The sequence below is a fragment of the Paraburkholderia sp. MM5482-R2 genome, assembly GCF_050436125.1.
GTDB lineage: Bacteria > Pseudomonadota > Gammaproteobacteria > Burkholderiales > Burkholderiaceae > Paraburkholderia > Paraburkholderia tuberum.
In genome coordinates this window covers 2,296,256-2,757,628 of record NZ_JBNDLP010000002.1, presented here as the reverse complement: position 1 = coordinate 2,757,628, position 461,373 = coordinate 2,296,256, and the positions used below count along the sequence as shown (strand labels likewise).

Genomic DNA, 461,373 nt, shown 5'->3' with positions numbered 1-461,373 from the left:
GAAAAGCTGCGGCGGCTCAAGTTCGGGGATGAGGGTTTCAACGAGTTCTCCAGCAACGGCGCGCGCGACGCGAGCGGCGTCGCGCGTACCGCGATCAGGCTGAGGTCAGACCGGGCGGATCGCCGACGGCGATTGCGCGCGCTTGCAGCGGTGTTCGCTCCGGATCGGATCGAGGTGCGGTAAGCCCGCATCGCAGCGCGCGCACATCTTAATGCAAACGATCGGCTCGCGCGGTCCGCTGTAATGAAACGTTGCAGAGGAAGTATTCGGAACTGACGCGGCGCTTTTTCAAGATGAGTTGGGCGAGCGCCGGGAAGGTGCGTACGCAGATGTCCGGACGCCGTTCGCCCATGCGCCATAGGCCGTTCGGACGAGGGCGGCAACCCGCGTGCGGAAGGTATAATTCGGCTCTTGCACTTATTCCCTCGTGGCCGTGCGCGACGTCGCGCGCAGCATGGGCACGCTTCGCTGCCGCGCTTCGCAGTCGTGTTCGCCTGAGCGCCGGCGCCTGTTTTCCGAGTAACCGCTAATGACCACCTCCGTTCGTACCCGTTTCGCACCGAGTCCCACCGGCTTCATCCACCTGGGCAACATCCGCTCCGCGCTGTATCCGTGGGCGTTCGCGCGCAAGATGAAAGGGACCTTCGTGCTGCGGGTCGAGGACACCGACCTCGAGCGCTCCACGACCGAATCCGTCGACGCGATTCTCGAAGGCATGGCGTGGCTCGGCCTCGATTTCGACGAAGGCCCGTTCTACCAGATGCAGCGCATGGACCGGTACGGCGAAGTGCTGAAGCAGATGCAGGAGGCGGGGCTCGTCTATCCGTGCTACATGTCGACCGAAGAGCTCGAAGCGCTGCGCGAGCGCCAGCGCGAAGCAGGCGAAAAGCCGCGCTACGACGGCACGTGGCGCCCGGAGCCGGGCAAGGTGCTGCCGGAGCCGCCCGTGGGCGTGAAGCCGGTGCTAAGGTTTCGCAATCCGCTGACCGGCGTGGTCGCGTGGGACGACGCGGTGAAAGGCCGCATCGAAATCTCGAACGAAGAACTCGACGACCTCGTGATCGCGCGTCCGGACGGCACGCCGACGTATAACTTCTGCGTCGTCGTCGACGATCTCGACATGCGCATCACTCACGTGATTCGTGGCGACGACCACGTCAACAACACGCCGCGCCAGATCAACATACTGCGCGCGCTCGGTGGCGAGCCGCCGGTGTATGCACACCTGCCGACCGTGCTGAACGAGCAGGGCGAGAAGATGAGCAAGCGCCACGGCGCAATGAGCGTGATGGGTTATCGCGATGCGGGGTATCTGCCGGAAGCGGTCGTCAACTATCTGGCGCGCCTCGGCTGGTCGCATGGTGACGCGGAGATTTTCACGCGCGAGCAGTTCGTCGAGTGGTTCGATCTCGAGCACCTCGGCAAGTCGCCGGCGCAGTACGACCATGACAAGCTGAACTGGCTCAACGCGCACTACATCAAGGAAGCCGACAGCGCACGCCTCGCCGAACTGGCGAAACCGTTCTTCGCGGAGCTCGACATCGACGAAGCCACACTCGCCCAAGGTCCGGATCTGACGGGCGTGGTGGGCCTGATGAAGCATCGGGCGTCGACCGTGAAGGAGATCGCGCAGAACGCCGCGATGTTCTATCGCACCCCGGCACCCGACGCTGAGTCGCTTGCACAGCACGTCACCGACGCGGTTCGTCCGGCGCTCGCTGATCTGGCCGCTGCATTGAATACGGTCGAATGGACCAAGGAGGCGATCGCCGCCGCGCTGAAAGCGACGCTCGGCACGCACAAGCTGAAGATGCCGCAGCTCGCGATGCCGGTGCGTCTGCTGGTGGCGGGTACGACACATACACCGTCGATCGATAGCGTGCTGATGCTGTTCGGTCGCGACGTCGTCGTTAGCCGCATCGAAAAAGCGCTTGGCTAATCCGTTGGCGGCGTGCGTCAGAGGTTTCGCATGCCGCCGGAAAAATCCGCATGTAATCGCTCAAAGGGTATTTACAAAGCGCAGATCGCCCTCTAAAATCTCGTTTCTCTGATGTGCGCGGGGGTATAGCTCAGCTGGGAGAGCGCTTGCATGGCATGCAAGAGGTCAGCGGTTCGATCCCGCTTACCTCCACCAACAGAGCAAAGAGGTGAAAGTGGTTAAGAAGTCTGATAGTTGTAGAAAAAAGACTTCACAAATCGCTGAAATGTAGTTAAAGTAGCGGTCTTCGCTGTTGACCTGAAAATAGCTTGGCGAATTAACTGAAAAGTTAGCGCGAGTTGATCAAGTCAAAAGCGAATTGAGACGGATCTGAAAAGATTTTGTCCCCTTCGTCTAGAGGCCTAGGACATCACCCTTTCACGGTGAGTACAGGGGTTCGAATCCCCTAGGGGACGCCAAACATCAGCGTCGCTTTAGTATTCGAGTAGTAGTAAAGCAGCGCAGCTTGCAGAGAATTAACCGACGCTCGCAAGCAGGGTGTAAAGACTGGAGTGGTAGTTCAGTCGGTTAGAATACCGGCCTGTCACGCCGGGGGTCGCGGGTTCGAGTCCCGTCCACTCCGCCAGACAAAGCCCGTTCACACATACTTGAACGGGCTTTTTCATTAAAGGTGTAAGCAGTACGTTGTCCCCTTCGTCTAGAGGCCTAGGACATCACCCTTTCACGGTGAGTACAGGGGTTCGAATCCCCTAGGGGACGCCAGAACATCGGCGTCGTTCGGTTGGAAGTTTGAACGGTGCAGCAAGCTGAGAGTATGGCTCGCAGGCTGCGATGCAAAATCTGGAGCGGTAGTTCAGTTGGTTAGAATACCGGCCTGTCACGCCGGGGGTCGCGGGTTCGAGTCCCGTCCGCTCCGCCAGATTTGAGAAAGCCCACTTCGCAAGAAGTGGGCTTTTTTTATTGTGCGCCCAGCATGGGCGCACTCCTGCGAGTGCAAGTCCCGCCATGAGCTGGTCACAGCGAATGAAGTGAAGCGCAACTGCATGACGGCGGCCGAATGTGGGAAGGAAGCGTGGAGCGTAAGTCGCGAGCCGATAAACAAGAACCGCATAGAAGGCGTTGCCAAGCAGGGCGGGCGGGTAATAGACCGCGAAGCTCTCGTGACCAGGACGAAGCGGCGTAAATGCGGCGGCTGTGCCATGAAGGAGTGCGCTCTTACCTACGGCTTCCGGCCCGGACGGCGTGCGCACGACGCGGCGATTTATGAACAGTTGCAGAGGGGACGTACCGGCCCGCTCCGGTATGTCGGGTGACGATCCCCAAACCGGTCGGAGGTCAACCACGACATCCTGATTGACCGTCTACAGAAAACGAATTGGGGAGGCCAGCGTGATCCGGTTGATCCGCCGTTGCTGGCCAACGTGTTGCTCGACGTGGTGGACAAGGAACTGGAACGGCGCGGCCACTGCTTCGTGCGCTGTGCCGACGATGCGAACGTGTATGTCCGCAGCCGTCGTGCTGGTGAGCGGGTGATGGCGCCTGCACATAGGACCGTAACCGCTCCGTTTCTACTGCCGTTGCAGGCCGCCTCCCGGAAGGCTCGGGACAAACAGCCATTGCCAGCGCGCGCGGCCTGTTTTACCGTTTATCCGACTCATCCTCGCGGTCCTGCCATGTTCGATCCCACCGAAGCTCCGTCACCGTTTCATCTGCGCACGGCCAGCATGGACGATTTCGAGTTTGCCGAGGCGCTGACCCGCAACAACATGGGCGGCTACTATCGCCGGCATCATCTGGTGTGGCGCAGCGATCTGTTTCTCGGCAGCTGGCGCGAATCGGAGAATTTCATTCTCGAAGTGGATGGCGTGCCCATGGGCGTGCTGCGTATCACCGAGGAGGGTGATTCGCTGCATATCCGCGACGTGCAGATCGCCGAAGGATATCGTCGGCTTGGCGCCGGTACGTTCCTGCTCGACATCTCGCATCAATGGGCGCGCGAGCGCGGGCTGCGCGAGTTGCAGTTGCGCGTGTTCGTCGACAATCCGGCGGCGCGGCTCTATCTGCGCAAGGGCTATAAGCTCACCGGGCCGCGGCTCGCGCAGCTAGGCGCAATCCGTCATCTGGCGCGGCGGGTTTGAGGCGTGCCCCGCATTGATGGCCGACGCGCACCGCTAGTTGTCGCCATTCACCGCTCGGCGACGTCCGTCGAACCGGCTTGATCCTGTGCCGTTTCTTCATCCGTTTGCGCGTCATCATGCTCGCCGTTGCTCGCGCGATGCTCGGCGCCTCGTTCGATAAACGCGCGTGGACTCGCGCCGAACGCACGCCGGAACATCGCGGAGAAGGCGCTCTGGCTCTGATAGCCCAGTTCCTGCGCGACGTGCGACAGCGGCCGTCCCTGGCTCAACAATGGAATGGCGCGCGCGAGAATCGCCTGCTGACGCCACTGCGAAAAACTCACACCCAGCTCCTGGCGGAACAGCCGCGCGATCGTGCGCGTGCTCGCGCCCACCGTCGATGCCCACTGCTCGAGCGACTCGCCATGCATCGGGTCGGCGATCACGGCCTCGCACAGCGCGCGCAGGCGCTTTTCGCTGGGCATCGGCACGGACAGCGGCAACGGCTCGGAGCGCGTCAGTTCATCGAGCGCGAGCGCGCCGAGCAGCTGCTCGCGCGCGGCGGACAGGCCAGGCGTATCGAGCGCGGCAATCACCTCGCGCAACAGGTTCGATACTTCGACGACGCGCGGCGTATCGAGCCCGGCCGGCACCGTACTCTCGGTGATGTACAGCGTGCGCAGGAACGCATCCTCGACGGCGACCACTTCGTGCGTCACATGCGGCGGCAACCAGATTGCGCGCGATGGCGGCACCATCCATGTCGTGCCCGTCGTTGCTACCAGCAGTACGCCGCGCGACGCATACGCGACCTGCGCCCAGGCATGCGTATGACGCGCGATATGCCAGCCCGCCGGCATTGGCCGCGAGCGCACGCGGATCGGATGCATCTCGTTCGGCGCGAACTCGGGCGGTATGTCGGCGAAACGCACGCGGCTCAACAAGTCGGAGTCGGAGGACGAGGTCATGGCAAGGTCGGTTCGGATCACGGAGCTGGCAACGGCGAAGCGCGGTCGAGGCCATTCACCGCCGCGGGCATCAAGCATTGTAGGCCGTGCCCAGTTTCTGTTGCCGACGGGCCGCCGTTGCATAATGTCCCGATGGCCTCCGAGCCACCGACATCACCTCTGACCATGGAGACTCAACGACGATGCAGACCGTCTTTGTCTACGGCACGCTGCGTGCCGGTGAAACCAACGACATCAGCGAAGCCGCCGCGCGCAACGACATCCCCGCACCGAGCCTGCTCGGCAGTACCACCGTGCGCGGCCATCTGTTCGATTTTGGCGACTATCCGGGTCTCGTCGTCGACGAAGCGGGTATCGACGTGCGCGGCGACGTCTATGAAATCGACGATGCGCTCGTCGCGGTGCTCGACGAAATCGAAGCCGTGTATCCGGGCGTCGAGGATCGTTTTCTGACACGTGAGGTGATGGTCAAAGTGGACGGCAACGTCGTGAATTGCCGCTTCTATCCGGTCGCGCCGAGCGCCGTAAAAGGGCTGCCCGAGATCCGTTCAGGAGATTGGGTCGAACATCGGCGCACGCGCTGAGCTGGTCCACGAAGGCGAGCAAAAAAAACGGCGCGCCACGTATGTCCGCGGCGTGCCGTCCTTCAAGCCGACGCGATCACCTGGCTCGAGCAGGCCCAAGGCGCTCGAGCCCGCATCATCAACACCATCAAATCTCTTCGTAAAGCGGCAGCGTCAGAAAATCGGTGAACTGCTCCGCGGTCGACATCTGCTCGAAGATCTGCGCGGCACGCTCATACGGCTTCGTATCTTCGCCCACCGTCTGTTTGACCTTGTCGAGCTCCTGCGCCGCGAGCTCGCGCACCAGTTCGACCGTCACCTTGCGACCGTCGTCGAGTTTGCCCTTCGGCGAGCGGATCCACTGCCAGACCTGCGAGCGCGAAATCTCGGCGGTGGCCGCATCTTCCATCAGGTTGTGAATCGGCACACAGCCATTGCCCGCGAGCCACGAACCGAGGTAGTGAATGCCGACGTTGATGTTGTTGCGCAAGCCCGCTTCGGTGATCGGCGTTTCCGGGCGGAAGTCGAGCAGGTCGGTCGCGCTCACGAGCACGTCGACGCGCTGCTTGCCGATCTGGTTCGGCCGATCGCCGAGCACCTTGACGAACTCTTCCATCGCGACCGGCACGAGGCCCGGGTGCGCGACCCAGCCGCCGTCGTAGCCGTCGCCCGCGTCGCGCGCCTTGTCTGAACGTACGCCGGCCATCGCCTTGTCGTTCGCGGCCGCATCGTTCTTGATCGGAATCAGCGCGCTCATGCCGCCGATCGCCGGCGCGTTGCGGCGATGGCAGGTCTTCAGCAGCAGCAACGCGTACGCGCGCATGAACGGCGAGGTCATCGTGATCTGCGAGCGATCTGCGAGGCAGAAGTCGCGGTCGCTCTTGAACTTCTTGATCGCCGAGAAGATGTAGTCCCAGCGGCCCGCGTTCAGGCCCGAGCTATGTTCACGCAGCTCGTACAGGATCTCGTCCATTTCGAACGCGGCGACGATCGTCTCGATCAGCACCGTCGCGCGAATCGTGCCGCGCGGCACGCCGACCGCTTCCTGCGCGGCGACGAAGAGGTCGTTCCACAGCCGCGCTTCGAGATGGCTCTCCATCTTCGGCAGATAGAAGTACGGACCCGAGCCGCGCGCGATCAACTCCTTCGCGTTGTGCACCATGTACAGCGCGAAATCGAAGATGCCGCCCGACACGCGCTGGCCGTCGACCTTCACGTGCTTCTCGTCGAGATGCCAGCCGCGCGGACGTACGATCAGCGTCGCGGTCCTGTCGTTGAGCCGATACGACTTGCCGTTCTGTTCGAGCGAGATCGTGCGGCGCACCGCGTCCTTCAGATTGATATGACCGGTGATCTGATTGTCCCAGCTCGGCGCGTTCGAATCCTCGAAGTCGGTCATGTAGGAGTCGGCGCCCGAATTGAGCGCGTTGATGATCATCTTGCGCTCGACGGGGCCGGTGATCTCGACGCGCCGGCACTGCAGATCCTGCGGCAGCGGCGCGATCTTCCAGTCGCCTTCGCGCACGCTCTTCGTGGCGGCGAGGAAGTCGGGCCGCTCGCCCGCGTCGAGCCGCTTCGCGCGCTCGACGCGCGCCTGCAGCAACTGCTGACGGCGCGGCTCGAACGTACGGTGCAAGGCCGCGACGAGTTCCAGCGCTTCGCGGGTGAGGATCGCTTCAAAGCCGGGCTTGATGTCGCCGGTGATTTCCATGCCTTGCGGCAACGACAGCGGATTAGCCATGTTTTTTCCTTGGTCGGTCAGATTGCAAAAATGCGAAGGTTGAAAAGGGGGAAGTGGATTGCCGAATGCGAGGGGCGCCGTCATACGCGCGGGCCGGCGCGCTTGCGACTGCCACTGCCAGGAACTTTCGTTCGACGGCCGCCGCTCGAACGTGACGACGTCGCGAGTGTGCGCAGAAAGTCCAGCAGATCGTTCATGCCGCTACCGGTGCCATGCGGCGTCACGCCGAGCTCTTCGACGGGCAGGTTCTGCCGGTTCAGCCAGAACGTCGTGAAGCCGAACCATGTCGCGCCCGCGACGTCCCAGCCGTTCGACGACACGAACACGATCTCGCGCGCGGCCACGCCGAACGCGTCGGGGCCGAGCGCATACGCGGCAGGCGAGGGTTTGTACGCGCGCACGGCGTCGACCGACAGCACGTGATCGAAGAGGGTGTTCATGCCGGCGCTCTTGACCGCGATATCGAGCATTTGCGGATTGCCGTTTGACAGAATCGCGAGCCCCACGCGTGGCGCGGCGGCGGCCTCGCGCAACGCACGCAGCACGGGCACCGCGTCGGGAAATGCGGACAGGCACGTGTATTCGTCCATCAGCCGCTTTTCGGCCGCGCGGCCGAGCGTGAGCTGCAGTCTTTTCGCGGCGAAGCGCAGCGCGTCGAGCGTGATGTCCCAGAACGGGCGGTAGTGTTCGCCGGGGGCGTCGCTGCGCGCGGCAAGCGTGCGCAATTGCGTGTATTCGATCTGCTTCTGGCGCCACAGCTGCGACAGCGCGTCGCCGTGGCCGGGGAACAGTTGCTCCGCGGCGGCGATCACCGAATGCACGTCGAACAACGTGCCGTAGGCGTCGAAAATCACTGCTCGCGGGGAAGGTGTCGTTGTGGCCGACATTGCCATGCGCTCCTGTCAGAGGTCGGGATCGATTGTATTGCTGACCTTAGGTGCTAAAAAATAGGCTAAAGATCACTTGATCTTTTACTTTTGCGTGCCTAATCTGAGGCGCACTGCTCACTGTTCCGCCTCGCCGCGGCGCGTATCGTTCATGGACCGTTTCAAGCAGATCGAGACCTTCGCCACTGTCGCGGCCAAAGGGAGTCTGTCCGCGGCGGCGCTCGCCGAGGGCGTCGCGCCCGCGATCATCGGCCGGCGCATCGACGCACTGGAGGAGCGCCTCGGCGTCAAGCTGCTCGTGCGCACGACGCGCAAGCTCACGCTGACCTTCGAAGGCTCGGCCTTTCTCGAAGACTGCCAGCGCATTCTTCACGACATGCAGAACGCCGAGGCGAGCGTGTCGGCGGGCGGCGTGAAGGCGAGCGGCCATCTCCGGCTGTCGGCGCCGGCCGGCTTCGGGCGCCGGCACGTGGCGCCACTGGTGCCCGCGTTCACGGTCGCGCATCCGGACGTGTCGATCACGCTCGATCTGTCCGACCGCCTCGTCGACCTCGTCAACGAAGGCTTCGATTGCGCGGTGCGGCTCGGCGAGTTGCCCGATTCGTCGCTGGTGTCGCTGAAGCTCGCGGAGAACCGGCGCGTATGCGTCGCGTCGCCCGCGTATCTGAGCCGGCGCGGCGCGCCGCGCAGCCTGGCCGATCTCGCGCGCCACAACTGCCTCGCGCTCGGCGCCAGCGCGAACCAGCAGCGCGGCTGGATGTTTCAGCACGACGGCAAGGTCGTGTCGATCAAGGTGTCCGGCACGATGGAGTGCTCGGACGGCGCGGTGCTGCACGAATGGTGTCTCGCCGGACACGGGCTCGCGTGGCGCTCGTGGTGGGAGGTCGGCGCGGAGATCGCGGCGGGCCGCCTCGTCAGCGTGCTCGACGAATTCGCCGCGCCGCCGATCGGCATCCACGCGGTGTTCCCGCAGCGCCGTCATCTGCCGCTGCGGGTGCGGCTGTTTCTGGACTTTCTCAAGCATACGTACGGCGAACCCGGTTACTGGGACTGATGCGCCAATCTCCAGACAGACGCGAATACCCGCATTCATACGCATTACAATCGTTTCGAGCAGCCTGCACCCTGGGCTTTGTTGGACGCTGACGCCGTGCTGCGGGCCGCCGGCGACGGAGGGGATCATGTTCAGGCACATCCTGATTCCGACCGATGGTTCAGATCTGTCACGCAAGGCGATAGCGGGCGCGATCGACCTCGCGCAGGCCGTGGGCGCCCGCGTTACCGCATACGCCTGTCTGCCGCAATATCCGTACTCGCCGTTCTCCGATGTCGTGGTCGAACCGCCCGGCGAGTTCCTGCAACGCAGCGAGCGCGAGGCGCGCGTGCATCTGCGCGAAGTCGAGCATGCGGCGCACCGCGTCGGCGTCAGTGTCGAGAGCCGCACGAGCGTGCATCCGGCGCCGTATCTCGGCATCATCGAAGCGGCGGAGCAGGGGCGCTGCGACGTGATCTTCATGGCATCGCATGGGCGGCGCGGGCTCGGCAGCCTGCTGATCGGCAGTGAAACGCAGCGCGTGCTCACGCATACGAAAATTCCTGTGATCGTCTATCGCTGAATCGCTTGGCACTGCCGGCAGCGTGCCGGCAGGCACCGCCTTCGAAAAAAAGCGCGCCGGCGGCGCTGCCGGCGCGTTCAGGTTCGCCGCACGCTTGCCGCGTGCTGGCTTCTTTGAGACTCTCCGGCCGTCGGCGTTCGCGCTGACGCTCCTGCCAATCCAGCACGGCACGGCCCTCCCTGCGTCGGCGGCACTCTGGTGGTGCCGCTCGACGTTTGCCGATCGTTCCTGCGCTCAGGCCACGGGACTGCATAACCCGACTGGTTGATCTCAGGCGACCTTCTTGTCGAAGAACTGCTCGTTTTCCGTCGAACCGTGCAGCGCGGTCGTCGATGCTTCGCGCTCGACCGTCTGCGTGACCGCGTCGAAGTAGCCGGTGCCGACTTCGCGCTGATGCTTGACCGCGGTGAAGCCCTTTTCGGCCGCCGCGAACTCCGCCTGCTGCATTTCGACGAACGCGGTCATCTGGTTGCGCGCATAGCCGTACGCGAGGTTGAACATCGAGTAGTTCAGCGCGTGGAAGCCGGCCAGCGTGATGAACTGGAACTTGTAGCCCATCGCGCCGAGTTCGCGCTGGAACTTCGCGATCGTCGCGTCGTCGAGGTTCTTCTTCCAGTTGAACGACGGCGAGCAGTTGTACGACAGCAGTTGGTCCGGGTACTCCTTGTGGATCGCGTCGGCGAATTTCTTGGCGAACTCGAGGTCCGGCTTGCCGGTTTCGCACCAGATCATGTCTGCGTACGGCGCATAGGCGAGGCCGCGCGAGATTGCCTGCTCGAGACCGGGCTTCGTGCGGTAGAAGCCTTCGACGGTACGCTCGCCGGTCAGGAACGGGCGGTCGTTGTCGTCGATGTCCGAGGTCACGAGGTCGGCGGCTTCCGCGTCGGTGCGGGCGAGCAGCACGGTCGGCACGCCCGACACATCGGCGGCCAGACGCGCGGCTGTCAGCTTCGCGACGGCTTCGCGGGTCGGCACGAGCACCTTGCCACCCATGTGACCGCACTTCTTGACCGATGCGAGCTGGTCTTCGAAGTGCACGCCGGACGCGCCCGCTTCGATCATCGCCTTCATCAGTTCGAATGCGTTCAGCACGCCGCCGAAACCGGCTTCCGCGTCGGCCACGATCGGCGCGAAGTAATCGACGTAGCCTTCATCGCCCGGGTTCTTGCCTTCCGACCACTGGATCTGGTCGGCGCGCGTCAGCGTGTTGTTGATGCGCTTGACGACGAGGGGCACCGAGTTGGCCGGATACAGCGACTGGTCCGGGTACATTTCACCGGCGACGTTGGCATCGCCCGCGACCTGCCAGCCCGACAGATAGATTGCCTTCAGACCAGCCTTCACCTGCTGCATCGCCTGGTTGCCGGTCAGCGCGCCGAGCGAGTTGACGAACGGCTCGTTGTTGACGGCGGCCCACAGCTTTTCCGCGCCGCGCTTCGCGAGCGTGTGCTCAGGTTGCACCGAGCCGCGCAGACGCACCACGTCTTCGGCCGAGTAGGTGCGCTTGACACCTTTCCAACGCGGGTCCGATTCCCATTGCTGCTTGAGTTGCTGCACTTGCTGTTCGCGGGTCATGGTCATGATGTGCTCCTTCGATGCCAGTTATGGAGGATGGGTGACTCTGTCTTCTCGAAGCGTCGGGCCCGGAGAGGCGTTCTGTTTCGTGAAGTCTTATATAAGAGTCTAGGCAAATCGAAGGACGCACAATAGACGCCGCAAAGCGTTTTTCCAATATTTATTTTTATATAAAATCAATGACTTGATGCCTGCTTTTCGCGATAAGAAACGATATTTTCCCTGTTGCAATAGTCCTTCTTGTGCCTTGCAGCATGATTTTTTACGACGCAAAAAAATTTTTTACATCGTGAAATTTGGGGCGGCCAGTCGATAGACGAAAAAAAACCGGCGCCCGAGCGCCGGTTTTCTTCTGTGTCACGGACGGCGCGAAGCCATCCGGTCGGTCAGGTGGGTCGCTATTAGCTGCCGCGACGTGCCGAACGGGGACCGTCGTTGCGGCGCGCGCCGTAGCCGTCACGCGAGCCACCGCCGAAGCCTTCGCGCGAACCGCCGTGGCTTTCGCGCGAGCCGAAGCCTTCGCGCGAACCGCCGGCCGACTTGTTGCCCCAGCCGCCGCCGTTGCTGTTGCCAGTGCCGTTACCGTTGCGCGAGCCGCCGTAGCCGCCCGGCTTGCCCGAGCCGCTGCCGAAGCGACGGCCATTACCACCGCCAGGACGGCCGCGGCCGCCGAAGCCAGGACGGCCGTTGCCCGAGGGCGCCGCCTTGCGCGGCTCGAAGCCTTCGACGACGTTGACCGGAAGCGGCGTGCGCACGAAGCGCTCGATGCGCTTCAACGCGCCCTGTTCGGCGTGATGCACGAGGCTCACGGCGATACCCGAGCGGCCCGCACGGCCGGTACGGCCGATACGGTGCACGTAGTCTTCGGCGAACTTCGGCAGGTCGTAGTTGAACACGTGCGTGATGCCCGGGATGTCGATACCGCGAGCGGCGACGTCGGTCGCAACCAGCACGCGCACGCGGCGCTCGCGCAGTGCGCGGATCGTGCGGTTACGCGCGCCTTGCGGCAGGTCGCCGTGCAGCGCGGCCGATTCGAAGCCGGCGTCGGCCAGACGGCCCGCCAACTGGTCGGCGTCCATCTTGGTGGCCGTGAAGACGATGGCCTGGTCGAGGCCGTCGTCACGCAGCAGATGGTCGAGCAGACGGTCCTTGTGATCGCGGTCGTCGACGTAGTGGACGGTTTGCGCGATGTTGGTGCGCTGTTCCAAGCGCTGGACGATCTCGATCCGCTCCGGGTCCTTCAACAGACGGCCGGTCAGCGAGCCGATTTTGCCGTCGAGCGTGGCGGAGAACAGCATGGTCTGACGCGTAGCCGGCGTTTGGGCGACGATCGTGTCGATGTCGTCGATGAAGCCCATGTCGAGCATGCGGTCGGCTTCGTCGAGCACGAGGATCTGCAGTTGCGACAGATCGATGCGGCCGCGCTCGAGGTGGTCGATCAGACGGCCCGGCGTCGCGACGAGGATTTCAGGGTTCTTCGCGAGCAGCATCAGCTGCTGGCCATAAGCGACGCCGCCGAGAATGCTGACGGTGCGCAGGCGCTTCAGGTGCTTGCCGTAGGTCGCGGCGGCGGTCGTGACCTGCATCGCCAGTTCGCGGGTCGGGGTCAGCACCAGCATGGTAGGACGCGCGACCGGCTGCGGACGGCGGCCGCGGCCACCGTCGGCCGGGCGCGGCTCGCGCGGCTGGCTCGCCTGCGTCTTTTGCAGCTGCGAGAAACGCTCGATGGCGGGCAGCATGAACGCGGCGGTCTTGCCCGAGCCGGTCGGGCTCGAAACCAGCAGGTCGCGGCCGGCGATCGCTGCCGGCACCGCGCGTTGCTGCACCGGCGTCGGGTGCTCGTAGCCGGCGGCGGTCAGCGCGGAGACGACGTCCGCGGACAGGCCGAGCGACGCGAAGGTCGGCTTGGCGTCAGCCTGCGCGACGGCTTCGGGAGCGGCGGGCGTAAGACCGAGTGCTTCGTCGGCGACGGCGTTCAACGGGCTGCTGGGGGTGTTGCTCAAAGTCATGTGAATCCTTGAAAACGATCCTGGGTGGTTCATCGGATGAAAACGTCAACGCCAATCGGCATACCCAAGTCGTCGGATTCAGCGAGCAAAACAGCAGCGAGCAAATCGAAAAACGGGGGCAACTCGCGACAATGAAGGCGAGTTTTTCGTTAGAAGCTGTATCGGATGCGACGTGCCAACATGGCGAGTCGCCAGCCTGGGACTTGAGCCCGGAGTGGGCTAGGCAGAAGGGGACAGGTTCTAAACTGGATTGGAGCAAACGCTATGGACGCTGCGCCGCGAGGACCGCTGGAAAAAACGGGCAAAGCAGTGAAGCGCAGGCGGCATTGTAGCGACATTTGCTGCACTGCGCCACCATTCAGGCAATTCCGACAGAAGAAAGTGTCGGAATGAAGTAGGCGAGTGAGGGCGGCGGGCCGGAGCTTCGTGTCCGAAACTGCCGCGAGGCGGTCGCAGCATTGCCAGACGGCCATTTCGGCAGATGATTGGCGCGCCGGAAACTCAGGCCGCGGTGCCCTTGAGCGCCGCCCACGCATCGTACTTGTATTTGCCGACGAGGTCGGTGAAGCCCGGCTTGTCGCCGTGCACGTCGCCTTCGCTCGCCTGCTTGAAGAGCGCATAGAGACGCAGCAGCGTCAGGTTGCCCGGACGCTCGGGCAGTTGCTTGACGACTTGCTGGGCTTGCTCGAACTGGGAATTGATGTCGGTCATGGTCGTTTGGCCCGCGTGGCGGGATAGATGAGATCGGCCGAAAATCATAGCAATTGCCCGCCGCCCCGGGACCGAGGGCTTATTCCAAACGATGACGGCCGCGAAGCCGGGCAGCGCGGCCGCGCAAACCACGATTCAGGCGCACCGCGCCGATTACAATACGGTCCATGACTCAAACAGTGCTCCTTGCCCTCGATACATCGACCGAGTTCTGCTCGGCGGCGCTCGTGTCCGCGTCCGTCGATGCCGCCGGTCAGCCCAGCGCCGAACCGCGCGTCTGGGTTCGTCACGAACAAACCGGCGCGGTGTCCAGTACCCGCCTGCTGCCGGCGATCCGCGAACTGTTCGACGAAGCTGGCCTCACGCTGGCGGATTGCGACGCGATCGCGTTCGGCTCGGGTCCGGGTTCGTTCACCGGGCTGCGTACGGCGACCGGCGTCGCCCAAGGCCTCGCGTTCGGCCTGAACCTGCCGGTCGTACCGATCGGCACGCTGCTCGCGTGCGCGGAGAGCGCCCGCCTGCGCGATCCGTCGACGACGCGCGTGCTCGCCGCGCTCGACGCGCGCATGGACGAAATCTACTGGGCCGACTACGCGTGGGACGACACGCAACACGAATGGCGCACCGTGCAGACGGCGACGCTCGATGCACCCGAGCGGCTCGTGCTGCCCGACGTGCCATTCACACTCGCCGGCAACGCGGCCGCCGCGTTCGGCGAGCGCTTGCCGGCGGTCGCAGCCGCGCGGAGCGTCGATGGCCAAGCGTTGCCGCATGCGTTGCCGCTCGCGTACGCGGCGCTGCGCGCGTTTCATGCGGGCCGCACGGTGCGCGCCGATCAGGCCGCACCCGAGTACGTGCGCGACAAGGTCGCGCAGACGACCGCAGAGCGCATGGCCGACAAAGCGGCGAAATCAGCCAAAGCGGCTCATAGCGCCGAGCAGTCCGCGCAGCACGCGCCCGATGGCGGCTCCGGCCAACCGTCCCACGACGAGGCGCGCCCATGAGCGGGGTGCTGCTCACGGACCGCTACATGTCGCCGATGACCGAAAGCGACCTGGACGAAGTCGCCGCGATCGAGAAACTTGCGTATGAGTTTCCGTGGAGCCGCGGCAACTTCGGCGACTCGCTGCGCAATGGCTATTTCGGCGTCTGTCTGCGTCACGTGACGGGGACGTTGATCGGCTACTGCGTGCTGATGCCAGTCGTCGATGAAATGCATCTGCTGAATCTGTGCGTCACGCCGCAAGCACAAGGCGCCGGCGCAGGCCTCGCGCTGCTGCGCGAGGCGGTGCGCATCACGCACGCGGAGAGGCTCGAGGGGCTGCTGCTCGAAGTGCGGCCGTCGAATCGTCGGGCGATCCGGTTGTACGAGCGCTTCGGCTTCGCGTCGATCGGCCGACGCAAAAATTATTATCCGGCGCGGCATCGCGGCCGGGAGGACGCGATCGTGATGCGTCTGTCGTTAGCCACGGAGGGCGCAGATGGCGCTGCATGAATCGGTGCTCGAAGAATTCGGACTCGCGCCGTTGTGGGTGCGTCGCGGACTCGCGGCGCGAGAGGAGGCCGGGCAGAGCGATGCGCTGCAGTCGCCGCGGGAACACGCGGCAGACTTGCGTCGCGCGGAGCCTGCGACGCAGACCTCGCGCGAACCGCTGCGCGCGTCCGCCGAGGTGCAGCCGCCGCAAGTGCAGCGCGAATCCACGCCGCGCTTCGACGAAACTGCAGCGCGGCGCGAAACATCAGAACCGCAAACTGACTTTTCAGCCCCGCCGACTTTCGACGCCCCTTCCGAGGACGATTTCGCGTGGTTCGACGATCCGACCGCATCGGCCGCCGCGCCCGCCGAAGCGCGCCGCGACGCGCCCGCGCTGCCGTCTATCCACACACTCGACTGGGACGCGCTCGCCGAGCGCGTCGCCGGATGCGAGGCGTGCCGGCTGTGCGAGAAGCGCACGAACACGGTGTTCGGCGTCGGCGATCGCGAGGCCGACTGGATGCTGATCGGCGAAGCGCCCGGCGAGAACGAGGACCGACAAGGCGAACCGTTCGTTGGCCAGGCCGGCAAGCTGCTCGACAACATGCTGCACTCGCTCGCGCTCGCGCGCAGCACCAACGTGTATATCGCGAACGTGATCAAGTGCCGGCCGCCTGGCAATCGCAATCCGCAGCCGGACGAAGTCGCGCGTTGTGAACCTTATCTACAGCGTCAGGTGTCGCTCGTGAAGCCGAAGCTGATCGTCGCGCTCGGCCGTTTCGCCGCGCAAAGTCTGCTCAGGACCGACGCGAGCATTTCGTCGTTGCGCGGCCGCGTGCACACGTACGAGGGCGTACCGGTGATCGTCACCTATCATCCGGCCTATCTGCTGCGTAGCCTGCCCGACAAGGCCAAGGCCTGGGCGGATCTGTGCCTCGCGCGTGCCACGTGCCTCGCGAACGGCGGCGTGCCGTCGAACGAATCAAAGTGACGATGCCCGAGGGACCGGCGGCGCGCATGCCCCGCCGCGTTTGTCAGCCGCGCGGCGCTTCTCGATACCTTGCTGGGTTTGCGTGGCGATGCTTCAGTCGATGCGCTGCGCGATCCCGCTGTCCGCGATCTCGCGTGGCTGCTGCTCAGTCCCGATCTGTTGCGCCCTCAGCTTCCCACGGGCGCGCTCGCCGATCCTTTCGGCACACCGCAGGAATTGCAGGCCACGCTCGACTGGCTGCGCGCGCTCGACGCCGCGCCGGCACTTCTGCGTCAAGATCTCGCGGCCACGCGTATCACGCGCCTTGGCCGCTACGCCGAACGCCTGCTGGGCTTTTTCCTTCGTCATGGACCGGCGACGCAACTGATCGCAGCGGGTGTGCCGCTACGACATGCGGGCCTCACGCTCGGTGAATGCGATTTCCTCGTGCGCACGCGCCAGGGCGCGCGATTGCATTGGGAACTCGCGGTGAAGTGCTATCTGCATGCGGGCGATGCGAATGGGGCAGAGGCGGCGCGTCTCGCCGATTACGTCGGCCCCAATCTGAAAGACCGCCTCGATCTGAAGCTCGCGCATTTGCTCGATCATCAGTTGCCGCTCAGCGCACGCGAGGAATTTGCCTCGACGGGCTATGCGGGCGCGTGGACGCCGCAGATGTTCGTCAAAGGCTGGCTGTTTTACCGGCATGGCGAGATGCCCACCGATCCTGCCGAACTCGATCCCGCGCACGGTCGCGGCTGGTGGGTCACGCATCGCGACTGGCCGGCTTTCGCGTGCGCGCATGCGCACAGGTGGCGGGTGTTGGCGCGGCTCGAATGGCTCGCGCCGCAATATCGAACGCAAGCCGGTGCGGACGACACGTGCTACGTCGACGCAAACACGCTCGCCGCGCAGATCTCACCGCAACACGGCCCGACGATGGTCGCCGGATTCATCGAAGACAACACGGGGCGTGTACTTGAACGCTCGCGCGGTTTTATCGTGCCCGACGACTGGCCCGAGCACGCGCGGTGTTACGCGAAGCAATGACGTCGCTCACCACCACCGATGAAAGTGATGCACCGGCCCCACGCCGTGGCCGACGTCGAGCCGCTCGCTCGCCTGCAACGCACCCGTCAGATAAACCTTCGCATCGGCGACCGCGCTAGCGAGATCGTCGCGCTGCGCAATCAAGGCCGCGATCGCCGACGACAACGTGCAGCCCGTTCCGTGCGTGTTCTTCACCGGCACGCGCGGACCGCCGAGACGCAGCGTGCCGCTTTCCTGCACGAGCCAGTCGGGGCTATCGGTCGCGCTCAGATGGCCGCCCTTCATCAGCACCGCGCGCGCGCCGAGCGCGCGCAACGCTTCGCCTTGCTCGACCATGCCGGCTTCGTCGGCGGCGGGTTGCATGCCCAGCAATGCGGCCGCTTCCGGCAGATTCGGCGTCAGCAGATCGGCGAGCGGCAGCAGTTCGTCGCGTACCACCGCGACCGCATCGGGTAGTAATAGAGCGTGATTGCTCTTCGAGATCATCACCGTGTCGAGCACGATGTGTTTGGGCTGATGACGGCGCAGCGCGTCGGCGACCGCACGCGCGATCGGCGCATTCGCGAGCATGCCGATCTTCACCGCGTCGATGCGGATGTCGTCGAACACCGCGTCGAGCTGCGCGGTGACGAAGCCCGGGTCCGGCGCGTGAATCGCGGTCACGCCGCGCGTGTTCTGCGCGGTCAGCGCGGTGATCACGCTCGCGCCATAGGCGCCGAGCGCGGAGAAGGTCTTCAGATCGGCCTGGATGCCGGCGCCGCCGCCGGAGTCGGAACCGGCGATCGTCAGCACATTGGGAATCGATTGAGTCATGGTCGAGCGAGGAAGAAGGGGGGCGCGCTCGTGTGTGCCGCGGCCGGCCCGGCGCAGCCGATCAGTGCTTGGCTTCGCCGATCAGCGCGACCGAATCGAAGGCGCGCTGGTTCGCCTGATGGCGTCGCATCACGAGCCACATCATCAGGCAGACGAAGGTGCCGAACAGAACGATCACGATGGTGACCGGCACGTCGAGCCACACGAGCACCGCGTACAGGCACAGCATCACGAGCACGGACAGATTCTCGTTGAAGTTCTGCACGGCGATCGAATGGCCCGCCGACAGCAGCACGTGCCCGCGATGCTGCAGCAGCGCATTCATCGGCACGACGAAAAAGCCCGACAGGCCGCCCACGAACATCAGGAAGATATACGCGAAAATCAGATAGCCCGACACGTGCATGCGGCCAAAATACACGCCCCAATGCGGGGGAAACAGATCGCGCGTGTAGAACGCCATCAGCATCACGGAGATACCCATCATGATGCCGACCGGCAAGACCGACAGCGACTTCTTCAACGGCACACGCGAAGCCGCGAAAATCGCGCCGAACGCGACGCCAACCGCGACCACCGCCTGCAGGATCGCCGCCTCGGACAGCGACATGCCCAGCGACACTTCGGCCCACTTCAGCACGATGAATTGCAGCGTCGCGCCTGCACCCCAGAACAGCGTCGTCACGGCGAGCGAAATCTGTCCGAGCTTGTCACGCCACAGCACGAGAAAGCAGTCGGCGAAATCGGTGATCAGGCGGATCGGCCCGTGCTCCTGTCGCGGATAGCGCGCGCCGGTGTCGGGAATGCGCAGATTGAACAGCGCGGCGATCACGTAAATGGCCATGATCACGACCATCGCGGCTTCCGCGGGCGTGTTCACGGTGGGGATGTGCCATTTGAGAATCGGCGCGGCGATATGCGGGCTGATCAGCGCGCCGCCGAGCACCGTGCCGAGAATGATCGAGCCGACCGTGGTGCCTTCGATCCAGCCGTTCGCGGCAACGAGCCGGTCAGGCGGCAACAGTTCGGTGAGAATGCCGTATTTGGCGGGCGAGTAGGCCGCCGCGCCGAAGCCGACGATGCCGTACGCAATCAGCGGATGCGCGCCGACCAGCATCGTTATGCAGCCAACCACCTTGATCGTATTGGTGATGAACATCACGCGTCCTTTCGGACGGGAGTCGGCGAATGCGCCTACGAAGGCGGCAAGAACGACGTACGACAGCACAAAAAACAGCTTGAGCAGCGGCGTCATCCAGTTCGGAGCGTGAAGATCTTTCAGCAGAGCGATAGCAGCGATCAGAAGCGCATTGTCGGCCAGCGACGAAAAAAACTGCGCGGCCATGATGGTGTAAAAACCTTTTTTCATCTGATGCGATGCTGTCCTCGCTGCGGTCTGTCCGCCCCGGCCGTTTGTCATGTGTCCGGGCTTATGCCGATCGAAATGGGTTGTGCGCACGGCTTTATATCATGAAAATAGCTGAATTCGGACTAGCAGAATCCTTGATCGCACCGCCCAGCGGGCCGCCGAGCGCTGAAAACGCCCTGTAAGCCGCTGATTCGCAAGTGTCTTTACGAAAAAATCCCATGCCGCGCCCCCTTTCCGCCACGATTCATACCGCTGCTCTCGCCAATAACCTCGCTGTCGCGCGGCGCTATGCGCCGAAATCGAAAATCTGGGCCGTCGTCAAGGCTAATGCCTACGGGCATGGCCTCGCGCGCGTGTTTCCCGGTTTGCGCGCTACGGACGGCTTTGGGCTGCTGGACCTCGAAGAAGCGGTGAAGTTGCGTGAATTGGGCTGGGCGGGCCCAATTCTTCTGCTGGAAGGCTTTTTTCGGCCGACCGACATCGACGTAATCGACCGCTACAGTTTGACCACGGCGCTGCATTCGGACGAGCAACTGCGCATGCTCGAAATGGCGCGTCTGTCGAAACCGGTCAATATTCAGTTGAAGATGAACACCGGCATGAACCGGCTCGGCTACACGGTCGAAAAATTCCGTGCCGCGTGGGAACGTGCGCGCGCCTGTCAGGGCGTCGGCCAGATCACGTTGATGACGCATTTTTCCGATGCCGATGCCGAGCGCGGCATCGCGCATCAGATGGAGGCGTTCGAGCGCGGCGCGCAGGGCATCGCCGGTGCGCGCAGTCTGTCGAATTCGGCCGCGACGCTGTGGCATCCGGAAGCGCATTTCGACTGGGTGCGTCCGGGCATCATCCTGTACGGCGCGTCGCCGTCCGGCGTGACGGCCGCGATCGACGGCACGGGCCTGCAGCCCGCGATGACGCTCGCGTCGGAACTGATCGCCGTGCAGACGCTCGGCGAAGGCAGCTCGGTCGGCTATGGGTCGAGGTTCACTGCGCGCGCTCCGATGCGCATCGGCGTGGTCGCGTGCGGTTACGCGGACGGCTATCCGCGCGTCGCGCCGGAAGGCACGCCGGTGATCGTCGATGGCGTGCGCACACGGGTCGTTGGACGTGTGTCGATGGACATGCTGACCGTCGACCTGACCCCGGTGCCGACCGCCAACGTCGGCTCGCGCGTGGAATTGTGGGGCACCGCGCTGCCCATCGACGACGTCGCGCAGGCCTGCGGCACGATCGGCTACGAGCTGATGTGCGCGGTCGCGCCGCGTGTGCCGGTTCGGGCGGAGTAACGCGTGGCGAAAGCGAAGACGTTGTACATCTGCGGGGAATGCGGCGGACAGTCGCCGAAGTGGTCCGGTCAATGCCCGTCCTGCCAGACGTGGAACACGCTCGTCGAATCGGTCGCGGAGGCGACGTCCGGTCACCGTTTCCAGTCGCTCGCGAAGAGCACGCCGGTACGGCGCCTCGCCGACATCGACGCGTCGGACGTGCCGCGCTTTTCAACCGGCGTCAGCGAATTCGACCGCGTGCTCGGCGGCGGCCTCGTGCCGGGCGGCGTGGTGTTGATCGGCGGCGATCCGGGCATCGGTAAATCGACGCTGTTGTTGCAATCGCTCGCGGAAATCGCGGCGGACAAACGCGCGCTCTATATCAGCGGCGAAGAATCTGGCGCGCAGATCGCGTTGCGCGCGCAACGGCTGGCGTTGCTCGAACCCGGCTCGAAGGCAAGCGAGCTGCAATTGCTCGCGGAAATCCAGCTCGAAAAAATTCAGGCGACGATCACGGAGCAACGGCCTGAAGTCGCCGTGATTGATTCGATCCAGACCGTCTATTCGGATGCTTTGACATCGGCGCCGGGCTCGGTCGCGCAGGTGCGCGAGTGCGCGGCGCAACTCACGCGCATCGCCAAGCAGTCGGGCACGACGATCATCATGGTCGGGCACGTGACGAAAGAGGGCGCGCTCGCGGGACCGCGCGTGCTCGAACATATCGTCGATACGGTGCTGTATTTCGAGGGGGATACGCACTCGTCGTACCGTCTCGTGCGCGCGATCAAGAACCGTTTCGGCGCGGTCAACGAACTCGGCGTGTTCGCGATGACCGAGCGTGGTTTGCGCGGCGTCGCGAATCCGTCGGCATTGTTTTTATCGCAGCACGAGCAGTCGGTGCCGGGCTCATGTGTGCTCGTCACGCAGGAAGGCACGCGGCCGTTGCTGGTCGAAGTGCAGGCGCTCGTCGATGCGGCCAACGCGCCGAATCCGCGACGCCTTGCGGTCGGCCTCGAACAGAACCGGCTCGCGATGCTGCTCGCGGTGCTGCATCGGCACGCGGGCATCGCCTGTTTCGATCAGGACGTGTTCCTGAACGCGGTGGGCGGGGTGAAGATCTCCGAGCCCGCCGCCGACCTCGCGGTATTGCTCGCGATCCATTCGTCGATGCGCAACAAGCCGCTGCCGAAGGGGCTCGTCGTATTCGGCGAAGTGGGCCTCGCCGGCGAAATCCGGCCGTCGCCGCGCGGTCAGGAGCGCCTGAAGGAAGCAGCCAAGCTCGGCTTCTCGGTGGCGGTGATTCCGAAGGCCAATGCGCCGAAACAGCCAATCGAAGGCTTACAGGTCGTTGCGGTCGAACGGATCGAACAGGCCATCGACCGCGTCCGCACGCTCGAATAGACGGGGGCCGGGACGGCTCGCCGGTACTTTGTACGCTTGCGGTACCGTAATGCCCGGTAAATATCTTCATATTGGCTGTAACCTGGTCGCCATACCTTTTTTCTAAGCTGTAATGATATGCATCCCGTCTGATGCTCGAAAAAGGATCGCGCCTTGAAACAGTCTCGTGAAACCGCTGCCCACCATAACATCCAGGTGCGCGGCTGCCGGGTCTCCGCACCGATTCATCAGCCGTGGGGCGGCGCTTGCCGGATCGTCGAGTGGATCGACACCGCGGGTCAGATCTCGCGGCGGGTGGTGGCCGAAGACGTAACGGCCGCCGAAGTGCGTGCCACGATCAGCCGCCATGTGGAAGGCCGCAAGCACCTGCTGTACGACGACGAAAAGTCGCCGCGGCAAACGCTGCCGAGGCAGACGCCGACGCGGCGTTGACGGCGGCGGGTTTTTCGATTGACCGGGCCTTGATCTTCATTGCGCCCGCGTCGCGGCTGCGCCACGCGCATTAGGCCGCGTCGTCGTGTGAGTCGGCGGCGCTCGCGGCCACCGCCGCATACGCGTGCGGATTGAACAGCGGATGCTGCGCCGCTTCAGCGGGCGTCAGCACCGGCGACACGCAGCAATCGAGCGATTCCAGCGATTCCACCCATTCGCCGAGCGTGCGCGTCGCAATCAGATTGGCGACTTCCTGAATGAGTGCCACGGCATCGGGACCGCCGATCGCCTGACCCAGGCTCCAGTGACGCGTCGCCCATTCCGGCCGATCGAGCGCCATGCACAGCGTTTCCCAGAACTTCAATTCGAGCGCGCCGACCGCGAGCCAGCGTTCATCGCTGGTGCGGTAGAGGTTGTAGCAGGGCACGCCGCCGTTCAACAGACCACTGCCCGCGGCGAGCGCCGCACCTTCGTTGACGAGCGACACCTGCGCGACGAAGTTGTGCGCATAGCTCGTGTGCGTCATCGATACATCGACGAAGCGGCCCGCGCCGCCTCGCGCGACATGCCAGAGCGCCGCGAGAATCTGCGTGACCGCGCTCAATGCGCCGCCGAGCAGATCGGCGATCTGGAAGTTCGGCAGGATCGGCGCACCGTCGCGGTTCGCCAGTTGATCGAGCACGCCTGCATAGCCGAGGTAATTCAGATCGTGGCCGGCATGGTCCGCGAACGGACCGCTCGCGCCATATCCGCTGATCGCGCAATAGACGAGCCGCGCATTGGCTGCGCTGAGCGTCGCGTAGCCGAGGCCGAGCCGCTCCATCACGCCGGGCCGGAAGCTCTCGATCAGCACGTCGGCTTCAGTCGCGAGTGCGCGCAGCACCTGGCGTCCTGCTTCGGACTTGAGGTCGAGGCGCGTCTCGCGCTTGCCGCGATTGACCATCCGGTAAAACGCGCCGGGTCGGCCCGCGACACGATCGCTCGACGACTGCATCATCGTGCGAGTCGGGTCGCCCGCGCCGGGCGCCTCGATCTTCAGCACATCGGCGCCGAGCTCGGCGAGGCGCAGCGCGGCCACCGGACCCGGCAGCAGACGCGTGAGGTCGAGCACGCGCAGTCCTTGCAACGGCGGCGCATCGGCTGCCGATGCAGCTACGGATTCTGGGGCCGATAACCCGGACGATGAATTCGCAAATGACAAAGCCAAGCTCCCGTGGATGCCGGCGCGGTGCCGCTAGCCGATCTGTTCGAGTTCCTCGTGCGTCTCGAGCCATTCGGCTTCGAGCGTGTCGAGGCGCGCGTTCACGTCTGCCTGACGGCGGATCGCCTCCGTCAGCTTGCTCTTCTGCTCCGGTTCGTAACTCGCGGGATCGGCGACGAATGTATCGAGCGTCGCTTTCTCCGCGTTGAGTGCGTCCATTTCCCTTTCGATCTTCGCGATGCGGCTTTGCAGCGGCTTCTTCAGATGCGCGAGCTTCTGCCGCGTTTCCGCTTCGAGGCGGCGCTGTTCCTTGCGATTGACGTTGCTGTCGCCACTTGCCGCGCCGTTGGACGCTGCGTCCGACGCACCGGAAGCATTGGCCTTCAGCGCGGCGCGCTGCTCGGCCGCATGCTGCAGCAGCCAGTCGCGGTAGTCGTCGAGATCGCCGTCGAATTCCTGCAGACGATGCTTCGCGACCAGCATGAACTGATCGGTCGTCGCGCGCAGCAGATGCCGGTCGTGCGAGACCAGGATCAGCGTGCCTTCGAATTGCGCGAGCGCCATCGTCAGCGCGTGGCGCGTTTCGAGGTCGAGGTGGTTGGTCGGCTCGTCGAGCAGCAGCAGGTTCGGCTTTTGCCAGATGATCAGCGCGAGCGCGAGGCGGGCCTTCTCGCCGCCCGAGAACGGCGCGATCTTCGCGGTCGCCATGTCGCCGGAAAAGTTGAAGCTGCCGAGGAAGTCGCGCAGCTCCTGCTCGCGCGTATCGGGCGCGAGACGCGCGAGGTGCTGCAACGGGGTGTCGTCCGGACGCAGCGTTTCGAGCTGATGCTGCGCGAAGTAGCCGATGCGCAGACCCTTGCCTTCGCGTACGTGGCCGCTCAACGGTTCGAGCGTGCCCGCGAGGGTCTTGATCAGCGTCGACTTGCCCTGGCCGTTCGCGCCGAGCAGGCCGATGCGCTGACCGTTCTGGATCGACAGCCTCACGCGCTCGACGATCGGAATCTCGCTGCCGTCTTCGGCATGGTAGCCGCAGCGCACGTCTTCCATCACCATCATCGGATTCGGCGCGGAGTCGGGAGTGCGAAACTCGAACGTGAACGGCGACCCGACGTGCGCGGGCGCGATCAGCTCCATCTTCTCAAGCGCTTTCACCCGGCTTTGCGCCTGACGCGCCTTGGTGGCCTGCGCCTTGAAGCGGTTGATGTAGCTCTGCAGATGCGCGACCGTGCGCTGCTGCTTTTCGTACGCGCTCTGTTGCAGCGCGATCTGCTGCGCGCGCAGCACTTCGAATTGCGAGTAGTTGCCGCCGTAGCGTTTGATCTGCTGGTTCTCGAGATGCAGCGTGACGTTGCAGACGGAGTCGAGAAACTCGCGGTCGTGCGAGATCACGATCAGCGTGCCCGCATAGCGATTCAGCCAATCTTCCAGCCAGACGATCGCGTCGAGGTCGAGGTGGTTGGTCGGTTCGTCGAGCAGCAGCAGATCGGAGCGGCACATCAGCGCCTGCGCCAGATTCAGGCGCATGCGCCAGCCGCCCGAGAAGCTGCTGACCGGCTCGCGGGTCTGCTCGAGCGTGAAGCCGAGGCCGAGCAGCAACGCTTCGGCGCGAGCCGGCGCGGTGTAGCCGTCGGCGTCGGCGAACGCGGCGTGCGCTTCGGCTTCTGCCGCGCCGTCGTGCGCCGCGGAGGCCGAAGCGATGCGCGCTTCGATGTCGCGCAGCGCGGCGTCGCCGTCTAGCGTGTAGGCGAGGGCGGTTTTGTCGACGGCGGGCGTTTCCTGCGCGACGTGCGCGATGCGCCAGGTCGGCGGGATCGAGAAATCGCCGCCGTCCGCATGCAGCTCGCCGAGCAGCACGGCGAACAGCGTCGACTTGCCCGCGCCGTTCGCTCCGACGAGGCCGGCTTTTTCACCGGGGTTCAAGGTGAACGTGGTGTTGTCGAAAAGCGGCTTGGTGCCGCGCGCGAGGCTGAACTGATTGAAGCGGATCACGACGTGGCCGGCTGAAGAAAACCGCTATTTTAGACTGCCCGGCGCGTTGCCGGGCGCGCGGCGCCGATTGCCCGTCTGTCACTTCGCGCGCAGCGCTCATCGGCCATCCGGCCGACTGTATCGGTAGCGCTTTTGGCATAGACTGACGGCTTTCACGGGAGGGCACATGACATCGATCTTTTCGTTTTCGGCACGCACGCTCGGCGGCGAGGAAGCGAGTCTCGCGCGGTACGAAGGCAAGGTGATGCTGATCGTCAATACCGCGAGCGAATGCGGGTTCACGCCGCAATACGCGGGCTTGCAGAAACTGTATGACGCGTACGCGGCGCGCGGGCTCGCGGTGCTAGGTTTTCCGTGCAACCAGTTCGGCAAGCAGGAGCCGGGCGACGCCGCGCAGATCGGCAGCTTCTGCGAGAAGAACTACGGCGTGACGTTTCCGATGTTCGACAAGATCGACGTGAACGGCCCGAACGCGCACCCGCTGTTCCGCTATCTGACGATCGAGGCGCCGGGACTGCTCGGTCTCGAGGCGATCAAGTGGAATTTCACGAAGTTTCTGATCGGCCGCGACGGCAACGTCGTCAAGCGCTATGCGCCGCTGACCAAGCCCGAGGCGATCACCGGGGATATCGAAGCGCTGCTGTAAGCGGGCACGCCTACAGGATCGGCGAAAAGAGCCGCGCGACGTGCATCAGCATGCGTCGCAGCGCGCTCGACTTGTCGTACTCGTCGCGGTCGATTTCGCGCGACTCGGCAAAGTCGTCGAGCAGCATCGTCTCGACTTCGAGCGCGAAGCCGCGGTCGACGGTCAGCACCATGATCTCGAAGTTCAGGCGAAACGAGCGGTTGTCGAGATTGGCGCTGCCGATCGCGGCCGCGCTGCTGTCGATCAGCACGACCTTCTGATGCAGGAAGCCCGGCTGATAGCGGAAGATGCGAATGCCCGCGCGCAGCGAGTCGTACGCATAGAGCTTCGACGCCGCGAACACCACGAGGTGATCGCGGCGGCTCGGAATCAGGATGCGCACGTCGACGCCGCGCAGCGCAGCGAGGCGCAACGCAGCGAATACGGCTTCGTCTGGGACGAGGTAGGGCGTCGTGATCCAGATGCGTTCACGTGCCGCGTTGATTGCTTCGACGAAAAACAGCGAGCAGGTCTCCTGCTTGTCGGCCGGGCCGCTCGGCAGCACGAGGCAGTGCATGTTGTTCGCGGCGCGCTCGTTGGCGCCGTGGTCGCCGGGCTGGTCGAAGGATGGGGTCACGGAATCCGCGGCCGGCGCGTCGAACTTGGGCAACTGCTGCGTGGCCCAGTACCAGTCCTCGATGAAGACGAACTGGATGCTTGCGACCGCCGGACCACGCACTTCGATGTGCGTATCGCGCCACGGCGACAGCGGCGGCTTCGCGCCCAGATATTCGACCCCGACGTTATGACCGCCGACAAACGCGCGCTCGCCGTCGACCGCCACGATCTTGCGGTGATTGCGGAAATTCAGTTGCAGACGGTTGACGAAGAGGCGGTTCGTGGCGAACGGCTGCATCTCGATGCCGGCGGCGCGCAGCGCCGCGACGTAGCGGTGCGGCAGATCGAAGCTGCCGATACTGTCATACAGGAAGTAGACCCGCACGCCCTGTTTGGCTTTGGCGATCAGCGCGTCCTTCAGCATGTCGCCGAGCGCGTCGTCGCGCACGATGAAGAATTGCACGATCACATAGCGGCGCGCGTTCTCGATCGCCTCGAAGATCGCCTCGAAAGTCGCCGTGCCGTTGACCAGCGTGCGCACGGTATTGCCGGGCAGGAACGGCATGCCGCCGAGGCGCGTCAGCGACTGCACGAGCCGCGAGCCGAGCTGCTGCGTCGGCACCCCGGCCGACGACGCCTGCGTGTCCCACTCCAGCGGATGCGCGCGCGTGCGCAGCAGCTCGTTCTCGACGCGGCGCGCGTCCGCGTAGCCGGCGAACTTGCTGCGGCCAAGGAACAGGTAGGGTATGAGCGTCAGATAAGGCATCGCGACCAGCGACACGGCCCACGCGATCGCCCCTTGCGAGGTGCGGGTATGGAGAATCGCGTGAGCGGCCGCGATGATGCCGAGAATGTGGGCAACAGCAACCAGCGTGCCGACGTGAAGCAGGTCGAATGACATAAGCTCGCGAACAGTTGGCGAAGCGCCGTGGTTCAGGAAACGGAGGCGGGCAGGGGCTCGCTCCGTGGTCTGCGGCGAACGCGTCGGGCAACGGGCTCAGGCTGCGGTTGCGGGCAAGGCCACGCGCTGTCGCGGCGATTGCTCGTGACCCTGCCTGAGAAACGCGCTTGAAACGACGATCAAACGCTCAGCATGCCGGACTCAGACCGGCAAGTCGCTGGCCTGGATCAGAAACACGTTGTCGTCGCCGGCGCTGGTCGACAGCCACACGAGGTCGAGACCGCCGAACGCGGCCTCGACGTGCTCGCGTTCGTTGCCGATCTCGATGACGAGCACGCCGTCTTCGGTCAGCCAGTTGCGCGCGTCGGCAATGATCCGTCGCACGATGTCCATGCCGTCGGCGCCACCGGCGAGCGCCATCTCCGGCTCGTGCTTGTATTCGGCCGGCAGCTCCTGCATCGACGTGGCGTTCACGTACGGCGGATTGCTGATGATCACATCGTAGCGGCGCTCGGCGAGCGGCGCATACAGGTCGCCTTCGAACAGCGCGATGCGCTCCTCGAGGTGGTAATCCAGCACATTGCGCGTCGCGACTTCGAGCGCGGGCGCGGACAGATCGACCGCGTCGACGTCGGCGTTCGGGAACGCGTGCGCGGCGAGGATCGCGAGGCACCCGGAGCCGGTGCACAGTTCGAGCACCGCGCCGACCTGCTCGGGGTCCTCGACGTACGGCTGCAGGCCGTCCTGCAGCAGCTCGCCGATGAACGAGCGCGGCACGATCACGCGCTCGTCGACGTAAAAGCGATAGCCGTGCATCCACGCTTCCTGCGTGATGTACGCGGCCGGCACGCGTTCGGCGGCGCGTCGCTCGATCACTTTCAGCACCGCCTCGATTTCGGCCGTGGTCAGGCGCGCGTCGAGAAACGGTTCGAGCAGGTCGAGCGGCAAATGCAGCGTGTGCAGGATCAGATAGGCGGCTTCGTCGTAGGCATTGGCCGAGCCGTGGCCGAACGACAGTTTGGCCTCGCTAAAACGCGACACTGCATAACGCAGCAGGTCGCGGACGGTGCAAAAAGGAAGCGTCATCGCAAAGTTCCAGGTTACGCGATCAGTTGTTCGAGCACGCGGCGATACACGTTCTTCAGCGGCTCGATATGGGCGACTTCGATATGTTCGTCGATCTTGTGGATGCTCGCGTTCAGCGGACCGAACTCGATCACCTGCTTGCAGATGCGCGCGATGAAGCGGCCGTCCGACGTGCCGCCGGTGGTCGACAGTTCGGTGTCCACGCCGGTTTCGTCCTTGATCGCCTGCGCGAGCGCGCTCGACAGCTCGCCGCTCGGGGTGAGAAATGGCAGGCCGCTCACGGTCCATTGCAGTTCGTATTCGAGGCCGTGTTTGTCGAGAATCGCATGCACGCGCTTTTGCAGTCCTTCGACGGTGCTCGCGGTCGAGAAACGGAAGTTGAACATCACGTCCGCGTGGCCGGGGATCACGTTGGTCGCGCCGGCGCCGCTGTGGAGGTTCGACACCTGCCAGGTGGTCGGCGGGAAATAGTCGTTGCCTTCGTCCCAGCGCTCGGCGACGAGTTCGGCGAGCGCTGGCGCCAGCAGGTGCACCGGATTCTTCGCCAGATGCGGGTAGGCGATATGGCCCTGCACGCCCTTGACGATCAGCTTGCCCGACATCGAGCCGCGCCGGCCGTTCTTGACCATGTCGCCGAAACGCTCGCTCGAGGTCGGCTCGCCGACGATGCAGTAGTCCATGCGCTCACCGCGCTGCTGCAATGCTTCGACGACCTTGACGGTGCCGTCGGTGGCGGGGCCTTCCTCGTCGCTCGTGATCAGGAACGCGATCGAGCCGCGGTGCTCGGGGTGCGCGGCGACGAACTCCTCGCTCGCGACGACGAAGCCGGCGATCGACGCCTTCATGTCCGCCGCGCCGCGGCCGTACAGCTTGCCGTCGCGCTGGGTCGGCTCGAACGGCGCCGAGCGCCACTGTTCGAGCGGGCCGGTCGGTACCACGTCGGTGTGGCCGGCGAACGCGAGCAGCTTGCCTTGCGTGCCGTCGACGCCGCGTTTGACGGCCCACAGGTTGGTCACGCCGTTGGATTCGATCGTCTCGTGCTCGAAGCCGAGCGCGGCGAGGCGCTCGATCAGGAGACGCTGGCAATGCTGATCGTCGGGCGTGACGGACGCGCGCGCGATCAGTTGTTCGGTAAGGGCGAGGGTGCCGGACATGGATTCAGTACAAGCCACTTTGAAATGAAAAAATGCCGGCTCGCGGTGAGGCACCGCAGCCGGCAACAGCCTTTGAACGACGCGGCGCGAGGCCGCGCGTTCGACTACCTCGTGCTGGAGCCTGGCGCTTCAGCGCCGCGCTCAGACAAACAGCGCCGCGTACTCGTCCGCCGAAAAGCCGAGCGACTTCACCCGCCCGTTCACGACCAGCACCGGCCGCTTGATCACCGACGGCTTGTGGATCATCAGCGCGATCGCGCCCGGCTGCGTTTCCGCGGCCGCCTTCATGTCGTCGGACAGAGCGCGCCACGTCGTGCCGCGGCGGTTCAGCAGCGCCTCGAGCTTGACGTCCTTGAGCCAGTCCTGCACGAGCGGCTCGGTCACGCCGGCCTTCTTGAAGTCGTGGAACTCGAACTCGACGCCGTGCTCTTCGAGCCACACACGGGCCTTCTTCACGGTGTCGCAGTTCGGAATGCCGTAGACGACGGTTTTGGTGCCGCGCGCCATCAATCGCCTCGCAGCAACTCGTTCAGGCCGACCTTCGCGCGCGTCTTCGCGTCGACCTTCTTGACGATGACCGCGCAGTACAGGCTGTGCGTGCCGTCCTTCGACGGCAGGTTGCCCGCCACCACGACCGATCCCGCCGGAATGCGGCCGTACGTGACTGCGCCGGTTTCGCGGTCGTAAATTTTGGTGCTCTGGCCGAGGTACACGCCCATCGAGATCACCGAGTTTTCCTCGACGATCACGCCTTCGACGACTTCCGAGCGCGCGCCGATGAAGCAGTTGTCTTCGATGATGACCGGGTTGGCCTGCAGCGGCTCCAGCACGCCGCCGATGCCGACGCCGCCCGACAGGTGCACGTTCTTGCCGATCTGCGCGCACGAGCCGACTGTGGCCCACGTGTCGACCATCGTGCCTTCGTCGACGTACGCGCCGATGTTGGTGTACGACGGCATCAGCACGACGTTCTTCGCGATGAACGAGCCGCGGCGCGCGATCGCGGGCGGCACCACGCGGAAGCCGCCGGCGGCGAAGTCTTCAGCGGTGTAGTTCGCGAACTTCGACGGCACCTTGTCGTAGAACTGGCTGTAGCCGCCGGCCGGCATCGGCGCGTTGTCTTCCAGACGGAACGATAGCAGCACGGCCTTCTTCAGCCACTGGTTGACGACCCAGTCGCCGTCCTTCTTTTCGGCGACGCGCAGCGCCCCCTTATCGAGTTGCTCGATCGCATGGGCGACGGCTTCGCGCACTTCTGCCGGCGCGGCTTTCGGCGACAGTTCGGCGCGGTTGTCCCAGGCGGTATCGATGATGCTCTGAAGTTGTTGCGACATATGCGTGATTATCTGAAGGGTTGAAGTCTGAAGAAGGGGATGCCGTGTAGCTCGAGCGAGGCTCAGGCTGCACTCAGTTGACACTGAGCGAGCGGCAGAATTCGACGATCCGCTGCGCGCCCGCCGTGCATTCGTCGACGTCGGCGACGAGCGCGAGGCGCACGAAATTGCGGCCGGGGTTCACGCCGTGCGCGGTGCGCGCGAGGAACGAGCCCGGCAGAACCGTCACATTATAGTCGGCGTAGAGGCGCTGGGCGAACTCGGTGTCCGTGAGGCCGGTGCGCTCGACGTTGGCCCACAGGTAGAACGCGGCGTCGGGCAGGCGCACGTCGAGCACGTCGGCGAGCATCGGCGTGACGGTCGTGAACTTCTGCAGGTACTTCGCGCGGTTCTCGCGCACGTGCGTCTCGTCGCTCCAGGCGACCACGCTCGCGCTCTGGAACACGGTCGACAGCGCCGTGCCGTGGTACGTGCGGTACAGCAGGAACGCCTTGAGAATCGCGGCGTCGCCGGCGACGAAGCCCGAGCGCATGCCCGGCACGTTCGAGCGCTTCGACAGGCTCGACAGCATCACGAGGCGCTCGAAACCGCGTCCGAGCTTGTGGGCCGCTTCGAGGCCGCCGAGCGGCGGCTTCGACTCGTCGAAATAGATTTCCGAGTAGCACTCGTCCGAAGCGATCACGAAGCCGTAGCGGTCCGATAGCGCGAACAGCTCGCGCCAGTCGTCGAGCGTGAGCACGGCGCCGGTCGGGTTGCCCGGCGAGCAGACGTACAGCAGTTGCGTGCGGGCCCACACGTCGGCGGGCACCGCCGAGTAGTCGCACGCGAAGTTGCGCGCCGGGTCGCTGTTGACGAAGTACGGCTGCGCGCCGCCGAGCAGCGCCGCGCCTTCGTAGATTTGGTAGAACGGGTTCGGACAGAGTACGATCGCAGGCTCGCCGTCAGCGTCGCGGCGCGGATTGAGCACCGTCTGCGCGAGCGCGAACAGCGCCTCGCGCGAGCCCGCCACCGGCAGCACCTCGGTCAGCGGATCGAGCGGCGGCAGGTCGTAGCGTTGCGCGACCCATTTCGCGATCGACTCGCGCAGCGGCGCCGAGCCGAGCGTGGCCGGATACGCGGCGAGGCCGCCGAGCGAATCGATGACGGCGTCGCGGATCAGCGGCGGGGTTGGATGTTTCGGCTCGCCGATGCCGAAGCTGATGTGCGCAAGGCCGGCCGGCGGCGTGACGTCCTTGAAAAGCAGGCGCAGCTTTTCGAACGGATAGGGCTGAAGGGAGTCGAGTAGCGGATTCACGGACGAAATGGCCTGATCGGGATGGACGCGGACGAATGGCGGGACAACCGGGCACGCGCGCCGGCGGGCGGCGGCGAACGGACGATTATAGCGTGGCGCGCCCGCGGACCAGGCGGGAGCCTGGCGCGCGGCGCGGGAGCAATCCGCGAGGCGGCACACCGGGGCGCCGCGGCGGGAACGGCGCGAATCTGCCACGGTTCGCGTAAAAGAATACGCAGGAGCAGCAATGTACGCAGCAGTTCAGGAGACGGCCGGCTGGACCCTCATACGACCCGCCCACGACGCCCGTCGGAGTCCCGCCCCATGACCAACTGGCTTCGCAACGGCTGGCCGACGCTCGCGATCATGCTGGGCGCGTCGGTCTGGGGGATGGTCTGGTATCCGCTGCGGATGCTGGCCGCGCTCGGGGTGACCGGCACCGCCGCGAGCGCGCTCACGAGCGGCACCGGCTGCCTGTTCGTGCTGCTCGTGCGGAATGGCGCGCTGAAGACCGTGCGGTGGCACTGGCTGCTGCCGGCGCTCGCGCTCGCCGCGGGCGTCACGAATCTCGGCTTCGTGTGGGGCGCGATCCACGGTCAGGTGATGCGCGTGCTGCTGCTGTTCTATCTGACGCCCGCGTGGACCGCGCTGTTCGCGCATTTCATCCTGCACGAGCGGCTCACGTGGTCGGGCGCGGCGCTGGCCGCGCTGTCGCTCGTGGGCGCGATGACGATGCTATGGTCGCCGCGTCTCGGCATTCCGGTACCCGGCAATCCCGCCGAATGGGCCGGGCTCGCCGGCGGCATGGGCTTCGCGATGAGCAACGTGCTGATCCTGAAGACGAGCCGCGTGCTGCCGGACATGAAGCCCGAAATGCGCACCGCGGTGATCTTCGGCGGCGCGGCGCTGTTCGGCGCGCTCGCGTCGCTGTTCGAGCCGATGCCCGCGCCGCCCGTCGGCGCGCAGCTGGGCACGGCGGCGCTGCTGGTGCTCGGTCTCGGTCTGCTGCTCGCGTCGAACAACATGCTCGTGCAATACGGGCTCTCGCGCGTGCGGGCCAATCGCGCGTCGATCATCATGCTGTTCGAACTCGTCGTGACGGCGCTGTCGGCGTGGCTGTTCGCCGGCGAAGTACCGGGCCCGCGCGAATGGGCCGGCGGCGCGTGCATCGTGCTCGCGTCGGCCTTGTCGAGCTGGGTGCATCGGACGAAATTGGCGCCGCCCGATCCCGCCATCGGGGACACGGAGGGGCCCGGCGGCGACGATGGACGCGGTGGTCAATGCGGTAGCAAACGCGGCGACCAACGCGGTGACGAACACGGCCCTGACGGCGACAGTGACGACCGCCGAAAGGGCAGTAAGAATCGTCCACGCGCGATGGTATGATTCCCCCTCATTAGCCGGCGCATGCGTATCTGTGTGTGCCTCAGATATGCATGAGCGCATGCAGCCGGCAACCAAATTGCGAAGGCTCGCGAGGTTGCGCGGGGCCGTCCCGCTGCGGCGGTGAACGACTGGCGCAACCTCGCGAGCCACCTATCACTCTCTCTTTTCAAACAGCGAAATCGCCGTGCGGCTCACCTCGATCAAACTCGCTGGTTTCAAATCCTTCGTCGATCCCACGCATTTCCAGGTCCCAGGCCAGTTGGTTGGCGTGGTCGGTCCGAACGGGTGCGGCAAATCCAACATCATCGACGCCGTGCGCTGGGTGCTCGGCGAATCGCGCGCCTCTGAATTGCGCGGCGAGTCGATGCAGGACGTGATCTTCAACGGCTCGACCGCCCGCAAGCCCGGCAGCCGCGCGAGCGTCGAACTCGTGTTCGACAACGCGGACGGCCGCGCCGCCGGCCAGTGGGGCCAGTATGCGGAGATCGCCGTGAAGCGCGTGCTGACGCGCGACGGCACGTCGAGCTACTACATCAACAATCTGCCGGCGCGGCGCCGCGACATCCAGGACATCTTCCTCGGCACCGGCCTCGGGCCGCGTGCGTACGCGATCATCGGGCAGGGCATGATCGCGCGGCTGATCGAGGCGAAGCCCGAAGAGCTGCGCGTGTTCCTCGAAGAAGCCGCCGGCGTGTCGAAGTACAAGGAGCGCCGCCGCGAGACCGAGAACCGTCTGCACGACACGCGCGAGAACCTGACGCGCGTCGAGGACATCGTCCGCGAGCTCGGCACGAATCTCGAGAAGCTCGAGGGGCAGGCGGTCGTCGCGACCCGTTATCGCGAGCTGCAAAGCGACGGCGAGGAAAAGCAGCGTCTGCTGTGGTTGCTGCGCAAGAACGAGGCGGCCGGCGAGCAGCAGCGCCAGCAACGCGCGATCGAGCAGGCGCAGGTCGACCTCGAGGCGCAAACCGCGAAGCTGCGCGAAGTCGAGGCGGAACTCGAAACGCTGCGCGTCGCGCACTATTCGGCGAGCGACGCGATGCAGGGCGCGCAGGGCGCGCTGTACGAGGCGAACGCGGAAGTGAGCCGGCTGGAAGCCGAGATCCGCTTCATCGTCGAATCGCGCAACCGCGTGCAGGCGCAGATCGCCGCGCTGACCGCGCAGCGCGAGCAGTGGCAATCGCAGGCCGACAAGGCGCAGGACGATATCGCCGACGCTGAAGAGCAACTGGCCGTCGCTGAAGAAAAAGCCGTGCTCGCCGAAGAGGACGCCGCCGCGAAGCACGATGCGCTGCCCGCCCTCGAAGCGCGCTGGCGCGACGCTCAGGCGGAGCTGAACACCGAGCGCGGCGGCATCGCGCAGACCGAGCAGGCGCTGAAGCTCGAAGCCGCGCATCAGCGCAATGCCGATCAGCAGTTGCAGCAGCTGCAGCAGCGCCATGAGCGGCTCAAATCGGAAGAGGGTGGCCTCGACGCGCCCGACGAGGCGCAGCTCGAGGAATTGCGCATGCAGCTCGCCGAGCACGAGGAAATCCTTCACGACGCGCAGAGCCGCCTCGCCGACGCGCAGGAAACACTGCCGCGGCTCGACGGTGAACGCCGCGCCGCGCAGGAGCGCGTGCAGGCCGAAAGCGCGCAGATCCATCAGCTCGACGCGCGCCTCGCCGCGCTCAGGCAGTTGCAGGAAAACGTGCAGACCGAAGGCAAGATCCAGCCGTGGCTCGACAAGCACGAGCTGGGCAGCCTGCCGCGTCTGTGGAAGAAACTGCATGTCGAGGCCGGTTGGGAAACCGCGCTCGAAGCGGTGCTGCGCGAGCGCCTCGCCGCGCTCGAAGTGTCGAATCTCGACTGGGTCAAGGCGTTCGCAACCGACGCGCCACCGGCCAAGCTCGCGTTCTACGCGCCGCCCGCGGCTGGTCAGCCTGCCGCGGCGGCGGGGGCGCTGCGCTCGCTGCTGTCGCTCGTGCGCATCGAGGACGCGGGTATCCGCGCGGTGCTGACCGACTGGCTCGGCCTCGCCTTCGTCGCCGACGATCTGCAGCAGGCGCTTTCGATGCGCGCGCAGCTGCCCGAGGGCGCCGCATTCGTCGTCAAGGCGGGGCACGTGGTCACGCGCGTCGGCGTACAGCTGTATGCGGCCGATTCCGAACAGGCCGGCATGCTCGCGCGTCAGCAGGAAATCGAAAACCTCGGCCGCCAGGTGCGCGCACAGGCATTGCTCGCCGACGAGGCGAAGGCCGCCGCGATCCGCGCCGAAGCCGCGCACACGCAAGCCGCGCAGGCGCTCGCCGAGCTGCGCCAGCAGGCCGAACGCGCGACGCAGCGGGTGCACGCGTTGCAGATGGACGTGCTGAGGCTCACCCAGGCACACGAACGCTACACGCAGCGCAGCACGCAGATTCGCGAGGAACTCGAAGAGATCGCCGCGCAGATCGACGAGCAGCGGGCGCTGCGCGCCGAGTCGGAAGCGAACTTCGAGCGTCACGACGGCGAGCTCGCCGAACTGCAGGCGCGCTTCGAAGATCACCAGCTCGCGTTCGAAGCACTCGACGAAGAACTGACGACCGCCCGCGGCGAAGCACGCGAGCTCGACCGCGCCGCCACCGACGCGCGCTTCGCCGCGCGCAACATGGCGAACCGCATCGACGAATTGAAGCGCAGCATCCAGGTCGCGCACGAGCAGAGCGAGCGCGTTGCGGGCGCGCTCGAAGACGCGCGCGCCGAACTGGAAACGATCAACGAGCAGACCGCGCACACCGGGCTGCAGGACGCGCTCGACATCCGCGCCGTGAAAGAAGAGGCGCTGCGCGCCGCGCGCGTCGAGCTCGACGACCTGACCGCGAAGCTGCGCTCGGCCGACGAAACGCGCCTCACCGCCGAGCGCGCCCTGCAGCCGCTGCGCGACCGCATCAATGAATTGCAGTTGAAGGAGCAGGCCGCGCGCATCAGCGGCGAGCAGTTCGTCGAGCAGCTGGCCGCGGCCGGTGTCGATGAAGCCGAACTGCAAGCCAAGCTGACGGCGGACATGAAGCCGTCGTACCTGCAGGGCGAAGTCACGCGCATCAACAACGCGATCACCGCGCTCGGGCCGGTCAACATGGCCGCGCTCGACGAGCTGAAGGCCGCGACCGAGCGTAAGAGCTTCCTCGATTCGCAGTCGGCCGACCTGACGAGCGCGATCGAAACGCTCGAAGACGCGATCCGCAAGATCGACGCCGAAACGCGCACGCTGCTGCAAAGTACGTTCGACGAAGTGAACCGTCATTTCGGCGAGCTGTTCCCGCGTCTCTTTGGCGGCGGCCAGGCGAAGCTGATCATGACCGGCGACGAAATTCTCGACGCCGGCGTGCAGGTGATGGCGCAACCGCCGGGCAAGAAGAATTCGACGATTCACCTGTTGTCGGGCGGCGAGAAAGCGCTGACCGCGACCGCGCTCGTGTTCGCGATGTTCCAGCTGAATCCCGCGCCGTTCTGTCTGCTCGACGAAGTGGACGCACCGCTCGACGACGCCAACACCGAGCGTTTCGCGAATTTGGTACGGGCGATGTCGGACAAAACCCAGTTCCTGTTCATTTCGCACAACAAGATCGCGATGGAGATGGCGCAGCAGCTGATCGGCGTGACGATGCAGGAGCAGGGCGTCTCGCGGATCGTCGCGGTCGACATGGAAACGGCGACGGGTTTCGCCCAGAATATCGTTTGAGTTAACGCCTTCGCGGGCATCCGCATCCAGCGCAGCGGCCTCGATGAGCGCCGCGCGGTACGTGGAGCGGACGACAGGCCCGCGCGGATAGAAGAATTGCTGATGGAGCATGCATGGACGAGTTGACACTCGGTTTGATCGGCGCGGGTGCCGTGGTGGTGGGGGGCGTGGTCGTGTACAACGCGTGGCAGGGCGCGAAGGTGCGCCGCAAGATGCCGCGGCCGATGCCGGCCGACACCGCCGAGAGCTTTGCGCGGGACGAGCATGAGGAGCAGAGCCCGTTCATCGAGCCGGCCCGGCCGACCACGCGGCGCGAGCCGAGCGTGAGCGCCGAGGCGGCCGCGGACCGGACCGCGGCGCGCGTCGAGCCGACGTTCGGCGCGGGCGCCGCACCGCTCGATACACCGGCCGATATCCAGGCCGAGATGACGTCGCCGAACGGTTATCCAGCGGCGGACGCCGATACCGTGGGCGAAGGCGAACCTGCGGCGGCGCCGGGCGCGCACGCGAAGCGGCCCACGGCCGAAGCGCCCGCGGCCCAGCCCGCGTCCGCCGGGCACGAGCGGGTCGAACCGATCCTGCCGGCCGCCACGACGATTTCGTCGGCGCCGCCCGCGATCGTCGATCGACGCATCGACTGTATCGTGCCGATCCGGCTGAACGGCCCCGTGGCCGGCGACAAGGTGCTTCCGCTTGCGCAGCGCTTGCGTCGGGCGGGCAGCAAGCCCGTGCACATCGAAGGCAAACCCGAAGGCGGCGGCTCGTGGGAGCTGCTGCAGAACGGCACGCGCTATGAAGAGCTGCGCGCGGCCGCGCAGCTCGCGAACCGTAGCGGCGCGCTGAACGAGCTCGAATTTTCCGAGTTCGTGACCGGCGTACAGCAGTTCGCCGATGCGCTCGACGCGGCGCCGGAATTCCCCGACATGCTCGAAACCGTCGCGATGGCGCGCGAGCTCGACGGCTTTGCCGCCCAGTGCGACGCGCAGTTGTCGATCAACGTGCTGTCGGACGGCGCGCCGTGGTCGGCCAACTACGTGCAGGCGGTCGCGTCGCAGGACGGTCTGCTGCTGTCGCGCGACGGCACGCGCTTCGTCAAGCTCGACTCGCGGCAAAGCCCGGTGTTCATGCTGCAGTTCGGCGACACCAACTTCCTGCGCGACGACCTCACGTACAAAGGCGGCGAGATGATCACGCTGGTGCTCGACGTGCCGGTCGCCGACGAAGACATCCTGCCGTTCCGGCTGATGTGCGATTACGCGAAGTCGCTGGCCGAGCGCATCGGCGGACGCGTGGTCGACGACGGTCGCCGGCCGCTGCCGGAAAGCGCGCTGCTCGCGATCGAAAAACAGTTGATGACGCTGTACGCGAAGCTCGAACAGGCGGGTATTCCGGCGGGTTCGCCGGCCACGCGGCGCCTGTTCAGCCAGTAAGCCTTTTGCAGCGTTCTACGCGTTTTGATGACGGCCGCACGATGTGCGGCCGTCGTCGTTTCCGGCTTGCGTCGCAGCGCGGCCCGCCCCGATTCAGCGATGTAAAGGGGCACGCTTCCTGCGATAATCCGATGTCCGACTTTCTTCTCGAGAAGCTTCCGACAGCATGGCCCGATCCTCCGTCCCTCCTTCCGCAACCAGCGCTCCGGCCGAGCGGGCCGTGTGGTTGCGCGCGGAACTCGAACGCGCGAACTACGCGTATTACGTGCTCGATCAACCGGACCTGCCGGACGCCGAGTACGACAAGCTGTTCAAGGAGCTGGAGCGCATCGAGGCCGAGCATCCCGATCTGATCGTGCCGGATTCGCCGACGCAGCGCGTCGGCGGCGAGGCCGCGAGCGGTTTCGAGCCGGTCGTGCACGATCTGCCGATGCTGTCGTTGAACAACGGTTTCGCCGACGAAGACATCGTCGCGTTCGACAAGCGCATCGGCGACGCGCTCGGCAACAACGCGAGCGAGCCGCCGGTTCCCGTCGACTACGCGGCCGAGCTGAAATTCGACGGCCTCGCGATCTCGCTGCGCTACGCCGACGGCGTGTTCGTGCAGGCCTCCACGCGCGGTGACGGCACTACCGGCGAGAACGTCACCGAAAACGTCCGCACGATCCGCTCGATTCCGTTGAAGCTGAAGGGTAAGCGAGTGCCGCGCGTGCTCGACGTGCGCGGCGAAGTGCTGATGTTCAAGCGCGATTTCGAGCGCCTGAACGAACGCCAGCGCACCGCCGAACAACGCGAATTCGCGAACCCGCGCAATGCGGCGGCGGGCAGCTTGCGGCAGCTCGATTCGAAGATCACCGCGCAGCGGCCGCTGTCGTTTTTCGCGTATGGCATCGGCGTGCTCGAAGGCATCGAGATGCCGGCCACCCATAGCGAACTGCTCGACTGGTACAAGGAGATGGGCTTGCCGGTCAATGGCGAGCGCGCGGTCGTGCAGGGCGCCGAAGGCCTGCTCGGCTTCTTCCACGCGGTCGGCGAGAAGCGCGACAGGCTCCCCTACGACATCGACGGCGTGGTCTACAAGGTCAACCGGCGCGACGAGCAGGATGCGCTCGGTTTCGTGTCGCGCGCGCCGCGCTTCGCGCTCGCGCACAAATTCCCCGCGCAGGAAGCGCTGACGAAGCTGGTCGCGATCGACGTGCAGGTCGGCCGCACCGGCGCGATCACGCCGGTCGCGCGGCTGGAACCGGTGTTCGTCGGCGGCGCGACGGTCACGAACGCGACCTTGCACAACGAGGATGAAGTGCGCCGCAAGGACATCCGCATCGGCGACACGGTGATCGTGCGGCGCGCCGGCGACGTGATTCCGGAGGTGGTCAGCGCGCTGCTCGAGCGTCGTCCGGCCGACGCGCGCGAGTTCGTGATGCCGACGCAGTGCCCGGTGTGCGGTTCGGCGATCGAGCGGCTGCCCGACGAGGCGATCGCGCGCTGCACGGGCGGGCTCTTCTGTCCGGCGCAGCGCAAGCAGGCGTTGTGGCACTTCGCGCAGCGGCGCGCGCTCGATATCGACGGCCTCGGCGAGAAGATCATCGATCAACTGGTCGAACAGAGCCTGGTGCGCACGCCGGCCGATCTGTTCAATCTCGGCTTCACGACGCTCGCGGAACTCGACCGCTTCGCCGAAAAGTCCGCGCAGAACCTGCTCGACTCGCTCGACAAGGCCAGGCACACGTCGCTCGCGCGCTTTATCTACGCATTGGGGATTCGCCATGTCGGCGAATCGACCGCGAAGGATCTCGCGAAGCACTTCGGCTCGCTCGATCCGATCATGGATGCGTCGCTGGAGGAACTGCTCGAAGTCAACGACGTGGGGCCGGTCGTCGCCGAATCGATCCACCAGTTCTTCGCCGAGGACCACAACCGCACGGTGATCGAACAGCTGCGCGCGCCGGGCAAGGTCACGTGGCCCGAGGGGCCACCAGCGCCGAAGGCGCCGCAGGGCGTGCTGGCCGGGCAGACGGTCGTGCTGACCGGTACGCTGCCAAACCTGTCGCGCGAGGACGCGAAGGATATGCTCGAGGCGGCCGGCGCGAAGGTGGCGGGGTCGGTATCGAAGAAAACCAGTTACGTGGTGGCGGGGGCCGACGCGGGCAGCAAACTTTCGAAGGCCGAGGAACTCGGCATCCCCGTACTCGACGAAGATGGTATGCGCAAGCTCCTGGAGGGGCACTGATGATTCACGACATTCTGAAGATGGGCGATCCGCGCCTGCTGCGAATCGCCGAGCCGGTCGATCACTTCGACACGCCCGAGCTGCACCGGCTCGTGGAAGACATGTTCGAGACCATGCACGCGGCGAACGGCGCGGGTCTCGCCGCGCCGCAGATCGGCGTCGATCTGCAGGTGGTGATCTTCGGCTTCGGTTCGAACGAGCGCTATCCGGACGCGCCGCCGGTGCCCGAAACGGTGCTGATCAACCCGACCGTCACGCCGGTCTCGCAGGACATGGAAGAAAGCTGGGAAGGTTGCCTGTCGGTGCCGGGGCTGCGCGGCGTGGTGAGCCGGTTTTCGATGATCCGTTATCACGGCTTCGATCAGTTCGGCAATCCGATCGACCGGGTCGCCGAGGGTTTTCACGCACGGGTTGTGCAGCACGAATGCGATCATCTGATCGGCAAGCTGTATCCGATGCGGATTACCGATTTCTCGAAGTTCGGCTTTACGGAGGTCCTGTTCCCGGATCTCGATACGAATAGCGACGACTGACACAGCTGCCGCCAACAAAAAACCCACGCCAAAGTGCGTGGGTTTTTTGTTGTGCCGATGCGCCCGCTCTCAGCAAGGAGGCGCATTGGACAGACCTCAGAACGACTCGTCTTCCGACAGATAGCGCCACTGTCCCGGCGGCAGCGCGCCGAGCATCACCTGGCCCACGCGCACACGCTTCAGGCCCACCACCTCGAGACCGACCAGTTCGCACATGCGGCGAATCTGACGCTTCTTGCCTTCGCGCAGCACGAAACGCAGCTGCTCGCCGTTCTGCCAGCTGACCTGCGCGGGCTTCAGCGCGACGTCGTCGAGCGACAGGCCGTGGCGCAGCAGCGCGAGTTTTTCGGCCGGGAAATGGTTTTCGACGTCGACCGTGTGATCGCCGTAGGCGACGCGCACCAGATACTCCTTGTCCACGTCCGAGTGACCGCCGATCAGTTGCTTCGCGATGCGGCCGTCCTGCGTCAGCACGAGCAGGCCCGTCGAATCGATGTCGAGACGCCCGGCCGGCGCGAGCTGGCGCAGATGCGACGCCGAGAAGGGGATCCCCGAACGGTCGCCTTCCCAGCGATTCTCCGGCGTGACGAGCGTGATGGCCGGCTGATAGCCGTCCTCCGCCTGGCCCGACACGAGCCCGACCGGCTTGTGAACGATCACGGTCACCTGGCTCGACTGAAAGGCTTCGGCGGCCGGGTCGATGTCGATGCGCTGATCCGGGAACACCTTCGTGCCGAGCGTATCGACGCGCTCGCCGTCGACCATGACCCAGCCTTTCTCGATCCATTCGTCGGCCTCGCGACGCGAGCACAGGCCGAGCTTGGACATCAGCTTCGACAGACGCAGCATGCCCGGCGCGTCTTCGCGATCGCGGCGGGGCGGGTGCGGAGTGTCGATGGTGGTGTCGACGGGGCGGGCGGTTGCTGATGCCGAGGCTCGCGGCTTGGCGGCGCGGGCTGGTCGATCGTCGCCGAAGCGGCGGTTCGCGGCCGGCAACGTGTCGTCGAAGCTGCGCGCAGGGCGCTCGCGACGCTCGGTGCGTTCGCCGTAGCCGCCTTTTGCCGGCTTCGCGAAGCTGCGCTCGCCACGCTCGCTTTCGAAGCGGCGCGAGGTGCTGTCGCTGCGCGCGCCTCGATCGCCACTGCGACGCTCCTGCGGCTCACCGCGATCGCTACCGAAGCGCGGACGGTCGGCGGCCTCGCGCTCCCGGCGCACCGGACGATCGCCACGCGCGCCGCCTTCCGACGGCCTGCCTGTGCCTGGGCGCGGACCGCTGAACGGACGGCGTTCGCCGGCGTCGCGGCCCGGTGCGCGCTCACCAAAACTGCGCGGTGCGCGCTCGCCGCGCTCCGCATTGCCCTCGAAACGACGGGGTGCGCGTTCTGCACGCTCGCCGAATTCGCGCCGAGGAGCGCGTTCGCCACGCTCAGCGCTGCCTTCGAAACGACGCGGCGCGCGTTCAGTCCGTTCGCCGAATTCGCGTCGAGGAGCGCGTTCACCACGCTCAGCGTTGCCTTCGAAACGACGCGGCGCACGTTCAGTCCGTTCGCCGAATTCGCGTCGAGGAGCGCGTTCGCCACGCTCAGCGTTGCCTTCGAAACGACGCGGCGCGCGTTCAGTCCGTTCGCCGAATTCGCGCCGAGGCCCGCGTTCGCCACGCTCAGCGTTGCCTTCGAAACGACGCGGCGCGCGTTCAGTCCGTTCGCCGAAATCGCGCCGAGGCCCGCGTTCACCACGCTCAGCGCTGACTTCGGGACGACGCGGCGCGCGTTCAGTCCGTTCGCCGAATTCGCGCCGAGGAGCGCGTTCGCCACGCTCAGCGTTGCCTTCGAAACGACGCGGCGCGCGTTCAGTCCGTTCGCCGAATTCGCGCCGAGGCGCCCGTTCGCCACGCTCGGCGCCGCCCTCAAAACGACGCGGCGCGCGTTCTCCGCGCTCGCCTCGCTGAGCCGCACCTTCGAAGCGGCGCGGTGCGCCCGCGGCAGCCGTGCCCCGTTCGCGCACGCCCGACCCTTCGGCACGCGGCGCGCGTGCACCGGCGCCCGCCGGCTTCGCACCGACCGGCCGCTTCGCGCCACCACCCGTCGATGCCGCGCCTTCGCGCTTCGCGCCGGCCTCGGCCTCGAATGGCTTCGGCCGCGCTGGACGGGTCGGCTTACGCGCCGACGCGCTGCCGGGGCGGACAGGGGCGCGTTCGGACGACGCCGGCCGCGGATGCTTCGCTGTTAATTTGATTCGCATGAAATCTCACACTGCGATCGCGCGCAGTAGTTCGGTCTCGACCTGAATTTGCAGGCGGTTGTCCGACAGGCTGTGTCCTTCGAGCAGAAACACGTCCTCGACGCGTTCGCCGAGCGTATTGATCCGCGCCGAGGCGACGCCGACCCGGTGCTCAGCCAGCACGCGCGCGATCGAATAAAGAAGGCCCGGCCGGTCGTTCGCCGACACGGACAGGATGTAGTATTGGCCGCGCTCATCGGCCCGCAGGTCGACGCGCGGCGTAATGGGGAAGGTGCGCGACAGCCGTGACAGCCGGCCCTTAGACGGTCCCGGCAGCAAGGTGCCGTGGCCCCCGAGGCGCGCGGTCAGCTCCTGCTCGACCAGATTGGCGATGTCGCGATAGTGCACGTCCTCTTCGGTGTGCGCGACGAGGAAGTTGTCGAGCGCGTAGCCGTGGCGCGTCGTGCTGACACGCGCATCGAGCACCGACAGGCCGTTGCGGTCGAAATACGCGCAGATGCCTGCGAACAGATCGGGCTGGTCCTTCACGTAGACGAGCACCTGCAGCGCCTCGCCGATCGGCGACGGCCGCGCGCGTACGAGCGGCGTCGGCGTTTCGACGTGGCGGTACAGCACGCGCGTCTGCCACGCGATGTCCGCCGCGTCGTGACGCAGGAAATAGCCGACGTCCAGCTTGTCCCACAGCGCCCGTTGCGCGCCTTCCGGCACGGTTTCGAGACGCAGCAGCGCGAGCGCCTCTTCCTGGCGCGACTTCAGCTCGGAATGCTCGTCCGGCTGGGCACCGCCAAGCACGGCGAGCGTGGTGCGGTAGAGGTCTTCGAGCAGCTTGCCTTTCCACGTGTTCCAGACCTTCGGGCTGGTGCCGCGGATGTCGGCGACGGTCAGCAGATAGAGCGCGGTCAGGCGGCGCTCGGTGCCGACCAGCTCGGCGAAGCGCTTGATCACTTCAGGGTCGCTCGTGTCCTGCTTCTGCGCGACCTGGCTCATCGTCAGATGCTGCTGCACGAGCCACACGACCAGCTCGCCATCCTCGCCTTCGATGCCGTGCTGGCGGCAGAAGCGCCGTGCGTCGGCCATGCCCAGCGTGGAATGATCGCCGCCGCGGCCCTTCGCGATGTCATGAAACAGCGCGGCCACGTACAGCACCCACGGCCGGTCGAAGTTGACGATCAACTGGCTGCAGAACGGGTATTCGTGCGCATGCTCGGCGACCGCGAAGCGGCGCAGATTGCGCAGCACCATCAGGATGTGCTGATCGACCGTGAACACGTGGTACAGGTCGTGCTGCATCTGCCCGACGATGCGCCGGAAATTCAGCAGATAACGCCCGAGCACGCTCGTCTGGTTCATCAACCGGAACGCATGCGTGATACCGGCCGGCTGCTTCAGGATTTCCATGAAGAGCCGGCGATTTTCCGGATCGCGCCGCCAGTGCTGGTCCATCACGTCGCGGGCGTTGTAGATCGCGCGCAGCGTGCGCGCCGACAGTCCCTTCACGCCGGGGGTGCGCTCGTATAGCAGGAACGCCTCGAGGATTGCATTCGGCTCGCGCTGGAACACGTCGTCGGAGGCGATTTCGAGCATGCCCTGCTTTTCGACGAAGCGATCCGACAGCACGCGCGTGATGCCGCTCGTGCTCGGAAACAGCTGCGCCTCGATGTTCTGGATCAGGATCGTCGCGAGTTGCGTGACCGCTTTCGCGGCCCAGTAGTAGCGGCGCATCAACTGCTCGCTCGCGCGCTTGGTCGCGGTCGGCTTGAGGCCGAAGCTTTCCGCGACCGGCGTCTGCAGGTCGAACACCAGGATGTCCTGGCGGCGCCCGGCGATCACGTGCAGCCGCGCACGCAGCGACTTCAGAAAGCCTTCGTTGTGGCGCAGCTCGCGCGCCTCGCGCTCGGTGATGAGTCCGCGTGCTTCGAGTTCGCGCCAGCTGCTGCCGAAGCCGGCCGCCTGTGTGATCCACAGGATCAGCTGCAGGTCGCGCAGCCCGCCCGGGCTTTCCTTGATGTTCGGCTCGAGCGCGTAGGGCGTGTCCTGAAACTTCGCGTGACGCTGGCGCATTTCGAGCACCTTCGCCTGGAAGAACGCCTTCGGGTCGAGCGCCGCACGGTAGCGCCGGGCGAAATCGTCGAACAGTGCGGTGCTGCCGGTGATGCGGCGCGCTTCCAGCAGCGAGGTACGCACCGTGACGTCGTTGGCCGCTTCCTCGATGCATTGCGACACGCTGCGCACGCTGCTGCCGAGTTCCAGCCCGAGATCCCACGCGAGACTGATGAAGCGCTCGATGCGCGCGTCCAGATGCTCGAGCCGCGCGTCGGGCAACAGCACCAGGATGTCGATGTCGGAGTGCGGCGCGAGTTCGCCGCGCCCATAGCCGCCAACCGCGACCAGCGCGAGGTCGTCGGGCAGCTCGCAGGTGTCCCAGGCGGCGCGCAGCGAATGGTCCGTGGCGCGCGCGAGGGCGGCCATCAACGCGTCGACGTTGGTGGACGTTCGGAAGCGTTCCAGCAACTGGGCTTTGGCCACTTTGTAGTCCGCCTTGAGCGACGAGGCATGGGAGGGGGCGACGGCTGGAACGCTACTCATTGGCAGGAAGGCGGTGTGGTCGGAATCGGTCAGGCCGTGGCCGCGACCACGGGCGGACGCGCCGGCGTGCCGGCCGACACGGTCAGCACGTCGTGACCGGTCTCGGTGACGAGCACCGTGTGCTCCCACTGCGCGGACAGGCTGCGGTCCTTGGTCTTGACGGTCCACTGGTCGGGCATCGTGCGGATGTCACGGCGGCCGGCGTTGATCATCGGCTCGATCGTGAAGATCATACCGGCCTGCAGTTCGAACCCGGTGCCGGGGCGACCGTAGTGCAGGATCTGCGGATCTTCGTGGAATACGGTGCCGATGCCGTGTCCGCAATATTCGCGCACCACGCTGTAGCCGAGGCCTTCGGCGTGCTTCTGGATCGCATAGCCGATGTCGCCGAGATGCGCGCCGGGTCGCACCTGGTCGATGCCGAGCCACATGCATTCGAAAGTGGCTTGCACGAGGCGCTTTGCCATGATCGACCCTTCGCCGACGATGAACATGCGGCTCGTGTCGCCGAAATAGCCGTCCTTGATCACGGTGATGTCGATGTTCAGCGCGTCGCCGGTTTTGAGTGCCTTGTCGCCCGGAATGCCGTGGCAGATCACGTCGTTGACGGAAATGCAGGTGGCTTTCGGGTAGGGCGGGTAGCCGGGCGGCTGGTAATTCAGCGGCGCGGGGACCGTGCCCTGGTCCTTCAGCATGTATTCGTGACACAGACGGTCGAGCTCGCCAGTGGTGACGCCGGCCTTGACGAACGGCGTGATGTAGTCGAGCACTTCGCTCGCGAGCCGGCAGGCGACGCGCATCTTCGCGATATCGTCTTCGTTTTTGATGGTGATAGCCATGGTTTCCTCGGAAGCCTTGCTGGATAAGGCTTGCTGGGTGTTGCGGTGGCCGGGCGGAGGGGCGTCTGCCGGGCACGGAATGCCGGTCGATCCTTAATGCCCCCCGCGCGTGGCGGAATCGAGCCATTTTACAGCAGTGGGGGCCGGGTCGTTGCGCTGGATCGGGCGGCAATGGGCGAAAAGCGCCAGAATCGGCAAATTGGCGGCTCAAAGGACGCCAGGCCGGGCTTCGGTCCCGGCGGCGCGGTCCCGTGCGTAGGACCACCGGCCGGTGGTCGGGCCGGTTGAGTCAGCCGGTCCTCGCGTGCTATACTCTTTGGCTAAGTCGGTCCTAGTCCGCTTTCATTCGCGAGTCCGCAAATTCGCGCATGGCAGCTGGGCGGAGCGGCTTCTCGCGGCACTCCGGTTGTTGGGTGTCGTGAGTGAGAGAAAGTCGTGTCAGGCAACCAATTCGCAAGCCGGCGCACCCAGGGTGTCGTCGCGTTCCAGCCAAGGTAGAGGCGGGCGCGGCCGATACGGCAGCCGGTTTAAGACCCAACCCTCGTGGAGAATTTCATGGCAGTTACGATGCGTCAAATGCTGGAAGCAGGTGTCCACTTCGGTCACCAGACCCGCTTCTGGAACCCGAAGATGGCCCCCTTCATTTTCGGTCATCGCAACAAGATTCACATCATCAACCTCGAAAAGACGCTGCCGATGTACAACGACGCGCTGAAGTACGCGCGTCAGCTGGCATCGAACCGCGGCACGATCCTGTTCGTCGGTACGAAGCGTCAATCGCGTGACACGATCGCCCAGGAAGCGCAGCGCGCGGGTATGCCGTTCGTGAACGCGCGCTGGCTCGGCGGCATGCTGACCAACTTCAAGACGCTGAAGGTTTCGATCAAGCGCCTGAAGGACATGGAGGCGGCGCTGGAAGCCGGTGAAACCGAGCGCATGAGCAAGAAGGAAGCGCTTCTGTTCGAACGTGAAATGGCCAAGCTGCAGAAGTCGATCGGCGGCGTGAAGGACATGGGCGGCATTCCGGACGCGATCTTCGTGGTTGACGTCGGCTACCACAAGATTGCCGTGACCGAAGCAAACAAGCTCGGCATTCCGGTCATCGCCGTGGTCGATACGAACCACTCGCCGGAAGGTGTGGACTACGTGATCCCGGGTAACGACGACGCCAGCAAGGCCGTCGCCCTGTACGCGGCTGGCGTGGCCGATGCGATCCTCGAAGGCCGTGCCAACGCGGTCAACGAAGTGGTCCAGGCTGCGCGTGGCGGCGACGGCGACGAGTTCGTCGAGGTCAACCCGGAAGCGTAAGGCTGCCCAGTGTCCGGCATAAAAGGGGGCTTTCTACAGGCCCCCTTTTTTTAAGTCGCGATGTCTATGACAGTTGTTGTAACGGGCATCTGGCAGAGTGCTCGAGGCGACGCGGGCGCGTCGCTCGCAAAAAATGCGCGAAAACGCTGAAACGAATTCCTGCCGCCGGCATCGAAATGCGGGCGGCGTGTGACAGACAGAACTCAAGGAGCAAATGATGGCGGCAATTACCGCAAGCATGGTTGCAGAACTGCGCGCGAAGACCGACGCGCCGATGATGGAATGCAAGAAGGCGCTGACGGAAGCCGACGGCGATCTGGCGCGCGCTGAAGAACTGCTGCGCGTGAAGCTCGGCAACAAGGCGAGCAAGGCGGCATCGCGCGTGACGGCCGAAGGCGTCGTCGCATCGTTCATCAACGGCAACGCTGGTTCGCTCGTCGAGCTGAACTGCGAAACCGACTTCGTCTCGAAGAACGACGACTTCCTCGCGTTCTCGAAGAAGATCGCCGAACTCGTCGCGACGCAAAACCCGGCTGACGTCGCGGCACTGTCGGCCCTGCCGCTCGACGGCCAAACCGTCGACGCAGTGCGCCTCGCGCTGGTCGGCAAGATCGGCGAAAACCTGTCGATCCGCCGTTTCGTGCGCTTCGACACCGCGAACAAGCTGGCGGCGTACCTGCACGGCACGCGCATCGGTGTGCTGGTTGAGTACACCGGCGCGGACGAACAGGTCGGCAAGGACGTGGCGATGCACATCGCTGCGATGAAGCCGGTCTCGCTGTCGTCGGACGACGTGCCGGCGGACCTGATCGCCAAGGAACGCAGCATCGCTGAACAGAAGGCCGCCGAATCGGGCAAGCCGGCTGAAATCGTTGCCAAGATGGTCGACGGCACCGTGCAGAAGTACCTGAAGGAAGTGTCGCTGCTGAACCAGACGTTCGTGAAGAACGACAAGCAGACGATCGAGCAGATGCTGAAGGCGGGCAACTCGAGCGTGCAGAAGTTCGCGCTGTTCGTGGTCGGCGAAGGCATCGAGAAGAAGCAGGACGACTTCGCAGCGGAAGTGGCCGCCCAGGTCGCTGCTGCAAAGCAACAATAAGCGTTACCCAAGCTTCACCGCCGTACCGTTTGGACCCGCGGCGAGGCAAGACCTCGCCGCGGTCGGCGGCGCCGCAAGGCCGCGCACGAGTTGACCCTCGCCGCGCGGCCGCCGCTGGCGAACCTCAGGGTTCGCCAATTTGGCGGTGCTTGCCCGAATCAGCATTTCACCCCTACATTAGTCCCTTGTTGTTGCCCTGTTCTGCGCGATCTGGATACCCCTATGCCCACTGCCTATAAACGCGTCCTGCTCAAACTCTCCGGTGAAGCTCTGATGGGCGACGATGCCTTCGGCATCAATCGCGGAACCATCGAACGAATGGTGGCGGACGTGGCCGAAGTGGTCCGTCTCGGAACGCAACTGGCCGTGGTGATCGGCGGCGGCAATATTTTTCGCGGCGTCGCGGGCGGTGCGGCGGGTATGGACCGCGCAACGGCCGACTACATGGGTATGCTCGCCACGATGATGAACGCGCTGGCGCTGCAGGACGCGATGCGTCACGCCGGCATCGAGGCGCGCGTGCAATCGGCGCTGCGCATGGACCAGGTCGTCGAGCCGTACATCCGGCCCCGCGCGATCCGCCAGCTCGAGGAAGGCAAGGTCGTGATCTTCGCGGCCGGCACCGGCAACCCGTTCTTCACGACCGACACGGCCGCTGCATTGCGCGGCGCGGAAATCGGCGCGGAAGTGGTGCTGAAGGCGACCAAGGTGGACGGCGTCTATTCGGCCGATCCGAAGAAGGATTCGAGCGCGACCCGCTACAGCACGATCAGCTTCGACGAGGCAATCGGCCGCAATCTGCAGGTGATGGACGCGACGGCTTTCGCTCTGTGCCGCGACCAGAAGCTGCCGATCCGCGTGTTTTCGATCGTCAAACCCGGTGCGCTCAAGCGCATCGTGCTAGGTGAGGACGAGGGCACCCTCGTCCACGTGTAAACTTCGTTTACATTACGTGGGCTTTGACGCGAGCCCGGGCCGCCGCATCGCGCGTGCCGGGCGGCTCGCACCGTTTTGAAGGTTCGGAGGTTTAAAAATGTCTGTGGCTGATATCAGGAAGGGCGCTGAACAGAAGATGCAGCGCTCCATCGACGCGTTCAGGAACGACCTGTCGAAGATCCGCACGGGCCGTGCGCACACGGGCCTGCTCGATCATATCCAGTGCGACTACTATGGCTCGCCGGTGCCGATTTCGCAGGTCGCGAACCTGACGCTGATCGACGCGCGCACGATCGGCGTGCAGCCGTGGGAAAAGAAGATGGTCCAGGTCGTCGAAAAGGCGATCCGCGAGTCGGATCTCGGTCTGAACCCAGCTACCCATGGCGATGTGATCCGCGTACCGATGCCCGCGTTGACCGAAGAGCGTCGCCGCGAGCTGACCAAGGTCGTTCGCAGCGAAGCCGAAACGGCCAAGGTGGCCGTGCGCAACCTGCGCCGCGACGCCAACGAGCAACTGAAGAAGCTCGTCAAGGACAAGGAAATCTCGGAAGACGACGAGCGTCGTGCCGGTGACGACGTCCAGAAGCTGACGGACAAGTTCGTCGCCGAAATCGACAAGCTCGTCACAACGAAAGAAGCCGAGATCATGACGGTCTGACGCCGTTCGGCTCAGCACCTTCTGATTTCCACTTCTTTACTGGCATTACTGTCCCGACGGCCATGACCTATACCAGCTCAACCGTGCGCGTGCCTGAAGTCGCCGCGGTGCCGCGACATATCGCGATCATCATGGATGGCAACGGCCGTTGGGCCACGCAGCGGCGTCTGCCCCGCGTGGCGGGCCATACGCGCGGCGTCGACGCGGTGCGGGCGGCCGTCGAGGCGTGCGCGCGGCGGGGTGTCGAATATCTGACGCTATTCGCGTTCAGCTCGGAGAACTGGCGCCGTCCGAACGAGGAGGTATCGTTCCTGATGCGCCTGTTCGTCACCGCGCTCGAGCGCGAGATCGGCAAGCTGCACGCGAACGGGATCCGTTTGCGCGTGGTCGGCGATCTCGAGCGTTTCGACGACAAGATCCGCGATCTGATCAAGCGCGCGGAAACCAAGACCGCGCGCAACACCCGTCTCACGCTGACCATCGCCGCGAACTACGGCGGGCGCTGGGACATCATGCAGGCCGCCCGCAAGCTCGTCGAGCAAGCGGCGGCGGGCAAGCCGGTCGAGGTCAACGAGGACGCGTTCGCCGAGCACCTGTCGATGGCCTACGCACCCGAGCCGGACCTGTTCATCCGCACCGGCGGCGAGCGCCGCGTCAGCAACTTCCTGCTGTGGCAGCTTGCCTACACCGAGTTCTATTTCACCGACACGTTCTGGCCGGATTTCGACGCCGACGCGCTCGGTCACGCCATCGCTTCGTACACGGAGCGGGAACGCCGCTTCGGCCGCACCAGTGCTCAGCTCGAGCCGCAATCGCAGAACGTCGATTCGCTTCCATGCTAAAAACCCGTGTCATCACGGCGATCGTGTTGCTGGCAGTGTTCCTGCCTGTCACGCTGTTCGCGCCTGTCGGCGCATTCGGCGCGCTGATCGCTTTCGTCGTCGTGTTCGCCGCGTGGGAGTGGGCGCGCCTGCTGAAGCTCGGTGGCGCGGGTCCGGTGCTGTACGCGCTCGTCGCGGCACTCGGACTCGTCACCAGTACGCGGGTGGGCATCGGCACCGAGCCTGCGCGGCCGTTCTTCCAGGCGGCGGCGATTTTCTGGGTGATCGCCGGTCCATTCGTGCTGCTGCGCAAGCCCGTGCTCGCGCAGGGCGCGTGGCGCGCGTTTCTGTTTCTTGCCGGAATCGTCGGTTTCATCGCGTGCTGGCATGCTCTCGTCGCCGCGCGCATGCAGGGTGTGCCGTTCGTGCTGTCGCTGCTGCTATTGGTATGGCTCGCCGATATCGGCGCATACTTCTCCGGGAAGGCATTTGGCAAGCACAAGCTGGCGCCAGCGATTAGTCCGGGTAAAACCTGGGAGGGGGCGATCGGCGGCTGGCTGCTGGTCATGATCGTCGCGGCCGCGGCGATCTTTTTGCACGCGTTCGAGCCGACCCTGTATTCTGCGCTGCTGGCGCAACTGGGTGCGCTGCGCACGGTGCTCGCGCTGACCCTGCTGGTGGTTTTCAGCGTGGTCGGTGATCTGTTCGAATCGCTGATGAAACGTCAGGCCGGCGTCAAAGACTCGAGCGGCCTGTTGCCGGGGCACGGCGGCGTGCTCGATCGCATCGACGCGTTGTTGCCGGTGCTGCCGCTCGCCATGCTGCTGCTCGGCTAGAGAAAGAGATATGCAAAAACGTCTGACATTGCTCGGTTCTACGGGCTCGATTGGAGACAGTACGCTCGACGTGGTCGCGCGTCATCCCGAGCGGTTTTCGATTTACGCGCTGAGCGCGCATCGCAACGGCGACAAGCTCGTCGGGCAATGCCTGCGGTTCGCGCCCGAAGTGGCGGTGGTCGGCGACGCCGACACGGCCGCGAAGGTCGCCGCGAAGCTGCGCGAAGCGGGCAGCAAGACCGAGGTCACGTACGGGCCGCAGGCGCTCGTCGACGTCGCGAAGAGCGAGGGCTGCGACACGGTGGTCGCGGCGATCGTCGGCGCGGCCGGTCTCGCGCCGAGCCTTGCCGCGGCGCGCGCCGGCAAGCGCATCCTGCTCGCGAACAAGGAAGCGCTGGTGATGTCCGGCGCGATCTTCATGGACGCGGTGCGCGACCACGGCGCGGTGCTGCTGCCGGTCGACAGCGAACACAACGCGATTTTCCAATGCCTGCCGCGTGAAGCGTCGCTGCATGGCGGCGTTTCAAAGATCATCCTGACCGCATCGGGCGGCCCGTTCCGCACGCGCGAACCGGCCACGCTCGTCGACGTGACGCCTGATGAAGCCTGCAAGCATCCGAACTGGGTGATGGGCCGCAAGATCTCGGTCGACTCGGCCACGATGATGAACAAGGGCCTCGAAGTGATCGAGGCGCACTGGCTATTCAACCTGCCCGGCGAGCGCATCGAGGTGCTGATCCATCCGCAGAGCGTGATTCATTCGCTGGTGTCGTACGCGGACGGTTCGGTGCTCGCGCAGCTCGGCAACCCCGACATGCGCACGCCGATCGCGCACGCGCTCGCGTTTCCGGATCGCGTCGATTCCGGGGTCGCGCAGCTCGATCTCGCGGAGATCGCGTCGCTGTCGTTCGAAAAACCCGACTACGCGCGCTTCCCGTGCCTCGCGCTCGCCATGAAGGCGCTTGCGGAAGGCGGCATCGCGAGCGCGGCGTTGAACGCCGCGAACGAGATCGCGGTGGAGGCATTTCTCGCGCGCCGCATCGGCTTCATGGCGATTGCCGAGGCGGTCGACTCCGTGCTGAACGCGTTGCCGAACCGCAGCGCGCACGCGCTCGACGACGTCATCGAAGCGGACGCCGCCGCGCGCCGAGCTGCTACCGAATTCATCGCGCGTCTGCCTGACGGCGCCCGTCGCACGGAACGCGCCGTCCAGTGAGGCGTTTATGAATCTGCTGATCGAACTGCTCGCTTTCGCGGTTGCGATTGGCGTACTCGTGGTAGTCCACGAGTACGGGCACTACAGCGTCGCGCGTCTGTGCGGCGTGAAGGTGCTGCGCTTCTCGATCGGCTTCGGCAAGCCGCTCGTTCAGTGGGTCAGTCCGAAGACGGGCACCGAGTGGACGATTGCCGCGCTGCCGCTCGGCGGCTACGTGAAGATGCTCGACGAGCGCGAGACCGGCCCCGGTTCGATTCCCGAAGCGGATCTGCCGCATGCGTTCAACCGCCAGTCGGTGTGGCGGCGCTTCGCGATCGTCGCGGCCGGTCCGGTCGCGAATTTCCTGCTCGCGATCGTGCTGTTCGCGCTCGTGTTCGCAACTGGCGTGACCGAACCGGCCGCCGTGATCGCGACACCCGCGCCGAACACGCCGGCCGCGCTGGCGGGCTTCGAAGGCGGCGAGACCATCGTCGGTGTGCGCACCGGCCATAGCGATGAGACCGAGCCGGTGCGGTCGTGGTCGGATCTGCGCTGGAAGCTGCTCGGCGCCGCGTTCGATCAGCAGCGCATCGTGCTCAGTGCAAAAGACGCGCACGGCACGTCCGATTTTCCGATGGACCTGCGCGGCCTCGGCGAGAAAGACGTCGACGACGATCTGATGTCACGCCTCGGCTTCGAGCCCGGCGGCGGCAAGCTGACGGTGGCGGGCGTGCAGGCGGGCAGCGCCGCGCAAAAGGCGGGGCTCGTCGCCGGCGACCGGCTGCGCGCGATCAACGGCACGCCGACCGATAATGCCTCGGCCTTCATCGCTTTTGTAAAATCGCACGCCGGCGTGCCGGTCACGCTGCGGGTGGAGCGCGGGGGCCGTGGCGGTCATGCGGCGGGCGCGCTCGAAGAAATCACCATCGTGCCGCAACTGCAGCGCGATGCGGCGAGCGGGCAGCAGATCGGCCGCATCGGCGCAGAGCTGGCGACCCAGGTGCCGTCGATCGACGTGCGCTACGGGCCGCTCGAGAGCCTCCACCTCGGCGCGCGCCGTACCTGGGATCTCGCGGTGTACTCGGTCAGGATGTTCGGCCGGATGATCGTCGGCGAGGCGTCGCTGAAGAATCTGTCCGGTCCGGTGACGATCGCCGACTACGCGGGAAAGAGCGCACGTCTGGGTCCTGCCGCGTTTCTGTCGTTCCTGGCCCTTGTCAGCATTAGCCTCGGCGTGCTGAACCTGCTACCAATTCCGGTATTGGATGGGGGTCATCTGTTATATTATTTGGTTGAAGCTGTGACCGGTAAAGTTGTCTCCGATCGCTGGCAACTCGTTTTTCAGAGGGCGGGGCTTGCCTGCATCGTCGCGTTGTCGGCGATTGCGCTGTTCAACGATCTGGCTCGTTTAATCCATTTTTAAAGTGTCCGGCGGCGTTCACGAGGGCGGCCGCCAGGCCTGATGCAGCTATACATACTGGGGAAGCACGTTGTTCAAACCTCATCGCTTTGGTCCAAAGACGGTTGTAGCCGCGGCGTTCGCCGCGCATGGGCTGGTTGCTCACGCAACGACGCCCTTCGTGGTGCAAGACATTCGCATTGAGGGATTGCAACGCGTCGAACCGGGCACGGTGTTCGCGTACCTGCCCATCAAGCAAGGCGATACCTTTTCCGACGACAAGGCGTCCGAAGCGATTCGCGCGCTGTACGCGACGGGCTTCTTCAACGACGTCAAGATCGCGACCGAAGGCAACGTGGTGATCGTGCAGGTGCAAGAGCGCCCGGCCATCGGCACGATCGACTTCGCCGGTATCCACGAGTTCGACAAGGACAACCTGATCAAGGCGCTGCGCGCGGTCGGGCTGTCGCAAGGTCGCTACTACGACAAGGCCCTCGTCGACAAGGCCGAGCAGGAACTGAAGCGCCAGTATCTGACGCGCGGTTTTTACGCGGCCGAAGTCACCACGACGATCACGCCGATCGACCGCAACCGCGTCGGCATCCTGTTCTCGGTGGCCGAAGGTCCGAGCGCGAAGATCCGTCAGATCAACTTCATCGGCAACAAGACATTCAGCACCGGCACGTTGCGCGACGAAATGCAGCTGTCCACGCCGAACTGGTTCTCGTGGTACACGAAGAACGACCTGTACGCGAAAGACAAGCTCACCGGCGACCTCGAGAACGTCCGCTCGTACTACCTGAACCGCGGCTATCTCGAGTTCAGCATCGAATCGACCCAGGTGTCGATTTCGCCGGACAAGAAGGACATGTACCTGACGGTCACGCTGCATGAAGGTCAGCCGTACACGATTTCGAACATCCGCCTCGCCGGCAATCTGCTCGACCGCGAAGCGGAACTGAAGAAGCTGATCAAGATCAAGCCGGGCGACCGCTTCTCGGCCGAAAAGCTGCAGGCCACCACGAAGGCGATCGTCGACAAGCTCGGCGAGTACGGCTACGCGTTCGCGACCGTCAATGCACAGCCGCAGATCGACCAGAACAACCACACCGTCGACCTGACGCTTCAGGTCGACCCGAGCCGTCGCGTGTACGTGCGGCGCATCAACGTGGTCGGCAACACGCGCACGCGCGACGAAGTGGTGCGCCGCGAGATGCGCCAGCTCGAAAGCTCGTGGTTCGATTCGAACCGCCTCGCGCTGTCGAAGGACCGTATCAACCGTCTCGGCTACTTCACCGACGTCGACGTGACCACGGTGCCGGTCGAAGGCACGCCCGACCAGGTCGACATCGACGTGAAGGTCGCCGAAAAGCCGACCGGCGCGATCACGCTTGGCGCGGGCTTCTCATCGACGGACAAGGTGGTGCTGTCGGCGGGTATCTCGCAGGACAACGTGTTCGGCTCCGGCACGAGCCTCTCGGTGAACATCAATACCGCGAAGACGTACCGTACGCTGACGGTCACGCAGGTCGACCCGTACTTCACCGTGGACGGCATCAAGCGGATCACCGACGTCTACTACCGCACGTACCAGCCGCTGTACTATTCGACCGATTCGAGCTTCAAGATCGTCACGATTGGCGGTGACCTGAAGTTCGGCATTCCGTTCTCCGAAGTCGACACGGTGTTTTTCGGCGTCGGTTTCGAGCAGAACCAGCTCGACATCGACTCGAATACGCCGCAAAGCTATATCGACTACGTGAACCAGTTCGGCCGCGTGTCGAACAACGTACCGCTGACGGTCGGTTGGTCGCGCGACGCGCGTGACAGCGCGCTGGTGCCGAGCCGCGGCTACTTCACGCAGGCGAACGCCGAGTACGGCACGCCGATCGGGGGCACGCAGTACTACAAGGCCGACATCAACGCGCAGTACTATTACTCGTTCGCGCGTGGCTTCGTGCTGGGCTTCAACTTCCAGGGCGGCTACGGTAACGGCCTCGGCGGCAAGCCTTATCCGATCTTCAAGAACTACTTCGCCGGCGGTATCGGTTCGGTGCGCGGCTACGAGCCGAGCTCGCTCGGTCCGCGAGACGCGAAGACCAACGACCCGATCGGCGGCTCGAAGCTGCTCGTCGGCAATATCGAGCTCACGTTCCCGCTGCCGGGCACGGGCTACGATCGCACGCTGCGTGTGTTCACGTTCCTCGACGCCGGTAACGTGTGGGGAACGGAAGGTAACAGCATCGGCGCAAATGGCCTGCGTTACGGCTACGGTGTGGGTCTCGCGTGGATCTCGCCGATCGGCCCGCTCAAGTTGAGCCTTGGCTTCCCGCTCACGAAGCACACTGGCGACCAGTACCAGAAGTTCCAGTTCCAGATCGGGACGGCGTTCTGATCGGGCGGCGGGTGTTCCCGGCGGCCGGCGTTGCCGGCGGCCGGCTGCGGCGGCGGACCCGGCCAAACTACAGTATCGAGAGGATGACTTTGCTAACCGGTATGTTTTCGAAACGTGTAGCGTGCGCATTGGCGCTGGCAATGACCCTCGGGGTCGGCATGGCGCACGCGCAGGAGGCGAGGATCGCCGCGGTGAATTCCGACCGCATCCTGCGCGAATCGGCGGCGGCGAAAGCCGCGCAGCTGAAGCTCGAGGCCGAATTCGCGAAGCGGGACAAGGATCTCGCCGACATGGCGCAAAAGCTCAAGTCGATGTCCGATGCACTCGACAAGAATGGCGCGACAATGTCGGCGACCGATCGCGCGCAAAAGCAGCGCGACCTGTCGCAGCTCGACTCGGACTTCCAACGCAAGCAGCGTGAGTTCCGCGAAGACCTGAACCAGCGCCGCAACGAGGAACTCGCGGCAGTGCTCGATCGCGCGAACAAGGTCATCAAGCAGATCGCCGAAACGCAGCACTACGATCTGATCGTCCAGGAAGCGGTGTACGTGAGCCCGCGCATCGATATCACCGACCAGGTGCTGAAGGCACTTGCGGCATCGGGCAACTGAGGGCAACTAAGGGCAATGAGGGCGACTGAGGGCGACTGAGGGCGGCGCACGGTCGCCCCGCACGCCTCGGCGCGCGCCCTCGCAATGATTTGAATGGGACCAGAGTAAGCGCTAAAGCGCCAACTCTGGTCGACATTGGAGACAGGATAGGCATGGCATTTACGCTCGAGGACATCGTCCAGCGGTTCGGCGGTGAAGTAGTCGGTAACGGGGCGCAGCGCGTGAGCAGTCTTGCGCCGCTCGACCAGGCCGGCCCGGACCAGTTGGCGTTCCTCGCCAATCCGAAGTATCTGTCGCAGGTCGAAACGACCCGCGCCGGCGCCGTGCTGATCAATGCCGGCGACCTTGCGAAGCTCGCCTCGCGCGAAGCTCGAAACTTCATCGTCACGCCGAATCCCTACGCTTACTTTGCGCGCATCGCGCAAACCTTCATCGACCTGGCCGCGCCGAGGGCGGTCCCCGGCGTGCATCCCAGCGCAACCATCGATCCTTCCGCCCAGGTCGCCGCGAGCGCGGTGATCGGTCCGCGTGTCACCGTGGAAGCGGGCGCAGTGATCGGCGAGCACGCGCGGCTCGACGCCAACGTCGTAATCGGCCGCGGCACCCGCGTCGGGGCGAACTCACATCTGTATCCGAACGTGACCGTGTACCACGGCTGCAAGCTCGGCGAGCGCGCGATCGTCCACGCGGGCGCGGTGATCGGCTCGGACGGCTTCGGCTTCGCGCCCGACTTCGTCGGCGAGGGCGACGCACGCACCGGCAGTTGGGTCAAGATTCCGCAGGTCGGCGGCGTGTCGATCGCGAACGACGTCGAAATCGGCGCGAACACCACGATCGACCGCGGCGCGATGGCCGACACGATCATCGAGGAGTGCGTGAAGATCGACAACCTCGTGCAGATCGGCCACAACTGCAAGGTCGGCGCCTACACGGTGATCGCGGGCTGCGCGGGCATCGCGGGCAGCACGACCATCGGCCGTCATTGCATGATCGGCGGCGCGGTCGGCATTGCCGGACACGTGACGCTCGCCGATTACGTGATCGTCACCGCAAAGTCGGGCGTGTCGAAGTCGCTGCTGAAGCCCGGCATGTACACGAGCGCGTTCCCGGCCGTGAACCACGCGGACTGGAACAAAAGCGCCGCGCTGCTGCGCAATATCGACAAGCTTCGCGATCGCATCAAAGCGCTGGAGAACGCCACCGTCGACAAAGCCGGCAATGCCACTGACGGCGCCGCAGGTCAACCCGCAGGCAACAAGATCTGACAGTTATCCCGGCGACCCATCCGCACCGCGTAAAATAGTGGTCGAGCATCGTGAAGCAAAGCCGGTGGCCGTGACCGGGTGGCACGACCACCGGTCATCAGAGGCGCCGGTCGTGCGCGTTTTCAACCCACCTGCACCCAGCATCCGCAGTCATCATCGCGCAGTCAATGCGTGAGCAGAAACACCATGAGCACCGAAAAAATCAATCTCGACATTCATAAGATTCTCACGCTGCTGCCGCATCGTTATCCGATCCTGCTAGTCGACCGGGTGCTCGAACTCGAACCGCACAAGAGCATCAAAGCGTTGAAGAACGTGTCGATCAATGAGCCGTATTTTCAGGGACATTTCCCGACGCGGCCGGTGATGCCAGGCGTGCTGATCCTCGAAGCCCTCGCGCAGACCGCGGCGCTGCTGACGTTCTCGGAAGAGCCGAGCGATCCGTCGAACACGCTGTACCTGTTCGTCGGCATCGACAACGCGCGCTTCAAGCGCGTGGTGGAACCGGGCGATCAGCTGATCCTGAACTGCACGTTCGAGCGTCACATGCGCGGCATCTGGAAGTTCAAGGCGCGCGCCGAAGTGGATGGCGTCGTCGCGGCGGAAGCCGATCTGATGTGCGCGGTGCGCCACACGGACAAAGACGCGTAAAAGCCCGCGTCGGGGCAGGTCGCGGCGCGGCAAAGCACGCGCGCGGCGGCCCTGACGGCAAGGCCATCCACACAACGCAACAGAATCAGAAGCGAGGACGCATGAGCAGGATCCATCCCACCGCGATCATCGAAGCGGGCGCGCAGCTGGACGAATCCGTCGAAGTCGGGCCCTATGCGGTGATCGGCGCACACGTGACGATCGGTGCGCGCAGCACGGTCGGCTCGCACAGCGTGATCGAAGGCTATACCACGCTCGGCGAAGACAACCGCATCGGCCATTACGCATCGGTCGGCGGGCGTCCGCAGGACATGAAGTACCAGGACGAGCCGACCAGGCTCGTGATCGGCAACCGCAACATGATCCGCGAGTTCACGACGATCCACACCGGCACGGTGCAGGACGCGGGCGTCACCCACGCTCGGCGACGACAACTGGATCATGGCCTACGTGCACATCGGTCACGACTGCCACGTCGGCAACAACGTGATCCTGTCGAGCAACGCGCAGATGGCCGGTCACGTGACGATCGGCGACTACGCGATCATCGGCGGCATGTCGGGCGTGCATCAGTTCGTGCGCATCGGTGCGCATTCGATGCTCGGCGGCGCCTCGGCGCTCGTGCAGGACGTGCCGCCGTACGTGATCGCCGCGGGCAACAAGGCCGAGCCGCACGGCATCAACGTCGAAGGGCTGCGTCGCCGCGGCTTCTCGGCCGACGCGATCTCGGTGCTGCGCACCGCGTATCGCGTGCTGTACAAGAACGGCCTGTCGCTCGAAGAAGCGAAGGTGCAACTGAAGGAACTCGGTTCGGCCGGCGGTGACGGCGACGCCCCGGTGCAGACGCTGCTCGCGTTCGTCGAAGCGTCGCAGCGCGGCATCATCCGCTAACCGATGACGTTGCAACCCAGTCCGCTGCGCGTCGCGATGGTGGCCGGCGAGCCGTCCGGCGACCTGCTCGCCGCGTCGCTGCTCGACGGCCTCGCCAGCCGGTTGCCGGCCGCCACGCAGTACTACGGCATCGGCGGTCCGCGCATGATCGCCGCGGGCTTCGACGCCCACTGGCCGATGGAAAGGCTGACGGTGCGCGGCTATGTCGAAGCACTGCGGCATATTCCTGAAATCCTCGGTATCCGCAACGAGCTCAAGCGTCAGCTGCTCGCCGAACCGCCGTCCGTGTTCGTCGGCGTCGACGCGCCCGACTTCAATTTCGGGCTCGAGCACGCACTGCGCGACGCCGGCATTCCGACCGTGCACTTCGTCTGCCCGTCCATCTGGGCGTGGCGTGGCGGGCGCATCAAGAAGATCGCCAAGGCCGTCGATCACATGCTGTGCGTGTTCCCGTTCGAAACCGCGCTGCTCGAAAAGGCGGGTGTCGCGGCGTCGTACGTCGGGCATCCGCTGGCCGATCAGATCCCGCTCGAACCCGACACCCTCGGTGCGCGCCGCGCACTCGGTCTCGCGGAAAGCGGGCCGGTGATCGCGGTGCTGCCGGGTAGCCGGCGCTCCGAGATCGACCTGATCGGCCCGACGTTCTTCGCGGCGATGGAGATGATGCAGCACCAGGAGCCCAGCGTGCGCTTCGTGATGCCGGCGGCGACGCCCGCGTTGCGCGCGTTGCTGCAGCCGCTCGTCGATGCGCATCCGGGCCTCGCGCTGACCATCACCGAAGGCCAGTCGCAACTCGCGATGACCGCCGCCGACGCGATTCTCGTAAAGAGCGGCACCGTCACGCTCGAAGCCGCGCTGCTGAAAAAGCCGATGGTGATTTCGTACAAGGTGCCCTGGCTGACCGGGCAGATCATGCGCCGCCAGGGCTATCTGCCGTACGTCGGCCTGCCGAACATCCTGGCCGGGCGTTTCGTGGTGCCGGAGATCCTGCAGCACTTCGCGACGCCGCAGGCGCTCGCCGAGGCGACGCTGAAGCAGTTGCGCGACGAGGCGAACCGGCGCACGCTGAAGGAAATCTTCACGGAGATGCATCACGTGCTGAAGCAGAACACCGCGCAGCGCGCGGCCGAAGTCGTGGCGAGCGTCGTCGAGCAGCGGGCGGGGCGGCCATGACCGCCGCGGGCGCGCCTCGCCGGAAGATCGCGGCCACCGTTCGGGTAGTGGCGCAATCCGGCCTGAACTTCGAGAGCGCCGACGACATCGTCTGCGGCGTCGACGAAGCAGGGCGCGGACCGCTGGCCGGTCCGGTCGTCGCGGCGGCGGTGATTTTCGATCCCGCCAAACCGATGATCCGTGGCCTCGACGATTCGAAGGTGCTGAGCGCACTCAAGCGTGAAGCGCTGTACGACAAGATCGTCGAGCGTGCGCTCGCGTACTGCGTCGCGTCGGCGACAGTCGAGGAAATCGATTCGCTGAACATCCTGCACGCCACCATGCTCGCGATGAAGCGCGCGGTCGAGGGCCTGTCGGTCGTGCCGACGCTCGTGAAGATCGACGGCAACCGTTGCCCGACGCTCAGCATCCGTAGCGAGGCGGTGATTGGCGGCGACGCGCTCGTGAAGAGCATCTCGGCGGCGTCGATTCTCGCGAAGGTCACGCGCGACCGCATGTTGGTCGAACTGCACCAGGCGTATCCGATGTACGGCTTCGACGCGCATGCCGGTTATGGCACGCCGCAGCATCTCGCGGCGCTGCGCGAGCATGGGCCGTGCGAGCATCATCGGCGCTCGTTCGCGCCGGTGCGCGAAGCGCATTTGAGGTTCGGCACTGGCGTGCCGTTGCCGTCGGCGGACGCCGTCATCGTGGCCGACGCGCTGCTGCTCGACGACGATGCGTTCGGCGAAGCCGGCTTCGCGTGACCTACCCCATCAGCGCGGCTCGAGCGCGCTCCGCGCTTGCGCGCCGTTGATTGCCGCTGATTCCTTTTCCCTTCTCACCGCCTTCGCTGCCTGTGAAAGCCATCACCTCGCGGGACAATCCGCTCTACAAGCGCCTGAAGGCACTGGCCGGCTCGACGCATCAACAGCGCCGCAGCGGCCATGCGCTGCTCGAGGGCTTCCATCTCGCGAGCACGTATCTCGACGTAGCAGGTCAGCCGGAGCTATGCGTCGTCACCGACGGCGCGTTGCGTCACGACGAAGCGCAGGCGATCGTGTCACGGATCGACGAGCATCGGCTCGTGACGCTGCCGGATGCGTTGTTCGGACAGTTGTCGAATGTCGTGCATGGGGTCGGGATTCTGCTGCTCGTCGAGAAGCTCGACGCACCGCTGCCCGAGCGCGTCGAGCAAAACTGTCTCGTGCTCGACGGCGTGCAGGACGCGGGCAACGTCGGCTCGATTCTGCGCAGCGCAGCGGCTGCGGGTATCGAGCACGTGTTCTGCGCGCCGGGCACCGCATACGCGTGGTCGTCGAAGGTGCTGCGTTCCGGGATGGGCGCGCACTTCCTGTTGCAGATTCATGAGGATGTCGAAGCGCGTGCCCTGATCGAACGGCTCGCGGTACCGATCGTCATCACCGATTCGCATGGTGCCGAAGCGATCTATGACAGCGACCTGAGCAGGCCGCTCGCGTGGGTGTTCGGCAACGAAGGGGCGGGCGTGTCGCAGGCGTGGCGCGATGCCGTGTCGTTGCGGGTGACGATTCCGCAGCCCGGCGGTATGGAGTCGCTGAACGTGGCGGCCGCGGCGGCGGTCTGCGTGTTCGAGCAGTGCCGGCAGCAGCGCGGGCGCAAAAAGTAGACTTAAGTGGCGTTGCGAGGGCTCTGGCCCGGCAACGCAACGCCTGCTCGGCCATCTCTCAATACGACGGCCGATCCAGCTTGATCTCCTGCAGGATCGTCGTCGCGATTTCCTCGATCGACTTGTGCGTCGACGACAGCCACTTGATCCCCTCGCGCCGCATCATCGTTTCGGCTTCGTTGATCTCATAGCGACAGTTTTCCGGCGCCGCATACTTGCTGCCCGGCCGCCGCTCGTTACGGATCTCCGACAGCCGCTGCGGATCGATCGACAACCCGAACATCTTCTGTCGATGCTCGCGTAGCGGCGTCGGCAGTTTGCCGCGTTCGAAATCTTCGGGAATCAGCGGATAGTTCGCCGCTTTCACGCCGTACTGCATCGCCAGGTAAAGGCTCGTCGGCGTCTTGCCGCTGCGCGACACGCCGACGAGGATCACGTCGGCGTCTGCGAGATTGCGATTCGATTGACCGTCGTCGTGCGCGAGCGAGAAATTGATCGCCTCGATCCGGTTCTTGTACTCCTCGGTGTCCGCGTTCTGGTGGCCGCGCCCCATCGCGTGGCTCGACTTCAGTTCCAGTTCCTGCTCGAGCGGCTCGACGAAGGTCTGGAACATGTCGAGCACGAGCGCGTTCGAACCCTTCACGATCTGATTCGACGAGCTATCGACGAGCGTGGTGAACACGATCGGTCGACGGCCGTCCTGCACGACCGCTTCGTTGATCTTTTCGAGCGTTGCGTAGGCCTTCTCGGTCGAGTCGACGAAAGGTACGCGAACCAGGCGGAATTTCTGGTCGAACTGGGAGAGGATCGAATGCGCGAAGGTTTCGGCAGTAATCCCGGTACCGTCTGAGACGATGAATACGGTGGGCGGCATCAGAGGAGCTGTGAACGTGAAAGGCAAATGAGCCGGAAAGCGCGAGCGCGACAACGCGCTCGAATCAAACCGCGCGGCGGCGGGCGCGCCACACTCGCGTCCCGCGCGGGCGGTCCCGCAAAAGCCCGCTGGCTCGGTCGGCGCGCGATTCGAGGCGCAATTCTCGACCGACTGCCACATTTCAGGAGTCGGCACGGTAGAATAGCGGCAACCTGTTGGATAAGCAATTGCAGGCGATTGGCCGCTAACTTGCCGCGAACGGTCGTTCAACGTCACGTTATCTAATGTCAATATGCGTTGAACGCAACAAATCGAGCGGTAAGTCCGCTCAACCGCGTTCTTCGGTGCTCCGCCTCGTGCGCCACGGCCGGCGCGCCATGCAACGCATCTCCGCCGTCCAGGCGATTGCTTATCTAACAGGTTGTGCAAGACACGGGGTCGAGGCTTCCAATGGGCTGCCCGTGTTCAAGCCCACTTGCACAGTCGTGAATTTCTTTCACACTTAGGGGCTTGTATGACTAACGCAGTTACCGTCGCAAAGGACAAGGCGTATGTAGTTCCGTTCGAGCAGTTGCGGATGACCGACGTGGAGATCGTCGGCGGCAAGAACGCGTCGCTGGGCGAGATGATCAGCCAGCTCGCCGAAGCCGGCGTGCGCGTGCCGACCGGCTTCGCGACCACCGCGCTCGCGTTCCGTGACTTCCTGCAGCACAACGATCTGACCGAGCGCATCGCCAAACGTCTCGAGACGCTCGACGTCGACGACGTGAAGGCGCTCGCCGAAGCGGGCAAGGAGATCCGTCAATGGATCGTCGACGCGCCGCTGCAGCCGCAGCTCGAGGCTGACATTCGCGCGGGGTTCGACACGCTGCAACAGAGCTCGCCCGAGGAGCTGTCGTTTGCCGTGCGTTCATCCGCGACCGCGGAAGACCTGCCGGACGCATCGTTCGCCGGTCAGCAGGAAAGCTACCTGAACGTGGTCGGCATCGACGACGTGCTCGATCGCATGAAGCACGTGTTCGCGTCGCTGTATAACGACCGCGCCATCTCCTATCGCGTCCACAAGGGCTTCACGCATGCTGAAGTCGCGTTGTCGGCGGGCGTGCAGCGCATGGTGCGTTCGGACGTCGGCGCCGCGGGCGTGATGTTCACGCTGGACACCGAATCGGGCTTCAAGGACGCCGTCTTCATCACGTCGAGCTATGGCCTCGGCGAAACCGTCGTGCAGGGCGCGGTGAATCCGGACGAGTTCTACGTGTTCAAGACCACGCTCGCGCAGGGCAAGTACCCAATCATTCGCCGCTCGATCGGCTCGAAGCTGATCAAGATGGAGTTCACGAAGCCGGGCGAGCCGGGCCGCGTGAAGACCGTCGACGTCGCGCACGAACAGCGCAACCGCTTCTCGATCACCGACGAAGACGTGATCGAGCTCGCGAAGTACGCGGTGATCATCGAGAAGCACTACCAGCGTCCGATGGACATCGAGTGGGGCAAGGACGGCCGCGACGGCAAGATTTTCATCCTGCAGGCGCGTCCGGAAACGGTGAAGAGCCAGGGCGGCGGCAAGGCCGAGCAGCGCTTCAAGCTGAAGGGCCAGTCGAACGTGCTGGCAACGGGCCGCGCGATCGGTCAGAAGATCGGCGCGGGTCCGGTGCGCGTGGTCCACGACCCGTCGGAGATGGACCGCGTGCAGCCGGGTGACGTGCTCGTCGCCGACATGACCGACCCGAACTGGGAGCCGGTCATGAAGCGTGCGTCGGCGATCGTCACGAACCGTGGCGGCCGCACCTGCCATGCGGCGATCATCGCGCGTGAGCTGGGCGTGCCGGCCGTGGTCGGCTGCGGCGACGCGACCGACGTGCTGAAGGACGGCGCGCTCGTCACCGTGTCATGTGCGGAAGGCGACGAAGGCAAGATCTACGACGGCCTGCTCGAAACCGAAGTCACCGAAGTGCAGCGCGGCGAACTGCCGCCGATTCCGGTGAAGATCATGATGAACGTCGGCAATCCGCAGCTCGCATTCGACTTCTCGCAACTGCCGAACGCAGGTGTGGGTCTCGCGCGGCTCGAGTTCATCATCAACAACAACATTGGCGTGCACCCGAAGGCGATCCTCGAGTACCCGAACGTCGATCAGGACCTGAAGAAGGCGGTCGAAAGCGTCGCGCGCGGTCACGCCTCGCCGCGGGCGTTCTACGTCGACAAGCTGACCGAAGGCATCGCAACGATCGCGGCGGCGTTCTATCCGAAGCCCGTCATCGTGCGTCTGTCGGACTTCAAGTCGAACGAGTACAAGAAGCTGATCGGTGGTTCGCGCTACGAGCCGGACGAGGAAAACCCGATGCTGGGTTTCCGCGGCGCGTCGCGCTATATCGCGGAAGACTTCGCCGAGGCGTTCCAGATGGAATGCGTCGCGCTGAAGAAGGTGCGTGAAGAGATGGGCCTCGACAACGTCGAGATCATGGTGCCGTTCGTGCGTACGTTGAAGCAGGCGGAGCGCGTGGTCGGGCTGCTCGCGAAGTTCGGCCTGAAGCGCGGCGAGAAGGGCCTGCGTCTGATCATGATGTGCGAAGTGCCGACGAACGCGATCCTCGCGGAAGAGTTCCTGCAGTACTTCGACGGATTCTCGATCGGCTCGAACGACCTGACGCAGCTCACGCTCGGCCTCGACCGCGACTCGGGCATGGAACTGCTCGCGGTCGATTTCGACGAGCGTGATCCAGCGGTCAAGTTCCTGCTCAAGCGCGCGATCGAAACCTGTCTGCGTCTCGACAAGTACGTCGGTATCTGCGGCCAGGGGCCGTCGGATCATCCGGACTTCGCGCAATGGCTGACTGACGAAGGCATCAAGTCGATCTCGCTCAACCCCGACACGATCATCGATACGTGGCAGCAGCTGGCAAAGGCGAAGCAGTAACTCGCGAGGTATCGAATGCCGCTTTCGCAGGCGGCATTCGGCACGCGTTAAAGGCACGTGCGCTTCGTGCTATAAACACCCCGGTAGAACCGGGGTGTTTTGCTTTGTGGAGGTCGACGTGGCGCCTGGTGGACTGTTCTGGTGGATCGGGGCGGGTGTGCTTGTCGTGCTGGAACTGATGAGCGGCACCTTCTATCTGTTGATGATCGCGTTCGGCTTCGTCGCGGCCGCGCTTGCGCGCATTGCCGGCGCCGGGACCGATCTGCAATTCGTAGTGGCGGCGCTGGTTGCGCTCGCGGCGGTCGTGGTGCTCAGACGCTCGCGCTTCGGCCGTCGTAGGCGCGAGCAGGCGTCGCGCAATCCGGATGTCAATCTGGATATCGGGCAGACGCTGAACGTGCCGGCCTGGCAGGGGCGCAAAGCACGCGCGACCTATCGTGGCGCGGCATGGGACATCGAGCTGGCCGCGGGCGAACCCGAAGACGCGCAGGTCTACGAGATCAGGGAGTTGCGGGGCAGTTGCCTCGTCGTCGTCGCGAGTCGGCAGCCGAAGGCGCGCGCGAGCGCGACCTGACGATCCGAGCGCCGGCCGCCCAAGCTGAAAACGCAGGCCCGACCAACCTGCGCACAACTATTCGAAGCAGAATCGGAGGGTAGCGATATGGATTCAACCATCGTCGGGGCAGTGCTGCTGATCGTCGTGATCGTGCTCGCGTCGCAGACCATCAAGATCGTGCCGCAGCAGCATGCGTGGGTGCTCGAGCGCCTCGGCCGTTATCACGCGACGCTGACGCCGGGTCTGAGCTTCGCGTTCCCGTTCGTCGACCGGGTCGCGTACAAGCACGTGCTGAAGGAAATTCCTCTCGAAGTGCCGAGCCAGGTCTGTATTACGCGCGATAACACGCAACTGCAGGTCGACGGTGTGCTGTATTTCCAGGTCACCGATCCGATGAAGGCATCGTACGGATCGAGCAACTTCGTGTTCGCGATCACGCAGTTGTCGCAGACCACGCTGCGCTCGGTCATCGGCAAGCTGGAGCTGGACCGGACCTTCGAGGAGCGCGATTTCATCAATCACAGCATCGTGTCCGCGCTGGACGAGGCGGCCGCGAACTGGGGCGTAAAAGTGCTGCGCTACGAGATCAAGGACCTGACGCCGCCAAAGGAAATCCTTCACGCGATGCAGGCGCAGATCACCGCCGAGCGCGAGAAACGCGCGCTGATCGCGGCATCGGAAGGGCGCAAGCAGGAGCAGATCAATATCGCGTCGGGCGGCCGCGAGGCGGCGATCCAGAAGTCCGAAGGCGAGCGTCAGGCAGCGATCAATCAGGCGCAGGGGCAGGCCGCGGCGATTCTGGCGGTGGCCGAGGCGAACGCGCAGGCGATCCAGAAGATCGCGGCGGCGATCCAGCTGAACGGCGGCATGGACGCGGTGAATCTGAAGGTGGCCGAACAGTACGTGAACGCGTTCTCGAACCTGGCCAGGCAGGGCACGACACTGATCGTGCCGGGCGACATGTCGAACATGAGTTCGATGATCGCGTCGGCGCTGACCATCGTGAACAGGAGCAAGGCGGCAGCGGAGCCGCCGCGCGGCGACTTGCGCTGACGAACGGGCAATGCATGCGCAATGAGCGCGTGACGTAAAAGCAAATGGCCCGCACATCGATGCGCGGGCCATTTTTGCATGAGCCGGAAACGAATCGCGTTCAGGTCGGCGAGCGCATCAAGCGCGCCTTCTCGCGCTCCCAGTCGCGTTTCTTCTCGGTCTCGCGCTTGTCGTGCATCTTCTTGCCCTTCGCGAGACCGATCTCGCATTTGACGCGACCGTTCTTGTAGTGAAAATTCAGCGGCACGAGCGTGTAGCCGCGCTGCTCGACCTTGCCGATCAGCTTGCTGATCTCCTCGCTATGCAGCAGCAACTTGCGCGTGCGCACCGGGTCGGGATGGATGTGCGTCGACGCTTCGGGCAGCGGGCTGATGTGCGTGCCGATCAGGAACAGCTCGCCGTTGCGGATCACCACGTAGCCTTCCTTGATCTGGCCGCGCCCGGCGCGCAACGCCTTGACCTCCCATCCTTCGAGCACGAGGCCTGCCTCATAGCGTTCCTCGACCGAGTAGTCGTAGAAGGCTTTTCTGTTGTCTATGATGCTCATGAATGGAAAGTGCCCAACTCGTTTAAAATCACGATTTTAGCAAAGCGGGGCAAGGAAAGCCCGCGGCGCTTGTCCACCGTTGCCACGCGCTGTTCAATTTATGGCAGATGTCCAGAAAACCGTTTTGATTCGCCACTCGGCGGAGCAGATGTTCGACCTCGTCACCGACGTCGACGATTACCCCAAGTTCCTGCCATGGTGCGGGGGCATCGAAATTCGTCACCGGGACGACACCAGCATGGAGGCGAGGATCGATATCAACTTCAAGGGCATCAAGCAGCATTTCGCCACGCGTAACTCGATGGAGCGCCCCACGCGCATAGACATGGAATTCGCCGACGGTCCGTTTCGCAAGTTCACCGGTTTCTGGCGCTTCACGCCGCTGCGCGCCGATGCGTGCAAGATCGAATTCGCGCTGCACTACGAGTTCACCAGCATCCTGCTCGAGAAGATCATCGGGCCGGTGTTCAATCACATCGCCAATACCTTCGTCGAATCTTTCGTGAAGCGCGCCAACCAGCGCTATGGTCAGTCATGAGCGCGCGGCTAACGGTCGAGGTCTGCTATGCGCTCGCTGCCGAGCAGGCGCTGATTGCGGTCGAGTTGCCCGCGGGCGCGACGCTGCAACAGGCGATCGGCGCAAGCGGGATTCTGCAGCGCTTTCCGTCGATCGATCTGAACACGCAGAAGGTGGGCGTGTTCGGCAAGCTCAAGCCGCTCGATACGGTGCTGGCCGACCATGATCGCGTCGAGATTTACCGGCCGTTGCTGGTGGATCCGAAGGTGTCGCGCCAACGCCGCGTCGAAAAGACACGCAAAGCGGGGTCGATCGAGGGGCGGCGTTGGTTGAACAAGGATTCGCGCTAGGCGGCGCTAGTTGGGGGGCGGCGGACTTTTTTCGCGCGCCGCCCGTTTTGCATCATCGCGTCACGTCACCTCAAGGCGCCGCCGTCTGCGCCTTATCGTTCATGCCCTCGATGCGCGCCGCACCCGACGAATCGTCGTCCGAATGCCGGCGCACCGACCACCAGACCCCCGCCACCAGCAGCAGGATCGCCGCGAGTTCGAGCGGGCGTGGCAGGCGCTCGTCGTAAATGAACGCGTAAAGCAGCGCGAACAGCGTCTCGAACACGATCATCTGGCCGGACAGCGTTAGCGGCAGCCGTTTTGCCGCGGCATTCCACAGGCCGTTGCCGAGCCACGACGCGCCGATCGCGAGTGCGAGGTTGAGCAGCCAGAACGTGTGCCAGCTCGGGTCGGCCAACTCACCGTGCGGGCCCGCCCGACGGCAGCACCGCGACCACGAGCCACAACGCGCCGCCGAGCGCGCCAGTCACGACGCCCCACAGCACCGACCACTCATTGCCGCTGAAATGCGTCTGACGCTGCAGGTAACGGGCGTTCTCGACCGCGAACCAGGTCCAGCAGATGAGCGCGCCCACCGCGCAGGCCACGCCGAGCAGGCGCGTCGCGATGCTCACCGGCGCCGCGCCGGCCACCGTAAAGACGTCGATATTGATGCAGACGATGCCCGCCATCACGGTCGCGAGCGGCCATGCGAGGCGCGCGAGCGGCACCGCGCCGTGATCGCGCCGGCCGACCAGCGTGACCGTGACCGGCAGCACGCCGACGATTAGCGAGGCCGGCGCGATTCCGATCAGGTGCACGGCGGCCGTCAGCAGCAGGTAATAGACGATATTGCCGGCCAGCGCGAGCTTGACGAGCGCGATCAGATCCTCGCGGCTCAGCCGTTTGGCGAGCGAACGCGCGATCGGCAGCGCCGCGGCGAGCGACACGACGCCGTACATCGAGTAGCGGCCGGCGACGAGCAGGAGCGGGGAGAAGTCGGGCAGCACCCGCGGCACCAGAAACACCATGCCCCACAAGGCTCCGGCCATGACGCCATATACGACACCGCGCTGCATCGACTGCCTCTGCTGGATAAACTGGAATGGCCGGCAGAATAGCGGTTTTGCGAGCAGGGCGTCTTGTTCGATCCTGCATTCGGACCGCTCGACCGCCGCTCGACAGGGTACGTGCCGCGAAAATGCCGCCGGCTCTGCTCCGATTTCGCCTGCGAACGCGCAAACGAAACCCGTTCGAACCCGACGCGAACAGGCGAGCGAAATCGACGCAGGCGGGAGCGGCAAAAAATCGTCTGAAATTCGCTAAGCTGCTGTTCGCGCAGTGAAAACCGGGGTGGTATCGCGTATAATTCGCTTTTGCGCCTATAGGATTTGCCATGCGTCTGATCCAAACAGCACTCACGTTCGATGACGTGCTCCTCGTCCCGGCCTTCTCCGATGTTCTGCCGCGCGACACCAGCCTCAAGACCCGGCTGACCCGCAACATCTCCCTCAACATGCCGCTCGTGTCCGCCGCGATGGACACGGTCACCGAAGCACGTCTGGCAATCGCCATGGCGCAAATGGGCGGCGTCGGCATCATCCACAAGAACCTCACGCCGGCCGAGCAGGCGCGTGAAGTCGCGAAGGTCAAGCGTTTCGAGTCGGGCGTCGTGCGCGATCCGATCACCGTGCCGCCGCATATGAAAGTGCGCGACGTGATCGCACTGTCGCGCCAGCATGGCATTTCGGGCTTCCCGGTCGTCGAGGGCTCGCAGCTCGTCGGCATCGTGACGAATCGCGACCTGCGCTTCGAAGAGCGTCTGGACGAGCCGGTGCGCAACATCATGACGCCGCGCGAGCGCCTCGTCACCGTCAAGGAAGGCACGCCGCTCGCCGAAGCGAAGGCGCTGATGCACAGCCACCGCCTCGAGCGCGTGCTGGTCATCAACGACGCATTCGAACTGCGCGGCCTGATGACCGTCAAGGACATCACCAAGCAGACCGAGCACCCGGATGCATGCAAGGACGAGCACGGCAAGCTGCGCGCGGGCGCGGCGGTCGGCGTCGGTGCGGACAACGAAGAGCGCGTCGAGCTGCTCGTGCAGGCCGGCGTCGACGTGATCGTCGTCGATACCGCGCATGGCCACAGCATGGGCGTGCTCGAGCGCGTCAAGTGGGTCAAGCAGAACTTCCCGCACGTCGAGGTGATCGGCGGCAACATCGCAACCGCCGCGGCCGCCAGGGCGCTCGTCGAATACGGCGCGGACGGCGTCAAGGTCGGTATCGGCCCGGGCTCCATCTGCACGACGCGAATCGTCGCAGGCGTCGGCGTGCCGCAGGTCACCGCTATCTCCAACGTGTCCGAAGCGCTGAACGGCACCGGCGTGCCGGTCATCGCCGACGGCGGCGTGCGCTTCTCGGGCGACGTCAGCAAGGCGCTCGCGGCGGGCGCCAGCGCGGTCATGATGGGCAGCATGTTCGCCGGTACCGAGGAGTCGCCGGGCGATGTATTCCTGTACCAGGGCCGCCAGTACAAGTCGTACCGTGGCATGGGCTCGGTCGGCGCCATGAAGGACGGCGCGGCGGACCGCTACTTCCAGGACAACTCGGCCAACATCGACAAGCTGGTGCCGGAGGGCATCGAAGGTCGCGTCGCGTACAAGGGTTCGGTCAACGCGATCCTGTTCCAGCTGATCGGCGGCGTGCGCGCGAGCATGGGCTACTGCGGCTGCCGCACCATCGCCGAAATGAACGAGAAGGCCGAGTTCGTGCAGATCACCGGTGCGGGCCTGCGCGAGTCGCATGTGCACGATGTGCAAATCACCAAGGAAGCGCCCAACTACCACGTGGACTAAACGCCCATGAAGCCACTGCTGCGCGTTGTACTGATCCTCGATGCGTTGTTGCTGCTGGCGTTCGGCCTGCTGTTCGTGCTGACGCCTTGGACCTCGCTGTACGACGCGTTGCAACTGGTGCCAACGGAGCCGATGCTGGTCGGCCAGGCGTTCGGCGTCGCGCTGATCGGGCTCGCGTGGCTCGCGGTGCATGCGTCGTTCGACGGGGCGCTGACCTCGACGGTCGCGAAGGTCGTCGGTCATGTGCACTGGCCGATCGGCGTGCTGATGCTGGTCTGGCTGCTGGGGCTGCATACGCCGTCGCTGACCGGTTTCGGCCAGATGGTGGCGGTGCTGGCCGGTGTCGTGCTGGTGGTGATCGGGCTCGGCGGCGTGCGACTGTCGGGTGCGGTGCGGCGGCGCGAGAAGGGGATCGTGGTCAAGCCCTCGTCGAGCAAGGCCGACAGTCGTGCCGATAAGCGTGCCGCGAAAGAGGCCGAAAAGGATGCCGCACGGCAGCGTGAACCCGAACGCGACAACGCGCGCGAGCCACGTGCCTCAGCGGGCTTTCCGGTCTATCACGCCGAGCCGGTGCCAGAGCCCGTCGTGCCGGTCACGCGGCCGGCCAATCCGGCTTCCGCGGCTTCCGTTGCCACTCCCGCGCCGCTTCATCCGGCCGCAAGCGAGCCCGGCCAGAGCGAGTCCGAACGCGCTGCGCGCGACACCAGCAACGACGTGCCCGGCGCACCCCGCCCGCCGTTTCATGGTTGAAGCGCCGCGCGCCAGGCCGTTTGCCGAAGCTAGCGGATTTCGTTCGCGCGCATCGCAGGCGGCGAGTTCCGTGGTTGGCCGCGCCCTTGTGCTTCATCGTAATGTTGGCGGTCCGCGCCGCGCCAAGACCGTCGCCGCGCGGACCGCTTTGAATTCGACGCCGCGCCTCGCGCGCGGCATTCCGTATCCGCTCACTTCTGATTCCGTCCGCTGCCATGCATGACAAGATCCTGATTCTCGACTTCGGTTCGCAAGTCACCCAACTGATTGCACGTCGCGTTCGCGAAGCCAACGTGTATTCGGAAATCCATCCGTACGACGTCGACGCGTCGTTCATCCGCGACTTCGCGCCGAAGGGCGTGATTCTGTCGGGCGGCCCGAGCTCGGTCACCGAGGAAGACACGCCGCGCGTGCCGCAAGCCGTGTTCGAACTCGGCGTGCCGGTGCTCGGCATCTGCTACGGCATGCAGGCGATGGCGCAGCAGCTCGGCGGCAAGGTCGACATCGGTCATCTGCGCGAATTCGGCTACGCCGAAGTGCGCGCGCGCAACCATACGAGCCTGCTCGAAGGCATCAGCGACTTCACCACGTCCGAAGGCCACGGCATGCTGAAGGTATGGATGAGCCACGGCGACAAGGTGCTGGAGATGCCGCCGGGTTTCGCGCTGATGGCATCGACGGAATCGTGCCCGATCGCCGCGATGGCCGACGAGCAGCGCCGCTTCTATGGCCTGCAATGGCATCCGGAAGTCACGCACACGGTGCAGGGCCGCGCGATGCTTGAGCGCTTCGTGCTGCAGATCTGCGGCGCGAAGGCCGATTGGGAAATGGGCCACTACATCGACGAAGCCGTCGCGAAGATTCGCGAGCAGGTCGGTAATGAGCACGTCATTCTGGGCTTGTCGGGCGGCGTGGATTCGTCGGTGGCGGCGGCGCTGCTGCACCGCGCGATCGGCGATCAACTGACCTGCGTGTTCGTCGACCATGGCCTGCTGCGCCTGAACGAAGCCGAGCAGGTGATGGCGCTGTTCGCCGATCACCTTGGCGTGAAGGTGATTCACGTCGACGCGAGCCAAGCATTCCTCGGTAAGCTCGCCGGCGTGACCGATCCTGAAGCGAAGCGCAAGATCATCGGCGCGGAGTTCGTCGAAGTGTTCCAGGCCGAAGCCGGCAAGCTGACCGACGCGAAGTGGCTGGCACAAGGCACGATCTATCCGGACGTGATCGAATCGGCGGGCAAGGGCAAGAAGGCCGCGCAAACCATCAAGAGCCACCACAACGTCGGTGGTCTGCCGGAGACGCTGAACCTGAAGCTGCTCGAACCGCTGCGCGAGCTGTTCAAGGACGAAGTGCGCGAGCTTGGCGTGAAGCTGGGTCTGCCGCACTCGATGGTGTATCGCCATCCGTTCCCGGGTCCGGGTCTGGGCGTGCGGATCCTCGGCGAAGTGAAGCGCGATTTCGCGGACCTGCTGCGCCGCGCGGACGCGATTTTCATCGAGACACTGCGCAACACGATCGACAAGGAAACCGGCAAGTCGTGGTACGACCTGACGAGCCAGGCGTTCGCGGTGTTCCTGCCGGTCAAGAGCGTCGGCGTGATGGGCGACGGGCGCACCTACGAGTATGTCGTCGCGTTGCGCGCGGTGCAGACGCTCGACTTCATGACCGCGCATTGGGCGCATCTGCCGCATGAACTGCTTGGGCATGTGTCGAACCGGATCATCAACGAAGTGCGCGGGATCAACCGGGTCGTCTACGACATCTCGGGGAAGCCGCCTGCGACAATCGAGTGGGAGTGAGGGTAAAAATATCTCAATTAAATCAATGGCTTACGAGGGGTGTTCGGATTGTCTATCAGAGTGCAACGTTGCCTCTAAGTATTTGATTTTTAATGAATATATCCACCATTCCGTAGAAAGCTGGGCGTCTTCGACGGTATCAAGGACGGTACAAGTATCGGTAAACCGGACGGTATGGTTCCGTTCGAAATTCGGGTTTCAATTGTTACCGTCAATGCGATTCCGGGCATGACGGTAAAGTTTTCCCCGAAAAGCTAGACTCCGCGTGGGTTTGCGGGCGTCTGTAGGTCTTGTGGTTGGTGACGGTAAAAAGTCGTCCCAACCACGCGCCTGTAGTGGCGGAAAGTTGGCCAGGTGAAGAAAAGCCGCACCCTGCGGCTTTTCTGCGCACTCGTCATGCCAGTCGGAGCATGAGTGTGAGGGTATGAATCGGAGACGGTGTGAGCCCGTACGACTCATAGAAAGCCGCTGCGTGTGCGTCAATCGCATGCACAAGCATCGCACGTACGCCAAGATCTTTTGCGATCGAGCTAGCGCGATTGAGGGCGTCCTTCAAAAGGGCAGCGCCGAGTTGGATGCCTTTTGTATTTACGTCTCGCGCTAGCCGGCCAAGCACAACCACCGGAATTGGATCCGGCATATTTCGACGAACGTTGCCGGTTGCATCGACATGGGCAACGGCTCCAGCCGCGAGGGCATAGGAGCCGTAGACGCGGCCGGTATCATCGGTCGTTACAAATACACGGCTTGTCCCACTGTTGTGGTTATTCAGGGCGCGCCGCTTCAGCCCAGTCGTCAAGCTCCAGCCTTCCGCAGGAAAAGCTGGCAACGTCGTGCTCGGCCAGCAGCGGCTGCGGAGCAGAAAGCTTCCGATTCATTCGCTGTTTTCATTCCAAGGTGTTTTCACGTCCATAAGACGTGCAAGACCCGCGTTTGCGACTTTCGGCGCGTCTAGCAATTCGGTGAACTGCTTAAATTTTTCCGAATCAAGCCCAAAGAAAGTGCGATCCAGGACGACGGCCTGAGCGCGCTCGCAAGCGGCCTCCAACATAAAGTCAGAGCGGTTTTTGCCAAGCAGGCTCGCTGCGTAATCGATCAGATCACGTTGCTCTGGCAAGGCGCGAAGATTAATAGGTGCGTCGCGCATGATGCACTCCATACTGTATTTACGATAGATATACGTATGGCAGGGCAATGTATATCTGATGTCAATACGCGCCGTGGCAGAATCCGTCAGGTTTCAGCCTGGCGACTGGATCGAGAAGTGCCTGGATCGACGGGTAGAGCTACGTGCCGAAACTATTGCCCGGGAATGTGGTAGTGCCGGTGCTGAGTGCCACCTTGTGTGTCGAATCTGCGGGCGATGGAGGAGAGGCCCGGGATATTCTGTGTGGCCTCTTTTTTACCGAGCCGGTAGGCAATCAAGGACGCCTTACGGACTCGATCCGGGGGGCGGATTCAGCCGTTGGCGGATTGACTTGACTGGATCTGCCCGCGTGGGAGGCAATCCGAGACCCGCTGGACTTCGCATTGTTTGAGCGGGTCGGTCGCGCAAATATCACGTCAAGTCATGACTAGCAAACACTCTTCCACCAAGTCACGTCGATCCTCGAAGCTTTCCCGCATCCACGCCCCCGATCACATGTCGCCCGCCGACTGGCAGCGCGCCTTGCGTCGGCAATTCGGGCAAGAGCAAGCGTTCTCGCTGGAGAATCTCGGGACGGAGACGTATTTCTCCGAATTCCGCGTCGGCAATCCGGAGTCGAACTTCAGCTATCGCGTGTCGATTCGTGGGACCTGCCCGGGCGACAACTTTTGCGACTGTCCCGATTACGCCACCAACGAACTCGGCACCTGCAAGCACATTGAATTTACCTTGTCGCGACTGCTGCGCAAGCGAGGCGCAAAGGCGGCCTTCGCCCGTGGTTATCAGCCCGCATTCTCGGAGCTGTATTTGCGAAACGAGGGAGGGCGAGCGGTCCATTTTCGCGCCGGCGCGGATTGTCCGGCAAAGGTAGCCAAAGCGGCCGCCGCTTTGTTCGACGAGTCTCGGCGATGGCATCTGCCGGAGGACCGTTTCGAAGATCTCGGGCGCTTTCTCTCCAGGGTGGCGAAGGCCGGGCACGAATTGCGCGCCCATGACGACGCGCTCGATTTCATCGCTGGCCGAAACGATGCGGCGCGCCGTGCCAGGATGCTCGACGGGCAGTTTCCGCAAGGAGGGGCGACGCCCTCGCTGAAGAAGCCGCTCAAGGTGCCGCTCTATCCTTACCAGGCCGAAGGCGCATTGTTCGCCGTGCGTGCCGGGCGCGCCTTGATCGGCGACGAAATGGGCCTCGGCAAGACGGTGCAGGCCGTCGCGGCGGCGGAAATCCTGATCCGGCATTTTGGCGTGTCGAAAGTGCTGGTGATTTGCCCGACTTCGCTCAAGTATCAGTGGCAGAGCGAGATCACGCGGTTCTCCGGCCACGCTTCGAGGGTAGTCGCGGGCGGCCTTGCCCAGAGGCGGGGCGAATATGCGGCCCAGGATCTCTACAAGATCACCAACTATGAGAAGCTGAAATCGGACCTTGACATGATTTCCGCGTGGGCGCCGGAGCTGGTCATCGTCGACGAGGCGCAGCGCATCAAGAACTGGAACACCATTGCGGCGAAGGCTCTCAAGCGAATCGACAGCCCCTATGCCGTCGTGCTGACGGGAACGCCTCTCGAAAACAAGCTGGAGGAACTCGTTTCCATCGTTCAATTCGTCGACCAGCACCGTCTTGGGCCCACGTGGAAGCTGCTGCACGAACATCAGGTCAAGGACGAGGCGGGACGCGTGACGGGATACACGGGCCTCGAGAAGATCAGCCAGACCCTGGCACCGATCATGATACGGCGTCGCAAGTCCGAGGTGCTGCTGCAGTTGCCCGGGCGCACCGACCAGAATCTGCTGGTGCCCATGACCGAGCTGCAGATGGCGTATCACACGGAAAACGCGGACATCGTGGCCAAAATCGTCCGGCGCTGGCGTAACACCAGGTTTCTGTCGGATCAGGACCAGCGGCGCCTCACCTGTGCTTTGCAGAACATGCGCATGTCGTGCAACAGCACCTATCTGCTGGACCAGGAAACCGATCATGGCGTGAAGGCCGACGAGCTGGCGACGTTGTTCGAGTCGCTTTTCACGCAGCCGGACGAGAAAGTCGTGGTGTTCAGTCAATGGACGCGCACGCATGAGATAGTCATTCGCCGGCTCAAGAAGCTCGGCATCGGCTACGTCAGCTTCCATGGCGGCGTGCCGTCGGAAAATCGGCCCGCGCTGGTGCAGCGCTTTCGGGACGATTCGGACTGTCGGGTATTTCTGTCGACGGACGCAGGTAGCACGGGGCTCAACCTCCAGCACGCGTCGACGCTCGTGAACATGGATCTGCCGTGGAACCCGGCGGTGCTGGAACAGCGCATCGCGCGCATCTATCGGTTGGGCCAGAAAAAGCCGGTACAAGTCGTCAATTACATCGCGAAGGGAACGATCGAGGAGGGCATGCTGTCGGTGCTGGCTTTCAAGCGCTCGCTGGCGGAAGGCATCCTCGATGGCGGCGCCAGCGAAATTCTGCTCGGTGGTTCGCGCCTGACCCGCTTCATGAAGGATGTCGAAAACGTCGCGGGGCGGATGGGAGAGAGCGAGGTCATGGCCGCGGCGGAGGAAGCCGCGAGCGGCGCAGTCGTGTCCGGCGACGCGGCGCGTGACGCGAGCGTCGTGGAAACCGACCTCGCCGGTACCGGCGAGCGGCCTCAAGCTTCGACCATCGATACAGCGCAACGAGGCGCGTCCTTCGAACCGTGGTCAGGGTTGCTGCAGTTCGGCGCGGCGCTGGTGTCGGCGTTGAATGAGCCGGGCGATGGCGCGGTTGCCGCACACCCGTGGGTCGAGCGCGATGCCGTGACGGGCGCGCGAAGTCTCAGGTTGCCGCTGCCATCTCCCGAGACGGCAAGACGACTGGCTGAGGTGCTGTCGACGATCTCGGATGCTCTGCTGCGCAACGGCAGCGCAAACTAAAGTCGCTGAACGTGGGAGTTGGGGCAGGCATCTTCGAGGCGGCCTGCTTCGAGTCGTATTCGAGTTGTACCTGGCGGTGAGATGGGGAAGTTCTAAGCGCAAGCCCGCTCTTCGAGCGCCGCCCTGACCCACCCGAATCCCACGCGCTCCTGCTCGAGCCGCAATCCATGGCGAATCCGGTTGTCGCGGAGGTCATCGAAGAGTTCCCGCTCTTTGGCCGTGAGCCGCGGCAGATCGCGCGTGACCTGATCGCCTTCTTCTCCCCAGAACGGTTCATGCGCCACCAGCGTCGCGCGGTCCATCAAGAACGATCCAACATGCGGGAACCGGCTGCGCAATTGATCGAGAATGGCGAAGCCGTGCGTGTCGATGTCGCCCCAGTAGTGGAGCGCACAGTCCGTGAGCCATCGCGCCGGCTCGAGAGCTTCCCAACCGTAGCCCGCCCCGAAGAGCACGATCGACTGCGGAACGTCGGGAAACGCCAAAAAATTTATCTCGTTTTCCGTAATGAACACGTGGCGGCATGGCAGTGTGAGGCGCGCGAAGCTGTCAGCGTCGAGTGCGATGTCGGGCCGGCCCATGCCGGGCAGAACGGCGAGCCTGTCATCGAGCGCGCGAAATCGAATCCGAGGCGGCTTCTCGCGGAACCCGTAGCGAGCAGCGAATTGGGCGGCGGCTGTCCGGCTGCTGTCGATTGACTCCGACGGCAGCACGAGATCGAGCCATTGGGCGAGGACGCCGCGCCGCGCCTCGATGAATTTCGTGTCGACGTTGGCGATTTCGGCCTGGCGAAGATATACGCCCGGCTGCGGATGTGCTTGCAGCCAATCGACGACTGCCAGCAGTCGTTCCCAATCGCCTGCGAATTCGAGTGCTTGCAACGGGCGCTGCGCAAGCCACGTGGTGAGCTTCGGCTGGCGGGAGCGTGTGATTTCGAGCAGCCGCTCGAACTGCGCTGCGTCGCGGCGCTTGCCGGCGACCGCGAGCGCATCGTCCAGACTGTCCACCCAAGCTGCTTGTGGCAAACGCTGCAGGCCGAGAATGCGATGATTGATTTCTCGCCATTCGATGCGTACGCGCGGTGTCGCGGCAATCTCCGCGATCCATGCGCGTACCGCGTCGAAGCGTTCGGCCAATTCGGACGAGCTCGGGCCTTTTATCGTTAGACGTAGTGGGAACAGCCCCTCGGTGCCGTCTACGAGGCTCCGCAGCCATTCGCCACGCTCCCATAGGCGCTGGAGGCGAACGCGCAGTTCGGCGGTCGTGGTCCAATTCATTGCTCGAACTCCGCCTTGCGCGCGCGGTACTCCTCGATCGACAGGTTGCGCAGCTTCGAGGCGCGTCCGCCCTCGTTCTGAACGAATCCGACGCTCGAAACGAACGGCTCGATGATGTGAATCTTCTGCAGCGGCGTGACGATCAGCAGTTGCAGGTTCAGTTTTTGAAACAATGTGAGACCGTATTGCGCCGATTCGTCGGAGCCTCGTCCAAACGCCTCGTCGATGACGACGAAGCGGAACGATCGAGAACGCACGGCGCCCCATTCGAGGCCGAACTGATAGGCGAGACTCGCGGCAAGGATCGTATAGGCGAGCTTTTCCTTCTGGCCGCCCGATTTACCGCCCGAGTCCGAATAGTGCTCGTATTCGCTGTCGTCCTCACGCCAACGCTCGCTGGCGGCGAACAGAAACCAGTTGCGTACGTCGGTCACTTTGGCGCGCCAGCGCCGGTCCTGCTCGGTCAACCCTTCGCGGCCGCGGAAGCGGTCAATGATCCGTTTGACTTGCAGGAACTTGGTCTCCGAGTATTGGCTATCGTCCGAGCCGTTGAGTTCGCCCTCGGTGCAAGCACGCAGGTCGCTCTGGAATTCGCGGATCTCCGCGTCGGGGCTGGACTGACTCTCGAGGACGATGTATCGGCCCGCGTTGTAGTCGATTTGTCGCAACGATTCGTTGATGCGTTCGATACGTTCCTTGATCGTTTGCCGTTCGCGGGCGAGCTGGCCGTGGAAGTTGGCGATCTCGTTGATCGTATTGACGTTGAGCAGCTCTTTGAAACGCGCTTCGAAGCGCGGCAGATCGTCCGCCTGCAGCCGCGCGAGCATGTCACGGTACTCTGAGGTCGCGTCGAGGCTCGCATCGAAGTCGGCCGTTTCGAGCTTGTAGGCATCCTTGAAGGCCGCCATGGCCTTGACGATTTTTTCGGCAAGGCGGCCGAGCGACTTCGTTTCGTTGTCGATACGGGTTGTCAACGCCTCTCGCACGTCCCGCTCGCGGTTGTCGCATGACTCGACGGAAAGCTGGTGTTCGCCGAGAATCTCCGCTCGCAGCGCCTCGATTCGCTCGGCAAGTTCGGCATTCACTTGCGCAACGAGCGCGTGCGTCTCGTCGCGCAACGTTTGCGCTGCCTCCCGCCTGGCCAGGATACCGCCCAGTTCCGAGTCGGTTTCCGAGATCGCCGCTTCACTCTCTGTCAACGACGCTTGCGCCGAGTCCAATTGGGCCGTTAGCTCCGCGAGGGCGTCGCTTGCCGCTTCGAGGCGGGCTTTTTCGTCTGCCAGACGGGCGATCGCGGTCGCGCAGCTTCCCCAGTCGATGTCGCGGAAGTCGACGAACTCGCCGATGCGCGCAAGCGCTTCGAGCTGCTCGCGCACCTTCGCGTGCTTGCTTTGAGCTTCTCCAAGCTTCTGTCCGATCTCGCCAAGCCGAACCTCGAGCGCTCGCCGTTGGGCTTCGAGGGCGGCAATTTTGGCCGTGTTGCTCCAACCCAGCACGTAGCGGCTGCGATCGTCAAGCGCGCGGCGGTCGTCTTTTTCGTGGCGCTCGCCAAGCGCTTTCGCCTGGCCCGCACGCGTGATCGCGCGCATCTCGCGCCGAAACTGCTCCTGCGTATCGCAGCATGCATAGTCGAACCGGCGGCCGATTTCGCGCTCGAGCCAGCCATAGAACAGCGAATCGGGCTTGATCGCGAGCTTGTGCGCGAGCGAGTGGCGGTGTAGCTCGATGGCCTCGGCTGCGCGCGCGGTGCGTTCAGAGCGCACGCGAAAGTAGACGAGCCGCCCCCGGAGATGAGTGCGATCGACCCACGCCGCGACGTTCGCATAGTGCTCGTCGGGCACGAGCAGCGACAGGCCGAAGTTGTGCAGGACGCGCTCGGCGGCGCCCTCCCAATCGCGCGCATCCTCTTGCACCTGAATGAGTTCGCCGGCGAACGGCAGGGCGTCTTCCTCCAGACTGAGCGCCGAGCATAGGCTCGCCCGCATCGCGACTTGTTCCTTCGGGATGTTGTTACGTCGAGCTTTCAGGCTCGCGATTTCGTCCTCTAGCAGATCACGCTGCGCTTTCCCTTCGCGAAAGGCCACGCTCCATTCGGTAATCGCATTTTGCTCTTGCGCTTCGTCGTCGACGAGCGAGCTGCGCCGCTCGGCCAGACGTTGGCGTTGGGAAGCGAATGCGGCCTCATCCGTGGCCTCGGTTTCGCCGAGCAGCGTAACGATGGCGGCATAGCGTTGCGCGCGTTCGCGGCGACGCGCGCTTTCTCGCTCGTGCTGGCGGATTTCGACCTCGAGCTGCGCGATGCGATCGCCGCCTTGTTCGGCCACGGCGCGGCGCAAATCGTCCACGCGCTGGCGCGCCTGGTCGCGCGCTTCTTCGTGCCGCGCCTTGCGTGATATTGCACGCGCGTGATCCTCGTCGAGCAATTGGAGGCGGCGCTCGATGAGGCCGAGCTTGAGCCCGGCGAAGTAGGGTTTCAGTGCTTCACGGCACGCTCGCCAGCCTTCGAGAACGTGTCCTTGCTCGCTGTGGCGATCGCAGTCGTCTACGAGCGGTGTCAGCAGTTCCACCTGGCGCTTGGCTTTCAGTACCGCCTCGTGCGCGCGATTCAGATCGTCGAAGTGAGTGATCAGTGCGTCGACGCGCGGTGCAACGTCGAACGGCTCAAGCATGTGGCTGCGTACGAAGTCGGTGAGATTGCCCACCGATTTCATCGATACCGTTTGATGGAAGAGCTCGAGCGCTTGCTCGTTTTCGATTCCGAAGCGCCGCCGGAACCAGGCGCTGTATTTCGGAAATGTGTCCTCGATTTCGGCACCCAGCCCGCGCAGCTTTTTGCGCAGCTGTGCGATGTCGGTGCCGAAGCGCGAGAAGTCAGCGGCGATCGAGAGGTCGCGTTCGGCACAGACGAAGAATCGCGCGGGTTGAGCCTGTGCGTCTTTCATCCAGAACACCTGCGCGAGTGTGACTGTGGCATCGTACCCGGCGTTACGAAACACGCCCAAAACCACCGAATAGCTGTTATGGTCGCGCAGGCTCACGGGCCTGGCCGTCCCCGTGACCTCGTTGCGCTCCGACTTGTAGTAGCCAAGCACATACGAGCGTAACGTACGTTCCTTGCTGTCCGCGCCTGCCGCCTTGTTGTAGGCGATGCGCTGCGCGGGCACGAGGAGGGTGGTGATGGCGTCGACGAGCGTCGACTTGCCGGAGCCGATGTCTCCTGTCAGCAGGCCGTTGCGGCCATCGACCCGCAGCACCCAGACTCGTTGGTCGAAGGTTCCCCAATTGAAAACCTCGAGCCGCTCGAGGCGAAAGCCCGTCAGGGCGTCGTCGACGGCAAAATCGAGGCCGAGCGTACGCGGCTCATTCATCGCGACTCTCCTGTTGGTCAGAAACCGTCGAATCTTGAAGGTGGTGCGCCCGATAGCTCGCGAGCCGCGCGTCGAAATCGAGCAGCCATTGCGCATCGACGAACGCCTTGAGAATGCGCCGCACCTCGAATGTGGGCGGTCCGCTCGTGGTCTTCATCCGGCGTAGGAAGCCGAGCTCGACGATCTTGTTCACGTGTGTATCGATTTGATCGACCAGGCGCGCCTCGTTGGTGCTCGCGGGAAGGAATACGCGTACGAGCTCGACGATGTCCTCGCGCGCAAGGACGAGCCGCGTGTCGCCGCCGCCAGCATCCCATTCCGCCAGCTTCTTTCGCAGCAGCGCGAGCAGCAGGCTCACGGGGAACGAGAGTGGACGCCGGGCAACGAGCCGGGGTAGCTTAGCCTGTTCCCCATCGACTTCAGCGTCATGCGCGGCGCGGCTTTTTACGAAGGCGTAGCCTTCCGCCTCGTCCACGACGAGCTCGAGGCCAAGCACGGCGACGTAGTCGCGCGCGTGCGTCTGCAATTCGAGCAGTGCGGCCCAGAGGCGCTCGTTTCCATCACGATAAACCACGCCCTTGAGCAGCGCGATGGCAACTGTCGACAAATCGCCTCGACCAGGCGACGAGGCTTGCTGTTCTTCAGTCATCTCTACCTTGCGAAAATCACACGCGGCATCGTCGTGCGCTTAATGATTGGTGTTCCGTTGGCGTCGTTCGCCTGCCACTCGATCGTATCGGAAATGGTCTCGTCGACGGTCGCGCGAAATGATCCAGCTTCGGCGCTCAGTTGCAAATAGGCGACGAGCTCGGCGAGCCCATGCTCGAGAGGCTGCGAAGCGGTCAGTTCGGCAAGCGTCACTTGCGGCCGATCTTGCAGGCATCGGCGGATATGGCCTGCGAGGCGCGCGCGATCGACGACGATCTGCGCGTAGAGTGCCGAGGCATCGAGGTTCGCCTCACCGGTTTCGATTGAGACGTTGGCAATGAGAGGGCGCAGCGCCGGCGCGTAAAGCGGGCGTTCCATCGGCAGCTCGATGTCAGTGGATGCGGTCTCGATCTCCATGACGGAGCCTGGTGGGGGCGCTTCGCGCAGCGCAAGCGCTTTCGTTTCGATACCGCGCAGAATGTCCATGATGCGGCGGTTTTCGAGCCACGCTTGATCGTCGAGGAAGCGTCGAAGCTGCTGCGAGAGCTGAGCTACCGTGCGCTGCGTATGCTCGCCGGCTTCCAGCCAGTCATAGTGGACGCGCCGCGTGCGCGCGTCGGGCCTCATTTCCATGACCGCCGGCAGCGCCAGCACGCGCTCGAGCCGTTTCGAGAGTTCCTCTTGACGGCGGCTCGACATCAGGAAGTCCCAAAACGCCCGGAAGCTGCTGCCCTGGTCCGAATCGGCGATCGCGTCGCGCTCGCCCATGATTTCCTCGATGAGCGCACCCTTCGATCCTTCCCAGAGCGCGATTCGCTCGCGCACATGTCGGTCCAGCAGCCGAAAGTTTTGTTCGACTTCACGGAAATCCGTTAGCAGGTCGCGCGCCATCTGCATGAATTGCTGAAAGCGGTCCTTGAGCGCGGCATCGTCGAGCAGCCGAACGTCACCGGCCTCCACGCGGGCGATTTCTTCGTCGATCTGGCCGCGCCGCGTGTGGAGCTCGGCAAGACGCCTTTCGGGGTCCGCCTCGCTGCCTTCGCCCATCTGCCGCAGCAGCTCGAAAAGTGTCAAGAGCCTCGATTCCGTGCCGACAAAGCTGCGTTCCGTCAGCGTGCCGAGCCACGCGATCGCTTTCTCCGTGGCGGGTGTCAGGTCGAACTGCGGTTCATCGGATCCTTGGCGATAGTACTTGCGCAACCATCCCTTTTCAGGGCTGGCCCAGTCGTTCAGATACTCGAGCGCCGGCTTCGGGAAGGCGTCATCGCCGAGTTGTTCGCGCAACGCGTAAAGCTCATCTTCGAGTGCTTCGGCAAGAAGCGGAGCCGCCACCACGCGCACGTTTGGCGCGACGAACACGCGGTGCAGGAAGCTGACAGCGAGCGGCGCGTGGTCGGAGCGTAACAGGCGCCAAGCGGGATGGCGCGTGCGCAGCGCATCGAGGGTAGGGTAGTCGAGGGGCATCGGTGCGAGATGACGGGTTCGGCACTGCTGAGGAGATCGCCGATCTTTGGCTCAAAAGGCCAGTATCCTACTCCGACTGTCATCCCAATTTTGCAAGGCTCCGCTCTGGAATGAGTCTCACGGTGTTTCTGGCGGTGTACGTGGGCGCCCGGGCAGGGGTTCGCTCACGCTATCGACGACGGTATCGAATCGGCTTCAGATGCTCGGTCTTGCTGGCTTTTTTAACGGAGCGGGTGCCGATTGTCCAATGCCGTGCAATGGAAGCCATTAACTGCCGAGCCAGAATTTCGGTATGACTGACGGCATCGACGCCGCGTGACCAGGCGGAAACGCCGTTCCCACAAGGCTCCAGCCGGCTGATTGACGATCGAGTGGGCGTGATTGGACGTCCCGCACGTACGGCACGATCTAGCAACACCACACACCAAAGCCCGCGTTTTCGCGGGCTTTAATGAGATTCGATTCCTGCGCTAAATGTTGTGCGGATTCAGGCCGTTCAGCAGAACATCGACAACGTGGTGCGCAGCGCCCACCCACATATTGCGATGGAGATGCGTAGGCGCCAGTGCGCGCGTCACCGGCTACACCTTCGTCAAGATCGCCTCGACGCTCCTCAACAATTGTTGGTGCTGACCTGAACATGCGTATCGGGATCTCCGTCGTCACCCGTGCCGTGCCGGCCAGAACATCTGGCAGAACGGTCGACGACGCCGCGCCCGATCGCCTGACCGCGTCGACGCTGACGGGCGACGTCGAGTTCGGCATCGGCACGATCAGCGAGCGCCCCGAGGGCATCACGCTGCAATGCCTCGCGCGCGACAACTTGTGCGCGATCTGCCGCAAGGATTCGGCACTCGCGAAAAAGCGGCGTGCGAGCTGGAAGGATGCGCTGCAGTATCCGTGGATCGGCATCAAGTCGACGAGCGGCATCCGCACGTTGATCGACGAAACGTTGTTCACGCTCGGCACGCGCAAGGCGGTCGAGTACGAAGTGTCCTATATGACGACCGGGCTTTCGATGGTGCAGGCCGGTCTCGGCATCGCGATTTTTCCGGGCATTCTGCTCGGGTCGTTTCCACATCGCGATCTGGTCGCGCGCAGGCTCGAAGCGCCGCTCGTCACACGCGACGTGAATCTGATCCGACGCGCCGAGCATTCGCTGTCGCCGGCGGCCGAGTCGTTTATCGAGCTTTGGTACAAACGCATCGGCAAGCCGGCCGATCTGTAGCGCGTCGCAGTTGCACACGGCCTGTCATACTGTATGAATATACAGTATCATGACTGCAATGGGCCGCTTGTGCGGCGGTGTGCGTATCGACGGAAAGAATCAGCGAAGGAACGAGGCGCGATGCCTGAACAACTGTGGTTGCCCGGGCTCGAGGCGCCGTCTCCGCCCACCGACGGGCTCTTTTTCGTGGTCTATCCCGATGCCAATACCGCGGCCGGTATCGCGAAGTTCGCGCAGCAGCTTTGTGCGGAGGCACGCATGCGCAGCGGCGTGCGTAGCGGCGGGCACAGCGGCGTGCGCGGCAAACCGCTCGCGGCGAACCGCTTGCACGTCACGCTCAGGCATCTCGGCAATTTCGCGGGCGGCTTGCCGGCGAATGTGGTCGAGGCGGCGAAACGGGCGGCCGCGGCGGTCAGCATGGCGCCATTTACGGTCGAATTCGACGCGGTCGCCAGCTTCGCGAAAAGGCCGCGGCTTGGGCCGGCGGTGCTGGTGGGCGAGCACGGTGTGCACGGACTGCAAGCGCTTCACGATGCGCTCGAAGCGGGCTTGCGCGACGACGGCATCGAGCCCGACGCACGTTTTACGCCGCACATGACGCTGGCGTACGGGATGCAGTGGATCGAGCGCCATACGGCCGAGGCGGCGTGCTGGAATGTGCGCGAGTTTGCGCTGATGCACAGCCTGCTGGGACGGACCAGACATGTCGTCCTCGCGCGTTGGCCGTTGGTGGGGCCGAGCTGAGGGAGGGGCATAGGCCACCTCGGTAACGAATTCGCGGCTGTTTCGCGAGGCGCCGGCTAGAACCGCACGCTCGTCCCGCAGCCCCCGGCATAGGCTCCGCCGCTCGCCGCGGCGCCACCGCAAAAAACGCCGCAGCCGGAAAGCAGCGCGGCCGCGGTAATCGCCGCCAGCGCGCTACGCACGCCGATCCGCCGAGACGCTTGGACGGGAAGAGCACTGGGACGGCCGATCGGTTTGAATGGCATGGCGGCGTCAAATTCGACGAGAGGGAACCTCTGCGTGCCGCGCCGGTTAAGCGCCGCGCGCGTTGTGCGACTTGATGACTTACTCTAAGTCCACGCTGAAGCACCGTCAAATGCCGGGTTGCCGGCAAATCGGCGCCTTTATGCCGTCAAGTGAGCACGGAGCGTCCGTGCGCTCCCTGATAGAATGCTCGGGCCGCAACGTTGTGGATTGCAGATGAAATTGCTTGATGCGCTTGTCGAACAGCGTATTGCCGCCGCCGCTGCGCGCGGAGAATTCGACGACTTGCCGGGAGCGGGCGCGCCGCTGGCCCTTGACGACGATGCGTTGGTGCCGGAAGAGGTGCGCGTCGCCAACCGGATTCTGAAAAATGCGGGCTTCGTGCCGCCCGCCGTCGAGCAGCTTCGCGCGTTGCGCGATCTGCAAACGGAGCTGAATGCCGTGAGCGATCAGCCGACCCGTTGCCGTCTCCAGGCGCGCATGCTCGCGCTCGATATGGCGCTCGAATCGCTGCGCGGCGGCCCGATGGTCCTGCCGCGCGAATATTGCCGCCGCATCGCGGAGCGTCTCTCTGAGCGCGTGGGCAATGTCGATGTGGCCGCCGCGGGTTCGCAGTGAACGAGCCGCTCCCGTGTGCCGCCTCGATCGGCTCTTCTGCGCAAGCCGAGGCCGGTGAGAAATCCGTTGGCGCTTGCATCGGCGCGGTCTTCGCACCGGCGGCTGATCACCCGATGGCCGCTGCCGCCATCCCTCCCGGAAATTCCGACGCTGCCATCATCTCCGAACGCGACCTGCGCTTCATGGCGCTCGCTCAGGCCGCCGCCGAAGAAGCGCGCGCAGCCGGCGAAGTACCGGTCGGCGCGGTGCTCGTGCGCGGCGACGAAGTCATCGCCACGGGCTTCAATCATCCGATCGGCGCGCATGATCCGTCCGCGCACGCCGAAATGGTCGCGCTGCGCGCAGCCGCGCAGTCGCTCCAAAACTACCGTCTGCCGGGTTGCGAACTCTATGTGACGCTCGAGCCTTGCCTGATGTGCGCCGGCGCGATCATGCACGCGCGCATCGCCCGTGTCGTGTTCGGCGCGCGCGATCCAAAAACCGGCGCGTGCGGCAGCGTGGTCGATGCGTTCGCGAATCCTCAGTTGAACCATCACACGACGGTCAGCGGCGGCGTCCTCGAAGCCGAATGTGGCGCCGCGCTCAGGTCGTTTTTTGCCGAGCGGCGTCGGACGAGTCGCGCAGCCCGCGCGGGGGCGCGTGGCGAAACGGCTGAAGCGGCCGTTGACACCGCCACACCCTCCAGCAGCGAACCGCCCCCAACCACGCCGCTCTAAAACAACAACGCCCAACGGGTCTCGCCATGACCGCATCTCGCACCATCGAACTGATTGCGCCATCCGGCTATCCGCATGATCCGGAGGTGCTGCATCGCGCGCTGCATCGGCTGCGTGCGCAGGGGCATCGAGTCGACGGCGAGGAGGCCGCGAAGCGCCGCTACCAACGCTTCGCGGGCACCGACGGCGAGCGCGCGGCCGATCTGAACCGGCTCGCCGATCCATCGCGTGAGCTGCCCGATGTCGTGTTGGCCGTGCGCGGCGGCTACGGCGCGGTGCGGATTCTGCACGGTCTCGACTACGAAGGGCTGCAGCGGCGGCTCGCCGATCAGCCGATAGCGCTGGTCGGTCACAGCGACTTCACCGCGATCCAACTGGCGCTGCTCGCGCGGGCCGGCTTGAAGACCTTCGGCGGCCCGATGCTGATGAGTGATTTCGGCGCCGAGCAGCTCAGCGAATTCACGATGCGGCATTTCTGGTCGGCGTTGACGCAGCCGACCATCACGGTCGCGAGCGACACGCCGCAAGCGCAGAGCGTCGACGTAACGGGCACGCTGTGGGGCGGCAATCTGGCGGTGGTTGCGTCGCTTGTCGGCACGCCGTACATGCCGCCGGTGCAGGGCGGCATCCTGTTCGTGGAGGACGTCAACGAGCAGCCGTTCCGCATCGAGCGGATGATCTATCAACTGCATCTGGCCGGCATCCTCGCGCAGCAGAAGGCGCTCGTGCTCGGTGATTTCTCGGGCGGCAAGCCGTACGACTACGACAACGGCTACGACCTGCACGCGATGGTCGAGCAAGTGCGCTCGCTGATCGGCATTCCTGTCGTGACGGGGCTGCAGTTCGGGCACGTTCATAACATGGTGACGCTGCCGGTCGGCGCGGCCGCGCATCTGGTCGCCAATGCGCATGGCTTCAGGCTGACGGCGTCGGGCTATCCGAGCATTGGCTGAAGCCGTCGTGGGCGGGGCGGAGGCGGGCGGATCGCTCGCTTTTTTTTGCGTCAGTAACGCAACTAACTGTCAGCATTTCCACACTCACCACCTCCCACACCCATCGCCAATGTTTTCAGTTTTTGTTGACAAAAACTGGCTGCCAGTACTCATCTTGGCACTATCAAAACCGGGTAAGATTCCCGCCAGACAGCCGCGCAGCTTGGCTCACAGCCTTCCGCTGACGCACCACAGCACAAAAACTGTCGAAAATCGACGCAAAAATTGTTGACAATATTTGTGTCCGTCCTATGATGACCAACATACCGAGACGCCAATCATGTCCGACACCGAATCCGTCGCGAACAGTTCGAAGCCCGAAGCAATCGCCGAGCGCATCCGCGCGGCGATCCTCGAGCACCGGCTGGCACCCGGCGCGAAGCTCACCGAAGCTCAGCTATGCGAAGTATTCGGTGTGAAGCGCGGCCCCATCCGCCAGGCGCTGTCGCAGCTGGCGACTGAGCGCCTCGTCGATCTCGAGCCGAATCGTGGCGCGTTCGTCGCGAGTCCGTCGTTGCAGGAGGTGCACGAGGTGTTCGAAATGCGCCGCATCATCGAGCTGGCCGTCGTCGAAAAGATCTGTAGCGGACACGGCATGCGGCGTCTGAAGAACATCGGCGGCATGATCGGCCGGGAACGCAAGGCATTCGAAACGCGGGATTTTCCGGCATGGATCCGCTTGTCGGGCGAGTTTCATACGGAGCTCGCGAACCTGACCGGCAACTCAGTGCTGTGCGATTGCCTGAACGGGCTGGTCGCGCGTTCCACGCTGATTTCCGCGCTGTACGAATCGCTCGGACGCAGCCCGTGCTCGTTCGAGGACCACGAAGCGATTCTCGCCGCGCTCGACGCCGGCGATGCGAAGCAGGCGGCCGCGCTGATGTCGCACCATCTGCAAAGCGTCGAGTTGAAGATGCTGGAGCGCCCCGCGCGCGGGGCAGCGGATCTGCATGAAGTATTCGGCGCGCTTGCGTCGAAAGAAGCATCCACCTAGACAGCCGAAGCCGACTCCACCCCAGGCTGAGGCAAGCAGCAGGCGAGCGCCCGTTCGTGGTGCGCGCCGCACTGAATTGAACTGAACCGATAGATGCACGGCCAGGCGGCCTCGCGTGAGCGCCGCCGGCCTGAACACGCACGTCCGTCGCGAGACGACGGAGCTCGGGTAGCGACGCATCGCCGGAAAGCCGCGGCGGCTGGCGATGCGACAACCACAAGTACGTCAGTACGGAGACACGCGCGGCACGGTCCGGAACCACGACGCCGACTTCTTCGACCCACGCGGGACGAGAAGCGAGCAACTGGCATGGCCGATGCAATGTCCGTCGATGCTCTTTCGACGGTCCCTATCCAAAGGAGGAATCATGGCTCAGTTCAGTGCAGCGCCAGGCAGTCACCCCATCTCCAACTATCCGGACGGCACGGCTCAAACCGATCCGTCGATGCCGGCCGGCTACAGCGAGCGGCTCTACAACAAGGACCTCGCGCCGCTGCGCGCGCAGAACTGGAGCGCGTACAACATCTTCGCGTTCTGGATGTCGGACGTGCATAGCGTGGGTGGCTATGTATTCGCGGGAAGTCTGTTCGCGCTCGGCCTGACGAGCTGGCAGGTGCTGGTGTCGCTGCTGATCGGCATCACGCTCGTGAACGTGCTGTGCAACCTGATCGCAAAGCCGAGCCAACTGAACGGCGTGCCGTATCCGGTCGCGTGCCGCGCGACCTTCGGTGTGCTCGGCGCGAATGTCCCCGCAGTGATCCGCGGCCTGATCGCGGTCGCGTGGTATGGCATCCAGACCTATCTCGCGTCGAGCGCGCTCGTGATCGTCGTGCTGAAGTTCGTGCCGCAACTGCTGCCGTATGCGGACGTGCATCGGCATGGCCTGCTCGGTCTGTCGACGCTCGGCTGGGCGGGCTTCATGCTGCTGTGGGTACTGCAGGCGCTGGTGTTCTGGCACGGCATGGAGACCATCAAGAAGTTCATCGACTTTGCCGGGCCAGCCGTCTACGTCGTGATGTTCATTCTCGCCGGCTACATGGTGTATCGCGCGGGTTGGCGCAACATCGGCATCAACCTCGGCGGCGTCAAATATCACGGCATGGAAGTGGTACCGGTGATGATCACGGCGATCTCGCTGGTGGTGTCGTACTTCTCCGGACCGATGCTGAATTTCGGTGACTTCTCGCGCTACGGCAGGAGCTTTCGCAGCGTCAAGCGCGGCAACTTCTGGGGCCTGCCGGTCAACTTCCTCGCGTTCTCGCTCGTCACGGTGATCACCACCGCGGCCACGCTGCCGGTGTTCGGCGAACTGATTACGGACCCGGTCGAGACGGTGGGCCGCATCGACTATCCGATGGCCGTGATTCTCGGCGCGCTGACCTTCACGATCGCGACGATCGGCATCAACATCGTCGCGAACTTCGTGTCGCCGGCCTTCGACTTCTCGAACGTTGCACCGCGTCTGATCAGCTGGCGCGCGGGCGGCATGCTCGCGGCGGTTGCGTCGGTGTTCATCACGCCGTGGAACCTGTTCAACAATCCGGCCGTGATCCACTACACGCTCGACGTGCTCGGCAGCTTCATCGGACCTTTGTACGGCGTCCTGATCGTCGACTTCTACCTCGTCAAGCGTCAGAAGATCGTGCTCGACGATCTGTACACGGTCGCGCCGAGCGGCTCGTACTGGTATCGCAACGGCGTCAACTATCGCGCAGTGGCCGCGTTGCTGCCGGCCGCGCTGATCGCGGTGATCTGCGTGATGGTGCCGGGGCTCGACGGCTGCGCGAATTTCTCGTGGTTCATCGGCGCGGGACTCGGCATGCTGTTTTACCGGATGCTCGCACGCTGAGTTTCACGGGCTTTCGTCGCTGCAATAACGAGTCGAACAGGAGTCGCCATGCGTATCAAACTGATCAATCCGAACACGACGCGCCGCATGACCGAGGCGATGGGGCGCTGCGCGCGCGACGTCGCCGCGCCCGGCACCGAAGTGATCGCCGTCAATCCGACGATGGGGCCGCCGTCGATCGAGGGCTATTACGACGAAGCGCTCGCCACGCCCGGTCTGCTCGCCGAAGTCGAGGCGGGCGAACGGGACGGCTGTGACGGCTACGTGATCGCGTGCTTCGGCGACCCCGGTCTCTATGCGGCCCGCGAGTTGGCGCGCGGCCCGGTGATTGGTATCGCCGAGGCGGCGATGCACGCGGCGAGCGTGCTCGCGCCGGGCTTTTCGGTCGTGACGACGCTCGCGCGCACCTGCGGCATGGCCTGGCATCTGGCCGAGCGCTACGGCATGAAGCGCTTCTGCCGCAACGTGCGTGCGACCGACGTCGCCGTGCTCGATCTAGACCAGCCGGGCTCGGCGGCGCGCCGCATCATCCTCGACGAATGCCGGCGCGCGCTCGCCGAGGACGGCTCGGACGCGATCGTGCTCGGCTGCGCGGGCATGGCCGAACTGTGCGCGGAGATCGAGGATGCGCTCGGCGCGCCGGTGATCGAAGGCGTGACGGCGGCCGTCAAATGGACCGAGGCGCTGGTGACGCTGCGTCTCGCGACGGCCAAGCGCGGCGACTACGCGCGGCCGCTCGCGAAGCGCTACGACGGCGCGCTCGCGTCGTTCAGCCCCGGTCCGCTGCGGGTAAACGCCGAGTCGGCGGACACGCACATACACTCGCTGTAACACGCACTATCTGCCCGGCTGTATGGGCGCACCGGGGTGTTTTCGCTACACTTGGTCAACTCGGCGCTGCGGTTTCCGCAGCCGCCGAAGCCGCCTGTTGCGTGGCTACACGTGTGAACCCCGCACCGTTGCCGAGGGGTTTCGAACCGCGTTCACGCGCATTCCTGGTCTCGTCACTACGCATCCGTCAAACCATGCCACTCGACCCGAACTACCCGCGCGATCTGATCGGCTACGGCCGCCACCCGGTGCATCCGAACTGGCCGGGGCGAGCGCGCGTTGCGGTGCAATTCGTCCTCAATTACGAAGAGGGCGGCGAAAACTGTGTGCTGCACGGCGATCCCGCTTCCGAGCAGTTCCTGTCGGAGATCGTGGGCGCGGCGGCGTATCCGGCGCGGCACATGAGCATGGAGTCGATCTACGAATACGGCTCGCGCGCGGGCGTATGGCGCATCCTGCGCGAATTCGAAAGGCGCGACCTGCCGCTGACGGTGTTCGGCGTCGGCATGGCGATCGAACGGCATCCAGAAGTTGCGCGGGCGTTCGTCGAACTCGGACATGAGATCGCGTGCCACGGCTATCGCTGGATTCACTATCAGGACATGTCGCCGGAGCAGGAAGCGCAGCACATGCGCCTCGGCATGGAGGCGATCGAGCGCGTGACCGGCGTGCGGCCGCTCGGCTGGTACACCGGCCGCGACAGTCCGAATACCCATCGGCTGGTCGCCGAATATGGCGGCTTCCTGTACGACTCCGATTACTACGGCGACGACCTGCCGTTCTGGATGGACGTCGAGGTGGCGGGCGGCAAGACCGTGCCGCAGCTGATCGTGCCGTACACGCTCGACACCAACGACATGCGCTTCGCCACCCCGCAAGGCTTCAACACCGCGGACCACTTCTTCACCTACCTGCGCGACGCGTTCGACGTGCTGTACGAAGAGGGCGACGAAGTGCCGAAGATGCTGTCGATCGGCATGCACTGCCGGCTGCTCGGGCGGCCGGGGCGTTTCCGGGCGCTGCAGCGCTTTCTCGATCACATCGAACAGCACGATCGCGTGTGGGTGTCGCGGCGCGTCGATATCGCCCGGCACTGGCACGAAACTCATCCTTACCAGCAAGACAACCGCGAGGCTGCGGCATGAAGGCGATGCAATACACCCTGGACCAACTCAACAGTATCTCGACCGACGCGTTCGTCGCGGCGCTGTCGGGCATCTTCGAGCACTCGCCGTGGGTCGCCGAAGTCGCGGCGCGGGAGCGGCCGTTCGCGAGCATCGACGAGCTGCATCGCAGGATGTCGCAGATCGTCGAAACGTCTGGCGAGGACAAGCAGCTCGCGCTGATCAACGCGCACCCGGAGCTGGCCGGCAAGGCCGCGGTGCGCGGCGAGCTGACCGCCGAGTCGACGCGCGAGCAAAGCGGCGCGGGTCTCGCGCAATGCACGCAGGAAGAGTTCGACAAGCTGCATGCGCTCAATCTCGCGTATCGCGAGAAATTCGGTTTTCCGTTCATTCTCGCGGTGCGCGGCTACGACCGCCACGGCATCATCGCGGACTTCGAATCGCGCGTGAACAACAGCCGCGCCGACGAACTGCGCGCGAGCCTCGATCAGATCTATCGCATTGCACGTTTGCGGCTCGACGACCTGATCGGCGCGTGACGCGCACTGCGTCACGCAGCGAGCCGTAACGTTTTTCCCGCACCAATCGATCTCAAGGACGACAAAGATGGCACTTCCGATTCTCGACCCCAACGCACCGGAATTCACGCGCCGTTACGTGAACCTGGCGGACCCGCGTCTGGGCGCGCAGGCGCTCGAGGCCAGCGACGAATTCTTCGCGCCGAAGGACCGCATGCTGAATCCGGAACCGGCCGTCTTCATTCCGGGCAAGTACGACGACAACGGCAAGTGGATGGACGGCTGGGAAACGCGTCGCAAGCGCACGACCGGCTACGACTGGTGCATCGTCAAGCTCGCGCGGCCCGGCGTGATCAAGGGACTCGACCTCGACACGAGCCACTTCACCGGCAACTTCCCGCCGGCGGCGTCGGTGGAAGCGGCGCGCGTTGCGGATGGCGAGCCGAATCAGGCGACGCAATGGACCGAGATCGTGCCGTCGACCACGTTGCAGGGCAATAGCCACCACTACCTCGAAGTCGGCGACGCGAGCGCGTACACGCATCTGCGCGTGAACATCTATCCGGACGGCGGCATCGCGCGTCTGCGTGTTTACGGTCAGCCGCAGGTCGACTGGGCCGGCGCGAGCCGCACCGAGCAGTTCGATCTCGCGGCGATGGAAAACGGCGCGTATCTGGTCGGCGCGAACAACCAGCACTTCGGCGCGGCCTCGACGCTGCTGATGCCGGGGCGCGGCGTGAATATGGGCGACGGCTGGGAAACGCGTCGTCGTCGCGAGCCGGGCAACGACTGGGCGATCATCGCGCTCGCGCAGCCGGGCGTGATCCGCAAGATCGAAGTCGACACCGCGCACTTCAAGGGCAATTATCCGGATCGCTGTTCGATCCAGGCCGCGTACGTGAAGGGCGGGACCGACAGCTCGCTCGTCACGCAGGCGATGTTCTGGCCGGTGCTGCTCGGCGAACAGAAACTGCAGATGGACGAGCAGCATTTCTTCGAGAGCGAGATCGCGGCGCTCGGGCCCGTTACGCATGTGCGCTTCAACATCTATCCGGACGGCGGCGTGTCGCGTCTGCGTCTGTGGGGTACGCTCGAATGAAAACGCTCGCCATCGAAGCGCTGACGAAAGCGGCGTTCGCCGCATTCGGCGACGTGATCGAACTCGAAGGCGCGAAGCAGATTCCGATCAACCTCGGCACGACGATCCGCTATCACGACCTCGCGAAAGTCGACGTGGCCGACGAGCACGGCCGCACGCTCGTCAATCTGTTTCGTGGCCAGCCGCGCACGCTGCCGTTCGAAGTGAAGATGCTCGAGCGTCATCCGCTTGGCAGCCAGGCGTTCGTGCCGCTCAACGACAAGCCGTATCTGGTCGTCGTCGCGCCCGCGGGCGAACTCGACACGAAGAAGATCCGCGCGTTCGTCACCACTGGCTGGCAGGGCGTCAACTACGCGAAAGGCGTGTGGCACCATCCGCTGATCGCATTGGGCGAGACGAGCGACTTTATCGTCGTCGATCGTGGCGGCGAGGGGCTCAATCTGAACGAGCAGGATCTGGCGGAGTCGCTGTGGCTCACGGAAGATGCGCTGAGCGCGGTGGCGGTTTGATGGCGATGCAGCTGCCGGGTCGCCGGCAGCGTTGTGGTTCGAAGAACAGGCCCGCGATGTGCGTTACGTCGTGGGCTTTTTTGCATGGATGGCGATCACTTGCGCCTGCCAAGCAGCGGCGAATGCCCAATGACTTCCCTTGACCGTTCGGGCGGCTCCGGCGCCGAAAATCCCGCTGCTTCGATGGCCGGCTTGAGCCCCCTGAATTGCAGGCTTTTCTTCGGCGAGCGCAGCGATGTCATGCCGTCGTCCCATGCATGCAGCATCTGCTTGGCGAGCGCACGCCACTGCGGTTCGTTGCGCGCTGCTTCGATCAACTCGTGGCCGACGTCGACAGCGGAGTCGCACAGCGCTTCAACCATCTGCGCATATTGCCGCGGGGCGATGCCCATGCGCGTGTTGAAAAATCGTTCCAGCGTTTTACCGGCTGCCCAGGTTTTGCGGCCGTCGACAGGCAGCCCGGGCGGATTGGCTGCGAAGCGCGGATAAGCCTGGGTCGTCACGACATCGTAGACGGGCGTGAACGCAACGTCGTCGACCGAGGTATAGAATAGTGCGACGTTCTTGGTGTGGCAGTCCGCATTGCGCACGACGTAGTTCGTCAGCAAATGCCAGCCGAGCTGCTGGAGTTGCATCCGCATGGTGTCGCGATCGAGCAGATACGCTCTTGCCGCGTTGAGCATTTTCTCGCTCGTCGAATTGTATTTTTCGTGCGGTGGCAAGCCGAGCAGACCGCACAAGTCTTCGACGCCATACGCCGGCAGTCCCTGCGCGTCGACATCGAAGCGCTCGACGACGAGCGCCCTGCCATCGTCCGACATCCGCGTGCGCGCAACGTGCGCCACCCCCAGCCGCTCCAGCACCCGCATCGAATGGAACTCGTTGAAACCGAGAAAGGGCGTGTTGTCGTCCGAACCTTTGACGATGTGACGGCTCGTTCGAATCGTCGGCTTACCGAGCTGCAACGGTGTCGATGCGGCAGACTGCGCCTGCGGCGCGATGAACTTCGGCACGACGCCCGAAATGGCCGCTCGCGCGTATTCACGTACGAGTTGCGCGAAATGGTCGGCGGTGTTGTCGCCGTGCAGGATGTGCTGGACGTCGAGCGCCTGGAGTTCGGTGCCCGGCGCCACGCCTTCGGGCGTCACGGTGACCCGGCCGATCCCCATCGAGCCCACGACGGCGAGCAGTGACAGGTCGGTTCCGTCGAGCAAGGGCCCGAATTGCTCACGGATCAGATTCAGCAGATAGCCTTCGGGCAGGTTCTGCCGGAAAAACGGATGCAGGTCGCGTGGCCAGCGCCAAGGCTCTTCGCGCACGGGCATCGTCAGGCTGACGAAGTCGGCCGCGCTCGCATCGCCGTGATATTTGAGGACATAGTCGTCGCGCTCGCGAAACAGCGTGGCAACGTTCTTGCCTAGCACCTGAACGTCGAGCTTCATGGCTGCGCGTCCGGGCTGCGCTGTTCAGCGAGGATGTCTTCCAGCGTGCGGCCATGTCCATGCGCGACGAACTTGAGGTCGTAACCGGCAACCTCGAGCAGGCGCACGAGCACGGACACGCTCATATCGTTCCTTGCGAGCGTTTCCATCCGCGCGACGGTCGTGCGGGCCACGCCCGCGCGGCGCCCCAGTTCTTCCTGCGATAGTTTGCTGTCGCGTCGCACGGCTTTCAGCATGTCCGAGACATCGGCGAGGGTGGTCATTTGTAGCCTCAGGGCGTCAAATTCAGCGTATTTGGCATTTATTGTAGCCCAAGAGACACAACAGAGTTGCTCGTATTTGTGTCTGCAAGGCTACATTTTATGTATTTTTGCCGATTTTTGTAGCCCGAGGGCGACAGATTCCGCACGTCACCTTCCCAAACAACAACGGGCTTGCCGCTCTCGCGACAAGCCCGCTTCGCACTCCAGCCTCTGCCTCGGCACCGGCTCCGTGATCCGGACAGAGGTCCTTACTTCGCCGCGCCACCTTCGAACCACGCGGCAATCTTCATCCGCTCCTCGTCGGTCATATGCGTGACGTTGCCGAGCGGCATCGCCTTCAACGTGACCGCCTGCTGGTAAATGCGCTGCGCGTTCTGCGAAATTTCGTCGGGCGTATCCATCAGCACGCCGGCGGGCGCGCTGCCCATCATCGTCGGATGCGCGGAGTGGCAGGCCACGCAGCGCTGCTGCAGCACCGGCGCGATGTCGGCGACCTTCAGCGTCGGCGCGTTGGCGGCCTGCGCCTGCGGCACCATCGGACGCGGCATGGTCCACACGAGTGCCGTGCACATCAGCGCGACGCCGACGATCGGCAGATACCACAACACCTGGCCGCGATGGCGCATCACGAAGAACTGACGGATCAGCGCGCCGGCCAGCATGATGACGACGAGCACCGCCCAGTTGTACGGATGCGTGTAGGTCATCGCGTAGTGGTTCGACAGCATCGCGAACACGACCGGCAGCGTGAAATACGTGTTGTGCACCGAGCGCTGCTTGCCGCGCTTACCGTAGATCGGGTTCGGCGTGTCGCCCTTCAGCATCGCGTCGACCATCTTGCGCTGGCCCGGAATGATCACGAAGAACACGTTGGCCGACATGATCGTCGCGAGCATCGCGCCCATGATCAGATACGCTGCGCGGCCCGCGAAGATATGGCAGGCGAGATACGCCGCGATCAGCACATAAACGCCGACGCAGATGCCGAGAAGTTTGTCACGTGTGCCGAGAATGCGGCACAGCGAGTCGTAGACGATCCAGCCGGCCGCGAGGAAACCGATCGCCGAGGCGACGGCGACCACCGGCCCCATGTCGAGCACGTTCCTGTCGATCAGGTAGGTGCTCGGCGAGAACAGATACAGCACGGTAAAGAGACCGAAGCCCGACAGCCACGTCGTGTACGACGGCCATTTCGACCAGTGCAGGTCTTCGGGCATTTCGGGCGGCGCGACCGTGTACTTCTGCATGTTGTAGAAGCCGCCGCCGTGCACGTGCCACAGTTCGCCGAACACGCCGCGACGGCGCTGGTTCGGATCGGTCGGCGGCTTCAGGCTGTTGTCGAGCGCGACGAAATAGAACGATTCGCCGATCCATGCAATGGCGGCGACGACGTGGAACCAGCGAATCGCGAGGTTCAACCAGTCGGTGATAAAGCCTTCCATGAAACTCCTCCACTTCTGATTCGTTGCGCGCGCGATGACGTTCGACGTCGTCGGTCATCGCGCCGCCTGCGGATAGAAGACGCAGCGCGGGTTGTTATGGGTATCGCGGGGCGTTGTGCCTGTCCAGGTCTGTTCGTGCCGGTTCGGACGCGGCTCGCATCCAGCAGGGCTAGCTGCCCCGATACGTGCTGTACGAAAACGGCGACACCAGCAGCGGCACGTGATAGTGCGCGTCGGCATCGGCGACGCCGAAGCGCAGCACGACGCGATCGACGAAGCGTGGTTCCGGCACCTTCGTGCCGAGCGAGGCGAAGTAGTCGCCCGCGCCGAACACGAGTTCGTACTCGCCCGCGACGAGCGCGTCGCCTTCGAGCAGCGGCTCGTCGCAGCGGCCGTCGTGATTGGTGACAGTGGTTTTGAGCGCGCGGCGCGTGTCGCCCGCGAGCGCGAAGAGTTCGACCTTGATGCCTGCGCCGGGACGGCCGTTCGCGGTGTCGAGCACGTGGGTAGTGAGCTTGCCCATTCGCAATTGTCCTTGTGTGAATGCGAGGTGTCGGCGGCGGCCCGATCCATTACGTTTGCGGCGGATCGAGGCTCCACGTCAGTGGCTACATACCCGTCGGCGAATCGAAGCGAGCGCCGTGGCAGCCATTGTAGAAAGGATGCTCTGTCCCGAGCGCGAGCGATAGGAAAGATAATAGTTCGCGCATGATGGACAGCCAGACGAAAGCCGCGCCGGCTCATCGGCCGATCGTACCGGCGCCAAAAATGCACCACTATATTGGCGGTGTGAAGTTGGGTATCGCAACCGCGCGGGTTGTCAGCGGGATTTTGGCTACCGAAGGTAAGCGCTGTGCGGCGCGACACACCCGTGCAAAGGCAGGCCTTTGGCACGGACAACCCCGAAGACGGCGACTCACGCTGGGTAACCGGGCCAATGGCGTTCAACGGAACGCGACGGCACGGTGGCGTGCCGCCGCATCGCGTTCGAACGGCTTTGCATGCAGGCAATCAGGCGGACAGACGAATGACGATGAATGAAGCACTGAAACAACCCGGTAAAACGATGCTCGTGAAGCACGCGGACGTGCTGGTCACGATGGATGACGAGCGGCGTGAACTGCGCGACGCCGGGCTGTATATCGAGGACAACCGGATCGTCGCGGTCGGACCGACCGCGCAACTGCCGCAATCGGCCGACGAGGTACTTGACCTGCACGGCCATCTCGTGATTCCGGGCCTCGTCAACACGCATCACCACATGTACCAGAGCCTCACGCGCGCGATTCCCGCCGCGCAGAACGCCGAGTTGTTCGGCTGGCTCACGAACCTGTACAAGGTGTGGGCGAACCTCACGCCTGACATGATCGAAGTATCGACGCTGACCGCGATGGCCGAGCTGCTGCTGTCGGGCTGCACGACGTCGAGCGACCATTTGTACATCTATCCGAACGGCAGCCGTCTCGACGACAGCATCGCGGCCGCGCGCCGAATCGGCATGCGCTTTCATGCGGCGCGCGGCAGCATGAGCGTGGGACGCAAGGACGGCGGCCTGCCGCCCGATTCGGTGGTCGAGCGCGAAGCGGACATCATGAAGGACACGCAGCGTCTGATCGAGACGTATCACGACGATGGGCGCTACTCCATGCTGCGCGTCGTCGTGGCGCCGTGCTCGCCGTTTTCGGTGAGCCGCGACCTGATGCGCGAATCGGCGGCGCTCGCGCGCCAGTATGGCGTGTCGCTGCATACGCATCTGGCGGAGAACCTCAACGACGTCGCGTACAGCCGCGAGAAGTTCGGCATGACGCCGGCCGAGTATGCGCACGATCTCGGCTGGGTCGGCCATGACGTATGGCATGCGCACTGCGTGCAACTCGACGACGCGGGCATCGCGCTGTTCGCGCGCACCGGCACCGGCGTCGCGCACTGTCCGTGCTCGAACATGCGGCTCGCGTCGGGCATCGCGCCGGTCAAGCGCATGCGGCTCGCGGGCGTGCCGGTCGGGCTCGGCGTCGACGGCTCGGCGTCGAACGACGGTGCGCAGATGGTCGCCGAAGTGCGCCAGGCGCTGTTGCTGCAGCGCGTCGGTTTTGGGCCCGATGCGATGACCGCGCGCGCGAGGCGCTCGAAATCGCGACCCTGGGTGGTGCGCGCGTGCTCAATCGCGACGACATCGGCGCGCTCGCGCCCGGCATGGCCGCGGATTTCGTCGCGTTCGATCTGCGTGAGCCGCATTTTGCCGGCGCGCTGCACGATCCGGTGGCGGCTCTGGTATTCTGCGCGCCGTCGCAGGTCAGCCATAGCGTGATCGACGGCAAGGTGGTGGTGAAGAATGGGCAGTTGGCGACGCTCGAACTCGGGCCGGTGATCGAGCGGCATAACGCGCTCGCGCGGCAGCTTTACGAGGCGGCCGCTTGAGCTCGAGCGGAAGGGGCGGCACTCGCGCCGCGCGCAAGCCGCGAGTCGCTGATCCGTGAGCGGCGGCGCCAGTGCGAACGGCGCCGCATGCGGCGTCAGGACTTGTCGATCAACGTCCGGGTCGCCTCGCCAACCACGCCGCGCAGCCAGCGCACTTCATCGGAATAATGCACGCGCTCGTGCCACAGCTGGTAGTACTGCATCGGCGGAAAGTCGAGCGGCGCGGGCATCACGGTCAGCGGCAGAAAGTTCGCGTAGTAGTCGGCAAAGAGGCGCGTCGTCGTGAAGATCAGATCGGATTTGATCAGCACGTACGGCGCGAGATTGAAGTAGGGCAGCGTGACGACCACATGGCGCTTGAGCCGCTCGCGCGCGAGGTGCACGTCGATCGCGCCGCGCTGGCCGACCGAATACGGCGTCGGCGCGAGATGTGGCGCGTTCAGGTACTGGTCGAGCGTGAGCCCGCCGCGTTTGGCGAACGGATGCGTGTTGCTCATCAGGCACACGATCTGATCGACGAACAGGTTCGACAGATGCAACTGCTCGGGCGGCTCCGGCCAGTTGCCGACCACGATGTCGAGCTTGCCGTCCTCGAGCGCGAGTTCGTAGTCGAACGCGGGGCCGAGCGAATGGAATTCGAGCGTCGCGTTCGGTGCGGCCTTGCGGAAACGTTCGACGACCGTCGGCACGAACAGCACGTTCAGGTAGTCGGGACAGCCGATCCGGTAGCAGCGGATCGACGTGGCCGGATCGAAGTTGTGCTGCTGGAACTTGATGCGCTCGATTTCGCGCAGCGCGTTCTGCACCGGTTCGAGCAGGCGCAGACCGTACTCGGTCGGCACCATGCCGGACTTGCCGCGCACCAGCAGCGGGTCGCCGGTGATGTCGCGCAGACGGCGCAGCGCCGCGCTGATGGCGGGTTGGGACTGGTTCAGTTTGACGGCGGCGCGGGTGACGCTGCGCTCCATCAGTAGCGTGTGCAACACGCGCAGCAGGTACGTGTCGATCGCCTCGCGTTGCTGGCTCATGGATTCTCCGAATATATGTGCAGGCTGATCGAACGAACGTGGGGGTATATGCGTTTTAATATGGACGAAAAACGGCGTCAAGGGCGATATACCCGCAGAGCTTGTAGCGGCGGGGGTTTGCGGGAATTTTGTCAACTCGACTGAGTGGGGCGAATTAGGTATTGTCATCCGGTTGTGGTGACGGATCGCCAGCCGGCGAGGCGGACCGATAGTCCGCAATCCGGCGGCAAGCAGGCGGCAAGCAGGCGGCAAGCGGCAAGCAGGCGCCAAGCAGGCGCCAAGCAGGCGCCAAGCAGGCGGCAAGCAGCGTCACGAACGCACTACGGAATCTCATGAGCGACACTCCACTTAGCGACGGCGCGCAACTCACCGGCCAGGCGGTGCCTCGGCTCGCGCTGACGGGCATCACGAAGCAGTACCCGGCCGTGCGCGCCAACGACGACGTCACGCTCGTCGTCGCGCCCGGCGAAATCCACGCGGTGCTCGGCGAGAACGGCGCGGGCAAGAGCACGCTGATGAAGATCATCTACGGCGCCGTGCGACCCGACGCCGGCGAGATCCGTTGGGAAGGCGAGACGGTCGACATCGCGAGTCCGGCGGCCGCCCGCAAGCTCGGCGTCGGCATGGTGTTCCAGCACTTCTCGCTGTTCGAGACGCTGACGGTCGGCGAAAACATCGCGCTCGCGCTCGACGAACCGTTCGATCTGAAGACGTTGGCCAAACGCATTCGCGAGGTGTCGGCCGACTACGGGCTCGACATCGATCCGCAGCGGCATGTCCACAGCCTCACCGTCGGCGAGCGGCAGCGTGTCGAAATCGTGCGCTGCCTGCTGCAGAATCCGCGTCTGTTGATCATGGACGAACCGACCTCGGTGCTGACGCCGCAGGCGGTCCGCAAGCTCTTCACGACGCTGCGCCGGCTCGCGGCCGAGGGCTGCAGCATCCTCTACATCAGCCACAAGCTCGACGAAATCCAGGAGTTGTGCGACACCGCGACGGTGATGCGCGGCGGTCGCGTGACCGGCCATGTGACGCCGAAGAACGAGACGCATGCATCGCTCGCGCAGTTGATGGTCGGCCACTCGCTGCCGGACTACACGCGGCGCGAGCACAAGCCGGGCGCGGTGCTGCTCGACGTCAGGCAGTTGTCGGTCGCGAGCGACGATCCGTTCGGCACCTCGTTGCGCGACGTGTCGTTCAGCGTGCATGCGGGCGAGATCTTCGGCATTGCCGGTGTGTCGGGCAACGGGCAGGCGGAACTGCTCGCGGCGTTGTCCGGCGAGAAGCGCGCTGAAAAACGCAGCCTGCCGGCCGACGCGATCACGATCTGCGGCAAACCGGCCGCGCGCCTCGGCGCGGGCGCTCGGCGCGCGCTCGGCTTCGGCTTCGTGCCCGAAGAGCGGCTCGGCCGCGGCGCGGTGCCGGCGATGAGCCTTGCCGACAACGCGCTGCTCACCGCGCATCGGCAGAGCATGGTCAACTCGGGCTGGATCAAAACGGCTGTGATGCGCGCATTCGCGAAGCGCTGCATCGACGCGTTCGACGTGCGCTGCGGCGGCCCCGACGCGCTCGCGCAAAGTCTGTCGGGCGGCAATCTGCAGAAATACATCATGGGCCGCGAGATTTTGCAGGCGCCGAAGGTGCTCGTGGTCGCGCAGCCGACGTGGGGCGTCGATGTCGGCGCGTCGGCGTTCATCCGTCAGCAACTGCTCGATCTGTCAGCGCGCGGCGTTGCGATTCTGGTGATCTCGGAGGAACTGGAAGAGCTGTTCGATATCTGCGATCGCATCGCGGTGCTCGCGGGTGGGCGGCTTTCGCCGGTGCGCGCGACCGGTGCGACCAACGCCGAGGAAATCGGCCGCTGGATGGCGGGGCTGTTCGGCGACCGCGAGGGCGCGGCGCCCGCGGCGGATCAACCGGCGCATGCATGAGGCGAGGCGTTGCCCGCCGGCCACGCCAACACGCTAACACGCTAACCACGCACGCGAATGCGGACCCTGAAGAACAGAACCCGAACAAATACACGCTACCCATGATGCTTCCCTATCGACTCGAAGCCCGCACGTCGCCGTCGCGCACGATGCAGCTCGCCGTGCCGCTGATCGCCGCGTTGCTGACGCTCGCGATCGGCTTCCTGATCTTCGGCCTCGTCGGCCGCGACCCGTTGCAGGCGATGCACGGGTTTTTCATCGAGCCGCTGTCGAGCATCAACGGCTGGTCGGAGCTGCTGCTGAAGGCGTCGCCGCTGTGCCTGATCGGCCTCGGTCTCGCGATCGGCTATCGCGCGAACGTGTGGAACATCGGCGCCGAAGGGCAGATGCTGCTCGGCGGCATCGCGGCGAGCGGCGTCGCGATCTATTTCGATCAGGCGAGCGGCTGGTGGATTCTGCCGACCATGATGGCGGCCGGCATCCTCGGCGGCATGGCGTGGGCCGCGATTCCCGCGTTTCTGAAGAGCCGCTTCAATACCAACGAGATTCTCGTGAGCCTGATGCTCACGTACGTCGCGACGCAACTGCTGATCTATCTCGTGAGCGGCCCGTGGCGCGATCCGCAGGGCATGAACTTCCCGCTGTCGGAGATGTTCAGCGGCGACGCGCTGTTTCCGACGCTGTATGGCGACTGGCACTGGAAATTTCTGCGTGGCACGCGCCTGAACGCGTCCGTGTTCCTCACGCTGATCGCGATTCCGCTCGTCTGGCTGTTCATGCGCAAGAGCTTCGCGGGCTACCGGATGAACGTCGGCGGACTTGCGCCGCTCGCCGCGCGCTACGCCGGTTTCTCCGACAAGAAGACGATCTGGACGTCGCTGCTGATTAGCGGCGGCCTCGCGGGCCTCGCCGGTATGGGCGAAATTGCCGGTCCGATCGGCCAGTTGCAGGCGACGTGGTCGCCGGGCTACGGCTTCACCGCGATCATCGTCGTGTTCGTCGGCAGGCTGCATCCGCTCGGCATCGTGCTCGCCAGTCTGCTGATGGCGTTGCTGTATCTCGGCGGCGAAGCGGTGCAGACCTCGATGCAATTGCCGCAGGCGCTCTCGGGCGTGTTCCAGGGGCTGCTGCTGTTCTGCCTGCTCGGCGCCGACCTGTTCGTGAACTACCGCGTGCGGCGCCGCTCGGCCGCAGCAGTGGCTCGTTAAGTTTGCCAATCAGCTCGCCAATCCGCTTTCAGACTCGATATGGATATCCAGCAAGCCAGCGCGCTCACGTCGAGCGCGATCACCGCGTCGATCCCGCTGATGTTCGCGGGCGCCGGCGAACTCGTCGCCGAAAAATCGGGCGTACTAAATCTTGGCGTGGAAGGGATGATGCTGATGGGCGCCGTCAGCGGCTACGCGGTCACGTCGATCACCGGCAGCCCGTGGCTCGGCGTGCTCGCCGCGATCGGCGCCGGTCTCGCGATGTCGCTGCTGTTCGCGTTCCTCACGCTGACGATGCTCGCCAACCAGGTCGCGACCGGCCTGTCGCTGACGATCTTCGGCATCGGGCTGTCCGCGTACGTCGGCAAGCCGTACACGTCGGCGGCGGTGCGCGCGACGATCGATACGTGGACGATCCCCGGCCTGTCGAACATCCCGGTGCTCGGCCCCGCGCTGTTTACCCTTACGCCGCTCGATTACCTCGCGTTCCTGATGTTCGCCGCGATCGGCTGGTTCCTCTATCGCACGCGCGCGGGACTCGTGCTGCGCTCGGTCGGCGAATCGCCGCAGGTCGCGCATTCGGTCGGCTTTCCGGTGGTCGGCGTGCGCTATGGGGCGGTCGCGTTCGGCGGTGGCATGGCGGGGCTCGCGGGCGGCTACTATTCGATCGTCAATCTGCACCTGTGGCAGGAGAACCTGACCTCGGGCCGCGGCTGGATCGCCCTCGCGCTCGTGGTGTTCGCGACGTGGCGCCCTGGGCGACTGCTGATCGGCTCGCTGCTGTTCGGCGCGGTGACGGGGCTGCAGTTCTATGCGCAGGCGATCGGTGTGCCGGTGCCGACGCAGTTCCTCGCGATGCTGCCGTACGTCGCGACGATCGTCGTGCTCGCGCTGATCTCGCGCAATCCGAACACGATTCGCCTGAATGCACCCGCGTCGCTCGGCAAGCCGTTTTTCTCGGCGGGCTGACGGCGACACAGGTCCTTTATCGATCCGCTCAAACTATTCGCTCATTACGACAGGGGAGAAAACATGAAGAGAAGAAATCTGCTGACCGCTTTCGCTTGGGGTGCGGCGTCGCTGGCGCTTGCGGCGCCGCTCGCGCAAACCGCGCAGGCCGCTGACGTGCCGGGCGTCGCGTTCGTCTATCTCGGCAATCCGGGCGATGCCGGCTGGACCTTCGCGCACGATCAGGGCTCGCGGGAAGCCGAAGCGAAGTTCGGCAACAGGATCAAGATTACGCGCGTCGAGAACGTGCCCGAATCGGCCGACTCCGAGCGCGTGTTCCGCGATCTCGCGAACAAGGGCAACAAGATCATCTTCGGCACGAGCTTTGGCTACCAGGACTTCGAGCTGAAGGTCGCGAAGGACTTCCCGGACACCATCTTCCTGCACGCGACCGGCTACAAGAAGGCGCCGAACTTCGGCACCTACGATGTGCGCATGTACCAGGGCGCGTATCTGGCCGGCGTCGCCGCGGGCTACGTGACGAAGAGCAACACGCTCGGCTTCGTCGCGTCGGTGCCGATTCCGGAAGTGGTGCGCAACATCAACGCGTTCACGCTCGGCGCGCGCTCGGTGAATCCGAAGGTGCATACGAAGGTGATCTGGATCAACAGCTGGTTCGATCCGGGCAAGGAAAAGCAGGCCGCCGAAACGCTGATCGGCCAGGGCGCCGACGTGCTGCTGCAGAACACCGATTCGAGCGCGACGCTCGCGACCGCGTCGGAGAAGCACGTGCACGCGTTCGGCTGGGATTCGGATATGAAGAAGTTCGGTCCTGACGCGCATCTCGGCTCGGTGGTCGCGCACTGGGGCGTGTACTACAGCGCGGTGATCCAGCAGGTGCTCGACGGCAAGTGGACGAACGCTCCGGTGTGGTGGGGCATTCCGCAGAAGGCTGTCAATCTCGAGGACCTGAACACGTCGGCGATTCCGGCCGATGGGCAGAAGCAGGTTGCCGCGAAGCGCGACGAACTCGCGAGCGGCAAGCGCGACGTGTTCACGGGCCCGATCAAGGATCAGTCGGGCACGGTGAAGGTGCCTGAAGGCAAGACGCTGACCGATCCGGAACTGCAGCGCCTGAACTGGTACGTGGAGGGTGTCGACGGGTCGCTGCCGAAGTAAATCGGGCGATCCGTCGTTGAAAAAAAGCTGCGTCCAGCCCCGCCTGGACGCAGCTTTTCTGTTTGCGGCTTGCGCGTGGCAACGGGCAAGCGTGTCGTGCGGTCGCCGCTCAGTCCTCGATGCGCAGGCCGACCTTCAACGTTACCTGCCAGTACGCGACCTTGCCGTTCTCGATCTGGCCGCGCGTTTCCGTGACCTCGAACCAGTGCAGATTGCGCAGCGTTTCCGACGCTTTGGCAATCGCGGTGGTGATCGCGTCGTCGATCGATTTCTTCGACGAACCGGTCAGTTCGATCTTCTTGTAAACGTGTTCTGACATGAGTTCCTCCTTGGTGTGCGCCGCTGGTCAGTAAAACGCTGCTCGGAAACGTGCATGGAAAAAGTATAGGCAACGGTTCGCGCAGTCCGACGGACAGATGCGCCCTCGCCAGCGCAATCGCCTGCGCGGCGGATCAGACGCCGCCGCTCGAACCATCGATACTGCACATCGCATGCCCGGTATCGCGCGACTTCAGCGCCTGGCGCGGTCGCTATCATCTGTACGCAACATAAGCGATTCAATCTGATAGCCGACGAGGTTCGAACGTGGAAACTGGTTTTTGCGGCCCCGGCCTGATGGGCGCGCCGATGATCCGGCACCTGCTGCGCGCGGGTCATAGCGTGCATGTGTGGAACCGCACGCGAGCCAAGGCCGAGGCCTTGCGAGCCGAGGGCGCGCACGTCATCGATACGCCGCGTGAGCTGGCCGCGCGCGCTGGCGCGGCGGGTGGCGGATTTCGGCGAGGCGGGCGGGGGGCGGACGGCGCGGCGGGGGAGCGCCTACGAGACCGGCACGCCGATGCCGGTCACGTCGACGGTCCAGCAATTGCTGCGACTGGGTGCCGCGATGGGACTCGCCGACGCGGATTTTTCGGCCTTCATCGACATTCTGCAGACGCCACGCGGCGGCTCGAACGGGTGACGCGGGCCGCGCCGGACCAACTGTCGGGTTGAAATCTCTAAACCTGCTAAAATATTCGGTTTTTCGCCGATATCACATTCAAAGGGACGCGCTGTGCTGTCTACTGCCAATATCACCATGCAATTCGGGCCGAAGCCCCTCTTCGAGAACATTTCGGTCAAATTTGGGGGAGGGAATCGCTATGGCCTGATCGGTGCGAACGGCTGCGGTAAATCCACCTTCATGAAGATTCTCGGTTCGGATCTCGAGCCCAGCTCGGGCAACGTGATGCTCGAGCCGAACGTGCGTCTGGGCAAGCTGCGCCAGGACCAGTTCGCGTACGAAGACGTGCGCGTGCTCGACGTCGTGATGATGGGCCACGCCGAAATGTGGGCCGCGATGACCGAGCGCGACGCGATCTACGCAAACCCCGACGCGACCGACGACGACTACATGCACGCGGCCGAGCTCGAAGCGAAGTTCGCCGAGTACGACGGCTACACGGCCGAAGCGCGCGCGGGCGAGCTGCTGCTCGGCATCGGCATCGCGATCGAAGACCACAACGGCCCGATGAGCAACGTGGCGCCCGGCTGGAAGCTGCGCGTGCTGCTCGCGCAGGCGCTGTTCTCGAAGCCGGACGTGCTGCTGCTGGATGAGCCGACCAACAACCTCGACATCAACTCGATCCGTTGGCTGGAAGATGTTCTCAACCAGTACAACTCGACGATGATCATCATCTCGCACGACCGGCACTTCCTGAACCAGGTCTGCACGCACATGGCCGACATGGACTACGGCACGCTGAAGGTCTATCCGGGCAACTACGACGACTACATGCTCGCCAGCACGCAGGCGCGCGAGCGTCAGCAGGCCGCCAACGCGAAGGCGAAGGAGCGCGTGGCCGATCTGCAGGACTTCGTGCGCCGCTTCTCGGCGAACAAGTCGAAGGCGCGCCAGGCCACCAGCCGTCTGAAGATGATCGACAAGATCAAGATCGAGGAATTCAAGCCGTCGTCGCGGCAGAACCCGTTCATCCGCTTCGAGTTCGAGAAGAAGCTGCACAACATCGCGGTGGTCGCCGACAGTATCTCCAAGAAATACGAGCGCTCGATCTTCAATAACTTCAGCATCAGCGTGCAGCCGGGCGAGCGCATCGCGATCATCGGCGAGAACGGCGCGGGCAAGACCACGCTGCTGCGCTCGTTGCTCGGCAATCTGCAACTCGACCACGGCACGGTGAAGTGGGCGGAAAACGCCAACGTTGGCTACATGCCGCAAGACACGTACGAAGAGTTTCCGGGCGACGTCACGCTGATGGACTGGATCGACCAGTACCGCAAGGAAGGCGACGACGAGCAGATGGTGCGCGGCACGCTCGGCCGGCTGCTGTTCAATGCGGACGACATCCGCAAGTCGGTCAAGGTGCTGTCGGGCGGCGAGAAGGGCCGCATGATCTGGGGCAAGCTGATGCTGGGCCGCCACAACGTGCTGCTGATGGACGAGCCGACCAACCACATGGATATGGAGTCGATCGAGTCGCTGCAGATCGCGCTCGACAAGTTCGACGGCACGCTGATTTTCGTCTCCCACGACCGCGAGTTCGTGAGCGGCCTCGCGAACCGGATCATCGAAGTGAAGACCAATGGCACGCTGAACGACTTCGGTGGCAACTATGAGGACTTCCTGACGAGTCAGGGCGTGCAATAAGCGCCTGGTTGCTGGTCTTCAGCTATTCGCAAAGGCCCACGCCGGCAGTTTGCCGGCGTGGGCCTTTTTTGCTTTTGGTGGCTATCCGGCGCCCCAGGCGAACATGCGTTCACAGTGAAGACCGCTCAATGATTCGATCGCGACCAGCACCGGACTAATGCCGGCTCGACGCAAGCCGTCGAATCACCTCATCCAGCTTGGCCATATGGCGAACCTTTCCTTGAAGCGCCTCGCTTGCAGGCTTCGCCGCTCTCGCCGTAGGGTGCCGCACGAGTTCGTGTAGAGGCCGCATCGGGTGACTGAGCAACGCGCTTTCCGCTTCCCGCCCAAGCGCAACGAACCGTACGGTTCGAGGGAACAGGCTGATGAAGTCGGCCAGAATCTGGCCCGTCGCATGTAGCTCGTGATTCGTTGGGCGGCGATTGCTCTGGGCATCTTCGTCCGCGAACGGATGAAACGGGAACGCATTCCATAGCGCAAACTCAGTCGGTCCGAATCCATTGGCAAGCATCGTCTGCCAGACGACCGAGGCGGTTCTCTCATAGACCCCGTAGTCGCGGTCCGTCATTCGAGACAGCGCATCACGGCAACTGGTGCGGGCTGCCGGGCCAGGGAGGTAGTCCGGTAGTGGGCTGTGGTCCGATCCCGTGGCGAAGCTGTTGAGCTTCGTATCGTTGCCAAGCAGAATCCGCTCGGAGGTCATCGCGATGCCTGTGAAACGCCCGCCGCGGCAGCTCAGCGCCTCCGCAATCAGGATGATCTCGACACTCCTTTGGCGGGCTTGCAGGTAGGCCGCAAGTTGTTGCTGGCGAATCCGCGGCGCGTTGATGCCGGGCTGATCGCGCTCATCGGTCTCGGACCATGGATTGAACACGTTCGCCATGCGGCGCCATTCTGCGAGGCACTGAACGAAGTCCTTGGCGGTGGTCATGTAGCCGAAGTTTTGCGAGGCGTTTTCAGGTTCAGTTGCGTCGGGATCTGAAGCGTCTATGGCCGCGAGCCGGCTCTGTCCAACGTATAGCACGTTGCGTAACGCGACCCTCGGTCGCAGCCCGACAATTGATCCGCTGATCGTCGGCGTCGGCATGCGCTTCTGATGCTCGCATCAGAAAACGTGGGCCATAAAAAATGCCGGGAGGTCCCGGCATTTTTTATGGCCGCAACCGGCATCAACGCTCAAGCGCGCAACGAACACCCTCACACCTTGTCGTTCTGAAACCGCATCGCCGTGCCTTCCCGTTCGATCCGAGTCCAGATCGCGCGCTTTTCCTCGTCGCTCAGAAACACCCAGTTCGACACTTCGGTGGCGGTGCGGCCGCAGCCTTTACAGACCTCGTCGAAGAGCGTGGAGCAGACGCCGATGCACGGGCTGTCGGGAAGATCGTGGAGATTCGAAGTCATCGGAAACCTTGAGGCGGGGAGGCGAAGTCCCGCTATGTTAACCGATGCGCGCCGTGCGCCTTGCATGCGCCGCTCAGCGTCGTGCGAACTTCATGTCAATTGCGCTGACCTTTGCGTCTGCGATCACGCCGAAGTCGCCAGTTGCCACATCAGCGCGCCATTGAGCGCAATGATGAACGCCGCCGACAGCCATGACAGCACGAGCGGCACGCCGTGCACGCGCCAGCCGCGCATCAGCGCCGCATCGGACGCGCAGCGGATCAGCGGCACGACCGCGAGCGGCAATTGCAAGCTCAGCACGACCTGGCTCGCGACCAGCAACTGATTCGAGCCATGCTGGCCGAACACGCCCACCGCGAGCAGGGCCGGCCCGATCGCGAGCGCACGCGTGAGCAGCGCGCGTTTCCAGCGCGGTAACCGCAGCCGCAGGAAGCCCTCCATCACCGTCTGACCGGCCAGCGTGCCGGTGACGGTCGCGCTGAGTCCGCACGCGAGCAGCGCCGTCGCGAACAGGATGCCGGCCCAGCGGCTGCCGACGAGCGGCGCGATCAGCCGATGCGCATCGGCCAGATCGGTCACGTCGCGATGGCCGCTCGCATAGAACACGGCCGCCGCGACGATCAGCAGCGCCGCGTTGATCACGAACGCGAACGCAAGCGAGCCGAAAGTATCGAGATTGACGACGTGCAGCGCGGCCTTGATCTGCGCGTCGCTGCTGTCGGGCGCGTGATGCTTGACGAGCGCCGAATGCAGATACAGGTTGTGCGGCATGACCGTCGCGCCGACGATGCCGGCCGCGAGCCACAGCATGCCCGCGCTTCTGATCAGCTCCAGGCTCGGCACGGTGCCGGCCAGCGCCGCGTGCCAGTCGGGTCGCGCGAGCGCGAGCTGCACGACGAAGCACAGGCCGACGAAGCCGATCAGCGCGGCGATCACCGCCTCCAGCCTGCGGCGGCCTTTCTGCTGGAGCGCGAGCAGCGCGAAGGTGCAGACCGCCGACATCAGCACGCCGACCGTCAGCGACACGCCGAGCAGCAGTTGCAGCGCGGCCGCGCTGCCGACCACCTCGGCGACATCGCAGGCGATGATCGCGACCTCGCTGGTCAGCCACAGGAACAGCGTCGCGCGCCGGCCATTGCGCTCGCGGCACAATTGCGCGAGGTCGCGCCCGGTCACGACGCCGAGGCGCGACGACAGCCATTGCATCAGCATCCCCATCAGGCTCGACAGCAGCACGATGCCGAGCAGGCGGTAGCCGTAGCCCGCGCCGGCGCCGAGCGCGGTCGCCCAGTTGCCGGGATCGATATAGCCGACCGCGATCAGCGCGCCGGCGCCGAGGAACGAGAACCAGTGCGCGGGACGCATCGGCTCGCCCGGCAGGCGCCGGCGCCGGTTGGGACGCATCGCGAAAGGATTGGTGTTCATCGTGCCAGAGCTTGTGGGAAACGCATCCTGTTGCAAGTCACATGCCCATCGCACGCGCGCAGCGGCTGGCCGGCCATCGCGCGACGACGTCGCGCAATACGCATCAAAAGATCATGATAGGAGCATTCGAGCCGTCGTGGCGGCGCCGCGGCGCATGAAAGGCGCGCCGGACGCCGACGCGGCTCTGCACCGGCAAGCACCGTCCGGCACTCGCGCGCGCCAGAGCGGCGCACCGTCCAGGCGCGAGCCAACGCCGAGCTGACAACCAGATAACAGCGACGCGATGAAACCCTCGCAGCCTGTGCCCAGCGCGGATAAAGCGCGGCCGACGACCGCGTATTTTTCGGTAGACACGGGCCGATAACCCGTTAAAATTGCGCCCATTTTGCAAGGGTGCGGCCAGAGCCTGTACCGTTTGCGCGACAGCTCCGGGTTTTTTTTTGTGCGGGCAATAATTGGTGGTAGTTTTCGGGGTTTTCAGGGGACCGTGCGGGCGACGGCGCGGCTTGAGTGACGAGAGGATCGGAGAACGGGATGAACAAGCGGATAGTGGGGCATATGGCGGCGCTGATCTTGTGCGCGGCGCCGTGGTTGACGGCCGCTGCGAAGGATACGCAGCTCAACGTGTATAACTGGTCCGACTACATCGCGAAGGACACGATACCGAACTTCACCAAACAGACCGGCATCCAGGTCAAGTACGACAACTACGACAGCGACGACACGCTGCAGGCGAAGCTGCTCACCGGTCACTCGGGCTACGACATCGTCGTGCCGACCAGCAACTACGCGGGCAAGCAGATCGCCGCGGGCATCTTCGAGCCGCTCGACAAATCGAAGCTGCCGAACCTGAAGTACCTCGACCCGTCGCTGATGGCGCTCGTCGCCGGCGCCGATCCAGGCAACAAGTACGTGGTGCCCTGGGCGTACGGCACGACCGGCCTCGGCTACAACGTGACGAAGGTCCAGCAGATCCTCGGCAAGGACGCGCCGCTCGATAGCTGGGACATCCTGTTCAAGCCGGAATACATCTCGAAGCTGAAGGCCTGCGGCGTGTCGGTGCTCGACGCGCCGGACCAGATGTTCGCAGCTGCGCTGCACTACATAGGCAAAGACCCGATGAGCACGAACCCGGCCGACTACCGCGCCGCGCTCGCGATGCTGAAAAAGATCCGCCCGTACATCACGCAGTTCAACTCGTCGGGCTATATCAACGACCTCGTCGGCGGAGACATCTGCTTCGCGTACGGCTGGTCGGGCGACGTCGTGATCGCCAAGCATCGCGCGATCGAGGCGAACAAGCCGTACAAGATCGAGTACTTCGTGCCGAAGGGCGGCGCGCCGGTGTGGTTCGACGTGATGGCGATTCCGAAGGACGCGAAGCACAAGGAAGCCGCGCTCGAGTGGATCAACTACATCGAGACGCCGCAAGTGCACGCCGCGATCACCAACGCCGTGTACTACCCGAGCGTCAATATGGAAGCGCGCAAGTACGTGGACAAGGACGTCGCGAACGATCCGGCCGTGTACCCGTCGCCGGAAACCATCAAGACGCTGTTCCTGTTGAAACCGCTGCCGCAGGAAATCCAGCGGCTGCAAACGCGGCTGTGGACCGAGTTCAAGTCCGGCCGCTAAGCGCGACAACAAACAGATAAGCAGCCTATGAAGCCCTCGGTGTTCACCGGGGGCTTTGTTCGTCAAACGCCGGAGTGAAGCAGCATTATGATGAGTAGTGACCAGCCGGGCGCGCTGGCCGGGACGGCGGTGCCGTCGACGGGCTCGAACGCCGTGACGGGCGACGCAGCGGAGCAGTTCATCCAGATCGTCGATGTCGTGAAGAAGTTCGGCGAGACCGTCGCGGTCAAAGGGGTCAATCTGACGGTGAAGAAGGGCGAGCTGTTCGCGCTGCTCGGCAGCTCGGGCTGCGGCAAGTCGACCCTCCTGCGCATGATGGCCGGGCTCGAAACCGTGACGTCGGGCAAGATCCTGATCGATGGCGAAGATCTCGCGCAACTGCCGCCGTATCGCCGGCCGGTCAACATGATGTTCCAGTCGTACGCGCTCTTTCCGCACATGACTGTCGAGGCGAACGTGGCGTTCGGTCTCAAGCAGGAAGGCGTGCCGAAGGCCGAGCTGAAAGATCGCCTGCACAACGCGCTCGAACTCGTGCAGATGGGCCGCTTCGCGAAGCGCAAGCCGCATCAGCTGTCGGGCGGGCAGCAGCAGCGCGTTGCGCTCGCGCGCTCGCTCGTCAAGCGGCCGAAGCTGCTGCTGCTCGACGAGCCGATGTCGGCGCTCGACAAGCAGATCCGCCAGCGCACGCAGATCGAGCTCGTCAACATTCTCGACCAGGTCGGCGTCACCTGCATGATGGTCACGCACGATCAGGAGGAAGCGATGACGATGGCCAACCGCCTCGCCGTGATGAGCGAAGGCCAGATCGTGCAGCTCGGCACGCCGCATGAAGTCTACGAGTACCCGAACAGCCGTTTCTCGGCGGAATTCATCGGCTCGACCAATCTGTTCGAAGGCCGCACGGTCGAGGACGAGCCCGATCACGTGTTCATCGAAACGCCGGATCTGACGTGCCATTTGCACGTCAATCACGGCATCACCGGTCCGCTCGGCATGCCGGTGACGATCTCGGTGCGCCCCGAACGCATCGCCCTCACGCGTAAGCCGCCGGAGGGCGCCTACAACTGGGGCAGGGGCGTCGTCACGAATATCGCGTACATGGGCGGCTATTCGCTGTATCACGTGAAGCTCGACGGCGGCAAGACCGTGATCGCGAACGTGACGAGCCTGGCGCTCACTGAAATCGATCCGCCATCCTGGGGCGACGAAGTCTACGTGCGCTGGAGCGCATCGGCCGGCGTGGTGCTGACGTCATGAAAGAGGCGCTTTCGTCGTTTTTCGCGTGGCCCGTGCGGCGTCTGAAGTTCAGGGGACGCACCGCGGTGGTGGCGGGGCCGTTCATCTGGCTGCTGCTGTTCTTCCTCGTGCCGTTCCTGCTGGTCGTGAAGATCAGCTTCGCCGATTCGCAGCTCGGCATTCCGCCGTACACGCAGCTCGTCACCTTCGCGGAAGGCGCGCTGCACATCACGCTCGATCTGTCGCACTACGCGTTTCTGTTGACCGACAGCCTGTACTTCGCGACCTATGTGAATTCGGTCGTGGTCGCGGCGATTTCGACCGTGCTGTGTCTGCTGATCGGCTATCCGATGGCGTACTACATCGCGCGCTCCAATCCGGCCACCCGCAACCTGCTGATGATGGCCGTGATGCTGCCATTCTGGACCTCGTTCCTGATCCGCGTGTACGCATGGATCGGCATTCTGAAGAACAACGGGCTGCTGAATAACTTCCTGATGTCGGTCGGCCTGATCCATTCGCCGATCGAGCTGTATCACACGAACACGGCGGTCTATATCGGCATGGTCTATTCGTACCTGCCGTTTCTCGTGATGCCGCTGTACGCGCATCTCGTGAAAATGGACCTGACCTTGCTGGAAGCCGCCTACGACCTCGGCGCGAAGCCGTGGAAGGCGTTCTGGCAGATCACGCTGCCGCTGTCGAAGAACGGCATCATCGCGGGCTGTCTGCTGGTGTTCATTCCGGCGGTCGGCGAGTACGTGATTCCCGAGTTGCTCGGCGGCGCGAACACGCTGATGATCGGCCGCGTGATGTGGAATGAGTTCTTCGACAACGCCGACTGGCCGATGGCGTCCGCCGTCACATGCGCGATGGTGTTGCTGCTGCTGGTGCCGATGGCGCTGTTCCAGCATGCCCAGGCGAAGGCATTGGAGGAGGGCCGCCAATGAAGCCGAATCGCATGCTGCAGCTGATCGCTCTGGGCATCGGCTTTCTGTTTCTGTATATCCCGATCGTCAGCCTCGTCGTGTATTCGTTCAACGAATCGCAACTGATGACGGTGTGGACGCGCTTCTCGACGCGCTGGTACGCGGCGCTGTTGCAGGACGGCGAGCTGATCACGTCGGCGTGGCTGTCGCTGCGTATCGGCCTGCTCACGGCGTTCGCGTCGGTGATCATCGGCACGTGGGCCGGCTTCGTGCTCGCGCGCATGGGGCGCTTTCGCGGCTTCACGCTGTACACCGGCATGATCAACGCGCCGCTGGTGATCCCCGAAGTGATTCAGGGTATCTCGCTATTGCTGCTGTTCATCGAAATGGCGCGCTGGATCGGCTGGCCGGCCGAACGCGGCATCTTCACGATCTGGATCGGTCACGTGATGCTGTGTATTTCGTACGTCGCGATCATCGTGCAATCGCGCGTGCGCGAACTGCATCCGTCGCTCGAGGAAGCCGCGCTCGACCTCGGCGCGACACCGCTGCGCGTGTTCTTCTTCGTCACGCTGCCGCTGATTTCACAGGCGCTGGTGTCGGGCTGGCTGCTATCGTTCACGCTGTCGATCGACGACGTGGTGCTGTCCGCGTTCCTGTCGGGTCCCGGTTCGACGACCTTGCCGCTCGTCGTGTTCTCGCGCGTGCGACTTGGTCTGAACCCGGAGATGAATGCACTCGCGACGCTGTTCATCGCGGTCGTCACGGTCGGCGTCGTCGCGGCGAACTTCTTCATGCAACGCGCGGAGCGCAGGCGGGCCGTGCTGGCGGTTTGAGCTTGCGCGACGCGCGGGCATCGCGCGCGACGCGTGATCGAACTGGAAATCGCGGCCCTCACTTCTTCTGACGATAGCGATGATCGAGTCCCTTCTGCGCGTGTTGGACTGGCAGCCGCTCTATCGGCTGTGGGAACTGATCGTGATCATCGTGAAGTTTCTGTGGGAGCTGTTGCAGTTGCTGAGCGGTGGCGGGTAACGAATGCGCCGGCCCATGCCCGCGGCGCCGGATGGCCATTGTGCGGACTCAACGCGCGAAGCGGTAATCCTGCGGCCGCACGCGGCGCGTACGCTTGCGAAAGCTGAACGTGAAGCCGGGCCAGATCGCGGTGACTTTGCCGCTCTGCGTTTGATACCAGCTGTGGCAGCCGCTCGTCCACACCGCGTGCCGCATCTCCTGTTGCAAACGCGTGTTGAAATCGCGCTGCACGTCGGCGCGCAAGGTCATCGTGCGCGCATTCTGTTTGCGCAGCACGCGCAGGCAATCGCCGATATACCGCAGTTGCGACTCGATCATGTAGATCATCGAGTTATGGCCGAGCCCCGTGTTCGGGCCGACGATCATGAAGAAGTTCGGGAAGTTCGCGATGCTCGTGCCGAGATAGGCCTCGGGGCCATCGCGCAGCCATAGCGTGCTGAGGTCGGTGCCGTCGAGGCCGGTCACTTCGAACGGCGCGGGCACGTCGTTGACCTGGAAGCCGGTGCCGCAGATGATCGCGTCCGCGTGGTGGTGCACGCCGTCGTCGGTCACGATGCCATCCGCGACGATCTCGCGGATACCGCTCGTCACGACGTCGACGTTCGGCTGACAGACGGCCGGGTAATAGTCGCTCGACAGCAGCACGCGCTTGCAGCCGAGCCGGTAGTTCGGCGTGAGCTTCGCGCGCAGCGCCGGGTCCTTGACGCGTCGCTGCAGATAGCTGAGACCGAACTTCATCGGCATCTTCATCAGCTTCGGATTGACGACGAACGCGATCCCACGCGACTCGAGCTGCCAATAGATCGCGCTGCGAACGAAGCGCTGCGTGAACGGCAGCGTACGGAACAGCCATTGCGCGCGCAGGCCGATCGGCTTGTCGCGCTTCGGCATCACCCACGGCGCGGTGCGCTGGAACAGAGCCAGATGCGCGACACGCGGCTGGATTTTCGGCACGAACTGGATCGCGCTCGCGCCGGTGCCGATGACCGCGACGCGTTTGCCGTCGAGCGGATAGGCATGATCCCAGCGCGCCGAATGGAACAGCTTGCCCTCGAAACGTTCGATGCCGGCGATGCGCGGCAGCGCGGGACGCGACAGCGGACCGTTCGCGGCGATCAGCACGTCGGCCTCGACGATTTCGCGCGCGCCGTTCGTGTCGAGCTCGACGAGCCAGATCTGCCGCGCTTCGTCGAAGCGCGCGGCGCTCACTTTCGCATTGCAACGCACGTAGCGATCGACGCCGTACTTGCGCGCGCAGTGCTGCAGATACGCGAGAATTTCGGCCTGGCTGCTGAACGAGCGCGACCACGCCGGATTCGCCTCGAACGAGAACGAATAGAGATGCGAGGGGACATCGCAGGCCGCGCCGGGGTAGGTATTGTCACGCCACGTGCCGCCGATGCCGCTCGCGGCCTCATAGACCGTAAACGACGTGATGCCCATTTGCTGCAGACGGATGGCCATGCCGATGCCGGCAAAGCCACTGCCGACGATCGCAATGCGCAGCGCGGTGGATGAAGCGGAAGGGGCAGGCGTCACGGCGGTCTCCGGCACGGGGCGAAAGCGGCGGGTGAAACGATAGCGGCTACGGCGCGCTGGACTCGCGCGGCGCGACGGGCAGGGGCGAAATCGCGCGTCTACAGCTGTCTACACACGGCTTAACGCGCAGGGTAGACAACTGTACACATCGCGTCAAGATCGTTTAGAGTGCAGCTATTAAACGCGCATACCGCGCGACGATTGAACGCACGATGACGACCGTCCCCGAAGCAGCGTCCGTCGCCGGCCCGCAGTTGCCGCCCGGCAAGCGCAAGCTGATCGAAGCCGCGCTGCGGTTGACCGCCGGCGGCCGCAGTTTCGCGAGCCTCGGCTTGCGCGAGCTCGCACGCGAGGCGGGGCTCAATCCGAACACGTTCTACCGCCATTTCAGCGCGCTCGACGAGCTTGCGCGCGAAGCCGTCGCCTCGGTGAGCCGACGGCTTCGGCCGATGCTGCGGCGCGAGCGCTGGCTCGCCGCGCACAACGAACCGCACAGCGTGCCGCGGCGCGCGTGCGTCGCGTTTTTCGCGTTCGCGCTCGCGAACCGCGAGGCTTTCCTGAGCGCGCTGGCCGAATACCACGGCACGTCGCCGGCTTTGCGCGAAGCGGTGCGCGCGAACCTGCACGAGGTGTCGGCCGAGATGGCGGACGACGTCGTGCAGCTCGAATTGATGCCGCGACTCGCGCGCGAGACCGTCGACGAAGTCTGCACGCAGATCGTGCTGCAACTGTTTCATCTATCCGCTGAATACATCGATGCGAACGCCGCGCGCCGCGACGCATTGATCGATTACGCGGAACGTTTCATCGTGCGGCTGTTTGCGGGGGCGGTCGTGCTCGCGCAGCACGAGGGTAGCCAGGCGGAGTCGGCGCGGGCCTGACCTGAACGAAGGCGGTACACAAAACCGGCAGGCAAAAAACAGGCTCCGCGAAGGAGCCTGTCTTTTCATTCGACGCGGATCGATCGGGTTCGATCAGGTATCGGTCCAACCGCCGGAATCGTCGTTGCTGCCCATGTCGATGCCGCCGCCGCTGCCGTCATCGTTCCAGTCGTTCGAACCCTGACCGAAGTCGAGGCCGCCGCCGTTTCCGCCGTCGTTGCCGCGCCGGCGCAGTTCGTCGGGGTCGACGACCACGTCGCGCTCGACTACTCGGTCACGCCCGTGACTGAGCGCCTCGCCAAGCAGCACGCCGGTCAGCAGGCCGCCCATGCCGCCACCCATGCCACCGCCTTGCTGCACGATGACCTGCGGCTGCTGCTGATAGGGACCCTGTTGCGGATAAGGCGCTTGCGGGTTGCCGAAGCGCTCGGCTTCCTGCGCGTACGTCGATTGCTGAGCGCTGCCCACGGACGCGGCGGTCGGATCGGGCCGGCCGTCGGCGCGCGCGCGCAGGCTCGCGATGCGCTGCTCGAACTCGTCGAGTGCATAGGGCGGCAGCGGATTCTTGCCGTTCGACAGCGTTTCGACGGCGCCGCGCAACTGTTCTTCGGTCGCTTCGACGTCTTTCTCGAGCAACTCGTGACCCGGCGCGGCGGATAGCTTCACGTCGAGCTTGATCGACCGCACCGTGTTGAGCATGTCGGTGGCGCGCTTCAATTGCGCGCGGCGGTCCTCGTCGGCGCGCGTGTCTTCCTGGCTGCGCGCGCGGCGCAAGGTCCAGCGCAGCACGAGCGCGATCACCGCGATCAGAACAATGATACCGATCCACATACCCACCCCCGGACCATGCCGTTGTTGCGCTTGCGACATCATCGCCGACTGTTGCTGCACAGCAGGCGCATTCTGCTGCGCGAACGGATTCGCGGCGTGACGGGTGACGTTGCCGCCCGCGCGTTCCGCGTCGCGGCGCAGGCGCGCTTCGGTTTGCGCGAAGCGGCTCGGGTCGGTGAAGCGGATCTGCGGATCGAGCGTCTTTGCCTGTTGGAGCTGCGCGAGCGCGTCGGCGGAACGGCCTTCGCGATCGAGCACCTGGGCGTACAGATAGTGCGCGTGTGCGTTGTTCGGATGCGCTTGCAACACTTCGGTGAGGCCGGCGTCGGCCTGCTGCCAGTTGCCCTGCGACATCGCCGATTCGATTTGCTGAGCGGTCGGCACCGCGAACGCCGCGGCCGACACGAGCAGCAGCGAAGCGAAGGCGGTTGCGAAAAGTTTTTTCATTTGCGGACCGGGCGGGGCGCGCCCGTCTCCATCAGTCGATTGCGGTGGCTGCCTGTGGCGGCCGGTATGCCGGTGCGTTCAGAAGCGAGCGCACCGGCATGTACTGCTACTGCTGTCATTGCTGGGTGTACTTGCTGCGAGGAAGTACAGGCATCCAGCATTTACTGCGCCGGCGTATTGAGCTGCTTCTTCAGCGCTTCGAGCCGATCGTCGACGGACGGCCCGCGGTTCAGATCCGCGAGCTTGTCGTCGAGCGCCTTGCCGCTTTTCTCGTCGGCGGAGTTCAGACGTGCGTCGGAACGCGCGTTCGACAGCGCGACTTTATCTTCGAGCTTCTGGAAATCCTCGGACAGGTTCTTGCCGCCGATGCCGCCGAGTGCGGTGGCCGCGGTATCTTTCGCCTGCGCGATCTGCTGCTTGGCTTGCAGGATGTTCGAGCGCGCGTTCAGGTCGTTGCGGCGCGTGCGCATGTCCTCGATCTGGCTCTTCAGTTGTGCGACCGACGGCTCCAGCGAAGTCAGTTCTTTGGTCAGCGCATCGCGTTCGGCTTCGGCCGTGGCCTGCGCACCGAGCGCTTCACGCGCGAGCGCTTCGTCGCCGGACTGCAGCGCACGGCGAGCACCGTCTTCATACTTCTTCGCCTTGTCCGCGGCAACATCGCGCTTGCTTTGCTGGGTGGCGACCTGCGCCTGAATCTCGATCAGCGAGTTTTCGGCCTTGCCGATGCTGTCGTCGAGTTCGCGCACGATCTGGCGCGAGTCGCGCGACGGATCCTGCACCGAATCGGCCGCATCGTTCAAAAGACCTTTGAGCGTGCGCGAAATGCTGTCAAAAAGCGACATGAAAACCTCCAGAGAATGTGAGCGGCGCCGACGATGCGTGCGCGCCTGACTGCCTTGAACTACTGCTACTTTACGCCGCCGTGCGCCATGCTGCGCAACGTTCGGACCGGAGTTCGGGGCGCACTTGCCAATTGCAATAGCGCGGTCCGTTTTTGTTGAGGCGCAATGCCGGTTGAGGATTGCCTCGATGATGGAAAGCCGCGATGGGCATGGACTTGACGGCGGATATTACACCACCGGCTGTCTTAAAGATGGCTTAATCGATGCGGCTACCCGAAGGCTCGAACGATGCGCGAAAAGCCGCTGTTTGCGGTGTGGGCGGGCGTTACCGAGCGGCGTTTCACGCAGGTGTCACTGATGTAACGATATGCAACGGGGACCCGTTGCGTACGCTCGCCTGCATCGCTCGGATGCAGTGATTGCGGCTCGGTGCGCAGTAATTTACCGTCACGCTTTGCGTCACGCGAAACGGCCGCCTTCGGCGCTCGGGTCGCTGTGCGGTTCGTCGTCGTCGGAGTCCTGGTCGTTGGGACGGCGCTTGAGTGAGTTGCGCAGACGCGCCGACGTGCCGGGCAGCCGTTTCGACGCGGCGTTGTCGATTGCGTCCGCTTCGGCGTTTTCCGCGTTTTCGGCGGCTCGTGCTGCCGTCAGACGCGCGACGGCTTCGGCGGTGGCCGCGGCCTGTTCGTCCTGCCCGGCGGCGAGCGCGGCGGCGACGCCCGCGGGAAGCAGCGGGGCGGGGGCATCCACAGCGTCGGTCACGGGAGCGGGGCGACCGGCTTGCTGCATCGAGGGCGAAGCCACGGCATCGGCCGCGCCGGCAGCCGCCGGAGCCGCCGCGTCTTTCTCATCCGCTTGCAGCGCTACCGGCAGCGCGGCGCGCGCATAGCGCGTACCGCGCGCGACGCGCTGCAGCGCCGCGTTCAGCGGATCGGGCGCGCGCGGCGCGCGCAGCCGGTCGACGATGCTCGCGGCCTTGACCTGTTCGCTGGTCGCGCCGAAGCTCAGCACCGCGCGCCGCATCAGTTCACTCACGCTGATGCCCAGATCCTCGGCAGTCGCGGTGATCGCACGTTTCTGCGCGGTCGTGACGAATACGACGATGCGCTCACTGGGCTTGGACATGATCGACTCGCAGTCTTGTTAGCATGGGCGGATCGGCGCGTGCCTTCGGATACGGTGTCGGAACCCGTCATCGGAACTGCCGTTGGATCCCGCCGTTGGGGTCCCCATCGCGCGCATCGAGGGACGCGCGCGGGGTTCATCATATGACGAGTTGCGCCGCCACGGAACAAGCGCGGTGCGAAAATCCCGTGGCATCAACGAGTTGTAGTGTTTGCGGCCGGTTTGTCCACAGCCCTTTCAACAGAAAATGTTGATAACCCCGCATAAGCTGCGCGTCGCGCGCACGCTGCAATGCGCGCTGCGCGAAATTACAGACCCTTACCAGGAAAAGGCGGCCGGCAAAGGGAATTCTTACAAAAAAACTGCCTTGGACCGCTGCCGATTTCTTTAAAATGCGCTGTTACGTTGCGCCGGACATGGTCCGTGGCGTGCCGTGCGGCCAGCCGGGGGCAAGGTCCGCAGGGCGGCGTACGTCCCTGCCAGGATGTCGAACACGACCCATGCGCGCGCCACGAGCGCGTGCAGACAGGCGCGCAGTTGCGGGCCCATTATTCCAGTCATGCCAATCATCAAACGACCGCATTCCTCGAACTCTCCGGCCGGTGAAGACCGGGACTCCCACCAACGCACCCCTGGACGCAATGCCGCTTCGCGTGAGCCCGGGCGCGGCCGTCGTTCGATCGGCGCGTCGCTCGTGCTGTGGTTCTTCGGCCTGATCGCGACCGTCGTCGTGGTCGGGGCGCTGATCGTCGGCTATGCGCTCGTCGTGATGGGGCCGCAATTGCCGTCGCTCGACGCGCTGACCGACTATCGCCCGAAAGTGCCGCTGCGCGTCTACACCGCCGATCACGTGCTGATCGGCGAATTCGGCGAGGAGCGGCGCAGCCTCGTGCGCTTCCAGGACATCCCCGACCAGATGAAAAAAGCGGTGCTCGCGATCGAGGACTACCGCTTTTACGAACACGGCGGCGTCGACTTCGTCGGCATCCTGCGCGCCGGTTTCGCCGACCTTGCGCATGGCGGCGCGTCGCAGGGCGCGAGCACGATCACGATGCAGGTCGCGCGCAACTTCTTCCTCTCCAGCGAGAAGACGTACACGCGCAAGATCTACGAGATGCTGCTCGCGTACAAGATCGAGCGCGCGCTGACGAAAGACCAGATTCTCGAGCTGTACATGAACCAGATCTATCTGGGCGAGCGCGCGTACGGCTTCGCCGCGGCCGCGCGCGTGTACTTCGGCAAGGACCTGAAGGACCTCACGCTGGCCCAGGCCGCGATGCTCGCGGGCCTGCCGAAGGCGCCGTCCGCGTATAACCCGGTCGTCAATCCGAAGCGCGCGAAGATCCGTCAGGAGTACATCCTGCGACGCATGCTCGAGCTGAACTACATCACGCAGCAGCAGTACGACCAGGCCGTGAAGGAAGAGATTCACACGAAGAATCCGGGCAACGAGTACAGCGTGCACGCCGAGTACGTCGCCGAAATGGTGCGGCAGATGATGTACGCGCAGTACAAGGACGAAACCTATACGCGCGGCCTGAACGTGACCACCACGATCGATTCCGCCGATCAGGACGCCGCGTATCGCGCGGTGCGCAAGGGCGTGATGGACTACGAGCGGCGCCACGGCTATCGCGGACCGGAAGGCTTCGTGCAGTTGCCCGAGGCGGGCGATGACCGCGACCAGACGATCGACGACGCGCTGACCGATCACCCGGACAACGGCGAGATCATCGCCGGCGTGGTGACGGACGCGAGCCAGAAGCAGGTGGCCGCGCAACTGGTCGACGGCACCCAGGTGACGGTGTCGGGCGACGGCCTGCGCTTCGTCGCCGCGGCGCTGAGCCCGCGCGCGAACGCGACGCTGCGCATCAAGCCGGGTTCGATCGTGCGCCTCGTCGCCGACGACAAGGGCAACTGGCAGATCACGCAGTTGCCGCAGGTCGAGGGCGCGCTCGTGTCGCTGACGCCGCAGGACGGCGCGATCCGCGCGCTGATCGGCGGTTTCGACTTCAACAAGAACAAGTTCAACCATGTAACGCAAGCGTGGCGGCAGCCGGGTTCGAGCTTCAAGCCGTTCATCTATTCGGCGGCGCTCGACAAGGGGCTCGCACCGGCGACGATCATCAACGACGCGCCGCTGTACTTCCCGCCGAGCACGCCGGGCGGCGACGCGTGGGAGCCGAAGGACGACGACCAGCCTGATGGTCCGATGTCGATGCGCCTCGCGCTGCAGAAGTCGAAGAACCTCGTGTCGATCCGCATCCTGTCGTTCATCGGCACCAGGTACGCGCAGGACTTCGTCACGCAGCGCTTCGGCTTCGACGCCGACAAGACCCCGCCGTATCTGCCGATGGCGCTGGGCGCGGGCCTCGTCACGCCGCTGCAGTCGGCGGGCGCGTACTCGGTGTTCGCGAACGGCGGCTACCGGATCAATCCGTATCTGATCAACGAAGTGACCGACGCGCGTGGCGTGGCGATCTCGCGCGCGCAGCCGCTCGTCGCTGGGCACGACGCGCCGCGCACGCTCGAGCCGCGTAACGCATACATCATGAACAGCCTGTTGCACTCGGTCGCGACCGCGGGTACGGGCGCGGGCACCAACGTGTTGAAGCGCTCGGACCTGCAGGGCAAGACCGGTACGACCAACGACGCGAAGGACGGCTGGTTCGCCGGCTATCAGCAGTCGCTGGTGGCGGTTGCGTGGATGGGCTACGACCAGCCGAAGAGTCTCGGCAGCCGCGAATTCGGCGCGCAGCTCGCGCTGCCGATCTGGGTCGAGTACATGCAGCGCGCGCTGCGCGGTGTGCCACAGGCCGAGCCGCAGCAACCCGACGGTGTGACGGTGATGAACGGCGAGCTGTTCTTTACCGACAAGTTGCCGGGGCAAGGCTTCGTCGCGAGCATCGGTCTCGATTCGGGCAATCCGATGGCCGGCGCGACCGATGCGGTGGGCGGGGTCGGCCCGGCGGGCATGACGCCGCCGGTGGTGCCGCCGCCGAGCGTGTCGACGACCGAGAAGAAGCAGATCATGGATCTGTTCGAATCGAACAAGCCTTGATGTCTCGGATGGCGGGTGCGCGGGGGGCCGCGGATTCTTAAGCGATACGGGCACCGGCCCGCTCTCGCCGCATACCGTCATGTCAGCGGCGAAACACCTCGACGCGAGGCACATCGTCGGAAAAAGCGGACTGAAGTGCCCACTCCTCGTAGCGTTTCGCGCCGGCAAGATGCTCTGATAACTTCATGGTCAGATCATGCCAGGCTGAATCGCCTTCCGGCACGGTCATGGTACGGCCATCGTCTAGCCGGACGAGCAATACGATCGAATTTCCAATCCATTGTTCTGACCGCGTAGCGACGATTTCGCAAATATCTTCCCAGGCAATCTGTTGCTCGCCTTGCTGATTTGTCACGACGAGACCCTTATCGCTCAGGGATAGAGCGAAGGAGAATCTGCGTGACGGCAGGCGTCCTAGCAGCCAGGAGTTGATCCGGCTCATTATCATGTCGTAGCTCTATTTCCATTTGATTGGGGCGAGGCGCCAGATATTCTCTGCGGCCTCCTTGCCGACATGGTGGCCGAGCCAGCTCGCCATCATTCCACCGGCAATACCCCCCAGCACAATTGCCCCGCCTTCCGCCAACTCTCCTACGACCGGAATCATCAACGATGGCGCGGCCCATGTGCCAGCCCATGCCGCGCCAGCCGCCGCACCTGCCCACATGCCTCCCGTGCCCGCTGCCAATCCACCGATGGCTCCTGCAAATTCCTCAGTCGCTACTCGCGCTTTGTCCTTCTGCGGCGCTTTCTCGATGACTACGCCGACGGCAACAATCTCAATCACGATGCCGGCGGACCCAGCCATCCGGCCTACAAATGCGATACGGTTAACGACAGACCGCGTTTTGCCGACGCTCAGCAGAACCGCTTCTATATTGCCTTTTTTTCGAAGCAGGGTGTCCAGGGTTGGCAAATTTTTGGATGGTTTGAGCGCCTCAGAGTAAAAGCGCCCGAATGGACTTAGACGCCTGCGCATTTCAATCACCAAACCGTTGCGTTGCACTTCGACCAATTGTCTGGCTTCCTCGTGAGTGATATTCCCACGCTGAAGGAGTCGCTTGGCCTGTTGCTGAATTACGGAATTCGTCTTGTCATAGATGTGTCTTGCATATCCGTCCCAAGCCATATTCGCGGCGACGGGAAACTGAATGTTAACTACATCTGAAACTTTAGCTGTATAGCTGTATCGTGTTCTACTTTGATCTGCCATTATCTAACTCGCATTGAGAAAATCGAAAATCTTGCATAGTCTATATGGCGAATCATCCTAAAATTGCGGCGATAGCTACCGTGACCTAAGCGCACTGTGCGCGGCAACCGTGACTCAAAGCAGTGCGCGGGTAGCCCAAAACTGGACGGAAAGGAAACGCACGAAAAAAGTATGAGCAAGTGTTAAATAACGGGATGCAGATCCAACGCAAATCATCGTCATGACCTCGGATATTGATGATATCTCCAATCGAGAGCCCTTTTTCGCGATTCTGATACAGTTCTATTCACCACAGACTCACGATGGGCGTCCGATCGATCTTTGAAATAGACAACGGTTTGAAATGAACGAAAGTGAAACCTTTGAGCGTCGCCGTTTAGTGGCAGTGGCACAGGCAATGTTGGACGGCAATCTATTCGTTCTTGAAGGGGCGGCGCAGCTACTCGCTCTTAAGAATCAGTTAGACGGGATTGCCGATCGCGATCCGGACTTTGATGTCTTCGTCGTCATTCGATCAGAGACCGATCATTTGCCTTTCGAAGCGCAACGGTCGCAGTGGCTATCTGAGGCGCTTGCTCGTCTTGAGCCCGAGTTCAAAAGCTCGCAAGAGTGGGCAAGTTCTTTCGCGCCTCAAGCATGCATCGATCTGATAGCACGATTCAGTGATCGATAAACACCGTTGAGGCGCTGCAGAGCACGTGTCCTGTGGCTTGCTTCTGATTCGTTTCGCACCGTACAAACAAATCGTATTAGGTTCAATGCGTTAGTCCGTTGTTCAGACAGTTTTCAACAGGCTCATCAACACGAACTGGGGATAAGTGCGCCGCGTTCCGTACGGAATCCGAGATTTAGTTGGATGTCGCCGTGTTCGTCGTCCCAACCGATGCAGGCGCAGAAGCCGAAGTCGCCGCAGCCGATGATGCGCCTGCCTGATCAACCAGCGGATTCCCCATCGCCTGAAACAACGCCGCCGTATCCGTCAGCCGCGCGCTCATATAGCGGATCTCATCGAGCTGCGCGTTGCGCCATTGCTGCTCGCTCGAACGCGTCGCGGCGACGGGCAGCGCGCCGAGCCGATAGCGCGCCGAGGTCTCGTTGAACACGCCCTGTGCCGAACGCGCGGCGACGTTCGCGGCATCGAGCGACTGCGCGTCGTGCTCGAGTGAGGCGAGCGTGTCGGCGACGTTCTGAAACGCAGCCAGCACGGTCTGTTTGTACTGCGACACGCTCGCTTCATACGTGTGCTGCGCCGCGCGGCGCTGCGCGAGCAGCGCGCCGCCGTGAAACAGCGGTTGCGACAGCGACGCGCCGATGCTCCAGATGGCCCCCGCACCGGACATCGCGACCGGCCAGCTAAACCCGCCTTGTCCCATCGATGCCGACAGCGACAGACTCGGGAACATCTGCGCGGTGGCGACGCCGACATCGGTCGCAGCGGCCTTCAGCGCGGCGTCGGCGGCCTCGATGTCAGGCCGCGTGCGCAGCAGCTCCGACGGCACGACCACCGGCACCTGCTCCGGCACATGCAACTGCGCGAGATCGATGTCGTCGGGCGCTGCATCGGGTGTGCGGCCAAGCAGCACCGCGAGCGCGTGACGCGTAGTGAGCCACTGTTGCTTCAGCGCCGGCAGACTCGCCGACACGCTCGCCGCGCTCTGCTGCGCGTTCAGCAGATCGGCATGCGATACCGCACCGAGCGCGAAGCGCCGCTCGGTATCGCGCGCCTGATCGTTGGCGAGAACCACGAGCCGCTCGGTCGTATCGATCTGCGCGTGCAGCGCGGCGCTCGTGATCGTCGCGGTCACGATGTTCGCGGCGAGCGCGCGCCGCGCCGCCTCGAGCTGGTAGACCTGCACGTTCACGCGCGCGGCGAGCGCCGCGTTCGCGAGACGCGCGGCGCCGAACAGATCGAACGTGTAGTGCGCCTGCAACTGGCCGACGAACACGTTGTACAGAAACGTGTTCGGTCCGATCTCGGGGATCGCGAGCGCGCGATTGCGGGTGGCCTGGCCGCCGGCGTCGATGGTCGGCAGCAGCGAGCTGCCGACCTGCGCGCGCAATTGCTCGCGCGCGGCGGCGAGGCTGCGGTCGGTCGCGTCGAGCGTCGGACTATTGCGCAGGCCTTCGTCGACGAGCGCGTTCAGCGCATCCGAGCGGTACAGCTTCCACCATTCGGGCACCGGCTGCGCGCCGGTCACGAACTGCTGCGAGACGCCCTGCGCAGTCACGGTTTGCGTCGGTAGCGGCTCGGCACCGTAGTGCGCGGGCCGCGGCATCGCGGGCGCGTCGCCGTTCGGTCCGAACGAACAGGCGCCGAGCATGCAGGTGATGCTGGCGATGCTGGTGGCAAGCGTGGTACGGGCCAGCGCGTCGAAGCGCGCGCGGCGTTGGGGGGAGAGGGCGGGAATAGTCATGCTCGTGCTCATGCTCAGTTACCCGTGTGCGTGGCGCCGGCACCGGACGGCGTCTGCGGCTCGCGCTCGTCGGCGCGTACGCGGAACGACGCGGCGTACAACGCGGGCAGATAGAACAGCGTGAGGATCGTCGCGCTCGTGATGCCGCCCATCAGCGCGGTCGCCATCGGCCCGAAGAAGTTCGAGCGCAGCAGCGGGATCAGCGCGAGCACGGCGGCCGCGGCGGTCAGCGTGATCGGCCGGAACCGCCGCACGGTCGCGCCGACGATCGCATCGAAACGCTTGTGTCCCGACGCAATGTCCTGCTCGATCTGATCGACGAGAATCACCGAGTTGCGCATGATGATGCCGAACATCGCGATCACGCCGAGCATCGCGACGAAACCGAACGGCTGGCCGAACAGCAGCAAGGTGAGCACGACGCCGATCAGGCCGAGCGGCGCGGTCAGCACGACCATCAGCACGCGCGCGAAGCTTTGCAGCTGGATCATCAGCAGCGTGAGCACCGCGATCACCATGATCGGAATCTGCGCGTTGATCGAGGTTTGACCCTTGGCGCTTTCCTCGACGGAGCCACCGATCTCGATCCGGTAGCCGACCGGCAGCGTCGCGCGGATCGGCGCGAGCGCGCGGTCCACCGCGTGCGTGACGTCGATGCCTTGCGCGCCGGCCGACACATCCGACTGCACGGTGATGGTCGGCTGACGGTCGCGTTCCCAGATCACGCCGTATTCGAGGTCGTTGCGCAGATGTCCGAGCGTGCCGAGCGGCACCGGGCCGTTGGGCGTCGGCATCGCGAGCGCGGTCAGCTGCGACGGGTCGACGCGTTCGGCGCGCGGCGCGCGCAGATCGACGCTGATCAGCTTGTCGCGCTCCCGATACTGCGTGACCGTGTAGCCGGACATCGTCATCGCGAGGAAGCTGGCGATGTCTTCGGACGTCACGCCGAGCTCGCGCGCGCGCTTCTGGTCGATCTCGAAGCGCACCGAGCGCTCGGCGGGTTCGTCCCAGTCGAACTGCACGTTGCGCGTGCCGCGATTGGCGCGCATCGTCGCGGCGACGCGTTCGGCGATCGAGCGCACGGTCGCGATGTCGTCGCCGCTCACGCGGAACTGCACCGGATAGCCGACCGGCGGCCCGTTCTCGAGGCGCGACAGGCGCGTGCGGATCGCCGGGAAGTTGTTGAGCAACTCCGGTTCGAGCCACTGCGCGAGCTTCTCGCGATCCTTGACCGACTTCGCGGTGATCACGAACTGTGCGAAGTTCGGCTGCTGCAATTGCTGATCGAGCGGCAGATAGAAGCGCGGCGCGCCGGTGCCGACGAAGCTGACTGAGTGATCGATTTCAGGCCGCCCTTTGAGAACCTGTTCGAGGCGCTGCGCCTGGCGCAGCGTTGCATCGAACGACGCGCCTTCGGGCAGCCGCACATCGACCAGCAACTCCGGCCGGTCCGAGCTCGGGAAGAACTGCTGCGGCACGAGCGAGAAGCCGGCCATCGCGAGCACGAACAGCAGCACGGTGATCGCGAGCACGACGAAGCGCCGCTCGATGCACCAGCCGATCCAGCCGCGCAAACGCGTGTAGAAGCGCGTGTCGTAGATGTCATGTTCGTGATCGTCAGGCTCGTGCGCATGGCGCTTGCGCTCGGGCAGCATGTGATAGCCGAGCAGCGGAATCAGCACGACCGCCGCGAGCCACGACGCGATCAGCGCGATCGCCGACACCTCGAAGATCGAGCGCGTGTACTCGCCGGTGCTCGACTTCGCGAGCGCGATCGGCAGGAAGCCGGACACGGTGACGAGCGTGCCGGTCAGCATCGGAAACGCGGTGCTGGAGTACGCGAAGGCCGCGGCGCGCGTGCGGTTCCAGCCTTGCTCGAGCTTCACCGACATCATTTCGACCGCGATGATCGCATCGTCGACGAGCAGGCCGAGCGCGAGCACGAGTGTGCCGAGCGATACCTTGTGCAGGCCGATATCGAACAGGTACATGCACAGCGCGGTGACCGCGAGCACCACCGGAATCGAGATCACGACCACCATGCCGGTGCGCACGCCGAGCGACACGAGGCTCACGACCAGCACGATCCCGACCGCTTCGGCGACCGCTTCGAGGAAGTCGTCGACCGAGCGCGCGACCGCGTGCGGCATGCTCGATACTTCGACGAGATTCAATCCGGCGGGCAGCGCGGCGCGCAGTTGGGTCATCTGCTGATCGAGCGCGCGGCCGAGGCGGATCACGTCGCCGCCCGGCTGCATCGTCACGCCGATACCGAGCACGGGTTTGCCGCCGAAGCGCATCTGCGTGACGACCGGGTCGTCGTAGCCGCGCTTGATCGTCGCGATGTCGCCGAGACGCAACGTGCGGTTGTTGATGCGGATCAGCGTGTCGGCGAGCGCGCGCACGTCGTTGAACTGGCCGCTCGGGCGCACGAACACGCGGTCGTCCGTGGTGGTCAGCGTACCCGCGGGAGCGATCGTGTTCTGCGCGTTGATCGCCTGCCCAAGCTGTTGTGGCGAGATGCCGAGACGCGTCAACTGCGTGTTCGCGATCTCGATGTAGATGTGCTGATCGGGATCGCCGAAATAGTCGACCTTGCCGACGCCCGGCACGCGCACTAGCACCGAGCGTAGCTGGTCCGCGTAATCGTGCAGTTGCGCGGCGGAAAAGCCGTCGCCTTCGAGTGTGTAGATGTTGGTGTAGACGTCGCCGAATTCGTCGTTGAAGAACGGGCCCTGGATGCCCGGCGGCAAGCTCGACGCGATGTCGCCGACTTTCTTGCGCACCTGGTACCACGTCTCGGGCACCTGGCTCACCGGCGCCGAGTCCTTCATCGTGAAGAAGATCAGCGATTCGCCGGGACGCGAGTAGCTGCGCACGAAATCGATGTACGGCGTTTCCTGCAGCTTGCGGCCGATGCGATCGGTCAGCTGCTCCTGCACCTGGCGCGCGGTGGCACCCGGCCAGTACGTGCGGATCACCATCACGCGGAACGTGAAGGGCGGGTCTTCCGACTGCGCGAGCCGCGTGTAGGCGAGGATGCCGAACGCGGTGGCGAGCGCGATCAGGAATACGACCAGCGCCTGATGACGCAGCGCCCACGCGGACAGATTGAAGCGTCCTTCTTCGTGCGACGTGCTCATGAAGCGAAGTCCTCGGGATGCAGCGGCGCGATCGCGCGGACTTTCTGGCCGGCGCTCACGGTGTGCACGCCTTGCAGCACGACGCTTTCGCCATCTTTCAGGCCATCGCTGACGACGAACGTGCGCTCGTAGTAGCGCGTGACGGTCACGCGACGCAGCTCGAGCGTGTTGTCCGCGGCGCGCACGACCCACACGGCCGGTTCGCGCCCCTCGTGAAACAGCGCGGTGACCGGCAGCGTGAACACGCCGTGCTGCGCGGCCGCCGCGGCGAGCGGCACGGCCGGCGTGACGTCGGCGGTCATGCCGAGGCGCACGTCGGCGCCGGCATCGAGCAGGGTCAGACGCGCGCGCCAGGTGCGGCTCTGCGGATCGGCGGCCGGCGACAGCTCGCGCACGCGTGCGCCGAGCTTGCGGCCCGGCAGCGCGGCGAGCGTGACGCTCGCGTTCTGGCCGACCGCGAATGCGGCGAGCGCGCTTTCGGGCACGTCGCACAGCACGTCGACGTCGCCGCTCCACGCGAGGTTGTAGACGGCCTGACCCGCCGACACGTTCTGGCCCGTGTCCGCCTGTTCAGCCGTGATGACGCCCGCATGACCGGCGACGAGCGTCGTGTACTGCAGCTGGTTCTTCGCGAGTGCCGCCTGCTGCTGCGCCTGATCGCGCTGCGCGAGCGCGGACGCGTAGGCGTTGGTGGTCTGTTCGAGCTGCGCGGGCGCGATCAGGTTCTCTTTGGCCTGCGCCCTGTCGCGTTCGAGCTGCTGCTGCGCATAGACGAGGTTGTGCTGCGCGGCGTCGAGCTGCGCCTGCGTGCTCGCGGCGTTTTTCTGCGCATCGGCCGGGTCGAGCAGCGCGACGACTTCGCCGCTTTTCACCGTGTCGCCGAGCCGTACCCGCCGCTCGATGATCTTGCCGGCGACGCGGAACGACAGCGGCGTCGAATAGCGCGCCTGCACTTCGCCGGGCAGCGACGCCGCCTGCAGCGCGTGGCCGTCCGCATGCACGGCGAGCGCGACCACCGGGTGCGGCGCGGGCGCCGCGGCTTCCTTCTTCGAGCAGGCCGCGAGCGCTAGCACGCCTGCCAGCGCCAGCGCGCAGGTCTGCCTGGAGAAACCGCGGTGAGAGGATGGGGGAGACTGCTGGCGCATCGCTGACGATGCGGGAGAACCGGGACGCTTCACAATTACCCCAACTGGAGACAGCGAACGAACACGGCAAGCCGCGCGGCCCGCCAGCGAAGACCCGCATGCCGCGTCATGCTAATGGCATACAGGGATGGCTTTGAATGACGAAATGCATTCTAATACACTCATGTATCTGAATGCATGGATGGATTTGAATTCTTTTGGGTGCTAGGCTTGCGGCCATGAAACGTCAAAGACTGACAAGAGAGCAGAGCAAGGATCAGACGCGGGAGCGGCTGCTCGATGCCGCGCAGGCAATTTTCATGAAGAAGGGCTTCGTCGCGGCGAGTGTCGAGGACATCGCGGCGGCGGCTGGCTATACACGCGGCGCGTTCTATTCGAACTTCCGCAGCAAGACCGAGCTGTTTCTGGAGCTATTGCGGCGCGATCACGAAGCGATGCAGGCGGGCCTGCATGCGATCTTCGAAAGCGCGGCGTCGCGCGAGGAGATGGAGGCGCGCGTGCTGCGCTACTACAGCTCGCTGCATCGTGAGAACAAGTGTTTTCTGTTGTGGGTCGAGGCGAAGCTGCTGGCGGTGCGCGACGGCCGTTTCCGGCTGCGCTTCAACGCGTTCATGCACGAAAAGATCGAACAGTTGAGCGCCTATGTGCGCGAGTTCTCGGAGCGCGTGGGCACGCCGATGTCGATGCCGCCCGAGCAGCTCGCGATCGGCCTGATGGGTCTGTGCGACGGCGTGCAGTTCTTCTACACGGTCGATCCGCAGAATGTCCCGGCGGAGATGGCCGAAACGGTGCTGGCGGGGTTTTTCTCGCGCGTGGTGTTCGGGCGCGATGCGTAACGGTAGGCGTTGAGCCTGGAGGCGCGGATGCGCGAATGCGCGACCCGGAGGGATCGCGCATCAGATATGGTTCAAGGCGGAAAAATCATTCGACCGGCAGTCGCGCGCAGGCCTCGGCGGCGGGCGCCGCGCACGCGAACGCGTACTGGCCGCTGGCGTCGAGGAATTTTTCCCCGGCGTGCAGGGCAACCTTGATATCGGGGCAGCGCTCGTAAGCGATATAGGCCGAGCTCGCGGCGGCCGACCAGCAAACCAGCGAAAACGCGATCTTTTCCAGCAGACGAAAACGATGTGGCATGGCGGTGTAGCGGTAACTTTCTTTGGCCGCCATCTTACCAGCAAACTAGGGTTTATACCTAGCTAAAATCCACGATAGACGCCGTAATAGTGGCGCGATGGACACGCCGCGCCGAATCTGACCGGAATGTCATGTCTGGGTCAGGGTTGGGACATGTCCTATCGCTAGAATCGGTTGCGTTGGGCGGACCCGCGCGCGCCCATGCGGCGCGGGTCGACACAGGCGGCAACGGTTGCGCCGGCCCGGCTTCACCGAGGCAGGAGTGGTCCCATGAATCAACTGCAGTCGATGCGCGTGTTCGTCAAGGTGGCGGACCTCGGCAGTTTCGTCGGCGCGTCGGGCGCGCTGGATCTGTCCACCGCGGTCGTCACGCGGCACGTCGCGGATCTCGAAGCGCGGCTCGGCACGCGACTGCTGAACCGCACCACCCGCCGTCTTTCGCTGACCGAATCCGGCGCGACCTATCTGGAGCGCGTACGCCACATCCTCGCCGATCTCGAAAGCGTCGAGCAGATGGTGGTGGCGCGCAATCACGAGCCGGTCGGCACGCTGCGCATCGTCGCGCCGGTCGTGTTCGGATTGCACAGTCTCGCGCCGGTCGTGCAGTCGTACGCGGCGCGCTATCCCGACGTCGTGCCCGACGTCACGCTCGCCGACCGCCACGTCGATCTGGTCGAAGAGGGCTTCGACGTCGGCATCCTGGCTGCGCGGCACATGCGCAGCGCGAGCATCGTCACGCGGCGGTTGACGACCGGCTACATGACGGTCTGCGCGACGCCCGAGTATCTGGCGCAACACGGCACGCCGAAGCGCCCCGAGGATCTACTCAGGCATTCGTGCCTGAGCAGGCCGGCCGAGCAGGGCGGCGAGGAGCGCCTGTTCAATGGGCCGGACGGCGAAGTGCGGGTGCGGCCGACCAACGCGATCGCGGCGAACAACGCCGAGATGCTGCGGCAGTTCGCGCTGCTCGGCATGGGCGTGGCGATCCTGCCGAGCTACCTGATCGGCCGTGATCTGACAGCGGGGCGGCTCGTGCGTCTGCTCGACGCGTACAGTCTGCCGCCCATCGAAATCACGATTGCGTATCCGAGCCGGCTACATCTGCCGGCGAAGGTGCGGACGTTCATCGACCATCTGGTCGAGCATTTCCAGCCGGACAGCGCGCAGGCGCGGAATTCCCGTAGCGTGGCGCCGGCGCGGGTGGTGGCCGGTGTGAGCGGGTCCGACGCTCCGACGGCGCGCGAGATCGACGCGGTCGAAAACAGCCGCACGACGCGCCGTGTGACGCGGGTGGCGCGCGCGCGGATCGCGGCGTCGTCGCAGTTCTGACGTGTGAGGTGAGGCGAGGTTGAATCCGGGTTCAGATCCCCAGGCCCGGGCCATAGTTGCCGCCGATCAGGCGCGTGACCGACTCGATGTCGACATAATCCTGCTCCGGCATACCATCGAGCATCGCCAACACCTCGTTGCTCGCGCCGGCTTCGCGCGCGGCGTCGACGAGTGCGTCCTTGTTGGTCGGGAATTCGACTTCGCTGAGAAGATCGGCGATCTGCAGATCGATCGATTCGCCGGGGATGTCCGAGGCCGTCATGCGCATGCTCCTGGTGAGCTTGAGTTAGTCACGTCGTTATTGCTGCCACGAAAAGCCAGCGCCTCGCCGCGATGAGTTTCTCGCAGTCTGTTGCAATCCCGCGCGCACGCCACCCCTGCGTTATGACAGCCGGCGCAAACCGGGCAGGCGCGCCGTCGTAGCCGCGCCGCCGCCCGCCGTTGCGGCGGCCCTCACGTGGTCAGATGCTCGTTCTGCCCGGTCAGGCTGCGGTCCAGATGTCGGGACTTCGGCAGCGCAATATGCTCCCAGTGCTGCGGACGGCTGGCGTCGGTGCTCGACACGTCTGGGGCCGGAGGCGCGACCGGCGCGGCGTTCGCGCGTTGCGCAAGCGTGATGGAATCCGTGCTGTCCGAGGCGGTATGAACCGGCGCGGCAAAGCACGAGGCTGACAGCGTCACCATGATTAACAGTGTCGAGGTTTTCATCGCCCGACCTCCTAAAGCTCATGCGGCGCTGACAATCGAGCAAACCCTGTGCCGTCCCGCGTCGAGAGGACGGTGCAAGCCGAGGACGGCATGGCGCTGCGCGGCCCAGGCTCCTTACCATCTTAGATGGCAAATACTGCAACGCGCGCACATTTGCGACAAAACCGGATTGTAGATTCGATCATGGCACGAACAGGCGCGCGCGTCCGCCATGCGCTAGCGCAGCACATCGAAGCGCGTCCACGGCCACGACGGCCGGTCGCGCATATAGCCGTCCAGCCAGTTCCACTGCGGATGCCGCTTCATGAACGCCTGTGCGTCGAACGGCCGGCCGCACGGATGCCCCCAGCGCGCGGTGAAGGCCATCTCGCGGGCCATTTCGCTGTCGATCACCTTGCCGTCGTTCGCGCCCCACGGATTGAACGGCCCGTGATCGGTGCCGCCGAAGCGCGCGTCGTCGAGCTCCAGATGCCCGCAGATCGTGCGCGAGCACGGGTTGTCGTTGCGATCGAGATAGACGTCGTGATGATCGGCGATCATCTGCTTCGCGAGCTCGACGTCGATGCTGCCGCGATGCAGTTCCTCGAGCTGCATGAAACGCAGACGCCGCGCGCCGTTCTTGCGCACGTCGGTATAGTCCTCGCCTTCGCCGATGCATTCCTGGTTGCGGATCTTCAGATCCGTCGCGGTGTTGTAGCCGCTGTAGAAACCGTCTTTGGTGGTCTCGAAGCCCGCATAGTGCAGCCCGAGTTCGTAACGCGCGATCTCGCCGGTCTTCGTGTCGCCGAGCAGCCAACTGTTCGCGTAGCCGCCGTTGTTCGCGAGCGAGAACATGTCGCACCATTCCTTGATGCTGTTCGCATATTGCGACGCGCGCCGCGAGCGATAGAACTCGGGCGCACCGGCCGCGTTGTAGCCCGCGAAGTTCGAGATCGTCGTTTCGGTGATCATCAGGCCGGCCGCCGTGACCCAGAAATCGGTCAGGCTCGAGATGCAGCCCGGCAGGCCCTGCATCAGGATGCGGTTGCCGCGGTCGGGCACGATGTCGAACACGACGTTGAACGCGTCGCCGGCCGCATAGCGGTCCCACGAGTTGTGCGCCATCACGATGCGGCCGTCGCGCGTCGCGTTGCCGGTTGCGATGAACGCGCTGCAGTGGTGACCGCGCCGGCCGCGCCACAGTTTCGCGCCCAGATGCGGCTGCGCCTGCGCGGCGTGCGTCGGCCACCAGCTTTGCAGCAGATCCATGTAGCCGTTCCACGCGAGCACTTCAGCGAACGGCAGCTTCGCGCCGTCGGCGATGCCATGGATTTCATCGGCGAATTCGGTGTCGAGCTTGCTCGTGAACTGGCTCGTCGCGGCATTGACGAAGGTGTCGAACTCCTCCCCGGTGTCCCATTTGGCGAGATAGCGCGCGGTGCGGATCGCGTTTCTGATTTCGTCGGCGAGTAACTGGCCGTGCTGCTCGCCGCGATCGTACGGCTCGCCTTCGATATGCACGAAAATCCAGCCGGCCTGATCGCGGCGTACGGCCTCGGGGGACGGTTCGCTCATCTTCGCTCCGACGCTACGGCGGGCGCTGTCGCTGCGCCCAAGCTGGGCTCACGCGTGCCGGCCGCGTGAAGGGCCGGCGGGTCTGTCCATTGTAGAGAATCCGCGGCGCTTTGCATCGCGCCCCGCGAAGCCTTCGAAAGCTCTAGCGCGACGGACTCATGCGGAAGTACGCATCGAGCAGCGAGGTCTTATAGACGACGCCGGCGAGCTTCGGATGCGCGGTGCTTTCGATCACCGGCAGCCGCTCGCCCTGAAACGCCATGAAGTGCTGTAACGCGATGGCGAGCGACATGTCCGGCGTCAGCACGTCGAAATGCGGCTGCAGATAATCGGCGGCGGTTTTCATCGACGTTTCGCGCCGCTCGAGCAGATCGGACGTGATGTCCTTCAGCGCGACCACGCCGAGAAACGCGCCCGAGTCGTTCGCGACGTACAGATACTTGACCGGATACTCGAGGAACACGCGCGTCATGTCGTGCACGGTCGCGTTCGGCGGCACGACGGTCTGCGCGGGGCGGATCAGCTCGCGCATCTGCGTCGCGCGCAATCGCGAGCGCTCCTGCTCCTCGCGATTGCGGCGCAGCGTGATCTCGTACATCGAGGTCTTGCCGATCGCGCGAGCGATGAAATACGCGACCACGCACGACAGCATCAGCGGCAGCACGACCTGATAGCTCAACGTCATCTCGAAGATCATCAGGATCGCCATCAGCGGCGCCTGGGTCGCGCCCGCGAGGAATGCGCCCATGCCGACCATCGCATAGGCGTAAGCGGCCGACGTCGCATGCGGCCACAACGCGTGCATGCCCTGGCCGAACAGCGAGCCGACCGCCGCGCCGACGAACAGCGTCGGCGTGAACACGCCGCCCACCGCGCCGGAGCCGGCCGTCGCCGCGGTCGCCGCGAGCTTGCAGACGAGCACCAGCAGGAGCGCGGACCATGTCCACGGCGAATGCAGGATCGAGTTCACGACGCTGTAGCCGTTGCCCCACACCTCGGGCTCCGCGACCGAAATGATGCCGACCACGAGACCGCCGAGCGCGAGCCGCACCGGCAACGCCACCGGCAGCTTGCGAAAGGCCGCCTTCGATGCGTTGAGCAGCCGCAGAAACTGCGGCGCGGCCGCGCCGCACAGCGCGCCGAGCGCGACGAACAGCAGCACCTCGGGACCGGTCACGGTCGGAAACTCCGGCATCTCGTAGGGCGGCTTGTAGCCGGCGAACTCGCGCATCGTGATGTTCGCGACGACCGCCGCGACCAGCACCGGCCCGAAGCTTTCCATCGCGATCGAGCCGAGCACGATCTCGGTGACGAAAAACGCGCCCGCGATCGGCGCGCTGTACGCGGACGTGATACCGGCCGCCGCGCCGCACGCGACGAGCAGGCGCAGCCGCGGCGGATCGAAGTGGACCCAGCGGCCGATCAGCGACGAGGCGAGCGCCGCGAGCTGCACCATCGGACCTTCACGACCGATCGAACCGCCGCTCGCGATCGTAAACAGCGACGACACGCTGCGCCACAGGCTCAGGCGCACCGGCACGACGCCGTCGCCGATCGCGACCGCTTCCATGTAGTCGGTGTGCGTTTTCGTGTCGGCGTGACGCTGCGCAATCAGCAGGAAAATGCCGGCGACGAGACCACCCGCGGCCGGCAGCCAGATGCGCATGGTCCACGGTAGGCTGCGCGCCATGTCGACGAAGCTGCCGGAGCGGCCGGCAATCGCCAGCTGCAGCAGTTCGATGCCCTTGCGAAACACGATGGTCGCCAACGCGCCGGCAATGCCGACCACAACGGCCCAGACCAGCACCGTATGGGCTTCTGAGAGGCGGAAAACGCTTTGGGCGCGGGTGCGCAGCTTCAGCAGGAATGAAAGCACGTCGTCGGTACGGGGCGTGAAGGAAGGTTGAAAAAACCGCGGCGCAACAGCAGCGCGCCCGCCTCGAATGGCGGGCGCGCGGCGGCGAGCGGGCGGAGGCGGGCGGCGCGGTTCAAGTCGCCGCCTTGTCGAGTTCAGGATAGTGCCGGAAGATGCAGCTTTCGTTATGGCCGATGCGCCGGTCCGAGTCCAGATACGCGGCGATGTTCGGTCTTGCGATCACGGCGTCGTGCAGCGCGGCGAGCCGCGGATAGTGCTCGCCGAAGCGCTTCAGCGCGCGCGGAAACGCGTACAGCAGACCGTCGATCAGCTGGAACATCGACAGGTCCACATAGGTCAGCGTGTCGCCGACCATGAAGCTGTCGCCGGCCGGATTCTGCGCGAGCACGCGCTCGAAGTACGACATGAACTTCGGAATCCGATGGTCGATGAAATCGTGCGCGCGCACCTTCGCCGCGTCTTTCTGCTCCTCGTAGTAGAGGCCGCTCGCGAGCGGATGGTGGGTGTCGTGCGCTTCGGTGACGACGTCGGCGATCGTCAACTGCAGGCCGTTCGCGACATAGCGCAGGCTGTCCACCTCCGGCGCCAGCTTGAGCCGCGGGCCGAGATAGAACAGGATGTTGGCGGTCTGCGCGATCACCAGATCGCCGTCTTTCAGAAACGGTGGCGCGAACGGCGGATACGGCTCGTCGGGGCTTTGCATCACCGCCATCATCGCCTTGGTGCCAAGGCCCTTCGAAGGCTTGCCGCGCGCGACTTCGACATAGTCGACGCCGGCTTCCTCCAGCGCGAGCCGCACGAATTCGCCGCGGCCTTGCAGGCCATCCCAGTAGTACAGTTCCAGGCTCATCGATCGATCCTCATTCCGGTCGCCCGGACGCGTCGCGGCAAGGCGGTTTCACCGCTGCCATCGGACGTCGCGCACGGGCGGGTTGGGGGGCAAAGTTCGCAGCAACGAGTATGCCGTGTGATCGGCCGGGATGGTGCGCCAGAAAGCGCAAAACCCCGCGCGCGGCGGGGTGTCGGGGAAGGCGGGAGAGCCGGCGACGGCTTAGTGGAACAGGTGCTGGACGGTCCATGTGATGCCGAGTCCGCCGGCGATCAGCCATACATACAGAATCAGGCCGGTGGTCAGCGCGCGCGGACCCGCTTCGCGAATCTGCGAGAAGCGCGTTTCCATGCCGAGTGCGGTCATCGCCATCGTCAGCGCGAAGGTGTCGAACAGGTTCAGCGTCGAGGTGGCGCTTTCCGGCAGCACATGCAGCGAGTTGATCGCCACGCAGGCGAGGAAGCCGAGTGCGAACCAGGGGATCGCCAGCTTGCGCGGGGCGGCGCCGTCCGTGCCGCCATCCGTCGCGCCGCGCGTCGCGCGGTTCACCCACAGGCCGACCACCAGCAATACCGGCACGAGCAGCATCACGCGGGTCATCTTGACGATCGTCGCGATGTGCGTCGCTTCGGGGCTCACGTTGCTCGCCGCGCCGACCACCTGCGCGACCTCGTGGATCGTGCCGCCGAAGAACAGGCCGGCGCCGACCGTGTCGAGATGCAGCCAGCCTGCGTTGAACAGCACCGGGTAGAGGAACATCGACAGCGTGCCGAACAGCACGACGCTGCCGACCGCCATCGCGCTCTTGTGCGGCTTCGACTGCAGCGTCGATTCGAACGCGAGCACCGCGGCCGCGCCGCAGATCGCGCTGCCGGCCGCCGTCAGGAGCGCGGTGTCGCGATCGAGCTTCATGATTTTCATGCCGGCCCAGGTGCCGATCACGAGCGTGCTGACGACGATCAGCACCGACTCCGCGAGACCCGGCAGGCCCACCTGGGCGATTTCCTGCAGGCTCACACGCAAGCCGAAGAACGCGACCGCGATGCGCAGCAGCTTGCGCGCCGAGAAATTCACGCCGGCCGCCCAACTGACCGGCATGCTGTCGCGCAGCGCGTTGCCGTAGATCGCCCCCGCGACGATGCCGACGATCAGCGGACTCAGGCCAAGGCCGGCAATCGCCGGAATCGCCGCGATGCGCGTGACCGCGGCGGCGAACAGCGCGACGAACAGTACGCCGTTGAGCTGGCCGCGGGTGGACAGCGCGGGGGAGGCGGCGGCGAGCGGGGCGGTGGGTGTGGACATGATCGGTGGTTTCGTAACGGACTTGCGTGGGACTGCATAAGCAGCAATGGGGCTAATCCTAAATTAGATATATCGATATGAAAAATCGTGATTTAGAATGTGAAGTATCGGCTCAACGGATATTTAATCGAGATGACCCCGGATCAACTTATAACGTTCGCCGCCGTCGCTGAGCATCGCAACATCAGCCGGGCGGCGGTGGCGCTGCATCTGTCGCAGCCGGCGGTGTCCGGCCAGCTGAGGCAATTGCAGGACGAGTTCGGCGAGCCGCTGTATCAGCGCGATGGCCGCGGGGTGCGGCTGACGCCAGCCGGCGAACAGCTCGCCGCCTATGCGGCGCGGCTGCGCGACACCTGGCGGCAGGCGCATGCCTATCGCGACGCGCTGCGCGGTCTCGAACAGGGCACCTTGCGGATCGGCGCGAGCACGACGCCGGCGAGCTACCTGCTGCCGTACCTGATCGCCGAATTCCATCGCCGCTATCCGCACGTGAGCGTGCATACCGCCAACGGCAACACGGCCGAGATCGTCGGTGCGCTCGGCTCGGTCGACATCGCGATGATCGAGGGTCCCGCCGGCGCCGATCTGCCGCCGGACACGGTCGTCCATGCGTGGCGCGAGGACGAAATCGTCGCGATCATGCCGCGCTCGCATCCGCTCGCGCAGGCGGACAATGGCGGGCGCATCGAACTGGCCGCGTTCGGCGCGTATCCGCTGGTGCTGCGCGAGGAAGGCTCGGGCGTGCGGCAGACGGTCGAGCGCGAGTTCGCGCGCGCGGGCGTGCCGATGCGCGTGGCGCTCGAAATCGCGGGGGTCGAAGGGGTGAAGGAGGCGGTGCGGGCGGGGATGGGTGTCGGTTTCGTGTCGGCGATGTCGATGCGGCATGAGGACGGTGCGCTGCGGCTCATGTCGCTGAGCCCGCAGCCGCTGACGCGGCGGCTGTCGATTCTGGTGCCGCATGCGAGCGCGCCGTCGCGGGTGGTCGAGCAGTTTCTGGCGATGTGCGTCGCGGACGAGGGCGGCTGATTACCGCGCTGGCAGCGTATGGGGTCGAGAATCCGAACCCGCGCGGGGCGCTGCCGTGGCCGGCGCGCTTCGCTTTACGCTCGCCGTATGCCGGCCGCGCCTGGGGATTTCCTCTATGGTGCGCGATGGCTGTCCCGAGCACCATTCGCACATCGCAGCGCCTCGGCGCTTTTTTTCGAAGTTTGGTTGGAACCGGTTCCAAAAGCGGTTTCGCTTCAGAATTGCGTGAGTTGGATATGGCTGATGCAGTGGAGATCGTGGTCGTCGCCAGCGCGTTCGGTGTGAACGCCGTGCGCGCCGACGGCCATCTGAAATGGGCGCAGGCGGCAAAGCGCGCCGGCGCAGCGGGTTTCGAAGTGCGCCGGGAGCTGTTCGCGAGCGACGCGGACGCGGACCCGCAACGGCTGCGCGCGCTCGGCGCGGCGTTGGCCGATCTCGGGCTGTGGTCGGTGTTCTCGACGCCGGCATCGTTGTACGCGGTGGACGGCCAGCTCGATACCGACGCACTGCGTGTCGCGCTCGATCAGGCGGCCGCGCTCGGCGCGCGCTTCGTCAAGCTGCAACTCGGCGGCTTCGCGGGCGAGGCTCACGGCGCGGCCATCGTCGCGCACGTCGCGAGCGGCTCGGGCACCACGGGCGGTGCGCAGCCACGGCTCGTCGTCGAAAACGGGCAACTGGCGCAGGGCGGCTCGCCCGGGCAGTTCGTCGGGCTGTTCGATGCGCTCGCGCGTGAAGGCCATGCGGGCGTGCTCGGCATGACCTTCGATACCGGCAACTGGGCGTGGCTCGACGTCGCGCCGCTATCCATCGCGCCGCAGCTCGCGCCGTACGTCGAGTACATCCATTGCAAGACCACCACGGGCGAGGGCGCGCGGCGCTTTGCGAGCGCGCCGGCCGAGGATGACGCGCCATTGCGCGCGCTCCTCGACCGGCTGCCGCGCGAGGTGCCGCGCGGCATCGAGTTTCCGTTTGATCCGAGCCGGATCGACGCGGATGCCGCGCGTTATGTGAGCTGGCTTGCGCGCGTGTAGACGCGCGACGCGGCATCACGAAGCGCCTCGGTCGAAGCCGTATAGCAGACGAGGCGGCAACTCAGGCAGCAACCCCGGCAGCAACCCAGGCAGCAAAGAACGCATTCCACGCAACACGAATCACCGCATCAGAAGCACCACCAGGAGCCCAGCATGACGCACCCTTACCCCGCGCTCGACGTGATCACCTACGGCGAAGCGATGGCGATGTTCGTCGCCGCCGAAGCCGGCCCGCTCGCGGGCGTCGGGCACTTCACGAAGCGCATCGCCGGCGCGGATCTGAACGTCGCGATCGGCTTGTCCCGACTTGGCTTCAGGGTGGGCTGGATGAGCCGCGTCGGCGACGATTCGTTCGGCCGGTACGTGCGCGACACGCTGACGAAAGAGGGCATCGACCAGCAATGCGTGAGCACCGACGCGCGCCATCCGACCGGCTTCCAGCTGAAGTCGAAGAGCGACGACGGCAGCGACCCGGCGGTCGAATACTTCCGCAAGGGCTCGGCGGCGAGCCATCTGTCGCTCGACGACTACCTCGCCGATTACGTGCTGCCCGCGCGTCATCTGCATCTGACCGGCGTCGCCCCGGCGATCTCGGCAAGCTCGCGCGAACTCGCATTCCACCTGGCCCGCGAAATGCGCGCTGCAGGCAGGACGATCTCGTTCGACCCGAACCTGCGTCCGACGCTGTGGCCCTCGCGCGCGGCGATGGTCGAAGGCTTGAACGCGCTCGCCGCGCTCGCCGACTGGGTGCTGCCCGGCATCGGCGAGGGTGAGATTCTGACCGGCCACACGCAGCCGGAGGACATCGCGAAGTTCTATCTCGAGCGCGGCGCGCGCGGCGTGATCGTCAAGCTCGGCGCGCAGGGCGCGTATTACCGCACCGCGACCGATGCCGCGACGATCGCTGGCCGGCCGGTCGCGAACGTCGTCGATACGGTCGGCGCGGGCGATGGTTTCGCGGTCGGCGTGATCAGCGCGCTGCTCGAAGGCCGCACGCTCGCGCAGGCGGTCGCGCGTGGCAACCGGATCGGCGCGCTCGCGATCCAGGTGATCGGCGATTCGGAAGGTTTGCCGAGCCGCGCCGAACTCGACGCACTGGAGCTGGCCGAGGTACCGGACATCGCAAGCGCGGCCTGACGCGGATCGGACCGCATCGATAGCGCTGCATCCACAACCAGCATCGACGACAACAAGAGCGCCCACAGCGCGCCCAGATTTTTTCATCATTGATTCGGGACGACGCCGTCCAAGGAGACTTCCATGACCTCATCGCTTGCGATTCGCCGTTGGTGGACGATCATGCCGATCGTGTTCATCACCTACAGCCTCGCGTATCTGGATCGCGCGAATTTCGGCTTCGCGTCGGCGGCCGGCATCAACCAGGATCTCGGCATCAGCAAGGGGCTCGCGTCGCTGATCGGCGCGCTGTTCTTCCTCGGCTATTTCTTCTTCCAGATTCCGGGTGCGATCTATGCCGAGCGCCGCAGCGTGAAGAAACTGGTGTTCTGGAGCCTCGTTCTGTGGGGCGGCTGCGCGGCGTTGACCGGCATGGTCAGCAACATTCCGTCGCTGATGGCGATCCGCTTCCTGCTCGGCGTCGTCGAAGCCGCGGTAATGCCGGCGATGCTGATCTTCATCAGCAACTGGTTCACCAAGAGCGAGCGCTCGCGCGCGAACACGTTCCTGATCCTCGGCAATCCGGTCACGGTGCTGTGGATGTCGGTCGTGTCCGGCTATCTTGTGCATTCGTTCGGCTGGCGGCACATGTTCATCGCCGAGGGCGCGCCCGCGATCATCTGGGCGATCTGCTGGTGGTTCCTCGTCAAGGACAAGCCCGAGCAGGTGTCGTGGCTCACGCAAGAGGAAAAAGACGCGCTCGCGCAGACGCTGCGCGCGGAGCAGGCCGCGATCAAGCCGGTGCGCAACTACAGCGAGGCGTTTCGCACGCCCGCGGTCATCAAGCTGTGCGCGCAGTATTTCTGCTGGAGCATCGGCGTGTACGGCTTCGTGCTGTGGCTGCCGTCGATCCTGAAGAACGGCTCGTCGTTCGGCATGGTGGAAACCGGCTGGCTGTCGGCGCTGCCGTATCTGGCCGCGACGATCGCGATGCTTGCAGCTTCGTGGGCATCGGATAAACTCAACCGCCGCAAGGTGTTCGTGTGGCCGTTCCTGCTGATCGGTGCGATTGCGTTCGCGGCGTCGTACGGGCTCGGCTCCGCGCATTTCTGGGTCTCGTATGCGCTGCTCGTGATCGCGGGCGCGGCGATGTACGCGCCGTATGGACCGTTCTTCGCGATCGTTCCGGAACTGCTGCCGAAGAACGTCGCGGGCGGCGCGATGGCGCTGATCAACAGCATGGGCGCGCTCGGTTCGTTCGTCGGCTCGTACGTGGTCGGCTATCTGAACGGCGCGACCGGGTCGCCCGCGGCATCGTATGCATTCATGAGCGTGGCGCTCGTCGCCGCGGTGATCCTCACGCTCGCCGTCAAGCCGGCCGCCGCCGAACAACGTGGCTCCGCTCGTCCCACCGTCACAAGGAAAATTAGCTGATGAACAAGATCGTCGCCTGGAAGTCGCTGCCCGAGGATGTGCTCGCCTATCTGCAACAGCATGCGCAGGTCGTGCAGGTCGATCCGTCTCAGCATGATGCGTTGGTCGCCGCGCTGCGCGACGCCGACGGCGGCATCGGCGCGAGCGTGCAGATCACGCCGGCGATGCTCGAAGGCGCGAGCCGGCTGAAGGCGCTGTCGACGATCTCGGTCGGCTACGACCAGTTCGACGTCGACGACCTCACGCGCCGCGGCATCGTGCTCGCGCACACGCCGGACGTGCTGACCGAATCGACCGCCGATACCGTGTTCTCGCTGATCCTCGCGTGCGCGCGGCGCGTCGTCGAACTGGCCGACTGGGTCAAGGCGGGGCAGTGGCGCACGAGCATCGGGCCCGCGCAGTTCGGGCTCGACGTGCAGGGCAAGACGATCGGCATCGTCGGCTTGGGTCGGATCGGCGGCGCGGTCGCGCGACGCGCGGCGCATGGCTTCAACATGAAGGTGCTGTATACGAACCGCAGCGCGAACCACCAAGCGGAGCAGGCGTATGGCGCGCGGCGCGTCGAGCTGGCTGAATTGCTCGCGCAGTCCGATTTCGTCTGTCTGCAGGTGCCGCTCACGCGAGAGACGCGGCATCTGATCGGCGCCGCCGAACTGCGCGCGATGAAGAAGAGCGCGATCCTGATCAACGCTTCACGCGGCGCGACCGTCGACGAACCGGCGCTGATCGAGGCGCTGCGCAACGGCACGATTCACGGCGCGGGCCTCGACGTGTTCGACACCGAACCGTTGCCTGCCGACTCGCCGTTGCTCGCCATGCCGAACGTGGTCGCATTGCCGCATATCGGCTCGGCGACGCACGAGACCCGTCATGCGATGGCGCTCAACGCGGCGGAGAACCTGGTCGCCGCGCTCGACGGCACATTGACGACCAACATCGTCAACCGTGAAGTCCTGGCGAAGTGATTCGCAGGGCGGCGCGCAAGCTCCCGTCCTCGGACCGGCACGAGCGATGAGCGAATGAGCACGACCCCGCCCCCGGCCAGCATGCCGCCTGGTCCCCCGAGCGCGCCGACGCGCCGCGCGACCATCACCGATGTCGCGCGTGAAGCCGGCACCGGCAAGACCAGCATCTCGCGCTATCTGAACGGCGAGTTCAGCGCGCTGTCGCCCGAGCTGCGCGCGCGCATCGAAGCCGCGATCGCGCGGCTCGACTATCAGCCGAACCAGATGGCGCGCGGCCTGAAGCGCGGCCGCAACCGGCTGGTCGGCATGCTGGTCGCCGACCTGACCAATCCGTACTCCGTCGAAGTGCTGCAAGGCGTCGAGGCCGCGTGCCACGCGCTCGGCTTGATGCCGCTGATTTGCCACGCGGCGAACGAAGTCGAGATGGAGCGGCGTTATCTGCAACTGCTGACCACGTACCGCGTGGAAGGTGTGATCGTCAACGCGCTAGGCGTGCGCGAGGAGACGTTGCGGCCGGTCGGCGACGGCGGGATTCCGGCGGTACTGGTCGATCGGCGCGTGGAGGGGCTGGTCGCCGACATGGTCGGTCTCGACAATGGCGCGGCCGCCGCGCTCGGTACGCGGCATCTGCTCGAACGGGGCTTCGAGCACATCTGGTTCGTCGTGCAGCCGTTCGAGCAGGTCAGCTCGCGGCAGTTGCGCGTCGAAGCATTCGATCGGGCGATGCGCGACGATGGCCGCGCGCGCGGTCGTACGCTGGTGCTCGATCTCGCCGATGCAACTGCGCTCGAGCGCGGTCTCGCGGAGCTGGATCGTGCGATCGACTCGCCAGGCGGGGCCGGTGCCGAGCCCGCCGGCGCCTCCCCACGCGTCGCGCTGTTCGCGGCCAACGCACCGGTCGCGTTGCGTCTCGCGCTGCATCTGAACGCGCGTTACGGCGCGCACTGGCAGAGCCGCGTCGCGCTGCTTTCCATCGACGATCCGGAGTGGGCCGAGCTCGCCGGCATCACGACGATCCGCCAGCCGACCTACGACATCGGTTATCGCGCGGTCGAATTCCTGCACGAGCGCATCGAAGGCGCGCAGACGGGCGCGCGCGACTGCCTGCTGCCCGGCGAGCTGATCGTGCGTGCGTCGACCGCACGCTGATTTCCGGCCAATCTGCGATGATGCGGGCTGCGGCGCGCAGCGGTTGCGCGCCGGGGATTGCAAGGAACCCCGCAAGGATACTCATGGTCGTGCCACCGCTTACCCTCGCGAGCCTCGCGCTCGCCACGCTCGTCATCGCCGCTTTACCGTTTCTGATTTACCGACAATTGCGCCGTCCGCTCGCGCTTCGGCCGCGCGACGCGATCGCCGGCGTCGCGGTGTTCGCGCTGTTCGCGATGGTCATCGAGCGTGCACTGCACGACTATCTGTTGCGTGGCAACGAGACGACCGCGGCGTTCCTTTCGCAGCCGCTCGCGTTCGTCGTCTATGGTGCGCTGGCCGCGGGCGTTTGCGAGGAAGTGGGGCGGTTCGTCGGCATGCGGCTGCTCATGAAGCGCGCGGCGGCGCGGCCGGCGGTGCGCAAAAAGGCGAACGTCGACGCGCCCGCCGGCGTCGCTGCAAGCGCGGGCGCGAGCCCCGCCGCCAGCACGACCGCCGACACGCGCACCGCCGCATTGCGCGCCGACGATGGCGCCGCGCTCAGCTACGGCCTCGGCCACGGCGGCGCAGAAGCGTGGATGGTCGGCGTGTTCGTGCAGTTCCAGTGGCTCGTGTTCGCGGTCCTCGAAAACCGTGGCCGGCTCGGCGATTACCTCGGCAATCTGCCGGCCGAAGCGGTGATGCGCGTGCATCTGATTCTCGCGAGCCTGACGCCGCAACTGGCCGGCATTTTCGCGCTCGAACGCGTCGCGGCGCTGGTGTTCCAGATCGGCCTGTCGGTGCTGATGTGGCGCGGCGTGCGGGCCGGCTCGCGCGGCATCCTGCCGCTCGCGATCGGGGTGCACGCGCTGATCGACGTGCCCGCGGCAATGACGCAGGCGCGGCTGCTGCCGCTCGCGGCGGCCGATACGATCTATGGGGTGGCGGCGGTGTTCGTCGCGGGACTGCTGATACGGACTTACCGGCGGCCGGCGGCGGCGTGAGCGGATGAGCCGCTGGACAGCAGGCGCCTCGCTATCCCTTCAGCGTTTCTCTAAAATGCGCCTACGTTTCAGGACCTTCTTTTCCCGGCAGCCTTCATGGAAGCTTACCAATACGACTGCGCGCATCCGGAGTTCGACGAGCTCGCGCGCGTCATCAGCGATCTGTTTCCCGAGCAGACGCAGTTCATCGAGCGTGCCGCCGACGATGGCACGCCCACACTGACGGTTCACTGGGTAGCAATGCGCTTCGGTTCCACCGCGCGCCGTATCGTGATGACGGTCGCGATCGCGCCGGCGGCGCTCGCGCGTTATCGCGCGATGCCGGCGCGGTTGCGTGGCCGCAGCTTTGCGGTATTGCGCGCGTACGTCGAAGCGAGCCTGGGCTCGCTCGAAGAAATGTACGCGAATGGCGAGGCGGTCCCGCGCGAAGTCACGGTCGATCTCGGCGACGAGTTCGCGTGACGCGCGAATGAAGCGCGAATGAAGCGCGGGCGAAGCGGATTCAATCCGCGAGCCGATAGACCTTCGCGAAACGCGCGGCCTGCACGACGCCGTAGTCGCCGGGCGCGTACTGCATGACCCAGTCGCCGGCCGCGCCGTGCAGCACGTCGCCACCGCTCGCGCAGCGCGCGAGCGAGAAGGACTCGTCCATCTGGCGGGCGAGTACGACCGCCGGGCGATTGCGGTAGGCGCCGGCTTCGCCGTGCGCGAGCGCGGCGTCGGCGGGCAGGTACTTCGCATCGAAGCGCTCGCGCGACACGACCCAGCGCTCGCCTGTCGAGCCGGTGATCAGCGCATCGCCGCGCACATAGCGGTTCGGGCCTTCGAGGCTCATCAACTGGCCTTCGGCGGCGGCGAATTCGACGCTTACCGTTTCGTCCTTGACGACGCGTTGGGCGTGCGGATCGTCACGCAAATCGAGATTCCTGAGTTCGGTCATGAAGCGGGTGGAAGATTAGGGGGGGCGAGCGTTGCGGCGAGACTTGCCGCTTTGCGGCGATCGTGCGTCGAGTCGCTGGGACGGGTAGCCGGCCCAGACAGCGCGCCCCCGAATAATGCCAGATGCATGAGCCGGGCGGGGGAGGCGAAAGGCTGAGGCGTGGTGAGAAAGCCGCTGTTCGGGCGCCATCGGAATTGCCGAAATCAACCGCGTCCGAACGGACCCTCGACCGCAACGGGGCAACCCCCGCCGCGGGCGCTCTTTCATTACGGCTTGACAGTCGCGTCGCTCGCGGCTGCCGCGGGCTTGCCGCCCTTGCCATGGTGGCCGCGATGATGACCCTCGGGGCCGCCCTGGTGGAACGTCGCGTCGGCGAGCTTCTTCTGCTCCGGCGACAGGCTGCTATACAGCGGATCGAACGCATCGACGAGCTTCTTCATGCCGTCCGCATGCGCCTGCGCGATCGTTGCGTACTGTTTCATGTCGTCGAGCGCGCTCACGTTGGTGGCCGCCTTGCGCTGCTCGAACAACTGGCCCATCGTTTCGCCGTTGCTGCGCATGACGTCGGCGAACGCCTTCCATTGCGTTTCCTGCGCGGGCGTGATCTTCAGTTGCGAGTGCAGATAAGCGATGCGGTCTTCGACGTTGCGTTCGTGGCCGGCCTTGGCCGCGGAGGCCGAGGCCGTGGTGTCCGGCGCGGCGGCCGGCGCGGCGGTTTGGGCGAACGCGCCGCCCATCGAAACGGCCGTAGCCAGCATAACCAGTGCTTTTTTCATCGAAACTCCTGATGTCTGTTCGTTATTGAGACACGGCGCGCGGCGAGCGTCTTGCCCCGCGCCAGCGGCGAATGGCGCCGCACCGCAAGCGGCTGCCGCATTCGCCCGGCGCCGCTATTAGTAACACGTTAACCCTACAATACGGTGCGTGTGCGACAAACGCTTACAACCGAAACGAACGCGAAACGGCTCGCGCCTGAGCGGCAATCGCGCCGACATACTGCGCCGAGGCCGCCCCACAGTGTGCCGTGCATCTGTGACCGTAGCGCGTGACATGGCGCCGCTGCGTGCAGACGCGCGATAATCCGCGACATTCCACACCAACTTCATTCCACACCAACTTCCTTCCCCTTCGATGAGACCTCCGCGCCTCGACCAGCTCGACGACCTCGACCGCAACCTCGTTGCACTGCTGCAAGCCAACGCGCGCGAGAGCGTCGCGAATCTTGCGCGGCAGCTCGGCGTCGCGCGCACGACCGTGATCGCGCGCATTGCGCGGCTCGAGCGCAGCAACGTGATCGCCGGCTACAGCGTGAGGCTTGGCCAGGACGTGCTCGATTCGAGCATCGTTGCGTATGTCGGCATCATCATCGCGCCGAAGCACGGACCGGCCGTGCAGAAACGCCTCGGCAAAATGCCCGAAGTCCAGATGCTGTGCGCGGTCAGCGGCGAGTTCGACTACGTGGCATGGCTGCGCGCCGATTCACCCGAGCGGCTCAACGATCTGCTCGATCAGATCGGCGGACTAGAGGGCGTCGAGCGGACCACGACGTCGATCATTCTCGCGCGCAAGATCGACCGCGGCACGGTGTGAGTCGGCGCGCGGCGTAACCTCTTCGCGAGTGCTGCGAGAGTTCATCGTTGACGCCTTTTTTACGCTGTTTCGACAAATCGTTTGACCGATTCGTCAGAACGTCGAACCGCATGGTCATACCGCAGCAGTTTGCGCGTATGAACTGTTTTTGCTTCTTCCTACACTGTCATTCAGGGGTTCGGCCCGCAGGCGCCGCGCGCAACACGCGGCGCACTTCCCAAGCTCAGAGACAGCACATGGATAACAAGGAGAAGCAGATGAAAGTAGCTATCGTTGGCGCAGGTCTGATCGGTCACACTATTGCCCATATGCTGCGCGAGACGGGCGACTACGAAGTCGTCGCGTTCGACCGCGATCAGCACGCGCTCGACAAGCTCGCCGCCCAGGGCATTCCCACCCGCCGCATCGATTCCGCCGACGCCGCCGTGCTGCGCGCCGCGATCCAGGGCTTCGACGTGCTGATCAACGCGCTGCCGTACTACCTCGCGGTCAACGTCGCATCGGCCGCGAAGGGCGCGGATGTCCATTATTTCGACCTGACCGAGGACGTACGCGCGACGCACGCGATCCGCGCGATCGCCGCAGATGCCGATCACGCATTCATGCCGCAGTGCGGTCTCGCGCCGGGTTTCATCGGCATTGCCGCGCACGAGCTCGCGAATCGCTTCACGGAAATCCGCGACGTGAAGATGCGCGTCGGCGCGCTGCCCGAGTTTCCGACCAATGCGCTGAAGTACAACCTGACGTGGAGCGTCGACGGCCTGATCAACGAGTACTGCCAGCCGTGCGAGGCCATCCGCGATGGCCGCACGCAATGGGTGCAGCCGCTCGAAGGCCTCGAGCATTTCTCGCTCGACGGCACCGAGTACGAAGCGTTCAATACGTCGGGCGGGCTGGGCACGCTGTGCGAAACGCTGGCGGGCCGCGTCGAATCGCTCGACTACAAGTCGGTGCGCTATCCGGGTCATCGCAACCTGATGCAGTTCCTGCTCGAAGACCTGCGTTTGTCGAGCGACCGCGATACGCTGAAGACCATCATGCGCCGCTCGGTGCCGTCGACCGCGCAAGATGTCGTGCTGGTGTTCATCACCGTGAGCGGCATGCGCGACGGTCAGCTGGTGCAGGAGGTGTTCACGCGCAAGATCTTCGCGAAGACCGTCTGCGGGGTGCCGATGAGCGCGATTCAGATCACGACCGCCGGCGCGATGTGCGCGGTGCTCGATCTGTTCCGCGAGCGCAAGCTGCCGCAAAAGAGCTTCGTGCGCCAGGAGCAGGTGTCGCTCGGCGATTTTCTGGCGAACCGCTTCGGCAAGTTGTACGAAGGGCAGTCGCTGGAGGCGATGGCGACCGTTTGAGGCCGGCATGGCTCGCGTCGAATGAAAATCCCCGTACGTCGCCGACGTACGGGGATTTTCCGTTTTTCAGCCATCATCGGACCAGCGCGGCACTCGCCAGACAGAAGGGAGGGCCGTCATCCAGCCACGATTTGCGCGACGAGCGCTTCATGGTCCGCCGAACTGGGCGCGGTATTGTCGAACATCAGCAGACCCTCGCGGCTCGCGCCGCTCGGCTCGAAGCGCCGCCGCCGGTAGTCGTCCCAGTGCGCGAGCTTGTACGCATCGTTGGGATTCGCGCGCGCGACGATCCGCTGCCGCGCCACGTCCTCCGAGGTCCGCACCCACACGACACGCAACCTCACGTCCGACGCGACGCCGAGCCACGCATGATCGAACAGCCGCCGCTCGCGCACCTCGCGAGACAGCGGGCCGACGACCAACGCGCTGATGCCGAGTTCGAGATTGTCGCGCGCCGTATCGATGAGGCCGCGATACTCGGGGTCGCGCAGATGCTGCAGGAAAAGAGGGCTGTCGCGATCGTTCGGATTGCCGGTCAGCATCGCCATCGCGGCCGCGCTATAGCCGCCGTACAGCGTGTCCTTGTCGAGCAGGCAGAAGGGGGTGCCGCTCACTTTCATCAGCGGGCCGAGCAGTTTTTTCGCAAGCGTCGTCTTGCCCGTGCCCGCATGACCGCAAAAGAAAACCAGAGAAGTCACGCAGGCTTGTCCTCACGCGGCGCGGCGGCGTCATCGGGGCGCGGGTCGCGCGCGAACGTGCCGTTGGCCTCGAGCCACATCACGTTGATGATGCCGAAGCCGAGCGCCACACCCACGCCGAGAATCCAGGTGAAATACCACATCGCAGTCTCCTTGATCGAGCGTCCGGCGACGCGGATCGACAGGCATGCCGGCAACCGACAATGGCCAGCCGCGAGCGCGGCCGCCTGCACCGATCATGAAGAAGAACGCCGCGCCATGCAAGAGGCGCGGCGCCCGAGCTCCGTGCGCCGGGGCTGGCGGTATGTCCGCGCGTTGCTATGATGCGCAACGGTGATGCGTACGAGCGTACCGTGTCCGCCGAACCGGCGGACACGGAGCGACGACCCACACCGCGTAGTCGGAAACGCGGGCCGCAATCGAGAGCACAGGGGAGAACCAGCATGCCGAGGCGCCTGTCTTGCCGCTGCCGGGCCGCACGGATGGCCGGGTCCGCACGCTGCGCCGCGTTGGCCGCATGCGTCGCGCTCAGCGTGCTCACGCTGGCCGGTTGCGCGTCGACGCCGGCCGAGCCGGTACCGTTCAAACCGGTGCCTGCCGAGCGCATCGTCAGACAGGGCTATACGGCGCCGGGCCCCGGCCTCGTCGCGGTGGACGTGCGGCGCGAGCGTTCGCGCGACGTGATCGTGCGGTTCCGCAATGCGCTCGTCTATATCGACGGCGAGCGCGTGACCGACCTGATGAACGGCGAGCACGTGGTGTTCTATCTGCGGCCCGGCGCACATCGGATCGGCGTATCGACGCAGTTCGATCCGGTCATCGAGCTGAACTTCGTCGTGACGGCCGACCCGCGCTACACGAACCGCGCCTCGGTCACGTTCAACGACGATCACCGCATCGGCCTGCAGCGGGTCGCGCAGTAGCCTGTCGTCGAGCATTAACAATTGGAAACGCGCGGCTCACGCGGCGCGTCTTAACATGGCGGCTGATTCAAGCCGGCTGGAAGCGTGCTTGTCCGTTCATGCAGACCCGTCGACCGTCTTACGCAATGCTTACGTGAGAGGGTGGCGAGGTCTGCTTTTGTATGCAAGGTAATCCGAACATGCTGATCAATTGCGCCGCCTATCAGGACGGCCGGAAACTCGCCGACATCGATATCGACAGCATCAGCGACTACGTCTCGCGGCGCGAGTGCTTCGTCTGGGTCGCACTGAAAGACCCGGAGCCGGAGGAACTCGCGGCCATGAAAGACGAATTCAATCTGCACGAGCTCGCGATCGAAGACGCGCAACACGGTCATCAGCGCCCGAAAATCGAGGAGTACGGCGATTCGGTCTTCACCGTGATGCACACGGTCGAGATGGATGAGACAGGCGAGCTGGTGATCGGCGAAGTCGATGTGTTCGCCGGCACCAACTATGTGCTGTCGGTGCGCCGCGGCACGCGCACCGGTTTCCAGAGCGTGCGGACGCGCTGCGAGCGCGAGCCGCATCTGTTGAAGGAAGGCTCGGCGTTCGTGCTGTACGCACTGATCGACGACGTGGTCGACCGTTATTTCCCGATCATCGAGGCGATGAGCACCGAGCTCGAAACGCTCGAGGACCGCATCTTCGAGAAGAACGATTCGGCCGCCTCGCGCGCGATCGTGCAGGACCTGTACTCGATGAAGCGCCGGCTCGTGATCCTCCAGCACCATATCGTGCCGCTGCAGGAAGCGGTCGGCAAACTGACGGGCGGCCGCATTCCGAGTGTTTGCGCAGGCATGCAGGCGTACTTCCGCGACGTCTACGACCACCTCGACCGGATCGTCAGAACCATCGAGGGGCGCCGCGAAATCGTCGTCACGGCGGTGCAGGTGAACCTCGGCATGATCTCGCTCGCCGAGAGCGAAATCACCAAGCGGCTCGGCTCGTTCGCGGCGCTGTTCGCGGTGCCGACCATGATCGCCGGCATCTACGGGATGAACTTCGAGCGCATTCCCGAGCTGCATTTCAAGTTCGGCTATCCGGTCGTGCTGGCGGTGATGCTGGCGATCGACTGCGTGCTGTACCGGCGTTTTCGCAAGGCCGGCTGGCTGTAGCTGGCGCGCCGTTCAATTTCCTCGGGGTTTCACTTGCGGCGCGCGCGATACCAGGCCAGCATAAGCGGCCTGTGTGTCGCGCCGCACGCGACGCACAGGCGTCGTCGACTGCACGAACTGAGCGAGGGAACCTTGCCACACGCTGCCCGGATCGATCGAGCGCATTGCGGCGCCGCAGATGTTGCGCGCCGGTGCGTTGCAACAGCGCGAATCGTTGACATTCCGAAGAGCTTGCGCTGAGAATGGGCCTCGCAAACGTTTGCGCATCACAAAAAATACGGCTCGCCCGCGAGCCTGACAACCTTGGAGATACGCATGAGCCATCGAACCCGTCGTCGCATTCTTGCCGCCGCAGTTCTCGCCACCGCCTCCGCCGTCCTGCCTTTTTCCGCCGCCCACGCGCAGAACGCCCCGGCTCATAAGCCGAAGGTCGCGCTCGTGATGAAGTCGCTCGCCAACGAGTTCTTCCTGACCATGGAGACCGGGGCGAAAGACTATCAGAAGCAGAACCCCGGCAAGTTCGACCTGATCACCAACGGCATCAAGGACGAAACCGACACCGCCAACCAGATCCGCATCGTCGAGCAGATGATCGTGTCGAAGGTCGACGCGATCGTGCTCGCGCCGGCCGATTCGAAGGCGCTGGTGCCGGTCGTCAAGAAGGCGGTCGACGCGGGCATCATCGTCGTCAACATCGACAACCGGCTCGATCCGGACGTGCTGAAGTCGAAAGACCTGAACGTGCCGTTCGTCGGCCCCGACAATCGCAAGGGCGCGCGGCTCGTCGGTGACTACCTCGCGAAGCGCCTGAAGGCCGGCGACGAGGTCGGCATCCTCGAAGGCGTGTCGACCACCACCAACGCGCAGCAGCGTACCGCGGGCTTCAAGGACGCGATGCAGGCAGTCGGCGCGAAAGTCGTGTCGGTGCAGTCGGGCGAGTGGGAAATCGACAAGGGCAACGCGGTCGCATCGGCCATGCTCAACGAGTATCCGAACCTGAAGGCGCTGCTCGCCGGCAACGACAACATGGCGATCGGCGCGGTGTCGGCCGTGCGCGCGGCCGGCAAGCAGGGCAAGGTGCTGGTGGTCGGCTACGACAACATCAACGCGATTCATCCGATGCTGAAGGACGGCCGCGTGCTCGCCACCGCCGACCAGTTCGCGGCGAAGCAGGCCGTGTTCGGCATCGATACCGCGTTGAAGGCATTGAGCGAAAACAAGAAGCAGTCGCAGCTGTCGGGCGTCGTCGAAACGCCGGTCGTTCTGGTGACGAAGGACACCCTGAAGTAAGCGCGCCGCGCCCGGCGTGAAGCACGAGCCGGGCGCAGCCGGAAAAACGCACGGGAAGCCGCAAAAATCACCACGAATTATGGATAGCGTGTTTTAGAGGCAAACCACCACCCAGCGATCCGCTTTTATTCAACGAACGCTCAAGAATCCCGCCGCACCGCCGTTAATCCCAGAGATAAGCGTCGTGACGGCGGCTCGCGTGGTGAGAGGGAGCGCGGCCATGAGCAGCTGTGCATTCCGCGTAATGGGGCGCCACGAAGGCGCCAGAAGCGCCATGCAACCAGGAGCGCGATGGATTCGACCGACCACGACGCCTTGCCTGTCGTACTGAGCGTCAGCGGCATCGGCAAGACCTATGCCGAACCGGTGCTCGCCGACGTATCGCTGTCGCTGCGAGCGGGCGAGGTATTGGCGTTGACCGGCGAGAACGGCGCGGGCAAGAGCACGCTGTCGAAGATCATCGGCGGGCTGGTCGAAGCGAGCGCGGGCACGATGCGGCTTGCCGACGCGCCGTACGCGCCCGCGAGCCGCACCGAGGCCGAGGCGCTCGGCGTGCGCATGGTCATGCAGGAGTTGAATCTGCTGCCTACGCTGTCGGTCGCCGAGAACCTGTTCCTGAACCGGCTGCCGCGTGCGGGCCCGTTCAGCTTCGGCTGGATCGATCGCGGCAAGCTGCGCGAGAACGCGCGCGAGGCGATGGCGCAGGTCGGGCTCGACGCGATCGATCCCGGAACGCTGGTCGGCGAACTGGGCATCGGTCATCAGCAGATGGTCGAGATCGCCCGCAACCTGATCGACGACTGCCGCGTGCTGATCCTCGACGAGCCGACCGCGATGCTGACCGCGCGCGAGGTCGATCTGCTGTTCGAGCAGATCGGGCGGCTCAAGGCTCGCGGCGTCGCGCTCGTCTATATCTCGCACCGGCTCGAAGAGCTGGCGCGGGTCGCCGAACGGGTCGCGGTGCTGCGCGACGGCCGCCTCGTGCATGTCGACGCGATGGCGAACCTGACGAGCGAGCAGATCGTCACGTGGATGGTCGGCCGCGAGCTCGGCGAGCATATCGATCTCGGCGAGCGCAACATCGGCGCGCCGCTCCTGAAAGTGGAGCGGCTCGCGCGCGGCAAGGTCGTGCGCGACGTGTCGTTCGAGGTGCGCGCGGGCGAGATTTTCGGTGTGAGCGGACTGATCGGCGCGGGCCGCACCGAGCTGATGCGGCTCATCTACGGCGCCGACCGCAAGGACGGCGGCAGCGTGTCGCTCGCCGCGACGCCGGGCGCGCCGCCTACGCCGGTGCGAATCGACTCGCCGGCGGACGCGGTACGCGCGGGTATCGCGCTGATCACCGAAGACCGCAAGGGCGAAGGCCTGCTGCTGCCGCAACCGATCGCGGCCAACCTGTCGCTCGGCAATCTCGGCAGCGTCGCGCGGCACGGCGTGGTCGACGCGAAGCGCGAGAACGCGCTGGCGCACAAACAGATCGCCGCGATGCGGATTCGCAGCTCGGGGCCCGCGCAGGTTGTCGGCGAGCTGTCGGGCGGCAACCAGCAGAAGGTCGTGATCGGCCGCTGGCTCGCGCGCGACTGCCGCGTGCTGTTGTTCGACGAACCGACGCGCGGCATCGACGTCGGCGCGAAGTTCGATATTTACGGCCTGATGGGCGCGCTCGCTCGCGACGGCCGTGCGCTCGTCGTGGTGTCGAGCGATCTGCGCGAACTGATGCTGATCTGCGACCGGATCGGCGTGATGTCGGCGGGCAGCATGACAGGCGTGTTCGAGCGCGCGAGCTGGAGCCAGGATGCGCTGCTCGCGGCTGCGTTCGCCGGCTACCGCGGCCGTGACGCGCTGCTGCACACGCACGGCGTCAACGAAGCAGGGAGTCTGTGATGACCGATCAATCGTGGCGCGAGGCGGCGGGTGTCAAACGGGACGGCCAGTTGGGCGGCCAGCAGGACGGCCAGCAGGACGGCAAGCAAGGCGGTGCGCCGGACGCGCCCGCCGTGACGCCGCCCGCCGATCCGTCGGCGCCGCTCGCGAGCGGCAAGCCGGCCGGCACGCGGCTCGGCTTTTCGAACTACCTGGGCCTCGCCGGCGCGCTGCTCGCGATGATCGTGCTGTTCTCGCTGCTGAGTTCGCACTTTCTGACCTACGACACGTTCAGCACGATCGCGAACCAGATTCCGGATCTCGTCGTGATGTCGGTCGGCATGACCTTCGTGCTGATCATCGCGGGGATCGATCTGTCGGTGGGCTCGGTGCTCGCGCTCGGGGCGTCGGTGGTCAGCGTGGTGACGCTGAAGTGGGGCTGGGGGCCAGCTGCCGGCGCGCTGCTCGGGGTCGCGGTCGCGGCGCTGACCGGCACCGTGACCGGCGCGGTGACGGTGGGCTGGCGAATTCCGTCGTTCATCGTGTCGCTCGGCGTGCTCGAGGCGGCGCGCGGCATGGCGTATCAGATGACCAATTCGCGCACCGCGTATATCGGCGATGCGTTCGATTTTCTGTCGAACCCGATCGCGCTTGGCATCTCGCCGGCCTTTCTGATGGCGGTCGCGGTGATGGTGATCGCGCAGCTGGTGCTGACGCGCACGGTATTCGGGCGCTATCTGGTCGGGATCGGCACCAACGAGGAAGCGGTGCGGCTCGCGGGCGTCAATCCGCGGCCGTACAAGGTGATCGTGTTCGCGCTGATGGGCGCGCTGTCCGGACTCGCGGCGCTGTTCCAGATCTCGCGGCTCGAGGCGGCCGATCCGAATGCGGGTGTCGGCCTGGAGCTGCAGGTGATCGCGGCGGTCGTGATCGGCGGCACGAGTCTGATGGGCGGGCGTGGTTCGGTTATCAGCACGTTCTTTGGCGTGCTGATCATTTCGGTGCTGGCGGCGGGTCTCGCGCAGATCGGCGCGAACGAGCCGACCAAGCGCATGATCACCGGCGCGGTGATCGTGGTGGCGGTGGTGCTCGATACGTACCGCAGCCGTCGCAAACGCGCCTGAGGTGGGAGCCGCCGCGCAACGATGAATGACTGCATGGGACCGGAGTAAGCGCTAAAGCGCTAACTCCGATCGACCGCGATGAAACTGCATGGGATCGGAGTAAGCGCTAAAGCGCTAACTCCGATCGACCGCGATGAAACTGCATGGGACCGGAGTAAGCGCTAAAGCGCTAACTCCGATCGACAGGAGAGCAACAGGTTATGACGACGATCAAGGATGTAGCGGCGGTGGCGGGCGTGTCGTTCACGACGGTATCGCACGTCGTGAACAACTCGCGGCCGGTGTCGGCCGATGTGCGCGCGAAAGTCGAGCACGCGATCCGTCAACTGCACTATGTGCCGTCGGCGGTCGCGCGCTCGCTGAAGTCGCGCGCGACCGCGACGATCGGACTGGTGGTGCCGAACAGCACGAACCCGTATTTCGCGGAGCTCGCGCGCGGCATCGAGGACGGCTGCGCGCGCAATGGCTACTGCGTGTTCTTCTGCAACTCCGACGATGACCCCGCTAAGCAGCGCAACTATCTGCGCGTGCTGCAGGAAAAACGCATCGACGGGTTGATCGTCGCGTCGGCCGGCGACGACGCTGTGCTCGCGCAGGCGCTCGCCGACGCGCGCGAGCCGCTCGTGGTGGTGGACCGCAACATCGAGGGAGTCAGCGCGGACCTCGTGCAGATCGATCACGAGAAGGGCGCGTATCTGGCCACCCGGCATCTGCTCGAGCTCGGGCATGTGCGGATCGGTTGCATCACGGGGCCGGTGCAGACCGCGGTCAGCGCGATGCGGGTGCACGGCTTCATTCGCGCGATGGCCGAGCGTGGCATCGAGATTCCGGCCGATGCGATCGTCGAAAGCGATTTTTCGGGGACGGGCGGACATCGCGCGGCCGCGCAGCTGTTCGATACGGTCAGGCCGTCGGCGATTTTCGCGGGCAACGACATGATGGGCATCGGCGCGTTGCGCGCGGCGGCGGAGCGCAATATCAGCGTGCCGCGCGATTGCTCGATCATCGGTTTCGACGATATCGAGCTGGGCCGCTTCACGTTCCCGTCGCTGTCGACGGTCGGACAGTCGGTGCGCGCGCTTGGCGACACGGCCGCGCAGACGCTGATCGACCGGATCGCCGAGGCGTCGTCGAACCGCACCGCGCGGGCGCCTGCGCGCCGCCGCGTGGTGTCGCCGCGGCTGATCGTGCGGGAGTCCACCGCGACATGGGCGGGCGAGGAACGGCGGGATCTGGCGGCCTGATGCGCCGGATCAAGGACGCATGAGGGGCGCTCGAAGGACGCGCGCGCAATAGCGACGCGACCCGTCGCGCAACGGAGGACACTCGAGTGGCAAGCAACCCAACGCGCGCACGCGTCACGGTGGTCGGTAGTCTGAACATGGACCTCGTGGTGCGTTCGCCACGCCTGCCCCAACCGGGCGAGACGCTGGCCGGCCGCGGCTTCGCGCAGGTCGCGGGCGGCAAGGGCGGCAACCAGGCGGTCGCGGCCGCGCGGCTCGGCGCGCAGGTGTCGATGCTCGGCTGCGTCGGTGCCGATGCGAATGGCGCGCAGCTGCGCGCGGGCCTCGAAGCGGAGCGCATCGACTGCGCCGCGCTCGAAACCGGCAGGGAGCCGAGCGGTGTGGCGCTGATCGTCGTCGACGATGCGAGCCAGAACACGATCGTGGTCGTCGCGGGCAGCAACGGCGAGCTCACGCCGGCCACCATCGCGCGACACGAAGCGACGCTCGCCGCCGCCGCCGTCGTGATCTGTCAGCTCGAAACCCCGCCCGAATCGGTGCGCGCGGCGCTGGCGGCGGCGCGGCGGCTCGGTAAGACCGTGATCCTGAATCCGGCGCCCGCCGCCGGCCCGTTGCCAGCCGACTGGCTGCCGCTGATCGACTACCTGATTCCGAACGAACTCGAAGCCGCCGCGCTGAGCGGTCTGCCCGTCGACTCGCCCGAGGACGCCGCACGGGCCGCCGCCGCATTGCGTGCGGCCGGCGCGCGCAACGTGCTGGTCACGCTCGGTGCGCGCGGCGTGCATGCGTCGCTCGAAGGCGCGGCCGCGACGCTGTACGACGCGCCGCGCGTCGAGGCGGTCGACACGACCGCGGCCGGCGACACCTTCATCGGCGGCTTCGCGGCGCAGCTCGCGCAGGGCGCGAGCGTCGATGCGGCGATCCGCTTCGCGCAGCGCGCCGCCGCGCTATCGGTGACGCGCGCGGGCGCACAGCCATCGATTCCGACGCGCTCCGAGGTCGACGCATCGGACTGACGCCGCGGCGGCATTGGCACCGCGCACGCTGCCTGATCGAACTGTCCTGCCACCGCTTCGGGCGACTCCGAACGGCTCGCATCTCCACCCATTCCCGCCGCCAAACCGTCAAAAATCGTGCTTTGACGAATATCGCCGCGTTTCCCTGCGCGCCGCGAACACACTCATTTCCAGTCAACTTGCTTTCAACGTCTTACAACGTCTTTGTTCATACCTTTTAAATGCTTCAAGTCTATGAGTGCGCTGCCGTAAACGGAAATTAGAGCGCTCTTTCAAAAAAGCGCCGGACCCAACACACGCCGCCCCCACGCTGCGTAGGCAGCAGCCTCTCATTGAGCACAGCACACAGGACCCAGCATGTTGAATAAAGGCATCACGATCAAGGCGCGAATTGGCCTCACGATGGCGTTCCTCGCCGCGTTGCTGGTTGCGATCGGCGTTTTCGGTCTGTTCGGCATGAGCCGTTCGAACGACGCCTATGAGGACACGTTCACCAACGCGATGCCGGGCGCGGTGAACATCGGCAACGCGGAAATCTACGCGGCGCGCGAACGACTCGCGCTCGACCGCGCCGCGTTCCTCGTCGGCACACCGGAAGCGGCCACCACCATCGAGCGCGGGCGCATGCTCGGGGGCACGTCCGACACGTGGTGGAAAAAATATCTCGATCTGCCACGCAACGCGGACGAAGACCGGCTTGCGCAGGACGTCGCCGCGAAGCGCAACGCGCTGCATCAGCAACTCGAAACGTTCGCGGCGACGATCACGGCGAACGATCAGGGCAAGCTGGTCGAGCACGCGAAGAATCTGCAGGTCGTCTTCAACGACCTCGTCGGCGCCGACGACGCACTGCGCAAATACCAGTTCGATTCGGCCAGGGAGGGCTTCGACTCCGCGCAGAGCAGTTTCCAGACGTTCCGCGTGGTCAGCATCGGCGCGCTGGTGGTCGGCGTGCTGGCGGCGGCGCTGTCGTATCTGACGCTGAGCCGCTCGATCGCGCGTCCGCTCGACGAAGCGCTCGGCCACTTCGATGCGATTGCGGCCGGCGATCTGCGTCGTCCGGTGATCGCGACATCGCGCGACGAAATGGGGCAACTGCTCGAAGGAATCGCCAGAATGCAGCGCAGCCTCACCGAAACGGTGCGCAGCGTGCGCGGCGGTAGCGAGTCGATCGCGACCGCGACGCGCCAGATCGCGGCGGGCAACATCGACCTGTCGTCGCGGACCGAGGAGCAGGCGTCGGCGCTGCAGGAAACCGCCTCGAGCATGGAGCAGCTGACCGGCACGGTGCGGCAGAATGCCGACAACGCGCGCCAGGCGAGCGCGCTCGCGGCCAACGCGTCCGAGATCGCCAACAAGGGTAGCGCGGTGGTCGGCCAGGTGGTCGGCACGATGGGCGACATCAACCAGAGCTCGGCGAAGATCGCCGACATCATCTCGATCATCGAAGGCATTGCCTTCCAGACCAACATCCTCGCGTTGAACGCAGCTGTCGAGGCGGCGCGCGCCGGCGAGGAGGGGCGCGGCTTCGCGGTCGTCGCGGGCGAAGTGCGCAGCCTCGCGCAGCGTTCGTCGGCGGCGGCCAAGGAGATCAAGGAGCTGATCGATACGTCGGTCGAGCGCGTGCAGTCGGGCTCGGCGCTCGTCGACGAGGCCGGCCGCACGATGAGCGAAATCATCGGCGCGGTGCAGCGCGTGACCGACATCATGGGCGAGATCGCGGCGGCGTCGGAGGAGCAGAGCGGTGGCATCGACCAGGTCGCGCGCGCGGTCACGCAGATGGACGAGGTCACGCAGCAGAATGCGGCGCTCGTCGAGGAAGCGGCCGCCGCCGCGTCGTCGCTCGAGGAGCAGGCGGCGCGGCTGCGCACCGCGGTCGCGGTGTTCCAAGTCGACGACAGCGGCCGTGGCGGTCACGAAGCGGCGTCGGCGCTTGCGGCGCCGAAGCGCCCGGTGTCCACGCGCCCGGTCGCTACACGCGCACGCAAGCTCGCGCCGGCTACCGCGCAGGCGGCGTTGCCGGCGAAGGCATCGAACCCGGCCGGGGGCGCTGTCGCGCCGCAGGTAGCGGCCGCGTCCACGCCCACGCCCACGCGCGCGCCGGCCAGGTCCGCGGCGACGGCCGGCAGCGACCAGGATTGGGAGACCTTCTGAGCTGGCTCGGATCAGGTGTACATGGGCGGCGGCGCTGTCGTGCGTCAGGTGAGTCGAGACGCGACGTTCGGCGCAACAGCCGTTCGCGTTCCCGTTCGCTAGCTGTCCGGCATCCGCGTCGCACCCGCGACGATCGCTTCGCGAAAAGCCGCGCCTGGACACCCCATGCGCGGTTTTTTTCAGCTGCGGCAAGAATTAACGTTTGCGCGGCGCCGCCTTTCACCGGCGCGTGTCGCGATCCGGTACATTGACGGGCACGGCCCCGATCCGTTTGCGCGGCGCGCGGCTGCCCGCACCTCCAACAGGTGGTTCCCACATATTGCTACGTCCTGCGAACCCTGCCATGCGCCAGCCACAAAGAACCGACATGACGCGATACGATCTTGCGCAACGCCTCGTCGAGGCGCGCCGGCAGCGCCGGCCGATCGACGCGCCCGCACCCGACAGCCTGCCGCCCGACGCGGCGACCGCCTACGCGATCCAGCAGGCGGTGATCGTGGGCCTCGGCGAGTCGACCGGCGCGTGGAAGATCGGCGCGAAGTCGCCGGGCGGCGCCGCGTCGGGCGCACCGATTCCGGCCTCGCTGGTGATGCCGTCGCCAGCGAGGCTCGCGCATGACGGATTCTTTCGCGTGCTGGTGGAGCTCGAGATCGCGTTCCGCTTCGACGTGACCATCGAGCCGCGCGCTCAGGCGTATGCGCGCGACGAGGTACTGTCGAAGGTCGGCGCCGTGCTGCCGGCCATCGAGATCGTCGACAGCCGTTTCGCCGAATGGCCGAACGTCGCGCCGCTCGCGCAGTTGGCCGACGCGCAGAACAACGGCGCGCTGATCACCGGCCATCCGGCCGTCTATGCGAGCCTCGCGCGCGGCTTCGACTTCGTGTCGCCGGAACTGGAGCTGAGTTTCAACGGCCGCTCGCTGATACCGGAAGTGACCGGCAATCCGGCAGGCGATCCGCGCGAGCTGCTCGTGTGGTTCGTCAACCATTGCGCGGCGATGGGCATCACGATCGAGCGCAACTGGACCTTGACCACCGGTTCATACGTCGGCGCGCACAAGATCGACGAACCCGGCATCGTGCGTGGTCATATCGACGGATTGGGTGAAGTGGAAATTGAACTGACCTGATCGATGCTGCGGCGCTTGTAACCGCAAATTACAACGCTTGATTCCAAACGGCTGCCCGCGTGCAGCCGTTTTTATTTTTGGCGAATTTGAAACGGTGGCAGTCTTTGAATCGTCAACCTGTTCGAATGCATTTGTTGCAACTTTGCCGCGTCCTTCCGTATACCTATGACAGCGCCGCGAGTTCGTCACGTGCATGCCTTTGGTGACGAAGTGTGCGTGCGCAGACAGCCGCATTTTGATGGAGGGTCGACGGTGCGGGTACGGGATGTGCAATAGCAACGCGGTGACTTGACGCGATGCAGCGGTAGGGCGAAGTCCTGCAGGAGCACTGAATAGCGATGCGGTGCTGAAGAAAGTAGCGATACAGCGGGGCAGCAGATGATGTGACTGGTTGCTGCACGAGTAAAAAAAATTGTAGGTGGTCGAATCTCTGTTTCCAAGTGAGGATTGTAGCGGTGGCGGTTACGGCGCGATTTTCGCAACGTAGTCCGTGAAAAAAAATTTAAAAGGGTTTAGGATGAATTCGAGCGATGTCGTTTCCGAATAGCGCGCCGCGCACGACATCGCCCCAGACTTCGGCGAGGAGGTAGCATGGATATCTACAGCAGTTTCGCGACCCGCTTCGAGAAAACACGGGAGGACGAACTCTCGCTCGAGGAGTATCTCGCGCTCTGCAAAGACAATCCCGCCGCGTACGCCACTGCGGGCGAACGCATGTTGACGGCAATCGGAGAACCGGAACAGATCGACACTCGCAACGATCCGCGTTTATCGCGTATCTTCGCGAACAAGGTCATCAAGGTATACCCCGCATTCCGTGAATTCTACGGAATGGAAGAGGTGATCGAGCAGGTGGTCGCCTACTTCCGGCATTCGGCCCAGGGGCTCGAAGAAAAGAAGCAGATCCTGTATCTGTTAGGACCGGTCGGCGGCGGCAAGTCGTCGATCGCGGAACGTCTGAAGCAATTGATGGAACGCGTGCCGTTCTATGCGATCAAGGGCTCGCCCGTCAACGAATCGCCGCTCGGTCTGTTCGACTACGAGGAAGACGGTCCGATCCTCGAAGAGCAATATGGCATTCCTCGTCGCTACCTGCGAGGCATTCTGAGTCCGTGGGCGGTCAAGCGCCTGCACGAGTACAACGGCGACATCCGCAAGTTCCGCGTGGTGCGCCGCTATCCGTCGATCCTTCGCCAGATCGCTATCTCGAAGACCGAACCGGGCGACGAGAACAATCAGGACATTTCGTCGCTGGTCGGCAAGGTCGACATCCGCAAGCTCGAACAGTACGCGCAGGACGATGCCGACGCGTACAGCTACTCGGGCGGCCTGTGCCTCGCCAATCAGGGCCTGCTCGAGTTCGTCGAAATGTTCAAGGCGCCGATCAAGGTGTTGCACCCGCTGCTCACGGCGACCCAGGAAGGCAACTTCAAGGGCACGGAAGGCTTCGGCGCGATTCCGTTCGACGGCATCATCCTCGCTCACTCGAACGAATCGGAATGGAAGGCATTCCGCAACAACCGTAACAACGAGGCACTGCTCGACCGGATCTTCGTCGTCAAGGTGCCGTACTGCCTGCGCTATAGCGAAGAGGTCAAGATCTACGAGAAGCTGCTGCGCAACTCGTCGCTCGCCAGCGCGGTCTGCGCGCCGGGCACGCTGAAGATGATGGGGCAGTTGTCCGTGCTCACGCGTTTGCACGAGCCGGAGAACTCGAGCCTGTTCTCAAAGATGCAGGTCTACGACGGCGAGAATCTGAAGGACACGGACCCGAAGGCGAAGTCGTATCAGGAGTATCGCGACTTCGGGGGCGTCGACGAAGGCATGACCGGCGTGTCGACCCGCTTCGCGTTCAAGATTCTGTCGCGCGTGTTCAACTTCGACTCGACCGAGGTCGCGGCCAATCCGGTGCATCTGATGTATGTGCTCGAACAGCAGATCGAACGCGAGCAGTTCCCGCCGGAAACCGAGCAGAAGTATCTGTCCTTCATCAAGGACGTGCTCGCGTCGCGCTATGCGGAGTTCATCGGCAAGGAGATTCAGACCGCGTACCTGGAGTCGTACTCCGAGTACGGTCAGAACATCTTCGACCGCTATGTCACGTATGCGGACTTCTGGATCCAGGATCAGGAGTTCCGCGACCACGACACCGGCGAGAGCTTCGACCGTGCCGCGTTGAACGCCGAGCTGGAGAAAATCGAGAAGCCCGCGGGCATCAGCAATCCGAAGGACTTCCGCAACGAGATCGTGAATTTCGTGCTGCGTGCGCGGGCTGCGAATGCGGGCAAGAACCCCGCGTGGATCAGCTACGAGAAGCTGCGCGTCGTGATCGAAAAGAAGATGTTCTCGAACACGGAAGAGCTGTTGCCGGTGATCTCGTTCAACGCGAAAGGCTCGGCCGAAGAGCAGCGCAAGCATGAAGACTTTGTCAATCGCATGGTGGCGAAGGGCTATACGCCGAAGCAGGTGCGCTTGCTGTGCGACTGGTATCTGCGCGTGCGCAAGTCGTCATGATGCGCGCATGATACTCATGGTGTGCGCGCCCGTACGGTCCGACCGTACGGGCAACCGGCGAGGCGCAAGCCGCATAGCATTGCACTGCGCGGCGGGCGTCTCGCGCACCCGAAATATTAGTGCGGCCGCAGGGAATCGCGGTTGCATGGACGGGAGACCGGGCGTGCTTCATCAAATCATCGACCGCAGGTTGGCAGGCAAGAACAAGAGTATTGCGAACCGTGAGCGCTTTTTGCGCCGCGTCAAAAACTATATTCGTCGTGCCGTTTCGGAGGCAGTGCGCGATCGCAGCATCAAGGACATCCAGAACACCCAGAGCATCACCATTCCGCGCAAGGACATCGCGGAGCCGTCGTTCCGTCATGGACCGGGCGGCCGGCGCGAGATGGTGCATCCCGGCAACTCGGACTACATCCGCGGCGACAAGATCCAGCGCCCGCAAGGCGGCGGTGGCGGCGGCGGAGGCAGTCAGGCCAGCAACGAGGGCGAGGGTCAGGACGACTTCGTGTTCGAGCTGAGCCGCGAAGAGTTCATGCAGTATTTCTTCGACGACCTCGAACTGCCGCGTCTCGTCAAGACCCATCTGATGGCCGTGCCGACGTGGAAAAGCGTCCGCGCGGGCTGGGCCGCGGAGGGCACGCCAAACAATATCGACGTGGTGCGCTCGTTGCGCAGCGCGCTCGGCCGGCGCATCGCGCTCGGCGCGCCGCTCGTCAACCAGTTGCACGAAATGGAGCGGCAGCTGGAAGAGTTGAAGGCCGATCCCGCCGATCGCCGCGACGAGATCAAGCTGCTCGAAGACGACATCCACCATCTGAAAGGACGCATCTGGCGAATTCCGTTCATCGATCCGTTCGATCTGCGCTACGTGAATCGCGTGAAGCAGCCTACGCCGTCGAGCCAGGCGGTGATGTTCTGTCTGATGGACGTGTCCGGTTCGATGGACGAGCAGCGCAAGGATCTCGCGAAGCGCTTCTTCATCCTGCTGTACCTGTTCCTGAAGCGTAACTACGAGCGCATCGAAGTCGTGTTCATCCGCCACCACACGCGCGCCGAGGAAGTCGACGAAGACACGTTTTTCCACTCGACCGAAAGCGGCGGTACCGTGGTGTCGAGCGCGCTCGAACTGATGCGCAAGGTGATGGACGAGCGCTACTCGCCGACTGAATGGAACATTTACGGCGCCCAGGCGTCCGACGGCGACAACTGGACCGACGACTCGCCGAAGTGCCGCAAAATACTCTCGGATGACATCCTGGAGAAGGTGCGGTATTTTGCGTATATTCAGGTGACGCCCGAAGAGCAGAATCTGTGGCTCGAATACGCGCAACTGGCGCTGTCGCAACCGCACATGGCGATGAAGAAGGTCGAAACCGCGGCCGATATTTATCCGGTGTTTCGCGAGCTGTTCGAGAAGCAGGCGGCGACTTCTTGATGGGATACTGGTGGCGCACGAAGCGCCTGAACGACGAAGCGCGCGGCGATTCGTACGACAAGGGGTGACCCAGGGCGACCCGCCGTATGACCGCGCCGCAGCGCAACAAAGGCGGGCCGCAGCGACAGTCGGGGCATGCCGAGGCAGGAGCGGCCAGCACGGGAGCCGCTCACGCCGGAGCAGTCCGCGATGCTGCAGCACGGGACACACCGGAACGCCCAACGAGGGCAAAGGGAAGTCCGTATGAACGTAGCCGATAGACGGCCTCTGCCGTGCCCGTCCGACTGGACCTTCGAATTGATCGAAGAGTACGACTCGCATATTGCCCGTGTTGCGGAGCAATACGAGCTCGACGTATATCCGATCCAGCTCGAACTCATCAGCGCCGAACAGATGATGGATGCCTATGCGTCCGTCGGCATGCCGGTGAACTACCGTCACTGGTCGTTCGGCAAACATTTCCTTGCTACCGAAAAAAGCTATCGCCGCGGCCAGATGGGGCTCGCGTACGAAATCGTCATCAATTCGAACCCCTGCATCGCCTATTTGATGGAAGAGAACACGATGACGATGCAGGCGCTCGTCATCGCGCATGCGGCCTACGGTCACAACTCGTTCTTCAAGGGCAACTATCTGTTCGGCTTATGGACGGACGCGCACGCGATCATCGACTACCTCGTCTACGCAAAGAATTACATCGCGGAATGCGAGGAGCGCTATGGGCTCGATCGCGTCGAGGAATTGCTCGACTCGTGCCACGCGCTGATGAATTACGGCGTGGACCGCTACAAGCGGCCGCAGAAGCTGTCGCTCCAGAAGGAGTTCGCGGCGCGTCGCGAACGTGAGGCGTATCTGCAGTCGCAGGTCAACGAGTTGTGGCGCACGTTGCCCACGCGCCATACGCCGCTGCCCGAAGAGGTCGAGGGGCGCTATCCGCCCGAGCCGCAGGAAAACCTGCTGTATTTCGCGGAGAAAAACGCGCCGCTGCTCGAAGCGTGGGAGCGCGAGGTGATCCGCATCGTGCGCAAGATCGGTCAGTACTTCTATCCGCAGCGGCAGACCCAGGTGATGAACGAAGGCTGGGCGACGTTCTGGCACTACACGCTGCTCAATACGATGTACAACCAGGGCAAGCTCGAAGACGGCTTCATGATGGAGTTTCTCCATTCACACAGCAACGTCGTCTATCAGCCGCCTGTCACGAAGCCGTATTACAGCGGCATCAATCCGTATGCGCTGGGCTTTTCGATGATGAGCGATATCCGGCGCATCTGCGAAGCGCCGACCGACGAAGACCGCAAGTGGTTTCCGAATCTGGCCGGCAGTCCGTGGCTGCCCGCGATGCACTACGCGATGCGCAACTTCAAGGACGAGAGCTTCATCGCGCAGTATCTGTCGCCGCATCTGATCCGCGAAATGCGCCTGTTCTCGGTGCTCGACGACGACATGCGCGACGCGCTCGAAGTGTCGGCGATTCACGACGATAGCGGCTACCAGTACGTGCGCCAGGCGTTGTCGCGGCAGTACGACATGCATCACCGCGAGCCGAACATTCAGGTGTGGGCCGTCAATACACGCGGCGATCGCAGCCTGACGTTGCGGCATTTCATGAGCGACAACCGGCACCTGTCGTCGGATAGCGAGGAGGTGCTCAAGCACATGGCGCGCTTGTGGCAGTTCGACGTGTACCTCGAGAGCGTCGACGAAAACGGTACCGTCAGAAAACGCTACGACTGCCGGTATATGCCGCCGTCCGTGAGAATATGAGCGCCGCCTGACTCCCGCCTGAGCGGTTCGTGTCGCCCGTCAAGCCCCTGCCAGTCCCCAACTGGCAGGGGCTTCGTTCTATTGGTGCGCAAATCCGGCCGACCCAGGGCTTTCATCAGGCCATGCTGACAAAAAACCTTCCTGTGCTTTCATTTATGTAAAATTCGCGCACCCGCGGCGGCCGCTCAGGCTGGGCGCGCGACATCAAGGCGGCACCACGACCGTCCTCCTCGTTTAAATAAGGAAAGACACCAGCATGAACGACCAAACCGAACAATACGTCGTGGCCTCGGCGCACGACACGCGGCGCCGCATTTTTGCAATCGTCGGCGCTTCATCGGGCAATCTCGTCGAGTGGTTCGACTTCTATGTGTATTCGTTCACGGCGCTTTACTTCGCGCCGTCGTTCTTCCCGAGCGGCAACACGACCACGCAGTTGCTGAACACGGCCGGCGTGTTCGCCGCGGGCTTCCTGATGCGGCCGATTGGCGGCTGGTTCTTCGGGCGGCTCGCCGACAAACGTGGTCGCCGCACCGCGATGATGGTGTCGGTGTTCATGATGTGCGGCGGCTCGCTGGTGATCGCGATGCTGCCCACCTACGCGCAGATCGGCGCGCTCGCGCCGGCGTTGCTGCTGCTCGCGCGGCTGTTGCAGGGGCTGTCGGTGGGCGGCGAATACGGCACCAGCGCGACCTATATGAGCGAAGTCGCGTTGAAGGGCCGGCGTGGCTTTTTCGCGTCGTTCCAGTATGTGACGCTGATCGGCGGCCAACTGTGCGCGCTGCTCGTGCTCGTGACCCTGCAACAGACGCTGACGACCGAAGAGCTGAAGGCGTGGGGCTGGCGTGTGCCGTTCGTGATTGGCGCCTTCGCCGCGTTGATCGCACTCTATCTGCGTAAATCCCTTGATGAAACCACCACCGCGGCGATGCGCCAGCGCAAGGAAGCGGGCACGCTGCGCGGGCTGTGGGAGCACAAGACCGCATTCATGACGGTGCTCGGCTTCACGGCCGGCGGCTCGCTGATCTTCTATACGTTCACCACCTACATGCAAAAGTACCTGGTCAACACGGCCGGCATGCACGCGAAGACCGCGAGCTCGGTGATGACCGCCGCGTTGTTCGTCTACATGCTGATGCAGCCGGCGTTCGGCGCGTTGTCGGACCGCATCGGGCGGCGCCGCTCGATGCTGTGTTTCGGCCTGTTCGCGACCCTCGGCACGGTGCCGCTGCTGCATGCGCTGAAAGACGTGACGAGCCCGTATGCGGCCTTCGCGTTGGTCGTGGTGGCGCTCGCGATCGTCAGCTTCTATACGTCGATCAGCGGCCTGATCAAGGCGGAAATGTTTCCACCGCAAGTGCGTGCGCTTGGCGTAGGGCTGTCGTATGCGCTCGCCAATGCGATCTTCGGCGGCTCGGCGGAATATGTCGCGCTGTGGCTGAAGTCCGCCGGTGTCGAGACGATGTTCTTCTGGTACGTGACGGCGCTGTGTGCACTCGCGGGTATCGTGTCGCTGCGCATGCGCGATCCCTCGTCGGAAGGGTATCTGCGGCACGAGCCGTGAACCGCTAGTCGGACACGGCGAAACGTCGTGCCGCGATGGCAGCGTTCAGGCGGCGGTCCAGGGCAACCGGGCCGCCGTTTTTCATGGCATCGACGGTTGCGCGTCAATCCGCAAGCGAGGAGCAGCGCGCTTCGCTTAATTGACGACGATCCGTGTCCCCCATGCATGCAGCAGGTCGCACAAGCTCTCGGCCTGTTCCATCGTCGACGAACGCATCGACCCTCGCGGCCTCATTCACCGTGGCCGCGCCAACCGCCGCGACCGTCGCCATCGAAGGCGTCGCCGCTACGCCGGCGACAGCATCGGCCGCGGCGCGCGGCATCGGCAGACGGCCGCGCCAGGCCGCGCGCGCCAGCATCAGCAGATGGTAGTAAAGCCGCGCGCTAAAGCCGTAGTTGTAGGCGAACAGATGCGCGCGCGCGATGCGCCAGCCCGCGCGCGCCTCGCCGTTGCTCGCGTGAATCGACACCACGATCGGTGCGAGCCGCCGCAGCGCCTGCCGCCGCGACGGTTCGAGCGGCGCCGGCAGACGCAGCGACTTCACGAACGCATAGGCGCTCAACGTTGCGGCCATGCTCGTGCCGCGCGTGCTGTGCGAGACCGACGTCGCGGTCTTCCGATACACCGACACATAGTCGTGCAGATAAAACACCTCGCGCGCGGCCAGGCATAGCTCGGTGCCGAACACGTAGTCGCAGCAGACGCCATACCGCGCGTCGTAGCCGACCCGCTTGACGAGCCGCGCGTCGGCCATCCAGCCATTGTTCGGAAACATCTGGATCAGGCCGGTGCGGCCCGCGAGCGGCTGGAGACCCTCGCGGGCCTCAGTGCGCCGGAACGCCTCGTTCAGGCGCGCGCTCGCGGCGAGATCGATCGCGCCGTCGTGATCCGCTTCGTATTGCGCACCGAATGCCGCATCGAGCCGCGGATAGCGCTGCCATAGCGACACGAGCTTGTCGACGGCGTCGCTCGTCAGCAGATCGTCGTCGTGGATCAGCAGGATCTTGTCGCCGCGCGCCCGCTCGAACAGGCTCGACACATTGCGCGCCTGGCCAAGCGGCGGCTCGTGCTTCTCGTAGCGCACGCGCGGCTCGTCGCGGTAACGCTGCAAGATCAGTTGCCGCGAGCGCGCGTCCGTCGAATCGTCGCCAATCACGATTTCGACATGCGGATAGCTTTGCGCGAGACACGAGTCGACACATTCGATCAGCAGGTCGGGACGATTGCAGGTGGGCACGCAGATGGACACATGGGCGAGCGCCGCACGGGCGAGGGGAGAACTTGACGCGTTGGACATGATGACGCCTTTTATCGATCGGAAGCGGCAAAAACCGACGGAAAGCGGCAGCCGGTTCGCAGGGCGCACACCTTGCTGCAAGCAGCAAAATAGTCCAAGGCGTCAAAAAAATATTCGGTAAAAATGAGGAAGAAATGTTTGCTTACAGAAAGGTGCTGGAAGGGAAAGGTGATGCGGCCCGGATGCACGACGCAGCCAGGGCCGCTCTGATATAGGGTTCTATTTTTTCAACCGACTGACGGTTCGCCCTCGCCGGGCTTTTTGCCCGGACGGTCCGCCGGAGACTGCTTGTGACCTTCGTCGTGGCGCTCGGGCATCTTGCTCTTCGCGTTGTCGCTATGCACGGCGCGGTGCGGATGCGCGAAATCCTCGGTCTGGGCGCTGGCCTCGCTTTTCGATTCGTTGTCGGCCGTGCTGTTTGCTTCGCCTTGGGATTTTTCCGTCGTTTTGCTCATCGCTGCTCTCCTGGAGGGAAGACAAGCCTCCGGCAGCAAGACGCGGACCCGGGCGGGAGCAAACAGACGTTGCGCGCTCAGGCAGCCGCGTGGCGCGGCCTGCCGCCCGTCAGCGACATGATGAAGTCGAGAAACACGCGCACCTTGGCCGGCGGATGGTGCCGCGACGGATACAGCGCATACAGCGGGTACACCTCGTCGCCCCAATCCGGAAAGAGCTCGATCAGCTTGCCGCTCGCAAGCAGCGACTCCGCACCGAGCGCGAGAATCTGCGCGATGCCCTGGCCCGCGATGCATACGCTATGCAGCGTGCCGACGTCGTTGACGGTCAGCCGCCCCTGCGGCGTCAGCGCGAGCTGCTTGCGGCCGCGATGGAATTCCCAGCTGAACGGATAACCGGTGAGCGGATCGCGAAACTTGATGCAGATATGCCGGCCGTCTTCGAGCTCGCCCGGATTCGCCGGCTTGCCATGCTTCTTCAGATACGACGGCGCCGCGACGGTCAGGATGCGCGTATCGAGCAGCTTGCGGGCGACGAGCGTCGACACCGGCGGGTCGCCGAAGCGGATCGCGACATCGAAGCCGTCCCCGACCATGTCGCCCAACTGGTCGCGCGTGACGAGTTCGAGCTGCAGGTCCGGATGTTTGTCGATGAAGCCGCCGAGGCGCGGCCCGAGCACGAGCCGCGAAAAGAACGGGTCCATGTTGACGCGCAGACGCCCGCGCACCGCGGTCGCGCCGTGCGCGGCGGAGGCGGCCGCTTCCTCGAGTCCGCCGAGCAGCGGCACGATCTGCTCGTAGAAACGCCGGCCTTCGTCGGTCAGCGTGACCGAGCGCGTGGTGCGGTCGAACAGACGAATGCCGAGGCGTGCTTCGAGCCGGGCGACCGAGCGGCTTACGCCCGATTGCGACATGTCGAGCGCTTCACCGGCGGCCGCGAAACTGCCGCAATCGACGATCGCAGTCAGGACGCCCATGCCGTTCAGCACGCGCTCATCGAATGGCATCGGGGCTCCCTGCCTGGTAGCCATGGATGCCCGACATGCTAACGCTATGACCTTTCGAATGCATGCGCCGGCACGCGATGAAACGCGTCGCGTCTCAACGCCCCGCGCTCGGCGCAGCCTGGCCGCGAATCACGCGCGTGCCCGACGGGTCGTCGAGGTGGCGAAAGATCCACGCGGACACGAGCGTGATCGCGCCGACGCACACGAATGCGAGCCGGAAGCCGAGCGCCGCCGACCATTGCGCCGCGAACAGATTGACGAGCCCGCCGCCGATCGACACGCCAAGCCCGATCGCAAGCATCTGCACCATCGAGAACAGGCTATTGCCCATGCCGGCGTCTTCGTGCGACAGGTCCTTCAGCGTGACACTGTTCATCGCCGCGAACTGCATCGAGTTGGCCGCGCCGAACACCGCGAGGATCGCAATTTCGATCACGAGCGGTGTGCCGAGCGAAATCAGCGAGAACGCGACGATCGCCGAGCCGACGATGACCGTGTTGACGAGCAGGAACGTGTCGTAGCCGTAGCGGCGCACGAGCGGCGCGATCCAGCGTTTCGCGAGCGTGCCGGCGAGTGCCGCGGGCAGCATCATCAGACCCGAGTGCAGCGGCGAGTAGCCGAGCTGCAATTGCAGCAGCAGCGGCACGAGGAACGGCACCGCGCTCGAACCGACCCGGCATACGAGGTTGCCGATCAGGCCGACGCTGAAGTTCGGCTCGCCGAACAGCGACAGCTTGAACAGCGGATCGCGGCGGTTTCTGGCGTACGGAATGTAGGCGAGCGCGCTGGCGACGGCCAACGCGAACAGCCCCGCCGACCACGCCGCGCGATGCGAGGGGACCGGCGCGTCGATCGCGAGCGAAAACGCGATCATGCACGACGACAGCAGGGCGCAGCCGATCACATCGAACGGCGGCGCCTGCGCCTCGTCATGCGACGGCAGAAAGCGATGCACCGCGTACAGACCGAGCGCGCCGATCGGCACGTTGATCAGAAAGATCCAGTGCCACGTGATCGCCTGCACGAACCAGCCGCCGAGCGTTGGCCCGGCGATCGGGCCGAGCTGCCCCGCGATCGATATGAACGCGAGCGCCGACACGTATTGCTCGCCCGACACGCTGCGCAGCACCGCGAGGCGTCCGATCGGCAGCAGCATCGAGCCGCCGAGGCCTTGCAGCACGCGCGCCATCACGAGCTGGCCGAGCGTGTGCGCGCTCGAGCAGCAGATCGAGCCGAGCACGAACACGAGAATGGCGGCGAAATAGACGCGGCGGGTGCCGAAGCGGTCGGCAAGCCAGCCGGAGGCGGGCGTCAGCATCGCCATCGTCAGCGTGTAGGCGACGACGACCGGTTGCATCGCGAGCGGCGCGACGCGCAGGCTGTTCGCGATCGACGGCAGCGCGGTGTTGACGATCGTCGTGTCCAGCGACTGCATGAAGAAGCCGGCGGCGACGATCCATAGTAGGGCGGTTTGAGAGGAATCCTTGGTCATGTTTTCGACAGCGGGCGCGGCGGCGGCAAAGCGCCGCCAGAGCGGGGCCAGGCGGAATTCCGTCATCTTATTGACATCCTCGTCAATCGGGAACCCCACTAAGCCCGCTGACTGTTATCGACAATGCCGATAAGCAGCGCCACAATCACGCATGCTCAATCCAATCTGGCTCAAGACCTTCTCGACCGTCGCGGCTTGCCATAGCTTCACCGAAGCGGGGCGGCGGCTCGACCTGACGCAGTCGAGCGTCAGCGAACATATCCGGCGCCTCGAACAGAGCGTGGGCCGGCGCCTGTTCGTGCGCGACACCCATTCGCTCGCGATGACACCCGACGGCGAAGCGATGCTCGCGCATGCGAGCGTGATCCTGCAGGCGCTGTCGCGCGCGGAATCGCAGTTTCGCGCGCCGCGTCTGAAGGGGCGCGTGCGGCTCGGCTCGTCGGACGACATCGCGCTCGGCCCGCTCCCCACCGTGCTCGCGGCGTTTCGCAACGCGCATCCCGACGTCGAACTGGAAATCACGATCGGCATGACGGGCAGGCTCTACGAGTTGCTCGACGCGGGCGCGATCGATCTGCTGGTCGGCAAGCGCCGGCTCGGTGACCGGCGCGGCGTGGCGCTTTTCACCGGGCGTCTCGAATGGCTCGCGCGGACCGGCACGCTCGTCGATCTGAGTCAGCCGCTGCCGCTGATTCTGGTCGCCGAGCCGAGCGTGACGCGCGCGGTCGTGCTCGATGCGCTCGCCGAAGCCGGCGCGAGCTGGCAGATCGTCTGCACGAGCAGCAGTCATTCCGGCTGTATCGCGGCCGCGCGCGGCGGACTCGGCATCACCGTGCGGCCGCAGTATCTGGCCGCGCGCGGCCTCGCGCCGCCGTTGAATGCGGCCGGACTGCCGACGCTGCCGTCGGTGGAATTCATCGCGCTGGCGGCGAAGCGCTTGAGTCGCCCGGCGGGCACGCTGCTGCAGTTGCTGCATGACAGCGATCTGCGCGGGTCGTGGATCGGGGAGTGAGGCGGGCAGTGCGTCGCCTCATGCTGCCGTCATGCCGAGGCTCAGGCCGGCATCTTCCGGAACGAGATCGCGAAGCGGTTCCATGCATTGATCGCCGAGACGAGCAGCGTCAGGTCGACCAGTTCCTCGTCGCTGAAATGCGGCCGCACCGCCTGCCATACCGCGTCGGGCACATGATCGTGCGACACCAGCGTGAGCGCTTCGGTCCACTCGAGCGCCGCGCGTTCGCGGTCCGTGAAGAACGGCGTTTCGCGCCACACGACGACGGTCGCGAGACGCCGCTCGGTTTCGCCGCCCTTGCGTGCGTCCGCCGTATGCATATCCACGCAATACGCGCAGCCGTTGATCTGCGACGCGCGCAACCGCACCAGTTCGGTCAGCGATTTTTCGAGCGACGATTTGCCGATGCGCTCTTCGACGCCGAGCAGCGATTTGATCGCGGCGGGATTGGCTTTGTAGAAGTCGAGACGTTGTTCCATGATGGGCTCCTGGGCGGGTTTGACGATGCGATGCATCGGACAGGTGTTAGCTTAGTCCGTCGTTTGGATCATAAGAATGGCCGATTCCAGGTATTTTCAGGTAGCCACTTTCGGGCGTTGAGCGGGCACGCCCAGCACCCTTACCGTCGACGATGGCATCGTTGCCGCGTGCGGGCCGATTCGGTATGGTGGGTCATCGACGCTTCCATTGCGCCTTTCACCGTGATCCGGAGACCTGCCCCATGACCGTTGCCACCGATCCGTCCGCTGTGCCCACCTCGCCGATCCGCACCGATGTCCTGATCGTCGGCGCCGGTCCCGTGGCTCTGTTCGCGGCATTCGAGGCCGGCGTGATCGGCCTCACCTGTCAGATCGTCGACATACTCGGACGGGTCGGCGGCCAATGCATCGAGCTGTATCCCGAGAAGCCGATCTACGATATCCCCGCGATTCCAGCGTGCACCGCGCGCGAACTGGTCGAGCGACTGGTCGCGCAATGCAAGCCGTTCGATGTGCCGATTCATCTCGAACAGCGCGTCGACACGGTCGAGCAGCGCGACGACGGACGCTGGACCGTGCGCACGCAGCGCGGCCTCGTGTTCGACGTCGCGGCGATCCTGCTCGCCGCCGGTAACGGCGCGTTCGTCCCGCAAAAGCTCCCGCTCCCCGAGGCCGTGCCGCTGGAACAGCGCTACGTGCACTACAGCGTGCCGCGCCTCGCCGATTTCGCCGACAAAAACGTGGTCGTCGCGGGCGGTGGCGATTCGGCGCTCGACTGGGCGCTGGCACTACGCAAGGTCGCGCGGCGCGTGACCCTCGTGCATCGGCGCGCCGGCTTCAGCGCGGCCGATTCGAGCGTCGAGCTGATGCGGCGCGCGGTCGACGCTGGCGAGATGGACTTCGTCGTCGGCGGGATCGCGGCGCTCGATGTGGAAGACGGCGCGCTGCGTTCGCTGACGCTGCGGCAGGTCAACGGCGAGACACAGCTCGAAGCCGACCATCTGATCGCGCTGTATGGACTCGTCGCCGATCTCGGACCGATCGCGCAATGGGGACTGACGATTCATGGCGGGCGCGTCGACGTTGATACTTCGAACTACGAAAGCTCGCGGCCGGGCATTTTCGCCGTCGGCGACATCGCGAACTATCCGAACAAGCAGAAGCTGATCCTGTCGGGCTTTCACGAGGCGTCGCTCGCGCTGCGCAAGGCGTACGCGTACGCGTATCCCGACAGGAAACGCGTGCATGTCCATTCGAGCTACGACGCGAAGCTCGCGGAAAAGATCGGCGCGGCGGCTTGACGGGCGCGCCAGCGCAGCAGCCGTTTCGATTGGCGACGTGTGCCGATTCTCAGCGGCCGATCGCGCAGCCCGCCGCGTCGTGAATACCTTTTTCAATTGACACGCCTGTTTTTGCCAACGAAGGCCAAAACGGAAAGCCGAAACCGCAACGCGGCGACGTTTTCCGTCATGACCCGCTAGCTATCGCGGTGCTCGCCGTTATAAGCTTGGCGCCTTACCAGCCGGCGCGCGAGCGCCCTTGGCGGCGCATCCCGGCCCCCTCCGTGGACCGCGCAAGCGCTTGCGCGACGGCTTCGCCGCCGGCCAGGCGCGAGGCTTGCTTAAAACGAAAGTTCCAATGACGTGTCCGCCATGACCCAGCTCGAAGCTTCTTCTTCCCACGACTACGCCGAGCGCGCTCGAGTGCCGGCCGAGGCCGCGCCGTCGGCGCCCGTCGGCATCGATTATTTGTCGCTCGTGCAGGCGATTTCGGACTACGCGATCTTTCTGCTCGATGCGAAGGGCAACATCGTCAGCTGGAATGCCGGCGCCCAGAAGCTGAAGGGCTATGCGCAGAGCGAGATCGTCGGTCAGCATTTCTCGCGCTTCTATACCGAGGAAGCCGTCGCGCGCGGCTGGCCGACCTACGAGCTGGAACAGGCTGCGCTGACCGGCCGTTTCGAAGATGAAGGCTGGCGCGTGCGCAAGGACGGCACGACGTTCTGGGCGAACGTCGTGATCACCGCGATACGCAACGAGAAGGGCGCGGTCACGGGCTTCGCGAAGATCACGCGCGACCTGACCGCGCAGCGCGAATACCTCGAAGCGCTGCGCCAGAGCGAGGAGCGCTTCCGTCTGCTCGTCGATAGCGTGAAGGACTACGCGATCTTCATGCTCGATCCGCAAGGCTTCGTCGTCAGCTGGAATTCGGGCGCCGCGCGCATCAAGGGCTATACGCACGACGAAATCGTCGGCCGGCACTTCTCGCAGTTCTATGTGCCCGAGGAGGCCGCGGCCGGCAAGCCCGCGCGCGAGCTCGCGATCGCGCGGCAGATCGGCGCCGTCGAAGACGAAGGCTGGCGCATGCGTAAGGACGGTTCGACGTTCTGGGCCAACGTGATCATCACGGCCGTCTATGACGAATCGCGACGCTTGCGCGGCTTCGCCAAGGTCACGCGCGATTTGACCGAGCGGCGCCGGCGCGAGGAACTGGAGCGCTCCGGGGAGCGCATGCGCGAATTTCTCGCGACGCTCGCGCACGAACTGCGCAATCCGCTCGCGCCGGTGCGCAACGCGGTCGGCACGATGCAGATGGAAACCGATCTGAGCCCGGTGGTCGCGCGGGCGCGCGATCTGATCGATCGCCAGGTCACCCACCTGACGCGACTCGTCGACGATCTGCTCGATATCGGCCGCATCATGTCCGACAAGGTCGAACTGCGTATTGCGCGCGTCGATCTCGCCGAGCTCGTCGCGCGCGCGATCGAAGCGGCGCGGCCCTTCACCGACTCGCGCGAGCAGCGCGTGGTCGCGCATGTACCCGACGCTCCCGTGATGATTCGCGGCGACATGACGAGGCTCGTGCAGGTCCTGCAAAACCTGCTGCACAACGCGTCGAAGTTTTCGCCGAACGGCAGCGCGATCGAGATGCAGGGACGTGTCGACTTTCGTATGGCGGTGCTCGAAGTGCGCGACCCCGGCTGCGGCATTCCGGTGCGCTCGCTCGACAAGATCTTCGAACTGTTCGCGCAGGAGAAGGAAGGGCAAAGTTTCGGCGAGGGCGGCCTTGGGATCGGCCTGACGCTGTGCAAGTCGCTCGTCGAAATGCATGGTGGCAGCATCGTCGCGAGCAGCGAAGGACTGGGACTCGGCAGCACGTTCACGCTGAGTCTGCCGCTCGCCTCCGCGCAGTCCGACACCGCGGAGAGCGGCACGATCGATGCCGCGCCCCACGTGCAGCCGCTGCGCATTCTCCTCGTCGACGACAATCGCGATTCGGCCGACAGCCTCGCGATGCTGCTCGAACTGAAGGGCCACGAGGTGCGTATCGCCTACGAGGGCGAGCAGGCGCTGCAGATCTCGCCACGCTTCTCGCCGCATCTCGCGCTGATCGACCTCGCGATGCCGAAGATGGATGGCTATGCGACGCTCGCGGCGATGCGCGCGCGGCCCGAGATGTCGCGCACGATGTACGCGGCGATGACGGGTTTCGGCCATGCGAGCGATCTCGATCGAACTCGCCACGCGGGTTTCCATGCGCACCTCGTGAAGCCGGTCGAGATGGCGGTCCTCGACGCGTTGCTCGCGAAGGCGGATGGACGTCTGAGCGGAAGTGGCGGGACGTAGCCGCTGTTTCGCTGCGCGGCCGCCTCGCCAGCCGGGGCACGGTGTTTGCTGCCACTCTGCATACGTTCCGGTCCGCCGCCGCCCGGCGGGCCGTGGATCGAACCGGTGCAGGGAGGCACGATGCTCGACATACGCGACCACGCGGCCAGCTTTAAGGCCCAGTCACGGCAGGTCTCAAATCAACACGGTGGCCGCGCACTACGCGCGAGCGCCCGCGCGCCGCAGCCCGGCAAGCCTGCTATCTCGCTCGACGATTTTCTGCGCGACGCGCGTTTCGATGCGAACGATCCCGCTGCCCTCGGAGCACTGCTCGCTGATCTGATCGAGCGCGGCTACGATCGCGCGCCGACCTTGCCATGGCCGGGGCATGGGGAGACGCTGGTGCGCTGGCGCGCGCTGGCCGCCGTTGCCGCATGCGACCTCGGCCTCGTCAAACTGTTCGAAGGCCATACCGATGCGCTTGCGATTCTCGCCGAGCTCAATGGTCCGCTGCCGCCCGCGGCAAGCCGCTGGGGCGTGTGGGCCGCCGAAGCGCCGCACGCGCGGGTGCGCGCCATCGACGAAGGAATCCAGACCGTTGCCGGCGAGGGCGCGCAGGTGCGCCTGTCCGGCACCAAAGCCTGGTGCTCCGGCGCGCAGGCGCTCACCCATGCGCTCGTGAGCGCATGGCGCGACGATGAGCCCGTGCTCGCGGCGCTCGCGCTGGACCAGAGCTCGATCTCGATCGATACATCGAAATGGCAGGCCGTCGGCATGCAGGCGACCGCGAGCGCGGATGTCACGTTCAAAGACACCGTGGCGACGCTCGTCGGCGCGCCGCATGCGTATCTGCGCCGCGCGGGCTTCTGGCATGGCGGCGCCGGTATCGCCGCGTGCTGGTACGGCGCGGCCGCGCAAATCGCGCGCACGCTGCGCGACGCGTGCGCCCGGCACGCGGACGCGCATCGGCTCGCTCATCTCGGTGCGACCGATGTCGCCTTGCAGTCGGCCGCCGCGCTGCTGCGCGAAACCGCCGCGTGGATCGACGCGCAGCCGTCGGCCGATGCAGCGACGCGCGTGTTGCGCGCGCGTCTGGCCGTCGAGCAGGCCGCGAGCGCCGTGATCGAGCACGCGACACGCGCGCTCGGCGCGGGCCCGTTGTGCCGCGACGCGCGCTTCGCGCGGGCGCTCGCCGACCTGCCGGTGTTTCTGCGGCAGAGCCACGCGGAACGCGACCTCGCAGCGCTCGGCGAACGGCTCGTCGAGGCCGCTGACACGACTGCCGCGCCGGCATCGCATCAGGCGTCTTCGCAAACACTCGCGCCGTGGACGCCATGACTTTTTTCCCCCTGCCTTGGGAGGATCGCTCAGATGAACTCGACGGCGCCGTACTTCGATGAACTCTACCGACGCAGCGACGATCCGTGGCGTTTGCGCGAAGGCTGGTACGAACGCCGCAAGCGTTCGCTGACGCTCGCGCTGCTGCCGCGGCCGCGCTATCGCAACGCGTTCGAACCGGGCTGCGCGAACGGCGAGTTGACGGCCGGGCTCGCGACGCGCTGCGACGCGCTGCTCGCCGCCGATCTGCACGCGCGCGCCGTCGAGCTTGCGTGTGAACGCGTGGCGGGCGCATCGAACGTGCGGATCGAGCAGCGCAGGGTGCCGCGCGACTGGCCGACGGAGCACGGGCCGTTCGATCTGATCGTGATCAGCGAGTTCGCGTACTACCTCGACGCGGCCGAGCTCGAAACGCTGGCCGCGCGCATCGCCGGGTCGCTGACGCCGGACGGCACGCTGCTCGCCTGCCATTGGCGCCGGCCGTTCGCCGAAGCGCGCGAATCCGCCGACCATGCGCACGCGCTATTCGATGCGCGCTGCGGTCTCGCGCGTCTCGCGCATCACGACGAAGCCGACTTGCTGATCGACGTGTGGTCGCGCGACGCACGTTCGGTCGCGCAGCGCGAGGGGCTTCTATGATCGGCGTGATCGTTCCGGCGCATAACGAAGAGGCGTTGCTCGCACGGTGCCTCGCGGCCTTGCTCGAAGCGTCCCGACACGAAGCGCTCGCCGGCGAGGAGGTGCGGATCGTCGTCGCGCTCGACGCCTGCAGCGATTTCAGCGGAGCGATCGCGCGCGCTTACGGCGTGCAGACGCTGACGCTGAAGGCGCGCAACGTCGGCGTCGCGCGGGCGCTCGGCGCGTCGCTGCTGCTCGCGCACGGCGCGCGCTGGCTGGCGTTTACCGATGCCGACAGCCGCGTGTCGCCCGGTTGGCTGGCCGCGCAACTGGCGCTCGGCGCCGATGCGGTGTGCGGCTCGATCGCCGTCGACGACTGGAGCGCGCATCCGCACAGCGTGCGCGAATATTTTCGCAAGACGTATGTCGACGCCGACGGACATCGTCATGTGCACGGCGCGAATCTCGGCGTTTCCGCCGACGCCTATCGGCGCGCGGGCGGCTTTCCGCCGCTCAAGTGCAGCGAGGATGCCGCGCTCGTCGATCGCCTGATCGCGACTGGCGCGCGCATCGCGTGGAGCGCCGCGCCGCGCGTGACCACGAGCGCGCGTACCGTGGCCCGCGTGCGCGGCGGTTTCGGCGATACGCTCATCTCATGGGCGACGGATGGCGCGCTGGCCTGAGCGACGGCGACGCGTCGCGGGCTCGTCTCGCTCGCAACTATCCGGACACCAGAACATTCGCACGGCAATCCGCCGCGGGGAGGGCGAACATGATGGACGCGTTTTTCGTTCTATTCGGCCAAGGCAGGGAGCTCGATCCGTTGCAGATGGGTATGCGCTCGATCGCCGTGTTCGTGATCGCGCTCGCGCTGATCCGTGTATCGGGGCGCCGTTCATTCGGGCAGCGCTCGCCGTTCGATTCGGTCGTCGTGATTCTGCTCGGCGCGACGCTGAGCCGCGCGATCGTCGGTGCGTCGCCGTTTATCGCGACCGTGGTCGCGTCGTTCGCGATCGTCGTGTGTCACCGGGTGCTCGCGTGGTCGTTCATACGCTCGCGCCGCTTCGAGCTGCTGGTGGGCGGCGCCGAGCGCGAGGTGTTCAGCGACGGCAAGTTCCACGCGAACGAAATGCACGCGGCGCTCGTCACGCGCACCGACATCGAGGAAAGCGTGCGGCAGAAAACCGGCTCGCGCTCAATGGACGACGTGGCCGCCGCGATTCTCGAACGCAATGGCGAAGTGAGCGTGATTCGCAAGCGCGCGTGAGCGCCCGAACCCGTGAAGAGCGGGGCGCTCGCGCGGTGACACGGTAACCGGCTCAGCCGCGCCCGCCTCGCGAAATCTCCGCGCCCGCGCCGCGCGGCAGGCGCAGCGTGACTGGAATCGACGCGAACGAGCATAGCCCGACCACGAGAAACGCGGGCCAGAAATCCGACCAGGTGATGCTCGGATGCCCATGCAGCGCGCGCGAAATCTGCAGCACGATGCCGCCGACCGTCACGCCGAGGCCGAGCGACATCTGCTGCACGACGCTGCCGAGGCTCGTCGCGCGGCCGACGTCGCGGCTCGCGATCTCCGCGTAGGTCAGCGAATTGAGGCTCGTGAACTGCAACGCGGGGAAGAAGCCGCCGAGCAACACGACGACCCAGATGATCCACGTCGGCGTGTGCGGGAAAAACAGCCCGCACGCGGCGATCGAAATGCCCGATAGCGCGGCGTTGAACACGAGCACCTGGCGAAAGCCGAAGCGGCGCAGCACCGTGGAGGCGATCGTGCGCATGAACATGCCGCCGAACGCGGACGCGCAGGTGATCAGCCCCGATTGGAACGCGCTCATGCCGTGGCCTTCCTGCAGCAGCAGCGGCAGCAGGAACGGCAACGCGCCGAGACCGATGCGAAATAGCGAGCCGCCGAGCACGCTCGCCTGGAAAGTCGGCACCTTGAAAAAACGCAAATCCAGAAGCGGCAGTGCGACGCGCTGCGCATACGCGACGTAGATCGCGAGCAGCGCCGCGCCGAGCGCGCACATGCCGAACGCGTCCGTATTCGAAATCAGTTCGCCGCCGACCAGCGACAAGCCGAGCAACAGCAGCACCGCGCCCGCCGCCGACAGCAGGAAGCCGATCCAGTCGAGCGGGCCGGGGTCGGGCTCGCGCGTATTGGCGATATAGCGATTGGTCAGATAGATGCCGAGAATGCCGATCGGCACGTTGATGAAGAAGATCAGCCGCCAGTGCAGATACGTGGTGATGAAGCCGCCGAGCAGCGGACCGGCGGCGGGGCCGAGCATTGCGGGCACGCTCAGGTAATTCATCGCGCGGATGAAGTCGGCTTTCTCCACCACGCGAAAGATGATGATGCGCCCGACGGGCACCATCATCGCGCCGCCGACGCCCTGGATGAAACGCGCAACCGTGAAAGTGGCAAGCGAGTTCGACGCGGCGCACAACAGCGAGCCCGTCACGAAGACGCCGATCGCGGTGCGGAATACCGTGCGCGCTCCGAACTTGTCGGCGAGCCAGCCGCATACCGGGATGAACACGCCGAGCCCGAGCACGTAGCTTGTCACCGCGATCTTCAGCGTGACCGGATCGCGCCCGAAATCGCGTGCCATGGCCGGCAGCGCGGTGACGATCACGTTGGCGTCGACGCTTTCCATGAACATCGCGCACGCGACGATAAGAGGCGCAATCAGAGCTTTTTGGGTCTGGGCGACGGTCATATCGGCGAGCCTGCGGCGAAGCGTCGCAGGCAAAGGGGGCATTATGCACCTGTACGGTGCGGATTGTTAATACCTGCACGACCGATGCCGCCCCTTTACGAATTCTCCGTATCCGGTACGCGACGTTGGCATCGCGACGTCGCCAAAAATATTGTTTTGTTGCGCTGCGGCACGAGATCGCTATAATCGGGTTATTCCGTAGGTATAAACCCTGATCAGGAGTCGCCATGAACACCGCATCGAATGCCGTCCGTTCCACCCCCGCTGCCAACACGTTCTTCGGCAAGCTGCGCGCGCTGGCGCTGCATGCGCTGAACCTGCATCTGCAGAACTGCGCAGTGATCGCCGAAGCGTACCGTCGCCCGAACTAAGCGCGAGTTTCCCGCGCGGGCCCCGCAAGCCCCTGCTGTCGTGTCAATGCCCGCTCGAGTAGCGGGCATTGTGCTTTGTGGCCCCGTCAAGCGGAGCACGTTCAGCGAGTCGGCTCCCCAGTCCCACCAGATAGACGCCCACCGTCAGCCAATTCCGGGCTGCCATCGCCGTTTCCCTTCCTGATATCGTGCTTCCGCTCCTGATGACGGCACGCCCAGCCGTGATCCTGATGCCGCGGTTGCGCCGGCCTGATGCCTCGCATCACGCGAGGAAGCATTACAATCGCGCGCTTTTGACACGCGACGCGCAAGTGAACCGACGGCAAAATTGCTAATGCTGTCAACCTTTTGCACGTTTTGCCGTTATCACTTTGTAATCGCCGCCACAGGCGATACCGCGCGTGACGATCCGTCGCCGCGACCGCTCCTCGCAAGGCCCGCATTGACCATGTCCCACCAACTTCAACACAGCTTCGAGCGCCTCCCGGCGCTGCTCGGCCGTGCATCGAAAGCGCTTGGCAGCCGGGGCCTTCTGTCGCCCGTGCTCGCGCTCGTCATTTGCGGGTTGCTGCTGGTCGTGCTGCAGCATCTGTCCGAGGCAGTGAATTACCGTTCGGTGATCCGCGAACTGCGCCAGCTGTCGGCGCGCGAGTGGAGCGGTGCGCTCGGCGCGACCGCGCTCAGCTACGTCGCGTTGGTCGGGCGCGACGCGGTCGGCCTGCGCTATCTCGGCGCGAGCGTGCCGCGCGCGGCGCTGTGGGTCGGCGCGACGGCCGGTTCGGCGCTCGGCAATGCGACCGGTTTCGGCGCGCTGACGGGCGGAGCGGTGCGCGCGCGCGTGTACGGCGTCGCGAACATCACACCCGCGCAGATCGGCCGCATGACGGTGTTTACGAGCGTGTCGCTCGCGCTCGCCCTCGTCTTGATGACCGCGCTGGGCATGGTCTGCATGGCGGGCCAGCTCGCGCCGATGCTGCATCTGTCGCCAGTCGCGCTGCGCTGGAGCGGCGCTGCGCTGCTGCTCGCGCTGGTGCTCGCCGCGGCCGCGTGCCGTCGGCAAACCCGGCCGATCCGCACGCGCTGGCAGTGGCTCTCGTTCGATATTCCCGCGCGCCGCGATCTGCTCGCGCAGGTTGCGCTGGCGGTGCTCGACGTGGTCGCCGCGGGCCTCGCGTTGTGGGCGTTGCTGCCGCATGCGAACGTGAGCTTCGTCGGCTTCATCATCGTCTACGCGGCCGCGATGCTGCTCGGCCTGATTGGCCATACGCCAGGCGGCGTCGGCGTGTTCGAAGCGGCGATGGTGTTCACGCTGAGCGGCAGCGTGCCGATGCATCAGATGGTCGCCGCGCTGCTCGCGTATCGCGCGATCTATTTCGGCGTGCCGCTGATCGTCTCCGCGGCGCTGCTCGCGGGCTTCGAGGGGCGCGCGCTGAAGAATCGTCTGTCGATGTTGCAGGCGGAGCGCGTGTCGGAACTCGCGCCGCTGTTTCTGAGCCTCGTCACGTTCGTGGTCGGCGGCATGCTGGTCATTTCGAGCGCGACGCCGGCGTTCTGGCAGCGCATTCATATGCTGCGCGACCTGGTGCCGCTGTGGGTGCTCGAAAGCTCGCAGATGCTATGCAGCGTGCTCGGCGTGCTGCTGCTGTTCGTCGCGCGCGGCCTGCTGCGGCGGCTCGATGCGGCATGGTGGATGACGCTCGCGCTCGCGTTGCTGAGCCTCGCGCTGTCGCTGACCAAGGGTCTCGCGTTCGTCGAAGCCAGTGTGCTCGGCATGCTGATCGTGCTGCTGCTCGCGACGCGCAAGCGCTTCAACCGTCATTCGTCGCTGTTCGCGGAGCGTTTCACGGCCGGCTGGCTCGTGTCGGTCGCGATGGTGCTGATGCTCGCGACGTGGGTCATGCTGTTCGCTTTCCGTGACGTGCCGTACACGGGCGATCTGTGGTGGCAATTCGCGTTCGACGAGCGCGCGCCGCGCGCGCTGCGCGCGACGCTCGCCGCGAGCGTGTTCGCCGCGACCTTCTCGTTCTGGCAATTGCTGCGTCCGGCGCCGGGCCGCTTCGTGAAGCCGGCGCCCGAAGATCTGCACGACGCCGCGCGCATCGTGCGCGCGCAGGAACGCAGCGATGCGGGTCTCGCGTTGATGGGCGACAAGAGCTTCCTGTTTTCGGAGTCGCGCGAAGCGTTCCTGATGTACGCGAAATACGGCCGCACGTGGGCCGCGTTGCACGATCCGGTGGGGCCGCGCGAAGAGTGGGCGGGTCTCATCAGCAAGTTCGTCGCGCTCGCGCATGCGCATGGCGGCCGCGCCGCGTTCTACCAGGTGCGCGCGAATGCGCTGCCGCTGTATCTCGACGCTGGCCTCACGCTGATGAAGCTCGGCGAGGAAGCCCACGTCGTGCTCGACGACTTCGATCTGAAGGGCTCGCATCGCGCGCATCTGCGCTATGCGCTCAAGCGCGGCGAGCGCGACGGCTTTAGCGTCGAAGTGATCGATCAGGCCCATGTGCCGGCCTCGCTCGAAACGCTGCGCGGCATTTCCGACGGTTGGCTCGACAGCCGCGACGCGCGCGAGAAGAGCTTCTCGGTCGCGGCTTTCCATGACGAATACCTGGCCGCGCAGTCGGTGATGCTGGTGCGCCAGAACGGCGAGCCGGTCGCATTCGTGACCTTCATGACGACCGATATGAATACCGAGGCGACCGTCGGCGTGATGCGTCACGTCGAAAGCGCGTCGCCGTATGCGATGGAATATCTGTTCACGCAGCTCGCGCTGCATCTGAAAGAGGCGGGCTTCCGCTCGCTCAGTCTCGGCATTGCGCCGCTCTCCGGTGTGCAGCCGACGCCGCTCGCGTCACGCTGGCATCGGCTGGCCGGCATCGTGTGGCGCTTCGGCGGTCGCTTCTACAACTTCCGCGGACTGCGTGCTTTCAAGAGCAAGTTCCAGCCGCGCTGGGAGCCGCGTTATCTCGCGGCATCCGGTTCGGGCGTGTTCTTCACGCTCGCGGACCTGTCGCTGCTGGCAGGAGGCCGGCGTTCATGACATTGCATCCGTTGTTCCGGCTCGCCGTCGCGGCGAGCGTTCTGAGTTGCGGCGCGCTCGCGCACGCGGCCACCACCACCGTGCCCGGCGGCCGCTATGGCGACGTGCGCGTGACGCAGCCCGAGGGGCCGCTGCGCGGCTTCGTCGTGCTGTATTCGCAGGCAAGCGGCTGGAGCGCAGCCGATCAGCAGAGCGCCGATGCGCTCGCGAAAGCGGGCGCGATGACGGTCGGCGTCGATACCGCGCACTACGCGGCCAACCTTTCCGCGAAAAAGGAAACCTGTCATCAGTTGGTGGGCGATGCCGAGGCGCTGAGCCATCAGCTCGAACGGCAATCGCAGTCGAGCCGCTACTTCGCGCCGATCGTCGCGGGTACGGGACAGGGCGCGACGCTCGCGATGCACGTGCTCGAGCAGGCGCCGTCCAATACGATCGCGGGCGCGGTGTCGGTCGACGCCGATCACAAGCTCGACGCGCGCTTCGAACCGTGTCCGCCCGACCCGACCGTGATTCGCGACAAGGTGCCGGGCTTCGTCGAAAAGGCGAGCACGGGCAATGCCGATCGCGCGCGTCTCGTTGCATTGCTGACGCCGCATCTGCAGCCGGTCTCGATCAGCGCCGACGACGTGTCCGACCTGCCGCTGATCGAATTGCCGGCCGCGCATCCGAACGGCTTGATGGCGATCGTGATTTCCGGCGATGGCGGCTGGCGCGATCTCGACAAGACGATCGCGCAGGCACTGCAGAAAGATGGCGTGTCGGTGGTCGGCTGGGACAGCCTGCGTTATTTCTGGAGCGAGAAGCCGCCGGCGCAAACGAGCCGCGATCTCGCGCGGGTGATGCAAACCTATGGCGAGCGCTGGCACGCGCAGCATATCGCGCTGATCGGCTATTCGTTCGGCGCGGACGTGCTGCCGTTCGCGTATAACCGTCTGCCGCAGGCGCAGCGCGATAAGGTGTCGCTGATTTCGCTGCTCGGCTTCGCGCCCGAAGCCGATTTCCAGATCCGCGTCGGCGGCTGGCTCGGCATGCCCGCGAGCGACAAGGCGCTGAACGTGCGCCCCGAGTTGACGCATGTGCCGCCGTCGATCGTTCAATGCTTCTATGGCGAGAGCGAGACCGACACGCTGTGTCCGGCGCTCGACAAAACCGGCGTCGAAGTCATCCGCACGACCGGCGATCATCACTTTGGCCGCGATTACAACGCGCTCGAGCAACGCATTCTCGCGGCGTTCAAAAAGCAGAGCGGCGTGCGCGATTGATGTCGGTGTTGGTCGTCTCTGCGGGGCGCGCTTGCCGGTGCGCCCCGTTTTTCTTGTGTGGCACTGCCGCACTGCGCGGAGATTGACAAAGCTTGCCGAGTCGACGAAGATCGCCGACATGAACTGCCTCGACATCCGTATTGCGCTGATTATTAGCATCATTCATCGAATGGTGGGTTAGCGCGCGTCGACTTGCAGTCACACATAACCCGCCAAACGAGGCGGGTTTTTTTATGTCCGCTTTCAGGTTCATTCTCTGCCTGCCTCCTGGCGAAAATGCCGCGATTGCTATCGTTCGATGTCGATCGCCGTTGATGCGTTGTTGCATCGAATGTTGCCACCCAGGAGCTTGCCGTGCTGTTAAACGAACTCGAACAGGCCGCCGCAGCGGCCAAGCGCCTCGCGCCGTCTCACGACTACCTGAAAAAGACCCTGACCGCGCGCGTCTACGACGTGGCGCGCGAGACCGAACTCGAACGCGCGCCGAACCTGTCGGCGCGGCTGCGCAACCCGGTCTATCTGAAGCGCGAGGACAATCAGCCGGTGTTCTCGTTCAAGCTGCGCGGCGCATACAACAAGATGGCGCATATTCCGGCCGGGGCGCTCAGTCGCGGCGTGATCACCGCGTCGGCGGGCAATCATGCGCAGGGCGTGGCGTTATCGGCGGCACGCATGGGCGTGAAGGCGATCATCGTCGTGCCGGTGACGACGCCGCAGCTCAAGGTCGACGCGATCCGCACGCATGGCGGGCCGACCGTCGAGATCGTGCAGTTCGGTGAGTCATATAGCGACGCCTATGGTCACGCGGTCAAGCTGCAGGAAGAGCGCGGCCTGACTTTCGTGCATCCGTTTGATGACCCCTACGTGATCGCCGGCCAGGGCACCGTCGCGATGGAAATCCTCAGCCAGCACCAAGGGCCGATTCACGCGATCTTCGTGCCGATCGGCGGCGGCGGTCTCGCGGCCGGTGTCGCCGCATACGTGAAATCGGTACGCCCCGAGATCAAGGTGATCGGCGTGCAGACCGACGATTCGTGCGCGATGGCCGCGTCGTTGCAGGCGGGCGAGCGCGTGACGCTGAACGAAGTGGGCCTGTTCTCCGACGGCACTGCGGTGAAGCTCGTCGGCGAAGAAACCTTCCGTCTGTGCCGCGAATATCTGGACGAAGTGCTGCTCGTGAACACCGATGCGCTGTGCGCCGCGATCAAGGACGTGTTCCAGGACACGCGCAGCGTGCTCGAACCGGCGGGCTCGCTCGCGGTGGCCGGCGCCAAGCAGTATGCCGAACGGGAAGGCATCGAGAACCAGACGCTGATCGCGATCACGTCGGGCGCGAACATGAACTTCGACCGCATGCGCTTCGTCGCCGAACGCGCGGAGGTGGGCGAAGCGCGCGAAGCGGTCTTCGCGGTGACGATCCCCGAAGAGCGCGGCAGCTTCAGGCGCTTCTGCGAGCTGCTCGGCACGCGCAGCGTCACCGAGTTCAACTACCGGATCGCCGACGCGAACTCGGCGCATATTTTCGTCGGCGTGCAGATCCGCAATCGCAGCGAATCGGCGCAGATCGCCGGCGCCTTCGAAGCGCACGGCTTCGCCACCGTCGACCTGACCTTCGACGAACTGTCGAAGCAGCACATCCGCTACATGGTCGGCGGCCGCTCGCCGCTCGCGCGCGACGAACGACTGTTTCGCTTCGAGTTTCCGGAACGTCCGGGCGCGCTGATGAAATTCCTGTCGTCGATGGCGCCGAACTGGAACATCAGCCTGTTCCACTACCGCAACCAGGGCGCGGACTACAGCTCGATTCTGGTCGGCATTCAGGTGCCCGGGAGCGACCACGCGGCGTTCGAGCGCTTCATCGAAACACTCGGCTATCCGTGCTGGGAAGAGACAAAAAATCCGGTCTATCGACTATTTCTTGGCGAATTGAAGCTCGTTTAGCGGATCGGGGTTTACCTGAGGGCACGCCATGCCGCGGCACGAACCGCGGGTCGTCCAAATCGGCGGAAGACCCCGCCAGTCTTGCGTTTGCGGCCGAAACAGCCGCGCGGCGCCGGCCCCCACCTTACACCTTCTATCGCGCAACGCGATACGGCCTATCCGCTATATCGCATTGCGGGATAGGCGTCGCGATCGTCACACTGAGCGCAAATTTCATCACCGCATTCAGGAGACTACATGCGCACCCAAGTCGGCATCATCGGTGCAGGGCCCGCTGGCCTGCTTCTTTCCCATCTGCTTCATTTGCGCGGTATCGACTCGGTCGTGCTCGAAACGCGCACGCGCGATCAGATCGAATCGACGATTCGCGCCGGCGTGCTCGAGCAGGGCACGATGGACCTGCTGATGCAAACCGGTCTCGGCGAACGCATGCAAGCCGAAGGCGCGCTGCATCACGGTTTCGAACTCGCGTTCGAAGGCAAGCGTCGCCGCATCGATCTGACCGGCCTCACCGGTCATGCGATCACGGTTTATGCCCAGCACGAAGTGATCAAGGATCTAGTCGCGGCGCGCGTCGCCGCGGGCGCCGAACTGCGTTTCGGCGTATCGGAGACGTCGGTGCATGGCATCGATACCGATAAGCCGTCGATCCGCTATCGCCACGAAGGCGCGGAGCACGAACTGCAATGCGACTTCGTGATCGGCTGCGACGGCTCGCAAGGCGTGTCGCGCCAGGCGATCCCGCAGACGCTGCGCAAGGATTTCGAGCGCGTCTATCCGTTTGGCTGGTTCGGCATCCTGTGCGAAGGCCCGCCGTCGTCGGACGAGCTGATCTATGCGCGCCACGAACGCGGCTTCGCGCTGATCAGCACGCGCTCGCCGAACGTGCAGCGCATGTATTTCCAGTGCGATCCGAAGGACTCGGTCGACAACTGGTCCGACGATCGCATCTGGGCCGAGCTGCATGCGCGCGCCGATTCGGACGAAGGCCACAAGATCATCGACGGCAAGATCTTTCAGAAGAACATCGTCGGCATGCGCAGCTTCGTGTCGACGACGATGCAGTACGGGCGCCTCTTCCTCGCTGGCGACGCCGCGCATATCGTGCCGCCGACTGGCGCGAAGGGCATGAACCTCGCGGTCGCCGACGTGAACGTGCTCAGCAAGGCGCTCGACGCGTTCTACAAGGAAAACCGCGCCGATCTGCTCGACCGTTACAGCGAAACCGCGCTCAAACGCATCTGGCGCGCCGAGCACTTCTCGTACTGGATGACCAGCATGCTGCATCGTATCGAAGGCGCTTCGGCGTTCGAGCAGCAACTGCAGGTCGCCGAGCTCGAGTACGTGACGACGTCGCGCACGGCCGCGACCGTACTGGCGGAGAACTACGTCGGCGTCGCCGGCGCGCAGATGCAGGCGCAGCTGTAAGCGCTACTGCAAGCACCGCGCGATCATCGGGATCGCTAATTGATCGACAGATCCCGGTGCGCGGCCGCCTGAAACTCCTTGGGCGTGACGCCGGTCTGCTTACGGAAATAGCGGCTGAAATAGGCCGCATCTTCGAAACCGAGCGCATGCGCGATCTGTTTGATGCTCGAACCCGAGTAGACCAGATCGCGCTGCGCCTCGCGTATCAACTGATCGTTGACGAGCGACAGCGGCGAATGGCCAAGCTCCTCACGACAGATGCGCCCCAGTTGCGCTGCGGTCACCCCCAATTTTTCCGCATAAAAATCGATTGGCAGATGCTCGCGCACATGCGTGGCGATCAGTTCGCGTAGCCGTTTGATCTGTGCGGCGCGCCGGTCGTTGACGGTCACGCCCGCGCTCGACGCGGCATCGGTCAGCCGGGCGACCTGCACGAAAAGTGCAATCATCAGCGACATGCCCGCGGCGATATGGCCGCGCGCGCTGCCGCGAAATTCCTGCTCCAGCAAACCGAACAAGGGCATCAACGTGCGCTCGCCGACCGCGGGCCGCACGGGAATCAGCGCGGGCCGTTGCAGCACCGGCACGAGGCCCGGCGACACCGCTTTCGAAATCGACTCCAGCGCGCGCTGCGCGGCCGTAATCACGAGCCCGTCGATCTCCGGCGAAAACACGAAACCGTGCACCGTTTGCGCTGGAATCAGGATCAGGCATGGCGCTTCGATCGTGAGCTTTTCGCTTTCGATCAGCACGTGGCCCGAACCGCTGCGGATATAGAGAATCTGCAGCAATGCATCGTGCCGGTGCGCGGCGATATGCCAGTCGTTCGGACGACTGCGCTCGACGATCCATTCGAAATTGAACGCGTCGTACCACGGCGGCCGCGCGGACTCTCCGTACAGATCGTAGTTAGGGATATTCCTCATGCGGTTTTGTCTCCAATGTTCGAATTGTCCTGCGATGTGCTGCCTTTGTCCAATTTCGTCCGGAACCGCGTGGCTATACTTTTTTCCATCGAAGACGCGGTCGGATGACGCAGTTTGGTGAAGCCGGCCAACCTAAGCTCGCCGCGATCGTGAACATGGAGATCGGGAGGACTAAGCAAATGAATCAACGGAAAGATCGGCGCGACACACCCGCCAACGCGCGACACTGGCTCGGGCTCGAAGGCAGCGTCTGCGTCGTGAGCGGCGCGGCGGGCGGCATCGGCAGCGCGATTGCTCAGGTGTTGGGCGACGCTGGCGCACGCGTGGCGCTGCTCGATCGCGATGAGCAGAAGTGCCGTAACGTCGCGCAAGCGCTGAACGCGAGCGGTGTCGAAGCGCTGGCGCTCGCCTGCGATATCGGCGACATCGATAGCGTGCGCGGCGCGGTGTCGGAGCTCGAAGCGCGCCTCGGCGTCGCCGATGTGCTCGTGAACAACGCGGGCCTGTTGCGGCCGGGGGGCATCGAAGAGATTGGACTCGATGCATGGAATGCGATGCTGCGCGTGAATCTGACCGGCTACATGCTGTGCTCGCAGCAATTCGGTCAACGCATGCTGAAGCGCGGCGCTGGCGCAATCGTGCATGTCGCGTCGGTGGCCGCGCATCATCCGCAAACCTATAGCGGCGCTTACAGCGCGGGCAAGGCCGGCGTCGCGATGCTGTCGAAGCAGATCGCGGCGGAGTGGGGGCCACGCGGCATTCGCAGCAATACCGTGTGCCCGGGCATGATCCGCACGCCGCTGTCGGCGGCGTTCTACGAGCACGACGATATCGAACGCCGGCGCAGCGCGATGACGGCGAGCCGCCGGATCGGCGAGCCGAACGATATCGCCGATGTCGTCGCGTTTCTCGCGAGCGAACGCGCCGCCTATGTGAACGGTGCCGAAGTCGTCGTCGATGGCGGCTTCGAAAGCATGCTGATGGACCTCGTGCCGCGTCCCGGCTTCGAAGCCAACCAGGCCGCGCAAGCCACCCGGGCCGACCGCCTGGTCCGAGCGTAAGGAGACCATCATGACCAACGCAACATGCGGCGCAACACTCACGTGCGACGTGCTCGTGATCGGTTCGGGTGCGGGAGGGCTGTCGACCGCGATCACCGCGCGCAAACACGGTCTCGATGTTGTCGTGATCGAGAAGGAGCCGTTCTTCGGCGGCACGACCGCGTTTTCAGGCGGTGTGCTGTGGATTCCGGGCAACCGTCACGCAAGGAGCAACGGCGTCAGCGATACGCGCGAAGCGGCGCTGACCTATATGCGCAGCGAAACCGGCGCGTACTTCGATGCCGCCGCCGTCGACGCGTTTCTCGACACGGGCCCTGAGATGCTCGACTTCTTCGAGCGCGAAACCACCGTCAAATTCGTGCCGACGTTGTATCCCGACTATCACCCGAACGTGGGCGGTGGTGTCGACATTGGCCGCTCGGTCGTCGCCGCGCCGTTCGATGCGCGCGCGCTGGGCCAGGACATCTCGCGATTGCGCCCGCCGCTGAAGACGATCACGTTCATCGGCATGATGTTCAACTCGTCGAACGCGGACCTGAAGCACTTCTTCAATGCGACGCGTTCGCTCACCTCCGCGCTGTACGTCGCGAAGCGCCTCGCGAGCCATCTGAAGGACCTTGCGCTGTACCGGCGCGGCGTGCAGATCACGAGCGGTAACGCGCTCGCCGCGCGGCTCGCGAAGTCCGCGCTCGATCTCGGCATTCCGATCCATACGAACACGGCCGCTCGCGAGCTGACCGTGGCGAACGGCAGCGTCACCGGCGCGCTCGTCGCGGGACCGGAAGGCGAGATGCGCATCGTCGCGCGACGCGGCGTGGTGCTCGCGTGCGGCGGCTTCTCGCGTGACGTCGCACGGATCGCCCACGCGTATCCGCATCTGCGGCGCGGCGGCGAACACCTGTCGCCGGTGCCGCGCGGCAATACGGGCGACGGCGTCGGCATGGCCGAACGTCTCGGTGCGCGGGTGGCGATCCGTTTTCCGCAGCCAGCCGCATGGATGCCGGTGTCGCGCGTGCCGATGAGCGACGGCAGCGTCGGCGTGTTTCCGCATCTGGTGGATCGCTACAAGCCTGGCGTGATCGGCGTGACGCGCGCGGGCAAGCGCTTCACCAACGAAGCGAATTCGTATCACGACGTGGGTGCCGCGATGATCGAGGCCTGCGCGAACGAACGCGAAACCGCGATGTGGCTGATCTGCGATCACGCGACGATCCGCAAATACGGGCTCGGTTATGCGAAGCCGGCGCCCGTGCCGCTCGGCCCGCTGCTGCGCAACGGCTATCTGAGCAAGGGCCGCACGCTCGCGGAACTCGCGCGCAACGCGGGTCTCGACGGCACGGCGCTCGAGGCGACCGTGAAGCGCTACAACGCCGATGCGGTGCGTGGCGAAGATCGCGAATTCGGCCGCGGCACGACGTCGTTCAATCGCTATCTGGGGGACCCGGAGCACCAGCCGAACCCGTGCGTCGCGCCGATCGGCGACGGTCCGTACTACGCGCTGAAGGTCGTGATGGGCGATCTCGGCACCTTCGACGGCATCTCGACGAACGTCACCGGCGAAGTGCTCGACGTGAAAGGCGCACCGATCGCCGGCCTGTACGCGGTCGGCAACGATCGCGCGAGCGTGATGGGCGGCAACTATCCGGGCGCGGGTATCACGCTCGGGCCGATCATGACGTTCGGCTATATCACCGGTCGTCATCTCGCGGGCGCGAGTGTGAAAAGCGCGAAGAGCGCAAGCAACGCGGACCCCCGCGCAGCCGAAACCGTATTGAGGACCGGCACATGAGCCAGGGCAAACCTTTCGTCGATCATCGCATCTACACGATCCGGCCGCGCGGCATGGCGGAGTTCATCGACGTTTTCGACCGGCTCGCGATGCCGATTCAGCTCAAGTATCTGGGCGCGCCAGTCGGCTTTTACATGAGCGATATCGGCGCGCTGAACCAGGTCGTGCATCTGTGGGGCTACGAGAGCATCGGCGACTACGACCAGCGCCGCACCGCACGCGATGCCGATCCGGAGTGGCCCGCGTATCTGCAGGCGTCCGCGCATCTGATCGTCGCGCAGGAGAGCCGCATCATCAGGCGAGTCGACTTCAGGACGCTGACGATGCTGCGCTAGCCGCCCGTTCGAGGAGGAGACAGGCATGAACGAACGGACAGCGCGACGCTCGCAAGCACGGTCGCGACCACCGTCGCGGCGACCGGGTGTTGAACGGCAATTCGAACAATAAGAAAAACACCTCTTCATCTCAAGGAGACATCGCAATGAACCAGCTGAAAGGAGCACGCACATGAGCCGCTCCGAACGCAGTGTAGACGTGCAGGCCTTTATCGACGAACAGCGCTTCTCGCCGTTTCAATGGACGATTCTGGTGCTGTGCTTTCTGGTCGTCGCCGCCGACGGTTTCGACACCGCCGCGGTCGGCTTCATCGCGCCGTCGCTCGTGCAGCAATGGGGCATCGCGCGCAGCGCGCTCGGCCCGGTGATGAGCGCGGCGCTGGTGGGACTCGGCATCGGCGCGCTCGCGGCCGGCCCCTGCGCGGACCGCATCGGACGCAAGACGGTGCTAGTGCTGTCGGTGTTCTTCTTCGGGCTGTGGAGTCTCGCGGCGGCCCGCGCGAGCTCGATCGAATCGCTGACCTTGCTGCGCTTTTTCACCGGCCTCGGTCTCGGCGCGGCGATGCCCAACGCGGTCACGCTGATGGCCGAGTACGCACCCGCGCGGATTCGCGCGGTCGCCGTCAATGCGATGTTCTGCGGCTTTTCAGGCGGTCTCGCGATCGGCGGTCTCGCATCCGCATGGCTGATTCCGCATTTCGGCTGGCCGAGCGTGCTGGTCGCCGGCGGCGCCGGTCCGCTCGTGCTGAGCGTGATGCTGATACTGTTTCTGCCGGAATCGGCGCAATTTCTCGCGGTGCGTAAGCGCGCCGATCAACGGATCGCGCGAATCCTGCAACGCATCGCGCCCCACGACCGCTTCGACGGATGCCGTTTCTTCGCGGTCGACGTGTGCCGCAATACCGGCGACGCACGTTCGCAATGGGCGCTCACGATCATCCTGTCGGCGCGCTACCGCTTCGGCACGCTGATGCTGTGGCTCGCCTATTTCATGGGGCTACTGATTTACTATCTGCTGACCAACTGGCTGCCGACGCTGTTCAATGACACCGGCTTCTCCGGTGAAAAGGCCGCGTTGATGACGTCGCTGTTTCCGCTCGGGGGCATCCTCGGCAATCTGTGCGTCGGCTGGGTGATGGATCGCTTCGCCGGGCATCGCGTGATCGCGTTCACCTATGTCCTCGTCGGCGCGCTCGTGTTGCTGGTCGGGCGGGGCGTCGGCCATCAGGTCTGGCTCGGGACGCTGATCTTCCTGACCGGCACGGTCGCGACCAGCGCGGTCACGTCGATGTCGGCGCTCGCGGCGAGCTTCTACCCGACCCGGGCGCGCGCGACGGGCGTGGCGTGGATGCTGGGAATCGGCCGGGTCGGCGGCGTGGCGGGCGCGCTCGTCGGTGCGGCGTTGATGGGGCTCGGCTGGCACTTCGGCGCCGTGTTCAGCCTGCTCGCGGTGCCGGCCGTGATCGCGGCGGGCGGGGTGGTACTGATGATGCGGCGCGAGCCGCTCGATCACGCATCGGTCGATGAAAACGTCGGCGCCATAGCGATCGAATGAGCGCGGCGTCGGGCGTGCCGCTACGCTCGAACAACGCGCGACCGCTCAGGGCGCGCGCAGCAACGCCATTTCGTTGTGCAGCAGCGCGAGCAATTCGTCGTCGGTTGGCCGCGTGCCCCAGTGGCGCGCGCCGGCCACCGACGCGATCGCCATCCACGAATGCGGTGGAAACCATTCGCGCACCAGCGTGCCGTCCTGGCGCAGGCACAACTGGCCGGTCAGCTCGCTGTATTCGGCGCAAATGTGCGCGCCGTCGACCTGCGCGGTTACTCGTCTCGGATCATTGCGTAGCACGTCGTCGCTCCTTTCAAAGGGGTGGCGCGAATGCAGGCGCGACACGTTGGCGCGATGGACGCCACCTGCCGTCTATCAATGGTCATGCCCGCGATCGTCATGGTCATGACCATGACCGTGCCAGCCGTTGTCGTGCCAATCGCCGTGCGGTCCGCGTGCATCGCGCCATTCGTTGTGATGACGCTCCCACTCGCGACGCTCCCAATAGCGATGACCATCGTAGTAGCGTTCGCCGTACCAGCCCGGAGCGACTATGACCGCGGGAGGCGGCGCAGGCGCATAGACGGGCGCGGGCTGCACATAGACGGGCGGCGGAGCCTCGACCACGGCGGGCGCGACCGCGATGCCCGGCACGCCGATATTCACGCCGACATCGACGTGCGCGAAAGCGGCCGTCGATGCGCCGATCGCGAGACCCGCGACGACGGTCAACGATACCCAGCGGTTGCGTGAAAGACTCATGATTGTTCTCTGTTTGTTGTGTGGATGTCTGCGATGGAGTGGCGAGCCGGACGCGCACCTACTGCGCGTGATGGCCCGATCAATAACGTTCGTAGTAGTGGTCATGATGCGGATGATCGTCAGGGACGACGATGCAGCCGCTCAACGCGCCACCGAGCGTGGCGGCAAGAATGACCAATGCGAGGATTTTTTTCATGATGTTGCTCCCTGAAATCTGTGATGCGAGTGCCTGTCGTGCGAAGCGTTTCATCTGATCCGCTTTCGTTTGAACCGAACTCTACTGAGCGGCGCGATTACCGGTGTGTTTGTGTGTAACAGGACGTGTCGATCCGAGCTCGCGCCGAAACGTCGATGCGAGTGCGATGAGCGAGGAGGGAAGGCGCCGTGGCTTACGGGTCGAAATGCCGGGCGACTGTCAAGCGCGCGGTCAAACCCTTGAAGGGTCTATGAAAAAAACCGCATTCAATGGCAGACGAAGCATGGATTCGAAGCGAAGGTTCGGCGCCTCGATTGCTGAAAAAAGAAGCGCATCGATTTTCGGCATATGTATGCGGCGCAGATACATTCGGTTGCAGACTGGGTAAGAAGTTCGGTAGTGAGCTCGGGCGAGCCTGATGGAAAGACGCTACACCTGTAGCGTCATCAGCTTGTCTTAAGCTTCGGTGGGATAGGTAAAAACGCATCGCGCGCGCAACCTACTGCGCGGCCGCGGGCTCCGGGGCGGTCGCTTCGCGATAGCCGAGCCGCGTCGAAATCGCGAGCCCGGCCTCTTTGAGCAACGCGACGTAATGCTGCTTCGTGTCGGCACCGCAGCGCATTGTCGGAAACGAAATCGACAGACCGGCGATCACACGGCCGAAGCGGTCGAACACGGGCACCGCGATGCATTGCAGGCCTTCTTCCTGCTCCTCGTTGTCCTCGCCGTAGCCCTGCTCGCGTACGCGCGGCAGGATGCTCAACACCGCTTCGGCGCAGGTCAGGGTTTTTTGCGTCGACTTGCGAAATTCGATGTGCGAGAGCACGTCACGCGCGTCGGCCGGGTCCATCCATGCGAGCAGCACCTTGCCGATCGCCGTGCTATGCAGCGGATTGCGTCGGCCGATCCGCGACTGCATGCGCAGTCCGTAGTCGGCGTCGATCTTGTGGATGTAGATGATCGCGTCGTCGTCGAACGCGCCCAGGTGTACCGCTTCGCGCGTCATCTGGCCGATGCGGCGCATCTCGATGTCGGCCTCGCGCACCAGATCGACGCTTTCGAGCGCTTTCGCGCCGAGCTCGAACAGACGGATCGTCAGCCGATAGCGTTCGGTTTCGACTTCCTGGCTCACGTAGCCGAGCGCCTTCAGTGTTTGAATCACACGATGCACGGTCGTCTTCGACATGCCGAGCCGTTGCGACAGCTCGCTGATGCCGATCTGTCCGGTGTCGCCGATCGCGCCGAGAATCGCGAACACGCGCCCGATCGACGACGCCGATTCGCCGCGCTCACCGCTGTCCGCATCGAGCGACGCTGCGCCGGCGGGTTCCTTGCGGGCTTTGCCACGGGTCTTATCGAGCGTCTTGTCGCGCGCAGTGTTCCTCGCAATATTCCTCGCAGTATTCCTGGGTGTTCCCGTTGCCGCCATGTCCGTCATTCCCTGTCTGTGCCAACTCGCCGCTGCCGCATCGAGCCCGATGCTCAGCGGCGCGTGAGCATAGCGCGTCGCGCGCACTCGTGGCGAGCTTGTGCCGTCCCTAGCGCGCGAGCCAGCCGCCATCCACCGCCAGTGTATGCCCATGCACGTAGTCCGACGCCGACGAGGCGAGAAAAACCACCGGCCCCGCGAGATCGTCGGGCACGCCCCAGCGGCCGGCCGGAATGCGGCCGAGTATCTCCTCGTTGCGCTGCGCGTCGTCGCGCAACGCCGCGGTGTTCGCGGTCGCCATATAGCCGGGCGCGATCGCGTTCACGTTGATGCGTCGCGCGGCCCATTCGTTCGCGAGCAGTCGCGTCAGACCGAGCACGCCGCTTTTCGATGCGGTGTACGACGCGACGCGGATGCCGCCCTGGAACGACAGCATCGACGCGACGTTGATGATCTTGCCGCCGCTTTGCTGGCGCACGAACTGACGCGCCGCGGCCTGCGACAGGAAGAACAGGCTCTTGAGATTCACGTCCATGACCGCGTCCCAGTCGTCTTCGCCAAACTCGAGCGCGTCTTCGCGACGGATGATGCCTGCGTTGTTGACGAGCACGTCGATGCGGCCGAACGCTTCGAGCGCGGCGCGCACGATGTCGTCGACCGAAACGGTTGACGCGAGATCGGCGCGCACGTCGGCGAAGCGGCGCCCGAGCGTCTCGACGCGCGCGGCGGTCGCGCCCGCGTCCGCGCGACTGACGCCGACGATGTCGCAGCCGGCCGCGGCGAGCGCGACGGCCATGCCGGCGCCGAGGCCGGTGTTGCTGCCGGTCACGATGGCGACTTTGCCGGTCAGATCGAAAGTGTTCACTGTGTTCGGACTCATGTTCGCTCAGCGCAGCTCGCGGACCGCGAGATGGTCCATGTCGCCGAACACCTGGTTCTCGCCGACCATGCCCCAGATGAATGTGTACGCGCGCGTGCCGACGCCCGAATGGATCGACCAGCTCGGCGAGATCACCGCCTGCTCGTTGCGCACGACGATATGCCGGGTTTCGTGCGGCTCGCCCATCATGTGGAAGACGGCGGCGTCGTCGGCGACGTCGAAGTAGAAATACACTTCCATGCGGCGCTCGTGCGTGTGGCAGGGCATCGTGTTCCACAGGCTGCCCGGTTCGAGCTTCGTCATGCCCATCGACAGCTGGCAGGTCGGCAGCACGTCGGGCACGATGAACTTGTAGATGGTGCGGCGGTTGCTCGTGGCCGGATCGCCGAGGGTTTCGGGCGAGGCCTGGTCGAGCGAGATCGTGCGGGTCGGATAGGTGGTGTGCGCGGGCGCGCAGTTCAGATAGAACTTCGCCGGCCGGGTGGCGTCGGCGCTGCCGAACCCGACCGCTTGCGCGCCCTTGCCGATATAGATCGCCTCTTCGCGGCGCACCGTGTAGCGCGTGCCGTCGACGTCGACCCAGCCGTCGCCGCCGATGTTGATCGCGCCGAGTTCACGCCGCTCGAGCAGATAGTCGACGCCGATCGCCTTGCCGAGCGAGCCCGGCACTTCGACCGCGCGCTCGACCGGCCACACGCCACCGACGATGATCCGGTCGATATGGCTATACGTGAGCTTCAACGCATCGCGCTCGAAGATCTGCTCCACCAGAAACTCGCGACGCAGCCCGGTGGTGTCGAGCGTCTTCGCGTATTCGCTGTTGATGGCCTGTCTCACGTCCATTGATCGTTCTCCTGTCGGTATGCGGGGCGCGGCGCCGCCATGTGCCCGAGACTGTAACGCAGAATCGCAATTTCGGAACACCGGTCCGAAAATATTGTGACGGTGATCGCGGCTGGCAACGCATAGCGCGAACGACCGGGTAAACGATAGTCAGGTTTAAGAAATAAAACGGAACGGCGTTCCTTTCATGATGCTATATTGCGCCGGACAGGGAGAGCCCGGCGTAGAGCGGGACACCAACGCGGGTCATTGGCCCGTCAACGGGACGTCACCGTCCATGGAGGAGGCATGAAGATCAAGAAGGCCATCGACCGCATTCCTGGCGGTCTGATGCTGGTGCCGCTGCTGCTCGGCGCCTGTGTGCATACGTTCGCGCCGGGCGCGGGCAAATACTTCGGCTCGTTCACCAACGGCCTGATTACCGGCACGGTGCCGATCCTCGCGGTATGGTTCTTCTGCATGGGCGCGACGATCGACCTGCGCGCGACCGGCACCGTGCTGCGCAAGTCGGGCACGCTGCTCGTCACCAAGATGCTGGTCGCGTGGATCGTCACGCTGATCGCGGCGCGCTTCATTCCGATCGATGGCATCAAGACCGGGCTCTTCGCGGGACTGTCGATGCTCGCGATCACCACCTCGATGGACATGACCAACGGCGGGCTGTACGCGGCCGTGATGCAACAGTACGGCACGAGGGAAGAGGCGGGCGCGTTCGTGCTGATGTCGGTCGAATCGGGGCCGCTGATCAGCATGATCATTCTGGGTGCGACGGGGGTCGCGTTCTTCGAGCCGCGCCTGTTCGTCGGCGCGGTGCTGCCGTTCCTGATCGGGTTTGCGCTCGGCAACTTCGATAGCGAGCTGCGCGAGCTGTTCGGCCGCTGCGTGCATCCGCTGATTCCGTTTTTCGGCTTTGCGCTCGGCAACGGCATCGATCTGAACGTGATCGTCACGAGCGGCCTGCCGGGCATCGTGCTGGGGCTCGGCGTGATCGTCGTGACTGGCGTGCCGCTGATTCTCGCCGATCGCTGGATTGCCGGCGGCAATGGCGCGGCGGGGCTGGCGGCGTCGTCGACGGCAGGGGCCGCAGTCGCGAATCCGGCGATCATCGCCGACATGATTCCGAGCTTCAAACCGCTGGTGCCGGCCGCGACCGCGATGGTCGCCACCGCTTGCCTCGTGACCGCGATTCTGGTGCCGATCCTCACGGCGCTGTGGGTGCGCCGGCATCATGCGCGCGACGCGCTGCGCGAGGAGTTCGGCACCGCGACGCAGGCGGCGCCGCTCAACGAGCAGCGCGATGCGCCCGTTTGAATGAGTCGGTAGCAGGAAGCCGGCGCGCCGCTCAGCGCGCCAGCTTCGCTTCGAGCATCGCTTTCACCGCCGGCCATTCGTCGTCGATGATGCTAAAGCGCACCGAGTTGCGCTTGCGCCCATCGGGCATGATCCGCTCGTGCCGCACGATGCCTTCCTGTTGCGCGCCGATGCGCAGGATCGCCGCGCGCGATTTGTCGTTGAGCTCGTCGGTCGTGAACTGCACGCGCATGCAGCGCATCACGTCGAAAGCGTGGCACAGCAGCAGATACTTCGCCTCGGTGTTCACGACCGAGCGCTGCGCCGAGGCGGCGAGCCACGTATGGCCGATTTCGAGCTTGCGGTTCGCGCGATCGATCTTCCAGAACCGCGTACTGCCGACGATCCGGCCAGCACGGTCATTCTCGTCATCCTCGTCGCGCCGCACGATCACGAACGGCATCACCTTGCCGGCCGCACGGCCAGCGAGCGCGGTGGCGATATAGGCGTCGATCGTCGCCGGGCCCGGCACGACGGTCAGCTTCATGTCCCACAGTTGCCCGTCGGCGGCGGCGTCGACGAGGGCCTGCGCGTGCTCCTCGCGCAGCGGCCGCAGCTCGACGAACGAGCCGCTCAGCGTGGGCTGCATCGATTCGGCGGAAATATCGTTCATGGCAATAAAAAAGGTCCGCGAGCGGAAGACTCGTGGACCTGGCAGATCGGTTGAGCCACGCTCGGGAACGATGCGAGCGGCAAAACCGCGGCGCCGTTCCCGAAGCGCGTGATTGGCGTGATTAAACCCGTGGTTAAACCGACATCACCGTGACCGCCTTGGTCACGAGGTAGGCTTCCATCGCCTCCGGGCCGCCTTCCGAGCCGTAGCCGGAATCCTTGACGCCGCCGAACGGCATTTCCGGCGTCGGCGTGGCAGGCTGGTTGATCCACAGCATGCCGACTTCCATGCGCTGCGACAGCAGATGCACGTTGGCGAACGACTTCGTGTACGCGTAGCCGGCGAGGCCGAACGGCAGGCGGTTCGCTTCGGCGATCGCTTCTTCGAGCTTGTCGAAGCCGCGAATCGCGGCGACCGGGCCGAACGGCTCGTTGTTGAACACGTCGGCGTCGAGCGGCACGTCGGTCAGCACGGTGGCCGCGAAGAAGTTGCCTTCGGTACCGACGCGCTCGCCGCCCGTCGCGACCTTCGCGCCGGTCTTGCGGGCGTCGTCCACGACCTTGGCCATCGCCGTCAGACGGCGCGCGTTGGCGAGCGGCCCGAGCGTCGTGCCTTCGGCGAGACCGTCGCCGAGCTTCAGGCTTTCAGCGTGCTTGACGAGCGCCGCGGCGAACTCTTCGCGGATGCTGTTGTGCACGAGAAAACGCGTCGGCGAGATGCAGACCTGGCCCGCGTTGCGGAACTTCGCGGCGCCGGCCGCCTTGACGGCGAGCGCGACGTCGGCGTCTTGCGCGACGATCACCGGCGCGTGGCCGCCGAGCTCCATCGTCGCGCGCTTCATGTGCGAGCCGGCCAGCGCCGCGAGCTGCTTGCCGACCGGCGTCGAGCCCGTGAACGTAACCTTGCGGATCACCGGATGCGGGATCAGGTAGCTCGAGATTTCAGCCGGATCGCCGAACACGAGGCCGACCGTGCCGGCCGGCACGCCGGCCTCGACGAAGGCTTGCAGCAGCGCCGCCGGCGACGCCGGGGTTTCTTCCGGCGCCTTGACGAGGAACGAGCAGCCGCAGGCGAGCGCCGCCGACAGCTTGCGCACGACCTGGTTGACCGGGAAGTTCCACGGCGTGAACGCCGCGACCGGGCCGATCGGCTCCTTCAGCACCTGCGACTGCGCGGCAAGGTTGCGCGACGGCACGATGCGGCCATACACGCGGCGGCCTTCGTCCGCGAACCATTCGATGATGTCCGCGGCCGCCAGCACTTCGCCGCGCGCCTCGGCAAACGGCTTGCCCTGTTCCTGCGTCATCAGGCGGCCGATGTCCGCGGCGCGCTCACGCACGAGGGCGGCGGCACGGCGCATGACGGTTGCGCGCTCGTTGGCCGGCACCTTGCGCCAGGCTTCGAAGCCGCGCTGCGCGGCTTCGAGCGCGCGGTCCAGATCGGCGATGCCGGCATGCGCGACCTTGCCGATGGCCTGGCCGGTCGCGGGGTTGATCACGTCGAGGGTCTTGCCGCTGGCGGCGTCGCACCATTCGCCGTTGATTAGAAGACGGGTATCGGTATAGCTCGAGATGGCCATGCTGGGTTCCTGTGAGTGGGAAGACAACTGGCCGCGCGGACGTGCGGCACGAGGCGACATTCCTGCGCGGCCATGAATGAATTGCGGATACCATTTATCTTATCTGATTGCGGGCAATCGCACCGGCGCGGCCCGCAGGCGCCCGGTCGCGGCATGCGGCTTGCTGAGGCTTGGCACCGGAGCGATTTTGCGGGTCGTGCCGGGGCGCCGCGTCAGCGCCGCACGAAACGCTTGCAGGACGCAGCGCTTCATCCATTCAACCGCTACTACAGCGCATCACGAGGACATCGCCATGCCAACCGGAACAGTGAAATGGTTCAACGACGCAAAGGGCTTCGGCTTCATCACTCCCGATGACGGCGGCGAAGATCTGTTCGCCCATTTTTCGGAGATTCGATCCGAAGGTTTCAAGTCGTTGCAGGAAAACCAGAAAGTCAGCTTCGAAATCAAGCAGGGGCCGAAAGGCAAACAGGCTGCCGACATCAAGCCCGTGTGACGTCCGCCGGGCGGCTCATCCGCATGCGAGGCAACCATGGATAAGGACGCCGCCTACGCGGAGATCGAGCGCAATGGCGGCGCCGCCTATGCGAAAACCTTCGCCGCGCGCTATCCCGACGAAGCGCTGACGCCGTTCTGTCATCGCTATCTGTTCGAGCAGACGCAGCGCGACGACGCGGCGCATGAGGCGGCCGCCGCCACGCGCGACGACGAGCGCGGTTTCGCGCTGAGGTCGCTCGCGCGCATGGAGGCGTCGTCGCATATCGCGCAGGCGGCGGCGAGCGCGTCGCGCGACGCTGCGGCCGCCGCCCACACGTCGGCGCGCGCGGCGCGGCGCTCGGCCTTCTGGACCATGATCGCCGCGCTCGCGTCGGCGCTCGGCGTAGTGGTAAACGCGGCCCTCAATCTCGGCTGGCTCGAATGGGCGAGGCATCTCGCGCGATGAGCGACGCGTCGGGCCGAGCGTTCGCGCCCGGGAAGGTGGCGTGAATCGGCGGCGCCGGCGGGGCTCGCCCGCACGCCACGCGAGAACCTATCCATTTACCACGCCGATACGACATCGATGCGACACGATTGCACGAGCGCGTCGATTACACAAATCGCCCCATCGGAGCATGCCGCGCGCGGTCTGAACGCAGTATTATTCTTCAGGTTTCCTTCAGCTTTGCTCCGTACTATTTGCGCCACTGCCCGTGGCCTTTCCGGACCGCGGCCACCGCTACGTGCAGGTCGAGCACAGGCTTTCTCGACCTGCATTCGGGCAATGGAACAGAATAGATTCCCGACTGAAAACCGAAAGCGCCTATAAAGGCTTGCTGGAGCATCCATGAAAACTCTGTTCTTGCAGGCGCCGTCGTACGACGGCTTCGATGGTGGCGCGGGTTCGCGCTATCAGGCCAAGCGTGAAGTTCGCTCGTTCTGGTATCCGACGTGGCTCGCCCAACCCGCGGCACTGGTTCCCGACAGCCGCGTGCTCGACGCCACGGCAGACGGCCTGTCCGTCGACGCCGCCCTCGACATCGCCTCGCAATACGAGCTGGTGGTGATCCACACCAGCACGCCATCCTTCCCGACCGACGCGTTGTTCGCCCAGGACCTCAGGAAGCGCAAGCCGTCGCTGCTGATCGGCATGGTCGGGGCGAAGGTCGCGGTCGATCCGCACAATTCGCTGACCGCGACCGAGGCCATCGACTTCGTGTGTCGCGAGGAATTCGATTTCACCTGCAAGGAAATCGCCGAAGGCAAGCCGTTCGCGCAGATCCTGGGCTTGAGCTATCGCACCCCCGACGGCTCGATCGAGCACAACGAAGCGCGCCCGATCCTCGAGAACATGGACGAGCTGCCGTTCGTCGCGCCGATCTACAAGCGCGATCTGACCATCAAGAATTACTTCAACGGCTACCTGAAGCATCCGTACGTGTCGCTCTACACCGGCCGCGGCTGCCGCTCGAAGTGCACGTTCTGCCTGTGGCCGCAAACGGTCGGCGGCCATCGCTATCGGGTGCGTTCGGTCGAGAACGTGCTCGAGGAAGTCAAGTGGATTCGCGACAACATGCCCGAAGTCAAGGAGATCATGTTCGACGACGACACGTTCACCGACTTCAAGCCGCGCGCCGAAGAAATCGCGCGAGGCATGGGCAAGCTGGGCGTCACATGGTCGTGCAACGCGAAGGCGAACGTGCCTTACTCGACGCTGAAGATCATGAGGGAAAACGGCTTGCGCCTGCTGCTGGTCGGCTACGAATCCGGCGACGACCAGATCCTGCTGAACGTCAAGAAGGGCTTGCGTACCGACATCGCGCGGCGCTTCGCCCAGGACTGCCGCACGCTGGGCATCAAGGTGCACGGCACCTTCATTCTCGGCTTGCCGGGCGAGACGCCGGAAACGATCCAGAAGACCATCGAGTACGCGAAAGAGATCAATCCGCTGACGATCCAGGTGTCGCTCGCCGCACCGTACCCGGGCACTACGCTCTATAACCAGGCGGTCGAGAACGGCTGGCTCGCGGAGAACAAGGTGATCAATCTCGTCAGCAAGGAAGGCGTGCAGCTGGCGGCGATCGGCTACCCGCATCTGTCGCGAGACGAGATGTACCATCAGCTCGAAAACTTCTATAAACGCTTTTATTTCCGGCCGTCGAAGATCTGGGAGATCCTGCGCGAAATGCTGACGAGCTGGGACATGATGAAACGGCGCCTGCGCGAAGGCGTCGAATTTTTCCGCTTCCTGCGCGCGCACGAGGCGTGAGCGCCGCACACCTCGCCGCCGTCACGCTCGCGTACGCGTGCGCGGCGGCGACCGTTGTCGGCATCGGCTACACCGTGCTCGCGAGCGCGCTGATCGGGCGCTTCTTCGCGAGGGATGTAGCCGAACCCTCCAGCTTTCCACCCATTACGGTGATCAAACCGTTGCATGGCAACGAGTGGGCGTTGCTCGACAATCTGTCGAGCTTCTGCGCGCAAAATTATCCCGGGCCCGTGCAATTCCTGTTCGGCGTGCATGACTGCGCCGACCCCGCGCTGCAAACCGTCAACGAACTGCGGCGTCTTCATCCTGAGGCGGACGTCACGGTCGTCGCCGATGCGCGTCTGTACGGCCCGAACCGCAAGATCAGCAATATCCTCAACATGGTGCCGCAGGCGCGCCACGACGTGCTCGTGTTCGCCGACAGCGACGTGTGCGTCGGCCCGGACTATCTGCGCAACGTGATCGGCGAATTGCAGCAGCCGGGCGTCGGGCTCGTCACCTGCGCATATCGCGGCCAGCCCGATCCGGGTTTCTGGCCGCGGCTGTCGGCGATCGCAACCAACTACCAGTTCCTGCCGGGCGTCGTCACCGGACTCGCGCTCGGGCTCGCGCGGCCGTGCTTCGGCCAGACCATCGCGATGCGGCGCGACACCTACGAGCGGATCGGCGGCTTCAAGCCGTTCGTGCAGCATCTGGCCGAGGACTACGAGATCGGCGCGGCGGTGCGCGCGGCGGGCGAGCAGGTCACGATTCCGCCGTTCGCAATCGCGCATGCGTGTGTCGAAGCGAGCGCCGCACAACTCGTGACGCACGAACTGCGCTGGAGCCGCACGATTCGCCGCATCGATCCGCTCGGACACTTCGGCACGGCGCTCGTGCATCCGTTGCCGTTCGCGCTGCTCGCGCTCGCGTGCTCGGGCGGCGCGCCGTGGGCGTGGCTGCTTGCGGCAGTGACGGTGGTGGCGCGTCTCGCGTTGAAGTGGCGCGCGGATCGGGCGTTGCGTCAACGCTGCCGCGATCTGTGGCTTCTGCCGTTATGGGATATCGTATCGTTTGCGATTTTCGTCGCGAGCTTCCGCTCGTCGCGGGTGATCTGGCGGGGCTTCAGCTTCAAGGTCGACGGCGATGGGCTGCTGTCGGCGGCGCAGGACGAATGACGAACGAACGGCAGATTGGGCTGGCAATGAACGAAGAAGCTTCGAACGGGCGAAATGGGAGCGCCCTGGAGACGCACGGCAGCGCCCCGGCGACACGCGGCGTGCGGCGCATCACGTATACCGAGGTCGTGTGCGAGGTGCCCGCATGATGAAGCATCTGGGCCGCGCGGCTGCGCTCGCGGGTTTGCTGATCTCTTTGTGGCTCGTCTGGCGCGAAGATCCGCGCGCGGTGCTCAGCGCGTTGCGCGCGGCTGGCGCGGGCCTCGTGGTGGCCGCGCTCGCGCATGTGCTGCCAATGATCGCCAACGCGTGCGACTGGCGCTCGCTGATTCGCGGCGCGAACCGCCCCAGCTTCGGCAGGATGCTGCATCTGGTGTGGGTGCGCGAATCGGTCAACTGCATGCTGCCGGTCGCGCGGATCGGCGGCGAACTCGTGTCGTTCCGTATGTTCAAGCGCTGGGGCGTCAGGCCGTCGACAGCGGTGGCCAGCACCATCGTCGACATGCAACTGACCGTGATCAGCCAGCTGATGTTCACGATGGTCGGGATTGGTTTTCTGTTCGCCAATGCGCAATCGGGCGCGCTGCGGCTCGCCGGGCAGCTCGCGTGGGGCGTGGTCGCGTTGACGCCGGTGCTGTTGCTGTTCGGGCTCGTCCAGCATGCCAATCCGTTCGAGCGCATCACGCGCGTGGCGAACCGCGTGACGAGCGGCAAGCTAACCGCGCTGGTCGGCCAGTCCGCGCAGATCGATCAGTCGATCAAGGTGATCTGGCGCCGCCGCGCGGTCGTGCTGCGCTATCTGTTCTTCTGGCAGCCGCTGCAATGCGTGCTCACCTCGCTCGAAATCTGGCTCGCGCTGTATTTCCTCGGCGCGCGCGTGACGCTCGTCGAGGCGATCGTGATCGAATCGCTGATCCAGGCGGTCAGCAGCGCCGCGTTCTTCGTGCCGGGCGGTCTCGGCGTGCAGGAGGGCGCTTTCATACTGATTGGCGGCGCACTGGGGCTCGACCCCGCCACCTGTCTCGCGCTCGCGGCCGCGCGGCGAATTCGCGATCTGCTGATATTCGTGCCGGGCCTGATCGCGTGGCAGCTGTTCGAGGCGTCCGGCAGCGCGCGGCCGCATGCCGCACCGCACGGCGTGCGCGCCGAACTGGCCAAGCAGCGTTCGGGCGTCGCTGACGCGAACCGGGGCGGCGAGCGGCGCTGAGCGATTGGTGCGCGCCTTCAGCGCGTCGCGCGATAGGCCGGAAACGACACCCGCACCGCAAGCCCCTGGTCCCCGATCCCGGCGCCTAGCTGCAGACTCGCGCCGAAATGCTCGGCGATCCGCGCAACGATCGACAAACCGAGCCCGCTGCCGGTCGCCTGATTGCCGGTCGCGCGGAAAAAGCGGTTCGTGAGCCGCGCGAGATCGTCCGGCGCGACGCCGGGGCCGTCGTCGCGCACGATCAGCTGCACCTGCTCGTCGGCATGGCGCACCGCCACTTCGACAGTGCCGCCCGAGCGTCCGTACTTGATCGCGTTATCGAGCAGATTGTCGAGCAGGATGCCGATCAGCACGGGCTCCGCGTCGATCTCGGCGAGCATGTCGCCGACCAGCATCACATTGATGTGCTTCTGTTGCGCATTGCGCCTGTTCGCGAGCAGCGTATCTTTCGCGATCGCCGCCGGCCTCAGCGGCTCGGTGGGCAGCTTCTCCTGCACGTCGAGCCGCGCGAGCAGCAGCAGTTGCTCGGCGAGCCGCGCGCTGCGATCGACGCCTTGCACGACGCGCTCCATCGCGAGCCGCTGCAGCGCGATGTCGGGCTCGGCGAGCGCGACCTGCGCCTGTACCTTGATCGCGGCGAGCGGCGTCTTCAGTTCGTGCGCGGCATCGGCGGTGAAGGCGCGCTCTAGCTCGCGCGCATGGTGCAGACGCGCGAGCATCTGGTTGATCGCGTCGACGAGCGGGCGCACCTCGAGCGGCGTGCGGCCGATGCCGACCGGGTCCATGCGGTTGATGTCGCGCGAACGGATCGCGGCCGACAACACCTTCAGCGGCGCGAGACTCCAGCCGATGCTGAGCCACACGAGCACCGCGAGCACTGGCAGCGCGATCAGCGTGGGCCGCGCGATGCGGCTCGCGACACCGCTCACCAGGTCGCTGCGGGTGTTGGCCAGTTCGAACACGCGCACGCTGTGACCGAGCGCCGTTTCGCGCAACGTGAACGAGTGATAGAGCTGGCCGCCCAACGTGACGTCCTGCGCGCCGCTCGCGGGCGGCAACGGCAAATCCCACGCGGCGAGCGCATGCAGTTGCGGGCTGCCCGCCAGAATGGCGCCGTTGGCCGCGCGCACCTGGAAGAGGGCGTCGCGCGGCAGCGTGTCGTCGTCGTCGAGATCGCTCGCGCCGGGCTCACCGCCTCTCTCTTCTTCGCGCACGTCGATGCGCGCATTGGCGAGCGTCATCAGATTCGTCGAATCGAGCAGCGCGAGCATCTGCGCGAGTTCGGCGAGACGCGCTCGTTCCCACTCGGCGACTTCGTGGATGGCTTGCCGGTAGCTCGACACGAGCGCGCCGCCCCATACGATCGCGATGCTCGCGAGCACGAGCAGCACGAGGCGCCGCCGAATCGACGGACCGATCATTCTTTCTCCATCACATAGCCGATGTTGCGCACGGTCTTGATCAGGCTTGCGCCGAGCTTCTTGCGCAGGTTCGACACGTGCACCTCGATCGCATTGCTTTCGATTTCTTCCTGCCAGCCGTACAGGCTTTCTTCGAGCCGCGAGCGCGACTGAGGAATGCCGAGATTGGTCAGCAGTTGCAGCAGGATCGCCCATTCGCGCGACGTGAGCGGCACGCGCGCCTCGTCGATCTGCACCGTTTGGGCGGCCGGATTCACTGTCAGATTCTGGTAACGAATCAGATCGATACTGCGACCTTGTGCGCGACGCAACAGCGCGCGGCACCGCGCCACCAGCTCGGTGAGATCGAACGGCTTGCCGAGATAGTCGTCGGCGCCCGCTTCGAGTCCGCCGACGCGATCGACGACCGTGCCTTTTGCGGTCAACACCAGCACCGGCACGTCATTGCCGGCGTCGCGCACGCGTTTGAGCAGCTCCGTGCCGCTCACGCGCGGCAGGCCAAGGTCGAGTACTACCAAGGCATATTGAGTCGTGTCGAGCGCGAGGCCGGCCTTGTGGCCGTCGCGTGCCCAGTCGACTGTGAAGCCGGCCTGACGAAGGCCTGCCTCGACACCGCAGCCGATGAGTTCGTCGTCTTCTACGAGGAGTAAGCGCATGAGGCAAATATTCCATTGTGGGGCTTTGCATAACGTCGAGCATTTTGAAGCAAGCGGCATTGATGCACATCGACGAACCATCTGCCGCGTTCCGAAGTGTAACCACGCCGTTCGTTAGCCGCTTCATGCCATGCGCGTGGTTAAGGTTTCCTTCAGCTTGAATCGATACCATCGACGCGCTATAAATGGTCGTCGCAGATCGTAATGCATGTGCGAGACCACGTTGTCGTCAGACCATCGCAACCTGATCGTAAGGACTTCGATGGAGCGACGCGCGAGGCATTCTTTATGCTGGTCGATGGCGTCAATGGACGATCTCGACGAGTCCCGCCATTGCCAGCATCCGGTCAGGCCGCAAGGCCGCGCACGAGGCACGTTATGAAGCGAGTCACCATCGACATGCTACGAGCCCATCTGCTAGTGGCGTCTCTGACGGCCGCGGGCACCGAAGCGCTGCTGTGCATGGCGTTGCCGGTATTGCCCGTCTCTGACGCTTTTTTCGCTTCGGCATCGTTCAGGCTGTTCGCGCTCGCGCTGATCATCGGCGGCGTGGTGATCGCGCGCGAATTTGCCGAGGTCGCCTTCGAAGTCGCGGTGCGGCGCGACTGCGCGACTCGCGCTGCTCGCGGCGCATGGCCCGCCGTGATCGCAGCGAATTGTCCGCGCCGGTGGCTCGTCGTGCTTCATCTGCGACTAACGGGGCAACCTTTCGTGCTGGCCGAGCACTGACGGACACGGACGGCACACAATGGCGGCGCACGCGTTGATTGCATGTCAATGGCTTCTGTTAGCCGCCTGCGTTAGCGCTTCGATCTACACGGCAGCCGCCGCGCTCGCCATGCCGTTTTTCACCGCCCGACATAAATCGAACCATCATGGGGGCAGGGCCGTCAATCGCGCGCTCAGCCGTTCGCTGACGGATTCGCTCGATTGCCCAACCGGGCGGTTCGCGCAGGTCGGTGTCAGCGTGCTGAAGCCGCTGTGCGGCGCCGAGCCGCGTCTCTACGAAAATCTGCGAACCTTCTGCGAGCAGCGACATCAGCATTTTCAGCTGGTGTTGGGTGTGTCGTCCCCGCAAGATCCCGCCATCGCGGTGGTGCGCCGATTGCAGGCCGCCTATCCGAAGTGCGACATCGAGCTTGCAATCGACACACGCGTACACGGCAGCAATCTGAAAGTCAGCAACCTGATCAACATGGCGGCACGCGCGCGCCACGACGTGATCGTGATCGCCGACAGCGACATCGCGGTCGACCCGGACTATCTCGACAGCGTCGCCGCGCCGCTCGCGGACCCGAACGTCGGCGTGGTCACGTGCCTGTACGTCGCGCGCGGCGTCGGCGGCTTCTGGCCGCGTGTCGGTGCGCTGTTCATCAACGAGTGGTTCGCGCCCTCGGTGCGGGTCGCCCATGCAATGGGCTCGCGCCGCTTCGGCTTCGGCGCGACGCTCGCGTTGCGGCGCGCGACGTTGGAGCGCATCGGCGGCTTCGAAGCGCTGAAAAACTGCCTCGCCGACGACTACTGGCTCGCCGAGCACGTGCGCGCGCTCGGTCTGCAAACGGTGCTGTCGCGCGTGATGGTCGCGACCGACGTGATCGAGCCGACCTTCGCGGCGCTGTGGCAGCGCGAAACGCGCTGGCTGCGCACGATCCGCTCGGTCAATCCGCCGGGCTTCGTGTCGCTGCTGATCACGTTCCCCACGCCGTGGCTGTTGACGAGCGCGGGGCAGACCGTGTCGCTCGCGACGTGTGCTCACGCGCCTTTCGCGGCGGTGGTCGCGAGCGCGTCGGCCACCGCGGTCTGCGTTGGCGCGCGCCTGCTGCTGCACCTGCGCGCGGCACGCCGCGCGCGCACGTTCTGGCGCGATCTGCCGCTGGTGCCGTTGCGCGATACGCTGCTCGCGCTCCAGTGGCTCGTCAGCGCGTTCGGTTCGCACGTCGTGTGGCGCGGCGAGCGCATGCAGCTCGGCACGCCGTCGGCCGAGCGCAGCGGCCGGCTGGACAGCCTCACGTGATGGACAGCGCAAAACCCACCCAGCCGCGCGGACTGATCACCACCGCCGACGATTTCGGTCTGCATCAGCGCGTCAATATCGCGGTCGAGCGTGCGCATCGCAACGGTGTGCTGCGCGCCGCGAGTCTGATGGTCGGCGCGCCGGCCGCCAAAGACGCGGTCGCGCGCGCGCGTATGCTGCCGGAACTGCGCGTGGGCCTGCATCTGGTGCTGGCCGACGGCGCCGCGCTGGCGCCGCGCGAGCAGGTCGCCGCGCTGCTCGACGAGAATGGCCGCTTCGGCAGCAACATGGTGCGTGACGGTGTGCGCTTCTTTTTTCTGCCGCACGTGCGCCGGCAGCTCGCGCACGAAATTCGCGCGCAATTCGAAGCCTTCGCCGCGATCGGCCTTACGCTCGACCACGTGAACACACACAAGCATTTTCATCTGCATCCGACCGTGCTCGGCCTGATCCTCGACATCGGCCGCGACTACGGCATGAAGGCGATGCGTTTGCCGTTCGAAGCGAACGCGCCGCTGTGGCTGCGGCCGTGGATCGCGCACGTGAAGACGCGGCTCGAGCGCGCGGGGATCGCGCACAACGACTACGTGGTCGGCATCGCGGCGAGCGGGCGCATGGATGAGGCGAGCTGGCTCGCCGCGCTCGCGAATCTGCCGCAGGGTGTCGGCGAAATCTACTGTCATCCGGCGCTGGCCGGCGACGCGCTGAGCGACGGCATGCACGACTACCGGCATGCCGACGAGTTGCAGGCGCTGCTGTCGCCACGGGTGGCCGCCGCGATCCGCGCGCTTGGGGGGCGGCTCGGCGGGTTCGCGGATGTGCTTGCGTAGCGCCATGCTTCGCGAAACGCGGAAAACTTTGGCCACGCTCACACCGGCTGCTTTTTCATCAACAGCTTCAGCAACGCCGGCAGCAGCAACAGCACGAGCGGCAACTGCACGATCAGTCCCGAAATGATCGCGATCGCGAGCGGTTGCTGCATCGCCGAGCCTTGCCCCAGCGCGAACGCGAGCGGCAACAGCGCGAGGATCGCGGCGATCGTCGTCATCGCGATCGGCCGCAGACGGTTGCGGCCGGCGGCCTGCAACGCGTCGTCGAAGGGCATCTCGTCGTCGCGCACCAGCGCCTGCAATTCCGACACATAGAAGATCGCGACTTCCGTGACGATGCCGATGATCATCGTCATGCCCATCATCGCGGAGATGTTCAACTCGATGCCGGTGATCCACAGGCCGATGAACACCGCGCCGGCCGCGAGCAGCGGCATCGCCAGCACCGCGAGCGCGACGCGCAGGCGCTCGTACAGGAACAGCAGGAGGCCGAACACGAGTGCGATCGCGGCGCCGAACACGGTCAACAGACCCTTGAAGGCGATCTGCTGTTGCTGGTACAGACCGCCGAGCTCGTAATAGACGCCCGAGGGCAGCAGGTTCGCATCGCCGAGCGCCTTCTGCACGTCGGCGATCGTCGAGCCGAGATCGCGCCCGTCGATGCGCGCGGTGACCGCGACCATCCGCTTCAGATTCGAGCGGCTGATCTCGGGCTGACCGGTGACGCTCACGCGATCGGCGACGCGCTTCAGCGCGAACAGATGTCCGTCCGGCGCGCGTATCTGTAGCTGACCCAGTTGCGTATCAGTCATCTGGCGCGCGCCGTTCACGCGCACGCGCACACCGACCGTTTTCGGGCCGCTCTGGAACTGCGTTGCGACATTGCCTTCGAGCATGTCGGTGACGGCCTGCGCGATCGCTTGCGGGTCCATGCCTTCGGCCGCGGCAGCGGCGGGCAGGATGTGCAGCTCGATCGCGTCGCCGGCGGGATTGATGCCGTCGTTCACGTCGACGATGCCCTGAATCCGGCCGATGCGCGCGGCGACCTTGCGCGCGGTCGTGTCGAGCGTGCGCGGGTCGTCGGAGAAGATCTTGATCTGCACCGGCTGCGGCACCGCGGTCAGATCGCCGATCAGGTCTTCCATCAGCTGCGCGAGCTCGATGCTGACGCCCGGCACCTGCATGTCGATCTGCGAGCGGATTTCTTCCATCACGGCGTCGATCGGCTCGCGTTTGCCGGACTTCAGCCGCACGAAGAAGTCGCCCTTGTTCGGCTCGTTCAGATCGCCGCCGAGGCCCGCGCCGGTGCGGCGCGAATAGGTCGCGACGTTCGGGTTCGCGCGCACGATCTGCTCGATCTGCTTCATCAGCCGGTCCGTTTCGGTGATCGAGGTGCCCGGCTGCGTGTGATAGTCGAGCACGAAGCCGCCTTCGTCCATGCTCGGCATGAAGCCGCTGCCGACCCGCGTGAACGCGAACGCCGCGATGACGATCAACGGCACGACGCCGAGCAGCACGAGCGGCGGCCTCGCGATCACGCGCCCGACCGTCACCGCATAGCGCCGGTTCAGCCACGCGGCGAAACGTGTTTCCTGGTGCTCCTCGGCGTCTTTGGGCTTCAGCCAGTGGTCGCACAGGATCGGCACCGCGAGCCATGTGACGAGGAACGAAATGAACAGCGCGCTCGCCATCGTCAGCGACAGCGACTTGAAAAAGGCCCCCGTCACGCCCGACAGAAACGCGAGCGGCACGAAGATGATCAGCGTCGCCGCCGACGAACCCGCGAGCGGCCGCGTGAATTCGAGCGCCGCGGCCATCACGCGGCCGTGGAACGCGCGCGCGCCGGCTTCGCGCATGCGCCGCACGATGTGCTCGATCATCACGATCGCGTCGTCGATGACGAGGCCGACCGCGGCCGCCATACCGCCCAGCGTCATGATGTTGAAGCCCATGCCGAACACGTCGAGCAGCAGGATCGTCGCGGCCATCACGACCGGCACCAGCGCGACCGCGATCGCGGTGATCTTCCAGTTGCGCAGGAAGAAGAACAGCGTCAACGCCGCGAGCACGATGCCGATCATGATCGCGTCGCGCACGCTGGTGGCAGACGCGATCACGAGTTCGCTCTGGTCGTACCAGTTCGACAGATGCACGCCCGCGGGCATCTGCGGCTCGAATGCCGCGATCTTCGCGCGGATCGCGCGCGCCATCGCGACACTGTTGGCGCCGGGCTGCTGGTACACGTTCAGTAGCACCGCATCCTGACCATCGGCGGTGACGCGCATCCATTGCGGCACCACGCCCCGGCTCACCGCCGCGACGTCGCCAAGACGGATCTGCGCGCCGTTCGCATTGCCGTTGGCGGACACGACGACGTTGCGCAATTCGTCGAGCTGCGTGATCGTCGAGTTCGTGACGACGAGGTACAGCTTGTCGTGATCCTCGATGCGGCCGTTCGCCATCAGCACGTTGCTCGCGCCGATCGCCTTCGATACATCGGCGAGCGACAGCTTGTACGCGGCGAGGCGGGCGGGATCGACCGCGACTTCGAACTCGTCCTGCGCGCCGCCGGTCACCTCGACGCGCGCGACGCCTTCCACCGACGACAGCAGCGGCCGCATCTGGAACTGCGCGAGATCGTGCAGCGCCGATAGCGACTGCCGCGTCGACGTGAGGCTGTACGCGAGCACCGGAAACACGGTCGGGTCCATGCGCCGCACATGCATCGTCGTGCCGGGCGGCAGCGTCGCGAGAATTTCGCTGATCGCCGATTGCGCCTGCAAGGTCGCCTGCGCCATGTCGGTGCCCCAGTCGAAGTTCAGCGAGATCTCCGCGGCGCCGCGGCTCGTCCTCGATTCGACGTCGCGCACGTTTGGCACACGGCGCAGCGCTTCCTCGACCGGCATCGTGACGAGCGTCGTCATCTGCTCGGCGGGGCGGTCGCCCGCGTCGAGCGACACGACCGCGCGCGGAAACGCGACGTTCGGAAACAGCGAGATCGGCAGACGGAATGCGCTCAGCGCGCCGGCTATCGCGAGCAAGGCGATGACGAACAGCAGCGAGCGGCGATGCGTCTGCATCCATTGACCGAAGTTCATCGCGCGCCATCCCCGCCGGCGCGTACCGCCATGCCGTCTTTCAGCTCGTAGTTGCCGCTGCTCACGACGCCGAGCATGGGGTCGAGCGGCCCGTCGACGCCGTAGCGCTCGCCGTTTTCGACCGCGATGCTCACCGCGACGCGGCGCGCCTTGTTTTGCGGCGTGATCTGGAACACGTACGCGTGTTGGCCATCCTGCAGCACGGCCGCGCGCGGCACGATCCAGTGCGTGCCGGTCCGCGTCGCGATGTCGCCAGAAACGCGCGTGCCGGGGATGAACGGCGTCTGCGCGAGCGGTACCGTCACGCCGATGTTGACCAGTTGCGATTGCGGATCGATCGCGGCTCCGACGAGCACCACGCGGCCTTCGATCGACGTCTGTGCGAGTGCCGTGGACAGGCCGTGCAGCGTGACGATGTCGCCGGGATGGATCGAGGCGGCGTCGGTGGGCTCGACGCCGAGCGTCACGTTTGCGCGCGCGTCGCGGCTCGCGCCACTCGCGAGTTGCAGAATCGCCGCGCCCGCTTGCACCTGGTCGCCTTGTGCCGCCGATAGCTGCAGCACCACGCCGTCGAACGGCGCGGTTACGACCTTGTTGCCGCTCGTGATGCCGGTCTGATTCTGCGCGGCGAGCGCTTCGCGCGCATCGTCGACGGCCTTGCTCGCGCTGGCGAGCTGCGATTGCGTCGCGAGCCCCTTGTCGTACAGCGACCGGGTACGCACGAATTCGCCTTGCGCGAGCGTCAGCGCGCTTCTCGCCTGGGTGGCGGCAAGCACCGCGGCAGGATCGGCCTGCACGACGAAGAGCGGTGTGCCGCGTTTGACGGTCTCGCCCGCCTGCACGCGCATCTGCACGATACGCGACAGGTAGGGCAGGTTGATCGTCGTCAGGTTCGACGCGGTGGCCGCGACGATCCCGAAGCCGCGCACCGGCTGCGCGATTGCGGCGCGCTGCACGCGCACGGTCTGTACCGCGACCGACGGTTGAGCTTCGCTGGCGGCGTTGTCGTCCGCACGAACCGGATGGACCGATGCATACAGCAGGATCGCGCAAACGAGCGGCGCGGCGACGGCCGCAACGCGCGGCCACGGATGCCGCGACGAGAAGAGGCTATTTCGCATGAGTGTCGATGAAAGTCTGAGCGGAAGAGAAAGCATCGGGAATCGCGCTGCCGAGCAGCGCCTGCAAGCCGACGCGTTGTTCGTCGAGCGCTTCGCGCAGCGTCGCGACGTCGATGCGTTTCGCGAGCGCGGCGCTTTGCGCATCGGTGTATGCGCCGAGCACGAGGTTGTGTTCGGCGTAGGCCGCCGCGGCTTCGCGCGCGGCGCGCTCGACGCCGGGCAGCGCGGCTTCGGTCTGCTGCAATTGGCGCGCGAGAATCGCGCTGTCTTCGCGTAGCCGGGCGACGTCCGCATACGCCTGGTTCAGGCGGGTCTGGTACTCGTCGCGAAGCCGCTGGCGGGTCGCTTTTTCGATCGCGACATTGCCCTGGTTGCGGTTGAAGATCGGCAGACTCAGGTTGACCTGAAAGCCGCTCGTGTAGATGTTCGACGTGTCGCGCGCCCGCACGAAGCCGACCGACAGACTCGGGAACTGGCTCAGAATCGCCGCGCGATATTTCTGCTCCTGCGCTTCGTAGCCTGCCTGCAGCGCGATCAGGTCGGGGCGGCGGCGGGCGAGCTCGGCGAGCGCTGAGTCGAGTGTGGCGTCGGGGAGCGGCGCGACGACATCGTCGCTGCCCGATCGCAATTGCAATTGCACGTCGGGCGCGAGGCCCAGCAACGCATTCAGATCGTGATGGGTTTGCGCGGCCGCGCGCTCGGCATCGGTGTATTGCTTGCGTGCGTCGCCGTAGGCGAGCAGCGCGGCGGTGAGCGTATCGTCGGTCAGATTGCCAGCGGCGCGCGCCGCGGCCATGCGCTCGTAGCGCGTGCGCGCGAGCTCGCGCTGCTGTTGCAACAGCGGCAGCGTGCGCTGCTGGAAGCAGCGCTTCACGAACAGCTGCCGCGCTTGCGCGACGACCTGCCATTCCTGCCACAGCAGGCCGAGATCGGTCTTCGCGAGCGTCGCGTCGGCGGACTGTTTATTCGCGCTGCGCAGCACGATCGCCATCACGTCGATGCTGAGGCCATAATTGAACGCGCGCGTGGTGCCGGCCGCGCCCGGATAATCGCTCGACACGCTCAGTTGCGGGTCGGGCAGCAGACCCGCCGAATATGCCTGCGCGCCGGCAATGCCGAGATCGTCGCGGGCCAGTTTCAGACCGGGGTTGTTGGCGACCGCGAGCATCGCGACTTCATCGATGTCGAGCCCGTCGGCGGGATCGAAACGATGCGCGGCCAGTCCGGGCAGCGGCATGCTGGCGGGATCGATGCGGATCCGTTCGAGCGATCGCGCGGACGTCGAGGTGTCCTGCGGCGCGAGCGGCTCGCGGTGATAGGTCGCACAGCCGCTCATCAGCAGCACGCACAACGGCATCAGTGCGCGCCGACGCAGCGCCGCCACGGGATGGAAATCGGGCAAAATCCGGCTCCTGCGAATCATCGGAAGGGGCGAGCGACTCGCGAACGAGGCCTCGCAGAGAGGGCTGATTTTCCGCAGCGCGCGCTTAAGACAGCCTTAACGTCGAATCGCGCGACCCGGCCGTGCGAAATCGACGCGTCGTCCGTACCCCCGTAAGGGTTCGTTAAGCTGCGACGGCCGATAATGCGGCGGCCAAAACCGCACCAAGGAGAGGAGAGGCCATGCGCCTGCTACTGGTCGAAGACGACGACATGATCGCGGAATCGGTGCTGGGCGCGATGCGCCGCGCCGGCTACGCGATCGACTGGGCCGAGGACGGCCGCGCGGCGGAACTGTCGCTCGATAACGGCGTGTACGACCTCGTGCTGCTCGACCTCGGCCTGCCGAAAAAAGACGGCATCGACGTGCTGAACGCGTATCGCCGCAACGGCGGCGCGGCGCCCGTGATCATCCTGACCGCGCGCGACGCGGTCGACGAGCGCATCCGCGGTCTCGACGCCGGCGCCGACGACTACCTGATCAAGCCGTTCGATCTCGACGAACTGGCCGCGCGCATTCGCGCGCTGCTGCGCCGGCGCACCGGCCAGAAGCAGCCGGTCTACAGTCACGGCGAACTGATGCTCGACCCCGCCGCGCATGAAGTGACCAAGGACGGCATGCCGCTGCCGCTGGTACCGCGCGAATTCGCGTTGCTGCAGGCGCTGATCGAGGAGCCGACCCGCGTGTTCACGAAGGCCGAGCTCGAAGAAAAGCTGTACGGCTGGGGCGAGGAAGTCGGCAGCAATACGATCGAAGTGCATGTGCACAGTCTGCGGCGCAAGATCGGCGCGGACCAGGTCGTGACCGTGCGCGGGGTCGGCTACCGCCTGAAGAGGTGCGGATGACGTCGATTCGCCGCTGGCTGCTCGGCTGGCTGATCTTCGGCATGGCGGCGGCGTCGATGATCGCGGCTTTCGCGATCTTCCATACCGCGCGGCGCGAGGCGAGCGAGCTGTTCGACTACGAACTGCGCACCGTCGCGCTGTCGCTGCCGTCGGCGCTGAGCGGCGCGGGCAGCCGCGAGCGGCGGGAACCCGACCTCGGCGATCTCGCCGACGACCGCATCGTCATCGAAATCTGGGACCGCGGCGGTACGCTCGTCTATCGCTCCGCGCGGGCCCCGGTGTTCGAGCGTCTGCCGCCGGGCTTTCACACAGTGCCGCGCGGCGAATACCACTGGCGCATCTTCGGCGTCGCGCAGACAGACCGCTACGTGCAGGTCGCGCAACCGGTCTCGGTGCGCGAAGAACTCGCGTTGCAGCTCGCGCTGCACACGCTGTGGCCGCTCGGCGTGCTGCTGCCGGTGACGATCGCGCTGGTGCTGCTGGTGGTCGCGCGCGGGCTCGCGCCGATCGGCGGGCTGTCGCGCGCGCTCGCGACGCGTTCGATCGATTCGCTCGAACCGCTGCGGCTCGACGGCAACCTGCCGGTCGAAATCCGGCCGCTCGTCGAAGCGCTGAACGATCTGCTGCAACGGTTGCATACGGCGTCGCAGGCGCAGCGCACGTTCATCGCCGATGCCGCGCACGAGCTGCGCTCGCCGCTCGCGGCGCTGAAGCTGCAACTGCAGGCGGCGTCGCGCGATGGATCGCTGAGAGGCGAGGGGCAGACGCTCGAGCGCGTCGAACATCGGGTGAACCGGATCATCCACCTTGTGCAGCAACTGCTGACGCTCGCGCGCGAAGACGCGCAGCCGGTTACGTCGACGGTGCCGGTCAGCCTGCGCCGCATCGGCGAGCAGGCGGTCAGCGACTGTTCCGTGCTCGCGGAGTTGCGCGAGATCGATCTCGGCCTCGAATGCGAACACGCACGCACGCCGAACGACGCCTATACGGTGCTCGCGGAGCCGCACAGTATCAGCGTGTTGTTAGGGAACCTGATCAATAACGCAATCCGTCATACGCCGGCGGGCGGCCGTGTCGACGTGGTGCTGCGACGCACGGGCGAGCGCGTGGGCTTCGAGGTCGTCGACAGCGGCTCGGGAATTCCCGAGGCGGAACTCGAACGCGTGTTCGACCCTTTCTATCGCGGCGAGGAGTCGAAGGGCGAGGGCAGCGGGCTCGGTCTCGCGATCGTCGCGCGGATCGCCGAGCGGCATCAGCTCGGCCTGTCGCTGAGCAACAATGTCGGGGCGCCCGGTTTGCGGGTGTCGGTCACGGGGCTGCGCGCGCCCGCCGCCCACGCGCCCGTCACGGCCGCGAATTGACGATCGTCACTGCGGTTCGGGGTTGTCACAAGCACGTGAGCGCACGCTGCTACAATCTCGTTTTTACAGATCGACAGATTGGTTGTGCACTATGGGTTTCGAACAACTCGCTGAACTGAAGAAGCAACTGGCCGCGGCGCGCGCCGCCGCAGAGTCCGCCGGCAAGCCCGATCGCAAATCGGCCACGCGCCCCGCTTCGAAGTCCGCTGGCAAGCCCGCTTCAAATTCAGCGGCACATCCTGGTTCACATGCCGAGCGTGGCGCCAATCCGGGCACGAAGCCCGGTGGCCGGCCCGGCGCGAAGCCGGCCGCAAAGGCCGGCGCTCGCCCGGACGGCAAGCCGGGTACCCGAGCCGGCGGCCCGCAGCCGGCGCGCCACACCGCGTCCGCCAAGCCGGCGGTGGACGCCAAGCCGGTGGACCCGGTGGTGCGCTCGATCGGTCGTCTGCAAAAACGTTTCCCGGTTGCTTTCCCGAAGAATCCGGCCCCGAAGCTGCCGCTGAAGATCGGCATTTTCGAAGACCTCGTCGTGCATGCGAAGGAAGTGTCGCTGAGCGAAGCCGAACTGCGCGACGCGATCAAGACGTGGTGCCGTGGCGGGCGCTACTGGAAGAGCCTCGTCGAAGGCGCGGCGCGCGTCGACCTGGCGGGCGTCGAAGCCGGCAAGGTCACGGCGCAGGAAGCGGCGGGTGCTCAGCGCCTGCTTGCGCATCGCGCGGCGAAGGGCGCGCAGAAGACCGCCACCGCGACGGCAAGCGCGAATGCGCCGACCGATGCAGGTACACCGGCCGAGGGCGCGGCCGCTGAAGCGCCGCAGGCCGAAGCAGGGGTAGCGGCAGTCGCGGAACAAGCGGCCCGCCAAGCGGATGCCGCTGCTGCGTCGCCGGAAGCCATAGCGGCGGATGCCGCCGGGAGCGCGGACACCCAGGCGCAGACCAGCGCGCAACACGAACCGCAAGCCACCGCTCCCGCCTCGCCCCCCCTCCCAAGCCTAACCTTGGCACAGCCCGTCATGGCCTCGATCACGAGGCCATGACGGGCGGCGCAGCCGTCAACCGGCTGCGCACGAATCCCACATGCTCGCGCAGCACGTAAAACGCATCCGCATACGCGAGCGGCATGCGCAGGTGGCTCAGCGCCGCCTCGATCTCGTCCAGTTGCCCCAGTAGCTGGGTGCGCTCCTCGTCGGTTGCGCCCGCGAGCGCGTGCCGCTCGATCGCGATCAGCGAACCGTAATAACGATAGATGCGCGAGCGCACCCGCCACCGGTACAGCGCCGGAATCACGCGCATGGCGGGCAACAGCAGCACGGCGACCGGCAATAGCAGGAAGAGCGTACGATCGCCGATGCTCGCGAGCCAGAAAGGCAGCGTCCGATACAACAAGCCCTTGCCGGTCCGGTAATAGCGCTGCGCGTCGTCGCTGATCGGATATTCGTGCTCGACCGGGTTCGGGAACTGGCCGGCGTGCTGCAACAGGCCCGCGGCGCCGTGCACTTCCTGCGCCGCCTCGATCAATAGATCCGAAATCGCCGGATGCAGCGTGCTGCGCGCGACGAGTTCGACCGTCTGACTAATCAGGTGAACGGTCTCGGGCGGAATGCGCCGCTTCAGATCGAGCACGCCGGGCGGCAAGTCGATCTGGTCGAGAAACGGAAAGACGCGTGTATAGGCGCTCGCTTCGTCGAAATTCATCACCGAGATGCCGGGTACGCGCAATAGCCGCAGCATCAGGCCGCGCGTGGCCGAATCGCCGCTCAGAATCGCCGCGTCGACCTCGCCGGCAACCAGCTGCGTGGCGGCCTGCAGGCCGTCGCTCGGCACTAGCGTCGTGGCGCCGCCCGGCTCGATGCCGTTCGCCGCGAGCAGTTGCAGCGCGAGCAGCCGCGTGCCGCTGCCTTCGCGGCCGACCGCGATCCGCTTGCCTTCGAGCTGCGCCAGTTGCGTGAGCGCCGTGCCGCGATAGAACACGACGATCGGCACATAGAACACGCTGCCGAGCGAGACCAGCGACGAAGTATCGAGCCCTTCGGCCACCCCGCCCTGCACGAGAGCGATATCGACGTGCTGCTTCGGATCCAGCAGCCGCTGCAGGTTCTGCACGGAACCTTCGGATTCGAGCACGTTCAGGCGGATGCCGTTGCGCGCGAGGATCTTGCGGTACTGGTTCGCGGTGACGACGAACGAGCTGTCGCGCGGGCCGGCGCTGATCGTGATCGTGCGCGGCGGCGCCGGATTGGCGATCCAGACGATCAGCACGATCGCGAACGCGATCAGCAGCGCCGTGATGAAGTAGGGCAGCAGGTGCTCGCGCCATTCGGCGCGCGTAGGTTCGGCGGGAAAGTGCGGAGGCCGCGGACGCTGCGCTTTCATGAAGACTCCGTGCGGGAAGCCAGGTGAAGGCATTGTCGCCTGTGCGGGGCGGCTTTGCCGTCGACGGTTCGCTCTATTGACCGGGCGCGCGGCGCCGCATCGCCGTGCTCACGCACGCGGCGCTCAAACGCGCTTGAACAACTGCCGCGCGAGCGAGCACATCAGCAGCGTCGCCGGCGATTCGTCCTGCAGGCGCCGGCTCATGATGATCGGCGACGCGGCGCTTGCCGACGGAATCGGCCGGTACGCGACGCCATGCGCGCGCAAGCCCTCGACGCTCTCCGGCACGAGACACACGCCGACCTGCGCGGCGACCAGCCCTAGCGCGGTCTGCAACTCCCGCACTTCATGGATCGCTTTCGGCTCCAGCGCCTGATCGTGCATTGCCGAGATCTGCTGGTCCGCATAGCTCGGCCGCGGCGTGCTCGGATAGACGATCAGCGTTTCCTCGGCGAGCGCGGCAAGCGTGAGCGGCTTCTTTTGCCGCGCGAGTGGATGGTCCTGCGGCAACGCGGCGATCATCCGTTCCTCGACCAGCACTTCGCGCGCGAGTTGCGCATCGTCGAAGCGCAGCCGGCCGAAGCCGACGTCGATGCGGCCACCTTTGAGCGCGGCCAACTGCTCGATCGTGAACATCTCGATCAGCGACAGCTCGATGTGCGGCGCGGCCTCGCGAAACGAGCGGATCACCGCGGGCAGCGCGCCATACAGCGTCGACGGTACGAAACCGATCACGATGCGTTCCGCGAGTTGCGCGAGCCGGCGCGTGAGCGGCGCGAGCTCGTCGGCTTCATCGACCAGACGTTTCGCCTGCGTGTAGAAAATGCGGCCGGCTTCGGTGAGCCGCAACGGCCGCGAGCCGCGCTCGAACAGCGGCAGGCCGACACTTTCCTCGATCTGCTGGATCTGCCGCGACAGCGGCGGCTGTGTCATATGCAGACGATTGGCCGCCCGCGTGATGTTCATCTCCTCGGCGACCGCGATGAAGTAGCGAAGTTGGCGAAATTCCATGCATGCCTCTGAGATGTGATGCGTCGGCGATTGGTGTTGCGTTGGTCTGCTGCGCCTTGGGCGCTGCCGGTTGCGGTACGGTGCTGCCGTCGCGGCGCTGCGCGAGGGCAACGAATGATAGCAACAGCGCCGCTAAATACCGGCCAGATGACGCACGAGCGCCTTTTCCGCGCGCGGCAGCGCATTCAGCTCGCGCATGCTGTTGCCGTCGTTCGTCACCAAAGAGTGGCAGCTGTTTGCGGGATCGGGCGTGCGCGCGCTCGTCGAACGCTTATGGCCGATGCTGGCGGGCATCGTACTCGGCACGCTGGTTGCGGCAGCTCGGTCAGCGCGTGCGCGGGCGTATCAGTGCGGCGAGTTTTCGTCGCTGGTTCTTTATCTGTCTGCTCGGCCCCGGCGTGCAATCGATGGCGCGCGCATTCGTTTAAAAGACGTTGGGAGCAGCGGATCGCGGAGGAGGGAGATCGTGTGGCCCATTATTCTCGATACGCTCGGCGCGCTCGCGGTGCTCGCGAGCGTGGCCGCGCACATCGCGCTGCTGCTCAGCAGCGAACAAAAGCGCGGTGAATAAAAGCGCTTTGAGTGTGTAGCGCCTGATCGTGGCGTCTGCCCGTAGGAGTCTTGAGCGGTTGCACGTCTCTGCTGCCGCGTGCCGCTCTTGCAGTCGGTCAGCGCGCGCTTGCGCGACGCCGACGCCGACGCCGACGCCGACGCCGACGCCGACGCCGACGCCGACGCCGACGCCGACGCCGACGCCGCGGCGCAAGCCAAACAGCGTCAATCGTCGTAAGCCACGCGTAAACGGGGCCATCGAGGTCTGATGCGAATCGATTGTTCGTCGGAAGCGGCGTATCAATTCGTCTCGAGCCGCTTTATCCGGCCTCGCGCCGTGCCTAAATTAACGATCAGTGACAGCGCCACTGCATTTCCGGCTTTTATTGGCGTGGACTCCGCGGCTCCTCGCGAGGCATGCCGGCGCGAACCATTGAAAGGACACGATGATGAGCAAGCTCACAGGCAAGGTAGCGGTTGTAACGGGTGCATCGAAAGGCATCGGAGCGGCGATTGCGAAGGCATTGGCGGCGCAAGGCGCGTCGGTCGTGGTGAACTATGCGTCGAGCCGCGCGGGCGCCGACAAGGTGGTCGCCAATATCACCGCGGCGGGCGGCAAGGCGGTCGCGGTTGGCGGTGACGTGTCGAAGGCCGCGGACGCGAACGGCATTATCGATACGGTGATCGAAACGTACGGGCGGCTCGACGTTCTCGTCAACAACTCGGGTGTCTATGAATTCGCGGCGCTCGAAGAGATCACCGAAGCGCACTTCCATAAGCACTTCGATGTCAACGTGCTCGGGCTGCTGCTCGTGACGCAGGCGGCGGCCAGGCATCTGGGCGAAGGCGGCAGCATCGTCAACGTGAGCTCGGTCGTGACCCGCATCACGCCGGCGACCACCACGGTCTACACGGCCACCAAGGGCGCGGTCGATGCGATCACCGGCGTGCTCGCGAAGGAACTCGGAGCGCGCAAGATCCGCGTGAATTCGGTGAATCCGGGCATGGTCGAGACCGAGGGCACCCACACCGCCGGCGTGATCGGCTCGGACTTCGAAACGTGGGCGATCAGCACGACGCCGCTCGGCCGTATCGGCCAACCCGACGATATCGCGGATGTCGTCGCGTTCCTCGCGTCGGATGACGCGCGCTGGTTGACGGGCGAGAGCCTGATCGCGAGCGGCGGGTCGCGTTAAGTCTGAAGGGGTTGCCAACGCTGGTGGCAACCCGCGGAACGATTCGGGGGCGATCGCGGGCGGCGGGGCCGGCAGCATGAAGGCCACGCCGCTCCTCGCAGCGACGGCGCGCGAGCTACGCGCGTTGAACATCGCCCCCCAAGACCTCTGTTTCGGCTCCCGGCAACTCCACCGCAAAAAACGCGTCGAGCAGATTCGAACCCGGCCGCTCGGCGAGCCGCGTCAGCGATTCGATCATCTGCACGCGGCAATCGAGCAGCGGCACCATCCGGATCCGCCGCGACTCGTTGAACTCTGCGCGCGCAATGACGCCGACGCCGATTCCCTGCGCGACCGCTTCCTCCAGCGCCTCGCGGCCATCCACGTACATGACCGGCTCGACTTGCAACGACTCGCGCACGAGCTCGATTTCGAGCAGTTGTTGGGTGACCGATTGCGGCTCGCGGAAGATCATCGGCTGTTCGACGAGCTCCGCGTAACTCAGCCGGCGCTTCTTCGCGGCCGGGTAGCTCGCCGGCACCATCGCGACCAGCGGATCGCGCCGCAACACGCGCGACTGCAAGCGACTATGCACCTGCGGCGCGGCCGTGATCGCCGCGTCGACCGCGCTCGACAGCACGCGCTGCATGCACTCTGCCGCATTGGCGATCGACAGCGTGACGACGATGCCCGGGTGCCGCTGGCGAAACGCGCCGATCAGCGCGACGGCGAGATCGGGCGCATCGGCCGCGAGCGATAGCGAACCCGACTCCAGCCCGCCCGCTGATTCGAGCAGTTGGCGCGCGTCCCGCTCGCAACTGAGCATATGCCGTGTCACGCTGAACAGGCGCAGCCCGAGTTCAGTCGTCGCCACGCCGCGCGGCCCGCGCTCGAACAGCTTGACGCCGTAATCCTGTTCGAGCCGCCGCACGTGATCCGACACCGCCGGCTGCGTCAGCGACAACGCCTGCGCCGCTTTCGAAAAGCCGCCATGTTCCGCGACCGCATGGAACGCCCGCAATTGCGCGTATTGCACGTGTGCCTCGCCAGCAAATAAGTTTTTGCGATACCGTCATCGATTATATCGATTTTGCCGATGGACAACGCTTCTGTATCGTGTGAGCTATCGACATAGCGATATCGGAGTGGCGGACATGGAAAGCGCGATCGGCGGTTCGGCGGCGACATTGGCCGTGGCAGCCGCGGCAACATCGACCCGTTGCACCACACCCTGCGCCGCGCCGGCTGGCGGCGAGCCTTATCTGCTGACGCCGGGCCCGCTGACCACGGCACTATCGACGAAACAGGCGATGCTGCGCGACTGGGGCTCGTGGGACGGCGAGTTCCGCGCGATGACCGCCGAGTTGCGCGCGAGCCTGCTGGAGATCGCCGGCGACACCGCGGGCGACTACGACTGCGTGCCGCTGCAGGGCAGCGGCAGCTACTGCGTCGAAGCGATGCTCGGCAGCCTGATTCCGCGCGACGGCCACGCGCTCGTGCTCGCGAACGGCGCGTACGGCAAGCGCGCGGCGATCACGCTTGGCTATCTCGGCCGCGCCTGCACACTGCTCGACAAGGGCGACTACCTGCCGCCGCGCGGCCTCGAAGTCGAGCGCATGCTTGCCGCCGATCCATCGATCACGCACGTGGTCGCGATCCATTGCGAAACGAGCTCGGGCATCCTCAATCCGCTCGACGAGATTGCAGCCGCGGTCGCGAGGCACGGCCGCAAGCTGCTGATCGATTCGATGAGCGCCTTCGGCGCGGTGCCGCTCGACGTGCGGCAGATCGCGTGCGAGGCGTTCGTGTCGTCGGCGAACAAGTGCATCGAGGGCGTGCCGGGTTTCGGCTTCGTGATCGCGCGCAAGAGCGCCCTGCGCGAGGCGAAAGGCCGCAGCCATTCGCTCGCGCTCGATCTCTACGATCAATGGGAGGTGATGGATCGCACGGGCCAGTGGCGCTTCACGCCGCCCACGCATACGGTGGCCGCGTTCCTCGAGGCGCTGCGTCTCTACCAGCTCGAAGGCGGGCAGCCCGCGCGGCTCGCGCGCTACGCCAACAATCGCGACGTGCTGGTGGCCGGCATGCACGAGCTTGGCTTCGAGCCGCTGCTCAACGGGCGCTGGCGCTCGCCGATCATCGTGACGTTTTTTTCGCCGGCGCATCCGTCGTTCGAGTTCGCGCGCTTCTATGAACTGATGAAGGAGCAGGGCTTCATCATCTATCCGGGCAAGCTGACGGTGGTCGACAGTTTCCGCATCGGCTGCATCGGTCAGGTCGACGAGCAGGTGATGCGACGCGTGGTCGATGCCTGCGCGCAAGCGCTGCGCACGATGGGCGTCACGCACGCGGGGCCGCCGCCCGCCGCGCTCGACGAACGCAAGGCGCTCGCGCAGGCGGCCTGAGCCGCGACAGCAAACCCGCGACGGCAAACCCAATACATTCGGATTCCTGGGGATTCAAGCAGATGAAACACGTGAAGGCAGTGATTTTCGATTGGGCCGGCACGGTGGTCGACTACGGTTCACGCGCGCCGATGGGCGCCTTCGTCGAGACCTTCGAGCAGTTCGGCGTGCCGATCACGATCGACGAAGCGCGCGGCCCGATGGGCATGGCCAAGCGGCCGCACATCGCGGCGCTGATGGCGCTGCCGCGCGTCGCGCAGGCTTGGGCCGAGCGCCACGGCCATACGCCGACCGACGCCGATATCGACGCCGTGTACGACGTGTTCGTGCCGAAGAACATCGCGGTCGCGGCGAGCTATAGCGCGGTGATCCCGGGCGTCGCCGAAGTCGCGAGCGCCTTGCGTCAGAACGATATCCGCATCGGCACGACGACCGGCTATACCCGCGAGATCATCGACGAAATCGTACCGGGCGCGGCCGCGCAGGGCTTTGCGCCGGACAGCATCGTGTGCACCGGCGATACGCCGGAAGGGCGGCCGTCACCGTACATGATCTACCGGACGCTGCCGCTGCTCGGCGTGTGGCGCGCGAAAGAGGCGATCAAGGTCGACGACACCGAGGTCGGCATCGAGGAAGGCATCAACGCCGGCACGTGGGCGGTCGGTGTCGCGGTGAGCGGCAACGCGTTCGGCATGAGCGAGGCGGAGGTGAAGGCGTTGCCGGCCGACGAATTCGCCGCGCGCCGCAACGCCGCGATGGCCAGGCTGAAGGCGGCGGGCGCGCATTACGTGATCGATAGCGTCGCGGATCTGATGCCGGTCGTGTACGACATCGACGCACGGCTCGCGCGCGGCGAGCGGCCTTGAAGCGTCACTTGAAGAAACCGACCGCGAGATCGATGAACTCGCGCACCTTGCGCGGCACGAACTCGCGGCTCGGATACACCAGCGACACGGCCACGTCGCCATTGAGCACCGCATAGCCGTCGAGCACGCGCACCAGCGTGCCGGCGCGCAACTCGTCCTCGACCATTTCGAGCGGCAGCAGCGCGATGCCCATCGCGCCCAGCGCGGCCTGCTTCTGCATGATCATGCTGTTGACCGTGAACGATGCATCGATGGCGATGCTCTCGCCGCTATCGTCGCCGTCCTCGCTCGCGCTTTCGGCATCGCCGTCACCCTTGCGGAAGATCCACATCGGGCCGGTCGTGTCGAACGGCGCGGCAATCAGCCGATGCGCGTCCAGTTCGGCCGGCGTTTGCGGATGACCGGCCTGCGCGAGATACGCGCCCGCTGCTACCGGCACCGCGTGCGAGTTGATCAGACGCCGCGCCACCAGCGACTCCGAGCGGATCATATGCTCGGTCACGATGCCGACATCGAAGCCGCCTTCGAGCAGATCGACCCGTTTTTCCGTCAGCGTGACGCGCAGGTTGACTTGCGGAAAGCGCGCCTGATATTCGGCGAACAGCGGCGTTAGCCGAAACAGCGAAAAACTGCCGAGCGCGACGATGCGCAGGTCGCCCGCCACGTCGCGCGAGGCCGTGGTCGCGCGCGACTCCACTTCCTCCAGTTCGGCGAGCAGCACGCGGCAACCGTCCGCGTATTGCGCGCCGGCCTCGGTCAGCACGACCTTGCGCGTGGTGCGCTGAAACAGGCGAATGCCGAGATGCTGTTCGAGGCTCGACACATGACGCGTGACGACCGACGTCGACACGTTCAGTTGCCCGGCGGCCTGCGCGAAGCTGCCGACATCGGCCACCTTGACAAAGGCCTGCATGGCCTGAAAAAGATTGATCATTCGAGTCCAAAAAACGTCTTTGTTGTAGCGGACGGCGTGGCGCATGCGCGCGCGGCGGTGCCGCTTTCGGCTCGCCAGCGGCGCTCGTTTTCGATGCGATCGGTCAGCTTCGGCCCGACTTCGTTGCGATACCAGCGCAAGCCCCAGTTGGTCTTGTCCAGATGCGTATGCCCTTCGACGAAACCGGGCAGCAGCAGCGCGTCGCCGCCGTCCTCGACCGGCACACCGGGCTCGCATGGCAGAGCGGCGCCGAGCGCGGCGATCCGGCCATCGACGATCGACACCTCGGCGCGCTTGCCGTCGGCGAGCCGCACGTGGGTGACCAGCGAGGCGTTCGTCGTGGGTCGCGGGGCGGTCGTGGTCATGGGCGGCGGGCAAGGGGAATGAACGGGATGAAAGGGGTGAACGGCCGGTGCGTTGATGCAACCCGCGATGCTACGCTTAGACGATAATAAATCCGCCCCCGTTACGGCAAATACAGCGTGAATTAATCCGGAAATTCGGCGCGGCGAGATTGCGGCGCGAGGCCGCGCCGACCGGCAAAATCCAAGGCCGGACGGCGGTTCACGGTATACTCCCGCGTAACTTGCCTGATCGCCAGGCTTGCCCGATACTCAGCTGTTACCCCCAAATCTCCCCGTACGTCGAGTTTAACGCTACTGCTTATGAGTACAATCCTTGAAAGTCTTCCGATCGGCCAGAAGGTCGGTATCGCGTTTTCCGGCGGCCTCGACACTAGCGCCGCGCTGCACTGGATGCGCAAGAAGGGCGCCGTGCCGTACGCCTACACGGCCAACCTCGGTCAGCCCGACGAAGACGATTACGATTCGATCCCGCGTCGCGCCACGCAATATGGCGCCGAAGGCGCGCGCCTGATCGACTGCCGCGCGCAGCTGGTCGCGGAAGGTATCGCGGCGCTGCAGTGCGGCGCGTTTCATATCTCGACGGCGGGCGTCACCTACTTCAACACGACGCCGATCGGCCGCGCCGTGACCGGCACGATGCTGGTCGCCGCGATGAAGGAAGACGGCGTCAACATCTGGGGCGACGGCAGCACGTACAAGGGCAACGACATCGAGCGCTTCTACCGCTACGGTCTGCTCGTGAACCCGGACCTGAAGATCTACAAGCCGTGGCTCGACCAACTGTTCATCGACGAACTGGGCGGCCGCTCGGAAATGTCCGAGTTCATGCGCCAGTCGGGCTTCGACTACAAGATGTCGGCGGAAAAGGCGTATTCGACCGACTCGAACCTGCTCGGCGCGACGCACGAAGCGAAGGATCTCGAAAGCCTCGAGTCCGGCATCAAGATCGTGAACCCGATCATGGGCGTCGCGTTCTGGCGCGACGACGTGCAGATCGCGAAGGAAGAAGTGACGATCCGCTTCGAGGAAGGCCAGCCGGTCGCGCTGAACGGCCAGACGTTCCCGAACGCGGTCGAGCTGCTGCTCGAAGCGAACCGGATCGGCGGCCGTCACGGTCTCGGCATGAGCGACCAGATCGAAAACCGCATCATCGAGGCGAAGAGCCGCGGCATCTATGAAGCCCCGGGCCTCGCGCTGCTCAACATCGCATACGAGCGTCTGGTCACTGGCATCCACAACGAAGACACGATCGAGCAGTTCCGCGAGAACGGCCGCCGCCTCGGCCGTCTGCTGTATCAGGGCCGCTGGTTCGATCCGCAGGCGATCATGCTGCGCGAAACCGCGCAGCGCTGGGTCGCGCGCGCGATCACCGGCGAAGTGAGCGTCGAGCTGCGTCGCGGCAACGACTACTCGATCCTCAGCACGAAGTCGCCGAACCTCACGTATCAGCCCGAGCGTCTGTCGATGGAAAAGGTCGCATCGACGTTCTCGCCGCGCGACCGCATCGGCCAGCTGACGATGCGCAACCTCGACATCACCGACACGCGCGACAAGCTGCGCATCTACTCGCAGGTGGGCCTGCTGTCGTCGAACGAGACGTCGGCGCTGCCGCAGGTGAAGGGCGACAAGGAGTAAGGCGGCGCGTCTGATTACCTGAACGTCGCATCGATCGATGGGCCGGCTCGCGAGAGCCGGCCCATTTTCTTTGGGGCTCCCGGATGCGCTCCGGCGCTTGGGCGCGATCCCACATTCTGTGCTCAAGTTTCGCGTGCCTATGCCGTTGACATAAGCTAAGCCCATTCTGGAACCCTTCCGTGCAACTCGCTTACAGTAACGACCGCCTCGCCAGCCGGATGCCAGTCGACTCGACCGCCGCCGGCGAACCCGAGGTCGAGTCTTCGGTCATCGAGTGGCTATTGCACGACGACCAGGTGATGCGCGAGTGCTTCACGCATGCGGCGGAGATTCTGAAGAGCGTGACCGGCGCGGCGATTACCGCGATCGTGCTGCTCGACGAGGAGCATCAGCACTATCGCGCCGAAGTCGGCATGGCGATGCCGCTCGTCACGCGTGCGCGCTCGCTCGCCGACTACGCGGTGCGCGATGCCGACCTGTTCGTGATCGAGGATGCGCACAACGACAGCCGCTTCGGGGAATGCATGCTCGTCAAGCGTCATCCGTTCGTGCGCTTTTACGCGGCGATCGCATTGCGCGCGCCGAACGGCGAGATCGTCGGCGCGCTGTGCGCGATGGACCCGGCGCCGGGCCGGCTCGACGCGGGCCGGCGCGGCGTGTTTTACCACCTGCGCGCGATGATCGAAAACGATCTGAAGATGCGCACGGCCACCGCGATCGATCCGCTCACCCAGTTGTACAACCGGCGCTTCCTGCTCGAAACCATCGCGCGCCGCTGGAAGGAGGCGCGCGACGGCGACGTGATGGGCTCGGTGGTCGTCGACGTCGACTGGTTCAAGCAGTACAAGTGCGTTTCATACTGCCCAACCTCGCTATGTTGTTGATAAATCTAGAGAGCCCTGTTGTGTCGTTGGTATTGTGGGGTGTCCACGCCGTGCGCGAGCCCGTCCGACGAGTTCGGTAACTGCGTCCCCGGTAAGCGAATTGCGATTGAAGATCCATGGCCCGTTGGGTAACGGATGTTCGGCGGGGATCTTGTTGCGCTCAACTGCGAGCCTGAGCGTTCCGGGGCTCACACCGATGAACGCCGATGCCTCGGTCAACGTCATCCATCCTTCAGCAGCACGTCGTTCGCTCGAATAGACCGGGATCTGATGGTGGCTGCGCAACGCGGTGACTCGCTCCTGGGTCCAGAAGTTACCCCGGCCGGTTCGCAGGTCATTGCGATTGAGTACGCCGGCGATCACCAGATCCGGACAGATACGGACAAGCTGGCGCACGGCATCAATTGCTTCACGTGACGTATGCGTAGTGTTCTCTCCGCGGCGCCGCCGCGGCACGCGAATCTCGGTATGTACTCCGCCCTTCCAGTGAATGACGAGCACGATTTCGCTCGTTGCGTCGTCAACGTCAACGACGACTTCGTGGATCAGGGTGCGCACTATGCGCTTCTTCAGGCGGGCGTCGGCCTGCGGCCAGATCGATTCCAATGCAGTGGCAAGATCGGCAAACTCCTCTGGCTGGGTAGGCGGTATCTGGCCGGATGTGCCCGACTGTTGCTCGATACGCGATTCCAGTTCCTCTACGCGTAGTAGCGCATGATTCCAGCGCCGCTCCAGTTCGTCGGCGACAAGCCGGTTCTCGGGGTCAGCAGCATCGTACTGTTTCTGCGCGCGTTGCGCGGCGTAGCGTGCAGCCTGAAGATCCCGCTGCAACGCGGCCAGCACTTCGTCCTGCTTCAGGGTCTCTTCTTCGCGCGCCACGATTGCTGCCTCAATTGCCGCCGGTTGAACGACCTGCAAGACCGCCTCGGCGATGGCCGCGTCCGCGCGTGTGCCACCGAACGCAATACAACGCGGTTGCCCCTTGTCCATCCAGCCGCGATGACAGCTATAGCGCAAGGCGTCGTGCCTGTTACCCGTGTAGTGTAGCGTCAGCTTGCTCGCGCAGCGCCTGCAGCGCAACAGTCCCGCCAGCAGGGCCTCACCGTTCTTCGGGGCGCCAGCGTGTCCGGCCAGACGCAGGTTGCCGCTAATGGCACACTGGATCCGTTCGAATTCGTCCCAGTCAACGTACCCTTCGTGGGCATTCGGAATGAGCGCAAGCCACTGATCCCGTGGTTTGCGGCGATCACGTTTGCGTGGTTCCCCAGCCTCGTAATGGATCGCGCATTCGGTCTTGCCGTAGGCATACGTGCCACCGTAGATCGGGTTGGTCAGGATCCGGTACACCGTGCCGTAGCTCGGCCGTTTCCATTGGATTTCGCCGCGCGGCATGCATGCCGGCAACTGCAGGCCGTGCTCCAGGAACCATAACAACGTCTGACGCACCGAACCAATCGCGCCGAACTGGCGGAATACCGAGCGGATGGCGTCCTGCACGCGCAAATCCGGATCCTTCTCCAGGCGCTGGTCTTCGGTCTTGCAGTAACCCACCGGCGCCGCGACAATGAGTTCGCCCCGTTTGGCCTTCTCCCGACGAGCTTCGAGCGAACGCTGACGCAAGAGATCCAGCTCGTATTCGTTCAGGCTGCCCTTCAAGCCGAGCAGCAAACGATCGTTGCTCTGCCGTGGTGAGTAGACGGTCTCCTGATCGACGAGCACCGTGTCGACGACGCGGCACACCTCAACCAGTTGCTGCCACTCGCGACTGTTGCGCGCGAATCGTGAAACCTCGCGAGCGGCAACTGCGCCGACGTGCCCAAGACAGACCTCTGCGACCATCCGTTCGAAGCCCGTGCGCGTTTGCGTTCCGGCCGCAGAGCGTCCCAGATCCTCGTCGATCACCTCGATCTCGTTCCAGCCCAACTGATGCAGACGATCCTGCATCGCATACTGCAGCTTCTGGCTCTCCAGATTGTGGCTGACCTGATAGGCCGACGACTGGCGCACGTACAGCATGGCCTTGCGCGCCAGATGCTGCGCCCGAATCTTGTCACTCATCGCGCACCTCCGGCTCGTGTACGGCGGCGAGCAGCCCGCGACGGTGTTGCCGCAGCAGTTGCGCCAGCAAACGCACCGTCTGCTGCCGGACCTCCTGCGGCAGGCGCGCCCATTGTGGTGTCTTCGGAAAGGGACGGAACAGGTCGAGTTGACCGCCCGGTTGGGGGTTTGTCTGGCGTCGCATCAGCACCTCCTGTACGGAGCAAAGGATGGTGCTCGGCTTGTACCATACCGCGCGGCTTGGCAGCAGGCGCCTGCGCCAGCAGGTACTTCAGTTCCCTCAATGCTTCACAGCTGACGGCGGGAGACGTTGCCGAGGTAATGCGACAGCAGGCAACGGGATCGAACATCCATTGCGGCACCTCCAGCAAGCCTGCCGTGTCGAACGGCTCTCGCCCACAGCGCAACACTGACTCGGCGTTCTTCCTCTCTATCGTGGTGAAAATCCATACCGTGTGCCCGTACCACGGATGCCAGCGGTAGAGAACCTCCTTTGATTCGCTGATATGGGCGTTGTGTTGACGGCTTGTACAACGACACCTACGGTCATCAGGCCGGCGATCACTGTCTGAGTCTGGTCGCCTCCGTGATGCAGGCCGCCGCCGACAGCGAGCGCATCGTGGTCGGGCGCATGGGCGGCGAGGAGTTCGGAATGCTGGTGCTCGAAGCGCAACCATCGATGCTCGAAGACACGCTCGAAACGCTGCGCCAGCGCGTGGCGGACCTCGCGATCGAGCATCGCGCGTCGCCGCTTGGGGTGGTGACGGTCAGCATTGGCGCGTCGCTCACGCGTATCAGCGATCTGTCGCGACCCGCGCATCGCGACGGTTTCGCGAGCGCTGACCGTGCGTTGTATCGCTCGAAGCATCAAGGACGAAATCGCGTGACGATGGCGTAGCGGGCGTTGGCGATTGCGTCGGTACGGCTCTATCTTCAGTCATGGCGCATTGCTTATAGGACCATCGTCCCATTTTCAGCCGTTGCCAGCGTGGCAATATGGATGCGCGTAGTGAACGTCGACGCAGTCGCCGGGTGCGACAGCAGGGTGTTTTACGATGCGCATCATTCAAACGTTGCTGTACATCGCGGCGTTCTGCTCAGGCATGATCGTCGGCCCCGCGGCGTGCGTCGCCGCCCAAAGTGTCGCCGCGCAGCCGGCCGCCTCGTCGGCCCTGCCGGCATCCCCAACCGCCGCGGCGTCGGCTCCCGCGGCGCGCCGGATCGATCTCGGCAATCAACCGTTCACGGGCGATTTCGACGCCATGCTCGACCGGCGTCTGATCCGCGTGCTGGTTCCCTACAGTCGAACGCTCTATCTGAATGAGCAAGGTCACGAACGTGGGCTGACCGCCGGTCTCATGCGGGACTTCGAGCGTTATGTGAACAAGAAGTACCGGGCGACGCTCGGCAAGCGTCCGCTCACCCTGGTCATCATTCCGACGACTCGCGACCAGTTGCTCCCGGGGCTGATAGCGGGCCGGGGCGACATCGCCGCGGGCAATCTGACGGTCACGGAGGTCCGCCTGAAGCAGGTCGACTTCGTGGCGCCGCGTGACCGGACAGCAGTACGCGAAGTGGTCGTGACCGGGCCGAAGTCGCCGGCCCTCGCGAAGCTCGACGATCTCAGCGGTAAGACGGTCCATGTGCGGCCCAGCAGCAGCTATTACGAGAGCCTGAACGCGTTGAACGCGCGTTTTGGCAAGGAAGGCAAAGCTCCGGTGAAACTCGTGCCGCTGCCCGACGCGCTCGAGGACGAGGACGCAATGGAGATGCTCAATGTCGGGCTGCTCCAGATCCTCGTCGTGGACGACTGGAAGGCAAAGGTATGGGCGCCGGTACTGGCTGGAATCGTCGTGCATAACGATATTTCGGTGCGCGACGCAGGCTACATCGGCTGGGCGGTGCGCTTCAAGAGCCCCAAACTGCGGGACGCGATCAACGACTTCTACCTGAATTACGTGAAGAAGCAGAGTGTCGCGGAAGTCCGTCTGCAGCAGGAAATGAAGCGCATCAAGCAGATCTCCAACAATACGGAGTCAGCGGAGCTGAAGCGGTTCGGGCAGACGGTCGGTCTTTTCGAAAAATACGGTGCGCAGTACCGCTTCGATCCGCTTTTGCTTGCGGCTCAAGGCTATCAGGAATCCCAGCTGAACCAGAGCGCCCGCAGTCACGTTGGCGCAATCGGGATCATGCAGTTGATGCCAGCCACGGGGAAGGAACTTGCGGTTGGCGACATCAGGGTGGCGGAGTCCAACATACATGCGGGAGCGAAATATCTCGATGTGCTGATGGCCCGTTACTTTCCCGATGCTCACTTCTCGGAAAGGGACCGCTCGCTGTTCGCATTCGCAAGCTACAACGCAGGACCCGCAAAGATCGCCAGAATGCGCAAGGAAGCGGCGGCGCGCGGTCTCGATCCTAACAAGTGGTTCAACAATGTCGAAATCGTAGTCGCCGAGAAAATCGGCATCGAACCAACGACGTACGTGCGCAATGTCTTTAAATATTACGTTGCGTACCGGCTCGTCCGCGAGGCCGAGGCTGCACGCGCTCGCGCTATCGGGCAGATGCGCAAGCAGGGCGGAGCGTGAGGGAAGCGGGCATCTGAAATGGCTGTCACCGCAGCGACGTGCCGCAGCCACGCCGCTGCGCGATTGTCGAGGCGCGCGCGCGAATAAACGCCGTCGGGCCTTCACGTGGAGTCTGAATATGTCGACCGTTGAAGATCGCTTGCACGCACTTGGCTACGTCTTGCCGGAACCGTTGCGGCTTCCTCCCGGCCTGACGCTTCCGTTCCCATGGGTGCGGATAGTCGGCCACAGGGCTTGCATCTCGGGCCATGGACCGACCAACGCGGACGGCTCGCTGGCCGAGCCACTTGGCAAGGTGGGCAGTCAGGTCTCGCAGGAGCAGGCCTTCGTGGCGGCTCGTCTCACCGCGCTCGCTATTCTGGGCAGCCTCAAGCGCGAGCTCGGAAGTCTGGAGCGCATCGCCTGTTGGACGAGGGTGTTCGGCATGGTCAACTCGGCACCCGGGTTCAACCGACAGCCCGCGGTGATCAACGGCTTTTCGGAACTGATACTCGCTGTCTTTGGCGAGGAGCGCGGTGGTCACGCTCGCAGCGCGGTGGGACTGGCCGAGCTTCCCTTCAACATTCCCGTGGAGATCGAGGCTGAAGTCGAACTTTTTCCACGAGACGCTCGAGCGCTTGCATCGAGCGAGGCGTGAGTTCGTGCCGCCACCGCTGTCGCGAGCGATCGTCTGAGGCCAGCGTCGATGCAATTCGCGTGAATGCGAATCTGCATGGCAAGCCGACCATCACCGTGCAAGGATGCGCGGATGCGCTGGTGCCGATCAATCACGCGTCGCGGCCGTATCTCGGATTGAACCAGGTGGTCGAGGGCGGCGCGAGCAAGCTGGCGCTGTACGAAGTCACGAACACTCAGCACTTTGACGCGTTCCTCGGCGTCGCCGGTTTCGATACGCGTTTCGTGCCGTTGCATTACTACGATCTTCAGGCGCTCAATCTGATGTGGGCTCATCTGAAGAACGGCACGCCGTTGCCGCCGTCGCAGGTGATCCACACGATACCGCGCGGCGGCGTGCCCGGAGCCGCACCGGCGCTGACCACGGCCAACCTGCCGGCGATCGCGGCGACCCCGGGTGTCAATGCGATTTCCGCAACGAATGGCGCCGTGAACGTGCCGAATTGAGCGGCGCGTGCTGAAGCAATGCGCGCACACGGGTATCCGCCTGGGTGCGCGTTGCTGTGCATCTGGACGCCGCACGAGCGGTGCTGAGCTTCGCGCCGCGCAAAACGCTTTAGCCGCTGATCAGCTTCAACCCGACCGGCAGCGATTCGCCGAACACGCGACCTTCGTCGGCGTTATCGAGCGCGACGACTTCGCTGACCATCGTGACCCAGGCGCGCGGCGCGCTCGCCGCTTCGAGGCGTCGCACGACGCTCGCGCGCAGCGCGTCGGGCAGATCGCGCGAGCGGTCGCCGGTCATGCGGGCGATCTGGACGGCCGCGAAGGCGGCGGGGTCGACCTTCTTCCAGTCGAGCGCGAGGATCGCATCGAGCCATTGCGCGGCGACCTCGGGCGGCACGACGCTATGCGCGCTGCCGTAAAACGGCTGGCGCGCGCCGATCCGTCCGACCGCCCACCAGCTTTGATGGTTTTCCGCTGGCTTTTTCAGGCGAGCGAGCACCGCCTCGCCGAGTTCGATCTTGCGTTCGGCCGGAGTCCGTTCGAGCGATGCGGACAGGCGCACCATATCGGCGAAGCCGGTCTTCGCGACATCGAACGGCAGCTTGTGACGCGATTGCGCGGCCTTCTGCAGATAGTCCATCGCGTCGAGCACGCGCAACTGCGCATCTTCGCCGAGGCCGCCGGCCGCGCGGCGCCACAGCGTCCACCATTCCGACCATACCTGGCTGTCGGTCACGTACTGGATGCCATCGTCGAACAGCGTCCACAGTTGCTCGACGCGCCATTCGTCGAGCGGATAACCGAAGCCGGGCCGCACGCAATAGCCGGCCAGATTCAGCCACAGCCGTTCGTGATCGGCCGAGCGGCGGCGGCGGCGCGCGCGCTCCCACAGCGCGCCGAACAGTTCGCGCAGCAACGCGCTGTTCCAGCTGTCGCGCGGGCCGAGCAGATGTTCGAGCTGCGCGCGCAGTCGTTTGATCTCCTTCGGGTCGACGTTTTGCGCGCGGGCGCCGAAGCAACGGTCGATCAGTTCGATCGCGCGATCGAGCGCCGGGTGGCGTTGCGGTGCGCCCTCGGCGGATAGCTCCACTTGCGCGTCGGCGTGGCCGTGGCGCAGCTGGAATTCGAGCAGCCAGCGTTGCGACGGCTCGTCGAGCTCGATGCAATGGACGTCGAGCGTGCCGACCTCGGTCAGCGACGTCGCGATGCGCACGGCGGTTTCGCGAGCGCGATGGCCGTCGCGTGGCTGGACGATCGTCGCGATCGGCGGCAGGCGCACGAAGTCGCCGCCCGCGAGGTCGACCAGTTCGCCGGGCTGATACGCGGTGTCCGCGCTCGACGACACCAGGTGAAAGCGCACCGGATGCCCGAGCCGCAGCGCGAACATGCGCTCCGCGATCAGAATCTCGTGACCTTCTTCGGTGCCGCGCGGCAGCAGGCAGATGCCGCGTTGCGCCGGCGCCGCGTCCGGCTCGGCGTCGTCTTTGCCGGCCGGCGTTTCGTCGAGCACCAGAAAATAGCTGCGCGGCGAACCGCCGCCGATTTTCGGCGCGAAGCCCGCGCGCGCGAGCGTATAGGCGACCGCGCCGCGCGCGACCGCGACGTCGGGGTTGTCGTTGTGCAGCACGTTGAGCGGCGCGCCGCGCCACCCGCCGAGCGTGTCGGCCAGACGCCGCGACAGCGCGTCGGCGCGGAACACGCCGCCGTTGAGCAGCAGCGTGTCGGGTACGGGCAGGGCGGCTGTGCCGGATGCGTCCGGCGTGCTGGAATCCGCCCCAAGGGCCTTGCGCGACTGCGCGGCGAAACGTTCGAGAAATGCCGCGATATGCCGCGTGACCGCCGCATCGGTCGCATACGGCAGGCCGAATTCGACGATCGCGCCGCGCGGCCGGCCCGGACGCTCATCGGCGGCCACCCGCGGCAAGAAACCATCGACGATGATCTTCTCGACCTCGTCGCGCGTGACCTGCGTCGTGCGCGCGCCGCCGATCAGCTTCGAGCCCGCGCCAAGCAAGGTGACTGGCGCCGACTCGGGCGCCTGCGCGCCGAGCAATTGCTCCTTCGCGACGCGGCATCGCTCGACCAGCTGCGACAGGCTCGCCGCCGATAGCCGTTGCGGCGCCTGCGCACCGCCGCCGGCACCACCCAACAGCCGCGCCTCGACCAGATGCGCGAGCGCGAGGTCCATGTTGTCGCCGCCGAGCATCAGATGATTGCCGACACCGACGCGCATCAGGCGCGGCTCGCCGTCGTCGGACAGGCCGACTTCGATCAGCGTCAGATCGGTGGTGCCGCCGCCGACGTCGCAGATCAGCACGAGCCGGGTGTCCGCCAACTCGTCGGCAAGCGTGTCGCGATGCCGGAACAGCCAGTCGTAGAACGCGGCCTGCGGCTCTTCGAGCAGCCGCAGCGACGGCAGCCCCGCGAGCCGCGCCGCTTCGACGGTCAACGCGCGCGCGCCTTCGTCGAACGATGCGGGCACCGTCAGCACGACGTCCTGCTGTTCGAGCGGCGCCTTCGGAAAGTGCTGGTTCCATGCGGCGCGCACGTGCGCGAGGTAGCTCGCGCTCGCGTCGAGCGGCGAAATCTTGCGGACGTCGTCGGGCGCGCCCCACGGCAGGATCGGCGCGACGCGATCGACCGACGCGTGCGACAGCCAGCTTTTCGCGCTGGCGACGAGCCGCCCCGGCACCTGCGCGCCGAGCAGCCGCGCGAGCCGGCCGACCACGACCGGCTGCGTCGCGTCCTTGCCGAGGCCCGACGCCGCACGCGCACCGGACCACGGCAGTTGCAGATCGGCCGCGCTCAGTTCGCCGTCGGCCGCCTGATAGCGCACCGACGGCAACAGCGGCCGCGCGGCGACTTCGCCGGGGCTCACGAGTTGCTCGATCTCGAACACACGAATCTGCTGCGATCCGGCTTGCGCGTACGCGAGCACCGTGTTGCTGGTGCCCAGATCGATGCCGACGCTGTACCGCTTCATGTCAATCACGCATTCGCGTTGCCGCGCACGTCGAATTCGACTTTCCAGCGTTCGTCGGAGCCGCGCGGGATCGCTTCGAGTTCGAGCGTGCCCGCTTCGGTCACGCGCGCGTGCAGCTTCACCGGCACGACTTCGCCGGCGGTGCGGCCGGCCGCCGGCAGCGTCGCCTGGATTTCCTCGAGTTCCTGCAACTCCTCGGGGCCCCAGTAATCGAGCAGCGTGCCGACCTGATCCTGACGACGCACCGACGAGCCGAAGAAGCGGAAATGCACGGGCTCGCCGACGACCAGCCCGAACTCCTGCGCGGGCAGCTCGGCGTCGGTGCCTTCTTCCATGCCGAACGGCGCGACGCACAGCGCCTGCACCGGCGGCTCGAGCCCGGGCACGGCCGGCATCGCCGATTCGATCGCGATGTAGTACGCGCGCGCGGTGCCGCCGCGAATCCGCACGCCGCGGCCGCGCCGCACGTAGCCGTAGTAGGCCGCGCCGCGCGCGACCGCCAGATCGAGGTCCGCGCCTTCGAGCAGACGGGCCGGCGCCGCGCCTTCGGTCGCGAGCCAGCCGTTCAGCGTGCCCATGATCCGTTCGACCAGCAGCGCCGACTTGAACACGCCGCCGTTGAACAGCACCACGGTCGGATGCAGGAAGCTCGCGTTGGGCGAGACATGCTCGCGCAGCCCTTCGAGTTCCGCCAGCGCGCCGACCTGACGCCCGAGGAACGCCGCCAGATGCCGCGTGATGCCCGCGTCCTGCGCATATGGCAGGCCGAGCTGCGTCAGACCGACCCGCGCGCGGCTCACCGGACGCGCGGCGCTGTCGATCTGCGGGAAGAAGCCGTCGAGGATCGTCTGTGTCAGTTCGACGCGCGTCAGCTCGGTGCGGATCGAGCCGCCGATCAGCTTCGAGCCGCGGCTCGGCACGACGAGCGGCACGGTGTCGGTGGCGGGATCGCTGAGCAGCGTTTCCTTCGCCGCGCGGCACGCGTAGGTGAGCGCGCGCAGTTGCCACGCGTCGGCCTGGGTGCCCTGCGCGGCGAGCTTGCGTGCGACCACGTGCGCGAGCGCGAGGTCCATGTTGTCGCCGCCGAGCAGGATGTGATCGCCGACCGCGACGCGATGCAGTTCGAGATTGCCGTCGCGCTCGATCACCGCGATCAGCGACAGGTCGGTCGTGCCGCCGCCGACGTCGACGACGAGGATGATGTCGCCGATCTTGACCTGCTTGCGCCACTGGCCGCCGCTCTTCTGGATCCAGCTATAGAGCGCCGCCTGCGGCTCTTCGAGCAGCGTCATGCGCGTGAAGCCGGCGGCCTCGGCGGCCTCCGCCGTCAGCTCGCGCGCCGCGGGGTCGAACGACGCGGGGATCGTCACGGTGACGTCCTGCTCGCCGAACGGCGCGTCCGCATGCGCGTGGTCCCATGCTTCGCGCAGGTGCGTCAGGTAGCGCACCGAGCTTTCCAGCGGCGACACACGCGCGACTTCGGGCGGCGCGTCGTTCGGCAGAATGCCCGCGCGCCGGTCGACGCCCGGATGGCACAGCCAGCTTTTCGCGCTCGACACGAGCCGGATCGGGGTGCCGGCGCCGCGGCTGCGCGCGAATTCGCCGACCGCGAATTCGCGCTGGCCGGTCCACGGCAGGTAGAGGTCGCCGGAGGCCAGTTCGTCGGGATGCGGCAGGTACAGGAACGAGGGCAGCAGCGGCAGATTATCGATTGCGCCGGGGCCCGTGAGCTGGGCGATCGACAGCACGTCCTGGGTGGTTTTCTCGCCGTCGCTCGCGTGCGTGTCCACGTAGGACAACGCGCAGTGCGTGGTGCCGAGATCGATGCCGATCGAATAGCGTGCGTCGCTCATAGCTCCACCTCCGCCGGTGCGATGACTTTTGCGTTATGACCGTCCGCCAGCTTCGGCAGACGCACATCCTCGACGCGCCAGCCGCGATGGCTGATGCTGCCGTTGAACGGCGCACTGCCGACCACGTTGCCGGTCAAACGGACCGAGCTCGCGTCGAAGCCTGCGGGCAGCGTCACGCGGCTGCCTTCGGCTTCGTCGCGCACCGGGCGGATCGTGAAGTGCTCGCGCAGCGTCGCGCGGCAGCCTTCGTGCACGAGGCGCGCGGCCGCGCCGATGTCGGCGTCGCTATAGGCCTTGATGTCTTCCTCGACGAAATCGATGAAGCGCGCGTCGCGTTGCAGCAGACCGAGCAGTTGCAGCGCGGCGTCGGGGGCGGCCTCCTTCAGCACCGGCGCGGGTTGCGGCTTCGGTTGCGGGGCGGCGGCGGGGGCCGGGGCCGGGGTTGGCGTGGCGGCGGGGGCGGCTGCCGGGGCCGCGCCGATCTTTTCGCCGTTGCGCAGGCGCAGCACGTCGGCGGCGAAGTCGCCATTGCCGAGAATGCTGAAAAACGTGTCGACGGCCAGCGAAATGCGGCCGAGGAAGGATGGATTCGAATCGCTCATAAAGGCTCCTGATCTGCTCTGTTGGGGACGAGCGGTCCTCGCCGCGCCGCGTGCGCCGGGCAGCGAAGCTGACGGGCCGGGCGGGGCTGTGATGTTGCGGTTCGGCGCGCGGCCCGGGGCGACGATGCAACCGCCGGGCCCGAAAACGGTTTGGGGACGCTTCGCGACCGGATCGGCCGCGCGTGCGGCGCGCGCAAAACCCGTATTTTGCCTTGCGGCGCGCCCGGCGCGGGCAAAGCCGGCAATTCTAGCGGGCAATGGGGTGGGATTGGCGGGGAGTTGGGGGAAGCGGGCGATGCAGGAAGGCGCTTTGGCAGCGCGCCTATCAGCGACGTTACGACTTCTTCGGATCCTTCGACACCCGCTTTGCCGATGGTGCGGGCGCGGGCCTGACCGGCCCGGCGACGTGCATGACGGCGCGGCGCGGTTGTCCGTGCGCGCCCGTCGCGGGCGCAGACCTGACCGGTCCGGCGGCGTGCCTGTCGGCTCGCGGCGGCTGTCCGTGCGCGGCCATCGCCGGCGCGGGGCCGCCCGGGTGCCCGAGCGGCGGATGCGCGCCGCCGGGATGCTCCGGCAGATGACCGTCATGGCTCGCCATCACACGATGCAGTTCCTCGCGGCGATGGAAAACCTCGGCGCGATGATCGCCATGAGAATAGAACTGGCGATGCCGGACGCCGTCCCGGCCGACGACCCAGATATACGTATCGCCGCCGACGATCACCACATCGCGATCGACCACATTGGCGACGTACCCATCGGTCGGCAACGGCTGATACGCGGTCACGCTCACTTCGTTGACCCGGTTCGGGGCGCTGACGAGCCGGCCTTGCCCACTGGTCACGCAGCCCGCGAGAAAGGTAGCGCAAGCAGCCGACGCCAACAGCGCGTTGGTGATGGTTTTCAAGTTCATTCCCCGGTTTGTATTGGTTATTTGTCGAGCGACGCCCGTTTAACGGTCGGCGTTTTGCATTCTTGAGATATGAATCGACGACCAGGGAAACGAGCGGGGAAATGAGCGGTGAAACGCGCAGGCGCAAACGCATGCCCGGCGCGCATCGCCTGATGAATTGAGCCAACTGGGAAATAGAAAGAAATAACGCAAAAATTCCGGCGCGTTTCACCCGCCCGATCCGCGCTTAATTGCCGCCCGCATTGCCGTCTTCAGACTTCGCGTCGTCCCAGTTCATGCGGTGTCGATTAACGGTCTCGGTATGCCGCGCGTCGTCCTCGGTGTGGAGGTAAAGACTGGTCGTATTCAGCGAAACGTGGCCGAGGTTGTCGCGGATCGTGCGCAGATCGACGCCGCCGTCCGCCTGATGCGAACCGGCCGTATGCCGCAGCCAGTGCGCCGACGCGCGCTCGAGCTCGTCGGCGCGATCGGCGAATTCGGGACCGCGCGCACGCAGCCACTTGGCCGCGCCCGCGAAGATGCCCTTGATCGCGTCGTGAATCGCCGAGCGCGACAGGCAGCGGTTGCGGCCCTTGAACGGCAGCACGAGCGGCGTTTCCTCGGCGCGGGTCGGCAGGGCGGCGAGGCCATTGAGCGTGCGGTAGCTGCGCAGCTCCTGAACCAGTTCGGCCGACACCGGCACGATCCGCTCCTTGTCGCCCTTGCCGAGCGTCTCGAGCCACCACTGGTCCTGACCATCGGCGCCGAGCCTTCTGAAGAACTGGCCCATCTGCCCGCCGGCCACCTCGGAAATGCGCATGCCCTGCAAATAGAACAGCGTGGTCAGCCAGCGGCAACGCGCGTAGTACGCGCGTTGCGCATCGGTATCTTGCGGCAGCTGCTCGACGAACAGCTTCACTTCGTCCCACAGCGAGGTCGACAGATAGCGCGTCACGCGCGGCGCCGAGCGCTTCGCGCGTTGTCGCAGGAGCGCCATCGGATTGCCGCGCAGATAGCCGGCATTGACGAGCCACGTGAACATCGCGTTCAGGATGATCAGCGCCTGGCGCTGGCTGGCCGGCGACAGCGGCCCGTTGAACGGCCGCCAGCGTGCGTCGCCGCGCGCGTACTTGCCGCCGTTCGCCGACACCCAGCGCGCGGCCGGCTGCGGATCGGCGATGAACGCCTTGAACAGCAGCAGATCCTCGTGCGTCAGCGACGACAGCGGCTTGCCGAGCTGCACGACGGCCCACAGCAGCAGCCGCTCCGCTTCCTTGCGGTAGTTGTCGAAGGTGGTCTTGGTGTCCGCGTAATTGGACAGCCAGGCGCGCACGGCGTCGAGGTCGTTGCGCGCCGATAGCTGCGAGTTTTCCGCCGCGCCGCGATTGGTGCCGTCGCGGCCATCGAGCAGTTCCGGCACGACGAGCGATTCGACGGGCTGGACGGTGGCGAGCTCAGCGTTCGGGGCAGCTTTCGGCACGGCTTTGGACACGGTTCGGGACACTCCTCGGGCGCACGCCGGTTGGCGTCATTCTGCTCCGCTCAGGTGCTCTCAGAAGCGCTTGCCTGAAAAGAAAGCAGTGCCCACTCTGTTGCGGACGAAACGCGAAACCCTATCACACAGTCGGCTGCGCCTGGCGCAAAACAGCCGGGTGCGCTCAAGCTTCGACGCGGTGACGATCGATCGGCATATAGTGATGCAGGGCGCCGCTCGTTTTCCGCCCGCTATAGTCGCCGTCTATTAGCGGCATTGCCGTATTCGAATTCTATTGAACTTTGTCCTCGCCTATATTCGAATAGGAGTGGAGCGCCGACCGGAGTCAGCCGTTACGGACATCGGCTGCGTTGCGCTCGACCCTGGATTTCATGAGTGCACTGCCGAGCCATTCGGCCGACTGTCGGGTTTTCGGGTCGTCAAATTGCCACGCAAGCCTGACACGATGACAAACGCATAACAAGTACCTTGCATGGGATTGGAGAAAGTACCCAGGCACCGACTCCGATCGACAACGGAGACATCCTCCAAAGGAGAGAACGCATGTCAAACGAAGCAAAGTGCCCGTTCATCCATACCGCCGGCGGCGGGACGACCAATCGGGACTGGTGGCCGAAGCAATTGCGCCTCGACCTGCTCAACCAGCATTCGAACCGCTCCAATCCGCTAGACGAAGACTTCAACTATGCCGAGGCATTCAAGAGCCTCGACTACGCCGCGGTCAAGAAAGACCTCGCCGCGCTGATGACCGATTCGCAGCCCTGGTGGCCCGCGGATTTCGGCCACTACGGCCCGCTGTTTATCCGTATGGCATGGCATGCCGCCGGCACGTACCGCATCGGCGACGGCCGCGGCGGCGCAGGGCGCGGCCAGCAGCGTTTCGCGCCGCTCAATAGCTGGCCGGACAACGTGAGCCTCGACAAGGCGCGCCGGCTGCTATGGCCGATCAAGCAGAAATACGGCCAGAAAATTTCGTGGGCCGACCTGCTGATCCTGACCGGCAACGTCGCGCTCGAAACGATGGGCTTCAAGACTTTTGGTTTCGGCGGCGGCCGCGCGGACACATGGGAACCGGATCAGGACGTCTACTGGGGCAATGAAAAGACCTGGCTCGGCGGCGACGTGCGCTACGGCAAGGGAGCGGCCGGCAGGGAAGACGACGAAGGCGTGCTGGTCGCCGACGAGGAGCTGCACGGCACCGAAAAGAGCCGTACCGATCCGCCCGGCCGCAACCTCGAAAACCCGCTCGGCGCGGTGCAGATGGGCCTGATCTACGTGAATCCGGAAGGCCCGGACGGCAATCCCGATCCGCTCGCCGCGGCAGTCGACATCCGCGAAACGTTCGGCCGCATGGCGATGAACGACGAGGAAACGGTCGCACTGATCGCCGGCGGCCACACGTTCGGCAAGACGCACGGCGCGGCGCCGGCCGATAACGTCGGTCCGGAACCGGAAAGTGCCGGTCTCGAGGCCCAGGGGCTCGGCTGGCGCAACAGCTTCGGCACCGGCAGGGGCGGCGACACGATCACGAGCGGTATCGAAGTCACGTGGACCGCGACGCCGACGCAGTGGGACATGAGCTACTTCCAGAGCCTGTTCGGCCACGAGTGGGAGCTGACGAAGAGCCCGGCGGGTGCGAACCAGTGGGTCGCGAAGGACGCGCAGGCCACGTATCCGCACGCGCACGACCCGTCGAAGAAAGTGCTGCCGACGATGCTGACGACCGACCTGTCGCTCCGCCTCGACCCGATCTACGAAAAGATCTCGCGGCGCTTCATGGCCAACCCCGACGAGTTCGCCGACGCGTTCGCGCGCGCGTGGTTCAAGCTGACGCACCGCGACATGGGTCCGCGCGCCCGCTATCTTGGCCCGGAAGTGCCGTCGGAGCAACTGCTGTGGCAGGACCCGATTCCGGCCGTCGATCACCCGCTCGTCGACGACAAGGACGTCGCGGCGCTGAAGCAGAAGATCCTCGCGTCGGGGCTGTCGGTGTCACAGCTGGTCACGACCGCGTGGGCCTCGGCCTCGACGTTCCGCGGCTCGGACAAGCGCGGCGGCGCCAACGGCGCGCGCATCCGGCTCGCACCGCAGAAGGACTGGGCCGTCAACCAGCCAGCTGAGCTCGCGAAGGTGCTGACGGTGCTCGAAGGCATCCAGAGCGAGTTCAACGGTGCGCAGTCCGGCGACAAGAAGATTTCGCTTGCCGACCTGATCGTGCTGGCGGGTGGCGCCGGTATCGAGCAGGCCGCGAAGAACGCCGGCCAGCAGGTGACGGTGCCGTTCTCGCCGGGTCGGATGGATGCGTCGCAGGAGCAAACCGACGTCGTATCGGTCGGGATGCTCGAGCCGGTCCACGACGGCTTCCGCAACTATCTGGGCGGCAAGTTCCCGGTGGCGGCCGAGAAGCTGCTGATCGACAAGGCGCAACTGCTGACGTTGACGGCGCCCGAGATGACGGTGCTGATCGGCGGCCTGCGCGTGCTGAAGGTGGGCGCTGGCAGCGAAGGTGTGCTGACGAGCAAGCCGGAAACGCTGTCCAACGACTTCTTCCGTAACCTGCTCGACATGGGCACGGAATGGACGCCGGTGTCGGAGGCCGCGGAAACGTTCGAAGGTGCCGACACGAAGAGCGGCGAGGTCAAGTGGACCGGTACGCGCGTCGATCTGGTGTTCGGCTCGAACTCGGTGCTGCGCGCCTTGGGCGAGGTCTACGCGAGCGAGGACGGCAAGGAGAAATTCGTGCGCGACTTCGTTGCCGCGTGGGTCAAGGTGATGAATCTGGATCGTTTCGATCTGGCTTGATCCAGCCAGTGCTGGCGAGTGGTTCTTTGCCACGTCGACGCAGTTTTTGAAGGTGATTTGCGAAGTCATCGAGCGCGCTTGCCGGGATGCCGGCAAGCGCGCTTTTTCTTCGCCTCGTCACTGCTTCTGCGCCGCCGCCTTTCAGATGTGCGAGCACCGGGTGCCGATGACACCCGTGCTGCCCGTAACCAGAATGGTCATGCAATTTCCATTGCCCCACCGGAGGCTGCCACTCAGACCATCTTCAACACCACCCTGAAACGCGCGTGACCGCTCATCATCCGGTCGAAGGCCTGCGCTGCCTCGGCGAGCGGATACTCTTCGATCATCGGCTTGACACCGGTGAGCGCGCTGAACGCGAGCGTGTCCTGCGAATCGGCCGAGGTGCCGGAGGGCCAGCCTTGCACCGAGTTGCGTCCCATGATGAACTGCACGATCGGCACTTCGACCGGCTCTTCGGACACGCCGACCATCACGAGCTTGCCGTTCAGGCCGAGACCGCCGAGCGTCGCGGTCATCGCCTTGCCGCTCGTCACCGTGGCGAGTATCAGCTTCGCGCCGCCCAGTGCCTGCAGCTTCTCGGCGACGTTTTCCGTTTTGCTGTCGATGTAGTGATGCGCGCCCAGTTGCTGCGCGAGCGGGGCCTTGTCCTGACCCCGCGCGATCGCCACCGTGCGAAAGCCCATCTTGCGCGCGAACTGCACGCCGAGATGACCGAGGCCGCCGATCCCGAGAATCGCGACCACGTCACCAGCGCGCGCGCCGCTATTGCGTATCGCGTTGAACGTCGTGATGCCCGCGCAGAGCAGCGGCGCGGCATCGACGTCGGACAGATCGTCGGGAATGCGCGCCAGGGCTTCGACCGGGGCCACCATGTATTCGGCGTAGCCGCCGTCGTAGCTGATGCCGGGGATGAGGGCGAACTTGCACAGCACGAAATCGCCCTGGCGGCAGTGTTCGCATTTGCCGCAATGCCCGCCGTGCCAGCCGACCCCGACACGCTGCCCGACCTGCCAGCCCTCGACACCCGCACCGACCGAATCGATCACGCCCGCGATCTCGTGACCGGGCACACGCGGATAGGCCAGGCCCGGCCACAGGCCTTCCTTGGTCATCGCATCGCTATGGCAGATGCCGCAAGCCTGAATCCTGATACGCACGTGACCCGCGCCCGCCTCGGGCACTTCGCGTTCGACCAGTTCGAGCGGGCCGCCGGCCTGCTTCACTTCGACTGCTTTCATTGTGGGCATGATGTTCTTCCTTTCCAGTGACGAACGGGACAAGAGGGGAACAAACTCCAACATGATATTCCGCGTCCAGGCGGCTCGCCAGAAAGAAGCCGCCGCCGCATGGCTGATGGCGATGACATCCGATGTAATTGGCGAGCCGCGCGGCTGCCTCTACTCTTCGACTACCGCGCCGTCGCTCCGATGGCGCACACGTCAAGGAGATACCATGTCCAGCTATCCCGTTCACACGATCGAGTCCGCTCCCGAGCAATCGAAACCCGTGCTCCGCAAACTGCAACAGGCGTTCGGCCTGATTCCGAACATCGCGGCCAAGATGGCGGCTTCACCGGTGCTGATCAACGGCTTCATCGGCCTGTTCGAGCGCGTGCATGCGAGCAGTCTGACCGAACCGGAGATCCAGACGCTGCTGCTCACCAACGCCGTGACGAACGCGAGCGAATGGGCGGTTGCGTTTCATACCGCGCTCGGCTTGAACGCGGGCCTGCGTCGCGCCGATGTCGAGGCGATCCGCCACGGCGGTCTGCCCGACGACACGAGGCTCGCGGCGCTGTCGACGCTCGCGCGCACGCTGATCGAAAAACGCGGCCGCCTCGACGATGAGGACCGGCAACGCTTCCTCGCGGCAGGTTTCATCGCGGAGCAGATTCTCGAGGTGGTTGCGGCGGTCGCCGCGTCGACGATCACGAACTACACCGGCAGCGTGACCGAGCCGCCGCTCGAAGCGCAGTTCGCCGAATTCGCGTGGCACGCGCCCGCGCGCTGAAGCGATCCCGTTCAGGCATCAACAGGAGGGCAACACCATGAACGTCACGAGTCACGATCCGAAAGTGCAGCCGGGCGATCTCGGCAGTCTTTTGCGCTATTGGCGTGACGTGCGTGGCGTGAGTCAGCTCGATCTGTCGCTCGAGGCCGGCATCTCGCAGCGGCAGATCAGCTTCATCGAAAGCGGGCGCAGCGTGCCGGGCCGCGACACGCTGCTGACGCTTGCGCAGACCCTCGACGTGCCGCTGCGCGAGCGCAATGCGCTGCTGCTTGCCGCGGGTTATGCACCGATCTATTCGGAAGCACCGTGGAATGCGCAGGAAATGCACGGCGTGGTTCGCGCGCTCGAACGGGTCGTGCGTCAGCATGAGCCGTTTCCGGCGCTCGTGATGGACCGCGACTGGAACGTGCTGATGTCCAACGACGCGGCCCCGCGCTTCTTCAACTGCTTCATCGACATGACCGCGCGCGAAGGCCCGCGCAACATGCTGCATCTGATCTTCGATCCACATGGCATGCGTCCGTTCGTCGCCGATTGGCAGGAGGTCGCGCGAAGTCTGTTGCAACGCGTGTATCGCGAGTCGGTCGGTCATGTAATCGGCGCCAACACGAAGCGTCTACTCGATGAACTGCTTGCGTATCCCGACGTGCCGCGCGACTGGAAGACGCATCATGGCTCGTCCACGACACCCGCGACGCTGCCGATGGTTCCGCTCGGCTTCATCAGCGAGGGCGTGGTGCTGCGCTATTTCTCGATGGTCACGACCGTGGGCACACCGCAAAACGTGGCCGCGCAGGAGTTGCGCATCGAATGCATGTTCCCCGCCGACGACGCCACCGAAGCACGTCATCAGCAGCTGCTCGCGGCGCATGCGTCCCCGCAACCTCCAATATCGGCAAACCGTATGCCGTGATATAGCGATGTCTTCGGTTTTTGGGCGATCATCCGAGCCGATCAGGTCGAGCAATCCGACGCCACTCTGGTTCCGCCGCGCGCCCAATTCGCACGCGGCCATCATCTCCGACTTCGGCGAGGTGACCGAGGTGCTCGCGCGTGCAGCTTCTTCGCGACCGATGTGCAGGCAGGCGCGGGCTCCTTTCCCGGCCTCTATCTGCAAGAACTCGAGAAAATGGCCGACATCGACGCGTCGGCGTTGTTTTCGTAGTGCTTGACCCAGATCAAGCCGCCCGCCACGCTGGGGCTCATGATGCAAGCGCGTGACGCATTACGTTCCCGCCGGCGCTAGCCGACGCATGACACGACCAGGTTCAGGCGCGAACACGTTTGCCGCCACGCATCGTGTTTCATTCCGGCCATAGGAGAAGTCCGTCATGAAAGCACTCGTTTATCACGGTCCCGGCAAAAAGTCGCTCGATGAACGGCCAATACCCGAACTCACGGCGCCCACCGATGCAATCGTCAAAGTCGCCCGCACGACGATCTGCGGCACCGATCTGCACATTCTCAAAGGCGACGTGCCGACCTGCGAACCGGGCCGCATTCTCGGCCACGAAGGCGTCGGTGTCGTGCATCAGGTCGGCGAGGCGGTGAGCGGGCTCGCGGCCGGCGATCACGTGCTGATCTCGTGCATCACCTCGTGCGGCCGCTGCGACTACTGCCGGCGCGGCATGTATTCGCATTGCACGACGGGCGGCTGGATTCTCGGTAACCGGATCGACGGCACGCAGGCCGAATATGTGCGCATTCCGCATGCGCAGAGCAGTCTGTACCGCATTCCGGCTGGCCTCGACGAAGAGGCGCTCGTGATGCTGTCCGACATTCTGCCGACCGGCTTCGAGTGCGGCGTGCTCAACGGCAAGGTTCAGCCGGGCTGCACCGTGGCGATCGTCGGCGCCGGGCCGATCGGTCTCGCTGCGCTGTTGACCGCGCAGTTCTACTCGCCGGCGCAGATCATCGTGATCGATCCCGACGCGAACCGGCTCGAGGTCGCGCAACGCTTCGGCGCGACCGCTTGCATCGACAACGCGCGTGCCGATGCGGTCGCGCAAGTGCTGAAGCTGACCGAATCGGTAGGCGCCGACTGCGTGATCGAGGCGGTCGGCATTCCGCCGACGTTCGAGCTTTGCCAGCAGCTGGTCGCGCCGGGTGGAACGATCGCGAACATCGGCGTGCACGGCGTCAAGTGTGATCTGCATCTGGAAAAACTGTGGGATCGCAACATCGCGATCACGACGCGTCTCGTCGATACCGTCAGTACACCGATGCTGATGAAGACAGTCAAGGCGGGGCGGATCGATCCCACGCGTCTGATCACGCATCGCTTCCGGCTCGACGATATTCTGTCGGCTTACGAAACGTTCTCCCGCGCGTCGAGCACGCGCGCGCTGAAGGTGTTGATCGAGGCGTCATAGACGGTCCCGATTTGATGCTGGACGATTCGTCAGCGTGAAGGGGTTTGCAACTGATCGTTGGAGCGCCACGTGCCAATTGCAGAGAGCGCAGGCCGTCAAAACACCGCACCGCCCACGGCTACGGTCGCAGCAAGCGGGCGCGTGAGCACCGTGCGCGGCGCGGTCGTCGATGTCCAGTTCGACACGCACGAACTGCCGCCAGTCGATACCGCGCTGTGGATCACGCGGCCGGACGGGACCTCGATCCTCGCGGAAGCGCAGGCGCACACCAGCGAGCGCACGGTGCGCGCGCTGGCGTTGCAGGCCACCGCGGGCCTCGCGCGCGGCGCCGTCGTGCGGGTCGGCGCGGGCCCCATCGAGGTGCCGGTCGGCGACGCGGTGCTCGGCAGACTGCTCGACGTCGCCGGTGTGATGCGCGATGGCGGCGAGCCCGCGCCCGAGACCGTGGAACGCAGGCCGATCCATCGCGCCCCGCCGCCGCTCGCGGCGCAGCGCGGCGCCACGCGGCTGTTCGAGACCGGCATCAAGATCGTCGACCTGCTGACGCCGCTCGCGCATGGCGGCAAGGCCGCGATGTTCGGCGGCGCGGGCGTCGGCAAGACGGTGCTCGTGATGGAGCTGATTCACGCGATGGCCGCGCGCTACGGCGGCATGTCGGTGTTCGCCGGCGTCGGCGAGCGTTCCCGCGAGGGGCACGAAATGCTGTCCGACATGCGCGGCTCGGGCGTGTTGCCGCGCGCCGTGCTCGTCTACGGACAGATGAACGAACCGCCTGGCGCGCGCTGGCGGGTGCCGCTCACCGCGCTGACGATCGCCGAGTACTTTCGCGACGAGCGCGGCCAGAACGTGCTGCTGCTGATGGACAACGTGTTTCGCTTCGTGCAGGCGGGGGCGGAAGTGTCGGGGCTGCTCGGGCGCATGCCGTCGCGGGTCGGCTATCAGCCGACGCTCGCGAGCGAGGTAGCAGCGTTGCAGGAGCGGATCGTGTCGGTGGGCAACGCTGCGGTCACGGCGATCGAGGCCGTCTACGTCCCCGCCGACGACTTCACCGACCCTGCCGTGACGACGATCGCCTCGCACGTCGACAGCATGATCGTGCTGTCGCGCGCGCTCGCCGCCGAGGGCATGTATCCGGCGATCGATCCGCTCGCGTCGTCGTCGATCCTGCTCGATCCGCTCGTCGTCGGCGCGGAGCACGCGGCGGTCGCCAACGAGGTGCGACGCCTACTCGAACATCAGCGTGAGCTGCAGGACGTGATCGCGTTGCTCGGTATCGAGGAACTCGGCATCGACGACCGGCGCGCCGTGCAGCGCGCGCGCCGTCTGCAGCGCTTTCTGACGCAGCCGTTCGCGGTCACCGAAGCGTTCTCCGGACAGCCCGGCAGAACGGTCGCGCTCGCCGAGACGATCGCCGGCTGCAAGGCGATTCTCGCCGGGGAGTGCGACGACTGGCAGGAGCGATCGCTGTACATGGTCGGCGCGCTGGACGAGGCGCGCGACAACGAAGCCCGCGGCAGGTCGACGGCCGCGAGCGCCGTCGCGGCGTGACGAGGAGTGTGCGATGCCCCAGCATGGCCTGTCTCTGACGATCGCGACACCGGCGCGCGTCATGGTCGACGGCTTGCCGGTCGTGTCGTTGCGCGCCGAGGATGAAAGCGGTGCTTTTGGCGTGCGCGTGGGGCATGCGGACATGGTCACGCTGTTGAGCGCATCGGTGGTGCGCTGGCGCACGGCGGATGGCGGCGAGCATTACTGTGCCGTCGATGGTGGCGTGCTGATCGTGTCGCACGGCACGGCCGTCTCGCTTGCGTGCCGCGAAGCGGTGCAGGGCGACTCGCTCGAAGCGCTCGAGGCGGACGTGCGCCGCGCGCGTGCCGCGCAGCTCGACGCGATGCGGCGCGCGCGCGTGGAGCAGACGCGTCTGCACGCGCAGGCCGTGCGCCAGATGCTGCGCTATCTGCGCCCGCAAGCCACACGTGGAGAACCGGGATGACGATGCGGCCTGCTGGCGGCAAGGCAAACGGGAAAACGGATGGCAAACGCGCCGAACCTGGCGAACCCGCCGATCGCGTCGCGCAAGCCGCGCAGCGCGCGGCGAGCCGCGAGCGGACCGGGCGCGCGAATCCGGAGCCGTCGCTGGGCGCGCGACTCGGCCAGATCGGCATTCTCGGCTGGACGATCGTGCTGCCGATCCTGCTTTGCCTCGCGCTCGGGCGCTGGCTCGACCGCATCGCCGGTACGCGGGTGTTTTTTGCGGCGCCGCTTCTGATGATCGGCGCGGGCATCGGCCTATGGTCCGCATGGCGCTGGATGCATCGACAGCAAAGGAGAGATCGTGATTGACGCCACCATGTTTCATTTCACCGACACGCTCGCGCTTGCCGCCACGGGAATGGCGGTCGGCTTGCTGAGCGGTGCGCTGCACTTCGCGACGCTGCGCTGGAACGTCGCGTACTTCGCACGAGGACGCGTGCTGCGCGCCTTCGCGCTGCAACTGGCGCGGCTCGCGCTGACGGCCGCTTTATTCGTGCTGCTGGCGAAAGCGGGCGCGTTCGCGTTGCTCGGCGGCATCGGCGGTTTCCTGTGGGCGCGCGGTGTTGCGCTCGGCATGCGGCGAGCGACGTCGTGATTCATTCGCCGCTCATCACCGAGCCGCTCGTACGCCTCGGTCCGCTCGTGATCACCACGCCCGTGGTCGTCACGTGGGTGATCATGGCGGTCATGACGGTCGTCTCGCTGTGGCTCACGCGCAAGCTGTCCATCATGCCGTCGCGCGCGCAGACCGCGCTCGAACTGCTGGTCGGCACGCTCGACGCGCAAATCCGCGACACGATGCAGGCCGAGCCCGCGCCGTATCGCGCGCTGATCGGCACGTTGTTCCTGTTCGTGCTGACCGCGAACTGGTCGTCGCTGATTCCGGGCGTCGAGCCGCCCACCGCGCACCTGGAAACGGATGCCGCGCTCGCGCTCGTCGTGCTCGCCGCGACGCTCGTGTGCGGCGTGCGCTCGCGCGGCTGGCGCGGCTATCTCGCGACGTTCGCCGAACCGGCCTGGGTGATGATTCCGCTGAACGTCGTCGAGCAGATCACGCGCACGTTTTCGCTGGTGGTGCGCCTGTTCGGCAACGTGATGAGCGGCGTCTTCGTGGTCGGCATCGTGCTGTCGCTGGCCGGGCTGCTCGTGCCGATTCCGTTGATGGCGCTCGATCTGCTGACCGGCGCGGTGCAGGCCTACATTTTCGCGGTGCTCGCGATGGTATTCATCGGCGCCGCCGTCGGCGAGTCGCGCGCCGCCGTTCACGACAATCAGAAAGGACCGGCATGAACCTCATCGAAATCGTCAGCATCGCCGCCGCCGCGCTCGCCGTGGCGTTCGGCGCGATCGGGCCCGCGCTCGCCGAGGGCCGCGCGGTCGCCGCCGCGATGGACGCGATCGCGCGTCAGCCCGATGCGGCGGGCACGCTGTCGCGCACGCTGTTCGTCGGGCTCGCGATGATCGAGACGATGGCGATCTATTGCCTCGTGGTCGCGCTGCTGTTGCTGTTCGCCAATCCGTTCGTCAAGTAGGGCATGCGATGAAAATCGACTGGTCGACGCTCGCGCTGCAGACGCTCAACGCGCTGATTCTGGTCTGGCTGCTCGCGCGCTTTCTGTTCCGTCCGGTCGCGAAGATCATCGCGGAGCGACAGGCGAGCGCGAATGCGCTGACCGGCGACGCGAACGCCGCGAAGCTCGCGGCGCAGGCCGAACGCGAGGCGCTGCGGGCCGAACGGGAGCAACTCGCCGCGCAGCGCGCGCAGGCGTTCGCGACGATCGAGGCCGACGCGCGCACACAGCACGCGGCGCTGCTCGACGCCGCGCGCGACGAGGCCGAGCGGTTGCGCGCCCAGGCGGCCGCGGACCGGCAGCGCGAGCGCGCGGGCGAGGCCGAAGCCGCGTCGGCGGCGGCCGCGCAGCTCGCCGTCGACATCGCGGGCAAGCTGCTCGACCAGTTGCTCGACCGCTCGCCCGAGGACCTGCGCGTTGCCGGGTTCATCGACGGACTCGCGGACGGCGTGCGCCGGCTGTCGCCCGGCGCGCGCGCCGCGCTTGCCGGGGACGTGCCGCTGCGTGTTAGCGCGCCGCGCGCGTTGACGCCGGACGAGCGCGCCGCGTGCGAAACGGCGCTCGCGGCCGCCTTCGCACAGCGCCTCGAGTTCGATACCGACATCGACCGCACGCTGCTCGCGGGGCTCGAACTGTCGGGCGCGCACGCCGTGGTGCGCAATAGCTGGCGCGATCAGCTCGACCAGATTCACGGTGAACTGCTTCGCGACGATGGCCACGCGCGCTGACACCGCCGACGCGTGGCTCGCGCGCAAACGCGCCGCGCTCGCGCGCGTCGCGCTCGAACCGCGGGCGGCGAGCATCGGCCGCGTCGAACAGATCGCCGATGGCATCGCGTTCGTCTCGGGTCTGCCCGACGCCGCGCTCGACGAGGTCGTCGAACTCGAATGCGGCGTGCGCGGCTTCATTCATTCGCTCGACGTGGCGAGCGCAAGCGTCGTGCTGCTCGATAGCGGCGACGCGGTGCGGGCCGGCATGCGCGTCGTGGGGACCGGCAGCGTGCTCGACGTGCCGGTCGGCGACGCGCTGCTCGGCCGCGTCGTCGATCCGCTCGGCCGGCCGCTCGATGACGGCGAGGCGGTGGGGACCACCACGCGTTTGCCTGTGGAGCGCGCGGCGCCCGCGATCATCGATCGCGACTTCGTCAGTGAACCGCTGCAGACGGGCGTGCTCGTCGTCGATGCGCTGTTCGCGATCGGGCGAGGGCAGCGCGAACTGATCATCGGCGATCGCGCGACGGGCAAGACCTCGCTCGCCGTCGAGGCGATCGTCAATCAGAAGCACAGCGACGTGATCTGCGTGTATGTCGCCGTCGGGCAGCGCGCGACGGCGGTACAGCGCGTGATCGACGCCGTGCGCGAGCATGGCGCGTTCGAGCGCTGCATCTTCGTCGTCGCCTCGGCGGCCGCGCCGCCCGGACTGCAATGGATCGCGCCGTTCGCGGGTGTGTCGATCGCCGAGTTCTTTCGCGATCGCGGCCAGCACGCGTTGATCGTGATCGACGACCTGACCAAGCACGCGGCGACGCATCGCGAACTCGCGCTGCTCACGCGCGAGCCGCCCGGACGCGAGGCGTATCCCGGTGATATTTTCTATCTGCACGCGAGACTGTTGGAACGCGCGGCGAAACTGTCGCCCGCGCTCGGCGGCGGTTCGCTGACCGCGCTGCCGATCGCCGAGACCGACGCCGGCAATCTGTCGGCCTACATTCCGACCAACCTGATCTCGATCACGGACGGCCAGATCGTGCTCGACGCCGCGCTGTTCGCCGCGAACCAGCGGCCCGCCGTCGATGTCGGCCTGAGCGTGAGCCGGGTCGGCGGCAAGGCGCAGCATGCGGCGCTGCGCGACGTCGCGGGCCGCTTGCGGCTCGACTACGCGCAGTTTCTCGAACTGGAGATGTTCAGCCGCTTCGGCGGTCTCGCGGACGCACGCGTCAACGCGCAGATCGAGCGGGGCAAGCGGATTCGCGCGCTGCTCACGCAGCCGCGTTTCAACGCGTTGTGCGTCGCCGATCAGATCGCGCTGCTCGCGGCGCTCGCCGCTGGCGTGTTCGACAGCGTCGCGCCGGAGGTGACGACGTGGGTGCGCGACAAGCTCAGCTCGGCGGACGACGTGCACACTGACGCGGCCCCCGCGGCGTGGCTGCGCAACGCGCTCGACGACACGCTGCGCGACAGTCTGAGCGGGCGCATTCGCGCGCTCGTCGAGCGCGCGACGCACGAACGCGCGGGCGCGACGCAAGCGGCAGGGAACCCCGATGACCAGCAAGCTCGGTGAGAACGAAAGCCGTACCGCTTAGGCGAGGCAGATCGAAACGGTGATCGGCATCGTGCTGGGACGTGCGCGCGCCACAAGTGGTATCCGTCCCGGGGACGTGGCAAAGCCAGGGGCATGGGATGGCGCCCCGTTGCACGATCGAGGGCGAAGTGCGCGCCTGAATGAGCACGGCCAGACGACAAAACCCGCCGCGCATGTCGGATTCGCGACGGGCTTGATGAAGCGCCGAATGCGCGCAATCAGTCACTCCGCAAAACGCGTCACCACAGCGGCGCCGACCGTTTCCATTTTGACGAGCCCGGGCTTCGCGCCGACTGGCAGCACGGTGCGGCCCAACGACTCGTTGATGATCTCCGCCGCCGACAGATAGAACGCCAGCAGCGCGGTCAGCAGTCCGCCATAGCCTCCCGCGTGCCGCAGTGTCGCCGAACCGAGCCATTCGCCGGCCGCGAGCAGAAAGAAGGTTGCCCACAGCGCGACGAACACGCCCTGCAGCGCGCGCGATGAGCGGAACGTCGCGATCCACATATAGAACGTGAAGACGCCCCACAACAGCAGATACCAGCCGACGAACGCGGCCGGCACCTGCTCGTGCAGGAACAACGCAAACAGCCCGAACGACCACCAGAACGCGCCATAGCTCAGAAACGCGGTGGCGCCGAACGTGTTGCCGCGCGGAATCTCCATCAGTCCGGCAACGATCTGCATGCTGCCGCCGAACGCGAACGCGACGGCGAGCACGAGACCGAGCGAGCCGCCGCTGAACCAGCCTGCGTTGATCATGCTGAGCAGCCAGGTGGTCAGCGCGAAAGCCGCAAGGCCGAGCGATGCGGGGTTGGGTGCGGTGGGTTTCATCGTGAAGTCTCCTGAATCGATCCGGGGGGGCTTACTCGTGGTGGCCGAACTGCCGCAGCACGGCGGGGTTTTCGACGGTCGACATGTCCTGTGCGAGCGTTTCTCCCTTCGCGACCGAACGCAGCAGACGCCGCACGACCTTGCCGGAGCGCGTCTTCGGCATGCTGTCGCCGAAGCGGATTTCCTTCGGTTTGGCGATCGGCCCGATTTCCTTGCCGACCCACGCGCGCAACTGGTCGGCGAGCTGCCTTGCTTCGGTGCCTTGCGGGCGCGGTCCCTTGAGCACGACGAACGCGACGATGGCTTCGCCGATGGTCTCGTCGGGCCTGCCGACGACCGCGGCCTCCGCGACCAGCGGATGCGCGGCGAGCGCCGATTCGATTTCCATCGTGCCCATGCGGTGGCCGGACACGTTCAGCACGTCGTCGATGCGGCCGGTGATCGTGAAGTAGCCGGTCTGCGCATCGCGGATCGCGCCGTCGCCGGCCAGATAGAGCTTGCCGCCCAGGTCCGCGGGGTAGTAGCCGCTGCGGAACCGCTGGGGATTGCCCCAGATCGCGCGCGCCATCGACGGCCACGGCTCCTTGACGACCAGCAGCCCGCCCTGGCCGTTCGGCAGTTCGCAGCCGGTTTCGTCGACGATCGCCACCTCGATGCCAGGCAGCGGCAACGTGCACGATCCCGCGACGAGCGGTGTTGCGCCCGGCAGCGGCGTGATCATGTGGCCGCCCGTTTCGGTTTGCCAGAAGGTGTCGAGCACCGGACAGCGCCCGCCGCCGACTTCGCGCGCAAACCACTCCCACGCGCTCGGATTGATCGGCTCGCCGACGGTGCCGAGCAAACGCAACGAGTCGAGGTCGAAGCGGCGCGGATGCACGCCGCTGTCCGTCTCGGCGGCCTTGATCAGCGAGCGGATCGCGGTGGGCGCCGTATAGAAGATGCTGACCTTGTGCCGCGCGATCATCTCCCAGAACCGTCCCGCGTCCGGCCACGTCGGCACGCCCTCGAAAATCACCTGGGTCGCGCCGACCGCGGTCGGGCCATAGCAGATGTAGCTGTGCCCCGTGATCCAGCCGATGTCGGCCGTGCACCAGTACACGTCGTCCGCGCGGAGGTCGAAGGTCCACTTCATCGTGACGGCGGCCCACAGCAGATAGCCCGCCGTACTGTGCTGCACGCCCTTCGGCGTGCCGGTCGAACCGGACGTGTACAGCACGAACAGCGGATGCTCGGCACCGACCCATTCGGGCTCGCAGGTGTCGGGTTGGGCCGCTTCGAGTTCGTGCAGCCAGCAGTCGCGCGGTTCGTCCCACAGGATCGAGCCGCCCGTGCGCCGATAGACGATCACGGTATGGATGCCGTCGGTGCCTGCCATTTTCAGCGCTTCGTCGACGACGGATTTCAACGGCAGGTTCTTGCCGCCGCGCATCTGCTCGTCGGCGGTAATGACGGCGACGGCGCCGACATCGATCATCCGTTCATGCAGCGACTTCGCCGAGAAGCCGCCGAACACGACCGAATGCAACGCGCCGATGCGCGCGCAGGCCTGCATCGCGACGACGCCTTCGATCGACATCGGCAGATAGATCATCACGCGGTCCCCACACGCGATGCCGCGCGCGCGCAGCGCGTTCGCGAGGCGGCACACGCGCGCATGCAGTTGCCGGTAGGTGACGGTCGTCACGCTGCCGTCGTCGGCCTCGAAAATGATCGCGGTCTTGTTGGCATTGCCGTCGTGCAGATGACGATCGAGGCAGTTGTACGACGCGTTCAACAGACCGTCGTCGAACCATTTGAAGAACGGTGCGTTCGATTCGTCGAGTACCTTGGTGAAGGGCCGGTGCCAGCTCAGATGCTCGCGCGCGAGCCGCGCCCAGAAGCCGGTCCGGTCGCTGCGCGCTTCGTTGACGAGCGCTTCGTAGGCGGCCATGCCGTCGATGGCCGTGTCCGTCAGAAGCGGCGGGGCGGCCGTTTCCGGCGCTTGATGGTTGATGGCGACAGTGGACATAGTCTCCTCGCTGGCTTGAATGAATGATATGGGACGGGCACACCGCGACTGCCGATATCCAACGATCGGCGGCGCGGCTGCGCGCATGACTCGAACAGTGCTCTGGATGTCGCGACCAGTGTGTTGCGGGAAGCAAGGGGCGCGATTGACCCAGATCAAGCGCGGGTGCGGCGCGTGGTCGCGCCGTAGGCCTCTATACTGTGCGTCGTCAAACACGAAGCCCGTCGACGGCGCCTTGCCCGCCGGCTCTCGAAATCGGCATCGTTCGAACCCGCACATCCATGGATACTGATTTGTCGTCGCCGCGCCGCTCACGGCTCACGCGAGTGATCGAGGTTTTCATCGTCTTTCTGAAACTCGGGCTGACCAGTTTCGGCGGTCCGATCGCTCACATCGGCTACTTCCGGCGCGAGTTCGTCGAGCGGCGCCGCTGGCTCGACGATGAAGCCTTCACCGACCTGATCGGCCTGTGCCAATTTCTGCCGGGACCCGCGAGCAGCCAGGCGGGGTTTTCGATCGGGCTGCTGCGGGCCGGGTGGGGTGGGGGGCTAGCGGCCTGGTGCGGCTTCACGCTGCCGTCGGTACTCGTGATGCTGGCCTTTGCCGCGATCGCGCCGGACCTGGGCGGCGCGATCGGCACGGGCGTGATTCACGGCCTGAAGCTCGTCGCGGTGGCCGTCGTCGCGCAGGCTGTCTGGGACATGGCGCGGCGTCTGTGTCCGGATCGCCGCCGTGCGGCGATCGCGCTCGCATCGCTCGGATTGCTCAGTGTGCCTGGCACCGTCTACGCCCAACTGATCGTGATCGGCGCCGGCGCCGTGCTCGGTGTCGCGCTGTGCCGGACCACGGCGGTGCAAGCGCCACGCGCCATTCCTCAGCGGGCCGGCGATTTTCAGGTGTCGCGCACGGCAGGCATCGTCGCGCTAATGGTCTTTTGCGCATTGCTGTTCGTGTTGCCGCTATGGGCGGCAAGCGGGACCTCGCAGGGCATCCGCGTATTCGATGCGTTCTATCGCTCCGGCGCGCTCGTGTTCGGAGGTGGCCACGTGGTGCTGCCGTTGTTGCAGCGGGCAACCGTCGCGACCGGATGGGTCGCGCCCAACGACTTCCTGGCCGGCTATGGCGCGGCCCAGGCCGTACCCGGACCGCTGTTCACGTTCGCGGCGTTTCTCGGCTGGATGATGGCGCTGCCACCCAGACACTGGAGCGGCGCACTGCTGGCGACAGTGGGCATCTTTCTGCCGGGTCTGCTGCTCGTTCTCGCCGCATTGCCGTGGTGGCAGGCGCTGCGCGCGCGTGCGGCGATGGCGGCGGCGCTTGCCGGCGTCAATGCCGCGGTGGTCGGCCTTTTGGCCGCCGCGCTTTATTCGCCGGTGTGGACGAGCGCGGTCCTGTCGGCGACGGATTTCGCCGTGGCGTGCATCGGCTTTTTGCTGTTGCTGCGCTGGAAGGTGCCCCCGCTTGCGGTCGTCGTGCTGTGTGTGGCGGCCGGCGTCGCGCAAACGGTGCTGCACCCGCTCTGACAGGCTGATCGCGCACGCCTTGCACCAGCACTGATCTGCATCAAGGCTGACAGCCGCGGGTCGGTTAGCCTGCAACGATGATCGCGCGGCCTTGGTGCGTTTGCGGCACCACGACGGTATCGCGCGAAACCCGACAGGCCGGAAGCCATTCGCGCGATGACGGACCACATGATCGACCACGGCCTCGGCGGCTACGGATTGGGCGGTGCCAGCGCGCACGACGGTCCGCGCGCCGTGCGGGCATGGCGCCACCTGCGCTGGGGGCTGTGCGCGCTGAGCTTTTGCGCGATCCCCGCGTTCTACGTCGAACTGACGGTGCCCACCCCGCTGGCGCTGAGCCTGTCGCGGACACTATACGTCGGCATGTTCGCCGGCTTCGCGTTGTCGTTCACCTGGCTGGCCCATCTGAGCAGACGGCCGAAGACGCTGCTCGCGAACAACTGGCTCGACCTGCTCATCGCGTTGGGCGCGGCGCTCAGCATCGGTTTCGGAACGCCGCCGTGGCAGCCCGTCGAATGGCTGCTGCGGCTGTCGTTCATGGGTGTCGTCGCGTTGCGCATCGTGCTGTCGCTGCGCGAGTTCGTCACGCCGAACCGGTTGATGTGGCTGTTGCTCGCCGGCGCGCTCGTGCTCGCGATGGCCGGCGCCGGATTTTACTGGCTCGAACCACACGTGCACTCGTACTCCGAAGGGCTGTGGCTTGCGTTCGAAAGCAGCGCGACCGTGGGCTATGGCGACATCGCGCCGACGACGCCCGCCTCGCGTGTGTTCGCGGCATTTGTCGTGCTGCTCGGCTACGGCATGTTGTCGCTGGTCTTCGCGAGCATCGCCGCGGCATTCATCGGCAAGGAAGAGAGGGCGTTGCGACGCGAGATGCATCGGGATATCAAGCATCTGAACGATGAAATCGTGCGCCTGCACGCTGAGCTGAAGGCGTTGCGGCAAACGCTCGACGCCGCCGCGCGACGCGGCGACGCCGCTGCGGGTTCCCTGACGCGCACGGGCGAATGACCATTTGCGCTGACAGGGCCGCGGCAAACGGGGCCAGCGCGGACCGTGCGGACTCCGCCTTGACGCACGTCAAATCCGCCATGGATTGCGTGATTAAGCTGGAGACGTCGCGGCGGCTCCGCTACCTCGCATCCGCCGATGCGGCACTTCATGCCCGTGGGGGGCGTCACCATGCACATTTCCTTTCCATCCTGCATGCCCGAATACTGCGCCCGCGATCTGGTGCTGGCGTTTCCGGCGCTCGTCGACGATCGGCCCGTGCAGTGCGCGATCACGGCCGAGGCGCTCGAAGACCATTTCGGCGCGCGCTCGCTGCGGGAAGACGATCTGCTCCAGGCGTTCCTCGCGCACCGTTCCCAGATCGAACAGGCCGCGCGGCGTCTGCTCGACGAGCTCGGCGCCAGGCCCGTGCTGCTGCATAGCGGGTTTTTCAGGTTTTGCGCGTGACGGGTCGGGCGGGCACGCTTGACGTGGATCGACGACTCGTCGTTGCGGCGGGTGATCCGCCGCGAGCGCTACGCCGGCACCTTCAGCCGCTCGTTCGCGCTCGGCGGCGAGGTCGACGAGGCGAACGCGAAGCCGAGTACAGGGATGGCGTGCTGTCGCTCAGCTTGCCGAAAAAGGCGTCGGGCGATCGCAAGCGGCTGACCATCGACTGACACGCGAGGATGGCGCGCTGTCACGGGCGCGCCTTTTTGTTGCGGCGAAGGTCCGGCTGAAGCGCGCGCCAGTCTGCAGGAAAGCGCTCGCGCACCTTCACACCCGAATGGGTGTGCTTCAGCGCGAGCAAGCCGATTGTTTCGTTATCGGTCGAGCGCCGGGCGGGCAAGTGAGCGGCTTACGCGTCGCCCGCTTTGCCCGGCAGCATGCGCTTGAGCACGTCGTCGCGCAGCACATAGTGATGAAACAGCGCGGCGGCGGCATGTCCCGCCGCGATGACGATGATGGCCCAGCCGACGAAATCATGAGCCTCACCAATGGCGTGATGCGTCGCCTTACTGGTCGGCGCGAACGGAGAGGGCATCCGCAGCCCGAAAAAGCTCATCGATTCGTTGCCGGACCATCGCAGTACGAAACCCAGTACCGCTTCGCCGACCAGCAGCGCGTACAGAACATAGTGGACGCCTTTCGCGGCCAGCTCGACCCATCCCGCGGCAGACACGGGAGTTTGATGTCCGGGTATCAGACGCCACCCAATGCGCACGATCAACACGGCCGAAAGCAATATTCCAAACGACATGTGGGAAACGATCATCAGGTGACGCGTGGGTTTAGGCGCAAACCCCCAGGTTTGGGCGAGTCCAAATTGGGCCAACACCAGAATCACCGTGATCCAATGCAACAGGATCGAGAAAGAGTCGTATTGCGTGCGGTCATCGCCGGCTGCGATTCGCGTCGCCGTCGCGGTCGCGGATGAATGTTTGAGGTTGGTCATCGGATCGAGCGAACAGGATGGAAACGTTGAGGCTGAGACGCCACAAAAAACGCTGGCTGAGCTTGCACGCGGAGTGCCATCACCACGGGCGCAGCAAGCTCGCGGTGCTCGCGACATTTGACGTACCCAGCCCGCTAGCGGCAGCGGAGCGTACCAGGACCTGCTGAACAACTTCTTCAGGGTATGCCAAGCGCCGCACTAGCGCCACATTCAGTCTTACGATTGTGCAGCCGTGCATGCCACGCTGTCGCTTCTCGTATTCCGCTAAGATCGTGCCGGAACTCACCGCCCTAAAAGACTGCGGCGCCACCTAGGCCCAATCTCAAGCTCAAACACGCAATGGACCGTATCGACGCCATGAAGGTATTCGTCGCCACGCTCGACGAGGGCAGTCTGGCGGGCGCAGGCCGTCGGCTGGGCCGCTCGCCCGCGGCTGTGAGCCGGGCCATCGCGTTTCTGGAGACGCACACGGGCACGCCGCTGCTACACCGCACCACGCGCACGATCCGGCTCAGCGAGGCGGGCGAGCGCTATGCGCTGGCGTGCCGGCGCATCCTCGCGGATCTGGAGGAGGCGGACCTGCTGGCAGCCGACGAGCGCTCCGCGCCGCGCGGACTGCTAGGCGTGACGGCGGCGGTGGCGGTGGGCGAGGAGGTGCTGCGCCCGATTGTCGATTCGTTTCTCGATCGCCATCCCCAGGCGTCGATCCGCCTGCACCTGCTCGACCGGCCCGTGAGCCTCGTCGACGAGGGCATCGACGTGGCGTTGCGCATCGCTCATCTACAGGACTCCACGCTCGTCGCCATTCCGGTGGGCGAGGTGAGGCGGGTGGTGGTCGCTTCGCCCGACTATCTCGCCACGCACCCGGCCATCGATGTCCCCGCCGATCTGGCCAGCCATCCGATCATCTCGATGACGCATTTCGGGCTCGATTCGTGGAGCTTTCCGGCGGCCCGTCTAACGGCGCTGCCGCAGGTCGTCCGGTTCACGCCGCGCTTCATCGTCAACACGATTCGCGCTGCGCTGTCTTCGGCCGTGGCCGGGCATGGCGTCACGCGGCTTTTCTCCTATCACGTGGCCGAGCAGGTCAAGGCCGGCGCGCTGAAAATCGTGCTGCGCGACAGCGAGCATGCGCCGTTGCCCGTCAACCTGGTGACGCCGCACGGGCGCCTTGCGGTGCCGAAGGTGCGCGGTTTCGTCGATTTCGCCACGCCGCTGCTGCGCGAGTATTTCGAGTGGGCTCAGCAAATCACCGACGCCGATCGACGCTGATTCGATCGCCGCGCGGAAGAATGACTTACGCAGTGCGGTGATTCTCCCGAGATGCGAGTCGTTCTAGACTGGCTCCCATATTCATCGGGTGCTTAACAGCACCGGTCCATGGGAGTCGTCATGCAGCAAGCCATCTCGAATCCGGCCGCTCCGGCCGGCTACAACGTCTGGCGGGGCACGCTCGCCGGGGCCAGCGCGAGCCTGATCGGCATCGGTCTCGCGCGCTTTGCCTATACGCCGCTTTTGCCGGCTATCATCGGCGCGCACTGGTTTCCCGCCTCGAGCGCGGCCTATCTCGGCGCGGCGAACCTCGGCGGCTATCTGGCCGGCGCACTGCTGGCGGGCGCGATGGTACGCGTGGCGAAACCCGCCACCGTGCTGCGCGCGATGATGCTGCTCGCGACCATCGCCTTCGTGGCCTGCGCGGTGCCCGTGTCGTTCCTGTGGTTTTTCATCTGGCGCCTGGCCTCGGGGCTCTCGGGCGGCGCGTTGATGGTGCTCGCCGCACCCACGATCCTCGCGCACGTGCCGGCGGCGCGCCGGGGCTTCGCGAGCGGTGGCATCTTCACGGGGATCGGGCTCGGCATCGCGGCCTCGGGCACGATCGTGCCGATTCTGTTGCGTCAGGGGCTCACGTGGACCTGGCTCGGGCTCGCGGCCGTTTCGCTCGCGCTGACCGCCGTCGCGTGGAACGGCTGGCCCGAGCACACCGCACCCGCGCACGCCGCTGCACGTTCGCGCTTCGAAACAGCGCCGGCCTATCCTCGTGCCGGCCTGCGCGCGCTCTATGCCGAGTATGGTCTGAACGCGGTGGGGCTCGTGCCGCACATGCTGTTCCTCGTCGATTTCGTTGCGCGCGGGCTTGGCCGCGGCGTCGATGCGGGCGCCGAATTCTGGGTGCTGTACGGCCTCGGCGCGATCGTCGGGCCGCTCGCGGCGGGGCATCTCGCCGATCGCGCGGGTTTCGGCCGCGCGCTGCGCGTCGCGTATCTGGTGCAGGCCGTTGCGGTCGCGATTCCCGCCGCGGGCTTGTTCGGGTCGGCGGGGCTGATGGTCTCCGCCTTTGTCGTGGGCGCATTCACGCCGGGTATCGTGCCGCTGGCGCTCGGCCGCGTGAACGAGTTGCTCGCGCACCATCCGTCCGCCGTCAAGGGCGCATGGAGCCGCGCAACGACGAGCTTCGCCGTGATGCAGGCGCTGGCGGCCTACGGTCTTTCGTTCGTGTTCTCTTCAAGCGGCGGCAATTATCTGGTGCTCTACGCGATTGGCGCGGTGGCGCTTCTGCTCGCACTCGGCGTCGATCTGTTTTCCGCACGGAGCGTGAAATGAATGCCACGGTTTCCTCTTCACCGGCGGCGCTCGTGCCGACGCACCTGCAGCGCGACGCGCGGCCACGCGGCTACGCCGAGCGCAACCTCCAGTACTGGCGGCGCAATCTGGTCGTCTGCGTGATCGGCTCGTTCACGACGCTCGTGAGCCTCAGCATGCTGCTGCCGTTCCTGCCGCTTTACGTGCGGCAACTGGGCGTCAGCTCGCCGTCCGCCGTGATCCAGTGGTCGGGCATCGCCTTCGGCGCGACCTTCCTCGGCACCGCTCTTACCGCGCCACTGTGGGGGCGTCTGGCCGACCGTTTCGGCCGCAAACCCATGCTTGTTCGTGCGGCGATCGGTATGGCCCTGGTGATGTCGTTGATCGGCGTGGCGCACAATGTCTACGAACTGGTCGCGCTGCGTCTGATCGCAGGTCTGGTGGGCGGCTATGCATCGGCTTCCACGGTGATGGTGGGCACCCAGGCGCCGCGCGAGCGCGCGGGTTGGGCGCTCGGCATACTTTCGACGGGCGCGCTCGCGGGCAATCTGGTCGGGCCGCTCATCGGCGGCGTGCTGCCAGACTGGATCGGCATTCGCGGCACGTTCTTCGCGGGCGGGGCGATGATCGCGGCGGCGGCGCTGCTCACCATCTTCGTGGTGAAGGAAGAGTTTCACCCGGATAGCGACGCGAAAGCTCATGCGCGCGGCACCGCCGACGTGCCCGCCCGACGCACCAATTACGCGGTGGTGGCCGCGCTCCTCGTGACCGCGATGATGGTGCTGCTCGCCAACATGTCGATCGAGCCGATCATCACCGTGTATATCGGCGGCCTTGGCGTGAATGCCACGCATCTGGCGCGCGTGGCCGGCGTGGTTATGGCATGCTCGGCGCTCGGAAGCATGCTGACGGCCGTGCGCCTCGGCGCGCTGGCCGACCGGTTCGGGAGCTGGCGCGTGATCGTTGTCTGCCTCGTGCTCACGGGGCTGGCGATGGTGCCGCAAGCCTTCGTCACGCACTGGTGGCAGCTCGCGGCTTTGCGCGTGCTGATGGGTATGACGCTCGCGGGCCTGTTGCCCTCGATCGGCAAGCTGGCGCGGCAATCGGTGGATGAAAGCAGGACCGGCCGCATGCTTGGTTATCTGCAATCGGCGCAATTCAGCGGCCAGGTGGTGGGACCGGTGATCGGCGGCGTGATCGGCGTTCATCTCGGGCTGCACGCGGTGTTCTTCGTGACCGGCGCGCTGCTGATCGCTTGCGGCGGCCTCGCGGGCTGGGCGCACCGCCGCGCTGGGGCCTGACATGCTGGCAAGCTGGCAGGCACATCGAATCGTTTAACGCATCCGGTGGGAAGGGAACATGAGCACACAAGCGGATAATCGCGCGTTACTGCGCACGCTCGGCATCGACAAGCCGATCATTCAGGCGCCCATGGCCGGCGTCACCACGCCGGCGCTGGCCGCCGCGGTGTCGAACGCGGGCGGTCTCGGCTCGCTCGGCGTTGCCGCGATGAACGCGGAGAACGCGCGCCGCGCGATCCATCAGACTCGCGAGCTAACGACGAAGCCTTTCAACGTCAACGTGTTCTGCCATCGCCCGGCGACACCCGATGCGGCCGTCGAGCGTGCATGGCTCGACTGGCTCGAACCGGTGTTCCGGCAATACGGCGCGACGCCGCCGCAAGCGCTCTGCGAGATCTACACGAGCTTCGTCGTCGACACCACGATGCAGGCGATGCTGCTCGCGGAGAAGCCGGCCGTCGTGAGCTTCCATTTCGGCTTGCCGCCCGATGCGGTGATCGCGCAACTGAAGCACGCGGGCATCCGTTTGCTGGCGAGCGCGACGAATCTCGACGAAGCGGCGGCGGCCGTCGAGGCGGGTGTCGATGCGATCGTCGCGCAGGGCATCGAAGCGGGCGGTCATCGCGGCGTGTTCGACACGACCGGGCGCGACGAACGCCTCGGCACGTTCGCGCTGACGCGCCTGCTCGCGAGCGAGTTCGACCTGCCCGTGATCGCGGCGGGCGGCATCATGGACGGCGCCGGCATCGCGGCCGCGCTAGCGCTGGGCGCGCAGGCTGCGCAATTGGGCACGGCGTTCGTCGCGTGCCCGGAAACCTCGATCGACGACGGCTATCGCCGCGCGCTGCTCAGCGATGCGGCGCGCTCGACGACGTTCACGTCGGCCATTTCGGGGCGGCTCGCGCGCAGCATCGTCAATCGCTTCACCGCGCTCGGCGAGGACCCGCAAGCCCCGCGCACGCCGTCCTATCCGATCACCTATGACGCGGGCAAGGCGCTCAATGCAGCCGCCAAGGCCAAGGGTGAATTCGGCTACGGCGCGCAATGGGCGGGCCAGGCCGCGCCGCTTGCGCGTTCGCTGCCTGCCGGCGAACTGATGGCGCAACTGGAACGCGAAACGCGAGAAAGTATCGAGCGGCTCCAATCGGCGTGGAACTAGCAGTCCAGCTTCAATACCATCGCAGAGACGGAACTCATCGGCACGCGTGGTGCATGCGCGGGCCGATGTCCGATTAGCTTCCAGCCTCGGTTCCGCACCCATGCATTCGGTCCAGCGTGGCCGCGATCGACGGGTTCTCAAGCCAATAAAACAAAGGCGGACAGGCATGCAACGCAAATTCGACGATCTCCTGCTGGGCAGCATCGAGCTCTTCTGTCTCGCGGCGGAGCTGGACAGCTTCACGCTGGCGGCCAACTCCGCGAGTGTCACACCGGCGGCGGTGAGCCGCTCGGTGGCGCGGCTCGAGGAACGGCTCGGCGTGCGCCTGTTCGTGCGCACTACGCGCCAGATCCGTCTGACCGACGCGGGGCGGCGCTACTTCGAGCAGTGCCGGCAAGCGCTGTCGCAACTGATGGACGCCGAGCGCGAAGTGACGGGCGAGCAGACCACGCCGGCCGGCGTGCTGCGCATCAGCATGCCGACGCCGTATGGGCACTATCGCGTGTTGCCGCTGCTGCCGGCGTTTCGCGAGCGCTATCCGCAAGTCCGGGTCGAGACGCATCTGAGCAACCGCAACATCGATTTCGCGGACGAAGGTTTCGATCTCGCGATACGCGGACGCGCGCCGGCCGATTCAAACCTCGTCGCGCGCAAGCTCGAAGACGCGGAAATGGTCGTGGTGGCGGCGCCCGCCTATCTGAAGCGCGCGGGCGTGCCGAAAACCGTCGAGGACCTGCGGGCGCACGAGTGCATCCAGTTCGAACTGCCGAGCAGCGGGCGTCATCTCGCCTGGACCTTCGAGGGTTCGCCTGAAGATGGCGACGTGCTGACGACGGGAAACTATGGAACGTCGGGCGATGCGCTCGCCGGCGTGACGCTCGCGCGTGCTGGCGCGGGCCTGTTTCAGACGTATCGCTTCGTCGTGGAGGACGACCTGCGCGAAGGTCGGCTCGTGGAAGTGTTGCGCGAAGCGGGCGGACGCACGCGACCATTCATTCTGCTTTATCCGCACGCGCGCTACCTGACCTCGCGCGTGCGAGCTTTCGTCGAATTTCTCGTCGAGCAGTTGGCCAAACCCGCGACGCCCGCGCCGAACACGCGCGCGCATTGAGCGGCGCGCGCCGCTTCATCGCATGGCCCGCTCAGTGGCCTGCGCTCTGGCCGCCGTCCACATGCAGAATCTCGCCGGTCACGAACGGTGCCGAGTCGAGATAGAGGATCGCATTCACGATGTCGCTCATCTCGCCCATATGACCCACTGGATGCAATGCGCCAAGCGCCGCATGCGTTTCGGGCGCGTGCATCGGTGACTTGATGATGCCGGGCGAAACCGCGTTGGCGCGAATTCCGCGCTTCGCATACTCGATCGCGAGCGAGCGGGTCGCGGCGGCGAGGCCCCCCTTGGTCAGCGAGGCCAGCACCGACGGCACGCCGTCAATCGCGTGATCCACGAGGCTCGTCGTGATGCTGACCACGTGCCCGCGCTCATGCTTCTCCATCTCGGCGATCGCGAGCTGCGTGATGTGGAAGAAGCCCGCGAGATTGATGCCGGTGATCGTCGCGTAATCTTCCGCGGTGTATTGGGTGAACGGCTTGGCGACAAAAATGCCGGCATTGTTGACGAGCGTATCGACACGACCGAAACGCGCCACGGCGGTCTCGATCACCCGTCGAGCCGTGTCCGGATCGGCGATGTCACCGGCCACGGTGACGAGGTTGGGATCGTCGGACGGCTTGATGCCGCGCGATGTCGCGACCACGTTATGGCCGAGCTTGCGAAATGCCTTGACGGTTTCGGCGCCGATGCCTTGCGATGCACCGGTGACCACGATGACTTTGGGAGACTGACTCATAGTGAACCTCGAAGTAGGTTGGATCAGCAATCTGTGATCGGCCTGATGGCTCCGATAGCTACTAATTTATGAGGTCGTGCTCCTCTTTTGCACACAAGGCGCAGACAAACAGTTGTGCGCCGCAGGAACAAGCGGTGAGTGATGGCGCGTGTCGGCAGTGGTCCTGTTGGTGTCGGCCGGTCTGTCGCGCGCATCCGCGTTCACGATGCCTGCGTTCGCGGGTCGTGATCGAATTCGAGTCTGATGCCGCCCGGCTCGTACACCATCGTGTGGCGTTTGGGCCCGCCGCCGAGGTCTTCGGGCGCGAATTCGACTTTGACGCCCGGCCAGGCGGACACGCGCGCGAAGATGTCCTGCAGTGCTTCTTCGCTGCCCACGCGCAGCGCAAGATGATGCAGTCCGACATGGACCTTGCGATCGAATTCGACGAGGCGGCTTGAATCGGTGACCTGCCAGAGCGTCACCACGACGTGTCCGTCCGACACGAACGCAGCCGGATAGGCAGGCCTTTCTCCCACCTGCTGCCAGCCCAGACACTTCACGAAGAAGTCGCGTGTGAGGTTCAGATCGCGGACGGTGAGTCCGACGTGATCGATACCCAGCGTAAGCGGTTTGTCAGTCATCCTTCTGTCACTCCTGAAGTGAGAGCGGGCAGCGCCCGAATCCGCGCCGGAAAGATTTTCGCCCCAAGGAATCGCGACAATAGTCGCCGGCAGTTCAATTCAGTTTTTACACCATGTAGCGCATACGGCGAGGAAATCCGCTTGCATCAATCTGCATAGTCAAATATATTAAAGTCAGATATCGAGGAGGCGACCGATGGATGATTCGATCAACGAAGACTTTGAGCGCACGCAGAAGCTGGTGTCCGTGCTGGGTCAGGCGCGTCAGCTGATTGCAAGCGAACTCGAGGCGGGGCTCGCGGATGCAGGACTGAATCTGCAGGAGCGCGGCGTTCTGCTTACGCTAGCGCGCGGGAGAGTGAAAACACCGGCCGCACTGTCGAAATTGGCGGGCGTCCACCCGGCCCGGATGACCCGAGTGCTGGACAAGCTCGAAAACAGCGGACTGATCGAGCGCGCCCGCAACGGCAGGGATCGTCGTCTCGTGGATGTGTCGTTGACGCAGGAAGGGCAGACCGTCGCCGCCCGGAACACACGGGTTATCCAGGGAGCATGGAGCGAGCGGCTTTCGCATTTCTCGAAGTCCGATTTCGACGCGTTGAGCCTGCTGCTTTTAAGACTGCTCGACCGCTGAGGCGGCATTTTTTTAACCATTTATCTGACATTGCAGATAATCGCCCGCGACTGACGGGCGCTTCGAACCGAGACGAGGACGTGACATGAATCCATCGGCCAACCCGGGCGCGCCGGCCCAACTGACTGGCGCAAAATTTGCACTCGGCACGTTTGCGGTGGCGCTCGCCACCTTCATGAACGTGCTGGATTCGTCGATCGCCAACGTCGCGATTCCTACGCTGTCCGGCAGCCTCGGTGTGTCGATCGACGAAGGCACATGGGTCATCACGCTGTTTGCCGCGGCCAACGCGGTGTCGATTCCGTTGACAGGGTGGCTCACGCAGCGCATCGGCCAGGTCAGGCTGTTCGTCTGGGCGATCCTGCTGTTCGTGCTGTCATCGGCGGCGTGCGGGCTCGCTCCGAACCTGATGGTGCTGCTCGCCGCCCGTGTCGTGCAGGGCGCGGTGGCGGGGCCGCTGGTGCCGTTGTCGCAGGCCATGCTGCTCGCGTCGTTTCCGAAGGAAAAAAGTTCGAACGCGCTGGCGCTGTGGGCCATGACGGCGACGGTCGGGCCGATCGCGGGCCCGGCGCTCGGCGGCTGGATCACCGACAGCTACAGCTGGTCGTGGATTTTCTACATCAACGTGCCGGTCGGCCTGTTTGCCGCCGGCGCGATCTGGGCGATCTACCGCGACCGCGAGACGCCGGCCCGCAAACTTCCGATCGACAAGGTCGGACTGATCTCGCTGATCGCATGGGTCGCGCCGCTGCAGATCATGCTCGACAAGGGCCGCGACCTCGACTGGTTCAGCTCGCCGGTGATCTGGGTGCTGACGATCGTCGCCGTGGTCAGCTTCCTGTTCTTCCTGATCTGGGAATTGACCGAGGAAAAACCGATCGTCAACCTGCGGCTTTTCGCCAGACGTAACTTTCTCGGCGGCACGATTGCGATTTCGGTCGCCTATGCCATCTTCTTCGCCAATCTCGTGATCCTGCCGCAGTGGATTCAGGGCTTTCTCGGCTACCGGGCGGTGGACGCGGGGCTCGTGACCGCGCCGCTCGGCATTTTCGCCGTGATCCTCGCGCCGGTGATGGGCAAGATCATGCCTCGTTCGGACATGCGGGTGCTTGCCACGCTTGCGTTCGTCGGATTCGCCGGCGTGTTCTTCATGCGCTCGAACTACACGACCGGCGTCGACGCCTGGACACTGGTGTTGCCAACGCTGCTGCAAGGCATTCCAACCGCGCTGTTCTTCACGCCGCTCACCGCGATCATTCTGTCGGGTCTGAAGCCGGAGGAGATTCCGGCGGCGGCGGGTCTGTCCAACTTCGTGCGCATTTTCGCGGGAGCGGTGGGCACGTCGCTGATGAGCACCGCGTGGAACGACCGTACGATCCTGCACCATGCGCGCCTTGCCGAGCAAACGAGCGTGGACGATCCTGGCTTTACCGGCGCGATCGCGCACTTGCAGGCGGCGCTGGACGCGGGCGTTCCCAAGGCCACGGCCTTTTACGAAGCCTCGCTGAACGCGCAGGCGACGATGCTCGGCCTGAACGACATCTTCTGGATCTCGGCGGTGATCTTTGTCGTCATCATCCCGCTGATCTGGGTGACGAAGCCGGCCAAGGGTGGTGCCGCGGGCGCGGCAGCCACCGGCGGACATTGAATCCAATCTGGCAACCCGGTTCGGACGGAAAGTGAAACACACAATCCTCTTCTTGACGTTATCTGATAATGCAGATATTGTTCAAATCAACGAGGAGGACACCGCCATGGACCATTACACGACGAAGAACTTCATGCTTACCGAGAGTATCGGCTTCAGGCTCGTCAAGGCCCGCAACGTCGTCGTGGCGGAGATGGACGCGGCACTCAAGGACCTCGACATCAACGGCCAGCAAATGGGCATCCTGCTTTCGCTGAAGCAGGGTGTGGCAAGCACGCCTTTCGAACTGTCGAAGCTGCTCGGAATCGACACCGGCCTGATGACACGAATGCTGGACAAGCTGGAATCCAAGGGGCTGCTGAAACGATCCCGCGACCCGCAAGATCGCCGCGTGGTCAATTTGACGTTGACCGCCGAGGGGCAGAAAACCGCCGCACGGATTCCGGAAGTCGCACCGCATGTGTTGAACGCCCGCTTGCGCAAATTCACGAAGGGCGAGTTTGCCGAGCTGGACCGCCTGCTTCGCAAGTTCACAGGCGATTGAGCGGCGCGGCCGTGTGCCGCGCTTTTTTTCATCCATTAATCTGATTTGTCAGAAAATGAAAACGCAGACTTCTAGGGCAAACACCGTCGCCCGTTCGCTGAAGCTCGGTGTTTCGGTGATCTCCTTCGCGGTGCTGGCGGCATGTGCAAACTATGCGGGCATCCACAGCGACAAGCAGATCGATCAACCACGGCAACTGGAAACGTCCCAGAGCCTCCCGCAAGAGCAGGGGCACTGGCCATCCGCCGACTGGGTCGACCAGTTCGGCGACGCGCAACTGAAAGCATTGATCGCCGAGGCACTGCAAGGTAGTCCGACGCTCGACCAGGCGCGCGCGCGAGTCGAGCAGGCGCAAGCCTATAGCGAAACGGCGAGGGCGAACACGCTGCCGCGCGTCGATGCGTCGTACACGCTGACGCGCCAGCAGTACAGCAGCACCGCGTTGATTCCGCCGCCGTACGCCGGCTCCTGGCAGACCGAGAACAAGGGGCTGCTGAGCGCTTCTTACGATCTCGACCTGTGGGGCAAGAACCGCGAGGCGCTGCGCGCGGCTGTCTCGGAGGCGTCCGCGAGCGAGGCCGACGTGGAAGTCGTCAGGCTCACGCTCGACACCTCGATCGCCCGCACTTACAACGAGCTGGCGCGGCTCTACGCATTGCGCGACATCGCGCAGCAGGAAGTCGCGCGGCGCGAGCAGATCGACCGCATCACCGCGAGCCGCATCGCAAACGGCCTCGATACCGAAGTGGAGCGCAAGACGGCCGAGGCGAATCTGTCCACGAGCCGTGCCCGCGTCAGCGCGCTCGACGGCAGCATCCTGACCACCCGGTATCAACTGGCGGCGCTGCTTGGCAAGGGTCCCGACCGTGGACTCGCGATCACGCGGCCGACGCTCGGCGTCGGCGACGACGTGCGTTTGCCGGACAACCTGCCGGCCGATCTGCTGGGCCGCCGGCCCGACATCGTCGCGGCGCGCTGGCGCGTCGATGCGATCACGCACGAGGTGAAGGAAGCGAAGGCCGAGTTCTATCCCGACATCAACCTGAGCGCCGCGATCGGTTTCGACGCGTTCGGCTTCGGCCGCCTTTTGAGCGCCGCGAGTCGCACCGCCTCGGTGGGCTCGGCGATCCATCTGCCGATCTTCGATGGGGGTGAGTTGCGCGCGCAGTTGAAGGGCCGCTACGCCGAGTTCGACTATGCGGTGGCGACCTACAACCAGACGCTGATCGGCGCGCTGAGCGGCGTGGCGACGCAGATCGCGCAGATCCGCTCGAGCGACGCGCAGCTCGGCGATGCGCAGGCCGCGCAGCAGGCCGCGAGCGATGCCGATCGACTGGCGACCACGCAATACAAGGCCGGCCTCACCAACCAGCTGACCGTACTCAACGCCGACGTCACCGCGCTGAACGCCGACGAGGCGATCGCCAATCTGAAAATGAACCGCCGCGACCAGCAGATCGAGCTCGCGTCGGCGTTAGGCGGCGGCTACGTCGATACGTCGGCCAGCACCGGCCATCACGCGGACGTCGCCGCCGTCCCGACCCGTCAAGCCAATGCCGCGGTTGCCGCACGTTGAACGGCAGGTCGGAAAACCTATCAGGAGAACTGCAATGAGCGATTCGATCACGACCGACCGCGAACTGGCGGATCGGGAAGACGAACAGAAGACCGGCGGGCAAGCGCCTGCCGCGCCCCAAGACGATAACAAGGCCATGCCGCCGGCACGCCGCAAACGCCTGATCGCGCTGCTCGGCGCTGCGGTCATGCTCGCGGGCGCGGCCTACGGCGGGTACTACCTGACCGAGGGCCGATATCACGAAGTGACCGACGACGCGTACGTCAGCGGCAATCTCGTGCAACTGACGCCGCAGGTCACCGGCACCGTGATCGCCGTCAACACCGACGACACGCAGATCGTGAAGCAGGGCGACCCTGTGGTCACGCTCGATCCGGCCGATGCAAAACTGGCGCTTGCCGATGCCGAAGCGCAACTCGGCCAGACCGTGCGACGCGTGAGCGGCCTGTATGTCAACAACGACTTCTACGCGGCGAACGTCGCTCAGCGCGAAGCCGATCTGGGCCGCGCCCGCGACGACCTGCGCCGCCGCGCGGCCGTCGCGGACACGGGCGCCGTGTCCGCCGAGGACATCGCACACGCCCGCGACGCGGTCAGCGTCGCACAGGCCGCGCTCGAAGCCGCGCGCCAGCAGGGTGAAGCCAACCATGCGCTGACCGATCGCACCACGGTCGAGCAGCATCCGGACGTGCAGGCCGCCGCCGCGAAAGTGCGGACCGCGTGGCTCGCATATGCGCGCGATACCTTGCCGGCGCCGGTGACCGGCTACGTCGCGCAGCGCCGGGTGCAGGTCGGCCAGCGGGTCGCGCCCGGCACGCCGCTGATGGCGATCGTGCCGCTCGACGGCGTATGGGTCGACGCGAACTTCAAGGAAGTGCAGCTCAAGCACATGCGGATCGGCCAGCCGGTCACGCTGACATCGGACGTGTACGGTAGAGGCGTGCGGTATCACGGGCGTATCGAGGGCTTTTCGGCCGGCACCGGCAGCGCGTTCGCGACGCTGCCGGCGCAGAACGCCACCGGCAACTGGATCAAGATCGTGCAGCGGCTGCCGGTTCGCATCGCGCTCGACCCGGCCGAGCTGGCAGCGCATCCGCTGCGTATCGGCCTGTCGATGGCGGTCGACGCCGACACGCGCGACGAATCCGGTTCGCAGTTGGGCGCGGCGCAGAACACGCGCTATCGCACCGATGTTTTCGCGCACTACGATGCGCAGGCCGACGCCGAGATCGACAAGATCATCAAGCAAAACGAAATGGTCTCGCGCGCGATGGCCGCGCAATCGCAATCGCAACGCGTGGCGTCGCACGAGCACAAGGCAAATGCGGGTTGAAGCGCGTCAAGCGCAGCCTGTCGCGACACAGCGTGAAGCGGCAGGTCACCGAGGCGGGGCTCAACGGCCGAGCGCCGCCTCGTCCTCGGCCAATGCCGTCGGTACGGCCTCGCGCAGGAAATCCACGAAAGTTCTGATTTTGGCGTCCAGATACTGGCGCGACGCGTGGACCGTGAAGGCCGTCAGTTTCTGCAGCCGATACTGCGGCAGCACGCGCACCAGTGCGCCGGTGTCGAGCAAGGGCAGGGCGCTCGGCATCGGCAGCGCACCGATACCCACCCCTTCGCGCAGCGCGACATCGAGCGCGTCAGGAAGGTTGATTTCGACCGCCGCCTTCGGAAGCTCGACCGTTTCACGGCCGTTGGGTCCGTCCAGATGCGAGCGATCGCGCGGGAAAATCGACATGACGAGTTGTAGGCACGTGTGACCCCGAATGACCTGTACCGTGCGTGACGTACCGCGCGCGTGCAGATAAGCTGCCGTGAAGCTTCCTTCTTCGGCGATGCGGACGAATATCCGCATCATGTTGAGCTTGTCCATTACAAATGCACGCGAATCTGATCCGTAAATGCCCGTATCAGTTCTTCATTGCGCGACAGGAAAATCCATTGACCGACTCGCTTCGGAACCAGCAGTCCCGCTTCGACGAGCACGGCGATATGCATTGATACCGTCGACTGGGCCAGACCGCTGCGCGCCTGAATGGCGTGCACGGGTACGCCGCGGCCATGGTTGACATAGGCGTTCGGAAAGGTCTCGGCGGGGGCTCTCAACCACGCGAGGATGTCACGCCGCAGCGGATTCGCGAGCGCTTTGTGAATCAGGTTCGTGTCGATCATCAATAGTTCCGTGCGCGCTTGGCGCTTCGTGCCGGCGGCATCAACAACGCCGTGGCGATCGTTCCCGCAGCATGTTCGCCGAGGTCTTCCCGCACGAGCGACAGGGCGAGATGCATGCCCGCACTCGCGCCACCCGAGGAGTACAGGTTGCCATCCTTCAGGCAGCCAGGATTCGACATCACATGGACCAGCGGATATTCGGCCGCGAGGCGATCAGCGTCGCGCCAATGCGTGGTCAGCCAGCGGCGATCGGCGAGACCGGCTCTTGCAAGCAGAAACGCGCCGTTCGAAATGCAGGCGAGCCTTCGGGTCCTTGGCGCCGCATCGCTCAACCAGTCCACGAGTTCGCGATGCTCACGGACAGAACTGACCACCGGGGAGCCAGGCACCACGACGATATCGAATGGCGGGCGCGTATCGAACAGGCACTCGGTCGTACCCACGGCCGTCCCGTTCGACGAAAACACCGGCCCCGGCGACGGCCCGATCAGATGCGATTCATAGAGGACGCCGCCATACAGGCGGTTTGCCTGATGAAACACATCCATCGGACCGCTGACCTCGAGCAGTTGAAATCCCGCATAGAGCATCATCGCGACACGCATGCACACTCAGCCGGTGAACGCTCGCGACACGAGCGCAGATTGTCTCGCCACATGCGCCGCATACGATCCCGGCGCAGTCGATGCGCAAGCATCAGGTCCCGCGTACAGCAACGTCGTGCCGGCAGGCAGAATCTCGCGTAGCAGCGGCTCGACGAAACTCCATGCGCCCTGGTTGCGTGCTTGCTCCTGGCACCAGGCCACGCTCTTCAGGTTCGGGTAGCGGGCGAACTCGGCGGCCAGTTGTTGCGCCGGAAACGGATAGAGCTGCTCGACGCGGATGATCGGGGTGTCGGTCATACCGGCGCTGCGGCGATGCTCGAGCAATTCGAAGTAGACCTTGCCGCTCGTCACGATCACACGCTCCACATCAGTCGCGCGCGACGCGTCGATCTGGGTGTCCTGCAGAACCTCCCGGAATTCGCCGTGACTCAACTCGTCGAACGTGCTGGTCGCTTCCGGGTGGCGCAGCAGCGACTTGGGCGTCATCACGACGAGCGGGCGCCGTTCAGAGGCGCGGGCCTGCATCAGCAGCAAATGGAACAGTTGCGCGGGCGTGGTCGGTTCCGCAACCCGCATATTGTTTTGGGCACTCAATTGCAGGTAGCGCTCGAGCCTCGCCGACGCGTGCTCGGGGCCCTGGCCTTCCTGCCCGTGAGGCAGGAATAGCGTCAGGCCGCTGTGTTGTCCCCACTTGGCCGCGCCCGCCGCGATGAACTGGTCGATCACGACCTGCGCGCCATTGGCGAAATCACCGAATTGCGCTTCCCAGATCACCAGCGCATTGCGATTCACCGTCGAATAGCCATACTCGAATGCCAGCACGGCAGCCTCGGAGAGAATCGAGTTCGTCACGGTGAACCGGCCTTGGGTTGCGCCGATATGATCGAGTGGAACATAGACCCCATCGGGACGATTTATCCGTGTCTGATCGTGCAGAACTGCGTGCCGGTGATTGAACGTCCCGCGTGCGCTGTCCTGCCCGCTCAGTCGGATACTGATCCCGGCCACGAGCAACGATGCGAATGCCAGATGTTCGCCCATGCCCCAGTCGAGCTGGCGTTTTCCGGATGCCATTGCCTGACGCCCGTTCATCATCTTCCTGACGAGCGGATGCAGCGTCAGGTCCGCGGGGACGGTCGAGATCCGCTGCGCGAGGCCGCGCAGATCGTCGGCCGACGGGACGAGATGGCGAGCCGGGCCTGTTTGCGCGGCTGAGCGCGAGCGCCTGCCGGCTTCCTCGTGCAGCGGCGAAGCATAGGAACCCACGGTTTCATGCGCGCGCTCGAGAAGTTCACGACGCGTGCTGACGTAGCGTTGCGCCTCGTCGGCCGTCAGCACGCCTTGCTGGATCAGCCGGTTCGCGTAGCGTGTCCTCACGCCTGGATGACTCGCGATCGAGCGATACATCAGCGGTTGAGTGATGGCGGGCGTGTCCTGTTCCTGATGCCCGTACTTGCGAAAGCAAACGAGATCGATGACGACGCTGCGTTTGAACGTGCTGCGATAGTCGAGGGCGAGCCGCGCCGCCATCGCGACCGCTTCGGGGTCGTCGCCATTGACGTGCAGGATCGGCGCCTCGATCATCTTCGCGACGTCCGTCGTATAGAACGACGAACGCGTGTCGCGCGGATCGGAAGTCGTGAAACCGATCTGGTTGTTGACGACGACGTGGACGGTGCCACCCGTGCCGTGTCCGCGCGTATAGGAAAGGCTCAGCGTTTCCATGACCACGCCCTGTCCGGTCATCGCCGCGTCGCCGTGAATTTCGACCGGCAGCACGTCGTCGCCGTCGGCGCTGCCGGTGAGATCCGCCTTCGCGCGCGCCATACCTTGCACGACCGGGTTCACGATTTCCAGATGCGACGGGTTGAACGCGAGCGTTACCTCAACCGGTCCGGCGTCGGTCACGACCGAACTGGTAAAGCCCTTGTGATACTTGACATCGCCGGCCGTCAGTTTTTCGGCGTCCTTGCCGTCGAATTCGTCGAACAGCGCGCGCAGCGGCTTGCCGACGACATTCACGAGCACATTCAAGCGGCCGCGGTGCGCCATGCCCATCACGAGCGCGCGCAGCTTCTTCGACGCGCCATACCGGACCAGTTCGTCGAGCAGCACGATCAACGACTCGCCGCCTTCGAGCGAGAAGCGCGTTTGTCCGACATAGCGCGCGTGCAGGTGTTTTTCGAGCCCCTCGGCTGCGCTCAAACGCTCCAGCAGTCGCAGTTTCTCAGCGACATGCAGCGACGGCGTGGCGCGCGTGGATTCGAGCCGTATCTGCCACCAGCGCCGCTGCTGCGCGTCGGCGAGGTGCATGAACTCGGCGCCGAGTGTGCCGGTGTACGTTTGCGCGAGCGCGGCAACGATATCCTTCAGCTTCGCGTCGTCCTCGAAGAGAAACGTGTCGGCGGTGCTGAACGTGGTCGACATATCGGCGGCCGACAGGCCGTAGTAGGCCGGCGTCAATTCAGCGTAGGAGCGTGGCGGCGTCCACGCCAGCGGGTCGAGATCGGCCACGCGCGCGCCGATCATCCGGAACGCGGCGATCAGCGTTTGCACCGCTACCTGCTTTCTCGCGAGGCCCAGAGCGTCGGCGGCCTCCTTATTGGCCTGCTTATTGGCCTGCTTATCGGGCTCGCTACCGGCTTCGTTGCTGGCCGCGACGACGGCACGCGGCGTTCGTTTAGCCAGATCGACGAAGCTGGAGATCACCGGTGCGTGCGGCTGGTCGTCACGATCGCTGCCATCGATGGCGGGGGTGTCGCGCAACGCGTCGAACCACGTCCGCCACTCGGCTGTGACCGCATTCGGGTCAGCCAGGTAAAGCTCATATTGCTCTTCGACGTAGGGGGCGTTGCCCCCGAACAGGAAAGAGCTCTGACGTTCCTTCAACATGATGAATCTGCCCTTGCTCGCTGTGCGGCCGTGAGCCGGCCGCAACATATGGAGTGACGACTATCGTTGCTTGTAGCCACCCACCGAACAGCCAGGCATCGACGCGCGTCACAAGCGCCGTCCTTGGCGGGAGACCTCCCGGCACGCCCGGGTGATATCCCCAGTCGCAGTCGTGTAGACAGTCTAGTTAATCGATGCTGTGGCGGAAATGCGCGGATGGTGCGTTCGTCTGCCAACTAGTCGAAGTTTTGGGCCACGCGCGCAGTGCTGGCTTACCTAGTGTCGGGCATCGTTGCGGCGAGAGATTTGTTACGCCCAGACACAATAGTTTTTCCGGGCGCTGACGGCATCAGCGGCCGATGATGCGGTAAGCTGCCGCCACCGCATCGCAAACATAGTTCCCACCATGAAGGTCACGGCATGAAAGTCGCCATTGTTGTATTCGATGGTGTGCAGGCGCTGGATGTAGCGGGCCCACTCGATGTGTTCGCCGAGGCGAATACGTTTCTTCCCGAGCATCAGCGCTACGAGGTCACGCTGGTCGGACGCGAAGCGGGCACCGTGACCTGTTCGAATGGCATGCAACTGGCTGTTTCGTTTGGCTATGCCGACCGTGACATTCAATGGGACCTGCTGCTTGTCGCGGGCGGACCTCAGTTGCCCGATGCGCAGCCGTCGAATGAATTCCTGACGTGGTTGCAGAATCAGGCGCGCAGCGCGAGCCGCTTCGGCTCCGTATGCAATGGTGCATTCGTGCTCGCGCATGCGGGGCTGCTCGATGGCAAGGAGGTCACGACGCACTGGTCGGACGCGAATCGGCTGTCCAATGAATTTCCGCAAGCTAACGTGCAGCCGGATAGGATCTTCGTTCGCGACGGACGGCTTTTCACGTCAGCCGGCGTGACCGCAGGCATCGATCTGTGTCTGGCGCTCGTCGCCGAGGACTGGGGGCACGAACTCGCGGTGCGGGTCGCGAAGCGTCTGGTCGTGTATATCCAGCGCGAAGGCGGGCAGTCGCAGTACAGCCCCTATATCGGCGCGGGCAAGGACGAAGATCCGATCCTCCACAAGGTCTATCGATATGTGAGCGAGCATATTACCGAGACGCTGTCGATCGAGGAGCTTGCGAGCGCGGCGTCGGTGAGCCGCCGCACGTTGTCGCGGGTATTCGCGAAGCACGCGAAGATGACGCCCTCGGTATTCGTCGAGCAGGTGCGCGTCGATACGGCGAGAAAACTGCTCGAGGATACCGATGCTCCGCTGAAGACGGTCGCGTTCAATTGTGGCTTTCACAACGCCACGCACATGCGCACGACATTCTCGCGGCGGCTCAACGTCACGCCGAAGCAATATCGGATGCGATTCCGAGGGGAGGCGAGTGCGCAACAGTGAATTCACCGCGGAGCTGGCGGACGTGTCGTCGTCGTTGACGAACGACGATTCGGCGCAATTCCTTCCCGACATTATTCAGCCCGGCTTGTCGATCCTCTTCTGCGGCATCAACCCGGGATTACGCGCGGCGTCGAAGGGGCACCACTTTGAAGGCAGGGGCAACCGGTTCTGGAGAGTTCTCCATCTCGCCGATTTCACGGACGAGGTGTTTCGCCCCGAGAACGACCGGCAGCTGTTGAATTGTGGATATGGTCTGACCACGGCGGTCTTACGTCCCACGGCTCGTGCGGACCAACTGTCGAAGGTGGAGATTCAAGCCGCCGCGGCGCAGTTCGAACTGAAGATTCGACACTACGCGCCGCGCTTCATCGCGTTTCTTGGCAAGGTGGCGCTCGCCGAAATGTCCGGCCAGCGTGATATCAAATGGGGCTTGCAAGCCCGCGATTTCGCCGGTGCGCGCGCATGGGTCCTGCCAAACCCAAGCGGCCTGAACCGAACGTTCAGCCTCGATGCACTCGTGAGCGCCTATCGTGAGCTCCGGTTTGCGGCGGAGCCGGCGCTTCCTGACTAGACGGCGGTTGTCGCCATACGCGCGCGTTGCCGCCGTTGCAGCGCGCTAAGCCTCGTCTCACGCTTTTGCCCGAGCCCATGCGGGTCGGTTCCACGCAGCCTGTAACGGCTGGTCGCGCATCAGCGTTCCGCTTGACTCAAACCAGCGCCTGAATCGCATGGCCCGTGACGAACCACGATGGTTCGTCACGATGCACGCTTTTCCGCTCATGCCGCGCGCGCGGCGCACAGCCGGTCGACACCGCACGGCCTGGCCAATTTTCCGTACTGGATGGCCCAAAACCCGCCTAGCCGAAGCTTTAAGAAATCGCCCTGATCTCTGACAATTAAGCAATCGGTGAACAGCAACGAAGAGCGGTGAGCCGACAGCTGACTATCCACGTCGGGCAGTAGAGCTAACTAAACCAGAGCGGGTGAAACCTATGACGACTGAAACGGAAGCGCCGAGTATCCCGCGATCGCTGGAACGCAATCCTGTACGCGTGGTAGCGGCGCCGCCCCGGACGGCTCCTGCGCAGGTGACTTTTACGGCGCGTATCGCGCTCGGGCTCGTCGGCATGCTGTTCGCATCGTTGCTGGCGATCCTGAACGAGCAGGTCACCGCGGCCGCGATGGCCGATCTCCAGGGCGCGTTCCTGATCGGACATGACGACGGCACCTGGCTCACTTCGCTGTTCGAAGCAGCGAACGTCGCGACGATGGTGTTTGCGCCGTGGTTCGGCATCACGTTCACGCTGAAGCGGTTCACGATCGGCGCCGTACTCGCGACGATGTTCTTCGGCTTGCTGTGCCCGTTCGCCCCGAACCTGCCGACGCTGTACGTGTTGCGCATCCTGCAGGGAATCGCGGGCGGAAGTCTTCCGCCGATGCTGATCATCGTGGCGCTGCGCTATCTGCCGCCCAATCTCAAGCTGTATGGCCTCGCCGGCTATGCGCTGACAGCGACCTTCGGGCCGGCCCTCGGCACGCCGCTCGCCGCGTTGTGGACGGAGTTCGTCAGCTGGCGCATGGCGTTCTGGCAGATCGTTCCGCTCGGCGTGCTGTGCTGCATCGCGATTCAGCGGGGGCTTCCCGCGGACCCGATGAAGCTCGAGCGGTTTCGCTCGTTCGACTGGATCGGCTTCGTGACCGGATTTCCCGCCATCGCGATGCTGGTGATCGGTCTTTTGCAGGGCGATCGTCTCGACTGGTTCGATTCGGGGTTCATTCGCGTGATGTTCGGCGCGGGGGCGCCGCTGCTCGTTGCATTTCTCGTCAACGAATGGTGTCAGCCGGTGCCGTTTTTCAAGCTTCAACTGCTTGCGCGCAGGAATTTCGCGCATGGACTTTCGACCTTGCTCGGCACTGTGATTCTGCTGGTGGGTATGGCGGCAATACCGGGCCAGTATCTCGCGAAAGTCCATACGTACCGCCCGCTGCAGACCGCGCCGCTGTCGTTGTTTCTGGCCATACCGCTGTTGATCACGCTGCCGCTGACGGCCGCTTTGCTGAATACGCGCCGCGCCGATCACCGCTGGGTGATCGCAACAGGTCTCGCGCTGATGCTCGTGACCTGCGCGATGGGAAGCTTCATGACTTCCGAGTGGATTCGTGACAACTTCTACCTGCTGCAATCGTTGCAGATCGTCGCGCAGCCGATGGTGATCCTGTCGATCCTGATGGGCGTGACGACGGGGCTGCCGCCCACCGAGGGTCCGTTCGCTTCGGCGATGTTCAATACCCTGAAGACGTTTTCCGCGGCGGTGGCAAGCGGGCTCATCGAAGGTGTGGGGACGGCGCGCGAGCATTTCCATTCGAGCATGCTGGTCGACCAACTGGGCAACCGCCCACTGATAGCGAATCAGGGCGTCGACGCGAACTACGGTCTGGGTCAGCTCGCGCACCGGATCCACGAACAGGCGGTCGTTCTGACTTCCGCCGATCTGTACCGCCTGATGGCGTGTGTCGCCGTTGCGCTTCTTCTGCTGGTTCCAGTGCTGCCGGTGCGTATCTATCCGCCGTGGAGCACGACGCCGCCTTCTTCGCATTGAGGAACGATTCCCATGTCATCGACTATGCCATCCCCATTGAAGATCTTTCGTGCTGCCGCGGTCATCGGCGTCGTCGGCCTCGCTGCATGGGGCTGTACGAGGCTGCTCGCGAGCCCGAATACCGAGTCCACCAACGACGCCTACGTCACCGCAGACTTCACGCTCGTCGCGCCGCGCGTCCCGGGCCAGATCACGGACGTACTGGTCAACGACAACGAGGACGTGAAAGCGGGCCAACTGCTCGTGCGCATCGATGACCGCGACTTTCGCGCGGCGTTGATGAGCGCCGAGGCGGAAGTGGTCGCGGCGAAGGCGTCGGTGGCGAACTTCGATGCGGAGATTGCGCGGCAGCCGTCACTGGTCGAGCAGGCGCGCGCGACGCTGCGCGCCGACGACGCATCGACCGGTTTTGCGCGGGCCAACGCGTCGCGCTACCAGAATCTGTCCGACGCCGGCGCGGGGACGGCGCAGGAACAACAACGCGCTTCGAGCACGCTCGCTCAGCAGCTTGCGCAGCAGTCGCACGACCAGGCCGCTTTGCTGGCCACCGAGCAGGATCTGGACGTGCTGCGCACGCAGCGCGACAAGGCCGCGGGCGCGCTGGAACACGCCGAGGCGGTGCTCGAGCAGGCGAAGCTCAACCTCTCGTACACGGAGATCCGCGCGCCCGTCGACGGCAAAGTCGGCCGCCGTTCGGCGCGGGTCGGCGCATTCGTGACGCCCGGCGCGCCGGTCCTGGCGATCGTGCCGCTGTCGGACGCGTACGTGGTCGCCAACTTCCAGGAGAGCCAGATCAGCAATATGCGACCGGGCGAAAGCGTACGCGTGACGGTGGATAGCCTGGCCGGTGTAGTGATCCGCGGCCGTGTCGATAGCCTCGCGCCGGCGACCGGCGTCAGCTTTGCGCCGATCGCGCCCGACAACGCCACCGGCAACTTCACGAAGGTCGTGCAGCGGGTGCCCGTCAAGATCACGATCGATCGCGGCCAGGCGAGTGCATCGGCATTGAGTGTGGGCCTCTCGGTCGAAGCGGACGTCGTGGTGGGTCACAGTGGCGAAGCGACGGCCGAGGGAGCGGAAAAAGAATGAACACGAGCCAATACTCTGCGCGCGCGATCGTCGCGGCGCTTCTGACCTGTGTCGCGCTGACGGCGTGCACGGTGGGTCCGGATTTCGTACGTCCACAGACGGCCACGCCGCAGGTCTTCAAGCGCACGCAAACCGCGCAGTCGCCGAGCCGGGCGATGGAAGCCCAGTTCGGTCCGGATTGGTGGACGCTGTTCAACGATCCGGTACTGAACCAGTTGGAAAAGCAGCTGGCCGACGCCAACCTCGACGTGGCCGCGGCCTCCGCGCGTTTGCTGCAAAGCCGGGCCGAGCGGCGCGTTGCCGGCGCCGCCGAATACCCGACGCTCGACGGCGCCGCCTCGTACAACCGCGAACGCGGCAGCGAAAACGGCATCCTGTCGCTGCTCGGCGTCACGCCGACGCAAAGTCAGCCGCAATCGGCTTCCGGCAGCGCGCCGCTCGGCGTGGCCCCGTTGCCGGGCTCGGCGGGCTCGCCCGCCTATAACCTGTATCAGACCGGGTTCGATGCGTCGTGGGAGATCGATCTGTGGGGGCACGTGCGACGCAGCGTCGAAGCGGCGAGCGCGCTGTCCCAGGCCTCGTACGAGGACCGCAACGCGGTGCTGTTGAGCGCGCGCGCGGAACTGGCGCGCGACTATATCGAGCTGCGCAACACGCAGGATCTGCTGCAGATCGCGACACAGAACCTCGACCTCGCCAACGATGTGCTGAAGCTCACGCGGGTTCGCGCGCATGAAGGCGTCACGACCGATCTCGACGTGTCGAACGCTGCCGCGCAGGTGGAAAACATCGAAAGCCTGATTCCGACGCTGGAGTCGCACTGCGAGACCACCATCAACGCGATCGGGCTGCTGCTCGGGCAGGAACCCGGTGCGCTGCGGCAGACGCTTGCCGAACCGCGCGAGGTGCCGGTGCTGCCCGCGCAGGTGCCGATCGGCTTTCCGTCCGAGCTCGTGCAGCGCCGGCCCGATATCCGCAAGGCGGAGGCGGAGCTGCATGCTGCAACCGCGACCGTCGGCGTCGCGAAGGCCGATTTCTATCCACGCATCACGCTGAACGGCAGCGCGGGGTTTCAGAGTCTTCAATTGTCGAATCTCGCCAGCTGGGCGTCCGGGCAGTTCGTCGTTGGGCCTTCGATTTCGTTGCCGATATTCGAGGGAGGCCGTCTGAAGGGCACGCTTGAACTGCGTGAAGCACAACAACAGGAAGCCGCAATCGTCTACCGGCAGACGGTGCTACGCGCGTGGCGGGAAGTCGACGATTCGCTCGTCACCTACGACGCCGAACAACGCCGCCGCGATCGGCTCGCCACGGCCGTCAGCATGAACGAGCGCGCGCTAGCCGTTGCGCGGGAACGCTACAAGGCGGGCGCGCTCGACTATCTCGACGTGCTGAACGTGCAGCGGCAATTGCTCGAAGCGCAGAGCAATCTGCAGAAGAGCAAAGCCACCGCCGCGACCAATCTGATCACGCTCTGTAAAGCGCTCGGAGGGGGATGGGAGTCGACCTACGGCGGATAACGGGCAACGGGCCGCTCGCCGTTCAAAACTGGAACCCGGATCGCGGCATGTCGCTGCGAATACCGGAGCGAACGAACAACAAGGAGCTGGTCATGCGCGACTCAACCCACTTAGCCGATAGTGCCGCCACGCCCGCATTCGCATCGCGCGGCAAGATCGTCATGATGGCGATCATCGCCGGCGCGGTGATCACCAACATTTACTGCACGCAGCCGATCCTGCCGCTGATCGCCGCGGGTCTGCGCGTCGACGTGACGACCGTCGATCTCGTCGCCGCCGCGGCACTGCTCGGTTTTTCGAGCGGGCTCGCGTTGCTGTTGCCGCTCGGCGACCGGTTCGATCGCCGCAAGCTCGTGCTGATCCAGATCGCGCTCGCCTGCGTGTTCGGCGTCGCCGCGGCCGTCGCGCCCGGCATCTGGGCGCTCGTCGCGGCGTCGTTCGGCCTCGGCATCGTGAGCTGCGTTCCGCAGCAACTGGTGCCGTTCGCCGCCGTGATGTCGTTGCCAAGCGAGCGCGGGCGTAACGTCGGCACCGTCGTGAGCGGGATCATGGTCGGCATCCTGACCGGCCGTACCATCGCCGGCGTGATCGGTACGGCGTATGGATGGCGCGCGGTGTACGTCGCCGAAGCGGCCTTCATGGTGCCGGTCTGGATCGCGGCCGCGGCCCTGCTGCCGCGCGGCGTGCCGTCGACGAATCTCTCCTATGGGCGCCTGCTCGCTTCGGTGTGGCCGCTCGCGAGGGACAATCGGCCGATCCGGGAATCGATGCTGATCCAGGCCTTGCTGTGGGCCTGCTTCAATGCGTTCTGGGTCAATCTCGCCGCGCTTCTCGCGAGCGGACCGTGGCATCTCGGCAGCGCATGGGCAGGCGGCTTCGGCGTGATCGGCGCGGCCGGCGCGTTCGCCGCTTCACTCGGCGGCAATGCGACCGATCGCGTCGGATTCCGCAAGGTGATCGGCGCTAGTATCGGCATCGTCACGCTCGCGTATCTGCTGCTGTCGGGCGCGGCGAACTCGCTGACGCTGTTGATCGTGGGCGTGATCGTGCTCGATATCGGCGTGCAGTCCGGTCTCGTATCGAACCAGACGCGCGCGTTCGCGGTCGATCCGAAAGCGCAGGGCCGCATCAATAGTCTTTATATGACGGCCACCTTTTTCGGCGGTGCGCTCGGTGCGACGGTCAGCGGCTGGTTGATGACACGCTATGGCTGGACGGGCATCGTCGCGTTCGGTATCGCGCTCGGCATTCTCGCCGCCGCGATTCACTGGATCGGCACGCCTCGCGGGACGGTGGTCGAGGTTCAGGCGAGCCCGGATTGATCGCGAGCCGCCGCCTGGTTCGAACGTTGCTGACTGGGGAGGTGAAACATGAAGTTCTCGATGAAAACTGAAATCCGTGCAGATGATGTGACCAAGCTCGAGCTTGCGATGAAGTCGGTCGATCCCGACGCGAAAGTCGAGGTCGACGTTGGCACGCAAAGCGTGAGCGTCGACTCGTGGCTGATGCCCGAGGAGTTTCTCGTCGCGTTCTACGACGACAACTACGAAGTGGCCGTCAAGGAGTGGTGACTCCAACGACGCCCGCGCGCGTATCGCGGCGGGCGGATCGCTGACGCCAGGCATGGGCCGCGGCGCGATTGCCGCCGCCATCCGAAGCCGCTTCGTCGTAACCGAGCGCCGCGCCGACGAATCGCTCGCTGAACTGGAACAGAAACTCAGGGCGTTCATCGAATTCGCCGGACCGGCGTTCCTCGAAGTCATGATCGACCAGAACGCCGATGTGTTTCCCATGGTCGGGCCGGGACAAAGCTATGCGGAGATGATCATCGGGCCTTTCATCCCGTCTCGCGATCAGCGGGAGGCTGGCGGCAAGCACGTTCGGAAGCGTTTGGAGGCGTTTCGAGGCCCGCGCCGCCAAGCGGGAAGGGCGTGCGTCACGCCTGGCGCGCGTCGATCAGGCGGGCAGGATTTCGGCGATGACGACGATCACGACAGCGGCGTCGGCGGGACCCTGGCTATGCGAGAACGCTGAACGCGCATGTCCCGCTTTGTCGCCGAGCACGGCGGCGAACAGATCCGAAGCGCCGTCGACCACGGCAGGCTGCCCGTAGAAACCATCGGCGGAACTGACGTGCCCGTCGACGCGAACGATGTGATGCAGGCGCTCGAAACCGCCGAGATGACGCGAGATCTGCGCGAGTACGTTGAGCGCCGCGAGTTGGGCAGCCTTGCGGCCCTCTTCGAGCGTCAGGTTCTCGCCGACACGCCCCGAATAGACCATTTTGCCGTCGGACAGCGGCACCTGTCCCGAGATGAAAAGCAGGTTTCCGGCTTCGCTGACAGCCGTATAGCTGCCCAGCGGCTGCGGAGGCGAGGGCAGTTCGAGACCGAGTTCTGCGAGTTTCTGTTGGACGGACATGGTGGGGCTCCTTGAGTGTGGCGTCGAGCGCGCGAATCAGATCATGCGCGCAATGTGCGGACACCCGCACTGACGATCAATCGCGTCATGGGTGCGGGTGTGGGTCGGCTTGCCGGGCGAGTGCGGGTGACGCCAGACCATTTACTGGCCTGCGCTCTGGCCGCCGTCCACATGCAGGATCTCGCCGGTCACGAACGGTGCGGAGTCGAGATAGAGGATCGCATTGACGATGTCGCTCATGTCGCCCATGCGCCCGACCGGGTGCATCCCGGCGAGCGTCGCGTGTGATTCGGCGGGATGCATCGGCGACTTGATGATGCCGGGCGACACCGCGTTGGCGCGGATACCGGCGCGCGCATATTCGATGGCGAGCGAACGCGTCGCGGCATTCAGGCCGCCCTTCGTCAACGACGCGAGCACCGACGGAACCTTGCTGTTCGCCTTTTCGGCGAGCGTCGTGGTAATGCTGACCACGTGACCGCTGCCGTGCTTCTGCATCGCGTCGATCGCGTACTGGGTAATGTAAAAGAAGCCGTTCAGGTTGACGTTCAGGATCGCCGCGTAGTCTTCGGCGGTGTACTGCGTGAACGGCTTCGCGATGAAGATTCCCGCGTTGTTGACGAGCGTATCGACACGTCCGAAGTGCTCGATGGCAGCGTCGACGACACGGCGGGCGCTAGCGGCGTCGCCGATGTCGCCGGCCACGGCGACATAGTCGGCCTCGACGGCCGGTGCGATGGAACGAGCCGTGGCGACGACACGATGCCCCTGCGCGCGGAAGGCTTTGACGGTTTCAGCGCCGATGCCTTGCGATGCGCCGGTGACGATGACGACTTTGGAAGTGCTCATGGTTTGTCTCACAGTGTGATTGATCCGGCCTGCTGGCCATTCGAATCGATGGACCCGATGGAGGGCACTGTAGGCGCATCCGCCGCGAATTCGAACACACACCGTGGACAAAGAGTCTTGCGCCACGAGAACAAATCTCGTGGAATCTGCCGGCTAGAGCCAGCGCCAGATGCCCGCGGGCCAACCGGAGAGCGGGATATGCGCCCAGGTCGCGACGAGCCAGAAAACGACGCCGCCCACCAGCGCGTGCATGCCGAACCCGCCCAGCCGCGCGCGGCCGGCGGCGATCGCCGCGAACGGCAGATAGCTCGTCTTCGATTCCCATGCGGGCCACAGATCGGGTTGCAGACGCCGTTTCTTGCGGTCCTGTAACGCGGCACCGACCAGCGCGAGGATGATGATCGCCCCGGCAAGCACGATGTTCCGGGTGACCGGGAACACGGCGATATGGCACAGTCCCCAAAGCGCGAACGACCACATCATCGGGTGACGGGTCACTGCGTACACGCCGCGGGCCGCGTCGGGAAACGCGGTGGGCCGGCCGCCGGTGGGCAACGCCGGGTTGCGGATCAGGGAGCCCATCAGAAGGATCGACGCGATCAGCATGAGCACGGTCACAACTGCCCACAGCGCGTTGCCTGCCGGCCATAGCGGCGCGGAGACGGGCGTCCTGTCGTAAGCCACGACCATCCAGCCGAACGTCAGTATCGCAATCAGCGAATAGACGCCCATGGCACCCCGTTCGCCGATTGCCCGGACCATACCCGCCCGCAGCGGATGGGACAGGAGAAAGTGGCTGGCGACAAAAGCGAATGCCGCCACGACGAGTGTGTCGATGCTTTCCATTGGCCCGGCTCCTCAAGTCAGATGATCGGTCGACCGCGTGCATTGCGAGAATACTACTTCGCGCGCCACAACGAATGCAGCGATCGCTTCGCGAGTTTCGATGGCCGCGCGCCGCAAAACCTTGATTGGCAGTGTCGTCGTCGCAATGGCCGGGACACTCGCCATCGCATCGACTGCGCAAGCGGGGCAATGGGCCGCCAACCATCCCCGGCGCGTCGAAGTGAACAACCGTCTTGCCAACCAGAACAATCGCATCCGTCGAGAGGTTCAGGGTCGGCAAATGTCGAGAGGCGAGGGCGGGCGCGCGTGGTGCGGTCTTCCGCAAGCGGCGAAGAGCGGCCCCTTGGCGGCGGAGTTAAGGTCTGCGTTGAAATTTGACTCGCACAACAACTCGTCGCAAGGCGTAGCGGCGGGTAGAGCCGTTAGGCGGCAACGGTCCTGGAAGGCATTGTCGACCGGTTCTGGTGCGCCGTCGTTGGCTACAGAGCGGTATCCTGCCTCGACGACAGCGATCGCATGCTCGGCCTCGCGCAACCCTGCAACGGGAGGACAACCACTCGCCAGATCGGCCCAGCTGCGCCTTAAGAACACCGAATAAAACTCGTCCGTGTTGTACTCCACCTTCGTGGCGCGCCCCTGCTGTTGGCCCCGCGCTTTGATGTAAAGCTGGTCGGCATAACCCCGGACGTAGGAGGAGGTATGCGAGATGGAAAACGCGAAGTCTCGCTGATCCTCCGCTGTTGATGGATACAGGTAACCCGTTTCAACCACGCCGATTTGTCCCGCAGCGTTTCGGCACGTGAACACGGCTTGCTCCTCGACGGTCACATCAGGTCGATACGTTCGCATCTGCGCCGAGACGTGGGTGATGGGGCTGTTTGTGAGGGACGAGATCAGGTCGATGAAATGAACCCCGACATTCAACGTGGACCCTCCACCTGCGTGCCGTTTATCCAGCATCCAGCTGCACCCGCCGCGCTCATACCGAGCTATCGGGCCAACGATGAACCTGAACGCGAGATGCTGGAATCCCTCCGGCGTAAATCCATTCGCGGGCAAAAGACGGGCAGCCAGATCGCTCACGCGCATGATGAAGGGAACACTGACGTACACGCCGTGCTTCTCCGAGAGTTGCCGGACCCGACGGACCTCCTGGAGATTAAGCCCGCAAGGCTTCTCGATGAGAAACGGAATGCCGCGGGTAATCAGCCGCTCGGCGAGTTCCGCCATCTCCGAGTGGCGCTTGCCGTGGGGCTCAAGCGGGGTGTTCAGTGTTCATCACTCGTCTCCGTTTTGATTGACTTTCCGGTGTTGGTTGTCTAGTGTGGTAACACCGTTCCATTAAGAATCATGTTGCGTCAATTATGAGAGTTGTCAAGGGTGCAGTTGACCGGTCGCTACAGGCGATCGAGTTGCTCGCACGTGAGGCGCGCTGGATGCGCATCTCCGATATCGCCGCCGAACTCGGGCTGGAGAAGGGCCCCGCGCATCGCGTACTCGCGCAACTGTGCGAGCAGGGCTGGGCGGAACAGGATGAACAGACCTCCCAGTACCGTCTGACCTTGAAGCTGTCCCTGCTCGGTCAGCGGTACCTGCATGGGCTTGGTCTACCGGGTCTGGTGCAGCCGATCCTCGATGAGGTCGCGGGTCAGTGCCGTGAGCTGGTCCGGCTGACGGTGGTCAACGAAGGAACACTCGCGTGGCTGGCAGCGTCCCAGGGCGCGGCACCGGGCCTGATGTATTCGCCGTCCATGCATAGTCCCATCGTCTTGCATGCCACATCGGTTGGCAAGGCGTGGCTGGCTGGAATGCCGAACGACCAGGCAATCGAATACGCCCTGCGTGGTGGACTCGGAAAAGCGTCCGCCGCGGGCGCATGGACGCCGAAGGCCATTACCAGCGTCGAGCAGCTGATTCCGGAGTTGGAGCGGACCAGGCAGCGTGGCTATGGCCTTGTCGTCGAAGAGGCCGAGCCGGGTGTCGTCGCATTGGCGGTGCTGGTGCGTGCGCTGCCTGACGGTGCGGTGCTCGGCACCATGAGCATTGCCGGGCCGGTCACACGGGTTCAGCCGGAGCGTTACGAGGCCTTTTACGCGCTATTGCAGCAAGCGTCCGCGAAGCTGGGTGCCGTATGGCCGCGCCAGAGCGTCGGTGCGGATGTGAGTGAGGCGGCATGAGCACGCCGGATGCAGATCAGGCTGTCGGGCGACTCGCCGCGCTGGATGAGCAGGCAGCACGCCTTCTCGTCACGGCGCGCCAGCGAGGCAAGCGTCGCTCAGCTTATGCAATGGGGGGCAATACTCGTGACCGACAACGCCAAAAGGGTTCAGCCATATTCGCAGACTTACAACCGGGAATCGGCTGGAACGATAGTTTGGGGCCCCAAGGCCGCCGACATTCAATGATCGCACCGGAGTTCATTTCGGACTGCGGAGCGGACGCTTCCATTCGTCCCGCTGCGCCTCTGTGGCGCAACGGGCCTTGGCGCCAGTTCGCTTGATCCACGAGCGGCAGAAACGAGCACCGCAGCGACAACACCATCGGGCGGACGCTCAAGGCGGACGCGAGGGCAGCGTATGCGTCACATCCCGCTGCCGCACGGCGACAGCAACAGCCCATCGCCGAACGGAACATGGTCGTTGCTCGAAAGACATGTTGTGTAGGTCCAGCTCAATAGCGAGGCGCCGGACGAAGGGGCGCCGTATTGTCCGGTCAGCATCACCCGGAGGCGCGGCGTGGGGCTGATTGCAGCAGTTCCTGCAACTCGGCTTTGTAGAAACGCGCCAGGCCGTTCGTACCGTGGCCGCACGTATCCTCGCTGGCAGGGATCAAAAGCAGCCGGCCGTGGCGCACATGCTGCATCGCGTGCTCCATCAGACCGGTCTCGGGCGGATAGCGTTCGTCATCGGCCGCGTTGATGGCGAGCACCATAGCCCGGATCTGCTCCAGGCCGGGCGCCGGGTTATAGCCGCGCGAGGCACCCCATTGATATAAGAAGTCGTTGGCATCCAACGTGAAGGGCTGGGCCAACAGGGTGTCCAGGAAGTTGTCGGCCAACTCCATTGTCGGAGCTGCTTTCTGGTAGGCCAGCGTTCCGCCGTTGGTGGCCAGCGCGAAGAACGCGCTGGCAATGCGCAAGGAGCGGGGCGGGCTGGCGTAATTGCCATCCAGGTACTCCGGGTCGTCGCGGACCATCTCGATGAGCATGCGGCGCAGCATCCAGTTGCGGCCCGACATCTCGGTCGGTTGCGACGCCATTGGCACCAGCGCGTCCATGAAGTCCGGATATCGCACCGCCCAGATCCATGCGTGCATGCCGCCCATCGAGTTGCCGATCAGCAGGCGCAAGTGTCTGATGCCCAGGCCCTCGGTCAGGAGCCTGTACTGCGCGAGCACCATGTCGTCGTAGTTGTAAGCCGGGAACCGCGTGCGCAGCCCGTCCGACGGCCTGGACGATCCGCCGGCTCCAATTCCGTCCGGGAGGACGATGAAATAATTGTGGGCATCAAGCGGCTGTCCGGGCCCGAACAGCTCTCCCGCGAACGCGGGCGTCAGCATGCTGGCGCCTGTGCCCGTCGTGCCGTGCAGGACCAGGACCGGCTCGCCGGACGGGTCGCCGATGGTTCGGTAGTGTAGCCGCACCTCCGGCATTACCTCCCCGGTGTGGAAACGGAAGTCTCGCGCGATCCAGTCGCCTTCCTTCGGTGCAGGATAATCGGCCAAATTGCAATATCTCGTTAGCGGCATAGGCGTGCGACGCAATCCGATGGCCTGGATTACCCGGAAATCGGTTCAAGAGTCTGAAGCGCACCCCCCTGCCGAGCAGAAGCGTAGGCCGCATCCATGACCTGCATCATCGCCTCGGCGTCGCGCAAGGACGCGATCGGCCTTGCACCTGTGCGGCATTCACCAAGCACTCGCTTGACGAATAGTGGGTAGTAAATGTCGGTCTCTAACTGGAGACGGCGACTGCGAGTGCCGGCGGCAAGATTGTTCCGGTCCCGAATCTCGATCCGGTCGGGGCCCGATTTTGCGTACATGCGATCGGATGAAAGGGTGAAGGAGAATTCGCGCTGCTCGTCCTGAGTACTGGGAAAGCTGTATCCGGTCTCCACGAGCCCGATCACGCCGTCTTCGGTTTGCATTGTCAGCAACGAGTAGTCCTCGACGGCGCCTCGATGCGTTCGGGAGTTCATGGTAGCGGAGACTCGCGCGACTTCTTTGCCGGTCAGTAATCTGAAGAGATCGATGAAGTGGGTTGCGACATTGATCGTGGATCCGCCTCCGGAAAACACAGGATCGAGTGCCCAACCTGCGCCTGCAGCTTCATAACGACCAGGCGGACCTACAATGAAACGGAACGACATGTAGTTAAAGTCCGACGGTATGCAATCCTCCGCATCTTCCAGTGCGCCGAGCAACTCGCTCATCCGGAAGATCAACGGTACGGCGCAATAAAGATTGGCTTCCTCGGTCAGTTTGCGCAGCCGCGTGACCTGCGACATGTTTACGCCGCAGGGTTTCTCCAGCGCGAACGGAATTTTTCGTTCGATCACCGCCTCCGCGAGCGTCGGCATTTCGGAATGCCGCCCAAACACAAACGCGAAATCGACATCCTCGCGCTCGAGCAACTCATACGCCGACGAGTACAACGTGCTCCCAAAGCGCGCGGCAATTGCCTGTCCTTTTACTTGCTCCGCATCTGAAACGGCTACCACCTGGATACCGGGCGCCTCAAGCGCATCGAGATAGAGTGGGACATGCCAATGGCTGGCCTCCAGCAATGCGACTTTCATGCGTGTTCTCCCTTCGCACCGTCGACGAATCGACTCCGTGCTTGCGCGATGCGCGCATTAAAGCTGGCCGCACATACCAATGTGGAAACGTTGAAATTGTTCATCGCATCTTCCCTCCATTCAAACTGGTAAAACTGTCGATTCCGGGCGCTTTCCCAGAGGCGTTAGGGCATTAACGACTTGCGTTCGTTGCAGGCGCGAAAAGCACGCCGTCGTCTGGTGCTGACCTGCCAGCAGGGTGGTAATCGAACCCAAGGAAGCGTAGGGCATGCACTGCCTGCCCTTCATGCATCGGCCCCCCGTCCTGGGTACGACAGCCGCGCGCATGCGCGGCGCGGCGAAGCTGCGTCGGCTCTGGCGCATTGATGATGTCTACGACGATGGTGCCGGGTGCGAGCCGCTCGGGATTTACCGGCATGGCGTCATTCGCGTTCATGCCGAGCGGTGTGGCATTGATCACGACTTCGAAACCGTGCGGGTCGGGAGGTCCGGAATGCGTGATGCAAGCGGTTTCGGCAGCAACGGATTCCGCGAGCTTGCCAGCCCGCTGCTCGTCGACGTCGGATATGGTTAACGTTCGGGCGCCCGCCGCCGCGACTGCAAATGCGATAGCCCTGCCCGCGCCTCCGGCACCGACGAGAAGAACGGACTTATTCGCCGGATGATTGCCTTCCCATTGCATGCCAAGCACACAGCCCACGCCATCGAATATGGCGCCGACCCAGCGTCCATCTTCGTTGCAACGAATCACGTTGAGTGCGCCGACCCTGGAAGCAGTGGGATGGAGTTCGTCGACAAAATCCAGCATCCGTTGCTTATGAGGCATTGTGACCAGCAGGCCGGAAAGATTGCGTAACGCTCGTGCGCCGGCGACGAATGCGGACAGGTCTTCCGCCTTGACCCAAAACGGAACGCAGACCGCGTCCGCGCGCTGTTCGATAAAAAGCTGGTTCAGCAGTTGCGGCGACTTGGCTGCCGTCAGCGGATCGCCCACTAACCCGTAAAGTCGCGTTCTTCCCGTGATATGTGGATGCATTGCGGCCTCATGTCCGATGTTGACGGAAGGTGCAGTCATAGCTTACTGCTCACTTCCAGGGTGCCGGGGCTTCGGCGAGATCCCATGTTCCGTAGACAGCGGGCTCGTTAATCTCGATGACTTCAAGGTCATCGGAGCGCCAGATCACATTGTGCGGAACGCCGGCGGGTTGCGAGAGGTCGTCCCCGGCGTTGAGAGTCACATCGCCCTCGACGCCGGCGAAACGGAACGTCACCGATCCGCGCAGCACATACAGATAGTGTGCAGTCATGTCGTGCCAATGCCAGCCCGTGGCATCGGTGAACGGGGTCAGTGCGCGAATGTGCTTGGCGCCGATGCGACCGTTGGTCACCGCGGCGAGTCCGAGGTCGCGATACTCGGAGTCCGCGCGCAGCCCTTCCTTGTTCCAGACCGCTGCGGATGCGCTCACACGTGCGAACGGAGTCAGGGATTGCGCGAGTTCGCGCGGGCCATCGTAACGTGGCGTACCTTCGTTGTGCATGTGTCTTTCTCCTGTGTGGCATCAGATATTGGCGAGTGCCGCAGCCGCGTGTTCCTGCCCGGCTCGTCCGAACAGCGTAAGTTGCGCCGGGGCGGGCGCTGCCGATATGGCCCTTGCTTTCGGCTACGAGCGCAGTTGGTTCGTCAGATCCTGTGAGTCGGCTGTTCCGGTCGCCTCACGCAACATCTCGGCGCGCAGACGATCGTATTCGCCTTTGGGTACAGGGACCGCGTTGCGGTCGCCGAGATCGTGGAGCCGGACCCGGTACGTCTCGCGCGTGGTAAAGGCGGCAATCGCGGCCACGACACAGATGCCGAATGTCAGGGCTCCGATCTTCAGTGGAATATTGGCGGAGCCGGGGGGCGCGACCGCGACGAAGAATGCCGGGAGCAGCGCGGAAAGCGTCGTCCCGACGTTCTGTCCAATGGCCATCCCGGACACGCGCACGCGTGTGTGGAACAGTTCGGAGAACAGGCTCGGGAATACGCCGTTGAAGCCCTGATAGGCGATGCCCCACATGAGCACCGAGAGAACCATCGCCAGCCATACGTTATGGATGCTGATCGCGTACAGATACACAAACGAGAGCAGTCCAGCGCTGAGGGTGCCGACAAGGACTGGCGGCCTGCGACCAATCCTGTCTGAGAGGTTGCCGACGAAGGGAATCAGGATCACTGCGCAGATATTGCCCAGAACAGGGATCCACAGATACATGCCGGGAGGGAAGCCGATGCCGTACGCCGGCTGAACCGCGTAGGCGGTGCCGAAGACCGCGGCGACAAGGGCGATTACGGCGGTAAGCGCCATGCAGACCACGCGCACGACATCGTCCCAGCTCTGCCGGAGCACTTCGACGACTGGCGAGGCGGGAATTTCGCCGTGCACGCGCTCCTCGGCGAACGCCGGGGTCTCATCGACTTTGCGGCGAATGACGTAGCCCGCGATGAGAACGACGATGCTGAGCAGGAACGGAATCCGCCAGCCCCAGGAGGTGAACTGGTCCCTGGGCATGAAATGCGCGAGAGGCAGGAAGATCGCTGCCGCCATGAGCTGTCCGGCCTGCACCCCCTGGAGGGTAAAGCTCGCGAAGTAGCCGCGCCGGCCGAACGGTGCGTGCTCGAGAATCATCGAGCTGGCACCGGAGAGCTCCCCGGCGACCGCGAAGCCCTGGATGAGGCGCAGAACCACGAGCAGCACCGGCGCCCAGATGCCGACCTGCTTATAGGTTGGCAGGACCCCGACGGCCATCGTTGAAAAGCCCATGAGGAACATGCAGAGGAGCAGCACCGTCTTGCGGCCGTGGCGGTCGCCCCAGTGGCCGAGGACGACGGCGCCCACCGGGCGGGCGATATAGCCGACACCGAAGGTTGCCAGTGAGGCGATGATGGCGACCGTTGGATTATCAGACGGAAAGAAGAGCTGCGGGAACACCAGCGACGCCGCAGTCGCGTAAATGAAGAAGTCGTAGTACTCCAGCGCCGAGCCGATCCAGCCGCTGGCCGCGGCGATCTTCGACTGGCGCTTGCCGTGAGGCTTAACCTGGGTGTTCCGATTCATGCTTGTCTCCATCGTGATTGACTTTCCGGTGCTGTTTGTCTATTGTTGTAACACCGTTCCATTAAGAATCATGTTACGTCAATTATGAGAGTTGTCAAGGGAGCAGTTGACCGGTCGCTGCAGGCAATCGAGTTGCTCGCACGTGAGGCGCGCTGGATGCGCATCTCCGATATCGCCGCCGAACTCGGGCTGGAGAAGGGCCCCGCGCATCGCGTACTCGCGCAACTGTGCGAGCAGGGCTGGGCGGAACAGGATGAACAGACCTCCCAGTACCGTCTGACCTTGAAGCTGTCCCTGCTCGGTCAGCGGTACCTGCATGGGCTTGGTCTGCCGGGTCTGGTGCAGCCGATCCTCGATGAGGTCGCGGGTCAGTGCCGCGAGCTGGTCCGGCTGACGGTGGTCAACGAAGGAACACTCGCGTGGCTGGCAGCGTCCCAGGGCGCGGCACCGGGCCTGATGTATTCGCCGTCCATGCATAGTCCCATCGTCTTGCATGCCACATCGGTTGGCAAGGCGTGGCTGGCTGGAATGCCGAACGACCAGGCGATCGAATACGCCCTGCGTGGTGGACTCGGAAAAGCGTCCGCCGCGGGCGCATGGACGCCGAAGGCCATTACCAGCGTCGAGCAGCTGATTCCGGAGTTGGAGCGGACCAGGCAGCGTGGCTATGGCCTTGTCGTCGAAGAGGCCGAGCCGGGTGTCGTCGCATTGGCGGTGCTGGTGCGTGCGCTGCCTGACGGTGCGGTGCTCGGCACCATGAGCATTGCCGGGCCGGTCACACGGGTTCAGCCGGAGCGTTACGAGGCCTTTTACGCGCTATTGCAGCAAGCGTCCGCGAAGCTGGGTGCCGTATGGCCGCGCCAGAGCGTCGGTGCGGATGTGAGTGAGGCGGCATGAGCACGCCGGATGCAGATCAGGCTGTCGGGCGACTCGCCGCGCTGGATGAGCAGGCAGCACGCCTTCTCGTCACGGCGCGCCAGCGAGGCACGTTCGCGGAGCGCCTTCCCGTCGAACTGCGTCCCCAAAATCTGGAGGAGGGTTTCGCGATCCAGCAACAGGTGGGCGATCAGCTCGGTTGGCAGGCCGGCGCCTGGAAATGCGCGCTGCCGCCGGCGGGCAAACTCATCGCTGCGCCAATCTATGACGCCGTTATCCATCGAGGCGCCCAATGCTGCACTCGCGCCGGGCTTGCGCAGTCTTCTGTAAGGGCAGAGCCTGAACTCGCCTGTTTGCTGGCTCGCGATCTGCCGCCACGGCGTGAAGCGTATGGCGAAGCCGAGGTGCTCGACGCTCTCGGGAATGTTCACCTCGCGCTCGAACTGCTGGGCAGTCGCTATGCGCATCCGGAATCGCTGACGTTTCCTGAATTGCTGGCAGACGGTCTGTTCAATGCCGGTCTTGTCATTGGGCCACGTGTTGAGTTGCGCGATGGCGCGACGCCGGCCGATCTCCCGGTCCAATTCACCGTCAGTGTGACTCGCGCCGGACACGACACGGTCAGTTTTGCTGGCCGCCACCCTGATCGCAGCGTGCTCGCGCCGATCGTGTGGCTCGTCAATTTTCTCCGCGTCCGCGGCCTTGGATTGCATGCCGGCCAGGCAGTGATCACGGGCTCTTACGCGGGCGTGCTCGAGTTACCGATTGGTTGTGAGTTGCATATCGGCTTCGGTGATCTCGGCACGTTGCCGATACTTTTTTTGTCTTGATAGGAGTCTTCAAATGCGTCTCGTCCGTTTCGGCCAGCCTGGTCAGGAGCATCCCGGTGTCATCGATTCGAGCGGCGCGATCCGCGATCTGACCGGCGTCGTCGACGACATCGACGGAACGACTGTTTCGCCTGCCGCCCTTGCGAAGCTGAGCGAACTCGATCTGAATCGCCTGCCCGTCGTGGAAGCGGGCACGCGCCTGGGCGCCTGTATCGGCAATGTCCGTAACCTCGTGTGCATTGGTCTGAACTACACCGACCATGCCGCCGAAACCGATACGCCGATTCCGCGGGAACCCGTCGTGTTCAACAAGCATACGGGTTCGATCAGCGGCCCGAACGATCCGGTCATCTTGCCGGCAGACGCGCAAAAGCTGGATTGGGAGGTCGAACTGGGCGTGGTGATCGGCAAACCCGCCTGGCAGATCGACGAAGCTACCGCGCTCGATCATGTGGCGGGTTACTGCCTTGCCAATGACGTTTCCGAACGCGCGTATCAGCTCGAACGCGAAGGCCAGTGGACCAAGGGCAAAAGCGGCTTCTCTTTTGCGCCGCTCGGCCCTTGGCTCGTAACGCGTGATGAAGTGCCCGACCCGCAGGTGCTCGACCTGTGGCTCGACGTCAACGGCACACGTCGTCAGACGGGCAACACACGCACGATGATCTTTAACGTCGCGCATATCGTGGCGTATCTCAGCCGCTTCATGCCGCTGATGGCTGGCGACGTCATTATTACCGGGACGCCTCCCGGTGTCGGCCTCGGTCAGAAGCCGCCCGTCTTTCTGAAAGCGGGCGACACCATGACCCTCGGCGGCAGCGGACTCGGCGAGCAGAGCCAGAAGGTCGTGCGGTATGCGGATTCGCTTGGCACGGCATGGGGCCGTGGCGAATATCCGTTGGCACGATAAAACGATTCGATCTGTAGAAGGAGGAGATATGAGCCTTGCTGGAACGGGCGTCGTCGCAATCTGGCATGACCTGCTGCCGGAAGCGAAGGATGAATTCTACGAGTGGCACAACCGCGAGCACATGCCGGAACGCGCCGGGATTCCGGGGTTCAGGCGCGGGCGGCGCTACATTGCGCTGGATGCGGGCCCCGAGTACTTCAATCTGTACGAAGCCGACACCGTGGAGGTGCTCGGCGCGCAGGACTACCTGCTTCGGCTCAATTCGCCGACGCCGTGGACGAAGCAGGTCGTCGCCTCGTTTCGCAGCGTGGCCCGCTCGATCTGCCATGTGGCGTATTCGGAAGGTGTTGGGCAGGGAGTCAATTTCATGACGGTGCGCTTCGACGTGCCTTGCGCGGCGCGGGCCGATGTCGTGAAGGGATTGCGTCAACGGGTCTTGCCGCCGCTCGCCGACCGGCCCGGGATCACGGGCGTGCACCTGTGTCTGGCCGATGAGGCCGTCAGCAAGGTCGAAACTGCTGAGAAGAAGGCGCGTTCGGAAGGCACCCAGGTGCCGACATGGATCGTGATGATCGAAGGATGCCGTGCCGACTACGTCCGCACAACCGTGGACGCTTTCCTAGCCGGGCTCACTGCTTTGCCAGGGGCCGCTGCGGTTGCGCCGGACTCCACGCTCTATCAACTCGAGTACACGCGCTGCAAGACACCGTGGAGCGCTGGCTGAAACGTCGTTTGAACACGGCTGCACCGCGCGTAATGCGACGTCGTGCAGCCGATCCTGAAACCGTCGTTACGCATTGAGAAACGAAGGAGTAGTTCCATGTCGTCCCCTGTTGCGGGCAAGTCCGTCGCATCGACCGCGGCCAGACCGGTTCGCGTCATTCGACTCAATCCCGCTGACGATGTCGTCATCGCCCTCGATCAGCTCATGTCCGGCACGTTGCTGGATGAGAAAGCGGTGACGGTCTCGGGATTGATCCCGCCCGGTCACAAAGTGGCGACACGCGACATCGGTGAAGGTGAAGCGGTGCACCGTTATGGCCAGATCATCGGCTTTGCGAGTCAGCCGATCCGCGCGGGGCAGCACGTTCACACCCATAATCTCGCGATGGGCGAATTCGCCCGTGACTACGCATTCAGTCAGGGCGTACGTGCCACTGTCCCGTCAACTGAATCGGCGACATTTCGCGGCATTGTGCGTGAAGACGGCCGTGTGGCGACGCGCAATTACATCGGCATCCTTACCTCGGTGAACTGCTCCGCCACGGTCGCGCGAGCCATTTCCGACTATTTCCGCCGTGACATTCGTCCTGAAGCGTTGGCCGCGTTTCCGAACGTCGATGGCGTCGTCGCGCTCACCCATGGTTCGGGTTGCGCTATCGACTCCGAAGGCGACGGCCTCGCGATCCTCCAGCGCACACTTGGCGGCTATGCGTGCCATCCCAACTTCGCGGGCGTGCTGGTTATCGGCCTGGGCTGTGAAACGAATCAGATTTCGCGGCTGCTCGAAACCCAGGGGCTCAGGGAACACGACCGCTTGCGAACCTTCACGATTCAGGACACCGGTGGCACGACCCTGACAATTGCAAAAGGTATCGAACTGGTTCGGCAGATGTTGCCCGACGCGAATGACGTTAAGCGGGAAACGGTTTCGGCAAGTCATCTCACCATTGGCCTTCAATGCGGTGGGTCGGACGGATATTCGGGCGTCACGGCCAATCCTGTGCTGGGTGCAGCCGTCGATTTGCTCGTGCGGCACGGCGGTACCGCGATTCTCTCGGAGACGCCGGAGATTTATGGCGCCGAGCACTTATTGACCCGCCGCGCGCTAACGCCCCAAGTGGGACAGAAACTGGTCGATCGCATCAGGTGGTGGGAAGCATACGCGCAGCGGCAAGGCGCGCAGATCAACAACAATCCGTCGGCGGGCAATAAGGCCGGCGGTTTGACGACCGTCCTCGAGAAATCGTTGGGCGGCATCGCAAAGGCAGGCTCCACGAACCTGGTCGAGGTGTACGAATACGCTCAGCCGGTCAAGGCGCGCGGTCTCGTGTTCATGGACACGCCTGGCTACGATCCGGTGTCGGCGACCGGCCAGGTTGCCGGCGGTGCGAACCTGATCTGCTTTACGACGGGACGCGGTTCGGCTTACGGCTGCGCGCCCTCGCCATCGGTAAAGCTCGCGACAAACACCGCGCTGTGGCAACGTCAGTCCGACGATATGGACCTGAACTGCGGAGAAGTGCTGGAAGGCAGCACAACGATCGAGCAACTTGGCGCAGTGCTGTTCCAACTGCTGCTCGACGTGGCCTCCGGGAAACGCTCTCGTAGCGAGCAGCACGGTTACGGGCAAAACGAATTCGTGCCTTGGCAAATCAGCGCAATCATGTGAGCCGCTGTTGTCCGGCACAAGTAGAGCGTGCACCGCACTGATGCTCAGCAATAACCCATACCAGGTTGGAAAAAGATTAGATGCCATTGAATGACCGATCCGCGTTGCCTGACGATCTGGAGCAGGCGGTGCTCGTGGGGCGCGCGTGGTGCCCCGATATCGGCGCGCCGTGTCCTGTTGCCGTTATCGGTGGCGAACTGGTGGATGTGTCGTCGTTCGCGCTGACGACCAGCACGCTGCTTGAGCAGCCAGGAATCGGCCTTCGGCTGAAGGAGGCCGCTGCGGACCTGCCGAGACTTGCGACACTGGACCTGGTTCTTGCCAATTCCGCCTTCGATCGGCGCGATCCGTCGACTCCTTGGCTCATCGCGCCATGTGACCTTCAGGCGGTCAAGGCGAGCGGTGTGACGTTCGTCGAAAGCCTTCTGGAGCGGGTGATCGAGGAGCGCTCGGGAGGCGACGCGAGCCGGGCCGACGAAGTGCGCGCGCGTGTCATGTCAGCACTGGGCGATCGGCTCGCAAGCGTTCGCCCGGGGTCTGCCGAAGCCGAAGCGGTGCGCCAGGTACTTATTCAGGAAGGAATGTGGTCGCAGTATCTGGAAGTCGGCATCGGTCCCGATGCGGAAATTTTCACGAAAGCGCAGCCCATGTCCGTTGTCGGTACCGGCAGCGAAATCGGAATTCATGAAAATTCGCAGTGGAATAACCCGGAGCCTGAAATCGTGCTGGCGGTGACCAGCCGGGCGGAAATCGTCGGCGCCGCGCTTGGGAACGACGTCAATCTCCGGGATTTCGAAGGCCGGAGTGCACTGCTGCTCGGTAAGGCGAAGGACAACAACGCGTCGGCCTCGATTGGCCCGTTCATTCGCCTCTTCGACAGTAGATTCGGTCTCGATGATGTTCGGGCTGCGGAGCTTTCGCTACGCGTAGAAGGAACAGATGGATATGTTCTGACAGGGGCGAGCTCCATGAAACGCATCAGCCGGGACCCGACAGAACTCGTTGCGCAAGCGATGGGCTCTCACCATCAATACCCGGACGGAATGATGCTTTATCTCGGGACGTTGTTTGCACCGACCGCGGATCGTAGCGTGCCAGGGCAAGGATTCACGCATCAGATCGGCGATACGGTGACGGTATCGAGCCCGCGATTCGGTGCGCTCATCAACACGGTCAACCATTCGCATCGCATTGCGCCCTGGGAGTTTGGGGTCGGCGCACTGCTCGCCAGCATTCTTCGTCGGCATACCGGGAAAGCGGAGTCGTAGTCGCTCCATTGCCCGTGGGTCCGCTGATATTTCATTGACTATCAGCGGACCGGCGGCTGTCAACGCAGTTGTCGCGTCACTTCAAGCAACCTGCTTTAAACGCATCCTCAAACTGGACCGTTTGCGGCTGCACGGTCCAAGCGGTGCCCATATCGGATCTTGCCCGCGCGCGATGCGGCCAAGGATCTATATGAAGCTTGCGCCTCCGTTGACGGGGATCGTTTGGCCCGTGATGAATGCGTTGCCGACGACCATCAGCACGACCTCCGCGACCTCGCTCGCTTCGCCCAAGCGCCCGACGGGCAGCCTTTCTGCGACGTTGGACGCCTTAAGCGGTCCAGCCATTTCGGTGTCGATCGGTCCCGGTGCAACGGCGTTGACGGTGATCCCTTCGCGGGCGAGCCGTGCCGCATAGCCGCGCGTCAAGCCTTCGAGGCCGGCTTTCGATGCGTTGTAGTGAACGCCAACCAAGCCGGGGCCGCGGGCGGCGGCCGACGAGACGTTGACGATGCGGCCCCAGCGCCTCGCGCGCATGCCGGGCAGCACTGTCTGCGTGCAGAGAAACGCCGATTTCAGATTGACGGCGAGCGTTCGATCGAACTCCGCTTCCGCGAGATCGTCGATGTCGACGATCGTCGCGGTGCCCGCGTTGTTCACGAGCACGTCGATCAGGCCGAGGCGGTTTTCCACCTCGGCGATCATCGCTTCGACGTTGTCTGCGACCGATACGTCGGCGCATACCGCGATCGCGCGGCCTCCGGCGCGTTCGATTTCCGCGACGACGTCGGCCGCGTCGTTCTCGCGTTGCCGATAGTTGACGGCGACTGCTGCGCCGGCTGAGGCAAGCGCGATCGAAATGGCGCGTCCGATTCCGCGCGAGCCGCCGGTCACCAAGGCGACACGATCGTTTAAGTTGAGCGAATGAGCTGGCATCGTGGAACTCCTCAGTTGCGGGGGGCAGAACCGGCTGTGGCCTCGTCTGCGAGGCGTGGTGTCGCCGAGCGAGGCGTTGTCGGAAAGCATCCTGGTTTGCCCCCTTCAAAGCGTCTTCGCCGGAGAGTCGCCCTGCTGCTTTCATCGATCTTTCGGCCGTTCTGGCGTACGGATTCAACCGGTCGATGCAACAGTTTGATGAAATCGCTCAGCTGGTGTGTCGAAGTTTAGTGTTTTCCGAGGGCGTTCATTGAGCCGCCTTGCTGCTGCATTAAGCCGGGCCTGTGAGTAGACGCAGAGAGCGGCAAGAAGCATTGGTCGCCGGCAAAAGCGATAGAATGCCCGCTGCAAAAGACAATATTGACGGGGTACACGGCATGGAGCGGCCGGGCGCGCAGCGTTGGCATGAGCAAACGTTTCTAGGTGTCTTTCGCGGACAACCTGAGAAGGAGCAGGCGCTCCTCCGGATATGCTTGGGCACGGTCGTGTTGATCGGCTATATCGCCGTCGCCGCGCTCCAACGCACGGCCGCCGCGTATGACACTCTGGGCGTGGTTTTCGCATACGTGGTATTCGGCGTGGCGACATACGTAGCCGCGGCCGCCGCGACGGTTCGGCCGCGCCTTCGATTGACGGTCACCACCATTGCAGACCAGGCGCTTGTCATGACTGCCTTGGCGCTCGGCGGGCGCGTGGCGCTGCCCTTGCTCTGGGTCGTGTTCTGGTTCCTTGTGGGTGCCGGTTGCCGCCACGGCAAGCGGCCGTTGCTACTTTCATGTGCAGTTGCGCTTGCAGGCGTCGTGATTCTGATGCACGTCGAGCCGTGGTGGAGAGAAAACCTCGCGGTGGGATTGGGCATCATGCTCAGCATCGCGGCGACTTCCGTGTACTTGATGGCCCTCGTGCATCGGCTCGAACGGCAGGCTGCGACGGACCCTCTGACAGGACTCAGCAACCGCACTCGCCTCGAGCAGGCGATCGCTAAAGCGACTGCGGCGCGAGACGACGATAAAGGACAGTCTGTCTTGCTGTTCATCGATCTCGACGGCTTCAAGTACGTCAATGACGCTTATGGGCACGCGGTGGGTGATGAACTGTTGCAGTGCTTCGCCAACGGTCTGCAGACCCGCATTCGCCGCGGCGATACGGTTGCCCGCCTGGGAGGCGACGAGTTCGCGGTGCTCGCCCGCCACGTGCATGGCGACGCCGGCGCGCGCGCGATTGCCGACGGTATTCACGACATCCTTCATGGGCTTCGAGAGATCGGCGGTCATCCCGTCGCCGTATCGGCCAGCATTGGCGTGCGCATGCTCGGTGCCAATAGCGCGGACGGACGTCTTGATGCGCACGCCCTGATGCGCCAGGCCGATAGCGCGATGTATCGCGCCAAAGCGAACGGGACGGACAAAACCTCATTCTTCGATGAGACGGGTGCCGGCGTGTAAGCGGATAGGGTTCCCGGCGGTGCCCTGCTCGTGTTGGCGTGCGCATTTGATGCAGGTGCAGGGCCGCGGACGCGGCCGGGCACGCGTTGCACGACGAAGTGCGCGAAGCGGCCAGCGGGACCGTCGCGCGCTTCGCGGTCGGCTTGACGGATGGCATTTCGAAGCTGGCCGTCCATGCCATTCTTGCTCCTTTGACGCAAAAGGTGTTGAGTGCGGCGCATGCGTGAGCGCGTTCGTGATCACGAAAAAGAAGGTTCGGTTTTTCCGAAGCTGCATTTCCGTTATTTCTGCTTTTTCCTCGACGCCTTCTCACCGTACTCTTGAGCCGTACCCACGAAGGAGGTGTCTCATGCAAGTCCTGTTCAAGTCCCGCGACCGTGAAGCCGTCCGTCTGCGCAGCTTCGCGCGCCAACGCATCCGGTTCGTGTTTCGCCGCATGGACTGGCTGATTTCGAAGGCGACCGTCAGCATGTCGGACATCAACGGCCCGCGCGGCGGACTCGACAAACGCTGCCAGGTGCAGGTGCAGACGCCCGATGCGACGCCTGTCGTCGTGACCTCGATCGCAAGAGACTGGCGCGGCGCACTCGATCTCGCGCTGGCCCGCGCGGCGCGTTCGATCATCCGCAGGCAGCAGGCGCGCATTGCGACTCGGGGTCCCCGTGATTTCGATGCCGTTTACCGGGGTAGCGGCCTCTAGGCGCGACAAGGCCTAGCGGACTGCCCCTAAAACAATGCCGCTCGATTCGTTCTGGAAGGCTCGGATAGCAACGCACCGCTGGGCGCTACCTATCACCGGAGCTTGGCGGCCGCCGGGTAATTCGCTTCCTGGCATTGCCATATCGGGCCCCTCAGTCGGTTGCAACCGGCGAACGCGGCGACGAATTGCCGGGACGTCGCCGCGATAAAGGCGAGATCGATTGTGCGACTGCAGTCAATACCCGCGAAACAGCGTACTGCCGGCTTTCCACCAGCATCCGTTGGTAAAGTAGTGAACGAACGACCGCAGCACTTCAGGAAGAGACGGTGGCAAGAGCTGTTGTCGAATGACAACGGGTCGATGGGCGACCTTTGCACGGTTCCATTTCTCGGCTCGCAAGGCGCGATCGGCCCAATGGAACTATCGCATTGCGATCATCGTCAGCGCAGCTGTCTCGCGGACGACGCCGGCGCCTTCGTCGGGTTCCGCCTGCTGGCATTCCGCCTGATACCAACGCCACCGTTTTGCTGGAGCCTATTCATTTATCGCCGCTGCTCAATTCGTGGTGCTTATGCGAGTGCGTGGCCATCCGGCCGGGTGCGGCCATCGCCACCCACCGGCACGTCCTCTCACGACGACATTCGAACGTCGCGTTCACATCGGAAACGGCCCCGCTAAACGTTGAACAGTTCGCTACGCGCCGCGTCCATGATCATCGCGACAGCCGGGTGGCTGATGTGGCGCTCGATAGAGATTGCAAAAAATTCCTCGACGATCGAATTGATCTGCCCGACTATCGTCAGGTTGTGCTCTGTCTGCAACTGGCTTTCGAGCACGGTTGGCGCGAACAGCAGGCCGCGGCCTTCGCGGCCGAATGCCATGGTCATCGCTCCGTCGTCGAACTCGCCGACGATGCGCGGCGAAATGGCGTGCGAGGCGAGCCAGTGATCCAGCTTGCGCCGCACGGCGGATTCCGTGCCGGGCAGTAGCACAGGCAGCTTGTCGAGCGACATCGGGAAGCGTTTTTTGCTGCCTTGAATCAGCGCCTGGGTTCCGAAGCAGCTTAGCGTCGAACGTCCGAGGCGGTGATTGAACGCCTTGATGTTGACGTCGACGGGAATGGGGGCGTCCGCGATGATCAGGTCGAGGCGGTGCACGGCCAGTTGCGCGAGCAGCGCGTGCAGTTTGCCTTCGTGACAGATCATGCGCAGCGACGCCGAGGCGCTCAGCGCGGGTTCCAGCAGCCGGTACGCAATCGCCTTGGGGACCGAATCCGCGATCCCGACGCGAAACCGCGTTTGCGCACCGGATTCGCTTTCGCGCCGCACAGCGCTTTCGAGTTCCGAACCTAACGAAAATATCTCGTCGGCGTAGTCGAGCGCGAGGCGCCCGGCATCGGTCAGTTCGAGCGTGCGGCCGGTTTTCCTGAACAGCTTCTTATCCAGCGCCTCTTCGAGAAGCTTGATCTGGCCACTGAGCGTTTGCGGCGTGATGTGCAACTGCTCGCCCGCGCGCACGATGCCGCCCGCGCGAGCCGCGACCCAAAAGTAATAGAGATGCTTGAAATTCACGAACCCTCCACCGATTACGGAAAGATACGTTTTTCTCGAAGTATCAACAATAAAAATACGAATTTTATGTTGGCATGAGCTCAGTTAGATTAAAACCTCGCCCCGAAGCGTCGGCGGGCGTTTCATGACAGCTGACAGAGGTGACATATGGCATCGGTTGCAGAATTGCTGCGTGCGAAAGCTTCCCGGACAGTGTGGTCGATCGAGGCATCCGCTTCGGTTTGCAACGCGATATCGATCATGGCTCACCGGGAGGTTGGAGCGCTCATCGCCACGCACGACGGGCGCATAGCCGGCATCGTGACGGAGCGCGATTACGCCCGGAAGATCGTTCTGATGGCACGCTCGTCAACGAATACGCCTGTGCGCGACATCATGTCGACGGCGGTGCGTTATGTCAGTCCGGAGCAGACGACGGACGAGTGCATGGCGATCATGACAGAACATCGGATTCGCCATCTGCCTGTGATCAGGGCAGGGCAGGTGACAGGAATGGTGTCGATCGGCGACCTGATCAAGAACCTGATTTCCGAGCAGGAACACACCATCCGGCAACTGGAGCACTACATCCACGGCAACGGTTTTCACGCCGCTTTTGATGGATCGAAGGCACAACCAGCGGCGAGCTTGCGTAGCTAAAAATATTACTGTTCGTAATGTATTTGCGCGCGCAAATGGAGCGCGTTGCGGGCAGTTTCGCGACTCATCGAAAGAGGTTTTTATGTACACGCAAATCATCAACAAATTACGACTTGCTGCCGGTGCAGTCACGCGCGGGACGGCCGTGCTGGGTCTGGCGGGACTGCTGGCGCTGGGCGCCGTGGCGTCGAACGACGCCGAGGCGAAGCGCGTAGGCGGGAGTCAAAACATCGGGCGGCAGTCGCAGACGGCGTCGCCGTCTGGACAAGCACAGCAAAGCCAACAGGCACAACAGGCACAGCCGGCACAACAGGCCGCGCAGGCGCCTGCTGCGGCAGCGGGTAACCGCTGGATGGGCCCGCTGGCGGGTCTCGCTGCGGGCCTTGGGATTGCCGCATTACTGTCGTCGTTTGGCCTGGGCGAAGGGCTGGCGCAGATGTTGTCGAATGCGTTGCTGATCGGGGCGGTGATTTTCGCCGGCGTGATGCTGTTCCGCTTTATCGCCAACCGGCGTCGTCCGGATCTTGCCTATGGACACGGTCCCGTGAACCGCCAGCAAACGAACGGCTCACGGTTTCTGAATCAGATCCCGCAAGCGCGGCCTGAAGCGAACTTGCGGGGCTGGCCGAACGCGGCGATGGGTTCGACGGGAGCAGCGGACACGGAGAGGACAACGGGACTACCACTCGAGCAAGATCAGGCGGCGTTTCTTGTATCGGCAAAGACCTTGTTCATGCGCCTTCAAGGTGCATGGGACCGGAACGAGCAGGGTGACCTGTTCGAATTGACGACCCCGGAGATGTTCGCGCAAATCAAGCGGGATCTCGAAGCTCGGGGTCGCCAGGTGAGTCATACGGAAGTCACGCAACTTGACGCGGAAGTGCTTGGCACAGAATGCAATGCGGATGAAACGCTGGTTAGCGTTCGCTTTTACGGTCAAATGCGGGAAGACGATGCGCCGACTGCCCAGCCGTTCCAGGAAGTCTGGAACATGGTCAGCGACGCACGTGGCAACCAGGCGTGGCGACTGGCCGGCATTCAGCAAATTGACGGATGAGAGTGTAGTTGAAACCGGCAGCGGCCTGCTGCCGGTTACTCGTTGGGGTGGCGCGCGCCGCGGAACTACCTGAGACCAACCTTTCGACAGCGACCGTGCGTGAGAAAGCCGAGCGCCACTTGCGGAGTGGCAAACGCTGGGCGCATGAGGCGATAGTCGGCCAGTTGCTGCCGCTCGCCCATGCCACTAAGCAGTCGTCTGAACGGCTGGTCCACTCCGATACCTGCCGGATGGCCCGTGAAAGCATCTTGGCCATGGTAGTCACCGGTACCCATCAAGTCATGCGCTCAACGAACGGCCGCTTACGCGCAAACGGCCTTAACCAGGCACCCGCTCTGAGAGACGCGACGTGTCGCTTCGACCGGCCTCATCCACCAACTTCAGAGTTCGACTGGAGATCTCGCCACGCAGGTCAATGGCGACTCTGGAAAGGTTTGCGCAGGACACGACGCGCGCGCTCAGTCCCCGAGAGGCCGGCCCACGGGTGTGACGTATGGCTACCAGTCAATGAAAACAGTGCGTCATGAGCGGTCCAAGGATGGCGACCTTGCTTCCAGTGTCAACGGTGCGTTCAGTTGATGTCGGGGTGTATCAGTAAACTCTTTCCGATAGGCCGCGGGAGTCGTCTTTTTCAGCGCGCGAAATTGACGGTTGAAATTGGCAACGTTGGGAAATCCCGAATGCGCGGCGATAACCGACACGGGCCATGAGGTGTCTGCGAGCATTCGGCATGCGTGACCTATTCGCACACGGTTCACATACTTCCCAACACTTTCGCCGATATGCTGAACAAAATATCGATTGAGTGTGCGCTCTGAAAGGGTCGCGGCGGCGGCTAATTCCGTGAGTGTCAGCCGTTCGGCAAACCTTGCCTCGATAACCGCTAACGCCCGATTTATCCGCTCCGGCTCGTGGCCGGACGGCCGCCCCACGTTGTTCTGATCGAATGCGTTGGGGGACGCGAGTGGCCGTGCTTCCTCATCGGCCAATGTGCACAGGATGTCCAGCGCAACGCTGAGTCTCTCTCTGGGAGACACAGACAAAAGACCCTCGAGTCGGCTACGCACCGTTGCCCCGGCTTCCGCTCTGAACGCAAGGCCGCAGGCAGCGCGTCGCAGAAGCCGATGAAGTGCTTCGTACTCGGGGCAGCAATCTGCCAGTCGTCGCGCCCAGTCGCCTTCGAACCAGATGACGATAGCGACCTGCGGGGCGCTGCCGTCGATCGAACGGTTCGACGACCAGGTATGAGGCAAGTCCGGCGGGACGAGCACCAGGTCGTCGCCCTCGTACCCGGCGATCGAGTCACCGATGTAGCGCTTGCCACGGCTATTCATCGTCAAGGTGAGTTCATATTCCGGGTGATGGTGCCATTCGAACGGAATACGCGGAAGCTTCCGGTAATAAACCCGCACGGAGCATCCGGCGCTCATCTCGACATGTTCGTATAGAGGCTTCATGGCTGGAATCGCAAAGAAGTTGACCTTATTGTATCACCCGTCCATCCTGGCCCAGGCTAAGCTTCAGTCATCAAAGAACACCAGGAGACGCCACCATGGAATCCCTTCACATCGACGATTTGCCGACCGCTATTCGGGCGGTCAAAAAGCTGTTGCGCGCCGGCCTTCCGAACTATAAGGAAGTATTCCAGCAGGTCGAAGCTGAAATTCAGCGCAACGTCGCTACCATCGTGGAGCAGCGTGCCCGCGGTGAGTCCGTCATTCCTGAAATCCAGTATGCGGATATCGCGGCTGACCGGGTGAGCGCCGCGCAGATCGCATCGATCAAGGATCGAGGAGCCTGCGTCGTCCGGGACGTGTTCAGCCGCGAGCGCGCTGAACGGTGGGACGCGCAGGTCGCTGAGTATGTCGAGTCCAATGACCTCGATGAAAAACTCGCGCATCGTGCAGAAGACAGGTACTTCGGCAACCTCGCTTCGAGCAAGCCCCAGATCTATGGCATTTACTGGTCGAAGCCTCAGGTCGAAGCGCGCCAGGCGCCCGAACTCACTCAGACGCGCGTCTTTCTGAACCGCCTCTGGAAACACGACAGTGAAGGGCGCGTTCATTTCGATCCGGACCGCGTTCCAGTGTACGCGGACCGGCTGCGGCGTCGCCCCCCCGGCTCGGAGTCGCTCGGGCTGTCTGCTCATTGCGACGGTGGGTCAGTCGAACGTTGGCTTGACGACAATTTCCGGCGTGTCTATCGACACGTGTTTAGTGGCGACTGGCGCCGCTACGACGCGTTCGATGCCGCGTATCGCCCCGAGGCGAGAGAGATTCCGTCACCGACCGTCTGTTCGATGTTCCGTACTTTCCAGGGCTGGACAGCGCTCACTGCGCAAGGTCCGGGAGACGGCACGCTTCAGCTTGTGCCAATTGCCAACGCCATGGTGTATGTGTTGTTGCGCGCTCTCCAGGATGACGTGCCAGACGACGACCTGTGCGGCGCATTACCTGGCCGCGCACTTTCGATCAAGCGGGAGTGGCATGGTCCGCTTCAAGAAGCGTTGTCCTCCATTCCACTGATGCAGGCAGGGGACACCGTCTTCTGGCATAGCGACGTGATTCACGCGGTCGAAGATGCCCATCGTGGCAAGGGCTACAGCAACGTCATGTACATATCGGCTGCGCCAGCGTGTGCAAAGAACGACGCCTACCTTAAACGCCAGCTGCCGACCTTTCTCAACGGAGATAGCCCGCCGGACTTTCCTGCGGACAATTTCGAAGTCGACTTTGTCGGACGTGCGGCGGAGACAGACCTGACTGAACTCGGCAAGGACCAGATGGGCTTTACGCTGTGAAACGCGGTCGCTGGGGGCTGAAAGGCAATCCACTGATTCGTAGGCGGGTAGCCTGGTCGGTTCGGGGTTAGCCAGACAGCCCGACACGATCCGGCCAGGCCCTCTGGCTGACGCGCGATGCATCAAGGGGGCAGAAGTCTATTGCCGCTGGCCTGCAACGCGACGTTCTGTGCGGGTGGGATCGACGGAAAGATGCGGGTGGCGCCCCGCGGAGCCCACGCTTGATTCCCTGACGACCAGCTGCGGAATGGCGAAGTACTGCACGGGTGGTTCTTTTCCGTCCGCCGCTGGATCGAGCCTGGCCAGCAGCGTCTCACTCGCGATCGTGCCGAGTTTGTCCGCTCCAGCGGAAAGAGTAGTGAGTGGCGGATTGGTATGTTCTGCCGCCACCACATTGTCACAGCCAACGACCGCGAGCGCCTTGCCCGCACGTTTGCCCATTCGGTCCAGTTCATGCAACACGCCAAACGCAACCTGGTCGTTATAGCAAACCACCGCCGTCGGACGAGGCCGCATCTCGAAGATGGAGCGGACAGCCTTGCGACCGCCCTCCGGAGTCAGTTCAACGTCGATGATCCACTCGTCGGCGACAGGCAGGGCATGACTGGCCATCGCCGTGAGGTAGCCCTGCCTGCGCTGGTTCGCAACCGCATACCCCGTTCGATTGCCGGCGAATGCGATACGTGTGTGGCCCTGAGCAACCAGATGTTCCGTCGCGAGAGCGAATCCAAAGCTGTTGTCGACTCCGACCGTGTCGACATCCGTGCCCATCGGTCGCATGACAAGGACAAGTGGAATTCCCCAGGACTTGATCTCGTCCGGCAGTTGCTCAGGTGTTCCCAGCGCAGGAGACATGATCAGGCCGGCCACATTCTGCTCACGCATCGATTGCAGAACACGGGTCTGGGTCGCGACGTTTTCGGCAGTGTGCGCCATCAGCGTCGTGTATCCGGACTGCGCGAGTACCCGCTCGATGGCGACGAGCAACTCGACAAAGAAGGGGTTAGTCAGATCATTAATGACCATCCCGACGATGGTACTTCGGGTCCCGCGCAGATTTGCTGCGCCGCGGTTATAGACGTAGCCGAGGAGGTGTGCCGCCGCCCGAACTTTGTCGGCCGTCTCCGCCTTGATTTTTGGGCTCTGTTGAAGGACCAGCGAGACCGTCGACTTGGATACCCCCGCAGCCGCTGCAATGTCCTGAATCGTCGGAACTGTTTTCATGTTGCTTTGCACAATTGGAACGTTCCAAAAAGTATTTGACACGGTGAAATGAGTCTACTACAGTTTGTTGGAACGATCCAATAAACGCTAGTTGGAACGTTCCAACGGAGAGAGACAATGACTTCCAAGATTCGCTGGGCGCTAATCGGCGCCAGCACGATAGCCGACGAGTGGATGGTCAACGCGATCCGGTCGCAGCCGGACGGCACGATCGAAGCGGTCGTCAGCGGCAGCGCCGGGCGCGTCCGCGAGTTCGCCGACAAGCATCGGATTTCAAAGTCCGGCACGAACCTCGATGAGATCCTCGCCGATCGCGACATCGACGCGGTCTACATCAGCAGCACGAACGAAAAACACCTGCCTCAGGTACTGGCGGCTGCCGCTGCCGGCAAACACGTGCTCTGCGAAAAGCCGCTTGCGCTCTCAGAGGCTGACGCGAGCCAGATGATCGAGGCGTGCGCCGCCCACCAGGTTGTCCTTGGCACGAACCATCACCTGCGGTGTGCAGCGACACACCGCCGTCTGCGTGAACTCATCCTTTCCGGTGCGGTTGGCACGCCGCTTTACGTGCGAGTCTTCCACGCGGTCTCACTACCGCCGCACCTCCGCGGCTGGCGAATCGAGCGCCCTGATGCGGGCGGCGGCGTCGTGCTCGACATCTCCGTGCACGACGCCGACACCCTTCGCTTCATTCTGGATGCAGAACCCGTCGAAGTGAGCGCGATGACCTCGTCCGGAAGCATGGGTACCCAAGGCCTCGCCGACGGCGTGATGGGAATCATCCGGTTCAGTAACGGCGTGCTTGCCCAGATTCACGACGCGTTCACCGTGCCGTACGCGCCGACCGGCCTCGAGGTCCACGGGACCGAAGGCTCGCTCATCGCACGTGACGTGATGACCCAGCGCGCCGTCGGAGAAATCGAGCTGCGTTCAGCAGCAGGTTTCGAAATCATCGAGGTCGTCCATCAGGACCTTTATGTCAACGCGGTCGCCCAGTTCCATCGCGCTGTTCTCCTCGGTGAGGATCCCGCAGCCACTGGCCGGGACGGATACCGGTCACTGGTTACCGCGCTTGCGCTTGAAGAGTCGGCTTCAACCGGTGCACACGTCGCCGTCCCGCAGCAGTTCGTGCGCTGAGTCAGTTTGAGGAGATCTATTGTGGGTTCCAGCAAAGTTATTTCGATGGCGACTGCCGCAGGCCTGATCAACGATGGTGACGTTGTGACCGTCAGTTCGTCGAGTGGCCTTGGCTGCCCCGACGCCATGCTGGCGGCGATCGGGACGCGCTTTGAAACCGAAGGCCATCCCCGACAACTTTCGCTGCTGCATCCGATAGCAGCTGGCGACATGTATGGCGTCAAAGGCGTTGATCATCTGGCGAAGCACGGTCTTATCAAGTCGATCATCGCCGGTTCGTTTCCCAGCGGCCCATCGAGTCTACCGATGCCCGACATCTGGCGGATGGTGGTCGACAATGAAATCCGCGCATACAACCTGCCGAGCGGTGTGATGTTTGACATGCATCGGGACGCGGCCGCGAAGCGCCCCGGCGTCCTCACCAAGGTGGGGCTCGACACTTTCGTCGATCCGGACCGGCAGGGCGGCGCAATGAACAGTCTCTCGGAATCCGAGCCGATCGTGGACAAGGTCACGTTCGCGGGCGAGGAGTGGCTCTTCTTTCCGAATATCGTGCCGCGCGTCGCTATCGTGCGTGCCACCACAGCGGATGAGCGGGGCAACCTGTCTTACGAACACGAAGGCGCGCTGCTCGGCGGCCGCGACCAGGCGCTTGCAGTGCGTAACAACGGCGGCATTGTCATCGCCCAGGTCAAGCGAGTCGTGAAGGCAGGGTCGCTCGGTACGCAGCAGGTGCATATTCCGTGCAACCTCGTTGACTACGTGGTCGTGGACCCCGAGCAGAAACAGACGACGCAGATCGAATACGACCCGGAGATCAGCGGCGAAATCAAGGTTCCGGACAGCGAATTTGCATTTGCCGACTGGAACGCGGAAAAGGTAATCGCGCGCCGCGCGGCGATGGAAATCGCGGACGGAGACGCGGTGAATCTCGGCTTCGGCATTTCGGCCAACGTTCCGCGCATTCTCCTTGAAGAAGGACTCAACGGCCGTGTGACGTGGGCCATCGAGCAGGGTGCGGTGGGCGGTATGCCGCTGCTCGGCTTCGCCTTCGGTTGCTCGGCAAACGCCGACGCGATCATGCCGTCGCCTTCGCAGTTCATCTACTTCCAGGGAGGCGGCTTCGATGTTTCGCTGCTGTCGTTCCTGCAGATCGACCGCAACGGCCACGTGAACGTCTCGAAGCTGCCCAGCAAGCCGTACCTGACTGCCGGATGTGGCGGCTTCATCGACATTACGACGCACGCGAAGAAGCTCGTCTTCTCGGGATTTTTCACGGCCGGCGCGAAGCTGGAGGTCGGTCACGGACGGCTGACGATCCTTCAGGAAGGCAAATCGAAGAAGTTCATCGGCGACGTCGACCACGTCACGTTCAGCGGCCGCATGGCGCAGCAGCGTGGTCAGCAGGTGCTGTATGTGACTGAACGCTGTGTGTTGCAGCTTACGAAGCAAGGTCTTGAAGTGATCGAGGTGGCGCCCGGCATCGACCTGAACAGGGACGTGCTTGAGCAGGCGGACTTTCCTTTGATTGTTTCATCGGAACTGAAGACCATGAATGCCGCGATTTTCAGCGAATCGCCGTACGGCCTGCAACTCAGGGAGGCACGTCGTGGCTGATATCGATGGAATCCAGTTTGAGCGCAGCGGCGCAGTCGCTGTTGTCACGTTGAACCGCCCCGAGAAGCTCAATGCCTTGACCCCACTGATGCTGATGCGTCTGGAGGCGGTCGCCGCTGAACTTGATACGTGGACCGATGTGCGCGCCGTGGTCCTGACGGGTTCGGGAACGAAGGCTTTCTGCGTGGGTGCGGACATCAATGAATGGTCCGCGCTGACGCCACTTGATATGTGGCGTCAGTGGGTACCGCGCGGTCACAGGGTCTTTGATCGTTGGGCTGCGCTTCGTGCACCGGTCATCGCCGCGATCAATGGACACGCACTTGGAGGCGGGCTGGAGCTCGCCGCGGTCGCGGACATCCGGATTGCAGAACCTGCCGCGACCTTCGCCCTGCCAGAGGCGGGTATAGCGACGTGCCCGGGCTGGTCTGCCACACAACGGCTTGTCTCGGTCATTGGGGCGAGCAGGGTAAAGATGCTCGCGCTCACCGGCAGGCGCATCGACGCCGCGCGCGCTCACGAAATTGGTCTGATCGACGAAGTGGCGTCAGCGGGCGGCGCATTGAACGCCGCGCTGGAGATGGCCGAACAGATCGCACGTCTCGCGCCCGTGTCGGTGCAACTGACCAAGCAACTGGTGAACGCGGCAAACGGCGAGGGTGCTGCGGCCACCCTCGAGGCGATGGCGGGTGCATTGGCGGCAACCACTGCGGATGCGCGTGAGGGAATGCTGAGTTTTCGCGAAAAGCGGCCGGCGAACTTTGAGGGTAACTGACATGACGACTGCAAACATGAATCCGGAACTGGCGCCCTTGCTTGTGGCGTCTCATAAGACTGACTTCGAGGTGTATCACGGTCGCCTCTACATCGACGGGCAGTGGCGCGAGGCTGGTGGCGGCGAACGTGTCGAGCGGCTCAGTCCGGCTCACGGCGAGCTGGTCAGCACCTATGCCGTGGCGACGCCCGAGGACGTCGACGCGGCAATTGATGCGGCCCATCGTGCATTTCACCACGGCCCCTGGCCGAAGATGAAGGGAGCGGAGCGTGCCCGCGTGCTGCTGGCGATCGCGGATGGCATCCAGGCCCAGATCGAGCGGTTTGCGCTAATCGAATCGCTGGAGAACGGCAAGCCGCTCACCCAGGCGCGCGCGGAGGTCGCCGGTTGCGTCGATCTGTGGCAATACGCCGCGAGCCTCGCCCGCACCACCAGCGGTGACGCCTACAACACCTTGGGCGAGGACATGCTTGGACTGGTGTTGCGTCAGCCGATCGGGGTGGTCGGCATCATCACGCCGTGGAATTTTCCGCTGTGGATTTTGTGCCAGAAACTGCCATTCGCGATGGCAGCGGGCTGCACATGCGTGATCAAGCCCAGCGAACTGACGTCCGGCACGACCGTCATGTTGATGGAGATCCTTGAAAAGGCAGGCGTGCCAGCCGGGGTCGCGAATGTCGTAACGGGCAAGGGCTCACGCGTCGGTCAGCCTCTCGCCGAGAGTCCACGGGTCGACATGCTCTCGTTCACGGGTTCGACCCATGTGGGGTCGATGCTCGCCGGGGTGGCCTCAAAGAAACTCAAGAAAGTCGCCCTGGAACTGGGCGGCAAGAATCCTCAGATCGTTTTCCCGGACTGCGACTGGGATGCAATGGTCGACGCGGTCGTGTTCGGCGTGTACTTCAACGCTGGGGAATGCTGCAACAGCGGTAGCCGGGTTCTCGTGCATGAGTCCATCGTGGAGCGGTTTGTCGCTGTTGTTATCGAGCGTGCCCGCGAAGTGCCTGTCGGCGACCCGCTTCATCCTGATGCAAAGGTAGGCGCGATCGTCAGCGAACAGCAGATGAACGACATCCTCGGTCATATCGAGACCGGTGTCTCGGCAGGTGCGAAGGTGCGTCTTGGCGGCGCGCGTTACGTAAGCGCTAACGGCCTTTATCTGCAGCCGACTGTCCTGACCAATGTCACGGCAGACATGGGTGTCGCTAGAGAGGAAATTTTCGGCCCTGTCTTGAGTGTCATCGCGTTCCGCGATCTGGATCATGCCATCGAAATCGCAAACGACACCGCGTACGGCTTGTCAGCCGCGGTGTGGAGCAGCGATATCGATACTTGCCTGAAGGTCGCACGCGGTGTCGACGCAGGGACGATCTGGGTGAACACCTTCCTCGACGGATATCCGGAACTCCCGTTTGGCGGATTCAAGGCGAGCGGCGTCGGCCGCGAACTCGGCAAGCAGGCGGTTGAGGACTATACGGAGACGAAGACAATTCAACTGCATATCGGAGAACGCAAGAACCTTTGGCTGCCGGCGAAGAAATAGCAGGCAAGAAACAAGCCTCGGGCGGAAGGGTCCGCCGGGAAAAAGACTGAAAACCCTCTCCATCAGAGAGAGCAACCCATCTGGAGTGAGACATGTTGAGGAAAACACTTTTTGCACTAGTGGCAGCCATCGCCGTCAGTGGCAGCAGCACGACGTTTGCGGCCGACACCAAATCCGTCGAAGTGATGCACTGGTGGACCTCGGGCGGCGAAGCCAAAGCGCTGGAGGTATTAAAGGACGGTTTGAAGCAGCGCGGATACGCCTGGAAGGACGCGCCGATTGCAGGGGGAGGCGGTGAAGCAGCGCGCACGGTACTGAAAGCTCGCGTTGCATCCGGCAATCCGCCTGACGCCATCCAGATGCTCGGCTTTACCATTCCTGAATACGCGTCGCAGGATTTTCTGGCCAACCTCGATCCGATCGCGGCAAAAGAAGGATGGGACAAGCTCGTGCCGGGTCCGATTCAACGTTTCTCGAAGGTCGATGGTCATTGGGTCGCGGTGCCGGTCGACATTCACCGGACCAACTGGATCTGGGCGAACAAGAAGATCTTCGATCAGTTGCATCTGACTCCGCCGCAGACGTTCGACCAGCTGGTTGCCGATGCCGCCGTGATTCGCAAGGCTGGCTACACGCCGCTCGCCCACGGCGGGCAGCCGTGGCAGGAAGCGACGATTTTCGACAGCGCGGTGATGTCTGCCGGCGGTCCGAAGTTCTATACCCAGGCGCTCGTCAATCTTGACCCTGCCGCGCTCGGCTCAAAGACGATGGAAAAGGCATTCGACCAGATGCGCGCGCTGCGCGGTATGGTCGATCCGAATTTCCCGGGTCGTGACTGGAACCTCGCAACATCGATGGTCATCAACGGCAAGGCCGCGATGCAGATCATGGGCGACTGGGCGAAGGGCGAGTTCGTGAACGCCGGCAAGAAGGCCAATGTCGACTACCTGTGCTTCCAGTACCCCGGCACCCAGGGCGACTTCATCTTCAATACGGATCAGTTTGCGACGTTCAAGAAGGGCGACGCCAGCCTGCCTGGTGAATATGCGTTCGCGTCGACGGTGATGGACAAGGGCGTGCAGGCGAAATTCAACCAGATCAAGGGAGCGATTCCAGCGCGTCTCGATGTGCCGTCCGATGGGTTCGACGAGTGCGGCCAGAAGTCGATGGCTGATCTTCGCACTGCGCTGAAGAGCGGCACGATGGTAGGCAGCTTCGCGCATGGACACGCAATGCCCGATGGGCCGAAGAACGCGGTCTATGACGTCGTCACGCATTTCTTCAACTCTAACGAGTCATCTGCCGATGCGGTGAAACAGCTGGTCGACGCCGTCAACAACGCGAAGTAGGCCGTACACCGTCCTAGAGCTCACGGGGGTGTTCCAGAGTGCCCCTGCGAGACCCGATGCTCCCGAAGTAGAGGTGGTTGCCATGCACACTACACACCGGACCGCTCATACCTCGTCACGAGGTACGGCGGACGAATCCCATCTTCACGACAAACGCCGGTCAAGCCTCAGAAACCGGTTCGAGCAGGTATTGCCAAAGCTTGTGTTGTCGCCCACGTTGATTACGACGCTGATCTTCGTCTACGGTTTTATCGTCTGGACCACGGTCCTGTCGTTCACACGCTCACGCGCGTTTGCCAATCTGCACTGGGGCGGCCTGATGCAGTACGGACGCGTCTGGGCACATCCGCGCTGGCATGTTGCGGTCACCAACCTGGGAATCTATGCATCGCTGTATGTCGTCCTGTGCATGGGGATCGGGCTGGGCCTCGCCATTCTTCTCGACCAGCGCATCAGGGCGGAAGGCGGGCTGCGCGCGATCTTTCTTTATCCGATGGCGATCTCCTTCATCGTCACGGGCACAGCCTGGAAATGGATACTGAATCCCGGTCTCGGGCTGACGAAGCTTTTCCACGACTGGGGTTGGACCGGTTTCAGGTTCGACTGGATCATCGATGACCGAATGGCCATTTACACCGTGGTCATCGCCGCGGTGTGGCAGGCGTCCGGCTTCGTCATGGCGATGTTCCTCGCAGGCTTGCGGGGTATCGATCAGGACATGGTCAAAGCCGCATCGATCGATGGGGCGAGAATGCCGGCTATCTATCGACGCATCATCATCCCGCAACTGCGGCCGGCTTTCGTTTCCGCGTTCGTCATCCTCGTTCACCTCGCGGTCAAGAGCTATGAACTGGTGGTGGCCTTGACAGGCGCAGGCCCCGGCTATTCGACGGAGTTGCCCTCAACGTTCATGTACTCATTCACCTTCACGCGAAACGAGTTGGGAATGGGGGCGGCGAGTGCGGTCATGATGCTGTGCACGGTCGCCGCGATCATGGTTCCGTATCTCTATTCAGAGCTTCGCCCACGCAGCGGCAGCGGCTCGCATTAGTCCAGCTTTGCATGGGATCGGAGTAAGCGCTGAAGCGCTAACTCCGATCGACACAGGAGATTGTCATGTTGAAAAAAGGCTGGGACTCGCCGCAAATGGTGATGGGTAAGCATAACTACGTATCGAGGATCGTGATCTATGGACTGCTAGCGCTTTTTGCCGTCGTCTATCTGATCCCGCTCGCGGTAATGATGCTGACGTCGTTCAAACCTCTTTCGGAGGTGTACAGCGGAAACATTCTCGCGTTGCCGCATGCATGGACGCTGGAGCCGTGGCTTAAAGCCTGGGGGGAAGCCTGCGTTGGCCTCGATTGTTCCGGCGTGAAGGGGTTTTTCTGGAACTCGACGCGGATGGTCATTTCCGCCGTTGCGATTTCTACCTTCCTTGGCGCGCTCAACGGGTACGTGCTGACCAAATGGCGATTCAAGGGCGACAACATCCTGTTTGGGCTCGTGCTGTTCGGATGCTTCATCCCCTTCCAGATCGTGCTGATCCCGATGGCTACCTTCCTCGGGAAAATCGGGCTGGCCCAGTCCATTACGGGTCTCGTGTTCGTGCACATTGTCTACGGTCTGTGCTTTACGACTTTGTACTTCCGTAACTTCTATGTCGCGTTTCCCGATGAACTGGTGAAGGCCGCAATGATCGATGGCGCGCGCTTTTTCAGGATCTTCCTGCGCATCCTGTTGCCGTGTTCCGGCGCCATCATCACTGTAACGGTGATCTGGCAGTTCACCAATATCTGGAACGACTTCCTCTTCGGTGCTTCATTTACGACGGGCAGCACGGCGCCTATTACGGTCGCACTGAACAACATCGTGAATACGTCGACGGGCGTGCGTGAGTACAACGTTCAGATGGCAGCGGCCGTGATTACCGCGCTGCCCACTCTTCTGGTCTATGTGATCGGCGGCCGCTATTTCGTGCGCGGCATGATGACCGGTTCGGTAAAGGGGTAAGGAAATGGCTTCTCTGCATATTTCAAATGTCCGCAAGGCGTACGGCCCGACGGAAATCCTGAAAAACATCAACATCGATGTGACCGATGGCGATTTCCTCGTACTTGTCGGGCCGTCCGGTTGCGGAAAATCGACCCTGCTGTCGCTGATCGCGGGACTCGACACTATCTCCGGTGGGGAGATCCGGATCGACAACGACCGTGTGAACGACCTGCATCCCAGCGAGCGGGATATCGCGATGGTCTTTCAGAGCTACGCGCTGTATCCGAACATGACGGTCGGCCAGAACATCAGCTTCGGTCTGGAGATGCGCAAGGTGTCGAAAGTGGAGAGGGATAAGGCCGTCGCGGACGCTGCAAGACTGCTTCAGATCGAGCACCTGATCAAGCGCCGCCCGGGCCAACTCTCGGGCGGTCAACGGCAGCGTGTCGCCATGGGACGGGCGCTGGTGCGGGACCCGAAAATCTTCCTGTTCGACGAGCCGCTGTCCAATCTTGACGCAAAACTGCGCGTTGACATGCGCACCGAAATCAAGAAGCTGCATCAACGGCTCGGCGCGACCATCGTGTACGTGACTCACGATCAGATCGAAGCGATGACACTCGCGACCCGGATCGCGGTGATGAAGGGGGGCGTGATCCAGCAGTTCGGCACGCCAGCCGAGATCTACAGTACGCCGGCCAATACCTTTGTCGCGACGTTTATGGGCTCGCCGTCGATGAACCTCATTCCGGCAGTGCTCTCCACCCGAAACGACACACTCGTTTTAACGATGGGCGAGGGCAGTGCCGCGGTTCGCCTTGATCTGCCGGCCCAGCCCGCGGCGGTCGCGCGATACGCGGGCAAGAAGGTGATTGCCGGCCTTCGACCAGAAGCGATTGGTGTGGAATCCTCGCGGGTCCCGGATGCGGTGCGCGAGGTAGCGGTGAAGGTGCTGGTCATGGAGCCCACGGGACCGGATACGCTGGCGGCGCTTGAAATGGGCGGGGTCGAAGTTGCGGCCCGGCTTGGTGCCGACATTCCGCATAGCCCGGGCGAGCACTGCAACCTGCGGGTCGATCTGTCGAAGCTGGTCCTCTTCGATGCGCAAACGGAAGAAAGGATAGCGTGATGCATGCCGATGTCGTCATCGTTGGTTCGGGCGTCGGCGGCAGCGCGATTGCCCTGCAACTCGCGGGTACGGGTGCCAGTGTCGTAGTGATCGAGCGGGGCGACAATCTTCCCCGCGAACTGCAGAACTGGGACGCGGAAGCCGTATTCGGCCAGCTCCGGTATCGCACGCGCGACACTTGGCTCAACGGCGCTGGCGAGCGCTATCGCCCTGGCCAGTACTACTTTGTCGGCGGGCATACGAAGTTCTTCGGTACCGCGATGTTCCGGCTGCGCGAAGCCGACTTCGAAGAACTCGCGCATGAGGAAGGCGTGTCGCCCGCTTGGCCCATCAAGTACCAGGACCTCGAAAAATACTACGACCAGGCCGAGGAACTGTTCGGTGTGAGAGGGTCCGCTGGTCAGGATCCGACCGAGCCGCCGAGATCCGTCAATTATCGTCATGGACCGATACCTGACGAACCTGTGATTGCAAGGCTCCGGGAGAAGCTTCGGCAGCAGGGCCTGCATCCGTTCTTTATGCCGGCTTCGGTCGATTTCGGCGACGGCGGCACGTGCGTGCGCTGCGGCACATGTGACGCTTTTCCTTGCCGCATTGACGCGAAAGGAGACGCCGAGATGTGCCTGTTGCGCCCCGCGCTGAAACAAGGAGGCGTGTCCCTGCTGACGGGCGCACGTGCGACACGACTCGTGACCGACCCGACAGGGCGAAGAATTTCGAGCCTCGAAGTTCAGACGCGGGACGGTCCGCTTACGGTCACTGGCGACACGTTTGTGCTGTCGGCAGGGGCGATCAATAGCGCCGTTCTGCTACTTGCCTCGGCTAACGACAAATTTCCGAATGGGCTTGCGAACGCGTCCGGAGCGGTCGGGCGGTACTACATGAACCACAACTGCACAGCGATTCTGGCAATCGACCCGAGGACGGTCAACGACACCCGTTTTCCGAAGACGCTTTCGGTCAACGACTTCTACTTTGGCGGCGTGCATGACCGGTGGCCGCTGGGCAATCTGCAAATGCTGGGAAAGATCCGCGAACCGATGCTTCGTGGCGCGCTTCCATACGTGCCGAGGAAGCTTCTCGAATACATAAGCCGTCACAGTGTCGACCTTTACGCGATGTCGGAAGACTTGCCGAGCGCCGATAGTCGCGTAGAGCTAACGTCGTCCGGTGAGATCCAGCTGACGTGGAATCGCACCAACCTCAAACCGCATGAACGTTTTGTAAAAAAAACGAAGCGTCTGCTCAAGGACGCGGGCTATCCGCTGGTGGTCAGCAGACGCTTTGGCGAGGACACGCCGTCCCATCAATGTGGGACGGTCCGGTTCGGCAATGACGCTGGCGCCGCGCCGCTCGATCCGTTCTGCAAGGCGTATGACCACCAGAACCTGTACGTCGTTGATGCGAGCTTTTTCCCATCATCTGCTGCCGTCAATCCAGCACTGACGGTAGCCGCCCAGGCGCTACGGGTCGGCGAACACCTTCGTTCGGAGCTGACGCGCAGCCGCACGGCTAGCGGAGACCACGCTTTTGACGGAGGCCGACATGCCTGATGACGCAATGCAACCTCTCGCAGCGCTCGTCACGGGCGGCCGCCGCGGAATTGGGCGCGCGATCGCTGTCGAGTTGGCCTCGCGCGGCTATGACGTGGCCATTACCGACGTGGTCGATGACGAAGATACCGCTCTGACGCTAAGGGCGATTGAGGACCAGGGACGGCGGTCTCTCTTCGTTATGGCGAATCTGCAGGATGTAGCGTCCCACGCGCGAGTGCTCGAAGGTGTGCTGGCGTGGTGCGGCGATCTGGATTGCCTGGTGAACAACGCGGGAATCGGCTCGCCCGCGCGCGGTGATCTGCTGGATGTGACTTCTGAGGCGTTCGACACTGTGCTTGGAGTGAATCTGCGCGGAACCTTCTTCATGACTCAGGCGGTTGCTCGCCATATGTTGAGCGGAGAGTCAGGTCGCCCTCGCGCGATTATCACAGTCTCGTCGGTATCAGCCACGATGGCGTCCCCTGAGCGGGCCGAGTATTGCCTCTCGAAGTCCGCTTTGCCGATGATGACAAAGCTGTTCGCACTACGACTTGCTCATGCCGGCATCCCGGTTTTTGAGGTACGACCGGGGATTATCCGGACGCCGATGACCGCAGGGGTTGCGCAGAAGTATGAGGCACGTTTCAAGGAGGGGCTCGTTCCCATGAACCGTTGGGGTGAGGCTGACGATGTCGCGAAGGCGGTCGGCCAACTGGCGGGCGGCGCGTTGCAGTTTGCCACAGGCAGCGTGCTCCAGATTGACGGTGGCCTCTCGATTTCTGCCTTTTGAAGGTGAGCAGCATGAAGACCGATAGCTACGACTACATTATTACGGGCGGAGGATCGGCCGGTTGCGTACTGGCGAATCGCCTGAGCGCCGATTCTTCCGTGACGGTTTTGCTACTTGAGGCTGGCGGCGGCGACCGCAACCCGCTTTTTCACATGCCCGCTGGTTTCGCGAAGATGACCAAGGGCATCGGTTCATGGGGCTGGCATACCGTGCCTCAAAAGCATCTGAAGGACCGTGTCTTGCGCTTCACACAAGCGAAAGTCATCGGTGGCGGCTCGTCGATCAACGCGCAGATTTACACGCGTGGCGTGCCGGCCGACTACGACGAATGGGAGAGCATGGGTGGCGCAACGGGTTGGAGTTACCGGGATGTACTGCCTTATTTCAAACGATCCGAGAACAATCAGCGCTTCGCAAATGAATACCATGCCTACGGTGGTCCGCTAGGAGTGTCAAACCCGATCAGTCCTCTGCCGATCTGCGAAGCGTTCTTTCAGGCGGGTCAGGAGATGGGCATGCCTTTTAACGCGGACTTCAACGGCGCTGAACAGCAAGGTCTCGGCTACTATCAGCTGACGCAGTTCAACGCACGGCGCGCATCGGCATCCGTCGGGTTCCTTGACCCGATCCTCGGGCGGCCTAACCTCACGGTCAGGTTACAGTCACAGGCGCTACGCGTGATCGTCGAAGGAGGGCGCGCAGTCGGCGTAGAACTGGTCAGTGGAACCGACCGCACGCCAGTTGTTGTGCGAGCGAGGCGCGAAGTGATCGTGTCGTCTGGAGCCATTGGATCACCCAAGCTGCTGATGCAATCAGGCATCGGCCCGGCTGATCATTTGAGGTCAACGGGTGTACGCGTCGTGCAGGACATGCCGGGCGTCGGCTCTAATCTGCAGGATCATCTCGACCTGTTTGTCATCGCCGAATGTACAGGCGATCACACTTACGACAAGTACAACAAACTCCGGCATGCAGCGTGGGCAGGCCTGCAGTACCTGCTCCTGAAGAAGGGCCCGGTTGCGTCGAGCCTGTTCGAGACAGGCGGCTTCTGGTATGCGGACGGCGTCGCAGCGACTCAGGCCCGATCGCCCGACATCCAGTTCCATCTCGGCCTGGGTTCAGGAATAGAAGCGGGCATGGCGAAACTTCGCCATGGCGGCGTCACCTTGAATACCGCATATCTTCGGCCCAAATCGCGCGGCAGCGTACGCCTTGCCAGTGCTGATCCGGCGGCAGCGCCGCTGATTGATCCCAACTACTGGTCGGAGCGCGAAGACCGCGATGCAGCGCTAAAGGGTTTGCGCCTTGCGCGTGAATTGATGAATCAGCCAGCGCTGAAGCGGTTTGTGCAGACGGAGATCCTGCCGGGTGCGAAGGTCAGCACAGACGACGAACTGTTTGATTACGCATGTGCCAACGCGAAGACTGATCATCATCCGGTCGGTACGTGCCGGATGGGGCGCCCGGAGGACGAACATAGCGTAGTCACGCCTGACTTGCGAGTGGTTGGTATTGACGGACTTCGCGTTGTCGATGCTTCAGTGATGCCGCTCATTCCGTCGTGTAACACCAATGCACCGACGATCATGATCGCGGAGAAGGCAGCCGATCATATCCTCGGCCGCATCCCGGCGCCAGACACTGCGCGTGCCGAACGAGGTGCTCACAAGATTCCGACATCGACCGCTTTCTGAGAGGTAGCCATGAAAATCCTTCTGCCAACCCGTAATGGCGAATTGAATCCGTATACGTTGAAGACCTTGGAGGAGAACATCACGCTGGAGTCGAAATGTGAGTTCAATCGCGTGGCATACGCTGCTGCCCATGTCGTGGTTGATCCCGCTCTCGACTATGAGCCGTGGTCGGACGCGCCGGCGATCGATTGGGACAGGACGCTCGCATTCCGGAGCTATCTGTATGGCCTCGGGTTCAAGGTCGCCGAAGCCATGGACACCGCACAAAGAGGCATGGGTCTGGGCTGGCAGACGGCCTCTGAACTCATTCGCCGAAGCATCGCGCACGCGAGAACTATCCCAGGAGCGGATCTAGCCTGCGGTGCTGGCACCGATCATCTGGACGACCGGCAGCGGCATAGCCTGTCGGATGTGATCCAGGCCTACAAGGAGCAATTCGAAGTCGTGGAAGCGTCCGGTGGCCGGGCCATCATGATGGCGAGTCGTGCATTGTGCGCCGCAGCCCGATCGCCTGATGACTACAAGAAGGTGTATGACGCTGTACTTGCCGAGAGTCGCAAGAAGGTCGTGCTTCACTGGCTCGGCGAAGCATTCGACGCTTCGCTCGCGGGATACTGGGGCAGTCGTGACGTTCGCGCCGCAATGGCAACTGTACTCGACATCATCCACCTGCATGCGGGCAAGATCGAGGGCATCAAGATTTCGTTGCTGAACGCTGAGTATGAGCGCGAGCTTCGCGCCCAGTTGCCGGACGGCGTGCGGATGTATACCGGTGACGATTTCAACTACGGCGATCTGATCGCAGATGATAGCACGGGCATATCGCACGCGTTACTGGGCATATTTGATCCGATTGCACCAGTCGCGGCGAAAGCGCTGGGCCAGTTGGCCAGAAACGATATCGCGGCCTACCACAACACGATGCGACCCACGGTGGCGCTGGCGCGTGAGCTCTTCAGTTCGCCGACACAGTACTACAAGGCGGGCGTTGTCTTCCTCGCGTGGCTCAACGGTCATCAGGACCATTTCTCGATGGCCGGAGGCATGGAGTCGGCGCGGTCGGTGCTGCATTTCGCCGAAGTGTTCCGGAAAGCGGACGCCTGTGGCGTGTTGATCAGGCCCGAACTCGCCCTGCAGCGAATGAAAACCTTCTTGCAGGTGCGGGCAGGAATCGTCCAATGAACTGGATCGCAATGGCTGCGGACCGGATTGCGCGGTGAGAGGGTGAGATGCCGAGTAGAGCCTTGAGTTTGAAGGATGAGACATTCGATCAACAGGCGATGCGAACGATGTTGCCTGCTTTCAACGCGGAAGTCGCGCGCAAGCTTGGAGAGATCGTTGTGAATATCGCCTCCCGTCGCAGCCTTCCTGTCGCCGTAAGTGTGATTCATCCGCGCAGTGCGCTCTTCTATTGCGCGCTGGAAGGAAGCTGTGCAGACAACGGCCAATGGATTCGCCGCAAGGAGAATACGGTCTTCCACTTCGGAAGGAGTTCTCTTGAGGTGGGCCTGATGTTCGCGCATGAGGGGTGGTCGCTGACATCACATGGGCTGTCCGGGCGGGACTACACGCTGTTCGGCGGGGGCGTACCTCTTCGCGTGGCCAATGTGGGTGTCGTCGGCGCCATGTCAGTGTCCGGACTGGATCACGTTAAGGATCATGAACTGGTCATCGAAGCTTTGTGCTGGCACCTCGGAATTCCGCATATAGATTGCGTGCTGTCGTATCCGCGGACTGCCCCGCATGCAATCGAGTGAGCCAACGCACGCTTGACTGTTGAGAGAAAAACTGTAAAGGAGACCCCCTTATGAAAACTGACACGATGGGCCTGGTGGCTGCCGGCCCGCATGCCGCGGAGACAAGCGGTATAGCGGATCTTCGCCGTGTGATCGCGGCGAGCACAGCCGGCAGTGCAATGGAGTGGTACGACTTCAGCATTTATGGAACGGCATCCGCCTTGATTTTTGCTGACCTGTTTTTCCCTGGGCTAAGCAAGGCGGCCGGGCTCCTGGCTATCTTTGGCGCGTACGCGGCGGGCTTCTTTGCCCGTCCCTTCGGAGGGTTGTTCTTCGGATGGCTGGGCGACAAACTGGGACGGAAAGTCGTGCTTGTTGCTACGGTTCTGCTGATGGGTGGATCAACTTTTTTCATCGGGCTGTTGCCGACGTATGCCACAGCAGGGGTATGGTCAACCGTGCTGCTTGTGGCACTACGGCTTCTTCAGGGGTTCGGCGCGGGTGCGGAGCAGGCGGGCGCCTCGCTTATTGTGTCGGAGTTTGCGCCACCAGCCCGGCGAGGCTTCTACGCAGCCCTACCATTCGCCGGCTGTATTCTTGGAATTTTGCTTGCGGGTGCGATGTTCACGCTTGTACAGCGCTTGCCGAAGCAAGAGTTCATGTCGTACGGCTGGCGAATTCCCTTCCTCTTCAGTGCGCTTGTGGTCGTCATCGGCATCATCATTCGTCTGCGCGTGAAAGAGAGCCCGGTCTTCGAGGAAATCAGGCGGTCCGGCCATACCAGCGAGCGACCAGTCAGGGACCTACTCGCCGAGTCGCCTCGACGACTACTCGTTGCATTCGGGCTTCGCGTGGGAGAAAACGGTTCGTCGTATCTGTATCAGGTATTCGCGCTCAGTTATCTGACGAAGATATTGCTTGTCGACAAGTCGATCGGGACGCTTGGCATTACGATTGCAGCGGGCCTGGCCATCGGGACTATTCCGCTCATAGGCTGGTTGTCTGATCGGTTTGGCCGTCGCCTGATGTATCGGCTTGCGGCGCTGTTTACCTGTGCGTGGGCCTTTCCCGCCTTCTGGCTATTCAATACAAGGGATCCATTGTTGATCATCGTAAGTATGGCTGTGGCGATTGGCGTTGGCGTATTCGGGATGTACGGGATCCAGGGGGCGTATTTCCCGGAGCTTTTCAGTGCGCGATACCGATATACAGGCGTCGCAGTGAGCAAGGAGTTCGCCGCTGTCGCATCGGGAGGCGTGGCGCCGTTCATTGCTGCTACGCTAATTGGTTGGTCACAAGGTGCCTATTGGCCGATAGCACTGTACGTCATGATTCTGGCTGGCATCACGTTCCTCGCGACATTTTTCGCGCCGGAAACGCGCGGCATTGATATGAACGTCTAAACTAATGCTTTCCTGTTCTGCACAGGTCGACACACGTTGCATGCTGTAAGACGAACGTTGACGAACGCCGCTCAGAACTCAGCGTCCCCGCTCACAGTTTCTGTCTCGCACATGAAGAGCCAAAGCGCGACCATCTTTTTCGCCGGCGACCAACCAATCGTTGAGTCAGTTCGGAGGGTCCGGCTCAGACGCGAGGGCGGACAATGAGAGACGAATCGCGAGTGGCGTCGACGGGTCGGATGGAGATGTTCCAGTTCTACCTTCCCCATAGCAGTCGTTCTGGATAACGTAGTGTCTCGCTCCCCCGAATGGCTGCTTGGCCGACTTTTTGTCCGTGAGCGGCCATACCGAGCGACGGCTCGACCCTTGATACCTGCCATTGGACCTCGGAGGGCTCGACCGGCGGCAGTAGGTCGGGAAAACTCATTCGTCGATAGAGAGAGGATACATTCGCCGACACGGGTTTGCGAGTGTCAGTGAAGCGACCTTCAGGCGCCGCTCAGCGGCTGATCGGCGACCGTCGGCTATGGCCGACAACTCGCCAGCGAGGAAGCCACGCGAATGGCCGTTCCGGTTTGCAACCCGCCATATCCTTTGCACTGGGTCGAATGTCTCTTGAGGGTCGATGCCGGCCTCTCGTTGCCACGCACGCCGCTCGCTCAACATACGCAATCACCGATCCGGGCACGACGCCGACAGCCACGTCGGTCCCGCCGATGCCCCACCTTTCTGGCCTAAAATATCTCAAAAGAGCATCCGCCCGGGGGCATCATGAAAGCACTTATCGTTGCTGCGACATTGACGGCTGGCTGTTCCCTCGCCTACGCGCAGACTTACCCGCAGGAAGCGCTGGCTGACCAAAGCACGGGGGCCTATAGAGCGCAATTGGAAGCGCAGAAGCAACAGATCGAACTCCAGAACGAACAACTCCAATTACTGAAACAACAGCGCGACCTGGATTTGATGAGGCAGCAGCGCGAACTGAATTCGCTGAGACAACAGCGCCAATTCGACTTGCTGAGACAGCGGCGCTAGATCGCTGTGAGGCGCGGCACCCGCCTCAAGATCCGGCTTGGCAACGGCCATTGCAGCGCCGAACGTTCAGTCTGTGTGGCGCCACTGGAGGGCATCAGGCGTTGAAGTCCTATACGCAAGTAAAGCATTCCTGCTCGCACCAGCCGAACGTCGCGACCGACATCGTGTTCGAAGCGGAGAAGAACTGCTTGTAATATCGATCGGGGGCGGCGGGGCGGATCAGCGCAGATGTCCCCGCCGTAGGTCGCTCTCGCGCGCGGCGACCGCTCACATGACGTGGACGAGATCAATGTAACTGCTTCTTCAGATCGCTCAGTTCGGCGGGGACGGGCAAAAATAGCCTTCCACCTCGCCCCGACGGCCATAGCCATAAGTAAAGCGGACCCATCATCGGCTTTTTTATTGCTTTACCCGCTCCTCGTTCTAACCGACAGTAACCTCAGCGCGCCGCCACGGCAGCTTGCAGCCGAAACGCGATTGATCAGTGCTGACGGCTACCGACGACAATGATGACCTGCATTGCAGCAAATCTGCGGGTCCGGGAGACGAGACGATGAGTCATGTGGAAGCTTAATCAACTATCGGCTTGCGAAGTCAGGGCCATTCACTTCGGGCAACGCACGGTCGGCCCGGCCATGGGCATATCACTTTGCCGCTATCTCTGTTAATGACGCTGGATTTATTGGGTCATCGCGATGCACGCCTGCAGGGACCTCTCGAAAGGGTGATGCCTAACTGGGAATTAACGAACACCGAAAACCATACCGCTCCGGCAAGTTTCACCATTCCCAATAGCAAAGATATCGATGTCTGGTTATCTAAATTATCAGAAAGACAAGGCATCGAGATGAAGACTTCAATTAATGATTAGATCCCGGATTGCTTTTTATTTTAAACCGACATTCATACTGGATTCGATATGTCTAACCATGTGATTTTGCCGCGCATCCTCCAGGTCGGCGCCAACGCCAGCGGGACAGTTCCCACGGTTCTGGCGACTCTCGGCTGCAGTCGACCTCTGATCATCACCGACAAGATGATGGTACAGCTGGGCTATGCCGGGCGCATTCAGGAAAATCTCGCCGCCAATGGCATGACAGCCGAAATTTTCGCTGATACGGTCCCCGAGCCCACGGTTGACTCGATTCGAGCTGGCGTGGAGAAGGCTCGCGCAGGAGACTACGACAGTATCATTGCACTGGGCGGCGGCAGTCCGATCGACAGCGCCAAGGCGATTGGCATTCTTGCCAAGCATGGTGGAGAAATGCGCGACTATAAGTTTCCGCGCGTTGTTACCGAGGTTGGGTTGCCCATTATCGCGGTGCCCACCACTGCGGGAACCGGCTCGGAAGTGACCCGTTTCACGATCATCACTGACCAGCAGAACGACGAAAAAATGCTCTGTGTGGGCATCGGCTTCATGCCCGTGGCAGCCTTGGTCGACTACGACCTGACCCTCAGCCTGCCGCCGCGCGTCACCGCCGATACGGGTATTGATGCGCTGACCCACGCGATCGAAGCCTACGTCAGCCAGAAAGCCAACCTGTACAGCGACAGTCAGGCCCTGGCGGCCATGCGCTTGATTGCCCCCAATCTGCGTAAAGCCTATCGATCCGGCCAGGATACAGCCGCCCGCGAAGCCCTGATGCTTGGTTCGACGCTCGCCGGTGTGGCGTTTTCCGCTGCGTCCGTGGCGCTGGTACACGGCATGAGTCGACCGATCGGCGCTTTTTTCCACGTTCCCCATGGCCTGTCCAACGCCATGCTGCTGCCCAGTGTGACCGCGTTCTCGATCCCGGCGGCGGAAGAACGCTACGCTGATTGCGCTCGCGCCATGGGCGTGGCCGACAGCCAGGACAGTACGCAGGCCGCCAATGCCAGGTTGCTCGCTGAATTGCGGTCGATCAACGATGACCTTCAGGTGCCGACGCCCGAACAATTTGGTATCGACCGCGAGCGCTTCTTCAGCTTGATGCCGACCATGGCACGGCAGGCTCTGGCCTCCGGCTCGCCTGGCAATAACCCACGCGTGCCCTCGGTCGAGGAAATGGTCGAGCTCTACCGCGGTCTCTGGTAAGCAAATTCCCCCCTCAAAAAAACCGCATCTGAGCTATCGAAGTGAAGGTCATTCAGATGCGACAACAACTCTTGGCATCGGGAAGCAGAACCCGATTCCCATCGCCCAATTTTGTGGCCCTTAGAGCCTGTTCCGATCCCAGCAAGGAGTATGAAATGCAGCCCTTCAACGACGACGCAGACGTGGTTCACTTCATCAACGGTCGCCGCGTGCCAGGCACCGGCACTCGAAAGCAGCCGATATTCAACCCCGCGACCGGTTCTCCGGCACGCATGCTGCACCTCGGCGACGCGTCCGACGTAAGTGCCGCCGTAGCGTCGGGGAAACAGGCGTTCCAGGGATGGAGTAATACGCCACCCATCCGTCGCGCGCGCGTCATGCGCCGCTTTCTCGAACTGATGAACCAGCACAAGGACGAACTGGCAGCGATCATGACCGCCGAGCACGGAAAAGTGTTCAGCGATGCGCAAGGCGAAGTGGCACGGGGCATCGATGTGATCGAGTTTGCCTGCGGCATTCCGCAATTGCTGAAGGGTGACCATACGGAACAGGTGTCGACCGACATCGACAACTGGACGACCCGCCAACCACTCGGCGTTGTCGCGGGAATCACGCCTTTCAACTTTCCGTGCATGGTTCCTTGCTGGATGTTTCCGATCGCGATTGCCGCAGGCAATGCGTTCATTCTGAAGCCCAGCGAGCGTGATCCCTCAGCGTCGCTCTACATGGCCCGCTTGCTGCAGGAAGCCGGGTTGCCTGACGGAGTGTTCAACGTCGTGCAAGGGGACAAGATAGTCGTGGATGCTCTGCTCGAGCATCCTGACGTAAAAGCGATCAGTTTCGTCGGTTCGACGCCGATTGCCAACTACATCTACGAGACGGGGGCAAAGCACGGAAAACGGATCCAGGCGCTTGGCGGAGCGAAGAATCACATGGTTGTGATGCCCGACGCTGACATTGATCAAGCCGTCGACGCTTTGGTCGGCGCAGGCTACGGCTCCGCGGGTGAACGGTGCATGGCGATCTCGGTCGCAGTCCTCGTAGGCGACGTTGCGGACAAGCTGATTCCGCGGCTCGCTGATCGAGCACGCTCCGTAATAGTAAAGAACGGCACGGAGCCCGACGCCGAGATGGGGCCGATCGTCACACGTCAGGCGCTGGAACGCATTGAAAACTACATCGCGATTGGCGTCGAAGAAGGCGCGTCGCTGGTTGTCGATGGACGTGGCCTCAAAGTTCCGGGGCACGAGGAAGGCTTTTTTACCGGTGCCACGTTGTTCGACCACGTCACGCCCGAGATGCGAATCTATCAAGAGGAAATCTTCGGACCGGTGCTGTCCTGCGTCCGTGCGAAGGACTTTACAGAGGCCGTCGACCTGGTCAACGCGCACGAATTCGGCAATGGCGTCGCCTGTTACACTCGCGATGGACACATCGCGCGCGAGTTTGGCCGGAGAATTGAGGTTGGAATGGTTGGCATCAACGTACCGATTCCGGTACCGATGGCGTGGCACGGATTTGGCGGCTGGAAGCGTAGCTTGTTCGGTGACACGCACGCGTATGGCGAAGAAGGCGTCCGGTTCTATACGCGTCAGAAGTCAATCATGCAACGCTGGCCGGAGAGTATCGAGCAAGGTGCCGAATTCGCGATGCCGACGGCGAGGTAGTCTTTCCACTGCAAAACCCGCTACAGCTCCCGTGCTGCCACATCCCGGCACGGGAGAGCACACTACCGGTCCTGAAGTCGCAGACCTTCAAATCCGAACGGAAGCGCCCGACATCATGCGCTGCGGCAAATGTCGACAACCGTGCGACCGCTCAGCTTTCCATCCATCATTTGCACGGCTGCCTCCGGCACGTCGTGCAACGCTATCCGGTGCGTGAGTTCGGCGAGCTTTGCTCGATCCAGATCCGCAGCGAGCCGATTCCACGCTATCTGACGATGAGCGATCGGACACATAACCGAGTCGATGCCCAACAGTTTTATACCGCGCAGAATGAAAGGCGCAACGTTCGCCGGGAACTCCATGCCTTGCGCGAGACCACATGCCGTTACGGCGCCGCCATATTTCGTCTGTGCGCATGCGTTGGCAAGCGTATGCGAGCCGACAGAATCCACCACCGCCGCCCAGCGCTCTTTCTGCAACGGCTTGCCGGCTGCCGACAGCGAGTCCCGATCGACCACATCGGCGGCGCCGATACGCTTCAGAAAATGCGCCTGCTCCGGCTTGCCCGTCGATGCCACGACCGTAAATCCCCAACTGCTCAATAGCGAGATTGCCACGCTGCCCACACCGCCGCTCGCGCCCGTCACGAGGACTTCACCGTCGGCCGGCTTGACACCGGCCTGTTCCAGCGCAAGGCAGGATAGCATCGCCGTGTAACCGGCCGTCCCGATTGCCATGCTTTCGGCCGTTGATAGTCCCGGCGGTACCGCAATCAGCCAGTCGGCCTTCAGGCGGGCTTTCTCTGCGAGGCACCCCCAATGTGTTTCGCCGAGGCCCCATCCGTTGACGAGGACAATATCTCCCGCTTTCCAGCGAGAATCTGTCGATGTCACCACCTCGCCGGCGCCATCGATCCCCGCGACCATTGGCCAGGCGCGTACGACCGGACCGCGGTTCGTGACCGCTAGCGCGTCCTTGTAGTTAAGCGTCGAGTGCGCGATACGAATGAGCACTTCGCCGGCTGCGAGGGGATGCTCGTCGAGGGTTCGGTCATCGAGGCTGGTAACCCCGGCCGAAAAACCGCTGTCATTCTGCTGCAGATAAAGGGCTGAAAAAGCCATGCTTGACCTCTTTGACGGTAAACGCAGGCGGTCAGGCATGGCGAAGTGATACATCCGGACAACATAAACCATTCAAGGATGTACCACTGCGCCATGCCTGACGGCTTCCACGGGCATAAGGCGACAGGTGCCGCGGCAAGCAATGTCACGTCGCTATCTGTCGCGCCGCGCTTCTGGACCTCAGCCACTCCATCGTCACCAGAAGCAGGCTCGAAAATACAATCAGAATTGTCGCAAGGGCAGCAATCGTCGGCGTAATGTTTTCCCGGAGGCCGATGAACATCTGCAACGGCAATGTACCTTGTGTCGGACCCGCGATGAACATCGTGATGACGACATCATCGAGCGACGTGGCGAATGCAAACAGGGCTCCAGAAATAACGCCCGGCGCAATGATCGGCAGGGTGACGGAGAAGAACGTCCTGACGGGCGACGCACCGAGGCTCAGGCTCGCGCGCACGTAATTCTGGTTGAACCCGGCAAGGGTGGCGTTGACAGTGACCACCACGAATGGAGCAGCGATAGCGGTATGACCCAAAATCAGACCCAGGTACGACCCGGCTAACCCCCACTTCGCAAAGAACAGATACATCCCGACGGCAGTGACGATCACCGGCACGATCATCGGCGAGATCAAAATGCCGATCAGCGCGCCCTTGCCTTTGAACGTCGCTTTGTTGAGGCCCAACGCGGCCAACGTCCCGAGGACAGTGGCCAGGATCGTGGCAAGCGGGGTTACGATGAAGCTGTTTTTTCCGGCACGAAGCCAGTCAATGGACGTAAACAGATTGTGGTACCACTTGAACGAGAACTTGTGTATCGGATAGACCAGGAATGTATTGTCCGTGAAAGAAAGCGGGATGATCACCAGTATCGGCAAGACCAGAAAAAGCAGGATCATGACATTGGTCGATCGCAAAAAGTAGTGCCACGCGATCTCGGGAGCCGATGTATAAGGTGCAAAACGCAATACGGTCGTTTTCATGGTCCTAACCTACCTTCAGTTCGTTGCCAACGATCTTTCGATAAACAGCGAAGAGTATCAACGTCACGAGAAGCAGAACCGCTCCCAGTGCGCACGCCATGCCCCAGTTCAAGGCCACATTCGTGAAATAGGCGATGTAGTAGCTCACCATCTGGTCGCCGGCTCCGCCCAGCAATGCCGGAGTAATGTAGTAGCCCAAAGCCGTGATGAATACCAGCAGTCCGCCGGCGCCGACTCCTGGCAGCGTTTGCGGAAAGTAGACCTTCCAGAACGCGCCGAACGGGTGACTACCCAGCGAGATCGCTGCCTTCGTATAGCTGGCTGGCACTGATTTCATGACGCTGTACAGCGGCAGAATCATGAACGGCAGGAGGATATGAGTCATCGAGATCAGCACCCCCGTCCGGTTGAACAGCAGTGTCAATGGAGACGATATCAGGTCCAGCGACAGCAACGCCTTGTTGACGAGGCCCGATCCTTGAAGGATGACGATCCAGGCGGAGATCCGCACGAGGATCGAAGTCCAGAAGGGAAGGAGCACCAGGATCATCAGCAGATTTGCCTTACCCGCCGGCAGACTGGAGATCCAGTATGCCAGGGGGTAGCCGAGGAGCAGCGCGGCGAGCGTTACCAGGCCGCTAATCACGAACGTTCGCATGAATACCTCCCGATATGCCGAGGCGCCTGGATCAACCGGAACGATGTCACCAGCAGAATTGCGACGGTAGTCCATCGTCGCGAGGAGATACTGGCTTGTGTATCGGGATGAATCTTTAGCGATTACCTGCCAGTAACCGGGATCTTCCCAACGCCGGTCGATTTCGATCAGCTTTTGTCGCACCTCGTGCGCAGGCAGCGCTGAATCATCGTCGCCGAACGGAAGTGCGCTGGAAGTCTTGTAAAACAGCGAACGGAAACCCTCCTTCTGCCCGTTCAGTCGACCGGCAGCGGTACCCGAACTGTTGTTCCCGCCGTTGCGCTCGATATCCAGCATCAGCCCGCGAAAAGCGTCATCCGGAACTGCCGATTTCCGATCCCAGTTTCGCAGCGCCGCCGTCGTGTCTGGCAACGCGTCAACGACTTCCGGACTCTGAATCGACCGCGAAATCATGGATGCAACGGGCATCACGAATACCAGAAAAATGAAAATAGCAAGAGGAGCGACCAGCGCCAGCGCCGCCATCTGTTTACGTAAATTCACGTTCCTAAGCGATCGCTTGAGCTCACGCAAATGCCAATCCTGCTGCTGAGTAGTTACCGCGCTCATGTCTCTCTCCTTCGCGTACCCATGTGTTCGAGCGATGGGTACGCGATTCGCGTTATTGCGCTGCCCATGCGGTGAAACGCTGTTCTAGCGCATCACCATGGTCGGTCCAGAACCCTACGTCGTTGGGGATAGCATCTTTGCCATTCTTCGGCGAGTTAGGCAGGTTTGCAAGAGTGGTTGCATCAAGCAACTTTAAGGCGCCCTTGTTGGTTGGCCCGTACGGAATGTGCTGCGCGAACGCAGCTTGGGACTGCGGTTCGAGCACGTAGGCAAGGTACTTCTCGGCTGCGTCCTTATTTTTCGAGCCCTTCGGAATTACGAAATAGTCCAGCTCATAGATGCTTTGGTACCACGAAATACCCAGGTTCTTGTTCCCCGCCCGCATTGCGGCATCGATGCGGCCGTTATACGCGGTGGACATCGAAACATCACCGGCGACCAGGAACTGGGGCGGCTGCGCGCCAGCCTCCCACCACTGAATGTATGGCTTGAGCTCGGCCATCTTCTTGAACGCCCGATTGACGCCAGCCTCCGTGCCCAGCACGGTGTACACGTCTTTCGCCGGAACGCCATCTGCCATCAGTGCGAATTCGAGGTTATAACGCGCCTCCTTTTTCATGCCACGCTTGCCAGGAAATTTCTTGACGTCCCAAAAATCCTTCCAGCCCTGTGGCGTGCCCTTCGTCAGCGTCGGGTTGTATGCCAGCACGGTCGACCACACGAATGTGCCGGCAGCGCAGGGAGTCACCGATCCAGGCACCAGATCACCCTTTTTCGCGATCTTCGACCAGTCGAGCTTCTCGAAGAGTCCGTCCTGACAGCCGCGTCCGATGTCTGCCGACTCGACTTCAACGACATCCCACGTGACATCTTTGGCGTCGACCATCGCTTTGACTTTGGCCATTTCGCCCGTGTACTCAATCGCATTCGTCGGAATACCGCTCGCTTTCGAGAACGGTTCAACCCAGGCAGCCTTCTCGGCGTTCCCCACGGCGCCACCGTAATTGACCGTCGTAAGGCCGTCGGCCAATGCGAAAGCGGAACAACACATCATGGCAGCCACGCCGACCGTATTTCTAAAGAACCTCATTTCGTTCTCCTTGGCACAAGGTGATTTCGCTACGCGTGGTCAATTGAAAACTCTCAGATGATCTTCATGAAACGACAACGCGACTCGATTTCCCGGTTGGACATGGGCCGCCCCGTCCTGCCCGAGCGGAACCTTCACGAAACACTCTGTTTCTCCGGGGCAGCGGCAGCGTAGCCGGACGTGATCGCCGAAGTAGATCATCCCAAGCGTTTCGCTGTTGATGACATTGCGCTGCTGTTCGGATTGCCGTCCAATCGAGAGCCGCTCGGGACGGATCACCCCTGTGGCGTGGCTACCGACATTGAGCCCGGCAACATTCAGCGCACGTACGGTCGTACCGTCTGCAATGCGCAACTCGCAATAATTACCATCCCGGCTTACGACGGTGCCTTCCACCCGGTTACTGTCACCAATGAAGTTGGCTACAAACAGATTCCTCGGCGATTCGTAGAGCGAGTCGACCCGGTCGAGCTGTTGGATCACCCCCTGATCAAAGACCGCTACTCGATCAGACATCGTGAGCGCCTCACCTTGATCGTGTGTGACGTACACAAAGGTCAGGCCAAGAGATTCGTGCAATGCCTTGAGCTCAATCTGCATGTGCTCGCGCAGCTGTTTGTCCAGCGCGCCAAGCGGTTCGTCCATCAGCACAAGCTTTGGGTTGAACACCAACGCACGCGCAAGCGCCACTCGCTGTTGCTGACCGCCTGAGAGCTGACCTGGCATTCGCTTACCCAGCTTTTCCATGTGGACCATCTCGAGCGCCCGCTTGACGCGCGCGGCCCGCTCGTCTGGCGGCATCTTGCGAACCTTGAGGGGATACTCGAGGTTCTGTCCGACGGTCAGGTGTGGGAAGAGTGCATAGTTCTGAAATACCATTCCAATGTCGCGTTTATGCGGCGGAATACGATTAAGTAACTGACCATCCAGCCAGATTTCTCCATCGGTTGGGTATTCAAACCCGGCGAGCATCATGAGACAGGTGGTCTTTCCCGAGCCGGACGGACCAAGCAAAGTGAGAAACTCCCCCTTCTGGATGTCGAGATTCAGGTCTTTGACGACGAGTGTTTCTCCGTCGTATGTCTTCCGAACATTGCGGAAGCTCACAAATGTGTTGCCCTGGTCTTGCATGATCGTTACCCTCAATGTCTTTCGGTGCGGAAGGCACCTGGCAGCGCAGGCGGTAGTGCTGTGTCTGCAGATCGGCTGCGGCGACAGGGCGGCGCACAGGGTACCTCCTTCCCCGTGCCTCGCCATGGGCGTTTTCGCGCCATGTGCTGCGTAGCTCGATTGAGGTTCTCGATAACGATTTCTGCGCCTCGCCGGGTGTTTTCGGTACCCGGGAGCTTGCGGTGTCGTACGTGCATCTTCGTCTCCAATCTTATAAATATTCGAACACCCCTTCGCTACAGCCTTTTTTCTTCTAGGGTGCTTGCTGCTATCGGCCGCGCCCACACATCAGCGGAGCGGTCGCGATTTGTTCCGGCTTGCCCGCAGCGGTGACGTGTTCAGCTGGGCAAGTACTCCTCGCTCCAGCTTTCGCCGACTGCCCCTCGCGCAATCAACGTCGCAATCTGGGTATCGCTGTAGCCCATCTTGCGCAGCACCCCTCGGGTCGAGGCACCAAACTTTTCTGCTGGCGCCAGTGCGCGGATCGGAGCAACGTGAGGGCGAATCGCAAAAGGATCGAGTTGGATGACGCGTCGTCCACTCGGATGCTCGGTATACACACTGAATGAATAGCTGGCGTTATCGATACCCGGACGATTGTCTGCAGGGCGGCTGTAGCGTTGGCGCAAGTTGTCGATATTGTCCGGAATGGCTGCCGCCACATTGGCCGCTTGCAACCGCGTCTGCCAGGTTTCGGCGGAGGCCGTGGCGAACGCGGAGCTGAGAAACGCTGCGGGATCTGCCGCGTCGCGGATGCCCGTCAGCCCCTCTACGGCGTTTAGCTTGTCCAGTTCCTTTTCGCTGGCGTCCACATACAACCAGTCATCCGCGGCCCGAAAGAAGCGTGACAGGTTGCCAAAGCCCTGCGCGCTACGGCCGGAAGGCTCATCGAACGGGGCCCGCCGTGGGTAGTCGTAGCAGAAGGGAATCTGCACCAGGTTGCCGAGCGATGCCAGGGAGGTCCGGGCACGGCTGATCTGGCCGGTTCTGGCTTTGCGATATAACGCGGCGGCAACGCCGAGCGCTGCAGCGAACCCGCAATTCACGTCAATGGTTCCGACGTGAGCGTGTTCCTCTGGCGTTGCCATGCCGCCGCCGAAGCGCAGCATGATGCCGGTGCTGGCCTGGATCAAGTCGTCGTAACCGAGATAATCGGTCCGCGGGCCGCGACGCGGTCCCCCAAAGCAATCCAGTTGGCAGAAGATCACGCCAGGGTTGACGGCCTGGAGACTGGCTTCGTCAAGACCCAAAGGTGCCAGTTGACGATCCGGTGCATTCATCACGATCACATCAACCGAACGAACCAATTGGTTAAACACCTCGCGTCCGTCGGGGTGGTTCAGGTCGACCAGGACGCTTTGCTTGCCGCGGCCCGAAGACATGCCAAAGACCACTGTGTTCCAGGGATCATAGTTGGGCGTTACGGGGTCGAGCTTGATAACCTCGGCGCCGAACCGGCCGAGGTAGGAGGTCGAATGCGGACCCGCGATGACATTGGTCAGATCGAGGACACGCACACCGTCAAGCCAGCCGCCAACATGCTGTTCAGATGGGGGCGGCAGTGCCGTGGGCGCGCACTTATCCAGGATGGCCAGGGCTTCTTCGAGACTCACCGTGCGGCGTGAGTCGGGCGAGAGCATCAAGTCGGCACTGTCTTCCAGCCAGGCGATCGCGCCGGGCTGTTTCATATTGCCGTACTGGTGGTCGTCGACATCGACCACCAGACCCGCGGCGTTGGCGTGCTCGTCATGCAACCATTCTTGAGTCGATCGGTGGGGCGCACCGGGAAACCGGCCTTCGCCGAAAATTTTTTCCCACTCGGTCGATGTCCTGGTCAGGAACACCTCCTTCATGCGTGCCGAAATGCGCCGGGCCCAATGGTCAGGCAACGGGTAGACACCGAGCGAGGCGTCCCCCTCCCACTGAGAGATAGGAAGGTAGGGGGCGCTCACTGTCGGCAGCCCGGCAGATAGCATTTCCTCGTACAACCCCATCGCCTGAAGGCAACGCCTGGCGTGCGAGCGGTGTGACGGGCATACCGCGTAGAACTTGCGACCGTCCGCGCACTCGTATGTGCGGTAAAAGGGGTCGAGATATTCTTGCAGTTCTTCGTAGCTGAGGTTCATCGGAAGATTTTCCGACCGCCGCCGCTCAATTTCCTTTTCGCGCAAGGTCTTGTAGCGTTCGGGATAACCGTCGATCTTGATCGAGTTGTAAGACAGTCCCTCCATCACCGCCGCGGCCAGAGGCACCTCGATTTGATCACCCACTCCCGTGCGCTCCCGCGCTTGCAGAGCGAGTGCCACCGCGGAGACAGCCAGCATGGTGCCGTAGGACGAGGCTAGCGGCAGCGGCGAAAAGCTCGGGTTTATCCCCATCAGTACGCGGTTCTGACCCATATCGGTGAATACCCCGGAGGCCGACGCAATGATCGGCTCGAGGGCGCGCCAGTGACGACGCAACTGGTCGTTGCTGGCGAAGCCAGGGATGGACAGCGTAATGAGCTCGGGCCTTCGACGACGCAGCTCGGCGAAGTCCAGACCCAACCGGGTCATGACGCCCGGCCGGAAGTTCTCGATCACGATATCGGCACGCGCGATGAATGCCATGGCCGCCTCGAGCCCCTGCGCGGACTTCAGGTCAAGCTGCAAGCAATACTTGTTGCGGTTCAGTACGGCATTGGCCGGGCTGTCCCAAAGCGGCCCAGCAGGGGGATCGATGTGAATGACGGTGGCGCCGAGATCCGCCAGGATCATCGCCACGGCCGGGCCGGCGATGTACTGGCCAAAGTCGATGACTTTCACGCCGCTAAAAGGCAGTTGATCATGCTTTCCCATGGCTCACCGACTCATCTCCAGGACCTGCGGATCTTCCGAAACGCAGGTCATCATTGTGGTGGGTCGCCGCCAGCACCAATCCACCGCATTTCGAATGCGAGGCGAGGGGCCTTGGCGACGAACTGGGGATCACTGTCGGATACAACGGGGAGCCGGTAAAGCAATAAAAAAACCGAGGATGGGGCTATTTTATTTATGGCTGAGGCCGGCGGAGTGAATGCGCCGGAAAATGACCAGTCGATCACTGGCAGCCCGGCGAAATGGACGTGCGATGTCAACCTGCCTGATCAGTTCCGCGCACGCCCCTCCTGAGCCTTCGCACTCAGCCAGGCCACGAACGCCGCCGCATCAGGGTTGACGATGCTGTGCGGAGAATAGACCAGGTAGAAAGCTTCACTGGTCGTAAGCCGGGATTCGAAAGGCGCTATCAGTTGCCCGGTGTCCAGCATCGACTGGACCAGCGACGAGCGCGCCAAGGCCACCCCTTGACCAAGCTCGGCCATTCTCAAAGCAGAGATCAAGGTATCGAACTGCATTCCCTTCGAAGAGTCGACCTGTCCCGCGCCTGCTTTCTTCAACCAGTATCCCCAGCCCTCCTCGTAGCCCAGGACGTGGAGTAGTTCGTGGTAACGGAGATCCTTCGGCGTAGCCAGTGGCGCCTGTTCGGAGGGCAAGAATGGGGCGCAGACCGGCAGCAACGTATCCCAGGTCAGCCGCTCGGACTTGAGTCCCGTCCATTCTCCATGTCCATAGCGGATTTCCATATCGGCTTCGACGTCGGTCACGCTCGAATCGCCCCCCCATATGTTGCTGGTGATACGCAGACTGACCTCGGGGTGGCGTTCACGAAAGTCGGGTAAGCGCATTGCCAGCCAATGGGTAAAAAACACCAGGCTGACCCGAACGGTAAGGACTCTGCCGTGACCTTGCCCGAAGATCTCTTCAGTTGCGGCCGCCAGTCGCTCTACGGCCTCGTGGACAACCGGCAAATAGGCCAGCCCGGCCTCAGTGAGCTCGAGTCCTCTTGGCAAGCGCTTAAAGAGGACTGCCCCCAACTGCGACTCGAGTCCCTTCACCTGTTGGCTTACCGCCGCCTGGGTCAGGCTCAACTCTGTCGCCGCATGGGTGAAACTGAGATGTCGGGCAGAGGATTCAAATGCGCGCAACCAGTTAAGCGGAGGTAATCGTTTTCTCATTCTGCAGACCGTTTGACTAAAGCTGTCCGACTTCGCGGATTAGTTGCGTGTTGCGGCAACTCAGGATCCCCTAGACCCGCGGACGCGGCGGCGTTCCCAGGCGTCGACGAGTGCGTACGCACTCCAATTGGGCAATCGAACATATGTTAGCGCGGAATTTCGAACACTCTGAAATGACAAGCCTGGTGGGGCGGTTTCAAGAGCATTCTCACAGGTACTCGCACGCCCGCGAGCATAAAAAAACCTTGAGCTTGCAACAAGAATCTTTGGCTTTGACGGGCGGCGCGCGCCCCTTAGACTGGCTTCGCAATCATTCGAACCTCAACGGTCACGATGCGAACCACTCCCCCGCAACTCAAGGTCGACGTCTGGCGCGGTAACGACGAAGGCAGCTTTCAGCGCTTCGACGTGCCGCGCATGGAAAGTCAGACCGTGCTCGACGTCGTGATCCACATCCAGCGCCATCTGGATGCGACGCTGTCCTATCGCTTTGCGTGCCGGGTCGGCATGTGCGGTTCATGCGCAATGACCGTCAACGGCCGCGCGCGATGGACCTGCCGCACGCACGTCACCAAAGTCATGAAGCATGCCGGTGACGTGCTCGAAATCGCGCCTCTCAATCACCTGCCCGTCATCAAGGATCTGGCGACGGATATGACCGCCTTCTTCGACAAATGGCGCGACGCGAAGGGCTATTTCAAGGGCGAGCACACGCGTAACGAACCTGCCGCTTGCGTCGATCCCGCCTCCGCCGAACGCAAGGCGGCCGACGCGGGGATTGAATGCATTGGCTGCGGCGTCTGTTATGCGAGCTGCGACGTCGTCGCATGGAACCCCGACTATCTCGGACCCGCCGCGCTCAACCGTGCGTGGACGCTCGTCAACGACGTACGCGACATCCAGCAGCAAACCCGCGTCGCAGCCGTCTCCAACGACGCAGGCTGTCATTCGTGCCATACGCTCGGCTCGTGCACCGAACGGTGTCCCAAGTCGCTGCAGCCGACGGCCAGCATTGCTGGCCTTAAGCGGCTTCGCGGCCATGCGCCGAAAGGAGAACCGCGATGATGAGCGGCTGGCAGTTGCAGCGCCTGTCGGCGATGGTGCTGACCTTATGCGTGGCCGTCCATCTTGTCACCATGATTATCGTCGTGCATGGCGGGCTGAGCGCGGCGAACGTGATCGCGCGTCTGCACGGCAATACGGCGTGGGCGGTGTTCTATTCAGTGTTCGTGCTTGCGTCGTCCGCGCATGTGCCTGTCGGCTTGAGAAGGATCGCCGAGGAGTGGCTCGGCTGGCGCGGGCGCAGCGTCGGGGTGGCGAGCGTGATCGTCGGCATTGCGTTGGCGATTGCCGGTCTGCGCGCGGTCTTCGCGCTGGTAGGAGGGCCGCAATGAGCGACATGGCACGCGCAGCGAAACCGGCAACAGACACGAACCACGCCGGACACCGCACCCCTGGCCGGCGCGCCGACTCGCGCGCGCGCAACCATCCCGCGTGGTGGGCCTTTCTTGTGCACCGTCTGTCCGGACTCGCGCTCGCCTTCTTTCTGCCGCTGCACTTCTGGGCGCTCGGCACCGCTTTGCACGGCGCAGCATCGTTCGAGTCGTTTCTCGCCGTGACGAGGCAACCCGCCTTCGTATTCGCCGAGTGGGGCCTCGTCACGTTGCTGGCCGCTCATCTGTTCGGCGGCGTGCGCATTCTGCTCATCGAATACCGGCCATGGAGCGGTTTGCGCAAGAACCTGATCGCGGCGACAGCGGGCGGCGCATTGGTCATCGGGCTGGCGTTTGCGCTGTCGCTTACGTCGTGAACGCACGGTCCCCCGACGGAGATTCCTCAATGGACATGCAGCAGATCGAAGAGGTCGCGAAGCAGTTGTACATACGCGCGCTGAAGCATTTGCCGCCCGACATCAAGGACGGTATCGCGCGCCTCGAACGCGCTGAAACCGACGACACCGCGCGCCGCGTGCTGGGCACAATGCGCACCAATATCGCGATTGCCGAAGATCAGGACAACCTGCTGTGCCAGGACACCGGGCTGCCGATCTACAACGTGACGATCGGCACGGGCCTCGCGCTCGACGGCGTCGCGTTGAAAGCAGCGATCCGGCGCGGCTGCGAACGGGCCACGCGCGAGCATCCATTGCGCTCGTCGGTCGTGCATCCGTTGACGCGGAACAACGAACATTCGTCTTGCGGCGTGCTGATGCCCGCGATCCATATCGACTTCGACTCGACAGCCGACACGCTCGTGATCGAAATGATTCCGAAGGGCAGCGGTTCGGAAAACAACTCGTTTCTGAAAATGGCGATTCCGGCGGAAGGTGTCGACGCGATCAAACGCTTCGTGATCGACTGCGTGGTCGATGCGGGCGGCAAGACGTGTCCGCCGACGATTGTAGGCGTGGGCATCGGCGGCACCTCGGATCTGTGCGTGTGGCTCGCCAAGCGTGCCGCGACGCGCGCGCTCGGTACGCATTGCGACGATCCGGCGGCGGCCGCGCTGGAGGAGGAACTGTCGGCCGCGGTGAACCGCCTGGGCGTCGGCCCGCAGGGGCTCGGCGGCGACGCGACGTCGTTCGCGGTCCACCTCGAACTGGCGGCGACGCATATCACGATGAATCCGGTCGCCGTGAACATGCAGTGTCATTCGGCCCGCCGCGCGCGCGCCACGCTGACGCCGGCGGGCGTCGAGTACGGCTACTGACACGCGGGCTGTCCGCATCGGCACGCACACCGTCAAGGAACGATCGATGACTCATCACACCCTGTCCATGCCTGCTAGCGAAGCGCAGATTCGCGCGTTGCGCACGGGCGATACCGTTACGTTGACAGGCACGCTGTTCGGCATCCGCGACGCCACGCAGATCCATATGTTCGACCGTGGCCGCACGACTCGCTTCGATCTGCGCGGCCATGCGGTGATTCACACCGCGCCGAACGTGCGCAAGGTGCCACGCTCGGACGCGCATCCGGCGGGCTACGAGCCCGTCTGCGTCGGCACGACGACGTCCGCACGCATGGAGCGCTTCACCGCGGCGCTGATGGCGCAGTACGGCGTGCGCATCGTGATCGGCAAGGGCGGGCTCGGGCAGGCGTCGAGCGATGCGTTCGCAAAATACGGCGGCGTGTATCTCGCGATCGTCGGCGGCACGGCGGCGCTGGAGACGACATGGATCGAACAGATCGAAGACGTCGATCTCGACGACCTGAACCCCGAATCGCTATGGCGCTTCAGGATCGGCGAATTCGGCCCGCTGCTCGTCGCGATGGATAGTCACGGCGGCAGCGTCTACACGAAGGTCCAGCAGAGCACGCGTGAGCGGCGCGAAGCGGTGCTCGCGTCGCTGGGCATCAGAAGCTGAACGAACGCAGCGTCGTTCATCACGGGGAACCGACCATGAAGCACGTGGATACCGACATCCTGATTCTCGGCAGCGGCGGCGCGGGCCTGTTTGCCGCGCTGCATGCGCAGGCCGACGCGCCGCAGTTGCGCATCACGATCGCCGTGAAAGGATTGCTCGGCAAATGCGGCTGTACGCGCATGGTGCAGGGCGGCTATAACGTCGCGCTAGCACAGGGCGATTCGATCGAACGTCACTTCATGGATACGATCGAAGGCGGCAAATGGCTGTCGAACCAGGAACTCGCGTGGACGCTGGTGACACGCGCGGTCGAGCGGATCAACGAACTCGAAAACGAACTGGGCTGCTTCTTCGACCGCAACCCGGACGGCACGCTGAAGCAGAAGGCATTCGCCGGGCAAACCTTCGACCGCACGGTGCACAAGGGCGATCAGACTGGCATCGAGATCATCAACCGGCTTGCCGAACAGGTGTGGGCGCGCGGGATCGAGCGGCTCGAAGAACATCGCGCGGTGGAATTCATCGAGTCCGAAGACGGCAGCGCACTGGCCGGCGTGCTGATGATCGACATTCGCAGCGGCGAATTCGTCTTCGTGCGCGCGAAGGCCGTGCTGCTCGCGACGGGCGGCGGCCCCACGATGTACAAGTACCACACGCCGAGCGCAGACAAGAGTTGCGACGGCATGGCGATGGCGCTGCGTGCCGGCCTCACGTTGCGCGACATGGAGATGGTGCAGTTCCACCCGACGGGCTTGCTGGCGGGCACTCATACGCGCATGACGGGCACCGTGCTCGAAGAAGGGCTGCGCGGCGCGGGCGGCTATCTGCTGACGGGCGACGGCGAGCGCTTCATGCACCGCTACGATCCGCGCGGCGAGCGCGCGACGCGCGACATCGTCTCGCGCAGCATTTACCGTGAACTGCGCGCGGGCAACACGACGCCGAACGGCGGCGTCTATCTGCGCATGGATCATCTCGGGCCCGACAGCGTGCGCCAGCGTTTCAAGGGCATGGTCGAACGCTGCGCGGATTGCGGCTTCGATCTGGCGGGCGGCCAGGTCGAAGTGGTGCCGACCGCGCACTACATGATGGGCGGCGTGTTGTTCGAGACCGACTGTTCGACGACGCTGCCGGGCCTCTTCGTCGCGGGCGAGGATGCGGGCGGCGTGCACGGCGCGAACCGGCTGGGCGGCAACGGCGTCGCGAATTCGACGGTGTTCGGCGGCATTGCGGGTGAGACGCTCGCGCGCTGGGTGCCGCGCCATGGGCGCCTCGCCACCGCCGATGCCAGTCAGATCGAGCGCGCCATCGAACGTTGCACGCGGCCGCTCGGCCAGCCTGCGGGCGATCTCGAATCGATACGCGACGACCTGTACGAGTTGATGTGGCGCGACGTCGGCATCCTGCGCGACGGGCAGGGCTTGCTGCGCGCGAGAAGCGCATTGATCGACATCGGCGAACGGCTGGACCGCACGGGTGTCGATGGACGCGATCTGCGCTTCAACCTGTCGTGGCACGACTGGATGAACCTGCACAACCTGACGCTCGTTAGCCGCGCGATCACCGAGTCGGCGTTGCTGCGCGAGAATTCGCGCGGCGCGCATTTCCGCGAAGACTTTCCCGACGCCGGAGATCTGGACACATCCGAGTATGTATGCCTGCGGCTTGAGCAGAACGCCTTCGAAACCAGCCGCCGGCGCGTGCAGTTCACGCGCGTGAAGCCTGGTCAGTCGCTGCTCGACGAATCATTGCCACTGGCGGAAACGTCGGCCGCCGTCGTGAAGTGACGCTTCACGGCGGCCGTGAACGCTTCGCGTCCGTGTTCGCGCCGTTCCAGCAGGCCGACGCGGCGCGGCGCGATCCGCTCGGGCAACTCGGTCACGCGCAGCCCTGATTCGTGATTCCAGTTCGCATTCGCGAGGCGCGGCACTACCGAAACGCCGAAACCGCGCTTCACCATTTCGCAGATCGATTCGAGCGAGTTCAGCTCCATGATGTCGTGCACGGAAGCGTCGAGGCCGCGCAGCGCGTCGTCGATCAGCATGCCTGTCCACGTCTGCCGGTCGAAACGGATGAACGGCTCACGAAGCAGCATGTCGACGTGCGCGCGCGGATTGTCAGCCGACGAGATCAGCACCATCGGCTCGTGATACAGCACCGTCCACTTCAACGCGGCGGGAAAGCCGGTGGGCGACTGCGTGACGATGGCGGCGTCGAGTTCTCCGTTCTCCACGCGTAGCGTGAAGTCACTCGACAGGCCCGTGAAAAGCTTCAGTTCGAGGCGCGGGTAGCGGCGTTTCAGATTCAGCATCGCATCGGCGAACGCGCCCATCAGCGACGACACCAGCGCGCCGACCCGCACGACGCCCGCCAGTTCGTCGCGGCCCGCCGTGGCCAGAATCCGCCGATAGTTGGCGACCAGCGTTTCGGCGAGCGGCACGATCGTGCGTCCCTGTTCGCTCAATGCGACCGAGCGCGCGCCCCGTTCGAACAGCACCATGTCGAGATCGCGTTCCAGTGAACGCATCTGCAGGCTCACGGCGGCCTGCGTGAGACACACTTCGTCGGCGGCTGCGGCGAACGAGCCGTGGCGCGCGACGGACAGAAACGTGACGAAATAGCGAATCGCACTCATGACGCTCACTCCGCTTGACGTTGCCGCATCGGCATTACTTTATCGCGTGAACAAGCGATGAGCCCAGCAGCGCCACGCCCGAAGCGAACAGCAGCGCAAGCAGCACCCGGCGAAACGCGGTGTCCGACAGACGCCGATAAAGCCGAGAGCCGAGCCACGCAAACAGCAGCGACGACGGCAGCATCCAGCCGAAGAGTACTAACGTCTGCTTGCCGATCAGGCCCGTCAGTGCATACGTGACGAGCGTCAGCGATTGCATCGCGATGAAAAAGCTTTGGCAGATCGCGCGCTGCGTATCTTTGTTGTGACCGCGCAGCATGCACCATATGGTCGGTGCCGGACCGACGAGCCCCGCAATGCCGCCCAGAATGCCGCCGACCACACCGACGCCGCCGTCTGCCCAGGCACCGCCTGCCGTCACCGTCGGCAGATCTTTCGCGGCGAGCATCACGCCGCAATAGACGATCATCAGCAGACCGGCGCCGATCCGAAAGCCGACGGGATCGATGAACGGCAGCAGCGTCGCGCCGATCGGCACGCCGACAATGCCTCCTGCGATGAACGGACCGATGATCTTCGGCCGTATCTGCGAGCGCACCGTATGCACGGTTAGCATCTGTCCGACCAGCGAGCCGACCACCAGCATCGGCCCGATCGCTTGCGGCGGCAGCGCCCATGCCCAGAACACCATCGCGACGAGACCGAACGCAAATCCCGCCAGCCCCGACACGAAGCCCGCGACCGCGCTGCCTCCAATCACCAGCAGCGCGATGTCGGCGCTTAGCAACGAGCCTCCCGTGCGTGCACGTCATGCTTCACGACTGCATGCCCCAGCGTTGCACGGTATGGCGTTCGAGTACGCGGAAGATCAGGTTTTCGACGGCGAGGCCAATCAGAATCACCGTGAACAGACCCGCGAACACGTTCGCGATGTCGAGCAGGTTCTTGTTTTCGTAGATGAACCAGCCGAGGCCGCCGGAACCCGAACTCACGCCGAACACGAGTTCCGCCGCGATCAGCGTGCGCCACGCGAAGGCCCAGCCGATCTTCAGGCCGGTCAGAATGCTCGGGAACGCAGCGGGCACCAGAATCGCGGCGACGTAGCGCCCGCCGCGCAACCCATAGTTGCGCCCGACCATTTTCAGCGTGTTGCTCACCGACAGAAAGCCCGAGTGCGTATTCAACGCGACCGACCATGTCACCGAATGCACGAGCACGAAGATCAGGCTGCCGTTGCCGAGCCCGAACCAGATCAGCGCGAGCGGCAGCAGCGCGATGGCGGGCAGCGGGTTGAGCATCGACGTCATCGTTTCGAGAAAGTCCGTGCCGATGCGCGAGGTGATCGCGGCGGCCGTCAGCAACGCGGCCAGCAGCAGACCGCAGCCGTAGCCGAGCAGCAATACGTGGATCGACGCCCATGCCTTGCCGGGCAGTTCGCCGTTTGCGATGCTCGTGCAGAACGCGTCGACGGTCGCGCTGAAAGTGGGAAACAGCAACGGGTTGTTGAGCCAGCGTCCGTAGCCTTCCCAGACCAGCGCGAGCAGCGCGAGGATCAGGAACTTGCGCAGCCAGCTCTGGTTGTACAGGCGCTCGAACAGTGACAGCGGCTTTTCGACGACGCTGAAATGCTGTGCATCGCTGGGTTCGCGAATGATCTCGCCGCGCGGCGCGCGCGTGATCATGTCGTCACGGGGCGGATGGACGGATGCGGAACCGTGTGCGGTAGCGTCAGACATTCTCTGCCTCGTGGATTTCGTCTTCGAACAGCATGTGCTGGATGCGTTTTTCGAGCGTGGCAGCGGATTCGCCTGCCGCCGCCGTATCGAGTTCTGCCTTGACCTGCCCCGGGTGCGGCGACAGCAACAGAATCCGGCTGCCGACCTTGATCGCTTCCGGAATCGAATGCGTGACGAATAGCACGGTGAAGCGCGTTTCCTGCCATAGCGTCAGTAGTTCGTCCTGCATCTTGCGGCGCGTGAGCGCATCGAGTGCGGCGAACGGCTCGTCCATCAGCAGGATGTCCGGTTCCATCGCCATGCCGCGCGCAATCGCCACGCGCTGCTTCATGCCGCCCGATAACGTATGCGGATGGCTGTCCGAGAATTTCGTGAGGTTGACCTTGTCGATGTAATGCATCGCGCGCTGTTCCGCTTCGCGCGCCGACAGCCGGTGCGAAGCGAGCAGCGGAAACATCACGTTCTGCTTGACCGTCTTCCACGGCAGCAACTGGTCGAATTCCTGAAAGACCATCATCCGGTCGGGGCCCGGCTTCGTCACCGTCTTGCCCTTCAGCGTGATCGAACCTTCCGTCGGCAGCAGATAGCCGCCGACGCTCTTGAGCAACGTCGACTTGCCGCAACCCGATGGCCCAAGCAAAACGAAACGGTCGCCTTCGAATACCTGAAAGTCGACGCGATACGTTGCCATCACGAGATGCCGCGGCGTCTTGTATTGCAGCGTTACGCCGGCGACATCCAGTAACGGCATGCCGCTCGGCGAGGATGTGGCGCGGGTGGCTCCAGCACGCGTGCGATGCATGATCAACTCCCTTGAAGCGATTGGGCGGTCGGAAAGAACATGTCCTTCCACGAGGCGGGTTTGGTCTTGATCAGGCCCGTGCGTGCCATGAAATCCGCGTATTTGAGCGTGTTTTCGGGCGTGGTCGTGAAGGCGACATCGGGCGACGAAATCATCTTTTCGATGTCGGCGACATTGCTCTTGTCCTTGCTGATGCGCAGGTAGGCGAGTGCGGCCGCGTGCTTGTCCCTGGTGATCTGCGCTTCGGCATCGTCGAGCGCGGCCATGAAGGCTTGCACGAGTTTCGGATTCTGTTGATAGAACTTCGTCATGCACCAGACCAGATTGAATGTCGACTTGCCGCCCAGAACGTCATACGAATTCACAACGGTGCGCACGCCAGGGTGGGCCAATTCCTGTTCCTGAAACGGCGGCGAGCCGAAATGCGCGGTCACTTCGCTATTGCCCGACAGCAGCGCCTGCTGCGCATCGGGATGAGCCAGCGAGACAGTGTACTTATCGAGCTGCCCCTGGTTGCCGGCGCCGAAGGCCTTTTCCGCGGCCATTTGCAACGTGATTGCCTGGATCGACACCTTCGCTGCGGGCAGCGCGATCTTGTCCTTGCCGGTGAAGTCTTTCAACGTTTTCACCGTCGGATTGTTGGTGTTCAACAGCAGCGGCATCGAATTGATCGCCGACAGCGCCTTGACCTCGACGGGCGTGCCGCGCGTACGCGCCCACAGCAGCACGAGCGGCGCGACGCCGCCTGACGCGATCTGCAACGAATCGGACAGCAGCGCGTCGTTCATCACGTTGCCGCCCGCGAATTCGACCCATGACACTTTCAGATTCGGCACGCCCAGTTGCGCGGCGTGCTTTTCGACCAGCTTCTGATCCTGCATCAGCATCAGCGGCAAATAGCTGACGCCGTATTGGCGCGCGATCCGGATCTCCGACAGTTCGGCGCGGGCGGGCGCACTGGTGAGAGCTGCGCCGAGAGCGAGCAGCGTTGAGAGAAATACGGCAACTTTACGAAGGCTCATCGCTGGACACTCCTTGCGACAGGAACGGCACGGCCAATCTGTTGAAATGCGACACCGGATAAACCGGATGGGTGGGGGCTGCGTGTGCCTATTCGGTCTCGCGTGGCTGCGGCCGGCGCAACGCATGCGTCACGCGGCAAGGCGCGACATGAAGGACATGAGCGGGATGACGATGAGGCGGGGTACGCATCGTGAGTGTCTCCTTGTTGCCGGCCTGCTCGCGACAAAACGGTTTGCGCGACGCGGCCGGAATCAGGTTCACAGATGGTGTGTTGTGGGCAACCGGATCGCGCGTGAAATGCCTTGCTTCGGTGACTGTGGCATTCAGCGAATTCAGCGCCGTGTGATTTAACTCATCTGTATGAGTAGCGAGTGTAGGTGATCGTGCTGTTGATTGCAAATGCGGGAAAACGTGACATGTGCGGCGCGCGGCCGGCGGCTTTTGGCGCTGCGCACCGCGCTTGGCTTCTGGCCTTGTCAGAGCGGCTCTTCGTGCGATGCCGAAGCACCGACGTATTCGTAGCGTGCGGTGTTCGCATGCGAGATCCGCACTTCGACGGGCGCCTGATGATACGAATACGCGACGCGCCGCACTTCAAGAAGCGGCGTGCCGTGCGGCACTTCCAGCAGTTTGCTTTCGAGTTCATTGGCTACCGCGACGCGCACGCGTTCCTCGGTGCCGAGCACGTTGATGTTGAACGCATCCTGATAGAAGTTGTACAGCGTGCTCGGCCGGCTGCGCAGCGCGGCTTCCGTCAGGCCCGCAAAACGCGCCTCGGGTACGGTGATGTTGTCGATCATCACCGTTTCGCCATGCAGCGCCAGACGGTTGATGAACGTGAACACGCGCGCGCCCGTTTCGACTTTCAGCAGCGTCGCGATATCGCGCGTAGCCTTGGCCTTCCTGAACTGCACGAGCGTTACGCTCGGGTAGGTCTTGTCGCCGTCCTGGCGCACGATGCGGAAGAAGCGGAAGAAATGACGATCACGCTGGTGTTGCGCGACGAAAGTACCGAGCCCCTGATGCCGCACCAGAATGTTGTCGGCCACCAGTTCGTCGATTGCCTTGCGCAGCGTGCCGATCGATACGCCGAAGCGTTCGGCCAGCCGCTTTTCCGAAGGAATCGTTTCGCCGCCCTTCCATTCGTGCGCGGCCAGCGCGGCCAGCATCGCATTCTTCACTTCCTTGTAGCGCGTGCCGCCGATTGCCGGCGTGGTGGCCGCACCGTTCGGTAGGTTGATACCCGTCGTCAACGTATTCATCGATCTCATCCTGTCGTTGCATCTTCATTGCTGCTGTCTTTCAATTGATTCTACTTCATACGGTTCATCAAACACATATAGATGATCTGGTTGACATATGCAAATGTGCCGCCTAAGATGGGTTCACGCAGGCGAACCAAACCGTACCAACAGACTGGAGACAACTGATGAGCCACACCGCAGCAGGTGCACCGCAACAATCCGGTGAAGGATCTTCCGCCAGCACTTCGTCAGACCGCAAAACGATTCATATCGTGCTGCACGAAGCGAAAGACACCGTCGGTGTGGCGGTTGTCGAAGGCATCAAGGCGGGGACCCAATTGAACGCGTGGATCATGGACGACGACGAACTCGTGACGATCTCGGCGAAACAGAACATTCCGATCGGTCACAAGGTGGCGCTAAAAGACATGGCGGTCGGCGACACGGTGTTCAAGTACGGCGTGGACATCGGCAAGGTCGTTGCGCCGATCCGCGCGGGTGAACATGCGCATGTTCACAACATCAAGACGAAGCGCTGGTAACCGGCGCGAGGATCGACCAGCTCGCGCATCGACATTGCGAGCGAGCTTCCCCACTCAACAGAGCCAGATCGAAGAGAGCCACCATGAGCGTGATTGACCAGAACACCACTTTCCGCGGGTTTCGCCGTTCCAATGGACGCGTCGGCGTGCGTAACCATGTGATCATCCTGCCCGTCGACGATTTGTCGAACGCCGCCGCGCTGGCCGTCGAAACGGCCATCAAAGGCACGATGGCGCTACCGCATCCATACGGCCGCCTGCAGTTCGGCGCCGACCTCGATCTGCATTTCCGCACGCTGATCGGCGCCGGCTGCAACCCGAATGTCGCGGCGGTCGTCGTGATCGGGATCGAGGAAGGCTGGACCAAACGCGTCGTAGACGGCATTGCGAAGTCAGGCAAGCCGGTGATGGGCTTCGGCATCGAACTGCATGGCGATCACGATACGATCATGCGTGCCTCGAAAACCGCGAAAGAGATGGTGCAGTACGCCACGTCGCTCGATCGCGAAGAATGCCCGATTTCGGACCTGTGGGTATCCACGAAGTGCGGCGAATCCGATACCACGTCCGGCTGCGGCGCGAACCCGACTGTCGGCAATGCGTTCGACAAGCTCTACGGGTTGGGCACGACCCTCGTCTTCGGCGAGACGTCCGAACTCACGGGCGGCGAGCAGATCGTTGCCGCGCGTTGCGCGAACGACCAGGTGCGCGAGCGCTTCCAGTTCATGTTCGACCGCTATCAGGACATGATCAACCGCTGGAAGACCGACGATCTGTCGGAGTCGCAACCGACCAAAGGCAACATCGCGGGTGGCCTGACGACCATCGAAGAAAAAGCGCTGGGCAATATCCAGAAGATCGGCAAGAAGTGCAGAGTCGACGGCGTGCTCGACAAGGCCGAGGAACCGACGGGGCCGGGCTTGTGGTTCATGGATTCGTCGTCAGCCGCGGCCGAGATGGTGACGCTGTGCGCCGCGTCGGGCTTTGCCGTGCATTTCTTCCCGACCGGGCAGGGCAACGTGATCGGCAATCCGATCGTGCCTGTCATCAAGATTTGCGCGAACCCGCGTACGGTGCGCACGATGAGCGAGCATATCGACGTGGATGTGTCGGGACTATTGCAGCGCGAACAGAATCTCGATCAGGCTGGCGACAAACTGCTGGAATCGATGCTGCGCACCGCGAACGGGCGCTTTACGTCGGCGGAAGCGCTCGGCCACCGCGAGTTCGTGTTGACGCGCCTGTTCGAAAGCGCGTAATTTCTCCGGGCCCGTCCTCGCGACGGGCCGCGCTGCATAGCGCATGAATCCTGATCGCGCAGGCGGCTGCGATGACAGTTAGCTTCGCGTCAGCTTCGGATCCCCCGTATTCAATGGAGTTTTCGCAGCAGCGCGCGCACGCGTGACGTCTCGGGCCCAAGAAGCCCGGCACGCGCCGCACGGCGCTGTTCCATTTTCCAGCAGCAGCGAGTGGAGGAGACACCATCTTGCGCGTGCTAAAACATCTTTACGTGCAGGTTCTGATCGGACTTGCGGCAGGCATTCTCGTCGGTTATTTCTGGCCGGATCTCGGCGTCCAGATGAAGCCGTTCGGTGATACCTTTATCCGGCTCATCAAGATGCTGATCACGCTGGTGATCTTCTGTACCGTCTCCGTCGGCATCGCGCGGATGGAGAATCTCAAGCAGGTCGGGCGCGTCGGCCTCAAAACCATCGTGTACTTCGAAGCGGTGACGACGGTGGCGCTCGTCATCGGCCTTGTCGTCGCCAATCTGCTGCACCCCGGCTCCGGGCTGAACATCGATCCGAAGACGCTCGATACGCATGCAGTCAGCCATTACGTGACGGAAGTTCACGCGCAGTCGAACACCAGCTTCCTCGAAGAGATCGTGCCGAATTCGGTCGTGGGCGCGTTCGCGCGGGGCGATCTGTTGCAGGTGTTGCTGTTCTCGGTGTTGTTCGGCATCGCGCTATCGATCATGTCGCGGCGCAGCCGCTTCCTGTCGCGCGTGATCGAACAGAGCGGCGAAGCGCTGATGCGGATCGTCGAAATGATCATGCGCCTGGCTCCCCTTGGCGCGTTCGGCGCGATGGCGTTCACAGTCGGAAAATATGGCATTTCGACGTTGCAGCAACTCGGTCTGTTGATCGTGTGCTTCTATCTGACGAGCATTCTCTTCATCGCCCTGGTGCTGGGCACGATCTGCCGCTGGGCGGGCGTGGGGTTGTGGCCGCTGCTCAAGTATCTGCGTGAGGAACTGCTGATCGTATTGGGCACGTCTACGACGGAATCGGTGTTGCCTCGTTTAATGGAAAAGCTCGAACGGCTTGGGTGTCCGAAGCCGGTAGTCGGGCTCGTGCTGCCGACGGGCTATTCGTTCAACCTCGACGGCGCCGCGATCTATCTGACCATGACCTCGCTCTTCATCGCGCAGGCCACCAATACCCATCTCACGCTACTGCAACAGATCGGGCTGCTGGCGATATTGATGGTGACGTCAAAGGGCGGCGCGGGCGTGGCGGGTGCGGCGCTGGTCGCACTGACGGCGACACTGTCGACGCACAACATCATTCCGGTTGCGGGCATTACGCTGATACTCGGTATCGATCGCGTGCTCAACGAGATTCGCGCGATCGTGAACATGATCGGCAATGCGGTGGCGACGATTGTCGTCGCCCGCTGGGAAGGCGCATTCGATGTGCAGGCCGCGCGCAAACTGCTGGCCGCGCCGCCGGAAGTTCAACTCGGCGAGCCGCAAGCGAACGCAAGCGATGTCAACGACATGGCGCCGCCCGCGTATGTACAGGAGCGCTCGAATTGAGCACGAACCTGAATACCAATCCGCGCGCGACGCGCAAGAAGATCGTCATCAGCGAATTCATCGACGCTTGCGCAGTCGCAGCGCTCAGCGAGCACTTCGACGTGCATGCCGATGCGTCGCTTGTCGATCAACCCGTTGCGTTGAACGCGTTGCTGGCCAATGCCGACGCGCTGATCGTGCGCAATCGCACGCAGGTAAGGGCCGCGCTGCTCGATGCCGCGCCGCGTCTGAGCGTAGTCGGGCGTCTGGGCGTCGGGCTCGACAACATCGATCTGGACGCATGCGCGCAACGCAACGTATCGGTGTTCCCGGCGACGGGTGCGAATGCACGCGCGGTGGCCGAGTACGTGCTCGCCACGGCACTGATGCTGCTGCGCGGTGCATACCGTTCGAGCATGGAGGTCGCGGCGGGCAAATGGCCGCGCGCGGCGCTTTCGAACGGCCGTGAAGCGGCGGGTAGCACGCTTGCCGTCATCGGCTTCGGCGGCATCGGGCAACTCGTTGCGCAGCTCGCGCGTGCGCTGGGCATGCAGGTACTCGCCTACGATCCGCTGCAGCCGGCCGACGCGGCGTGCTGGGCCGCGACCGGCGCACGCCGCGTGAGCATCGACGAAGCGTTGCGTGCCGCCGATGTGATCACGCTGCATGTGCCGCTCGTCGACAGCACGCGCAATCTGCTCGGCGCATCGCAACTCGCGGCGCTGAAGCGCCACGCGATCATCGTCAACACGTCGCGCGGCGGGATCGTCGATGAACCGGCGCTTGCCTTGGCGTTGCGCGAAGGCCGCATCGGCGGCGCGGCGCTCGACGTTTTCAACGATGAGCCGCTCGCCGCCCGTTCCCCGCTGGCCGACGCACCAAACCTCATTCTCACGCCGCACATTGCGGGGCTGACCATGCAGTCGAACGAACGTGTCAGCACGCTCGTTGCGGCGCGCGTGACGGAGGCCCTGCTTGCGCAGCGTGATTCACACGTAACCGAAGGAATTTCACGATGACGCGAGTCTCAGCCGACGAACTGCTCGAACTCGCGACGCGCGCCGTCCGCAACGCGGGCGCAACGCCGGAGACCGCGACGGCCACGGCCCGCGCGTTGGTGTATGCAGACTCGTGCGGGTTGTCGTCGCACGGTGTTTCGCGTTTGCCGATGTACGTCGCGCAGTTGCGCAACGGGCGCGTCGATCCGCAGGCGAAGCCCTCCATTGTTGCGACGCGCAACGCCGCCGTGCTCGTCGATGCCGCCGATGGCATGGCGTTTCCCGCCTGCGCGCTTGCTGTCGAGACCTTGATCGGCCGTGCGCGCGAACACGGCAGCGCAGTGGCGAGCGTGACCCGCAGCCATCATTTCGGCGTCGGCGCATATCACCTGGAGGCGATCGGCGCGGCGGGCATGGTGGGCCTTGCGTTCAGCAATTCCCCGGCGGCGATGCCCGCGTGGGGCGGGCGTCATGCGCTATTCGGCACCAATCCCATTGCCGCCGTGTTTCCGCGCCGCAATGGCGACGCATTGATAGTCGACCTGTCGCTGTCGCAAGTGGCGCGCGGCAAGATCATGGTTGCGGCGCGCGAAGGCAAGCCCATACCGTCCGGCTGGGCGACCGCCCGCGACGGTACGCCGACCACCGACGCCAAGGCGGCGCTCGACGGCATGATGCTGCCGTTCGGCGGCGCGAAAGGCGCGATGCTCGCGCTGATGGTCGAACTGCTGGCGGCGGCGCTGGCGGGCGCGAACTTCGGCTATGAAGCGGGATCGTTCCTGACCGAGGAGGGGGCACGCTCGCGGATCGGCCATCTGTTCTGGGCCATCGATCCGGGCGCGCTGGCGGGCAATGAGATGTACGTAGAACGGGTCGAGGCGCTTGTCGCGGCGATGTTGCAGGATGCGGATGTCCGTTTGCCAGGGCAACGGCGGCATGCGTTGGCCGACGCGGCAAGCCGCGATGGAATCGAGATTCCCGATGCGTTGCTCACACAGTTGCAGACCTTGGCCGCGTGATGCGCGAATGCGCCGAAAGGAACCAGGCGCACTTCACGCGGGCGCCGGGCCGCTCGTGCCACGCACGATCAGTTCGATCGGCAGACACTCGCGCTGCGGCGGCACGCCGTCCGAGAGCCAGCGCAGCAGTGCGCGGGCGACGCGTTCGCCGAGTTCGTAAGTGGGCAACAGCACGGTAGTGAGACCTGGTGTGATCTGCGAGACGATGGGCAGATTGTCGCAACCGACAATCGATAACTGCTGCGGCACGGCGATACCGGCCGATTGCGCTTCGAACAGGCAACCCAGCGCGAGCACGTCATTGCCGCAGAAAATGGCGCTTGGAGCAGGGCGCAATTGCGTCAGTAGCTTGAGCCCGGCGCGACCGCCTTCGAAGCCGAATGGCTGTTCGATGATGTTCGCATCAGGCAGGCGGATATCGTGCTGTGCAAGGGTTCGCCGGAAGCCTTCGATCCGCTGACGCGCGCGGTCGTTATGGCGCGTGAAGCCCGAGATCACGCCGAAGCGGCGATGACCGAGTTCGAGCAGATGTTCAGCGGCCAGTTGCCCGATCAACTGGTTGTCGAAGCCAATCGACGGCGGTGTATCTGCGTCGCCGCTGCCGGCTGCGCCGGGGCGCTCGGCGTGCGACCAGGTCAGCAGCAGCGCGACGTGGCTCGCGCGAATCAGTTCATAGGTTTGCGGCGCATGGTCGGTGCCGACCAGAACGATTGCGTCGACAGCACGTTCCAGCAGCGCGCGCACGACTTCGATTTCCGCGGACAGGTTGTACTCGTGCGCGGAGATCAGCAACTGATAGCCGGAATTCGACAGTGTGGTTTGCAAGCCTTGCACCGCACGCGCGAAGATCGCGTTGTCGAGCGTCGGCACGATTGCGCCGACCATTCGCGCACGGCCCAGCGCAAGCGCGCGCGCCGCGCCGTCGGGCACATATCCCAGCGTGGCGATCGCATCACGGATGCGCGCGCGCGTGTCCGCTTTCACCATGTCGGGGTTGGAGAGAGCGCGCGACACAGTTGCCGTCGAGACGCCGGCGAGTGTGGCGACATCGCTGATACGGGCGCGTGGCAAGGTATTCATTGCGGCAGATCAGACCGGTAGATAGGCTCAATTGATTGTAGTGCCCGATTGCAAGCGAGCGACAGTACAACATCATTCGAATCGGTATAAATCCCGATGTGACCCGTGATCATAGCGTCTATATTCGAATGCAAGCGGTTACATTTCATTGCGCGGCGCGTTGCATTTCACGCCGCTGAACAGGCAGGAGACAATGTGTTCCCCGCATTCCGTTCACCGCGCTTCCTGTGCAGCATCGGCACGCTCGCTGCAACGCTCGCCGCGTGGTACGTGCTGACGGCTCTCACAGGCATCGTCGCAGCGTCGAGATTCCCCACTCCGTTCGATACCTGGCAGGCGCTTGCCCAGGTGGTGACGGTCGGTTATGCCGACGGCCGTCTCGACCAGCACATCGTGCAGAGCGTGAAGCTCGTTCTATACGGCTTCGCGACGGCGGCAGTGACGGGCGTGCCGCTCGGCCTATGGATGGGCTACTCGGCGCGTGCGCAAGCGTTCTTCAACCCGATCTTTCTGCTGTTGCGACCCATTCCGCCGCTCGCGTGGATTCCGCTCGCGATCGTCTGGCTTGGACTCGGCGACTCCGCGAAGGTGATGGTGATCTGGTTCGCGGCGTTCGTGCCATGCGTGATCAACAGTTTCGCGGGCGTGCGCAATCTCGACGTGCCGATGCTCGAGGCCGCCGAGATGCTGGGTTTGCGGCGTTCGCGCTTCGTGCTGGAAGTGATGATTCCCGGCGCGCTGCCGATGATTTTCACAGGCTTGCGCCTCTCATTGCAGGCTTCATGGACGACGCTCGTGGCGGGCGAACTGATCGGTGCGGTCAGAGGTCTCGGGCATCTGCTGACGCAAGGCTCGCTCGACATCTATCCGGCGATGATCGTCGTTGCGATGCTGACGGTCGCGCTGTGTGGATGGTTGATGACTGTCGCGCTTGGGCAAATCGAACGGCAACTCATGCCTTGGAGAGCGAACAGATGAAACCGGGTCATCTGCGCGGTGTCGCGCATCCTGACATCGAGCCCGTCGGCGTCGATCGCGAGTCCGGCAGTGCGGCACGCACGTTGCGCCAGCGCAAGATGGTCAGCGAGCCTGGGCGTGCTGTGGCTCGACGCAACGTGCCGCTCTGGACGCTGAATGCCGCGGGGCTGATCGCATTCTTCGGCATCTGGTGGCTGGCATCGGCAGCAGAACTCGTCCCCGCGATCTTCCTACCGACGCCGCTTGCAGTCGTTCACAAGTTTGCCGATCTGCTCACGCATCCGTTTGTCGGTTACACGCTCGAAGTGCATCTGTGGTCGAGCTTGCAGCGCTATCTGATGGGCTTTTTGCTGGCCGTCGCGCTGGGCGTGCCGCTCGGTCTGATGATGGGCTGGTTCCGCTGGCTCGACTACTGCGTGACGCCGCTCTTCGAAACCGTGCGTTTCATCGCGCCGATTGCATGGGTGCCGTTTGCCGCGTTGTGGTTCGGCACGGGCATCGGTGGCCCGGTGCTGATCATTTTTGCGGGTGCGTTTGCGCCGTGCGTCGTCAATGCTTATCGCGGTGCGCAGCAGGTCGACGGCAGGCTGCTCGAAGCGGCGCGCATGCTCGGCGCGTCGAACCGGATGATCGTCTGCGAAGTGCTGCTGCCAGGCGCGTTGCCGTCGGTGATCGCAGGTGTGCGCGTCGCGGCGGGACTGGGCTGGATGTCGCTGGTCGGCGCCGAACTGATCGTCGCGTCGAGCGGCATTGGCTACATGATGGTCAAGGGACAAGCGGCAATCGACACTGCGACGGTGATGAGCGCGATGATCGCAATCGGTATGGTGGGCGCGGCAATCGACCTGCTGCTTGGACGCATCGAAGCGTACGCGATGCGCAACCGGCGCGTCGCCCGGCACTAGCACCCGTGGCTTCACTCTCTCAACCGTGACGGAGCGCACGATGAGCATGATTCGTTTCAATGATGTGTCCCGCATGTTCAGGCGCGACAAGGCGAGCGTCGTCGCGCTGGAACACGTCGAACTGGAAATCGCCGACAAGGAATTCGTTGCGATCGTCGGGCCGTCGGGCTGTGGCAAGACGACGTGTCTGCGGATGGTCGCGGGTCTCGAGTTTCCGACGTCGGGCAGCGTGACGGTGGCGGGCCGCAAGGTGACACGGCCAGGACCCGATCGCGCGGTCGTCTTTCAGCAGTTCGCGCTGTTCCCGTGGAAGACAGTGTGGGACAACATCGATCTCGGCTTACGCGCGAAGGGCATGGCCGCCGACGCAAGACGCGAAACGATCGAACGCTATCTGTCGCTGATGAATCTGCGCGGCTACGAGCAGGCGTATCCGCATCAACTATCGGGCGGCATGCAGCAGCGCGTCGCGATCGCGCGCGCGTATGCGCTCGACCCCGGCGTGCTGCTGATGGACGAGCCGTTCGGCGCGCTCGATGCCCAAACCCGGGTCGTCATGCAGGAAGAACTGGTGCGGCTCACGCGCGTGAATCCGCGCACGGTGCTGTTCATCACGCACGCGGTCGAAGAGTCGGTGTATCTCGCGGATCGCGTCGTCGTGATGACGGGCCGGCCGGGGCGCGTGAAAGAAGTGATCGATGTGAAGTCCGTGCGCGAGCAGCATGGCTGGGACGCGTGCAAACGGATCGAAGACGTGATGGATCTCGAATCGTTCGTCCGGTTGCGCACGCATATCTGGAAGTCGTTGCGCGACGAACACGGCGCTGTCGAACGTGTCGCTGCATGAAGCTGCATAAAACTGCCACCGGTTCCAACGGCTGAGCGCAATACCCCATAAAACAGGAGACCAACATGAAACGTCTGCGCGCGATCCCTTTCATTGCGTTGCTCTGCGCGGGCAGTGCGGCGTTGCCGGGCACGGTGTGGTCCGCCGATCTCACTCCGATCAGGGTCAGCTATCAGCCCGCGCTGTATTGGGCGTTGCCGTTCTATGTCGCAACCGAAAAAGGGTGGTGGGCAGAGGTCGGATTGAAGCCCGAGTTTTCGGTGTTTCCCGCAGGCGTGCCGCAGATTGCGGCGGCGGCGTCGAAATCCTGGGACGTGGGCGGCACGGGTTCCGTGCCGGCGGTGCTCGGCTACAAGCGCTTCGGCATTCAGGTGATCGGCCTGACAAACGACGAATCGCAGGGCAACGTTCTGATGGCGAGCAAGGCGCGTTATGACGCGGTGCGCCGCAATCCGGCGTCGCTGAAAGGCCAAACCATCGTGTTGACGTCCAACTCGACGGGTGATTACGCGGTACAGGCATGCCTGAAAAAGTATGGGCTGACGAAGGCTGATGTGACGCTCAAGAATATGGGCCAGGCCGAGATCATTTCCGCTGTGTCGTCGGGCAATGCTGATTACGCGGGCGTGTGGGCGCCGTATGACTATACGCTCGAAGAGAAGGCGGGCGCGCGCGTGTTGTGCTCCGGTAAGGACGGCGGCGCATCGGTGCCCGGCGCGCTCGTCACGCGTGGCGAATTCGAGAAGCAGCATCCCGATGAGGTGGCAAAGTTTCTCGCCGTCTATCTGCATGCATGGGCGTGGATGAAGGCGCACCCTGACCAGGCCGTCGCGATGATGAAGAAGTTTTACCAGGAGGGCGGCGTCAACATCAGCGACGATTCGATGCGCAAGGAATTCGCTACGCGCCCGACCTTCGACCTGAAGCAGCAACTCGCCGCGATGGACCGCACGAAAGGCGCATCGCAGGCCGACGATTCGTTCACGAAGATCGCGCAGTTCATGCATGCATCGGGCGCGCTCGCGTCCGTCCCCGAAGCAAAAGACTATATCGACGACAGCGCGATGAAGCGTGTGTTGGGCGACCCTAAACTCGCGGCGTTCGCAATGGACGGCAGCAAATAACGCGCGGTCGCGATCGCGCAAAAAGGCCACGGTGTGGCCTTTTAAAAGCCCCTCGCTGCAAGCGCTTGCATTATTTTTAACATCGATGAAGGAGAAGGCGATGAGCGTGACTTACCTGAAGAAAGCAGCCAAGACGCCGGAAACCGAGACCGCGACGGCGCAACAGGTCGTCGGTGAAATGCTTGCGCAGATTCAGGCGCATGGCGAAGACGCCGCGCGTGCGTATGCGAAGAAACTCGATAACTGGGACGGTCCGATCATCGTCTGCGCCGATGAGATCGAACGGCGTGCGCTCGAAGTGCCCGCGCACGTGAAGGCCGATATCGATTTCGCCGCGCAACAGGTATTCGACTTCGCGCTCGCACAGCGGCGCTCGATTGGGGATTTCTCGGTCGAACTGTATCCAGGCGTGACGGCAGGGCAAAAAGTGGTGCCGGTCAACGTGGTCGGCTGTTATGCGCCTGCTGGCAGGTACGCGCATATCGCGTCGGCATACATGGGCGTTGCGACTGCCAAGGCAGCGGGCGTGAAAACGGTGATTGCCTGTTCGAGCCCGTTTCGCGGAGGCGGCATCCATCCGTATGTGCTGTATGCGTTCAAGGCGGCAGGCGCCGATGTCGTGATGACGCTGGGAGGCGTGCAGGCGATTGCGTCGATGGCGTATGGGCTTTTTACCGGCAAGCAGGCGGACGTTGTGGTGGGGCCGGGCAACAAGTTCGTCGCGGAGGCGAAGCGCGCGCTCTTTGGCAAGGTTGGGATCGACGTCTTCGCGGGGCCGTCGGAAGTTGCGGTGATCGCCGACGCCAGTGCCGACCCGGCGATGGTCGCGAGCGATCTGGTCGGCCAGGCCGAGCATGGCCACGAGTCGCCGGCATGGTTGTTCACGACGTCGAAGGCGCTCGCCGACGAGGTCATTGAGCGGGTTCCGCAACTCATCGATGCGTTGCCGCCGACCGCACACGATGCCGCAGGCGCCGCGTGGCGCGATTACGGCGAAGTAATCCTGTGCGACACGCGAGAGGAAGTGGTGGACGTGTCTGACCGCTATGCATCGGAACACCTCGAAGTGCAGGCTGCCGATCTGGACTGGTGGCTCGAACATCTGACGTGCTACGGCTCGCTCTTTCTCGGCGAAGAAACGACGGTCGCATTCGGCGACAAGGCGAGCGGTCCGAATCACGTTCTGCCCACCAAGGGCGCAGCGCGCTATTCAGGGGGGCTCTCGGTGCACAAGTTCGTGAAGACGTTGACGTGGCAGCGCATGACGCGCGATGCGGCGAAGCGCATCGGCGAAGTGACGGCGCGTATCTCGCGGCTCGAAGGCATGGAAGCCCACGCCCGTACCGCTGACGACCGCTTGCAGAAGTACTTTCCCGACGAAGCATTCGTGCGTGGCGAACCGGTACAGGTATGAACGCCATCGGCATGTGCAATCGGTACGACAAAGGAGGACACCGTTGAATATCGCTCGACTATTCGACCTGAATGGCAGAACCGCGCTCGTGACCGGCGGCAACTCGGGCGTCGGCGAAGCGATGGCGCGCGCGTTGGGCGGGGCGGGTGCGCGCGTCGTGCTGGTGGCGCGGCGAAGTGATGCGCTCGACGAAGCGGCAATGCGGCTGCGCGATGACGGTATCGATGCGCACATGCACGCATGCGATCTGAGCGACGCGCATGCGGCGCGCGCCTGCGCGCTCGATGCAGCGGCACAGCACGGCCAGATTGACATTCTCGTCAACGCGGCGGGCGTCAATCTGCGTCAACCATTCGATGAAGTGACGCCGCAAGCGTGGCAACAGCAGCTCGCACTGCATCTTGGCGCGCCGTTCTTCATGACGCAGGCGCTCGCACCCTCGATGAAGGCGCGCGGACATGGTCGCATCATCAACATCGCGTCGCTGCAGTCATACCGTGCATTCAACGATAGCGCGCCATACGGCGCGGCGAAGGGCGGTGTCGTGCAATTGACGCGTGCTATCGCGCAGGCGTGGTCACGCTACGGCATCACGTGCAACGCGATTGGGCCGGGCTTTTTCCCCACTGCGCTGACGGCTCCCGTTTTCAACGACGCGCGCGTCGCGGACATGCACGCGCAGAACACGTGCATCGGACGCAATGGACAACTCGATGATCTGTATGGCGTCACGGTGTTTCTTGCGAGTGACGCGTCCGCGTACGTCACGGGCCAGACCATCATGGTCGACGGCGGCTACACCGCGCGGTAGGCGGTAACGCAATTGCACGACGGAGAACGCTTGTGAAAGCACTTGTCTACACGCAGCCCAATGAGGTCCAGTTGCTGGATCGGCCCGAACCGCTGGCAGCCGACGGCGAGGTGATACTCAGGATCGATGCGGTCGGTATTTGCGGCTCCGATATGCATGCATTCCACGGCCACGATCCGCGACGCAAACCCGGCCTCATTCTCGGTCATGAGTTCGCCGGCACGATCGTGGAGACGCGCGCACCGCATCTGATGAAAGGCTTGCGCGTCACGGGCAATCCGTTGATCACCTGCGGGCACTGTGAATATTGTGTGCAGGGGCGCGACAATCTGTGCGCGAACCGGACGATGGTCGGCATGACGCGTCCGGGTGCATTTGCCCAATATATGTCGTTGCCTGCGGGATGCGTTGTCGAAATTCCGCAGGAGATGCCCGCAACGCACGCCGCGGTGACCGAGCCGGCTGCTACGGCGCTGCATGCGCTGAATCTGTCGATGCGCGCGCTGCAAAGACCGTTGCCGGAAACCCGCGCGCTGGTCATTGGCGGCGGGGCGATTGGCTTGCTGTCGGCGTTGTTACTGAAATCGTACGGCTGCCGGTCGGTGGAAATGGCGGAGGTCAATCCGCTGCGTCGACGATCGGCGGAGCAGCATGCGCAGTGCGAGACATGGGATCCGTTGCACGCGCCGGCGCCTGAAAGCCGGTTTGAGTTCGTGATCGATGCCGTGGGCGCAAAGCCGACACGCGCGCTCGCGTTATCGTCGGTGAAGCCTGGCGGCGTCGTGATGCACATCGGCCTCCAGGACTGGGCAAGCGAAATCGATATGCGCAAGCTGACGCTCGCTGAGATCACGCTGCTGGGTACGTACACCTATACGATGGCGGATCTTCGCGCGACGGTTTCGGCGTTGCACGAAGGCGCGTTCGGTTCGCTGGATTGGCTCGACGTGCGGCCGCTCGATGCCGGAAGCCAGGCGTTCGACGATTTGCAGAACGGCAGGACGGCGTCAGGGAAAGTCGTCCTGACGCCGGGCTTCTAAATTTAGTATCCCGTTCCGCTGATTCGCGAACAAAGTCTTTGTAGCTTGGCGAGGCTGGAATCCGCGGAGGCGGTCCACGTGAATGGTACCTACGCCATGGCGCGGGTAAGCGCCCGCCGTTTTGCAAGGGTCTCGTAAAGAGCGCGTACGCCGAATCGCCAGGGCGCGATTTCGGTTGACGACTGCACGGTGTTGACAAGTGCGCCGAGCTCCGGTGTTGCAATCGTCACCTTGTCCCCGAGGTGATGCGTGAAGCCGCTGCCCGGAGCATGCCGGTCTTCAATTGGAGAGAACATCGTGCCGAGGAACAGCATGAAGCCGTCTGGATACTGGTGATGCGGCCCGGCAGTCTGGGCCACAAGTTCCTCTGGGTCACGGCTGATCTCGCGCATGTGGCTCACGCCTTCGAGAATAAATCCGTCGTCCGCGCCTTCTATCCTGAGCGACACGCTGGCCGCCCGCACCGAGTCCATGGTGAAGCGTTCATCGAACAACCGAATAAAAGGACCGATCGCGCATGAGCCGTTGTTGTCTTTCGCTTTGCCGAGCAGCAACGCACTGCGGCCCTCGATGTCGCGGAGATTGACGTCGTTGCCGAGGGTTGCGCCGACGATCGTTCCGCGGCTGTTTACCGCCAGCACAATTTCTGGCTCGGGATTGTTCCAGCGGGAGGCCGGGTGCAGCCCAACGTCCGCGCCGTAGCCGACCGCCGACATCGGTTGAGACTTGGTGAACACCTCTGCGTCCGGCCCAATGCCGACCTCCATATATTGCGACCATGCGCCGCGCCGTTCCAGTTCCCGCTTCAGACAGTCGGCAGCTGCCGTGCCGGGGCGAATCCTGGAGAGATCAGTGCCGATCAGTTGCGCGATCGTCGCCCGGACCGTGTCGGCTTGAGTCGCGTCGCCGTTAGCCTGTTCTTCAATGACCCGTTCGAGCAGGCTCACGGCAAAGGTCACGCCGCATGCCTTGATGGCCTGAAGATCGCACGGCGCCAGCAATGCGCGGCCGATGTTCTCGACGGGACCGAGCGCCTCGCCCTCGACGTGATGCGCAAACTCGACGAGGTCCACGTGCTCGAACAGGTCGGAGGTCGTCGGCGCCGACGCCGTGATGTCGAAGGCCTGACCGGCACGAACAACGACGACCGACGGCCCGTCTATCGGCGCGTTTCGCCAGATGCGTCCGACCAGCAGGGCATCGGGTAGGTCAGTAGGTACAAAATGCGGAAGATCGTTCGATATCATGGACGGCCTGGCTAGCGAGAGTTGGGAACCGCGAGGGGAGATACGCTTCAAGCGAGCGATACGCGTTGCGGGTCGGCCGGCCGAAGCCTGCCTGGCAGCATCACGCGACTCAGTGCTTCCGCGAAGAAGAAATCGCCGAACATCGTCGCGCCATCGACGCCTTCATTGTGCGGCTTCGAATAGCAGGAATTCCTCAAAAGTCCCCGCTGCGCAGGTTCGTAGGCAAACTCGTCACGACATAGAGCTTCGAGCATCGCGAGTCCGTGTTCGCGCCAGCGAACCGCATCAGCAGGGTCGGGATGCAGACGGCCCATCTCGATCAGCGCTGACGCCATCACCGCTGCTGCGGCAGTATCCTTGATTTCCGCGTCCGCGCCAGTGGCGTCGAAATCCCACGGTGGCACAGGACGTCCATCGAGCCGGCGCAGATAGTACGCCGCTAGCCGCCCGGCAAGGTCTAGCCAGTTGCGCTTGCCGGTTTCACGCGCCGTGTTCACGTAGCCATAGACGGCCCACGCCTGGCCCCGGCTCCACGCCGATTCGTCGAATGCGCCTTGAAACGTGTAGCCGCGCTGGCGCGCACCTGTTGTCACGTCGTACTCCACCGCGTGATACGTCGAATCGTCGGGGCGGATAAACGCCTTGGCGGTCATGACGGAGTGCGCTTCGGCGGCGAGGCGATAACTGCCGTCCCCGGAATGGTTCGCCGCCCAGTAAAGCAACGATAGATTAGCCATCGTGTCGATAGCCGAGGCGCTGCGTCCGCGCGGATCGTCAAGCGGGCCCCAGGAAGCGAGATAGGCGCCGCTGCGCGTGGTGACAAGACGCGCGCGCAGTTTGTCCGCGGCTTCCATCGCAATTTGCGCGTACCACGAGTCGCGGGTGATTTCGTAGCCCGGGACGGCGCTGCTGTCGAAGATAAAGCCGATGTCGTGCGTGTTAGGATCCTGCGCGCGCTGCGCGACGAGACGCATGCGCTCGCGGGCCCACGAGAGGTATTTGTCGTTGCCGGTGTGCAAATACGACGTTAGCAAAAGTCCGACCCAGAACCCGCAAAACCAATTGCCGTGGCTCCACGCTGAACCGCTGTAGCCTGCGGACAGCGACGCCGGAAGCCGGACCCACTTTCCGTCGGGCGCTGTGATCTGGGGGAATTCGACGCCGAGCGTCGGCTCGTCCTCTGCAACTTTGGTCGCAATGCGATCGAGGATATCGGTGAAGAGGGCGGACCGGTCAGAGGACAGTCCTTGGTCTTGGTACGAAGCATTCACGCCTTTGTCTCCTGATGACTTTCGCGTTTCCCGAGTGACGGGGGCACGCAAATTCTAGGAGCGCGGCGGTTCCAGCGGTTAGGACGAAGCGCGGCTTATATTGGACTTTCCTACGTCGCAGCCGGACGCCTATCGTCCCACTGCTTCAAATGCTCAGTTTCTCCAGGCTGCGGCGGAAGTCGATTGGCGAGCGGCCCGTGTGCTTGCGGAAACATCGGCTGAAGTAGGCCGGGTCGTCGAAGGCAAGCTGTGTTGCGATCTCCGCCACATTGACCTCCGAATGCAGCAACAGACGCTTCGCTTCCAGCATCACGCGTTCACGAATCAGCTTGGCCGCCGTGCTGCCGAGCGCCTGGCGCGTCGCATCGTTCAGCGCGCGTTCTGTGACGTTCAGCAGGCATGCGTAGCGAGCGACGTCGTGGACCGTGGTGAAATGTTTTTCCAGCAGGCTTTTGAAGCGTCGCGACAACAGCACGCTACGCGACGAATTGACGTCGGTCACGGCGTCGCCGCCCAGACGCACGGACTTGATTAGCAGAATGCGCAGATATGACCAGATGACGTCCTCGTAGCCTGCCTCTTCACCCTGATATTCCGCATCGATTCCATCCAGCACATGATGAAGGTCCTGAGCTTGTGCGTCGCTCATATAAACCGTGTTCGGAATTCGCTCGAAATCGTAGACCGGAATTTCCGTCTGCGAATGGCGGTTCTGAACCTTGAAGGCGAAAAATTCGGACGAGAAACTTATCGCGTGGCCGACTGTATCTTCGGACAATGCGAAGTCGTGGATCTGGCCTGGCGCCATGAAGAACAGCGTATTGGGCCGCACCTCGTAGCGAATCGAGTCGATGATGTGGTGACCGCTGCCCGACACGACCCAGACGATGTGATAGAACTCGTGCCGATGAGGATACGGCAACGTCGATTTCATATCTTCGAGGGGTGCGAAATGAAAGTCGATCGACTTGATTCGCGACCCATACTCATAGTTGGCGATCTTGAAGACCGGCAACTGACAACCACAACCTCTAAGCATTTAATTTGTCTCCTGCATCCAGCTCACTTGTTTGGCTCGCTTAGCCAGCTCACTCCTTGGCTAAATCAAGCGTGCTGTTTCTCCTTCGCCGGTCGGCATCGAACGTAGTGTAATTGTAAATAGCAAATCGGCGTGACGGCTGTTGTCGAAAACCCGCAAAGGTTTGGCCTCGCCTGCCGATTGTCAGATCATTGGAAACGCAATTCCTTCAGCGCCGACAGTCCGGTCAGCACCGGCTTGCCGTTCTGATTGCGAACCATGGTGTCCATCACGAGGATGCGCTTGGCGGGTTTCTTCTCGACTACGGTCACATGGATCCTGATCGTATCGTCGATGAAGACGGGTCCGAGAAAGCGCAACTCCTGCCCGACGTAGACGAAGCCGGGACCGGTCAACCCGGTATGGGTCGTCGACACCAATGCCGCGGTCAGCAGGCCGTGCGCCACGCGGTGGCCGAATGGCGTGCGTGCCGCGAAGTGCTGATCCATGTGTAAGGGATTGAGGTCGCCCGACAGATGGCCGAAAGCGTTCACGTCACTTTCCGCGATGGTACGCACGAGTACCTGGCAGCGGCCAATCTGGATATCGTCAAAGCGCAGCATCTCGTGGCACTGATTCAGATGAGTGTTCATGCAGTTCTCCGCCCGGTCAGCGCCGCGCCCGCTTCGACCAGCGTATCGATTTCGTCCGGCTCGTAGCCCAGTTCGGCGAGCACCTCGCGGGTGTGTTCGCCTTGCCGCGGCGGCTGACGGGTGAGCGGTGGTGCTGCGCCGTCGTATCGAACCGGATGTGCGAGCAAACGAATCGGTCCGGCCTGCGGATGCTCGACCTCCATGATGATGCGGTTGTGCGCCACTTGCGGGTCGGCCTCGACCTGATGGTAGTCGTTCACGGGCGCGTACCAGATGTCGTGCTCATCGAAGGTCGTCATCCAGTCGGCCGTCGTGCGCGCAGTCAGCGCGTCATAAACGATGCGGTTCAATTCGTCGCGGCGGCGCACGTTGTCCTTTGGGTGCGAAAACCCGGCCAGCACGGGCTGAGACAAGGCCGCCGCCAGCTTCTCAGTGGGCGTGAGCGAAACGGCGATCCAGCCGTCGAGAGTCCTGTAAACCCCATAGGGCGACGGATGGAACCGGCTGCCGGTCGGCGGGTTCGTGCGCGGCCAGAGTGGTCCCTTGTTCAGGTAGTAGGTGAACGGCTCGATCTGAAGATCGAGCGCCGCGTTGAGCAGGTTGCTTTCGACCAGCGTGCCTTTGCCGGTGCGTTCACGCGCCTGCAAGGCCGCGACCACGCCGAAGGCTGCCAACGCCGCCGCGTGCTGGTCGACGATCGCGGATCCGACGGGCGTGGGCGGGGAATCGGCCTCGCCGGAGAGCATCGTCATGCCACTGATGGCCTGCAGCAGCAGGTCCTGCCCTGGCCGCTTGAGATACGGTCCCGATGACCCGTAGCCGGTGCACGAACAGTACACGAGCCGCGGGTTGATCTCGCGGACATCGTCGTAACCGAAGCCCATGCGCTGCAGGACGCCTGGCCGGTAGTTTTCGATCAGGACATCGGCTTCCTTGATCAGCCGCCAGACGATCTCGCGCGCGCGCTCGTCGCGCAGATCCAGCGAGATGCTGCGCTGATTGCGGTTGCCGAGCAGAAAAAACATGCTCACACCTTCGACATACGCATCGAAGCCGGTCCAACTGCGCTCGAACGCGCCGCCCGGCGGTTCGATCTTGATCACGCCCGCGCCGACGTCGGCCAACATCTGCACGGCGGCGGGGCCCTGCAAGAAGTGAGTAAAACTTAACACCTTGATGCCTTCCAGCATGACTTGTCTCCCGACCGCGTGTCCGTATCTGTTTGACTGAGGGTTCAGGCAAGCAGGTTTCGCGAGATGATCATTCTCTGAATCTCCGAGGTGCCCTCGACGATCTCCAGCACCTTGGCGTCGCCGAATGCGCGCGACACTGGGTACTCGCTCATCACGCCGTAACCGCCATGTATCTGCAACGCCTGATGAGCCGCCTCCATCGCGCGCTCGGTGGCGAAGAGCTTGGCCATCGACGCCTGCTGATCGAAGCGAACGCCTGCATCTTTGAGCGCGGCGGCATCGTAGAGCATCAGTCGCGCGGCGTGCGCGTGGGCCGCCATGTCAGCGATCTTGAACTGCAGCGACTGGAACTCGGCGATCGGCTTGCCGAATGCGCGCCGCTCCTTCATGTACGCGATCGACCGATCCAGTGAACCCTGCAGGATGCCTAGCGCGAGCGCGCCGATCAGGATTCGGCCGGTGCTGATCTGGGCGAGCGTCTGTCGCAAGCCCGCACCGCGTTCGCCGAGCAGGTTGGCGGTCGGGATCGTGCAGCGCTCGAAGAACAACTCGTAGGTGCTCGATGCGCGCCAGCCGATCTTACGCAGTTTGCGTCCGTAGCTGAAACCGGGGGTGCCGTTGGGCACGATGAAGTTAGAAATTTCCTTGCGGCCGTCGGGGCGCGTTCCCGTTACCGCGGCGATGACGACCGGCCCGGTCACTTCCGTGCCGGAATTGCTAATGAAGGTCTTCGATCCATCGATGACGTATTGGTCGCCTTCCAGCGTCGCACGCGTCGCGATGTTGGCCGCGTCGGAGCCCGCGTTGGGCTCCGATAATCCGATCGCGCCGACCTTGCGGCCGTCGAGGATAGGGCACAAATAACGATCCTTTTGCTCATCGGTGCCATAGTTGGAAAGCAGGCTTGCGACCGTCGAATTGGCCATTAGAGAGTTGGCGATTGCGCAATCTACCCGTGCGAGTTCCTCTAACACGATTACATAGGAAAGCCATTCGCCACCGCCGCCACCCCAACTCTCCGGATAAGGCAGGCCGGCGAAGCCGAGCTCGCCGGCACGCTTCCAGATGTCGTAAGGAAAGGCTTCCGCTTCCCAAAGCTCTTCCGAGACAGGAGCGATTTCGTTTTCCGCGAAACGGCGCACGGCGTCGCGTATCGCGGTGTGTTGTTCGTCTAACCAATGCGGCATGTTCGACTCTGTGAAAAAGCGGGAGATGGGTTGAAGCAGGGGGCTGCGTTACAGCACCTTCAGATAGGTATCGCCAGATGCGACCAGCGTGCCGTCCTGGCGCGTGACGTCTGCCCTGAAAACGCACATGTTGCGATCGTCGTCCTTCTCGCGCAGCGTGAGGCGGGCGGTGACCGTGTCGCCGATAAATACCGGCGCATTGAACGTGATGTCGTATCGGTAAGAAACCGCACCGGGGCTCGGCGCCTTTTGCGCCATATAGCCCATCACGGTCGATAAGAAGCCGACCGACAGACATCCTTGCGCAATGCGCTTCTCGAAGCGCGTGGTTTTGGCGAATTCCTCGTTCAAATGCACCGCATAGAAATCGCCGACGATCCCGGCGAAGCCGTAGATATCGAATTCAGTTACGGTCTTGGCGAAATCGGCAGTGTCGCCGACCGCGTAACAATCCATGTGCGGGCGTTTGGCCATGGTGGTTCTGGAAGTGAGAGTCGGTTGCGGAGCCGGCCTGTTCTTTGTTGATTGGGGCCGGCGGGTGTGACTCAAATTTAATGAGTGCGGGTTGCTGACCGTTAGGACGGTTTGGGCGAATGCTTGGACTTTTTTGACTGTATGCACGCAGTGATTGCAGTCTTCGGCCGATCCGCAAGCGGCCGCGGATTGCCCCCGGTCAGCTATCAGTCAATACCACCAAGGGTTTTCGCCTCGTGTGCGCCGGATAAATCGCCAGGCAGTCTGGCAAACGCGTGCTATCGAAGACGCCGTAAAAAAGTACAAGAAATCGGTCGGCCGGTCCTAACGCCCGTTGCGTGCACTCACGAATACTTGGAGCGCCTGCAGACGGATCGGCCTGACGCGGCGCGAAAATTACATTCCAGTACGGAAGGAGACGAAATGAAATCATTCTTCAGCGCGCGCCGCGCATGGCGCACCATGATGGTGGGTACGCTGCTCGCAGCGGGCGTCGTTGTCGCAAGCGTTGCCCGTGCGGACGAGCCGATCGTCATGAAGCTGGGCCACACCCTCGCCCCGGACAACCACTATCAGCTGACTGCCCAAGTGTTCGCGAAGGAGGTCGCGCAGCGAACCCACGGCAAGGTCAAGATCGAGATCTTTCCGCAGTCACAGCTCGGCGGCGAAGTGCAGATGGCACAAGCGCTGCGCACCGGCACCCAGGAGCTCATGATTTCCGCACAGGCGCCGATCGGAAACACGATCAAGCAGTGGCAGATCTTCGATACGCCTTATCTCTTCAGCAGCATCGACGACGCCAACCGGCTTCTGCAAGGACCGGTCGGCCGCAAGTTCCTCGACATGATGCCGGCGGTCAACATGATCGGCTTGACGTGGCTGTCGGTGGGCGAACGCAATTTGTTCACGGCTAAAAAGCCCGTCGGCTCGCTCGATGACATGAAGGATATGAAAGTTCGAGTGATGCAGAGTCGCGGCTATATCGCGGGCTATAAGGCACTGGGCGCAAATCCGACGCCGCTGCCTTATAACCAGTTATTTCTGGCGCTTTCGCAAGGCCTGGTCGACGGCGGCGATACGTCACCGGAGCAGTTCATCCAGGACAAATTTTCCGATGTCGCGAAGCATTACTACCTGACCCACGTGAACTACCTGCCCGTGGTGCTGGCAATCAGCAAGAGCGCCTGGACGCGTCTTTCGCCTGACGAGCAGCAGGCGTTTCATGCCGCTGCCGCCGTCGCCGCGGACTATGACATGAAGGAATACAAGCACGAGTACGACGACGCGCTCGCAACGATGAAGAAGAATGGCACCCAGGTGACCGAGATAAACACGGTGCCGTGGGCCGCCGCGACCGCAAGGGCGCGCGAGGGCCTGCTCAGCGACATTCCCGATGGCCAGGCGCTTTATCAGGAAATCAAGGCGGCCGACAAGTCCGCTGTCGCTTCGAAATGAAGGGAGAGTGCCATGGAAAAGCTTGCCCGTAATCTCCTGTTTATCGATGACCTGGTCCTGAAGATCACGCTGTTCCTATGCGGTGGACTACTTCTCATGATGGTGTTCGTCGCTGGCCTCGGGGTGGTCTTCCGCTTCATCCTGCACAACTCGCTGTCGTGGTCCGACGAGCTCGCGGCTTATCTGTTCGTGTGGCTCACGTGCCTCGGTGCGGCGGCAGGAGCCAAGCTGCGGGTTCATCCGGAGGTGCGGGTACTGGCCGACCGTTGTCCGCCCGCTTTCGCGCAGACACTGACGGACCTTACCGACTGCGTAGTCCTCGCGCTCGGCGTGGTCTTCCTTATGTACGGTGGCGACATGCTGGAGCTGATGGGCACCGAAACTGCGACCTCTCTGCCGATCTCAATGGTGTACCCATATCTCTCGATTCCCGTCTGCGGCGCATTGCTGGTCTTTCATTCCGCGGTCCGAATCGCGGTTTCTCATCTCGCGCCCGGCGCGCAAACGAGGCAGTCTCTGTTGCAGGGCGTCTCCGAACATATCTGAGGTGAATCAACATGTGGGCACTCGCTCTAGGCGCCGGGTTCCTCGGCTTGGGTGTACCGGTGGCCATTTGCATCGGCATTGCGGCGACGATTGCATTGACGCTGAATGGAACCCCGCTGCTGGTGATTCCGCAGCAGCTGTTTTCGAACCTGAATAACGTCGGCCTGCTGGCCATCCCGTTCTTCATGTTGACAGGCGCAATCATGGATGCGGGCGGCGTCTCGCGCCGGATCATCGACTTTTCGCAGGCGCTTGTCGGCTTCATGCGCGGCGGCATCGGACAGGTGACGATCGTTGCGAGTATGTTCTTCGCCGACCTCTCCGGTTCGGCGACTGCGGATACCGCAGCGATCGGCTCGGTCATGATCCCCGGGATGGTCAAGCAGGGATATTCACGCGCGTTCGCAGTCGCGCTGCAGTCGGCAGCGGGCTCACTCGGATTGCTGTCGCCCGTGTCGATGAGCATGCTGGTGTACGCCTACACCGCCAACGTTTCGGTCGGAACGATGTTCGTCGCGGGGATAGTGCCGATGCTGCTGGTGGTCGTTTCCTTCATGCTCGTGAACTACCTGACTGCGGTGCGCCAGAACTATACGGCGGTCGAAGCGTTTTCCGCCAGGCGGCTGTGGACGACTTTCAGACAGGCGATCTGGGCATTGCTGACGCCCGTGATCATTCTGGGCGGGATCCTTGGCGGCGTCTTCACGCCGGTAGAAGCAGGCGTCGTCGCGGCGTTCTATGTGACGCTGGTGAGCGCCTTCATCTTCAAGTCGCTCAAGCTGTCGCAGTTCGGGGAAATACTCACGCGCACGGCCATCAATACCACGCGGGTATCGTTTCTTCTCGGGCTCGCGTTCGTGCTCGGCCGCTATCTGATTGAGGCGCAAATTCCGTTACACGTCGCCAACAGCTTCCTGGCCGTGACGACCAGCGCGTTCGTGTTGCTGATCCTGATCAATCTCTTCCTTCTGGTAGCCCATACCGTACTCGAAACGATCTCGAGTATTGCGGTGGTGATCCCTGTGTTCCTGCCGCTCGTCGTGCAAATGCATATCGATCCGGTGGTGTTCGGCGTCATCGTACTGGTCAACTCAGCCATCGGCATCAACCTGCCACCGATTGGTTTTTGCCTCTTTACGGCTGCGTCCATCGGCGGCGTGTCCGTCGAAAAAGCGACTCGGGCGATCCTGCCGTTCATCTTCGCGCTGGCGGTCGACCTGCTGCTGATCATCGTCTTCCCGCATATCCCACGCTTCCTGCCGAACTTGCTGGCAATCAAATAACACGAGAACGGAGGCTCATCATGAACACGACTCACGTCGAGCGAAGCGGCGCGGCGCCGGTCCCGCTGGCCGCATTCGAGGACCTGAAGTACCTGAAGCTGGAACAACCACTTCGCTTCGTCTGGTTAATCACGTTGAATCATCACGACAAGCGCAATGCGCTGTGTGTGCCGCTGCTGGTGGAACTGGCGCGCGTGCTCGCGGCAGCCGAAGTCAGCGACGAAGTCAGGGCCGTCGTGCTCACCGGCGGCGAGGGTTTCTTCAGCGCCGGTGCGGATATTGCCGACATGGCGGCACGCGGGGTCGCAGCGTATGCGGACCCGGTGCGCCTCGCGAGCTGGAAGGCGATTGAAACCTTTCCGAAGCCGCTGATCGCCGCGGTCAACGGCTTCGCCATCGGTGGTGGCCACGAGCTGGTGATGCTGGCCGATATCGTCGTCGCGGCGGACGACGCGACCTTCTCGCAGCGAGAGATCGTCATCGGCGCGCTTCCGGGCGATGGCGCCACCCAGCGCCTGCCGCGGGTGCTCGGCAAGACACTGGCGATGAAACTCGTGCTTACCGGCGAGCCGCTGACGGCAGCCGAGGCCGAGCGCCACGGACTTGTGACCGAGGTCGTCGCGCCGGCACGCAGCATCGCACGCGCCGTCGAGATCGCGTCGCTGATCGCCGCCCGCGCGCCGCTCGCGGTCCGACTGGCCAAGCGCGCCGTGCTCGATTCGTTCGAGACCAACCTCCAACAAGGCCTGCAGTGCGAGCATCAGGCGAATCTCGACGTGTTCAAGACCGAGGATCGCGCCGAAGGCCACCGCGCATTCGTCAAAAAGCGGCCGCCGCGCTTCAAGGGTCGCTGACCATTGGTGCCTCGCGCATGCGCCTCTCGACGCGATCGGCAACGCTTTCCTTTAGTTCTGACCGGCATCGATGCAGATATCCACGCCGCGGCCTTCCGAATGTTCAGGGCGAACGCGGAGTTCAGTAGAACCCTGTTCCACCTCACCCCGACAGCCGGACTCACGACGTAACGGAGATTATATGAACGGGCTGAATGGTATCCGCATTCTCAGCTTCAATCATTTTCTGATGGGGCCTTTGGGCGTGCAGCACCTCGCCGATTGCGGGGCCGACGTCATATCGGTCGAACCCGTCGACGGCGCATTTCAGCGCAAGTGGGGCGGCGCGAACCGCGCCATCGATGGGCAGACGATGCTGCTTTTGATGGGTAATCGCAATAAGCGCAGTCTGGCTTTGAATCTCAAGGACCCGCGGGCGATCGATATCGTCATGAGCTTGCTGCCTCAAGTCGACGTGGTCGCCGAGAATTACCGTCCCGGTGTGATGGAACAGCTGGGATTGGGTTACGAGGCGCTCAAGGCAGTCAAGCCGGACATCATCTATGCGTCCGGCTCGGGATTCGGTCCGGATGGACCCTATGCCAGCCGGCCGGGGCAGGACCTGATCATTCAGGCCATGTCGGGTATCGCGACAATCACCGGAAGCCGGGAGGACGGTCCACGCGCGGTGGGCGTGTCTGTCGTGGATCATCACGGCGCTGCGCTGTATGCGAACGGTATCCTGACGGCACTGCTCAACCGCGAGCGTACGGGCGAGGGCTGCCGGGTCGACGTAAGCTTGCTGGCGGCTGCGCTCGATCTGCAACAGGAGTCTCTCACGTGTTTCCTGAACGGCGACGGCCATGACGACGTGCGACAGGCGGGGCGTGTATCAGGTTGGTACTTCCCCGCACCGTACGGCATTTATGCAACTGCGGACGGTTTCATCGCACTGTCGCTGAGTCCTCTCGACATCATTTATCGGATCCTTGGGATCCCGGAAAAGGAACGGATTCCCGCGAAGCGCGCATTCGACGAGCAGCAGGAAATCTCCGACCGGCTTGCGCGCCGGCTTGCGCAGGACACGACGGCGCACTGGTTGCCACTATTCGAACGGCATCATGTCTGGCACACGCGCGTCAACGACTATGCGCAGGTGGTCGCCGATCCGCAGGTGCGCCACTTGAAGAGCTTCGAGACAGTCGAGGGTGCAACCGGCAGCCCCGTGACGCTCGTCAATCACCCGGTGCGCTACAACGGCAGCGCGCCAGCTATCCGTATGCCGCCGCCACGGTTGGGCGCGCACACGATCGACATCTTGTCAGGGGTGGGAATGAACCGGCCGATGATCGACTCGCTGCTGGCGGACGGCGTAATCGGCGTTGCCGAGGACGCCGAGGCCGTTGCGGCGGCCGCGGCAAAAGGCGGAGTCGCGTGAAGCGGGTTTGAAGCCATCCATGTGGCGAGCGTGCCGTACGCGTCGATGAAAACAGGGGAAGCAGGCATGAGTGACAGGTGCAGGGAAGTCAGTACGGATGTGCTGGTCGTTGGCAGCGGCGGCGCTGCGCTGCGGGCCGCGCTCGAGGCGGATTCCAGCGGCGCTGACGTGCTGGTTGTGATCAAAGGGGCATTTCGCAAAAGCGGCGCGACGTTTCATAGCGTAGCTGAAGTAGGCGCCTTCAATGTGCCGGACGGAGCAGGGGATCACAGCGATAATCCTGATGTTTTTCTCGCCGATATCCTGCATGCCGCTCAAGGCATGGCGGACCCGCGCTTGAGCGCGATTCTCGCGAACGAAGCGCATGAGTCTCTGCGCTACCTCGAACGATACGGCGTAAAGTTTGAGCGCGAGGACGACCACTACCTGGTTTTTCGCGCATGCTTTTCTTCCAAACCGCGCTCGCATGTGATTCATGAGCACTTCAAACCAATCGTGAAATCGCTGGGGACCGAAGCGTCCCGGCGCGGCATCAAGGTCATGGACCGGTTGATGATCGTCGACCTGCTGTCGCAGGACGGCGAATGTCTCGGCGCATACGCGATCGATTCGGATGGAAACCCGATGCTGATCCGTGCCAAGTCGACGATTCTTACCACCGGGGGTGCAAGTCAGCTGTTCGCCCAAAACCTGTATCCATCGGACATTACCGGCGACGGCTATGCAATGGCTTATCGCGCGGGCGCGCGACTGGTCAACATGGAGTTCATGCAGGCCGGTGTGAGCGTGCTGACGCCTTTCGTCAACCTGTTCGGCAACTACCTGTGGGACGCGCACCCGAATCTCACCGACCGCGATGGCAGGGCGTTCGTCCCTGACTATCTGCCGACGGGGCTGGCTCAGGAAGATGTCATTCGACAAAAAGAGCGGCACTTTCCGTTCAGCTCGAGCGACATCTCACGCTACGTCGAAATTTCGATTCAGAAGGCACTCAACGATGGCCGCGGCACGGCTGAAGGAGGCGTGTTTCTCGACTTCGCCGGATGCGATCTCGAATCGATACTGGCCGACAAGAGCCGAAGCATCGCAAGGATGTGGCCGCTAACCTGCCAATGGTATAAGGAGCACGGCGTCGACCTTTATCGGGACCGAGTGCAGATCACCTGTTCCGCGCATGCGATCAACGGCGGATTATTTATAGACGAAAACGCACAGTCCAATCTGAAGGGTCTGTTCGCTGCGGGTGAGGTGGCAGCGGGTCCACATGGCGCAGACCGTCTCGGCGGCAATATGGCCCTGACGTGCCAGGTCTTCGGCCGCCGGGCGGGCCTGGCCGCGGCCGAACGCGCGAAAAAGATGACGCACCGCGCGATGACCGGGGCCTTGGACGACAACCGCACGGTCGCCAAGCAATTCCGCCGAAATGGCAGGCACACGCTGGACGAACTGAAAGCACGGATTCAGCAGTGTGCAAACCGGTATTTGCTGATCGTGCGCGAGGAAGCCGGGCTCCGGACCTTCAGCCGTGTCTGCAGGGAGACGCGAAACCAGTTGTTTCACGACACGGTGATCGGCACGCCGGCTGAGCTCATGCGGGGCATCGAATTGGCGAACTTGATCCAGGTCGGTGAATTGATGGCTTCGGCGTCGCTTGTCAGGCGCGAGAGCCGGGGTGGTCACTACCGCGAAGACTTTCCCGAGCGCAACGCGGACTTCGCCTGCAACATATTCCTCGAGCGGAACGTGCCTGAAGGTCTGTGGTTAGGGCGGCTGGCGGATCTGTCGTCGTGAGTCGGTAGCGAGCTAATCACCTTGCGCCGTTCGATCAGGGGGGCTGTCGCGGTAAGGCGGTTGAGTCGTACAAAGACGACATGATGAGGATAGCGTACGTCACCAACGAGTAGAACTGGCAGGCTGCAGATGGCTTGAACGAGTCGCGCGTACTGTTTCTGGCAGCAGGCGAGCGGCAACCGCGCAGCCTCATGTATTCCATAATGGTATAGATCAAGCGTTATTCTTCATTATAAAGGCATGTCGATCCCCGCTAGTATGCAGACTCCTGGCTGCGCCCCGACGCGTGAACCCGGGCGCAAGGCGTCCAGACGCCGCCTCGCCGCCGTGGGCCAATACGGAAGGGCCGAACCGACCATTCATTGATGCGCTGCCTGCGTCGAAGGCGAGGCGAGCGTACGAGGAGGAGACTCGATCGTGAAAATGACCTTCCGCTGGTATGGCGACGCGGACCCTGTGCCGCTCGCTTATATCCGCCAGATCCCCGGCATGGTCGGGGTCGTCTCGGCGATCTATGACGTGCCTGTGGGCGAGGTGTGGCCGATCGACAGGATCCTGTCGCTGAAGCAGAAGATAGAGGCTCACGGGCTGACACTGGAAGTGATCGAAAGCGTGCCGGTGCACGAGGACATCAAGCTGGGCCGACCGACGCGCGAGAGGCTCATCGCCAACTATGGCGAGACATTGCGTAACCTCGGCGCCTGCGGCGTGAAGGTGGTCTGCTACAACTTCATGCCGGTTTTCGACTGGACCCGCACCTCGCTGGAAATGCACCTGCCCGATGGCTCGACGACGCTCGCGTTCGACACGCAAGCGATCCGCGAGCTCGACGTCAGCCAGGGTATCCAGTTGCCCGGCTGGGACGCGAGCTATCGGCCCGAACAGTTGAAAGTCCTGCTGCGCGACTACGAAGCGCTAGACGAAGCCGATCTCTGGGCCAATCTCGACTACTTCCTGCGCGCGATCATTCCGGTGGCCAAAGAAGCCGGCCTCAAGATGGCGATCCACCCCGACGATCCGCCGCGGCCGATTTTCGGCCTGCCGCGCATCGTGAAGAATCGCGCTGACCTGCAGCGCGTGCTGGCGATCGTCGACGATTCCGCCAACGGCCTGACACTGTGTTCCGGTTCGCTAGGCGCGGACCAGCAGAACGATATTCCGGCATTGGTGCGCGAGTTCGGCGCGCGTGGCCGGATTCATTTCGCGCACCTGCGTAACGTGCAAACCAATGCCGCAGGCGACTTTCATGAGACCTCGCATCGTTCGGCCGACGGCTCGCTCGACATGGCGGAAATCGTCAAAGCCTATTTCGAAACCGGCTTTGAAGGCTATGCAAGGCCGGACCATGGGCGAATGATCTGGGGCGAAACGGGCCGCGCCGGCTATGGGCTGTTCGATCGCGCGCTGGGTGCGGTCTACCTGAACGGCATCTGGGAAGGCCTCGCCAAACATCCGGCCTATCATGCGGCTGAGTAATGCCGTCGTGGCTTCGCTCGCGCCGCGCGCCGCTGGCGAAGTCGTCGTTCCCGCCTACGATCGCACGAGCCTTGCACCGGGCATCGTCCATCTGGGCCTCGGGGCGTTTCATCGCGCGCACCAGGCGGTGTACACCGAGCACACATTGCGCGCTGGCGATCAGCGCTGGGGCATCGTCGGCGTTTCGTTGCGGCGTGCGGACACGTCGGAGGCGCTCACTGCGCAGGACCATCTGTATACCGTGAATGTGCGAAACGGCGATGCGGATTCGTTCCAGGTGGTCGGTGCGCTGATCGCTTCGCTGGTCGCGCCGCAGTCGCCCGCCGCCGTGCTCGATGCGATGAGCGATCCGCGCTGCCATATCGTCAGCCTGACGATCACCGAGAAAGGCTATTGCCGCAATCCGGCCAGCGGCGCGTTGCAGTTCGATCATCCCGAGATTGTTCATGATCTGCGCGAGGCCGCCGCGCCGCGTAGCGCGATCGGCTTCGTCGTGCGCGCGCTGGCGCTGCGCCGCGCGGCCGGTTTGGGCCCGTTTACCGTGCTGTCGTGCGACAACCTGCCGTCCAACGGCGGCACGATGCGCGCGTTGACGCTGGCGTTCGCGCGCGAAGCGGATCCTGTGCTGGCCGACTGGATCGAGCGAGAGGGCGCGTTTCCCAACACGATGGTAGATCGGATCGTGCCGCTCACCACCGACGCCGATCGCATGCACGTGGCGAAGCAACTTGGTGCCGACGATGCGTGGCCGGTGATGACCGAGCCGTTTTCGCAATGGGTGATCGAGGACCGCTTCGCGGGGCCGCGGCCGGCGTGGGAGCGCGCAGGCGCGACGCTCGTGGGTGACGCGCGTCCCTATGAGCAGGCCAAATTGCGGATGTTGAACGGCGCGCATTCGGCGCTCGCGTACCTCGGGTCGCTGATCGGCTACGACACCGTCGATCAGGCGATCGCGGCGCCGGCCGTGCGGAACTTTGTCGAAAACATGTTGCGCGACGAGGTGGAGCCGACGCTGTCGCGCCCCGCTTTGGCCAGCTATCGCGCTGAACTGTTCACGCGTTTTCGCAACACTGCGCTCGATCACCGCTTGCAACAGATCGCGACCGACGGCTCGCAGAAACTGCCGCAGCGCTGGCTGGAAAGCGTGCGCGCCAACCTGAAAAGCGGCGCGCCGACCGAACGTCTCGCATTTGTGTTGGCCGGCTGGATCGCGTACCTCAGCGGTCAGGACGAGACGGGCCGCACCTACGCCATCGCGGACCCGCTCGCCGACACACTGGCCGAGGCGGTCCGCTCGACCTTGCACGCGGATGCCATCGATGCGGTACAAACACTGTTCGAAATCGAGTCGATTTTCGGATGCGATCTGCGCGCACAGCCGCGCTTCGTCACGCAGGTCGCACGCCATCTGGCGGCGATTCGCGCACAAGGCGTCGTCAAAGCCATGGGCGCTTGTACCGCTTCACGGCCATGCACGTAGCCGCAGCGACCGCCACGTTCTGCAGACAGAGTAGCAGCCCTAAATAACGGGAGGAAGACATGAGCGACCTGCTCGTCAGACCGTCAAAGCATGCCGAAGACGGCCAGATCATCCATATCACGCCGGCGAGCGCCGGCTGGAAATACGTCGGCTTCGACGTTTTCGACCTGAACGCCGGCGCCAGGCTTACGCGGGAGACGGGCGATCGCGAAGTCGTGGTCGTGCTTGTCAGGGGGCGCGCAATAGTCGGATGCGAAGGGCTCGCGAGCCGCGCGATCGGCGCACGGATATCGCCGTTCGATGGCGCGCCGTGGTCCATGTATGTGCCGCCGCATACGCGCTACACGGTCGTGGCCACGCACGACGTCGAACTCGGCATCTGTTCCGCGCCCGCGAAGGGTGGCCTGCCGCCGCGCTTCATTGCACCTGACGAGGTCAGGCAGGAAACCCGTGGCGCTGGCGCCAATCTGCGTCACGTGCGCCACATCCTTCCGGAAACCGAGCCGGCGGAGAGCTTGCTGGTGGTGGAATCGGTGACGCCGGCGGGCAACTGGTCGAGCTACCCGCCGCATCGGCATGATACCGACAATGGCGAGCAGCAGACCTATCTCGAGGAAACCTATTACCACCGGGTCTCGCCGCCGCAGGGCTTCGCGATTCAGCGCGTCTATACCGACGACCGCAGTCTCGACGAAACGCTCGCGGCGTACGACAAGCATGTCGTGCTGGTGCCGCGCGGCTATCACCCGGTTGCCGCCGCGCACGGCTATGACCTCTACTACCTGAACGTGATGGCCGGCCCGCGCCGCGCCTGGCACGTACATAACGAGCCGGCTCATGAATGGTTACTACAACCCGGCGCAAGGGTCGCGGTGGACGGCGCGCGCTGAGTCCCGTTGCGGTAAGTCAATCGCTGTCGGCGTCGGGGCCTTGGGTGTCGAATCCGGCGGCCTCGCGCAGCGCTTGCAGCATCGCCCGCGCGCCCGGCGAGAGCCTGTCGCCGCGCCGTGTGACGATGCCCGCCGGTCCGAGCTTCAGATCGAGTTCGAACGGTAGCGGTTCGAGCGCACCGGCAATGCAATAAGGCCGCATCGGCTCGCGCGCAAGCGGCGCGATCATATCGCTCATTTGCAGCAGACTCGTGATGACAGGCAGCGACGAGCTCTCGACCACATCCGTCGGCAACGCGAGCTTCCGTTCGAGAAACAGTTGCGTGAACTGATTGCGCATGACGTTGCCTTTTGGCGGCAAGATCCACGTTTGCGGCGCCAGTTCGTCCCAGCTCAGCGCCTTGCGCTTGACGAGCGGATGGCCAACGCGTGCGAACAGCGCGTGCTGTGCTTCTGCGAGCGGCGCATAGTGCAGTTCCGCAAGGTCGTCCGGATTGCGGATTCGCGCGACGATCATATCCAGCTTGCCTTCCTGCAGACGCTGCACCAGCACCTCGCTGAACTCCATCTCGATGTTGACGCGAATCTGCGGGAAGCGCTTCTTGAGCAGCGCCACCGCTTGAGGCACGAGGTTGGTGGCCGCCGTGACCTCGGTGCCGATCATCGCCTGCCCGGTCAGGCCGGCTTTGAGCGCTGACACTTCGTCGTACGCGTGCCGCAACTCCGCCAGCACGCTGCGTGCATGGCGGATCAGCACCTCGCCGTACCAGGTGGGCTCGACACCGCGCGGATGCCGTTCGAACAGCTCCACACCCATCGTCTCTTCCAGTTCACGCAGCAACTTGGTCGCCCCGGGCTGCGTCATGTGCGCGGCGTTCGCCGCCCGCAATACCGAGCGATGGGTATCGAGCTGAATGATCAGGGCCAATTGACGTGTCTTCAGACGCGTGGGGTCGAAGCGGCTCGTCGCGATGGCCCCTGCGCCGGTGTCCGGATGAATTGCCGAGGTCACGATGTCGCCTCCATGTATTCCGTATCGATATAGGTTTTGCGTTATTTTTCATTATCAAAGCATATCGGTCGATTCTACTATGCAGAGGACGGCCTGCATTCCAAGGCGGGGCGAATTCCCTTCATGGGCATTGAGGCGGGCTGCATCCTGCAGCCACACAGGAGACGAAGAAGTAATGAACACTCGTACCACAGACATCCCGCCGGAAGGCATCACCACCGACGAGTTCCTCGGCCGCGTCGCCAAGGTCCGCAGCGCACTCGACAAGGCGGGGCTGGTCGGCCTGCTTGCCTTCGGCGATTGCTGGCGTGGCGCGAACATCGGCTACTTTACCGAATTCCGCCCGCTCGACGGCGTATCGGACATTGCCAACGCGATCCTGCTGCTGCCCGTGGACGGCGACCCCGTGCTGTTCGTGTCGGATCAATGCTTCGACTACGCGACGAGCGTGACCGCCTTCGAAGTGCGCAGCCTGCGTGAAGTCACGCAACAGGTGCAGGCATTTTCGGCGCGGCATCGCAGCGGCACGGTCGGCCTCGCCGGCGCCGCCTATATCCCCGCGGACCTGTTGCAGCGCCTGAACGCCGGTCTCAACGAATTGAAGCTCGAACCGACGATGGTGCTGGCCGAAATCAAGGCGATCAAGAGCGACGCCGAAGTCGCACTGATGCGCAAAGCCGCCGCCTTGACCGATTCGGCGATGGCAGCGATTCGCGACGCGCTCGCCGACCGCCGTCCCTACACCGAGCGTGAACTCGCTCTGATCGCTGACCGCGCGATGCTCGCGGGAGGAGCAGACCGGACCGCGTTTGATTCGATGGTGCAATCCGGTCCGCGCTCGGCGTATAACCTGGCGCGCCCCACCGACCGCATCCTGCAACCGGGCGACCTGATCATGACCGACATCGGCGCGCGTTATCGTGGGTACGTGGCCGATGGCGGACGCGGTTTTACCTACGGTCCGGCGAATCCCGAGAAGATGGCGATCGTCGCGGCAGCGGCGCGCGCGGTCGAAGCGGGGCTTGCCGCCGCGCGTCCCGGCATGGCGGCCATGGAACTGAATGCGGTGATCCAGCAGGCGCTGGTGAAATCGAACTACGAGCAATACTCGAGCGAAGCGCGCGGCCATGGCACCGGTCACGGCACCGGCATGGACCCGGAAGAAGAAGCGCCGTGGATCGCGGCCGGGCAACAGGACCGTGCTGCAGGAAAACATGGTCTTTACCCTGAAGGCGACCATCACGGTGCCGAACGTCGGCGGTTTGCGCACGGAACGTATCGTGCGGTTGACCTCGGGCGGCGTCGAAACGCTTGACCAGTTCCCGATGGAACTGCACTGGTGAGCACAGTGAATTTATCGTAACGTGCCGGCGGACCCGCGCCGCCGACACGCAGCAGTTCAAAACATAGATTCCCAGAGAAGGGAGGAGACATGAACACATCGCCCGTTTCATCCGGCAACGCGCCGGTTATCAGCCGCTCGGCCGTCAACCGTGTGCTGGTCGCTTCGGTGGTCGGGACCGCCATCGAGTGGTACGACTTTTTTCTCTATGCCACCGCTTCGGCGCTGGTCTTCGCCAGGCTGTTCTTCCCCTCGTTCGATCCGGTGGTCGGCACCATTGCGGCGTTCGGGAGTTTTGCGGTCGGCTATCTCGCACGGCCTTTCGGCGCGGTGTTTTTCGGGCACTTTGGCGACCGCATCGGACGCAAGGCGACGCTCGTCGCGACGCTGACGATCATGGGCGTCGGCACCTTCGTGATCGGACTGCTGCCGACTTACGCCTCGATCGGCGTCTGGGCGCCGATCCTGCTGGTGGCGATGCGCTTTCTGCAAGGGCTTGGCGTGGGCGGCGAATGGGGCGGCGCGGTGCTGATGGTGGTAGAAACGGCGCCGGCCAGCAAGCGTGGCTTCTTCGGCGCGTTCCCGCAATTGGGCGTGCCGCTCGGGCTGATGCTCTCGACCGCGGTGTTCAAAGCCGTGTCGAGTCTGCCGTCGGACGCGTTCTATACCTGGGGATGGCGCCTGCCGTTCCTGCTGAGCGTCGCGCTGATCGCGATCGGCCTGTTTATCCGGCTGCGCGTCATGGAATCGCCGGTATTCGAACAGATCAAGGCGAGCAAGCAGGTCGTCAAGGCGCCGCTGATCGAATTGCTGCGCCGGCATCCGAAAGACCTCGTGCTGACGATCGGCACGCGCTTCGCGGTCGACATCACCTTCAACGTGATCAATGTGTTCGTGCTGGTCTATGGCACGACGCGGCTCGGCCTGCCGCGCGGACTCCTGCTGAACGCCATCATTCTCGGCTGCGCCTTCGCGCTGATCACGCTGCCATTGTTCGGCAAACTGTCGGATCTGATCGGACGCCGGACCGTCTTCATGTTCGGGGCGGTGTTCGTGGCGATCTACGGATTCGCGTTCTTTCCGTTGCTCGAGACACGCAATCCGACCTTGATTCTCGTGGCGTACGTCTGCGGTATCGCGTTAAGCCAGGCGTCCGTGTACGGCGTGCAATCGACGTGGTTTGCGGAGCTGTTCGGTACGCGGGTGCGCTATACGGGTGCGTCGCTGCCGTATCAGATCGCCGGCATCATCACGTCAGGGCCGACGCCATTGATCGCCACTTATCTGTTCGCCACGTATGGCCAGACGCTGCCCATTTCGATCTATATCGCGGCGACGGGGTTGCTGAGCCTGGTGTGCGCGTTTTTCCTCGCCGAGACTTTCAAGCGGGATCTGTCCGCGGAGCCGGAAGATGAAGCGGCCACCGCGCTGGGTGCGCATGCGTGCGCGCATTCGCCGCGTCCTTTGTCGCGCTGAGCGCTGGTGTTCTCCATCGCATTGCTCCGTCGTTACGATGGCTACACCTTCGCACCGCGCGTACGTGCGTTCAAGACGGGATGCGCTGACGAATACGAACTGTACGACGATGGCTCGGATGACCGCAATGAGACCAGGCGGATCAGCTGCAACCCGCGCTGATTAACCGTATCAAACTGCAGGAAAAGGGCGATCACCCCGGTTCCGGCTGTCTGAGGGGCCAAAGTTCGGGTTAGCCGGATTGCTGCTGTCGGATGCATCCCGCTGCGTACTGCGCAGATGAGGGAGCGCCCAGGGCGAGACTACCGCAGAGCCACGGGAGAACGTGGTGTTCCCCGTGGGGTCGCACAAGACTACGCGAACGACGAAAGATGTTGAGCAGCCAGATCGCTAGACTTGTTCACGTGCTCGGCCATCAGCCACTTGGCCAACGCATAGTCGCCAGTGCTGATCGCATTGAATATTGACTCGTGCTGAGTTTGCGCCTGCTTCAGTTGTTCAGGCGTGTACGCGTATCGTGACCGGTGGGTGATGGTGACCGCCAGTACCTGTCGCGTGATCGTCGTCAATATATGGCTGCCTGCTGCCACCAGAATTGTGTCGTGAAATTCGAGGTCCGCCTGGGCCTGTGCCAATGGCGACGATTGCGCGTCCAGAAGCTGGTACTTCGCCAAGGCTTCGCGGACTCTTTCCAGCTGTCGGTAACAAAATTGTGCAAACAGACGGACGCTAACGATCGACAACTCGCAGCCAAATCTTAAACACGACATTATAGTACTAATGTCGTGTTCAGTATTGAATTGTGTAGTATATGGTGCGTTTTACGTTGTATTATCAACACATCCATATTCCCCAAAGCCGCTTCCACATGGCCCTCGAAGCCGACATCGAAGTCGTCCGTCAAAACGCGTCCGACACGCAGACGCTTTATCGCGAGGTCTGCGCGTTGCTGTTTTTCCGTTACGGCGAAACTCCGACCGCGAACCGCCTGTACCAACTGGTGCGCAAAGGCAGCATGAGCGCGCCGGCCAAGGCGTTGCGCGATTTCTGGACCGACGTGCGCGACAAGACGCGTGTGGACGTCGGCCGTCCGGACTTGCCGCCCGAGGTCGCAGCGGCTGCCGGCGAATTCGCGGCCCAGCTGTGGCGTCTGTCGAGCGACGCCGCGAACGCCGCGCTCGACGTGTTCAGGCAGGACGCGGACGCGCAAATCGCCGCCGCGCAAGAACAGGCCAAGCAACACGACAGGCAGCGTCAGGACGCCGTCGAGAAAGCCGAACAGTCGGCCAACGATGTCGCGACCCTGCGCGCGCGGATTGCCGGACTCGACGCGCGCATCGTCGAGCTGCAGACGGCCAACGACATGCTGACGGCGCAACTGGCGACATCGAAGGAAGAAATCGCGGCAGGAGCCGCCGCGCTCGCCGATGCCCGCCGCGATTTCGCCGACGAACTCGCGAAGCTGCGCCGCTCGCACGAGCAGAACGAGCAGCGGCTCGCCGCGGCGGAAAAGCGCGCCTTGCTCGAAATCGACGGTGAACGAGCGGCGGCGCAACGTCTGCGCAAGGAGCTCCAGGCGAGTCACGAGCGGGCGGCGACGCTCGAAGCCGAATCGCGGGCCGAGCGCGACGCGATTCGGGACGAGTTGGCCGCATCAAAGGCAGAACTGGCTGCCTCCGCTGCGCGGCATGCCGCGACCCGCGGGCAGCTTGCGGAAAAGGATGCGTTGCTGGCTGAACGGGTGGCGGCGACCGACCTGTTGCGCCAGCGTATCGACACGCTTTCGCGGCAGATCGAGATGGCGCGAACAGAAAAAACGTCCGCGCGCCCTGCCCGCCGCGCCCGCGAAACATCACCCGTGCAGGGCCGCGCGACGGTGGGCTTCTCGGGCGCACCGTTCGTCAAACGTTCGACCAACGCCAAACCACGCGAAGACTGAGGACTGCCGGCGTCCCGGCGGCATGTCACCACGCGAGTCGCGGTAAGTGGTTACACCTGGTGACGTTCGATAAAAAGTGATCGTCATGGGGCGGCGGCATCCGCCGCCCGCGCGCAACGCTGCGTCAGAACCGCGGATGACACTCGAAACTGACCGACGACCCGTGCTCGGTCATCGCGCTGACGCCGCTGACCGTCTCCGTCTTCACGCTGCTTTGCATACCGAGACGATCGCAGTAGTCGCGCGCCTCGTTCATCGCGAGTTCGTGCGCGCGCGCCCAGGCCATGCGTCCTCCGGTCGCGCTGGCGGCGACCGTGTAGCTGCCGGGCTTGCCGCTCGCGACCACATCCGTGCTCGACGCGCACCCGACGAGACTCGCGCACGCGAGCGCCACCGCCGCCACCGCGCGCATGCGCGTGGGCAGCGGCGCCCTCTTCCTTTTCGTGCTTTCCGCTCGAGCGACGGACGCCACTTCGCGTACCCGCACCGTTTTGCGCGCCTCAGCGAGCGTGTCCGAACCCTGATTCGACATCGTGGATCACCTGCATTTTTAACTGATTAGTCAGGCAGCAATTATCCGGAATCGTTCGCCCAAGATCAGCCGATACAACCGAAAACACTGTTGCGCGAGTCCTAACAATGGACGCGAGCGCCACGCCGCGACGGCGTCGGCAATGAGCGGACCACATGGTTCACAAAAGACCTTCCGGAATCCCTTTTGAGCGTCTAGTCTGTAACGATGCCTGTTCGACGGACAGGCATTTCGAACCGCAGACGGACCCCACCACATAGCGGCATACACCGGTCGCCGAACCGGAGGAGATGGTATGGACGCCTCCCTCCCGCGTCGGATAGGAGAGGCAGTAGGAACGGCGGAGCCCTCGCTATACCCGACGGCATCAGAGTGCCAAAGTGGTGGTGTCAAAACGACGACTGAGGGTAAGGAGGGCTCGAAATGAAGACTACGACGTTTGGCGTGGACCTGGCAAAGCGGGTCTTTCAGGTGCACTGGGTAGACATGGACACAGGCGAGATCAACCGTCGTCAGCTCAAGCGCGAACAGCTCGTGACGTTCTTCGCGAAGCAGGCGCCCGCGCTCATCGCGATGGAAGCGTGCGGCAGCGCCCATTACTGGGCACGCCGCTTCGCGAGCTTCGGTCATCAAGTCCGGCTCATTGCGCCGTCATTCGTCCGACCGTTTGTGAAGCGCAACAAGACCGATGTGGCAGACGCGCAGGCGATCTGGGAAGCTGCACAACGGCCGGAGATGCGTTTCGTCGCTGTGAAGAGCGAAGCGCAGCAAGCGGTGCTGACGCTGCACCGCGTGCGCGCACAACTGCTCAAGATGCGTCGCATGCAGATTAACCAGACGCACGGCTTGCTGTACGAGTTTGGCGCGGCAGTGCATCGCGGCTCGCACAGCATGAGCGACGCGGCCCGCATGCTCGGCGAGCTGGCCGACGCTTTGCCCGCCATGGTCATCGACACGCTTCGCGAACAACTGCAGCGTATCGAAGCGCTCACGCGCGACATCCGTGCCATTGAACACCGGCTCGCAGCATGGTTGCGCCAGGACGAAGGGGCCACGCGGCTCGCCGCCATTCCGGGTGTGGGCCTGCTCACGGCGACTGCCGCCATTGCCACCATCGGCGAGGCGAGTACGTTTCGCTCCGGGCGCGAGTTCGCCGCGTTCCTCGGTCTGGTGCCACGGCAAAGCGGCACGGGAGGTCGCGTCAAGCTGCTGGGCATCAGCAAAAGAGGCGACGTGTACTTGCGTACCTTGCTGATTCACGGCGCGCGCGCAGTGCTCTCGCATCCGAAGCACCTGAGCGACGCGCTGCAACGTTTGCTCGCGCGACGACCGTTCAATGTAGTGGTCGTCGCGCTCGCAAACAAAACGGCACGCACGATCTGGGCGCTGCTTGCCCACGCTCGAACGTACCAATCTGGTTACGTGGCTCACGCTGCGTAGAAGATCAACTAACTATGGAGACGTGGTCGCTAATAGGTTGCGCAGGTTGATATACATGTGATGGCGAAACAGGTCGGACCGCGGGGAAGCAAACCTGAATTCTGTCTTGTCCTTCGAGGACTCGCAGGAGATGAGGACTTCCCCGGCAGATTCCATCAGGGCCAGCGGATCACCATCCGCACCACAGGCCGGATATAAGTCTGCAACCTCATCCTGTCCGTCACACACCGAATATCACCTGGCAAACCGGGAGGCGTCCATATAAGACATATATGGATCTCGAGGCACGTACCCTTCAGCGCGTCACGGTTCGGCTCGTGCCGTTCCTGATCCTGTGCTATTTCATCGCCTATCTCGATCGCGTCAACGTCGGCTTCGCGGCCTTGCAGATGAACAAGGCGCTCGATCTGTCCGCGAGCGCGTTCGGCTTCGGCGCGGGCGTGTTCTTTATCGCGTACTTCTTTTTCGAAGTGCCGTCGAACCTGCTGCTCGAACGATTCGGCGCGCGCCGCTGGATCGCGCGGATCATGTTTACGTGGGGTATTCTCGCGGGCGCGATGGCGTTTATCCCGGACATCGCGCGCTTCACCGGGCTCTCGCCCGCGCACGTGTTTTTCGGCCTGCGCATTTTGCTTGGCGTCGCCGAGGCCGGCTTTTTCCCGGGCATCATCTTTCTGCTGACCTTATGGTTTCCGGCCGCGTATCGCGGGCGCGTGGTCGGCTACTTCATGGCGGCGATTCCGCTGTCGACGGTGATCGGCGGCCCGATCTCCGGCGCGCTGCTGTCGCTCGACGGCCGCGGCGGACTCGGCGGCTGGCAGTGGCTGTATCTGATCGAGGCGGTGCCGGCGTTATTGCTGTCGGTCGCGGTGCTGTTGTATCTGACCGACAAGCCCGCCGACGCCACCTGGCTCAGCGCCGAGGAGCGCGACTGGCTGATCGCGCGGCAGAAGCAGGAGCGCGAGCATCGCGAGGCGGTGCGCCACTTCAGCGTGAAGGAGGCGCTGATCAATCCGCGCGTGCTCGCCATCGCGCTGATCTATTTCGGGGCGAACGCGACCAACTACGGCCTGAGCTTCTTCCTGCCGCAGATCGTGAAGTCGTTCGGCCTCACTAATCTGCAGACGGGTTTCGTGACGTCGCTGCCGTACGTGGTCGGCCTCGTCAGCATGATTTTGTGGGGACGGCATTCGGATCGCCACCTCGAACGCCGCTGGCACGTCGCGACTGCGCTGTTCGTCGCGGCGGCCGGCATCGCGGCCGCGGCCGGCCTCGACGATCCGGTGCAGAAGATGATCGCGCTATCGATTGCCGGCTTCGGCATCTTCGGTTGCCTGCCGGTAATCTGGACCTTGCCGGCCGCGTTCCTGTCGGGCGCGGCGGCCGCGGGCGGCATCGCCGCGATCAACTCACTGGGCAACCTGGCGGGTTTCTTCGGGCCGTTCGCGATGGGCTGGATCAAGGACAGCACCGGCGGCTTCGGCGCCGGGCTGCTATGCCTGTCGGGCGCGGGACTCATCGGCATGGCGGCGGTGTTGCTGCTGCATCACGACACGTCGCTCGAGACGACGCATGGCAATCCGCATGCGCGACCGCCGGGTGAAGCGGGGGTCGCGAGGTCTTAGCGCTAGTCCCACGCGCCGTTCAATACGCACCCGGGCAGCCCGCCCGGGTCGCCTTCAATTCGCCCCGCTGCCGTTATTCGACCCTTCTGTGCCCTGACCGCCCGCATCGGGCGGCACGATGTCGTCCGGCGTCGGGGTTGGCGCGAGCGCTGCCGCACCGCCGCCGTGCGCTTCACCGTCGACGGTATTACCCGGCGCCGGCGCGGGAGCCGACCCCGACCCCGGCGCCGGCAGCAACGGCGGCAACTCGCGCGCTTCGCCCTGCACCGCGGACGCGCCCGCTGCCTCTGACGCCGCCGCCGGTGCCGCCACGGCAGACGTCGGCGGCTGCACCGACGCCACCGGCGCGCGCCGCGCCGGAGCACGCGCCACGACCTGCTTGTCCGGCTGCGCCGGCGTGCGCGTGAACAGGTGCCCGATCCAGTCGCGCAAGCGTTCGGCGCGCTCGGCGAACCAGCCCGGCTGCTGCGCGGTATCGAACTTCATGTGGCTGTCGACGAGCCGCGAGCGCTGCGCGCGCTGGAAGAAATCGCCGACGATCGGCAGCGCGCTATGCGCACCCTGCCCCCAGTAATCGCTGCGCAGCGTCACGCGGCTGTCGTTGAAGCCGACCCACGCCCCCGCCACCAGTTGCGGCTGCATCAGGATGAACCAGCCATCCGCGTTGCCTTGGGTCGTGCCGGTCTTGCCCGCGACATCGCCGCGCACGCCGAAGCGCGTGCGGATGCTCGCGCCGGTGCCGCGGCTGATCACGTCGCGCATCACGTCGACGAGCGTGCGCGCCGTGTCGGCGGGCAGCTCGCGACTCGGCGTGGCCGGCTTGAATTCGGCGAGCAGGTTGCCGTTGCGGTCCTCGATGCGCGTGACCATCAGCGGCTCGACGTAGCCGCCGAGGTTCGCGATCGTGCCGTACGCCGACACCATTTCCTTAAGCGTGACCGGGCTCGTGCCGAGCGCGAGCGACGGCACCGGGTCGAGCTGGCTGTCGCGCACACCCATCGCGCGCGCGAGCCTGGCGACCCTGTTCGGACCCACCGACTCCATCACCTGCGCGGTGATGCGGTTGCGCGAATAGGCGAGCGCGTCGCGCAGGCTGATCATGCGGCCGCTCGGCTCGTCCTCGTCGTTCGGCTTCCAGATTTCGCCGCCGGCGAGTTCGATCTGAACCGGATTGTCCGGCAGTTTGTCGTCCGGCTTCGCGCCGGCCTCGAAGGCCGCCGCGTAGACGAACGGCTTGAAGGTCGAGCCGGGCTGACGGCGCGCCTGCTGCACGTGATCGAACGGATCAACGCCAAAGTCGCGGCTGCCGACCCACGCCTTGATCTCGCCGGTACGCGGGTCCATTGCGAGGAAGTCGGCCTGCACGCGCGTCTTCGTGTCGCACACGCTCTGCACGAGCTTGCGATCGGCGAGCAGGCGTTTCAGCGCGTCGTCGTCGGCGAGGCCCGTGTCTTTGGCCGCGCGGAAGTCAGGCGTTTCGCGCAGGAACGTGCGCAGCAGGTCCTTATCCGCCGAGCAGCCCGCGCGCGTGCCCCACGCGGAGTTCGCGATGTTCTGCAACTGGTTGCCCTGCAGCGTGACCGCCTGGGTCGCCATCGTCTGCAGACGCGAGTCGATCGTCGTGCGCACGACGAGTCCATCGGAATAGATGTTGTAGTCGTTGCGATCGGCCCACGCGACGAGCCATTTGCGCAGTTGCTGCGTGAAGTGCGGCGCGGGTCCGGGCGGCTCGATCTGGCGCTCGAAGTCGAGACGCAGCGGCTTGCGGGCGAGCGTGTCGTACTGGGCGGGTGTCAGCTTGCCGTACTTGACCAACTGCGCGAGCACCGTATTGCGCCGCTGCAAGGCGCGCTCGGGGTTCAGCACCGGGTTGTAGTACGCGTTGCCCTTCAGCATGCCGGTCAGCGTCGCCGCTTCGAGCACGTTCAGGTCGGATGCGGACTTGTCGAAATAGGTGCGCGCAGCCATCTCGATGCCGTACGCGTTGTACAGGAACGGGACCGTATTCAGGTAGGTTTCGAGGATCTCGTCCTTCGTGTAGAACGCCTCGATCTTCAGTGCGGTGATCGCTTCCTTCAGCTTGCGCGTCAACGTCGGCGCGCGGCCGATTTCGTCGGGATACAGATTGCGCGCGAGCTGCTGCGTGATCGTCGAGCCGCCCTGGCGGTCGCCGGAGAACGTGTGCAGCGCGGCCGAAGCGGTGCGCCGCCAGTCGAGCCCGAAATGCTGATAGAAGCGGTGATCCTCGGTGGCGATCAGCGCGTTCACGACGTTCGGCGAGATGTCCTTCAGCTTGACCCACTCGCGGTTCGACGGCTTGAACTCGGCGAGCAGCTTGCCGTCCGCCGACAGGATCTGCGCGGGCTGCTCGATCTTGGCCTTGCGGATGTCGCCGATGCTCGGCGTGAACGGAATCAGCAACAGCACGTACAGTACGAATAGCACCGGCAGCGCGGCGAGCCCCCACGCGAACGTGCGGCGGGTCGGATGGCGCAGATGCCATGCGGCCTTCGCGAACAGCGGGTTCGCGAGCGTCAGCCCTTTGTCGAGGGCCGCCAGAAAGGAGGAAAAGAGGCGCTTCACTTGCTGTCGTCGGCTGGGAAAGGCGCAATCGTACCAAGATGTGGGGGGTGCGCCGGTTTTTGCCTCGTTCGCGGCATGGAGTGCGGCTCCGGCGAGGCCACTATAATGTCGCCAATTCCGACAAGAGGTGCTTCATGATCATCAAACCGCGTGTGCGTGGCTTCATCTGTGTATCGACCCATCCGACCGGCTGCGAAGCCAACGTCAAGGAACAGATCGAGTATGTGAAGGCACGCGGCCCCATCGCCAACGGCCCGAAGAAGGTGCTCGTGATCGGCGCGTCGACCGGCTATGGCCTCGCCGCCCGCATTAGCGCAGCGTTCGGCTCGGGCGCGTCGACCCTCGGCGTGTTCTTCGAGCGCGCCGGCAGCGAAACCAAGGCTGGCACGGCCGGCTGGTACAACACCGCGGCGTTCGAGAAGTTCGCCACCGCCGAAGGCCTGTACGCGACCAGCATCAACGGCGACGCGTTCTCCGACGAAGTGAAGGCGCGCACGATCGAAGTGATCAAGCGCGATCTCGGCCAGGTCGATCTGGTCGTCTATAGCCTCGCGGCGCCGAAGCGCCAGCACCCGAAGACCGGTGAAGTGTTCAGCTCGGTGCTCAAGCCGATCGGCAAGGCTGTCAATCTGCGCGGCATCGACACTGACAAGGAAGTGATCAAGGAAACCGTCCTCGAACCGGCGACGCCGGAAGAAATCGCGCACACGGTCGCGGTGATGGGCGGCGAGGACTGGCAGATGTGGATGGACGCGTTGGGCGTTGCCGGCGTGCTCGCCGACGGCGCCAGGACCACCGCGTTCACCTACCTCGGCGAGAAGATCACCCACGACATCTACTGGAACGGCTCGATCGGCGCGGCCAAGAAAGATCTCGACCAGAAAGTGGTCGGCATCCGCTCAAAGCTCGCGGCCAAGGGCGGCGATGCGCGCGTCGCGGTGCTGAAGGCAGTCGTCACGCAGGCAAGCTCGGCAATTCCGATGATGCCGCTCTATCTATCGCTGCTCTTCAAGGTGATGAAGGAAAAAGGCACGCACGAAGGCTGTATCGAGCAGGTCTACGGCCTGTACAAGGACAGCCTCTATGGCAGCCAGCCGCATCTGGACGACGAAGGCCGTCTGCGCGCCGACTACAAGGAACTCGATCCGCAGGTGCAAGGCCGCGTGCAGGAGCTGTGGAACCAGGTGAGCAACGACAACATCTACGAACTCACCGATTTCGCGGGCTACAAGACCGATTTCCTGCGCCTGTTCGGTTTTGAAATGAAGGGCGTCGATTACGACGCGGACGTCAATCCGAACGTGCAGATTCCGAATCTCGTGCAGGTTTGATCCACCGGGGGGCGGGCCCGCTTCGCGAGTTCGCCCCTGAGGTTGCCCCTCTTTGCCTCCCTCCCCTCACTCCTTCAACACGTCAGCACGTCAGCACGTCAGCACGTCAGCACGGATACGCGCCCTGCAACGCGCGCAGAATCGCGAGCCCGATTGGAAAATCCTCGGAAATGCCCGGATGGTTCGCGAAGAACGCGTCGAGCAACGGATAGACCGTCTGGTTGCCGATCGCGAGCGTTGGTGGCGGACAGAACAGCTGCGGCTGTTTCCTCGCGACCAGATCGCCGTTCGCCCAGCCGAACGCGTTGATCGTGCCGGTGATGTACGCCGCATAGATCGAGTTGTTGTCGGCGTGTGCCCAGCGCTTGTATTGCGCGGCCGTCATTTCCGCGCTCGCGTTCAGAGTGAAGCACGCCGCCAGCAAAGCCAGCGCGAATTTCGTTAACCGCATCGTTGAACCTTCAATGTCGCTAGATGGCCGCCATTGTAGGCGACGCGGGGTGCACCGCGCAGAAGCCGTCGAGCGCGGGAATTCACAAGCAGAGCGTAAGCATTGAAGGCGGATTCTGTAAGCACCGACAGATTGCAGAAGCGCGCGAATCAACGATCACGGTGTGCCGTTTCGGCAATGCTTGCGATACCCGTCGCGCTCGGCCAGGCGCGCCATATAAGCGGCCAGCGCCGGCAAATCGTCGTGCTGCTGCGGCGTTTCGAGCCAGCGGTTCGCGGACAGCGCGATCGGAATATCGGCGAGCGAAAACGCGTCGCCCGCGATATACGCACCGGTGCGCGCGAGTTGCTGCTCGACGATCGCCATATGCTTGGACCAGTTCGCGCACGACGCGGCGATCTGGCGCGGGTCCTGATGCTCGGGCGAGTGCCGCACGAGCGCGAGAAACGCGTAGCTCCACGAGCGGTTCAATTCGCTCGCCTGCCAGTCGATCCATTGATCACAGCGCGCGCGCTCGACCGGATCGGCCGGATACAGCCCGTCACCGCGATAACGGTTCGCGAGGTAACGGATGATCGAGTTCGATTCCCACAACACGAAGTCGCCGTCGCGGATCACGGGGACCATCGCGTTCGGGTTCAGCGTGCGGAATTCGGCGACCTCGGTCGAGCGAAAGCCCGAGCCCCAGTCTTCCTGTTCGAACGCAAGCCCAAGTTCCGCGCAGGTCCACAACACCTTGCGCACGTTGATCGAGGTGGTCTTGCCGAGTATCTGCAGCATGAGTCGTTGGGTGTCGCGTGGATTGAACGGGTTGAAGGAATGAAACTCGGAAGCCAGCCAGTTTGCCTTGCGCGCGGCGCGCCGTCATCCGGTTTTCAGCGTCGCCTGTTCGCGGATCATGTCGTACAGCGCCTGCGCGGCCGGTGACAACTGCGCGGTCTTGCGCGCGACGAGCACCAGCGTGCGCCACACGGTGGGCTGCGTGAGCTCGACGGTGCGCACGCTCGGATACGCGCCGTTCTGCAGCGCGAGCGCGGGCACCACGGCCGCGCCGACGCGTTGCGCGACGAGTCCGACGGCGGTCGAACTGCGCTGCACCTCGTAGAACGAACGCAGCGCGAGCTCGCTCGATTCCAGCGCGACGTCGAGCAGCGCGCGATTACCACTGACCTCGCCGGCGAAAATCAGCGGGAACGGCTGCAACTGCCGCCATGCGATGCGCCGCCGCTTCGCGAGTGGATGGTCCTCGTGGCAGATCAGCACGTAGCGGTCTTCGGTGAGCGCCACGGTGGCGAGATCGGGATGATGCTCGCGCGCGATATTGATGCCGAACTCGACCTCTCTGCGCAACACGGCCTCCTCCACCGCCGACGACGCGTGATCGAGAATCTTGATGCGATTGTGCGGATAGCGTGCCGAATACGCCTGCAGGATGCGCGGCAGATACTGCACGCCGACGGTCGGCACGCACGCGATCGACACGTCGCCGCGTCGCGCGATGCCCGTTTCGCGGATCTCGACGAGCGCGTCCGCCAGCTCGCCGAGCAGCCGACGCGCCTGCGGCAGAAAATTGCGACCGATTTCGGTGAGCGCCATCGAACGCGTGGTGCGCTCGATCAGCGTGACGCCGAGATAGCTTTCGAGCTTGCGCAGCCGCTGCGTGATCGCGGTTTGCGTGACGTGCAGCGAATCCGCCGCGCTCTGGAAGCTGCCGCGATCGGCAATCGCGACGAAAGCCTGCACGCCGAGCGTGTCGATTTTCATTAGAAAAATGAAGTAATCGGGATCATAAATTCATTTTACTCTGGTCTGTCAGCGGCCGAGAATGGCCGCAACGAACCCCGCGAAGGAGCAAAAGATGACCGACAAAACCACGAACGCGCATAGCGATTGGCACGCGAAGCAGTACATGCTGTTCGAGAACGAGCGCACGCGGCCGGTCCGCGATCTGCTCGCGGCGGTGCCCTTGAACGGCGCGCGGCTCGCGGTCGACATCGGCTGCGGCCCGGGCAACTCGACCGAGGTGCTGGCCGAGCGGGTGCCGGGCGCGTCGGTCAGCGGCATCGACCGCTCCGCCGACATGATCGCGGCGGCCCGTCGGCGGCTGCCGCAATGTCGCTTCGACATCAGCGACGTTTCGACTTGGGACGCGCACGGCCCCTACGACGTGATCCTCGCGAACGCGGTGCTGCAATGGGTGCCGGACCACGAGCGGCTGTTCCCCGCGCTGGTGGCAAAACTTGCCAGGGGCGGCAGCCTCGCCGTGCAGATGCCCGACAATCTCGACGAACCGGCGCACCGGCTGCTGCGCGAAATCGCCATCGACGGGCCTTGGGCGACGAAGCTGAACGGTATCGAGCGCACCATGCGCTACGACGCAAACTGGTACTACGCGCTGCTCAAGCCGCTGTGTGCGCGCGTCGACGTGTGGCGCACGGTCTATCACCACCCGCTCGCGGGCGCCGACGCGGTGGTCGAATGGTTCAAGGGCAGCGCGCTGCGGCCGTTTCTCGCCGCGCTCGACGCCGCCGAACGCGGCGCGTTTGTGCAACGCTATCGCGACGAAATCGTCAGAGCCTACCCGGCGCTCGCCGATGGCACGGTGCTGCTGCCGTTTCCGCGGTTTTTCATCGTCGCGACGCGCGGCGAACGTTGAAGCCGCGCCGGGAACCGCTGCGAGCCGGTAAATGCCGGCGCTTCGGCTGCGGCGGGTCGTCCCGGGGCGATCAGATCGCCGGCGCACCACGCTGACGCACCGCCCGAAAACCCCACCTGTGGCGGCGCCGCACGCTAAGGGTGGTCAGGAATTGCCGCCCGGGAATTCCGCATGCTAATGTTTGTAAAAAGCGTGTGTAAAAAGCGGAGGACGGCGCCCGCCGGCCTCACCGGGAAGCCATTTACTGCAGCGAGCGTCGCCATGAGTGATGTACGCCAACATCTGAGTCCCCGTGACCGCCTGGAGCTGTTGTGCTGGCTCACATGCGGAAGCCTCGGCGCTTATTATCTGAACGAAGACTGGCCCGACGCGGCGTTTCACGTGCAGTCCGCGCACAAGTGGCTCGACCGCCGCGCGCGCGAAGCCGACTGGCTGTGCGTCGCGAAGCTGTCGGCCACCGCGGTCGAAATCGCGCGGCGCCACGCGCGCTTCGTCGATGCCGACTGGGCGCGCGACGCAGTTGAAGAAATTCTCGATACCGACGAACTCGACCCGCAAGCCCGGCTCGTCCGGCAGGTTCTGGCCGACTGCCAGAACGCGCTGGCCGACAAGCGGATCGCCGATTAGTCGCGGGCTCGTTTTTCTTCCTTTTTTACAGTGGATTGGGGGCCAATTTTTTGGCCCCTTTTTGCGTTGTTCCGCGCTTCCGCGCACGATGTGCCGCTCGCAGTCGGTAAAAAATGCGGCACCCGCCATCGCGTACCGCCTACCGGCAGGCGGCCAATCCGCGTGCCGGCTCGGTTCGTGCAATCACCACGGACGCCCGCCCTTCATTCTTCGACCATCGTCTTCAGCTTCAGCAGCGCCTGATCCCACTGCCGCGAAATCGCGTCGAGCGCGCGGCGTGCCGCGTCGAGATGCGCGGGCTCGAACGCCCACAGGCGCTCGCGTCCGACCTTCACGTCGTGCACGAGGCCCGCGTCGGCCAGCACCTGCAGATGCTGCGTGACCGACTGCCGCGTGATGTCGGTGCCGGCCGTCAGCTGCGCGATCGACATCGCACTGCCCGCGCACAACGCCGCGACAAGCCGCAGACGCGTCTCGTCACCGAGCGCCGCGAACACCGCCGCCGAACTGCGCAGTGTCGCCGCCTTGAGGCCCGCCCTCGCGGGGGCCGCCCTAGCTCGCGCCGACATATCGCTCGACGTTGACCATCTGCTGCTCCCAGCCGCCGTCGTTCAGCCGGAACGCTTGCGCGCGGCGCCCGATCGGCAACTGGTCGAAGCCCGATTCGACGACGCGCAGCAGCGTGCCCGACTCGACGTCGCTCAGATCGAATTCCACGAGCGTGGTCGGCTCAGGCGTGTAGTCGATCGTGATGTCGATCGCGGCCGGATGCCAGCGCCACGACAGATGATGCTCGGGCTCGACACGCTCGACCAGCACGTTCATCAGCAGATGCTCATAGCCTGGATAGGTGATGTGCCCCTGCGTGGATTGCCCCGCGACGAACTGCTTGCCGGTGAGATTCACGCCGAACCATTTGCCGAATTCCTCGGCGTTGGACAGCGCACGCCAGACGCGCGAGCGCGGCGCCTTCAACAGAACCTGCTTTTCGATGCGATCGGTCGATGAGTTCATATGCAGCCTCCTGACTGCATATTAGAAGCACCGCCTCCGATATGCAAGCATTCGACTGCGCTTTGTTCAGAGCGTGATGCGTGCGACGCCGGCACGACCGGACGCCGCGCGCCGCGCCTTACTCCGTCGCATGCGCGTGCATGACGCCGGTTTGCATCGACCACGCCATCCACGGCCGGCGCAGCGCGACGATCGCAAGGAACGCGCAAGCCGACAGTGTGCCGAACGTCGCGAAGCCCATTTGATAGCTGCCGGTGCTTTCCTTCGCGATGCCCATCACGACCGGCAGATAGAAGCCGCCGATGCCGCCCGCCGCCCCGACGATGCCGGACATCAGCCCGGTGCGGCCGGCCCAGCGATGCGGCACGAGCTGGAACGTCGCGCCATTGCCGAGTCCGAACGCGACATACAGGCACAGCAGCAACGCAATGCCGCCCGCGAGCGACGGCATCGCCGCCGCGAACAGGAAATCGCAAACCGCGATGATCGCCAGCAGCACGGTCAGCGCGCGCACGCCCGACACGCGGTCGGCAATCAGGCCGCCGAGCGGGCGCACCATCGCGCCGGTCGCGGCGAGCAGCGCCATGAACAGGCCCGCGTCGATTTTCGACAGTTGATACAGGTTGGTCAGCAGCAGCGACACATACGAGGACATACCGACGAAACCGCCAAACGTGATGCTATAGACGAGCATGATGACCCACGTGTCGCGCTCGGCGAGCACCGAGCGGTAGCGTTGCGGCAGCACCGCGATCGCCAGCAGCGCACCGATCACCGGCAGCAGCAGCACGCCGGTCTTGCCCGCGCCGAATAGCCCCGCTTCGACGAGCAGCACGAGCGCGATCAGGCCGACCAGCGTCGTCGCGAAACTGCCGAAGGCGCGCAGCACGCTGCCGGTTTTGATGCCCGCATCGTTGGCCCAGAAGTACAGCGTGATCGCGGCGATCGCGAGCAGCGGCAAGGCGCCGCCCGCGGCGAGTTGCCAACCGTAGCGCGTCGCCAGTTGCGGGAACAGAAAGCCGTCGAGCACCGCGCCGATGTTGCCGGCCGCGGCCAGCCCCAAGACGAGGCCCTGCACTTTCGGCGGATAGTTACTGCCGGCCATCGGCAGCGCGACCGCGAAGCTGGCGCCGCCGACGCCAAGGAACACGCCGAGCACCAGCAGCATTTCGTACGACGGCACCGATTGCAGCAACGGCAGCACGATCGTCGGCACCGCCGACAGCAGCACGCCCATCAATGCAATGCGTTTGCCGTGCGCGGACTGATACAGATTGCCGAGCGTCACGCGCAGAATCGCCGCGGACAACACCGGCACCGCGACGAGCAGACCCTGCTGCGCGGGCGTCATCGCGATGCTCTTGCTGATGAACGGCGCGAGCGGCCCATACAGCACCCAGACGGTGAAGCCCGTGTCGAAATACAGAAAGCAGGCGACCAGTGCGCGCCAATCACCGCTTCGCAGGGAGTGCATCACGTTTTTCATCAGAGATCCTCAGTAAATAAAATGACGGGTAGTCCAGTTGCTGCGTTACTTGTGTTTTGCGCCGGCATGTCGCCCAGAGTTTTCACTGGGACTCGACACGCAAGCGTCATGCCATCGGGCTGTCTGTTACGAGGCCTTTTTAAAGGCATCTTCTGCAACGCATCGGCGGCTCAATACACGTCGCGTGCATAACGCTTTTCGCGCGTCAGACGGCTCACGTATTCGAGTGCTTTCTCTTCGCTCATGCCACCGTGAGTCGTGATGACGTCCTTCAGCGCCGCATCGACATCGCGCGCCATCCGGTTCGCGTCGCCGCATACATAGAAATGCGCACCGTCTTCGAGCCATGCCCACAGTTGCGCACCGTGTTCGCGCATGCGGTCCTGCACATAGATCTTGTCGGCCTGGTCACGCGAGAACGCGACGTCGAGCCGGGTCAGCAGACCGCTCGCGCGCATCGCTTCGAGTTCGTCGCGATAGTAGAAGTCGGTCGCGGCATGCTGTTCGCCGAAGAACAACCAGTTGCGTCCGCGCTCGCCGCGTGCCTGCCGTTCGTGCAGAAAGCCGCGAAACGGTGCGATGCCGGTGCCCGGTCCGACCATGATCATCGGCGTGTCCGATTGATGAGGAGGACGAAAGTGCGCAGACTTCTGCACGAACACGGGCACGTCGGTGTCGCTTGCGCGATCCGCGAGAAACGTCGACGACACGCCCTTGCGGTGCCGCCGCCCGTTGCTGTAACGCACCGCCGATACCGTCAGATGCACTTCGCCCGGATGCGCCTTCGGGCTCGATGCGATCGAATACAGACGCGGCTGCAGGCGTTTCAGCATGCCGGTCAGCTCGGCGGCCGAGAGGCTCACCGGAAACTCGTGCAATACGTCGGCGAGCTGCTGTCCCCATAGCCATTGCTTCAGATCCGCCTTGCGTTCGGGCGCGAGCAGATCGCCCAGCGCGCCGTTGCCGCTGCGCGCCGCGACGAACGCGAGCGCTTCGGCGCTCGGCCGCGCGATCTCGTAGTGCTTGCCGAGCGCATCGGCGAGCCGCATGTCGCCGATACCCGCGACGTGCACCGATGCCTCCGCGTGCAAACCGCTCAGCGTGATCAGTTCGTCGACGAGTTCGGGGCAGTTGCTCGGCCACACGCCGAGCGCATCGCCCGCTTCGTATTCGAGGTTCGTCTCGCCCGTTTGCAGCGACACGTAGCGCGTATCCTTCGCGGCGCCCTGCCGGTTCAGGCGCAGATTGCCGACGACGCGCGACGCGGCCGGCCGCGCCTTGGTCGGCACCGCGCCCACCACCGCGTTGATCATGCCGCCCGGCGGCACCGCGTACAGCGCGGCATCCGCCTGCTTGATGCAGACGATCACGCGTTCGAGCCATGCATCGGCGCCCTGCTGATATTCAGTATCGCAATCGACGCGCTCGCTCAGACGCAGCGCACCCTGCGCGGCGAGCCGCTCGTCCAGACGGCGGCCGTGACCGCAGAACTGATCGTAGTTGCGATCGCCGAGCGCGAGCACCGCGAAACGCACGCCGTCGAGGCGCGGCGCCGTGGCGGCGTTCAGTTGCGTCCAGAAGTCCTGCGCGTTGTCGGGCGCATCGCCGTCGCCGAACGTGCTCGTCATCAGCAGCACGTATTGCGCCTTCGCGAGCGTCGCGAACGAATAGTCGGCCATGCACGCGGTGCGGATTTCGAAGCCCGATTCCATCAGACGCGTCGCGTAACGCTCGGTCAGCGATTCGGTGTTGCCGGTTTGCGAGGCCCACAACAGCGTGACCTTCGGCCGCACGCGCACGATGCGCACGCCCGATTCGCGTGGCTCTTCCTGCGCGAGATTCGGCCGCAAGGCAGCGGTCGACGTCTGGGCTGTCGTCGCGCTGCGGCTATACAGTCCCGCAAGCAGACCATCGACATAGAGCCGCTTCACCGCATCGAACGGTGCGCTGTGCGGCAGCACCGGCACGTTGACGAGACCTTGCGCTTCGGCCGAACGCAGGCCACTGACGAAACCCGCCAGATACGCGCGCTCCGCGTCGCTGAGCGACGGCACGGGCGCGGGCTCGGGCGGCAGTTGCAGCAAAGTGGTGAGGGCTTCGATACGAGGCATGGGTTGATCCTTGGCGCTGGGCGCTAAAACCGCTGCGTCGGCGGGGGTAGAGAGCGCATCGTCGTCATTGCGAGTGCTCGCGTCGCGATCCGCCGTCACCGGACTCAGCGCGACCGCGCAGACTTTCAGTTCGGGCTGCAGAGAAACCGGATCGACCGCGTCGTTGGTCACCGCATTGATGCACAGTTCGTCGCCGAACACGTCGTTCCAGTGCATCGGCGCGAAGCACTGACCCGCGCTCACACGATCGGTGACGACGGCGGGCAGGACCGCGCGGCCGCGCCGCGAACGGATCTCGACCGCGTCCTTCGCGCGAATCCCGAGTTCGGCCGCGTCGTCCGGATGAATTTCGACGAAGGGTCCGGGGTTCAGCTTGTTCAGCATCGCGACCTTGCCGGTCTTGGTCATCGTGTGCCACTGATGCTGCAGACGGCCCGTGTTCAACACGATCGGAAACTCGCGATCGGGCAACTCGGCCGCGGGCTGATACGCACGCGCGAAAAACTTCGCCCTGCCGCTCGCGGTCGGAAAAGCAATGCGCGGGTGGCCGCCATCTTCCGACTCCCTGAGTGTCTGGCTCACGCCGTCATTCAGATAGCGAAGCGGATTGCGCTCGGACGAATCGGCCGACGCGATCGGCCACTGCAGTGGCGCGTCCTTCAAGCGGCGATGGCTCGCGCCGCGCAGGTCGTAGCCGGTCGCCGGATTCGCCGCGCGCGTGAGTTCGGCGAACACTTCGTCGGCGCTCGCATAACTGAACGCATCGGCAAAGCCCATTTCACACGCGATGCGCGCGATGATCTGCCAGTCGGGCAGCGCCGCGCCGGGCGGTTCGATGGCCTGCTGCATCAGCGTCAGATTGCGCTCCGAGTTGACCATCACGCCTTCGGCTTCGGCCCACAACGCGCCGGGCAGCAACACGTCGGCGTAGCGGTTTGTTTCGGTATCGAGGAACGCGTCCTGCGCGATCACGAGTTCGGCCGCGCGCAAACCGGCGATCGCGGTCTGCCGGTTCGCGACGGTCGCGACCGGATTCGTGCAGATGATCCAGCACGCCTTGATGTCGCCCGCGGCCATGCGCGCGAACATGTCGATCGTGCCGTGGCCCGCGTCCGCTTTGAGCGTGCCCGGTGCGATGCCCCACAGTGCTTCGACGAACGCGCGATCTGCGGCGACCAGCGCCGAACGCTGCCCCGGCAGACCATGGCCCAGATAGCCCATTTCGCGGCCGCCCATCGCGTTCGGTTGGCCCGTCAGCGAGAACGGTCCACTGCCGCGCCGGCAGATGCGGCCCGTCGCCAGATGCAGATTGCACAGCGCGTTGGTGTGCCACGTGCCGTGCGTGCTCTGGTTCAGGCCCATCGTCCAGCAACTCATCCAGTCTTTGGCCGACGCGATCATCTGCGCGGCGCGACGGATGTCGTCGGCGGCGAGGCCCGTGATGCGGGCGACGTTCTCCGGCGTGTACCCGGCCAGAAACGCGGGCATCGCGTCCCAGCCTTCGGTGTGTTCGCCGATAAAAGCCGCATCCGTTGCGCCGTTTTCGTGCAGCAGATGCAGCAGACCGTTCAGCAGCGCGAGGTCGGTGCCGGGTTTGATCTGCAGGAACAGATCGGCTTTCCCGGCGGTCGTGTTGCGGCGCGGATCGACGACGATCAGCTTCGCGCCCGCCTTCACGCGATCCATCATGCGCAGGAACAGGATCGGGTGGCAGTCGGCCATATTCGCGCCGCTGACGAAAAACAGATCCGCGTGATCGAAGTCTTCGTACGAGCCGGGCGGGCCGTCCGCGCCGAGCGACAGCTTGTAGCCGCTCGCCGCGCTCGCCATGCACAGGCGCGAATTCGCTTCGATATTGTTCGTGCCGATAAAGCCCTTCGCGAGCTTGTTGACCAGATACTGCGCTTCGAGCGACATCTGCCCCGACACGTAAAACGACAGCGCATCGGGACCATGCTCGTCGAGCACGCGCCGCAGACGCGCGGCGGTATCGCTCAGCGCCTGCGCCATCGGCAGCGGCACCGGGTCTTCGTCGCGCGCACGACGCACGAACGCGCCTTCGAGACGACCCGACTTGCGCAGCGCGACGTGGGCCGACTGCCCTTTGGTGCAGAGCCGGCCCAGGTTGGCCGGATGCTCCTTGTCGCCAGCGATCTTCACGACCTGGCCGTCCTCGACGTGCAGCACCATGCCGCAGCCGACGCCGCAATACGGACACACGCTCTTTACGCTGGTAGCAGACATGCGCGAATGATCGGGTTGAAACATCAGAACGATGGACAAAGGCCGCTACCTCAAACCGCGACCCACACCTGGCCGTTTTCGACGCGCGTGGCAAATGCGCTGACCGAATACGACGGCGTTTCGAGGCATTCGCCGGTGCGCAGATCGAAGTGATGCTTGTAGATCGGCGACGCGACGACGATGCGCTCGCCGAGGCTGCCGACGAGTCCGCGCGACAGCACCGCCGCGTGCGAACCCGGATCGAAGTTTTCGATCGCGTAGACCGTGGGCTCGGCCGGCGACTCGACTTGGCCGCCATCGACGTGAAACACGGCCACCTGTTCGCCATTGACGAGCGCGCAAACGCCGGTGTTCGGCACGATGTCGTCGAGTGCGCAGATCGCGGTCCAGGCGCGGGGCAAGCGTTCGTTCTTCATGACTGGGCTCCTTTTGAGTTAAGCGGGAATCGGATGAGGTCAAACCGTCTCGACGACAACGGGAATCTCGATGCGCTGCACCTGCCGCTCGGCGGGCGTTGCCGGCCGGATCTGTCCACGCTCCTCGACGAAGGCGACGTTGCTATCGGACTCGCCGCTGTTGACGAAATGGCGGAAGCGCTTGCGCGTTTCGGGATCGGTGACGGCCTTTTTCCATTCGCACTCGTACGTGTCGACCACATGCTGCATCTCCACTTCGAGCTCGGTGGCGACGCCAAGGCGATCGTCGACGATCACGTCGATCAGATAGTCGAGCCCGCCTTCGAGGTTGTCGCGCCACACGCTGGTGCGTTGCAGTCGGTCGGCGGTGCGCACGTAGAACATCAGGAAGCGGTCGATATAGCGCACGAGCGTCGCCTTATCGAGGTCCGCGGCGAGCAGTTCCGCGTGACGCGGCTTCATGCCGCCGTTGCCGCACACGTACAGATTCCAGCCCTTCTCGGTCGCGATCACGCCGACGTCCTTGCCCTGCGCTTCCGCGCATTCGCGGGTGCAGCCCGACACGCCGAACTTGATCTTGTGCGGCGTGCGCAGGCCCTTGTAGCGATTCTCGAGTTCGACCGAGAGACCGACCGAATCGCCGACGCCATAGCGGCACCACGTCGAGCCGACGCACGACTTCACCGTACGCAGCGATTTGCCGTACGCGTGACCCGATTCGAAGCCGGCCGCGATCAGCTCTTCCCAGATCGACGGCAATTGCTCGACGCGCGCGCCGAACAGATCGACACGCTGGCCGCCGGTGATCTTCGTGTAGAGGCCATATTTCTTCGCGACCTGCGCGACCGCGATCAGGCCGTCGGGCGTCACTTCGCCGCCCGGCATGCGCGGCACGACCGAATAGGTGCCGTCGCGCTGGATGTTCGCGAGGTAGTAGTCGTTGGTGTCCTGCAGCGACGCGTGCTCCTTCCTCAGCACGAATTCGTTCCAGCACGACGCGAGAATGCTCGCGACCGCCGGCTTGCAGATGTCGCAACCGAGTCCGCGGCCATGCTTGGCGAGCAGCGCGCCGAAACTGCGCACTCCCTCGACGCGCACGAGGTGATACAGCTCCTGGCGCGAATACGGGAAGTGCTCGCAGACGTGGTTGTTCACCGCGAGGCCCTGCTTCTTCATCTCGGCCTTCATCACCTGCGTGACGAGCGGCACGCAGCCGCCGCACGAGGTGCCCGCGCCGGTCGCGCTCTTCAACGCGCCGATGTCCGTCGCGCCCGCGCACACGGCTGCGCACAGCTCGCCCTTCGACACGTTGTTGCACGAGCAGATCTGCGCGGCCGCGGGCAACGCCTCGACGCCGAGCGCCGGCTTCGCGCTGCCGTCCGCTTGCGGCAGGATCAGGAATTCGGGGGACGCTGGCAGCTCGATGCGGTTCAGCATCATCTGCAGCAGCGTGCCGTATTCGCTCGCGTCGCCGACCATCACGCCGCCGAGCAGATGCTTGCCGCAATCGGACACGACGAGCTTCTTGTAGATCTGCTTGCGTTCGTCGCTGAACTGGTAGGTGCGGCTGCCCGGCGTATTGCCGTGCGCGTCGCCGATGCTGGCGACGTCGACGCCCATCAGCTTGAGCTTCGTGCTCATGTCGGCGCCGGCGAATTCGGCCGGGTCGCCGAGCAACTGCTTCGCGACCACGCGCGCCATCTCGTAGCCGGGCGCGACGAGCCCGAACAGCTGGCCGTGCCACAGCGCGCATTCGCCGATCGCATAGATGTGCGGATCGCTGGTGCGGCACGCGTCGTCGATGGCGATGCCGCCGCGCGCGCCGAGTTCGAGGCCGCATGCGCGCGCGAGATCGTCGCGCGGACGGATGCCGGCGGAGAACACGATCATGTCGGTGTCGAGATGGCTGCCGTCGGCGAACTGCATGCGGTGCGTGCCCGCTTCGCCGTCGACGATCGCCGTCGTGTTCTTCTGCGTGTGCACCGTGACGCCAAGCTCTTCGATCCGGCCGCGCAATACGCGGCCGCCGCCGTCGTCGACCTGCACCGCCATCAGGCGCGGCGCGAATTCGACCACGTGCGTTTGCAGACCCATGTCGCGCAGCGCCTTCGCGCATTCGAGACCGAGCAGGCCCCCGCCCACGACCGTGCCCGCTTTCGAGCGGGCGCCGCATTCGCGCATCGCTTCGAGATCGTCGATCGTTCGATAGACGAAGCAGTCGCCGCGCTCGCGGCCCGGCACCGGCGGCACGAACGGATAGGAGCCGGTCGCGAACACGAGGCGGTCGTACGGCAGCGTTTCGCCGGTCGCGACCGTCACCGTGCGCGCGTCGCGATCGACCGCGACCGCCCGCGCGTTCAGCTTCAGTTGCACGCCGTGGCGCTCGAAGAAGCCCGGCTCGACGAGCGACAGGTCATCGGCGGTCTTGCCCGAGAAGAACTCGGACAGATGCACGCGATCGTAGGCCGGTCGCGATTCTTCGCCCAGCACCGTGATGTCGAGATCGTGCGCGGCCCGTTGCGCCAGGCATTCGACCAGTTTGTGGCCGACCATCCCGTGGCCGATAACGATGATTTTCATGAGCGCGCTGTCCTCTGGTGTCTGGCGAAAGCGATTGCGGAAATAAAAACGGCGTCCCGCGAATCCAGCCGAGGGGCCGAATTCGGGGGACGCCGTTGTCCTGTTGGGTGCTGCGGGGCGCGTGCAGTTGTGCTGCAAGCGCGACGAACCCACGTTGGTCCGATGGCAACGCTTATCGCAAGGGCTGTGCCAATTTCGATAAATGCGCCCGAAAGCGCGGTGTGGCGGGGATTTGCGGCAAGTCGCGCGGCTTCGGACCGGAGCCCGCGCGCGACGCGTTTTGAGGCGGCCAGGCACAGGGATGGTGCGACGCAGCACTGTCGACGTGCGAAACGAAGGCGCACGGGCGTGCGATCGCCGTCATGTTTTCCGCGTGAATCGCAATGTGTGGCAACGGCTTGCGCGCCTTGATCGGATCGATGGCGTGGTCCTTGCATTGCTCTTGCGCAACCTCATCGCGACAACGTCGTCGCGACGCGCAGACTCAACCGTCGACAGGCAATGCAATGGACAACGGCGTCCCCTCGTGATCTTCACGGGCGGGCGCCGTTTTCGTTTCGGGCCAACGGAAACCAACGGCATAAGGACACCAACATGAACACCAACACCGGCAAGGTCACGCTGCTGAGCGCCGGCCCGGGCGACCTCGACTTGCTGACGCTGAAGGCCGTCAAGGCGCTCGCGGCCGCCGACGTCGTGCTGCTCGACGACCTCGCGAATCCCGACATCGTGACCCTCGCGCCGCAGGCGCGCGTGATTCGCGTCGGCAAACGCGGCGGCTGCCGCTCGACGCCGCAGGCGTTCATCGAGCGGCTGATGCGGCGTTATGCGCTGAAGGGTCTGCACGTGGTGCGCGTCAAAGGCGGCGAAGCGCTGCTGTTTGGTCGCGCGGGCGAGGAACTCGCGGTGCTGCGCGATGCAGGCCTCGCGGTCGAGATCGTCAACGGCATCTCGTCGGGCTTCGCGGCCGCCGCGGGCCTCGGCATGTCGCTCACGCATCGGCGGCATTGTCACGGCGTGAGCTTCGTCACCGCGCACACCGAAGATCACGGCGAGCCGGACTGGGGCGCCCTTGCCGCGACGCGCACGACGCTCGCGATCTATATGGGCATGCGGCGCATCGACGGCATCGCCGCTGCGTTGCTCGCGCACCTGCCGGCCGAAATGCCGGCCGCGGTCGTGCAGTGGGCCGGCGGCGGCGGCGAGCGGCGCCTGTTGACGCGGCTCGATCGGCTCGCCGCCGATGCGCTCGGCGCCGGCTTCGGCAGTCCGGCGGTGATTCTGGTGGGCAATGCGGTTGGCGAGAGCGCCGAAGCGCCTTGCTGGGAACGCGAAGCTCGCGGCAATCGAGATGGGCAAACACTACCCGCGTCGGCCATGGCGCGGGCAGCCTGATCGGCGCTCGAAGCGGGCCTCGCCCGCCTTTCATCCCATCAATCGCCGAACCCGAGTTCCGCGTCGACCTGCTGCCCGACGCGCAGCCAGGCCCCCGCCCCGCTCGCGACCAGCGCGTTGTTGCCGAACGTGACCGCGCCGTCGAAGCGTTCGCTGACTCGGTAACCGAGCATCGTGTCGGTCGGTTCGTTCGGCCAGTCGGGATCGGGCGCGCCGCGCGCCTGATCGATGGTCGGCATCGGACAGCGCGTGCACAGCTTGACGAGCCGTAACTCGACGCGCGCGCTCGAGTCCGCATTCGCGCCGACGGCGAGTGTCTCGACATAGTCCTCTTCATAGGCATCGAGGCCGCTGAGCACGATATTGGGCCTGAAGCGATCGATTCTGATCGACGGTGCGCCTTTGCCGTTCAGGCGCGCGTTCAGATCGTCGAGCGAGGCCTGGCCGACCACCAGCAGCGGAAAGCCATCGGCAAAAAAAGTCGTGGCGCCCCCCGTGCTGTCCGTATAGTCCGGATCGACGACGCGTTCCCGCTCGGGATCGAAGCGCAGCAAGCGCGCGGGCAGACCGAGGAACTCCGTGAACCAGGCCGCCGTTTCTGCGCCGGTGTCGAGCCCGTAGGCCGCGTCGCGCCACACCGCGGTAGCGACCCTGGGTGCCGCGGCGAGCCGCGCGGCATCGAGCGGCGTGCGCAGCTCACGCACGCCCGGCGCGCTGACAATCAGATCCTCTGCGCCGAGTTCGACCTTGATCAGCGCCATGCGCGGATACGCGCGCTGCGTGAACATCGCGCCTTCGGGATCGACGATCATCCAGTTGCGGTCGTATTCGAGGCCCGTCGCCAACAGCCGCGCCTCGGTGAGCGCGATGCCCGCGCAGGATTTGATCGGATAGACGAACAGTTCGTTGATGGTAGGCATGGTTGCACGCGGGTCGGGAGCGCAGTTCCGGCGAAAATCGGGGACTGAAAGTAGATCCGTATAGTACCGAAATTAGCGTTGACGTGGACGTGCGAGCCGGACCCTCTCATCGGGCTTTTTTTAAGCTTGTTTTAAAAGTGGCGACCTAGAGTCGAATCACAGCAGCATGGAGAGCGCATCGGACAGACGCGTTACTCCGACTCAACCGACTCAACTGCTCGTGTCGGGGGGCATGTGATGCGACGCGACAACCTCAAGTACTTCCTGATCGTGGAATGTCTGACCGTGGCGGTGTCCGCGGGCTGCATGGCGCAATCCCCTCCGAACAACGTAAGCTCTGGCGCGAATGTGCCGGCTGCCAGGCTTCCAGGCCACGACACGGCGCCCGCGATAGTGACGGACTTCTCGCGCCTCGTCAGCGAAGAAGGCAAAGCAGTCGTCAATATCAGCGTGACAGCGGCTCAACCCGTCGCCACCTTCACTCCCCTCTGGCCGCCGGCCGGCAGCGAAGACGATCCTTTTACCCAGCAGTTCCAGCAGTTCGCCTACGCCCCTCCTGGCGCGGCAGGCCTGGCTTCGCAGCGCAGCGGCTCTGGATTCATCATCGCCGCCGATGGATACATTCTCACCGACTCCAGCCTGATAACCAAAGCAACCCGAATCAGCGTGACGCTAAAGGACGGTCGCAAGTTCAAGGCCAAAGTGGTCGGCGACGACCCAGCGAGCGGTATCGCGCTGCTCAAGATTCCCGCCACCAAACTGCCGACAGTCAAAATTGGCTCACCGTCCGCGAACAAGGCCGGTCAGTGGGTCGTCTCGATCGGTTCCCCTTATGGACTGAACGACACGGTGACGGCAGGCATCATCAGCAACATGTCGCGGGCTTTGCCAGGCGAGTCGTATGTACCGCTTATCCAGACTGACGTGACCGAAAATGCGGGCGATGCAGGCAGCCCGGTGTTCAGTCTGAACGGCAACGTCATTGGGATCGAAATGCCTGTCACGAAAGAGATCGGCGACGTTGAAGGAGCCGCGTTCGTGCTGCCGATCGATGAAGCGATGAAAGTTGCCCGACAGTTGCAACTGCACCACGAGGCGGAACACGGACGCCTCGGCATCACGATTCAGGATGTCAGCTGGCCGCTTGCGCAATCTTTCGGTCTGAACAGGCCGCAAGGGGCGCTCGTCAGCTCGGTCGACCCGCGAGGACCGGCTGCCAGGTCCGGTCTCAGACCAGGCGACGTCATCATGAAGATCAATGGCGTTGATATTCCAGATTCGACCCAACTGCCCGTCACAGTAGCCGATCTCAAACCGGGCACATCCGTCCATCTCGTGTACTGGCGCGATAACGCCACGCACGATACGACAGTCGCGCTTGGCAGTCTGAATGCCACTCCTGCCGAGATCCCGGCCATTGCGCAGGTCGCAGCTCCCGATGGGTTGACCGTGCGCGGTTTGACCGCACAGGAGCGACACGACGCAGGTGTCGAAGGTGGTGTCCTGGTCGAAAAAAGCACGGGGGCCGGCGCGCTCGCCGGCATCGAACCGGGAGACATCATCCTGATGGTCGACAGCACTCATGTAGCAAGTCCCGCCCAGTTCCGGCGGAAAGCGGCGAACAGCGGTAACGCGGTCGCGCTATTGGTCCAACGCGACGGACAGCGCATGTTCGTCACCATCGACATGGGCTAGGGTCTGTTTATATATGTAAATAGACCCTGGCAGCGCAGTGGCGGCGCGTACCTCATCGCCACACTTTACGAGGAGCTCGAAATGAACCAGCACGCAATCGTCAAAGTTGGCTTGACGGCACTCGCACTGAGTGCAAGCGTCCAATACGCGTTCGCGGCAACTCAGCCTTTACCCGCGGTACAGCACGAGGGTGAGGTTACGTTCCTGAGCGGCGGGATCGGCCTTGGCCAATCCACCGCTATCAAGGAGGTCATGCCAAGGTATCCACTCACGCTCGAGTTTGCGGGCAAGGCGGCTAGCGGCAACGAGTACCTTGCGAATATCCCGGTGACGCTATCCGACATGCACGGCAATACGATATTGCAGACCACCGCAAAGGGTCCTTTCCTGTTGGCGTCGCTGCCTCACGGCCGGTATAGCGTGAGCGCCACATATAACGGCAAGACGGAGCGCAGGGACGTGAATATCGCTCCGTCGTCGCATGTGCATGAAGTGTTCCTGTGGTCGATGTAGACCGGCGTTTCGCCTTTCTGGCCGCACGCGATCCGATTCGCCGGCTTTCCGGCGCATGACGACCGCGGTGGTGCATTCGTAACCGGTACTCGTGAAAAGTCGCGATGGGCAACCGAACCGACTCGGAGCTTGCCATGAAAAACGGTTCCAGCGAGCCTCTCGACGAAACCCGCCGCAGATGGCTCATCGCCACATCGGCCGTCGGCGCCATAGGAGGCGTGGCGGTCGTCGTTCCTTTTGTCGACTCGTTTGCGCCGCCAGCGAGTGCGAGGGCAGCCGGGGCGCCAGTCAGCGCCGACATCGGCAGACTCGAGCCTGGCAGCATGATGACCGTGGCGTGGCGCGGCAAGCCGATTTTCATCGTCAACAGAACCAACGAGATGCTGGCGGCCGTGCTCAAGGCCAACCCGATGGTCGCCGACCCGCATACCGTGCATCCGTTCTCGATACCGCTGCCGGCCTACTGCAACAACGAATACCGGTCGCGCCCGGATCATCGCAACATACTCGTTGTGATCGGCGTTTGCACCCATCTCGGCTGCACCCCGCTGCCCCGCTTCCAGCCCGGGCCGCAACCCAGTCTGCCCGACGATTGGCCCGGGGGCTTTCTGTGCCCTTGTCACGGCTCGACTTACGACCTGGCCGGTCGAGTGTTCAAAGACAAACCCGCGCCCCAGAATCTGGATGTGCCGCGTTACATGTTTGCGTCGTCGACGAGCGTCGTGATCGGACAGGATGAAAAAGGCGAGGAGGCATAGCCGCGGCATACGGTCGAGGACGCGGGAAGTTCCTGCTAGGGTCACGCAATACCAGGTAGCAAAGTGAAGCAAACATCACCGCACATCCGGGTCGGCATGCCCAACAAGCAGGATCTCGAAGCCATGTCGGCATTCCGTTACCAGTTACGCAGGTTCCTGCGGTATTCGGAAGAAATTACTCACGCGGAAGGAGTCACGCCTCTGCAATACCAGATGCTCCTTCACGTCAGGGGATTTCCCGACCGCTCCTGGGCCAGTATCGGCGAACTGGCTGAACGGTTGCAGGCAGCGCCCAACGGCACCGCGGCGCTCGTGTCCCGCTGCGAAGCCGCCGGGCTCGTCGAGCGTCGCCCCGACGCTTCCGACCGGCGACTCGTGCAGGTCCACCTGACGGAAAAAGGCGAGCGGTGCCTGTTGAAGCTCGCGATGCTGCATAAGCGGGAAATCGAGTCATTCGGTTGGGCGCTGGGGCAGTTCCAGGTTCAACAGATACCCCTTTTCGGCGGGACTGCTGGATCGTCCGATTGATATTGACGCCGCGGCCCTGCAATGCGGGTCGGCCATCGGCGCTCACATCCGCGAGATTCTTCGTTTGCCGGGGCCTTCAGCGTATGGATAGCATGCACCTGCCACAAGGCGTCCCCGCACCGTGGAGAGAACGGGCGATCATCGTGCCGGCACGGGGAAAGCCTTTAAGCCTGCTTTAATCGCCACTGCATAGATTGAAAGCGTACCAGGCCTGTCGTGCCTTCAACGAGCCAACGATCGATCCGCCACTGCCGACGCGGAGCAAGGTTGATCGCTGCAGAGCCCCACTGATCGAAGCTGACAGACAGTTGACTGGCACTCTACTGGTTCTCTCGCACAAGGAGGACACACCATGCGTACGCTGCCTGCACTATGCGCTGGAATATGTTTGGGCTTCGCCCACCTTGCCATCGCGCACCCGACCTCAGACGTCGCCCTGAAAACTGGCTGCAAGGATTTCTCCGCGATCGCCATTCATCAACGCGCCCCGATCGCTGACTGGGTCGCACCGCCGAGCCGTCATCGTGTGGTCCGGACTGACAGCGCGATCATAGTCAATGCTGCTGCCCCGGTTGGCCTCATTGTCGGCGAGTGCGGGAAACCGACCTGATCCAGGTCGAACGCAGATCGAACGTTTCTTCGGGCGTATCAGCCAGTTTCGGCTGCCTTCCACTGGTTTCGACTGGTTCGTGGGCGGCTAAGCGGTGTTCGCGTCGCCCATGCGCGGGTCTGGATCACTCGTGAAAGCGTGAACTGGGCCTCGTTCGCTTGGCCGCTGTCATCCGACGATAAACCGAAGCCGTCGCCCCCGCTACGGCTCGCGGCGCGACCATTGTCTGGCCGCATTGAAGGCTTCGAAAACCAGCTCATCGGCTGGTCTACCTCGTTATTTCTGAACCAGGCCGCGCTTGTGGACCGCCCGGCGCGTGGCGTTGCGGCGGCACTGTCGAGCGCACGGGCAGAGCCGCCTGGCGAGGCCGCCGTTTCGCGCTGCCTCGCGCGGAAGTAAAATCGTCGGATCAGCCGCGCGCCGGAGAGCCGCAAGAAGCTTGCAACGGAGCCCCGAGGATCTTCTGAAGCGCCGCGTCGCCGGTTACCGAAAGAAGCTGTAGACGCCACCTTCCCATCACCGAGACAGGAAATTCATTATGCTGAGCAAACCCGTGTTGACCGTCGCCGAGACGACCCGCATTGTCGATGCCGCCCGCGCGGAGGCCGAGAAGAACAAATGGCCTGTCGCGATCGTCGTCGCGGACGACGGCGGCCATCCGCTCGCGGTGCTGCGTCTCGACGGCGCGGCGCCCTCCACCTCGTATATCGCGACCGAAAAAGCGCGCACCGCGGCGCTCGGCCGGCGCGAAACCAAGGTCTATGAAGACATGATCAACAACGGCCGCACCGCGTTCCTCAGCGCACCGCTGCAGGGCACGCTCGAAGGCGGGGTGCCGGTGATCGTCGACGGCCACGTGGTCGGCGCGGTCGGCGTGTCGGGCGTCAAGTCGGAGCAGGATGCGCAGATCGCGAAAGCCGGCATTCAGGCGCTCGGCGTGTAAAGCGCCGAGCGCCAAAGCAATCCCGAGACACAACGCGGACCGATGCCCCCTCGTCGGTCCCATAACAGATGGAGCAGTCGATGACTCAGATGAACCCGCGCGGCGGACTGCAGGTCGCCGCCAACCTCGACCAGTTCGTCGAATCCGAAGCCCTGCCCGGCACCGGAATCGACAGCGCCGCCTTCTGGTCGGGATTCGACGCCCTCGTGCACGAGCTGGCGCCCAAAAATCGGGCGTTGCTCGCCGAGCGCGACCGCCTGCAAAGCGAACTCGACAACTGGCATCGGGCCAATCCCGGCCCGGTGCGGGATCTGCGCGCGTATCGTGCGTTTCTCGAAGGCATCGGCTACATCGTGCCCGTGCCCACCAGCGTCCAGGCCACGACCGACCACGTGGACAGCGAAATCTCCGGACAGGCCGGCCCGCAGCTCGTCGTGCCGCTGTCGAACCAGCGCTACGCGCTGAACGCCGCAAACGCGCGCTGGGGCAGCCTGTACGACGCGCTGTACGGCACCGACGCGATCCCCGAAACGGACGGCGCGGAAAAGCAGAAGGGCTTCAACCCGGTGCGCGGCGCAGCCGTGATCGCGTACGCGCGCAAGTTCCTCGATCAGGCCGCGCCGCTCGCGAACGGCTCGCACGCGGACGCAACGCGCTATAGCGTCGAGAACGGCCAACTGGTCGTCGCGCTGAAGAGCGGCACCACGGCGCTGAAGACACCCGCGCAGTTGGTCGGCTATCAGGGCGACGCGAGCACGCCGTCGGCGGTGCTGCTCAGGCACAACGGCCTGCACGTCGAGATCCAGATCGATGCGAACGATTCGATCGGCAAGACCGATGCGGCCCATGTGAAGGACATCGTCGTCGAAGCGGCCGTCACCACGATCATCGATTGCGAAGACTCGGTCGCAGCCGTCGACGCCGACGACAAGGTGCAGCTCTATCGCAACTGGCTCGGCCTCATGAACGGCGACCTGACCGAACAGGTCACGAAGAACGGCAAGACCTTCACGCGCCGGCTCAATGCCGATCGCGAATACATCGGCGCCGACGGCAAGTCGCAGGTCAAGCTGCATGGCCGCGCGCTGCTGTTCATCCGCAACGTCGGCCATCTGATGACGAACCCGGCCGTGTTGACAAAAGACGGCCACGAGATTCCGGAAGGCATTCTCGACGCGGTGATCACCACGCTGTGCGCGCTGCGCGACCGCCAGAACAAGCTGAACTCGCGCACCGGCTCGATCTATATCGTGAAGCCGAAGATGCACGGACCGGCCGAAGTCGCGTTCGCGAGCGAACTGTTCGCGCGCGTCGAAGACCTGCTGAAGCTGCCGCGCAACACGATCAAGATGGGCATCATGGACGAGGAGCGCCGCACCAGCGTGAATCTGCTCGCCTGTATCGCCGAAGCGTCGGCGCGCGTCGCGTTCATCAACACGGGCTTCCTCGATCGCACCGGCGACGAGATGCACTCGGCGATGGAAGCGGGCCCGATGATGCGCAAGGGCGACATGAAGTCGAGCAAGTGGATCACGTCGTACGAGCGCAGCAACGTGCTGGTCGGTTTGAGCGCGGGCCTGCGCGGCCGCTCGCAGATCGGCAAGGGCATGTGGGCGATGCCCGACCTGATGCACGCGATGCTAGAGCAGAAGATCGGCCATCCGAAGGCCGGCGCGAACACCGCGTGGGTGCCCTCGCCGACCGCGGCGACGCTGCACGCGCTGCACTATCACCAGGTCGACGTGCAGGCGGTCCAGCAGGAACTCGAACGCACCGACTATGCGACGGTGCGCGACGAACTGCTCGACGGCCTGCTGACGATTCCGGTCGTCGAAAAGGCGCAATGGAGCGACGACGAAATCCGCGCCGAAGTCGACAACAACGCGCAGGGCATTCTCGGCTATGTGGTGCGCTGGATCGACCAGGGCGTCGGCTGCTCGAAAGTGCCGGACATTCACAACGTCGGCCTGATGGAAGACCGCGCGACGCTGCGTATTTCGAGCCAGCACATCGCCAACTGGCTGTATCACGGTGTGATCAAGCGCGAGCTCGTCGAGGAGACGTTCAAGCGCATGGCCAAGGTGGTGGACGTGCAAAACGCCGGTGATCCGCTCTACCAGCCGATGGCGCCCGGCTTCGACACGATCGCGTTCAAGGCCGCGCAGGCGCTCGTCTTCGAGGGGCGCCAGCAGCCGAGCGGATATACCGAGCCGTTGCTGCACAAGTTCCGGCTCGAGGTGAAGAAGCAGGGTTGAGGCCGTCCGGCCGAAACGACGACGGGCGCCGTGCAATGCGGCGCCCGTTTTTCCTTCCAGGTCGTGTCACTTCACGCGGCTTCTGCCGTCAATTGCGCCGCCTCGCCACCTGACGCTTCGTTCTTCATAAAGGCTTGCAGATACGCCTCGAATTCAGCCTTCACCTCGGGATGGCGCAGTGCGAATTCGACGGTCGCCTTCAGATAGCCGAGCTTGCTGCCGCAATCGAAGCGCGTGCCGAAGTAGCGATACGCTAGCACCTGCTCCTCGGTCAGCAACGACTGCACCGCGTCGGTCAGTTGCAGCTCGCCGCCCGCGCCCGGCTTCAGCGCGCGGATATGTTTGAAGATCGTCGGCATCAGCACGTAGCGGCCCACCACGCCGAGATTCGACGGCGCCTCATCCGGCGCTGGCTTCTCGACGATGCCCGACAGCTTGATCACGTTGTCTTCCCACTCGCGGCCGTCGACGACGCCGTACGAGCGGCTGTCCTCGCGCGCGATCGTTTCGACGCCGATCACCGAGCTGTGATAGTGGTTGAAAGTATCGACGAGCTGACTCATCACGGGCTTCGCGCTATGCAGCAGGTCGTCGGCGAGAATCACCGCGAACGGGCTGTCGCCCACCAGTTTTTCGGCGCACAGCACCGCATGGCCGAGACCGAGCGCTTCGGCCTGGCGCACGTAAAAGCAGTCGACGTTGGCCGGCTTGATGCTGCGCACGAGGTCGAGCAGCTTCTGCTTGTTGCGCGCTTCGAGTTCGGACTCGATCTCATAGGATTTATCGAAGTGATCTTCGATCGCGCGCTTGCTGCGGCCCGTCACGAAGATCATCTCGGTGATGCCGGCATCGATCGCTTCTTCGACCGCGTACTGGATCAGCGGCTTGTCGACGATCGGCAGCATTTCCTTCGGACTTGCTTTGGTAGCCGGCAGGAATCGTGTCCCGAGGCCCGCTACGGGAAACACGGCTTTGGTGACTTTCAGCATGGTAGGCATTCCCACATCGGTTAGAAATTGGTGTGTTCGCGGACCTGGCGGCCAATCAACGCCGGCGCAAGACTAGCAGAAAAACTGCGAGGTTCACGCAAGCGTTTTTCTCCGATTTAATTCGGATAATTCACGCATTAATCGCAATTGGATATTGTGACAAATTGAGGAAATTATTACGTATCCATTGCCAGTTGGTGATCGAGCAAATCCGAAAGTCTTACCTTTCGGACGACCCCTGCCACGGGTCGCCTGGCGACCCGATGACCGGCTTCGGCAGCACGTCATTCCTGTTCGTCGACCGGTGGCAGCTTGCCTGGGTTCATCCGGTAACGACGGATCGGCTCGTTGCGCAAGGCATCGCGGTAGGCGGAGGCGGCCACCAGGATCAGCAGGACGGCCACGCCGGCCAGTAAATGCAGGTTCATGACTTCACCTCGGGGTCAGAAAATCCTTGCTTTAAATTAGCACGACAAAAGCGATAAATAATTCGATACGCCATACGTCGACGCGCAATTACAATTCGTCACAAAATCGATATCGGATTCAATGCGAAATGGAATTTTTTAATCATTTTTCAGGATTGCGGTGCTCTAGGATGGATGCGTCGCGGGTGCGCAAGACGCCCGCTCGAAGGCTTGTTCCGCGCAATTTTTTCTTTTTTCCGCTTCAGATAAGGACCGCGTATGAGCGACCCAGCACTGGATGCCGCCGGCTCATCCCTGCCCCTCTCCCCGCTGCCGCGCCCGGAGAGAAACCCGGCCACGGCGCATGCGCGCAGCGACGCGCGTGTCGATAGCGCCGGCAAGGAGCACGCGATCGACGCGATGCGAGGCTTCGCCGCGCTGCTGGTCGCCTACTTTCATTGCCGCCAGATCGTGTGGGTCGGCATGCAGGCGTTTCATCAGAGCGTCGGACATTCGTTGAGTCCCAGTAGTCTCGCCGCGTATCTGACGTTTCCGATCGCATGGGGCTCGGCCGGTGTGCCGATGTTCTTCGTCATCAGCGGCTACTGCATCCATCGCGGCGGCGCGCTGCGGCTCGCGGGCAATCCCGCTTACCGGCTCGATGCAGGCAACTTCTGGCTGCGGCGCTTCGCGCGCATCTACCCGGTGCTGCTCGCGGCGCTCGTACTGACCTTCGCGCTCGATTCGTTGAGCCTGCAATTGCCGCCCGTCAGTCACAAGATTCGCGACATCGGCTGGCATCCGTTTCTGGTCAACCTGTTTTCGCTGCAGGGTGTGGCGGGTAAAACGTATGGCTCGAACGGCGCGCTATGGACGCTGTCGCTCGAAGTGCAGTTCTATGCGATTTATCCGCTGCTGTTCGCGCTGCGGCGGCGCATCGGCATGAGCGCCGTGCTCGCGCTCGTCGGCGCGATCAACGTTGCGTCCGCGTACGGGTTGGAGCGCCACGATCTGCAGTTCTTCACGTCGTACTGGTTCTCCTGGACGCTTGGTGCGTGGATCGCCGACGCCAAAGCGCGCAGCGCGCAAGCGGCGCGTGCGCCGGCATTGCTGTACGTGCTCGCGGCGGTATTGATCGCGGCAGGCTGCGTCGCGTTTCACTTCGGCCAGTACGGCGCGTTCCAGATATGGGCGCTCGGCTTCGCGTGCTATCTGTACAAGGCGCTCGATGGACGTCATGCCCCCCGGCGTGAAACGGGCGGCGTGCGCGCGCTGCTTCGTGCCGGGTCGGATGCAGTAGCGCGCCTGCTGTCGCGCGTCGGCGACTTCAGCTTCTCGCTGTATCTGATCCATCTGCCGATCTTCGTACTGCTGTCGGCGTGGCTGTTTCGTTCGTCGCTGCAGATGTCGATCTGGCCGTCGTTCGGCTATATGCTGGTCGCGGTGCCGGCCGCCTATGTGTTCTATCGGCTGGTTGAGTTGCCTGCGATGAGGTGGTCGGCGAGTTTTAAGCCTAAAGGGCGCTGATAGAACGTTGACATTGGATCAATCCCGCGCGTTCGGGTGCTTCACCATCATTTGATCTCGTTGAATAGCAACGTCGATACCTGGTGCTCGTCCTGAATGGAAAATTGAAACGGTATCTCTAGATGCGTAAATTTGAGCCGGAGTTGCTTTAGAGCCGGGACCGGGACAAATCGCTGATTCTTAAACGTGTAGTACGACACTAACAGGCCAACGCGGGATGCCTGTGCATCGTCGAATACGTAACTGTTATTCGGAAAGGCAAGCTTCCCTTCCTTCGTCGCCACGACGGCCCGACATGACGAAAGTAAACTCGGCAGATGAAGAAACGTCGGCTTGCGCGCTAGAGGGTTGACCAGCAGCGAGATCTGCCGGTATCGACTTCCGGCTTCGCCCGAACCGTTGCCGTGCCCTTCCACGCAGAGTAAGGGCGGATGCGTATCGGTTCGCGCTGCAATGAATACGTTGGCTGATTGCGGAAAGATTTCCGACACATGCTCTCCGGGGAATGTCGTAGCGTGCGCAAAGCGATAGGATTTGCCGTCGACTGCCAGGCGATCCTTCCAGAGCTCAATGTTTAGCGTTTTCCGTTCCAGTTTGGCTTGCAGCTTCATAAAAGTGCCTGGCTCGCCTGGGTAGGAATAGACCACGCCGGCGTTTTGATCGGTCGGGTCACCGTTTCGTTTGATCGGGTCGCCAAACACTGCCCCCGCTTGGGCAACGTACAAGGCTTCGTAGCTGTCGTAAGACTGAGCCGCATGTGCGCTGCCAGATAGGGCGGCCATAGCCGCCACCAGTATCGTAGTGATTCTCATCGGTATGCTTTGGCGCCTGTCGCTTTCAGATAGTCGGGGTTAAGCGTCCAGAAAATCGTGCTTCCGTGGGCAGCACTGGAAAAGCAATCGCAGATCCTTATTGATCGGATCACTCATCGCCCATTCCCTGCACGCCAAGCCACGACGATCAAATTCGGATGATCCTTCACCGGAATTGAACGCGTTTTCCCTTCTGCAAGCGGCACGTCCTCAACGAGCGTCCGTACGCAGTTCAACAGCTTGTCGCACATCCACGCGCAGTTCCCTCTCGTTACAGATCGCACTCAACTCAATTTCGATTTATTTCTTGCGTCCAAGAATCGTTTTAACCGTTGAGCATTCCGGATGCTCCGACGATTCCATATCGTCCGGACAAGACAACCATTCATAAAATTCGAGCCTCTGTTTTGCCGAATCCTGCCTGCAGGCCGCCACCTGGAAGTCTGTATCAGGCATATAACCGCCTTTCCAGTCGTTGAATGCCATCCCAAATAACTTGCAATCGGATTGAAATTTTTCTTCCCACAGCTTGTGATTTTTCGCGAGTTCCGCGAGCGCTTCGCCCTTAGCGTTGGCGTGGAGATTTCGATAGAGTTTTTCAGCGTCACTTAGCATGCTTTTCGTGTCGGCATTTGTACACGCCAGATAGTCATCGCGCGTTTGCGCGGATGCCTCGCAAGTCGCGTCTGCAAAGGCGGCCGACGTGCCGCATGATAGGATCACTGCAACCGTTATCTTAGTGAGTCGCATCATAATTCCCCGTAGCAAACAGTCGGCCCTCAGCACGACGGCGCCTGACCAACCCCAGTGGGTGTTTGCCATGCGCCGCTGTGTATTGCAGAAATTTCGACGGCGCTTGATCGTAATGACCGGTATTAACGAGCGCGAAAAACTCGTTATTTCCACTTCTATGATTGAAGATGAAATCAACAACCGCATCGTACTCGTACTGAAACAACGGAACAAAAATTCTGCTATTTACAATTCGCTCGGCTTCGCGTAGATCATGATGAAGCAGTTTCAGCGCCTGCGGTTCGGTAATTCCATTTCCGTAAAGCGCTTCGGAAGGTGCACCGGATATTGGTCCGATATGGACCAGATGTCCGTATCCGATCGTGGCATTTCCGCCGCCGCCACCTCCATCCTTATCGTACAAATGCGACCGAAAGGCCTCCCACTGCGCAGTGAACTGAACTCCAGCTTGGGAAACATTCCACGGCTTGCCGATCCTGTCCGACTGGAGAATTACAAGTGAATTCGGGTTTGTATCTGTTAGTGCTGCTCCCAGTGCATCACGCATTACGCCTCCCTATGACCAATAAAGACGTGAATGGATCGCGCACCATGTGTCTGATAGCGCTTGGTGCGTCCCTGCAAATCGGTAATGCCGTGAACAAGTGCGCCCGATGGAAGTTGGGCGGTGTAATACGTATTAGGGAGTGCATTACCTCCAGCATCCGTTAGCGTGAACCGCTGATCGAAACGATTCCGTGAGCGTCCGCGACAATCGCACGCCCATGCGTAACCGAGGGCTTCGGCCATGTCGTAACCGTTTGAATACGACTTCAACCTATCGAACGGAAACCATTCGCCGGTTTCGGCGTTCAGCGCCAGACGGCATTGACGGGAAGTTTGAGTAGATTGAATAGGTGATACGGCAAACTTGGCACTCTTCCTCGCCCATGGCACTTTTCTGATTCTGTTGTTCCATTTGACCTCTGCTGATTTTCCAGAACACACCCGGCGAATTAATCATCCAAAGCAGCCACGGTCAACACCTTTAATTTGAGATTAAGACTTTTTGACAAATATTCACGATGATTTCGCGTATCTCATTTTCAATGCATATTTCCGCAATCGCGGTTCAACAAAAAGGGCGGCGTTGAGCCACATTTACCGTCAGGAATCGATGCCGCCCGGGGTTCGGCCGGTGTGCCGGTGTTCTGCGTGATCAGCGCTATTGCATCCATTGCAGCGGCGCGCTGCGGCTCGCGGATAATCCTGCGTGCCAGCTTGATGCGGGCAACTTGTGGCTGAGGCGCTTCGCGCGCATGCCGAAGTCTCGATTTCGACCGCCACTCGCCGCGCGCCGTTTGATTGACACAGGCAAAGCCCCCTAAAATCATCCGTCGCCCATTCCATCTCCCTGTAGTCGCCTGCTAGCGTGGTAGCCCAACAACTCCAGGGGACATCGTAATGTCGTATCAACACGATCCGGATGCCGTGCGAGTGGTACTCAGTGCGCCTCAACTGGCGGCGGTGCTCTCCCGCCAGTCGATCAGCCCCACCGAAATGCTTTCCAACCGGCTATGGGGCGGTTTGCAGGTTGTCGGCGGGGTATTGGAAATGGTCGGGGCGGCGGCTCTGTGTGTGCTGCCCGAACCGACGATGGCGAGCAAGGCGGGGTGCGTTGTGTTCGGCGTGCATGGCTCAGATACGGCGTCGGCAGGTTTGCGACAAATCTGGACGGGCCGGGATACGGCCACGCTGACCCAGCAAGGTACGACGAAACTGGCCGAGGCGATGAAGGCCAGTCCTGACCTGGCAAACAAGATCGGCCTGTCAGTTGATATGATCGTGCCGTTTGGCTTCGCTGGCTCGATCAAGGCTGCACGCGTGGCCAGCGTCACGATGGGCAGGATCAATCTGCAAATGCATGAGGCGAAGGCCATTAATCCAAGGCTTGGCGGGCATACGATTCTGAAGCATGTTGAGAAGGACGAGGCATGGCTACGGGAACGCCTTAAACGGGAACCCCAAAAAAGGGTTGTTTCATCGTTTTATAATCTTCAGGTGGCAGAGTTGGCGATATCTGATGTAATGAACTCAAATGCCTTGAAAATACAGAGCTGGATACAATCTCCGAAAAACCGCATTCCCCTTACATTGGTCAAGAAGGTTTGTGGCGATATAGGATACGGGGTAACGAGAAAAACCAACGAACTGACCAAGATGAACGAAGTCACCGTAATTTTGAAGTTTCAGGAATATAATAATATGCCGTATTACATATTTACCGCCCACGTGGGCTAAGGATAGCCAATGCTATCAGATCGCTACCCTAGAATGTACGAGCTTTTCGGTGCGTATTTCAATGAGGATTTTGATTTGTGGGGAAACACAATCCCTGAAATTGTCTCATGCTATAGAAATGATAGCCCACTGGAATATCAAAAGGAAATAGTTGATGAAATAAATTCATTCATGAATGAGCATCCGTCCGACCTCGATTCTGCGTTCGAAAGAGATTACGGCGCAGGGATTGATCCCAATCTGTGGGGCCACACTACTGCTTCATTCCTTGACGAACTCAAGCGCCTTCTGAGCGAGTAATCAACCTGTCGCTGCGCGAGGAATAAAAAAAACGGAGCGAAAGTCGTTCGAGACTTTCGCTCCGCTACGCCAAGCAAGGACTGGCCAAGCCCTCGTCTATCCTCGCGTAAAAATCACCTCGTCACCGCGCTGCCACGCCGGTCAGAATCTGCGCAACCCCATCCACATAGCTGCGCGTGCCGAAGCGCTCCTGCGCGGTCCGATAGCCGTTCCTGACCAGTTTGTCGCGCAAGTCGCCGTTCGAGCGCAATTCGGCGAGCGTATCGGCTAGCGCATGCGCGTCTCCCGGCGTACACAGCACGCCGTTCTCGTAGTCGTCGATGATTTCGACCACGCCGCCTGCGCGCGACGCCACGACCGGCCGCTGCGCGAGCATCCCCTCGACGATCACGCGACCGAACGGCTCCGGGGTGATCGACGTATGCACGACCGCGTCGACCGCGCACATGCAGGCCGGAATATCGTGCTGGAAGCCGAGAAAATGCACACGCTCGCCAAGCTTGTGCGCGGCGACGAAGGCGCGCAGTTCGCTCTCGTACTGGTCCTCGCCGAACAGCGCCGCGCCGACCAGCACCGCATGCATCTGCGGATTGAGCACCATCGCTTCGAGCAGCACATGTTGCCCCTTCCAACGCGCAAGCCGGCTGAACGAGCCGACGAGAAACGCGTCGCGCGGCAGACTCAGGCGCTCGCGCAGCACCGCTTGCGACACCGTGCGCAATGCGTCGAACGGTTCCGCGGCGATCCCGTTGAACACGACGTCGATGCGCTTGCTGTCGAACCGCGTGAGCTTCGCAAACGCCTGCGCCGACGCAGCCGAATTGGCGATCACGTGCGTGAGGCCGAGCCGCGCGCACCACTTGATGATCGCAAGCTGCTTGCCGCCGAAATGCTCGGCGCTGACGATGTCGCGCAAATGCCAGACCACCGGCCGTCTCGCGAGCTTGCCGGCCACGGCGCCGATCACCATCGCACGCTGGGTGTTCGCGTAGATCACATCCACCTTGCGCGCGCGTTTCGCGGTGGCACGCACGAGTGAGATGAGTCCCTTCAACGCCTGACCTTTCGGCATCGAACCGCCCTGCTTGCGCACATTTTTGAGCGCGCCGGCATCGAGTACAGTGACCTCGACGCCGGTTTTCGCGAGTGCGGTGTTGAACGGCCCGTCGTCGAACAGCACGACCTCCATGCGCGAGCGCAGCGCCTTGACGATTTCGAGCAGCGACAGTTCGGCGCCGCCGAGCACGCCGCTCTGATCGACGGCAAGAATGCGCGGCACGTTCGCGGCGCCCTGCACGGCCGGCCGATACGGCGTATAGGCCGGCAGCGTCGCCGTGCGCAACGCGGGCACCGCCGCGCGCACCTGCGAGAAAAAGCGCTCGCGGAAATGCGCGGCCGAAAACTGCTCGGCGTTGCCGCGGCAATTCTCCGGCAGGAACCGGTGCCGAAGCTCGTCGAAACGATTCACGGCAGCGATGATCGAGTCGGTATCCTGTTCATCGAAGAACATGCCGGTCGGCTTCGGCTCCGACAGATCGCGCACCGTTTCGAGCGCCCCGCCCTTGCCGTACGCGATCACCGGCGTGCCGCAAGCCTGCGCCTCGACCACCGAAATGCCGAAGTCCTCTTCGGCCGCGAACACGAATGCCTTCGCGCGGCTCATGCGGTCCTTCAGCACCTCGAACGGTTGATAGCCCATGATCTCGACGTTCGGCCCCGCCTTCGCGCGGATCTTCGCCATGTCGGGTCCGTCGCCGATCACGACGAGCTTGCGCTCGGGCATCCGCGCGAACGCCTCGACGATCAGATCGATTTTCTTGTACGGCACCATGCGCGAGGCGGTCAGATAAAAGTCTTGCTTCTGCGTGCACAGCGTGAACGCCTCGACATCGACCGGCGGGAAGATCACCTGCGCGTCGCGCTGATACACCTTCTTGATGCGTCGCGCGATGAACGCCGAGTTCGCGACGAAGCCGTCGACCGAGTTGGACGTGCGGATATCCCAGTTGCGCATGTAATGCAGAATCAGCCGCGCCAGCGCCGACTTCGGGCCGTTGGTCAGCTTCGACTGCTGCAGATACTGATGCTGCAAATCCCACGCATAGCGGATCGGCGAATGCACGTAGCTGATATGCACCTGATCGGGACCGGTCAGAATGCCCTTGGCGACCGCGTGACTGCTCGAGATCACGACGTCGTACGCCGACACGTCGAGTTGCTCGATCGCGAGCGGCATCAGCGGCAGATACGAGCGGTACTTGCTGCGCGCGAGCGGCAACTTCTGGATGAACGACGTCGTCACCGGCTTGCCGCGCAGGAAGCTGCGATCGTCGAGAAAGTCCACGAGGCTGAACAGGTCCGCATCGGGAAAGCACGCGATGATCTGCTCGAGCACTTTCTCCGCGCCCGCGTAGGTGACGAGCCAGTCGTGCACGATCGCGATGCGCACGCTTTTGCTCGCGCGCGGCGCGGTACGGCGCGGTGCCGGCTGGATGCCGGGCACGCTCGTCAGTTCGTCGAGCGCGCTGCGCGTCGCGGGCCTCAACAGTTTTTTTTCAAGGACGTCATGATTCATGCGCTTTTCCTCGGATTCAGTCGCAATAGCAGTGAACGCGCAAGATTGCGCAAGGCGGGCGTCATCGTGATCGACCACGCGACGTTCGCGCCGACCATCAGCACACCGGCGGCGATCGCGAGCGCGAGGCTCGGCAGGAAGCTGGCGAGCCACAGGCTGGCGAGCAGGAAGGTGAGATGAGCGAGCATGTCGAGCACGATCTGGCGCGCGCGGATCGCGGCGAAACGCAGCAGCACCGCGTAGTCGAACAGCGCGCGGGCAGCGACCGCGACCGCCGCGCCCGTCAGCCCGAAATGCGTGATACCGAGCCACAACGCGCCGGCGAAAAGCGGCAACTCGACGAGGCCGATGCGCGCGGCGGTGGCTGGATTGACCTGCGACTGAATCAGGATGCGCGTCACGTTCGCCTGGCCGACGAGCCACACGGCGACGATCATGATGCGGCCCACGGGCGCCGCGACCGTCGCGATCTCGTTGCCGACCCACAGATGCAGGAACGGTTCGAGCACCAGCATCGCGACGAGCGCGACCGGCGTGAACACGCCGTTCAGAAATTCGAGCGATTGCTGCGTGATCGTGTCGGCGTCGGCGCGGCCGACTGCGGAAAGCCGCGGAAACAGCGTGCGTACCAGCGCGGTCGGCACGATGTTCAGACGCGTGACGAGGTTCTGCGGCACCGTGTAGTACGTGACGAAACGCGCGCCGAGCCGTGAACCGAGCATGACGCGATCGAGCGAATCGGCGACCATCGTCGTCACGCTCGCGATCAGCATCCAGCCGCCGAAGTTGAACAGCCCCTTTGCGACGCCGAGCCGCGGCGGCTGAATGCTGCGTATTTCAAGCACTTTCAGCGCGTAGCGGCCGAGCAGCAACGCCGCGAGAATCCGCGCGACGACTGCCGCGGCGAGTACGTTCTGCAAAGTCGCGCCGAGCCACCACGCGGCACCGAGCGGCAGCAGCTGGAACAGGAACGTGCCGATCGTCTGGTTCGTGTTGTAGACGCCGAAGCGTTCCGCGCCGTTGATCGCGCCCGCGAACACCCACGACACGTTCGCGATCGGAATCGCGACCGCGAGCCACGGCAGCGCCATATAGACTTCGTGCTGCAACTCGGGCGATACCTTCGTGAAATACGCGGTGTACAGGAACGCGCCGAAGTAGATGATCAGACCGCCCACCACGCCGGTCGTCAGATTGAGCCACGTCGCGCTCCAGAACACGCGCGCGCTTTCCTCCTGATCGCCCGACGCGCGCGCCTTCGAAATATGGTTCTGCGCGGCCATGCTCATGCCGAGATCGAGAATCCCGAAGTAGCCGATCAGCGTCCACACGAGACTGATCACACCGTAGCGCTCCACGCCGAGCAGCCGGATATACGACGGCACGGTCACGAGCGACACGAACGTCGGCAGCACGAGCCCGAAAAAATTGATCGCCACGTTCCTGAGAATGCCTTTGTCCATCGAATCCCTTCGGTTTTGCGGTTAGATTGCGTGCGGGGCTGCGTCAGCGCGGCCAACGCACTTCAAGGCTTCCAGCGATACATCAGCACCTTGCCGCGCGCGTCTTCCTCGACGAAGACGAGGTACTCGCCATCGCCGCGCTTCGTCGCGCTGATACCGTTCGGCACGTCGACCCAACCCGACGCGCGGCCCACTTCGGGGCCCGGCCGGATCACGCCGAGTTCCTTGCCGCTGTCCTTGTCCCACACGTGCACCGCGCCGACCGGCTCGACGCCGAACACGTATTGCCCCTCGACCGTGACGCCGATGATCGTCGCAATGGGCTTGCTCTGCGTCTGCCACGGCAGCGTGATCGCGTAGCGCTGCACCGGCTTGCCGCTCGACCACTTGTCATAGCGCACCAGCACGCGCCCCACTTCCTTCCAGAAGCCCTGCGCGGTCGGCATATCGGCCGTATAGCCGCTCACGTACATCGTGTCCGTGTCCGGTTCATAGATCGCGCGATGCAGTTCGCTGAACGGTGCCGGCACCGGGTACTGCGTCAGGTTCGAGTACGAGTAGACCGGGTTGCCCTTCGCATCGAGTCCGCCGAAACGGAAGCGATAGATGCCCTTCGTATCCCGGGTACGCCAGATGTCGCCGGCCATGTCGACCCACCAGCCCCAGCCTCCCGCGAGCTTCGTGCCGCTCGTGTTCGGCGTGTATTCGTCGCGATCGAAACGCCCGTCGCCATTCGTGTCGCGCCAGATCCAGTCACCGCCCGGCGGTGCATTCGGCACCTTCGCGACCGCGCGCTCGCGACCTGCGATAAATCCCGAGGGAATCGCGGTCTCGCCGTCATGCTGCGGATCGAAGCGATAGATCTTCAGATGATCCGCATACATGTCGGTCAGATAGAGGAACGTGTGCCCCTTCAACCGCCGCGCGATCGGCAGACCCGGATACTGGTCGGTATGGAACACCGGATCGTCCGGGTACTTGAACCGATTCGACAGGAACCCCGCGTATTTCCAGTCCTGTCCGGACGGCTTCGACAAATCGAGTTCGAAGCGCTTGTTGCCGGTATAGACGCTGTCGGGCCGGGCCGGATCGATCCACGCGCCGTCGACGAACAGCAGCCCCTCGACCTGCCAGTTGCGCTTGCCGTTCGGCGCATAACTTTCGAGCGTCGCGCCGAGGCCCGCGCCGATCGGCTCGTAACGCGGACCGATGCCATTGGTCGACACGTACACGTTGCCGCGCGCATCGACACCCACGCCGGTCAACCCGTTGAATCGCAATGGTCCGGGCTTGCCCGCGACGCCGCTGAAAATGCCGCCGCGCTCGCCGAGCGTGCCCGACTCCGTGTAGCGGCCGTCGCGCTTCGTGAAAAACAGCACCTGCTGGCGCGGACCGTTATCGGCGATCAGGAGGCGGCCTTGCGCATCGACGGCGAGGCCGACCGCGACCGTATCGGCCGGCAGCGTGATGGTCTCGTCGATGCGCTGACCGGTCGCCGTGTAATGCCCGATACCCGGCGCGCGATCGCCGCGCGTGCCGCTGAGCACCCATAGCGTGCCGTCGGGCGCGAGCGCGATACGTCCAGGCTCGTGCACGTTCCACGTTGCTTTCTGCTGCATCGATTCGGCATCGTAGACTTCGATGCGATTGCGCGCGGTATTGGCCGCGAACAGCGTCGTGTCGTTCGCGGCGAGCCCGCCGATCTCGGCGTTCGTGCCGGTCGGCACTTCGTTCATCATCAGAAAGCCGGCCGCGAGCTGCGCGTGCGGGTCCGCGTTTTTAGCCGCGGGCTGAAACGGTGCCACGCGCTTCGGCTCGTCGATCAGGCGCCGCGAGATACCAAACCATTGCTTACCCTTGTCCGGCCACACGCCCGGCTCGACCAGGCGTCCCTTTTCATTGCCGACCGCGATCGCGACGAACGCATACTTCCGGTTGACCGCGATCGCATTGCCGCCGGCGTTGCCCCAGCCATGCGTGCCGCCCGCGAAGCCGAGCATCTTGCCGTCCTGATAGACGCTCGCTTCAGCGCCGCTTTCGTCCCACGGCGCGTTCGTATAGACCTTGCCGTCGGGCGTGACCGCGATCGCGGTGATATCGATCTGCGTCCATGTGCCATCGCCAAAGCCGAAGCTGTTGCCGATCCATGAGGTCTTCGCGTTCAAAGCGGTTTCGGCGCGAGCCGGCAGACTGGCCAATGCGGCGACGACGCCGGCAGCGCAGGCTGTCAGGGCGAACCAGCTTTTGAACGTGATACGGCGCAAGGCGGAACCTCCAGTCGATGTCCGGTCAACGCGATGCACGCGGACCTGCGCCCGCTCGGGGCGAAATTCAGTGATGTGGCAAAGCGAAACGAAGCGCAACCGATTGAAGCGCGGCGCCTGAAGGCAGCCGTCCGCACGGCTAAGTTACGCGGAAAAAATGCGGTGATGAAAATCGAAAATAATTCAAAAATATTCGTCCGCTTATACGTCGCAAAAGAAACGATTTTTAAAATCGATAAAAGCGCAAGCCTCGCCGTCAGTCGCCTCTGTCGCGACGATCCCCCGTTCCTACCGATGTGATATCACGCAATGCGCATTTATTACGGATTGCCCGATGCTCACCACATAAACATATAAATCTTTCGGGAATGGCCAAAGAAATACCCTGTTTCAATCTGATTCAATTAGCCCATTCCAACGGGTTTTTTCTCGAGTTTCTTTTCCCTAGAATCGATTGCACTTCAGTTGCGACGCGAAGCGCGCGCCTGTTCGCTGGCAATCCGTGGCGAACCGCGCGGCGCTTCGCCCGGCTCATCCGCTTTACACCATGGACGGTTCATGACAGCCAGCGCATTGCCCCTCGCGCCCTCCCATTCCCGCATCGTGCAGCTCGACGGTCTGCGCGCGATCGCCGTGCTCGCGGTGTTCGCGCAGCACGCGTTGAAAGCGCCGCTATGGATGGGCGTCGATCTGTTCTTCGTTTTGAGCGGCTTTCTGATCAGCGGCATCCTGCTCGATCGCAAGTCGCGCCAGCAGTCGTATTTCAGCTATTTCTATGCGCGGCGCGCGCGCCGCATCCTGCCGCCGTACCTGCTGCTGATGGCCGTGTCGTCGCTGCTGTTCGGCCTCGCGTGGGCGCAGCACTGGTACTGGTACGCGTTCTTCGCGACCAATATCGGCGATGCGCTCAATCAAAGCGGTCATGACAGCCTCAACGTGCTGTGGTCGCTCGCGGTCGAGGAGCAGTTTTATATCTTCTGGCCGTTCGTGATCCTGCTCGTGCCCGAGCGTCTGCTTGGGCTGGTGGCGGCCGCGCTGATCGTTCTGGTGCCGCTGCTGCGCGCGCTCGCGACACCGTGGTTCGATTCGTTCTGGCCGATCTACTACCTGACGCCGTTCCGCATGGATCTGCTCGCGGCCGGCGCGCTGCTCGCGGTTGCCGTGCGGCGCGATCGCAATGCGCTCGAACCGTTCAAGGGACTCGCGGTGCTCGGCGCTCTGGCTGCGCTCGCGGTGCTGGCATGGCTGCATCTGCACTACCCGCGTTTTCGCGCAGCGAATACGCCGTTGTCGAATGCCGGGCTGTATAGCGTGTCGCTGGTGCTGTGCACATCGATCGTCGTGATCGCGCTGCAGAGCAAGGGCATCGTGAAGCGGCTGTTGTGCAATCGCGTGCTCGTTTATATCGGCACCATCAGCTACACGATCTATCTGATCCACCTGAGCGTGCTGTACATGGTGTGGCCGCTGCATCTGAATCGCTATCTGAGCGCCGCGATCGCGCTCGCTATCACGCTCGTGTACGCGAGCATCACGTGGTTCGCATTCGAGAAGCGCCTGATTTTCGGCGCGCGCGGGTCGAGAGCGACGACCCGCGCCGGTGCCAACGTTGCACGGCAAGCACCGCAAGGCCGCGCATGAGCCGCCAGGCCGTTGTTGCTGCCCACGTGCTGGGTGTCGTGTCGGCGCTGATGCTGATCGCGCCGGCAACGCGCGCGGCCGTGGCCGAGCCGGCAATGTCATCGCCGACGCAACTGCTGATCGACGCTTACGGCGACTCGACCACGCTCGGCATCACCTGCAGCGATGGCCACTGCGGCCCGCAAGCCCGCAACGCCGTCACGTTTCTGCAGCAAGCGTTGCAGGCGCATGACGGCGAGCGCGTGCGCGTCACGAACTACGGCGTCGGCGGCACGATGGCCTGGCAGTTGCGCGACGGCACCGGCAATCGTCGCGCGGGGCCGACGGCGGGACTGCCGTGGCGCGAACGTCTCGCCGCCTCGCCCGCGCGGATCGTGTTGATCAACTACGGCATCAACGAAGTGATGCACAACCAGACGCCCGAGCAGTTTTACGCGGCCGAGACGTCGCTCGTGCAAACCGCGCGAGCGCTCGGCAAGGAGCCTGTCTTGCAGACCTCGAACCCGATGCCCGATGACCGGCTCAACGCACGGCTCGCCGCGATGATAGCGATGACGCGACGCGTGGCCGCCGAACAGCAGGTGCCGCTCGTCGATCAATACGCGTATGTGAGCAGCCTGCCCGACTGGAAGTCGCTGATGTCGGACGGCGCGCATCCAAAGCCGCAGTTGTACCGGCTGAAGGCCGAACAGGATTATCGGGTCGTCGAACCGTTGGTGCGGCGGCTGCTGGACAACGCGCATTGAGCCAGGCCCTTAGGCGCGTTCCGTTCTCTTTTCTCCCACAAACTAGAAGGCAAGCTATGAGCCAACCACGCAAAGCGATCATCACCGGCGTATCCGGACAGGACGGCGCCTATCTGACCCGGCTGCTGCTCGACAAGGGCTATCACGTGACCGGCACCTACCGGCGCACGAGTTCGGTCAACTTCTGGCGCATGCGTGAGCTTGGCGTGCTCGATCATCCGAATCTGCGTCTCGTCGAACACGACCTCACCGACCTCGGCTCGACGCTGCGTCTGCTCGACGGCACGCAGGCCGACGAGCTGTACAACCTCGCCGCGCAGAGCTTCGTCGGCGTGTCGTTCGACCAGCCGGTGACCACCGCCGAAGTGACCGGCGTCGGCGCGCTGAATCTGCTCGAAGGCCTGCGTATCCTGAGCCCGAAGACACGCTTCTACCAGGCGTCGACCTCCGAGATGTTCGGCCTCGTGCAGGCGGTGCCGCAACGCGAAAGCACGCCGTTCTATCCGCGCAGCCCGTATGGCGTCGCGAAGCTGTTCGCGCACTGGTCGACGATCAACTATCGCGAGTCGTACGACCTGTTCGCGAGCAGCGGCATTCTGTTCAATCACGAATCGCCGCTACGTGGCCGCGAATTCGTCACGCGCAAGATCTCGGACACGGTCGCGAAGATCAAGCTCGGCAAGCAGGACGTGCTCGAACTCGGCAACCTGAGCGCGCAGCGCGACTGGGGCTTCGCACTCGAATACGTCGAGGGCATGTGGCGCATGCTGCAGGCCGACGCGCCCGACACCTTCGTGCTCGCGACCGGCCGCACCGAAACGGTTCGCGATTTCGTGCGCATGGCGTTCACGGCGGCCGGCTATCAGCTGGAATGGTCGGGCAAGGACGAGCGCGAGACCGGCATCGACGTCGCGACCGGCAAGACGCTCGTGCGAGTCAATCCGAAGTTCTATCGGCCGGCCGAAGTGGACCTGCTGATCGGCTGCGCGGACAAGGCGCGCGACACGCTCGGCTGGCAACCGCAAACCTCGCTCGAGCAGCTTTGCCAGATGATGGTGCAGGCGGACATCGCGCGCAACGAGCACCACGAGACGTTCTAACCCGGCATCCGTGTGCGGCGGCGCTCGCCGCACACTGCCCCGTCAACCCGCCAGTTTCCGGAACGTCTCCAGCACCGCATCGCCCTTGAACGGCTTGACGATCCAGCCCTTCACGCCGGCGGCCTTGCCGCGCTCCTTCATCGCGGGGCTGCTTTCGGTCGTCAGCATGATCACGTTGACGGTCTTGTTCGCGAGTTCGCCGCGGATTTTTTCGACCATCGTCAGGCCGTCCATATTCGGCATGTTCACGTCGCTGACGATCAGGCGGATATTCGAATCCGTTTTCAGCTTCGCAAGGCCATCCTTGCCGTCGATGGCCGTCGCGACGTCGAGACCGTTTTTCGCCAGAAAACCCGCGACTTCATCGCGTACCGTGCTCGAATCGTCCACCACCAGAATCTTTGCCATAACCATTCCCTTGCGTCACCGACGCGTCGTATCAAAACAGATCGAGTTCGCCGGACTCGACGAGATCGTCGACATCCACCGCGTTTTCAGAAAAATCTTCGGGTGACCAGCTCAGGTTGAAAACGAAGCGCTGGTCGATCGACACCGACTGTCCGCTCGCGGCGTCGCTCAATCGATATTGAAACCGCAACTGCGGATTGTCCGAGCCGAACGAGATGTAGCGATGCTTGTGATTGACCAGCAGTGGCACCTGCACCTGCACCTGACTTGCATCGCGAGCGTTCTGCTGACCGAGAAAGCGGTCCTTGAATGCCCCCCAGATCAGATTGGTCAATTCGCCGAGCACGTCGTTCAGATCGCGAAAGCCCGGTTGCCCCGCGCCCATGTCGGGCTCGCGTGCCGCGCGATCGCGATCGATCATGCCGAGCAGCGGCTCCTCTTCGGCCTGCATCAACATATAACCGCGACACCAGTTGCCTTCGAGCGGAATCAGGCTGAAGACCTCGCCGAAGATGATTCGATCGCGCACGATACTGGGCGTGTCGCGTTGCACCGTGACGCCGTCGAACAACTTGGCGAGCCGCGCTTCAGTGATCTCCGCGATACCGCGCACGAGCGCGTTCGGGAAGTCGAGGCTGAAGATGTATTGGTCGACGGCTTCACGCAGCGCCGTCAGATCAGCGGCATTGAAATGCGCGCATGCCGCGTTCGTCAACGGCTTCGGAAGCCGTTCGAGCGGCGCATGGCCGCTCGAACGCAGGATCACCGGCAGTTCGGGGCGCAAGGCATTGATGCGCGCGGCGGTCGTCGCCGCCTGCTCGACCGATCCGCCGTAGTTATCCGCCAGCAGAACGCCGCCGAGATCGATATTGGTGGCCAGTACCGAGCCGAGGCGGTTGCTGTCGCGCACCTTCAGTGCGATCAGGTTGTGTTCGTCGAAAAAGAGCTTCAGCGCTTGCGCGTGTGCCGGACAGTCGTCGAGCACGAGCACCTTGCTGACGGGCTTGCTGGTATTCATCGTGTTTCAGTCTGCGAATGCAGTGTTGAGGGGCTAGAAAAGTTCGAGTTCGCCTTCCGCCTCGTCGGCCGTGGCGAGTTCAGCCTTGAAATCGAGGGGCGCCTGCGCGCATAGACATAACGTGACACCCAGCCGGGCCGCACCGCCGATCGTCAGCTCGTACGCCCACACGTGATCTGGCCGCAACTCGTCCAGATACTCGACACAGGCGCTGTTCAATTCATACGGCGTCGACATGCCAAGATCGGGGAAATGATTGACCAGTTGCTGGTTCATGTAGCCGCAGCACAGGTTGCCGAGTTCCATCAGCGTTTCCGACAGCGAACGCGTCGTGTCGCCGCTGACGTAGTAGGCGTGCGTCGCGTCGTCCTTGCCGAAATGCAGCACGAACAGCAGACGAAAGCCGATCGACGAGATCGTCAACGCCATCGCGCAAGGTCCGGCCGGATGATCGCGATCCCACCTCGGAACCGCCGTGATCTCGCACGAATCGCCCGGCGTCGCGGGCAATCTCGCGCGGGCCGCGTGACAGAAGATGTCCGCGATGCTTTGCTTCGCCTGATCGGTAATCACGCCGCGGCCTGCTCGAGCCGGGATTGGAACTGGGTCGCCAGCACTTCGACGCCGCCGAGCGACGCCGTGATCATCTTGCCGCCGGCCTGGATGTCCTGGAACGTCGCCGCCGTCGTCAGGTCGTTGCGATGCAGGCTCTCGCGATAGCTCTTCGACAACTCCTGCGAGCGCGACGCCAGCGAGCGCACTTCGCCCGCGACGATCGAAAAGCCGCGACCCGCGCTGCCGGCGCGCGCCGCTTCGATCGACGCATTCAGCGAAACGATCAGCACGTGCTGCACGATCGACGACAGCTCCTGATTCTTCTTGTGCATGTCGCGGTTCTGCGACATCAGCGAAATCATCTGCTCGTGCCAACGCTCGAACGTGATGGTCAGCGTCTTCAGACGGCCCGCCTCGTGCGCGATCCGCGTCGCATGCTGCAGCCATTCGTCGCTTCGCGAACTCGCGGCGTCGAGCGACGCCTGCAACGCTTCGCGATCGTGCGCGCACTGCCCGGCTTGCGCGCGCAGATCGGCGAGCATCGACTCCAGTGTGGCGCGCTCGCTGTCGGCCTGCTCGCCGAGCCTGCTCGCCGCGTCGAGTTGCTGCTCGAGGGCCTGCCGCGCGAGCGCGTCGACACGCTGCGCCTGCGCACCCGCGCGAAGCTTGCGACGATAAAAAATTCCCGTCGCGAGTGCGCAGAGAATACCGCCAACGCCTGCGGCCAAAAGATAACTTTCAAGCACAACCTGCTCCCATCGCTTCGTTCAATCCATCAGGCCGTCAGCCTGCTACCGCATCCGCGTCACGCTCGCGCGCTGCATCGGCGGACGCCTCGAGACTGTCCACCGCCCAGTCCTCGGGGAACGACACGACGGTCTGAAAGCGGCGATAGTCCGCGCCGCGACGATCGTCGGTGAAACGCAATTCGATGCGGCCATGCTCGCGCCGCACGAAATCGCGCACGGCATCCATGCCGACGCCGCGGCCCGAAATCTCGCTGACGGTCTGCGCGGTCGAGAAGCCGGAACGGAAAATCATCTCGGCAATCGCTTCGTCGCTGAGCGCGGCATCGGCGTCGATCCAGCCGCGTTCGATCGCGGCCCCACGGATTTTCGCGAGCGCGAGACCGCGGCCGTCGTCGCTGATGGTGATCTGCAGCGCGTGATGGTCGACGCCCACTTCCAGTTCGATGACGCCGGCCGGGTCCTTGCCGTTCGCGACACGCTCGGCGGCAGGCTCGATGCCGTGGTCGACCGAGTTGCGCAGCAGGTGCGTGAACACATTGCGCAGCGTATGGCTGACCTCGCTGCGCACGCGGTAGCCGTTGTTGTCGATGCTGACGACCGGCGCCTCCTTGCCGAGTTCGGCCGCCAGAGACGGCAGCGAGTCGAGCACGCCCGCGAGCGCTTCGTAGACCGATTCGGTGCCCAACAGACGCAGTTCGCGCTGCAACGATTCGCGCATCGACACGAGCGCGTCCCGGTCGGCCGGATCAGCGCTTTCGAGCAGATCCAGCTGCTTCTGGATCAACTCGCGATCGACCATCAGGTAGCGATCCACCGCGCCGCTCTGGCCCGGCCCCTTGCGGCCGAGGCTCACTTCGTTGATCGTCGCGTAGGTTTCGAGCGCGGCCTTCACGCGCTGCAGATCCTCGATCAGAAGCTGCTGGTCCCACGCTTCGCTGCTGTCAGCGCGGCGCAATGCGTCGTAGCGCTGTTCGGTTTCGTGGACGATGCCGGTCAGATGCTGAAGGCTGTACGTGCGCGCATTGCCCTTGACGGTGTGCATGTTGCGGAACAGCTCGGCGACGGCTTCGTGACTCGGCTCGTGATGCTGACGGATGATCCGTTCGTTCTCGCTGATGAAGCCCGTCGCGCTTTCGACGAAGTGATGGAACTTCTCCTGACTCACCGCGAGAATCTCGCCGATCATTTCCAGCCGGCGCTTCTGTTCGCCGGCCTCGGCGGCGAGCGCGCGCAGTTCGGTCACGTCGCGCACGCACAGCATCAAACGCAGCACGACGTCGTGTTCGTCGGTGATGGCCGACCAGCTCAGGTCGAGCGTCTTCACACGGCCATCGGCCATCGGCCTGGCGATCTCGTTGACGAGCAGGTGCTGATTGAAC

397 protein-coding genes, 5 tRNA genes and 13 pseudogenes (2 of these 415 only partly in view) are annotated in these 461,373 nt (G+C 64.1%); 253 read left to right on the top strand and 162 right to left on the bottom strand.

The features are described 5' to 3' along the window. On the bottom strand, positions 1-41 hold the 5' portion of the coding sequence (locus tag OKW37_RS15540; protein WP_429405532.1) for a patatin-like phospholipase family protein. The gene continues 907 nt to the left of window position 1, outside the view; only the first 41 of its 948 coding nucleotides appear in the window; the start codon lies at positions 39-41; its stop codon lies off the left edge, out of view. Between the two features lie 488 nt (positions 42-529). Here OKW37_RS15540 and gltX point away from each other — a divergent pair, with 488 nt between their 5' ends. The 8 genes and pseudogenes from gltX to OKW37_RS15500 all read left to right on the top strand — a co-directional run bounded on the left by gltX (position 530) and on the right by OKW37_RS15500 (position 4,077). Continuing rightward, on the top strand, positions 530-1,939 hold the full coding sequence (gltX, locus tag OKW37_RS15535) for a glutamate--tRNA ligase (protein WP_429405534.1): 1,410 nt from the start codon (positions 530-532) through the stop codon (positions 1,937-1,939). A 119-nt stretch (positions 1,940-2,058) separates the two neighbouring features. Continuing rightward, positions 2,059-2,134 (top strand) — tRNA-Ala (locus OKW37_RS15530). Between the two features lie 187 nt (positions 2,135-2,321). Continuing rightward, positions 2,322-2,397 (top strand) — tRNA-Glu (locus tag OKW37_RS15525). Between the two features lie 90 nt (positions 2,398-2,487). After that, a tRNA-Asp gene (locus OKW37_RS15520) sits at positions 2,488-2,564 on the top strand. Positions 2,565-2,625: 61 nt separating this feature from the next. After that, positions 2,626-2,701: transfer RNA gene (locus tag OKW37_RS15515), tRNA-Glu, on the top strand. 80 nt (positions 2,702-2,781) lie between these two features. Continuing rightward, positions 2,782-2,858, top strand: a tRNA-Asp gene (locus OKW37_RS15510). Positions 2,859-3,345: 487 nt separating this feature from the next. Beyond that, positions 3,346-3,474, top strand: a pseudogene (locus OKW37_RS15505) (reverse transcriptase domain-containing protein); the annotation flags it as partial. Between the two features lie 138 nt (positions 3,475-3,612). Beyond that, entirely contained in the window at positions 3,613-4,077 is a 465-nt protein-coding gene (locus OKW37_RS15500; RefSeq protein WP_184056962.1) for a GNAT family N-acetyltransferase, read from the top strand. Positions 4,078-4,124: 47 nt separating this feature from the next. Here the strand turns inward: OKW37_RS15500 and OKW37_RS15495 are convergent, their stop codons facing one another. Beyond that, positions 4,125-5,024: an AraC family transcriptional regulator gene (locus OKW37_RS15495; RefSeq protein WP_429405536.1), complete on the bottom strand. Its 900-nt coding sequence runs from the start codon at positions 5,022-5,024 to the stop codon at positions 4,125-4,127. A gap of 182 nt (positions 5,025-5,206) precedes the next feature. On the opposite strand from OKW37_RS15495, the gene OKW37_RS15490 reads away from it, so the two are divergent. After that, positions 5,207-5,608, top strand: coding sequence for a gamma-glutamylcyclotransferase family protein (locus OKW37_RS15490; RefSeq protein ID WP_184056958.1), 402 nt, complete (start codon positions 5,207-5,209; stop codon positions 5,606-5,608). A gap of 127 nt (positions 5,609-5,735) precedes the next feature. On the opposite strand, the gene aceB is transcribed toward OKW37_RS15490, so the two are convergent. Both aceB and OKW37_RS15480 read right to left on the bottom strand, forming a co-directional pair. Beyond that, on the bottom strand, positions 5,736-7,328 hold the full coding sequence (gene aceB, locus OKW37_RS15485) for a malate synthase A (RefSeq protein ID WP_429405538.1): 1,593 nt from the start codon (positions 7,326-7,328) through the stop codon (positions 5,736-5,738). A gap of 80 nt (positions 7,329-7,408) precedes the next feature. Beyond that, complete coding sequence (locus OKW37_RS15480) at positions 7,409-8,215, bottom strand: haloacid dehalogenase type II (RefSeq protein WP_429405539.1); 807 nt, start codon at positions 8,213-8,215, stop codon at positions 7,409-7,411. Between the two features lie 151 nt (positions 8,216-8,366). Here OKW37_RS15480 and OKW37_RS15475 point away from each other — a divergent pair, with 151 nt between their 5' ends. Together OKW37_RS15475 and OKW37_RS15470 are read left to right on the top strand one after the other, a co-directional pair. Beyond that, entirely contained in the window at positions 8,367-9,269 is a 903-nt protein-coding gene (locus OKW37_RS15475) for a LysR family transcriptional regulator (protein ID WP_429405540.1), read from the top strand. Between the two features lie 127 nt (positions 9,270-9,396). Then, the gene (locus tag OKW37_RS15470) at positions 9,397-9,831 is read left to right on the top strand and encodes a universal stress protein (RefSeq protein WP_429405541.1); all 435 of its coding nucleotides are present in this window, start codon (positions 9,397-9,399) and stop codon (positions 9,829-9,831) included. A gap of 270 nt (positions 9,832-10,101) precedes the next feature. Here OKW37_RS15470 and aceA read toward each other — a convergent pair whose 3' ends face one another. Continuing rightward, complete coding sequence (gene aceA / locus OKW37_RS15465; protein ID WP_184057372.1) at positions 10,102-11,406, bottom strand: isocitrate lyase; 1,305 nt, start codon at positions 11,404-11,406, stop codon at positions 10,102-10,104. Between the two features lie 401 nt (positions 11,407-11,807). Beyond that, a complete protein-coding gene (locus OKW37_RS15460; protein WP_429405542.1) occupies positions 11,808-13,415 on the bottom strand; it encodes a DEAD/DEAH box helicase in 1,608 nt (535 codons plus the stop codon). An 8-nt stretch (positions 13,416-13,423) separates the two neighbouring features. On the opposite strand from OKW37_RS15460, the gene OKW37_RS15455 reads away from it, so the two are divergent. Next, positions 13,424-13,747: a hypothetical protein gene (locus OKW37_RS15455; protein WP_184056947.1), complete on the top strand. Its 324-nt coding sequence runs from the start codon at positions 13,424-13,426 to the stop codon at positions 13,745-13,747. A 178-nt stretch (positions 13,748-13,925) separates the two neighbouring features. Here the strand turns inward: OKW37_RS15455 and OKW37_RS15450 are convergent. Continuing rightward, positions 13,926-14,126: pseudogene (locus OKW37_RS15450) on the bottom strand (acyl-CoA-binding protein); the annotation flags it as partial. Between the two features lie 167 nt (positions 14,127-14,293). On the opposite strand from OKW37_RS15450, the gene tsaB reads away from it, so the two are divergent. From tsaB to OKW37_RS15430, 4 genes are all read left to right on the top strand, one after another. Next, positions 14,294-15,130 (top strand): tRNA (adenosine(37)-N6)-threonylcarbamoyltransferase complex dimerization subunit type 1 TsaB, encoded by an 837-nt coding sequence (gene tsaB, locus OKW37_RS15445; RefSeq protein WP_184056942.1) that lies wholly within the window; start codon positions 14,294-14,296, stop codon positions 15,128-15,130. Continuing rightward, entirely contained in the window at positions 15,127-15,621 is a 495-nt protein-coding gene (rimI, locus tag OKW37_RS15440; RefSeq protein WP_184049061.1) for a ribosomal protein S18-alanine N-acetyltransferase, read from the top strand. Before tsaB ends, rimI begins: the two co-directional genes overlap by 4 nt. Beyond that, positions 15,608-16,591: a uracil-DNA glycosylase gene (locus OKW37_RS15435; protein WP_429405543.1), complete on the top strand. Its 984-nt coding sequence runs from the start codon at positions 15,608-15,610 to the stop codon at positions 16,589-16,591. The genes rimI and OKW37_RS15435 overlap by 14 nt, the downstream gene beginning before the upstream one ends. 69 nt (positions 16,592-16,660) lie before the next feature. Further along, positions 16,661-17,620, top strand: coding sequence for a DUF1853 family protein (locus tag OKW37_RS15430; RefSeq protein ID WP_429509860.1), 960 nt, complete (start codon positions 16,661-16,663; stop codon positions 17,618-17,620). A gap of 6 nt (positions 17,621-17,626) precedes the next feature. Here OKW37_RS15430 and thiD read toward each other — a convergent pair whose 3' ends face one another. Both thiD and lplT read right to left on the bottom strand, forming a co-directional pair. Continuing rightward, the gene (gene thiD, locus OKW37_RS15425) at positions 17,627-18,433 is read right to left on the bottom strand and encodes a bifunctional hydroxymethylpyrimidine kinase/phosphomethylpyrimidine kinase (protein WP_187610460.1); all 807 of its coding nucleotides are present in this window, start codon (positions 18,431-18,433) and stop codon (positions 17,627-17,629) included. A 61-nt stretch (positions 18,434-18,494) separates the two neighbouring features. After that, a complete protein-coding gene (gene lplT, locus OKW37_RS15420; RefSeq protein ID WP_184056931.1) occupies positions 18,495-19,802 on the bottom strand; it encodes a lysophospholipid transporter LplT in 1,308 nt (435 codons plus the stop codon). Between the two features lie 218 nt (positions 19,803-20,020). On the opposite strand from lplT, the gene alr reads away from it, so the two are divergent. The 3 genes from alr to OKW37_RS15405 all read left to right on the top strand — a co-directional run bounded on the left by alr (position 20,021) and on the right by OKW37_RS15405 (position 22,903). After that, positions 20,021-21,091: an alanine racemase gene (alr, locus tag OKW37_RS15415; protein ID WP_184022619.1), complete on the top strand. Its 1,071-nt coding sequence runs from the start codon at positions 20,021-20,023 to the stop codon at positions 21,089-21,091. 3 nt (positions 21,092-21,094) lie between these two features. After that, complete coding sequence (gene radA / locus OKW37_RS15410) at positions 21,095-22,471, top strand: DNA repair protein RadA (RefSeq protein ID WP_429405547.1); 1,377 nt, start codon at positions 21,095-21,097, stop codon at positions 22,469-22,471. 153 nt (positions 22,472-22,624) lie between these two features. Next, positions 22,625-22,903: a DUF2866 domain-containing protein gene (locus OKW37_RS15405; RefSeq protein WP_090800615.1), complete on the top strand. Its 279-nt coding sequence runs from the start codon at positions 22,625-22,627 to the stop codon at positions 22,901-22,903. A gap of 70 nt (positions 22,904-22,973) precedes the next feature. On the opposite strand, the gene OKW37_RS15400 is transcribed toward OKW37_RS15405, so the two are convergent. Together OKW37_RS15400 and OKW37_RS15395 are read right to left on the bottom strand one after the other, a co-directional pair. Then, positions 22,974-24,029, bottom strand: coding sequence for a CaiB/BaiF CoA transferase family protein (locus tag OKW37_RS15400; protein WP_429405549.1), 1,056 nt, complete (start codon positions 24,027-24,029; stop codon positions 22,974-22,976). Between the two features lie 108 nt (positions 24,030-24,137). Next, complete coding sequence (locus OKW37_RS15395; RefSeq protein ID WP_429405551.1) at positions 24,138-26,093, bottom strand: ATP-binding cassette domain-containing protein; 1,956 nt, start codon at positions 26,091-26,093, stop codon at positions 24,138-24,140. Between the two features lie 166 nt (positions 26,094-26,259). Between OKW37_RS15395 and OKW37_RS15390 the strand changes: the two genes are divergently transcribed. Further along, positions 26,260-26,739 (top strand): glutathione peroxidase, encoded by a 480-nt coding sequence (locus OKW37_RS15390; protein WP_429405554.1) that lies wholly within the window; start codon positions 26,260-26,262, stop codon positions 26,737-26,739. A 10-nt stretch (positions 26,740-26,749) separates the two neighbouring features. On the opposite strand, the gene cls is transcribed toward OKW37_RS15390, so the two are convergent. From cls to dapC, 6 genes are all read right to left on the bottom strand, one after another. After that, complete coding sequence (gene cls / locus OKW37_RS15385; protein WP_184056921.1) at positions 26,750-28,237, bottom strand: cardiolipin synthase; 1,488 nt, start codon at positions 28,235-28,237, stop codon at positions 26,750-26,752. A gap of 201 nt (positions 28,238-28,438) precedes the next feature. Next, on the bottom strand, positions 28,439-29,323 hold the full coding sequence (prmB, locus tag OKW37_RS15380; RefSeq protein ID WP_429405557.1) for a 50S ribosomal protein L3 N(5)-glutamine methyltransferase: 885 nt from the start codon (positions 29,321-29,323) through the stop codon (positions 28,439-28,441). Between the two features lie 14 nt (positions 29,324-29,337). Continuing rightward, positions 29,338-30,477, bottom strand: a complete 1,140-nt coding sequence (gene dapE / locus OKW37_RS15375; RefSeq protein ID WP_184056919.1) for a succinyl-diaminopimelate desuccinylase — start codon at positions 30,475-30,477, stop codon at positions 29,338-29,340. 141 nt (positions 30,478-30,618) lie between these two features. Next, on the bottom strand, positions 30,619-30,984 hold the full coding sequence (locus OKW37_RS15370) for an ArsC family reductase (RefSeq protein ID WP_090800605.1): 366 nt from the start codon (positions 30,982-30,984) through the stop codon (positions 30,619-30,621). Beyond that, on the bottom strand, positions 30,984-31,811 hold the full coding sequence (gene dapD, locus OKW37_RS15365) for a 2,3,4,5-tetrahydropyridine-2,6-dicarboxylate N-succinyltransferase (protein ID WP_090800603.1): 828 nt from the start codon (positions 31,809-31,811) through the stop codon (positions 30,984-30,986). The genes OKW37_RS15370 and dapD overlap by 1 nt, the downstream gene beginning before the upstream one ends. Before the next feature lie 73 nt (positions 31,812-31,884). Beyond that, positions 31,885-33,105 (bottom strand): succinyldiaminopimelate transaminase, encoded by a 1,221-nt coding sequence (gene dapC / locus OKW37_RS15360; protein WP_429405560.1) that lies wholly within the window; start codon positions 33,103-33,105, stop codon positions 31,885-31,887. 303 nt (positions 33,106-33,408) lie between these two features. On the opposite strand from dapC, the gene OKW37_RS15355 reads away from it, so the two are divergent. The 5 genes from OKW37_RS15355 to def all read left to right on the top strand — a co-directional run bounded on the left by OKW37_RS15355 (position 33,409) and on the right by def (position 42,366). Beyond that, entirely contained in the window at positions 33,409-34,470 is a 1,062-nt protein-coding gene (locus tag OKW37_RS15355; RefSeq protein WP_184056915.1) for a DMT family transporter, read from the top strand. Positions 34,471-34,654: 184 nt separating this feature from the next. Continuing rightward, positions 34,655-38,173 (top strand): chromosome segregation protein SMC, encoded by a 3,519-nt coding sequence (gene smc, locus OKW37_RS15350; protein WP_429405562.1) that lies wholly within the window; start codon positions 34,655-34,657, stop codon positions 38,171-38,173. Positions 38,174-38,286: 113 nt separating this feature from the next. Next, the gene (locus OKW37_RS15345; protein WP_184056911.1) at positions 38,287-39,603 is read left to right on the top strand and encodes a cell division protein ZipA C-terminal FtsZ-binding domain-containing protein; all 1,317 of its coding nucleotides are present in this window, start codon (positions 38,287-38,289) and stop codon (positions 39,601-39,603) included. Positions 39,604-39,769: 166 nt separating this feature from the next. Beyond that, a complete protein-coding gene (gene ligA, locus OKW37_RS15340; RefSeq protein WP_429405564.1) occupies positions 39,770-41,833 on the top strand; it encodes an NAD-dependent DNA ligase LigA in 2,064 nt (687 codons plus the stop codon). Continuing rightward, on the top strand, positions 41,833-42,366 hold the full coding sequence (def, locus tag OKW37_RS15335) for a peptide deformylase (RefSeq protein ID WP_090800596.1): 534 nt from the start codon (positions 41,833-41,835) through the stop codon (positions 42,364-42,366). Before ligA ends, def begins: the two co-directional genes overlap by 1 nt. A gap of 96 nt (positions 42,367-42,462) precedes the next feature. Here the strand turns inward: def and OKW37_RS15330 are convergent, their stop codons facing one another. Genes OKW37_RS15330 through map form a run of 3 tightly spaced genes read right to left on the bottom strand, consistent with a single transcriptional unit; the run spans position 42,463 to position 48,032 of the window. After that, positions 42,463-44,607, bottom strand: a complete 2,145-nt coding sequence (locus tag OKW37_RS15330) for a pseudouridine synthase (RefSeq protein ID WP_429405566.1) — start codon at positions 44,605-44,607, stop codon at positions 42,463-42,465. A gap of 6 nt (positions 44,608-44,613) precedes the next feature. Beyond that, on the bottom strand, positions 44,614-47,193 hold the full coding sequence (locus OKW37_RS15325) for a [protein-PII] uridylyltransferase (RefSeq protein WP_429405568.1): 2,580 nt from the start codon (positions 47,191-47,193) through the stop codon (positions 44,614-44,616). Positions 47,194-47,222: 29 nt separating this feature from the next. After that, the gene (gene map / locus OKW37_RS15320) at positions 47,223-48,032 is read right to left on the bottom strand and encodes a type I methionyl aminopeptidase (RefSeq protein ID WP_184056903.1); all 810 of its coding nucleotides are present in this window, start codon (positions 48,030-48,032) and stop codon (positions 47,223-47,225) included. Positions 48,033-48,587: 555 nt separating this feature from the next. Here map and rpsB point away from each other — a divergent pair. The 16 genes and pseudogenes from rpsB to OKW37_RS15240 all read left to right on the top strand — a co-directional run bounded on the left by rpsB (position 48,588) and on the right by OKW37_RS15240 (position 64,897). Beyond that, positions 48,588-49,340 (top strand): 30S ribosomal protein S2, encoded by a 753-nt coding sequence (gene rpsB / locus OKW37_RS15315; protein WP_013089705.1) that lies wholly within the window; start codon positions 48,588-48,590, stop codon positions 49,338-49,340. Positions 49,341-49,557: 217 nt separating this feature from the next. After that, positions 49,558-50,439 carry a translation elongation factor Ts gene (tsf, locus tag OKW37_RS15310; RefSeq protein ID WP_090800589.1) on the top strand — a complete coding sequence of 294 codons (882 nt, stop codon included), beginning with the start codon at positions 49,558-49,560 and terminating at the stop codon, positions 50,437-50,439. 222 nt (positions 50,440-50,661) lie between these two features. After that, the gene (gene pyrH, locus OKW37_RS15305) at positions 50,662-51,375 is read left to right on the top strand and encodes a UMP kinase (protein WP_090800588.1); all 714 of its coding nucleotides are present in this window, start codon (positions 50,662-50,664) and stop codon (positions 51,373-51,375) included. Between the two features lie 97 nt (positions 51,376-51,472). Next, a complete protein-coding gene (gene frr / locus OKW37_RS15300; RefSeq protein WP_090800586.1) occupies positions 51,473-52,033 on the top strand; it encodes a ribosome recycling factor in 561 nt (186 codons plus the stop codon). Positions 52,034-52,095: 62 nt separating this feature from the next. Continuing rightward, entirely contained in the window at positions 52,096-52,875 is a 780-nt protein-coding gene (uppS, locus tag OKW37_RS15295) for a polyprenyl diphosphate synthase (protein ID WP_090800585.1), read from the top strand. Then, positions 52,869-53,690, top strand: a complete 822-nt coding sequence (locus OKW37_RS15290; protein WP_184056901.1) for a phosphatidate cytidylyltransferase — start codon at positions 52,869-52,871, stop codon at positions 53,688-53,690. The genes uppS and OKW37_RS15290 overlap by 7 nt, the downstream gene beginning before the upstream one ends. Positions 53,691-53,700: 10 nt before the next feature. Beyond that, complete coding sequence (locus OKW37_RS15285; protein WP_429405571.1) at positions 53,701-54,906, top strand: 1-deoxy-D-xylulose-5-phosphate reductoisomerase; 1,206 nt, start codon at positions 53,701-53,703, stop codon at positions 54,904-54,906. Between the two features lie 7 nt (positions 54,907-54,913). Beyond that, positions 54,914-56,308, top strand: coding sequence for an RIP metalloprotease RseP (rseP, locus tag OKW37_RS15280; RefSeq protein ID WP_018417653.1), 1,395 nt, complete (start codon positions 54,914-54,916; stop codon positions 56,306-56,308). Positions 56,309-56,375: 67 nt separating this feature from the next. Next, the gene (gene bamA / locus OKW37_RS15275) at positions 56,376-58,679 is read left to right on the top strand and encodes an outer membrane protein assembly factor BamA (protein ID WP_184056894.1); all 2,304 of its coding nucleotides are present in this window, start codon (positions 56,376-56,378) and stop codon (positions 58,677-58,679) included. A gap of 89 nt (positions 58,680-58,768) precedes the next feature. Further along, positions 58,769-59,290 carry an OmpH family outer membrane protein gene (locus tag OKW37_RS15270; RefSeq protein WP_026225318.1) on the top strand — a complete coding sequence of 174 codons (522 nt, stop codon included), beginning with the start codon at positions 58,769-58,771 and terminating at the stop codon, positions 59,288-59,290. A 152-nt stretch (positions 59,291-59,442) separates the two neighbouring features. Continuing rightward, positions 59,443-60,555, top strand: a complete 1,113-nt coding sequence (gene lpxD, locus OKW37_RS15265; protein ID WP_429405573.1) for a UDP-3-O-(3-hydroxymyristoyl)glucosamine N-acyltransferase — start codon at positions 59,443-59,445, stop codon at positions 60,553-60,555. A 186-nt stretch (positions 60,556-60,741) separates the two neighbouring features. Then, positions 60,742-61,206, top strand: a complete 465-nt coding sequence (gene fabZ, locus OKW37_RS15260) for a 3-hydroxyacyl-ACP dehydratase FabZ (protein WP_006048683.1) — start codon at positions 60,742-60,744, stop codon at positions 61,204-61,206. 101 nt (positions 61,207-61,307) lie between these two features. Beyond that, positions 61,308-62,097: pseudogene (lpxA, locus tag OKW37_RS15255) on the top strand (acyl-ACP--UDP-N-acetylglucosamine O-acyltransferase). Between the two features lie 3 nt (positions 62,098-62,100). Beyond that, positions 62,101-63,270, top strand: a complete 1,170-nt coding sequence (gene lpxB, locus OKW37_RS15250) for a lipid-A-disaccharide synthase (protein ID WP_184056890.1) — start codon at positions 62,101-62,103, stop codon at positions 63,268-63,270. Continuing rightward, a complete protein-coding gene (gene rnhB, locus OKW37_RS15245) occupies positions 63,267-64,016 on the top strand; it encodes a ribonuclease HII (protein WP_429405575.1) in 750 nt (249 codons plus the stop codon). Before lpxB ends, rnhB begins: the two co-directional genes overlap by 4 nt. A 92-nt stretch (positions 64,017-64,108) precedes the next feature. Beyond that, on the top strand, positions 64,109-64,897 hold the full coding sequence (locus OKW37_RS15240; protein WP_090800571.1) for a TrmH family RNA methyltransferase: 789 nt from the start codon (positions 64,109-64,111) through the stop codon (positions 64,895-64,897). A gap of 58 nt (positions 64,898-64,955) precedes the next feature. Here OKW37_RS15240 and ppsR read toward each other — a convergent pair whose 3' ends face one another. Then, positions 64,956-65,771, bottom strand: a complete 816-nt coding sequence (gene ppsR, locus OKW37_RS15235) for a posphoenolpyruvate synthetase regulatory kinase/phosphorylase PpsR (protein ID WP_090800570.1) — start codon at positions 65,769-65,771, stop codon at positions 64,956-64,958. Positions 65,772-66,285: 514 nt separating this feature from the next. Here ppsR and ppsA point away from each other — a divergent pair. The 3 genes from ppsA (at position 66,286) to OKW37_RS15220 (ending at position 70,297) form a co-directional block, all read left to right on the top strand. Continuing rightward, entirely contained in the window at positions 66,286-68,688 is a 2,403-nt protein-coding gene (ppsA, locus tag OKW37_RS15230) for a phosphoenolpyruvate synthase (protein ID WP_429405577.1), read from the top strand. Between the two features lie 118 nt (positions 68,689-68,806). Continuing rightward, positions 68,807-69,262 (top strand): NfeD family protein, encoded by a 456-nt coding sequence (locus tag OKW37_RS15225; protein WP_187615354.1) that lies wholly within the window; start codon positions 68,807-68,809, stop codon positions 69,260-69,262. A gap of 87 nt (positions 69,263-69,349) precedes the next feature. Continuing rightward, complete coding sequence (locus OKW37_RS15220; RefSeq protein WP_184022647.1) at positions 69,350-70,297, top strand: SPFH domain-containing protein; 948 nt, start codon at positions 69,350-69,352, stop codon at positions 70,295-70,297. 100 nt (positions 70,298-70,397) lie between these two features. On the opposite strand, the gene smpB is transcribed toward OKW37_RS15220, so the two are convergent. Further along, positions 70,398-70,844 carry an SsrA-binding protein SmpB gene (gene smpB, locus OKW37_RS15215; protein ID WP_013089686.1) on the bottom strand — a complete coding sequence of 149 codons (447 nt, stop codon included), beginning with the start codon at positions 70,842-70,844 and terminating at the stop codon, positions 70,398-70,400. Between the two features lie 100 nt (positions 70,845-70,944). On the opposite strand from smpB, the gene OKW37_RS15210 reads away from it, so the two are divergent. After that, positions 70,945-71,382: a type II toxin-antitoxin system RatA family toxin gene (locus tag OKW37_RS15210; RefSeq protein ID WP_018417666.1), complete on the top strand. Its 438-nt coding sequence runs from the start codon at positions 70,945-70,947 to the stop codon at positions 71,380-71,382. After that, positions 71,379-71,711, top strand: coding sequence for an RnfH family protein (locus OKW37_RS15205; protein ID WP_090800565.1), 333 nt, complete (start codon positions 71,379-71,381; stop codon positions 71,709-71,711). The genes OKW37_RS15210 and OKW37_RS15205 overlap by 4 nt, the downstream gene beginning before the upstream one ends. Before the next feature lie 70 nt (positions 71,712-71,781). On the opposite strand, the pseudogene OKW37_RS15200 reads toward OKW37_RS15205, so the two are convergent. Further along, a pseudogene (locus OKW37_RS15200) lies at positions 71,782-72,769 on the bottom strand (DMT family transporter). A gap of 317 nt (positions 72,770-73,086) precedes the next feature. On the opposite strand from OKW37_RS15200, the gene guaB reads away from it, so the two are divergent. From guaB to guaA, 3 genes are all read left to right on the top strand, one after another. Further along, positions 73,087-74,547: an IMP dehydrogenase gene (gene guaB, locus OKW37_RS15195; RefSeq protein ID WP_184056877.1), complete on the top strand. Its 1,461-nt coding sequence runs from the start codon at positions 73,087-73,089 to the stop codon at positions 74,545-74,547. A gap of 6 nt (positions 74,548-74,553) precedes the next feature. Continuing rightward, complete coding sequence (locus OKW37_RS15190; protein ID WP_429405580.1) at positions 74,554-75,297, top strand: hypothetical protein; 744 nt, start codon at positions 74,554-74,556, stop codon at positions 75,295-75,297. Between the two features lie 215 nt (positions 75,298-75,512). Next, the gene (guaA, locus tag OKW37_RS15185) at positions 75,513-77,096 is read left to right on the top strand and encodes a glutamine-hydrolyzing GMP synthase (protein ID WP_429405582.1); all 1,584 of its coding nucleotides are present in this window, start codon (positions 75,513-75,515) and stop codon (positions 77,094-77,096) included. 874 nt (positions 77,097-77,970) lie between these two features. Here the strand turns inward: guaA and OKW37_RS15180 are convergent. Further along, positions 77,971-78,243: a DUF1778 domain-containing protein gene (locus OKW37_RS15180; protein WP_184003951.1), complete on the bottom strand. Its 273-nt coding sequence runs from the start codon at positions 78,241-78,243 to the stop codon at positions 77,971-77,973. A 423-nt stretch (positions 78,244-78,666) separates the two neighbouring features. On the opposite strand from OKW37_RS15180, the gene OKW37_RS15175 reads away from it, so the two are divergent. Then, positions 78,667-81,138 (top strand): DEAD/DEAH box helicase, encoded by a 2,472-nt coding sequence (locus tag OKW37_RS15175; protein WP_429405584.1) that lies wholly within the window; start codon positions 78,667-78,669, stop codon positions 81,136-81,138. 92 nt (positions 81,139-81,230) lie between these two features. Here the strand turns inward: OKW37_RS15175 and OKW37_RS15170 are convergent, their stop codons facing one another. From OKW37_RS15170 to OKW37_RS15155, 4 genes are read right to left on the bottom strand one after another with little or no spacing between them, the layout of a single operon-like run. Further along, positions 81,231-82,415 carry a Wadjet anti-phage system protein JetD domain-containing protein gene (locus tag OKW37_RS15170; protein WP_429405586.1) on the bottom strand — a complete coding sequence of 395 codons (1,185 nt, stop codon included), beginning with the start codon at positions 82,413-82,415 and terminating at the stop codon, positions 81,231-81,233. Continuing rightward, entirely contained in the window at positions 82,412-85,783 is a 3,372-nt protein-coding gene (locus tag OKW37_RS15165) for an ATP-binding protein (RefSeq protein WP_429405588.1), read from the bottom strand. Before OKW37_RS15165 ends, OKW37_RS15170 begins: the two co-directional genes overlap by 4 nt. Then, on the bottom strand, positions 85,776-86,432 hold the full coding sequence (locus tag OKW37_RS15160; RefSeq protein ID WP_090800540.1) for a DUF4194 domain-containing protein: 657 nt from the start codon (positions 86,430-86,432) through the stop codon (positions 85,776-85,778). Before OKW37_RS15160 ends, OKW37_RS15165 begins: the two co-directional genes overlap by 8 nt. 2 nt (positions 86,433-86,434) lie before the next feature. After that, positions 86,435-87,895, bottom strand: a complete 1,461-nt coding sequence (locus OKW37_RS15155; RefSeq protein ID WP_429405590.1) for a DUF3375 domain-containing protein — start codon at positions 87,893-87,895, stop codon at positions 86,435-86,437. A gap of 640 nt (positions 87,896-88,535) precedes the next feature. Between OKW37_RS15155 and OKW37_RS15150 the strand changes: the two genes are divergently transcribed. The 12 genes from OKW37_RS15150 (at position 88,536) to OKW37_RS15095 (ending at position 99,360) form a co-directional block, all read left to right on the top strand. Continuing rightward, complete coding sequence (locus tag OKW37_RS15150; protein ID WP_429405592.1) at positions 88,536-89,123, top strand: LysR substrate-binding domain-containing protein; 588 nt, start codon at positions 88,536-88,538, stop codon at positions 89,121-89,123. Between the two features lie 120 nt (positions 89,124-89,243). Further along, on the top strand, positions 89,244-89,867 hold the full coding sequence (locus OKW37_RS15145) for a 2'-5' RNA ligase family protein (protein ID WP_429405594.1): 624 nt from the start codon (positions 89,244-89,246) through the stop codon (positions 89,865-89,867). A gap of 459 nt (positions 89,868-90,326) precedes the next feature. Next, positions 90,327-90,728, top strand: coding sequence for a DnaJ family domain-containing protein (locus OKW37_RS15140; RefSeq protein WP_018417683.1), 402 nt, complete (start codon positions 90,327-90,329; stop codon positions 90,726-90,728). Then, positions 90,725-91,444: a tRNA adenosine(34) deaminase TadA gene (tadA, locus tag OKW37_RS15135; protein WP_429405596.1), complete on the top strand. Its 720-nt coding sequence runs from the start codon at positions 90,725-90,727 to the stop codon at positions 91,442-91,444. Before OKW37_RS15140 ends, tadA begins: the two co-directional genes overlap by 4 nt. A 26-nt stretch (positions 91,445-91,470) precedes the next feature. Beyond that, on the top strand, positions 91,471-92,397 hold the full coding sequence (gene ldcA / locus OKW37_RS15130; RefSeq protein WP_429355696.1) for a muramoyltetrapeptide carboxypeptidase: 927 nt from the start codon (positions 91,471-91,473) through the stop codon (positions 92,395-92,397). Positions 92,398-92,716: 319 nt separating this feature from the next. After that, positions 92,717-93,430: a GntR family transcriptional regulator gene (locus OKW37_RS15125; protein ID WP_184056830.1), complete on the top strand. Its 714-nt coding sequence runs from the start codon at positions 92,717-92,719 to the stop codon at positions 93,428-93,430. Between the two features lie 367 nt (positions 93,431-93,797). Beyond that, positions 93,798-95,279, top strand: coding sequence for an NCS1 family nucleobase:cation symporter-1 (locus OKW37_RS15120; protein ID WP_090800526.1), 1,482 nt, complete (start codon positions 93,798-93,800; stop codon positions 95,277-95,279). Between the two features lie 48 nt (positions 95,280-95,327). Beyond that, the gene (locus OKW37_RS15115) at positions 95,328-96,110 is read left to right on the top strand and encodes an aspartate/glutamate racemase family protein (RefSeq protein ID WP_429405599.1); all 783 of its coding nucleotides are present in this window, start codon (positions 95,328-95,330) and stop codon (positions 96,108-96,110) included. Between the two features lie 194 nt (positions 96,111-96,304). Further along, a complete protein-coding gene (puuE, locus tag OKW37_RS15110; RefSeq protein WP_429293195.1) occupies positions 96,305-97,255 on the top strand; it encodes an allantoinase PuuE in 951 nt (316 codons plus the stop codon). After that, complete coding sequence (gene uraD, locus OKW37_RS15105; RefSeq protein WP_429405601.1) at positions 97,252-97,773, top strand: 2-oxo-4-hydroxy-4-carboxy-5-ureidoimidazoline decarboxylase; 522 nt, start codon at positions 97,252-97,254, stop codon at positions 97,771-97,773. Before puuE ends, uraD begins: the two co-directional genes overlap by 4 nt. A 67-nt stretch (positions 97,774-97,840) precedes the next feature. After that, positions 97,841-98,851, top strand: coding sequence for an allantoicase (alc, locus tag OKW37_RS15100; protein WP_429405603.1), 1,011 nt, complete (start codon positions 97,841-97,843; stop codon positions 98,849-98,851). Beyond that, complete coding sequence (locus OKW37_RS15095) at positions 98,848-99,360, top strand: ureidoglycolate lyase (protein ID WP_429334747.1); 513 nt, start codon at positions 98,848-98,850, stop codon at positions 99,358-99,360. The genes alc and OKW37_RS15095 overlap by 4 nt, the downstream gene beginning before the upstream one ends. A gap of 95 nt (positions 99,361-99,455) precedes the next feature. Here the strand turns inward: OKW37_RS15095 and OKW37_RS15090 are convergent, their stop codons facing one another. From OKW37_RS15090 to uraH, 4 genes are all read right to left on the bottom strand, one after another. Continuing rightward, positions 99,456-100,802: a type II toxin-antitoxin system HipA family toxin gene (locus OKW37_RS15090; RefSeq protein ID WP_429405605.1), complete on the bottom strand. Its 1,347-nt coding sequence runs from the start codon at positions 100,800-100,802 to the stop codon at positions 99,456-99,458. Beyond that, the gene (locus tag OKW37_RS15085) at positions 100,799-101,065 is read right to left on the bottom strand and encodes a helix-turn-helix domain-containing protein (RefSeq protein ID WP_090800516.1); all 267 of its coding nucleotides are present in this window, start codon (positions 101,063-101,065) and stop codon (positions 100,799-100,801) included. Before OKW37_RS15085 ends, OKW37_RS15090 begins: the two co-directional genes overlap by 4 nt. A gap of 248 nt (positions 101,066-101,313) precedes the next feature. Further along, complete coding sequence (locus OKW37_RS15080) at positions 101,314-102,507, bottom strand: urate hydroxylase PuuD (RefSeq protein ID WP_184056808.1); 1,194 nt, start codon at positions 102,505-102,507, stop codon at positions 101,314-101,316. A 169-nt stretch (positions 102,508-102,676) separates the two neighbouring features. Beyond that, complete coding sequence (gene uraH / locus OKW37_RS15075; RefSeq protein ID WP_018417696.1) at positions 102,677-103,030, bottom strand: hydroxyisourate hydrolase; 354 nt, start codon at positions 103,028-103,030, stop codon at positions 102,677-102,679. 504 nt (positions 103,031-103,534) lie between these two features. Between uraH and OKW37_RS15070 the strand changes: the two are divergent. Beyond that, positions 103,535-104,925: pseudogene (locus OKW37_RS15070) on the top strand (8-oxoguanine deaminase). 95 nt (positions 104,926-105,020) lie between these two features. Here OKW37_RS15070 and OKW37_RS15065 read toward each other — a convergent pair. Next, the gene (locus OKW37_RS15065) at positions 105,021-105,953 is read right to left on the bottom strand and encodes a LysR substrate-binding domain-containing protein (protein WP_184056805.1); all 933 of its coding nucleotides are present in this window, start codon (positions 105,951-105,953) and stop codon (positions 105,021-105,023) included. A gap of 332 nt (positions 105,954-106,285) precedes the next feature. On the opposite strand from OKW37_RS15065, the gene OKW37_RS15060 reads away from it, so the two are divergent. The 4 genes from OKW37_RS15060 (at position 106,286) to OKW37_RS15045 (ending at position 111,219) form a co-directional block, all read left to right on the top strand. Continuing rightward, a complete protein-coding gene (locus OKW37_RS15060) occupies positions 106,286-107,884 on the top strand; it encodes an ABC transporter ATP-binding protein (protein WP_184056802.1) in 1,599 nt (532 codons plus the stop codon). 101 nt (positions 107,885-107,985) lie between these two features. Further along, positions 107,986-109,092: an ABC transporter permease gene (locus OKW37_RS15055; RefSeq protein ID WP_090805345.1), complete on the top strand. Its 1,107-nt coding sequence runs from the start codon at positions 107,986-107,988 to the stop codon at positions 109,090-109,092. A gap of 39 nt (positions 109,093-109,131) precedes the next feature. Continuing rightward, on the top strand, positions 109,132-110,061 hold the full coding sequence (locus OKW37_RS15050) for an ABC transporter permease (RefSeq protein ID WP_090800507.1): 930 nt from the start codon (positions 109,132-109,134) through the stop codon (positions 110,059-110,061). Between the two features lie 63 nt (positions 110,062-110,124). Next, on the top strand, positions 110,125-111,219 hold the full coding sequence (locus tag OKW37_RS15045) for a BMP family ABC transporter substrate-binding protein (RefSeq protein WP_184056799.1): 1,095 nt from the start codon (positions 110,125-110,127) through the stop codon (positions 111,217-111,219). A gap of 109 nt (positions 111,220-111,328) precedes the next feature. Here the strand turns inward: OKW37_RS15045 and OKW37_RS15040 are convergent, their stop codons facing one another. Further along, positions 111,329-111,538, bottom strand: coding sequence for a dodecin (locus OKW37_RS15040; RefSeq protein WP_018435559.1), 210 nt, complete (start codon positions 111,536-111,538; stop codon positions 111,329-111,331). 296 nt (positions 111,539-111,834) lie between these two features. Here OKW37_RS15040 and OKW37_RS15035 point away from each other — a divergent pair. The 3 genes and pseudogenes from OKW37_RS15035 to OKW37_RS15025 all read left to right on the top strand — a co-directional run. After that, positions 111,835-111,975: pseudogene (locus tag OKW37_RS15035) on the top strand (NAD(P)-binding domain-containing protein); the annotation flags it as partial. Next, a complete protein-coding gene (locus OKW37_RS15030) occupies positions 111,956-112,180 on the top strand; it encodes a hypothetical protein (RefSeq protein WP_429408509.1) in 225 nt (74 codons plus the stop codon). The pseudogene OKW37_RS15035 and the gene OKW37_RS15030, both read left to right, overlap by 20 nt. A 93-nt stretch (positions 112,181-112,273) precedes the next feature. After that, positions 112,274-113,866 carry an ABC-F family ATPase gene (locus OKW37_RS15025; RefSeq protein ID WP_090800503.1) on the top strand — a complete coding sequence of 531 codons (1,593 nt, stop codon included), beginning with the start codon at positions 112,274-112,276 and terminating at the stop codon, positions 113,864-113,866. Positions 113,867-114,020: 154 nt separating this feature from the next. Here OKW37_RS15025 and OKW37_RS15020 read toward each other — a convergent pair whose 3' ends face one another. From OKW37_RS15020 to OKW37_RS15010, 3 genes are all read right to left on the bottom strand, one after another. Beyond that, positions 114,021-114,953 carry a uracil-DNA glycosylase gene (locus tag OKW37_RS15020; protein ID WP_260320944.1) on the bottom strand — a complete coding sequence of 311 codons (933 nt, stop codon included), beginning with the start codon at positions 114,951-114,953 and terminating at the stop codon, positions 114,021-114,023. 110 nt (positions 114,954-115,063) lie between these two features. Further along, positions 115,064-115,267: a DUF1289 domain-containing protein gene (locus tag OKW37_RS15015; protein ID WP_090800501.1), complete on the bottom strand. Its 204-nt coding sequence runs from the start codon at positions 115,265-115,267 to the stop codon at positions 115,064-115,066. A 123-nt stretch (positions 115,268-115,390) separates the two neighbouring features. Continuing rightward, positions 115,391-116,692 carry an Nramp family divalent metal transporter gene (locus OKW37_RS15010; protein ID WP_429405611.1) on the bottom strand — a complete coding sequence of 434 codons (1,302 nt, stop codon included), beginning with the start codon at positions 116,690-116,692 and terminating at the stop codon, positions 115,391-115,393. Between the two features lie 534 nt (positions 116,693-117,226). Between OKW37_RS15010 and OKW37_RS15005 the strand changes: the two genes are divergently transcribed. The 4 genes from OKW37_RS15005 to OKW37_RS14990 all read left to right on the top strand — a co-directional run bounded on the left by OKW37_RS15005 (position 117,227) and on the right by OKW37_RS14990 (position 121,328). Next, positions 117,227-118,327: a polyamine ABC transporter substrate-binding protein gene (locus OKW37_RS15005; protein WP_184056793.1), complete on the top strand. Its 1,101-nt coding sequence runs from the start codon at positions 117,227-117,229 to the stop codon at positions 118,325-118,327. A 90-nt stretch (positions 118,328-118,417) separates the two neighbouring features. After that, positions 118,418-119,584, top strand: coding sequence for an ABC transporter ATP-binding protein (locus tag OKW37_RS15000; protein WP_184022680.1), 1,167 nt, complete (start codon positions 118,418-118,420; stop codon positions 119,582-119,584). Beyond that, positions 119,581-120,513: an ABC transporter permease subunit gene (locus tag OKW37_RS14995; protein WP_184056787.1), complete on the top strand. Its 933-nt coding sequence runs from the start codon at positions 119,581-119,583 to the stop codon at positions 120,511-120,513. Before OKW37_RS15000 ends, OKW37_RS14995 begins: the two co-directional genes overlap by 4 nt. Next, a complete protein-coding gene (locus tag OKW37_RS14990) occupies positions 120,510-121,328 on the top strand; it encodes an ABC transporter permease subunit (RefSeq protein WP_429405614.1) in 819 nt (272 codons plus the stop codon). The genes OKW37_RS14995 and OKW37_RS14990 overlap by 4 nt, the downstream gene beginning before the upstream one ends. Positions 121,329-121,575: 247 nt before the next feature. Here the strand turns inward: OKW37_RS14990 and OKW37_RS14985 are convergent, their stop codons facing one another. Next, entirely contained in the window at positions 121,576-123,066 is a 1,491-nt protein-coding gene (locus OKW37_RS14985; protein ID WP_184056779.1) for a flavin-containing monooxygenase, read from the bottom strand. 212 nt (positions 123,067-123,278) lie between these two features. On the opposite strand from OKW37_RS14985, the gene OKW37_RS14980 reads away from it, so the two are divergent. Next, entirely contained in the window at positions 123,279-123,947 is a 669-nt protein-coding gene (locus OKW37_RS14980; protein WP_429405617.1) for a TetR family transcriptional regulator, read from the top strand. Positions 123,948-124,040: 93 nt separating this feature from the next. Here OKW37_RS14980 and OKW37_RS14975 read toward each other — a convergent pair whose 3' ends face one another. The 3 genes from OKW37_RS14975 to OKW37_RS14965 all read right to left on the bottom strand — a co-directional run bounded on the left by OKW37_RS14975 (position 124,041) and on the right by OKW37_RS14965 (position 127,192). Next, positions 124,041-125,225: a tetratricopeptide repeat protein gene (locus tag OKW37_RS14975; protein ID WP_429405619.1), complete on the bottom strand. Its 1,185-nt coding sequence runs from the start codon at positions 125,223-125,225 to the stop codon at positions 124,041-124,043. A gap of 161 nt (positions 125,226-125,386) precedes the next feature. Then, positions 125,387-126,067 carry a PspA/IM30 family protein gene (locus tag OKW37_RS14970; protein WP_018417715.1) on the bottom strand — a complete coding sequence of 227 codons (681 nt, stop codon included), beginning with the start codon at positions 126,065-126,067 and terminating at the stop codon, positions 125,387-125,389. 459 nt (positions 126,068-126,526) lie between these two features. Further along, entirely contained in the window at positions 126,527-127,192 is a 666-nt protein-coding gene (locus OKW37_RS14965) for a hypothetical protein (RefSeq protein WP_184056770.1), read from the bottom strand. 559 nt (positions 127,193-127,751) lie between these two features. Between OKW37_RS14965 and OKW37_RS14960 the strand changes: the two genes are divergently transcribed. Beyond that, positions 127,752-130,253, top strand: coding sequence for a penicillin-binding protein 1A (locus OKW37_RS14960; RefSeq protein ID WP_429405622.1), 2,502 nt, complete (start codon positions 127,752-127,754; stop codon positions 130,251-130,253). Positions 130,254-130,335: 82 nt separating this feature from the next. Here OKW37_RS14960 and OKW37_RS14955 read toward each other — a convergent pair whose 3' ends face one another. Together OKW37_RS14955 and OKW37_RS14950 are read right to left on the bottom strand one after the other, a co-directional pair. Further along, entirely contained in the window at positions 130,336-130,695 is a 360-nt protein-coding gene (locus tag OKW37_RS14955) for a hypothetical protein (RefSeq protein ID WP_143037174.1), read from the bottom strand. A gap of 15 nt (positions 130,696-130,710) precedes the next feature. Continuing rightward, entirely contained in the window at positions 130,711-131,466 is a 756-nt protein-coding gene (locus tag OKW37_RS14950; RefSeq protein WP_090805330.1) for a hypothetical protein, read from the bottom strand. A gap of 343 nt (positions 131,467-131,809) precedes the next feature. Here OKW37_RS14950 and OKW37_RS14945 point away from each other — a divergent pair, with 343 nt between their 5' ends. Further along, entirely contained in the window at positions 131,810-132,139 is a 330-nt protein-coding gene (locus tag OKW37_RS14945; protein WP_429405624.1) for a DUF2489 domain-containing protein, read from the top strand. Between the two features lie 175 nt (positions 132,140-132,314). Here OKW37_RS14945 and OKW37_RS14940 read toward each other — a convergent pair whose 3' ends face one another. The 3 genes from OKW37_RS14940 to OKW37_RS14930 are packed head-to-tail and all read right to left on the bottom strand — an operon-like array spanning position 132,315 to position 138,168. Beyond that, on the bottom strand, positions 132,315-133,880 hold the full coding sequence (locus tag OKW37_RS14940) for an efflux transporter outer membrane subunit (protein WP_429405626.1): 1,566 nt from the start codon (positions 133,878-133,880) through the stop codon (positions 132,315-132,317). Positions 133,881-133,894: 14 nt separating this feature from the next. Then, on the bottom strand, positions 133,895-137,023 hold the full coding sequence (locus OKW37_RS14935) for an efflux RND transporter permease subunit (protein WP_429405628.1): 3,129 nt from the start codon (positions 137,021-137,023) through the stop codon (positions 133,895-133,897). Then, positions 137,020-138,168, bottom strand: coding sequence for an efflux RND transporter periplasmic adaptor subunit (locus OKW37_RS14930; RefSeq protein WP_184056748.1), 1,149 nt, complete (start codon positions 138,166-138,168; stop codon positions 137,020-137,022). Before OKW37_RS14930 ends, OKW37_RS14935 begins: the two co-directional genes overlap by 4 nt. Before the next feature lie 218 nt (positions 138,169-138,386). Between OKW37_RS14930 and OKW37_RS14925 the strand changes: the two genes are divergently transcribed. Next, the gene (locus OKW37_RS14925) at positions 138,387-139,004 is read left to right on the top strand and encodes a TetR/AcrR family transcriptional regulator (RefSeq protein ID WP_090805323.1); all 618 of its coding nucleotides are present in this window, start codon (positions 138,387-138,389) and stop codon (positions 139,002-139,004) included. Positions 139,005-139,089: 85 nt separating this feature from the next. Here the strand turns inward: OKW37_RS14925 and OKW37_RS14920 are convergent, their stop codons facing one another. Then, positions 139,090-139,302 (bottom strand): hypothetical protein, encoded by a 213-nt coding sequence (locus OKW37_RS14920; RefSeq protein WP_184056745.1) that lies wholly within the window; start codon positions 139,300-139,302, stop codon positions 139,090-139,092. Between the two features lie 270 nt (positions 139,303-139,572). On the opposite strand from OKW37_RS14920, the gene OKW37_RS14915 reads away from it, so the two are divergent. Then, positions 139,573-140,631, top strand: a complete 1,059-nt coding sequence (locus OKW37_RS14915) for a LysR family transcriptional regulator (protein ID WP_429405630.1) — start codon at positions 139,573-139,575, stop codon at positions 140,629-140,631. A gap of 31 nt (positions 140,632-140,662) precedes the next feature. Here the strand turns inward: OKW37_RS14915 and OKW37_RS14910 are convergent, their stop codons facing one another. The 6 genes from OKW37_RS14910 to OKW37_RS14885 all read right to left on the bottom strand — a co-directional run bounded on the left by OKW37_RS14910 (position 140,663) and on the right by OKW37_RS14885 (position 146,900). Beyond that, entirely contained in the window at positions 140,663-140,893 is a 231-nt protein-coding gene (locus tag OKW37_RS14910) for a DUF2795 domain-containing protein (protein WP_184003893.1), read from the bottom strand. A gap of 191 nt (positions 140,894-141,084) precedes the next feature. After that, a complete protein-coding gene (locus OKW37_RS14905) occupies positions 141,085-141,339 on the bottom strand; it encodes a hypothetical protein (protein ID WP_090805320.1) in 255 nt (84 codons plus the stop codon). Positions 141,340-141,555: 216 nt separating this feature from the next. Then, positions 141,556-142,893, bottom strand: a complete 1,338-nt coding sequence (locus OKW37_RS14900) for a C45 family autoproteolytic acyltransferase/hydolase (RefSeq protein ID WP_429405632.1) — start codon at positions 142,891-142,893, stop codon at positions 141,556-141,558. A 142-nt stretch (positions 142,894-143,035) separates the two neighbouring features. Then, a complete protein-coding gene (locus tag OKW37_RS14895) occupies positions 143,036-144,769 on the bottom strand; it encodes a ClcB-like voltage-gated chloride channel protein (RefSeq protein WP_184056737.1) in 1,734 nt (577 codons plus the stop codon). Positions 144,770-144,881: 112 nt separating this feature from the next. Continuing rightward, complete coding sequence (locus OKW37_RS14890) at positions 144,882-145,619, bottom strand: glutathione S-transferase (RefSeq protein ID WP_090805317.1); 738 nt, start codon at positions 145,617-145,619, stop codon at positions 144,882-144,884. A 201-nt stretch (positions 145,620-145,820) separates the two neighbouring features. Further along, positions 145,821-146,900, bottom strand: coding sequence for a YeiH family protein (locus tag OKW37_RS14885; RefSeq protein WP_429355677.1), 1,080 nt, complete (start codon positions 146,898-146,900; stop codon positions 145,821-145,823). Positions 146,901-147,032: 132 nt separating this feature from the next. On the opposite strand from OKW37_RS14885, the gene OKW37_RS14880 reads away from it, so the two are divergent. The 8 genes from OKW37_RS14880 to OKW37_RS14845 all read left to right on the top strand — a co-directional run bounded on the left by OKW37_RS14880 (position 147,033) and on the right by OKW37_RS14845 (position 155,066). Continuing rightward, on the top strand, positions 147,033-147,926 hold the full coding sequence (locus OKW37_RS14880; protein WP_184022703.1) for a LysR family transcriptional regulator: 894 nt from the start codon (positions 147,033-147,035) through the stop codon (positions 147,924-147,926). 236 nt (positions 147,927-148,162) lie between these two features. Next, the gene (locus OKW37_RS14875) at positions 148,163-148,957 is read left to right on the top strand and encodes a sugar phosphate isomerase/epimerase family protein (RefSeq protein WP_429405635.1); all 795 of its coding nucleotides are present in this window, start codon (positions 148,163-148,165) and stop codon (positions 148,955-148,957) included. 153 nt (positions 148,958-149,110) lie between these two features. Continuing rightward, entirely contained in the window at positions 149,111-150,094 is a 984-nt protein-coding gene (locus OKW37_RS14870; protein WP_260334880.1) for a sugar kinase, read from the top strand. Positions 150,095-150,217: 123 nt separating this feature from the next. Beyond that, positions 150,218-151,507 carry an MFS transporter gene (locus OKW37_RS14865; RefSeq protein WP_184056724.1) on the top strand — a complete coding sequence of 430 codons (1,290 nt, stop codon included), beginning with the start codon at positions 150,218-150,220 and terminating at the stop codon, positions 151,505-151,507. Then, the gene (locus OKW37_RS14860) at positions 151,507-152,472 is read left to right on the top strand and encodes a 2-hydroxyacid dehydrogenase (RefSeq protein WP_429405637.1); all 966 of its coding nucleotides are present in this window, start codon (positions 151,507-151,509) and stop codon (positions 152,470-152,472) included. Before OKW37_RS14865 ends, OKW37_RS14860 begins: the two co-directional genes overlap by 1 nt. A gap of 54 nt (positions 152,473-152,526) precedes the next feature. Continuing rightward, the gene (locus OKW37_RS14855; RefSeq protein ID WP_429405639.1) at positions 152,527-153,621 is read left to right on the top strand and encodes a LacI family DNA-binding transcriptional regulator; all 1,095 of its coding nucleotides are present in this window, start codon (positions 152,527-152,529) and stop codon (positions 153,619-153,621) included. An 83-nt stretch (positions 153,622-153,704) separates the two neighbouring features. Next, positions 153,705-154,604 (top strand): YhfC family intramembrane metalloprotease, encoded by a 900-nt coding sequence (locus tag OKW37_RS14850; RefSeq protein ID WP_184056716.1) that lies wholly within the window; start codon positions 153,705-153,707, stop codon positions 154,602-154,604. 96 nt (positions 154,605-154,700) lie between these two features. Then, positions 154,701-155,066 carry a DUF3022 domain-containing protein gene (locus tag OKW37_RS14845; protein WP_184056713.1) on the top strand — a complete coding sequence of 122 codons (366 nt, stop codon included), beginning with the start codon at positions 154,701-154,703 and terminating at the stop codon, positions 155,064-155,066. Between the two features lie 40 nt (positions 155,067-155,106). Here the strand turns inward: OKW37_RS14845 and OKW37_RS14840 are convergent, their stop codons facing one another. Beyond that, positions 155,107-155,544 carry a PGDYG domain-containing protein gene (locus OKW37_RS14840; protein ID WP_184056710.1) on the bottom strand — a complete coding sequence of 146 codons (438 nt, stop codon included), beginning with the start codon at positions 155,542-155,544 and terminating at the stop codon, positions 155,107-155,109. A 266-nt stretch (positions 155,545-155,810) separates the two neighbouring features. Then, complete coding sequence (locus OKW37_RS14835; protein WP_184056708.1) at positions 155,811-156,320, bottom strand: Spy/CpxP family protein refolding chaperone; 510 nt, start codon at positions 156,318-156,320, stop codon at positions 155,811-155,813. A gap of 355 nt (positions 156,321-156,675) precedes the next feature. Here OKW37_RS14835 and OKW37_RS14830 point away from each other — a divergent pair, with 355 nt between their 5' ends. Continuing rightward, positions 156,676-157,134, top strand: a complete 459-nt coding sequence (locus OKW37_RS14830; RefSeq protein ID WP_090805298.1) for an Lrp/AsnC family transcriptional regulator — start codon at positions 156,676-156,678, stop codon at positions 157,132-157,134. Positions 157,135-157,391: 257 nt separating this feature from the next. After that, positions 157,392-158,489: a saccharopine dehydrogenase C-terminal domain-containing protein gene (locus OKW37_RS14825; protein ID WP_429405642.1), complete on the top strand. Its 1,098-nt coding sequence runs from the start codon at positions 157,392-157,394 to the stop codon at positions 158,487-158,489. 116 nt (positions 158,490-158,605) lie between these two features. Here the strand turns inward: OKW37_RS14825 and OKW37_RS14820 are convergent, their stop codons facing one another. After that, entirely contained in the window at positions 158,606-159,187 is a 582-nt protein-coding gene (locus tag OKW37_RS14820) for an AAA family ATPase (protein WP_184056703.1), read from the bottom strand. After that, positions 159,184-159,330, bottom strand: a complete 147-nt coding sequence (gene cydX, locus OKW37_RS14815; RefSeq protein WP_184056699.1) for a cytochrome bd-I oxidase subunit CydX — start codon at positions 159,328-159,330, stop codon at positions 159,184-159,186. Before cydX ends, OKW37_RS14820 begins: the two co-directional genes overlap by 4 nt. A gap of 339 nt (positions 159,331-159,669) precedes the next feature. Between cydX and OKW37_RS14810 the strand changes: the two genes are divergently transcribed. The 13 genes from OKW37_RS14810 to OKW37_RS14750 all read left to right on the top strand — a co-directional run bounded on the left by OKW37_RS14810 (position 159,670) and on the right by OKW37_RS14750 (position 178,367). Beyond that, the gene (locus OKW37_RS14810) at positions 159,670-160,110 is read left to right on the top strand and encodes a hypothetical protein (RefSeq protein ID WP_260320941.1); all 441 of its coding nucleotides are present in this window, start codon (positions 159,670-159,672) and stop codon (positions 160,108-160,110) included. A gap of 179 nt (positions 160,111-160,289) precedes the next feature. Beyond that, positions 160,290-161,267 (top strand): magnesium/cobalt transporter CorA, encoded by a 978-nt coding sequence (corA, locus tag OKW37_RS14805; RefSeq protein ID WP_184056692.1) that lies wholly within the window; start codon positions 160,290-160,292, stop codon positions 161,265-161,267. A 315-nt stretch (positions 161,268-161,582) separates the two neighbouring features. Continuing rightward, entirely contained in the window at positions 161,583-162,557 is a 975-nt protein-coding gene (locus OKW37_RS14800; RefSeq protein ID WP_184022717.1) for a sugar ABC transporter substrate-binding protein, read from the top strand. Between the two features lie 291 nt (positions 162,558-162,848). Further along, positions 162,849-164,441 (top strand): sugar ABC transporter ATP-binding protein, encoded by a 1,593-nt coding sequence (locus OKW37_RS14795; protein ID WP_429405644.1) that lies wholly within the window; start codon positions 162,849-162,851, stop codon positions 164,439-164,441. Beyond that, positions 164,441-165,544 carry an ABC transporter permease gene (locus OKW37_RS14790; protein ID WP_429405646.1) on the top strand — a complete coding sequence of 368 codons (1,104 nt, stop codon included), beginning with the start codon at positions 164,441-164,443 and terminating at the stop codon, positions 165,542-165,544. Before OKW37_RS14795 ends, OKW37_RS14790 begins: the two co-directional genes overlap by 1 nt. 200 nt (positions 165,545-165,744) lie before the next feature. Next, positions 165,745-166,788, top strand: a complete 1,044-nt coding sequence (locus OKW37_RS14785; RefSeq protein WP_429405648.1) for a LacI family DNA-binding transcriptional regulator — start codon at positions 165,745-165,747, stop codon at positions 166,786-166,788. 86 nt (positions 166,789-166,874) lie between these two features. After that, positions 166,875-167,804, top strand: coding sequence for a ribokinase (gene rbsK / locus OKW37_RS14780; RefSeq protein WP_429405650.1), 930 nt, complete (start codon positions 166,875-166,877; stop codon positions 167,802-167,804). Between the two features lie 357 nt (positions 167,805-168,161). Continuing rightward, entirely contained in the window at positions 168,162-169,958 is a 1,797-nt protein-coding gene (locus tag OKW37_RS14775; RefSeq protein ID WP_429405652.1) for a methyl-accepting chemotaxis protein, read from the top strand. A 367-nt stretch (positions 169,959-170,325) separates the two neighbouring features. After that, positions 170,326-171,087 (top strand): 2-keto-4-pentenoate hydratase, encoded by a 762-nt coding sequence (locus tag OKW37_RS14770; RefSeq protein WP_090805819.1) that lies wholly within the window; start codon positions 170,326-170,328, stop codon positions 171,085-171,087. A gap of 591 nt (positions 171,088-171,678) precedes the next feature. Next, positions 171,679-173,601, top strand: coding sequence for a PrkA family serine protein kinase (locus tag OKW37_RS14765; protein WP_184056670.1), 1,923 nt, complete (start codon positions 171,679-171,681; stop codon positions 173,599-173,601). Positions 173,602-173,764: 163 nt separating this feature from the next. Further along, positions 173,765-175,036 (top strand): YeaH/YhbH family protein, encoded by a 1,272-nt coding sequence (locus OKW37_RS14760; protein ID WP_184022725.1) that lies wholly within the window; start codon positions 173,765-173,767, stop codon positions 175,034-175,036. A 243-nt stretch (positions 175,037-175,279) separates the two neighbouring features. Continuing rightward, a complete protein-coding gene (locus tag OKW37_RS14755; RefSeq protein ID WP_184049337.1) occupies positions 175,280-176,803 on the top strand; it encodes a SpoVR family protein in 1,524 nt (507 codons plus the stop codon). 256 nt (positions 176,804-177,059) lie between these two features. Next, positions 177,060-178,367: an MFS family transporter gene (locus tag OKW37_RS14750; protein ID WP_429355664.1), complete on the top strand. Its 1,308-nt coding sequence runs from the start codon at positions 177,060-177,062 to the stop codon at positions 178,365-178,367. Between the two features lie 103 nt (positions 178,368-178,470). Here OKW37_RS14750 and OKW37_RS14745 read toward each other — a convergent pair whose 3' ends face one another. The 4 genes from OKW37_RS14745 to OKW37_RS14730 all read right to left on the bottom strand — a co-directional run bounded on the left by OKW37_RS14745 (position 178,471) and on the right by OKW37_RS14730 (position 182,618). Next, positions 178,471-179,664, bottom strand: a complete 1,194-nt coding sequence (locus tag OKW37_RS14745; protein ID WP_429489001.1) for a glycosyltransferase family 2 protein — start codon at positions 179,662-179,664, stop codon at positions 178,471-178,473. A gap of 227 nt (positions 179,665-179,891) precedes the next feature. Beyond that, positions 179,892-180,119 (bottom strand): hypothetical protein, encoded by a 228-nt coding sequence (locus OKW37_RS14740; protein ID WP_429405657.1) that lies wholly within the window; start codon positions 180,117-180,119, stop codon positions 179,892-179,894. A gap of 77 nt (positions 180,120-180,196) precedes the next feature. Beyond that, complete coding sequence (locus OKW37_RS14735; protein ID WP_429405659.1) at positions 180,197-181,126, bottom strand: LysR family transcriptional regulator; 930 nt, start codon at positions 181,124-181,126, stop codon at positions 180,197-180,199. A 94-nt stretch (positions 181,127-181,220) separates the two neighbouring features. Continuing rightward, positions 181,221-182,618 carry a DHA2 family efflux MFS transporter permease subunit gene (locus OKW37_RS14730; protein ID WP_221312038.1) on the bottom strand — a complete coding sequence of 466 codons (1,398 nt, stop codon included), beginning with the start codon at positions 182,616-182,618 and terminating at the stop codon, positions 181,221-181,223. A 151-nt stretch (positions 182,619-182,769) separates the two neighbouring features. Here OKW37_RS14730 and OKW37_RS14725 point away from each other — a divergent pair, with 151 nt between their 5' ends. Beyond that, positions 182,770-183,630 (top strand): LysR family transcriptional regulator, encoded by an 861-nt coding sequence (locus OKW37_RS14725; protein WP_187610542.1) that lies wholly within the window; start codon positions 182,770-182,772, stop codon positions 183,628-183,630. A gap of 41 nt (positions 183,631-183,671) precedes the next feature. On the opposite strand, the gene OKW37_RS14720 is transcribed toward OKW37_RS14725, so the two are convergent. Further along, positions 183,672-184,109 (bottom strand): carboxymuconolactone decarboxylase family protein, encoded by a 438-nt coding sequence (locus OKW37_RS14720; protein WP_184022732.1) that lies wholly within the window; start codon positions 184,107-184,109, stop codon positions 183,672-183,674. 242 nt (positions 184,110-184,351) lie between these two features. On the opposite strand from OKW37_RS14720, the gene OKW37_RS14715 reads away from it, so the two are divergent. From OKW37_RS14715 to OKW37_RS14690, 6 genes are all read left to right on the top strand, one after another. Next, positions 184,352-185,410, top strand: coding sequence for an NAD(P)/FAD-dependent oxidoreductase (locus OKW37_RS14715; RefSeq protein ID WP_184056654.1), 1,059 nt, complete (start codon positions 184,352-184,354; stop codon positions 185,408-185,410). A gap of 351 nt (positions 185,411-185,761) precedes the next feature. Continuing rightward, the gene (locus OKW37_RS14710; protein WP_184056651.1) at positions 185,762-187,735 is read left to right on the top strand and encodes a PAS domain-containing hybrid sensor histidine kinase/response regulator; all 1,974 of its coding nucleotides are present in this window, start codon (positions 185,762-185,764) and stop codon (positions 187,733-187,735) included. A 120-nt stretch (positions 187,736-187,855) separates the two neighbouring features. Beyond that, positions 187,856-189,052, top strand: coding sequence for an acyl-CoA dehydrogenase family protein (locus OKW37_RS14705; RefSeq protein ID WP_187610546.1), 1,197 nt, complete (start codon positions 187,856-187,858; stop codon positions 189,050-189,052). Positions 189,053-189,085: 33 nt separating this feature from the next. Further along, positions 189,086-189,691: an SAM-dependent methyltransferase gene (locus OKW37_RS14700; protein WP_429405663.1), complete on the top strand. Its 606-nt coding sequence runs from the start codon at positions 189,086-189,088 to the stop codon at positions 189,689-189,691. Further along, positions 189,688-190,353 carry a glycosyltransferase gene (locus OKW37_RS14695; RefSeq protein ID WP_429405665.1) on the top strand — a complete coding sequence of 222 codons (666 nt, stop codon included), beginning with the start codon at positions 189,688-189,690 and terminating at the stop codon, positions 190,351-190,353. Before OKW37_RS14700 ends, OKW37_RS14695 begins: the two co-directional genes overlap by 4 nt. 89 nt (positions 190,354-190,442) lie before the next feature. After that, positions 190,443-190,937, top strand: a complete 495-nt coding sequence (locus tag OKW37_RS14690) for a DUF421 domain-containing protein (RefSeq protein WP_090805813.1) — start codon at positions 190,443-190,445, stop codon at positions 190,935-190,937. 52 nt (positions 190,938-190,989) lie between these two features. On the opposite strand, the gene OKW37_RS14685 is transcribed toward OKW37_RS14690, so the two are convergent. Next, entirely contained in the window at positions 190,990-192,393 is a 1,404-nt protein-coding gene (locus OKW37_RS14685) for an MFS transporter (RefSeq protein ID WP_184056642.1), read from the bottom strand. A gap of 227 nt (positions 192,394-192,620) precedes the next feature. Between OKW37_RS14685 and OKW37_RS14680 the strand changes: the two genes are divergently transcribed. The 3 genes from OKW37_RS14680 (at position 192,621) to OKW37_RS14670 (ending at position 197,066) form a co-directional block, all read left to right on the top strand. Beyond that, complete coding sequence (locus OKW37_RS14680) at positions 192,621-192,764, top strand: hypothetical protein (protein ID WP_184056639.1); 144 nt, start codon at positions 192,621-192,623, stop codon at positions 192,762-192,764. 448 nt (positions 192,765-193,212) lie between these two features. Next, entirely contained in the window at positions 193,213-195,804 is a 2,592-nt protein-coding gene (gene mprF, locus OKW37_RS14675; RefSeq protein ID WP_429405668.1) for a bifunctional lysylphosphatidylglycerol flippase/synthetase MprF, read from the top strand. Next, positions 195,801-197,066 (top strand): virulence factor family protein, encoded by a 1,266-nt coding sequence (locus OKW37_RS14670; protein ID WP_429405670.1) that lies wholly within the window; start codon positions 195,801-195,803, stop codon positions 197,064-197,066. Before mprF ends, OKW37_RS14670 begins: the two co-directional genes overlap by 4 nt. On the opposite strand, the gene OKW37_RS14665 is transcribed toward OKW37_RS14670, so the two are convergent. Next, entirely contained in the window at positions 197,038-197,319 is a 282-nt protein-coding gene (locus OKW37_RS14665; RefSeq protein ID WP_184022741.1) for a hypothetical protein, read from the bottom strand. The genes OKW37_RS14670 and OKW37_RS14665 overlap by 29 nt on opposite strands. A gap of 101 nt (positions 197,320-197,420) precedes the next feature. Between OKW37_RS14665 and ilvA the strand changes: the two genes are divergently transcribed. Both ilvA and OKW37_RS14655 read left to right on the top strand, forming a co-directional pair. After that, positions 197,421-199,007, top strand: coding sequence for a threonine ammonia-lyase, biosynthetic (gene ilvA, locus OKW37_RS14660; RefSeq protein WP_429405672.1), 1,587 nt, complete (start codon positions 197,421-197,423; stop codon positions 199,005-199,007). 237 nt (positions 199,008-199,244) lie between these two features. Continuing rightward, on the top strand, positions 199,245-200,435 hold the full coding sequence (locus OKW37_RS14655; RefSeq protein WP_429405673.1) for a 4-hydroxybenzoate 3-monooxygenase: 1,191 nt from the start codon (positions 199,245-199,247) through the stop codon (positions 200,433-200,435). A 35-nt stretch (positions 200,436-200,470) separates the two neighbouring features. Here the strand turns inward: OKW37_RS14655 and OKW37_RS14650 are convergent, their stop codons facing one another. Next, the gene (locus OKW37_RS14650) at positions 200,471-201,361 is read right to left on the bottom strand and encodes a helix-turn-helix domain-containing protein (RefSeq protein WP_429405675.1); all 891 of its coding nucleotides are present in this window, start codon (positions 201,359-201,361) and stop codon (positions 200,471-200,473) included. A gap of 179 nt (positions 201,362-201,540) precedes the next feature. Here OKW37_RS14650 and OKW37_RS14645 point away from each other — a divergent pair, with 179 nt between their 5' ends. The 4 genes from OKW37_RS14645 (at position 201,541) to OKW37_RS14630 (ending at position 206,101) form a co-directional block, all read left to right on the top strand. Next, the gene (locus OKW37_RS14645) at positions 201,541-202,422 is read left to right on the top strand and encodes an SDR family NAD(P)-dependent oxidoreductase (RefSeq protein ID WP_429405678.1); all 882 of its coding nucleotides are present in this window, start codon (positions 201,541-201,543) and stop codon (positions 202,420-202,422) included. Between the two features lie 10 nt (positions 202,423-202,432). Next, positions 202,433-204,211, top strand: coding sequence for an FAD-dependent oxidoreductase (locus OKW37_RS14640; RefSeq protein WP_429405680.1), 1,779 nt, complete (start codon positions 202,433-202,435; stop codon positions 204,209-204,211). Continuing rightward, entirely contained in the window at positions 204,208-204,546 is a 339-nt protein-coding gene (locus OKW37_RS14635; RefSeq protein ID WP_018417780.1) for an NIPSNAP family protein, read from the top strand. Before OKW37_RS14640 ends, OKW37_RS14635 begins: the two co-directional genes overlap by 4 nt. Positions 204,547-204,718: 172 nt before the next feature. Continuing rightward, the gene (locus OKW37_RS14630) at positions 204,719-206,101 is read left to right on the top strand and encodes an MFS transporter (RefSeq protein ID WP_429405683.1); all 1,383 of its coding nucleotides are present in this window, start codon (positions 204,719-204,721) and stop codon (positions 206,099-206,101) included. 45 nt (positions 206,102-206,146) lie between these two features. Here the strand turns inward: OKW37_RS14630 and OKW37_RS14625 are convergent, their stop codons facing one another. From OKW37_RS14625 to kduI, 5 genes are all read right to left on the bottom strand, one after another. Further along, the gene (locus OKW37_RS14625) at positions 206,147-206,395 is read right to left on the bottom strand and encodes a hypothetical protein (RefSeq protein ID WP_184067742.1); all 249 of its coding nucleotides are present in this window, start codon (positions 206,393-206,395) and stop codon (positions 206,147-206,149) included. 75 nt (positions 206,396-206,470) lie between these two features. Further along, positions 206,471-206,857: a hypothetical protein gene (locus OKW37_RS14620; protein ID WP_184067739.1), complete on the bottom strand. Its 387-nt coding sequence runs from the start codon at positions 206,855-206,857 to the stop codon at positions 206,471-206,473. A 695-nt stretch (positions 206,858-207,552) separates the two neighbouring features. Then, positions 207,553-208,491, bottom strand: a complete 939-nt coding sequence (gene kdgR / locus OKW37_RS14615) for a DNA-binding transcriptional regulator KdgR (RefSeq protein WP_429408397.1) — start codon at positions 208,489-208,491, stop codon at positions 207,553-207,555. 100 nt (positions 208,492-208,591) lie between these two features. Then, a complete protein-coding gene (gene kduD, locus OKW37_RS14610; protein ID WP_184067733.1) occupies positions 208,592-209,362 on the bottom strand; it encodes a 2-dehydro-3-deoxy-D-gluconate 5-dehydrogenase KduD in 771 nt (256 codons plus the stop codon). A gap of 6 nt (positions 209,363-209,368) precedes the next feature. Then, a complete protein-coding gene (gene kduI, locus OKW37_RS14605; protein WP_429405686.1) occupies positions 209,369-210,205 on the bottom strand; it encodes a 5-dehydro-4-deoxy-D-glucuronate isomerase in 837 nt (278 codons plus the stop codon). A gap of 288 nt (positions 210,206-210,493) precedes the next feature. On the opposite strand from kduI, the gene kdgT reads away from it, so the two are divergent. Continuing rightward, positions 210,494-211,516, top strand: coding sequence for a 2-keto-3-deoxygluconate transporter (gene kdgT / locus OKW37_RS14600; RefSeq protein ID WP_429405689.1), 1,023 nt, complete (start codon positions 210,494-210,496; stop codon positions 211,514-211,516). 31 nt (positions 211,517-211,547) lie between these two features. Here the strand turns inward: kdgT and OKW37_RS14595 are convergent, their stop codons facing one another. Both OKW37_RS14595 and OKW37_RS14590 read right to left on the bottom strand, forming a co-directional pair. After that, positions 211,548-212,168 carry a GNAT family N-acetyltransferase gene (locus tag OKW37_RS14595; protein ID WP_429405691.1) on the bottom strand — a complete coding sequence of 207 codons (621 nt, stop codon included), beginning with the start codon at positions 212,166-212,168 and terminating at the stop codon, positions 211,548-211,550. A gap of 133 nt (positions 212,169-212,301) precedes the next feature. Then, positions 212,302-213,747 carry an NAD-dependent succinate-semialdehyde dehydrogenase gene (locus tag OKW37_RS14590; RefSeq protein ID WP_090805237.1) on the bottom strand — a complete coding sequence of 482 codons (1,446 nt, stop codon included), beginning with the start codon at positions 213,745-213,747 and terminating at the stop codon, positions 212,302-212,304. A 292-nt stretch (positions 213,748-214,039) separates the two neighbouring features. Here OKW37_RS14590 and OKW37_RS14585 point away from each other — a divergent pair, with 292 nt between their 5' ends. The 5 genes from OKW37_RS14585 (at position 214,040) to OKW37_RS14565 (ending at position 218,857) form a co-directional block, all read left to right on the top strand. Beyond that, the gene (locus OKW37_RS14585; RefSeq protein ID WP_007181784.1) at positions 214,040-214,243 is read left to right on the top strand and encodes a cold-shock protein; all 204 of its coding nucleotides are present in this window, start codon (positions 214,040-214,042) and stop codon (positions 214,241-214,243) included. A gap of 36 nt (positions 214,244-214,279) precedes the next feature. Further along, positions 214,280-214,690, top strand: coding sequence for a hypothetical protein (locus tag OKW37_RS14580; RefSeq protein ID WP_429405693.1), 411 nt, complete (start codon positions 214,280-214,282; stop codon positions 214,688-214,690). Positions 214,691-215,071: 381 nt separating this feature from the next. Further along, positions 215,072-216,493 (top strand): hopanoid biosynthesis associated radical SAM protein HpnJ, encoded by a 1,422-nt coding sequence (gene hpnJ / locus OKW37_RS14575; RefSeq protein ID WP_184043334.1) that lies wholly within the window; start codon positions 215,072-215,074, stop codon positions 216,491-216,493. Further along, positions 216,490-217,650 carry a bacteriohopanetetrol glucosamine biosynthesis glycosyltransferase HpnI gene (gene hpnI, locus OKW37_RS14570; RefSeq protein WP_429405696.1) on the top strand — a complete coding sequence of 387 codons (1,161 nt, stop codon included), beginning with the start codon at positions 216,490-216,492 and terminating at the stop codon, positions 217,648-217,650. The genes hpnJ and hpnI (OKW37_RS14570) overlap by 4 nt, the downstream gene beginning before the upstream one ends. A 145-nt stretch (positions 217,651-217,795) precedes the next feature. Beyond that, positions 217,796-218,857, top strand: coding sequence for a lysylphosphatidylglycerol synthase domain-containing protein (locus tag OKW37_RS14565; RefSeq protein WP_184067713.1), 1,062 nt, complete (start codon positions 217,796-217,798; stop codon positions 218,855-218,857). Positions 218,858-218,874: 17 nt separating this feature from the next. Here the strand turns inward: OKW37_RS14565 and OKW37_RS14560 are convergent, their stop codons facing one another. Continuing rightward, the gene (locus OKW37_RS14560) at positions 218,875-220,278 is read right to left on the bottom strand and encodes an ATP-binding protein (protein ID WP_429405698.1); all 1,404 of its coding nucleotides are present in this window, start codon (positions 220,276-220,278) and stop codon (positions 218,875-218,877) included. Beyond that, complete coding sequence (locus OKW37_RS14555; RefSeq protein ID WP_090805227.1) at positions 220,275-220,934, bottom strand: response regulator; 660 nt, start codon at positions 220,932-220,934, stop codon at positions 220,275-220,277. Before OKW37_RS14555 ends, OKW37_RS14560 begins: the two co-directional genes overlap by 4 nt. 378 nt (positions 220,935-221,312) lie before the next feature. Between OKW37_RS14555 and OKW37_RS14550 the strand changes: the two genes are divergently transcribed. From OKW37_RS14550 to hpnK, 3 genes are read left to right on the top strand one after another with little or no spacing between them, the layout of a single operon-like run. Beyond that, positions 221,313-221,663 (top strand): hypothetical protein, encoded by a 351-nt coding sequence (locus OKW37_RS14550; protein WP_184043340.1) that lies wholly within the window; start codon positions 221,313-221,315, stop codon positions 221,661-221,663. A 19-nt stretch (positions 221,664-221,682) separates the two neighbouring features. Next, positions 221,683-222,948: a bacteriohopanetetrol glucosamine biosynthesis glycosyltransferase HpnI gene (gene hpnI, locus OKW37_RS14545; RefSeq protein WP_429405700.1), complete on the top strand. Its 1,266-nt coding sequence runs from the start codon at positions 221,683-221,685 to the stop codon at positions 222,946-222,948. Further along, complete coding sequence (hpnK, locus tag OKW37_RS14540) at positions 222,948-223,778, top strand: hopanoid biosynthesis-associated protein HpnK (protein WP_429405702.1); 831 nt, start codon at positions 222,948-222,950, stop codon at positions 223,776-223,778. Before hpnI (OKW37_RS14545) ends, hpnK begins: the two co-directional genes overlap by 1 nt. A 38-nt stretch (positions 223,779-223,816) precedes the next feature. Here hpnK and OKW37_RS14535 read toward each other — a convergent pair whose 3' ends face one another. Genes OKW37_RS14535 through OKW37_RS14525 form a run of 3 tightly spaced genes read right to left on the bottom strand, consistent with a single transcriptional unit; the run spans position 223,817 to position 229,399 of the window. Then, a complete protein-coding gene (locus OKW37_RS14535; protein WP_429408399.1) occupies positions 223,817-226,876 on the bottom strand; it encodes an efflux RND transporter permease subunit in 3,060 nt (1,019 codons plus the stop codon). After that, positions 226,873-227,997, bottom strand: a complete 1,125-nt coding sequence (locus OKW37_RS14530; protein ID WP_429509856.1) for an efflux RND transporter periplasmic adaptor subunit — start codon at positions 227,995-227,997, stop codon at positions 226,873-226,875. Before OKW37_RS14530 ends, OKW37_RS14535 begins: the two co-directional genes overlap by 4 nt. Next, entirely contained in the window at positions 227,987-229,399 is a 1,413-nt protein-coding gene (locus tag OKW37_RS14525) for a TolC family protein (protein ID WP_184067697.1), read from the bottom strand. Before OKW37_RS14525 ends, OKW37_RS14530 begins: the two co-directional genes overlap by 11 nt. A 221-nt stretch (positions 229,400-229,620) precedes the next feature. On the opposite strand from OKW37_RS14525, the gene OKW37_RS14520 reads away from it, so the two are divergent. The 3 genes from OKW37_RS14520 to OKW37_RS14510 all read left to right on the top strand — a co-directional run bounded on the left by OKW37_RS14520 (position 229,621) and on the right by OKW37_RS14510 (position 232,680). After that, on the top strand, positions 229,621-230,283 hold the full coding sequence (locus OKW37_RS14520; RefSeq protein ID WP_429405705.1) for a response regulator: 663 nt from the start codon (positions 229,621-229,623) through the stop codon (positions 230,281-230,283). After that, positions 230,280-231,644 (top strand): ATP-binding protein, encoded by a 1,365-nt coding sequence (locus tag OKW37_RS14515; protein ID WP_429509854.1) that lies wholly within the window; start codon positions 230,280-230,282, stop codon positions 231,642-231,644. The genes OKW37_RS14520 and OKW37_RS14515 overlap by 4 nt, the downstream gene beginning before the upstream one ends. Before the next feature lie 91 nt (positions 231,645-231,735). Further along, positions 231,736-232,680 (top strand): ProQ/FinO family protein, encoded by a 945-nt coding sequence (locus OKW37_RS14510; protein ID WP_429509852.1) that lies wholly within the window; start codon positions 231,736-231,738, stop codon positions 232,678-232,680. Here the strand turns inward: OKW37_RS14510 and OKW37_RS14505 are convergent. Both OKW37_RS14505 and OKW37_RS14500 read right to left on the bottom strand, forming a co-directional pair. Further along, a complete protein-coding gene (locus tag OKW37_RS14505) occupies positions 232,667-234,016 on the bottom strand; it encodes a TAXI family TRAP transporter solute-binding subunit (RefSeq protein WP_429405709.1) in 1,350 nt (449 codons plus the stop codon). The two genes, OKW37_RS14510 and OKW37_RS14505, sit on opposite strands and share 14 nt — an antisense overlap. Before the next feature lie 123 nt (positions 234,017-234,139). After that, positions 234,140-235,027 (bottom strand): LysR family transcriptional regulator, encoded by an 888-nt coding sequence (locus OKW37_RS14500; protein WP_187612768.1) that lies wholly within the window; start codon positions 235,025-235,027, stop codon positions 234,140-234,142. 196 nt (positions 235,028-235,223) lie between these two features. Between OKW37_RS14500 and OKW37_RS14495 the strand changes: the two genes are divergently transcribed. Together OKW37_RS14495 and OKW37_RS14490 are read left to right on the top strand one after the other, a co-directional pair. Continuing rightward, positions 235,224-235,598, top strand: coding sequence for a hypothetical protein (locus tag OKW37_RS14495; RefSeq protein WP_429509850.1), 375 nt, complete (start codon positions 235,224-235,226; stop codon positions 235,596-235,598). 430 nt (positions 235,599-236,028) lie between these two features. Then, the gene (locus OKW37_RS14490; protein WP_429405713.1) at positions 236,029-236,775 is read left to right on the top strand and encodes a glucose 1-dehydrogenase; all 747 of its coding nucleotides are present in this window, start codon (positions 236,029-236,031) and stop codon (positions 236,773-236,775) included. 115 nt (positions 236,776-236,890) lie between these two features. On the opposite strand, the gene OKW37_RS14485 is transcribed toward OKW37_RS14490, so the two are convergent. Continuing rightward, positions 236,891-237,790 carry a LysR substrate-binding domain-containing protein gene (locus OKW37_RS14485; protein WP_429405715.1) on the bottom strand — a complete coding sequence of 300 codons (900 nt, stop codon included), beginning with the start codon at positions 237,788-237,790 and terminating at the stop codon, positions 236,891-236,893. A gap of 118 nt (positions 237,791-237,908) precedes the next feature. On the opposite strand from OKW37_RS14485, the gene OKW37_RS14480 reads away from it, so the two are divergent. Further along, a complete protein-coding gene (locus OKW37_RS14480) occupies positions 237,909-239,159 on the top strand; it encodes a 2-aminoethylphosphonate--pyruvate transaminase (RefSeq protein ID WP_429405717.1) in 1,251 nt (416 codons plus the stop codon). Between the two features lie 62 nt (positions 239,160-239,221). Further along, the gene (gene phnX, locus OKW37_RS14475; protein WP_184067672.1) at positions 239,222-240,025 is read left to right on the top strand and encodes a phosphonoacetaldehyde hydrolase; all 804 of its coding nucleotides are present in this window, start codon (positions 239,222-239,224) and stop codon (positions 240,023-240,025) included. Positions 240,026-240,029: 4 nt separating this feature from the next. On the opposite strand, the gene OKW37_RS14470 is transcribed toward phnX, so the two are convergent. Next, positions 240,030-240,959, bottom strand: a complete 930-nt coding sequence (locus tag OKW37_RS14470; RefSeq protein ID WP_429405719.1) for a LysR substrate-binding domain-containing protein — start codon at positions 240,957-240,959, stop codon at positions 240,030-240,032. Between the two features lie 59 nt (positions 240,960-241,018). Then, positions 241,019-241,324, bottom strand: a pseudogene (locus tag OKW37_RS14465) (cytosine deaminase); the annotation flags it as partial. A gap of 300 nt (positions 241,325-241,624) precedes the next feature. Between OKW37_RS14465 and argG the strand changes: the two are divergent. Beyond that, the gene (gene argG, locus OKW37_RS14460; protein ID WP_429405721.1) at positions 241,625-242,959 is read left to right on the top strand and encodes an argininosuccinate synthase; all 1,335 of its coding nucleotides are present in this window, start codon (positions 241,625-241,627) and stop codon (positions 242,957-242,959) included. A gap of 179 nt (positions 242,960-243,138) precedes the next feature. Continuing rightward, positions 243,139-243,843, top strand: a complete 705-nt coding sequence (locus OKW37_RS14455; RefSeq protein WP_429405723.1) for a GAF domain-containing protein — start codon at positions 243,139-243,141, stop codon at positions 243,841-243,843. On the opposite strand, the gene OKW37_RS14450 is transcribed toward OKW37_RS14455, so the two are convergent. Next, positions 243,832-245,901, bottom strand: a complete 2,070-nt coding sequence (locus OKW37_RS14450) for a recombinase family protein (RefSeq protein ID WP_429402249.1) — start codon at positions 245,899-245,901, stop codon at positions 243,832-243,834. The genes OKW37_RS14455 and OKW37_RS14450 overlap by 12 nt on opposite strands. Continuing rightward, positions 245,894-246,085, bottom strand: a complete 192-nt coding sequence (locus tag OKW37_RS14445; RefSeq protein ID WP_429401213.1) for a hypothetical protein — start codon at positions 246,083-246,085, stop codon at positions 245,894-245,896. The genes OKW37_RS14450 and OKW37_RS14445 overlap by 8 nt, the downstream gene beginning before the upstream one ends. Positions 246,086-246,427: 342 nt before the next feature. Here OKW37_RS14445 and OKW37_RS14440 point away from each other — a divergent pair, with 342 nt between their 5' ends. The 4 genes and pseudogenes from OKW37_RS14440 to OKW37_RS14425 all read left to right on the top strand — a co-directional run. Continuing rightward, positions 246,428-246,799 (top strand): diguanylate cyclase, encoded by a 372-nt coding sequence (locus OKW37_RS14440; RefSeq protein ID WP_429405725.1) that lies wholly within the window; start codon positions 246,428-246,430, stop codon positions 246,797-246,799. Positions 246,800-246,956: 157 nt separating this feature from the next. Next, positions 246,957-248,492 carry a transglycosylase SLT domain-containing protein gene (locus tag OKW37_RS14435; protein WP_429405727.1) on the top strand — a complete coding sequence of 512 codons (1,536 nt, stop codon included), beginning with the start codon at positions 246,957-246,959 and terminating at the stop codon, positions 248,490-248,492. Between the two features lie 118 nt (positions 248,493-248,610). Next, complete coding sequence (locus tag OKW37_RS14430) at positions 248,611-249,129, top strand: RidA family protein (protein ID WP_184067660.1); 519 nt, start codon at positions 248,611-248,613, stop codon at positions 249,127-249,129. A 38-nt stretch (positions 249,130-249,167) separates the two neighbouring features. Further along, positions 249,168-249,614 (top strand): annotated as a pseudogene (locus OKW37_RS14425) (3-hydroxybutyrate oligomer hydrolase family protein); the annotation flags it as partial. A gap of 109 nt (positions 249,615-249,723) precedes the next feature. On the opposite strand, the gene OKW37_RS14420 reads toward OKW37_RS14425, so the two are convergent. The 5 genes from OKW37_RS14420 to OKW37_RS14400 form a co-directional block, all read right to left on the bottom strand. Continuing rightward, complete coding sequence (locus OKW37_RS14420; RefSeq protein WP_429405729.1) at positions 249,724-252,597, bottom strand: Hsp70 family protein; 2,874 nt, start codon at positions 252,595-252,597, stop codon at positions 249,724-249,726. Between the two features lie 5 nt (positions 252,598-252,602). Continuing rightward, positions 252,603-254,450: an Hsp70 family protein gene (locus OKW37_RS14415; RefSeq protein ID WP_429405731.1), complete on the bottom strand. Its 1,848-nt coding sequence runs from the start codon at positions 254,448-254,450 to the stop codon at positions 252,603-252,605. Beyond that, positions 254,447-255,052 carry a DUF2760 domain-containing protein gene (locus OKW37_RS14410; protein ID WP_429405733.1) on the bottom strand — a complete coding sequence of 202 codons (606 nt, stop codon included), beginning with the start codon at positions 255,050-255,052 and terminating at the stop codon, positions 254,447-254,449. The genes OKW37_RS14415 and OKW37_RS14410 overlap by 4 nt, the downstream gene beginning before the upstream one ends. Positions 255,053-255,386: 334 nt before the next feature. Next, positions 255,387-255,965, bottom strand: coding sequence for a hypothetical protein (locus OKW37_RS14405; RefSeq protein WP_429405735.1), 579 nt, complete (start codon positions 255,963-255,965; stop codon positions 255,387-255,389). 226 nt (positions 255,966-256,191) lie between these two features. Then, positions 256,192-257,436 (bottom strand): tyrosine-type recombinase/integrase, encoded by a 1,245-nt coding sequence (locus OKW37_RS14400; protein ID WP_429405737.1) that lies wholly within the window; start codon positions 257,434-257,436, stop codon positions 256,192-256,194. A gap of 546 nt (positions 257,437-257,982) precedes the next feature. Here OKW37_RS14400 and katG point away from each other — a divergent pair. Next, positions 257,983-260,241, top strand: coding sequence for a catalase/peroxidase HPI (gene katG / locus OKW37_RS14395; protein ID WP_429405739.1), 2,259 nt, complete (start codon positions 257,983-257,985; stop codon positions 260,239-260,241). A gap of 233 nt (positions 260,242-260,474) precedes the next feature. Here katG and OKW37_RS14390 read toward each other — a convergent pair whose 3' ends face one another. Beyond that, the gene (locus OKW37_RS14390) at positions 260,475-261,491 is read right to left on the bottom strand and encodes an alcohol dehydrogenase (protein ID WP_184022783.1); all 1,017 of its coding nucleotides are present in this window, start codon (positions 261,489-261,491) and stop codon (positions 260,475-260,477) included. A gap of 205 nt (positions 261,492-261,696) precedes the next feature. On the opposite strand from OKW37_RS14390, the gene OKW37_RS14385 reads away from it, so the two are divergent. The 11 genes from OKW37_RS14385 (at position 261,697) to OKW37_RS14335 (ending at position 270,511) form a co-directional block, all read left to right on the top strand. Continuing rightward, entirely contained in the window at positions 261,697-262,254 is a 558-nt protein-coding gene (locus OKW37_RS14385; protein ID WP_429405741.1) for a carboxymuconolactone decarboxylase family protein, read from the top strand. Between the two features lie 37 nt (positions 262,255-262,291). Next, positions 262,292-263,167 (top strand): helix-turn-helix domain-containing protein, encoded by an 876-nt coding sequence (locus tag OKW37_RS14380; RefSeq protein ID WP_429405743.1) that lies wholly within the window; start codon positions 262,292-262,294, stop codon positions 263,165-263,167. Positions 263,168-263,585: 418 nt separating this feature from the next. After that, positions 263,586-264,626, top strand: coding sequence for a zinc-dependent alcohol dehydrogenase family protein (locus tag OKW37_RS14375; protein WP_429405745.1), 1,041 nt, complete (start codon positions 263,586-263,588; stop codon positions 264,624-264,626). A 141-nt stretch (positions 264,627-264,767) separates the two neighbouring features. Beyond that, on the top strand, positions 264,768-266,174 hold the full coding sequence (gene atpD / locus OKW37_RS14370) for a F0F1 ATP synthase subunit beta (RefSeq protein ID WP_429405747.1): 1,407 nt from the start codon (positions 264,768-264,770) through the stop codon (positions 266,172-266,174). A 13-nt stretch (positions 266,175-266,187) separates the two neighbouring features. After that, positions 266,188-266,619 carry a F0F1 ATP synthase subunit epsilon gene (locus OKW37_RS14365; protein WP_187612781.1) on the top strand — a complete coding sequence of 144 codons (432 nt, stop codon included), beginning with the start codon at positions 266,188-266,190 and terminating at the stop codon, positions 266,617-266,619. Continuing rightward, a complete protein-coding gene (locus tag OKW37_RS14360; RefSeq protein WP_429509848.1) occupies positions 266,616-266,969 on the top strand; it encodes an AtpZ/AtpI family protein in 354 nt (117 codons plus the stop codon). The genes OKW37_RS14365 and OKW37_RS14360 overlap by 4 nt, the downstream gene beginning before the upstream one ends. Then, positions 266,962-267,255: an ATP synthase subunit I gene (locus OKW37_RS14355; protein WP_429405749.1), complete on the top strand. Its 294-nt coding sequence runs from the start codon at positions 266,962-266,964 to the stop codon at positions 267,253-267,255. Before OKW37_RS14360 ends, OKW37_RS14355 begins: the two co-directional genes overlap by 8 nt. Then, complete coding sequence (locus OKW37_RS14350) at positions 267,252-267,950, top strand: F0F1 ATP synthase subunit A (RefSeq protein ID WP_429405751.1); 699 nt, start codon at positions 267,252-267,254, stop codon at positions 267,948-267,950. The genes OKW37_RS14355 and OKW37_RS14350 overlap by 4 nt, the downstream gene beginning before the upstream one ends. Continuing rightward, on the top strand, positions 267,947-268,192 hold the full coding sequence (locus tag OKW37_RS14345) for a F0F1 ATP synthase subunit C (RefSeq protein WP_090805166.1): 246 nt from the start codon (positions 267,947-267,949) through the stop codon (positions 268,190-268,192). Before OKW37_RS14350 ends, OKW37_RS14345 begins: the two co-directional genes overlap by 4 nt. Positions 268,193-268,200: 8 nt before the next feature. Further along, complete coding sequence (locus tag OKW37_RS14340) at positions 268,201-268,959, top strand: F0F1 ATP synthase subunit B (protein ID WP_429349519.1); 759 nt, start codon at positions 268,201-268,203, stop codon at positions 268,957-268,959. Beyond that, on the top strand, positions 268,943-270,511 hold the full coding sequence (locus OKW37_RS14335) for a F0F1 ATP synthase subunit alpha (protein WP_429405753.1): 1,569 nt from the start codon (positions 268,943-268,945) through the stop codon (positions 270,509-270,511). The genes OKW37_RS14340 and OKW37_RS14335 overlap by 17 nt, the downstream gene beginning before the upstream one ends. Before the next feature lie 243 nt (positions 270,512-270,754). Here the strand turns inward: OKW37_RS14335 and OKW37_RS14330 are convergent, their stop codons facing one another. Together OKW37_RS14330 and acs are read right to left on the bottom strand one after the other, a co-directional pair. Beyond that, the gene (locus tag OKW37_RS14330; RefSeq protein WP_429405755.1) at positions 270,755-271,366 is read right to left on the bottom strand and encodes an acetate uptake transporter; all 612 of its coding nucleotides are present in this window, start codon (positions 271,364-271,366) and stop codon (positions 270,755-270,757) included. 31 nt (positions 271,367-271,397) lie between these two features. Next, complete coding sequence (gene acs / locus OKW37_RS14325) at positions 271,398-273,374, bottom strand: acetate--CoA ligase (RefSeq protein WP_429405757.1); 1,977 nt, start codon at positions 273,372-273,374, stop codon at positions 271,398-271,400. Positions 273,375-273,655: 281 nt separating this feature from the next. Here acs and chrA point away from each other — a divergent pair, with 281 nt between their 5' ends. The 4 genes and pseudogenes from chrA to OKW37_RS14305 form a co-directional block, all read left to right on the top strand. Next, a complete protein-coding gene (gene chrA / locus OKW37_RS14320; protein ID WP_429405759.1) occupies positions 273,656-274,897 on the top strand; it encodes a chromate efflux transporter in 1,242 nt (413 codons plus the stop codon). 156 nt (positions 274,898-275,053) lie between these two features. Further along, positions 275,054-275,908, top strand: a complete 855-nt coding sequence (locus OKW37_RS14315; protein WP_429405761.1) for a potassium channel family protein — start codon at positions 275,054-275,056, stop codon at positions 275,906-275,908. A gap of 171 nt (positions 275,909-276,079) precedes the next feature. Next, positions 276,080-276,355: a DUF1488 domain-containing protein gene (locus OKW37_RS14310; protein WP_184022848.1), complete on the top strand. Its 276-nt coding sequence runs from the start codon at positions 276,080-276,082 to the stop codon at positions 276,353-276,355. 48 nt (positions 276,356-276,403) lie between these two features. Continuing rightward, positions 276,404-276,567 (top strand): annotated as a pseudogene (locus OKW37_RS14305) (Hsp20/alpha crystallin family protein); the annotation flags it as partial. Positions 276,568-276,746: 179 nt separating this feature from the next. On the opposite strand, the gene OKW37_RS14300 reads toward OKW37_RS14305, so the two are convergent. Then, a complete protein-coding gene (locus OKW37_RS14300; protein ID WP_429405763.1) occupies positions 276,747-277,460 on the bottom strand; it encodes a cytochrome b in 714 nt (237 codons plus the stop codon). Between the two features lie 222 nt (positions 277,461-277,682). On the opposite strand from OKW37_RS14300, the gene OKW37_RS14295 reads away from it, so the two are divergent. From OKW37_RS14295 to OKW37_RS14275, 5 genes are all read left to right on the top strand, one after another. After that, positions 277,683-278,615: a LysR family transcriptional regulator gene (locus OKW37_RS14295; protein WP_429405765.1), complete on the top strand. Its 933-nt coding sequence runs from the start codon at positions 277,683-277,685 to the stop codon at positions 278,613-278,615. A gap of 120 nt (positions 278,616-278,735) precedes the next feature. After that, on the top strand, positions 278,736-279,944 hold the full coding sequence (locus OKW37_RS14290; RefSeq protein WP_429405767.1) for a YbfB/YjiJ family MFS transporter: 1,209 nt from the start codon (positions 278,736-278,738) through the stop codon (positions 279,942-279,944). Further along, positions 279,941-281,224: an MFS transporter gene (locus tag OKW37_RS14285; protein ID WP_429405769.1), complete on the top strand. Its 1,284-nt coding sequence runs from the start codon at positions 279,941-279,943 to the stop codon at positions 281,222-281,224. Before OKW37_RS14290 ends, OKW37_RS14285 begins: the two co-directional genes overlap by 4 nt. A 58-nt stretch (positions 281,225-281,282) precedes the next feature. Next, the gene (locus OKW37_RS14280; protein ID WP_429405771.1) at positions 281,283-282,383 is read left to right on the top strand and encodes an NAD(P)H-dependent flavin oxidoreductase; all 1,101 of its coding nucleotides are present in this window, start codon (positions 281,283-281,285) and stop codon (positions 282,381-282,383) included. A gap of 166 nt (positions 282,384-282,549) precedes the next feature. After that, positions 282,550-283,494: a LysR substrate-binding domain-containing protein gene (locus tag OKW37_RS14275; RefSeq protein WP_429405773.1), complete on the top strand. Its 945-nt coding sequence runs from the start codon at positions 282,550-282,552 to the stop codon at positions 283,492-283,494. Between the two features lie 31 nt (positions 283,495-283,525). Here the strand turns inward: OKW37_RS14275 and OKW37_RS14270 are convergent, their stop codons facing one another. Next, positions 283,526-284,236, bottom strand: coding sequence for an SDR family NAD(P)-dependent oxidoreductase (locus OKW37_RS14270; RefSeq protein WP_429405775.1), 711 nt, complete (start codon positions 284,234-284,236; stop codon positions 283,526-283,528). Between the two features lie 200 nt (positions 284,237-284,436). After that, on the bottom strand, positions 284,437-284,859 hold the full coding sequence (locus OKW37_RS14265; RefSeq protein WP_090805131.1) for a VOC family protein: 423 nt from the start codon (positions 284,857-284,859) through the stop codon (positions 284,437-284,439). A 196-nt stretch (positions 284,860-285,055) separates the two neighbouring features. On the opposite strand from OKW37_RS14265, the gene OKW37_RS14260 reads away from it, so the two are divergent. From OKW37_RS14260 to OKW37_RS14240, 5 genes are all read left to right on the top strand, one after another. Beyond that, positions 285,056-285,493, top strand: coding sequence for a MarR family winged helix-turn-helix transcriptional regulator (locus OKW37_RS14260; protein WP_429405778.1), 438 nt, complete (start codon positions 285,056-285,058; stop codon positions 285,491-285,493). An 85-nt stretch (positions 285,494-285,578) separates the two neighbouring features. Continuing rightward, a complete protein-coding gene (locus OKW37_RS14255) occupies positions 285,579-287,141 on the top strand; it encodes a DHA2 family efflux MFS transporter permease subunit (RefSeq protein ID WP_429405780.1) in 1,563 nt (520 codons plus the stop codon). Positions 287,142-287,247: 106 nt separating this feature from the next. Further along, positions 287,248-287,685 (top strand): MarR family winged helix-turn-helix transcriptional regulator, encoded by a 438-nt coding sequence (locus OKW37_RS14250; RefSeq protein WP_184043431.1) that lies wholly within the window; start codon positions 287,248-287,250, stop codon positions 287,683-287,685. 55 nt (positions 287,686-287,740) lie between these two features. Then, complete coding sequence (locus OKW37_RS14245) at positions 287,741-289,261, top strand: efflux transporter outer membrane subunit (RefSeq protein WP_429405782.1); 1,521 nt, start codon at positions 287,741-287,743, stop codon at positions 289,259-289,261. Between the two features lie 34 nt (positions 289,262-289,295). Further along, the gene (locus tag OKW37_RS14240; protein ID WP_429405785.1) at positions 289,296-290,594 is read left to right on the top strand and encodes an HlyD family efflux transporter periplasmic adaptor subunit; all 1,299 of its coding nucleotides are present in this window, start codon (positions 289,296-289,298) and stop codon (positions 290,592-290,594) included. A gap of 60 nt (positions 290,595-290,654) precedes the next feature. Here OKW37_RS14240 and OKW37_RS14235 read toward each other — a convergent pair. The 4 genes and pseudogenes from OKW37_RS14235 to OKW37_RS14220 form a co-directional block, all read right to left on the bottom strand. Further along, positions 290,655-291,071, bottom strand: a pseudogene (locus tag OKW37_RS14235) (LysR substrate-binding domain-containing protein); the annotation flags it as partial. A 62-nt stretch (positions 291,072-291,133) separates the two neighbouring features. Next, complete coding sequence (locus OKW37_RS14230; protein WP_184043439.1) at positions 291,134-291,433, bottom strand: ArsR/SmtB family transcription factor; 300 nt, start codon at positions 291,431-291,433, stop codon at positions 291,134-291,136. Then, complete coding sequence (locus OKW37_RS14225; RefSeq protein ID WP_429405787.1) at positions 291,433-292,038, bottom strand: AraC family transcriptional regulator; 606 nt, start codon at positions 292,036-292,038, stop codon at positions 291,433-291,435. Before OKW37_RS14225 ends, OKW37_RS14230 begins: the two co-directional genes overlap by 1 nt. A gap of 6 nt (positions 292,039-292,044) precedes the next feature. Further along, positions 292,045-294,930: a 2-oxoglutarate dehydrogenase E1 component gene (locus OKW37_RS14220; protein ID WP_429405789.1), complete on the bottom strand. Its 2,886-nt coding sequence runs from the start codon at positions 294,928-294,930 to the stop codon at positions 292,045-292,047. A gap of 420 nt (positions 294,931-295,350) precedes the next feature. Between OKW37_RS14220 and OKW37_RS14215 the strand changes: the two genes are divergently transcribed. The 8 genes and pseudogenes from OKW37_RS14215 to OKW37_RS14180 all read left to right on the top strand — a co-directional run. Continuing rightward, positions 295,351-296,322, top strand: a complete 972-nt coding sequence (locus OKW37_RS14215) for a GlxA family transcriptional regulator (protein ID WP_090805106.1) — start codon at positions 295,351-295,353, stop codon at positions 296,320-296,322. After that, a complete protein-coding gene (gene mug / locus OKW37_RS14210; RefSeq protein ID WP_429405791.1) occupies positions 296,309-296,893 on the top strand; it encodes a G/U mismatch-specific DNA glycosylase in 585 nt (194 codons plus the stop codon). The genes OKW37_RS14215 and mug overlap by 14 nt, the downstream gene beginning before the upstream one ends. Before the next feature lie 421 nt (positions 296,894-297,314). Then, positions 297,315-298,922 carry an MFS transporter gene (locus tag OKW37_RS14205; protein WP_184043448.1) on the top strand — a complete coding sequence of 536 codons (1,608 nt, stop codon included), beginning with the start codon at positions 297,315-297,317 and terminating at the stop codon, positions 298,920-298,922. A gap of 12 nt (positions 298,923-298,934) precedes the next feature. Next, complete coding sequence (locus tag OKW37_RS14200; protein ID WP_184043450.1) at positions 298,935-300,011, top strand: HlyD family secretion protein; 1,077 nt, start codon at positions 298,935-298,937, stop codon at positions 300,009-300,011. After that, entirely contained in the window at positions 300,008-301,531 is a 1,524-nt protein-coding gene (locus OKW37_RS14195; protein ID WP_429405794.1) for an efflux transporter outer membrane subunit, read from the top strand. Before OKW37_RS14200 ends, OKW37_RS14195 begins: the two co-directional genes overlap by 4 nt. Positions 301,532-301,623: 92 nt before the next feature. Continuing rightward, positions 301,624-302,853 (top strand): MFS transporter, encoded by a 1,230-nt coding sequence (locus tag OKW37_RS14190; protein WP_429405796.1) that lies wholly within the window; start codon positions 301,624-301,626, stop codon positions 302,851-302,853. Between the two features lie 48 nt (positions 302,854-302,901). Next, positions 302,902-303,102 carry a copper chaperone gene (locus OKW37_RS14185; protein ID WP_184043456.1) on the top strand — a complete coding sequence of 67 codons (201 nt, stop codon included), beginning with the start codon at positions 302,902-302,904 and terminating at the stop codon, positions 303,100-303,102. A 121-nt stretch (positions 303,103-303,223) separates the two neighbouring features. Further along, positions 303,224-303,403: pseudogene (locus OKW37_RS14180) on the top strand (biosynthetic-type acetolactate synthase large subunit); the annotation flags it as partial. A gap of 84 nt (positions 303,404-303,487) precedes the next feature. On the opposite strand, the gene OKW37_RS14175 reads toward OKW37_RS14180, so the two are convergent. The 4 genes from OKW37_RS14175 to OKW37_RS14160 all read right to left on the bottom strand — a co-directional run bounded on the left by OKW37_RS14175 (position 303,488) and on the right by OKW37_RS14160 (position 306,877). Beyond that, positions 303,488-303,952 (bottom strand): RidA family protein, encoded by a 465-nt coding sequence (locus OKW37_RS14175; protein WP_184043460.1) that lies wholly within the window; start codon positions 303,950-303,952, stop codon positions 303,488-303,490. Between the two features lie 141 nt (positions 303,953-304,093). Further along, positions 304,094-304,801, bottom strand: coding sequence for an SDR family NAD(P)-dependent oxidoreductase (locus OKW37_RS14170; RefSeq protein WP_184043462.1), 708 nt, complete (start codon positions 304,799-304,801; stop codon positions 304,094-304,096). Positions 304,802-304,954: 153 nt separating this feature from the next. Next, a complete protein-coding gene (locus OKW37_RS14165; RefSeq protein ID WP_184043464.1) occupies positions 304,955-305,647 on the bottom strand; it encodes an NnrU family protein in 693 nt (230 codons plus the stop codon). Positions 305,648-305,914: 267 nt separating this feature from the next. Further along, on the bottom strand, positions 305,915-306,877 hold the full coding sequence (locus tag OKW37_RS14160) for a Gfo/Idh/MocA family protein (RefSeq protein ID WP_429405799.1): 963 nt from the start codon (positions 306,875-306,877) through the stop codon (positions 305,915-305,917). Between the two features lie 134 nt (positions 306,878-307,011). Between OKW37_RS14160 and OKW37_RS14155 the strand changes: the two genes are divergently transcribed. Further along, the gene (locus OKW37_RS14155) at positions 307,012-307,824 is read left to right on the top strand and encodes an IclR family transcriptional regulator (RefSeq protein WP_184043476.1); all 813 of its coding nucleotides are present in this window, start codon (positions 307,012-307,014) and stop codon (positions 307,822-307,824) included. Positions 307,825-308,365: 541 nt separating this feature from the next. On the opposite strand, the gene OKW37_RS14150 is transcribed toward OKW37_RS14155, so the two are convergent. From OKW37_RS14150 to OKW37_RS14130, 5 genes are all read right to left on the bottom strand, one after another. Beyond that, positions 308,366-309,394 carry an alpha/beta fold hydrolase gene (locus tag OKW37_RS14150; protein ID WP_429405802.1) on the bottom strand — a complete coding sequence of 343 codons (1,029 nt, stop codon included), beginning with the start codon at positions 309,392-309,394 and terminating at the stop codon, positions 308,366-308,368. Positions 309,395-309,423: 29 nt separating this feature from the next. Further along, positions 309,424-310,443 (bottom strand): Gfo/Idh/MocA family protein, encoded by a 1,020-nt coding sequence (locus tag OKW37_RS14145; RefSeq protein WP_184043472.1) that lies wholly within the window; start codon positions 310,441-310,443, stop codon positions 309,424-309,426. 172 nt (positions 310,444-310,615) lie between these two features. Continuing rightward, positions 310,616-311,518 carry a shikimate dehydrogenase family protein gene (locus tag OKW37_RS14140; RefSeq protein ID WP_429405804.1) on the bottom strand — a complete coding sequence of 301 codons (903 nt, stop codon included), beginning with the start codon at positions 311,516-311,518 and terminating at the stop codon, positions 310,616-310,618. A 10-nt stretch (positions 311,519-311,528) separates the two neighbouring features. After that, the gene (locus tag OKW37_RS14135) at positions 311,529-311,981 is read right to left on the bottom strand and encodes a cupin domain-containing protein (RefSeq protein ID WP_131244584.1); all 453 of its coding nucleotides are present in this window, start codon (positions 311,979-311,981) and stop codon (positions 311,529-311,531) included. Between the two features lie 123 nt (positions 311,982-312,104). Beyond that, positions 312,105-313,538: an MFS transporter gene (locus OKW37_RS14130; protein WP_429405807.1), complete on the bottom strand. Its 1,434-nt coding sequence runs from the start codon at positions 313,536-313,538 to the stop codon at positions 312,105-312,107. Positions 313,539-313,622: 84 nt separating this feature from the next. On the opposite strand from OKW37_RS14130, the gene OKW37_RS14125 reads away from it, so the two are divergent. The 6 genes from OKW37_RS14125 (at position 313,623) to OKW37_RS14100 (ending at position 319,811) form a co-directional block, all read left to right on the top strand. After that, positions 313,623-314,435, top strand: coding sequence for an IclR family transcriptional regulator (locus OKW37_RS14125; RefSeq protein ID WP_184043476.1), 813 nt, complete (start codon positions 313,623-313,625; stop codon positions 314,433-314,435). After that, positions 314,432-315,244 (top strand): 2-keto-4-pentenoate hydratase, encoded by an 813-nt coding sequence (locus OKW37_RS14120; RefSeq protein ID WP_429405809.1) that lies wholly within the window; start codon positions 314,432-314,434, stop codon positions 315,242-315,244. The genes OKW37_RS14125 and OKW37_RS14120 overlap by 4 nt, the downstream gene beginning before the upstream one ends. Positions 315,245-315,257: 13 nt before the next feature. Continuing rightward, positions 315,258-316,151: a fumarylacetoacetate hydrolase family protein gene (locus OKW37_RS14115; RefSeq protein WP_184043481.1), complete on the top strand. Its 894-nt coding sequence runs from the start codon at positions 315,258-315,260 to the stop codon at positions 316,149-316,151. Then, entirely contained in the window at positions 316,126-316,875 is a 750-nt protein-coding gene (locus OKW37_RS14110; RefSeq protein ID WP_429405811.1) for a hypothetical protein, read from the top strand. The genes OKW37_RS14115 and OKW37_RS14110 overlap by 26 nt, the downstream gene beginning before the upstream one ends. A 96-nt stretch (positions 316,876-316,971) precedes the next feature. After that, on the top strand, positions 316,972-318,543 hold the full coding sequence (locus tag OKW37_RS14105; RefSeq protein WP_429405813.1) for a UxaA family hydrolase: 1,572 nt from the start codon (positions 316,972-316,974) through the stop codon (positions 318,541-318,543). Positions 318,544-318,623: 80 nt separating this feature from the next. Then, positions 318,624-319,811 carry a fumarylacetoacetate hydrolase family protein gene (locus OKW37_RS14100; protein WP_429405815.1) on the top strand — a complete coding sequence of 396 codons (1,188 nt, stop codon included), beginning with the start codon at positions 318,624-318,626 and terminating at the stop codon, positions 319,809-319,811. Between the two features lie 186 nt (positions 319,812-319,997). Here OKW37_RS14100 and OKW37_RS14095 read toward each other — a convergent pair whose 3' ends face one another. Together OKW37_RS14095 and OKW37_RS14090 are read right to left on the bottom strand one after the other, a co-directional pair. Next, entirely contained in the window at positions 319,998-320,744 is a 747-nt protein-coding gene (locus tag OKW37_RS14095) for an SDR family NAD(P)-dependent oxidoreductase (RefSeq protein WP_429403996.1), read from the bottom strand. 174 nt (positions 320,745-320,918) lie between these two features. Continuing rightward, positions 320,919-321,035, bottom strand: a pseudogene (locus OKW37_RS14090) (IS30 family transposase); the annotation flags it as partial. A 47-nt stretch (positions 321,036-321,082) separates the two neighbouring features. On the opposite strand from OKW37_RS14090, the gene OKW37_RS14085 reads away from it, so the two are divergent. The 3 genes and pseudogenes from OKW37_RS14085 (at position 321,083) to OKW37_RS14075 (ending at position 322,889) form a co-directional block, all read left to right on the top strand. Beyond that, positions 321,083-322,189, top strand: a complete 1,107-nt coding sequence (locus OKW37_RS14085) for a diguanylate cyclase domain-containing protein (RefSeq protein ID WP_429405817.1) — start codon at positions 321,083-321,085, stop codon at positions 322,187-322,189. A 77-nt stretch (positions 322,190-322,266) separates the two neighbouring features. After that, positions 322,267-322,377 (top strand): annotated as a pseudogene (locus OKW37_RS14080) (LysR family transcriptional regulator); the annotation flags it as partial. Between the two features lie 161 nt (positions 322,378-322,538). Continuing rightward, positions 322,539-322,889: an HPF/RaiA family ribosome-associated protein gene (locus OKW37_RS14075; RefSeq protein ID WP_184066411.1), complete on the top strand. Its 351-nt coding sequence runs from the start codon at positions 322,539-322,541 to the stop codon at positions 322,887-322,889. 674 nt (positions 322,890-323,563) lie between these two features. On the opposite strand, the gene nhaR is transcribed toward OKW37_RS14075, so the two are convergent. Continuing rightward, positions 323,564-324,460 (bottom strand): transcriptional activator NhaR, encoded by an 897-nt coding sequence (gene nhaR, locus OKW37_RS14070; protein ID WP_018419936.1) that lies wholly within the window; start codon positions 324,458-324,460, stop codon positions 323,564-323,566. A gap of 147 nt (positions 324,461-324,607) precedes the next feature. On the opposite strand from nhaR, the gene OKW37_RS14065 reads away from it, so the two are divergent. After that, positions 324,608-325,099, top strand: coding sequence for a CBS domain-containing protein (locus OKW37_RS14065; protein WP_429405819.1), 492 nt, complete (start codon positions 324,608-324,610; stop codon positions 325,097-325,099). Between the two features lie 82 nt (positions 325,100-325,181). Beyond that, positions 325,182-326,156, top strand: a complete 975-nt coding sequence (locus OKW37_RS14060) for a Tim44 domain-containing protein (RefSeq protein ID WP_429405821.1) — start codon at positions 325,182-325,184, stop codon at positions 326,154-326,156. Positions 326,157-326,677: 521 nt separating this feature from the next. On the opposite strand, the gene OKW37_RS14055 is transcribed toward OKW37_RS14060, so the two are convergent. After that, on the bottom strand, positions 326,678-327,613 hold the full coding sequence (locus OKW37_RS14055; RefSeq protein ID WP_429405823.1) for a helix-turn-helix domain-containing protein: 936 nt from the start codon (positions 327,611-327,613) through the stop codon (positions 326,678-326,680). Positions 327,614-327,708: 95 nt separating this feature from the next. On the opposite strand from OKW37_RS14055, the gene OKW37_RS14050 reads away from it, so the two are divergent. Then, positions 327,709-328,956, top strand: coding sequence for a DUF1479 domain-containing protein (locus OKW37_RS14050; protein ID WP_429353555.1), 1,248 nt, complete (start codon positions 327,709-327,711; stop codon positions 328,954-328,956). 138 nt (positions 328,957-329,094) lie between these two features. On the opposite strand, the gene OKW37_RS14045 is transcribed toward OKW37_RS14050, so the two are convergent. Further along, positions 329,095-330,180, bottom strand: a complete 1,086-nt coding sequence (locus OKW37_RS14045) for a LacI family DNA-binding transcriptional regulator (protein WP_429405825.1) — start codon at positions 330,178-330,180, stop codon at positions 329,095-329,097. 117 nt (positions 330,181-330,297) lie between these two features. Between OKW37_RS14045 and OKW37_RS14040 the strand changes: the two genes are divergently transcribed. From OKW37_RS14040 to OKW37_RS13960, 17 genes are all read left to right on the top strand, one after another. Continuing rightward, complete coding sequence (locus OKW37_RS14040) at positions 330,298-331,317, top strand: Gfo/Idh/MocA family protein (protein ID WP_429405827.1); 1,020 nt, start codon at positions 330,298-330,300, stop codon at positions 331,315-331,317. A gap of 45 nt (positions 331,318-331,362) precedes the next feature. Next, positions 331,363-332,934: an acyl CoA:acetate/3-ketoacid CoA transferase gene (locus OKW37_RS14035; protein ID WP_429405830.1), complete on the top strand. Its 1,572-nt coding sequence runs from the start codon at positions 331,363-331,365 to the stop codon at positions 332,932-332,934. Next, positions 332,927-333,709 (top strand): enoyl-CoA hydratase/isomerase family protein, encoded by a 783-nt coding sequence (locus tag OKW37_RS14030; protein ID WP_429405831.1) that lies wholly within the window; start codon positions 332,927-332,929, stop codon positions 333,707-333,709. Before OKW37_RS14035 ends, OKW37_RS14030 begins: the two co-directional genes overlap by 8 nt. A gap of 16 nt (positions 333,710-333,725) precedes the next feature. Further along, positions 333,726-335,252 (top strand): aldehyde dehydrogenase family protein, encoded by a 1,527-nt coding sequence (locus tag OKW37_RS14025; protein WP_429405833.1) that lies wholly within the window; start codon positions 333,726-333,728, stop codon positions 335,250-335,252. 92 nt (positions 335,253-335,344) lie between these two features. After that, entirely contained in the window at positions 335,345-336,601 is a 1,257-nt protein-coding gene (locus OKW37_RS14020) for an ABC transporter substrate-binding protein (protein WP_429405835.1), read from the top strand. An 82-nt stretch (positions 336,602-336,683) separates the two neighbouring features. Next, positions 336,684-337,652: a carbohydrate ABC transporter permease gene (locus OKW37_RS14015; protein ID WP_429405837.1), complete on the top strand. Its 969-nt coding sequence runs from the start codon at positions 336,684-336,686 to the stop codon at positions 337,650-337,652. Between the two features lie 101 nt (positions 337,653-337,753). Further along, a complete protein-coding gene (locus OKW37_RS14010; protein WP_429408404.1) occupies positions 337,754-338,611 on the top strand; it encodes a carbohydrate ABC transporter permease in 858 nt (285 codons plus the stop codon). Between the two features lie 4 nt (positions 338,612-338,615). Next, positions 338,616-339,722 carry an ABC transporter ATP-binding protein gene (locus tag OKW37_RS14005; protein ID WP_429405839.1) on the top strand — a complete coding sequence of 369 codons (1,107 nt, stop codon included), beginning with the start codon at positions 338,616-338,618 and terminating at the stop codon, positions 339,720-339,722. Continuing rightward, complete coding sequence (locus tag OKW37_RS14000) at positions 339,722-341,275, top strand: FAD-dependent oxidoreductase (protein ID WP_429405841.1); 1,554 nt, start codon at positions 339,722-339,724, stop codon at positions 341,273-341,275. The genes OKW37_RS14005 and OKW37_RS14000 overlap by 1 nt, the downstream gene beginning before the upstream one ends. Beyond that, positions 341,268-342,047 carry a 3-ketoacyl-ACP reductase gene (locus tag OKW37_RS13995; protein ID WP_429405843.1) on the top strand — a complete coding sequence of 260 codons (780 nt, stop codon included), beginning with the start codon at positions 341,268-341,270 and terminating at the stop codon, positions 342,045-342,047. Before OKW37_RS14000 ends, OKW37_RS13995 begins: the two co-directional genes overlap by 8 nt. An 11-nt stretch (positions 342,048-342,058) precedes the next feature. Further along, on the top strand, positions 342,059-343,741 hold the full coding sequence (locus tag OKW37_RS13990; protein ID WP_429405845.1) for a GMC family oxidoreductase: 1,683 nt from the start codon (positions 342,059-342,061) through the stop codon (positions 343,739-343,741). Positions 343,742-343,750: 9 nt separating this feature from the next. Further along, entirely contained in the window at positions 343,751-344,923 is a 1,173-nt protein-coding gene (locus OKW37_RS13985; RefSeq protein ID WP_429405847.1) for a dihydrodipicolinate synthase family protein, read from the top strand. 47 nt (positions 344,924-344,970) lie between these two features. Then, a complete protein-coding gene (locus tag OKW37_RS13980) occupies positions 344,971-345,498 on the top strand; it encodes a heme-degrading domain-containing protein (RefSeq protein WP_429353568.1) in 528 nt (175 codons plus the stop codon). A gap of 50 nt (positions 345,499-345,548) precedes the next feature. Beyond that, entirely contained in the window at positions 345,549-346,880 is a 1,332-nt protein-coding gene (locus OKW37_RS13975; RefSeq protein ID WP_429405849.1) for an MFS transporter, read from the top strand. Between the two features lie 771 nt (positions 346,881-347,651). Further along, entirely contained in the window at positions 347,652-347,915 is a 264-nt protein-coding gene (locus OKW37_RS13970; RefSeq protein ID WP_429355578.1) for a hypothetical protein, read from the top strand. Positions 347,916-348,834: 919 nt separating this feature from the next. Continuing rightward, positions 348,835-349,992: an iron-containing alcohol dehydrogenase gene (locus tag OKW37_RS13965; protein WP_429405851.1), complete on the top strand. Its 1,158-nt coding sequence runs from the start codon at positions 348,835-348,837 to the stop codon at positions 349,990-349,992. A gap of 155 nt (positions 349,993-350,147) precedes the next feature. Further along, positions 350,148-351,659 carry a CoA-acylating methylmalonate-semialdehyde dehydrogenase gene (locus OKW37_RS13960; protein WP_184066426.1) on the top strand — a complete coding sequence of 504 codons (1,512 nt, stop codon included), beginning with the start codon at positions 350,148-350,150 and terminating at the stop codon, positions 351,657-351,659. Between the two features lie 113 nt (positions 351,660-351,772). Here the strand turns inward: OKW37_RS13960 and OKW37_RS13955 are convergent, their stop codons facing one another. The 7 genes from OKW37_RS13955 to gcvA all read right to left on the bottom strand — a co-directional run bounded on the left by OKW37_RS13955 (position 351,773) and on the right by gcvA (position 361,325). Further along, positions 351,773-352,780: an MDR family oxidoreductase gene (locus OKW37_RS13955; protein WP_429408406.1), complete on the bottom strand. Its 1,008-nt coding sequence runs from the start codon at positions 352,778-352,780 to the stop codon at positions 351,773-351,775. A 145-nt stretch (positions 352,781-352,925) separates the two neighbouring features. Next, positions 352,926-353,765 (bottom strand): ABC transporter permease, encoded by an 840-nt coding sequence (locus tag OKW37_RS13950; RefSeq protein WP_184043501.1) that lies wholly within the window; start codon positions 353,763-353,765, stop codon positions 352,926-352,928. A 4-nt stretch (positions 353,766-353,769) separates the two neighbouring features. Beyond that, positions 353,770-355,032 carry an ABC transporter permease gene (locus OKW37_RS13945; protein ID WP_429405854.1) on the bottom strand — a complete coding sequence of 421 codons (1,263 nt, stop codon included), beginning with the start codon at positions 355,030-355,032 and terminating at the stop codon, positions 353,770-353,772. Between the two features lie 52 nt (positions 355,033-355,084). After that, the gene (locus tag OKW37_RS13940; protein WP_429405856.1) at positions 355,085-356,122 is read right to left on the bottom strand and encodes an ABC transporter substrate-binding protein; all 1,038 of its coding nucleotides are present in this window, start codon (positions 356,120-356,122) and stop codon (positions 355,085-355,087) included. A gap of 39 nt (positions 356,123-356,161) precedes the next feature. Beyond that, the gene (locus OKW37_RS13935; protein ID WP_429405858.1) at positions 356,162-357,253 is read right to left on the bottom strand and encodes an ABC transporter ATP-binding protein; all 1,092 of its coding nucleotides are present in this window, start codon (positions 357,251-357,253) and stop codon (positions 356,162-356,164) included. Between the two features lie 377 nt (positions 357,254-357,630). Next, positions 357,631-360,129: a CoA transferase gene (locus OKW37_RS13930; RefSeq protein WP_429509845.1), complete on the bottom strand. Its 2,499-nt coding sequence runs from the start codon at positions 360,127-360,129 to the stop codon at positions 357,631-357,633. Between the two features lie 287 nt (positions 360,130-360,416). After that, positions 360,417-361,325, bottom strand: coding sequence for a transcriptional regulator GcvA (gene gcvA / locus OKW37_RS13925; protein WP_429405862.1), 909 nt, complete (start codon positions 361,323-361,325; stop codon positions 360,417-360,419). Between the two features lie 333 nt (positions 361,326-361,658). Between gcvA and OKW37_RS13920 the strand changes: the two genes are divergently transcribed. From OKW37_RS13920 to OKW37_RS13895, 6 genes are read left to right on the top strand one after another with little or no spacing between them, the layout of a single operon-like run. Further along, the gene (locus tag OKW37_RS13920) at positions 361,659-362,390 is read left to right on the top strand and encodes a succinate dehydrogenase/fumarate reductase iron-sulfur subunit (protein ID WP_090805017.1); all 732 of its coding nucleotides are present in this window, start codon (positions 361,659-361,661) and stop codon (positions 362,388-362,390) included. Further along, positions 362,387-362,719, top strand: a complete 333-nt coding sequence (locus OKW37_RS13915; RefSeq protein ID WP_018422881.1) for a hypothetical protein — start codon at positions 362,387-362,389, stop codon at positions 362,717-362,719. Before OKW37_RS13920 ends, OKW37_RS13915 begins: the two co-directional genes overlap by 4 nt. Continuing rightward, positions 362,716-363,135: a succinate dehydrogenase, cytochrome b556 subunit gene (gene sdhC / locus OKW37_RS13910; protein ID WP_090805014.1), complete on the top strand. Its 420-nt coding sequence runs from the start codon at positions 362,716-362,718 to the stop codon at positions 363,133-363,135. Before OKW37_RS13915 ends, sdhC begins: the two co-directional genes overlap by 4 nt. A gap of 29 nt (positions 363,136-363,164) precedes the next feature. Then, the gene (locus OKW37_RS13905) at positions 363,165-364,034 is read left to right on the top strand and encodes a fumarate hydratase (protein ID WP_184040191.1); all 870 of its coding nucleotides are present in this window, start codon (positions 363,165-363,167) and stop codon (positions 364,032-364,034) included. Between the two features lie 46 nt (positions 364,035-364,080). Further along, a complete protein-coding gene (locus OKW37_RS13900; RefSeq protein WP_184043520.1) occupies positions 364,081-364,692 on the top strand; it encodes a FumA C-terminus/TtdB family hydratase beta subunit in 612 nt (203 codons plus the stop codon). 35 nt (positions 364,693-364,727) lie between these two features. Next, positions 364,728-366,479 (top strand): L-aspartate oxidase, encoded by a 1,752-nt coding sequence (locus tag OKW37_RS13895; protein ID WP_429405866.1) that lies wholly within the window; start codon positions 364,728-364,730, stop codon positions 366,477-366,479. Here the strand turns inward: OKW37_RS13895 and OKW37_RS13890 are convergent. The 6 genes from OKW37_RS13890 to OKW37_RS13865 all read right to left on the bottom strand — a co-directional run bounded on the left by OKW37_RS13890 (position 366,419) and on the right by OKW37_RS13865 (position 372,150). Continuing rightward, the gene (locus OKW37_RS13890; RefSeq protein WP_429405868.1) at positions 366,419-367,327 is read right to left on the bottom strand and encodes a LysR substrate-binding domain-containing protein; all 909 of its coding nucleotides are present in this window, start codon (positions 367,325-367,327) and stop codon (positions 366,419-366,421) included. The two genes, OKW37_RS13895 and OKW37_RS13890, sit on opposite strands and share 61 nt — an antisense overlap. A gap of 34 nt (positions 367,328-367,361) precedes the next feature. Further along, positions 367,362-368,114 (bottom strand): sulfite exporter TauE/SafE family protein, encoded by a 753-nt coding sequence (locus OKW37_RS13885; protein WP_090805001.1) that lies wholly within the window; start codon positions 368,112-368,114, stop codon positions 367,362-367,364. 28 nt (positions 368,115-368,142) lie between these two features. Further along, positions 368,143-369,063: an ABC transporter permease gene (locus tag OKW37_RS13880; RefSeq protein WP_018422888.1), complete on the bottom strand. Its 921-nt coding sequence runs from the start codon at positions 369,061-369,063 to the stop codon at positions 368,143-368,145. Then, the gene (locus OKW37_RS13875) at positions 369,056-369,865 is read right to left on the bottom strand and encodes an ABC transporter ATP-binding protein (RefSeq protein ID WP_244144794.1); all 810 of its coding nucleotides are present in this window, start codon (positions 369,863-369,865) and stop codon (positions 369,056-369,058) included. Before OKW37_RS13875 ends, OKW37_RS13880 begins: the two co-directional genes overlap by 8 nt. Positions 369,866-369,867: 2 nt before the next feature. After that, positions 369,868-370,887, bottom strand: coding sequence for an ABC transporter substrate-binding protein (locus OKW37_RS13870; protein ID WP_184066444.1), 1,020 nt, complete (start codon positions 370,885-370,887; stop codon positions 369,868-369,870). A gap of 477 nt (positions 370,888-371,364) precedes the next feature. Further along, the gene (locus tag OKW37_RS13865) at positions 371,365-372,150 is read right to left on the bottom strand and encodes a GntR family transcriptional regulator (RefSeq protein WP_429405870.1); all 786 of its coding nucleotides are present in this window, start codon (positions 372,148-372,150) and stop codon (positions 371,365-371,367) included. A 254-nt stretch (positions 372,151-372,404) separates the two neighbouring features. Here OKW37_RS13865 and OKW37_RS13860 point away from each other — a divergent pair, with 254 nt between their 5' ends. The 5 genes from OKW37_RS13860 to OKW37_RS13840 all read left to right on the top strand — a co-directional run bounded on the left by OKW37_RS13860 (position 372,405) and on the right by OKW37_RS13840 (position 377,491). Further along, positions 372,405-372,674, top strand: a complete 270-nt coding sequence (locus OKW37_RS13860; RefSeq protein ID WP_018422892.1) for a UxaA family hydrolase — start codon at positions 372,405-372,407, stop codon at positions 372,672-372,674. A gap of 83 nt (positions 372,675-372,757) precedes the next feature. After that, complete coding sequence (locus OKW37_RS13855) at positions 372,758-373,933, top strand: UxaA family hydrolase (RefSeq protein ID WP_018422893.1); 1,176 nt, start codon at positions 372,758-372,760, stop codon at positions 373,931-373,933. Positions 373,934-374,160: 227 nt separating this feature from the next. Then, on the top strand, positions 374,161-375,495 hold the full coding sequence (gene dctA, locus OKW37_RS13850) for a C4-dicarboxylate transporter DctA (protein WP_429405872.1): 1,335 nt from the start codon (positions 374,161-374,163) through the stop codon (positions 375,493-375,495). After that, a complete protein-coding gene (locus OKW37_RS13845) occupies positions 375,492-376,493 on the top strand; it encodes a hydroxyacid dehydrogenase (RefSeq protein WP_429405874.1) in 1,002 nt (333 codons plus the stop codon). The genes dctA and OKW37_RS13845 overlap by 4 nt, the downstream gene beginning before the upstream one ends. Then, positions 376,490-377,491, top strand: coding sequence for an Ldh family oxidoreductase (locus tag OKW37_RS13840; RefSeq protein ID WP_429405876.1), 1,002 nt, complete (start codon positions 376,490-376,492; stop codon positions 377,489-377,491). The genes OKW37_RS13845 and OKW37_RS13840 overlap by 4 nt, the downstream gene beginning before the upstream one ends. 33 nt (positions 377,492-377,524) lie before the next feature. On the opposite strand, the gene OKW37_RS13835 is transcribed toward OKW37_RS13840, so the two are convergent. Continuing rightward, positions 377,525-378,571: a LacI family DNA-binding transcriptional regulator gene (locus OKW37_RS13835; RefSeq protein WP_429405879.1), complete on the bottom strand. Its 1,047-nt coding sequence runs from the start codon at positions 378,569-378,571 to the stop codon at positions 377,525-377,527. A 195-nt stretch (positions 378,572-378,766) separates the two neighbouring features. Here OKW37_RS13835 and OKW37_RS13830 point away from each other — a divergent pair, with 195 nt between their 5' ends. From OKW37_RS13830 to OKW37_RS13800, 7 genes are all read left to right on the top strand, one after another. Beyond that, positions 378,767-379,549, top strand: coding sequence for an ABC transporter permease (locus OKW37_RS13830; RefSeq protein ID WP_429405881.1), 783 nt, complete (start codon positions 378,767-378,769; stop codon positions 379,547-379,549). Then, positions 379,546-380,454: an ABC transporter permease gene (locus tag OKW37_RS13825; RefSeq protein WP_429405883.1), complete on the top strand. Its 909-nt coding sequence runs from the start codon at positions 379,546-379,548 to the stop codon at positions 380,452-380,454. Before OKW37_RS13830 ends, OKW37_RS13825 begins: the two co-directional genes overlap by 4 nt. A gap of 40 nt (positions 380,455-380,494) precedes the next feature. Beyond that, positions 380,495-381,301 carry an ABC transporter ATP-binding protein gene (locus OKW37_RS13820; RefSeq protein WP_018422900.1) on the top strand — a complete coding sequence of 269 codons (807 nt, stop codon included), beginning with the start codon at positions 380,495-380,497 and terminating at the stop codon, positions 381,299-381,301. Between the two features lie 65 nt (positions 381,302-381,366). Continuing rightward, a complete protein-coding gene (locus tag OKW37_RS13815) occupies positions 381,367-382,425 on the top strand; it encodes an ABC transporter substrate-binding protein (protein ID WP_429355561.1) in 1,059 nt (352 codons plus the stop codon). Between the two features lie 100 nt (positions 382,426-382,525). Further along, positions 382,526-383,839 (top strand): histidinol dehydrogenase, encoded by a 1,314-nt coding sequence (gene hisD, locus OKW37_RS13810; protein WP_184043548.1) that lies wholly within the window; start codon positions 382,526-382,528, stop codon positions 383,837-383,839. Between the two features lie 43 nt (positions 383,840-383,882). Next, positions 383,883-384,650, top strand: coding sequence for an SDR family oxidoreductase (locus OKW37_RS13805; RefSeq protein WP_184066472.1), 768 nt, complete (start codon positions 383,883-383,885; stop codon positions 384,648-384,650). A gap of 32 nt (positions 384,651-384,682) precedes the next feature. Next, a complete protein-coding gene (locus tag OKW37_RS13800; protein WP_429405886.1) occupies positions 384,683-385,690 on the top strand; it encodes a galactitol-1-phosphate 5-dehydrogenase in 1,008 nt (335 codons plus the stop codon). Positions 385,691-385,779: 89 nt separating this feature from the next. On the opposite strand, the gene OKW37_RS13795 is transcribed toward OKW37_RS13800, so the two are convergent. From OKW37_RS13795 to OKW37_RS13765, 7 genes are all read right to left on the bottom strand, one after another. Beyond that, positions 385,780-386,937 (bottom strand): fumarylacetoacetate hydrolase family protein, encoded by a 1,158-nt coding sequence (locus OKW37_RS13795; protein WP_184066478.1) that lies wholly within the window; start codon positions 386,935-386,937, stop codon positions 385,780-385,782. A 47-nt stretch (positions 386,938-386,984) separates the two neighbouring features. Next, on the bottom strand, positions 386,985-388,208 hold the full coding sequence (locus OKW37_RS13790; protein ID WP_184066481.1) for a glycoside hydrolase family 88 protein: 1,224 nt from the start codon (positions 388,206-388,208) through the stop codon (positions 386,985-386,987). 145 nt (positions 388,209-388,353) lie between these two features. After that, positions 388,354-389,247, bottom strand: coding sequence for a helix-turn-helix domain-containing protein (locus OKW37_RS13785; RefSeq protein WP_184066484.1), 894 nt, complete (start codon positions 389,245-389,247; stop codon positions 388,354-388,356). Positions 389,248-389,435: 188 nt separating this feature from the next. Further along, entirely contained in the window at positions 389,436-389,879 is a 444-nt protein-coding gene (locus OKW37_RS13780; RefSeq protein WP_429405890.1) for a MaoC family dehydratase, read from the bottom strand. Continuing rightward, positions 389,876-391,069: a CaiB/BaiF CoA transferase family protein gene (locus tag OKW37_RS13775; RefSeq protein ID WP_429355557.1), complete on the bottom strand. Its 1,194-nt coding sequence runs from the start codon at positions 391,067-391,069 to the stop codon at positions 389,876-389,878. The genes OKW37_RS13780 and OKW37_RS13775 overlap by 4 nt, the downstream gene beginning before the upstream one ends. A gap of 44 nt (positions 391,070-391,113) precedes the next feature. After that, positions 391,114-392,259 (bottom strand): acyl-CoA dehydrogenase family protein, encoded by a 1,146-nt coding sequence (locus tag OKW37_RS13770; protein WP_429405893.1) that lies wholly within the window; start codon positions 392,257-392,259, stop codon positions 391,114-391,116. Positions 392,260-392,307: 48 nt separating this feature from the next. Further along, entirely contained in the window at positions 392,308-392,733 is a 426-nt protein-coding gene (locus OKW37_RS13765) for a MaoC family dehydratase (RefSeq protein ID WP_090804966.1), read from the bottom strand. Between the two features lie 354 nt (positions 392,734-393,087). On the opposite strand from OKW37_RS13765, the gene OKW37_RS13760 reads away from it, so the two are divergent. From OKW37_RS13760 to iolB, 9 genes are all read left to right on the top strand, one after another. Beyond that, positions 393,088-394,188, top strand: coding sequence for a TRAP transporter substrate-binding protein (locus OKW37_RS13760; protein ID WP_244144790.1), 1,101 nt, complete (start codon positions 393,088-393,090; stop codon positions 394,186-394,188). 12 nt (positions 394,189-394,200) lie between these two features. Beyond that, entirely contained in the window at positions 394,201-394,734 is a 534-nt protein-coding gene (locus OKW37_RS13755) for a TRAP transporter small permease (RefSeq protein WP_090804963.1), read from the top strand. 11 nt (positions 394,735-394,745) lie between these two features. Further along, on the top strand, positions 394,746-396,017 hold the full coding sequence (locus OKW37_RS13750; RefSeq protein WP_090804962.1) for a TRAP transporter large permease: 1,272 nt from the start codon (positions 394,746-394,748) through the stop codon (positions 396,015-396,017). Positions 396,018-396,037: 20 nt separating this feature from the next. After that, positions 396,038-396,871, top strand: a complete 834-nt coding sequence (locus OKW37_RS13745) for an enoyl-CoA hydratase-related protein (protein ID WP_184066490.1) — start codon at positions 396,038-396,040, stop codon at positions 396,869-396,871. A gap of 181 nt (positions 396,872-397,052) precedes the next feature. Beyond that, the gene (locus tag OKW37_RS13740) at positions 397,053-398,288 is read left to right on the top strand and encodes a CaiB/BaiF CoA transferase family protein (protein ID WP_429357126.1); all 1,236 of its coding nucleotides are present in this window, start codon (positions 397,053-397,055) and stop codon (positions 398,286-398,288) included. Between the two features lie 66 nt (positions 398,289-398,354). Then, positions 398,355-400,079 carry an FAD-binding protein gene (locus tag OKW37_RS13735; protein ID WP_184066496.1) on the top strand — a complete coding sequence of 575 codons (1,725 nt, stop codon included), beginning with the start codon at positions 398,355-398,357 and terminating at the stop codon, positions 400,077-400,079. Between the two features lie 417 nt (positions 400,080-400,496). Continuing rightward, the gene (uxuA, locus tag OKW37_RS13730) at positions 400,497-401,555 is read left to right on the top strand and encodes a mannonate dehydratase (RefSeq protein WP_311734902.1); all 1,059 of its coding nucleotides are present in this window, start codon (positions 400,497-400,499) and stop codon (positions 401,553-401,555) included. Beyond that, positions 401,542-403,035, top strand: coding sequence for a mannitol dehydrogenase family protein (locus tag OKW37_RS13725; RefSeq protein ID WP_184066499.1), 1,494 nt, complete (start codon positions 401,542-401,544; stop codon positions 403,033-403,035). Before uxuA ends, OKW37_RS13725 begins: the two co-directional genes overlap by 14 nt. 59 nt (positions 403,036-403,094) lie before the next feature. Then, positions 403,095-403,925 carry a 5-deoxy-glucuronate isomerase gene (gene iolB, locus OKW37_RS13720; RefSeq protein WP_429355554.1) on the top strand — a complete coding sequence of 277 codons (831 nt, stop codon included), beginning with the start codon at positions 403,095-403,097 and terminating at the stop codon, positions 403,923-403,925. A 16-nt stretch (positions 403,926-403,941) separates the two neighbouring features. Here the strand turns inward: iolB and OKW37_RS13715 are convergent, their stop codons facing one another. After that, complete coding sequence (locus OKW37_RS13715) at positions 403,942-404,937, bottom strand: LysR substrate-binding domain-containing protein (RefSeq protein WP_429405898.1); 996 nt, start codon at positions 404,935-404,937, stop codon at positions 403,942-403,944. 175 nt (positions 404,938-405,112) lie between these two features. On the opposite strand from OKW37_RS13715, the gene OKW37_RS13710 reads away from it, so the two are divergent. Both OKW37_RS13710 and OKW37_RS13705 read left to right on the top strand, forming a co-directional pair. Further along, a complete protein-coding gene (locus tag OKW37_RS13710) occupies positions 405,113-406,252 on the top strand; it encodes a M24 family metallopeptidase (RefSeq protein WP_429509843.1) in 1,140 nt (379 codons plus the stop codon). 117 nt (positions 406,253-406,369) lie between these two features. Continuing rightward, positions 406,370-407,755 carry an MFS transporter gene (locus OKW37_RS13705; protein WP_090812492.1) on the top strand — a complete coding sequence of 462 codons (1,386 nt, stop codon included), beginning with the start codon at positions 406,370-406,372 and terminating at the stop codon, positions 407,753-407,755. A gap of 353 nt (positions 407,756-408,108) precedes the next feature. Here the strand turns inward: OKW37_RS13705 and OKW37_RS13700 are convergent, their stop codons facing one another. Next, a complete protein-coding gene (locus OKW37_RS13700; protein WP_184066511.1) occupies positions 408,109-408,525 on the bottom strand; it encodes a FadR/GntR family transcriptional regulator in 417 nt (138 codons plus the stop codon). Between the two features lie 98 nt (positions 408,526-408,623). Between OKW37_RS13700 and OKW37_RS13695 the strand changes: the two genes are divergently transcribed. Continuing rightward, on the top strand, positions 408,624-409,694 hold the full coding sequence (locus tag OKW37_RS13695; protein WP_429405901.1) for a DNA-binding protein: 1,071 nt from the start codon (positions 408,624-408,626) through the stop codon (positions 409,692-409,694). 124 nt (positions 409,695-409,818) lie between these two features. On the opposite strand, the gene OKW37_RS13690 is transcribed toward OKW37_RS13695, so the two are convergent. Continuing rightward, complete coding sequence (locus tag OKW37_RS13690) at positions 409,819-410,226, bottom strand: hypothetical protein (protein ID WP_429405903.1); 408 nt, start codon at positions 410,224-410,226, stop codon at positions 409,819-409,821. A gap of 423 nt (positions 410,227-410,649) precedes the next feature. Between OKW37_RS13690 and OKW37_RS13685 the strand changes: the two genes are divergently transcribed. Both OKW37_RS13685 and OKW37_RS13680 read left to right on the top strand, forming a co-directional pair. Continuing rightward, positions 410,650-411,666, top strand: a complete 1,017-nt coding sequence (locus tag OKW37_RS13685) for an IS110 family transposase (RefSeq protein WP_090806496.1) — start codon at positions 410,650-410,652, stop codon at positions 411,664-411,666. A 272-nt stretch (positions 411,667-411,938) separates the two neighbouring features. Continuing rightward, positions 411,939-413,291 carry an MFS transporter gene (locus OKW37_RS13680; RefSeq protein ID WP_184066521.1) on the top strand — a complete coding sequence of 451 codons (1,353 nt, stop codon included), beginning with the start codon at positions 411,939-411,941 and terminating at the stop codon, positions 413,289-413,291. 54 nt (positions 413,292-413,345) lie between these two features. Here OKW37_RS13680 and OKW37_RS13675 read toward each other — a convergent pair whose 3' ends face one another. Beyond that, positions 413,346-415,874 carry a penicillin-binding protein 1A gene (locus OKW37_RS13675; protein ID WP_429405905.1) on the bottom strand — a complete coding sequence of 843 codons (2,529 nt, stop codon included), beginning with the start codon at positions 415,872-415,874 and terminating at the stop codon, positions 413,346-413,348. A gap of 134 nt (positions 415,875-416,008) precedes the next feature. Here OKW37_RS13675 and fabV point away from each other — a divergent pair, with 134 nt between their 5' ends. After that, positions 416,009-417,205: an enoyl-ACP reductase FabV gene (gene fabV, locus OKW37_RS13670; RefSeq protein WP_187610060.1), complete on the top strand. Its 1,197-nt coding sequence runs from the start codon at positions 416,009-416,011 to the stop codon at positions 417,203-417,205. 106 nt (positions 417,206-417,311) lie between these two features. Here the strand turns inward: fabV and OKW37_RS13665 are convergent, their stop codons facing one another. From OKW37_RS13665 to OKW37_RS13655, 3 genes are all read right to left on the bottom strand, one after another. After that, entirely contained in the window at positions 417,312-417,656 is a 345-nt protein-coding gene (locus OKW37_RS13665) for a hypothetical protein (RefSeq protein WP_090804882.1), read from the bottom strand. 156 nt (positions 417,657-417,812) lie between these two features. After that, positions 417,813-418,436 carry a glutathione S-transferase family protein gene (locus OKW37_RS13660; RefSeq protein ID WP_429405907.1) on the bottom strand — a complete coding sequence of 208 codons (624 nt, stop codon included), beginning with the start codon at positions 418,434-418,436 and terminating at the stop codon, positions 417,813-417,815. A gap of 84 nt (positions 418,437-418,520) precedes the next feature. Then, the gene (locus tag OKW37_RS13655; protein WP_429405909.1) at positions 418,521-419,420 is read right to left on the bottom strand and encodes a LysR substrate-binding domain-containing protein; all 900 of its coding nucleotides are present in this window, start codon (positions 419,418-419,420) and stop codon (positions 418,521-418,523) included. Positions 419,421-419,514: 94 nt separating this feature from the next. Between OKW37_RS13655 and tam the strand changes: the two genes are divergently transcribed. Further along, positions 419,515-420,312 carry a trans-aconitate 2-methyltransferase gene (tam, locus tag OKW37_RS13650; RefSeq protein ID WP_429405911.1) on the top strand — a complete coding sequence of 266 codons (798 nt, stop codon included), beginning with the start codon at positions 419,515-419,517 and terminating at the stop codon, positions 420,310-420,312. Between the two features lie 261 nt (positions 420,313-420,573). After that, positions 420,574-420,939: a hypothetical protein gene (locus OKW37_RS13645; RefSeq protein ID WP_026225375.1), complete on the top strand. Its 366-nt coding sequence runs from the start codon at positions 420,574-420,576 to the stop codon at positions 420,937-420,939. A gap of 203 nt (positions 420,940-421,142) precedes the next feature. Here the strand turns inward: OKW37_RS13645 and OKW37_RS13640 are convergent, their stop codons facing one another. The 6 genes from OKW37_RS13640 to nirB form a co-directional block, all read right to left on the bottom strand. Further along, positions 421,143-421,508: an ArsR/SmtB family transcription factor gene (locus OKW37_RS13640; protein WP_184033686.1), complete on the bottom strand. Its 366-nt coding sequence runs from the start codon at positions 421,506-421,508 to the stop codon at positions 421,143-421,145. Continuing rightward, positions 421,492-421,953 (bottom strand): SRPBCC family protein, encoded by a 462-nt coding sequence (locus OKW37_RS13635; protein WP_184074052.1) that lies wholly within the window; start codon positions 421,951-421,953, stop codon positions 421,492-421,494. Before OKW37_RS13635 ends, OKW37_RS13640 begins: the two co-directional genes overlap by 17 nt. Before the next feature lie 118 nt (positions 421,954-422,071). Next, the gene (locus OKW37_RS13630; protein WP_184033681.1) at positions 422,072-423,439 is read right to left on the bottom strand and encodes an MFS transporter; all 1,368 of its coding nucleotides are present in this window, start codon (positions 423,437-423,439) and stop codon (positions 422,072-422,074) included. A 170-nt stretch (positions 423,440-423,609) separates the two neighbouring features. Further along, positions 423,610-427,794 (bottom strand): molybdopterin-dependent oxidoreductase, encoded by a 4,185-nt coding sequence (locus tag OKW37_RS13625; protein ID WP_429405918.1) that lies wholly within the window; start codon positions 427,792-427,794, stop codon positions 423,610-423,612. A 50-nt stretch (positions 427,795-427,844) separates the two neighbouring features. After that, the gene (gene nirD, locus OKW37_RS13620; protein ID WP_184066563.1) at positions 427,845-428,210 is read right to left on the bottom strand and encodes a nitrite reductase small subunit NirD; all 366 of its coding nucleotides are present in this window, start codon (positions 428,208-428,210) and stop codon (positions 427,845-427,847) included. A gap of 39 nt (positions 428,211-428,249) precedes the next feature. Further along, a complete protein-coding gene (gene nirB, locus OKW37_RS13615) occupies positions 428,250-430,790 on the bottom strand; it encodes a nitrite reductase large subunit NirB (RefSeq protein WP_429405921.1) in 2,541 nt (846 codons plus the stop codon). 594 nt (positions 430,791-431,384) lie between these two features. On the opposite strand from nirB, the gene cobA reads away from it, so the two are divergent. Next, positions 431,385-432,185, top strand: coding sequence for a uroporphyrinogen-III C-methyltransferase (gene cobA / locus OKW37_RS13610; protein WP_429405923.1), 801 nt, complete (start codon positions 431,385-431,387; stop codon positions 432,183-432,185). Between the two features lie 38 nt (positions 432,186-432,223). On the opposite strand, the gene OKW37_RS13605 is transcribed toward cobA, so the two are convergent. Continuing rightward, a complete protein-coding gene (locus OKW37_RS13605) occupies positions 432,224-433,105 on the bottom strand; it encodes an MOSC domain-containing protein (protein ID WP_429405925.1) in 882 nt (293 codons plus the stop codon). A gap of 237 nt (positions 433,106-433,342) precedes the next feature. On the opposite strand from OKW37_RS13605, the gene OKW37_RS13600 reads away from it, so the two are divergent. The 6 genes from OKW37_RS13600 (at position 433,343) to OKW37_RS13575 (ending at position 440,407) form a co-directional block, all read left to right on the top strand. Further along, positions 433,343-434,800, top strand: a complete 1,458-nt coding sequence (locus OKW37_RS13600; RefSeq protein WP_429405927.1) for a trypsin-like peptidase domain-containing protein — start codon at positions 433,343-433,345, stop codon at positions 434,798-434,800. An 81-nt stretch (positions 434,801-434,881) separates the two neighbouring features. Continuing rightward, complete coding sequence (locus OKW37_RS13595; protein ID WP_090804862.1) at positions 434,882-435,313, top strand: carboxypeptidase regulatory-like domain-containing protein; 432 nt, start codon at positions 434,882-434,884, stop codon at positions 435,311-435,313. 134 nt (positions 435,314-435,447) lie between these two features. Beyond that, complete coding sequence (gene petA, locus OKW37_RS13590; protein WP_429405929.1) at positions 435,448-436,071, top strand: ubiquinol-cytochrome c reductase iron-sulfur subunit; 624 nt, start codon at positions 435,448-435,450, stop codon at positions 436,069-436,071. 96 nt (positions 436,072-436,167) lie between these two features. Next, positions 436,168-436,599 carry a MarR family winged helix-turn-helix transcriptional regulator gene (locus tag OKW37_RS13585; RefSeq protein ID WP_429408410.1) on the top strand — a complete coding sequence of 144 codons (432 nt, stop codon included), beginning with the start codon at positions 436,168-436,170 and terminating at the stop codon, positions 436,597-436,599. Between the two features lie 1,148 nt (positions 436,600-437,747). Next, a complete protein-coding gene (locus OKW37_RS13580) occupies positions 437,748-438,152 on the top strand; it encodes a heme-binding protein (RefSeq protein WP_184003617.1) in 405 nt (134 codons plus the stop codon). Between the two features lie 80 nt (positions 438,153-438,232). Then, the gene (locus OKW37_RS13575; RefSeq protein ID WP_429405932.1) at positions 438,233-440,407 is read left to right on the top strand and encodes a malate synthase G; all 2,175 of its coding nucleotides are present in this window, start codon (positions 438,233-438,235) and stop codon (positions 440,405-440,407) included. A 71-nt stretch (positions 440,408-440,478) separates the two neighbouring features. Here the strand turns inward: OKW37_RS13575 and galU are convergent, their stop codons facing one another. Both galU and OKW37_RS13565 read right to left on the bottom strand, forming a co-directional pair. Continuing rightward, positions 440,479-441,396, bottom strand: coding sequence for a UTP--glucose-1-phosphate uridylyltransferase GalU (gene galU, locus OKW37_RS13570; RefSeq protein ID WP_184066584.1), 918 nt, complete (start codon positions 441,394-441,396; stop codon positions 440,479-440,481). Between the two features lie 284 nt (positions 441,397-441,680). Beyond that, a complete protein-coding gene (locus tag OKW37_RS13565) occupies positions 441,681-441,824 on the bottom strand; it encodes a hypothetical protein (protein WP_008921966.1) in 144 nt (47 codons plus the stop codon). Between the two features lie 258 nt (positions 441,825-442,082). Between OKW37_RS13565 and OKW37_RS13560 the strand changes: the two genes are divergently transcribed. Then, on the top strand, positions 442,083-443,330 hold the full coding sequence (locus tag OKW37_RS13560) for an acyltransferase family protein (RefSeq protein WP_429405934.1): 1,248 nt from the start codon (positions 442,083-442,085) through the stop codon (positions 443,328-443,330). Between the two features lie 47 nt (positions 443,331-443,377). Here the strand turns inward: OKW37_RS13560 and OKW37_RS13555 are convergent, their stop codons facing one another. The 4 genes from OKW37_RS13555 to OKW37_RS13540 all read right to left on the bottom strand — a co-directional run bounded on the left by OKW37_RS13555 (position 443,378) and on the right by OKW37_RS13540 (position 446,268). Next, positions 443,378-444,142, bottom strand: a complete 765-nt coding sequence (locus OKW37_RS13555) for a hypothetical protein (protein WP_429405936.1) — start codon at positions 444,140-444,142, stop codon at positions 443,378-443,380. A gap of 300 nt (positions 444,143-444,442) precedes the next feature. Continuing rightward, positions 444,443-444,892 carry a hypothetical protein gene (locus OKW37_RS13550; RefSeq protein WP_429405939.1) on the bottom strand — a complete coding sequence of 150 codons (450 nt, stop codon included), beginning with the start codon at positions 444,890-444,892 and terminating at the stop codon, positions 444,443-444,445. Beyond that, positions 444,879-445,442 (bottom strand): lysozyme, encoded by a 564-nt coding sequence (locus OKW37_RS13545; RefSeq protein WP_429405940.1) that lies wholly within the window; start codon positions 445,440-445,442, stop codon positions 444,879-444,881. The genes OKW37_RS13550 and OKW37_RS13545 overlap by 14 nt, the downstream gene beginning before the upstream one ends. Before the next feature lie 538 nt (positions 445,443-445,980). Then, on the bottom strand, positions 445,981-446,268 hold the full coding sequence (locus OKW37_RS13540) for a hypothetical protein (protein WP_429405942.1): 288 nt from the start codon (positions 446,266-446,268) through the stop codon (positions 445,981-445,983). A gap of 70 nt (positions 446,269-446,338) precedes the next feature. Between OKW37_RS13540 and OKW37_RS13535 the strand changes: the two genes are divergently transcribed. Continuing rightward, positions 446,339-447,175, top strand: coding sequence for an RNase A-like domain-containing protein (locus tag OKW37_RS13535; protein WP_429405945.1), 837 nt, complete (start codon positions 446,339-446,341; stop codon positions 447,173-447,175). A 9-nt stretch (positions 447,176-447,184) separates the two neighbouring features. Then, positions 447,185-447,475 carry a contact-dependent growth inhibition system immunity protein gene (locus OKW37_RS13530; RefSeq protein ID WP_184066600.1) on the top strand — a complete coding sequence of 97 codons (291 nt, stop codon included), beginning with the start codon at positions 447,185-447,187 and terminating at the stop codon, positions 447,473-447,475. 121 nt (positions 447,476-447,596) lie between these two features. Here OKW37_RS13530 and OKW37_RS13525 read toward each other — a convergent pair whose 3' ends face one another. From OKW37_RS13525 to OKW37_RS13515, 3 genes are all read right to left on the bottom strand, one after another. Beyond that, entirely contained in the window at positions 447,597-450,050 is a 2,454-nt protein-coding gene (locus tag OKW37_RS13525; RefSeq protein WP_429405947.1) for a glycosyltransferase family 4 protein, read from the bottom strand. Beyond that, entirely contained in the window at positions 450,047-451,513 is a 1,467-nt protein-coding gene (locus OKW37_RS13520; RefSeq protein WP_429405949.1) for a flippase, read from the bottom strand. The genes OKW37_RS13525 and OKW37_RS13520 overlap by 4 nt, the downstream gene beginning before the upstream one ends. A gap of 62 nt (positions 451,514-451,575) precedes the next feature. Then, on the bottom strand, positions 451,576-453,777 hold the full coding sequence (locus tag OKW37_RS13515) for a hypothetical protein (protein WP_429405951.1): 2,202 nt from the start codon (positions 453,775-453,777) through the stop codon (positions 451,576-451,578). Between the two features lie 33 nt (positions 453,778-453,810). Between OKW37_RS13515 and OKW37_RS13510 the strand changes: the two genes are divergently transcribed. The 4 genes from OKW37_RS13510 (at position 453,811) to gmd (ending at position 457,264) form a co-directional block, all read left to right on the top strand. After that, positions 453,811-454,077 (top strand): hypothetical protein, encoded by a 267-nt coding sequence (locus tag OKW37_RS13510; protein ID WP_429405954.1) that lies wholly within the window; start codon positions 453,811-453,813, stop codon positions 454,075-454,077. 258 nt (positions 454,078-454,335) lie between these two features. Further along, entirely contained in the window at positions 454,336-455,418 is a 1,083-nt protein-coding gene (locus OKW37_RS13505) for an acyltransferase family protein (protein WP_184063451.1), read from the top strand. After that, positions 455,415-456,164, top strand: coding sequence for an SGNH/GDSL hydrolase family protein (locus OKW37_RS13500; RefSeq protein WP_429405956.1), 750 nt, complete (start codon positions 455,415-455,417; stop codon positions 456,162-456,164). The genes OKW37_RS13505 and OKW37_RS13500 overlap by 4 nt, the downstream gene beginning before the upstream one ends. Positions 456,165-456,220: 56 nt before the next feature. Then, complete coding sequence (gene gmd / locus OKW37_RS13495) at positions 456,221-457,264, top strand: GDP-mannose 4,6-dehydratase (RefSeq protein WP_090804840.1); 1,044 nt, start codon at positions 456,221-456,223, stop codon at positions 457,262-457,264. Between the two features lie 42 nt (positions 457,265-457,306). On the opposite strand, the gene OKW37_RS13490 is transcribed toward gmd, so the two are convergent. The 5 genes in view from OKW37_RS13490 to OKW37_RS13470 are tightly spaced (at most 55 nt apart) and all read right to left on the bottom strand, a layout consistent with a single transcriptional unit that may run on beyond the window. Further along, positions 457,307-457,672: a response regulator gene (locus tag OKW37_RS13490; protein ID WP_018418019.1), complete on the bottom strand. Its 366-nt coding sequence runs from the start codon at positions 457,670-457,672 to the stop codon at positions 457,307-457,309. A 31-nt stretch (positions 457,673-457,703) separates the two neighbouring features. Next, positions 457,704-458,690, bottom strand: coding sequence for a chemotaxis protein CheX (locus OKW37_RS13485; protein ID WP_429405958.1), 987 nt, complete (start codon positions 458,688-458,690; stop codon positions 457,704-457,706). A gap of 33 nt (positions 458,691-458,723) precedes the next feature. Then, entirely contained in the window at positions 458,724-459,263 is a 540-nt protein-coding gene (locus OKW37_RS13480) for a hypothetical protein (RefSeq protein WP_184033607.1), read from the bottom strand. Next, the gene (locus OKW37_RS13475) at positions 459,260-459,973 is read right to left on the bottom strand and encodes a methyl-accepting chemotaxis protein (RefSeq protein WP_429405961.1); all 714 of its coding nucleotides are present in this window, start codon (positions 459,971-459,973) and stop codon (positions 459,260-459,262) included. The genes OKW37_RS13480 and OKW37_RS13475 overlap by 4 nt, the downstream gene beginning before the upstream one ends. Positions 459,974-460,028: 55 nt before the next feature. Beyond that, positions 460,029-461,373, bottom strand: the 3' portion of a protein-coding gene (locus OKW37_RS13470; protein ID WP_429405963.1) for an ATP-binding protein. 1,034 nt of this gene lie beyond the right edge of the window; only the last 1,345 of its 2,379 coding nucleotides appear in the window; its start codon lies off the right edge, out of view; it ends in the stop codon at positions 460,029-460,031.

What these genes read in the sequence shown, in the direction of transcription:
- OKW37_RS14280 (WP_429405771.1), top strand. Translation starts at nt 281,283, where the DNA reads ATGAGCACACAAGCGGATAATCGCGCGTTACTGCGCACGCTCGGCATC.
- OKW37_RS14565 (WP_184067713.1), top strand. Translation starts at nt 217,796, where the DNA reads ATGATGAAGCATCTGGGCCGCGCGGCTGCGCTCGCGGGTTTGCTGATC.
- OKW37_RS13950 (WP_184043501.1), bottom strand. Translation starts at nt 353,765, where the DNA reads ATGAAAACGACCGTATTGCGTTTTGCACCTTATACATCGGCTCCCGAG.
- OKW37_RS14935 (WP_429405628.1), bottom strand. Translation starts at nt 137,023, where the DNA reads ATGAGCACGTCGCACGAAGAAGGACGCTTCAATCTGTCCGCGTGGGCG.
- OKW37_RS14100 (WP_429405815.1), top strand. Translation starts at nt 318,624, where the DNA reads ATGCCATTGAATGACCGATCCGCGTTGCCTGACGATCTGGAGCAGGCG.
- hpnI (WP_429405700.1), top strand. Translation starts at nt 221,683, where the DNA reads ATGGCGGCGCACGCGTTGATTGCATGTCAATGGCTTCTGTTAGCCGCC.
- OKW37_RS14295 (WP_429405765.1), top strand. Translation starts at nt 277,683, where the DNA reads ATGGACCGTATCGACGCCATGAAGGTATTCGTCGCCACGCTCGACGAG.
- OKW37_RS14670 (WP_429405670.1), top strand. Translation starts at nt 195,801, where the DNA reads ATGACATTGCATCCGTTGTTCCGGCTCGCCGTCGCGGCGAGCGTTCTG.
- OKW37_RS13520 (WP_429405949.1), bottom strand. Translation starts at nt 451,513, where the DNA reads ATGGACAAAGGCATTCTCAGGAACGTGGCGATCAATTTTTTCGGGCTC.
- uraD (WP_429405601.1), top strand. Translation starts at nt 97,252, where the DNA reads ATGAAGGCGATGCAATACACCCTGGACCAACTCAACAGTATCTCGACC.
- OKW37_RS14940 (WP_429405626.1), bottom strand. Translation starts at nt 133,880, where the DNA reads ATGACTATTCCCGCCCTCTCCCCCCAACGCCGCGCGCGCTTCGACGCG.
- OKW37_RS14050 (WP_429353555.1), top strand. Translation starts at nt 327,709, where the DNA reads ATGGAATCCCTTCACATCGACGATTTGCCGACCGCTATTCGGGCGGTC.
- OKW37_RS15220 (WP_184022647.1), top strand. Translation starts at nt 69,350, where the DNA reads ATGGATTCAACCATCGTCGGGGCAGTGCTGCTGATCGTCGTGATCGTG.
- OKW37_RS14890 (WP_090805317.1), bottom strand. Translation starts at nt 145,619, where the DNA reads ATGAGCCTGGAACTGTACTACTGGGATGGCCTGCAAGGCCGCGGCGAA.
- rnhB (WP_429405575.1), top strand. Translation starts at nt 63,267, where the DNA reads ATGACCGCCGCGGGCGCGCCTCGCCGGAAGATCGCGGCCACCGTTCGG.
- fabV (WP_187610060.1), top strand. Translation starts at nt 416,009, where the DNA reads ATGATCATCAAACCGCGTGTGCGTGGCTTCATCTGTGTATCGACCCAT.
- OKW37_RS13920 (WP_090805017.1), top strand. Translation starts at nt 361,659, where the DNA reads ATGCGAACCACTCCCCCGCAACTCAAGGTCGACGTCTGGCGCGGTAAC.
- OKW37_RS14240 (WP_429405785.1), top strand. Translation starts at nt 289,296, where the DNA reads ATGAGCGATTCGATCACGACCGACCGCGAACTGGCGGATCGGGAAGAC.
- fabZ (WP_006048683.1), top strand. Translation starts at nt 60,742, where the DNA reads ATGAGCACCGAAAAAATCAATCTCGACATTCATAAGATTCTCACGCTG.
- OKW37_RS14535 (WP_429408399.1), bottom strand. Translation starts at nt 226,876, where the DNA reads ATGAACTTCGGTCAATGGATGCAGACGCATCGCCGCTCGCTGCTGTTC.
- OKW37_RS13575 (WP_429405932.1), top strand. Translation starts at nt 438,233, where the DNA reads ATGACTCAGATGAACCCGCGCGGCGGACTGCAGGTCGCCGCCAACCTC.
- gltX (WP_429405534.1), top strand. Translation starts at nt 530, where the DNA reads ATGACCACCTCCGTTCGTACCCGTTTCGCACCGAGTCCCACCGGCTTC.
- kdgT (WP_429405689.1), top strand. Translation starts at nt 210,494, where the DNA reads ATGAAGATCAAGAAGGCCATCGACCGCATTCCTGGCGGTCTGATGCTG.
- ppsA (WP_429405577.1), top strand. Translation starts at nt 66,286, where the DNA reads ATGACTAACGCAGTTACCGTCGCAAAGGACAAGGCGTATGTAGTTCCG.
- katG (WP_429405739.1), top strand. Translation starts at nt 257,983, where the DNA reads ATGTCAAACGAAGCAAAGTGCCCGTTCATCCATACCGCCGGCGGCGGG.
- OKW37_RS15500 (WP_184056962.1), top strand. Translation starts at nt 3,613, where the DNA reads ATGTTCGATCCCACCGAAGCTCCGTCACCGTTTCATCTGCGCACGGCC.
- OKW37_RS13975 (WP_429405849.1), top strand. Translation starts at nt 345,549, where the DNA reads ATGAAAACTGACACGATGGGCCTGGTGGCTGCCGGCCCGCATGCCGCG.
- OKW37_RS14885 (WP_429355677.1), bottom strand. Translation starts at nt 146,900, where the DNA reads ATGTCCACACCCACCGCCCCGCTCGCCGCCGCCTCCCCCGCGCTGTCC.
- OKW37_RS13505 (WP_184063451.1), top strand. Translation starts at nt 454,336, where the DNA reads ATGACAGCCAGCGCATTGCCCCTCGCGCCCTCCCATTCCCGCATCGTG.
- OKW37_RS13965 (WP_429405851.1), top strand. Translation starts at nt 348,835, where the DNA reads ATGTCTAACCATGTGATTTTGCCGCGCATCCTCCAGGTCGGCGCCAAC.
- OKW37_RS14195 (WP_429405794.1), top strand. Translation starts at nt 300,008, where the DNA reads ATGAACACGAGCCAATACTCTGCGCGCGCGATCGTCGCGGCGCTTCTG.
- uppS (WP_090800585.1), top strand. Translation starts at nt 52,096, where the DNA reads ATGACCTATACCAGCTCAACCGTGCGCGTGCCTGAAGTCGCCGCGGTG.
- OKW37_RS14060 (WP_429405821.1), top strand. Translation starts at nt 325,182, where the DNA reads ATGTACACGCAAATCATCAACAAATTACGACTTGCTGCCGGTGCAGTC.
- tsf (WP_090800589.1), top strand. Translation starts at nt 49,558, where the DNA reads ATGGCGGCAATTACCGCAAGCATGGTTGCAGAACTGCGCGCGAAGACC.
- OKW37_RS14715 (WP_184056654.1), top strand. Translation starts at nt 184,352, where the DNA reads ATGACCGTTGCCACCGATCCGTCCGCTGTGCCCACCTCGCCGATCCGC.
- OKW37_RS13635 (WP_184074052.1), bottom strand. Translation starts at nt 421,953, where the DNA reads ATGAACTCATCGACCGATCGCATCGAAAAGCAGGTTCTGTTGAAGGCG.
- OKW37_RS15095 (WP_429334747.1), top strand. Translation starts at nt 98,848, where the DNA reads ATGAAAACGCTCGCCATCGAAGCGCTGACGAAAGCGGCGTTCGCCGCA.
- tsaB (WP_184056942.1), top strand. Translation starts at nt 14,294, where the DNA reads ATGACTCAAACAGTGCTCCTTGCCCTCGATACATCGACCGAGTTCTGC.
- OKW37_RS13775 (WP_429355557.1), bottom strand. Translation starts at nt 391,069, where the DNA reads ATGCTGGAAGGCATCAAGGTGTTAAGTTTTACTCACTTCTTGCAGGGC.
- OKW37_RS13540 (WP_429405942.1), bottom strand. Translation starts at nt 446,268, where the DNA reads ATGATTTTAGGGGGCTTTGCCTGTGTCAATCAAACGGCGCGCGGCGAG.
- prmB (WP_429405557.1), bottom strand. Translation starts at nt 29,323, where the DNA reads ATGACGCTTCCTTTTTGCACCGTCCGCGACCTGCTGCGTTATGCAGTG.
- OKW37_RS14520 (WP_429405705.1), top strand. Translation starts at nt 229,621, where the DNA reads ATGCGCCTGCTACTGGTCGAAGACGACGACATGATCGCGGAATCGGTG.
- OKW37_RS14860 (WP_429405637.1), top strand. Translation starts at nt 151,507, where the DNA reads ATGAACAAGATCGTCGCCTGGAAGTCGCTGCCCGAGGATGTGCTCGCC.
- OKW37_RS14585 (WP_007181784.1), top strand. Translation starts at nt 214,040, where the DNA reads ATGCCAACCGGAACAGTGAAATGGTTCAACGACGCAAAGGGCTTCGGC.
- OKW37_RS13655 (WP_429405909.1), bottom strand. Translation starts at nt 419,420, where the DNA reads ATGAAAATCGACACGCTCGGCGTGCAGGCTTTCGTCGCGATTGCCGAT.
- OKW37_RS14970 (WP_018417715.1), bottom strand. Translation starts at nt 126,067, where the DNA reads ATGTCGCTTTTTGACAGCATTTCGCGCACGCTCAAAGGTCTTTTGAAC.
- OKW37_RS13700 (WP_184066511.1), bottom strand. Translation starts at nt 408,525, where the DNA reads ATGTCGTGTTTAAGATTTGGCTGCGAGTTGTCGATCGTTAGCGTCCGT.
- OKW37_RS14310 (WP_184022848.1), top strand. Translation starts at nt 276,080, where the DNA reads ATGCACATTTCCTTTCCATCCTGCATGCCCGAATACTGCGCCCGCGAT.
- OKW37_RS14915 (WP_429405630.1), top strand. Translation starts at nt 139,573, where the DNA reads ATGAATCAACTGCAGTCGATGCGCGTGTTCGTCAAGGTGGCGGACCTC.
- OKW37_RS14650 (WP_429405675.1), bottom strand. Translation starts at nt 201,361, where the DNA reads ATGAGGAATATCCCTAACTACGATCTGTACGGAGAGTCCGCGCGGCCG.
- OKW37_RS13680 (WP_184066521.1), top strand. Translation starts at nt 411,939, where the DNA reads ATGGATCTCGAGGCACGTACCCTTCAGCGCGTCACGGTTCGGCTCGTG.
- OKW37_RS15165 (WP_429405588.1), bottom strand. Translation starts at nt 85,783, where the DNA reads ATGAATGAGCCGCGTACGCTCGGCCTCGATTTTGCCGTCGACGACGCC.
- OKW37_RS14045 (WP_429405825.1), bottom strand. Translation starts at nt 330,180, where the DNA reads ATGAAAACAGTTCCGACGATTCAGGACATTGCAGCGGCTGCGGGGGTA.
- aceB (WP_429405538.1), bottom strand. Translation starts at nt 7,328, where the DNA reads ATGGCTAATCCGCTGTCGTTGCCGCAAGGCATGGAAATCACCGGCGAC.
- ligA (WP_429405564.1), top strand. Translation starts at nt 39,770, where the DNA reads ATGGCCCGATCCTCCGTCCCTCCTTCCGCAACCAGCGCTCCGGCCGAG.
- OKW37_RS14835 (WP_184056708.1), bottom strand. Translation starts at nt 156,320, where the DNA reads ATGAAAAAAGCACTGGTTATGCTGGCTACGGCCGTTTCGATGGGCGGC.
- OKW37_RS15370 (WP_090800605.1), bottom strand. Translation starts at nt 30,984, where the DNA reads ATGGCGCGCGGCACCAAAACCGTCGTCTACGGCATTCCGAACTGCGAC.
- OKW37_RS14645 (WP_429405678.1), top strand. Translation starts at nt 201,541, where the DNA reads ATGAATCAACGGAAAGATCGGCGCGACACACCCGCCAACGCGCGACAC.
- OKW37_RS13900 (WP_184043520.1), top strand. Translation starts at nt 364,081, where the DNA reads ATGACTCATCACACCCTGTCCATGCCTGCTAGCGAAGCGCAGATTCGC.
- OKW37_RS13510 (WP_429405954.1), top strand. Translation starts at nt 453,811, where the DNA reads ATGCACGCGGACCTGCGCCCGCTCGGGGCGAAATTCAGTGATGTGGCA.
- OKW37_RS14020 (WP_429405835.1), top strand. Translation starts at nt 335,345, where the DNA reads ATGTTGAGGAAAACACTTTTTGCACTAGTGGCAGCCATCGCCGTCAGT.
- OKW37_RS15020 (WP_260320944.1), bottom strand. Translation starts at nt 114,953, where the DNA reads ATGCCGACGCCGACGATCAGCGGATCAATTGTCGGGCTGCGACCGAGG.
- OKW37_RS14190 (WP_429405796.1), top strand. Translation starts at nt 301,624, where the DNA reads ATGCGCGACTCAACCCACTTAGCCGATAGTGCCGCCACGCCCGCATTC.
- OKW37_RS13865 (WP_429405870.1), bottom strand. Translation starts at nt 372,150, where the DNA reads ATGAATACGTTGACGACGGGTATCAACCTACCGAACGGTGCGGCCACC.
- OKW37_RS13770 (WP_429405893.1), bottom strand. Translation starts at nt 392,259, where the DNA reads ATGCCGCATTGGTTAGACGAACAACACACCGCGATACGCGACGCCGTG.
- OKW37_RS13895 (WP_429405866.1), top strand. Translation starts at nt 364,728, where the DNA reads ATGAAGCACGTGGATACCGACATCCTGATTCTCGGCAGCGGCGGCGCG.
- OKW37_RS14130 (WP_429405807.1), bottom strand. Translation starts at nt 313,538, where the DNA reads ATGAATCGGAACACCCAGGTTAAGCCTCACGGCAAGCGCCAGTCGAAG.
- OKW37_RS14865 (WP_184056724.1), top strand. Translation starts at nt 150,218, where the DNA reads ATGACCTCATCGCTTGCGATTCGCCGTTGGTGGACGATCATGCCGATC.
- OKW37_RS14435 (WP_429405727.1), top strand. Translation starts at nt 246,957, where the DNA reads ATGCGCATCATTCAAACGTTGCTGTACATCGCGGCGTTCTGCTCAGGC.
- OKW37_RS13855 (WP_018422893.1), top strand. Translation starts at nt 372,758, where the DNA reads ATGAGCGTGATTGACCAGAACACCACTTTCCGCGGGTTTCGCCGTTCC.
- OKW37_RS14185 (WP_184043456.1), top strand. Translation starts at nt 302,902, where the DNA reads ATGAAGTTCTCGATGAAAACTGAAATCCGTGCAGATGATGTGACCAAG.
- OKW37_RS14365 (WP_187612781.1), top strand. Translation starts at nt 266,188, where the DNA reads ATGCCCCAGCATGGCCTGTCTCTGACGATCGCGACACCGGCGCGCGTC.
- OKW37_RS14225 (WP_429405787.1), bottom strand. Translation starts at nt 292,038, where the DNA reads ATGCGTGTCGCGATGATGCTCTATGCGGGATTTCAACTGCTCGAGGTC.
- OKW37_RS14260 (WP_429405778.1), top strand. Translation starts at nt 285,056, where the DNA reads ATGGATGATTCGATCAACGAAGACTTTGAGCGCACGCAGAAGCTGGTG.
- OKW37_RS14550 (WP_184043340.1), top strand. Translation starts at nt 221,313, where the DNA reads ATGAAGCGAGTCACCATCGACATGCTACGAGCCCATCTGCTAGTGGCG.
- OKW37_RS14750 (WP_429355664.1), top strand. Translation starts at nt 177,060, where the DNA reads ATGAACGACCAAACCGAACAATACGTCGTGGCCTCGGCGCACGACACG.
- OKW37_RS13795 (WP_184066478.1), bottom strand. Translation starts at nt 386,937, where the DNA reads ATGATATCGAACGATCTTCCGCATTTTGTACCTACTGACCTACCCGAT.
- OKW37_RS14380 (WP_429405743.1), top strand. Translation starts at nt 262,292, where the DNA reads ATGAACGTCACGAGTCACGATCCGAAAGTGCAGCCGGGCGATCTCGGC.
- petA (WP_429405929.1), top strand. Translation starts at nt 435,448, where the DNA reads ATGAAAAACGGTTCCAGCGAGCCTCTCGACGAAACCCGCCGCAGATGG.
- OKW37_RS15050 (WP_090800507.1), top strand. Translation starts at nt 109,132, where the DNA reads ATGGATATCCAGCAAGCCAGCGCGCTCACGTCGAGCGCGATCACCGCG.
- guaA (WP_429405582.1), top strand. Translation starts at nt 75,513, where the DNA reads ATGCATGACAAGATCCTGATTCTCGACTTCGGTTCGCAAGTCACCCAA.
- OKW37_RS13595 (WP_090804862.1), top strand. Translation starts at nt 434,882, where the DNA reads ATGAACCAGCACGCAATCGTCAAAGTTGGCTTGACGGCACTCGCACTG.
- OKW37_RS14120 (WP_429405809.1), top strand. Translation starts at nt 314,432, where the DNA reads ATGAGCACGCCGGATGCAGATCAGGCTGTCGGGCGACTCGCCGCGCTG.
- OKW37_RS15330 (WP_429405566.1), bottom strand. Translation starts at nt 44,607, where the DNA reads ATGCGAATCAAATTAACAGCGAAGCATCCGCGGCCGGCGTCGTCCGAA.
- OKW37_RS15495 (WP_429405536.1), bottom strand. Translation starts at nt 5,024, where the DNA reads ATGACCTCGTCCTCCGACTCCGACTTGTTGAGCCGCGTGCGTTTCGCC.
- OKW37_RS14200 (WP_184043450.1), top strand. Translation starts at nt 298,935, where the DNA reads ATGTCATCGACTATGCCATCCCCATTGAAGATCTTTCGTGCTGCCGCG.
- OKW37_RS14275 (WP_429405773.1), top strand. Translation starts at nt 282,550, where the DNA reads ATGCAACGCAAATTCGACGATCTCCTGCTGGGCAGCATCGAGCTCTTC.
- OKW37_RS14205 (WP_184043448.1), top strand. Translation starts at nt 297,315, where the DNA reads ATGACGACTGAAACGGAAGCGCCGAGTATCCCGCGATCGCTGGAACGC.
- OKW37_RS14270 (WP_429405775.1), bottom strand. Translation starts at nt 284,236, where the DNA reads ATGAGTCAGTCTCCCAAAGTCATCGTGGTCACCGGTGCATCGCAAGGC.
- alr (WP_184022619.1), top strand. Translation starts at nt 20,021, where the DNA reads ATGCCGCGCCCCCTTTCCGCCACGATTCATACCGCTGCTCTCGCCAAT.
- OKW37_RS14770 (WP_090805819.1), top strand. Translation starts at nt 170,326, where the DNA reads ATGACGCGATACGATCTTGCGCAACGCCTCGTCGAGGCGCGCCGGCAG.
- smpB (WP_013089686.1), bottom strand. Translation starts at nt 70,844, where the DNA reads ATGAGCATCATAGACAACAGAAAAGCCTTCTACGACTACTCGGTCGAG.
- cydX (WP_184056699.1), bottom strand. Translation starts at nt 159,330, where the DNA reads ATGTGGTATTTCACCTGGATTCTCGGCGTGGGTGTGGCGCTCGGCTTC.
- OKW37_RS14115 (WP_184043481.1), top strand. Translation starts at nt 315,258, where the DNA reads ATGCGTCTCGTCCGTTTCGGCCAGCCTGGTCAGGAGCATCCCGGTGTC.
- OKW37_RS13880 (WP_018422888.1), bottom strand. Translation starts at nt 369,063, where the DNA reads ATGTCTGACGCTACCGCACACGGTTCCGCATCCGTCCATCCGCCCCGT.
- OKW37_RS14000 (WP_429405841.1), top strand. Translation starts at nt 339,722, where the DNA reads ATGCATGCCGATGTCGTCATCGTTGGTTCGGGCGTCGGCGGCAGCGCG.
- gcvA (WP_429405862.1), bottom strand. Translation starts at nt 361,325, where the DNA reads ATGAGAAAACGATTACCTCCGCTTAACTGGTTGCGCGCATTTGAATCC.
- OKW37_RS14480 (WP_429405717.1), top strand. Translation starts at nt 237,909, where the DNA reads ATGGAAAGCGCGATCGGCGGTTCGGCGGCGACATTGGCCGTGGCAGCC.
- OKW37_RS14965 (WP_184056770.1), bottom strand. Translation starts at nt 127,192, where the DNA reads ATGTCCAAGCCCAGTGAGCGCATCGTCGTATTCGTCACGACCGCGCAG.
- OKW37_RS14730 (WP_221312038.1), bottom strand. Translation starts at nt 182,618, where the DNA reads ATGACCAAGGATTCCTCTCAAACCGCCCTACTATGGATCGTCGCCGCC.
- OKW37_RS14910 (WP_184003893.1), bottom strand. Translation starts at nt 140,893, where the DNA reads ATGACGGCCTCGGACATCCCCGGCGAATCGATCGATCTGCAGATCGCC.
- OKW37_RS14345 (WP_090805166.1), top strand. Translation starts at nt 267,947, where the DNA reads ATGAACCTCATCGAAATCGTCAGCATCGCCGCCGCCGCGCTCGCCGTG.
- OKW37_RS15150 (WP_429405592.1), top strand. Translation starts at nt 88,536, where the DNA reads ATGCGTATCGGGATCTCCGTCGTCACCCGTGCCGTGCCGGCCAGAACA.
- OKW37_RS14450 (WP_429402249.1), bottom strand. Translation starts at nt 245,901, where the DNA reads ATGAGTGACAAGATTCGGGCGCAGCATCTGGCGCGCAAGGCCATGCTG.
- OKW37_RS14555 (WP_090805227.1), bottom strand. Translation starts at nt 220,934, where the DNA reads ATGCGCTTACTCCTCGTAGAAGACGACGAACTCATCGGCTGCGGTGTC.
- OKW37_RS13500 (WP_429405956.1), top strand. Translation starts at nt 455,415, where the DNA reads ATGAGCCGCCAGGCCGTTGTTGCTGCCCACGTGCTGGGTGTCGTGTCG.
- OKW37_RS14845 (WP_184056713.1), top strand. Translation starts at nt 154,701, where the DNA reads ATGGAAGCTTACCAATACGACTGCGCGCATCCGGAGTTCGACGAGCTC.
- OKW37_RS14035 (WP_429405830.1), top strand. Translation starts at nt 331,363, where the DNA reads ATGGCGACTGCCGCAGGCCTGATCAACGATGGTGACGTTGTGACCGTC.
- OKW37_RS15125 (WP_184056830.1), top strand. Translation starts at nt 92,717, where the DNA reads ATGTCCGACACCGAATCCGTCGCGAACAGTTCGAAGCCCGAAGCAATC.
- OKW37_RS15010 (WP_429405611.1), bottom strand. Translation starts at nt 116,692, where the DNA reads ATGAACACCAATCCTTTCGCGATGCGTCCCAACCGGCGCCGGCGCCTG.
- OKW37_RS14795 (WP_429405644.1), top strand. Translation starts at nt 162,849, where the DNA reads ATGGATTCGACCGACCACGACGCCTTGCCTGTCGTACTGAGCGTCAGC.
- OKW37_RS14810 (WP_260320941.1), top strand. Translation starts at nt 159,670, where the DNA reads ATGGCCGGGTCCGCACGCTGCGCCGCGTTGGCCGCATGCGTCGCGCTC.
- OKW37_RS13755 (WP_090804963.1), top strand. Translation starts at nt 394,201, where the DNA reads ATGGAAAAGCTTGCCCGTAATCTCCTGTTTATCGATGACCTGGTCCTG.
- OKW37_RS15355 (WP_184056915.1), top strand. Translation starts at nt 33,409, where the DNA reads ATGACCAACTGGCTTCGCAACGGCTGGCCGACGCTCGCGATCATGCTG.
- OKW37_RS14870 (WP_260334880.1), top strand. Translation starts at nt 149,111, where the DNA reads ATGACGCACCCTTACCCCGCGCTCGACGTGATCACCTACGGCGAAGCG.
- OKW37_RS13490 (WP_018418019.1), bottom strand. Translation starts at nt 457,672, where the DNA reads ATGGCAAAGATTCTGGTGGTGGACGATTCGAGCACGGTACGCGATGAA.
- pyrH (WP_090800588.1), top strand. Translation starts at nt 50,662, where the DNA reads ATGCCCACTGCCTATAAACGCGTCCTGCTCAAACTCTCCGGTGAAGCT.
- OKW37_RS13725 (WP_184066499.1), top strand. Translation starts at nt 401,542, where the DNA reads ATGCGGCTGAGTAATGCCGTCGTGGCTTCGCTCGCGCCGCGCGCCGCT.
- OKW37_RS13750 (WP_090804962.1), top strand. Translation starts at nt 394,746, where the DNA reads ATGTGGGCACTCGCTCTAGGCGCCGGGTTCCTCGGCTTGGGTGTACCG.
- cls (WP_184056921.1), bottom strand. Translation starts at nt 28,237, where the DNA reads ATGTCATTCGACCTGCTTCACGTCGGCACGCTGGTTGCTGTTGCCCAC.
- OKW37_RS14165 (WP_184043464.1), bottom strand. Translation starts at nt 305,647, where the DNA reads ATGGAAAGCATCGACACACTCGTCGTGGCGGCATTCGCTTTTGTCGCC.
- OKW37_RS14975 (WP_429405619.1), bottom strand. Translation starts at nt 125,225, where the DNA reads ATGAAAAAACTTTTCGCAACCGCCTTCGCTTCGCTGCTGCTCGTGTCG.
- kduD (WP_184067733.1), bottom strand. Translation starts at nt 209,362, where the DNA reads ATGAGTCCGAACACAGTGAACACTTTCGATCTGACCGGCAAAGTCGCC.
- OKW37_RS14725 (WP_187610542.1), top strand. Translation starts at nt 182,770, where the DNA reads ATGCTCAATCCAATCTGGCTCAAGACCTTCTCGACCGTCGCGGCTTGC.
- OKW37_RS14685 (WP_184056642.1), bottom strand. Translation starts at nt 192,393, where the DNA reads ATGACCGTCGCCCAGACCCAAAAAGCTCTGATTGCGCCTCTTATCGTC.
- ppsR (WP_090800570.1), bottom strand. Translation starts at nt 65,771, where the DNA reads ATGCCGCCCACCGTATTCATCGTCTCAGACGGTACCGGGATTACTGCC.
- OKW37_RS14410 (WP_429405733.1), bottom strand. Translation starts at nt 255,052, where the DNA reads ATGAGCGATTCGAATCCATCCTTCCTCGGCCGCATTTCGCTGGCCGTC.
- OKW37_RS14495 (WP_429509850.1), top strand. Translation starts at nt 235,224, where the DNA reads ATGCTGTTGCCGTCGTTCGTCACCAAAGAGTGGCAGCTGTTTGCGGGA.
- OKW37_RS14470 (WP_429405719.1), bottom strand. Translation starts at nt 240,959, where the DNA reads ATGATCAATCTTTTTCAGGCCATGCAGGCCTTTGTCAAGGTGGCCGAT.
- OKW37_RS15170 (WP_429405586.1), bottom strand. Translation starts at nt 82,415, where the DNA reads ATGAATTGGACCACGACCGCCGAACTGCGCGTTCGCCTCCAGCGCCTA.
- chrA (WP_429405759.1), top strand. Translation starts at nt 273,656, where the DNA reads ATGGATACTGATTTGTCGTCGCCGCGCCGCTCACGGCTCACGCGAGTG.
- def (WP_090800596.1), top strand. Translation starts at nt 41,833, where the DNA reads ATGATTCACGACATTCTGAAGATGGGCGATCCGCGCCTGCTGCGAATC.
- OKW37_RS13605 (WP_429405925.1), bottom strand. Translation starts at nt 433,105, where the DNA reads ATGCCTACCATCAACGAACTGTTCGTCTATCCGATCAAATCCTGCGCG.
- OKW37_RS14640 (WP_429405680.1), top strand. Translation starts at nt 202,433, where the DNA reads ATGACCAACGCAACATGCGGCGCAACACTCACGTGCGACGTGCTCGTG.
- OKW37_RS14655 (WP_429405673.1), top strand. Translation starts at nt 199,245, where the DNA reads ATGCGCACCCAAGTCGGCATCATCGGTGCAGGGCCCGCTGGCCTGCTT.
- OKW37_RS15435 (WP_429405543.1), top strand. Translation starts at nt 15,608, where the DNA reads ATGGCGCTGCATGAATCGGTGCTCGAAGAATTCGGACTCGCGCCGTTG.
- kduI (WP_429405686.1), bottom strand. Translation starts at nt 210,205, where the DNA reads ATGGACGTGAGACAGGCCATCAACAGCGAATACGCGAAGACGCTCGAC.
- OKW37_RS14250 (WP_184043431.1), top strand. Translation starts at nt 287,248, where the DNA reads ATGGACCATTACACGACGAAGAACTTCATGCTTACCGAGAGTATCGGC.
- OKW37_RS15345 (WP_184056911.1), top strand. Translation starts at nt 38,287, where the DNA reads ATGGACGAGTTGACACTCGGTTTGATCGGCGCGGGTGCCGTGGTGGTG.
- OKW37_RS13560 (WP_429405934.1), top strand. Translation starts at nt 442,083, where the DNA reads ATGAGCGACCCAGCACTGGATGCCGCCGGCTCATCCCTGCCCCTCTCC.
- OKW37_RS14945 (WP_429405624.1), top strand. Translation starts at nt 131,810, where the DNA reads ATGAACGAAAGTGAAACCTTTGAGCGTCGCCGTTTAGTGGCAGTGGCA.
- OKW37_RS14825 (WP_429405642.1), top strand. Translation starts at nt 157,392, where the DNA reads ATGAAAGTAGCTATCGTTGGCGCAGGTCTGATCGGTCACACTATTGCC.
- OKW37_RS14880 (WP_184022703.1), top strand. Translation starts at nt 147,033, where the DNA reads ATGACCCCGGATCAACTTATAACGTTCGCCGCCGTCGCTGAGCATCGC.
- OKW37_RS14790 (WP_429405646.1), top strand. Translation starts at nt 164,441, where the DNA reads ATGACCGATCAATCGTGGCGCGAGGCGGCGGGTGTCAAACGGGACGGC.
- phnX (WP_184067672.1), top strand. Translation starts at nt 239,222, where the DNA reads ATGAAACACGTGAAGGCAGTGATTTTCGATTGGGCCGGCACGGTGGTC.
- tam (WP_429405911.1), top strand. Translation starts at nt 419,515, where the DNA reads ATGACCGACAAAACCACGAACGCGCATAGCGATTGGCACGCGAAGCAG.
- OKW37_RS15460 (WP_429405542.1), bottom strand. Translation starts at nt 13,415, where the DNA reads ATGACTTTGAGCAACACCCCCAGCAGCCCGTTGAACGCCGTCGCCGAC.
- OKW37_RS14175 (WP_184043460.1), bottom strand. Translation starts at nt 303,952, where the DNA reads ATGTCCGTCCAACAGAAACTCGCAGAACTCGGTCTCGAACTGCCCTCG.
- OKW37_RS13705 (WP_090812492.1), top strand. Translation starts at nt 406,370, where the DNA reads ATGAACACATCGCCCGTTTCATCCGGCAACGCGCCGGTTATCAGCCGC.
- OKW37_RS13600 (WP_429405927.1), top strand. Translation starts at nt 433,343, where the DNA reads ATGCGACGCGACAACCTCAAGTACTTCCTGATCGTGGAATGTCTGACC.
- OKW37_RS15090 (WP_429405605.1), bottom strand. Translation starts at nt 100,802, where the DNA reads ATGAAGCTCGACGTTCAGGTGCTAGGCAAGAACGTTGCCACGCTGTTT.
- OKW37_RS14515 (WP_429509854.1), top strand. Translation starts at nt 230,280, where the DNA reads ATGACGTCGATTCGCCGCTGGCTGCTCGGCTGGCTGATCTTCGGCATG.
- OKW37_RS13625 (WP_429405918.1), bottom strand. Translation starts at nt 427,794, where the DNA reads ATGTCTGCTACCAGCGTAAAGAGCGTGTGTCCGTATTGCGGCGTCGGC.
- OKW37_RS15140 (WP_018417683.1), top strand. Translation starts at nt 90,327, where the DNA reads ATGAAATTGCTTGATGCGCTTGTCGAACAGCGTATTGCCGCCGCCGCT.
- OKW37_RS13980 (WP_429353568.1), top strand. Translation starts at nt 344,971, where the DNA reads ATGCCGAGTAGAGCCTTGAGTTTGAAGGATGAGACATTCGATCAACAG.
- OKW37_RS13660 (WP_429405907.1), bottom strand. Translation starts at nt 418,436, where the DNA reads ATGCTGCAGATACTCGGCAAGACCACCTCGATCAACGTGCGCAAGGTG.
- OKW37_RS14255 (WP_429405780.1), top strand. Translation starts at nt 285,579, where the DNA reads ATGAATCCATCGGCCAACCCGGGCGCGCCGGCCCAACTGACTGGCGCA.
- OKW37_RS14010 (WP_429408404.1), top strand. Translation starts at nt 337,754, where the DNA reads ATGGGTAAGCATAACTACGTATCGAGGATCGTGATCTATGGACTGCTA.
- OKW37_RS14690 (WP_090805813.1), top strand. Translation starts at nt 190,443, where the DNA reads ATGATGGACGCGTTTTTCGTTCTATTCGGCCAAGGCAGGGAGCTCGAT.
- uraH (WP_018417696.1), bottom strand. Translation starts at nt 103,030, where the DNA reads ATGGGCAAGCTCACTACCCACGTGCTCGACACCGCGAACGGCCGTCCC.
- OKW37_RS13645 (WP_026225375.1), top strand. Translation starts at nt 420,574, where the DNA reads ATGAGTGATGTACGCCAACATCTGAGTCCCCGTGACCGCCTGGAGCTG.
- aceA (WP_184057372.1), bottom strand. Translation starts at nt 11,406, where the DNA reads ATGACCCGCGAACAGCAAGTGCAGCAACTCAAGCAGCAATGGGAATCG.
- OKW37_RS14085 (WP_429405817.1), top strand. Translation starts at nt 321,083, where the DNA reads ATGCCCGCTGCAAAAGACAATATTGACGGGGTACACGGCATGGAGCGG.
- OKW37_RS14420 (WP_429405729.1), bottom strand. Translation starts at nt 252,597, where the DNA reads ATGAAGCGGTACAGCGTCGGCATCGATCTGGGCACCAGCAACACGGTG.
- OKW37_RS14040 (WP_429405827.1), top strand. Translation starts at nt 330,298, where the DNA reads ATGACTTCCAAGATTCGCTGGGCGCTAATCGGCGCCAGCACGATAGCC.
- OKW37_RS14220 (WP_429405789.1), bottom strand. Translation starts at nt 294,930, where the DNA reads ATGTTGAAGGAACGTCAGAGCTCTTTCCTGTTCGGGGGCAACGCCCCC.
- OKW37_RS14855 (WP_429405639.1), top strand. Translation starts at nt 152,527, where the DNA reads ATGAGCACGACCCCGCCCCCGGCCAGCATGCCGCCTGGTCCCCCGAGC.
- OKW37_RS13970 (WP_429355578.1), top strand. Translation starts at nt 347,652, where the DNA reads ATGAAAGCACTTATCGTTGCTGCGACATTGACGGCTGGCTGTTCCCTC.
- OKW37_RS14785 (WP_429405648.1), top strand. Translation starts at nt 165,745, where the DNA reads ATGACGACGATCAAGGATGTAGCGGCGGTGGCGGGCGTGTCGTTCACG.
- OKW37_RS15470 (WP_429405541.1), top strand. Translation starts at nt 9,397, where the DNA reads ATGTTCAGGCACATCCTGATTCCGACCGATGGTTCAGATCTGTCACGC.
- thiD (WP_187610460.1), bottom strand. Translation starts at nt 18,433, where the DNA reads ATGACTCAATCGATTCCCAATGTGCTGACGATCGCCGGTTCCGACTCC.
- OKW37_RS13525 (WP_429405947.1), bottom strand. Translation starts at nt 450,050, where the DNA reads ATGAATCATGACGTCCTTGAAAAAAAACTGTTGAGGCCCGCGACGCGC.
- OKW37_RS14505 (WP_429405709.1), bottom strand. Translation starts at nt 234,016, where the DNA reads ATGAAAGCGCAGCGTCCGCGGCCTCCGCACTTTCCCGCCGAACCTACG.
- OKW37_RS15080 (WP_184056808.1), bottom strand. Translation starts at nt 102,507, where the DNA reads ATGGAAGGCTTTATCACCGACTGGTTGAACCTCGCGATTCGCTGGTTC.
- OKW37_RS14430 (WP_184067660.1), top strand. Translation starts at nt 248,611, where the DNA reads ATGTCGACCGTTGAAGATCGCTTGCACGCACTTGGCTACGTCTTGCCG.
- OKW37_RS14700 (WP_429405663.1), top strand. Translation starts at nt 189,086, where the DNA reads ATGAACTCGACGGCGCCGTACTTCGATGAACTCTACCGACGCAGCGAC.
- OKW37_RS14560 (WP_429405698.1), bottom strand. Translation starts at nt 220,278, where the DNA reads ATGATCGGTCCGTCGATTCGGCGGCGCCTCGTGCTGCTCGTGCTCGCG.
- OKW37_RS14635 (WP_018417780.1), top strand. Translation starts at nt 204,208, where the DNA reads ATGAGCCAGGGCAAACCTTTCGTCGATCATCGCATCTACACGATCCGG.
- OKW37_RS14735 (WP_429405659.1), bottom strand. Translation starts at nt 181,126, where the DNA reads ATGCCATTCGATGAGCGCGTGCTGAACGGCATGGGCGTCCTGACTGCG.
- OKW37_RS14150 (WP_429405802.1), bottom strand. Translation starts at nt 309,394, where the DNA reads ATGCCGCTAACGAGATATTGCAATTTGGCCGATTATCCTGCACCGAAG.
- OKW37_RS14300 (WP_429405763.1), bottom strand. Translation starts at nt 277,460, where the DNA reads ATGTCGCGAGCACCGCGAGCTTGCTGCGCCCGTGGTGATGGCACTCCG.
- OKW37_RS13765 (WP_090804966.1), bottom strand. Translation starts at nt 392,733, where the DNA reads ATGGCCAAACGCCCGCACATGGATTGTTACGCGGTCGGCGACACTGCC.
- OKW37_RS14415 (WP_429405731.1), bottom strand. Translation starts at nt 254,450, where the DNA reads ATGAGCGACGCACGCTATTCGATCGGCATCGATCTCGGCACCACGCAC.
- OKW37_RS15005 (WP_184056793.1), top strand. Translation starts at nt 117,227, where the DNA reads ATGAACAAGCGGATAGTGGGGCATATGGCGGCGCTGATCTTGTGCGCG.
- OKW37_RS15045 (WP_184056799.1), top strand. Translation starts at nt 110,125, where the DNA reads ATGAAGAGAAGAAATCTGCTGACCGCTTTCGCTTGGGGTGCGGCGTCG.
- OKW37_RS14095 (WP_429403996.1), bottom strand. Translation starts at nt 320,744, where the DNA reads ATGCCAGCTCATTCGCTCAACTTAAACGATCGTGTCGCCTTGGTGACC.
- corA (WP_184056692.1), top strand. Translation starts at nt 160,290, where the DNA reads ATGCTGATCAATTGCGCCGCCTATCAGGACGGCCGGAAACTCGCCGAC.
- OKW37_RS14905 (WP_090805320.1), bottom strand. Translation starts at nt 141,339, where the DNA reads ATGAAAACCTCGACACTGTTAATCATGGTGACGCTGTCAGCCTCGTGC.
- OKW37_RS13555 (WP_429405936.1), bottom strand. Translation starts at nt 444,142, where the DNA reads ATGAGAATCACTACGATACTGGTGGCGGCTATGGCCGCCCTATCTGGC.
- OKW37_RS13545 (WP_429405940.1), bottom strand. Translation starts at nt 445,442, where the DNA reads ATGCGTGATGCACTGGGAGCAGCACTAACAGATACAAACCCGAATTCA.
- OKW37_RS14230 (WP_184043439.1), bottom strand. Translation starts at nt 291,433, where the DNA reads ATGATCGACACGAACCTGATTCACAAAGCGCTCGCGAATCCGCTGCGG.
- cobA (WP_429405923.1), top strand. Translation starts at nt 431,385, where the DNA reads ATGAACACCAACACCGGCAAGGTCACGCTGCTGAGCGCCGGCCCGGGC.
- galU (WP_184066584.1), bottom strand. Translation starts at nt 441,396, where the DNA reads ATGCTGAAAGTCACCAAAGCCGTGTTTCCCGTAGCGGGCCTCGGGACA.
- OKW37_RS14245 (WP_429405782.1), top strand. Translation starts at nt 287,741, where the DNA reads ATGAAAACGCAGACTTCTAGGGCAAACACCGTCGCCCGTTCGCTGAAG.
- OKW37_RS14695 (WP_429405665.1), top strand. Translation starts at nt 189,688, where the DNA reads ATGATCGGCGTGATCGTTCCGGCGCATAACGAAGAGGCGTTGCTCGCA.
- OKW37_RS14285 (WP_429405769.1), top strand. Translation starts at nt 279,941, where the DNA reads ATGAATGCCACGGTTTCCTCTTCACCGGCGGCGCTCGTGCCGACGCAC.
- OKW37_RS14930 (WP_184056748.1), bottom strand. Translation starts at nt 138,168, where the DNA reads ATGCGCCAGCAGTCTCCCCCATCCTCTCACCGCGGTTTCTCCAGGCAG.
- OKW37_RS14075 (WP_184066411.1), top strand. Translation starts at nt 322,539, where the DNA reads ATGCAAGTCCTGTTCAAGTCCCGCGACCGTGAAGCCGTCCGTCTGCGC.
- OKW37_RS13815 (WP_429355561.1), top strand. Translation starts at nt 381,367, where the DNA reads ATGAAACGTCTGCGCGCGATCCCTTTCATTGCGTTGCTCTGCGCGGGC.
- OKW37_RS15180 (WP_184003951.1), bottom strand. Translation starts at nt 78,243, where the DNA reads ATGCGCGACGCACCTATTAATCTTCGCGCCTTGCCAGAGCAACGTGAT.
- mprF (WP_429405668.1), top strand. Translation starts at nt 193,213, where the DNA reads ATGTCCCACCAACTTCAACACAGCTTCGAGCGCCTCCCGGCGCTGCTC.
- OKW37_RS13835 (WP_429405879.1), bottom strand. Translation starts at nt 378,571, where the DNA reads ATGAATACCTTGCCACGCGCCCGTATCAGCGATGTCGCCACACTCGCC.
- lpxB (WP_184056890.1), top strand. Translation starts at nt 62,101, where the DNA reads ATGACGTTGCAACCCAGTCCGCTGCGCGTCGCGATGGTGGCCGGCGAG.
- OKW37_RS14875 (WP_429405635.1), top strand. Translation starts at nt 148,163, where the DNA reads ATGGCTGATGCAGTGGAGATCGTGGTCGTCGCCAGCGCGTTCGGTGTG.
- OKW37_RS15190 (WP_429405580.1), top strand. Translation starts at nt 74,554, where the DNA reads ATGAAGCCACTGCTGCGCGTTGTACTGATCCTCGATGCGTTGTTGCTG.
- OKW37_RS14055 (WP_429405823.1), bottom strand. Translation starts at nt 327,613, where the DNA reads ATGAAGCCTCTATACGAACATGTCGAGATGAGCGCCGGATGCTCCGTG.
- OKW37_RS14015 (WP_429405837.1), top strand. Translation starts at nt 336,684, where the DNA reads ATGCACACTACACACCGGACCGCTCATACCTCGTCACGAGGTACGGCG.
- OKW37_RS15390 (WP_429405554.1), top strand. Translation starts at nt 26,260, where the DNA reads ATGACATCGATCTTTTCGTTTTCGGCACGCACGCTCGGCGGCGAGGAA.
- OKW37_RS13825 (WP_429405883.1), top strand. Translation starts at nt 379,546, where the DNA reads ATGAAACCGGGTCATCTGCGCGGTGTCGCGCATCCTGACATCGAGCCC.
- OKW37_RS14740 (WP_429405657.1), bottom strand. Translation starts at nt 180,119, where the DNA reads ATGAGCAAAACGACGGAAAAATCCCAAGGCGAAGCAAACAGCACGGCC.
- OKW37_RS14445 (WP_429401213.1), bottom strand. Translation starts at nt 246,085, where the DNA reads ATGCGACGCCAGACAAACCCCCAACCGGGCGGTCAACTCGACCTGTTC.
- OKW37_RS13955 (WP_429408406.1), bottom strand. Translation starts at nt 352,780, where the DNA reads ATGGCTTTTTCAGCCCTTTATCTGCAGCAGAATGACAGCGGTTTTTCG.
- OKW37_RS13820 (WP_018422900.1), top strand. Translation starts at nt 380,495, where the DNA reads ATGAGCATGATTCGTTTCAATGATGTGTCCCGCATGTTCAGGCGCGAC.
- OKW37_RS15160 (WP_090800540.1), bottom strand. Translation starts at nt 86,432, where the DNA reads ATGACTGAAGAACAGCAAGCCTCGTCGCCTGGTCGAGGCGATTTGTCG.
- OKW37_RS13960 (WP_184066426.1), top strand. Translation starts at nt 350,148, where the DNA reads ATGCAGCCCTTCAACGACGACGCAGACGTGGTTCACTTCATCAACGGT.
- OKW37_RS14215 (WP_090805106.1), top strand. Translation starts at nt 295,351, where the DNA reads ATGAAAGTCGCCATTGTTGTATTCGATGGTGTGCAGGCGCTGGATGTA.
- OKW37_RS14900 (WP_429405632.1), bottom strand. Translation starts at nt 142,893, where the DNA reads ATGAGCGAACCGTCCCCCGAGGCCGTACGCCGCGATCAGGCCGGCTGG.
- nirD (WP_184066563.1), bottom strand. Translation starts at nt 428,210, where the DNA reads ATGAAGAACGAACGCTTGCCCCGCGCCTGGACCGCGATCTGCGCACTC.
- OKW37_RS14405 (WP_429405735.1), bottom strand. Translation starts at nt 255,965, where the DNA reads ATGAACTTGAAAACCATCACCAACGCGCTGTTGGCGTCGGCTGCTTGC.
- OKW37_RS14490 (WP_429405713.1), top strand. Translation starts at nt 236,029, where the DNA reads ATGAGCAAGCTCACAGGCAAGGTAGCGGTTGTAACGGGTGCATCGAAA.
- OKW37_RS14990 (WP_429405614.1), top strand. Translation starts at nt 120,510, where the DNA reads ATGAAGCCGAATCGCATGCTGCAGCTGATCGCTCTGGGCATCGGCTTT.
- OKW37_RS13935 (WP_429405858.1), bottom strand. Translation starts at nt 357,253, where the DNA reads ATGCAAGACCAGGGCAACACATTTGTGAGCTTCCGCAATGTTCGGAAG.
- OKW37_RS14340 (WP_429349519.1), top strand. Translation starts at nt 268,201, where the DNA reads ATGAAAATCGACTGGTCGACGCTCGCGCTGCAGACGCTCAACGCGCTG.
- gmd (WP_090804840.1), top strand. Translation starts at nt 456,221, where the DNA reads ATGAGCCAACCACGCAAAGCGATCATCACCGGCGTATCCGGACAGGAC.
- OKW37_RS14960 (WP_429405622.1), top strand. Translation starts at nt 127,752, where the DNA reads ATGCCAATCATCAAACGACCGCATTCCTCGAACTCTCCGGCCGGTGAA.
- OKW37_RS15120 (WP_090800526.1), top strand. Translation starts at nt 93,798, where the DNA reads ATGGCTCAGTTCAGTGCAGCGCCAGGCAGTCACCCCATCTCCAACTAT.
- alc (WP_429405603.1), top strand. Translation starts at nt 97,841, where the DNA reads ATGGCACTTCCGATTCTCGACCCCAACGCACCGGAATTCACGCGCCGT.
- OKW37_RS13550 (WP_429405939.1), bottom strand. Translation starts at nt 444,892, where the DNA reads ATGCGACTCACTAAGATAACGGTTGCAGTGATCCTATCATGCGGCACG.
- OKW37_RS14920 (WP_184056745.1), bottom strand. Translation starts at nt 139,302, where the DNA reads ATGCCACATCGTTTTCGTCTGCTGGAAAAGATCGCGTTTTCGCTGGTT.
- OKW37_RS14980 (WP_429405617.1), top strand. Translation starts at nt 123,279, where the DNA reads ATGACGACCGTCCCCGAAGCAGCGTCCGTCGCCGGCCCGCAGTTGCCG.
- sdhC (WP_090805014.1), top strand. Translation starts at nt 362,716, where the DNA reads ATGAGCGACATGGCACGCGCAGCGAAACCGGCAACAGACACGAACCAC.
- OKW37_RS15055 (WP_090805345.1), top strand. Translation starts at nt 107,986, where the DNA reads ATGATGCTTCCCTATCGACTCGAAGCCCGCACGTCGCCGTCGCGCACG.
- OKW37_RS14155 (WP_184043476.1), top strand. Translation starts at nt 307,012, where the DNA reads ATGAGAGTTGTCAAGGGTGCAGTTGACCGGTCGCTACAGGCGATCGAG.
- nirB (WP_429405921.1), bottom strand. Translation starts at nt 430,790, where the DNA reads ATGAAAATCATCGTTATCGGCCACGGGATGGTCGGCCACAAACTGGTC.
- OKW37_RS14105 (WP_429405813.1), top strand. Translation starts at nt 316,972, where the DNA reads ATGTCGTCCCCTGTTGCGGGCAAGTCCGTCGCATCGACCGCGGCCAGA.
- OKW37_RS15085 (WP_090800516.1), bottom strand. Translation starts at nt 101,065, where the DNA reads ATGACCACCCTCGCCGATGTCTCGGACATGCTGAAAGCCGTGCGACGC.
- OKW37_RS13530 (WP_184066600.1), top strand. Translation starts at nt 447,185, where the DNA reads ATGCTATCAGATCGCTACCCTAGAATGTACGAGCTTTTCGGTGCGTAT.
- OKW37_RS14665 (WP_184022741.1), bottom strand. Translation starts at nt 197,319, where the DNA reads ATGAACCTGAAAGCGGACATAAAAAAACCCGCCTCGTTTGGCGGGTTA.
- kdgR (WP_429408397.1), bottom strand. Translation starts at nt 208,491, where the DNA reads ATGACGGACATGGCGGCAACGGGAACACCCAGGAATACTGCGAGGAAT.
- OKW37_RS14290 (WP_429405767.1), top strand. Translation starts at nt 278,736, where the DNA reads ATGCAGCAAGCCATCTCGAATCCGGCCGCTCCGGCCGGCTACAACGTC.
- OKW37_RS13890 (WP_429405868.1), bottom strand. Translation starts at nt 367,327, where the DNA reads ATGAGTGCGATTCGCTATTTCGTCACGTTTCTGTCCGTCGCGCGCCAC.
- map (WP_184056903.1), bottom strand. Translation starts at nt 48,032, where the DNA reads ATGGCTATCACCATCAAAAACGAAGACGATATCGCGAAGATGCGCGTC.
- OKW37_RS14335 (WP_429405753.1), top strand. Translation starts at nt 268,943, where the DNA reads ATGGCCACGCGCGCTGACACCGCCGACGCGTGGCTCGCGCGCAAACGC.
- OKW37_RS14170 (WP_184043462.1), bottom strand. Translation starts at nt 304,801, where the DNA reads ATGAGCACTTCCAAAGTCGTCATCGTCACCGGCGCATCGCAAGGCATC.
- OKW37_RS15115 (WP_429405599.1), top strand. Translation starts at nt 95,328, where the DNA reads ATGCGTATCAAACTGATCAATCCGAACACGACGCGCCGCATGACCGAG.
- OKW37_RS14145 (WP_184043472.1), bottom strand. Translation starts at nt 310,443, where the DNA reads ATGAAAGTCGCATTGCTGGAGGCCAGCCATTGGCATGTCCCACTCTAT.
- OKW37_RS14360 (WP_429509848.1), top strand. Translation starts at nt 266,616, where the DNA reads ATGACGATGCGGCCTGCTGGCGGCAAGGCAAACGGGAAAACGGATGGC.
- OKW37_RS14680 (WP_184056639.1), top strand. Translation starts at nt 192,621, where the DNA reads ATGAACACCGCATCGAATGCCGTCCGTTCCACCCCCGCTGCCAACACG.
- dapD (WP_090800603.1), bottom strand. Translation starts at nt 31,811, where the DNA reads ATGTCGCAACAACTTCAGAGCATCATCGATACCGCCTGGGACAACCGC.
- OKW37_RS14315 (WP_429405761.1), top strand. Translation starts at nt 275,054, where the DNA reads ATGACGGACCACATGATCGACCACGGCCTCGGCGGCTACGGATTGGGC.
- OKW37_RS13905 (WP_184040191.1), top strand. Translation starts at nt 363,165, where the DNA reads ATGGACATGCAGCAGATCGAAGAGGTCGCGAAGCAGTTGTACATACGC.
- OKW37_RS15175 (WP_429405584.1), top strand. Translation starts at nt 78,667, where the DNA reads ATGACTAGCAAACACTCTTCCACCAAGTCACGTCGATCCTCGAAGCTT.
- OKW37_RS13945 (WP_429405854.1), bottom strand. Translation starts at nt 355,032, where the DNA reads ATGAGCGCGGTAACTACTCAGCAGCAGGATTGGCATTTGCGTGAGCTC.
- OKW37_RS14830 (WP_090805298.1), top strand. Translation starts at nt 156,676, where the DNA reads ATGAGACCTCCGCGCCTCGACCAGCTCGACGACCTCGACCGCAACCTC.
- OKW37_RS15210 (WP_018417666.1), top strand. Translation starts at nt 70,945, where the DNA reads ATGGCAGATGTCCAGAAAACCGTTTTGATTCGCCACTCGGCGGAGCAG.
- iolB (WP_429355554.1), top strand. Translation starts at nt 403,095, where the DNA reads ATGAGCGACCTGCTCGTCAGACCGTCAAAGCATGCCGAAGACGGCCAG.
- OKW37_RS14005 (WP_429405839.1), top strand. Translation starts at nt 338,616, where the DNA reads ATGGCTTCTCTGCATATTTCAAATGTCCGCAAGGCGTACGGCCCGACG.
- OKW37_RS14140 (WP_429405804.1), bottom strand. Translation starts at nt 311,518, where the DNA reads ATGACTGCACCTTCCGTCAACATCGGACATGAGGCCGCAATGCATCCA.
- hisD (WP_184043548.1), top strand. Translation starts at nt 382,526, where the DNA reads ATGAGCGTGACTTACCTGAAGAAAGCAGCCAAGACGCCGGAAACCGAG.
- OKW37_RS13785 (WP_184066484.1), bottom strand. Translation starts at nt 389,247, where the DNA reads ATGCTTAGAGGTTGTGGTTGTCAGTTGCCGGTCTTCAAGATCGCCAAC.
- OKW37_RS14630 (WP_429405683.1), top strand. Translation starts at nt 204,719, where the DNA reads ATGAGCCGCTCCGAACGCAGTGTAGACGTGCAGGCCTTTATCGACGAA.
- OKW37_RS13995 (WP_429405843.1), top strand. Translation starts at nt 341,268, where the DNA reads ATGCCTGATGACGCAATGCAACCTCTCGCAGCGCTCGTCACGGGCGGC.
- OKW37_RS15015 (WP_090800501.1), bottom strand. Translation starts at nt 115,267, where the DNA reads ATGACTTCGAATCTCCACGATCTTCCCGACAGCCCGTGCATCGGCGTC.
- OKW37_RS14530 (WP_429509856.1), bottom strand. Translation starts at nt 227,997, where the DNA reads ATGCGAAATAGCCTCTTCTCGTCGCGGCATCCGTGGCCGCGCGTTGCG.
- rimI (WP_184049061.1), top strand. Translation starts at nt 15,127, where the DNA reads ATGAGCGGGGTGCTGCTCACGGACCGCTACATGTCGCCGATGACCGAA.
- OKW37_RS14720 (WP_184022732.1), bottom strand. Translation starts at nt 184,109, where the DNA reads ATGGAACAACGTCTCGACTTCTACAAAGCCAATCCCGCCGCGATCAAA.
- OKW37_RS13485 (WP_429405958.1), bottom strand. Translation starts at nt 458,690, where the DNA reads ATGAATACCAGCAAGCCCGTCAGCAAGGTGCTCGTGCTCGACGACTGT.
- acs (WP_429405757.1), bottom strand. Translation starts at nt 273,374, where the DNA reads ATGTCCACTGTCGCCATCAACCATCAAGCGCCGGAAACGGCCGCCCCG.
- OKW37_RS13580 (WP_184003617.1), top strand. Translation starts at nt 437,748, where the DNA reads ATGCTGAGCAAACCCGTGTTGACCGTCGCCGAGACGACCCGCATTGTC.
- OKW37_RS14765 (WP_184056670.1), top strand. Translation starts at nt 171,679, where the DNA reads ATGGATATCTACAGCAGTTTCGCGACCCGCTTCGAGAAAACACGGGAG.
- OKW37_RS14950 (WP_090805330.1), bottom strand. Translation starts at nt 131,466, where the DNA reads ATGGCAGATCAAAGTAGAACACGATACAGCTATACAGCTAAAGTTTCA.
- OKW37_RS15325 (WP_429405568.1), bottom strand. Translation starts at nt 47,193, where the DNA reads ATGAGTAGCGTTCCAGCCGTCGCCCCCTCCCATGCCTCGTCGCTCAAG.
- OKW37_RS14160 (WP_429405799.1), bottom strand. Translation starts at nt 306,877, where the DNA reads ATGGCGGAACTCGCCGAGCGGCTGATTACCCGCGGCATTCCGTTTCTC.
- OKW37_RS14065 (WP_429405819.1), top strand. Translation starts at nt 324,608, where the DNA reads ATGGCATCGGTTGCAGAATTGCTGCGTGCGAAAGCTTCCCGGACAGTG.
- OKW37_RS14500 (WP_187612768.1), bottom strand. Translation starts at nt 235,027, where the DNA reads ATGGAATTTCGCCAACTTCGCTACTTCATCGCGGTCGCCGAGGAGATG.
- hpnJ (WP_184043334.1), top strand. Translation starts at nt 215,072, where the DNA reads ATGAAAACTCTGTTCTTGCAGGCGCCGTCGTACGACGGCTTCGATGGT.
- argG (WP_429405721.1), top strand. Translation starts at nt 241,625, where the DNA reads ATGAGTACAATCCTTGAAAGTCTTCCGATCGGCCAGAAGGTCGGTATC.
- OKW37_RS13665 (WP_090804882.1), bottom strand. Translation starts at nt 417,656, where the DNA reads ATGCGGTTAACGAAATTCGCGCTGGCTTTGCTGGCGGCGTGCTTCACT.
- OKW37_RS13630 (WP_184033681.1), bottom strand. Translation starts at nt 423,439, where the DNA reads ATGAAAAACGTGATGCACTCCCTGCGAAGCGGTGATTGGCGCGCACTG.
- OKW37_RS14620 (WP_184067739.1), bottom strand. Translation starts at nt 206,857, where the DNA reads ATGAGTCTTTCACGCAACCGCTGGGTATCGTTGACCGTCGTCGCGGGT.
- OKW37_RS14755 (WP_184049337.1), top strand. Translation starts at nt 175,280, where the DNA reads ATGAACGTAGCCGATAGACGGCCTCTGCCGTGCCCGTCCGACTGGACC.
- rpsB (WP_013089705.1), top strand. Translation starts at nt 48,588, where the DNA reads ATGGCAGTTACGATGCGTCAAATGCTGGAAGCAGGTGTCCACTTCGGT.
- OKW37_RS15060 (WP_184056802.1), top strand. Translation starts at nt 106,286, where the DNA reads ATGAGCGACACTCCACTTAGCGACGGCGCGCAACTCACCGGCCAGGCG.
- OKW37_RS13930 (WP_429509845.1), bottom strand. Translation starts at nt 360,129, where the DNA reads ATGGGAAAGCATGATCAACTGCCTTTTAGCGGCGTGAAAGTCATCGAC.
- OKW37_RS13640 (WP_184033686.1), bottom strand. Translation starts at nt 421,508, where the DNA reads ATGTCGGCGCGAGCTAGGGCGGCCCCCGCGAGGGCGGGCCTCAAGGCG.
- OKW37_RS13565 (WP_008921966.1), bottom strand. Translation starts at nt 441,824, where the DNA reads ATGAACCTGCATTTACTGGCCGGCGTGGCCGTCCTGCTGATCCTGGTG.
- OKW37_RS14595 (WP_429405691.1), bottom strand. Translation starts at nt 212,168, where the DNA reads ATGAACGATATTTCCGCCGAATCGATGCAGCCCACGCTGAGCGGCTCG.
- OKW37_RS14995 (WP_184056787.1), top strand. Translation starts at nt 119,581, where the DNA reads ATGAAAGAGGCGCTTTCGTCGTTTTTCGCGTGGCCCGTGCGGCGTCTG.
- OKW37_RS13990 (WP_429405845.1), top strand. Translation starts at nt 342,059, where the DNA reads ATGAAGACCGATAGCTACGACTACATTATTACGGGCGGAGGATCGGCC.
- OKW37_RS13940 (WP_429405856.1), bottom strand. Translation starts at nt 356,122, where the DNA reads ATGAGGTTCTTTAGAAATACGGTCGGCGTGGCTGCCATGATGTGTTGT.
- OKW37_RS15490 (WP_184056958.1), top strand. Translation starts at nt 5,207, where the DNA reads ATGCAGACCGTCTTTGTCTACGGCACGCTGCGTGCCGGTGAAACCAAC.
- OKW37_RS13740 (WP_429357126.1), top strand. Translation starts at nt 397,053, where the DNA reads ATGAACGGGCTGAATGGTATCCGCATTCTCAGCTTCAATCATTTTCTG.
- OKW37_RS14385 (WP_429405741.1), top strand. Translation starts at nt 261,697, where the DNA reads ATGTCCAGCTATCCCGTTCACACGATCGAGTCCGCTCCCGAGCAATCG.
- OKW37_RS15145 (WP_429405594.1), top strand. Translation starts at nt 89,244, where the DNA reads ATGCCTGAACAACTGTGGTTGCCCGGGCTCGAGGCGCCGTCTCCGCCC.
- OKW37_RS13915 (WP_018422881.1), top strand. Translation starts at nt 362,387, where the DNA reads ATGATGAGCGGCTGGCAGTTGCAGCGCCTGTCGGCGATGGTGCTGACC.
- OKW37_RS15285 (WP_429405571.1), top strand. Translation starts at nt 53,701, where the DNA reads ATGCAAAAACGTCTGACATTGCTCGGTTCTACGGGCTCGATTGGAGAC.
- OKW37_RS15480 (WP_429405539.1), bottom strand. Translation starts at nt 8,215, where the DNA reads ATGTCGGCCACAACGACACCTTCCCCGCGAGCAGTGATTTTCGACGCC.
- ldcA (WP_429355696.1), top strand. Translation starts at nt 91,471, where the DNA reads ATGACCGCATCTCGCACCATCGAACTGATTGCGCCATCCGGCTATCCG.
- OKW37_RS14840 (WP_184056710.1), bottom strand. Translation starts at nt 155,544, where the DNA reads ATGACCGAACTCAGGAATCTCGATTTGCGTGACGATCCGCACGCCCAA.
- hpnK (WP_429405702.1), top strand. Translation starts at nt 222,948, where the DNA reads ATGGACAGCGCAAAACCCACCCAGCCGCGCGGACTGATCACCACCGCC.
- lplT (WP_184056931.1), bottom strand. Translation starts at nt 19,802, where the DNA reads ATGAAAAAAGGTTTTTACACCATCATGGCCGCGCAGTTTTTTTCGTCG.
- frr (WP_090800586.1), top strand. Translation starts at nt 51,473, where the DNA reads ATGTCTGTGGCTGATATCAGGAAGGGCGCTGAACAGAAGATGCAGCGC.
- OKW37_RS14705 (WP_187610546.1), top strand. Translation starts at nt 187,856, where the DNA reads ATGCTCGACATACGCGACCACGCGGCCAGCTTTAAGGCCCAGTCACGG.
- OKW37_RS14265 (WP_090805131.1), bottom strand. Translation starts at nt 284,859, where the DNA reads ATGACTGACAAACCGCTTACGCTGGGTATCGATCACGTCGGACTCACC.
- OKW37_RS13535 (WP_429405945.1), top strand. Translation starts at nt 446,339, where the DNA reads ATGTCGTATCAACACGATCCGGATGCCGTGCGAGTGGTACTCAGTGCG.
- OKW37_RS14510 (WP_429509852.1), top strand. Translation starts at nt 231,736, where the DNA reads ATGGGTTTCGAACAACTCGCTGAACTGAAGAAGCAACTGGCCGCGGCG.
- OKW37_RS14710 (WP_184056651.1), top strand. Translation starts at nt 185,762, where the DNA reads ATGACCCAGCTCGAAGCTTCTTCTTCCCACGACTACGCCGAGCGCGCT.
- puuE (WP_429293195.1), top strand. Translation starts at nt 96,305, where the DNA reads ATGCCACTCGACCCGAACTACCCGCGCGATCTGATCGGCTACGGCCGC.
- OKW37_RS15065 (WP_184056805.1), bottom strand. Translation starts at nt 105,953, where the DNA reads ATGAGCCAGCAACGCGAGGCGATCGACACGTACCTGCTGCGCGTGTTG.
- OKW37_RS14850 (WP_184056716.1), top strand. Translation starts at nt 153,705, where the DNA reads ATGGTCGTGCCACCGCTTACCCTCGCGAGCCTCGCGCTCGCCACGCTC.
- guaB (WP_184056877.1), top strand. Translation starts at nt 73,087, where the DNA reads ATGCGTCTGATCCAAACAGCACTCACGTTCGATGACGTGCTCCTCGTC.
- OKW37_RS15205 (WP_090800565.1), top strand. Translation starts at nt 71,379, where the DNA reads ATGAGCGCGCGGCTAACGGTCGAGGTCTGCTATGCGCTCGCTGCCGAG.
- OKW37_RS14955 (WP_143037174.1), bottom strand. Translation starts at nt 130,695, where the DNA reads ATGAGCCGGATCAACTCCTGGCTGCTAGGACGCCTGCCGTCACGCAGA.
- OKW37_RS13735 (WP_184066496.1), top strand. Translation starts at nt 398,355, where the DNA reads ATGAGTGACAGGTGCAGGGAAGTCAGTACGGATGTGCTGGTCGTTGGC.
- OKW37_RS14580 (WP_429405693.1), top strand. Translation starts at nt 214,280, where the DNA reads ATGGATAAGGACGCCGCCTACGCGGAGATCGAGCGCAATGGCGGCGCC.
- OKW37_RS13695 (WP_429405901.1), top strand. Translation starts at nt 408,624, where the DNA reads ATGGCCCTCGAAGCCGACATCGAAGTCGTCCGTCAAAACGCGTCCGAC.
- OKW37_RS14590 (WP_090805237.1), bottom strand. Translation starts at nt 213,747, where the DNA reads ATGGCCATCTCGAGCTATACCGATACCCGTCTTCTAATCAACGGCGAA.
- OKW37_RS14330 (WP_429405755.1), bottom strand. Translation starts at nt 271,366, where the DNA reads ATGAAACCCACCGCACCCAACCCCGCATCGCTCGGCCTTGCGGCTTTC.
- OKW37_RS14125 (WP_184043476.1), top strand. Translation starts at nt 313,623, where the DNA reads ATGAGAGTTGTCAAGGGAGCAGTTGACCGGTCGCTGCAGGCAATCGAG.
- OKW37_RS15000 (WP_184022680.1), top strand. Translation starts at nt 118,418, where the DNA reads ATGAGTAGTGACCAGCCGGGCGCGCTGGCCGGGACGGCGGTGCCGTCG.
- OKW37_RS14800 (WP_184022717.1), top strand. Translation starts at nt 161,583, where the DNA reads ATGAGCCATCGAACCCGTCGTCGCATTCTTGCCGCCGCAGTTCTCGCC.
- OKW37_RS13985 (WP_429405847.1), top strand. Translation starts at nt 343,751, where the DNA reads ATGAAAATCCTTCTGCCAACCCGTAATGGCGAATTGAATCCGTATACG.
- OKW37_RS13870 (WP_184066444.1), bottom strand. Translation starts at nt 370,887, where the DNA reads ATGAGCCTTCGTAAAGTTGCCGTATTTCTCTCAACGCTGCTCGCTCTC.
- OKW37_RS13745 (WP_184066490.1), top strand. Translation starts at nt 396,038, where the DNA reads ATGAACACGACTCACGTCGAGCGAAGCGGCGCGGCGCCGGTCCCGCTG.
- lpxD (WP_429405573.1), top strand. Translation starts at nt 59,443, where the DNA reads ATGGCATTTACGCTCGAGGACATCGTCCAGCGGTTCGGCGGTGAAGTA.
- OKW37_RS14135 (WP_131244584.1), bottom strand. Translation starts at nt 311,981, where the DNA reads ATGCACAACGAAGGTACGCCACGTTACGATGGCCCGCGCGAACTCGCG.
- OKW37_RS13840 (WP_429405876.1), top strand. Translation starts at nt 376,490, where the DNA reads ATGACGCGAGTCTCAGCCGACGAACTGCTCGAACTCGCGACGCGCGCC.
- rseP (WP_018417653.1), top strand. Translation starts at nt 54,914, where the DNA reads ATGAATCTGCTGATCGAACTGCTCGCTTTCGCGGTTGCGATTGGCGTA.
- OKW37_RS14775 (WP_429405652.1), top strand. Translation starts at nt 168,162, where the DNA reads ATGTTGAATAAAGGCATCACGATCAAGGCGCGAATTGGCCTCACGATG.
- OKW37_RS13875 (WP_244144794.1), bottom strand. Translation starts at nt 369,865, where the DNA reads ATGCATCGCACGCGTGCTGGAGCCACCCGCGCCACATCCTCGCCGAGC.
- OKW37_RS14025 (WP_429405833.1), top strand. Translation starts at nt 333,726, where the DNA reads ATGAATCCGGAACTGGCGCCCTTGCTTGTGGCGTCTCATAAGACTGAC.
- OKW37_RS15290 (WP_184056901.1), top strand. Translation starts at nt 52,869, where the DNA reads ATGCTAAAAACCCGTGTCATCACGGCGATCGTGTTGCTGGCAGTGTTC.
- dapE (WP_184056919.1), bottom strand. Translation starts at nt 30,477, where the DNA reads ATGTCCGGCACCCTCGCCCTTACCGAACAACTGATCGCGCGCGCGTCC.
- OKW37_RS14390 (WP_184022783.1), bottom strand. Translation starts at nt 261,491, where the DNA reads ATGCCCACAATGAAAGCAGTCGAAGTGAAGCAGGCCGGCGGCCCGCTC.
- OKW37_RS13585 (WP_429408410.1), top strand. Translation starts at nt 436,168, where the DNA reads ATGCCCAACAAGCAGGATCTCGAAGCCATGTCGGCATTCCGTTACCAG.
- OKW37_RS14375 (WP_429405745.1), top strand. Translation starts at nt 263,586, where the DNA reads ATGAAAGCACTCGTTTATCACGGTCCCGGCAAAAAGTCGCTCGATGAA.
- OKW37_RS14745 (WP_429489001.1), bottom strand. Translation starts at nt 179,664, where the DNA reads ATGTCCAACGCGTCAAGTTCTCCCCTCGCCCGTGCGGCGCTCGCCCAT.
- OKW37_RS15040 (WP_018435559.1), bottom strand. Translation starts at nt 111,538, where the DNA reads ATGTCAGAACACGTTTACAAGAAGATCGAACTGACCGGTTCGTCGAAG.
- OKW37_RS13690 (WP_429405903.1), bottom strand. Translation starts at nt 410,226, where the DNA reads ATGTCGAATCAGGGTTCGGACACGCTCGCTGAGGCGCGCAAAACGGTG.
- OKW37_RS13710 (WP_429509843.1), top strand. Translation starts at nt 405,113, where the DNA reads ATGAACACTCGTACCACAGACATCCCGCCGGAAGGCATCACCACCGAC.
- OKW37_RS13780 (WP_429405890.1), bottom strand. Translation starts at nt 389,879, where the DNA reads ATGAACACTCATCTGAATCAGTGCCACGAGATGCTGCGCTTTGACGAT.
- OKW37_RS14925 (WP_090805323.1), top strand. Translation starts at nt 138,387, where the DNA reads ATGAAACGTCAAAGACTGACAAGAGAGCAGAGCAAGGATCAGACGCGG.
- OKW37_RS15475 (WP_429405540.1), top strand. Translation starts at nt 8,367, where the DNA reads ATGGACCGTTTCAAGCAGATCGAGACCTTCGCCACTGTCGCGGCCAAA.
- OKW37_RS13685 (WP_090806496.1), top strand. Translation starts at nt 410,650, where the DNA reads ATGAAGACTACGACGTTTGGCGTGGACCTGGCAAAGCGGGTCTTTCAG.
- OKW37_RS15155 (WP_429405590.1), bottom strand. Translation starts at nt 87,895, where the DNA reads ATGCCCCTCGACTACCCTACCCTCGATGCGCTGCGCACGCGCCATCCC.